The organism is Bacteroides sp. AM10-21B (assembly GCF_003472565.1).
Taxonomy (GTDB): domain Bacteria; phylum Bacteroidota; class Bacteroidia; order Bacteroidales; family Bacteroidaceae; genus Bacteroides; species Bacteroides propionicigenes.
In genome coordinates this window covers 1-401,481 of sequence record NZ_QRME01000004.1, presented here as the reverse complement: position 1 = coordinate 401,481, position 401,481 = coordinate 1, and the positions used below count along the sequence as shown (strand labels likewise).

Annotated in this window: 279 protein-coding genes, 4 tRNA genes and 4 pseudogenes; 177 read left to right on the top strand and 110 right to left on the bottom strand. The window is 44.8% G+C overall.

Annotated elements, in window-relative coordinates; all coding sequences use genetic code 11:
- Positions 1 to 173: 173 nt before the first annotated feature.
- The 5 genes from DW121_RS07480 (at position 174) to der (ending at position 4,408) form a co-directional block, all read left to right on the top strand.
- A complete protein-coding gene (locus DW121_RS07480; protein WP_117712271.1) occupies positions 174 to 755 on the top strand; it encodes a DUF177 domain-containing protein in 582 nt (193 codons plus the stop codon).
- 12 nt (positions 756 to 767) lie between these two features.
- Positions 768 to 953: a 50S ribosomal protein L32 gene (gene rpmF, locus DW121_RS07475; RefSeq protein WP_004288267.1), complete on the top strand. Its 186-nt coding sequence runs from the start codon at positions 768 to 770 to the stop codon at positions 951 to 953.
- A gap of 120 nt (positions 954 to 1,073) precedes the next feature.
- Positions 1,074 to 2,078, top strand: a complete 1,005-nt coding sequence (locus DW121_RS07470) for a beta-ketoacyl-ACP synthase III (RefSeq protein ID WP_117712269.1) — start codon at positions 1,074 to 1,076, stop codon at positions 2,076 to 2,078.
- Between the two features lie 89 nt (positions 2,079 to 2,167).
- Entirely contained in the window at positions 2,168 to 3,049 is an 882-nt protein-coding gene (gene era / locus DW121_RS07465) for a GTPase Era (RefSeq protein WP_117712267.1), read from the top strand.
- A gap of 45 nt (positions 3,050 to 3,094) precedes the next feature.
- Positions 3,095 to 4,408 (top strand): ribosome biogenesis GTPase Der, encoded by a 1,314-nt coding sequence (gene der, locus DW121_RS07460; RefSeq protein WP_117712265.1) that lies wholly within the window; start codon positions 3,095 to 3,097, stop codon positions 4,406 to 4,408.
- Between the two features lie 120 nt (positions 4,409 to 4,528).
- On the opposite strand, the gene DW121_RS07455 is transcribed toward der, so the two are convergent.
- Both DW121_RS07455 and DW121_RS07450 read right to left on the bottom strand, forming a co-directional pair.
- Positions 4,529 to 5,299, bottom strand: a complete 771-nt coding sequence (locus DW121_RS07455) for an ABC transporter ATP-binding protein (protein ID WP_009122826.1) — start codon at positions 5,297 to 5,299, stop codon at positions 4,529 to 4,531.
- A 63-nt stretch (positions 5,300 to 5,362) separates the two neighbouring features.
- Positions 5,363 to 6,106: an MlaE family ABC transporter permease gene (locus DW121_RS07450; RefSeq protein WP_117712262.1), complete on the bottom strand. Its 744-nt coding sequence runs from the start codon at positions 6,104 to 6,106 to the stop codon at positions 5,363 to 5,365.
- 205 nt (positions 6,107 to 6,311) lie between these two features.
- On the opposite strand from DW121_RS07450, the gene lptB reads away from it, so the two are divergent.
- The 5 genes from lptB to DW121_RS07425 all read left to right on the top strand — a co-directional run bounded on the left by lptB (position 6,312) and on the right by DW121_RS07425 (position 11,859).
- Entirely contained in the window at positions 6,312 to 7,070 is a 759-nt protein-coding gene (gene lptB, locus DW121_RS07445) for an LPS export ABC transporter ATP-binding protein (RefSeq protein ID WP_117712260.1), read from the top strand.
- Positions 7,071 to 7,075: 5 nt separating this feature from the next.
- Positions 7,076 to 8,857, top strand: coding sequence for an ATP-binding protein (locus DW121_RS07440; RefSeq protein ID WP_118323414.1), 1,782 nt, complete (start codon positions 7,076 to 7,078; stop codon positions 8,855 to 8,857).
- An 81-nt stretch (positions 8,858 to 8,938) separates the two neighbouring features.
- The gene (locus tag DW121_RS07435; protein WP_118323413.1) at positions 8,939 to 9,586 is read left to right on the top strand and encodes a response regulator; all 648 of its coding nucleotides are present in this window, start codon (positions 8,939 to 8,941) and stop codon (positions 9,584 to 9,586) included.
- 84 nt (positions 9,587 to 9,670) lie between these two features.
- Positions 9,671 to 10,033 carry a hypothetical protein gene (locus DW121_RS07430; protein ID WP_117712254.1) on the top strand — a complete coding sequence of 121 codons (363 nt, stop codon included), beginning with the start codon at positions 9,671 to 9,673 and terminating at the stop codon, positions 10,031 to 10,033.
- A 32-nt stretch (positions 10,034 to 10,065) separates the two neighbouring features.
- Positions 10,066 to 11,859 (top strand): fasciclin domain-containing protein, encoded by a 1,794-nt coding sequence (locus DW121_RS07425; protein ID WP_118323412.1) that lies wholly within the window; start codon positions 10,066 to 10,068, stop codon positions 11,857 to 11,859.
- Positions 11,860 to 11,954: 95 nt separating this feature from the next.
- On the opposite strand, the gene DW121_RS07420 is transcribed toward DW121_RS07425, so the two are convergent.
- Positions 11,955 to 12,203 (bottom strand): RNA recognition motif domain-containing protein, encoded by a 249-nt coding sequence (locus DW121_RS07420; protein WP_117712251.1) that lies wholly within the window; start codon positions 12,201 to 12,203, stop codon positions 11,955 to 11,957.
- 569 nt (positions 12,204 to 12,772) lie between these two features.
- On the opposite strand from DW121_RS07420, the gene tig reads away from it, so the two are divergent.
- From tig to DW121_RS07355, 12 genes are all read left to right on the top strand, one after another.
- Positions 12,773 to 14,128 carry a trigger factor gene (gene tig, locus DW121_RS07410; RefSeq protein ID WP_117712249.1) on the top strand — a complete coding sequence of 452 codons (1,356 nt, stop codon included), beginning with the start codon at positions 12,773 to 12,775 and terminating at the stop codon, positions 14,126 to 14,128.
- Positions 14,129 to 14,261: 133 nt separating this feature from the next.
- The gene (gene clpP / locus DW121_RS07405; protein ID WP_004288282.1) at positions 14,262 to 14,924 is read left to right on the top strand and encodes an ATP-dependent Clp endopeptidase proteolytic subunit ClpP; all 663 of its coding nucleotides are present in this window, start codon (positions 14,262 to 14,264) and stop codon (positions 14,922 to 14,924) included.
- 2 nt (positions 14,925 to 14,926) lie between these two features.
- Complete coding sequence (gene clpX, locus DW121_RS07400; protein WP_117712247.1) at positions 14,927 to 16,171, top strand: ATP-dependent Clp protease ATP-binding subunit ClpX; 1,245 nt, start codon at positions 14,927 to 14,929, stop codon at positions 16,169 to 16,171.
- A gap of 174 nt (positions 16,172 to 16,345) precedes the next feature.
- Positions 16,346 to 18,529: a DNA helicase RecQ gene (gene recQ, locus DW121_RS07395; protein WP_118323411.1), complete on the top strand. Its 2,184-nt coding sequence runs from the start codon at positions 16,346 to 16,348 to the stop codon at positions 18,527 to 18,529.
- Positions 18,530 to 18,635: 106 nt separating this feature from the next.
- Complete coding sequence (gene guaB / locus DW121_RS07390; RefSeq protein WP_117712244.1) at positions 18,636 to 20,111, top strand: IMP dehydrogenase; 1,476 nt, start codon at positions 18,636 to 18,638, stop codon at positions 20,109 to 20,111.
- A 177-nt stretch (positions 20,112 to 20,288) separates the two neighbouring features.
- Positions 20,289 to 21,845: a peptidylprolyl isomerase gene (locus DW121_RS07385; protein ID WP_233555784.1), complete on the top strand. Its 1,557-nt coding sequence runs from the start codon at positions 20,289 to 20,291 to the stop codon at positions 21,843 to 21,845.
- 57 nt (positions 21,846 to 21,902) lie between these two features.
- Complete coding sequence (locus tag DW121_RS07380) at positions 21,903 to 22,745, top strand: peptidyl-prolyl cis-trans isomerase (protein ID WP_117712241.1); 843 nt, start codon at positions 21,903 to 21,905, stop codon at positions 22,743 to 22,745.
- Between the two features lie 15 nt (positions 22,746 to 22,760).
- A complete protein-coding gene (locus DW121_RS07375) occupies positions 22,761 to 24,128 on the top strand; it encodes a peptidylprolyl isomerase (protein ID WP_118323410.1) in 1,368 nt (455 codons plus the stop codon).
- A complete protein-coding gene (locus DW121_RS07370) occupies positions 24,113 to 25,738 on the top strand; it encodes an OstA-like protein (RefSeq protein WP_118323409.1) in 1,626 nt (541 codons plus the stop codon). The genes DW121_RS07375 and DW121_RS07370 overlap by 16 nt, the downstream gene beginning before the upstream one ends.
- Before the next feature lie 4 nt (positions 25,739 to 25,742).
- Positions 25,743 to 26,033 carry a hypothetical protein gene (locus tag DW121_RS07365; RefSeq protein WP_117712236.1) on the top strand — a complete coding sequence of 97 codons (291 nt, stop codon included), beginning with the start codon at positions 25,743 to 25,745 and terminating at the stop codon, positions 26,031 to 26,033.
- A gap of 42 nt (positions 26,034 to 26,075) precedes the next feature.
- Positions 26,076 to 27,968: a DNA mismatch repair endonuclease MutL gene (gene mutL / locus DW121_RS07360; RefSeq protein WP_117712234.1), complete on the top strand. Its 1,893-nt coding sequence runs from the start codon at positions 26,076 to 26,078 to the stop codon at positions 27,966 to 27,968.
- Between the two features lie 108 nt (positions 27,969 to 28,076).
- Entirely contained in the window at positions 28,077 to 29,267 is a 1,191-nt protein-coding gene (locus DW121_RS07355; protein WP_118323427.1) for an OmpA family protein, read from the top strand.
- A 74-nt stretch (positions 29,268 to 29,341) separates the two neighbouring features.
- Here DW121_RS07355 and trpS read toward each other — a convergent pair whose 3' ends face one another.
- Entirely contained in the window at positions 29,342 to 30,436 is a 1,095-nt protein-coding gene (trpS, locus tag DW121_RS07350) for a tryptophan--tRNA ligase (protein WP_118323408.1), read from the bottom strand.
- A gap of 277 nt (positions 30,437 to 30,713) precedes the next feature.
- Positions 30,714 to 30,971: a hypothetical protein gene (locus DW121_RS15515; protein ID WP_147399666.1), complete on the bottom strand. Its 258-nt coding sequence runs from the start codon at positions 30,969 to 30,971 to the stop codon at positions 30,714 to 30,716.
- Positions 30,972 to 31,202: 231 nt separating this feature from the next.
- On the opposite strand from DW121_RS15515, the gene carB reads away from it, so the two are divergent.
- The 13 genes from carB (at position 31,203) to tsf (ending at position 45,121) form a co-directional block, all read left to right on the top strand.
- A complete protein-coding gene (gene carB / locus DW121_RS07345) occupies positions 31,203 to 34,430 on the top strand; it encodes a carbamoyl-phosphate synthase (glutamine-hydrolyzing) large subunit (protein WP_117712293.1) in 3,228 nt (1,075 codons plus the stop codon).
- A 508-nt stretch (positions 34,431 to 34,938) separates the two neighbouring features.
- On the top strand, positions 34,939 to 35,568 hold the full coding sequence (locus DW121_RS07340; RefSeq protein WP_118323426.1) for an HAD family hydrolase: 630 nt from the start codon (positions 34,939 to 34,941) through the stop codon (positions 35,566 to 35,568).
- Positions 35,569 to 35,612: 44 nt separating this feature from the next.
- Positions 35,613 to 36,173, top strand: coding sequence for a sugar O-acetyltransferase (locus DW121_RS07335; RefSeq protein WP_118323407.1), 561 nt, complete (start codon positions 35,613 to 35,615; stop codon positions 36,171 to 36,173).
- Between the two features lie 130 nt (positions 36,174 to 36,303).
- Positions 36,304 to 36,381 (top strand) — tRNA-Val (locus DW121_RS07330).
- Positions 36,382 to 36,408: 27 nt separating this feature from the next.
- Positions 36,409 to 36,483, top strand: a tRNA-Val gene (locus DW121_RS07325).
- Between the two features lie 158 nt (positions 36,484 to 36,641).
- Positions 36,642 to 37,988: an adenylosuccinate lyase gene (gene purB / locus DW121_RS07320; protein WP_117712227.1), complete on the top strand. Its 1,347-nt coding sequence runs from the start codon at positions 36,642 to 36,644 to the stop codon at positions 37,986 to 37,988.
- Positions 37,989 to 38,122: 134 nt separating this feature from the next.
- Complete coding sequence (locus tag DW121_RS07315; RefSeq protein ID WP_118323406.1) at positions 38,123 to 39,586, top strand: pseudouridine synthase; 1,464 nt, start codon at positions 38,123 to 38,125, stop codon at positions 39,584 to 39,586.
- A gap of 29 nt (positions 39,587 to 39,615) precedes the next feature.
- Positions 39,616 to 41,019 (top strand): asparagine--tRNA ligase, encoded by a 1,404-nt coding sequence (gene asnS / locus DW121_RS07310; RefSeq protein ID WP_118323405.1) that lies wholly within the window; start codon positions 39,616 to 39,618, stop codon positions 41,017 to 41,019.
- A 156-nt stretch (positions 41,020 to 41,175) separates the two neighbouring features.
- On the top strand, positions 41,176 to 41,667 hold the full coding sequence (locus tag DW121_RS07305; RefSeq protein WP_117712220.1) for a DUF4488 domain-containing protein: 492 nt from the start codon (positions 41,176 to 41,178) through the stop codon (positions 41,665 to 41,667).
- Between the two features lie 465 nt (positions 41,668 to 42,132).
- A complete protein-coding gene (rplM, locus tag DW121_RS07295; protein WP_004288303.1) occupies positions 42,133 to 42,594 on the top strand; it encodes a 50S ribosomal protein L13 in 462 nt (153 codons plus the stop codon).
- A 6-nt stretch (positions 42,595 to 42,600) separates the two neighbouring features.
- The gene (rpsI, locus tag DW121_RS07290) at positions 42,601 to 42,987 is read left to right on the top strand and encodes a 30S ribosomal protein S9 (protein ID WP_004288304.1); all 387 of its coding nucleotides are present in this window, start codon (positions 42,601 to 42,603) and stop codon (positions 42,985 to 42,987) included.
- Positions 42,988 to 43,164: 177 nt separating this feature from the next.
- The gene (gene rpsB / locus DW121_RS07285; protein WP_005658322.1) at positions 43,165 to 44,001 is read left to right on the top strand and encodes a 30S ribosomal protein S2; all 837 of its coding nucleotides are present in this window, start codon (positions 43,165 to 43,167) and stop codon (positions 43,999 to 44,001) included.
- Positions 44,002 to 44,128: 127 nt separating this feature from the next.
- Complete coding sequence (tsf, locus tag DW121_RS07280; RefSeq protein ID WP_117712217.1) at positions 44,129 to 45,121, top strand: translation elongation factor Ts; 993 nt, start codon at positions 44,129 to 44,131, stop codon at positions 45,119 to 45,121.
- Between the two features lie 89 nt (positions 45,122 to 45,210).
- Here the strand turns inward: tsf and DW121_RS07275 are convergent, their stop codons facing one another.
- Complete coding sequence (locus DW121_RS07275) at positions 45,211 to 45,570, bottom strand: translation initiation factor (RefSeq protein WP_117712215.1); 360 nt, start codon at positions 45,568 to 45,570, stop codon at positions 45,211 to 45,213.
- Positions 45,571 to 45,738: 168 nt separating this feature from the next.
- Between DW121_RS07275 and DW121_RS07270 the strand changes: the two genes are divergently transcribed.
- The 3 genes from DW121_RS07270 to ispF are packed head-to-tail and all read left to right on the top strand — an operon-like array spanning position 45,739 to position 47,538.
- Positions 45,739 to 46,395: a redox-sensing transcriptional repressor Rex gene (locus DW121_RS07270; RefSeq protein WP_117712213.1), complete on the top strand. Its 657-nt coding sequence runs from the start codon at positions 45,739 to 45,741 to the stop codon at positions 46,393 to 46,395.
- Complete coding sequence (locus tag DW121_RS07265) at positions 46,395 to 47,012, top strand: fumarylacetoacetate hydrolase family protein (protein WP_117712211.1); 618 nt, start codon at positions 46,395 to 46,397, stop codon at positions 47,010 to 47,012. Before DW121_RS07270 ends, DW121_RS07265 begins: the two co-directional genes overlap by 1 nt.
- A gap of 46 nt (positions 47,013 to 47,058) precedes the next feature.
- Positions 47,059 to 47,538: a 2-C-methyl-D-erythritol 2,4-cyclodiphosphate synthase gene (ispF, locus tag DW121_RS07260; RefSeq protein ID WP_117712210.1), complete on the top strand. Its 480-nt coding sequence runs from the start codon at positions 47,059 to 47,061 to the stop codon at positions 47,536 to 47,538.
- Positions 47,539 to 47,578: 40 nt separating this feature from the next.
- Here ispF and DW121_RS07255 read toward each other — a convergent pair whose 3' ends face one another.
- From DW121_RS07255 to DW121_RS07240, 4 genes are all read right to left on the bottom strand, one after another.
- Complete coding sequence (locus DW121_RS07255; protein WP_118323404.1) at positions 47,579 to 48,937, bottom strand: glycoside hydrolase family 28 protein; 1,359 nt, start codon at positions 48,935 to 48,937, stop codon at positions 47,579 to 47,581.
- A gap of 29 nt (positions 48,938 to 48,966) precedes the next feature.
- Positions 48,967 to 49,818 (bottom strand): hypothetical protein, encoded by an 852-nt coding sequence (locus tag DW121_RS07250; RefSeq protein WP_118323403.1) that lies wholly within the window; start codon positions 49,816 to 49,818, stop codon positions 48,967 to 48,969.
- 37 nt (positions 49,819 to 49,855) lie between these two features.
- Positions 49,856 to 50,911 carry a porin gene (locus DW121_RS07245; protein ID WP_118323402.1) on the bottom strand — a complete coding sequence of 352 codons (1,056 nt, stop codon included), beginning with the start codon at positions 50,909 to 50,911 and terminating at the stop codon, positions 49,856 to 49,858.
- A gap of 83 nt (positions 50,912 to 50,994) precedes the next feature.
- The gene (locus tag DW121_RS07240) at positions 50,995 to 51,468 is read right to left on the bottom strand and encodes an HU family DNA-binding protein (RefSeq protein ID WP_117712200.1); all 474 of its coding nucleotides are present in this window, start codon (positions 51,466 to 51,468) and stop codon (positions 50,995 to 50,997) included.
- Positions 51,469 to 51,744: 276 nt separating this feature from the next.
- Between DW121_RS07240 and mnmA the strand changes: the two genes are divergently transcribed.
- The 9 genes from mnmA to DW121_RS07195 are packed head-to-tail and all read left to right on the top strand — an operon-like array spanning position 51,745 to position 61,128.
- Positions 51,745 to 52,833, top strand: coding sequence for a tRNA 2-thiouridine(34) synthase MnmA (mnmA, locus tag DW121_RS07235; protein WP_187120014.1), 1,089 nt, complete (start codon positions 51,745 to 51,747; stop codon positions 52,831 to 52,833).
- A gap of 29 nt (positions 52,834 to 52,862) precedes the next feature.
- Entirely contained in the window at positions 52,863 to 54,233 is a 1,371-nt protein-coding gene (locus DW121_RS07230; RefSeq protein ID WP_118323401.1) for a S8 family peptidase, read from the top strand.
- Between the two features lie 41 nt (positions 54,234 to 54,274).
- Positions 54,275 to 55,522 carry an exodeoxyribonuclease VII large subunit gene (gene xseA, locus DW121_RS07225; protein ID WP_118323400.1) on the top strand — a complete coding sequence of 416 codons (1,248 nt, stop codon included), beginning with the start codon at positions 54,275 to 54,277 and terminating at the stop codon, positions 55,520 to 55,522.
- Between the two features lie 7 nt (positions 55,523 to 55,529).
- The gene (xseB, locus tag DW121_RS07220) at positions 55,530 to 55,745 is read left to right on the top strand and encodes an exodeoxyribonuclease VII small subunit (protein WP_117712289.1); all 216 of its coding nucleotides are present in this window, start codon (positions 55,530 to 55,532) and stop codon (positions 55,743 to 55,745) included.
- A 52-nt stretch (positions 55,746 to 55,797) separates the two neighbouring features.
- Positions 55,798 to 56,817, top strand: a complete 1,020-nt coding sequence (locus DW121_RS07215) for a branched-chain amino acid aminotransferase (protein WP_117712193.1) — start codon at positions 55,798 to 55,800, stop codon at positions 56,815 to 56,817.
- 3 nt (positions 56,818 to 56,820) lie between these two features.
- Positions 56,821 to 57,627, top strand: coding sequence for an MBL fold metallo-hydrolase (locus DW121_RS07210; RefSeq protein ID WP_118323399.1), 807 nt, complete (start codon positions 56,821 to 56,823; stop codon positions 57,625 to 57,627).
- A gap of 9 nt (positions 57,628 to 57,636) precedes the next feature.
- Complete coding sequence (trmB, locus tag DW121_RS07205) at positions 57,637 to 58,395, top strand: tRNA (guanosine(46)-N7)-methyltransferase TrmB (RefSeq protein ID WP_118323398.1); 759 nt, start codon at positions 57,637 to 57,639, stop codon at positions 58,393 to 58,395.
- A gap of 48 nt (positions 58,396 to 58,443) precedes the next feature.
- Positions 58,444 to 59,544, top strand: coding sequence for an Mrp/NBP35 family ATP-binding protein (locus DW121_RS07200; protein ID WP_117712187.1), 1,101 nt, complete (start codon positions 58,444 to 58,446; stop codon positions 59,542 to 59,544).
- A gap of 36 nt (positions 59,545 to 59,580) precedes the next feature.
- A complete protein-coding gene (locus tag DW121_RS07195) occupies positions 59,581 to 61,128 on the top strand; it encodes a Gfo/Idh/MocA family protein (RefSeq protein WP_118323397.1) in 1,548 nt (515 codons plus the stop codon).
- A 134-nt stretch (positions 61,129 to 61,262) separates the two neighbouring features.
- Here DW121_RS07195 and DW121_RS07190 read toward each other — a convergent pair whose 3' ends face one another.
- From DW121_RS07190 to DW121_RS07140, 11 genes are all read right to left on the bottom strand, one after another.
- The gene (locus tag DW121_RS07190) at positions 61,263 to 63,152 is read right to left on the bottom strand and encodes a TlpA family protein disulfide reductase (RefSeq protein ID WP_118323396.1); all 1,890 of its coding nucleotides are present in this window, start codon (positions 63,150 to 63,152) and stop codon (positions 61,263 to 61,265) included.
- Positions 63,153 to 63,300: 148 nt separating this feature from the next.
- A complete protein-coding gene (locus DW121_RS07185; protein ID WP_118323395.1) occupies positions 63,301 to 64,572 on the bottom strand; it encodes a sugar MFS transporter in 1,272 nt (423 codons plus the stop codon).
- 12 nt (positions 64,573 to 64,584) lie between these two features.
- Positions 64,585 to 65,529 (bottom strand): ROK family protein, encoded by a 945-nt coding sequence (locus tag DW121_RS07180; RefSeq protein ID WP_117712287.1) that lies wholly within the window; start codon positions 65,527 to 65,529, stop codon positions 64,585 to 64,587.
- A 5-nt stretch (positions 65,530 to 65,534) separates the two neighbouring features.
- On the bottom strand, positions 65,535 to 67,163 hold the full coding sequence (locus DW121_RS07175) for a Tat pathway signal sequence (protein ID WP_187120013.1): 1,629 nt from the start codon (positions 67,161 to 67,163) through the stop codon (positions 65,535 to 65,537).
- A 19-nt stretch (positions 67,164 to 67,182) separates the two neighbouring features.
- Positions 67,183 to 68,793, bottom strand: a complete 1,611-nt coding sequence (locus DW121_RS07170; protein WP_118323394.1) for a sulfatase — start codon at positions 68,791 to 68,793, stop codon at positions 67,183 to 67,185.
- Positions 68,794 to 68,822: 29 nt separating this feature from the next.
- The gene (hepC, locus tag DW121_RS07165; RefSeq protein ID WP_117712177.1) at positions 68,823 to 70,823 is read right to left on the bottom strand and encodes a heparin-sulfate lyase HepC; all 2,001 of its coding nucleotides are present in this window, start codon (positions 70,821 to 70,823) and stop codon (positions 68,823 to 68,825) included.
- 28 nt (positions 70,824 to 70,851) lie between these two features.
- Positions 70,852 to 72,129, bottom strand: a complete 1,278-nt coding sequence (locus DW121_RS07160) for a DUF4995 domain-containing protein (protein WP_118323393.1) — start codon at positions 72,127 to 72,129, stop codon at positions 70,852 to 70,854.
- A gap of 212 nt (positions 72,130 to 72,341) precedes the next feature.
- Positions 72,342 to 74,012, bottom strand: a complete 1,671-nt coding sequence (locus tag DW121_RS07155) for a RagB/SusD family nutrient uptake outer membrane protein (protein ID WP_117712173.1) — start codon at positions 74,010 to 74,012, stop codon at positions 72,342 to 72,344.
- 18 nt (positions 74,013 to 74,030) lie between these two features.
- A complete protein-coding gene (locus DW121_RS07150) occupies positions 74,031 to 77,171 on the bottom strand; it encodes a SusC/RagA family TonB-linked outer membrane protein (RefSeq protein ID WP_118323392.1) in 3,141 nt (1,046 codons plus the stop codon).
- Between the two features lie 23 nt (positions 77,172 to 77,194).
- On the bottom strand, positions 77,195 to 79,384 hold the full coding sequence (locus tag DW121_RS07145; protein ID WP_118323391.1) for a surface glycan-binding family protein: 2,190 nt from the start codon (positions 79,382 to 79,384) through the stop codon (positions 77,195 to 77,197).
- A 251-nt stretch (positions 79,385 to 79,635) separates the two neighbouring features.
- Positions 79,636 to 83,700 (bottom strand): hybrid sensor histidine kinase/response regulator transcription factor, encoded by a 4,065-nt coding sequence (locus DW121_RS07140; RefSeq protein ID WP_118323390.1) that lies wholly within the window; start codon positions 83,698 to 83,700, stop codon positions 79,636 to 79,638.
- A 170-nt stretch (positions 83,701 to 83,870) separates the two neighbouring features.
- Between DW121_RS07140 and DW121_RS07135 the strand changes: the two genes are divergently transcribed.
- On the top strand, positions 83,871 to 85,055 hold the full coding sequence (locus DW121_RS07135) for a heparin lyase I family protein (RefSeq protein WP_117712166.1): 1,185 nt from the start codon (positions 83,871 to 83,873) through the stop codon (positions 85,053 to 85,055).
- Here DW121_RS07135 and DW121_RS07130 read toward each other — a convergent pair.
- The 5 genes from DW121_RS07130 to DW121_RS07110 form a co-directional block, all read right to left on the bottom strand.
- Entirely contained in the window at positions 85,025 to 86,263 is a 1,239-nt protein-coding gene (locus DW121_RS07130) for an ABC transporter permease (RefSeq protein ID WP_118323389.1), read from the bottom strand. The genes DW121_RS07135 and DW121_RS07130 overlap by 31 nt on opposite strands.
- Positions 86,263 to 87,444, bottom strand: a complete 1,182-nt coding sequence (locus DW121_RS07125) for an ABC transporter permease (RefSeq protein ID WP_118323388.1) — start codon at positions 87,442 to 87,444, stop codon at positions 86,263 to 86,265. The genes DW121_RS07130 and DW121_RS07125 overlap by 1 nt, the downstream gene beginning before the upstream one ends.
- Before the next feature lie 44 nt (positions 87,445 to 87,488).
- On the bottom strand, positions 87,489 to 88,475 hold the full coding sequence (locus DW121_RS07120; RefSeq protein ID WP_118323387.1) for an HlyD family secretion protein: 987 nt from the start codon (positions 88,473 to 88,475) through the stop codon (positions 87,489 to 87,491).
- A gap of 39 nt (positions 88,476 to 88,514) precedes the next feature.
- Entirely contained in the window at positions 88,515 to 90,002 is a 1,488-nt protein-coding gene (locus DW121_RS07115; protein WP_118323386.1) for a TolC family protein, read from the bottom strand.
- A 189-nt stretch (positions 90,003 to 90,191) separates the two neighbouring features.
- Positions 90,192 to 91,070: a hypothetical protein gene (locus DW121_RS07110; RefSeq protein WP_117712157.1), complete on the bottom strand. Its 879-nt coding sequence runs from the start codon at positions 91,068 to 91,070 to the stop codon at positions 90,192 to 90,194.
- Between the two features lie 202 nt (positions 91,071 to 91,272).
- On the opposite strand from DW121_RS07110, the gene mdh reads away from it, so the two are divergent.
- Positions 91,273 to 92,214 carry a malate dehydrogenase gene (mdh, locus tag DW121_RS07105; RefSeq protein WP_118323385.1) on the top strand — a complete coding sequence of 314 codons (942 nt, stop codon included), beginning with the start codon at positions 91,273 to 91,275 and terminating at the stop codon, positions 92,212 to 92,214.
- 237 nt (positions 92,215 to 92,451) lie between these two features.
- Positions 92,452 to 92,981 (top strand): annotated as a pseudogene (locus tag DW121_RS07100) (S41 family peptidase); the annotation flags it as partial.
- 83 nt (positions 92,982 to 93,064) lie between these two features.
- On the opposite strand, the gene DW121_RS07095 reads toward DW121_RS07100, so the two are convergent.
- Positions 93,065 to 93,934 (bottom strand): NAD kinase, encoded by an 870-nt coding sequence (locus tag DW121_RS07095; RefSeq protein ID WP_118323384.1) that lies wholly within the window; start codon positions 93,932 to 93,934, stop codon positions 93,065 to 93,067.
- 103 nt (positions 93,935 to 94,037) lie between these two features.
- On the opposite strand from DW121_RS07095, the gene DW121_RS07090 reads away from it, so the two are divergent.
- From DW121_RS07090 to folE, 13 genes are all read left to right on the top strand, one after another.
- Positions 94,038 to 94,751 (top strand): pyridoxine 5'-phosphate synthase, encoded by a 714-nt coding sequence (locus DW121_RS07090; protein ID WP_117712123.1) that lies wholly within the window; start codon positions 94,038 to 94,040, stop codon positions 94,749 to 94,751.
- Entirely contained in the window at positions 94,751 to 95,467 is a 717-nt protein-coding gene (locus DW121_RS07085) for a MotA/TolQ/ExbB proton channel family protein (protein WP_117712122.1), read from the top strand. Before DW121_RS07090 ends, DW121_RS07085 begins: the two co-directional genes overlap by 1 nt.
- 70 nt (positions 95,468 to 95,537) lie before the next feature.
- Positions 95,538 to 95,912 carry an ExbD/TolR family protein gene (locus tag DW121_RS07080; protein WP_117712120.1) on the top strand — a complete coding sequence of 125 codons (375 nt, stop codon included), beginning with the start codon at positions 95,538 to 95,540 and terminating at the stop codon, positions 95,910 to 95,912.
- An 88-nt stretch (positions 95,913 to 96,000) separates the two neighbouring features.
- Positions 96,001 to 96,813, top strand: coding sequence for a cell envelope integrity protein TolA (locus tag DW121_RS07075; RefSeq protein ID WP_117712118.1), 813 nt, complete (start codon positions 96,001 to 96,003; stop codon positions 96,811 to 96,813).
- A gap of 14 nt (positions 96,814 to 96,827) precedes the next feature.
- Complete coding sequence (locus DW121_RS07070) at positions 96,828 to 97,373, top strand: DJ-1 family glyoxalase III (RefSeq protein ID WP_117712117.1); 546 nt, start codon at positions 96,828 to 96,830, stop codon at positions 97,371 to 97,373.
- Between the two features lie 20 nt (positions 97,374 to 97,393).
- A complete protein-coding gene (locus DW121_RS07065) occupies positions 97,394 to 98,068 on the top strand; it encodes a 2-C-methyl-D-erythritol 4-phosphate cytidylyltransferase (RefSeq protein ID WP_118323383.1) in 675 nt (224 codons plus the stop codon).
- Entirely contained in the window at positions 98,056 to 100,152 is a 2,097-nt protein-coding gene (gene recG, locus DW121_RS07060; RefSeq protein WP_118323382.1) for an ATP-dependent DNA helicase RecG, read from the top strand. The genes DW121_RS07065 and recG overlap by 13 nt, the downstream gene beginning before the upstream one ends.
- Positions 100,153 to 100,421: 269 nt before the next feature.
- On the top strand, positions 100,422 to 101,291 hold the full coding sequence (locus DW121_RS07055) for a M23 family metallopeptidase (RefSeq protein WP_117712113.1): 870 nt from the start codon (positions 100,422 to 100,424) through the stop codon (positions 101,289 to 101,291).
- A 122-nt stretch (positions 101,292 to 101,413) separates the two neighbouring features.
- Positions 101,414 to 101,956: a DUF1599 domain-containing protein gene (locus DW121_RS07050; RefSeq protein ID WP_117712111.1), complete on the top strand. Its 543-nt coding sequence runs from the start codon at positions 101,414 to 101,416 to the stop codon at positions 101,954 to 101,956.
- Entirely contained in the window at positions 101,946 to 103,238 is a 1,293-nt protein-coding gene (locus tag DW121_RS15830; protein ID WP_118323381.1) for a BT_3928 family protein, read from the top strand. The genes DW121_RS07050 and DW121_RS15830 overlap by 11 nt, the downstream gene beginning before the upstream one ends.
- Before the next feature lie 39 nt (positions 103,239 to 103,277).
- Positions 103,278 to 104,033, top strand: a complete 756-nt coding sequence (gene tpiA / locus DW121_RS15825) for a triose-phosphate isomerase (protein WP_117712108.1) — start codon at positions 103,278 to 103,280, stop codon at positions 104,031 to 104,033.
- A 114-nt stretch (positions 104,034 to 104,147) separates the two neighbouring features.
- On the top strand, positions 104,148 to 104,606 hold the full coding sequence (locus DW121_RS07035) for an SPOR domain-containing protein (RefSeq protein ID WP_117712106.1): 459 nt from the start codon (positions 104,148 to 104,150) through the stop codon (positions 104,604 to 104,606).
- Between the two features lie 37 nt (positions 104,607 to 104,643).
- Positions 104,644 to 105,231, top strand: coding sequence for a GTP cyclohydrolase I FolE (gene folE / locus DW121_RS07030; RefSeq protein ID WP_004288383.1), 588 nt, complete (start codon positions 104,644 to 104,646; stop codon positions 105,229 to 105,231).
- Between the two features lie 2 nt (positions 105,232 to 105,233).
- Here the strand turns inward: folE and dnaG are convergent, their stop codons facing one another.
- The 8 genes from dnaG to recJ all read right to left on the bottom strand — a co-directional run bounded on the left by dnaG (position 105,234) and on the right by recJ (position 116,777).
- Positions 105,234 to 107,324: a DNA primase gene (gene dnaG, locus DW121_RS07025; protein ID WP_118323380.1), complete on the bottom strand. Its 2,091-nt coding sequence runs from the start codon at positions 107,322 to 107,324 to the stop codon at positions 105,234 to 105,236.
- Positions 107,325 to 107,405: 81 nt separating this feature from the next.
- Positions 107,406 to 108,179 (bottom strand): prephenate dehydrogenase, encoded by a 774-nt coding sequence (locus tag DW121_RS07020; RefSeq protein ID WP_117712103.1) that lies wholly within the window; start codon positions 108,177 to 108,179, stop codon positions 107,406 to 107,408.
- A 189-nt stretch (positions 108,180 to 108,368) separates the two neighbouring features.
- Entirely contained in the window at positions 108,369 to 109,436 is a 1,068-nt protein-coding gene (locus DW121_RS07015) for a bifunctional 3-deoxy-7-phosphoheptulonate synthase/chorismate mutase type II (protein ID WP_118323379.1), read from the bottom strand.
- 211 nt (positions 109,437 to 109,647) lie between these two features.
- Positions 109,648 to 110,823, bottom strand: coding sequence for a pyridoxal phosphate-dependent aminotransferase (locus DW121_RS07010; RefSeq protein ID WP_117712099.1), 1,176 nt, complete (start codon positions 110,821 to 110,823; stop codon positions 109,648 to 109,650).
- Positions 110,804 to 111,652 carry a prephenate dehydratase gene (locus DW121_RS07005; RefSeq protein ID WP_117712097.1) on the bottom strand — a complete coding sequence of 283 codons (849 nt, stop codon included), beginning with the start codon at positions 111,650 to 111,652 and terminating at the stop codon, positions 110,804 to 110,806. The genes DW121_RS07010 and DW121_RS07005 overlap by 20 nt, the downstream gene beginning before the upstream one ends.
- A gap of 308 nt (positions 111,653 to 111,960) precedes the next feature.
- On the bottom strand, positions 111,961 to 112,920 hold the full coding sequence (locus DW121_RS07000; protein WP_118323378.1) for a tetratricopeptide repeat protein: 960 nt from the start codon (positions 112,918 to 112,920) through the stop codon (positions 111,961 to 111,963).
- 78 nt (positions 112,921 to 112,998) lie between these two features.
- Complete coding sequence (locus tag DW121_RS06995; protein WP_118323377.1) at positions 112,999 to 114,924, bottom strand: ATP-dependent DNA helicase RecQ; 1,926 nt, start codon at positions 114,922 to 114,924, stop codon at positions 112,999 to 113,001.
- A gap of 137 nt (positions 114,925 to 115,061) precedes the next feature.
- Complete coding sequence (gene recJ, locus DW121_RS06990) at positions 115,062 to 116,777, bottom strand: single-stranded-DNA-specific exonuclease RecJ (RefSeq protein ID WP_117712092.1); 1,716 nt, start codon at positions 116,775 to 116,777, stop codon at positions 115,062 to 115,064.
- Between the two features lie 240 nt (positions 116,778 to 117,017).
- Between recJ and yaaA the strand changes: the two genes are divergently transcribed.
- Positions 117,018 to 117,782: a peroxide stress protein YaaA gene (yaaA, locus tag DW121_RS06985; protein ID WP_118323376.1), complete on the top strand. Its 765-nt coding sequence runs from the start codon at positions 117,018 to 117,020 to the stop codon at positions 117,780 to 117,782.
- Positions 117,783 to 117,831: 49 nt separating this feature from the next.
- On the opposite strand, the gene DW121_RS06980 is transcribed toward yaaA, so the two are convergent.
- Positions 117,832 to 118,266 (bottom strand): acyl-CoA thioesterase, encoded by a 435-nt coding sequence (locus DW121_RS06980; RefSeq protein WP_118323375.1) that lies wholly within the window; start codon positions 118,264 to 118,266, stop codon positions 117,832 to 117,834.
- A gap of 471 nt (positions 118,267 to 118,737) precedes the next feature.
- Here DW121_RS06980 and DW121_RS06975 point away from each other — a divergent pair, with 471 nt between their 5' ends.
- The 11 genes from DW121_RS06975 (at position 118,738) to glmM (ending at position 135,452) form a co-directional block, all read left to right on the top strand.
- A complete protein-coding gene (locus DW121_RS06975; RefSeq protein ID WP_118323374.1) occupies positions 118,738 to 121,320 on the top strand; it encodes a TIM-barrel domain-containing protein in 2,583 nt (860 codons plus the stop codon).
- Between the two features lie 154 nt (positions 121,321 to 121,474).
- The gene (locus DW121_RS06970; protein WP_117712085.1) at positions 121,475 to 123,550 is read left to right on the top strand and encodes a hypothetical protein; all 2,076 of its coding nucleotides are present in this window, start codon (positions 121,475 to 121,477) and stop codon (positions 123,548 to 123,550) included.
- 166 nt (positions 123,551 to 123,716) lie between these two features.
- Entirely contained in the window at positions 123,717 to 125,609 is a 1,893-nt protein-coding gene (locus tag DW121_RS06965) for a glycoside hydrolase family 97 protein (RefSeq protein ID WP_118323425.1), read from the top strand.
- A gap of 161 nt (positions 125,610 to 125,770) precedes the next feature.
- A complete protein-coding gene (locus DW121_RS06960) occupies positions 125,771 to 126,334 on the top strand; it encodes an L-threonylcarbamoyladenylate synthase (protein WP_118323373.1) in 564 nt (187 codons plus the stop codon).
- Between the two features lie 5 nt (positions 126,335 to 126,339).
- Positions 126,340 to 128,130 (top strand): chloride channel protein, encoded by a 1,791-nt coding sequence (locus DW121_RS06955; protein ID WP_117712082.1) that lies wholly within the window; start codon positions 126,340 to 126,342, stop codon positions 128,128 to 128,130.
- Between the two features lie 11 nt (positions 128,131 to 128,141).
- Positions 128,142 to 129,110 (top strand): methionyl-tRNA formyltransferase, encoded by a 969-nt coding sequence (gene fmt, locus DW121_RS06950; protein ID WP_118323372.1) that lies wholly within the window; start codon positions 128,142 to 128,144, stop codon positions 129,108 to 129,110.
- Positions 129,111 to 129,428: 318 nt separating this feature from the next.
- On the top strand, positions 129,429 to 130,079 hold the full coding sequence (rpe, locus tag DW121_RS06945) for a ribulose-phosphate 3-epimerase (RefSeq protein WP_117712079.1): 651 nt from the start codon (positions 129,429 to 129,431) through the stop codon (positions 130,077 to 130,079).
- A gap of 51 nt (positions 130,080 to 130,130) precedes the next feature.
- Positions 130,131 to 132,185 (top strand): ComEC/Rec2 family competence protein, encoded by a 2,055-nt coding sequence (locus tag DW121_RS06940; protein ID WP_117712077.1) that lies wholly within the window; start codon positions 130,131 to 130,133, stop codon positions 132,183 to 132,185.
- Positions 132,186 to 132,274: 89 nt separating this feature from the next.
- Positions 132,275 to 133,312, top strand: a complete 1,038-nt coding sequence (locus tag DW121_RS06935; protein WP_118323371.1) for a DHH family phosphoesterase — start codon at positions 132,275 to 132,277, stop codon at positions 133,310 to 133,312.
- 103 nt (positions 133,313 to 133,415) lie between these two features.
- Positions 133,416 to 134,036, top strand: a complete 621-nt coding sequence (locus DW121_RS06930) for a DUF4827 domain-containing protein (RefSeq protein WP_118323370.1) — start codon at positions 133,416 to 133,418, stop codon at positions 134,034 to 134,036.
- A gap of 27 nt (positions 134,037 to 134,063) precedes the next feature.
- Positions 134,064 to 135,452 (top strand): phosphoglucosamine mutase, encoded by a 1,389-nt coding sequence (glmM, locus tag DW121_RS06925; protein ID WP_117712071.1) that lies wholly within the window; start codon positions 134,064 to 134,066, stop codon positions 135,450 to 135,452.
- 54 nt (positions 135,453 to 135,506) lie between these two features.
- Here the strand turns inward: glmM and DW121_RS06920 are convergent, their stop codons facing one another.
- Both DW121_RS06920 and DW121_RS06915 read right to left on the bottom strand, forming a co-directional pair.
- The gene (locus DW121_RS06920) at positions 135,507 to 136,010 is read right to left on the bottom strand and encodes an NUDIX hydrolase (protein ID WP_117712069.1); all 504 of its coding nucleotides are present in this window, start codon (positions 136,008 to 136,010) and stop codon (positions 135,507 to 135,509) included.
- Positions 136,011 to 136,015: 5 nt separating this feature from the next.
- Entirely contained in the window at positions 136,016 to 137,245 is a 1,230-nt protein-coding gene (locus DW121_RS06915; RefSeq protein ID WP_118323369.1) for an S-adenosylmethionine:tRNA ribosyltransferase-isomerase, read from the bottom strand.
- Positions 137,246 to 137,542: 297 nt separating this feature from the next.
- Between DW121_RS06915 and DW121_RS06910 the strand changes: the two genes are divergently transcribed.
- The 3 genes from DW121_RS06910 to DW121_RS06900 all read left to right on the top strand — a co-directional run bounded on the left by DW121_RS06910 (position 137,543) and on the right by DW121_RS06900 (position 141,586).
- Positions 137,543 to 138,667: a DUF2027 domain-containing protein gene (locus tag DW121_RS06910; RefSeq protein ID WP_118323368.1), complete on the top strand. Its 1,125-nt coding sequence runs from the start codon at positions 137,543 to 137,545 to the stop codon at positions 138,665 to 138,667.
- A gap of 116 nt (positions 138,668 to 138,783) precedes the next feature.
- A complete protein-coding gene (locus DW121_RS06905) occupies positions 138,784 to 140,706 on the top strand; it encodes a histidine kinase (protein ID WP_369834717.1) in 1,923 nt (640 codons plus the stop codon).
- A gap of 127 nt (positions 140,707 to 140,833) precedes the next feature.
- Positions 140,834 to 141,586, top strand: a complete 753-nt coding sequence (locus tag DW121_RS06900) for a LytR/AlgR family response regulator transcription factor (protein ID WP_118323367.1) — start codon at positions 140,834 to 140,836, stop codon at positions 141,584 to 141,586.
- A gap of 142 nt (positions 141,587 to 141,728) precedes the next feature.
- On the opposite strand, the gene DW121_RS06895 is transcribed toward DW121_RS06900, so the two are convergent.
- The 8 genes from DW121_RS06895 to hemW all read right to left on the bottom strand — a co-directional run bounded on the left by DW121_RS06895 (position 141,729) and on the right by hemW (position 149,543).
- Positions 141,729 to 142,082, bottom strand: a complete 354-nt coding sequence (locus DW121_RS06895) for a hypothetical protein (protein WP_117712060.1) — start codon at positions 142,080 to 142,082, stop codon at positions 141,729 to 141,731.
- A 271-nt stretch (positions 142,083 to 142,353) separates the two neighbouring features.
- Entirely contained in the window at positions 142,354 to 143,160 is an 807-nt protein-coding gene (locus DW121_RS06890; RefSeq protein ID WP_233555783.1) for a hypothetical protein, read from the bottom strand.
- Positions 143,145 to 144,116, bottom strand: coding sequence for a DUF4249 domain-containing protein (locus tag DW121_RS06885; protein ID WP_118323366.1), 972 nt, complete (start codon positions 144,114 to 144,116; stop codon positions 143,145 to 143,147). Before DW121_RS06885 ends, DW121_RS06890 begins: the two co-directional genes overlap by 16 nt.
- Positions 144,117 to 144,130: 14 nt before the next feature.
- Positions 144,131 to 146,815, bottom strand: a complete 2,685-nt coding sequence (locus DW121_RS06880; protein WP_117712056.1) for a TonB-dependent receptor domain-containing protein — start codon at positions 146,813 to 146,815, stop codon at positions 144,131 to 144,133.
- A gap of 4 nt (positions 146,816 to 146,819) precedes the next feature.
- On the bottom strand, positions 146,820 to 147,332 hold the full coding sequence (locus DW121_RS06875) for a FecR family protein (RefSeq protein ID WP_118323365.1): 513 nt from the start codon (positions 147,330 to 147,332) through the stop codon (positions 146,820 to 146,822).
- 6 nt (positions 147,333 to 147,338) lie between these two features.
- A complete protein-coding gene (locus tag DW121_RS06870) occupies positions 147,339 to 147,758 on the bottom strand; it encodes a hypothetical protein (RefSeq protein ID WP_117712053.1) in 420 nt (139 codons plus the stop codon).
- 102 nt (positions 147,759 to 147,860) lie between these two features.
- Positions 147,861 to 148,403, bottom strand: coding sequence for an RNA polymerase sigma-70 factor (locus DW121_RS06865; RefSeq protein ID WP_117712051.1), 543 nt, complete (start codon positions 148,401 to 148,403; stop codon positions 147,861 to 147,863).
- A 6-nt stretch (positions 148,404 to 148,409) separates the two neighbouring features.
- On the bottom strand, positions 148,410 to 149,543 hold the full coding sequence (hemW, locus tag DW121_RS06860) for a radical SAM family heme chaperone HemW (RefSeq protein ID WP_117712050.1): 1,134 nt from the start codon (positions 149,541 to 149,543) through the stop codon (positions 148,410 to 148,412).
- A 171-nt stretch (positions 149,544 to 149,714) separates the two neighbouring features.
- Between hemW and DW121_RS06855 the strand changes: the two genes are divergently transcribed.
- The 31 genes and pseudogenes from DW121_RS06855 (at position 149,715) to DW121_RS06705 (ending at position 206,637) form a co-directional block, all read left to right on the top strand.
- On the top strand, positions 149,715 to 152,492 hold the full coding sequence (locus DW121_RS06855; RefSeq protein ID WP_118323424.1) for a two-component regulator propeller domain-containing protein: 2,778 nt from the start codon (positions 149,715 to 149,717) through the stop codon (positions 152,490 to 152,492).
- Positions 152,493 to 152,696: 204 nt separating this feature from the next.
- Entirely contained in the window at positions 152,697 to 153,212 is a 516-nt protein-coding gene (locus DW121_RS06850; RefSeq protein WP_118323364.1) for a sigma-70 family RNA polymerase sigma factor, read from the top strand.
- A 47-nt stretch (positions 153,213 to 153,259) separates the two neighbouring features.
- Entirely contained in the window at positions 153,260 to 156,484 is a 3,225-nt protein-coding gene (locus DW121_RS06845; RefSeq protein WP_187120012.1) for a SusC/RagA family TonB-linked outer membrane protein, read from the top strand.
- A gap of 12 nt (positions 156,485 to 156,496) precedes the next feature.
- Positions 156,497 to 158,248, top strand: coding sequence for a RagB/SusD family nutrient uptake outer membrane protein (locus tag DW121_RS06840; RefSeq protein ID WP_118323362.1), 1,752 nt, complete (start codon positions 156,497 to 156,499; stop codon positions 158,246 to 158,248).
- A gap of 29 nt (positions 158,249 to 158,277) precedes the next feature.
- Positions 158,278 to 159,705, top strand: coding sequence for an Ig-like domain-containing protein (locus DW121_RS06835; RefSeq protein ID WP_117712045.1), 1,428 nt, complete (start codon positions 158,278 to 158,280; stop codon positions 159,703 to 159,705).
- Between the two features lie 33 nt (positions 159,706 to 159,738).
- Positions 159,739 to 161,097, top strand: coding sequence for an alginate lyase family protein (locus DW121_RS06830; RefSeq protein WP_117712043.1), 1,359 nt, complete (start codon positions 159,739 to 159,741; stop codon positions 161,095 to 161,097).
- 137 nt (positions 161,098 to 161,234) lie between these two features.
- Complete coding sequence (locus DW121_RS06825; RefSeq protein WP_158573918.1) at positions 161,235 to 162,284, top strand: fimbrillin family protein; 1,050 nt, start codon at positions 161,235 to 161,237, stop codon at positions 162,282 to 162,284.
- A 33-nt stretch (positions 162,285 to 162,317) separates the two neighbouring features.
- Complete coding sequence (locus DW121_RS06820) at positions 162,318 to 164,048, top strand: fimbrillin family protein (RefSeq protein ID WP_147399665.1); 1,731 nt, start codon at positions 162,318 to 162,320, stop codon at positions 164,046 to 164,048.
- Positions 164,049 to 165,251: 1,203 nt separating this feature from the next.
- Complete coding sequence (locus DW121_RS06815; protein WP_118323359.1) at positions 165,252 to 167,174, top strand: glycoside hydrolase family 127 protein; 1,923 nt, start codon at positions 165,252 to 165,254, stop codon at positions 167,172 to 167,174.
- A gap of 12 nt (positions 167,175 to 167,186) precedes the next feature.
- Positions 167,187 to 168,848, top strand: a complete 1,662-nt coding sequence (locus DW121_RS06810; RefSeq protein ID WP_118323358.1) for a hypothetical protein — start codon at positions 167,187 to 167,189, stop codon at positions 168,846 to 168,848.
- A 71-nt stretch (positions 168,849 to 168,919) separates the two neighbouring features.
- Positions 168,920 to 170,866, top strand: a complete 1,947-nt coding sequence (locus DW121_RS06805; protein ID WP_118323423.1) for a glycoside hydrolase family 97 protein — start codon at positions 168,920 to 168,922, stop codon at positions 170,864 to 170,866.
- Between the two features lie 86 nt (positions 170,867 to 170,952).
- On the top strand, positions 170,953 to 172,602 hold the full coding sequence (locus DW121_RS06800; protein WP_117710942.1) for a glycoside hydrolase 43 family protein: 1,650 nt from the start codon (positions 170,953 to 170,955) through the stop codon (positions 172,600 to 172,602).
- A gap of 16 nt (positions 172,603 to 172,618) precedes the next feature.
- Positions 172,619 to 173,839: a glycoside hydrolase family 88 protein gene (locus DW121_RS06795; RefSeq protein ID WP_118323357.1), complete on the top strand. Its 1,221-nt coding sequence runs from the start codon at positions 172,619 to 172,621 to the stop codon at positions 173,837 to 173,839.
- 272 nt (positions 173,840 to 174,111) lie between these two features.
- Positions 174,112 to 176,058 (top strand): glycoside hydrolase family 97 protein, encoded by a 1,947-nt coding sequence (locus tag DW121_RS06790; protein WP_118323356.1) that lies wholly within the window; start codon positions 174,112 to 174,114, stop codon positions 176,056 to 176,058.
- A gap of 48 nt (positions 176,059 to 176,106) precedes the next feature.
- The gene (locus DW121_RS06785; protein WP_118323355.1) at positions 176,107 to 178,704 is read left to right on the top strand and encodes an alpha-L-arabinofuranosidase C-terminal domain-containing protein; all 2,598 of its coding nucleotides are present in this window, start codon (positions 176,107 to 176,109) and stop codon (positions 178,702 to 178,704) included.
- A 41-nt stretch (positions 178,705 to 178,745) separates the two neighbouring features.
- Positions 178,746 to 181,841 (top strand): glycoside hydrolase family 2 TIM barrel-domain containing protein, encoded by a 3,096-nt coding sequence (locus DW121_RS06780; RefSeq protein ID WP_118323354.1) that lies wholly within the window; start codon positions 178,746 to 178,748, stop codon positions 181,839 to 181,841.
- Positions 181,842 to 182,158: 317 nt separating this feature from the next.
- Positions 182,159 to 183,163, top strand: a complete 1,005-nt coding sequence (locus DW121_RS06775) for a LacI family DNA-binding transcriptional regulator (protein WP_118323353.1) — start codon at positions 182,159 to 182,161, stop codon at positions 183,161 to 183,163.
- Between the two features lie 75 nt (positions 183,164 to 183,238).
- On the top strand, positions 183,239 to 185,026 hold the full coding sequence (locus tag DW121_RS06770; RefSeq protein WP_118323352.1) for an L-fucose isomerase: 1,788 nt from the start codon (positions 183,239 to 183,241) through the stop codon (positions 185,024 to 185,026).
- Between the two features lie 96 nt (positions 185,027 to 185,122).
- Positions 185,123 to 186,259 (top strand): DUF6786 family protein, encoded by a 1,137-nt coding sequence (locus DW121_RS06765; RefSeq protein WP_117710935.1) that lies wholly within the window; start codon positions 185,123 to 185,125, stop codon positions 186,257 to 186,259.
- 161 nt (positions 186,260 to 186,420) lie between these two features.
- Positions 186,421 to 188,376: an FG-GAP repeat domain-containing protein gene (locus DW121_RS06760; protein ID WP_117710934.1), complete on the top strand. Its 1,956-nt coding sequence runs from the start codon at positions 186,421 to 186,423 to the stop codon at positions 188,374 to 188,376.
- 4 nt (positions 188,377 to 188,380) lie between these two features.
- Positions 188,381 to 189,313 (top strand): dihydrodipicolinate synthase family protein, encoded by a 933-nt coding sequence (locus DW121_RS06755; RefSeq protein ID WP_117710933.1) that lies wholly within the window; start codon positions 188,381 to 188,383, stop codon positions 189,311 to 189,313.
- Positions 189,314 to 189,325: 12 nt separating this feature from the next.
- Positions 189,326 to 189,862: pseudogene (locus DW121_RS06750) on the top strand (sodium:solute symporter family transporter); the annotation flags it as partial.
- A gap of 218 nt (positions 189,863 to 190,080) precedes the next feature.
- On the top strand, positions 190,081 to 190,611 hold the full coding sequence (locus tag DW121_RS06745; protein ID WP_233514860.1) for a YhcH/YjgK/YiaL family protein: 531 nt from the start codon (positions 190,081 to 190,083) through the stop codon (positions 190,609 to 190,611).
- Between the two features lie 214 nt (positions 190,612 to 190,825).
- The gene (locus DW121_RS06740) at positions 190,826 to 193,951 is read left to right on the top strand and encodes a SusC/RagA family TonB-linked outer membrane protein (protein WP_117710931.1); all 3,126 of its coding nucleotides are present in this window, start codon (positions 190,826 to 190,828) and stop codon (positions 193,949 to 193,951) included.
- A gap of 13 nt (positions 193,952 to 193,964) precedes the next feature.
- Positions 193,965 to 195,749 (top strand): RagB/SusD family nutrient uptake outer membrane protein, encoded by a 1,785-nt coding sequence (locus tag DW121_RS06735; RefSeq protein ID WP_117710930.1) that lies wholly within the window; start codon positions 193,965 to 193,967, stop codon positions 195,747 to 195,749.
- A gap of 31 nt (positions 195,750 to 195,780) precedes the next feature.
- Positions 195,781 to 198,810 (top strand): SusC/RagA family TonB-linked outer membrane protein, encoded by a 3,030-nt coding sequence (locus DW121_RS06730; protein WP_118323351.1) that lies wholly within the window; start codon positions 195,781 to 195,783, stop codon positions 198,808 to 198,810.
- Positions 198,811 to 198,839: 29 nt separating this feature from the next.
- Complete coding sequence (locus DW121_RS06725) at positions 198,840 to 200,567, top strand: RagB/SusD family nutrient uptake outer membrane protein (RefSeq protein ID WP_233514859.1); 1,728 nt, start codon at positions 198,840 to 198,842, stop codon at positions 200,565 to 200,567.
- A 49-nt stretch (positions 200,568 to 200,616) separates the two neighbouring features.
- Positions 200,617 to 201,570: a BT_3987 domain-containing protein gene (locus tag DW121_RS06720; protein ID WP_117710927.1), complete on the top strand. Its 954-nt coding sequence runs from the start codon at positions 200,617 to 200,619 to the stop codon at positions 201,568 to 201,570.
- Positions 201,571 to 201,582: 12 nt separating this feature from the next.
- Entirely contained in the window at positions 201,583 to 203,019 is a 1,437-nt protein-coding gene (locus tag DW121_RS06715; RefSeq protein WP_233514858.1) for a sialate O-acetylesterase, read from the top strand.
- A gap of 13 nt (positions 203,020 to 203,032) precedes the next feature.
- Positions 203,033 to 204,577 (top strand): sialidase family protein, encoded by a 1,545-nt coding sequence (locus tag DW121_RS06710; protein ID WP_117710925.1) that lies wholly within the window; start codon positions 203,033 to 203,035, stop codon positions 204,575 to 204,577.
- Positions 204,574 to 206,637 (top strand): FG-GAP repeat domain-containing protein, encoded by a 2,064-nt coding sequence (locus DW121_RS06705; protein ID WP_233555782.1) that lies wholly within the window; start codon positions 204,574 to 204,576, stop codon positions 206,635 to 206,637. Before DW121_RS06710 ends, DW121_RS06705 begins: the two co-directional genes overlap by 4 nt.
- A 141-nt stretch (positions 206,638 to 206,778) precedes the next feature.
- Here the strand turns inward: DW121_RS06705 and DW121_RS06700 are convergent, their stop codons facing one another.
- On the bottom strand, positions 206,779 to 210,093 hold the full coding sequence (locus DW121_RS06700) for a beta-galactosidase (RefSeq protein WP_118323421.1): 3,315 nt from the start codon (positions 210,091 to 210,093) through the stop codon (positions 206,779 to 206,781).
- A 315-nt stretch (positions 210,094 to 210,408) separates the two neighbouring features.
- On the opposite strand from DW121_RS06700, the gene DW121_RS06695 reads away from it, so the two are divergent.
- The 3 genes from DW121_RS06695 to DW121_RS06685 all read left to right on the top strand — a co-directional run bounded on the left by DW121_RS06695 (position 210,409) and on the right by DW121_RS06685 (position 215,075).
- Complete coding sequence (locus DW121_RS06695; protein WP_117710923.1) at positions 210,409 to 212,565, top strand: elongation factor G; 2,157 nt, start codon at positions 210,409 to 210,411, stop codon at positions 212,563 to 212,565.
- A 261-nt stretch (positions 212,566 to 212,826) separates the two neighbouring features.
- Positions 212,827 to 214,368: a sensor histidine kinase gene (locus DW121_RS06690; RefSeq protein ID WP_117710922.1), complete on the top strand. Its 1,542-nt coding sequence runs from the start codon at positions 212,827 to 212,829 to the stop codon at positions 214,366 to 214,368.
- A 5-nt stretch (positions 214,369 to 214,373) separates the two neighbouring features.
- Entirely contained in the window at positions 214,374 to 215,075 is a 702-nt protein-coding gene (locus DW121_RS06685; protein WP_009123069.1) for a response regulator transcription factor, read from the top strand.
- Between the two features lie 80 nt (positions 215,076 to 215,155).
- On the opposite strand, the gene DW121_RS15690 is transcribed toward DW121_RS06685, so the two are convergent.
- Positions 215,156 to 215,332: a hypothetical protein gene (locus tag DW121_RS15690; protein ID WP_004288438.1), complete on the bottom strand. Its 177-nt coding sequence runs from the start codon at positions 215,330 to 215,332 to the stop codon at positions 215,156 to 215,158.
- A gap of 153 nt (positions 215,333 to 215,485) precedes the next feature.
- Positions 215,486 to 215,932, bottom strand: a complete 447-nt coding sequence (locus tag DW121_RS06680; RefSeq protein ID WP_022103713.1) for a MarR family winged helix-turn-helix transcriptional regulator — start codon at positions 215,930 to 215,932, stop codon at positions 215,486 to 215,488.
- Positions 215,933 to 216,080: 148 nt separating this feature from the next.
- Between DW121_RS06680 and rpsF the strand changes: the two genes are divergently transcribed.
- Genes rpsF through rplI form a run of 3 tightly spaced genes read left to right on the top strand, consistent with a single transcriptional unit; the run spans position 216,081 to position 217,165 of the window.
- The gene (rpsF, locus tag DW121_RS06675; RefSeq protein WP_004288441.1) at positions 216,081 to 216,425 is read left to right on the top strand and encodes a 30S ribosomal protein S6; all 345 of its coding nucleotides are present in this window, start codon (positions 216,081 to 216,083) and stop codon (positions 216,423 to 216,425) included.
- 2 nt (positions 216,426 to 216,427) lie between these two features.
- On the top strand, positions 216,428 to 216,700 hold the full coding sequence (rpsR, locus tag DW121_RS06670; protein ID WP_004288442.1) for a 30S ribosomal protein S18: 273 nt from the start codon (positions 216,428 to 216,430) through the stop codon (positions 216,698 to 216,700).
- 15 nt (positions 216,701 to 216,715) lie between these two features.
- Positions 216,716 to 217,165: a 50S ribosomal protein L9 gene (rplI, locus tag DW121_RS06665; protein ID WP_117710921.1), complete on the top strand. Its 450-nt coding sequence runs from the start codon at positions 216,716 to 216,718 to the stop codon at positions 217,163 to 217,165.
- A gap of 276 nt (positions 217,166 to 217,441) precedes the next feature.
- On the opposite strand, the gene DW121_RS06660 is transcribed toward rplI, so the two are convergent.
- Together DW121_RS06660 and DW121_RS06650 are read right to left on the bottom strand one after the other, a co-directional pair.
- Positions 217,442 to 217,651, bottom strand: a complete 210-nt coding sequence (locus DW121_RS06660; RefSeq protein WP_117710920.1) for a hypothetical protein — start codon at positions 217,649 to 217,651, stop codon at positions 217,442 to 217,444.
- A 157-nt stretch (positions 217,652 to 217,808) separates the two neighbouring features.
- Positions 217,809 to 219,482, bottom strand: a complete 1,674-nt coding sequence (locus DW121_RS06650; protein WP_118323420.1) for a long-chain fatty acid--CoA ligase — start codon at positions 219,480 to 219,482, stop codon at positions 217,809 to 217,811.
- An 84-nt stretch (positions 219,483 to 219,566) separates the two neighbouring features.
- Here DW121_RS06650 and mtaB point away from each other — a divergent pair, with 84 nt between their 5' ends.
- The 4 genes from mtaB to DW121_RS06630 are packed head-to-tail and all read left to right on the top strand — an operon-like array spanning position 219,567 to position 223,400.
- Positions 219,567 to 220,889 carry a tRNA (N(6)-L-threonylcarbamoyladenosine(37)-C(2))-methylthiotransferase MtaB gene (gene mtaB, locus DW121_RS06645; protein WP_118323350.1) on the top strand — a complete coding sequence of 441 codons (1,323 nt, stop codon included), beginning with the start codon at positions 219,567 to 219,569 and terminating at the stop codon, positions 220,887 to 220,889.
- Positions 220,890 to 220,925: 36 nt separating this feature from the next.
- Positions 220,926 to 221,825, top strand: coding sequence for a lysophospholipid acyltransferase family protein (locus DW121_RS06640; protein WP_118323349.1), 900 nt, complete (start codon positions 220,926 to 220,928; stop codon positions 221,823 to 221,825).
- Entirely contained in the window at positions 221,818 to 222,834 is a 1,017-nt protein-coding gene (locus DW121_RS06635) for a glycosyltransferase family 2 protein (RefSeq protein ID WP_118323348.1), read from the top strand. The genes DW121_RS06640 and DW121_RS06635 overlap by 8 nt, the downstream gene beginning before the upstream one ends.
- 47 nt (positions 222,835 to 222,881) lie before the next feature.
- On the top strand, positions 222,882 to 223,400 hold the full coding sequence (locus DW121_RS06630) for a methylglyoxal synthase (RefSeq protein WP_117710916.1): 519 nt from the start codon (positions 222,882 to 222,884) through the stop codon (positions 223,398 to 223,400).
- A 108-nt stretch (positions 223,401 to 223,508) separates the two neighbouring features.
- On the opposite strand, the gene folB is transcribed toward DW121_RS06630, so the two are convergent.
- Positions 223,509 to 223,874, bottom strand: a complete 366-nt coding sequence (gene folB, locus DW121_RS06625) for a dihydroneopterin aldolase (protein WP_118323347.1) — start codon at positions 223,872 to 223,874, stop codon at positions 223,509 to 223,511.
- A gap of 448 nt (positions 223,875 to 224,322) precedes the next feature.
- Between folB and DW121_RS06615 the strand changes: the two genes are divergently transcribed.
- From DW121_RS06615 to DW121_RS06600, 4 genes are read left to right on the top strand one after another with little or no spacing between them, the layout of a single operon-like run.
- Complete coding sequence (locus DW121_RS06615) at positions 224,323 to 224,934, top strand: DUF3575 domain-containing protein (protein WP_118323345.1); 612 nt, start codon at positions 224,323 to 224,325, stop codon at positions 224,932 to 224,934.
- Positions 224,931 to 225,992 (top strand): DUF6562 domain-containing protein, encoded by a 1,062-nt coding sequence (locus DW121_RS06610; protein WP_233555781.1) that lies wholly within the window; start codon positions 224,931 to 224,933, stop codon positions 225,990 to 225,992. The genes DW121_RS06615 and DW121_RS06610 overlap by 4 nt, the downstream gene beginning before the upstream one ends.
- A gap of 47 nt (positions 225,993 to 226,039) precedes the next feature.
- Positions 226,040 to 228,973 carry a DUF6562 domain-containing protein gene (locus DW121_RS06605; RefSeq protein ID WP_118323418.1) on the top strand — a complete coding sequence of 978 codons (2,934 nt, stop codon included), beginning with the start codon at positions 226,040 to 226,042 and terminating at the stop codon, positions 228,971 to 228,973.
- A gap of 24 nt (positions 228,974 to 228,997) precedes the next feature.
- Entirely contained in the window at positions 228,998 to 231,487 is a 2,490-nt protein-coding gene (locus tag DW121_RS06600) for a DUF6562 domain-containing protein (RefSeq protein WP_147399664.1), read from the top strand.
- 403 nt (positions 231,488 to 231,890) lie between these two features.
- On the opposite strand, the gene DW121_RS06595 is transcribed toward DW121_RS06600, so the two are convergent.
- Entirely contained in the window at positions 231,891 to 234,581 is a 2,691-nt protein-coding gene (locus DW121_RS06595; RefSeq protein WP_118323343.1) for a 4-alpha-glucanotransferase, read from the bottom strand.
- 129 nt (positions 234,582 to 234,710) lie between these two features.
- Positions 234,711 to 237,248 (bottom strand): adenosylcobalamin-dependent ribonucleoside-diphosphate reductase, encoded by a 2,538-nt coding sequence (locus tag DW121_RS06590; RefSeq protein ID WP_117710897.1) that lies wholly within the window; start codon positions 237,246 to 237,248, stop codon positions 234,711 to 234,713.
- Positions 237,249 to 237,589: 341 nt separating this feature from the next.
- On the opposite strand from DW121_RS06590, the gene DW121_RS06585 reads away from it, so the two are divergent.
- Positions 237,590 to 238,324, top strand: a complete 735-nt coding sequence (locus tag DW121_RS06585; protein ID WP_117710896.1) for an NADPH-dependent oxidoreductase — start codon at positions 237,590 to 237,592, stop codon at positions 238,322 to 238,324.
- Positions 238,325 to 238,546: 222 nt separating this feature from the next.
- On the opposite strand, the gene dnaA is transcribed toward DW121_RS06585, so the two are convergent.
- From dnaA to DW121_RS06570, 3 genes are all read right to left on the bottom strand, one after another.
- On the bottom strand, positions 238,547 to 239,941 hold the full coding sequence (gene dnaA / locus DW121_RS06580; RefSeq protein WP_117710895.1) for a chromosomal replication initiator protein DnaA: 1,395 nt from the start codon (positions 239,939 to 239,941) through the stop codon (positions 238,547 to 238,549).
- Positions 239,942 to 240,293: 352 nt separating this feature from the next.
- Positions 240,294 to 241,187 (bottom strand): MlaD family protein, encoded by an 894-nt coding sequence (locus DW121_RS06575; RefSeq protein ID WP_118323342.1) that lies wholly within the window; start codon positions 241,185 to 241,187, stop codon positions 240,294 to 240,296.
- Between the two features lie 12 nt (positions 241,188 to 241,199).
- The gene (locus DW121_RS06570; protein WP_118323341.1) at positions 241,200 to 242,387 is read right to left on the bottom strand and encodes an N-acetylmuramoyl-L-alanine amidase; all 1,188 of its coding nucleotides are present in this window, start codon (positions 242,385 to 242,387) and stop codon (positions 241,200 to 241,202) included.
- 421 nt (positions 242,388 to 242,808) lie between these two features.
- Between DW121_RS06570 and DW121_RS06565 the strand changes: the two genes are divergently transcribed.
- Positions 242,809 to 243,759, top strand: coding sequence for a transporter (locus DW121_RS06565; RefSeq protein ID WP_118323340.1), 951 nt, complete (start codon positions 242,809 to 242,811; stop codon positions 243,757 to 243,759).
- Positions 243,760 to 243,791: 32 nt separating this feature from the next.
- On the opposite strand, the gene DW121_RS06560 is transcribed toward DW121_RS06565, so the two are convergent.
- Together DW121_RS06560 and DW121_RS06555 are read right to left on the bottom strand one after the other, a co-directional pair.
- Positions 243,792 to 244,739 carry a glycosyltransferase family 2 protein gene (locus DW121_RS06560; protein ID WP_118323339.1) on the bottom strand — a complete coding sequence of 316 codons (948 nt, stop codon included), beginning with the start codon at positions 244,737 to 244,739 and terminating at the stop codon, positions 243,792 to 243,794.
- Positions 244,740 to 244,816: 77 nt separating this feature from the next.
- Entirely contained in the window at positions 244,817 to 245,194 is a 378-nt protein-coding gene (locus DW121_RS06555; RefSeq protein ID WP_117710885.1) for a GtrA family protein, read from the bottom strand.
- Between the two features lie 93 nt (positions 245,195 to 245,287).
- Between DW121_RS06555 and DW121_RS06550 the strand changes: the two genes are divergently transcribed.
- The 3 genes from DW121_RS06550 (at position 245,288) to DW121_RS06540 (ending at position 250,357) form a co-directional block, all read left to right on the top strand.
- On the top strand, positions 245,288 to 247,003 hold the full coding sequence (locus DW121_RS06550; RefSeq protein ID WP_117710884.1) for an ArnT family glycosyltransferase: 1,716 nt from the start codon (positions 245,288 to 245,290) through the stop codon (positions 247,001 to 247,003).
- A gap of 1 nt (position 247,004) precedes the next feature.
- Positions 247,005 to 247,541 carry an HD domain-containing protein gene (locus DW121_RS06545; protein WP_117710883.1) on the top strand — a complete coding sequence of 179 codons (537 nt, stop codon included), beginning with the start codon at positions 247,005 to 247,007 and terminating at the stop codon, positions 247,539 to 247,541.
- An 80-nt stretch (positions 247,542 to 247,621) separates the two neighbouring features.
- Positions 247,622 to 250,357 carry a putative LPS assembly protein LptD gene (locus DW121_RS06540; protein WP_118323338.1) on the top strand — a complete coding sequence of 912 codons (2,736 nt, stop codon included), beginning with the start codon at positions 247,622 to 247,624 and terminating at the stop codon, positions 250,355 to 250,357.
- A 110-nt stretch (positions 250,358 to 250,467) separates the two neighbouring features.
- Here DW121_RS06540 and ung read toward each other — a convergent pair whose 3' ends face one another.
- Both ung and asnA read right to left on the bottom strand, forming a co-directional pair.
- The gene (ung, locus tag DW121_RS06535) at positions 250,468 to 251,130 is read right to left on the bottom strand and encodes a uracil-DNA glycosylase (RefSeq protein WP_117710968.1); all 663 of its coding nucleotides are present in this window, start codon (positions 251,128 to 251,130) and stop codon (positions 250,468 to 250,470) included.
- A gap of 125 nt (positions 251,131 to 251,255) precedes the next feature.
- Positions 251,256 to 252,293 (bottom strand): aspartate--ammonia ligase, encoded by a 1,038-nt coding sequence (asnA, locus tag DW121_RS06530; RefSeq protein WP_117710881.1) that lies wholly within the window; start codon positions 252,291 to 252,293, stop codon positions 251,256 to 251,258.
- Between the two features lie 216 nt (positions 252,294 to 252,509).
- On the opposite strand from asnA, the gene DW121_RS06525 reads away from it, so the two are divergent.
- Positions 252,510 to 252,582: transfer RNA gene (locus DW121_RS06525), tRNA-Arg, on the top strand.
- 65 nt (positions 252,583 to 252,647) lie between these two features.
- On the opposite strand, the gene DW121_RS06520 is transcribed toward DW121_RS06525, so the two are convergent.
- From DW121_RS06520 to lysS, 6 genes are all read right to left on the bottom strand, one after another.
- Positions 252,648 to 253,496: an outer membrane beta-barrel protein gene (locus tag DW121_RS06520; RefSeq protein WP_233514856.1), complete on the bottom strand. Its 849-nt coding sequence runs from the start codon at positions 253,494 to 253,496 to the stop codon at positions 252,648 to 252,650.
- Between the two features lie 15 nt (positions 253,497 to 253,511).
- Positions 253,512 to 254,552, bottom strand: a complete 1,041-nt coding sequence (locus DW121_RS06515) for a hypothetical protein (protein WP_118323337.1) — start codon at positions 254,550 to 254,552, stop codon at positions 253,512 to 253,514.
- Positions 254,553 to 254,755: 203 nt separating this feature from the next.
- Positions 254,756 to 255,493: an HAD family hydrolase gene (locus DW121_RS06510; protein WP_117710878.1), complete on the bottom strand. Its 738-nt coding sequence runs from the start codon at positions 255,491 to 255,493 to the stop codon at positions 254,756 to 254,758.
- 146 nt (positions 255,494 to 255,639) lie between these two features.
- Entirely contained in the window at positions 255,640 to 256,977 is a 1,338-nt protein-coding gene (locus tag DW121_RS06505; protein ID WP_117710877.1) for a glucose-6-phosphate isomerase, read from the bottom strand.
- A 54-nt stretch (positions 256,978 to 257,031) separates the two neighbouring features.
- Positions 257,032 to 258,027, bottom strand: a complete 996-nt coding sequence (locus DW121_RS06500) for an NAD(P)H-dependent glycerol-3-phosphate dehydrogenase (protein WP_117710876.1) — start codon at positions 258,025 to 258,027, stop codon at positions 257,032 to 257,034.
- Positions 258,028 to 258,030: 3 nt separating this feature from the next.
- On the bottom strand, positions 258,031 to 259,755 hold the full coding sequence (gene lysS / locus DW121_RS06495) for a lysine--tRNA ligase (protein WP_117710875.1): 1,725 nt from the start codon (positions 259,753 to 259,755) through the stop codon (positions 258,031 to 258,033).
- 403 nt (positions 259,756 to 260,158) lie between these two features.
- On the opposite strand from lysS, the gene DW121_RS06490 reads away from it, so the two are divergent.
- On the top strand, positions 260,159 to 261,517 hold the full coding sequence (locus tag DW121_RS06490) for an MATE family efflux transporter (RefSeq protein WP_118323336.1): 1,359 nt from the start codon (positions 260,159 to 260,161) through the stop codon (positions 261,515 to 261,517).
- A gap of 16 nt (positions 261,518 to 261,533) precedes the next feature.
- Here DW121_RS06490 and DW121_RS06485 read toward each other — a convergent pair whose 3' ends face one another.
- Positions 261,534 to 263,501, bottom strand: a complete 1,968-nt coding sequence (locus DW121_RS06485) for a sulfatase (RefSeq protein WP_117710873.1) — start codon at positions 263,499 to 263,501, stop codon at positions 261,534 to 261,536.
- A gap of 238 nt (positions 263,502 to 263,739) precedes the next feature.
- On the opposite strand from DW121_RS06485, the gene DW121_RS06480 reads away from it, so the two are divergent.
- The 9 genes from DW121_RS06480 (at position 263,740) to DW121_RS06440 (ending at position 280,748) form a co-directional block, all read left to right on the top strand.
- Complete coding sequence (locus DW121_RS06480) at positions 263,740 to 265,641, top strand: hypothetical protein (protein ID WP_118323417.1); 1,902 nt, start codon at positions 263,740 to 263,742, stop codon at positions 265,639 to 265,641.
- 41 nt (positions 265,642 to 265,682) lie between these two features.
- A complete protein-coding gene (locus DW121_RS06475) occupies positions 265,683 to 269,729 on the top strand; it encodes a two-component regulator propeller domain-containing protein (RefSeq protein WP_118323335.1) in 4,047 nt (1,348 codons plus the stop codon).
- A gap of 7 nt (positions 269,730 to 269,736) precedes the next feature.
- Positions 269,737 to 270,852, top strand: a complete 1,116-nt coding sequence (locus DW121_RS06470) for an aldose epimerase family protein (RefSeq protein ID WP_118323416.1) — start codon at positions 269,737 to 269,739, stop codon at positions 270,850 to 270,852.
- A 32-nt stretch (positions 270,853 to 270,884) separates the two neighbouring features.
- A complete protein-coding gene (locus DW121_RS06465) occupies positions 270,885 to 271,337 on the top strand; it encodes a cupin domain-containing protein (RefSeq protein WP_117710871.1) in 453 nt (150 codons plus the stop codon).
- Positions 271,338 to 271,603: 266 nt separating this feature from the next.
- Positions 271,604 to 274,816 (top strand): SusC/RagA family TonB-linked outer membrane protein, encoded by a 3,213-nt coding sequence (locus DW121_RS06460; protein WP_118323334.1) that lies wholly within the window; start codon positions 271,604 to 271,606, stop codon positions 274,814 to 274,816.
- 21 nt (positions 274,817 to 274,837) lie between these two features.
- Positions 274,838 to 276,511 (top strand): RagB/SusD family nutrient uptake outer membrane protein, encoded by a 1,674-nt coding sequence (locus tag DW121_RS06455; protein ID WP_117710870.1) that lies wholly within the window; start codon positions 274,838 to 274,840, stop codon positions 276,509 to 276,511.
- A gap of 200 nt (positions 276,512 to 276,711) precedes the next feature.
- Positions 276,712 to 278,001, top strand: coding sequence for a DUF4995 domain-containing protein (locus DW121_RS06450; RefSeq protein ID WP_118323333.1), 1,290 nt, complete (start codon positions 276,712 to 276,714; stop codon positions 277,999 to 278,001).
- An 18-nt stretch (positions 278,002 to 278,019) separates the two neighbouring features.
- Complete coding sequence (gene hepC / locus DW121_RS06445) at positions 278,020 to 280,020, top strand: heparin-sulfate lyase HepC (protein ID WP_118323332.1); 2,001 nt, start codon at positions 278,020 to 278,022, stop codon at positions 280,018 to 280,020.
- Positions 280,021 to 280,118: 98 nt separating this feature from the next.
- The gene (locus DW121_RS06440; RefSeq protein WP_117710867.1) at positions 280,119 to 280,748 is read left to right on the top strand and encodes an AAA family ATPase; all 630 of its coding nucleotides are present in this window, start codon (positions 280,119 to 280,121) and stop codon (positions 280,746 to 280,748) included.
- Positions 280,749 to 280,875: 127 nt separating this feature from the next.
- Here DW121_RS06440 and DW121_RS06435 read toward each other — a convergent pair whose 3' ends face one another.
- A complete protein-coding gene (locus tag DW121_RS06435; protein WP_118323331.1) occupies positions 280,876 to 282,537 on the bottom strand; it encodes a putative transporter in 1,662 nt (553 codons plus the stop codon).
- Between the two features lie 22 nt (positions 282,538 to 282,559).
- Entirely contained in the window at positions 282,560 to 282,784 is a 225-nt protein-coding gene (locus DW121_RS06430) for a hypothetical protein (RefSeq protein ID WP_117710865.1), read from the bottom strand.
- Positions 282,785 to 282,806: 22 nt separating this feature from the next.
- On the opposite strand from DW121_RS06430, the gene mutA reads away from it, so the two are divergent.
- Positions 282,807 to 284,708, top strand: a complete 1,902-nt coding sequence (gene mutA / locus DW121_RS06425; protein WP_118323330.1) for a methylmalonyl-CoA mutase small subunit — start codon at positions 282,807 to 282,809, stop codon at positions 284,706 to 284,708.
- An 84-nt stretch (positions 284,709 to 284,792) separates the two neighbouring features.
- Positions 284,793 to 286,940 carry a methylmalonyl-CoA mutase gene (scpA, locus tag DW121_RS06420; RefSeq protein ID WP_009123127.1) on the top strand — a complete coding sequence of 716 codons (2,148 nt, stop codon included), beginning with the start codon at positions 284,793 to 284,795 and terminating at the stop codon, positions 286,938 to 286,940.
- A 327-nt stretch (positions 286,941 to 287,267) separates the two neighbouring features.
- Here the strand turns inward: scpA and DW121_RS06415 are convergent, their stop codons facing one another.
- The 11 genes from DW121_RS06415 to DW121_RS06365 form a co-directional block, all read right to left on the bottom strand.
- Entirely contained in the window at positions 287,268 to 288,530 is a 1,263-nt protein-coding gene (locus DW121_RS06415; protein WP_117710863.1) for a DUF4995 domain-containing protein, read from the bottom strand.
- A 156-nt stretch (positions 288,531 to 288,686) separates the two neighbouring features.
- A complete protein-coding gene (locus DW121_RS06410) occupies positions 288,687 to 289,379 on the bottom strand; it encodes a DUF6250 domain-containing protein (protein ID WP_117710862.1) in 693 nt (230 codons plus the stop codon).
- A gap of 13 nt (positions 289,380 to 289,392) precedes the next feature.
- Positions 289,393 to 291,375, bottom strand: coding sequence for a heparin-sulfate lyase HepC (gene hepC / locus DW121_RS06405; protein WP_118323329.1), 1,983 nt, complete (start codon positions 291,373 to 291,375; stop codon positions 289,393 to 289,395).
- Between the two features lie 41 nt (positions 291,376 to 291,416).
- Positions 291,417 to 293,636, bottom strand: a complete 2,220-nt coding sequence (locus tag DW121_RS06400; RefSeq protein ID WP_118323328.1) for a glycosyl hydrolase family 95 catalytic domain-containing protein — start codon at positions 293,634 to 293,636, stop codon at positions 291,417 to 291,419.
- 272 nt (positions 293,637 to 293,908) lie between these two features.
- Positions 293,909 to 295,600, bottom strand: coding sequence for a RagB/SusD family nutrient uptake outer membrane protein (locus tag DW121_RS06395; protein ID WP_117710859.1), 1,692 nt, complete (start codon positions 295,598 to 295,600; stop codon positions 293,909 to 293,911).
- 19 nt (positions 295,601 to 295,619) lie between these two features.
- A complete protein-coding gene (locus tag DW121_RS06390) occupies positions 295,620 to 298,826 on the bottom strand; it encodes a SusC/RagA family TonB-linked outer membrane protein (protein WP_118323327.1) in 3,207 nt (1,068 codons plus the stop codon).
- A gap of 217 nt (positions 298,827 to 299,043) precedes the next feature.
- Positions 299,044 to 303,087 carry a two-component regulator propeller domain-containing protein gene (locus DW121_RS06385; RefSeq protein ID WP_117710857.1) on the bottom strand — a complete coding sequence of 1,348 codons (4,044 nt, stop codon included), beginning with the start codon at positions 303,085 to 303,087 and terminating at the stop codon, positions 299,044 to 299,046.
- A 115-nt stretch (positions 303,088 to 303,202) separates the two neighbouring features.
- Positions 303,203 to 304,429 carry a glycoside hydrolase family 88 protein gene (locus DW121_RS06380; RefSeq protein ID WP_117710856.1) on the bottom strand — a complete coding sequence of 409 codons (1,227 nt, stop codon included), beginning with the start codon at positions 304,427 to 304,429 and terminating at the stop codon, positions 303,203 to 303,205.
- Positions 304,430 to 304,463: 34 nt separating this feature from the next.
- Positions 304,464 to 305,873, bottom strand: coding sequence for a sulfatase (locus tag DW121_RS06375; protein WP_118323326.1), 1,410 nt, complete (start codon positions 305,871 to 305,873; stop codon positions 304,464 to 304,466).
- Between the two features lie 27 nt (positions 305,874 to 305,900).
- The gene (locus tag DW121_RS06370; protein ID WP_118323325.1) at positions 305,901 to 308,906 is read right to left on the bottom strand and encodes a polysaccharide lyase family 8 super-sandwich domain-containing protein; all 3,006 of its coding nucleotides are present in this window, start codon (positions 308,904 to 308,906) and stop codon (positions 305,901 to 305,903) included.
- Positions 308,907 to 309,239: 333 nt separating this feature from the next.
- Positions 309,240 to 311,339 carry a VapE domain-containing protein gene (locus tag DW121_RS06365; protein WP_118323324.1) on the bottom strand — a complete coding sequence of 700 codons (2,100 nt, stop codon included), beginning with the start codon at positions 311,337 to 311,339 and terminating at the stop codon, positions 309,240 to 309,242.
- Between the two features lie 423 nt (positions 311,340 to 311,762).
- Between DW121_RS06365 and DW121_RS06360 the strand changes: the two genes are divergently transcribed.
- Positions 311,763 to 312,383: an HU family DNA-binding protein gene (locus DW121_RS06360; protein ID WP_118323323.1), complete on the top strand. Its 621-nt coding sequence runs from the start codon at positions 311,763 to 311,765 to the stop codon at positions 312,381 to 312,383.
- A 182-nt stretch (positions 312,384 to 312,565) separates the two neighbouring features.
- Here DW121_RS06360 and DW121_RS06355 read toward each other — a convergent pair whose 3' ends face one another.
- The 15 genes and pseudogenes from DW121_RS06355 to DW121_RS06285 form a co-directional block, all read right to left on the bottom strand.
- Positions 312,566 to 314,857 carry an alpha-galactosidase gene (locus tag DW121_RS06355; protein ID WP_117710850.1) on the bottom strand — a complete coding sequence of 764 codons (2,292 nt, stop codon included), beginning with the start codon at positions 314,855 to 314,857 and terminating at the stop codon, positions 312,566 to 312,568.
- An 11-nt stretch (positions 314,858 to 314,868) separates the two neighbouring features.
- A complete protein-coding gene (locus tag DW121_RS06350) occupies positions 314,869 to 316,533 on the bottom strand; it encodes an alpha-L-fucosidase (RefSeq protein ID WP_118323322.1) in 1,665 nt (554 codons plus the stop codon).
- Positions 316,534 to 316,736: 203 nt separating this feature from the next.
- Positions 316,737 to 316,928: pseudogene (locus DW121_RS06345) on the bottom strand (alpha-L-fucosidase); the annotation flags it as partial.
- A gap of 85 nt (positions 316,929 to 317,013) precedes the next feature.
- Entirely contained in the window at positions 317,014 to 319,515 is a 2,502-nt protein-coding gene (locus DW121_RS06340) for a DUF4962 domain-containing protein (RefSeq protein WP_117710848.1), read from the bottom strand.
- Positions 319,516 to 319,721: 206 nt separating this feature from the next.
- A complete protein-coding gene (locus tag DW121_RS06335) occupies positions 319,722 to 322,490 on the bottom strand; it encodes a glycosyl hydrolase family 95 catalytic domain-containing protein (protein WP_118323321.1) in 2,769 nt (922 codons plus the stop codon).
- 140 nt (positions 322,491 to 322,630) lie between these two features.
- Positions 322,631 to 326,662, bottom strand: coding sequence for a two-component regulator propeller domain-containing protein (locus DW121_RS06330; protein WP_118323320.1), 4,032 nt, complete (start codon positions 326,660 to 326,662; stop codon positions 322,631 to 322,633).
- A gap of 118 nt (positions 326,663 to 326,780) precedes the next feature.
- On the bottom strand, positions 326,781 to 329,366 hold the full coding sequence (locus DW121_RS06325) for a DUF4962 domain-containing protein (RefSeq protein WP_118323319.1): 2,586 nt from the start codon (positions 329,364 to 329,366) through the stop codon (positions 326,781 to 326,783).
- Between the two features lie 114 nt (positions 329,367 to 329,480).
- Complete coding sequence (locus DW121_RS06320) at positions 329,481 to 331,163, bottom strand: DUF6562 domain-containing protein (RefSeq protein ID WP_118323318.1); 1,683 nt, start codon at positions 331,161 to 331,163, stop codon at positions 329,481 to 329,483.
- A 50-nt stretch (positions 331,164 to 331,213) separates the two neighbouring features.
- Positions 331,214 to 332,269 carry a DUF6562 domain-containing protein gene (locus tag DW121_RS06315; protein ID WP_118323317.1) on the bottom strand — a complete coding sequence of 352 codons (1,056 nt, stop codon included), beginning with the start codon at positions 332,267 to 332,269 and terminating at the stop codon, positions 331,214 to 331,216.
- Between the two features lie 17 nt (positions 332,270 to 332,286).
- Positions 332,287 to 333,072, bottom strand: a complete 786-nt coding sequence (locus DW121_RS06310; RefSeq protein WP_118323316.1) for a DUF3575 domain-containing protein — start codon at positions 333,070 to 333,072, stop codon at positions 332,287 to 332,289.
- Between the two features lie 238 nt (positions 333,073 to 333,310).
- The gene (locus DW121_RS06305; protein WP_118323315.1) at positions 333,311 to 335,848 is read right to left on the bottom strand and encodes a DUF4962 domain-containing protein; all 2,538 of its coding nucleotides are present in this window, start codon (positions 335,846 to 335,848) and stop codon (positions 333,311 to 333,313) included.
- 63 nt (positions 335,849 to 335,911) lie between these two features.
- Positions 335,912 to 337,579 (bottom strand): RagB/SusD family nutrient uptake outer membrane protein, encoded by a 1,668-nt coding sequence (locus tag DW121_RS06300; RefSeq protein WP_117710840.1) that lies wholly within the window; start codon positions 337,577 to 337,579, stop codon positions 335,912 to 335,914.
- 21 nt (positions 337,580 to 337,600) lie between these two features.
- A complete protein-coding gene (locus DW121_RS06295) occupies positions 337,601 to 340,801 on the bottom strand; it encodes a SusC/RagA family TonB-linked outer membrane protein (protein ID WP_118323314.1) in 3,201 nt (1,066 codons plus the stop codon).
- Between the two features lie 218 nt (positions 340,802 to 341,019).
- The gene (locus tag DW121_RS06290; RefSeq protein ID WP_118323313.1) at positions 341,020 to 343,650 is read right to left on the bottom strand and encodes a DUF4962 domain-containing protein; all 2,631 of its coding nucleotides are present in this window, start codon (positions 343,648 to 343,650) and stop codon (positions 341,020 to 341,022) included.
- Positions 343,651 to 343,719: 69 nt separating this feature from the next.
- Positions 343,720 to 345,045, bottom strand: coding sequence for a sulfatase (locus DW121_RS06285; protein ID WP_117710837.1), 1,326 nt, complete (start codon positions 345,043 to 345,045; stop codon positions 343,720 to 343,722).
- 485 nt (positions 345,046 to 345,530) lie between these two features.
- On the opposite strand from DW121_RS06285, the gene DW121_RS06280 reads away from it, so the two are divergent.
- Positions 345,531 to 347,672: a DNA topoisomerase 3 gene (locus DW121_RS06280; protein WP_118323312.1), complete on the top strand. Its 2,142-nt coding sequence runs from the start codon at positions 345,531 to 345,533 to the stop codon at positions 347,670 to 347,672.
- A 36-nt stretch (positions 347,673 to 347,708) separates the two neighbouring features.
- Here the strand turns inward: DW121_RS06280 and DW121_RS06275 are convergent, their stop codons facing one another.
- Together DW121_RS06275 and aroC are read right to left on the bottom strand one after the other, a co-directional pair.
- Entirely contained in the window at positions 347,709 to 349,064 is a 1,356-nt protein-coding gene (locus tag DW121_RS06275) for a dipeptidase (protein WP_118323415.1), read from the bottom strand.
- 21 nt (positions 349,065 to 349,085) lie between these two features.
- Entirely contained in the window at positions 349,086 to 350,162 is a 1,077-nt protein-coding gene (gene aroC / locus DW121_RS06270; RefSeq protein ID WP_118323311.1) for a chorismate synthase, read from the bottom strand.
- Positions 350,163 to 350,532: 370 nt separating this feature from the next.
- Here aroC and DW121_RS06265 point away from each other — a divergent pair, with 370 nt between their 5' ends.
- Positions 350,533 to 352,068: a PCMD domain-containing protein gene (locus DW121_RS06265; RefSeq protein ID WP_118323310.1), complete on the top strand. Its 1,536-nt coding sequence runs from the start codon at positions 350,533 to 350,535 to the stop codon at positions 352,066 to 352,068.
- Between the two features lie 507 nt (positions 352,069 to 352,575).
- Here the strand turns inward: DW121_RS06265 and DW121_RS06260 are convergent.
- Together DW121_RS06260 and DW121_RS06255 are read right to left on the bottom strand one after the other, a co-directional pair.
- On the bottom strand, positions 352,576 to 353,361 hold the full coding sequence (locus DW121_RS06260) for a porin family protein (protein ID WP_118323309.1): 786 nt from the start codon (positions 353,359 to 353,361) through the stop codon (positions 352,576 to 352,578).
- An 8-nt stretch (positions 353,362 to 353,369) separates the two neighbouring features.
- Positions 353,370 to 354,509: a PCMD domain-containing protein gene (locus DW121_RS06255; RefSeq protein WP_118323308.1), complete on the bottom strand. Its 1,140-nt coding sequence runs from the start codon at positions 354,507 to 354,509 to the stop codon at positions 353,370 to 353,372.
- A 430-nt stretch (positions 354,510 to 354,939) separates the two neighbouring features.
- On the opposite strand from DW121_RS06255, the gene DW121_RS06250 reads away from it, so the two are divergent.
- From DW121_RS06250 to DW121_RS06240, 3 genes are all read left to right on the top strand, one after another.
- The gene (locus tag DW121_RS06250) at positions 354,940 to 355,122 is read left to right on the top strand and encodes a hypothetical protein (RefSeq protein ID WP_117710830.1); all 183 of its coding nucleotides are present in this window, start codon (positions 354,940 to 354,942) and stop codon (positions 355,120 to 355,122) included.
- Entirely contained in the window at positions 355,119 to 355,628 is a 510-nt protein-coding gene (locus DW121_RS06245; RefSeq protein WP_118323307.1) for a GNAT family N-acetyltransferase, read from the top strand. The genes DW121_RS06250 and DW121_RS06245 overlap by 4 nt, the downstream gene beginning before the upstream one ends.
- Before the next feature lie 110 nt (positions 355,629 to 355,738).
- Positions 355,739 to 357,025, top strand: a complete 1,287-nt coding sequence (locus DW121_RS06240; protein ID WP_118323306.1) for a serine dehydratase subunit alpha family protein — start codon at positions 355,739 to 355,741, stop codon at positions 357,023 to 357,025.
- A gap of 78 nt (positions 357,026 to 357,103) precedes the next feature.
- Here the strand turns inward: DW121_RS06240 and DW121_RS06235 are convergent, their stop codons facing one another.
- Complete coding sequence (locus DW121_RS06235) at positions 357,104 to 357,682, bottom strand: peptidylprolyl isomerase (RefSeq protein ID WP_117710827.1); 579 nt, start codon at positions 357,680 to 357,682, stop codon at positions 357,104 to 357,106.
- 518 nt (positions 357,683 to 358,200) lie between these two features.
- Here DW121_RS06235 and ilvD point away from each other — a divergent pair.
- From ilvD to ilvC, 5 genes are all read left to right on the top strand, one after another.
- On the top strand, positions 358,201 to 360,003 hold the full coding sequence (ilvD, locus tag DW121_RS06230) for a dihydroxy-acid dehydratase (protein WP_118323305.1): 1,803 nt from the start codon (positions 358,201 to 358,203) through the stop codon (positions 360,001 to 360,003).
- A gap of 38 nt (positions 360,004 to 360,041) precedes the next feature.
- On the top strand, positions 360,042 to 361,736 hold the full coding sequence (ilvB, locus tag DW121_RS06225) for a biosynthetic-type acetolactate synthase large subunit (RefSeq protein WP_118323304.1): 1,695 nt from the start codon (positions 360,042 to 360,044) through the stop codon (positions 361,734 to 361,736).
- Between the two features lie 115 nt (positions 361,737 to 361,851).
- Positions 361,852 to 362,415 (top strand): acetolactate synthase small subunit, encoded by a 564-nt coding sequence (gene ilvN / locus DW121_RS06220; RefSeq protein ID WP_117710824.1) that lies wholly within the window; start codon positions 361,852 to 361,854, stop codon positions 362,413 to 362,415.
- A complete protein-coding gene (locus DW121_RS06215) occupies positions 362,412 to 363,161 on the top strand; it encodes an acyl-[acyl-carrier-protein] thioesterase (protein ID WP_117710823.1) in 750 nt (249 codons plus the stop codon). Before ilvN ends, DW121_RS06215 begins: the two co-directional genes overlap by 4 nt.
- 51 nt (positions 363,162 to 363,212) lie before the next feature.
- Entirely contained in the window at positions 363,213 to 364,256 is a 1,044-nt protein-coding gene (ilvC, locus tag DW121_RS06210; RefSeq protein WP_117710822.1) for a ketol-acid reductoisomerase, read from the top strand.
- Between the two features lie 71 nt (positions 364,257 to 364,327).
- Here ilvC and DW121_RS06205 read toward each other — a convergent pair whose 3' ends face one another.
- Positions 364,328 to 366,226: an AAA domain-containing protein gene (locus DW121_RS06205; RefSeq protein ID WP_118323303.1), complete on the bottom strand. Its 1,899-nt coding sequence runs from the start codon at positions 366,224 to 366,226 to the stop codon at positions 364,328 to 364,330.
- Positions 366,227 to 366,401: 175 nt separating this feature from the next.
- Here DW121_RS06205 and DW121_RS06200 point away from each other — a divergent pair, with 175 nt between their 5' ends.
- The 6 genes from DW121_RS06200 to DW121_RS06175 all read left to right on the top strand — a co-directional run bounded on the left by DW121_RS06200 (position 366,402) and on the right by DW121_RS06175 (position 374,332).
- Positions 366,402 to 368,645 (top strand): aconitate hydratase, encoded by a 2,244-nt coding sequence (locus DW121_RS06200; protein WP_118323302.1) that lies wholly within the window; start codon positions 366,402 to 366,404, stop codon positions 368,643 to 368,645.
- Between the two features lie 3 nt (positions 368,646 to 368,648).
- Entirely contained in the window at positions 368,649 to 369,797 is a 1,149-nt protein-coding gene (gene icd, locus DW121_RS06195; protein ID WP_118323301.1) for an NADP-dependent isocitrate dehydrogenase, read from the top strand.
- Between the two features lie 25 nt (positions 369,798 to 369,822).
- Positions 369,823 to 371,166, top strand: a complete 1,344-nt coding sequence (locus tag DW121_RS06190; protein WP_117710965.1) for a citrate/2-methylcitrate synthase — start codon at positions 369,823 to 369,825, stop codon at positions 371,164 to 371,166.
- A gap of 244 nt (positions 371,167 to 371,410) precedes the next feature.
- Complete coding sequence (locus DW121_RS06185; protein WP_118323300.1) at positions 371,411 to 372,181, top strand: DUF1295 domain-containing protein; 771 nt, start codon at positions 371,411 to 371,413, stop codon at positions 372,179 to 372,181.
- 40 nt (positions 372,182 to 372,221) lie between these two features.
- Positions 372,222 to 373,445 carry an NADH:flavin oxidoreductase gene (locus DW121_RS06180; protein ID WP_118323299.1) on the top strand — a complete coding sequence of 408 codons (1,224 nt, stop codon included), beginning with the start codon at positions 372,222 to 372,224 and terminating at the stop codon, positions 373,443 to 373,445.
- Between the two features lie 47 nt (positions 373,446 to 373,492).
- Positions 373,493 to 374,332, top strand: coding sequence for an SDR family oxidoreductase (locus DW121_RS06175; RefSeq protein ID WP_118323298.1), 840 nt, complete (start codon positions 373,493 to 373,495; stop codon positions 374,330 to 374,332).
- A gap of 183 nt (positions 374,333 to 374,515) precedes the next feature.
- Here DW121_RS06175 and pfkA read toward each other — a convergent pair whose 3' ends face one another.
- The 3 genes from pfkA to cmk all read right to left on the bottom strand — a co-directional run bounded on the left by pfkA (position 374,516) and on the right by cmk (position 377,133).
- Positions 374,516 to 375,496 (bottom strand): 6-phosphofructokinase, encoded by a 981-nt coding sequence (gene pfkA / locus DW121_RS06170; RefSeq protein ID WP_009123190.1) that lies wholly within the window; start codon positions 375,494 to 375,496, stop codon positions 374,516 to 374,518.
- 67 nt (positions 375,497 to 375,563) lie between these two features.
- On the bottom strand, positions 375,564 to 376,427 hold the full coding sequence (locus DW121_RS06165; RefSeq protein WP_118323297.1) for a 4-hydroxy-3-methylbut-2-enyl diphosphate reductase: 864 nt from the start codon (positions 376,425 to 376,427) through the stop codon (positions 375,564 to 375,566).
- 16 nt (positions 376,428 to 376,443) lie between these two features.
- Positions 376,444 to 377,133 carry a (d)CMP kinase gene (gene cmk, locus DW121_RS06160; protein ID WP_118323296.1) on the bottom strand — a complete coding sequence of 230 codons (690 nt, stop codon included), beginning with the start codon at positions 377,131 to 377,133 and terminating at the stop codon, positions 376,444 to 376,446.
- Positions 377,134 to 377,401: 268 nt separating this feature from the next.
- Between cmk and DW121_RS06155 the strand changes: the two genes are divergently transcribed.
- The 9 genes from DW121_RS06155 (at position 377,402) to DW121_RS06110 (ending at position 383,376) form a co-directional block, all read left to right on the top strand.
- Positions 377,402 to 378,088 carry an energy transducer TonB gene (locus tag DW121_RS06155; protein ID WP_009123193.1) on the top strand — a complete coding sequence of 229 codons (687 nt, stop codon included), beginning with the start codon at positions 377,402 to 377,404 and terminating at the stop codon, positions 378,086 to 378,088.
- Between the two features lie 79 nt (positions 378,089 to 378,167).
- The gene (locus DW121_RS06150) at positions 378,168 to 379,142 is read left to right on the top strand and encodes a polyprenyl synthetase family protein (protein WP_118323295.1); all 975 of its coding nucleotides are present in this window, start codon (positions 378,168 to 378,170) and stop codon (positions 379,140 to 379,142) included.
- 20 nt (positions 379,143 to 379,162) lie between these two features.
- Positions 379,163 to 379,876: a hypothetical protein gene (locus DW121_RS06145; RefSeq protein ID WP_117710812.1), complete on the top strand. Its 714-nt coding sequence runs from the start codon at positions 379,163 to 379,165 to the stop codon at positions 379,874 to 379,876.
- Positions 379,873 to 380,652 carry a TatD family hydrolase gene (locus DW121_RS06140; protein WP_118323294.1) on the top strand — a complete coding sequence of 260 codons (780 nt, stop codon included), beginning with the start codon at positions 379,873 to 379,875 and terminating at the stop codon, positions 380,650 to 380,652. Before DW121_RS06145 ends, DW121_RS06140 begins: the two co-directional genes overlap by 4 nt.
- 162 nt (positions 380,653 to 380,814) lie before the next feature.
- Positions 380,815 to 380,902: transfer RNA gene (locus DW121_RS06130), tRNA-Ser, on the top strand.
- A gap of 80 nt (positions 380,903 to 380,982) precedes the next feature.
- The gene (locus tag DW121_RS06125) at positions 380,983 to 381,795 is read left to right on the top strand and encodes a MotA/TolQ/ExbB proton channel family protein (protein ID WP_117710809.1); all 813 of its coding nucleotides are present in this window, start codon (positions 380,983 to 380,985) and stop codon (positions 381,793 to 381,795) included.
- A gap of 5 nt (positions 381,796 to 381,800) precedes the next feature.
- A complete protein-coding gene (locus tag DW121_RS06120) occupies positions 381,801 to 382,286 on the top strand; it encodes a hypothetical protein (RefSeq protein WP_117710808.1) in 486 nt (161 codons plus the stop codon).
- A gap of 35 nt (positions 382,287 to 382,321) precedes the next feature.
- Positions 382,322 to 382,912, top strand: coding sequence for an ExbD/TolR family protein (locus DW121_RS06115; protein WP_117710807.1), 591 nt, complete (start codon positions 382,322 to 382,324; stop codon positions 382,910 to 382,912).
- Positions 382,912 to 383,376: an ExbD/TolR family protein gene (locus DW121_RS06110; protein WP_005657168.1), complete on the top strand. Its 465-nt coding sequence runs from the start codon at positions 382,912 to 382,914 to the stop codon at positions 383,374 to 383,376. Before DW121_RS06115 ends, DW121_RS06110 begins: the two co-directional genes overlap by 1 nt.
- A gap of 58 nt (positions 383,377 to 383,434) precedes the next feature.
- On the opposite strand, the gene DW121_RS06105 is transcribed toward DW121_RS06110, so the two are convergent.
- Both DW121_RS06105 and DW121_RS06100 read right to left on the bottom strand, forming a co-directional pair.
- Positions 383,435 to 383,968, bottom strand: a complete 534-nt coding sequence (locus tag DW121_RS06105; RefSeq protein WP_118323293.1) for a GNAT family N-acetyltransferase — start codon at positions 383,966 to 383,968, stop codon at positions 383,435 to 383,437.
- Positions 383,969 to 383,999: 31 nt separating this feature from the next.
- Positions 384,000 to 385,277 carry an IgA Peptidase M64 gene (locus tag DW121_RS06100; RefSeq protein WP_117710964.1) on the bottom strand — a complete coding sequence of 426 codons (1,278 nt, stop codon included), beginning with the start codon at positions 385,275 to 385,277 and terminating at the stop codon, positions 384,000 to 384,002.
- Positions 385,278 to 385,629: 352 nt separating this feature from the next.
- Here DW121_RS06100 and DW121_RS06095 point away from each other — a divergent pair, with 352 nt between their 5' ends.
- Positions 385,630 to 386,865, top strand: coding sequence for a site-specific integrase (locus DW121_RS06095; RefSeq protein ID WP_008645569.1), 1,236 nt, complete (start codon positions 385,630 to 385,632; stop codon positions 386,863 to 386,865).
- 11 nt (positions 386,866 to 386,876) lie between these two features.
- Entirely contained in the window at positions 386,877 to 387,239 is a 363-nt protein-coding gene (locus tag DW121_RS06090) for a hypothetical protein (RefSeq protein WP_008645570.1), read from the top strand.
- A 79-nt stretch (positions 387,240 to 387,318) separates the two neighbouring features.
- On the opposite strand, the gene DW121_RS06085 is transcribed toward DW121_RS06090, so the two are convergent.
- Positions 387,319 to 387,624, bottom strand: a complete 306-nt coding sequence (locus tag DW121_RS06085) for a helix-turn-helix domain-containing protein (RefSeq protein ID WP_008645571.1) — start codon at positions 387,622 to 387,624, stop codon at positions 387,319 to 387,321.
- A gap of 39 nt (positions 387,625 to 387,663) precedes the next feature.
- Complete coding sequence (locus DW121_RS06080) at positions 387,664 to 387,957, bottom strand: helix-turn-helix domain-containing protein (protein ID WP_032535412.1); 294 nt, start codon at positions 387,955 to 387,957, stop codon at positions 387,664 to 387,666.
- Positions 387,958 to 388,207: 250 nt separating this feature from the next.
- Between DW121_RS06080 and DW121_RS06075 the strand changes: the two genes are divergently transcribed.
- The 6 genes from DW121_RS06075 (at position 388,208) to DW121_RS06050 (ending at position 399,147) form a co-directional block, all read left to right on the top strand.
- Complete coding sequence (locus DW121_RS06075) at positions 388,208 to 388,600, top strand: helix-turn-helix domain-containing protein (RefSeq protein WP_008655856.1); 393 nt, start codon at positions 388,208 to 388,210, stop codon at positions 388,598 to 388,600.
- Positions 388,601 to 388,603: 3 nt separating this feature from the next.
- A complete protein-coding gene (locus tag DW121_RS06070) occupies positions 388,604 to 388,954 on the top strand; it encodes a helix-turn-helix domain-containing protein (protein ID WP_008655857.1) in 351 nt (116 codons plus the stop codon).
- A gap of 19 nt (positions 388,955 to 388,973) precedes the next feature.
- Positions 388,974 to 390,551 (top strand): DUF4099 domain-containing protein, encoded by a 1,578-nt coding sequence (locus DW121_RS06065; RefSeq protein WP_008645573.1) that lies wholly within the window; start codon positions 388,974 to 388,976, stop codon positions 390,549 to 390,551.
- A 59-nt stretch (positions 390,552 to 390,610) separates the two neighbouring features.
- Complete coding sequence (locus DW121_RS06060; protein ID WP_008645574.1) at positions 390,611 to 392,701, top strand: type IA DNA topoisomerase; 2,091 nt, start codon at positions 390,611 to 390,613, stop codon at positions 392,699 to 392,701.
- Between the two features lie 163 nt (positions 392,702 to 392,864).
- Positions 392,865 to 393,317: a DUF1896 domain-containing protein gene (locus DW121_RS06055; RefSeq protein ID WP_008645575.1), complete on the top strand. Its 453-nt coding sequence runs from the start codon at positions 392,865 to 392,867 to the stop codon at positions 393,315 to 393,317.
- Entirely contained in the window at positions 393,307 to 399,147 is a 5,841-nt protein-coding gene (locus tag DW121_RS06050; RefSeq protein ID WP_008655861.1) for an N-6 DNA methylase, read from the top strand. The genes DW121_RS06055 and DW121_RS06050 overlap by 11 nt, the downstream gene beginning before the upstream one ends.
- 186 nt (positions 399,148 to 399,333) lie before the next feature.
- Here DW121_RS06050 and DW121_RS06045 read toward each other — a convergent pair.
- A pseudogene (locus DW121_RS06045) lies at positions 399,334 to 399,612 on the bottom strand (DUF418 domain-containing protein); the annotation flags it as partial.
- Positions 399,613 to 399,730: 118 nt separating this feature from the next.
- Between DW121_RS06045 and DW121_RS06040 the strand changes: the two are divergent.
- A complete protein-coding gene (locus tag DW121_RS06040) occupies positions 399,731 to 400,108 on the top strand; it encodes a nuclear transport factor 2 family protein (RefSeq protein ID WP_007366528.1) in 378 nt (125 codons plus the stop codon).
- Between the two features lie 11 nt (positions 400,109 to 400,119).
- Complete coding sequence (locus DW121_RS06035) at positions 400,120 to 400,977, top strand: GNAT family N-acetyltransferase (protein ID WP_007366527.1); 858 nt, start codon at positions 400,120 to 400,122, stop codon at positions 400,975 to 400,977.
- The last annotated feature ends 504 nt before the right edge of the window (positions 400,978 to 401,481 follow it).

Below are 401,481 nucleotides of genomic sequence, written 5' to 3'. Positions count from 1 at the left end.
GCCTCCGTATCGGATGATACGGGGGCTTTATTCGTTTTAAGAACTTGGTTTCGGCAGGTATTGCCGGACAGAATGGGGTGAAATGAATATAAAAAAGTGAATATTTTACCCTAAATGCTACATAATGAGGATAATTATTTGTATCTTTGTCGCCCGAATAAATAAAAGAAGCTTTGGGAAAGTTTGATAAATACAAAATAGATTTGAAAGGTATGCAGGCAGATTCATGCAAATATGAATTTGTATTGGACAACCTTTTCTTCGCTAATATTGATGGCCCGGAAGTACAGAAGGGCAAAGTCAATGTTGTTTTGGTTGTAAAGAAAACGTCTCGTGCTTTCGAATTGAACTTTCAGACAGACGGAATAGTGTGGGTTCCATGCGACCGCTGTTTGGATGATATGGAACAGCCTGTAAGCTCCACAGATAAGCTACTGGTGAAGTTCGGACATGAATACGCTGAGGAAGGTGATAACCTTATCGTAATCCCCGAGGAAGAAGGGGAAATCAATGTAGCGTGGTTCATGTATGAGTTTATAGCGTTGGCTATCCCGATGAAGCATATACACGCTCCGGGTAAGTGCAACAAAGCGATGAGCAGTAAATTGAGCAAGCATCTGCGTACTACTCCGGATGATGAAATGGACGAAGAAGGTTTTGTACCGGAGGAGAGCAACGAACTTGTAAACGATGATACGGAAACTGCGGTAGACCCGCGTTGGGACGAATTAAAGAAAATATTAGATAACAATTAAAGATTAAAGAAAATGGCACATCCTAAGAGAAGACAGTCAAAAACAAGAACTGCAAAGAGAAGAACTCATGATAAAGCAGTAGCTCCTACATTGGCTATTTGCCCGAATTGCGGTGAATGGCATGTATATCACACTGTATGTGGTGCATGTGGCTACTATCGTGGTAAGCTGGCAGTAGAGAAAGAAGCTGCGGTTTAATTAGCAGTTTGACTAAAACTTATACTTGAATATCGGGCGTCTAAAAAGATTTGTAGCATTCAATGAACAAAACTTTTTAGACTGCCGTTGTTTAAGTGTCCTTATAAGTAAACAAGATTAATGGAAAAAATAAATGCAGTAATTACAGGAGTCGGTGGATATGTACCTGATTATATCTTGACGAACGACGAGATATCGAAAATGGTGGATACCAACGATGAATGGATTATGACCCGTATCGGAGTTAAGGAAAGACATATTCTGAACGAAGAAGGGCTGGGCACATCATATATGGCGCGTAAAGCTGCAAAGCAGTTGATGCAGCGCACCGGTTCCAATCCGGATGATGTTGATCTGGTGATTGTCGCTACTTCTACTCCGGACTATCAATTCCCCTCTATTGCATCTATCTTGTGTGACAAGCTCGGACTGAAAAACGCTTTTGCATTTGATATGTCGGCAGCTTGTTGCGGTTTCCTCTATATGATGGAGACAGCGGCGAACTTTATCCGTTCGGGTAGATACAAGAAAGTGATTATCGTAGGCGCAGACAAAATGTCGTCGATTGTGAACTATACAGACCGTGCCACTTGCCCTATTTTCGGTGACGGTGCAGCGGCCTTTATGTTGGAACCGACTACTGAAGAACTGGGCGTTATGGATGCCATGCTGAGAACGGACGGAAAGGGATTACCTTTCTTGCATCTGAAAGCCGGCGGTTCTGTTTGTCCTCCTTCTTATTTTACGATAGATAATCATATGCATTACCTTTATCAGGAAGGTCGCACGGTATTTAAATACGCAGTGTCCAATATGTCGGATATAAGCGCCGCAATCGCGGAAAAGAATAATCTGACAAAAGATACTATTGACTGGGTGGTTCCTCATCAAGCCAATCTGCGTATTATTGATGCTGTGGCACACCGCCTCGAAGTTCCCCACGAAAAGGTGCTGATAAATATCGAACGCTATGGCAATACAAGCGCCGGTACGCTTCCGCTCTGTATCTGGGACTTTGAAGAGAAGTTGAAAAAAGGTGATAACCTTATATTTACGGCATTCGGCGCAGGATTTACATGGGGGGCCGTTTACGTGAAATGGGGCTATGACGGCAAAAAACAGTAATGTGAACGTTACTGACAAAATATGATAAAAAGACGCATCCTATTTCGATTCGATGCGTTTTTTTGTCTCAATTCAAATACGTGAAGATTATGCATAAAGCAGGTTTTGTCAACATTGTGGGAAATCCCAATGTAGGTAAGTCTACATTGATGAATGCACTGGTAGGTGAGCGTATTTCAATAGCTACCTTCAAGGCGCAAACCACCCGTCACCGGATTATGGGTATATATAATACGGATGATATGCAGATTGTGTTTTCGGATACGCCGGGCGTACTGAAACCTACCTATAAATTGCAGGAGTCTATGCTGAACTTCTCCACTTCGGCACTGACGGATGCGGATGTGTTGCTGTATGTGACGGATGTGGTTGAAACACCTGACAAGCATAATGATTTTGTGGAGAAAGTGAGCCATATGGAAGCGCCGGTACTGTTGCTCGTTAACAAGATTGACTTGAGCAATCAGGAGAAGCTGGTGGAACTGGTGGAGGCATGGAAAGAGCTGTTGCCGAATGCGGAGATTATCCCTATCTCGGCTGCCACCAAGTTTAATGTGGACTACGTGATGAAGCGGATAAAAGAACTGTTGCCCGATTCGCCTCCTTATTTTGATAAGGACCAGTGGACGGACAAGCCTGCCCGTTTCTTTGTAAACGAGATTATCCGCGAAAAGATATTGTTGTACTATGACAAGGAGATACCTTATTCGGTAGAGGTCGTTGTGGAACAGTTTAAGGAAGAAGAAAAGAAGATACATATCAATGCTGTGATATACGTTGAACGTGATTCGCAGAAGGGTATCATTATCGGTAAGCAAGGAAAGGCTTTGAAAAAAGTAGCTACCGAAGCTCGCCGCGATTTGGAGAGGTTCTTCGGGAAGACAATATTCTTGGAGACATTTGTGAAGGTTGATAAGGATTGGCGTAGTTCAGACAAGGAACTGCGTAATTTCGGTTATCAGCTGGACTAATATTCATACGACTGTGACAGTCGCAAAAAAACAAAGAGTGTACCTATGGGAAATTTAGTTGCAATCGTAGGACGCCCCAATGTGGGAAAGTCTACATTATTTAATCGTCTGACCAAAACAAGGCAGGCTATTGTAAACGAAGAGGCGGGGACAACACGCGACCGCCAATATGGAAAATCCGAATGGCTGGGACGTGAATTCTCGGTTGTGGATACCGGTGGCTGGGTAGTGAACTCGGACGATATTTTCGAGGAGGAGATACGCAAGCAGGTATTGATGGCGGTGGATGAAGCGGATGTGATTCTGTTTGTGGTGGATGTGATGAACGGGGTTACTGATTTGGACTTGCAGGTGGCTTCCATCTTGCGCCGTGCCAAGAAACCTGTGTTGCTGGTTGCGAACAAGACCGATAATAATGAATTGCAATATAATGCTCCTGAATTTTACAGTCTGGGCTTGGGAGATCCGTATTGTATTTCTGCCGTGACCGGTAGCGGTACGGGCGATTTGATGGATCTTATCGTTGAGAACTTTAAGAAGGAGTCTGATGAGATTTTGGACGAAGATATTCCTCGCTTTGCGGTGGTGGGTCGCCCGAATGCCGGAAAGTCGTCTATCGTAAATGCTTTTATCGGTGAGGATCGCAATATCGTGACGGAAATAGCCGGGACGACACGTGATTCAATCTATACGCGATACAATAAGTTCGGTTTCGACTTCTATCTGGTGGATACGGCAGGTATTCGCAAGAAAAACAAAGTGAGTGAAGATTTGGAATACTATTCGGTAATCCGTTCTATACGTTCCATCGAGAATTCGGATGTATGTATCTTGATGCTGGACGCTACGCGTGGTATCGAAAGCCAGGACCTGAATATCTTCTCGCTTATCCAGAAAAACTCCAAAGGATTGGTAGTGGTTGTGAACAAGTGGGATTTGGTGGAAGACAAGACTGTGAAAGTGATGAAAACTTTTGAGAATGCCATTCGCACCCGTTTTGCTCCTTTTGTGGACTTTCCGATAATTTTTACTTCGGCACTGACGAAACAGCGTATCTTGAAAGTACTGGAAGAAGCGCGCTCTGTGTACGAGAACCGTATGGTGCGCATACCGACCGCTCGCCTGAATGAAGAGATGCTGCCGCTGATTGAGGCTTATCCGCCTCCTGCCATCAAAGGAAAGTATATCAAGATTAAATATATCACGCAGTTGCCGAATACGCAGGTTCCGTCTTTCGTTTATTTCGCTAATCTGCCGCAATATGTGAAGGAACCGTACAGACGCTTCCTTGAGAACAAGATGCGCGAGAAATGGAATCTGACAGGAACTCCGATAAATATATATATAAGACAGAAATAAGTCTCTTGCAGACGCTCAAAATGTACTTAATGAATTTTTAGGCACGAATTTCATAGATTTCACGGAATAATAGAGCAAATCCGTGAAATCTATGAAATTCGTGCCTAAAAATTATCGCCTTTAGCCTTCGATGTTCTGTATCTCCACTTCTTTTACCTTGCGGAAGAGGTCGGAGGCAAAAATAAAGTTGTTCAGACGCTCGTTGGTGGAGGTAAAGATGTCGTCTTTGCTGCCTTCCCACTCTTTATGGCCTTCATAGATGTAGATGATTTTCTCTCCGATGCCCATTACGGAATTCATGTCGTGGGTATTGATTAGCGTAGTCATGTTATATTCGCGGGTGATGTCCTGTATCAGTTCGTCGATGACGAGAGATGTTTTGGGGTCAAGACCGGAGTTCGGCTCGTCGCAGAACAAGTATTGCGGGTTCAGGGCAATGGCCCGTGCAATGGCTACACGTTTCTGCATACCTCCACTGATTTCACCGGGGAACTTGTCTTTTGCCTCGATAAGGTTTACACGTTCCAGGCAAAACATGGCACGGCGTGTACGGTCGCGCAGGGTGTCCGAACTGAACATATTGAGGGGGAACATCACATTGTCCAGTACCGTCATCGAGTCGAACAAGGCGGCGCTCTGAAATATCATTCCCATCTCGCGGCGCAGGGCTTTCTTCTCTTTCTTGCCCATCGTGAGGAAGTTGCGGTGGTCGTATAGCAATTCTCCCTTTTCGGGGGTCAGCAAGCCTACGATGCACTTCATCAGTACGGTCTTTCCCGAACCGCTTTGCCCGATGATGAGGTTCGTCTTTCCGTTTTCGAATGTGGCATTGATGTCTGTCAGCACCTCTTTTTCTTCAAATGACTTGCAAAGTCCTTTCAGCTCAATCATTAGTATGGAATTATCTATTTTGAATTATCAATTATGAATTTAGCACTCACAAGCGTCATGGTTTTATCCCATTAACAGTTGTGTCAATATGAGGTCGGCAAACAGAATCAGTACGCTGCTGCATACTACCGAGTCCGTAGATGCTTTGCCCACCTCAATGGAACCTCCCTCGACCGTATAGCCGAAGAATGCCGACACGCTGGCAATGATGAAGGCAAAGAACAGCGACTTGATAATGCCGCACCAGATGAACCATTCTACGAACATATATTGCAACCCGTATTCTAAATCGACGGCCGACATGATGCCACCGAACCAGCACGTGCAAAACGCACCTATGATTCCGGCGAATATACTGAACGTTACCATCAGAGGGATTGTTGACACCATTGCCGCTATTTTGGGTAATATCAGGTAGTTGGCGGAGTTGACCCCCATAATTTCAAGAGCGTCTATTTGCTGGGTGACCCGCATCGTTCCAAGCTCGGAAGCGATGTTAGACCCCACTTTGCCTGCCAATATCAGGCACATAATGGAAGATGAGAACTCCAGCAACATGATTTCGCGGGTGACATATCCTACCGTCCAGCGCGGCATGAAGGGACTCTCTATGTTCAGCTTGATTTGTATGGTGATAACAGCTCCGATAAAAAACGATATTAGCAATACGATGCCGATGGAGTTTACTCCAAGCTGCTCTATTTCATTGATGTATTGGCGGAAGAACATACGCATACGTTCCGGGCGTGCAAAAACGCGGCCCATCAGTATCATATATTTCCCGACTGTTCTAAGTGCTTTAATCATGACTCGTAAGTATTTGTCTGCAAATGTACACTATTTCGGCTTATTTTTGCTACATTTGCGCCAGTTTCACCACAGATTACGCCGTATGGCACAGTATTTTTTCATAAAACAGGATGAGAACATTGTAATTTGCGGGAGAAACGGTAAACTTGCAGATTGATATCAATCTGTGTAAATCTGTATAATCCTGTGGTGATATAGCGTTATGGAAGAAGAAAGCAAAATGGTACTCCGGACAGAAGATTTGGTGAAAAAGTACGGTAAACGTACGGTAGTGAGCCATGTTTCTATCAACGTAAAGCAAGGGGAAATCGTTGGATTGCTGGGACCGAACGGGGCCGGCAAGACTACTTCATTCTATATGACCGTAGGATTGATTACTCCCAATGAAGGGCGTATCTTCTTGGACGACTTGGATATTACGAAATATCCCGTGTACAAGCGTGCGCAGACGGGTATCGGCTATCTGGCACAGGAAGCGTCCGTATTCCGCCAGATGAGTGTGGAAGATAATATCGCCGCTGTATTGGAAATGACGGACAAACCGCTGGATTACCGGAAAGACAAACTGGAGAGCCTGATTGCGGAGTTCCGCTTGCAGAAGGTTCGTAAGAATAAGGGCAACCAGTTGTCCGGTGGTGAACGCCGCCGTACGGAGATTGCCCGTTGCCTTGCCATCGACCCGAAATTCATCATGCTGGATGAACCGTTTGCCGGTGTAGACCCTATTGCCGTAGAGGATATCCAACAGATTGTATGGAAACTGAAAGACCGGAATATCGGTATCCTGATTACCGACCACAACGTGCAGGAGACATTAAGCATCACCGACCGCGCTTATCTGTTGTTTGAGGGGAAAATCTTATTCCAAGGTACACCGGAAGAACTTGCCGAGAATAAGATTGTACGTGAAAAGTATTTGAGTAACAGCTTCGTACTTCGTCGTAAGGACTTTATGGTATAGGTAGAATGAAAAGGGTGCTGTTGTTTATAGGAGCGGTATTTCTTTTTGTTTCAGCTATAGGACAGAATACTGCGGAAATTAAGCGTATTCTTGAAGTTACGGATTCGCTTTACTCACTTGGTAAGGTAGATTCCGCACTGGCTGTTTGCCGGGAAGCGGTTCCGCTGGTTCGGCAAGAAAAAAATGCCGGTGTGATTGTTTCATTCTACACTTCGCAGGGGGTATATCTGCGGTCATCCGGTATGCTGCCGGATGCGGTGGAGTCTTATGATACTGCGTTGGAATATGTGGACCGGCTGGATATGGCTTCGGAAGATGACAGGCAGAGCGCCGTGGTGTTGTATAATAACCTTTCGACCCTGCACATGGATATGAAGTCGCTTGATAAGTCCGAAACATATGCGTTGCGGGCGGCCGTATTGGCTGACAAATGCACCGATAAGTCTTTCCGTGCACAGATTTATACAGTAACTTCTTCTGTTTTTATTGTCAGGAAATTGTATGATAAAGCGAAAGAGTATTTGTTGAAGGCGATAGAATTGTCACACGAAGAGGAACTGTTTGACGGGGAACTGAACGCCCTTACCTATTATATGCTGGTTCTGCAGCGAACCGATAGTCCGCAAAGCGAGATAAACCGCTATGCCGGAAAAGCCGACTCTATCCTTCCTCAGGTAAAGTCGGTGATGACCCTGATAAATTATTATCAAATACTGTTTGTAATCCGGCAGGATGGCAAACAGTATCGGGAAGTTATTGCCATCGCCGATAAACTGCTGAGTTTGGATGGAATTAAAAACTATCCTTTCCTTTTGTACGATATTTATAATAATCTGCATTCGGCGTATAAGAATGTACATGATTATGAAAATGCTTATACGGCCCTAACACAGGCGCAGGAGTTAAACGACTCTCTGTTTCAGAAAGAAAAGGCGAAACAGCTGGAAGAGCTTTCCGTAAAATATGAAAGCAAGGAGAAAGAACTTGAGATACAAAAGTTGAATGAGGAGAAACGGGGGGCACGGCAACGTCTGTTCATTGTTTTAGGCGGTTCGGTATTTGTGTTAGTGCTTTCGGGGTTGTTTTTTGCTTATTTCGTACAGCGGCAGAGGTTGCGTGTAGAGCGTCAGAAGCGGGAGATGGAGGCTCAGCGGCATGAGTTTGAACAGTTGCAGCGTGCCACGGAACAGAAACTGACCCGTAACTATCTGGATAAACTGGAGAATGAACACGCGCGTTTGGCAAAAGAATTGCATGACGGTGTCTGCAACGATTTGTTCTCTATGGAAGTGAACGCCGCTTCGGACCCGGTTGCACCAACGAAGGACTGGATTGCGAATCTGCGGAGGATAAGGGAAAATATCCGCCTTGTTTCCCATGAATTGCTTCCGCCCGTATTCCGGGAAGCTACCATCAATGAAGTAATATCCAACTACTTGGAAAGTCTTTCCACACCGGAATGTCCGATACGTTTTGAGACCCTTCCGGAAGATGTGGAATGGACGGGGTTGCCGGATGCAATGTCATTAAATATTTATCGAATTATTCAGGAGGCGGTAGGCAATTCGCTGAAGCATGCCCGTGCCTCCCGTATCTCGGTTGTGATGGAGTGGAAGTTGCCCAATCTGGAAATCAGGGTGTCTGACAATGGAAACGGGGCTGCAACGGACAGGCCGGGCATAGGAATACAGACGATGAAAGAACGGGTGACCGCTTTAAAGGGGACTTTCACAATGAAATCAACCCGGTCGGGAACTACGATTATTGTACTTATTCCTGTTTTTTGACGCAAAAACTACGGTTTCCCGTAGGGTATATGTCGGCGTGTATGTCTAATTTTGTCAAAGATAATATAAAACAGACTGCAAATGAAGTTCGACATAGTTCTGATAGATGACCATTCTTTAGTGTTGGAAGGGCTGAAAACTCTATTGAGAGATATTGCCGACGTAAACAGTGTTTGTACGGTGACGAACGGCACTAAATTACTGAATCTAATAAAATCACATACATTCCATATATATATTACAGATCTTGAATTACCGGATATTGACGGCTTCGAACTGATACGCAACATAAAGGAGAATGATCCTCAGGCTAAGATTGTGGTTTGTACCATGCACGAGGAGATATGGATTGTGAATAAGCTGAAGCATCCGAATATCAACGCCGTTGTCTTCAAGTCTTCGGGAACCGAGGCTCTGCGTGAAGCGGTACGTGCTGTTATGCTGGATGAAAACTATTATTGCCAGCGTTATCAACAACTATATAAAGAGAAAAGCCGGACGGAGGATGAAACGGAGTTGCCGGATATGCTGCCCACTTCACGCGAGTTGGATGTCCTGAAGGCAATAGCTCAGGGCATGAATACCCATGAAATCTCCCGGCATCTTTTTATTTCTGAAAATACAGTTGAATGGCATCGGAAGAACCTGATGTTGAAATTTGCTGCGCGTAATGCGACCGATTTGGTTATTAAAGCATTAACTAAAGGTTACCTGACGATCCCACTTTAACGCTACATACGGAATAAGCCCTGCCGCTTGTAGGTAGTTTTGAGAAATTTGAATGTAGGGCTGTACTTAAAACCATTAAATATCATGAAGAAAGTTGTTTTCGCATTTGGAATGTTGTGTCTGTTTCTGATGACACAAAGTGCTTGTTCGGGTAAAAGTGCTAAGGCGGAACAGATTACGGAACAGTTGGCCGGAGAAAGTGCTGCTTCGCAAAATGAACTTCTGGATAAAATCCTCGGTCTGATTGAGGATGGTACGGATAAAGTAAAGGATTGTTCCGATCCTAAAAAGGCATTTACTATTATGGCAGAAACCAGTAAGGCCATTGATAAAGCTTGTGAAGATGCCGGTACTTCTTTGCCGGCTTGGAAAAAAACGCTTAGCGATGATGACTTGAAACGGTATGAAGATGCCACAGCTAAATTTCAACAAACGGTGAAAAAATAAATTGCACACGGATTACTAAAAATGAGAATATTATGAAAAAACTTTATTATTATGTAATGAGTTTGGCTTTTCTGTTCGCACTCACTGCTTGTAGCGACGATAATGAGCCTACTCCGGCTCCTCCACCATCCAAAGGGGCGGAAGCTGTGAATAAGATTGTAGAAGTGCTGGAAGAGGAAGCCGAGATCAGCACCTTTGTGGAAATTCTGAAATCGGTTGATGTTGCCAATCTTGAAGAGGATAAATTGACTGTTTTTGCAGTACGCAATGCTACCCAGACACGGGCATCGGGAGAAGTATTGGATTCTGCATCCATTAAACGCCATATTGCAGTGGGCAGTTATCAGAAAGCGGAACTGAAAGACGGTATGGTACTGAAGAGCATAAACGGTGAAAGTCTCCATGTGTCGCATTCCGGTGACGGAGGAGTGTATATAAATGGAGTACCTATAGAGGGTGATGCCATAGCGGCAGGTAACAGTTATGTGTATATTATTCCGGAAGTCCTGACGGAACAGTTGGAAAAGAGATATACCACTACGATTGAAGTACAGGAGTTGTGGGCTGATAAGGAGAACCCGCTTACACCGCTGGCGGGAGTTACTGTGACGGTGCAAGACGGATCCGGCACTCAGCTGGGCGAGTGGACTACCGGTGCCGAGGGAACTGTCGTGATTAAGCACGATGCGGATTCCATTATGTATCAGATAAAGAAGGAGGGATATTCCGAGGGACATGACGGTTATTTGCTGAAAGGCCTTAATGCAAACGGTGATTATGCCTATGCAGACCTGAATGGTGACGGCAAATATGATGCACTCGATAAGGTGGCATCTTTCCCTTACCCGTACTTCCTGAGCTATAAAGATATGGAAGATACGAAAACGACACAAACGTGCTATATGCTGGCTATAACGCCTGAAACGGATTTGGCAAAAATAGCGACTGAGTGGGATGCGGCAACTGAGGAATATTTTAAGAAGGTTCTTGAACTGGAGTCGGCTTTGGTTACCGGTTCTGGTGGGTTTGCCTATACGGAAGAGGAATTTGTATTCTACTCAAATCCTGTTTGGAATATAGCTTATGATATGTTGGATAAGGGGGCGGAATATGCGAAGCAACTTGCCTCCATGGAAGTGGAAGCACAGGAGCTGCTTACCGACATTAATGTGGATATGGCCATAATCCGTTGTCATCTATATGGATATTACGGACAATTACTTGGCGACAAGGTTAGTTTGCCTGTTGAGCAGTTAATTCAAGACCTTAAGAAAGCGAGAGACGAATATCCTTCTGCCGGTTCACACGCCGTGACCCTTTTGCTGGCAAAGGTGTATGCGGATGAAGAACGTTGGAATGAGGCTTTGGAATGCTGTGAACGTATAGCGAACAGCGGTGAGTATCAGTTGACTAATCTTGGCTATCCCACAGAAAAAGAAGCAATATGGAGCGGGCATAAATATATGACCGGTGATGGTAGCGAAGTTCGAACTCCCTTACTCCTTTATCGCGAAGTTTATTTGCTTGCTGCTGTAGCTAATTACGGACTGGGTCGTCAGGCTGAGGTCGCCAAATATATCGAATTGCTGAAAGAACTTTTTCAGGAGGATGCTGGGTTTGCTTCTACTCCTGAGAGCTTAGCAGATATGGCACAAAGGCTGTTGCAAGGTCACGGCGGTTGGGTATATCCTTATTATAGGATACTGAATACTCCTATATCATCTGTAAACAACGGCTTTGATGCGTCAAAAAACTATCTTCTTCCTATTCCTCAACAAGTGTTGGATGAAAATCCGAATATAATGCAGAACCCCGGTTATAATTAAGAGACTCTCTCTTATCTTTCTATAAATAAGAAGGAGGATGTGCCAATCTAAATCTCGACACATCCTCCTGTTTTTTCTCCTTTTAATCTATATGATTAGAATTTCGGAGGTCTTGCTTCTTTTACTACCATCTGGCGACCGAAGAATTCAGCGCCATCGAGTTCAGAGATAGCCTTGGCGGCAGCAGCGCTGTCTTCCATTTCTACGAATGCAATGCCTCTGAAACGTCCGGTTGCACGGTCCATGATAAATTTAACAGAAGATACTGTACCGTAATCTTCCATAACCTTCTGCAGGTCATCTTCCTTAACACGGTAGTTAAGGTTTCCAACATAAATGTTCATAATGAAAAATGTAAATAAATAAAAATAAATAAAACTCTCTTTGGAAAGACAGCTGAATAATAAAAAGATAACAACGACAGAGAGTTTACAAATACGTTTTTTCAACGGAAGTAAAAACCATGTAATGGAAATCGAGAAACTAATATGCCATCATTCCGCGACAAAGGAACACATTAATTTCGGAACCGCAATACTTTTTCTCAATTATTTTTATTTTTCTTGTTTCAAAGCACAAAAGATAATTCTTTGATTTATGCCTTTAAATAATTTATTTACTTGGTAGCTGTCGTACCCTACTATGGTACGACAGCTACCAAGCTAAGGTACGACGACTACCTAACAGTGGTACGAAAGATACCACCCGGTGGTATTCTCGCTACCCAACAGTGGTATCGGGAATATTGCCCGGAGGTATCTTGTATAAGAATCGGGATGGAAAAGTTTTTGGTGGGTGGGGAGGCAGAGGAAATAATTGCCTGTGTTTTTTGATAATTGAAAGATTAACGCTAATTTTGCACGCTCAAATTGGAGAATGAAATAAAGTATAAATCAAATAAATAATTGTCAGAATGAACGTTTCATTGCAAAACATTGACAAAGTAAGCGCCTTGCTTACTGTAAAGCTTGAGAAAGCAGACTATCAGGAAAAGGTAGACAAATCATTGAAGAACTTCCGTCAGAAAGCTCAAATCCCCGGTTTCCGTAAAGGTATGGTTCCGATGAGCCTGGTAAAGAAGATGTATGGTAAGTCGGTATTGGCTGAAGAGGTTAATAAGCTTCTTTCTGATTCCGTATATAAGTATATTCAAGATAACAAAGTGAATATACTTGGCGAACCTCTGCCTAACGAAGACAAGCAGAAGGAAATCGACTTCGATACAATGGAAGAGTTTGAATTCTTGTTCGACATAGCTTTGGCTCCGGAATTCAAAGCTGAGGTTGCTGCTGATGATAAGGTAGATTACTATACGATTGATGTAACCGAAGAAATGGTTAACAACCAAGTAAAGGCTTACACACAACGTAACGGCAAATACGAAAAGGTAGATGCTTACGCTGACAACGATATGCTGAAAGGTTTGCTCGCCGAATTGGATGCGGAAGGCAATACCAAAGAAGGCGGTATTCAGGTAGAAGGTGCTGTGATGATGCCGGCTTATATGAAGAACGATGAGCAGAAAGCTATCTTCGCTAATGCTAAGGTAAACGACGTGCTCGTATTCAACCCTCATACTGCATGGGACGGTAATGCTGCCGAACTTGCTTCTCTCTTGAAGGTTGACAAGGAAGTTGCCCCTGAAATGAAATCTAACTTCAGCTTCCAGGTAGAGGAAATCACTCGTTTCGTGGAAGGCGAACTGAATCAGGAAATCTTCGACCAGGTGTTTGGCGAAGGTGTTGTCAAGACCGAAGAGGAATTCCGTGCTAAGGTAAAAGAAATCATTGCTAACCAGTTTGTAGCTGACAGCGATTATAAGTTCCTGTTGGATGCTCGCAAGATGTTGATGGAAAAGGTTGGTAAACTGGAATTCCCGGATGCATTGCTTAAGCGTATCATGCGCCTGAACAACCAAGACAAGGACGAAAAGTTCGTAGAAGACAATTACGACAAGAGCATCGAAGAGCTGACTTGGCATCTGATTAAAGAACAGTTGGTGAAAGCTAACGACATCAAAGTTGAACAAGACGACATCCTCAACATGGCAAAAGAATCTACCCGTGCACAGTTTGCACAGTACGGTATGTTGAGCGTGCCCGATGAAATCCTCGACAACTACGCCAAAGAAATGTTGAAGAAGAAAGAAAGCATCGAAGGATTGGTGAACCGCGTTGTTGAAACGAAGTTGGCTTCAGCTCTGAAAACTCAGGTAAAGCTGGAAAACAAGAACATCTCAGCTGAAGAGTTCAATAAAATGTTTGAATAAGATTTTGACGGATAACCGTTGACTTTTATAAAGAAACACAGAGTTTGACAAACTATAACTCTGTGTTTTTTTGTGTCTCTGTGTTCTTTTTCGTTTCTTTGCATTCACATTAAAAATTAAAAACAGAAAGAAAATGGATGATTTTAGAAAATACGCTACCAAGCATTTAGGAATGAACAGCTTGGTGCTGGACGACGTGATTAAGTCACAAGCCGGGTATTTAAATCCCTATATCTTGGAAGAACGCCAACTGAATGTAACCCAGCTGGACGTGTTCTCCCGCCTGATGATGGACCGTATCATTTTTCTCGGTACACAGATAGACGACTACACGGCCAATACTTTGCAGGCCCAGTTGTTGTATCTGGACTCCGTAGACCCGGGTAAGGACATCTCTATCTATATCAACTCACCGGGCGGCTCGGTATATGCCGGACTGGGTATCTATGACACCATGCAGTTCATCAGCAGTGATGTCGCTACCATTTGTACCGGTATGGCTGCCAGTATGGCTGCCGTGTTGCTGGTGGCCGGTGCGGAAGGCAAGCGTTCTGCGCTGACCCACTCGCGTGTGATGATTCACCAGCCGATGGGCGGTGCACAAGGACAGGCTTCGGACATTGAAATCACAGCACGCGAAATTCAAAAATTGAAGAAAGAACTTTATACTATCATAGCCGACCACTCGCATACTCCTTTCGACAAGGTGTGGGCTGATTCTGACCGCGACTACTGGATGACGGCACAGGAAGCTAAAGAGTACGGTATGATAGACCAAGTCTATACGAAGAAATAAATATGGCAGACTCTAAACGAAACAAAAACAGATGCAGTTTCTGCGGGCGTTCGGAGGATGAAGTCGGTTTCCTCATAACGGGGATGAACGGTTACATCTGTGACAGCTGTGCTACTCAAGCCTATGAGATTACTCAGGAGGCTTTGAGTGCCGGGAAAGGCGATGGCGCAGCGAAACTGAACCTGAAAGAACTTCCTAAACCTGTAGAGATAAAGAATTTTCTCGATCAGTATGTTATCGGGCAGGATGATGCAAAGCGTTTCCTGGCGGTATCTGTGTACAACCATTATAAACGTCTGTTGCAGAAAACGGGCGATGATGATGTCGAGATTGAAAAATCCAATATTATCATGGTGGGCAGCACCGGAACCGGCAAGACCTTGCTTGCCCGTACCATTGCCAAGCTGCTCCATGTCCCCTTTACGATTGTAGATGCAACTGTACTGACGGAAGCCGGTTATGTAGGCGAGGATATTGAGAGTATCCTTACCCGTCTTTTGCAAGTGGCTGACTATAATGTGGCGCAAGCGGAGCAAGGTATTGTGTTTATAGATGAGATAGATAAAATAGCCCGTAAGAGTGACAATCCTTCCATCACCCGTGATGTGAGCGGCGAAGGCGTGCAGCAGGGATTGCTGAAGTTGCTGGAGGGCTCAGTTGTGAATGTTCCCCCTCAGGGCGGGCGCAAGCATCCCGACCAAAAGATGATTCCGGTGAACACCAAGAATATTTTGTTTATTTGCGGTGGTGCATTTGACGGTATCGAGAAGAAAATAGCGCAACGGCTCAACACCAATGTCGTAGGATATGGTGCAGTGCGCAGTACGGCTGCCATTGACAAGAATAATATGATGCAGTACATTGCTCCGCAGGATTTGAAGTCATTTGGTCTGATTCCTGAGATTATCGGCCGCCTGCCGGTACTGACTTATCTGAATCCGCTGGACCGTACGGCATTGCGTGCCATTCTGACGGAACCGAAGAATTCCATAATCAAGCAATACATCAAACTGTTTGAGATGGATGGAGTGAAGCTGACTTTTGAAGATGCGGTGTTTGAATACATCGTAGACAAAGCTATTGAATACAAGCTGGGAGCTCGTGGTTTACGTTCCATAGTAGAAACTATTATGATGGATGTGATGTTTGAAATCCCTTCCGAACACAAAGATAGCCTTGTAGTAACTTTAGATTATGCCCGTCGCCAGTTGGAAAAAGCCAATATGGCAAGGCTTCAAAGTGCTTAAAATCAAAAGGTAATACAAATAAAGCTGACTTTTTTGTGTTTTATTGAAAAATATTCGGCGGATTATGCTTGAAATTTAAGAAGTTGTTTATAACTTTGTTAGAGTTCTTGAAAACAAAAATGCCTTATAGTGGGCATGATTAATTGCTTAACTCAATAAACAACCTAATGAATCATGGCAGGGAAGAAGATTAATTTGACAGACCAGCTGAAGAACTACTTCGGGTTCGACACTTTTAAAGGAAATCAGGAAGCAATCATACAGAACCTGTTGGCAGGTAACGATACTTTCGTATTGATGCCCACCGGCGGTGGAAAGTCTTTGTGCTATCAGTTGCCTTCTTTGTTAATGGACGGTACGGCTATCGTGATTTCTCCTTTGATTGCCTTGATGAAGAATCAAGTCGACGCGATGCGTAACTTCAGTGAGGAGGACGGCATAGCCCATTTCATTAATTCTTCCCTCAATAAAAGCGCGATAGACCAAGTGAAGTCTGACATTCTTGCCGGAAGGACGAAATTGCTGTATGTGGCTCCGGAATCTTTGACAAAAGAAGAAAACGTAGAGTTCCTGAAAACAGTGAAGATTTCCTTCTACGCTGTAGATGAAGCCCATTGTATCTCAGAATGGGGGCATGACTTCCGTCCGGAATATCGCCGTATACGTCCCATTATCAATGAAATCGGAAAAGCTCCGCTTATAGCATTGACCGCGACCGCTACACCGAAAGTGCAGCACGATATCCAGAAGAATCTGGGTATGATAGAGGCACAAGTGTACAAGTCGTCGTTCAATCGCCCGAACCTTTATTATGAAGTACGTCCTAAGACTGTAAATGTGGATAAGGACATCATCAAGTTCATCAAGAACAATCCGGAGAAGTCGGGCATCATCTATTGCCTGAGCCGGAAGAAGGTGGAAGAACTTGCTGAAATACTTCAGGCAAACGGCATTAATGCCCGTGCCTATCATGCCGGGATGGATTCGGCCACACGAACACAGAATCAAGATGATTTCCTAATGGAAAAGATTGATGTAATTGTGGCTACCATTGCTTTCGGTATGGGTATTGACAAGCCTGACGTGCGTTATGTGATTCACTATGATATACCGAAAAGCCTGGAGGGATATTATCAGGAAACCGGACGTGCCGGCAGAGATGGAGGCGAAGGACAGTGTATTACGTTTTATACTAATAAAGACCTGCAGAAACTGGAAAAGTTTATGCAAGGCAAGCCTGTTGCAGAGCAGGAAATTGGCAAGCAGCTTCTGTTGGAAACAGCTGCGTATGCCGAATCGTCCGTTTGCCGCCGAAAGACGTTATTACACTATTTCGGTGAGGAGTATACGGAGGAAAATTGTGGAAATTGTGACAACTGTTTAAATCCGAAAAAACAAGTGGAAGCTCAGGAATTATTGTGCACCGTAATAGAAGCGATTCTTGCGGTAAAAGAAAATTTTAAAGCAGACTATATTATAGACATTATACAAGGAAAAGAAACTTCTGAAGTGCAGGCGCATCTGCATGAAGATTTGGAAGTGTTCGGCTCCGGTATGGGAGAAGAAGACAAAACTTGGAATGCTGTTATCCGCCAGGCATTGATTGCCGGTTATTTGACTAAGGAAGTTGAAAACTATGGTTTGTTGAAGGTGACAGAGGAAGGAAAGAAGTTCCTGAAGCATCCTAAGTCTTTTAAGATTACGGAGGATAATGATTTTGAGGAAGTGGAAGAAGAAGCACCGGCACGCGGTGGTGGCGCTTGTGCGGTAGACCCTGCACTCTACTCCATGCTGAAGGACTTGCGTAAGAAACTCTCCAAGAAATTGGAAGTACCACCCTATGTTATATTCCAAGATCCTTCTTTGGAAGCAATGGCAACTATCTATCCGGTGACTTTGGATGAGTTGCAGAATATTCCGGGCGTGGGAGCCGGCAAGGCAAAACGCTATGGTGAAGAGTTCTGCAAGCTGATTAAACGTCATTGTGAAGAGAATGAAATAGAACGTCCTGAGGATTTGCGTGTCCGCACCGTAGCCAATAAGTCTAAGATGAAAGTGGCTATTATCCAAGCTATTGACCGTAAGGTGGCTTTAGATGATATCGCCATGTCGAAAGGTATAGAATTTGAAGAGTTGCTGGATGAAATAGAAGCTATTGTTTATTCCGGTACGAAATTGAATATCGACTACTTCTTGGAAGATATTATGGACGAAGACCACCTGCTGGATATATACGATTATTTTAAAGAATCTACTACGGACGATATTGATGATGCCTTGGATGAATTGGGCGATGATTTCACGGAAGAAGAAGTACGTTTGGTACGTATCAAATTTATCTCTGAAATGGCAAATTAGTCTCCGGACTGTGATTTAAAAAAAGAAAAAAAATATTGCGTGTAAATATACGAAATGGAATAAAAACCGTATATTTGCACGCAATAAATTTTAAACGCATAGCCCTATGTCATTTATTGCTGATAAGATTGTAATGGACGGATTGACTTATGATGATGTTTTGTTAATCCCTGCTTACTCTGAGGTACTTCCTAAAACAGTCGAGCTTTCGACTAAGTTTTCACGCAACATTGAGTTAAAAATCCCGTTTGTAACAGCCGCAATGGATACTGTTACCGAAGCGAAAATGGCTATTGCCATCGCTCGCGAAGGCGGTATCGGTGTTATTCATAAGAATATGTCTATTGAGGAGCAAGCTCGTCAGGTTGCTATTGTAAAACGTGCTGAAAACGGTATGATTTATGATCCGGTAACTATCAAGAGAGGCTCTTCGGTTGCTGATGCTTTGGGGCTGATGGCAGAGTATAAAATCGGTGGTATTCCGGTGGTGGACGATGAGAAACGTTTGGTGGGAATTGTTACCAATCGTGACCTTCGCTTTGAGAAAGACCACAACAAGCGCATTGATGAAGTGATGACTAAAGAAAACATTGTCACTACTAACCAAACAACCGACCTGGAAGCTGCCGCTCAAATTCTGCAAGAACATAAAATAGAAAAACTGCCGGTTGTTGATAAAGACAATAAGCTGGTAGGTTTGATTACTTATAAGGATATTACCAAAGCCAAAGACAAACCGATGGCTTGCAAGGATAGCAAGGGGCGTCTTCGTGTAGCTGCCGGTGTTGGTGTAACGGCCGATACGTTGGAACGTATGCAGGCGTTGGTTGATGCCGGAGCGGATGCTATTGTGATTGATACGGCTCATGGACATTCTATGTTTGTAATTGAGAAACTGAAAGAAGCCAAGAAACGTTTCCCGGACATTGACATCGTAGTGGGTAACATTGCTACCGGAGAGGCTGCGAAGGCATTGGTTGCCGCCGGTGCCGACGGAGTAAAGGTCGGTATCGGTCCGGGTTCCATCTGTACCACTCGTGTGGTAGCCGGTGTGGGCGTTCCTCAGCTGTCTGCCGTGTATGATGTGGCTAAAGCGTTGAAAGGTACGGGCATTCCTTTGATTGCCGACGGTGGTCTGCGCTATTCCGGTGACGTTGTGAAGGCTTTGGCTGCCGGAGGTTATTCGGTAATGATTGGTTCTTTGGTTGCCGGAACGGAAGAGTCTCCGGGCGAAACGATTATTTTTAACGGACGTAAATTCAAGTCTTATCGCGGCATGGGCTCTTTGGAGGCTATGGAACATGGTTCTAAAGATCGTTATTTCCAAAGTAGCACAAGTGATGTGAAGAAGCTTGTTCCGGAAGGCATTGCAGCCCGTGTCCCTTACAAGGGAACTTTGTATGAGGTGATTTATCAGTTGACCGGAGGTTTGCGTGCAGGTATGGGGTATTGCGGTGCAGCCAATATTGAAAAGCTGCATGATGCTAAATTCACCCGTATCACCAATGCCGGTGTGCTTGAGAGCCATCCGCATGATGTTGCTATCACCAGTGAGGCTCCGAACTACAGCCGCCCTGAATAGAGAATTTTCATTCATGAAGATAATATGCCCGGAGAGTAAACTATACTTTTCGGGCATTGTTTGTTTCTTCTTAATACACTTGTTGCGTGCGTTTGATATACTTACTATTTGTTTTTGATATACTTGAAACGCTTTTTTGATGTACATGCTATTTGATTCCGCTTATTTTAATAAAATATGATGAAGATGAGAAGTTTTTGGATGATGCTTTTTCTGTGGTTGAGCTGGAATGCTTCCTCTCAATCGGATTTGGTGTTGATGCGTATCAATGGAAAGGATGTGATGCGTTCAGAGTTTGAGTATAGCTACAACAAGGATAAAGTATCGCTTACTCCCAAACAGGCTACGCCGGAAAAATATGTGGAGCGGTTTGTGAATTTCAAACTGAAAGTGGCTGCTGCCGAAGCTGCCGGATTGGATACGGTTCTTGTTCTCCGCGAGAGAGTGGAAAACTATCGTAATCGATTGATAGAATCATATCTGACCGATACAATTGCAGCGGAGCGTGCAGCCCGGCAGTTGTATGATAAAATGAAAGCCGGCCATCGCGTTGGACAGGTGCGTGTGAAGCATATTTTTAAATATCTTTCTCAGACAATCCCCGGTCATGCGCTTCGTGATGCAGTAGCCCATATGGATTCCATTTATGAATACCTCCGGAGGAATCCTGCGAGTGAGGTTTTTGATGCCTGTGTAGAGCGCTACTCTGATGATAAACATACATTTTGGGTAAGTTGGTTGCAGATGCCGATGGAGTTTGAAGATGTCGTTTTCGATTTGTCGGCGGGAGAAATATCGCAACCTTTTTTTACTCCGCAAGGTATTCATATTGTAAAGGTCCTTGAACGGAAAGGAATACCTCCTTTTGAGGACGTGAGGGAAGAAATAATGGCTCGTCAGGCGCAACGCCACGGACCGGACCGGGGAGCGAAGGCGAAGGTTGAGAAATTAAAGAAAGAGTATCAATACATCCCCGATAAAGTTGGTATGGATGAGCTGGTGAATTCAGGACGAACAAGCCGCACACTGTTTACGTTGGCAGGTAAAAACTATACGGGGAATGATTTTGCCCGTTTTGCTGCAGCATATCCGGCGGGCGTTCGCAAACAATTGGATGCTTTTATAATGAAAACTGTATTCGATTATGAGAATACACGTTTAGAACAAAAATATCCGGACTTTCGTCGGTTAGTGCAAGGTTACAAGGAACAGCTGATGTTAAATAAAATCACAGAAAAAGAAGTCTGTGAACGGGCTGCAACGGATGAGGCCGGATTGAAAAACTACTTTGAGAAATATCGTTCAAAGTATCAGTGGAAAGAACCACGTTATAAAGGCGCCGTCCTGCATGGTGTAAGTAAACGTGTTGTCAAACAAGCGCGTAAGTTCTTGAAAAGCTTGCCGGAAGAAGAATGGAAGGATGCAATCCGTCTGACTTTTAATGCCGGTGCGCAACCGCAGATACGGTTGGAACAAGGGACGTTTGCTCCCGGTGACAACGTGTATGTTGATGATGTGATATTCAAAGGGAAAGAGGCAACGCCTATGGTGTCATTCCCTTTTACCGTTGTGCTGGGTAAGAAAGTGAAAGGTCCGGAAGACTATCTGGAAGTGAAAGACCGGCTTGTCACAGATTATCAGAGTTATTTGGACAGCCAGTGGATAGCTCGTTTGCGCGCTTCTGCTAAGGTTGAAATAAACCAAGAGGTTTTAAAAACCGTTAATAATCACTGATGCAACCGATTAAAGCCGTATCTTCGTACCTTAAAATATAGTAAATATCAGTTGGTGATGCGAACAACCTGTTTGGGGCTTTTTATTCTTCTTTTCTGTGGGGCATGCAAGGAACAGCACGACCATGGAGGGCGGACACCGTTGGTGGAATTGGATGGCAACTTCCTTTACTACGAGGACTTGCAGACGGTACTTCCTGCGGATTTGTCGAAAGATGACAGTCTGTTGTTTGCGGAGCATTATATCCGTAACTGGGCGGAAGATGTGCTGCTGTACGAGAAAGCGCAAAGCAATATTCCTAATAGCGGTGAGATTGACAAGTTGGTGGAGAACTACCGGAAAGCGTTGATTATGCATACCTATCAACAGGAATTGATAAATCAAACCCTTTCCGAAGAAATCTCGGAAACAGAACTGACCGATTATTATGAGAAACATCAGGAACTTTTCAAGGTAGAGCGTCCTTTGATGAAGGGATTGTTTATCAAAGTCCCTCTGACGGCTCCCCAGCTGAGTAATGTTCGCCGTTGGTATAAGACGGAAACCCGCGAAGCCGTAGAGCATCTGGAGAAATACAGTTTGCAGAATGCTGTAAAGTATGAGTACTTCTATGACAAGTGGGTACCGATAGCCGAAGTTATGGATTTGATGCCGCTGCAAGTGCCCGATGCGGGAGAATACCTGAATAAGAACCGCCATGTGGAATTAAAAGATACAGCTTTTCATTATTTTCTGAACGTAAGCGACTATCGTGCGGCGGGCGAACAGGAACCGTACGAGTTTGCCCGTACCCAAGTGAAGGACATGATGCTGAATATGAAGCAGGTGGAGTTTATGAAACAAGTGAAAGAAGACTTGTATCAACGTGCTGAGAAAAGAGACAAGATTAAATATTATTAGTATAAGACACCAAGAATGAAAAAGTGTATGAACTTTAAGTTTGTAGTTTTATTTGCCTTGACGCTGTTAGCCGGTTCTACCGTTTATGCACAAGACAATGTGATTGACGAGGTTGTATGGGTAGTAGGCGACGAGGCTATATTAAAGTCTGAAGTGGAAGAGGCGCGTATGAGTGCTTTGTACGAAGGACGTAAATTCGACCGAGACCCTTATTGCGTGATTCCGGAAGAAATAGCCGTACAAAAGTTATTCCTGCATCAGGCGGCACTCGATAGTATTGAAGTTTCCGAAGCCGAGGTTATCCAGCGCGTGGATTATATGACGAATATGTATATTACCAATATCGGCTCTCGCGAAAAAATGGAAGAGTACTTCAATAAGACCTCCAGCCAGATTCGCGAGACTTTGCGCGACAACGCCCGCGAAGGTTTGAAAGTGCAGAAAATGCAGCAGAAGCTGGTTGGTGAAATTAAGATAACGCCCGCCGAGGTGCGCCGTTATTTCAAGGATTTGCCTCAAGACAGTATTCCCTATATCCCGACTCAGGTAGAAGTGCAGATTATCACTCAACAGCCGAAAGTCCCTTTGGAAGAGATTGAAAACGTAAAGAAGCGTTTGCGCGATTTTACGGAACGTATCACGAAAGGAGAAACCAGTTTCTCTACGTTGGCGCGTATGTACTCTGAAGACCGTATGTCGGCAATCCGGGGCGGAGAAATAGAATTCTCCGGTAGAGGTATGCTCGACCCCGCTTATGCCAGTGTGGCTTTCAACTTGCAAGATCCCAACAAAGTGTCTAAAATCGTAGAATCGGAATATGGTTTTCACATCATACAGCTGATAGAAAAGCGTGGAGATCGTATCAAGACACGTCACATCTTGTTGAAACCGCATGTGCCCGAAGAGGCGCTTACGGCAGGTATGGCACGTTTGGACTCCATAGCCGATGATATTCGTAACGGAAAGTTCTCTTTTGAGGAGGCTGCGTCGGTACTTTCACAGGACAAGGACACGCGCAACAATCACGGTCTGCTTCCTAATCCCAACAATAACACTTCTAAATTCGAGATGCAGGAATTGCCGCCTGAAATAGCCAAAGTGGTGGACAAGATGAAAGTAGGGGAAATCTCCGAAGCATTCACCATGATTCCGCAGAAGACCGGAAAAGAGGAGTGCGTCATTGTGAAGTTAAAGAGCCGTACCAACGGCCATAAGGCAACCGTTGCCGACGATTACCAGAACCTGAAAGAAATTGTTTTGGAGAAACGCCGTGACGAAATGCTGGACAAGTGGATTCGTGAAAAACAGAAACACACTTACGTCCGTATTAACGAAAATTGGAGAAACTGTACATTCAAGTATCCGGGATGGATAAAAGACTGATATTTGGTTTGATATGCTTGTTCGGCGTTTGTTTGTTAAGTGCGCAGGACAGGAAAAGTGAGCCTGACAAGAAAAAGAAACGTGTAGATTTGCTTTATGCCGATGAGGCGCAGGCGGATAAACAGTTGCGTCCCGATGTGCAGGTACTGATCGGTTCTGTCCGGATGAAGCATGACAGTATGTATATGTTTTGCGACAGTGCTCTGATTTACGAAAAAATCAATTCCGTAGAAGCATTCGGCAATGTCCGTATGGAGCAAGGGGACACCTTATTTATATATGGTGATTACTTGTATTACGACGGTATGTCGCAACTGGCCATGTTGCGCGAGAATGTCCGTATGATTAACCGCAATACAGAGCTTACTACGGACAGCTTGAACTATGACCGTCTTTATAATTTAGGATATTACTTTGACGGCGGTACGCTGACCGATGAAGAGAATGTGCTCACTTCCGAATGGGGCGAATACAGTCCGGCAACCAAACTGGCTGTTTTCAACCATGAGGTGAAGCTGGTAAATCCGAAGTTTGTCCTGACCTCCGATACCTTGAAATACAGTACGGAGTCCAAAATCGCAACAATTTTGGGCCCTTCCGACATTGTCAGCGACAAAAATCATATTTATTCGGAGCGTGGAGAATATAACACCGTTTCCGAGCAGGCGGAATTGCTGGATCGTTCTGTTTTGACAAACGAAGGCAAGAAACTTACGGGTGACAGCCTTTTCTACGACCGCAAGTTGGGATATGGCGAGGCTTTCAACAACGTCCAGATGAATGATACTATCAACAGGAATATGCTTACCGGCAATTATTGTTTCTACAATGAGCTGACGGGCAATGCCATTGCCACCCAGCGTGCCGTTGCCGTAGACTACTCTCAAGGTGACAGCCTTTTCATGCATGGCGATACCCTGCGGCTGGTAACTTATAATATGAATACCGACTCCGCCTATCGTGAGATGCGCGTCTATCATAAAGTGCGTGCTTATCGTACTGATGTGCAGGCTGTATGTGATTCTTTGGTTTACAACTCCAAAGATTCCTGTATGACGATGTATACAGATCCTATCTTGTGGCATGGCGCGCAGCAGTTGCTCGGTGAGGAGATAAAGGTCTACATGAATGACAGCACCATTGACTGGGCTCACATCATCAATCAGGCTTTGGCTGTGGAGCGGAAAGATTCCGTCCATTACAATCAAGTGACAGGAAAGGAGATGAAAGCCTTTTTCGAGAATGGAGATATGCGTCGTGTAGATGTGAACGGTAATGTCTTGATAATCTTCTATCCGGAGGAAAAAGACAGTACGATGATTGGTATGAACTATGCCGAGGGCAGCTTTCTGCGTATTTACCTTAAGGATCGCAAGATGGAAGAAGCCGCATTGATAGGCAAATCCAATGGTATATTGTATCCCATGGATCAAATACCGGCGGACAAGATGAGACTGCCCTCATTTGTATGGTTTGATTATATCCGTCCGCTGAACAAGTACGACATCTTTGAGTGGCGAGGTAAAAAAGCGGGTGAAACATTGCAGAAAAGTGACCGGAAACCTTTAACTTCGCCAAGAGATATGCATATAAAACGAACTAAAAAATAACGCTATGGGAATGTTTACAATGCGTAAGCCGCGAGGTTTTCACCATTCATACATCTATGTGAATGAACGGAAAGAGAAGCTGGCTAAAATGGAAGAAGATGCCAAGCGCGAATTAGGTATGTTGCCGGAAAAGGAGTTTTCGCCCGAAGATATCCGGGGAAAGTTCGTCGAAAGCACCACCCACCTGAAGCGCCGCAAGGAAAGCGGACGTAAACCTGTTCATTTGGGGATAATACTGGTGGTCATTGCTTTGCTGATATACCTGTGGTATGCCATAACCAACGGTATCATTTAAGTTCCTATATCTTAACTTTATATTTTATACTTTATACTTATCATGAGCGATATCATTCATTTGCTGCCCGATTCGGTTGCAAACCAGATTGCTGCCGGAGAGGTGATTCAACGTCCGGCATCTGTCATCAAAGAATTGGTAGAAAATGCGATTGATGCAGAAGCCGGAGAAATACATGTTTTGATTACGGATGCCGGGAAAACCTGCATTCAGGTCATTGACGATGGAAAGGGAATGTCCGAGACTGATGCCCGCTTGTCCTTTGAGCGCCATGCCACATCCAAGATACGCGAAGCCTCCGATTTGTTTGCCTTGCGCACAATGGGATTTCGCGGAGAGGCGTTGGCATCTATTGCTGCGGTGGCAGAGGTGGAGTTGAAAACCCGTCCGGCTAATGAGGAATTGGGCACGCGCTTGGTGATTGCCGGTTCTAAGGTGGAGAGTCAGGAGGCCGTATCTTGTCCTAAGGGAAGTAACTTTTCCGTAAAGAACCTCTTCTTCAATATTCCCGCCCGCCGCAAGTTTCTGAAAGCAAATTCAACGGAATTGAGCAACATCCTGACCGAGTTCGAGCGTATTGCTTTGGTGCATCCGGATGTGGCTTTCTATCTGTACAGCAATGATACCGAACTGTTCAACCTGCCCGTCATGCCGTTGCGCCAACGTATTCTTGCCGTATTCGGTAAGAAGTTGAACCAGCAATTATTGTCGGTAGATGTAAATACGACGATGATAAAAGTTTCCGGTTTTGTTGCGAAGCCGGAAACATCCCGGAAGAAAGGTGCGCATCAGTACTTTTTCGTAAACGGGCGTTATATGCGTCACCCATATTTCCATAAGGCGGTTATGGATGCCTACGAACAGCTGATTCCCGCCGGGGAACAAATATCCTATTTTATCTATTTTGAAGTAGACCCTGCCAACATAGATGTGAATATCCATCCTACAAAGACGGAAATCAAGTTTGAGAATGAACAGGCTATTTGGCAGATACTCTCGGCTGCCGTTAAAGAATCGCTTGGAAAGTTCAATGCCGTGCCGTCCATAGACTTCGATACGGAGGGTATGCCCGATATTCCGGCGTTTGAACAAAACCGTCCTATCGAACCGCCTAAGGTGCACTATAATGCAGATTTCAATCCTTTTAAAACCTCGTCCGCCTCTTCCTATGGCGGTGGAGGAAACTATTCCCGTCAGAGTGTGGAGTGGGAGGGCTTGTATTCCGGTTTGGAGAAAGCGAGCAAGATGAACGAACCTGCCGAGGAAGAACCGTTTGATTTTGAGGAGGCAGCTTCCGCCGTAACAGAACCGGTTGCAGCATCCCCGCAATCTTCTCCTTTGTATTCGGGTGAGCCTTCTACTATGGAGAAAGGTGCGCAGCACTTGCAGTTCAAGGGACGTTTTATACTTACTTCCGTAAAGTCCGGTTTGATGCTTATTGACCAGCATCGTGCGCATATACGTGTGCTGTTCGACCGATACATGAATCAGATTTGCCAGAAACAGGGGGTGTCTCAGGGAGTGCTGTTCCCGGAGATAATCCAATTGCCGGCTTCCGAAGCGGCGGTGCTGGAAAGCTTGTCGGATGATTTGGCGGCGGTAGGTTTCGACCTCAGCCCTTTGGGAGGGGGCAGTTATGCTATCAACGGTATTCCTTCCGGCATCGAGGGACTGAACCCCGTAGAACTGGTGCGCAGTATGGTGCATACCGCTATGGAGAAAGGCAATGATGTGAAGGAAGAAGTCCAGACCATCCTTGCGTTGACTTTGGCGCGTGCGGCGGCTATCGTTTACGGGCAGGTGCTGAGTAATGATGAAATGTCCAATCTGGTAGACAGCCTGTTTGCTTGTTCCACGCCCAACTATACGCCTGACGGACGTACGGTTCTTTCTACCATTAAAGAAGAAGATATTGAGAAACTGTTCCTGAAGTGATAATTTAAAAAAAATTTCCTCTTTTCAGAACCTTTTAGTTTTGCCGGTGTTAATTAATCAGTTTGAATGATAAAGAATTTAATTAACCAACTTAACTATTTTAGGTATATGAAAAAGATTCTAATGTTGCTGGCGTTGGCCGGCGTTTCTTCTGCCGCTATGGCACAGCAAAAACCTGTTGTTGTAGAACAGGTCGATATTATTCAGGTACAGGATAAGTACCAAGTGATAACAAATCCATTCTGGAGCAACTGGTTCTTCTCCATCGGGGGCGGTGCATCGGTGATGTATGGAGATAATGATCAGCAATTGGGCGATTTCGGTAAGCGCATCAGTCCTACGATGAATATCTCTGTCGGCAAATGGTTTACTCCGGGGCTGGGATTGCGTTTGCAGTATAGCGGTCTTCAGGCAAAAGGTTTCACGATGGATCCGTTTGCCGATTATGTAAAGGGTACTCAACGTGAAAACGGTTCGTACAAACAGCGTTTCGATTATATGAACTTCCACGGTGATGTAATGTTCAACCTGAATGCCCTGTTTGGCGGTTACAACCAGTACCGTGTATATGAAATCATCCCCTATTTGGGAGCCGGTATCACTCATAACTATACAAAGCCTCACCGCGAAGCTCTGTCGGTAAACGCCGGTATTATCAACCGCTTCCGCGTATCCAATGCAATAGATATTAATCTGGAGCTTAGCGCAATGGGTGTTGAAGACAAATTCGACGGAACAGTTGCCGGTAAGGGTTATGACGGTGTGTTCAGCGCTACTCTCGGTTTGACTTACCATTTCCCGAAACGCGGGTTCAACCGTCCGATGCCGCAGTTGATTTCCGCTCTTGAATTGTCTGCCATGCAGCAACAGATTGCCGAGATGGCTGCCGCCAACCAACAGTTGGAGTCAGCTCTGACCGCTGCACAGAACAGACCGGTAGAAGTTGCCGAAACCGAAGTGGTCGTTACCGATCCGAATATCGCACCGCGTACCGTATTCTTCAAGATTGGTTCTGCCGAGTTGTCACCTCGTGAGGTTATGAACATTTCTTATCTGGCAAAACAGATGCAAGAGTTCCCGAACGCAACTTACACTGTAAACGGTTATGCCGACTCTGCAACAGGTACTCCTGAGTTCAACAAAGAGTTGAGTTTGAAGCGTGCACAGGCTGTAGTGGATGTTTTGGTAAAGGATTACGGTATCTCTGCCGACCGCTTGACGATTTCTGCCGACGGTGGTGTTGACAAGTTCGGACAACCGATTCTGAACCGTGTAGTATTAGTGAAATCTGCCAACTAACAGATAAATAGAAAAGAACAAGGGCTGTATCCGGCAACGGGTACAGCCCTTATTTTTATGCTTTGTGATGAATATTATTCCACGCTGAATTTCTTTATCTGTTCTGCAATGAGTTCCGCATCATCGAAGTAGTTAATCTTCATGGCGCGACGCACATCATCCAGCGTTGCTGCGGCTGTTTCACGTGCCGTTTCACAGCCTTTCTTCAGCATATCGTAGATGGCGGGAATATCTTTCTCGAATTCCTTGCGGCGATTGCGAATCGGTTCCAACGTTTCCTGCATGATGTTGTTGAGGAAACCTTTCACTTTCATGTCGCCCAAACCGCCGCGTTGATAATGAGCCTTCAATTCTTCCAAAGAAGGATAGTCGGGCAGGTAACGTTCAAAGTGTTCGGGACGGCAGAAAGCATCCAAATAAGTAAATACGGTATTGCCCTCAATCTTGCCCGGGTCTTGTACACGCAAGTGGTCGGGGTCGGTGTACATACTCTTCACTTTCTTCTGAACCTCGTCGGCGGTATCGGAAAGGTAGATACAGTTGCCCAAAGACTTACTCATCTTGGCTTTTCCGTCCGTTCCCGGCAGACGCAGGCAGGCTGCATTATCCGGCAGGAGGATTTCCGGCTCTACCAGTGTGTCGCCGTAGATGAAGTTGAAGCGGCGTACGATTTCACGGGCCTGTTCAATCATCGGTTCCTGGTCTTCGCCGACGGGAACGGTAGTGGCGCGGAACGCTGTAATGTCCGCAGCCTGGCTGATGGGGTAGGTGAAGAAACCTACCGGAATGCTTGTTTCAAAGTTACGCATCTGGATTTCCGTCTTTACCGTCGGGTTGCGTTGCAGGCGCGATACGGTGACAAGGTCCATATAGTAGAAAGTCAGTTCGCACAGTTCCGGTATCTGCGACTGGATGAAGATGGTGCTCTTCATCGGGTCCAGTCCGCAAGCCAAATAGTCGAGGGCCACCTCAATAACGTTCTGACGTACTTTTTCCGGATTCTCCATATTGTCTGTCAATGCTTGCGCATCGGCGATGAACACGAATGTCTTGTCATACAGTCCGGAGTTCTGCAACTCCACTCTTCGTCTCAATGAGCCTACATAATGTCCGATGTGCAGGCGTCCTGTGGGGCGGTCGCCCGTGAGGATGATTTTTTCTTTTGCCATATCTGTATTTATTATTCTTATTCTTTCCTTATAAAACTCTGTCCGTTGTAACGGAATGCAAAGATACCATTATTTTCATCTAATGCAGTGCATTGCTGTGAAAATTAGAGGAGGAAAGTAGGTGGAAAGTTGCGGAAATGGTACGAATTGGTATCCGAAATGCCGTTTTTAGCATATTTCTTTGTGTTTTAGCCGTTTGTAGACAACACTTTTTTGGCAGTTCATTGTATATAATCTAATTTTCGCGCATTAAAAAACTTTTATGAAATTTAAAAAATTACTCCGTTTTTTGGCAGTCATTGCGGCGGCTGTGATTGGAACACCGCTGCAAGCGCAAGAAACGCCTACTACTGCCAAACTTCACACAAACAGACATCAAGACCATTAGCGACAATGCGCTCCACATCAAGGGCGGCAACCGATGGGACTTGGCAAAGATGACTCTTTGGAAGATGCCATTCGGGAGCTTGCGGACAATGCCCGCTCCGGCAACCCGGAAAAATAAGAAATTTATTCTTTTGATTAATTTGCTCAAATCGTAAATAAGTCGTTTCTTTGCAAAAATTTTAGAGACAACTATGCAACCGCAGGAAAAGAGAAGTACATACAACCTACGTTCGAATGAATTTCATTCGCTGGCTGCCGGTTTCTCTTTTTCCGAAAACAATATTTTTAGTTCTTTGGTAATGCGTTAATCCTTATTCGGGTAACGCATTTTTTTTGTGCCGGGACGTAAAGAATGAACTTATATAGACAACAAGAGAATATGGAAAAGAATTTGAAGAAAGTGCTTGTCTTGGGCTCAGGTGCGCTCAAGATTGGTCAGGCCGGGGAGTTTGACTATTCCGGTTCGCAGGCTTTGAAGGCTTTGCGCGAAGAAGGTGTGGGTTCGGTATTGGTAAATCCGAATATTGCTACAATCCAGACATCGGAAGGTATTGCCGATAAAGTTTACTTCTTGCCGGTAACTCCTTATTTCGTAGAAGAAATCATCAAGAAAGAACAGCCGGACGGCATCCTGTTGGCTTTCGGCGGACAGACTGCACTGAACTGCGGTACGGAACTTTACCTGAACGGAACTTTGCAGAAATATGGCGTACGTGTGCTGGGTACTTCGGTAGAGGCTATCATGTACACGGAAGACCGTGACCTCTTTGTGAAGAAGCTGGATGAAATACCCATGAAAACTCCGAAGAGCCACGCTGTGGAAAGCATGGAAGACGCCTTGAAGGCTGCCCGCGAAATCGGCTACCCGGTAATGGTGCGCTCGGCATACGCTTTGGGCGGCTTGGGCAGCGGTATCTGTCCGGACGAGGAAGCATTCATCAAGCTGGCCGAAAGCTCTTTCACTTTCTCCAAACAAATCTTGGTGGAAGAATCCCTGAAAGGCTGGAAGGAAATAGAGTTCGAGGTAATCCGCGATGCCAACGACCACTGTTTCACTGTGGCAAGCATGGAAAACTTCGACCCGCTGGGCATCCATACCGGTGAGTCTATCGTGGTTGCCCCCACTTGTTCCCTTACCGACGAACAGGTGAAGATGTTGCAGGAACTTTCTACCAAATGCATCCGTCACCTCGGCATCGTGGGCGAATGTAACATTCAATACGCGTTCAATGCCGAGACCAACGACTACCGCGTAATTGAGGTGAACGCCCGTCTGTCCCGCTCTTCCGCATTGGCATCCAAAGCCACCGGTTATCCGCTCGCTTTCGTTGCCGCCAAGATTGCATTGGGCTATACGCTTGACCAAATCGGCGAAATGGGTACTCCAAATTCCGCTTACGAGGCTCCGCAACTGGATTATCTGATTTGTAAAATCCCTCGTTGGGACTTGACGAAGTTTGCGGGTGTGTCTCGTGAAATCGGTTCAAGCATGAAGTCGGTGGGCGAAATCATGTCTATCGGCCGCTCTTTCGAGGAGATTATCCAGAAAGGTCTGCGTATGATAGGTCAGGGTATGCACGGCTTTGTGGGCAATGACGATGTGGAATTCGATGATTTGGATCACGAACTGTCTCACCCCACCGACCTGCGTGTGTTCGCCATCGCCCAAGCTTTGGAAAAAGGCTACACAATCGACCGTATCTTTGAACTGACGAAGATTGACCCTTGGTTCCTCGGCAAGCTGAAGAACATCGTAGACTATAAGAATAAACTCTCGCAATATAATAAGGTGGAAGATATTCCGGCCGACGTGCTGCGCGAAGCGAAAGTGCTCGGTTTCTCCGATTTCCAGATTGCACGTTTCGTGCTGAGCCCGGAAGGCAATATGGAGAAGGAAAACCTTATGGTACGCGCCCGTCGTAAGGAACTGGGTATTCTGCCGGCTGTGAAACGCATCAATACCATTGCTTCCGAACATCCGGAACTGACGAACTACCTCTATATGACGTATGCCGTACAGGGTTATGATGTGAACTATTACAAGAATGAGAAATCGGTGGTTGTGCTGGGTTCGGGTGCTTACCGCATCGGCTCTTCCGTAGAGTTTGACTGGTGCTCGGTGAACGCCATCCAGACTGCACGCAAGCTGGGTTACAAATCTATCATGATTAACTATAACCCCGAAACAGTGTCTACCGACTACGATATGTGCGACCGTCTGTACTTCGACGAACTGTCTTTTGAACGTGTGCTCGATGTTATCGACCTCGAACAGCCGCGCGGCGTAATCGTGTCCGTAGGCGGGCAGATTCCCAACAATCTGGCCATGAAACTCCATCGCCAGTCCGTTCCCGTGTTGGGTACTTCTCCTATCTCCATCGACCGTGCAGAGAACCGTAACAAGTTCTCGGCAATGCTCGACCAGCTCGGCATCGACCAGCCGGCTTGGCAGGAACTTACCAGCCTGGAAGACGTGAAGGGCTTCGTTGAGAAAGTGGGTTATCCTGTATTGGTTCGTCCGTCGTATGTGCTCTCCGGTGCTGCGATGAACGTATGCTACGATGAAGAGGAGTTGGAGAACTTCCTGAAAATGGCAGCCGAGGTTTCCAAAGAATATCCGGTAGTGGTTTCTCAGTTCCTGCAGAATACGAAGGAAATAGAGTTTGATGCTGTGGCTCAGAACGGTGAGGTTGTGGAATATGCCATCTCCGAGCACGTTGAGTTTGCCGGTGTACACTCCGGTGACGCTACGCTGGTGTTCCCGGCACAGAAGATTTACTTCGCTACGGCACGCCGCATCAAGAAAATCAGCCGTCAGATAGCGAAGGAACTCAATATCTCCGGTCCTTTCAACATCCAGTTCTTGGCACGCAACAACGAAGTGAAGGTTATCGAATGTAACCTGCGTGCTTCACGCAGCTTCCCGTTTGTATCTAAGGTGCTGAAGCGTAACTTCATCGAGACCGCCACGAAGATTATGCTGGATGCTCCTTACTCCCGTCCGGACAAATCGGCGTTCGACATCGACTGGATTGGCGTAAAGGCTTCCCAGTTCTCATTCTCCCGTCTGCACAAGGCAGACCCGGTATTGGGCGTGGATATGTCCTCTACGGGTGAAGTGGGCTGTATCGGTGACGACTTCTCCGAAGCATTGCTGAACTCCATGATTGCTACCGGCTTCAAGATTCCGCGTCCGGAGAAGGGTGTGATGTTCTCTTCCGGTGCAATGAAGTCAAAAGTGGATTTGCTGGATGCAAGCCGTATGCTCTTTGCCAAAGGATATAAGATTTACGCTACGGCAGGTACAGCCGCATTCCTCAACGCGCACGGCGTGAATACCGAAGCTGTGTTCTGGCCCGATGAACGTGCAGATGCGGAGAACAATGTAATGACTATGATTGCCGAGCATAAGTTCGACTTGATTGTAAATATTCCGAAGAACCACTCCAAACGCGAGTTGACCAACGGTTACAAGATTCGTCGCGGAGCTATCGACCATAACATTCCGTTGATTACAAATGCCCGTCTGGCAGGCGCTTTCATTGAAGCATTCTGCGAGATGAAGATGGAAGATATTCAGATAAAGAGCTGGCAGGAATATAAATAAGCCGGTTGATATGTTATTGTAATAGAGAGGGGTTGTGTCAAAATGTAAAAGTCCTATCATTCTGTCATTCTGAACGCAGTGAAGAATCTCTTCTCTGCATACATAAGAGAGGGGCTTCTTCGTCGCAAGCTCCTCTGAATGACAGAATGATAGGACTTTTACATTTTGACACACCTCTCTCTTTTTTGTATGGAGGTAAACAGGTGTTCTTGTCGAGGTATGTTCTCAATACGACTGAAGCACCTTCCCTATACGACTGAAGTACCTTCCCTATACGACTGAATGAACGTTCCACTATGATTGAAAAGGGTGGGACATCAACCATTCAGTCACTCAGCTACTTACCTTATCCTATATTAATTCCTTAACTCCCGAATATGAATAAAGCAAGTCCGTGCTTAGCCTAAAGAAAAGAAGTAAAACTTTTCATATCCGTTGAATAATCAGTATTTTTGCGGTATAATGAGTGGGAATGCCTGATAGGGACTCCTTAAATGACAATTGGCGTATGATAAAGAATATATTATTTGATATGGGCGGTGTGATATTCCGTCAGAATTCGGAGGAGGCTTATCGCCGCTTCCGGTCAATGGGAGTGAATACGGATGATTATATGGGAGAATACGGGCAGAAAGGTTTTTTCTTGGACGTTGAAACGGGAAAGATTGATGCTGACGAGTTTTGCCGGAGAATGGCTGAGGCTGTCGGACGCGAGTCTGTCAGTTGGGAGGAGGCACAGTATTGCTGGTTGGGCTTTATACGTGATGTTCCGGTGGACAGGCTGCGCAATCTGTTGAAGCTGAGGGGAGAATACCACATCTGTTTGCTCAGTAATACTAATCCGTTTATTATGGCTTTTACCCGCAGTGATAAGTTCAGTGACGAGCGCAAGCCGATAGGCGATTATTTCGATACGCTCTTTTGCAGTTATGAGATGCAGGCTTACAAGCCCAATCCGGATATTTATCTTAAAGCGCTGGCCGCTGACGGCATGAAGGCGGAGGAGACGATATTTGTGGATGATAGCTTGAAGAATGTCAAGGCTGCGGAAGCACTTGGCATACACGGGTTGCACGTGGCTCCCGATGAGGACTGGATGGAAAAGCTGACAGAGTTGTTGCGGGTGTGCAATGGATAATAGCGGGACTGCAAATAAAAAAAGAAACTATTTAGATTGACGATATGAATGAGGTAGACAAAATGCGCAGTTCGCAATTGGCGAATACCGCTTCTCCGGAAATTCAGGAGAGATTCAAGCGTGCAAAAAAACTGTTGTTGAGGCTGAACGGCATGAGCGGCTATGATGAAGAATGCCGGAGCGTATTGGAAGAACTGATACCTGGTATTCCCGCTTCTGCCACTGTCTGGCTGCCTTTTTGTTGCGACCACGGTGACGGAATCCGCCTTGGGGAGCATGTTTTTATTAATTCCAACTGTACTTTTCTGGACGGAGGCTATATTACTATCGGGGCATATACGCTGATAGGACCTTGTGTGCAGATTTATACGCCCCAGCATCCGTTTGATTATTTGGAGAGGCGTGTGGAGCAAGAACACGCTTATCCGGTGACGATAGGTGAGGATTGCTGGATTGGCGGCGGTACTGTTATTTGTCCCGGGGTGACAATCGGCGACCGTTGCATTATTGGTGCGGGGAGTGTGGTGACTAAAGATATTCCGTCCGATTCTGTGGCTGTTGGTAATCCGGCAAGGGTAATCCGTAAAAATGAAACAAAAAAGTGATAAGGCTAATTGCTTGAAACTCAACAATGGTTGGCATTGTTTGAAAAAAAACTTGAAAAATAGACGATCAAAGTTTTGGTAGTTTCAAAATAAACCGTACCTTTGCATCGCTTTTGAAACGAAAGTGTAAGGGCGTTTAGCTCAGCTGGTTCAGAGCATCTGCCTTACAAGCAGAGGGTCGGCGGTTCGAATCCGTCAACGCCCACCAAATTCCAAGCACTTTCGTTCATCAAAAGGGCGTTTAGCTCAGCTGGTTCAGAGCATCTGCCTTACAAGCAGAGGGTCGGCGGTTCGAATCCGTCAACGCCCACCTCTAAGTTGTTTGTACTTTTATAGCTTTGTGTGTGATGCGCAGGGCTATTTTTTTGTCCTGTAACTTCATTTTTGTAATTTATTTCTTCTTTATACCTTATTACTCAGAAAAAAGCCGTAATTTTGCACCCCGATAATTATCTATAAATACGACGTATGGAACTTGATTTACTTACCGCAATCTCTCCGATTGACGGTCGATACAGGGGCAAGACAGATGCTTTGGCTGCCTATTTCTCAGAATTCGCACTGATAAAATACCGTGTACAGGTTGAAGTGGAATATTTTATAACCTTGTGTGAACTGCCTTTACCTCAGCTGAAAGGGGTGGATAAGGGCGTGTTCGAGACATTGAGGAACATCTACCGTAACTTTTCCGAAGCCGACGCCGGACGCATCAAGGATATTGAAAGCGTGACGAATCATGACGTGAAGGCTGTGGAGTATTTCCTGAAAGAAGAATTTGACAAGTTGGGTGGAATGGATGATTACAAAGAATTTATCCACTTCGGGCTGACTTCACAAGATATTAACAATACTTCTATTCCTTTGTCTGTGAAAGAGGCTTTGGAGCAGGTGTATTATCCTCAAATAGAGGAATTGATAGCCCAACTCCGTGCGTATGCGGAAGAGTGGGCGAATATCCCGATGCTTGCCAAGACGCACGGGCAGCCGGCTTCTCCCACTCGTCTGGGAAAAGAGGTGATGGTGTTCGTGTACCGTTTGGAACGTCAGTTGGCTGCGTTGAAGGCTTGCCCGGTAACCGCTAAATTTGGTGGCGCTACGGGTAATTACAATGCGCATCACGTGGCTTATCCGGAGTATGACTGGAAAGCTTTCGGCAATAAATTTGTCGCAGAGAAGTTGGGCTTGGAGCGTGAAGAATATACGACTCAGATTTCCAATTATGACAATCTGTCCGCCATCTTCGATGCAATGAAGCGCATCAATACGGTGATGATTGACATGAACCGTGACTTCTGGCAGTATATCTCTATGGAGTATTTCAAACAAAAGATTAAAGCCGGAGAGGTTGGTTCAAGCGCAATGCCGCATAAGGTAAATCCGATTGACTTTGAAAATGCCGAAGGTAATCTGGGCATAGCAAACGCTATTCTTGAGCATCTGGCTGTGAAGCTGCCGGTGTCACGTCTGCAACGCGACTTGACGGATTCTACCGTATTGCGTAACGTGGGTGTTCCGTTCGGGCATATTGTAATTGCCATTCAGAGTTCATTGAAGGGATTGCGCAAGCTGTTGCTGAACGAACCGGCTATCTGCCGCGATTTGGATAATTGCTGGAGTGTTGTGGCCGAGGCTATTCAGACAATCCTGCGCCGTGAGGCATATCCGCATCCTTATGAAGCGCTGAAGGCGTTGACGCGTACTAACCAGGCTATCACAGAGGCTTCCATCAAAGAATTCATAGAAGAATTGAATGTAAGCGAAGATATTAAGAAAGAATTACGTGCAATTACCCCCCATACATATACGGGGCTTTAAGAAGTGAAAAGAGAGTCCGGAGGTTCTCAACTTTTTTAATCCGGAATTTGTTTATAAGCTGAAATAAAAGAAAGGTAATTAGAGATAAAGAATGGCCGTGAGGCCAGTAGGTTTAATTTTATTCGAATAAAACAATGAGTACAGAAAATGAAACTTGGCGTGATGCTTCTTCCTCAGAGGAGAACTCAGGCGCCGGCCGTGATGGTAACCAATTTAACAGAGAGGGAGGTTATAGCCGCCCGTCTTACAACCGTGAAAATGGCGACCGCCCTTATCGTCCGAGATTTAATAGTGAAAATGGCGATCGTCCGCAACGTTCTTACAGTAGTGACCGCCCTTATCGTCCTCGCTTTAATCCGAATGCGGAGAATGGCGACCGTCCGCAGCGTTCTTATGGCAACAACGATCGCTCTTATGGCAACAATGCCGGTGGCGACCGTCCTTATCGTCCTCGCTACAACAGCGAAGGTGGCGACCGTTCACAACGCTCTTATGGCAACAATGCCGGTGGCGACCGTCCTTACCGTCCTCGCTACAACAGTGAAGGTGGTGACCGTCCTTATCGTCCTCGCTACAACAGCGAAGGCGGCGACCGTCCGCAACGCTCTTATGGCAACAATGCCGGTGGCGACCGTCCTTACCGTCCTCGCTACAATAGCGAAGGTGGCGACCGTCCGCAGCGTTCTTATGGCAATAATGCCGGTGGCGACCGTCCTTACCGTCCTCGCTACAACAGTGAAGGCGGCGACCGTCCGCAACGTTCTTATGGGAACAGAGACAGCTATAGCCGTCCCATTCGCCGTACGGGAGACTACGACCCCAATGCCAAATATAGCAAGAAGAAACAGATAGAATATAAGGAACAGTTTGTTGACCCGAACGACCCGATTCGTCTGAATAAGTTCCTTGCTAATGCAGGTGTATGCTCGCGTCGTGAGGCGGATGAATTTATTACAGCCGGAGTGGTGTCTGTAAACGGAGTGGTGGTTACTGAACTGGGTACTAAGATTAAGCGTGGAGACGAAGTGAAGTTCCACGACCAGGCGGTCAGCATCGAACGTAAGATATATGTCCTGTTGAATAAGCCGAAAGATACGGTGACAACTTCCGATGACCCGCAGGCGCGCCGTACTGTAATGGATTTGGTGAAGGGCGCTTGTGATGAACGTATCTATCCGGTAGGTCGTCTGGACCGTAATACTACGGGTGTGCTGTTGCTGACAAATGATGGCGACTTGGCTTCTAAGCTGACTCATCCCAAGTATCTGAAAAAGAAAATATATCATGTGCATTTGGATAAGAATCTGACCAAAGCCGATATGGAACAGATTGCAGCCGGTATTCAGTTGGATGACGGTGAAATCCATGCAGATGCTATCAGCTATACTGATGATTTCAAGAAAGATGAAGTGGGTATAGAAATTCACTCCGGCAAGAACCGTATCGTGCGTCGTATTTTCGAATCGCTGGGATATAAGGTTGTGAAGCTGGACCGTGTATTCTTTGCCGGCTTAACCAAGAAAGGCTTGCGCCGCGGCGAATGGCGTTACCTCACAGAGCAAGAGGTGAACTTCCTGCGCATGGGCTCTTTCGAATAATATATATAATAAGGTATAATAACTGTTTTATGGAAAAGATTAGTAGAACAAAGATTGTTGACCTGTTGAAGCGTGAAGACTTTGGCGCTATGGTCAACGTGAAAGGCTGGGTTCGCACCCGCAGAGGTAGTAAGCAAGTTAATTTTATCGCGCTGAACGACGGTTCTACAATAAATAATGTGCAGATTGTGGTAGATTTGGCAAACTTCGATGAAGAGATGCTGAAAGATATTACCACAGGCGCTTGTTTGAGCGTGAACGGCGTGCTGACTGAATCGGTAGGCTCCGGTCAGAAAGCTGAAATCCAAGCTCGTGAAATCGAAGTGTTGGGAACTTGCGACAACACATATCCTTTGCAGAAAAAGGGGCACTCTATGGAGTTCCTTCGTGAGATAGCCCATCTGCGTCCGCGTACGAATACATTCGGCGCTGTGTTCCGCATTCGTCACAATATGGCTATTGCCATTCATGAATTCTTCCATAAGAAAGGGTTCTTCTACTTCCATACGCCTATCATTACGGGCTCTGACTGCGAAGGTGCCGGACAAATGTTTCAGGTTACTACGATGAATCTGTATGATTTGAAGAAAGACGAAAACGGTTCCATTATCTACGATGACGACTTCTTTGGCAAACAGGCGAGCCTGACGGTTTCCGGTCAGTTGGAGGGTGAGCTTGCCGCTACGGCATTGGGCGCTATCTATACATTCGGTCCTACGTTTCGCGCCGAGAATTCCAATACTCCCCGTCACTTGGCAGAGTTCTGGATGGTTGAGCCGGAAGTTGCATTCAATGACATTACCGACAATATGGACTTGGCGGAAGAATTCATCAAGTTCTGTGTACAGTGGGCTTTGGATAACTGCGCCGATGATGTGAAGTTCTTGAACGATATGTTTGATAAGGGCTTGGTAGAGCGTCTGCAAGGTGTCTTGAAAGAAGACTTCGTTCGTCTGCCTTATACGGAAGGTATCAAAATTCTGGAAGAAGCCGTTGCAAAGGGGCATAAGTTCGAGTTCCCCGTATACTGGGGCGTTGACTTGGCTTCCGAACACGAACGTTATTTGGTGGAAGAACACTTCAAGCGTCCGGTTATCCTGACGGATTATCCGAAAGAAATCAAGGCGTTCTACATGAAACAGAATGAAGATGGCAAGACGGTACGCGCCATGGATGTGCTCTTCCCGAAGATTGGCGAGATAATCGGCGGTTCCGAGCGTGAGGCCGACTATGCCAAACTGATGAACCGCATTGATGAACTGCATATCCCGATGAAGGATATGTGGTGGTATCTCGATACCCGTAAATTCGGTACGTGTCCGCACTCCGGTTTTGGGCTGGGCTTTGAGCGTCTGTTGTTGTTTGTAACCGGCATGACTAATATTCGTGACGTGATACCCTTCCCGCGTACTCCGCGTAATGCAGAGTTCTAACCGCCGGAAAGTGACATAAAATATCCTAAACGGAGAAGCCTGCATAAATTTGATTTATGCGGGCTTTTTTTATGCAATAAATTGTTATATTCTCAAAATAAATCTTTATATTTGTGTCAATAGGAATGACATAACGTTAACCAATATCATACGAATATGAAAAAGAATTATTTCTTTACCATGCTGGCAGCGGTGCTGCTTGCGGTAACAGGAGTCCGGGCGCAGGATAAGGCAGCTTTTGAACCTGCGCATCTGCAAGGTATTTGGCAGTTGTGTCATTATGTGTCTGAGAATCCGGATATTCCCGGAATGCTGAAGCCGAGTAATACATTTAAGGTACTGAGTGATGACGGACGTATCGTTAACTTCACGATACGCCCGGGTACGGATGCCATTATCACAGGATATGGCACGTATCAGCAAATATCGGGCAATGCTTACAAAGAGAGCATCGAGAAGAATATCCATCTGCCCATGCTGGATAATAAAGACAATGTCCTTGAATTTGAAATGGGTGAGGGAGGTGTGATGTATCTGAAATATTTCATTGCAAAAGATTTGAACGGAAATGAACTGAACACGTGGTTTCATGAAACATGGAAACGGGTGAATATGCCGCCGGTATTCCCGGAAGATATTGTCCGGTAGCAGGCTTTCAAGACTATTCAATGCTTCTTACATAGTTCCTGATTACACAATTCTTGAAAAACGCTGCTTATAAGCGTTTGCATATATAAGCAGGCGTTTTTTGGATAGGTGGTGTCAAAATGTAAAAGCCCTATCATTCTGTCATTCTGAACGCAGTGAAGAATCTCTTCTCAGTATACATAAGGGAGGAGATTCTTCGTCGCAAGCTCCTCTGAATGACTGGATGATAGGGCTTTTGCATTTTGAATTCAACCTCTTTCTTTTTGTTGTATATCAGCCAAGTGCAATTTAAAAAAAAGAAGAAAACGTTTGCCAGTTATAAGAAAATCCGTACCTTTGCAAGCCGATTATTATCTCATAAGGATAAGCATTTAATTCATAGCGAGTTAATCTCCCTTTGTCCGAGGTGGTTAATTCGTGGTGAAGCAAAACATTTAGTAGTAACATTTAAAAAAACAATTAAGAGTGGATACTTTAAGTTACAAGACCATTTCTGCAAACAAAGCTACAGTGACTAAAGAATGGGTCATTGTTGACGCTACAGACCAAGTATTAGGTCGTCTGGGCGCAAAAGTTGCGAAACTGTTGAGAGGAAAGTATAAACCAAACTTTACTCCTCACGTAGATTGTGGCGATAATGTAATCATTATCAATGCCGACAAAGTAAAATTAACCGGTAACAAGTGGAATGACAAGGTATATCTGTCATATACAGGCTATCCCGGCGGTCAGAGAGAAATCACTCCTGCTCGTTTGCAGGCAAAACCGAACGGTGATGACAAGTTGCTGAGAAAAGTAGTAAAGGGTATGTTGCCTAAGAATAAACTGGGTGCTCAATTGTTGGGCAATATGTACGTTTATGCAGGCAGTGAGCACAAACATGAAGCTCAGAGCCCGAAAATGATTGATATTAACGCACTTAAATAAGAGATAATGGAAGTAGTAAATGCATTAGGCAGACGTAAAAGTGCAATTGCACGTATTTTCGTAAGCGAAGGTACTGGAAAGATTACTATTAACAAGAGAGACCTCGCAGAGTACTTTCCATCAAGCATTCTTCAGTATGTAGTTAAACAACCGTTGAACAAGCTGGGTGTTGCTGAAAAGTACGACATCAAAGTAAACCTCTGCGGTGGTGGTTTTACCGGTCAGTCTCAGGCATTGCGTCTTGCAATTGCTCGTGCACTGGTGAAAATCAATGCTGAAGATAAGGCTGCTCTCCGCGCTGAAGGTTTCATGACTCGTGATCCTCGTTCTGTTGAACGTAAGAAACCGGGACAGCCGAAAGCTCGTCGTAGATTCCAGTTCAGTAAACGTTAAGAGTTGGAGAACGGTTGGGGCGGACAAGTTGCTTAATTCTCGACTTTCACCTCTCAACTCTCAACTGAAAAAGCGTTTAGTATCTAAACTACCGGGACTCTTCATTTGGATAGGCTACCCGGCGGTTGGTTTAGAAAAAACAAAAAAGAAAGTAAACGATTTAAAGATTAAAACAAAATGTCAAGAACAAATTTTGATACATTATTGGAAGCCGGTTGTCACTTCGGCCACTTGAAAAGAAAGTGGAACCCTGCAATGGCTCCTTATATCTTCATGGAACGCAATGGTATTCATATCATTGACCTCAACAAGACGGTTGCTAAAATAGACGAAGCTGCTGAAGCTTTGAAGCAAATCGCTAAGTCAGGAAAGAAAGTCCTGTTTGTTGCTACTAAAAAACAAGCTAAGCAGGTGGTTGCCGACAAGGCTGCATCTGTAAATATGCCTTATGTAATCGAGCGCTGGCCGGGTGGTATGTTGACTAACTTCCCGACAATCCGTAAGGCTGTGAAGAAGATGGCTACTATCGATAAATTGACTAACGATGGTACTTATTCTAACCTCTCTAAGAGAGAAATTCTGCAAATCTCTCGCCAACGTGCTAAATTGGACAAGACTTTGGGCTCTATCGCTGACCTGACTCGTCTGCCGTCCGCTTTGTTCGTTATCGACGTAATGAAAGAGAATATTGCAGTTCGTGAAGCTAACCGTTTGGGTATTCCGGTATTCGGTATCGTTGATACTAACTCCGATCCTACAAACATCGACTTCGTTATTCCGGCAAACGATGACGCTACTAAGTCGGTAGAAGTTATCTTGGATGCTTGCTGCGCAGCTATGCAGGAAGGTTTGGAAGAACGCAAGGCTGAAAAGGTAGATATGGAAGCTGCCGGTGAAGCTCCTGCCAACAAAGGCAAGAAGAAAGCTACAAAAGCAAGACTCGATAAGTCTGACGAGGAAGCAATCAACGCAGCCAAAGCTGCCGCTTTCATCAAGGAAGACGAAGAGGCTTAATCATAGAACTGAGAGTTGAGAATTGAAAGTTGAGAGTTACTTTACGGCAATTCTCAATTCTCTATTCTCAGCTCTTTTTCGCTTTTTAGAACGATATTTATTAACTAAAATATAAAGGAAAGATATTATGGCTGTAAGTATGGCTGATATAACCAAGCTCCGTAAAATGACCGGTGCTGGTATGATGGACTGCAAGAATGCATTGAATGATGCTGAAGGCGATTTCGACAAGGCAATGGAAATTATCCGTAAGAAGGGACAGGCTGTTGCCGCTAAGCGTTCAGACCGTGAAGCTTCTGAAGGTTGCGTTTTGGCTAAGACTACTGGTGACTTTGCAGTTATCATTGCTTTGAAGTGTGAAACTGACTTCGTAGCCCAGAATGCTGACTTCGTGAAACTGACTCAGGAAATTCTTGATCTTGCTGTTGCCAACAAGTGTAAGACTTTGGATGAAGTGAAAGCGTTGCCGATGGGTAGCGGTACTGTACAAGATGCAGTAACTGACCGTAGCGGTATTACAGGTGAAAAAATGGAACTCGACGGTTATATGACTGTAGAGGGTGCAACTACCGTTGTTTATAATCACATGAACAGAAACGGTCTTTGTACTATCGTTGCTTTCAACAAGAATGTTGACGAACAGTTGGCTAAGCAAGTAGCTATGCAGATTGCTGCCATGAATCCGTTGGCTATTGATGAAGACGGTGTTTCTGAAGAAGTTAAGCAGAAAGAAATCGAAGTTGCCATTGAAAAGACAAAAGCTGAGCAAGTGCAGAAAGCTGTTGAAGCTGCTTTGAAGAAAGCAGGTATTAATCCGGCTCATGTAGACAGCGAAGATCATATGGAAAGTAATATGTCTAAGGGCTGGATTACAGCTGAGGATGTAGCAAAGGCAAAAGAAATTATCGCTACTGTTTCTGCTGAGAAGGCTGCAAATCTGCCTGAACAGATGATTCAGAACATTGCTAAAGGTCGTCTGGGTAAATTCTTGAAAGAAGTTTGCTTGCTGAATCAGGAAGATATCATGGATGCCAAGAAGACAGTAAGAGAAGTGCTGAAAGAAGCCGATCCTGAATTGAAGATTGTTGACTTCAAGCGTTTCACTTTGCGCGCTGAATAATTCGGTACAAATAAAAATATATAGAAACGGTCGCATGGAGGTATCCATAGCGGCCGTTTTTTGTTGAAATTTTCAGGTATAAGGTGTGTTCATCCCACCGGCTTAGTCTGTGTATACCCTTCCTTCTTCAGCAACTCCAGTACTTTCTGTTTGAAATCACCTTGTACAATGATTTCTCCGTCTTTGGCGCTCCCGCCCACACCGCATTTGCTTTTGAGGAATTTGCCTAATTCTTTCAGGTCGTCTTCCATGCCGACAAAGCCGGTGATAAGGGTTACGACTTTACCACCCCGGTTTTTGCGGTCCAGTTGTACGCGCAGACGTTGTTGGGAGGGTTGGGGAGTGGTTTGTTCTTCGTCATCATCTACCTCGTATTTAAAGTCGGGATTGGTGGAGTACACTACATTCAGTCTGTCTTTCCAGTCGTTGTCTTTGGAATTTTTAGCCATATATATCTATTTTATATTCTGTGAAAAGGAGTTCAAAAATACGGTTTTGCAGGGAACTTTGCAATCATAGGTAGAAATAATGTTAACCTTTTGTCATAGATATGTTACAGATTAGAAAAAAAGCACTACTTTTGTCAGTCATAATATTGAGAACTTAAAGGGAAGACTATGAACAATCAGTTACAAAAGAAAGACTCCATGAAAGTGCCGGAACCTACCCTGCGCCGTCTTCCGTGGTACCTTTCCAATGTAAAGTTGCTTAGAAAGAAAGGGGAGCGTTTCGTTTCTTCTACTCAAATCTCCAAAGAAATCAATATTGATGCTTCTCAGATAGCAAAAGATTTGTCGTATGTCAATATCTCAGGCCGTACGCGTGTGGGGTATGATGTAGATACGCTGATTGCTGTGCTGGAAGATTTCCTTGGATTTACCAATATACATAAAGCTTTTCTTTTCGGTGTCGGAAGTTTGGGCGGCGCGTTGCTGCGTGACTCCGGTTTGAGCCATTTCGGTCTGGAGATTGTGGCGGCATTCGATGTGAACCCTGAACTGGTAGGGACAACCCTGAACGGTATTCCTATCTACCACTCCGATGACTTTGAGAAGAAAATGCGCGAGTACGATGTCAATATCGGTGTACTGACAGTGCCAATCGAGATTGCACAGAAGATAACGGACACTATGGTGGCAGGCGGCATTAAAGCTGTTTGGAACTTTACCCCGTTCCGTATACGGGTGCCGGAAGATATAGTAGTCCAGAACACCTCATTATATGCACATCTGGCAGTTATGTTTAACCGTTTGAACTTTAACGAAATCAAGTAATGAAGATTATAGCAGTAGGGATGAACTATGCGCAGCACAATAAAGAGCTGGGGCATACTCAGGTAAACCGGGAACCCGTTATCTTCATGAAGCCCGATTCGGCTATTCTTAAAGACGGCAAGCCATTCTTTGTTCCCGACTTTTCCAATGAAGTTCATTATGAAACGGAAGTTGTAGTGCGTATTTGCCGGTTGGGCAAGAATATTGCTCCGCGCTTTGCGCACCGCTATTATGATGCGGTGACAGTAGGCATTGACTTCACCGCACGCGACTTGCAACGGAAATTCCGTGAAGCCGGCAATCCGTGGGAACTCTGCAAAGGATTCGATAATTCGGCGGCTGTCGGCACATTCATTTCTTTGGAACAAGCCGGCGGTGACTTACAGCAACTGGATTTTCATCTCGACATCGATGGCAGCGAAGTGCAGCGTGGCAATACGGCGGATATGCTTTTCAAGATAGACGATATAATAGCCTATGTCAGCCGTTTTATGACCTTGAAGATTGGTGACTTGCTGTTTACAGGTACGCCTGCCGGTGTAGCACCTGTCAGTATCGGGCAACATCTGCAAGGTTATTTGGGGGAAGAAAAATTACTCGATTTCTATATTCGCTGATTCCGGCGGGTGCTTGCGGACACATCCATTCTATAATTAAGAAAAAATGAAGATACGTGTAGGCTTTGGCTTTGATGTTCACCAATTGGTGGCAGGTAGAGAACTTTGGTTAGGCGGCGTGCGTCTGGAACATGAGAAAGGTCTGTTGGGGCACTCGGATGCCGATGTGCTTATACATGCCATTTGTGATGCACTGTTGGGAGCGGCTAATATGCGCGATATAGGTTATCACTTTCCGGATACGGCAGGTGAGTTTAAGAATGTGGATAGCAAGATATTGTTGAAAAAGACGGTGGAGCTGATAGGAACCAAAGGCTATTCTGTCGGCAATATTGATGCGACCGTCTGTGCCGAACGCCCCAAGCTGAAAGCCCATATTCCCGCCATGCAGCAAACCCTCTCCGCAGTAATGGGGATTGATGAAGATGATATCTCCATAAAAGCCACCACTACGGAGAAACTGGGCTTTACCGGACGCGAAGAAGGTATGTCGGCTTATGCGACCGTATTGATAACGAAAGGATAACCGACTCTCTTCAGTCGCTTTGGGCAAGGGCAACCCCGTTTCAGGGAGCGGCTACTTTTTCTCCGTTTACCACCACATTGTCCAGTGTCAGGTTTACGACATTCTCCATTTGTATGGCTTTGGGCGCTTTCTTTACGCTGATGTTCCGCAGGGTGATGTTGTACAGTTTTGCCTCGGGCAGTCCGTTTGCCATGAGCGCCACGCTGTCTACCCGGTTGCAGGTTACGTCTTCGATGCAGATGTTGCGGAACAATGTAGGGTGATTGCCGCCCCGGTATCCATGATAGTTTGTACGGAAATTAATTACTCCCCACAGGCAGACGTCCGCCTCAATGCGTCGCATATTCAGATTTTCGAAATAGCCGCCTCTGTCCAGATTGGATTTGAAGTAGATACCGTTACGGCAACTGTCTATCTTGCAATCTTCGATATAGATATTCCGCACTCCGCCCGACATTTCGCTGCCGATGGTGATGGCCCAGCGTGCAAAGTGGCAGTTGCGTATAATGACGTTCTCCGTGGCCTGGCCGATGCGCCACCCGTCTTGGTCGCGTCCCGATTTGATGGCGATACCGTCATCGCCTACGTTGAAGTCCATGCCTTCTATCAGTACATTGGTGCAAGATTCCGGGTCGCAGCCGTCATTGTTGTAGTTATTGCTGTCTATGTATACATTCCGTACGGTTACGTTGTCACAGAATACCGGGTGGATAATCCAAAAAGGAGAATCGTATATCTTTAAATCTTCCACCAGCACATTCTTGCAGCCATAGAACTGTATCATGCAGGGGCGCAGATAATGCCCCTCTCCGAATACGCGCTTGTATACCGGGACGGAGTCAATACCCATTTGGCGCAGACGGTTCACTGCGGGACCTTGTATGGCGTGCCAGTCATTGAAGGTTACCGAGCCGTTGCCGTCGATGACACCTTTGCCGGTTACTGCAACGTTCGTACATTGGTAAGCGTAGATGAAGGGGGAATAGTTGAAACATTCCGTCCCTTCCCATTTGGTCAGCACCATGGGCAGATAGTCTGCGGCTTCGGTAGAGAATTCCAGACGTGCACCCTCGGCGATGTGCAGATTTATGTTGCTTTTCAGTGTAATGGCTCCTTTGATGAAGTAGTTTCCGGCGGGGATGAGTACGGTTCCGCCACCATTTGTATTACACAGGTTGATAGCTTTGAGAATAGCGTGCCGGCTGTCGAAGGTGGTACCGTCCTTTGCTCCGTAGTCGGCTACGTTGTAAACCGTATCGGCAAATGTGGGTGGTACGATATTTTTTAGTATTTCGGGTACTTTGGCCCATTCTCCGGCTTCCTTCCGGGGAGATGTAGCGGTGCATGCTCCTATCGTCAATAAAAGGGACAGGCACCAGAGTGCAGATTGTTTTTTCATGGTATTACAATATTTAAAATGGTATTATGTTATTGGTGGAGCTTCACGTAATTCAGCCGTGTCCATTTGTTCTTGCCGATGGTATATGTGTTGGCAACGCGTGCCGAGACTATATGTATTACTTCGTCTGTCCGGTAAGCGCGCTCCGCAGCGGGCAGTTGGCACGAGTGCCGGCTTGCGGTTCGGGAGTTGACGCGGAAGGTTACAAGATTTCCGGAAGCATCTTTCAGCCTTAATACTTGGCGGACATAGAAATAAGGAGTCGTACCTCTGACTTGCGTCTTGTAGGGGTCATCCTCCAGACGGACACTGAGAACAGTCAAAGTAAGATTCTCCACTTTCTCCCCTTCCTTGCCGAGGAAACGTCCGGCGGGAGGTTGCTTGGCTTTCCGTTGCAGGATGTCGATGTGGACGGAATGGTATATTCGGGCGATTTGCGCGAAACGTTCCTGTTTGGGTATCCGGGGAGTAAACTTGAAAGCTATCCAAGTGAGATAACCGGGATCCACTTGCAGGATTTCGTGCAGATAATGCCCGCGATATTTGCCGAATGAGATAATATCGTCACCCCTGTTCTGCATCCGCTTGGCGTTGTATTCCACTAAGAGCAGGGGGCGCAAGGAGTAATAGCACAGGGTGCTTGCCATCCGTAAGGTTTCGTGTATGTCCTCGTTCAGGTCGAACAGATAAAATATGGACTGCCTTTCGGGCAAGGGAGAATAAATCCATAGGGAATACCGGGGATGTCCCGCCCTCGGCAAGACCACAAGATAAGCGCCCGCCTCTTTGAAAGAAGCTTTCTTCAAGTTGTATTCATTTAACTTTTGATACAACGAGTCTTGCTCTGTGGCAGTGATGCCCGGAATAAGCGGATTTGCCATACATCGATTTGCTTATTCCAAATATACGGAATTTTATTTAGAATCGCACCATTAATTCCAGTACAATTTTGTCTTGTTCGGATTCTTTTGCAATGCTGTTTTTGGCGTAGAAGTATTTCTCGTAATTCAGGCGCAAGTCTGTGCGGAATGCTTTGCTGAGGCTGAAAGTGATGCCGCCCGTCAGGCGTTGGCGTTTGTAGTCGGTGACGGTTAGTGCGCCGGTTTCTTCATCGGTGGTTTTGGCGTCGCTTTGATCTGTCATCATGTCGTAACGCAAGAGGAAGGACATTTTATTGAAAACTTTTCGCAGGGGCAAATCGTAGTTGATGAATGTATTCACCGCCTGTACGTCTCCGAAGGCATTGTCCGAATACTGCTTGTACAGATACTCGCCTTCGATGTGGAAACGGTTGAACTCATAGTAAGCGCCGATGTCGTACGATTGTACCCGTACTTCTTCCGGCTGGATGCTTTGTACGCTCAGTGTCAGGTTCAGACCTTTGGTGAAAAGGAACCGGGCTTTGGCGGAGTAGTTTATTTCTTTGTGCCATTCCTTCTGGTTGGTCAGTCCCGAACCGTTGTAAAGCCCGCCTTCCACCGTTATGGGGAGGTCGGTGGGCAGCGTATATCCCAGTGTGATACCCACGTCGCGCACGTTGCCCACCTGTTTGGCGATGAATGAACGGTTGGCGAAGTACTGCTGGTGCGGCGAGCGGTGGGCGTCGATGGTAAACGGTACGCGCATTTGTCCGGCGGTCACTGTCAGCCCCTTGACAGGAAAGAGACGTGCATAGGCATCCAGCATCTTGATGTTCCCTTCGTCCGACAAGTCGATTTCGGCTTTGTAGGCAACAATCGGCAATACATTGCCGGTGAAGCTGACACGTGCGTTGCGCACTTCAAAACGTCCGGCTCCCATTGTGGTCTGGTATTCGTATTTGGCGCGGATTGTTCCATGTATTTCGGGCAGGTAATCCTTTGTTTCCAGTTTGTCCTTGTCTATCTTTTTTCCGTCCTCGTTGTTATAGGAACTTTGGGCTTTTGCTGCGAATGGCAGTAAAGCAATGAGTAGCATCAATGCGCTTTTTTTCATAATTTGTTGTTGTCGATTTATTTACGGCGGCAAAGATACAGTCATATGTGTTGTGTTTTTATGTCATACGTGTTTCGTTTCTATTACAAAAGACCTTGTTCTTCCATTTTTCGCTCTTCTTCCAAAATCTCGGGTGTCAGTAACTCTGCCGGGAGGTAACTGCTGAGAGGGATACGGAATGCTTTGGTCTTTTTGAGGCGTTGCATCAGGTTGCGGTCCGGCACGAAGTATAGTTTGGACACCTGTACTTTGCCGGGGGTAACATCTGCCGGATGTTCGTAGCCTTCACTGCCCAGTGCGAGGTGGAACGAGCCGAATTCGCGTATTGTGACCGATTCTCCTTTGCTCAGTTCTGTTTCTATCACTTCACTGATAGCGGTCAGCACGCCTTCCACTACACCGCGGCTGAAACCGCCCCGCATGGCAACGAGGTGTCCCAACTCTTTTTCGTTTACTCCGCCGCGTTTTTGCAGCTTGTGGGTTACGGCATACCAAAGTCCGCTTTTCTTCTTGTTGAGCAGGTTCTTTTTTTGTCTTACAAGGTATGGAATTGACATGGTTTTCTTTCTCCTTTCATTATTTTTTATCGTTATTTGCGGGGATGCCGGTCTTGTTCTTTTCCCCTTATGGCGGAAAACTTACGAGTTGTACAACCGGGGCATGACGAGTTGTACAACTGGAACGTGACGAGTTGTACAACCCGTAAATCTTTCGTAGGTACAAATGTAAGCAAAGAAAAGGAGAATAGCGGCTTTCTTTTGTGAAGGCATGCTAAAAAGCCGTACCTTTTCTCTGTCTTCTACTTGAAAACCCGTATTTTTGCAAGCTAAACGATGAATATCCAAGATATGAACAAGGCAGAGAAGCGAGTGTTGGTTGGTATGAGTGGTGGCATTGACAGTACTGCCACCTGTTTGATGCTGCAGGAACAAGGCTACGAGATAATCGGCCTTACGATGTGGGTGTGGGGAGACGAACCGTCAGAGGCTCGCGAACTTGCACGGAGTATGGGCATTGAACACTACGTGGCGGATGAACGCGAGGCTTTCCGCAATGTGATTGTACGGAACTTCATCGATGAATACCGGCAAGGACGGACGCCTAATCCCTGCGTGATGTGCAATCCGCTGTTTAAGTTCCGTATTCTTACGGAATGGGCGGACAAGCTGGGTTGCAGGTATATCGCCACCGGACACTATACCCGTCTGGAAGAATTGAACGGGAATATATACATAGTGGCGGGAGATGACGACAAGAAAGACCAGTCTTATTTCCTCTGGCGATTGGGGCAGGATGTTTTGAGACGTTGCCTTTTCCCGTTGGGAGCATATACAAAACTGCAGGTGCGCGACTATTTGCGCGGCAAGGGTTATACGCTGAAAGCCGAAGAAGGGGAGAGTATGGAAGTTTGTTTCATTAAAGGAGATTATCGGGACTTCTTGCGCGAACACTCTCCGGAGATGGACAACGAAGTAGGGCCGGGATGGTTTGTCAATTCGGAAGGGGTGAAGCTGGGCGAGCATAAAGGCTTTCCTTACTATACCATCGGGCAGCGCAAGGGACTGGAAATAGCTTTGGGCAAGCCTGCCTATGTCTTGAAAATCAATCCGCAAAAGAATACGGTGATGCTGGGCGATGCCGAACAGTTGAAAGCGGAGTATATGCTGGCGGAACAGGATAGTTTGATTAATGAGGCGGAGGTCTTTGGAAGCAAGGAACTGACGGTTCGCATACGTTATCGCAGCAAGCCGATTCCTTGTTCGGTGAGACGTCTGGAAGACGGACGCCTGCTGGTGCATTTCCGGTCGGACGCATCCGCCATTGCTCCCGGACAATCTGCCGTGTTCTATATAGGGAAACGGGTGGTAGGCGGTTCGTTCATCGCTTCGCAGCGCGGCATCGGTATGTATTTGAATGATTAAGAACTAAAAAATAGAAAGTAAGAGAGATAATGAGAAAGAGATTGTTGATTCTTTCAACTTTAGTGTTGCTTGCAGCAGGCGCTTCGGCACAACAGGATACGTTGAAGTATCGTATTAGTTTAAGAGACAAGGCGGTCACCGCTTATTCGTTGGAACGTCCGGAACAGTTCCTTTCACAAAAGGCTATTGAAAGGCGCCGGAAACAAAATCTGGCAATTGATTCCACCGATTTGCCCGTTTGCCGCAAATATGTCGATGAGATACGCAGGCAGGGGGTAAATGTGATTGTCACCGGTAAATGGGAGAATTTTGTCACAGTTTCCTGCAACGACTCTGCTTTGATAGACCGTATTGCGGCATTGCCGTTTGTACGCACTGCGGAGAAAGTGTGGACCGCCCCGAAAACAAAGGGAGAGATGATGTCTGCAACACGCGATTCGGTAGTCAATACCCCCAAAATATATACTGACAGCATTTATGGCCCCGCCATTACTCAAATCCAGTTGAGCAATGGAGACAAATTGCATGATGCCGGGTTCAAGGGACAAGGAATGACGATTGCCGTAATTGATGCCGGATTCCATAATCTGGACAAGATAACGGCGATGCAGAATATCCGCGTTTTGGGAACGAAAGATTTTGTCAACCCTCAGGCGGATTTGTTTGCCGAAAGCAGTCATGGGATGAGTGTGCTTTCCTGTATTGGTATGAACCGGCCGGGAATAATGACGGGAACTGCACCCGAGGCCTCTTTCTGGCTGCTTCGCAGTGAGGATGAATATTCAGAGAATCTGGTGGAACAGGATTATTGGGCGGCGGCTGTTGAGTTTGCCGACAGTGTAGGGGTGGATGTGATCAATACCTCTTTGGGATATTATGCTTTCGATGATAAGTCGAAAAACTATAAATACCGCGATTTGGACGGACACCATGCCTTGATGTCCCGTCAGGCATCACGCATTGCCGATAAGGGCATGGTGTTGGTGTGCAGTGCGGGTAATTCGGGAATGGGTTCTTGGAAGAAAATAACTCCGCCGGGAGACGCCGAGAATGTGTTGACGGTAGGCGCTGTGAATAAGCGGGCGTTGCTGGCTCCGTTCTCTTCTATCGGCAATACCGCCGACAACCGGATTAAACCGGATGTAGTGGCTGTAGGTGAGGGGTCGGACGTAATCCGTACGGACGGCAATCAGGGTAAGGCGAACGGGACTTCTTTCTCTTCGCCTATCATGTGCGGTATGGTAGCTTGTTTATGGCAGGCATGCCCCAAGCTGACTGCGAAAGAACTGATTGAACTGGTCCGCTCTTCCGGTGACCGTGCCGATTGTCCGGATAATATCTACGGTTACGGTGTACCGGATATTTGGAAAGCGTATAATAGCTACAAGCAAAAGAAGTAAAAAAACAGAAGCCCTCAACCATATACTTTATCTTTAAAAACATGGATGCATTATCACTATACGACCTGAATGCCCTGGTGCGCCGCAGTTTGGAGCAATGCCTGCCCGACACCTATTGGATACAGGCGGAGCTAAGTGATGTGCGCACCAACAGCACCGGGCATTGCTATCTGGAGTTTGTGCAGAAAGACCCTCGCAGCAACAACCTGATAGCCAAAGCGAGAGGAACGGTCTGGTCGAATGTATTCCGCCTGTTGAGACCCTATTTTGAAGAAGCTACGGGGCAGGCTTTCGTGTCGGGCATCAAGGTGTTGGTGCAGGTCACCGTCAGCTTTCATGAACTTTACGGGTACAGCCTTACGGTGCAGGACATAGACCCTACTTATACCGTGGGCGACATGGCACGCCGGCGCAAGGAGATTCTGAAACAGTTGGAAGAAGAAGGGGTGCTTACGTTGAATAAAGAGCTGGCAATGCCCCGCTTGCCGCAACGCATTGCCGTTATTTCTTCGTCAACCGCTGCCGGATACGGTGACTTTTGCCATCAGTTGCAGAATAATGCGAGGTGTTTTTACTTCCATACGGAACTTTTTCCGGCGTTGATGCAAGGTGAGCGTGTAGAGGAGTCTGTCCTGGCCGCTTTGGATAAGATAAATTCTCGCTTGGATAGTTTTGATGCAGTAGTTATCATCCGGGGCGGTGGAGCCACTTCCGACCTTTCCGGTTTTGATACTTATCTGCTTGCAGCGGCTTGCGCGCAGTTTCCCCTACCTGTCATAACGGGCATCGGACATGAGCGCGACGATACAGTGCTCGATTCTGTCGCCCATACCCGTGTCAAGACTCCTACTGCGGCTGCGGAATTCCTGATAGATTGTATGAATGATGCGGCCGATGAACTGGATGTGTTGGCTGACCGTCTGTATGGAGGGGTTCAAAGCCTGTTGTCACAAGAGTATCAAAAATTGGCGTCGTACAAAAACCGTATTCCTTCTGCCGCTTACAGGTACATATCGGATGCGAAATTTGCGTTGCTTGCAGAGAGGAAAGATATGGCGCAGGCTGTGACATCTTCTTTGTCCGGTCATCGTCATCGGTTGGAATTATTGCAACAACGGCTGGCAGACGCTTCGCCCGAGAAACAACTGGCACGCGGCTACAGCATCACGTTGAAAAACGGGAAAGTTGTAAAGAACGCTTCTCTCTTGAATGAGGGAGATGAAATCATTACCCGCCTGCATAAGGGGGAAATCACTTCAATAGTAACCAATGAATCGTCAAAAAAATAATAGCCCTATGTCTACACCCAAGAAAAAAGAAACGTATTCCCAAGCGATAGAACGGCTGGAGAAAATTGTAAGCCAAATAGACAATAATGAACTGGAAATTGATGCGCTTGCCGAAAAAATTAAAGAGGCGAACGAAATAATTGCGTTTTGCAGTGACAAACTGACGAAAGCTGACAGGGAAATTAAAAAATTACTGGCGGAGAAGCGGGAATGTGAAGAATAAAAACTATTTTTGTTGCTGATTGTACATAGTAGCAACTAATATTTTAAGAGATATGAAAGAACTGGATTGGGCTAATCTGCCGTTCGGCTATATGAAGACAGATTACAATGTGAGAATTTACTATCGTAATGAACAGTGGGGCGCATTGGAAGTATGCAGCGAGGAAACCATTCCCATGCATATGGCTGCCACTTGTCTGCACTATGGCCAGGAGGCATTTGAAGGCTTAAAGGCGTTCCGTGGCAAAGACGGCAAGGTGCGTATCTTCCGTTTGGAAGAGAATGCGGCGCGTTTGCAGTCTACCTGTCGGGGCATCCTGATGCCAGAACTGCCGACAGAGCGCTTTAAAGAGGCTATCCTTAATGTTGTGAAGCTGAATGAACGTTTTATTCCGCCTTACGAATCGGGAGCTTCCCTGTATATCCGTCCGTTGCTGATTGGTACGGGAGCACAGGTTGGAGTGCATCCGGCAAAAGAATATCTGTTTGTGGTATTTGTAACACCGGTAGGCCCTTACTTCAAGGGGGGATTCTCAACTAATCCGTACGTTATTATTCGCGAGTTCGACCGCGCCGCACCTTTGGGTACAGGTATCTATAAGGTAGGCGGTAACTACGCCGCCAGCCTGCGTGCCAATAAGAAAGCGCACGATTTGGGTTATGCTTGCGAGTTCTATCTGGATGCCAAGGAAAAGAAGTACATCGATGAATGCGGTGCTGCCAATTTCTTCGGTATCAAAGACAATACATACATCACTCCGAAGTCTACTTCTATCCTTCCGTCCATTACCAACAAGAGTCTGATGCAATTGGCGGAGGATATGGGCATGAAGGTGGAACGCCGTCCGGTTCCGGAAGAAGAGCTGCTGACTTTTGAGGAAGCGGGCGCTTGCGGTACTGCTGCCGTTATCAGTCCGATAGAACGCATTGACGATGTGGAGAACGGCAAGTCGTACGTGATTGCCAAAGACGGAAAGCCGGGACCTGTTTGTACGAAGTTGTATAATAAGCTGCGTGCCATTCAATACGGTGACGAACCCGATACGCATGGTTGGGTAACTATCGTAGAATAACGCATGAGCGTAAAGATTACAACCCTTGTCGAGAATTCGGTTTACGGCAAGGGACTACAGGGAGAGCACGGGCTTTCCCTGCTTGTTGATACGGGCGGACATCGCCTGCTGTTTGACACGGGGTCTTCCGACCTCTTTATGCGCAATGCCCGGATACTTGGGATTGATTTAAAGGAAGTGGATTTCTTGGTGCTGTCGCATGGACATCGTGACCATACAGGCGGGTTGCATCACTTTCTCAGAGTGAACCGGACGGCTAAGGTAGTCTGTAAGAAAGAACTTTTCATTCCGAAGTTCAAAGAAGAACGTGAAAACGGCGTGCTGCATCCTGATGCGTTGGATAGTGCGCGCTTCCGTTTTGTAGACGAGGTCACCGAGTTGTGCTCCGGGGTGTTTGTTTTTCCGCAGTTGCCCGTTACGGATGAGGGCGATACGCATTTTGAACACTTCTTCACGTTGGCGGAAGGGAGAAAAGAAGCTGATACTTTTGCGGATGAACTGGCATTGGTGCTGAAGCAAGCTGATGAAGTGTCTGTTTTGAGCGCCTGTTCGCATCGGGGAATTACGAATATCATCCGCACGGTGCAGGAATATTTTCCGCAGGCATCGTTGAAGCTGGTATTGGGCGGTTTTCATATCCGCAATACTGCAAAAGAGAAATTTGATGTGATAGCCCGTTTCTTTGAAAGCCATTTGCCGCAACGGCTGGGCGTTTGTCATTGTACGGGTATTGATAAATATGCATTGTTTCATCAATGCTTTGGCGACCGGGCTTTTTATAACTATACCGGTCGGGTAGAAAAACTTTAATACATACGAATGGGAAAGAATAAATTAGAGAAGTTTGCCGATATGGCGAGTTATCCGCACGTTTTTGAATACCCGTACTCGGCAGTGGACAATGTTCCGTTTGACATGAGAGGGAACTGGCATCAACAGTTTTTCAAGAACAATCATCCGGTTGTGCTGGAACTGGGTTGCGGACGTGGAGAATACACAGTAGGGCTGGGACGTATGTTCCCCGACAAGAACTTCATCGGGGTGGATATAAAAGGAGCGCGTATGTGGACGGGAGCCACCGAATCTCTGGAGTCGGGCATGAAGAATGTCGCTTTTCTGCGTACCAACATCGAAATAATAGACCGCTTCTTCGCACCGGGCGAGGTGAGCGAGATATGGCTCACATTCCCTGACCCGCAGATGAAAAAAGCCACCAAGCGCCTTACGTCCACTTACTTTATGGAGCGTTACCGCAAGTTCCTGAAAGACGGCGGCACCATTCACGTAAAGACCGACAGCAACTTTATGTTTACCTATACCAAATATATGATAGAGAAGAACGGACTTCCGGTAGAGTTTATCACCGACGACCTCTATCATTCCGGTCTGGTGGATGACATCCTCGGTATTCGCACCTATTATGAACAACAGTGGCTGGATCGCGGTTTAACCATAAAGTACATCAAGTTCAGGCTTCCCCAATGCGGAGAGCTGCAAGAACCCGATGTAGAAATAGAGTTGGACGAGTATCGCAGCTACAACCGCAGCAAGCGCAGCGGTCTTCAAACCGGCAAATAAACAGGGACTATCAAATAGTAAATAGTAAATCGTAAAATAGTAAATAACATGACTCTCTATCCTAAATTGATTTTGGATGCACTGGCAACAGTGCGCTATCCCGGCAACAAGAAGAACCTCGTTGAGGCGGAAATGGTTGCCGATAATTTGCGTATTGACGGGATGAAAGTCAGTTTCTCGCTGGTTTTTGAGAAGCCGACCGATCCCTTTATGAAGTCAATGGTAAAGGCTGCTGAAACAGCAATACATACCTATGTCTCACCGGAAGTGGAAGTGACGATTGCCACCGAAAGCCGTCAGGCTGCACGGCCGGAGGTGGGCAAACTGTTGCCGCAGGTGAAGAATATAATTGGCGTGTCTTCCGGTAAAGGCGGTGTGGGCAAGTCTACCGTCTCCGCCAATCTGGCGGTTTCTTTGGCTAAGTTGGGTTATAAGGTAGGTTTGCTGGATGCCGATATCTTCGGACCTTCCATGCCCAAGATGTTTCAGGTGGAAGATGCCCGCCCGTATGCCGAGAACATCGGCGGACGTGATTTGATTGTGCCTATTGAAAAATACGGTATCAAACTGCTGTCTATCGGTTTCTTCGTAGATCCCGACCAAGCTACCCTATGGCGCGGCGGTATGGCAAGCAATGCGCTGAAACAGTTGATAGCCGATGCCGACTGGGGTGAACTGGATTATTTCCTGATAGACCTTCCGCCCGGAACCAGCGATATTCATCTTACCGTAGTGCAGACACTTGCCATGACCGGGGCTATCGTTGTCAGCACACCGCAGGCGGTGGCTTTGGCGGATGCCCGTAAAGGCATCAACATGTTTACGAATGATAAGGTGAACGTGCCTATTCTCGGTCTGGTAGAAAATATGGCTTGGTTTACCCCTGCCGAACTTCCGGAGAACAAGTACTATATCTTTGGTAAAGAAGGAGCCAAGAAACTTGCGGAGGATATGAATGTTCCGCTATTGGGACAGATTCCTATCGTGCAGAGTATCTGCGAGAGCGGGGACAAGGGTACTCCCGTAGCTTTGGATGAGAATACGGTGACAGGACGCGCCTTCTTGCAATTGGCGGCAGCCGTTGTCCGTCAGGTAGACCGTCGGAATATGGAAATGGCGCCTACCAAGATTGTAGAGACACATAAGTAAAAAATACCCGTATTATTAACTTTGAATTTGAAAAGCATGAAGAGTTTAAAGGTATTGCTTTTTGGAATATGCATTGCATTGTGCGCATGTTCGTCGCAGACATCTGCTGTGCATACCAATGACAAGGGAACTCAATGGCAATGGGAAAACGGAACGATTGTTGTTGAAACTCCCCAGCGTCCGGCAGACCGGAAGAGCGTGGTAGGGCTGGCACTTCCTAAAATGGAAGTGGTACGCGTAGGATTTGTCGGTCTGGGTATGCGTGGTCCCGGAGCGGTAGAACGTTTTACCCATATCCCCGGAACGCAAGTTGTGGCACTTTGTGATTACGAACAGGAGCGTGCGGATAAGTGCCAGAAATATCTGGAACGGGCTTCTATGCCGAAAGCTGCCGTATATTCCGGTGAAAAGGGCTATGAAGAACTGTGTAAGCGTGATGATATAGACTTGGTTTATATCGCTACCGACTGGTTGCATCATTTCCCCGTAGCCATGTGTGCTATGGAGAATGGAAAGAATGTGGCTATCGAAGTTCCTTCCGCTATGAATATGAAAGAGTGCTGGGATTTGATTAACATGAGTGAGAAGACTCGCAAGCACTGTATGATTCTGGAGAACTGCTGCTACGACTGGTTTGAAATGAATACGCTGAATATGGCACAACATGGTGTGTTCGGTGAAGTGATTCGTGCACAAGGTGCGTATATCCATAATCTGAGTCCGTTTTGGAATCATTACTGGAAAGACGGCGAGGGTGACAAACTGGGTTGGCGCCTGGACTATAACATGAGACATCGCGGTGACGTGTATGCCACCCATGGTCTTGGCCCTGTGGCGCAGGCACTTGATATTCACCGAGGAGACCGTATGCAGACCTTAGTTGCTATGGATACTAAATCGGTAGTAGGAAAGTCTTTGGTTGAGGCAAGAACGGACTCCGCTTGCAATAACTTCCGCAACGGTGATCACACTACGACATTAATCCGTACTGCTAACGGTAAAGTAATTGAAATACAGCATAATGTTATGACACCACAGCCATACAACCGCTTGTATCAACTGATCGGCTCAAAAGGATTTGCCAATAAATATCCCGTAGAAGGCTACGCGCTTGATGCCGACCAACTGGCAGCTTCGGGTGTGGAGCCTAAGGTGGACGACCTGAATTCACATGGTTTCTTGCCGAAGGCGGAGATGGAAGCGCTTGTCGCTAAATACCAGCATCCTATCTTGAAAAAATACGGTGATATGGCGAAAGAAGTGGGCGGTCACGGCGGTATGGACTTTATCATGGATAGCCGTTTGGTTTATTGCCTGCAAAACGGTTTGCCTTTGGATATGGATGTATACGATTTGGCGGAATGGTGCTGTCTGGCAGAGTTGGGTGAGCTTTCTATGGACAACAATTGTGCTCCGGTGGCATTTCCCGATTTTACCCGTGGCGAGTGGAACGTTGTGAAAGGGTATAAGCATGCTTATGCAAGCCCGGAAGAGGAAGCCGTTACAATGAAAAAGGCGAAAGCGTTTACGGCTGAATTGAAAGAACAAGGCGCTAAAGAATGGGCACAGGCTGAAAAGAAGTAATTACTTGTCAATGATAACAGGTGACCTTTCCGGAAACCTGTCTGATGATAAAAAGGTGTATTACAACTTGAACTATCCTATGGGATGTTCAGTATTGTAATACACCTCTTTATATTGGTCTTTGTACGTTAAGCTTAGTCGGTAACTTTCAATAACTCTTCTTTCATTTTTCCAATACCGGGAAAACCGGTCTGCTTGAATTTAATGTTTCCTTCACGGTCAACAACAAAGTATGTAGGAACTCCTCTGATTCCAAAACTTTTGTTTAAATACTCCCATTGTGCATTTGTCAGGCGGTAGTGCTCTCCATGAATATCGGGAATCATATTTTCCCAAGTTTTTAGCGGGGAAGTTTCTCCGGTGATGTATAGGTAAACGATGTCCTTATTTTTCAGTTCTTCTTTCATTGGAACCATCGCTTTGTTTGCCATGCGGCAAGGACCGCACCAAGTTGCCCAAAAATCCACTAAAAGAACCTTACCTCTGAATTTACTGATAATGGAGGCAAATAAATCTTCATTGGCTATCTGACCTGCCTCATTAATGGTAAAGCCTGACTTCTTCTTGTTATTCTCAATAGTCTGCAACAGCTGTTTGTTGGCTTGCAGTAATACTTGTTGATAAGCATCGGGCAGGGTACTGATTTCGGCTTTTTGGGTATCGGTCAGCGGGCTGAAATCTTTTATACCCTGATAAAGCAATGCCGTACGGGAAATGTCGAAAAATACGCCTTTATCCGTTCCCCATGCCCGGGCATAATCATCTTTGTGGCGCGCCGATACGATAACAGCATATGTATAAGGTTGTACAAGGGTAACTTGTGGCGTGTTCAGGTGTTTCAGTAATTCGGCAGGAATATAGTCTTTCGGCATGTTCTGATCTATTTTCCGGAAATATTCTTCGGCTTCATTTCGTTCCAGTTTTTTTTGTTGCAGGGCGGCTTGTGTCAGCAGTCCCGGAGCTTGTGTTAAAACCTCGATGATATTCAAGTCCTTTTCAAAAGAGAGCAGTTGCTTGGCTCCTGCACTGAGATTGGCATTGTCTATCTCCTGTTGTATGCCTTTTGCTGTTTCTAATATATAACTTTTATAGGATGTTATATCCATATCACCGGCCTTTTCTATCAGGCTTTGGTAGTCGGTGATGATAGCTGTGTTGATGCGGTTTCTGTTTAGTTCCTCAGACAGGCTCGCCATCGGACCGTTGATGTAGGCGGGCTCCCCATAGGGCTTTTTGTTCTTGTGGAAAGTAGAATTCTTTCGGGATATCTCACGCAGGTTGATGTATAGTTCGCTGGTTTTTCCCGGTTCTACAAAGAAGTTGATGTTTGTGCCGAAGAGACTGAAGGCTGCCGGTGTGGTTCCTGTTATAGGGAAAGCAGTGCTGAAGCTTCCGTCTTGCTTGACTTCTACTGTCATGGGTTCCGTATAGCCTTTTATCGGTTCGTATAAGTACAGGGAGAGTTCCTTTGCCATGCTGGGATGATAATCCAGTAGTTTTCCTTTCACGGTAGTATTGCCATATTGAATGAGGGGAACGGGGAGTGTGGCTTCCTTATCCGCCGGATGGACCACAGCTTCTTTGGGTAATATCAGCTTCGGCAGTTCCTTGCTCTTCAACTGTATGCCCCAAATACTGAAAGCACCGTCAATGCTTTCTCCTTCTGTGAAGTCGATGGCAGTAACTTTGGCAGGTAGTGGCGGAAATACTAACCGGAATTCAGCTTCACCGGATTCCGGCATCCAAAATTCTTTGTCAGGAGTGATGCCTATACCCGAACGTAATAAATAGGTTTCTCCATTATTGTCTTGCAAATAACTGCCCGAAGCAATCCGTATCCAGTTTTTAGGACGGTATTTGGCATAGATGTGCAATACCGTAGCTGTGTCGCTAAGTATTATTTCACTTACCTCAATAGAAGTTGTGTTACGTACACAGAAAGGAGGTTTTTCAATAACCCGGTTCTTGGCTTGAATAGTACAACATAGCAACAAGCCGATGAGAAGAGATAGTGTTTGTCTCATAATGTATTGATCTTTTGTACCAAAAATACGGTTATTTTGTAGAAATGCAAGTTTTTGTGGGTTAATTGATGCAAAATGAAACAAAGAAAGAGGATATCTCAATACAAATATTGAGGTATCCTCTTGTACTATATTCTTCTTTTATACCTTATTTATTTTTCTTGAAAAGTTCTTTCAGGCAAATCGTTTTGTTGTTGATGAGCGGATGTGCCCAAAAACCGATGAATGTGATATAACCTGCGAATACCAGAATAATCAACATACCGGTGCGTAGTGAAGTTGCGTCTGCCAGCATACTGATAATCATCGGGCCACCGGCTCCGCCTACGATAGCGGAACACAAGATACCCGCAAACGAACCGTGATGTTGCGATGCCGAGTTCAGGGCCAACGAGAATACAATGGAGTACATCATGGAAATGCTGAATCCGATAGCCGGGAAAGCAATGAGAGAAATCTCTTTACTTCCGAAGAGGGCGGTCAGCAATAAGATAATGGTTAATACTCCTGAAATTTGGAGCAAGCGCTTACTGTCAATCAGTTTCAATAATACCATACCTACCAGACAGCCTGCCGTCATCAGTCCCCAAAAGTAACTTACAGCTTGCGCACCTTCTGCCTGCGGGTTTACTCCGTGATATTGTTCAAGGAATGTGCTCATGAAGATAGAGGTTCCTTGTTCCGTGCTCACATAACAGAAGATGCCGAGGAAAAACAGCCATACATATTTCTGTTTGAATAGCGCCACGTAGGAATCTTTGGAACCGCTTTTCTCATCTTCTTTCAATTCGATTTTCGGGAAGCGGGAAAGCCCTACGGCAATCAGCATAATCAGTAACAGAAGAGTGAATACCCAATATAGTGAAACCCACGGCATATCAGCCGGAGTCATATCGGCTAAAAGGTCGATAAAGAAGCTCTTTCCCTCTGTATATATATCCGGATTGAGTTCGTGAATCAGGTACGTGTATACCAGAGGACTCAAGAAAGAAGCGATACCAAATACAAATTGGGCGACTTCCGCTACGAAGGCATAATTTTCTTCTCCTCCTACAACGCGTTGTAGCGGATTAAGTACGGTTTGTAACATAGCCATACCCAAGCCTATGATAAAAGAAGAAGCTAACAGGATAGGGTAGGTATGCACACAGGCGAACAGCGTGGTTCCGATGAACGGCATCAGGAATCCCAGAAACAATACCGGTTTCTCACCGAAACGGTCAATCATCAATCCGGCAGGGATGGACATGATGGCATAGGCAAGAAAGAAAGAAGTCGGGATAAACCCTGCCATTGCCAAATCGCTCAGATTAAAATTATGAATAATGTCCGGAATGAGTGGCCCCAGAATGTTAGTAATAAATGATATGGTAAACCAAAACGCCATGATGAGCGCCAGCATTCCTAAATTCTTTTTCATATTGTTTTGTGTTTAATGGGAGAATACCAGTGATGCAGCACCGATACTTCCTGCTTTGTTTCCTAAAGATGCAGCCATGATTCGGGTATTCACGGCACAATCCGCCATGGCGTAGCGATGTGCTTTCTCACTGACTTTCTGAATATAGAAGTCGCCGGCTTCGGATAGTCCGCCGCCTATTACGATACGTTGCGGACTGAAGATATTGATAAACCCGGCAATGCCGTGCCCCAGAAAATCGCAATGTTCCTCCAGACTCTCTGTTGCCAGTTTGTCTCCTTCTTTATAAAGACGTACAATAAGTTCTCCGTTGATTTCTTCATTCGGAAATGAAATACCGGATTCACTTGCCCGTTTGCTGAAACGGCGTACCAATGCAGAAGTAGATGCGTAATGCTCCAAACAGCCTACAGAACCGCATGCACAAGGTTCACCGTTGGCGATAAGAGGTACATGACCCAGTTCAGTACCCCGGTTGGCAAAACCATTGAACAGTTTACCATCAATAACGACTGCGCCGCCGATACCTGTACCTATGGTCAGGAAGACTACATTTCTTGCACCTTGCCCGGCGCCATACATTGTTTCTCCCAATCCCATCAGGTTGGCGTCATTACCCATTTGCACAGGCAAGCCGGTTTCCGCTTCGATACGGTCGGCAAGATTCAGGTTTTCCCAGCCTTTGATGTTTTCTGCTCCGCCCAGTACGATGCGATTGGTTTCGTCTACAATACCGGGAGTGCCTATACCTATACCTTCTACTGCCACGCCAAGTTGTTGTGCCGAAGCCATTGTTTCTTTGCTGGCAGCTACTAATTGGCCGATTACTGCTTCTGCAGATACATCGGCTTTTGACGGTAATTTTCCTTGAAAGTGAAATACGCCTTCATTGTCAATAAGGGCGTATTTCACAGAAGTACCGCCAAGGTCAATTCCTATAGCGTATGTTTTACTCATAATCATCAAACTCTTTCAGCCCAAATCGGAGAACTCCATGCCCATTGTCCGTCACGCTGGCGTACGCGTACGTAATAATAGTCTGTGTCACGTTGAGGCTCTTTGTCTTCCATATAATGTTCCACAGTGTAGCAGCTTTCAGGCATGGCGCGGTTAAAGAGGATGGCTTCGCTCAACCAGCCAATCATGAAGTGAGAACGAGAACCTTCAAGCAGTTCACCCAATGAGTGTTCGAACTTCTTGCCGTTGAAGTCGGCGGTTAGTATTCCGTCTTTCGGCATTTCCAAGTCGAGGATTACTGCTTGCATAGCAGGAGTGGTGGTGTTAGGGTTCTTGCTGCTGTACAAATCCAGTTCCGTTTCTTTTTCACCAGCGGAGAGGATGCGGTTGACATGTGTCTTGAATTCTGTTTCACCTTCTTGGGGAGAAGTGAAAGCTGCACCGCGGAAACAGGGAGTAACACTTACGATGCGACCTTTATTTATTGCTAATTTTCCTTGCCAGTGTACGTATTGTTCCTCGCGGTTCCAACCGAAATCAACTTTTACTTTGCAACGGATGGTATCACCTTCCGGTGCAATCGGGGTCAACGGACCGTTCATGCGAGCCAGTATCTGGCCGTTTTTTACAATATCTACATAATCTATGCAGCTTTCGCCGGTTACATTCAAGTAAATACGGCGGCTGTTGCCACGAACGACATCACCCATGAAAGCATCGTTGAGGCGGAAGTCTATTAATATTTTGTCACCGGTAGCGGCACATACATGGCGGGTGCGAAGAGCTTCCCAAATAGCATCGCGAGTCAATGACGGTGCCATAACACCGATACGTCCGTCACCGTAGCTGCCCGGATAGCCAGAGTGTTGGTCGGTAGAAGCCATGATGCCGAATTTATGACCTTGGTCCAAACCGTATTGGATTGTTCCTTCCCATTGGCGCGGTCCCATGTCATGCAGATACGGATAGTCGCCTTGGTCGCTTTCCGCCAAACCATGACGTGAGTACATTTCTACGAACGGAGTAATATCTCCTTCTGTAAAGCATTTCCAGTTGTAGCCGCGATAACCACCCTGATAACCCATATGGTGTGGAGTGACGAATACTTTATGCCCTTTGGCTTTCTCTTTCCAATCCTCGATAGAAGTACATTCCACAAGCGGTGCATCCAAATCATAGTTTAATGCTACGTGGTCGCCATGTTCCATGCTATGAGCCTCGTATCCGACGAAAGTGAGGAATTCTCCTTCTTTATTGTATTCGTTGCTCATCTTTACATACTTTTCATAGCCTCCCTCGCGTAAACGTTTGAAAGCTCCGGTGTGATAGTCGATTACCCACTTCAGACGCGGATCGTTTGCACCCGGAATATCCGGCCACATGGCGTGAGGCGTTACACTGACAAAGTCCAGTTGTCCTTTGGCGGCTTCAAAAGCATCGCGCATATCACCGTGTCCATAAGTGATGTTACAGTGATTGTGTAAGTCGCCCCAAAACATCTTGAGATTACTGGCTGACGGCATAATCTTTTTTGCTTCCTTACTTCCAGCTGCACAAGAACCGAGCAGGCTTCCTGAAGCTGCTAATCCAAGAAAAGACCAGCCTGTGTTTTTTAGAAAACTTCTTCTATCCATGATAATAAATTTAATGGTTTTATCTGTTTTTCATTAATCTTCTGTCACCTTTGAAAAGTACATTGACTTTTTCATCAGGGTCGTTGTCTTTATATTGCTTTTGAGTATCTTGCAACAGTTGCATTAACTCTTTCTGTTTTTCAGCGTATTCCGGTTTGCCAAACACATTGTTCATTTCGCGAGGGTCTGCTTTCATATCATACATTTCCCATTCATCAATGTCATTGTAGAAATGAATCAGCTTGAAGTCCTGTGTGCGAATACCGTAGTGGCGTTTTACCGAATGTTCTGCAGGATATTCATAATAATGATAGTAAGCTGCCTTGCGCCAGTCGGCAGGGATCTTGCCTTCATTTTCCAATATCGTTTTTATGGAAGCTCCCTGAATATCCGAAGGAATTTCCACTCCGGCAAAATCAAGGAAAGTCGGGGCGAAATCCACATTCATACAAATTGCATTGCTTGTGCTACCGGCTTTTATAGCTTTGGGATAGCGGATGATGAGCGGCATACGTTGACATTCTTCATACATAAAGCGTTTGTCAAACCAGCCATGTTCACCGAGGAAGAATCCCTGATCGGAAGTGTAGACTATGATTGTATTGTCCAATTCACCGGTTTTTTCGAGATAGTTCAGTAAACGGCCGATGTTTTCGTCTACGGACAATACCGTAGCCAGATAATCACGCATATATTGCTGATATTTCCAGCTGATTAACGCCTTGCCTTTCAGGTTGCCCTTGCGGTATTCGGAAATACGTTGCGCATATACCGAATCCCATTTGTCTTGCACCTCGGCGGGCATACGTTTGTACACACTGTAAAGTCTGTTGGTGGTATCTTTCAACATCTCTGCACGAGTCAGCAGCTTCAAGTCCCAGTCATTTGTCAAAGTATGCTCAATAGACATATCTTGTTCGCGGGCAGCTCTCCCACGTCCTTCGTAGTCATCAAACAAATTGGCAGGTTCAGGGAATGTCGTATTATTGAATATACCCAAATGGCGTGGAGCCGGCATCCAGTTACGGTGCGGAGCTTTTTGGTGATACATCATACAGAAAGGTTTGTTCTTGTCCCGGCTTTCCAGAAACTTGATGGCTTTGTCTGTTATGATGTCCGTGGCATAGCCCTTTTCTACAATATGCTTTCCGTCTTCCCAGAAATCGGGATCATAATAGTCTCCTTGTTCATGCTGACCGCTTAGAATACTCCAATGATCGAAACCTTGCGGCTCACTGATAAGATGCCATTTACCAATGATAGCGGTTTGGTAACCGGCTTGTTGGAGTAATTTAGGGAACGTCTGTTGGTCACCGTTGAAGGTGCTTGCATTATCTGTAAATCCGTTTTCATGGCTGAATTTGCCGGTGAGGATACATGCGCGCGACGGACCGGAAAGAGCATTGACAGCGTAACAATTGTCCATACGGATACCCTCATTAGCTATACGGTCCATGTTGGGGGTTTGCAGTAGATTTCCACCGTAGCAAGACATGGCTTGCGTGGTGTGATCATCCGTCATCATAAAGATTATATTCGGACGCTTGGGCTCTTCTTTTTTCTGGCCGGCACAAGAAGCAAGGCTTAATGTAGCTAACGGAAGAAGCAAATTGGAGAAATTGTTTTTCATAACTGGATTGATTTGCTGTAATTCGTATATTATAATTTGTAATTTAAAGACTGTTTCTTGCCATTTACTTTCACCTCTATTTCCAGTCCGTTTTCATTGAAAGTTTTGTTTTTGAACTTAGCGGATAATTTGGGGGCATCTGCGCTGTTCTTAATCGGACAGATAACGGTAATATAACGTACAGCATCTTCGCTATCTTTTTTAACATTGAATGATACGTTCATACGTTTGTAACGTTTGCGGTAGGCGGTTGAGCACCATCCCGGTTCTTTCTTCATCGTCATACCTTCGGGACCGAAGCATTGCAGTTTCATGTTGCTTCCTTCTTCAAACTGGGTGATGAAAGTCATGTCTTCGCGATTGTTGGCGATTTCACCTTTCGGCATCTGATAGTGCAGGTTGATAAAGCCTTTTTGGCTTCCTGCCATTTCGTCTACAATCACAAAGTAACTGTTGTTTACGAAGAATATGGAACGACGGTGTTTTAGATTTTTGTAACTTGGATTTTCGGTAACTAATATCTGTATATTACCTTCCGGTTGCCAAAGCTTAGTTACGGATTCAGTTTGTTCCAGATTCTTGTCATTCAGAGTAACAGTATTATGCACACAAGTCTGGCGATGCCAGTTGCGTTGTTCCATTACTTCTCCTTCACCGGCATATACATAAGAACCGGAATCAGGGAACAAGTTTTTGCCGTTGAACCAGAGTTCGAAAGTCCCGTTATCCGGTTGGCAATGCCAAAAGGCTTTCGGACCGGCTTTTACTACCATCTGTGTTCCATCCATTCCCCAAGAGTTACGGAATACAAAGAATCCGGACTTTAAGAACCCTTTGGAGAGATAATCGGGCAATGCACCTTCTTTACCCTCAGTGGCTAAATACTTGATGAACTGATTTTTCGGGAACATTTTACTCCAATTGCGATAATCTTTCAGCATTTCAGATTTAGAAGTCAGTTTTGCATCACTGAAACAGGGGTTGGTGTAGTCCGGGAAAGAAACATTGGCATAGAATACAATCATTTTTTCAATGGTATTCAGGTATTCTTTCGGAAACTCATTGCGAAAACCGTTCAAGTCGGCTATATTTAATGCTTTGCAGAATATATTGATTGCAGCAAGATGGTAGTGCGGGTCAAGCTCAAATTGTCCACCGTCATTGTAAACCTGTACATTGATTTCACGATTCATGATGTTGATGCCGCTCTTTCTCCAAGCGGCCGCTTCCTTAAATTCTGGGAAGAAAGCGCCGGCATAAATCATGCGCTGTGCTTCAAATAGCAGGTGATTACCTTGTGCGGAGTAATTACCTAATATGTGGATGGCATGTTTATGATAGTTCACAAGAAACTCGGTCAGGAATTCCGGAGTGAACGAGGGAGACGCGACAAACAGCTGGAATTGTGAGGTCTGGTCTTGCAGACGGTTACTTACTTCCAACGGACGCCATGCAAAACGCATATTTTCTACGTCACCTTTCAGTTGGCTGTCACCGGTCATTTCATATTCTTTCTTATCTATCTTTACTAACGGATTTTTTCTGATCCAGTCAATATATTGTTTAGTCCATTCTTTGGCATATTTTTCGTCACCACTCAGACGGTAAGCCTTACCCATGGGGGTAAACCATTTGTGGCGGTGCAGCTGCCAGCGCAATTCATTGTCCTTTACCGGCCAGTATTTCCAGTCGATGTCTTCACCGTAGTTGAATGACGGTTGATAGCCTTTATGGGCAAAGAATGTGTGTTGCAGAGCCTCGTCCGCCATTTTCTGTTCATCCTTGCTGATAGAGAGTTTCTTCAGATTGATGTCGGGCGTTTTCACGTTGGTGCGTGTACGATAGTAATTGAGCAATGCTTGGGCAGCTTCTGTATCCTTACCCTCTTGGTGTAAGGCTTTTACCTTCTCCAATCCGGGATAATCCAAATTGAGGAGTGAAAAAGCCTCTACTTTGAGCTCTTGGGCATTGGCTTTTCCGATGAAACAGACAAATGCCAACAGGAGTATATATTTAAAAGTCTTGTTCATAATGCTTGCAGATATATTATCGGGAATATTAGAGGCTGTTGTAACTGATACCTTCCAAATCCATAAAGCGCTTTAATGCTTCCAGATAGTAATAGTCGGCATAGTTCAGCGGAGTGTCAATTTCAGAACCGTTGGGCAATGAACCGGTGGAGTGCATTAGAATGAATCCTTGGTTTTCACCCGTTTTAGCCAGATAAGCATCGCTTGACAAACTCTTTAGAATTTTTTCTGCATAATCCAAGTATTTCTTTCCATCAGGTACCATTGTACTCAACTCTATCAGCGCAGAAGCTGTTACAGAAGCGGCAGATGCATCGCGGGGAGTTTCATTGGTAACGGGGGCGTCATAATCCCAGTATGGAATCGCATCATCAGTCTTGACACGTGCCATAATCATGTCGGCCACTTTTACGGCAAAATTTAAGAAAGTGGTATCTTTTGTTTCGCGATAGCAGGCAGTGTAGCCATACACAGCCCATGCCTGACCGCGTGCCCATGAAGAGTCGTCATTCTTACCCTGAAATGTTTGTCTTTTCTCTACTGTACCATCGTTGTTGTAACTAACGACATGCCAGCAAGTATAGTCAGGGCGGAAATGATTGTGCATGGTAGTCATGGCGTGTTTAACGGCAATGTCCTTGTAGGCGTTGTTACCGGTTTCTTTAGCCACATTAAACAGTAAATCCAAATTCATCATATTGTCGATGATAACAGGAAAATTCCAAGTACCGAAATCCCAAGAACGGATAGCTGCGATAGAATCGTTGAAACGTCCGCACAAATTATCAGCTGTTTCTTTCATTACGGCAGCAATTGTATCGTTAGGAGCCAGACGCTCTGCATTACCATAACTGCAATTTACCATGAAACCTAAGTCGTGTGTACCGGTGTAATAACGTACAGGATTCAGTAGGTTAGTATATTGGATAGCCCATGCTTTTAGTGTATCGTTACCTGTCATCTCATAAGCATACCATAAAGAGCCCGGATAGAAACCGCTGGTCCAGTCGTAAACACTGCATAGGCGGCGTTTTCCCATTTGGTCGGCTGTCGGATGAGCACGGAGCGAGTCTTTAAAGGTTAGTGAGTCTCTTTCCAATTGCCTGCACAGAAAATTCATATCATAGCCAGTGCGGATGGAACGCGGCAGCATATTGGTGGATGAAATTTCTTCTGCGGTTAATTCTAATTGGGCGGAAGCTACATCCAGACCTTTTTTTATCCAACTGTAGTCTTTCTTAGGCTGTGTCTGGCATGATACTAAAGTCAGTGCACCCAAAGCTAAGAGAACAAGTTTCTTTTTCATGTTATTTGTTTTTTATGTAATTGATTTTAGTAGGTTTTGTAACGAAAGCAAAGCTAATGGATTCTTTATAGATTCAGTAGTAAGAATGTTGAAAAGGAGAATAATCCGTCTTTTCGGAATGTCATTTTTGTTGAAAAGTGTTTAGATAATCTCCAATATACCCCTTGGGGAGGTATATTGGAGATTTTATTAGAGGATAATCAGCAAGCTGATTACCATTTAGGGTTTTGTTTGAATTGGGTACATAAGTCCATTTCACGTTGCGGGATAGGCATCAATTCATGCTTGCCTTCTTCTGTATATTTTGCAACAACATAGTTGGCGCTTGAGTACCAGTTGGACAATTCATTAGATGTCTCCTGAATAGTCTTGTAGTAGATTCCCCAACGTACCAAGTCTAAGCGGCGATGTCCTTCGAATGCTAATTCGTAGGCGCGCTCTTTGCGAACGGCTTCGCGGAAAGCGGCTTCGTCCAGTCCTTCCGGCAGATCGCAGACCGAAGTATCGTCTGGATTGCCAAAACCACGGCGGCGAACTTTATTGATTGCGTCATAAGCCTCATCGGTAGGCCCGTGTTTCCATTCGTTTAATGCTTCTGCGTAAAGAAGCAATACATCTGCATAACGCAATACATACCAGTTTACATTGGATTTGTCATTATTAACGAAGCTGACAGTTTTGACATATTTCTCGATATCCCATTTTGCGGGAGTATAGTTCTGCTTTTCCTTTTGTGACTTTTCAGGGTCTTGATCTTTATCTAAAGCGGTAGCCTCGTCATCTGTTATTTTGGCTGCCCAATAGAAACGTCCGTTGGTTTCTTTATCACCATATTTGTAGTTGGCAACAGATAAATCGCGACGTAAATCACCGGCATTATTACCTTCTCTCCAATCTAACACGAAGGTATGAACCACTTTCATATTTCCGGCACAACTGCCGCTTTTACCCATGTTGACAGTGGTTTTTACTCCGTTCCATTTACCGATGCGTCCCACCGGGTCGCTGTTGTTTGAGTAAGTAGGTGAATAGAATGAGATTTCAATCAAGCTTTCGGTAGGATCCCAAACGCTGTTGCAGGTATTTTCCCACAGCTTTTTATAATCCGGCAATAAATCATGTTTGCCCGATTCAACAAGAATACTTGCTGTGTTGGCTGCATTCTCCCACTTGCTTGCATCTTTTGAAGCCCAAGTTGCATACACTTTGGTAAGTAAGCCTAAGGCTGCGCCTTTGGAGAAGCGGAAGCTGTTATCTTCCCGGTAAGTATCGTCTTTTGCATAAGGCAATACTTCGCTGGCATAGGTCAAATCATCTTCAATGAATTTGTATACATCTATCGGGTCTGCCTGTACAAAAGTGTTCGGGTTTTGGTTGGACATTTGGGTACTGGTCATCAGAGGTATATTTTCATAGCGGCGTACCAACTCAAAGTAATACATGGCTCTCAGAGCTCTGGCTTCTCCCATATAGATGGTAGCCAGTGCTTTATCTTTCTCTGAGTAGGTGTTTATCTTGGCAGAGACACCTTCCAGAAAGTCATTGGCTCTGTATATGCCGGTGTAGAGAGACTCCCACGTTTGTTGTACTTCTGCTTGTGTAGTGGGGTAGGCATTGGTAGGCAGAATACGGAAGTTCTCTGTCGTGCTTCCTTCTACTTGTGCGATGTCTGTTCCCATTGAGAAGTAAATGGACATATTATATCCATACATGGCGTCTCTTACGTTGGTAAGGTAGATACCAAGCAAAACATTCTGCGCTTCACCCGCATCGTTCAGGTAGTTTTCCTTTTCTACTTCAGTGCTGATTTCTTCTTCCAACGAACAGGCGGCAGGAAGCAGACACATTGCTGAAAGAGCTATATAGTATATTAATTTTTTCATATTATCTGTTTTTATGAATTAGAATTGAAGATCTATACCGAATGTAAACACTCTACTCTTAGGATAAGCACCCCAGTCCAGTCCCGGTCTCATCGGGTCGTTCAAACTGTTTACTTCCGGGTCATATCCGCTATAATTGTTCCAACAGAACAGGTTCTGGCCTGTTGCGTAAACACGCAGTTTGGATACATAGAACTTGCTGGTCCATTTTTTGGGCAGGGTATATCCTAAAGTGATGTTCTTGAGACGCAGGAACGAGCCGTCTTCAATGAAGCGGGAATATACGTCGTTGGTGATGTAACCGTCGAATGCAGGTACCAAGTTGGAAGCATTGGTCGGGCTCCAACGGTCTGCTACTTCGGCAAGCATATTTCTGCGTGAACTTCTGGATTGGGTAGCATACAGGCGTGTAGCGTTATAAATGTCATTGCCATAGTTAAATTGAAACATGAAGCTGAAGTCGATTCCTTTATATTCCAGTGTATTGGTGATACCGCCAAACCATTTCGGCATGGCATTACCAATTACGGTACGGTCTGCCGTCGTAATTTTGCCGTCACCGTCCTGGTCTTTATATTTCACTACACCGGGTCTTACGCCACCTGTGTAACGTGCGTTATTGGTGATTCCGTCTTTCAGTACTAACTGACCGTTCGTGTTGGTATAGAAATCGTCAGCCTGATAAATTCCATCGAATTCATAACCGTAAATCAAGCCTAACGATTCACCTACTTTGGCTATATAATCGTCACCGGTAAAGTTTGAATCAAAGCCGGAGCGGGCAAGTCTGTACTGTTCACCGGAAGAAAGCGCTTCCAATGTATTCTTGATAAATGAAATGTTGAAGTTGGTCTGCCAGTTGAAATCCTTGGTCTGGATGTTGGTAGAGCTTAAGCTAAGTTCGATACCTTTATTCTGGATTTTACCGATGTTCTGCCATTGTGAGCTGAACCCGGTAGCGTGTGCCAATGACTGTGCCAGCAATAAGTCTTTGGTGTTCTTGATGAAGAAGTCGGCTGTTACATTCAGACGGTTGTCAAAGAAACCTAAGTCAACACCTAAGTTCACAGTGCTTGAACCTTCCCATTTCAAATCGGAGTTTTTGAGTTGCTTCGGAGTCAATACAGTTACGGTATTGGTTCCCACACCGTATTTATTATCCGTGTATAGGTCCATAGACAGATAGTTGGTGATACGGTCGTTACCGACAACACCCCAACCAAAGCGGACTTTGAAATTGGACATCCATTCGAGGTCTTTCATGAAGGCTTCTTCGGATACACGCCATGCGGCAGAGAAAGAGGGGAAAAAGCCCCATTTGTTCTTTTGTGAGAATACGGTAGAACCGTCGGCACGTACAGTGGCAGTCAGCAAGTATCGGTTGTTGTAGCTATAGTTGGCACGGGCAAAGAAAGAAAGCAACATCTTTTCGTTGTAGCCGCTTTCTACCTTACTGGGAACAGCTCCTAACCCTAAATTGTTATTTCCCAAATTGTCAAACGGGAAGTCCATAGCTTCACCCAATAAGTGTTCACTATTTCTGTAAGATACTTCATGACCTAACATAATGTCGTAATTATGCTTTTGGATTTTTTGTTTCCAAGTCAGGGTGTTGTTATTGCTCCAACGTACGTCACGTCCCATTTGGGTACGTCCGTATGGCTTTTGACCGTTACGGTAAGCTTCTTTTGAACCGTCTCTGTAGAAGATGTCTATGCGGTTATTGGTGGTATTGTAAGTCCCGGCAGTTTTGAAGGTTAATCCTTTGATGATATCCCAAGTAAGAGCACCGTTTGCCGACCACATTTCGGCACGCTTGTTATTGGTTACGGATTCTGTTTGCTTCACTGGATTTACCTGTGCCAAACTTTCACCGGTTTCCAGCATTTCGGGGTCGATGGCAGAGTTCAGCAATGCTTCGTCAGTCAGTTTAAGACCGCCGGTAGGGCGGGCGCTCAATATTTGTGCCAACATATTGAAACGTCCTGAATCGGCAGAAGTACCCGCACCTTTACGGTTGGTTTGCGCATAGTTTACGGTTACGTTGAATGAAACTTTCTTATTGATTTTCTGATCGAGACGGAACTTGGCAGTTGTTTTGTCGAAACCGCTGTTTTTGAAAATTCCGTTTTCAATATAACGTGAGAATGAAGCATTGTACTTGGTGTTATCATTACCGCCTATCAATGACAGGTTATGGTCTTGTGACCAAGTAGGGTTGAAAGTTTCGCCCTGCCAGTCTACACCGCCAAGACCGATATAGTCTTCAAGTGACTGATAGCGGTAAGGCGTACCATCCTCATCGTTTCCTTCTTTATAGTATCCGGTGCTCAATTCCGGTTTTACTTCCCCTTGTAATTTTACGAATTCGTAGGGAGAGAGTAAATCCAATGTTTTTGAAATCTTGCGGTAAGTAGCGGAACCGTTGTAGGTAACGACGGGCTTGCCTGATTTACCGGATTTGGTTGTAATCAATACTACGCCATTGGCTGCACGCGCACCGTAGATAGCCGAGGAAGAGGCATCTTTTAATACTTGGATAGATTCAATATCGGAGTTGGACAGATAGTCTATGTCCGATACTTCAAAACCGTCTACAATGTAAAGAGGGGAGGCATCACCGGTCAATGTACCCACACCGCGGATGCTGATGTTGAAACCTGCCCCCGGAGTACCGTCGGTAGAAGTGATTTGTACACCGGCAATCTGACCGCCTAATGCTCCGGCAATAGAACTTGTCTGAAAGCCTTCCACGTCTTTGGCAGATACCGAAGACACGGAACCGGTAAGGTCGCTTTTCTTCATTGTGCCGTAACCTACCACTACAACTTCATCCAACGTTTTGCTGTCGGGAACCAATTTAATGGTAAGCTGGGTTTTACCTTGTATTTTTACTTCTTGTGTCAGATAGCCAATGTAGCTGACAACTAAAGTTGCGTTCTTGTTTGCTGTCAGGGTAAAGTTACCGTCTAAATCGGTAGCTGCACCGGCCTGTCCGCCTTTAACTTGAACAGTTGCACCGATAAGAGGAATATCGGTTTCGTCAATAACAACTCCTTTCACGGTCACACCTTGTGCAAAGGTGATAATGGAGACGAGGAGAGCCAAGAGGGTGATATACCCTCTTTTGCTCAATGTATGATATGTTGGTTTATACATAATTATATTATTGTTTTGTTAGATTAAAAGTTTTCGTCGAACCAGATGGCAACAGGCATGAATCTTTTATCTTTATTGTCAGTTCCATCAGTGCTATATACAACTTGAGGGATAAGGACACCATCAAGATATTCACCAGAAGCATTTTTCCACATATCGGGGTTAATAACAATTGATCTATCTACTTGGTTAATATATCCTAATGTCATATTTAAGTTCTTGGTGTTGTCAAAATTGTCACTAGTGTCTAAAGCCGACATTGGCTTTTTAGCTCCATAATTGGGCACTCCATTTTTAACTCCTGTAGTTTCATAGAAGTTTTTCCACAAATATTTCATTATATTATTGGTTGCATCACCCTCTTTGGCATCAGGTTTAAAGCCACTTGATGTTGTTGTGTTAATATCGAAATAATTGAAATTGGCTCGAAAGTCTATTATTAGATTTTCGGGAGTTATTGTTTCCGGTGCTGCTGAACGTCCACCAGTTCGAGGATTTACTCGAATGGCAAATGGCTTATATTTTACTATGGATGCATCTTTCACGGAGTTATATCTAATGAATACGGGTGCTGTAACAGTATAAGCTAAATCACCTTCGCCAACAGTAGCTTCTACAACAAGCATTCCTATACATACACCTGGAGTTTTTGATTGTAGTTTGGCGTTTGAGAAATCAATCTTACCTGTTTTATTGTTAATTGTAGTACCTTCTAATTGTTCTTTAGCCCCTTGGACTCTTTTAACCATTATTTTCCATGTTGCACTCCTACCGTTAAGGTCAGTCTTGGGTTGTAAATCTAATGCTTTTAATTCATTAAGATTTTCTATTTCATATTGGCTGGCGTAATTTTCAACCGGCGTTAATCCCAGATTATTGCCATAATGGAATGTAAACTTATTCGGATTCGCCTTTATTACTAATGGGAAAGAAATTGTAACTTCTCCTTTCGGATTAGTTGCTTTTACCTTAACCGTATAATCATTAGGTGCTAATGTGTTATTCTCTGCAATAGTAATGCTACCGCTAACCTTATCAATGCTTATTCTTTTCTTTTCAATTTGGTCTTTGATAGCACCTTCATTATCAGAAAAGTCAAATATTACCTCGTCTCCAATAAAACCGTCGGCTAATGGTATGGCATATCCTTTTCCTTCGTAAGTTTCGGGAATCTCGTATTTGAATTTTTCCGGGACAATAGGAGCAATAAAATCTACTACTGTAACAATATAGGCTTCAGGGAAGTCTGCATTTCCGTATTCATTCGTAACGGCAACATCTACTTTATATATATTACCGATAGTAGCCAGAACATTCTCCGCAATGGTAATCTTACCGGTTGTTGCATCTATCGTGAACCCTGATATTTCGGGGGTAATGGATTTGATAGCATAAGTTCTCCCTTCCAAAGAACCTTGTATAGTCGGTAATTCTGATTCGTGTGCTGTCATTCTTTCTACTCTTACTTCATTCGGAGTGTACAGTAAGTTCAGAGGTTTGGAGATGACATTGAAAGTTACAGCATCTGCATAGAGGTGTTCGCCGGCTTTTGTCTTTAGCTTTAAGCTTATTACATACTTCTCTCCCGGAATGATATTGTCTTTCTTGTCAGGATTGAACGTGATAATGCCGTCGTTAGAGATAGTGAAGTACTTTAAATACTCTTTGCTTTCATCTTCCGCAATAGAATATCCGGTGATGCTTACATGCTTTTCTGTGTCGGTTGTGACTTGTGCACTGGCTTCCCACCACTTTTTATCTTCCATTTTTACAACTACTTCGGCAGGAGTAACTGTTACACCTTCGGGTACAGCCAGTAGCATATTAATCTGGACTGCATTTTTAAATTCAAAGTACTTGCCGTTAGAGTAGCAGCCTACACTGATGGCGTAAAGTCCGGTAGCAAGATTCTCTGTGTTCTGGATGTTGATAGCACCGGTTTCGGCATCTATTACAAAACTTTCGGTTGTGCAGGCTTCGTCATTGAGCGTAATGCCTGTGATAGTGAAGTCATAGGGAGCGCTACCTTTATAAGTAGGTGCTTCCAGTGTGTACGCCATAGAAGGACCTATGTCCGTTACACCATAATAATGAAGAATAAATCCCGTTGAGTCCGTTGTCTCCGTTTTGTCACAAGAGGCGCAGACTAAGGCCAATGCTATTATAGCAAAGACCTTTAGTGACCTTGAGATGGTTAACAATTTGGTTTTCATGTTAAAAACAGTTGTTGGTTTTTATTAGTAAAAATTCGATTTTTATGCAGCAAAAATATAATATTTGCTCGTGGATGTTAACACGCTTTGTTTCAGCTTTCTTTGAAAACCGAATATTATTATCAGAGTTGTTGAATGAAATATTAGATTTGTTGAAAACCGCCGGTCAAACCATTCTAAGTGAAAAAAATATGAATAGAGGAAAAAATTTTTTGATGTACATCAAACGGAATTATCTCCCCTTTCATCCGCTATCCTTTCGATTTCTTTATGTATTCTGTCGGTAGGCAGCCTATGTATTTCTTGAAGCAAGTAGCAAAATAGGAAGATGAATTGAACCCTACCATGCTGCTGACTTCGGCTACCGTATAGCGTCCGCTCTTTAGCAGTTCCGTTGCTCTTTTGAAACGCACCTTGCGGATAAAGTCGATGGCGGATTCTCCTGTGATTGCTTTCAGCTTTAAGTGCAGGTTGGAGCGGCTCATGTTCATCTTTTGTGCAAATTCGTCGGTAGAGAATTCTATATTGTCTATGTTCTCCTCCACAATTTTCACGGCACGTTTCAGTAGCTCTTCGTCCATGACATTGAAAGTAATTTTTTCCGGTTCCACTTCCAGTGACTTAGCATATCGTTCGAGCATGTGGCGGCGGGTACGCATCATGTTCTGTATCTTGGAGGTGATGACGGCTATGGCGAAAGGTTTGGGGATATAATCGTCCGCTCCTACTTGCAATCCTTCCAGCTGATCTTTTATGTCAGTTTTGGCGGATAGGATAATAACCGGGATATGGCAGGTACGGATGTTTTGTTTTACATTCTTGCATAACTTGATACCGTCCATTACGGGCATCATGACGTCAGTGATGATGATGTCTATTTCATTATCTTTCAGCTTTTCCAATGCTTCTTCACCGTTGCCGGCTTCCAGTGTGTTGAACAAATCAGACAAGCCGCTGCACAGATAGTGGCGGATTTCCTGATTGTCTTCTACTATAAGGATAGTACCCCGTTTCTTATCGCCGGTTTCCAGAACTTTATTTTCCACTTTCTCCGTATCGATGAAGTACATGTCTTTGGAGTTGGTGGAGTAGACTTGCTCTTCTTCCTCCGGGCGGTTGGAGTCAGCCCGTTCGGACAGTTTGTAAGCCGAAGGGTCTTGTGGCAGATAGACGGAGAAAGTACTGCCTTTGCCTTCTTCGCTTTCCAGTTCAATACGTCCATGATGTAGCTCTACCAGACGTTGAACCAGTGAAAGGCCTATTCCGCTTCCTATATGCTGACTTTCTATCTGATAGAAACGCTCGAATACCTTTCCCTGTTTGTTGATGGGGATACCGATACCGGTGTCACTGACTTGCAGTATCAGCCAGTTCTCCTCTTCTTTCAGGGTTACGGTAATGCTTTTTCCGTTGTCCGTATATTTAAAGGCATTGGATAGAAGGTTGTTGATAATCAGCTCCAAATAGTTAGGGTCGAAAAGCTCCTCTCTGTCTTCCAGTTCCGAATGGAAAGCATAACTGATTTCTTTGTGGCGTGCCAGCTTATCGTAATACAGGAAGTTTTCGCGTATCAACCGGTAAGCATTTCCTTTCTTTACTTTCAGTTCGAATACTCCGAGTTCCGCACGGCGGTAGTCCATGAGTTGGTTGACCAGATGAAGCAGGCGGTTGGCGTTTCGTTGGATATATTCCAGTTGATTACGGGTCCAGCGGTCGTTGATTTTACTGATGACCTCCTGCAGCGGTGCTAATATCAGGGTTAGCGGAGTACGGAGTTCGTGTGAGATATTGATGAAGAAGCGCATCTTCATCTGGTTGATTTCCTCCCGATGTTCTTTGTCGCGACGTTCTATTTCGAGTTCAGCTTCCATGCTCTTGCGTAGCCAGAAGAAGCGGAATACAAAAGTTATGAAGCCGATGAATGTGGCGAAGAACAGGAGGATAGCCCACCAAGTTTTGTACCATACGGGCAGTATTACGATTTCCAGTACGGTTGGTGTGGCATTCCATTTGCCGTCGTTGTTGGCGGCTTTCACCATAAAGTTATAAGTGCCTTGCGGCAGATTGGAGTAGGAGACAGTACGTTTGTCCGTGAGGTAGTACCATTCTTTGTCGTACCCGTCCAATTTATAGGCAAAGGTGTTGTGCTGCCCGGAGATATAGTTTGATACGACAAACTCCAGCGAGAAGGCCGTTTGCCAAGATTTCAGCGTGATGCTCTTTGTGTCGCTGATATTCTTGGTGAGAATACCGGTTTCATCGTCCGGGCGGACAGTTTTGTTGAAAAGTTCCAGTTTGGTGATTACAACCGGGGGCGTATAGGGATTGTCTAACAATAATTCCGGGCGGAAAGTGGTGAGTCCGTTTATGCCGCCAAAGTACATTTCACCATTGGAGGTGCGGCAACAGGAAGAGGTGTTAAACTGGTTGCTTTGCAGACCGTCGGCTTCCGTAAAGCTGCGAAATTTCTCGGTTTCCGGATTGAAGCACGAAATGCCACGGTTGGTACTCATCCACAAACGGCCGTAAGAATCCTCAAGTATGCCATAGACCACGTTGTTGGGCAGACCATTGGCTGTGGTGTATCGTTTTATCTGCTTGTCTTTCTCGTTGAAGCAATAAACGCCTTCGCGCGTACCTATCCAGATTATACCGTTGGTAGCTTCGTAAATATAGTTTGTGAATGCTTTGATAGTAGCGGATGAAGGCAAAAGCGATATGTGCTGTATATCTGTGCCGTGTTGCCTGAATACGGATACACCTTCCTCGCTCCCTACCCAAAGGCGTTTCTGTGAATCGCGAAATAAGGTTGTAATCTTTTGGAAAGAAATCGGTGTCCCGTCATTTTCTTGGTTTATGGTAGTAAAGCTCCGTTTCTCCGGGTCGAAGTGCACCAATGCACTTAATGTACCCAGAAGGAAGTTATTGTCTTGGTCGGGGAGAATGGCATACACGTTTTCGTTGACCAGCTTGCTGTTGCTTTGGTTGAAGTTTTCCATGCGTCCGTTGCTGCGGTGCAGGATACTCAAACCACCGGCATGGGCGCCTATATATACTAATCCTCTCTGTTCGTCTACGTATACGGATTTGATATTGTTGGAACCGAAGCCGTCTTCACGCTGGCTTTCTTGCAGGGCGTAGTGAACGAACTGTTGGGTGGTGGGAATGTAGAGATTCAGTCCGCCGTCATTGGTCCCTATCCATAAGTTTTTTTGTTTGTCTTCAACGATGCAGCTTACGACATTATCGCTTAAAGAATTCTTGAAAGGAATACTTTTTATATTCTTAAAACGGTTGCGGATAGGATGGTAGTAGTTTAGTCCGCCGAAAAAGGTGCCTAACCACATACCGCCTTGCGAATCCATGAAGATGCTACGTACCGAGCGTTGCGACAGGCTGCCGCTTTCTATGGGATTGCTGCTGTAAGACATGAAAGAGTCGTTCCCTTCATGGTAGATATTAAGATCGTTGAAAGTACCTATCCACAAGCGGTTTTGTGAATCCAGCGCCAATGAACGGATGTAATTGGAACTGATGCTTTGCGGATTGGAAGGAGAATGTTTATAGGCCTTGACTTCCCGGGTCTTGGGATTGACAAGGAAAAGGCCTGACCCTTCTGTTGCCACCCATATGCGGGTGGGCGATTGTTGAAGTATGCTTTGAATCTGCTTGCTGTTTGGTATGTAAGTGAGCTTTTCAAACTTCTTCTGTGAAATGGAATAGTTGTATATCCCGTCTTTGGGTGTGCCAATATAGATTTGCTCGCCATATCTGTAAAGGGTAGATGCGACTATTTGGCGCATTGTGGAGCTGAGGGCGTTGTCTGCAAATTGGGAGGAGGGGATGTCGAACATGGTCAATCCCTCTAATGTGCTGACAAGCAACAGCTCCGGCGATACTTCTACAATACCGGTGATTTGCAAACGCTTGCCGTTCTTTTCATAGAAGAAGTTTTGAAATCTGTCTTTCTCCTCATCGTAATAGGACAAGCCGTCACGAGTGCCTATCCATACGCGTCCTTTACTGTCGGTCATAACAATGCGGGCTATGTCGTTGGCGATACTGTTCGGGTCGCTCTCATCGTGCTGATAAACAGTGAATGCGTATCCATCGTATTTATTGACACCGTCGTAAGTGGCAAACCACATATTGCCGAGCTTGTCTTGGGCTATGGAGAATACAGTGCTCTGCGACAAGCCGTCATTAATGGAAATATAAGAGAAGTTTATCTGTCCCCAAGCTTCTGAATAAGCATAAGAGACTCCTGCCGTACATAAAAACAACAGGAGGGCTGCTATCTGTTTAAGATTACTCATTATAAAACCGTAAAATTTATGATGGACCAAAGATAGTGATATCTTTCAAAATTTCTGTTAGGTTATGGATGATTTGCACAAATATAGGGTTTTCTGAAACAAATGGGGGGAAGTATGAGTGATAGCTTTCGTACTTTTGCGATATAATTTAAGTTTAATATCAAAATAGGATGAAGAAAAACATTTTTATTATCTGTATGGTGGTGGCTACAGGTTGTATGGCAACACTGACTGCACAAACCAAAGGCACTAAAGCATTGGTCCCCTTGACTGAACGGGTAAATGTGCAAGCCGACTCTGCACGCCTCAATCAAATTATAGATGGCCGTTGGGTGGCTGTCGGAGCTAAAAAGGAACATGCCATTCAACGGGATTTTACGTGTCTGTTCAACGGCAAGCCTTCTTATCGTTTTGAACTGCGTAAGGAAGACAATACTTTGGAAGGATATGGAAAGGGAGAAACGAAAGGTCGTGCCGAGTTTTCTTATTGTTACGCTACTTCAGCGGATTTTAACGGATTGCCGGAAGACACTTACCGGAAAGCACAAATCACGAAAACCGTTTATCATCATGGAAAAGGTATTTGTCCGCAAGGCGCCTCACGGGATTATGAGTTCTCAGTATACATTCCGTCTACTCTGGACAGCAATGTCTCTACCATTTTCGCGCAATGGCATGGTATGCCCGATCGTACACTTGTCCAGACTCCTAATGGCGAAGTGAAAAAGCTGACGGTTGATGAGTTTATAGAGTTGGAAAAGACCACTATCTTCAAAAAGAATACAGGCCATGAAAAGGTAGCCAAGTTGGACAAAGAGGGGAACCCAATGAAAGACAAACAGGGAAATCTCATCTATAAGGCCGGAAAGAAGAATGGCTGGTTGGTAGAACAGGGCGGTTATCCACCGTTGGCTTTCGGGTTTTCCGGAGGTTGGTTCTATATCAAGGCTAATTCGGATCGCAAATGGCTGACGGATAAAACCGACCGTTGTAATGCCAGTGCTGAAAAGACCCCGATAATGAAGTCGGTAACTTCCGATTACAAGTCGTCTACGATAGCCTATAAGATGCCTTTTGCAGATTTTCCTAAGGATTGTTGGGTTACTTTCCGTATTCATATCGACTGGACTACATACGGCAAGGAAGCCGAAACCATCGTGAAGCCGGGCATGCTGGATGTACAAATGGAGTACACCGACAAGAAGAAAGCCGTTAAAGAGCATATCGTGAATAATGAGAAAATTCAGATAGGACGTAATGATGATGACGGCTACTACTTCAAATTCGGTATATATCGTGTTGGCAACAGTACCGTGCCGGTATGCTATAACTTGGCAGGATACGAGGAGAGGTAATTCTCTATCATATGCTTCCTGCTTTGTATGATTTGCCAGCGATAGACGAGACAAGTGGTAAGGAAGTATACTCCGGTTTGTACCCATAAAGCCTGATACTCAAATGAGACTTCATTGAGAGTGGCTCCCATGCTGTTGATACGTACATAGCCATTGATTCCGAAAGTGGAAGGGAAAATATAGGAGAAATATCTCCAGAATGCGGGCATTGCCGCTCCCGGCCAAGATATGCCGGACAGGAACAGTAGGGGCACGGAAGTAAATACGAATAATAACATACAGGTTTCCCGGTTGCGTATGGCAATGGATGCCGTCATTGCAAAAAAGATGCAAGCTGCCAGGTAGGGCAGGACAAACAAAGTCAGCACACCGGGAATCGCTATTTGGTTGAGGCTGAAAAGACGGGGCACTACACATAGGATGTATACGGCTACCAGTGAATAGACCATAAAATAACTTAACCCTTTTCCCATAACAATGCGGAGTGTACCGTTATAATGACGGTTGATAGGAACTAAATCTTTGAAACGATTGTGCTCGCGGGCGGTTCCGGCGGATAAGCCGATGCCAAGTAGCAAAGTTTGCTGTATAATCAGTATGAGTACGGCTGGTATCAGGAAGGCGGCAAACCCGTTTGTTGGATTGAAAATGGCTACATCTTCGTATTCAATGGGGTAAGCTGTTATTTCATCTTGGCGTGCGGTGGTGTTGCCGGCGCGTTCCATCTTAATAGTTGCATTCATGGCGAGCGATACATTTGTATTGGCTGTCAATAACGCTTTGTAGTAGAGCAGTCCGCTCATATCGCAGAAAATGCTGACTTGTGTCTGTTTGCCCCGGGTTATATCATCACTGAAATGGGTGGGTATGTAGATAATGCCATAGGCTTTACGATCCTTAAGCATGAGTTTGGCTTCTTCCATGTCGGCGCAATGCGCCACGATGCTTGTTTCGGGGCTGGCATCCACTTTCCGCAGATATTCCCGGCTTAGTGAACTGCGTGAATTGTCTACGACTACGGTAGGTACTTCACGGATTGTTTCGTTTGTGTAGATGAAAGAGTATATCAACGGATAAACCAACGGAACAAGTACAAAGAAAATCAGCACCCCTTGATCGCGGAAGGTTGTGCGAAATTCCAGTTTCCATATATAGAACAAGTCATATATGCCTTGTACGACTTTCTGTTTGAACGTCAGTTGTTTCATTAGGGTACGTATTTATAGGATATCAATGCTCCTTTCAGCCTGTGGGCTACAAGGAAAGGAAGTATCATGAAAATAAGCAATGCTACATAATTCATCCATGAATAAATCATTGGATAGCCGTTCAGGGCCTGATCTACATAGATAAGGAAATAGTGACGCAGGGGGAATAAATTTGCCAAACCTTGCAGTACGGGGTGCATAGCCATAGCCGGGAATGACAGTCCGCACATGGAGAACGACAATACTCCCCATAAAGATGCGAAGCTCAGTCCCAACCGCAGTGTGGGAAGAGTGCCTATCATCAGTATGCCCATGCCTTGTGAAGCCAGTACCAAGCAAAGCGTGGCAAGTAACATCGGCAGAATTCCGCTATTGCAGGGAAAGTGCAGGAAGCCGTATAGATATACATTATATAATATACCCATAAGGAAGAAGACAGCTGTATGAGGCAGTAATTTCCCGGCAAGGGAAATCCAGATAGAGTTATTACCTGTGCGCAACCATTCGCGGGCGGTGCGGTCTTTAATTTCTACACCGATGGAGTAAACGGTTATCATAAAGATGAGCAACATCAGTACACCCGGAGCAAATGTGTTGCACAGATATACGGAATAGTTCAGCCAGGGATTGTTCAGTGGGTGGGTGTCGATGACAATCGGTTGCAGAAATGCCATTGCCTGGTCTTCCGTAGCACCTTTGGCGTACAATGCAGTGCGTGCGGCGGCTCCTGATGCCAGTTCGCTCATCATCTTCATATCCTTAAAAAGCAATGAACCGGCTATAAGTAATGTATTGTTGGTGTAAAAAGAAACTTTGGGCTGACGTTGGGCTTGTACTTTGGCAGTTGTTCCATCGGGGATGTAGTAGAAACCGTAAATCTCTCCCTTTTGCATGGCGATGCGTGCATCGCCAATATTAGGGTAATGGGCTATGACTGCTGTTTGCTCGAAAGCATCCAGATTGCGTATCAATTGGCGGGAGGTGGTAGTCATGTCTTGGTCTACTACGCCGACCGGCATATTGGTGGGCAGACCGGAATCCATTAATGTCGTGAAAAAGACATAACAGAACAGAGGCGCCACTATCATACAAAACAGGTATAGCGGACGTGAAACGAGGCGGTGGAACTCACGTTTCATCACATTCCACAAAGCTATGTATTTATTGTTCTTCTTCTCCATTATTACTCCATCACTTTATCATCTTACCGCTATCAGTCATTTTGTCACTTTTTCAATATCACACTCATGCCCGGACGCAGTCTTTCTACTTTTTCCTGCGGAGACGCTTTGACTTCGAATGTCTTTAAATCGAATTGCCCGGTAGTTTTGGTAGCTTTCCAGGCGGCATATGTACCGAGGTCTTTCATGTAGTATACTTTCAGGCGGATGTTTTTGTCAAGAGCGGGAATGAAGGCTTCGAATTCTGTTCCCATGCCTAACCCTTGTAATAAATCCTCGCGTACATTGAAAGTAACCCACATATCTTCCATGATGGCAATATTCATAATGGGAGCGCCTGTACCTACCAGTTCGCCAACTTTAGGGAATATCTCGGAGACTTCTCCGGCTGTCCGAGCTATCAGATAAGTTTCTTTGATGTACGATTCCACCTCGGCTACAGCACCTTTTGCCCGTTCTACCAAGGCGGCTGCGGCGGCTTTGTCTTCGCGTTCGGCACCGTTCTTAGCCATGGTATATTGGGCTTTGGCGGCTTTCTCGGTGGCTTGTGCGGCATCACGTTGTGCGGTTACTTCATCCAGCTTTTGTGCGGACATCACTCCTTGGTCGTGCAGGTTCTTTACGCGTTTGTACGACTTCTCCGCTATGGCAAGTCCGGCTTGGGCTTTCTGCCACATTTCGTAAGCCGCCTGTATCTGCTCTTGGCGGGCGCCTTTCAGGGCTTTTTCGTTTTGGGCTTGTGCGGCGGTTTCGGCAGCACGTGCCTGTTCCAGCTTGGCTTGTACATCCGGAGCCTCAAGAATGGCAAGCGTGTCTCCGGCTTGTACGTTCTGCCCTTCCTTTACCCGGAACTCCAGGATACGTCCCGGAACTTTGCTTGATACTCGATACTCCGTTACTTCCGCCTGGCCTTGTATGATTTCCGGTCCTTTACGCAGCATGAAGAAACCGACCAAAGCTACGATGGCAATTACCCCCGTTAAAGTGAGGAATGCCAGCAGCATATTACTGTTTTGTGATTTTGTATCCATTTTATGATCTATAATTTGTCGATTTAAAAATTCCGTACCTTAATTTTCAATCCTCAGTTCCCCTGTTGCTTTCTTTAGATAGATTTCTGTCAGTTTCACGTCAATCTGTGCATCTATCTTTTCCGATTGGGCGGATAGCCAAGCGGTATGTGCTTCCAGTACATTACTTGCCGGGATAACTCCTTCTTCGAATCCGAGGGTGGCATAGCGTAAGTTCTCATTCGCCTTTTCCAGATTCTTTTCAGCCATGATGAGCTTTTTGGCTGCTTCGTTTACTTTGAAAACCGATTGATTGACTTGCAGCTCTATCTTTTCTTTGGCATCATCCAGTTGATATTGGGTGATACGTGCTTCGGATTTGGCGGCTTTTACTTTATAAATGCCTTCTCCCCAATGCCAGATAGGCACACTGACCATAACACCTACATTCCACATCCCTTTGAATTTGTTTTCAAAGCTGTTGAAAACGGAAGGATTGGTTGCCATATAGTTTCCAACGAAGGCTACGGACGGCAGGAATTCCGAGCGGGTGACGTTCACTTTCTGTTTGTATATTCGAGTGGCAAGTTCCAGGCTGCGAACTTCCGGACGAGTGGCATACACATCGTTTAAATCAATGTTGTTGCTGGCTACAGGAGTGGGAACTAAGTCGTCTTCCTTTTCATCCGCTAAAATGATAGGGCTGCTAAGATCTAATCCGCATAACTGGCATAGCAGCATTTTGGAAAGGCTTAAGCCGTCATTCACTTTTGTCAGAGTCATCTCAGCTTCGTTTACTTTTACTTTGACCGATAGCCCGTCCGCTTTAGTGGCAACTCCTTCAGCTATCATTTTGTCTACATCGCTCTCCAATTTTTGTAAAAGCTCGAGGTAACCTTCTGCCAGCTTTTTCTTATTGGCGAGAGATACTACTTGCCAATATGCTTGGTCTGTGCTTAGAATGACTTCCTGCATTCCGCTGTTGTGCTGTTGGCGTGCCAGTTCCTCGGCATATTTGGTGATTTTGTTGTAAGCGCGTATCTTACCTCCCATATATAGCGGTTGGGTCAATGTTAATGCTCCGGCGTACATATTACGTGTATCGGTACGGAACGCATCAACAAGCGATTGCCCTAATCCATTCAGAGGAGTGGCGATATCTACATTGCCCAATGATTGGACAAGTGCCATAAATTGTGGGTTTTGTGCCAGTTGCGGATACTGGGTTATCATCCCCTGAATACCATTCTGCAACGCATCGCTTACTTGCGTCCCTGCAGAGCTGAGTGCACCTTTTTGTGCATCATTTAGCAGGGAAAACTCTTTTTGGTTGCGTATATACCCGCCGGTAGCGGATATGTTGGGCAGATAGTTTGTGAATGCCGCTTTTTTTCGGTAATGTGCCGCTTTGATTTTTTCCTGACCGATTAGTAAGTCTTTGTTGTTGGTAATCGCCAATGCACGGCAACTATCCAAACTCAGAATACCCTGTGCAACCGTTGGAAGCGTCAGGCAGGTCAAACAGATGAAACAGAAGAACTTTTTCATTATATCTATACATTAGAATAGCAGTGGAAACGTTGTTTAATAAAGCAACAATAATTGCATAAACAACGATGCAAATGTATAGGGTTTCAGTGATATTGCAAAATAAATCGAGGCTTTTTTGATTTAAGATGATAAATATGGCGGAAAGAAACGTAAAACGGGCTGTTCTTCTGTCTGAAGAAGTATTACTTAATCCAGATTGAATGATTGAGAACCGATGAGTGTTCCGTCAGAGAATATATCTACACGATAACTTCCTGCATAAAGGAACTCCTCGACATCCCAATAAACCGTTATATTCTGTTCTTCACCGTTATACTCTATATATTTTTTGATAGAGTATGCCAATTCCCGATTTTCATAAGGAAATGTGTTGGAAGCGCTTTTGCTTAATACATCATTATCCGGTTTGGTAATGCGGACGTAGAGCGTACGTTCTCCCGTTTCGGCGGTTATGTTCTTGACGATTGTAAAATTGATTTTCAGTTTAACGACGTCTTTCACTTTTTTGGCGGTTTTGCCTCGCTTGTTGGTGGCTTGGATATTGATGTTCGTAGCATCCAGCTGGGCGGCAAGCGTCACCTTCTTATTCAGATTCTTCTTTTCTTCGGAAAGGTTGCTTATCTGTTGCGAAGCGACGTTGTACTTGCGGGTGACATCGGCTATCACTTCCTTTTGGTGGGTGGTGAGACGACTCAGGGAGTCTATTTGGTTGATATAACCGATCATTACTTTACGCAAGGTCGCCAATTCTTTTTTCAAACGGCGTATTTCGGTAGCATTGGTGCTTTTTACAGTACGGAGTTCTTCCAACAGGCGCTGTGTCTTTAGCTGTTCTTGCTCCAACAGTACGGAAAGAGAGTCGTTGGAAACGGTAAGCTTCAACTCATCGTATTGTTTGGCAAAGTCGGTGTACTGATTTTCCAAATCCTCTTTTTCCAGATTAAACTCTTGTACCAATTCGCTGTTGGTTCGCTTTTCTGAAATCAACAATATGGTTACACCTATTAGTAATACTATCAAAAGGCTTCCGATAACAATCTGGGGCGTATTTTTTTTATTGGTCATTATTCTTATAACTCTTAGTTTTAACTTGGTTAGGTTCTATTCCGCCGCAAAAATAAGCATTTATCACTAATCACTGACCACTAACCACTATCAAATTCTTCATTTAACTAAAATTATTACGGAAATATTTCTTTAATTAGGAATGTCGTTGTACTTTTGTGGCAACTTTATAGAACACTTATAAACAAAAAAATTAGAAATTATGTCAAAAGTAACCGTAGTAGGTGCAGGTAACGTAGGTGCTACATGCGCTAATGTGTTAGCCTTTAATGAAGTGGCTGACGAAGTGGTAATGCTGGATGTTAAAGAAGGCGTTTCAGAGGGTAAAGCAATGGATATGATGCAGACTGCTCAGCTGTTGGGCTTCGACACCACTGTTGTAGGTTGTACCAACGATTATGAGAAGACTGCTAACTCTGATGTTGTTGTTATCACTTCAGGTATCCCTCGTAAACCGGGTATGACTCGTGAAGAGTTGATTGGTGTGAATGCAGGCATCGTTAAGTCGGTTGCACAGAACATTCTGAAATATTCTCCGAATGCTATCCTCATAGTTATTTCTAACCCGATGGATACTATGACTTATTTGGCATTGAAGTCTTTGGGAGTTCCTAAGAATCGTATCATCGGTATGGGTGGTGCTTTGGACAGCTCTCGTTTCAAATATTTCTTGTCTCAGGCTTTGGGCTGCAATGCTAACGAAGTAGAAGGTATGGTTATCGGTGGTCACGGTGATACTACCATGATTCCTTTGGATCGTTTGGCTACTTACAAAGGTCAGCCGGTAAGCACACTGTTGAGCGCGGAAAAATTGGATGAAGTAGTTGCTTCTACTATGGTAGGCGGTGCTACTCTGACTAAGCTGCTGGGTACTTCTGCATGGTATGCTCCGGGTGCGGCAGGTGCTTATGTAGTTGAATCTATCATCCACAACCAGAAGAAGATGATTCCTTGTTCAGTATATTTGGAAGGTGAATACGGTGAATCGGATATTTGCATCGGTGTTCCTGTTATCCTTGGCAAGAACGGTATCGAAAAGATTGTAGAATTGGAATTGAACGCTGACGAAAAGGCTAAATTTGCTGCCAGCGCTGCTGCCGTTCACAAAACTAACGCTGCTTTGAAAGAAGTAGGTGCTCTCTAATTGAGGGGGGTAACTTTAAAGTATAAGCAAGGCCTCACGTACTTTTACCGAAAAGGAAAAGTCGTGAGGCTTTTTTATTACCTATTATATAAAAAAATATTATTAGCTTTTGCCGCTGTCTGCATGGCGAGCTTCGCTTTTGCACAAGATGCCCCGCTTTGGATGCGTCATTGTGCAATTTCTCCTGACGGAACGATGATTGCTTTCACTTACAAAGGAGATATTTATACGGTGCCGATCAATGGTGGACACATCGGTTATGTTCATATCAAGGGAATGGATAGCCCGAGTTTCCGCAAAATATATTCTGAATTGTTGGGACGTAACCGCAATAAGGAAGCGGTAGTGGTGGATGTTCGTCATAATGGTGGCGGATGGCTGCATGATGATGTTGTTACATTACTTAGCGGTAGAGAATACGAGCGCTTCGTTCCGCGTGGGCAGTATATTGGCAGTACTCCGTTTAATAAATGGTTGAAACCGTTTTGTATGTTGGCAAGACTTTAGGTATTGGTAAATTGGTTGGCACTCCTATTGCCGGAACAATGACCGCTGTATGGTGGGAGAGTCAGATTAATCCGAGCATTGTATTTGGTATTCCTCAAGTAGGTTGTATGGATATACAAGGCAATTATTTAGAGAATCATACTTTGCAACCGGATATTCTGATATACAATACACCGGAAGTGGTAGTAAACGGAAACGGTGTACAGTTGAAAGCTGCGGTAGAACACCTATTGAGTCAGTTAACATCGAATCCTCAATGAAGTTAACTAAGAGGCAGATAATAAGTTAACATCTTGTCGTAATGAAGTTAACTTCGTAATAGTGACGAAATTAACTTTGTTTTTTATCTAACATCCGCCCCCCACATCATCTTATTCCGCAGTGTATCAAAGAAGATATGATTGAAGCGTTTCACCACCTTTATAGAATAGTCCGCACGTGAAATGGTGAGCCGTGTAGTTTCTTTACACGATTCGCTCCGTCCGTCGATAGCTACGAGGAAATTGTGGCTGCGGCTTTCCACATCGAGTGTAATTTCCCAATCGTCACAAATAACGATAGGACGTACATTCAAGCTATGAGGAGCAACGGGAGTTATGGCAATTGTCTTGCTGTGAGGCACGATAATCGGACCGCCAACACTCAGCGAATAGGCCGTAGAACCGGTAGGAGTGGCTACAACCAAGCCGTCGGCTTGATAGGTTGTGAGGTGTGCTCCGTTAATTGCTGTATGGATACTTATCATGGACGAACTGTCGCGTTTCAGGACGGCTATTTCGTTAAGGGCGTATGGTGACTCCATTAGTTTTTTGTCATCGCATTTCAGTTGTAATACGCTACGTTCCTCCACTTTATAGTGGTTATTGTATATTTCATCAATGGTTTCTTCCATTTCTTCGGGCGATATATCTGCCAAAAAGCCGAGACGTCCCGTATTTATGCCTAAAATAGGGATGTTCTTCTTACCAACGCGGCTGGCAGCTTTTAAAAAAGTACCGTCACCGCCGATGCTGATAACCATATCGGCGCAGAAGTCGTTGCCGTCGAACAATTCGGCGGAAGGGATGTTGAGATGTAGGTCGGAAGTCAGGAAATTATAGAACTCGCGGCAGACACAGAGTTGTGCTTTGCGTTGAGCCAACAGGCGAAAAAGGTTTTCGGCGTGCGATGATTTCTTCGCTTGGTAAGTATTTCCAAATATGGCAAATTTCATAATTGTTTTCTGTTTTTGTAGGATGCAAAAATAGTTTTTTTCTCAGAATACTGCCAACATATTGCTATTATTTGTACTTTTGTCCCAAACTATAGGCCGAATTATGACTAAATTAAGTGTAAATATCAATAAAGTAGCAACGTTGCGTAATGCACGCGGAGGAGATGTTCCGAATGTTGTAAAAGTAGCGTTGGATTGTGAGAATTTCGGTGCCGACGGCATAACAGTACATCCGCGTCCCGATGAAAGACATATCCGCAAGAGTGACGTTTACGATTTGCGACCGTTGTTGCGTACTGAGTTTAATATAGAAGGGTATCCCGCACCCGAATTCATAGATTTGGTGTTGAAAGTAAAACCGCATCAAGTGACGCTGGTCCCGGATAGTCCTACGCAGTTGACTTCCAATTCAGGCTGGGATACGAAAAACAATCTGGAGTTCCTGACTGAAGTACTGGATGTGTTCAATGCCGCAGGTATCCGTACATCTGTATTTGTATCTACCGATGCAGAGATGATAGAGTACGCCGCCAAAGCTGGCGCAGACCGTGTGGAACTTTATACCGAACCTTATGCTACGGCATTCCCTAAAGGGCAGGAAGCTGCGGTAGCTCCTTTTGTAGAAGCTGCCAAAATAGTGCGCAGCCTGGGATTGGGATTGAATGCCGGTCACGACTTGAGTTTGGAGAATCTGAATTATTTCTATAAAAACATACCCTGGCTGGATGAAGTCTCCATCGGTCATGCGCTGATTAGCGATGCTTTGTATCTGGGACTGGAACGCACCATTCAGGAATATAAAAATTGTCTCCGCTGATGAATCTTATGTTATTATTAGCCCAGGTGGCTCCGGCGTTGGCCGATTCTATTGCCGGTTCTAATCCGGTACTTACTCCCGTTGCCGTTCCCGATGAAATGAACCTGTGGAGCATGGCTGTCAAGGGCGGTTGGATTATGGTAGTTCTCGGAGTGCTTTCCGTGGTCTGCTTCTATATCTTGTTTGAACGTAATTACGTCATCCGTAAGGCGGGTAAGGAAGACCCTATGTTTATGGATAAGATTAAGGATTATATTCTGGGTGGTGAGATTAAAGCTGCCATTGCTTATTGCCGCAGTGTCAATACGCCTTCGGCCCGTATGATAGAGAAGGGAATCAGTCGCTTGGGGCGTCCGGTGAATGATGTGCAGGCCGCTATAGAGAATGTAGGTAATATCGAAGTGGCAAAGTTGGAAAAAGGCCTGACCATCATGGCTACCATTTCCGGCGGTGCGCCGATGATTGGTTTCTTGGGTACGGTGACCGGTATGGTACGTGCTTTTTTTGAAATGGCGAATGCAGGTAATAATATTGATATAACTCTGCTTTCCGGTGGCATATATGAGGCCATGATTACCACGGTAGGCGGTTTGATTGTAGGTATTATAGCTATGTTTGCCTATAATTATCTGGTGACATTGGTGGATGGCGTTGTAAATAAGATGGAAGCTAAAACTATGGCTTTCATGGACTTGCTGAACGAGCCCGCCAAATAAAATATAAGTTACAAATCATAAATAGTAAAGCGTGTTACAACGTAGAGCAAAAATATCACCCAATTTCAGTATGGCATCCATGACAGATGTTATATTCCTGCTGTTGATTTTCTTTATGATTACTTCTACGGTAGTATCACCGAATGCAATCAAGGTATTGCTTCCGCAGGGGAAACAGCAAACATCTGCCAAGCCGCTGACAAGGGTTATCATTGATAAGGATTTGAATTATTACGCTGCTTTCGGCAACGACAAGGAACAGGCGTTGACCTTAGATAAATTGACACCTTTCTTGCAATCGTGTGCGGACAAAGAACCGGAAATGTATGTGGCGTTGTATGCCGATGAGTCCGTTCCTTACCGGGAGATAGTGAAAGTGCTGAATATCGCTAATGAGAATCACTTCAAAATGGTGCTGGCTACACGCCCGCCTGAAAGCAAGTAATTTAAGTTGAGAACTAAGAATGAAGAATTTGATACTGTTATAAGATAATTCTACATTCTAAGTTCTTCATTCTTCATTAATAAAGACGGTGAATCAGAAGAAGAAAGGAAAATATATAGGTTTGGCAGGGGCACTGTTAGTGCACGTTGTTGTCATTGCCCTTTTGATACTGGTCGGATTTACGTTGCCTGAACAGTCGGAAGAGGGTGGTGTGCCTGTGATGATGGGAGAGGTGCCCGATGCTTGGGGTGCTGCCGATCCTTCTTTGGTAGAAGTGGAGACTATGCCGGAAGAGGTGGCTCCGGAAGTGCCCGAAGAAGTGGAGCAAGAGATGCTGACACAGGAAAATGAAGAAACCGTTGCCATGAAACCTAAGACGGAAGAAAAAAAGAAAGAAGTTAAGAAGCCCGAAAAAACTGCGGCCGAAAAAGCCGAAGAAGCTCGTAAACTTGCTGCAGAAAGAGCGGAACGTGAACGGAAAGCTGCCGAAGAAGCAGCCCGTAAGCGTGTGGCGGGAGCTTTTGGTAAAGGTGCGCAAATGGGTAGCAAAGGCTCTACGGAAGGAACCGGTATGCAAGGGAGCCCTACGGGAAACTCTTCGACAGGGGCGACTACCGGAACAGGCGGATATGGAACTTTTAATCTTGGCGGACGTTCTATAGGTGAAGGCGGCTTGCCGCGTCCTGTGTATAATGTGCAGGATGAAGGAAAAGTCGTGGTTACCATTACGGTGAATCCGGCGGGGCGGGTAATCTCGACCAGCATCAACCGCCAGACAAATACGGTGAACCCGGCTTTGCGGAAAGCGGCCGAGGATGCGGCTAAGAAAGCTCGGTTCAATACTGTAAGCGGCTTGAATAACCAAACGGGAACAATAACGTATTATTTTAATTTAAAATAAGAGGAGAAACTATTATGGGTACAGTTTATGTGTTTTTTGCAGACGGTTTTGAAGAAATAGAAGCTTTTACCTCTGTTGATGTGATGAGACGTGCAGGATTGAATGTTGAAATGATTACAGTAACTCCTGATGAGATTGTAACAGGCGCTCATGGTGTACCGGTGCTTTGTGATAAGAATATCGTGAACTGTGATTTCTTCGATGCTGATTTAATATTACTTCCGGGCGGTATGCCGGGCGCGGCTACATTGGAAAAATGTGACGACCTGCGCAGATTGATTTTACGCTTTGCTGAAGAAAACAAACCGACTGCCGCAATTTGTGCCGCTCCTATGGTACTTGGCAAGTTAGGACTGTTGAAAGGCAAGAAAGCTACTTGCTATCCGGGTTTTGAGCAATATCTGGAAGGTGCGGATTGTACTGGGGCTATGGTGGAAAGAGATGGTAATATTATCACAGGAAAAGGTCCCGGCGCTGCAATGGAGTTTGCTTTGGCTGTAGTGGAATTGTTGCAAGGTAAAGATAAAGTTGCAGAATTGAAAGAAGCGATGATTGTCTGATTCATAACTCAAAATTCAAAATGGTCCAGTATGCTCTGATTGTAGCCGGCGGTAAAGGTTTACGTATGGGATGTGAACTTCCCAAACAATTTCTTCCGATAGGAGGGAAACCTGTATTAATGCGTACCATAGAAGCCTTTTATACTTACAATCCTGAGATACGGATAATATTGGTGCTTCCGTGCAGCCAGCAGTCTTACTGGAATGAGTTATGCCGGAAACATCATTTTTCAATCCCTCATCATATTGCAGACGGTGGAGAGACGCGTTTCCATTCGGTGAAGAACGGATTGGCATTTGTCACGACGCCGGGTTTGGTAGGAGTGCACGATGGTGTCCGTCCGTTTGTCGCTCAGGAGGTCATAGCCCGTTGTTACTCCTTGGCTGCCGGGAAACAGGCGGTAATTCCTGTGATAGATGTGGTGGAGACGGTGCGCCATTTAGTTGGAGAAGGAAGCGAAACGGTGAGTCGTGACGAATACAAACTGGTACAGACTCCGCAAGTGTTTGATTCTGGTTTACTGAAACAGGCTTATGAACAACCTTATACTTCGCACTTCACAGACGATGCTTCAGTTGTTGAAGCATTAGGAAAGTCTGTTTATCTGACAGATGGCAATCGGGAGAATATTAAAATAACCACTCCTTTTGATTTAAAAATAGCTACTGCCCTTTTGGATTCATGTTCGATTTAACTACGCGTGACATAAAATATTTGTCGGGCGTCGGGCCGCAACGTGCTTCGGTGCTTAATAAGGAACTGAGCATCTTTTCCTTCCATGATTTGCTATATTACTTCCCTTATAAATATGTAGACCGTAGTCGTATCTATTACATTCAGGAAATAGACGGTACGATGCCTTATATACAGTTGAAAGGGGAAATCTTGGGCTTTGAAACAGTTGGTGAAGGGCGGCAGCGGAGGCTGATAGCCCACTTTTCGGATGGTACGGGAGTAGTTGATTTGATTTGGTTTCAAGGCATCAAATATCTGATAGGGAAGTATAAGGTGCATCAGGAGTATATCGTATTCGGCAAGCCTTCCGTCTTTAATGGCAGGATAAACATAGCCCATCCGGATATTGATTCGGCTTCCGAACTGAAACTGTCGGCTATGGGGTTGCAGCCCTATTACAATACGACGGAGAAAATGAAGCGAAGTTCTCTCAACTCGCATGCCATAGAAAAGATGATGAAGAGCCTCGTCCAGCTGTTGAATGAGCCTCTGCCGGAAACGCTTTCTCCCGCCCTGTTGGCAGAACATCATCTGATGCCGTTGACGGATGCCTTGATGAATATCCATTTTCCGGTAAGTCCGGATGTGTTGCGAAAAGCGGAATATCGCCTGAAATTCGAGGAACTGTTTTATGTCCAACTGAATATACTGCGTTATGCCAAAGACAGGCAACGCAAGTACCGCGGCTATGTTTTTGAGAAAGTAGGCGAGACGTTCAATGTTTTTTACTCCCGTAATCTCCCTTTTGAACTGACCAATGCCCAGAAACGTGTGTTGAAAGAGATACGGCGGGATTTGGGTTCGGGCAGGCAGATGAACCGCCTTTTGCAAGGAGACGTGGGTAGCGGGAAGACATTGGTTGCGCTGATGAGTATGCTGATTGCGCTTGATAACGGTTATCAGGCATGTATGATGGCTCCTACCGAAATCTTGGCAAACCAACATTACGAAACGATTCGCGAATTACTGTACGGAATGGATGTGCGGGTTGAACTGTTGACCGGTTCCATCAAAGGCAAACGAAGGGAAGCCATTCTTTCCGGATTGCTGACAGGAGATGTGCGGATACTTATCGGTACGCACGCCGTCATTGAAGACACCGTGAACTTTGCATCATTGGGTCTGGTCGTCATCGACGAGCAGCACCGCTTTGGCGTCGCTCAGCGTGCCCGGCTGTGGACAAAAAGCGTACAGCCGCCCCATATACTGGTAATGACCGCGACTCCCATACCGCGAACACTGGCAATGACGCTTTATGGCGATTTGGATGTATCGGTCATTGATGAACTACCTCCGGGAAGAAAACCGATTGCTACTATTCATCAGTTCGATAGCCATCGTGTAAGCCTGTATCGTTCCGTGCGCAAACAGATTGATGAAGGGCGTCAGGTCTATATCGTCTATCCCTTAATCAAGGAGAGTGAGAAGATTGACCTCAAGAACTTGGAAGAAGGTTATCTGCATATCTGTGAAGAGTTTCCGGATTGTAAGGTTTGCAAAGTACATGGCAAAATGAAATCTGCCGAAAAGGATGCGCAGATGCAGTTATTTGTTTCCGGTGAAGCGCAGATAATGGTTGCTACCACAGTGATTGAAGTAGGTGTGAATGTGCCTAATGCCTCAGTGATGATAATAGAAAATGCCGAACGTTTCGGACTTTCTCAGCTTCATCAGCTTCGCGGTCGTGTAGGGCGCGGTGCCGACCAGTCTTATTGTATTTTGGTTACCGGTTATAAATTGGCGGAAGATACCCGGAAACGTCTGGAGATTATGGTGCGCACGAATGACGGTTTTGAGATAGCCGAAGCCGATTTGAAGCTGCGTGGACCGGGTGATTTGGAGGGAACCCAGCAAAGCGGAATTGCTTTTGACTTGAAAATAGCGGATATAGCCCGCGACGGACAGCTTTTGCAATATGTTCGTGAAGTGGTCCAAGCCATTGTTGATAAAGATCCGAATGGTTCTCTTCCTGAAAATGAGATACTGTGGCGACAACTGAAGGCTTTGCGGAAGACAAACGTTAATTGGGCGGCCATAAGCTGAAAAACGGTTAAACATACGCTTTCTTTGCAGATTTATGTTGTTAAACATATTTGCACTGTAAATTGTTCGTTATTAGCTTGTTATCTATTGTTGTACTGCGTTTTTATTCAACTTGCTTCAAAAAAATAGTTAACGATACAGGCGCCTTTTCGGAGAGAAATGTTACCTTTGGGAGAATTTTTGAAAATAATCTGGATATTCGCGTAAGAATAGGTGTGGTTGATTCACCAGATATGCTCTACGGATATCGAAATGAATGACGAAACGGAATGAATTTTAATTGGATTAGAACGGCTTTATTAGCAGCAACGGCAATGGTCAGCCTGAACTCTTTCTCGCAGGATTTGATTGCCCGTCAAGCTCCCATTGACAGAAAACTTAAAAGCGTAGATTCATTGGCTCTGCAGAAACAGATTCGTGCGGAACAGTCTTTGTATCCGGGGCTGGATTTGTATCCGAGTTGGAATAATGAATTTGTGCAGGCTTATGGCAATGCTATTGTGCCGGAAAGTTACACCTTTGATTTGAAAGGCTTCTGTATGCCTACCGAACATACTCGTATTACTGACGTCTTCGGTTATCGTCCTCGCAGAAGAAGGGCCCATTACGGTTTGGATATTAAAGTATATGTAGGCGATACAATCCGCGCCGCATTTGACGGTAAAGTACGTATCGTTAAGAATCAGGGTCGCCGCGGATATGGCAAATATGTCGTTATTCGTCATGATAACGGTCTGGAGACTGTCTACGGTCACTTATCCAAACAATTGGTTGATATAAACCAACTGGTAAAAGCCGGAGAACCTATTGCATTGGGTGGTAATACCGGACGTTCTACCGGTTCTCATCTGCATTTTGAAACCCGTTTCTTGGGAATTCCCATCAATCCCGCATTGATGTTCGATTTTGAAAAGCAAGATATTGTTGCCGATTCTTATACTTTCCGTAAGACCAAAGGTACTTCCGGTACGGCTCGCAGTATGGCATCGGGTGAAGGTATCTTCTATAAAGTGAAGAAAGGCGATACCTTATCCAAGATTGCTTCCCGTCAGGGCACAAGCATCGACAAACTTTGCAAGCTGAACCGTATAACCCGGAGAACGATTCTCCGTCCGGGACAGGTATTGCGTTGCTCATAAAACGAAAATACTCTCTAAACGTAAACAATCTCTATAGGAGGAGGGCACTTTAATATAATTTAGAGTGCCCTCTTTTCTTTTTTCTTTAATTATTCCTAACTTTGCAGCCTATTTGTAAGGATATGAAAGATACCAAGCAACAATTTGAGCATGTCATTGCTATCTGTCGTGATTTGTTCTCTAAAAAACTTCATGATTACGGTCCGGCATGGCGTATTCTTCGTCCGGCTTCCGTAACCGATCAAATATTCATTAAAGCTAATCGTATTCGGAGCATTGAGACTAAAGGTGTGACTTTGGTGGATGAGGGTATTCGTTCAGAGTTCATAGCTATTGTAAATTATGGTATTATTGGTTTGATACAGTTGGAGTTGGGCTATGCTGAATCTGCGGACTTAACGAACGAAGAGGCAATGGCTCTGTATGATAAATATGCGAAAGAATCGTTGGAACTGATGCTTGCCAAGAACCATGATTATGATGAGGCCTGGCGCAGTATGCGTATCAGTTCGTATACAGACTTGATATTGATGAAGATATATCGTACAAAGCAAATTGAAAGCTTGTCCGGTCAGACACTGGTTTCGGAAGGTGTCGATGCCAACTATATGGACATGATTAATTATTCCGTATTTGGTTTGATTAAGATAGAGTTTGGAGACTGAGAGAAAACATATCATAAAACTCGTCTGGGTGAATGCCTGCCGCTTTTTGCTGGCAGCCTTGTTTATCTTCTCCGGATTTGTGAAAGCTGTCGATCCGCTCGGCTCTTTTTATAAGATTCAGGATTATCTGACGGCATTCGGTATGATTTCATGGTTCCCTACATACCTGCCGTTGTTTTTTGCCATAATTCTTTCATCTGCGGAGTTTTGTGTAGGAGTTTTCCTCTTTTTCGGTGTACGCCGGAAGATTGCATCGACATTGGCGCTCCTTCTAATGAGTGTAATGACTCCGTTGACATTGTATCTTGCTTTAGCAAATCCCGTGTCCGACTGCGGATGCTTTGGAGATGCTTGGGTATTGACTAACTGGCAGACATTCGGAAAGAACATAGTGTTGTTGGTTGCGGCGATAGCGGTATTCAGGGATCGGAAACTCATGTTCCGCTTTGTTACGCTGAAAATAGAGTGGATGGTATCTCTATATACACTTTTATTTGTCTTTGCGCTCTCTTTTTATTGTCTGGAATATTTGCCGGTATTGGACTTCCGCCCTTATAAGATTGGAACGAATATAAAGGCGGGTATGGAGATTCCCGAAGGTGCGAAACCGAGTGTGTTCGAGAGCCGCTTTGTGTTGGAAAAAGACGGCAAGCAACAGGAATTTACATTGGATAATTATCCTGACAGCACATGGACCTTTGTTGAAACACGTACTGTCTTGAAAGAAAAAGGTTATGAACCGTCCATTCACGACTTCTCCATGATAAGTCCGGATACGGGTGAGGATATAACAGAGAGTGTGTTGTCAGATAAAGGATATGCTTTTTTATTGGTGGCCCACCGGATAGAGGAAGCGGATGATAGCAATATCGACCTTATCAATGAAATCTACGATTACAGTGTGGAGCACGGTTATGGTTTTTATGCACTGACTTCTTCACCGGATGAAGAAATCGAGGTGTGGCGCGAAAGAACCGGTGCGGAATATCCGTTCTGTCAAATGGATGATATTACCCTGAAGACAATTATCCGTTCCAATCCCGGCTTGTTGCTGATAAAAGGTGGAACAATCCTGAATAAATGGAGTGATAACCAGCTTCCCGATGAATATGTGCTGAACGATAGTTTGGATAATTTGGAGTTGGGGCAACAAAAACAGGAAAACAATTTGCATACCATTGGCTACGTATTACTGTGGTTTATCGTACCTTTGACGCTGGTTATCGGCATTGATATTCTGGTAATCAAGCGAAGGGAAAGAAAAAGTAAGGAGCGGCAATAAGATAGTAAATATATTAACCCTTTTAATAATTAAAACAAAATGAGAAAGAACATTGTTGCAGGAAACTGGAAAATGAACAAAACCCTTCAAGAGGGTATTGCTCTTGCAAAAGAACTGAATGAAGCGTTGGCTAACGAAAAGCCTAATTGTGATGTAATCATCTGTACTCCGTTTATTCACCTTGCATCTGTTACTCCGTTGGTAGATGCCGCTAAGATTGGTGTAGGTGCAGAAAACTGTGCAGACAAAGAATCCGGTGCATATACCGGTGAGGTATCGGCCGCTATGGTTGCTTCTACCGGCGCTAAGTATGTAATCCTCGGTCACTCGGAACGTCGTGCTTATTACGGTGAAACAGTGGAAATCTTGGAAGAAAAAGTAAAATTAGCTTTGGCTAACGGGCTGACTCCGATCTTCTGTATCGGTGAAGTGTTGGAAGAACGCGAAGCTAACAAACAGAATGAAGTGGTTGCCGCTCAGTTGGCATCTGTATTCTCTTTGTCTGCAGAAGATTTCTCTAAGATTATCCTGGCTTATGAACCGGTTTGGGCTATTGGTACAGGCAAGACTGCTACTCCGGCACAGGCACAGGAAATCCACGCTTTTATCCGTTCAACAGTTGAAGGAAAGTATGGTAAGGAAATCGCAGAGAACTGCTCTATCCTTTACGGTGGTAGCTGCAAGCCTTCCAATGCAAAGGAACTGTTTGCAAATCCTGACGTAGACGGTGGTTTGATTGGTGGCGCCGCTTTGAAGGTTGCTGACTTCAAGGGTATCATCGACGCTTTTAATTAATAGCGGAGAGTTGGAAGCCGAGGATATGACAGGATGAGATTTCTGACACATACCTCGACTTCCGACTCTTTATGTTTAAAGCTTGGCTTTTCAACTATATAAAAACACCCTTTTATGAAAAAACTTGGTTTGCTTTTAATTGTATGTTTTGCTTTTGCCGTTGCATCTGTAGCGCAGAATAACATCGTAAAGAGTCTGGAACGTAATGTGCCGGGGCAGGGTAAGGTATCTATCCATCAGGATGCCCGTATCGGGGCTTTGATAGGTTCTGAATACATTCCTACCGGTTCGGACGAGCAAAAAGTGATTAAGAGTTCGGGCTACCGCGTACAGGTATACGCCGGTAATAACACCCGTCAGGCCAAGAATGAAGCCTATTCGGTGGCTTCCAATATAAAAGAGCGTTTTCCCGACCTCCCCGTTTATACATCTTTCAACCCGCCCCGCTGGCTGTGCCGTGCAGGCGACTTCCGCAGTATCGAGGAAGCCGATGCCATGATGCGCCAATTGCGTGCAACGGGCGTTTTTAAGGAAGTGTCTATTGTGAAAGATCAGATAAACATTCCTCTGTAATTTATAACTCATAATTCATCATTTATTCCATCTTCTCATGTTAGGAAAAGAAGAAATCGTATCTCCTTCATTGGACGAACTGAAAGAACATTATCATCGTATATTGACTTTGCTGGGTGAAGACCCTGAACGTGAAGGGCTGCTGAAGACGCCGGAACGGGTGGCGAAAGCTATGCTGACACTGACTAAAGGCTACTCTATGGACCCGCACGAAGTACTCCGCTCCGCCAAGTTCAAGGAAGACTATAATCAAATGGTGATTGTGAAAGACATTGATTTCTTCTCTCTCTGTGAGCACCATATGTTGCCTTTCTACGGCAAGGCGCACGTGGCTTATATTCCCAACGGTTACATCACAGGTCTAAGCAAGATTGCCCGCGTGGTAGATATTTTCTCTCACCGCCTGCAAGTGCAGGAGCGTATGACGCTGCAAATAAAGGAGTGCATTCAGGAAACGCTGAATCCTTTGGGCGTAATGGTTGTGGTAGAGGCTAAACATATGTGTATGCAGATGCGCGGTGTGGAAAAACAGAATTCAATAACCACTACTTCCGACTTTACGGGTGCTTTCAATCAGGCTAAGACGCGTGAGGAATTTATGAATCTTATCCGTCACAATTCTTAATGTCAGGGTAGTACCACCCGGTCTCCCAAACGTTTTGCCATGATACTTTGCACTTCACGCATTTCGCTGTAACGCTTCATGATGGCGTTGCATTTCTCCTCGTCATTGGCTACGGCAGGATCTTGAAGGGCAGACATCATGTGCTTTAACTCTTCGCTGACAATGGCATATTTAAAGTTAATCATCAGTGCCGGAACCAACTCATAAAGACGTTCTTCGTCAGTTACTATCTTATGGCTTTTTGAGTGATACTTGCTTAACTGGTAGCGGTTGCTGATAAGCTCCACGCTCAGTTTGCTGATGGTTGTTTCCGGGTGTGCCAGAAAATAACGTTCGGCTGTAAATCCTGCATCATGTATATGTGCGGCGGCTTCGGTCAATATTTGGCGGTGTAGCGGGTTGTGGAATGACAGTTCGTCTTGCTTCAAGTCGTTAATGACGTATTCAATCACACTTACAGGCACTTCCTGCCTCTCTTCATTGGTTGCATTACACATTACTTTTTCGCCGTAGCGCACAATCATCTGAAGAATCAACCGTTCGTATTTATAGAATTCCTGTCCTTCTTTTCCCTCCTGAGGGATGAAAGAAACATAATTATCTTCCGGTGGAATAGGGGAGTTGGCATATTCCGCAGCCATATCAGGCGGCAATGAAGTGCCGTCGGCAGTTGCGGGAGGCACATCTCCTCCGGTGTAGGGCACTTGTGCGGCGGAGTTTTCCGTATTGTTCCTTGCTGCGGATCTGCGTTCGCGTTCCGTTTGTTCGGCACGCTTTTCGGCATGCATTTCACGCCGTTTGGCAACTTCCGAAACCAACAGCTTATCCTCTACGCGCAGTAGTTGGGCGCACTCTTTGATATAGACATCGCGTACAATCGCTTCGGGAATGACCGAGATACTTTGTACGAGATTACCGATTAATTCGGCGCGCTTGATAGGGTCTTTACCCGCGTCCTCCAGTAACAAATTGGTCTTGAAGCGGATAAAGTCCGTTTCGTGCTCTTGTATGAATTGCCGGAATTCGGTCGAATTATGTTTGCGGGCAAAAGAGTCCGGGTCGTCCCCGTCGGGCAGAAGGCACACCTTGATGTTCATGCCCTCTTCCAGCAGCATATCGATGCCTCGGATAGAAGCCTTGATGCCGGCTGCATCACCGTCGTAAAGCACAGTCATATTGTTGGTGAAGCGGTGAATCAGGCGGATTTGTCCCGGTGTCAGGGCAGTGCCCGAAGAAGCCACTACATTCTCTATGCCGGATTGGTGCATGGAGATAACATCCGTATAGCCTTCTACCAGAAAGCACCGGTCTTGCTTTACAATCGCCTGTTTGGCAAAGTAGATACCATACAGTTCGTTACTCTTATGGTAAATTTCCGATTCGGGCGAATTGACGTACTTTACTTTCACTCCTTTGGTGGCGCTGGCAAGCACACGGCCACCGAATGCCACCACCTTGCCCGACAACGTATGTACGGGAAAGATGACACGTCCCCAAAAACGGTCGCGCAGTCTGTGGTCGTCCGTTTCATAGCAGAGTCCGGTTTTGAGGAGGAATTCTGCCTTATATCCTTTTTTCAAGGCCTCCTGTGCCATGGCATCGTGGCTCTCGGTGCAGTAGCCCAGTTGGAATTTCTCGATGATGTCGTCACGGAATCCGCGGTTGCGGAAGTAAGCCATGCCGATGCTGCGCCCGTCCACATGGTTGCGCAGGATATTCTGGAAATAGTCGCGGGCAAACTGGTTGACGATGAAGAGACTTTCGCGTTCGCTCTGAGCGAGCTTTTCTTCGTTGGACAGTTCCCGTTCCTTGATTTCGATGCCATACTTTTTGGCGAGGTATTTCAGAGCCTCGGGATAAGACATCTGTTCATGTTCCATGATGAAATGCACGGCATTGCCCCCTTTGCCGCAGGCAAAGCATTTGCACAATCCTTTGGCGGGAGAGACGTAGAATGACGGTGTCTTGTCATCGTGAAACGGACATAGACCTACATAGTTCACTCCGCGTTTCCGCAGCGTGACGAAGTCCGATACAACATCGTATATTTGTGCTGCATCCAGAATCCTGTCTATGGTGGGTTGGTCTATCATGATTCGAGTACAAAGTTACATATAAAATCAGCCCCTGCAAAACTTTTTTTTTGCAGGGGCGGGAAAAGGGGAGTTAAATCATCATTTAATCTTTTCCCTGATTTTCGTCAGATACTTCTTCATTCCTTCCGCATCCTTATTGGTGATAATTTCCAACAGTTGCTTTAGTTCCAAGCGGATATTCTCCACTTGTCCGGGTGTGCGGGGGTTGAACAGAATCTCCTGAAGCAAGTAATCGTCCTCGCTCAACAGACCTTTGGCAATCGCCATATGCTTCTTGAACGTAGTTCCCGGAGCCTCCTGATGCTTCATGACCGCTGCAAAAACGAACGTTGAAACGAAAGGAATGGACAAAGAATAGGCCACTGTTTCATCATGTTCGTCGAAGGTGTACTCAAAGATATTGAGCTTCATGGTCTGGTATAGGTCTTTAAAGAAGATTTTTCCCATGTGGTCGCCTTCGCTGATGATAATGGCATTTTCCGTATTCAGATTGCTCAGGCTGGCAAACGTCGGTCCGAACATGGGATGCGTTGACACGTAGCGGAAACCGCTTTCTTCATAGAATTTTTTCAGTCCTGTCTTTACCGAAGCGATGTCGCTGATGATACAGTCTTTGGGCAGTACAGGCAACACTTGCCGGAAAGCATCCAGTGTATATTTCACCGTAGCGGCATTGATAACCAGCTCCGGCTCAAACTCCTTGATTTCTTCCAGCGTAGTGAAACGGTAGGTGTTGTAGACAAAACGCAGTTGATGCGGGTTGACGTCGAACACGGCCGTCTCGTGTTGAAAACTTAAAATATCCGTAAAGAAAGAGCCCATCTTCCCGGCTCCGAGTATTAATATTCGCATATGCTTGATGTTATAGTGATAATGTTAAATAAGTGTTGAAATTTAATTTATCTCAAGTGCATCTGTCATTCAGAGCGAAGCGAAGAATCTCTTTTCTGTGTTATACATCAAGAGAGTAGATTCTTCGCTACGCTCTGAATGACAGATAGTATAAACTAATTATGCACATTTACTTATATGGTCACTTTATCACTTATTTATAATTTCCATTTGCTGGCGTACACTTTCCTCGTGTATCGCTTCAAACACTTTCTTGATAAATTCCGAATCCATTCCGCAGAGTGCGCCTTGCGAACCGCGTTTCTCAAGAATTTCATTGTAGCGTCCCGTTTGCAGAATCGTCATGTCATGCTCCTTTTTGTATGTACCGATTTCGCGCGCCACACGCATTCTTTTGGCTAATTCCTGAATGAGGTTGTTGTCGCACTCGTCAATCTGCTTGCGCAATTCGCTGAGGTTTTCGGTGCTTTGCGTATCCTTGCGTATGACGAGAAGGTTAAGGATGTAGTCCAGTACATCCGGCGTAACCTGTTGGGCGGCGTCGCTCCATGCGCAATCCGGGTTGCAGTGGCTTTCGATAATCAAACCGTTGAAGCCTAAGTCCATAGCCTGCTGGCAAAGCGGAGCGACCAGTTCACGTTTTCCGCCGATATGGCTCGGGTCGCAGAGGATGGGCAGGTTGGGGATGCGGCGGCGCAGTTCGATAGGGATGTGCCATTGCGGCAGGTTGCGGTAGAGCTTCTTGTCGTAGCTGCTGAAACCGCGGTGAATGGCTCCAAGACGTTTCAGGCCTGCATTGTTGATACGCTCCAAAGCGCCAATCCATAGTTCCAAATCAGGGTTCACGGGGTTCTTTATCAATACCGGAATGTCCACACCCTTCAGGGCATCGGCTATTTCCTGTACGGCAAAAGGGTTGGCAGTAGTGCGGGCGCCAATCCAGAGTATATCTATTCCGGCTTTCAGACATTCGTACACGTGCTTGGCGGTGGCTACTTCGGTAGAGACATACATACCCGTTTCCTTTTTCACCTCTTTGAGCCAAGACAGCCCTTCTACGCCGATACCCTCGAAACCGCCCGGTTTGGTACGGGGTTTCCAGATGCCTGCGCGGAATATCTTCATACCTTTTGCAGACAATTGCTTGGCTGTGTCCATAACTTGTTCTTCTGTCTCTGCACTACACGGACCGGCAATGACCAAAGGACGTTTCTCTTCGATACCCGGCAATAAAATAGATTCTAATTCAAGTTCCATATTCTTAATCTGTTTAATTATATTCTTTCTGTATAAATATTTCTCAGTCTCTCTTGTTCTTGTGAAGAACCCTTCCTGAGCCCGGTTGCTGAATTTACTAAAACAGGACGGACGTTTTAGTAAATCTTTGCCGGAGTTTTAGTAAATCTCCGTATCCGTTTTAGTAAAACGGATGCCGCCTTTCTCGGGACAGAAGCCTTCTGTAAAGATATTACTTCATTTCCTTGATGCGTTTCAACGCTTCCGCCAGTTTGTTGTCCTTGCAGCAAAGCGAGATGCGGATGTATCTTTTTCCGTTGCTGCCGAAGATAAATCCCGGAGTGATGAATACGCGCGCTTCGTGCAACACCCGTTCGGTCAGCTCCTCTACATCGGCGCAGCTGTCGGGTATCTTTCCCCAAAGGAACATACCCACCTGATTCTCATCGTAAGCGCATCCCAACTCATGCATGATTTCTCCTGCCAGCCGGCGGCGTCCGCGATAGTTCTTATTGTTGCCTTCGTACCATTCTTCACCGGCTTCGAGGGCGGTGGCGGCGGCCAGCTGCATGGCGCGGAACATACCGCTGTCTATGTTGCTCTTCACTTTCAGTATCCATTGTACGAAGTCTGCATTGGATGCGAGCATGCCGATGCGCCAACCCGGCATATTGTGGCTTTTACTCATGGAGTTGAACTCGATGCAGCATTCCTTTGCTCCCGGAATGCTGAGGATGCTGATAGGGCGTTCGTTCAGGATAAAGCTGTACGGGTTGTCGTTGACGATGACAATGTCCTTTCGCCGTGCAAAGTCCACCAGCTTTTGGTAAAGTTCCGGTGTGGCATTCGCTCCTGTCGGCATATTGGGATAATTGGTCCACATCAGTTTTACGCGGCTCATATCCATTTTCTCCAGTTCGTCGAAGTCGGGCATCCAGCCGTTTTCCTCTTTCAGGTTGTAGTTCACTACCTCGGCGCCCAGTATCTTGCTCAATGATGTATAGGTGGGATAGCCGGGATTGGGAACCAATACCTGTTCGCCGGGATTGACGAAAGCCAGCGTGACGTGCAGAATACCTTCTTTGGAACCGATGAGCGGCTGTATTTCCGTGTTCGGGTTCAACTCCACGCCGTACCATTTCTTATACCAGCCGGCAAAGCTGCGGCGCAGCTCGGGGATGCCCACGTAGGGTTGGTAGCCATGTCCGTCGGGGTTGCGCGCCGCATCGCAAAGTGTCTGTATGGTACTTTCCGAAGGGGGCATATCGGGGCTTCCGATGCCCAGACTGATTACATCCTTGCCTTCGGCGTTCATCTGCGCCACCTCTTTCAGTTTTTTAGAGAAGTAGTATTCGCTTACGCTTGCCAGTCGGTCGGCGGGTTTTATTTTAGATATTTGATTTTCCATCTTCGTATTCTCCTAATATTTTAAGTTCTTTGGTCAGTGGGGTGATGGCCACGATAGATTGTTTATACTTCAGTACATTGTCGAAAACTACGTCTACATAGAATTGATATTCCCATTCGCGCCCGATGATGGGCAGCGATTGTATCTTTGTCAGGTTGATGCGGTAGAAAGACAGGATGGACAATACCTGTGAGAGGCTTCCCTCGGTATGCGGCAGTGTGAATACCATGCTTGCCTTGTTTACCTCCTTGCTGCGGTGGCGGTTCAGCTCGTCCACCTGCCACGGGTCTGCCACAACCAGAAAGCGGGTGAAGTTGTGCTTGTTTGTTTCGATGCCTTCCTGCAGAATCTTCATGCCATAGCGTTCGGCGGCGGCTTTGGAACAGATGGCGGCGTGCCCTTTCAGGTTCTCTTTCTTGATAGTCTCCGCGCTGAGGGCGGTGTCTTCACCTTCCACTACCTTGATGCGGGGGTGCTGCCCGAGGAACTCGCGGCACTGCATCAGAGCGATGGGATGGGAATTAACTTCGGTGATGTCGTCCCAATCCTCTTCGGGCAGGCAGACGAAACTGTGCGAGATGCGCAACTTATATTCGCCTACAATCTGCGCACCGCTTTGGCGCAGAAGCTCATTGTTGTGCAGCAAGCTGCCTGCAATCGTATTTTCTATTGCCAGCATACCTATGGTCTGGCTGTCTTTCTTGACAGCTGCAAATACATCTTCAAAGCTGGCACAGCAGATAAGCTGTATTTCTTCTCCCTCGAAGTACTTGTGTGCGGCAATGTCGTGATACGAACCTAATGTTCCTTGAATGGCTACTTTTTTCATTCCTGACTATTTTTTTTCTTAGTTTATGCTACAAAAAAATCCCGCTTCCATACAATGGAGCGGGATTCTATATATTACTTAGTTCTCTATTCAGTTCTTAAGCATCACTGTCACTTGATACATACAAACTCCCGCTCTACTTTCCGGCTAAAGTAAAAGTAAAAAAAGAAGCAATATGCATAAGTAAATGATTTCATCCTTGCTGTTTTTTTTGTTTTGAATTACGCGACAAAAGTAATACTTTTCTTTTATACGCAAATAAAAAACAATGTTTTTTTTGATATTTGCATCAATTTATAGATAATCTTTTACAATCCCAATACATTTGTCGTATTGTTGCCCGGCTGATTGCCATATTGTCCGGTGAATCCTTGCAGGTCTTTCGGGTTCAGTTCCAGTCCGCGCTTCATGTCTTCCATAGAACCTTCTTTGTCGCCGTTCAGCAGTTTGGCACGCCCGCGTTCGTGGTAGGCTTGGGCAAAGTTGGGATTCAGCTCAATGGCCTCGTCGAACAAGGCGATAGCTTCGGCCAGCTTTTTCTGAACGATATACAGCTGTCCCAAGTAGAGGAATGCTTGCTCGTTGAACGGATTCAGCTCGGTTATATGGAGGTAGTCGGCTTCCGCTTCGGCTTCGGCGCCGGTTGCTTCTTTTATCTTTCCGCGAAGCAGTATGGCGCTTTCGTCGTCCGGGTCTTGGGCAAGTATGGCGTCTATGTCTTCCATGGCTTCTTTGTATTGCTGCATCTTCGTCAGGGCTTCGGCACGCAACAGACGGGCTTCGGTGAAGTCGTCCTTCAGTACGATGGCCTTTGTGAGATGGGCGATGCACATGATGCCGTCGTCCTGCCCGTTGTCGGCTTTGCCCAGCAGATAATGCGCCATGGCATTGCCTTCTTCAATGGCGATGGCTTTTTGGGCGGCTTCCGCCATGGCGGCGTAGTCCTCTTGTATATAGCAGACGTTGGCAAGGGTGAGGAAGGTGGAGGTATGCTCCGGTTCCACTTGGGTCATTTTCTCCAACAGCTTGCGGGCTTCGCCCGGTTCGTTGGACTGGATATACACTTGTGCCAGATATCCCATTGTCTCGAAGTCTTCTTGCAGTGCAAGGGCTTCGGTGAAGCATTTTATGGCATAGTCGGCGCGTCCCATGCGCTGGGCTCGCATACCGTCGTACTTGAATATCTCAAAGTTCTTCTGATTATTTTTTTGTTTTTCCTCTTCCGGACTGGTCGGTTTGCCGGAGAAAAAAGATTTAAAGAATCCCATGGCTGTGATATTGTTTTAGTTATGTTTTTAATAGGTTGACAGGATTAATGTGTGAATGCACTGCACAAAAGTAATGATTTATTTTTTGATTTGCAGTATTCCGTTGGCGGCAATAATTTTTCCTTCGTCTAATAATTGGTGCAATGTCTCGGTCAAAAGCTCTTTGTCCGTCTGAATTTGTTCGAGCAGACCGGCGGGAGTTTGCGGGGCGGAAGACAATATTTCTTGTATCTTCCCGGCAAGTTCCTTTTGGCCCGGCTTATCGGTTGCCGGCTTGTTGCGTAGACTGATGCAGGTGTCGCACTGCCCGCAGTTATGTTCGTTTTTCTCTCCGAAGTAATCCAGCAGCATACGGCTACGGCATACGGTGTCATTGGTTACGTATTCCAGTATGGAATTGATGCGTGCTTCATAACGGGCTTTCCGTTCTTCGTAGATTTCCGGGGAGAGATTGATGCGTTGCGCCTCGACGCGTTCGCGCGTGTATATTATATAAGGTGTCTTTTTGTGGGGAATGTAGCTTACGATGCGCAGTTTGGCAAGATGAACCAGCTGTTCGTAGATTTGCCGGCGGGTAAGTCCTGTGCGCACGGCAAGCGAATCTTCGTTGATATAGGTGTAGTCTGTAAATACCCCTGTATAGGAACGGAGTACGGCTTGAATGAGTTTGTCCATGTCTTCGCCCATTTCGCGCAGTCTGTAAAGTTCGTCTCTGCGTATGGTGAAGAGAATACGTGAGGTGTTGTCTTGTTCGCCGGTATATTCCAGATAGCCAGCCTGAGTCAGGATTTTCAGTGCGCTGTCCACCGGAACGGGGAAGTACTTGAACTTACGGCAGAAATCTTCGATGTTGAACTCACGCACGCATTCCAGTCCGTCTCCCATTGCCATCTGGTAGTAGTATTGAAGATGCTCGTACACATCTTTGATGTACTCCTTTTCAGGAAAAGTGTCGGGTATGCGCTTGTGCAGCGTGGTCTTGTCCGACTTGGCATATAGGATGACGGCATAGGCCTTTTGCCCGTCGCGTCCGGCTCTTCCGGCTTCTTGGAAATAGGCTTCTATGGAGTCGGGCAAATCCATGTGGATAACGATGCGTACATCCGGCTTGTCTATTCCCATTCCGAAGGCATTGGTGGCTACCATGACGCGGCTTTCACCGGATTGCCAGCGGTGCTGGCGGATGTCTTTGGTGGCATCGTCCAGTCCGGCATGGTAGAAGTCGGCTGTGATGTCCTCATTATTCAGCAGTTCGGTGATTTCTTTGGTACGGCGGCGGTTGCGTACGTACACAATGGCGCTGCCGGGCATACTGCGCAGTATATGCAGCAGTTCGGCTGTTTTGTTCTCTGTCTTGCGGACGATATAGGCAAGGTTGTTCCGCTCGAAACTCATGCGGAATACATTTTCCCGGCGGAAATGCAAGCGGGTTTGGATGTCCTTCACAACTTCCGGAGTGGCGGTAGCTGTCAGGGCCAAAACCGGTATGTCCGGCAGCAGTTCACGTATTTCCGCAATTTTCAGGTAGGCGGGGCGGAAGTCATATCCCCATTGCGAAATGCAATGGCTTTCGTCTACCGTAATCATGCTGACCTTCATTTTCCGCAGTTTGGTGCGGAAGATTTCCGTATCCAGCCGTTCGGGAGAGATGTAGAGGAACTTATAGTTGCCGAAGATGCAGTTTTCGAGAGTTGTGATGATGTCCTGCCGGCTCATGCCGGAGTAGATGGCAAGCGCTTTGATGCCTCGCTTCCTTAGATTTTGCACTTGGTCTTTCATCAGGGCTATCAGGGGGGTAATGACCAGACATAATCCGTCTTTGGCAAGTGCCGGAACTTGAAAAGTTATGGACTTGCCGCCGCCCGTAGGCATCAGTCCCAATGTGTCTTTGTTCTCACTGATACTGTTGATAATGTCTTCCTGGATTCCCCGGAAGCGGTCGTATCCCCAATACTGTTTTAAGAGTTGAGAGTTGAGAGTTGAAGGTTGAAGGAGATATGTCATAAAAACGCTTGTTCTTTGTTTCTTTTTAGGCGCGGATTACACGGATTTCACGGAAAAAGGATAAAATAAATCTGTGAAATCCGTGTAGTCCGTGCCTAAAAAAGGCATCCTGTATATTTTGACACAACCTTTTTCGGCTAATTCGGTTTTATGTCTTCAATTTGCAATTGCACTTCTCCCCGTTTGTGGGTGTTTTCTTCAATGGTGTAGCAAATGTCAAACGAACGTTTGGTCTTGATGTAGCGAACGTGGGAACTTTGTCCGAAGGCGATGCCATTCATTACGTTGTTCGATTTGTTATCCACTAATTCCAGTTTGATATGTTCTTGGTCGCGTCCTACGACTTTACTGGTTCCGTAGTCGTACACGTTATGGGTACAGAATACAGGCTTGGTATTGTCGGGACCAAACGGGTTGAACTTCTTTAAATCGTTGCAGAATTTGGGTGTAATATCCCGGAAGTCTATTTCTGCATTGATGTCGATTACGGCGCTGGTTTGTTCAGGCAGGATATGCTGTGAAACGAATTCTTCAAAGCGTTCGGTGAAGGCGGGGACGTTTTCCACTTTCATGGACAGGCCGGCGGCATAGGTGTGACCGCCGAAGTTCTCCAGCAAATCCCTGCAGTATTCAATGGCTTTGTACACATCGAAGCCGGAAACGGAACGTGCCGAACCGGTTGCCATGTCATCCGTACGTGTCAGTACTACGGCGGGACGATAATATACTTCCGTCAGGCGGGAAGCGACAATGCCGATTACTCCTTTATGCCAGTCTTCGTTGTACAACACGATAGAACGGCGGTCGGCCAGCCCTTCCAGTTCGGCAACGATTTGATTCGCCTCCTCGGTCATCGTCTTGTCGAGGTCCTTACGGGTTTCGTTGTATTGGTTGATTTGCCCGGCTTTCTCCAAAGCAAGCGAGAAGTCCTTTTCTGTCAGTAAGTCTACCGCTTCCTTACCGTTTTGGATGCGTCCCGATGCGTTGATGCGCGGGCCTATCTTGAATACTATATCGCTGACGGTAATCTCCTTTTCCGACAGTCCGCATACGTCGATAATGGCTTTCAAGCCTACGCTCGGATTGCTGTTGAGCTGTTTCAGACCGTGATAGGCAAGTATGCGGTTCTCTCCCATAATCGGTACGATGTCCGAAGCGATGCTGACCGCAACCAAGTCCAATAGGGGAATCAGATGATGAAACTCAATGCCGTTGCTGATGGCAAACGCCTGCATGAATTTAAAGCCTACCCCGCAACCCGAAAGGTGTTCGTAGGGATAGGTGTTGTCTTCGCGCTTGGCGTTCAATATGGCTACGGCAGGGGGTAATACTTCATCGGGTACGTGGTGGTCGCAGATGATGAAATCGATGCCTTTTTCTTTGGCGTATGCGATTTCGTCTACGGCCTTGATGCCGCAATCCAATACGATAATCAATCCCACACCGGTTTCGGCGGCGTAGTCCACACCTTTGGTTGAAACTCCATACCCTTCATTGTAGCGGTCGGGTATGTAATAGTCTATGTTCGAGTAGAACTGTTGAATAAACTTGTAGACCAAAGCCACGGCGGTGGTTCCGTCTACATCGTAATCTCCATAAATCAGAATGCGCTCTTTCTTTCCCATTGCCTTGTTCAGGCGCTCTATGGCCACGTCCATATCTTTCATAAGGAACGGGTCGTGCAAATCCGGTAGTTGCGGGCGGAAAAACTTCTTGGCTGTTGCTGCCGTTGTTATTCCCCGCTCCACCAGCAATTCCCCAAGTACTGGGCTAATCCCTAATTCTTGGGCCAGTCGTTGGCTTGCTTCTGCCTGATCGGATGTAATGGGTAAATAATTCCATTTGTGAGTCATTTTATATATTATTTTTTCTTTTTCTATCGCAAAGTGCCGGAGAATAAAAAGGGAGTTTTCACTGTCCGCTTGCTGTATGCTATTTCTCCAACAAGCTGTAAAGGTATGAAAAACTCTTGAAACCGATGTGAATTCTATAGAAAATATTCTTAACGATGCGTATTCTCTCCTAAAATCCTTTTATTTTTGTAGGGTCTAAATAAGTAGGACTCTTTTATTCATTAAAAACAGGTTGAGATTATGCTTACTTTCATTTCTTGCGCCAAGACTATGGCGTCGCGCTGCTCCTTGAAAGTGCCTGAAGTCACCGTTCCGCATTTTGAAACGGAGGCTGTGCAGAATGCATTGGAAATGTCGCAGATACCTGCCATAGAGTTGGAAAAACTCTTGAAGGTGAATGCCAAGATTGCAGCGGAAAACAGGATTCGTTTTCACGATTTCTGTTCGGAAGACAATCAACCTATGCCGGCGATTGGTGCATATACGGGAGCTGTCTTTAAACGTGTCTTGCCAAAGGACTTTACGGCTGATGATTTTCGTTATGCACAAAATCATCTCCGTATTACTTCTTTTCTTTATGGGTTGCTCCGTCCGCTGGATGGAATCAAGCCTTATCGTTTGGAAGGTGATGTGCGGTTACCCGAAAAAGGCGGACTTTCCATGTTCAATTATTGGAAACCGTTGTTGACGGATTATTTTATTGAGGAGATTAAAAGACGGGGTGGTGTATTGGTTAATCTGGCAAGCGGTGAGATGAAAGAACTGTTTGACTGGAAGCGGGTGGAAAAAGAAACACGGGTTATTACGCCTGATTTTCAGGTTTGGAAAGACGGGCAGTTGAAGACTATTGTTATTTATGCAAAAATGTGCCGGGGGGAAATGGTGCGCTACATCATCAAGAACCGTATAGAACGTCCTGAAGATTTGAGAAGTTTTTCATGGGAAGGCTTTGCTTTCGATGAAAAACGCAGTACGGACAGTCATCTGTTGTTTACGTTGGGATGAAAATTAACCATTAGCCAATAGATATGATAATGTTACGGAAAACATTGCTTTATTGTTTTTTGCGTAAATCCCGTCCTTCGTATTTGCAGATAGCATCAATCCATTCTTCTGTCAGCGGTTTGGACTCGTGTTTGTTAAGGTCGTAAGTTACCATAACGGAGGTACAGATACATTTCACTTCGTGTGTTTCCGTGTCTATAACACGTTGGGCAAGGTGAAAACTTTTTGTTCCGATTTTAGTTACGGCAGTCTGTACGGCAATGTGGTCGGAGCTATAAATTTGTGCAAGGAAGTCGGCTTCTATGTGGACAACGACAATCCCGTCTTTTTGCCAGTCGACGTGTGGACATACGGAAGCGAAATATTCAGTTTTACCCAAATCGTAAAAAGAAAAGTAGACGGTGTTGTTGACGTGACCGAATTTGTCAACGTCGTTAAAACGCAATTGTATAGGTAATGTGTGGTTAAATTTAATCTCTTCCATTGTTTTTCCTTAAACTTTGTTTGTAATATCAACGTAAAATGCAAAATTTGCAATGTACGGGAATAAAGATAATCAATGTCTCAATAAATAAACTAAAATATACTGTTAATCTTGAGCAAAGATAGAGCTTTTTCTTTTTAATCCTATTAAAGTTTACTGTCTATTCATAGATTTGTAATTAATGAATAGAGAATCAAATACTTATCAAATCGTTATCCGGCAAAAGTAAATTATTCCGGATAAGATTAGTAGAGTAGAATTATCGGGATATGGTAAAGTTTCATTTATCTCGATTAGTGCGATGAGTGATAGTGCTTGTTAATATGAATTAAAATCAACGTAAAGCGTTACGTTGATTTTTTATGGTAACGGAATAGGTGCGGAAATAAAGGTACTATATCTTTGTTGTAAGTCCTTGTAGCAATATGTTTTGCTATAATTATTATAACCGATTTGTTAAAAACACAAAATATGACACGAAAAACACTATTTTTATTTACGTTGTTAATTGCCAGTTTTACAGTTTTTGCTCAAAGTGAATCTTTTAAAAACAGTGGTGTAGACATTGAATTGCCTGCAGGAATCCTTTCTTTACAACCGCTCAATCAGAATGCAGTTCGTATAAGGTTTACCAAAGAAAAAAATATTCCGGAGCAAGAGTTAATTTATACGGAAGAGGTAGAGTCTCCTGTGTATAAGATAAAAGAGGATAGTAAATCATTAAAGCTTTCTCTTGATAAAATAATTGTTGTTTATGATAAGTTGCGTCATACATTGACTTTTACTGATTCTAAAGGGCAGATTATTTTGCAAGAGAAAGAAGGAGGACGTGTGTTGCAAAATTCTACGGTTCAAGGGGAACCGGTTTTTGAGGTTGAACAACATTTTTTATCGCCTGTTGATGAATATTTGTTTGGTACGGGACAGTTTCAAGACGGTTACTTGAATGTGCGAGGGTTAACCAGACGTCTTACGCAGGTAAATACGCAAATAGCAGTTCCTTTTGTCCTTTCCAATAAGGGGTATGGTATATTGTGGAATAACTATGGTCTGACGGATTTTAATCCGGCTGATGAATCTGTAAAGCTGTTACCTGCAGAAACCGGTGTGCAAGCGGTTACGGTAGATGCAACAAGTACAAAAGGCAATAAGCGTGAAACTCGGCTTTTTAAGTCGTTTACGGCAAGATTTAGTGTCCCGGCTGACGGACAGTACGGATTGTTGCTGGATGTAGGACAACGCATGGCGCGTAAACATTACATTTCTATTGATGGGAATAAAATTGTTGATGTCAATAATTTGTGGCTTCCACCCACAACTTCAGTTATTGTAAATTTATCGAAGGGGGAACATTTTGTTGAAGTGCAAGGCGTACAGGAAGATGCTCCTGTATTATATTGGAGACAAGTGACTGATGAGACTGTTTTTCGTTCACCGGTGGCCCGGTCATTGGACTATACTGTATTCTCCGGAAATGCAGATGAAATAGTAGCCAGTTATAGGCAGTTGACAGGTGAGACTCCTATGTTGCCACTTTGGGCATTGGGTTATATACATTGCCGGGAGCGCTATAATACTCAGAGTGAATTACTGGAAAATGCACGTGAATTTAGGAAACGTAAACTGCCTGTGGATGTGATTGTACAAGATTGGCAATGGTGGGGGAAATATGGCTGGAATGCTATGCAATTTGATGAAAGTAAATATCCGGATCCGGGTAAAATGGTTCGTGAACTTCATGACATGAATATGCACCTGATGCTATCCGTTTGGTCTAAGATAGACAAGCAATCGACACTTGGCAAACAAATGGAGTCAAAAGGATTTTATATCCCCGGTACGGATTGGATTGATTTCTTTAATCCTGATGCCGCTGCATTCTATTGGCAGAATTTTAGTGGTAAATTGTTGAAACCTTATAAAATTGATGCGTGGTGGCAAGATGCTACTGAGCCTGAAAACGATGACTTGTTGAATCGCCGAGTAAATAACGGGAAAACGCCGGGTGAGTTTTTTCGTAATGTTTACCCGTTATTTGTAAATAAGACAGTTTATGAAGGTTTACGCAAAGATGACCCGGGACGACGTGCCATGATATTGACGCGAAGCGGTTTCTCGGGTATACAACGGTATGGTGCAGTAACATGGTCGGGCGATGTCGGTAATGATTGGGAAACACTTCGTCGGCAAATAGCCGGTGGCTTAGGACAAATGGCAACCGGTTTGCCTTGGTGGACATATGATGCGGGTGGTTTCTTCCGCCCGTCTGATCAGTATACCAATAAAGACTATCAAGAACGAATGTTGCGTTGGATACAAACCGGAACTTTTCTTCCATTGATGCGTATTCATGGCTATATGAGCCAGACAGAACCTTGGCGATATGGTGAACAGGTGGAGCATATTATTTCTGAGTTTTTAGATTTGCGCTATCGTTTACTGCCTTATATCTATTCACAGGCAGCATTTGTAGCTTATCAGGGAGGGACTTTTATGCGTCCGTTGATTTTTGACTTTTCACAAGACAAAGAGGCCTTGAAACAAGAAAATGAATATATGTTTGGAAAATCTTTATTGATTAATCCTATAACTCAAGGTAATGTACGAAACTGGAGAACCTATCTTCCTGAACATACGGCAGGTTGGGTCGATTTTTGGAATGGCAAGACCTACGAAGGAGGGCAATACGTTGATATTCCGGTTACAATAGATCGGATTCCGGTATTTGTAAAAGCGGGAACTATTCTTCCTATGGGTATGAAAAAGCAATATGCTTTGGAAAGACCTAATACTCCACTGGAAATATATATTTATCCGGGTGAAGATGCTTCATTTACTTTATACGAAGATGAGGGAGATAATTATAATTACGAGAATGGTGCGTACAGTAATATTATGTTCCAATGGAATAATCATAAACGAGTATTGACAATAGAAGAACGAGAAGGAGAATATCCCGGTATGCAATTAAGTAGAACTTTCCGTATAATAAGTCCGTCTGCGGAAAAGACTGTTGTATATCAAGGTAAGAAGATGACAGTCCGATTACCATAATAAGATTATGAGACGGAAGAAAGCATTTGATTGTTGAATTTAAGCATATTTAGTCCATTATGTAACAACAGGAAATAAATGTGTAACATGATTATTGAACCCATAAATGGTAATGGTGTACATTTGCGACATAATATTTTACATTCTTAACATCATGAAAAACAAATCGGTAATATTACTTTTATTTTTGGCTATATGCGGATTTTCAGCAACGAAAGCAATGGCTGGTGGCGGTGACTCAAAGACTTCTAAATTTGTTTATCAAGGAGCAGGTAACCCATATTTACCATTATGGGAGCATCTGCCTGATGGTGAACCACGTGTTTTTGAAGATCCTGATCATCCCGGGAAATATCGTGCTTATATCATTGGATCACACGACCTTCGTTTTAATAGTTATTGCGGTGCGGACATAAGAATGTGGTCGGCTCCTGTTGAAGATTTGTCCAGTTGGCGTGACGAAGGACCGATTTTTACCTATCAGACAGGAGGAAAATGGGATGTGATGTATGCTCCCGATCTTGTTGAGGTAAGAAGAAAAGACGGTAAGAAAGAATATTATTTATATCCTCATAGCCGCGGTCGGAACAGGGAGGCGATGGTTGCTAAAGGAGATCGTCCCGACGGGCCTTTTACTCCTATCAATTTGACTGCTGACGGTACGAAAACATTACCCGGAAGTATTATGGGATTTGACCCTTCTGTGTATATTGAGTATGTTACAGATCCTAATGATCCTGACTATGAAATAGGCTTCAGAGCATACGGATATTGGGGATTCCAGCGTTCATTAGCAGCCCAGTTAGATCAAAATACGATGTATTCCGTACGTCCCGGAACAGATGTTATTCCATATTTTATGCCTGCAGGCCGTAGAAATGGTTCTACCCGCGATTCGATTTCATACCCACATATTTATCCGGGAGAGGATCTTAAGGCATTTAATTTCTTTGAAGCCTCTTCTATTCGTAAGATTGGAAATAAATATGTAACCATTTACAGCGGATATTCCGGTCGTGAATACGGATTGGGTATGACAAATTCCACTTTGCGTTATGCTTATGGTGATTCGCCATTGGGTCCATGGAAGAGTGGTGGTGTTTTGGTTGATTCACGTGCACCGGTGTTGAATCAAGATGGTACCCGATTACAGACAACTAATGCGGCGCATAATACTCATGGCAGTATAGAACAGATTAATGGACAATGGTATGTGTTTTATCACCGTCCACCTCGTGGATTTGGAAATGCACGCCAGTCGGTAGTAGCTCCAATTCATGTGGAATGGGATGAGAAGCCTGTGGCTGAGGGTGGAAGAGTTTCCATCAAGGGGTATAATCCGTATGCAAAAGATAGTATTTGGACAGCTAAAGATGCGCAAGGTTATGAATATAAGGGTGCTGAGGTAACTTCAGAGGGTTTTCATATTTTTGGTCTTGATCCTTATCGGTATTATTCAGCCGGGTTTGCATGTTATCTTTCTGATGTTAGTCTTCAACAAGATTCATGGGATATTTGGGATAATCATGCTTCTATTACTAATGTGAAGAATGGTCATATAATAGGATATAAATATTTTGGTTTCGGTGGACTGGATAAAGATAAGTTAGGCTTGAAAGCTTTCAAAGGAACTCAAAAAGGGAACAAAACAGCATTTAATCTTTTCCTTACACCAAAGACCTCAAGAACATTCAAAGTTAATGTATGGTTGGATGGTCCATGGGATAATAAGGTTTGGAAAGGGACAAAAATTGGTGAAATTGTGGTTCCGGAAAATTCGGTGCAGGAAGTAACTCAATTTGCGGTTGATGTATCACAATTTGTAGACCACTTAGATAAGAAACATGCAATATTTCTTGTAGCGGAAGGTGAAGGAGAAGAACTTTTTGATCTGATTGGCTTAGGTTTTAGTTCAAAAAAGAAGAAAATAGTTCGTCCGCTTGTTCCTGAAATAAATATAACGGTTAATGGAAAGCCTGTTGAAATCCCGGTAACGCCTGTCCGTTCCACAGAGAAAAATGGTATTACCGGCTATGACTTATACGAGACGGTTTATGAACTTCCGTCTGAGGTAACAGAGTTTCCGACAGTATCTGCTTCTGTAACAGATAAGAAAGTGAAAATAGTCGTTACTCAAGCCGATTCGGATTCAAGAACAGCTGTTGTGAAGTTTGACAATAAGGGGGTGGTAAAGACCTACAAGATTAAATTTAAGTCTTCCATATTATAAAATTGTCAACAATCTTCTGGTTTGATGATGAGGATGTGTAAAACGAATTGCAGTTATCGTTTTGCACTTCCTCTCTTATATAAATGCAGATAAACTCTCCGAGAGAGTAAGATTAATGGAAAATGTCAGTTTTGTTTACCTGTTAATTTATAGAATGAAAGAGAATATGAAATTAGTAAAGTGTATATGGCTAATATTAGCCGGTATTATCATTAGTTCGTGCAGCACAAACTTGTTTGAAATAACATCTCCGGCAGGTAAACTGAAAGTAATGGTGGAGCCGGCTGAAGAAGATGTCTATGGTGCAGTCACTTTTTCTGTATATTATAAAGGGGAGCCGGTTCTTTCTAAAACGGAATTGGGGTTGGCGACAGATGTGCAGAAGTTTTGTGGAGATTTGAAGCTAAAATCAGTATCCGGGGTAACACAGGTTGTTGATGATTATGAAATGATAACGGGAAAACGCAGCCATTGCGTGAACGATGCTTCTGAAAGAGTCTATTCTTTTGAGAATAAAAAAGGCGAGGTGTTGGATATAACATTCAGAGTATATGACGACGGAGTTGCTTTCAAATATGCGATTAATACGACTGCAGGTAAAGAGTATGTCATTGATGAGTACACTGCGTATAATGTTCCGCAAGGGGTTAAAAGGTGGATGCAACAATATGATCCGGGCTACGAAAAGTTTTTTCCATTGTCGACAGACGGAACGTTGGCAGGCCGTCCGGAAGTTAATCTTTGGGGATATCCCGGCCTTGTTGAATTGTGTGATTCTGTATTTGTATTGATAACGGAAGCGAATATCAGGCGGGGACATTGCGGCTCTTTTTTATCTAATGGTAATGACCGTGATAGGTATCAGGTTAGTTTGGCTGATAAAAAGCAGGTCGCAGAGGGGATATGGGTTTCTCCTTGGAGGGTGCTCATTATAGGAACTCTGTCTGATATTGTAGAGTCGACATTGGTGACAGATGTATCAGATCCTTCTAAAGTGGAAAATACGGAATGGATAAATTCCGGTATGGTATCTTGGATATATTGGGCACATAACCATGGCTCTAAGGATTATCAAAAAGTAAAGGAATATATTGATTTGGCCGTTGAAATGAATTGGCCTTATGATTTGATAGATTGGGAATGGGATGAAATGGGAAATGGAGGAACTCTTGAAGACGCGGTGAAATATGCCTTGGGCAAAGGAATAAAACCGCTTCTTTGGTATAATTCAAGTACCAACTGGATTGGTCCTGGCCCCTTGTATCGCTTGAATAAGAAAGAGAACCGAGAGAAAGAATATGCGTGGTTAAATAATATGGGAATTGCCGGTATTAAAGTAGATTTCTTCTCAGGTGATAGTGTTTCTACCATGAACTATTATTTAGATTTGCTTGAAGATGCTGTAAAGTATAAATTGATGATTAATTTTCATGGAGCGACTATCCCGAGAGGATGGCAACGTACATATCCTCATATGATGTCAGTGGAAGGAGTGTATGGCGCGGAATGGTATAATAATGCTCCAATATTGACAAATCGGGCAGCCGAGCATAATGCGACTTTACCTTTTACGAGGAATGTGGTAGGACCGATGGATTATACTCCGGGAACTTTCTCCAACTCTCAACATCCGCATATAACTTCATATGCTCATGAATTGGCATTGCCTGTAATCTTTGAATCAGCTTTACAACATATGCCCGATAGACCGTCTGTTTATTATAGCCTGCCTGCACCTGTGAAAAAACTTTTATCAGAATTGCCTACAGCTTGGGATGATACGAAGCTGCTGGGCGGCTATCCGGGAAAAGAAGTGATTATAGCGCGTCGTAAAGGTGAGGTGTGGTATATTGGAGGTGTTAATGGGACTAATGAGGCAAGTACTCTTCATGTGCCTTTGGATAAAATACCTGTTAGCGGTAAGAAAATTTCTTTGTTCAAAGATGGTGTAGATGATAACCATTTTACTATTGAAGAAAATATTCCTTTGACAGACGAAAAAAACGATTTGGTAATAGAATGTTTACCACGTGGTGGCTTTGCAGCCGTCATAAAATGAGAATATCCTGTTGCTTATTATTGTTGATTTTCAGATAGGTAAGAGTAATAGTGTGTCTTATAGCTTTGTCTCCTTTCTAAATTAAATAGGTGCTTGATAGGTAATAGCAAAATAAAAAACACTACTTTTGCGTATTAATCACTGTATTTATATATCAAGAAATGATAGAAGACATTAAAAAAGCCTGCCAAGTAATGCGGGAGGGTGGTGTGATTCTGTATCCCACCGATACCATTTGGGGAATCGGTTGTGACGCTACCAATGAAGATGCGGTGCGCCGTGTATATGAAATAAAGCAGCGTCAAGACAGCAAGGCAATGCTTGTGTTGGTAGATTCTTCTGTAAAGGTGGATTTCTATGTTCAGGATGTTCCGGAGGTGGCATGGGACTTGATAGAGTTGGCAGATAAACCGTTGACTATTATTTATTCGGGTGCACGTAATCTGGCGGAAAATCTGCTGGCAGAAGACGGTAGCGTGGGTATTAGGGTGACGAATGAGGAGTTTTCAAAGCGTCTGTGCCAGCAGTTTCGTAAGGCAATTGTTTCTACGTCTGCGAATATTAGTGGGCAACCCTCACCGAAAAGTTTCAATGAAATAAGTGAAGAGGTTAAGTCCGCAGTAGATTATATTGTGGGCTACCGGCAAGAAGAGATGAGTAATCCGAAACCGTCCAGTATTATTAAGTTGGATAAAGGTGGTGTGATCAAAATAATCCGGGAATAAGAAAAATGGCTGGAAAAGAAAGAGGTTGGTTGCAACGCTTTATCATTTGGCGTGAGAAGAATGTTAAGGAAAAACGGTTTATCTTACTTCTTAGCTTTTTGGTCGGTATTTTTACGGCTTTTGCCGCATTGATATTGAAAGTGCTGATACACTGGATACAGAATTTTCTTACGGAGAATTTTGATACAACGGAGGCTAATTACCAGTATTTGATATATCCGGTAGTAGGAATCTTTTTGGCAGGACTGTTTGTACGCTATGTCGTAAAAGATGATATCAGTCATGGAGTTACGAAAATTCTGTATGCCATATCCCGCAGACAAGGGCGAATTAAGCGACATAATACATGGTCGTCTATTATAGCCAGTTCCATAACCATCGGATTCGGTGGTTCCGTTGGAGCCGAAGCACCGATTGTGCTTACCGGTTCGGCTATCGGCTCTAATTTGGGGAGTCTGTTCAAAATGGAACATCGTACACTGATGCTGTTGGTGGGGTGTGGTGCAGCCGGTGCTGTGGCCGGTATTTTTAAAGCACCGATTGCTGGGCTTGTCTTTACGCTGGAGGTACTGATGATTGACTTGACTATGTCTTCATTGCTTCCGCTATTGATTTCGGCAGTAACGGCAGCGACCGTCTCTTATATTGTGACGGGGACGGAAGCTATGTTTAAGTTTCACCTTGATCAGGCTTTTGAGTTAGAACGTATTCCTTATGTGATTATGCTGGGTATCTTTTGTGGTTTAGTATCTCTTTATTTTACCCGCGCCATGAATGCTGTAGAGGGAATGTTTGGAAAGTTGAGAGTCCCTTACAAGAAACTGTTGGTCGGCGGCTCGATGCTGAGTATTCTGATATTTCTTTTCCCGCCTCTTTATGGTGAAGGCTATGATACAATAGAATTATTACTCAATGGTACAAGTAATGTGGAGTGGGATACAGTCATGAATAACTCTTTCTTCTACGGACACGGTCAGTTACTGTTGTTGTATCTGGTACTGATAATCCTGTTTAAGGTCTTTGCTTCGAGTGCGACAAACGGTGGTGGTGGCTGCGGTGGTATTTTTGCACCTTCTCTGTATTTGGGATGCATTGCCGGATTCGTATTCTCTCACTTTAGTAATGATTTTGAAACTACCGCTTTTCTACCTGAGAAGAACTTTGCATTAATGGGCATGGCAGGAGTGATGAGCGGAGTTATGCACGCTCCACTGACAGGAGTGTTTCTGATTGCCGAATTAACCGGAGGCTATGATTTGTTCCTGCCGTTGATGATAGTTTCAGTCAGCTCATATTTGACGATTATTGTTTTTGAACCGCATAGTATCTACTCCATGCGTTTGGCAAAGAAAGGTGAATTGCTGACGCATCATAAGGATAAGGCTGTATTGACCTTGATGAAAGTGGAAAATGTGGTAGAGAAAGACTTTATTGTGGTACATCCGGAAATGGATCTCGCCGAACTGGTGAGGGCTATTTCCGCCTCTCACCGTAATATATTCCCGGTGACGGACAATGAAAATAAACTGATAGGCATTGTTTTGCTGGACGATATACGTAATATAATGTTCCGTCAGGAACTGTATCATCGTTTTACGGTGGGTAAGCTGATGACTTCTGCTCCGGCACGGCTTTATGATACGGATAGTATGGAGCAGGTGATGCGTACTTTCGATGATACGAAAGCATGGAATTTGCCGGTGGTAGATGAAGAAGGCAAATATCTCGGCTTTGTTTCCAAATCAAAAATATTCAATTCGTACCGTCAGGTGTTGGTACATTTTTCAGAAGATTAAAAGAGGTGATTATGAAGAAAGAAGATTTACGGATTGTATATATGGGTACTCCCGAATTTGCGGTAGAACCTTTGCGTTGCCTTGTGGAAGGCGGATATAATGTAGTAGGAGTGATTACTATGCCCGATAAACCGGCAGGACGAGGACATAAGCTCCAATTCTCTCCGGTGAAACAATATGCACTGGATTATAACTTGCCGCTTCTCCAACCTGAGAGGTTGAAGGACGAAACATTTGTTGAGGCTTTGCGCGTTTGGAATGCCGACTTGCAGATTGTAGTTGCTTTCAGAATGCTGCCGGAAGTGGTTTGGAATATGCCGAGACTGGGAACTTTCAATTTGCACGCTTCATTACTGCCACAGTACCGCGGTGCGGCTCCTATCAACTGGGCGGTGATTAATGGAGATACGGAAACGGGTATCACTACTTTCTTCTTGAAACATGAAATAGATACGGGAGAGGTTATTCAGCAGGTGCGTGTACCGATTGCTGAAACGGATAATGTCGGTATTGTACATGATAAATTGATGGTGCTTGGTGCTCGTTTGGTAACGGAGACTGTAGATGCTATCCTTGCCGATACGGTGAAACCTATTCCACAGGAAGAAATGGCCGTAGTGGGTGAGCTGCGCCCTGCCCCTAAAATATTCAAAGAGACTTGTCGTATAGACTGGAGTCAACCTGTAAAACAGATTTATGATTTTATCCGTGGTTTATCCCCTTATCCGGCTGCATGGACAGAGTTGGTACAACCGGATGGGGCAATAACCGTTCTGAAAATCTTTGAAACAGAGAAAATCCATCAAGAGCACCGGTTACAGCCCGGTACAATTTTAACAGATAATAAAACTTATCTTCATGTAGCGGTTCCCCAAGGCTTTATTGGGATACTTGTCTTGCAACTTCCCGGTAAGAAGCGATTGAAGATAGATGAATTATTACGCGGCTTCCGGCTGGCTGACGGGGTAAAAGTACAGTAAACTTTTTCACTCCTGTTTACAGCAGGAACTTTGGCTGAAGTTAAAGGCGGCTGATTCGTAGTTTAGTAAGGTGAGATGGATATTACTAATAGTGCAAATCATGAACGCCGCCAAAGAGAACTGTATTATTGGGTAGTTACGTGCATAAAAGAACACTGTTGAGTACTCTTGGTCGGCAAAGTGCGTGCCGGCGATTTTAAGGAATGGTTCGTAGGGGAACGCTAAGTCGTAAGTTGTGGCATAATATTTAGGTCGGATGAAATCTTTTGCCTACATTTGTACGTTATAATTCGTGTAACTTATTAGAATGTAACTGTTATGAAGCCTATAGTATCTCCTTCCATATTGTCCGCCAACTTTGCATATTTGGCAAATGATATTGAAATGATTAACGGTAGTGAAGCCGACTGGGTGCATATCGATATAATGGACGGTGTGTTTGTTCCTAATATTTCTTTTGGCTTTCCTGTGCTAAAGTATGTAGCAAAGCTTGCTGAGAAGCCTTTGGACGTGCATTTGATGATAGTGCAGCCGGAAAAGTTTATTCCTGAAGTAAAGGCTTTGGGAGCACGTATAATGAATGTGCATTATGAGGCTTGCCCGCATCTGCATCGGGTGGTGCAGCAGATTCGTGAAACGGGGATGTTGCCGGCAGTTACTATCAATCCTGCTACCCCTGTGTCTATGTTGAGAGACATTATCAATGATGTCTATATGGTGTTGGTTATGAGCGTAAATCCGGGGTTTGGCGGTCAGAAATTCATAGAACATACTATTGATAAAGTACGTGAATTGCGTGAATTGATAACGGTGACCGGTTCAGAAGCTCTTATAGAAGTTGATGGCGGTGTAAATTTAGAAACCGGTGCTCGTTTGGTAGAGGCCGGTGCTGATGTTTTGGTAGCCGGTAATGCAATTTTTTCAGCTCCCGATCCGGTAGAAGCAATCCGTGCTTTGAGGAATCTGTAATATTTATTGATAATAGACAGCTTACAGCGGCATCCTTTCCTACGACTTTTGATGCCGTTGGTTGGTGGAATAGTATATGGGGATAAGTATCCTTATGTACTGCCTGTATGTTTGTGGGTAGCCGAAATCTTTCTGTTGGCAGGAATATATGCTTTTAGTCTGAGGTATCATATTCTATGCAAACTATATGGAGCTGTTGTATTCCTCTTTTTCTTTTTATTGGGAGGAGCTTTGGTTAGTCTGCAGTTAAAACAGGCAGAATATACGTTCCCCAAAACGGGTGAATTTTCCACCTGCCAAGTATCTCTTGCAACCAAGCCGGAAATTAAGAAAAACAGCATTTTATTTCGTGTTGCGTTGAAAGGGGAAGCTCCGGGAAATACATTTTCACACAAATTATCAGAAAAGTTCTTTCTGTTCTATTTCCCTAAAGATTCAGCGACATGCTCTCTGAAAAGAGGAGATAGATTGTTGGTCCATACTTATCTGTCTCCACCGGTAAATAATGGGAATCCGGATGAATTTGACTATGCCCGTTATCTCCTCAGAAAAGGAATAAGCGGAACAGCTTATGTACATACCGGACATTGGCGCATGATTGGTTGTGACAGTTCTTTCACTTTCCGCCAGCAAGCTGTTGATTGTCGGAGCAGGGTAGTTGATATGTATCGTAAGATGGGGTTCCGGGGAGATGAATTGGCGGTGCTTTCTGCGCTTACAGTAGGTGATAAGGATGAATTGAGTGAGGATATAATTGAAACTTATTCGGTTGCCGGTGCCAGTCATGTACTGGCGCTTTCCGGACTGCATATCGGTTTTATTTCTGCTTTATTGCTGTTTGCTTTGTCTCCTTTGTGGAACCGGTGGAGATTTTTGAAGCCGTTTTTGCTTTTATCGGTGATAGTGCTTTTATGGGGATTTGCTTTTCTTACAGGATTATCCTCTTCAGTAGTACGCGCCGTTATCATGTGCTCTTTTGGGTTGATTTCCACTCTTTTCTCAACTTGTCAAAAGTTGACTGTGAATACATTGGCAGTTACGGCTTTTTTGATGCTGTTGTTTAATCCTGTATGGTTGTTTGATGTTGGATTCCAGTTGTCTTTCATCGCTGTTACGGCAATTTTGTTACTGCAACCCGGCCTATACGGATTGTTATCGTTTAGGAATACGGTTTTGCAGAAGGTTTGGGGATTGATAACGGTATCTATTGCAGCCCAAATCGGGACAGCGCCTTTGGTTATGCTTTACTTCTCACGTTTTTCCACCCATTTCCTTTTGACTAATTTGTGGGTGATTCCATTAGTATCACTGATTGTATACGCAGCCATTGTATTACTTGTGCTGACTCCTTTTCCCAGTTTGCAACAAAGTTTTGCAGATATGGTAGAAGCGCTGATTCGGCTACAGAATATGGCACTTCGTTGGGTTGAACAACTCCCTTTGGCTTCTATAGATTATATTTGGGTGGATGTATGGGATGTCTTTCTGTTTTATTTTTGTTTGTTATGTGTTGGTCGTGCTTTGGTTAGGCGTACGGCTGTGAATGCTTATACTGCTTTGTTCTGTATGTTACTTTGCGTTTCTTATCATTCGTATTCATTCATAAGAGATACTTCCCGGAGTAGTATCGTTTTTTATAATTTTCGCAGTTGTCCTTCTGTACATTGTTTGGCTGATAATTCTTCTTCATGGTTAGTTTGTACAGATAGCTTGCCGGATATTGCTGGCTTAGAACGTGCGCTGTCTCCTTATTGGAACCGTTTGCGCTTGAAGCGTCCTACCGTAATTGTAGAGGATTATTCGGCACCCGATATTTCTGTTCGAAATCAAATTGTTTTTTATGGAGGAAAACGTATATGTTTACTGTGCGATGATCGTTGGCGAAATAAGAGGTCTGATGTACCCGTCCTTATTGATTATTTGTATGTCTCCCGGGGATATAAGGGTAGCATAAAGGAACTGACTTCCCTATTTGAAGTGGGTACGGTAGTGATTGATTCATCGCTTTCCGGCTATTATCGGGAGAGAATTATTAATGATTGTATCAGATTGGGAATTTCTTATCTTCCTCTTTCTGAAAAAGGTTCTGTGCGCATATCATTATAAATCATAAACTTTTTCGTACTTTTGCCCTTTCAATAGTTGTGGATAAATAGAATCACTCTGTTTTTTTGAATGTAAATTGTAAGGACTATATGTTGACTAAGATAATAGAGCAATCTAAAATAGACCACTTTGCCAAGTGGATGGAACGTGCGGATAAAATTGTTATTGTTGCTCATGTATCTCCTGACGGGGATGCGGTAGGCTCTTCTTTGGGATTATGGCATTTTCTTAATACACAGGACAAAGATGTGACTGTTATTGTTCCCAATGCTTTCCCTGATTTTTTGCGGTGGATGCCTGGTAGCAAAGATATACTTTTGTACGATCGTTATAAAGAATTTGCTGATAAGTTGATAGCGGAAGCGGACGTGATATGTTGTCTTGATTTTAATGCTACCAGCCGTATTGAAGCCATGGCAGATGCTGTTTTGGCTTCCCCTGCGCGAAAGATTCTGGTGGATCATCATTTGAATCCGGAAGACTTTTGCAGGATTATTATTTCTCATCCTGAGATTTCTTCTACTTCCGAACTTGTTTTTCGTCTGATTTGCCGCATGGGATATTTCAGTGATATCACTAAGGAAGGGGCAGAGTGTATCTATACCGGTATGATGACTGATACGGGAGGTTTTACGTATAACTCCAACAATCGTGAAATATATTTTATAATCAGTGAGCTGCTTTCAAAAGGCATTGATAAAGATGATATTTATCGGAAAGTGTATAATACCTATTCCGAGAGCCGTTTACGTCTCATGGGGTATGTGTTGTCGCAGATGAAAGTTTATCCGGATTACCATGCAGCCTTGATTACGTTGACCAAGAAAGAACAAAACCGCTTTAACTATATTCGTGGAGATAGTGAGGGGTTTGTAAATATACCATTGAGCATTAAAAATGTCGTTTTCTCCTGTTTCTTGCGCGAAGATACGGAAAAGCCGATGATAAAGGTGTCCTTGCGTTCGGTGGGACGTTTCCCATGCAACCAATTGGCGGCTGAATTCTTTAATGGCGGAGGACACTTAAATGCTTCCGGTGGAGAATTTTATGGAACACTGGAAGAAGCTAAAAGTGTGCTGGAACTTGCGCTGGAAAAATTCAAGCCATTACTTAATGCCAAAGGATAAAAAAACTTTGGCTGTAAAGGTTAAAAGATACGAACTTTCAACTCGCGGCTTTTAACTTTCGAGGAAATCAGATATTTTTGTACGAAATTACTAAATAACAGAAATGAAGAAACTTACTTTATTCTTTTTGTCTTTATTAGCACTCAGTTTGGGCTTTCAAGCCTGTGATGACAGCAAGACCTATGCAGAGATGCTGGAAGAGGAAAAAGACGGTATAAATAACTTTATCAAAGACCGGAATATAAAGGTTATTTCGCAGACAGAATTTTATGAGCAAGATTCCACTACAAAGTCCAAAGATAGAGGGGACGATGTGGACGAATTCGTGCAACTTACCAGCGGGGTTTATATGCAGATTGTTGACAGGGGATCTGAAAATAAAGCTGATACGGTGAAGAGCAATGACGAGGTGTTAGTACGCTTTATGGAGTATAGCATTCTTGATAAAGATACTACATTATCAAATTTGGCTGCTGCGGAAACCGTAGATGCTTTTCGCTATACGGTGACCTCCTCATCCATAGCAGGAACCTTTTTGCAAGGATATATGATGAGTTATTACTCTTCGCCGGCTGTTCCTGCGGGATGGCTCGTGCCGTTGACTTATGTCCGTGATATGGCCCATGTGAGATTGATTGTTCCTTCCAAGATGGGGCACCAGACGGCCATGCAATATGTCTATCCTTATTATTACGATATCCGGAAATTCCAAATCTGGAAATAACTAACCAATAATTTAAATTATTAACCTATGACTCTAATCAAATCTATCTCTGGAATCCGCGGAACAATCGGCGGTGGTGCAGGCGAGGGATTGAATCCGCTCGACATTGTGAAGTTTACTTCAGCGTACGCTACCCTTATCCGCAAAACGTGTACTGTAAAAAGTAACAAAATCGTAGTAGGCCGTGATGCCCGTATCTCGGGTGAAATGGTGAAGAATGTAGTAGTAGGTACTCTTATGGGTATGGGCTGGGATGTAGTGGACATTGATTTGGCTTCGACTCCAACCACAGAGCTGGCAGTAACTATGGAAGGTGCCAGTGGTGGTATCATCTTGACCGCTTCTCACAATCCCAAGCAGTGGAACGCTTTGAAACTTTTGAATGAAAAGGGAGAGTTCCTAAATAAGGAAGAAGGAAACGAGGTGCTCCGTATCGCTGAGGCCGAAGCTTTTGATTTTGCCGAAGTTGACAAACTCGGTTCCTACCGCAAGGACTTGACTTATAATCAAAAACATATTGACAGTGTTTTGGCACTTGATTTAGTGGATGTGGAAGCCATCAAAAAGGCTGATTTCCGCGTAGCTATTGATTGTGTAAACTCTGTTGGCGGCATCATTCTTCCGCAACTGTTGGAGCAACTTGGTGTGAAGCATATAGAAAAGCTCTACTGTGAACCCACCGGTAACTTCCAGCATAATCCTGAGCCTTTGGAGAAGAATTTGGGTGATATTATGAATCTGATGAAGGGTGGCAAAGCCGATGTCGCTTTTGTTGTAGACCCGGATGTGGATCGTTTGGCCATGATTTGTGAAGACGGTAAAATGTATGGTGAGGAATATACATTGGTCACTGTAGCAGATTATGTGTTGAAGCATACTCCGGGCAATACCGTTTCTAATTTGAGTTCCACCCGTGCATTACGTGACGTAACCCGTAAATATGGTCAACAATATTATGCTTCTGCCGTAGGTGAAGTGAATGTGACTACTAAGATGAAAGAGGTTGGCGCTGTTATCGGTGGAGAAGGCAATGGTGGAGTGATTTATCCTGCCAGCCATTACGGACGTGATGCTTTGGTGGGTATTGCTTTGTTCCTAAGCCATTTGGCTCACGAAGGCAAGAAGGTAAGTGAACTGCGTGCCATTTATCCGGCTTATTTCATGGCAAAGAACCGCGTAGACTTGACACCGGATACGGATGTTGACGCTATCCTTGCAAAAGTAAAGGAAATCTATAAAAATGAAGAAATCAATGATATTGACGGTGTGAAGATTGATTTTCCCGACAAATGGGTGCATCTGCGTAAGAGCAATACCGAACCGATTATTCGTGTTTATAGTGAAGCGGCTACACCTGAAGCAGCCGAGGAAATCGGTCAGAAAATTATGAAAGTAATTGAAGATTTGGCGAAATAAAATAAAAAAGTAACAGAAAAGGGCAATATCTTCTATGGATGTTGCCCTTTCTTTTTATATCAGTTTTACCCGTTCTATTTCTTGTTCGAAGTTGGGAGTGAATATCCCTTTCCCTATGTTCTCCTTAATCTCCTCCACGTTCCAAAAGCGTCCGCCGTCGAGTTCATCGCTGGGATGAATCTCTCCATCGTATACGGTCTTGTGCACAAAGACAAGTTCCTTTTCGCGTGTGGATTCAAATACATAATTGGTGATAACTTCCGGTGTGAAATCGATTATGCCCAGTTCTTCGCAGGCTTCCCGTTTCAATGCCATTTCCACGCTTTCACCTAAATCAACGTGTCCGCCTACAGATGTGTCCCATTTGCCGGGTTGTATATCTTTCCATTCGGGGCGTTTCTGCAGATAGAGCTCTCCTTTTGAGTTGAATATATGCAGATGAATCACAGGATGTAAAAGTTTACTTCCATTGTGGCATTCACCACGAGTAGCTGCACCTGTGATGTTTCCTTGTTCATCGACAAGGGGAAACATTTCCTGATTATTATCGTTGCTCATATTACTTATGGTATTAATAAGGATGAATCACCATAGCTCAGGAACCGAAAATCATGAGTAAGCGCATAATCGTAAATTTTTCGCCAGTCTCCGTGCAAGAATGCCGAAACAAGTAGCAAGAGTGTACTCTGTGGCTGGTGGAAGTTGGTTACCATGGTCTTGACGACTTTATATTCATATCCCGGAGCGATGATAATTTGCGTGCTGGTATGCAAGGTTTCCATGTGGTGCCGGTCGAGGTAAGTTACGATTGCCTGCAGAGCATTGACGGCAGGTATGACGATGGTTTCGGCTGCCGTTTCATAAGGTTGCCATTGCTTTACGTGCAAATCCTCTTCTGTTGCATGAGGATTGTTCAAGAGGGTTACGCCAATGTGGTAGAGGCTCTCTAATGTGCGAACAGAGGTAGTACCTACTGCAATGGCCTTTCCTCCGTGCGCTATCAGCTTTTCTAAAGTGCTGCGGTTTACGGATATGTATTCCGTATGCATTTCGTGTCCCTCTATTTCTTCGCTCTTGACGGGTTTGAAAGTTCCGGCTCCTACGTGCAGTGTCAGTTCTTCCAGTTCTACTCCTTTTTCGCGTAAGGCGTCCAAAACGTGCGGGGTGAAGTGCAGTCCGGCGGTTGGGGCGGCTACCGACCCTTTTATTTTGGAATAAATGGTTTGGTAAGTTTCCTTGTCGCTCTCCTGTGTGTCTCTGTTCAGATAAGGAGGAATGGGAAGTTCTCCGAACACTTCAAGAATATCGGCAAATGTTATTTCCGGATTGTTCCAACGGAAGTCTACCCAATGGCTGGTTCCATGACAAGCTCCCCGTTCAGCGGTCAGCGTAAGTGGTTTACCCTTCACTACCATTTCCCGTTTTAGTTTGCCTTCTTTCCATTTTTTCAGATTCCCTATCATGCAGAGCCATGCGGTATGTTCCGTTTGTTGAAAATTGAGCGCATAGTCGTTGGGTAGAATCGGTTCAAGACAGAATACCTCGATAAGTGCTCCGGTCTCTTTATGGAAGTGTAGGCGGGCTTGGATAACCTTGGTGTTGTTGAAAATCATCAGGCTGTCTGCCGGCAGGTAGTTAGGTAGGGAAGTGAATCTGTCTTCGGAAACTTCACCGTGCCGATACAGCAATAGCTTGGATTGATCTCGTACGGGCAACGGAAATTTGGCGATGCGTTCATCCGGTAGCGGATAGTTGAATTCGCTGATTCTAATATGTCTGGGATCCTCTTTCATATCTTTATGTTATTAGGGACTGCAAAGGTACAGATATTTGGGAAGATTTAAATTATAAGCAGGCAATTAATGATTGTTTTGTTTAAGCGATCGGAGAGTTTTTCCTGACACTACAAAATCTTAGAATTAAGGCTATATTTCTAAAAACTAAACTTTAATTCTTAGAAATAAAACTTCTGTTTTTAAGAATATGTTGCAAGAGCAGGAACTTTATAATACAAAAAAAGTATGATTGCGCATAATCATCAAATAATTTCTAACTTTGCGAAACGTAATAAAAAACAGATATAGAAAATTATGAAAATAGGAGATAAAGTGCGCTTCCTCAGTGAAGTTGGCGGCGGCGTTGTAACAGGATTTCAGGGAAAAGAGATTGTGTTGATAGAAGATGCCGACGGTTTTGACATTCCGATGCCGATACGTGAATGTGTAGTGATTGAAACCGATGATTATAATATTCCTACTTCGGCCGCAAAAGCTGCCAAGAAAAGGGCTGAAGAACAATCGGTTGCGCGTACGGTTTCTGCAATGCTGAAATCCTCATCTCCGGCTTCCGGAATCGAGTCTCAGGTGGCGCGTTTGGCGAAACCTCAGGTGTCCGTCTATCGCCAGCCGGAAGTGAAAGGCGGTGATACATTGAATGTATATCTTGCATTTGTACCGGAAGATATTAAAGCGGTAAGCACTACTCCGTTCGGGGCCTATCTGGTGAATGATAGCAACTACTATATGTATTATACCTATGCAAGTGCCGAAGGCAAATCATGGACTGCCCGTTCTCATGGTCTGATAGAACCGAATACGAAGCTTTTGTTGGAAGAATTCGAGAAATCGGAACTGAACGACAGGGAACGTGTGGCTGTTCAGCTGGTTGCTTTCAAGGACAATCGCTCTTTTGTGATGAAGCCTGCTGTCAATGTGGAAGTTCGCATTGATACGGTGAAGTTCTATAAACTGCACACTTTTCAGATGACGGATTTTTTTGACACTCCGGCACTGATGTACGATGTGGTGAAGAATGATTTTTCTTCTAAGCAGGTCTATGTGTCGGCAGAAGAGTTACAAGATGCTCTGATGCAAAAGAAAACGGTAGAGAGTTCGTCCAAACCGCAGACTATCGTCAAGCGGGGGGGCAAGAATGAAATCATTGAAGTGGATTTGCATATTGGCGAATTGCTGGATGATACGCGGGGTATGAGCAATAGTGAGATATTGGGTTACCAGTTGGATAAGTTCCGTGAGGTAATGGAACAGTATAAGAATAAGCGTGAGCAGCGCATTGTGTTTATTCATGGCAAGGGAGATGGTGTACTCCGTAAGGCATTGTTGGATGAAATGAAACGGAAGTATCCGGCTTGCAAGACGCAAGATGCTTCTTTTCAAGAGTATGGATTCGGAGCCACAATGGTTACTATAAAATAGAATGGTATAGTATGCGGGGCAGTTTGGGAAACAGGGTTTATTTCTTTTTTCTTATGTGGGTGGCAGTAGTGTTGTCGGGCTGTATTTGTAAAAGTAACGATGGCAAAACTTTCGAAATGCAAGAATTCGATTCTTTTTTTGCAGCTCATGTCGATTCTGTTGCAACAGCTCCGCGCTGGATGAGAACGCAATCTTTGCAAAGAATGAAGAAGGCGAAAGATAGTTTGGTACAATACAACTATCTCTCTGTCGTCTTGAAAACTTGTCTGGCGACTTCTGATATTGATTCGGCACAGCTTTTAATCCGGCAGATAGAGAATTTTGCCGACCGACAACCGTTTTCCCATCGATTGGCCGATTTGCAGTCGGAATGCTTTAATATGAAAGGTAATATTTACTCGCGGAAAGGATATATAGATTCGGCTGCGGTCTGTTTCCGGAATGCTTACGAATTAAGGTTGCAAGGAACGAAGCTTGAGGCTATTCCCGATATTCTGATAAATCTTGCCGATGCCAATAATCATTTGGGGCGGTTGGATATGGGTGCTTTTTGGTATAGAAAGGCACTTTTGATTTGTGATTCGTTGAATATGCCTTCCGATAAGAAATTCCCTATTTATTATGGTTTGGCGCAAGGATATATGACCTTACGCGATTACGAGCAATGTGACTATTATTCGGAGCTTGCTGCCAAGAACTACGATGATATGCTTCCGGACGAAAAGCATTTCTATTTGAATAACCGTGGAAACTCTTATTATTATCGCAGTGATTACATTACGGCAATCAGGTATTTTAGAAAGGTGGTGGACCTTGCGCAAGATTATCCCGATATGCGCTGGGGACTTAATTTAAGCTATTTGAATTTGAGCGATTGCTTTCTGCAACGAAACGAAACGGATTCGGCAGCTAAATATCTGGAATTGTGCCAGCCTTTCTTTCAGGAAATAGGTTCTACTACCGCACTTTACTATATTGATACGCAGAAAATAGAGTTGGCCTTGCAGCGTAAGGATTTTGCGGGAGCGCGGCAATTGCTGATGAGGAGCAAGACTTCACCGGAAATAGATCCGGATATGATACATATCCGTAATAAATATTTGCAGCAGTTTCATGAAGAAACCGGTAATTACAAGCAGGCATATAACTACTTGAAGGAGAACAACCGTCTGGACGACTCTATCCGTAATGAGCGTGTAAGGTTGCGTACGGCCGACTTGACTTTGCGTTATCAGCAGGACTCTACTTTGATGGCGCATAAGGTTTTGCTGCAGAAACAGGAAAATGAGGTGCTGGTTTTGAGGCAGACTCGCCTTGTGACATTGGCAATTGCCGTTGTAGCTTTCCTGATTGCCGTTTTTCTTTATTTCTATAATAAGAAAAAGCATGATTTGTTGCTTGCCAAGAATCGTAGAACAGTCTCTACGCTCCGTCTTGAGAATATTCGCAACCGTTTGTCCCCTCATTTCATCTTCAATGTGCTTAATCAGGAAGTGGTGAGCCGTAAGGAAGAAGAAAAACAGGAATTGACGTCTTTGGTGAAACTTATGCGGAGAAATCTGGAACTGGCGGAACAACTATGCGTTACTTTGGATGAAGAACTGGACTTTGTCCAGACTTATCTTAACTTGGAATGTCGTTCGCTCGGACCCGACTTTCATCCAAACATCAGTATAGGGGAAGATGTACATCCCGGTCAGGTGCGGCTTCCTTCCATGATGATACAAATTCCGGTGGAGAATTCTGTGAAGCATGCCTTGCGGGGCAAAGGAGGAGAGTGCAATTTGTGGATTGCCGTAAATCGTCAGAAAAGCGCAATTTGTATTAAAATAACGGATAATGGTGGAGGATATCGTCCGGACAGTCGTCATAGGGGGACGGGAACAGGGATGAAGGTTGTTATGCAGACCATTCAGATTCTAAATATGAAAAATAAAGAAGCGATTGATGCCACCGTACATAATGTAACGTTACCAAACGGTGAAATGGGTTGTGAAGTAACTTTCCTGTTGCCGGATAAGTACGATTACAGTATCTAATAATAACCGTTTAGTTGCGTTTTTAAGGATGATAAGACTAATTATGGCTGAATAGTTTGTAAATGTTCATTTCAGACTTTGTATAGGAGCAAGAAATATTTATATTCGTCCAAACAAAACATAAAATATGGGCAAGTACAAGGTCGTTATAGTAGATGATGATGAGGTTTCTCTGGAGAGGTTAAGCTTTGAACTGAAGAAAGATACCCGTTTTTCTTTGGAAGGTATTGCGCGTAATGGTAAGAAAGGGAAGAAGCTGATAACGAAGATACAGCCTGATTTGCTGTTTTTGGATGTGGAGATGCCGGACATGACGGGGCTGGATTTGTTGCGAGAGATGCGCGATTGCGTGGCATGGAATATGCGGGTTGTATTTTATACGGCATATGATAAGTATATGATACAAGCTATTCGGGAAGCAGCATTCGACTATCTGTTAAAGCCTTTTGGGGAACAGGAACTGAAAGATATTTTAACACGTTTTGTTGAGCAAACTAAGACCGGGCAGCGGATGGTATTGCCGATAGGAAGTCCTGCGCACAGCGGGCAGACTTTCATTGTTTTTACTCCGACTAATGATATGCGTGCTCTGCGTCCGGCTGAGATTGGTTTCTTCCGCTATTCTTCCGACCGTAAGCAATGGGAAGTGATATTGAGTAACCAGCCGCCTCTGACTTTACGCCGTGGCATGACAGCTGAACAAATTACATTGTATTCACCATATTTTGTACAGATACATCAATCGTATATCATCAATATTGATTATTTAATGCTCATAAGAGATAATAAGTGTATCTTATATCCGCCTTTTGACAAGATCACCGAACTGCTTGTATCAAAAAAATATAAGAAAGAATTACAAGATCGTTTCTGCTTGTGAAAGTAGACCAATAACTGGTTTGGGAAGTTAATATCGCAATTACTCTAACGATATTAACACATAAAAAAAGGGTGTTGAAAACTCAGCACCCTTTTTATTTATTTTGAAATACTACGATTCTCACATTTATCTGAAGTGAATATTACTTCACTTCGATACCTTTGTTCTGTAACGTAACGTTTAAAACTTTGGCATAATCAGAATATTGTTTTTCGCTCAAAGTCTTTTTCATCAGTTTCAGGTTACCGTAAACTGCGTTACGCAGCAACTTTTCCTGATCCTTCTTTGAATTTGTGGCACGTGCCATTTGTTCATTGAAGTATTCGCAGATGTTTGTAACTTCTTCCTTTTGGTTAGCGGACAAATTCAGATACTTGCCTAATTTGTTTACGTTGATGTTACCTTCCCATTTTGCAGTTGTAGGTTGGTTACCTGCTGCAAATGCACTGACAGTCAAACATACTGCTACCATTAATGTTAATCCTAAACGTTTCATAATACCTACTTTTTAATTGTTATACCTAAAAACTAATCTAATAATAAATCTAATACCTACTGAAAACAATTGTAAGCGCTTAGCTTTTTCTTTTTACCTGTGCAAATATAGAAAGGTGTTATATAACATAAAAATGAAAAGAGGAAAAAGTGTAGGTTATACCTTCATTTCTTGATTTATATCAATTTTGCCCTATGAAAAAGATAGGATTATGCTTTTATTGTAATATGAATGTAATGTGAGATGAGCTGTATTCTTCAATCTGATATTATTATTGTTGTTTTGTTGTCAAAAGGATATGTTGCTGTTTGCCCGACAAAAGCAGATGGAGCTCTTGACTGATATCTTCTACGATTTCTTTGGTGGCATATGATAAGCATTCTGCCATATTGTCGAGGCAGGCTTGATTGGCCTCATATGAATAGCAGTATCGACGACTTTTGCGGGGATGTTTGTATCGGGTGTGATAGGTCTTGTCTAAGAGACAGTTTTCCCGGAATGAAAGCCGGATGACAATGGACAATTCGGTTTCCGCTGGTTGGTAACGGTAGTTGGGGAGTGAAACATAGTCACCTTCAAACCATATAAAACTGCTCTCTTTCAGTACTACTCCGCCAACGGTCTTGTTCTGTCTGATTTTTACTTCCAGGCGGTAGACTGAATCTGCGGGTACGCGATTGTCTTTATTATCTGCAAGATGGAAACAAGTGCTGCTGTTGCATTCTGTTAGTAGGGCATCCGTGAGGAATTCACGATATAGTTGGCTCAACGAATGTTCTCCCAGGTGGGTGCGAAACTTGTTTTTCTCAAAATTGAATATAAAAAGAGGAACGGCAAATCCTCCTTTCTTTTTAATAGTGGTATAATAATCTATATTTGAATAATCGATGAAGTCAAGGTAAACCGTATCTTTTTTCTTTCCTGAATATTCGGAAGAAGTCAGTTCATAGAATAGGTAGCTACGCATCCCGTTGATTTCTTTCTGCATACTGCGCGAACTCCGGCAGGAGCAAAGAAGGAGGATTGATAGTAAATAGAACAGGTACTTCATATTCAGTGGGGTTAGTATTTTGGCCATGTCTTCTCCGGCAAATCCATTCTATATTCTATTCCGGAGCAGACTCCGACAAAGCCCAGTCCACCTTTTACGTTATTTGGCAAGCTGATGGGTTCCATCAATGATTCATCGTAGTCGTCATCGCCCAGTGCATTCAGTGCCCTCAGATAGCGGTAGCCGATTTCGGGAAGGCTGAGCAGGCGGACGGTAACGGTATGCTTACGATGTACTTTGCCGTAGTAGACCTCTGCTGCATAAAAGTCATCGAAAAGCCTTGTATATACTTTTAGTGTTACGGAAGAATTACTGAAGCGGTTGTCAGTGAATATATTGTATTTGTTTTTGATGGTGGGGAACATTCCATTTTCTTCATCGTCATAGCTGGTTGGATGTCCGTCGGTCAGTATGACGTCTTCACGGTTGATAATTTCAGTATGACGTTCGATGATGACGGTATCTTCGTAATGATAGCTTATATCATTCAGAATCTCCAACCGATAGTAATTCTTTTCGTTAGGGCTATCCTGCAAGGTGACTTTGAACTGGCGGTAAGGTTTCTGTCCGTTATATTCCCGTAAGTAAGAAAGGCAGGTATCCACCTGCAGGCTCTCTACCGGATGGGGGACGGTTACTTCTGAGCTGACATGGTAGTGACCGTTCTCTGCCATGGCTTCTAAGCGAATGTTATCACCGGGATGTAAGGCGGTAGTGAGACGGAATTTCTCTTCCGGGGTTATTGCTTGGAGTGACTCGGTAAGCCTATCGTTTACGTAGAGCGAAAGGGTTGCCTCTTTCACACTGCCTATGGCGTTTCCCTCGCTTAAATGCAGATATACATAATTTTCGGTCTGTCCGGCATCAAGCATGGCATTCATAATGAGTTGTGGCTCTTGGTTTACGGGATTATATGGTATCTCGTTTTCGCAAGCTGCCAGAATAGCAGTGATGGCTATATATAGGATTATTCTTGCTTTCATATTCAGAACTTCTGTTAGAATCTGTAAGTATAGGTGACAGATGGAATACAAGGTAATATCGTTATTTTTTTTATGACGGTTTTCTTAGTTTTCTGGTCAGTTCCATTTCTTTGTTCGCTATATACCAAATTGGGGTTCATGGCATTATATACATTATAAATGCTGATGTTCCAAGTGCGCATACCATGTTTGGTCTTCTTGTTGAAGTTGATGCCCATATTCAGACGATGGCTGACAGGCAGACGATAATTGTTGCGATAGGAGATGTAGCCGGTTTCCTCGATAGAGCCGTCGGGCTTTATGACGATGGTTTCCCGTTCGGGAATAGTGATACACCCGCCGGTGTTGAATATCCACGAAGCCCCTATATCAATGCGATTGTTGAATTTATGGTTGAGGCAAAGGCTGATATTATGACGGCGGTCGTATTTGTAGGGAAACCATTCGCCTTGGCTGATGGTTCCGTTTTCGAAGCGGTGGTCGGTTTTGGATAAGGTATATGCCAACCATCCGGTTGTCTTGCCTGATGTTTTCTGAACCATGAACTCCAATCCGAAAGAACGTCCTTTGCCTACTTCTACTTTTTCCTCCCAATTGGTGGAACTGCCAAAGAAAGATACTCCCTCTTGATATTCCAATATATTACGCATTTGTTTATAATATCCTTCTATGGAGAATTCCCAACCGGGCAGTCCGTCATAATATCCTCCGAGTGAATATTGGTTTGAATACATCGGTTTGATATTCTTTGTGATAGGAACCCAAAGATCTGTCGGCATAGAGAATGGAGTGGATGACAGCATATGTACATATTGTGCCATACATGAGTAGGATGCTTTGGTAGAGAACCCTTGCCCGAAATCGTACCGTGCCGAGAACCGGGGCTGTACTGAGAAATAATTCTTGCCTTGCGTATGGAATAGCGATAGCCTGAGGCCTGCATTTATGCTGAAATGATTGTTCAGGTTGAAATTATCTTCACCATAGACTGACAGCTCCTGCCCGTGTAATACGTCATTGTTCTTGTTTTGATAGACAGTGTCTTGTTGGACGGTTCCGTTATCGATATCCTGCACTTGCGAGGTGGTTGTTTCCGGGCGGAACGTATGGTAGATATACTCTGTTCCGAACTTGATGTGGTGTTCGGGTAAGGGAGTATAATCAAAGTCCATACGTGCGCTCCAGTCGCGGATACCCGATTTGAAAACGGATGAATAGGAGTGCCGGTCTTGCAGCCGGTCATTGTATTTGTGTGCGTCCTCTATGTCCTGATTCAGTTTCATCCGGTAGTTATTGTATGAGACGGTTGTGTTGCAGAACAGTTGGTTACTGAAAACATAATTCCAACGGCCGAAAGCAATGGTGTTACCCCAGTTCAGGTGATTGTCGTCTCTGTAAAAATTCTGGTTGTTATGTCCGTTCTGATTGTTGTTGTTCCGATAGTCATAATGAAAGTGGTCTTTTCCCTTGTAGAATCCGAGGAATAGGCGGCTGCGGTCATTGAATTTATGGTTTATCTTGGCATTGATATCATAGAAGTAGTAATTGTATTTGTCGGTGTCATAATCATCTTTCGTAACGGTAAGGTTTTTGAGAAAAACAGTGTGTGTACCTCGTGCACTGATGCTGAAAGCGGTATGTCCTTTCCTGATAGGACCTTCTATGTGCAGCTTGTCGGTAAGTGTACCCACGCTCAAAGTACCATGATAACGGTACGTATCTCCGTCGTTGGTGCGTACGTCTACAATGGAAGAAAGACGGCCGCCGTAGCGGGCGGGAAAGGAGCTTTTGAAAAGTGTTACGTTCTTTACAGCTTCAGGAGTAAAAACAGAGAAGACGCCCAACATATGGTCGGCGTTGTACACAGGGATACCGTCCAGCAATACTAAATTCTGGTCAGGACCACCACCGCGTACGTACATACCCGAAAAGCCTTCCATTCCGGCTTGTACGCCGGGCATCAGCTGGATTGTCTTCAATAAGTCAGCCTCTCCGAGTATTGCAGGCGTATGTTTGATTTGTGTCATGGGGATATTGTGCGCTCCCATGGCGGTACTTTGAAGACCCGCTTCCTGTCTGTCCGAAAGCACCACTACTTCTGCCAGCCGGTTATTGCTTGCCAAGTGAATATTGAGTACCGTATCTTTTGTCAGTTCAAAATTGGAATGCTGTGTGTCATAGCCAAGATAGGAGAAAATCAACTCTACCGCCCCCTCTGGCAGCGTAAGTGTATAAAAGCCGAAAGGATTGGTAGCAGTACCTGTGGAACGACGACTCTCAAGGATATTGGCACCAATCAGCGTCTCGGAAGACGCTCCGTCAGTCACATATCCGCTGATAGTGAACTTTCGGCTTACGGCTTTTTGCGGCACAGGCCGCTTATACAATAGAATATGTTTACCGGATATTTCAAATCTTACAGGCTCATTCTCAAAAGCGCGTTGCAATATCTTGCCGATGGTTTGCGACTTGGCTTCCAGAGTGATACGCCGGGTTAGTTTCACATCTTCTCCGTATATAAAGGAAAACCCTGTCGTTTTCTCCAGTTGTCTGACGAAATCTTCCAATGTGGCATTATGAAAGCTAAGGCTTAGGCGGGTCTCTTTGGTTTGCGCATGGAGCGGGTTGCTTAAAAGAACCACACACACCAGAAGTAAAATTCCGGTGTGGTGGTGTGAACCGATGGTAAGAATTCTCATTAGATTAGTTAAGTTTAGTAATTACTATTGTATCGTTAGATTCTTTATATTGAAAGCTGCCGGCTTCTTTCAGCAGGTCGAGAATTTCTGTCAGCTCTTCACCGGGACCAAACGTTGCAGTCATTCGATAATTCTTTAAACTGTCATTATCAATCCGGATAACTTTATGGAATGTCTTCGAAAGTTGAAGAACGATTTCCTCCAATGGCTGTTGACTGAAGACCATCGCCTCTCTTTGTCTTACCGGTGCTACGGACCGGCTCTCTGTGGCGATTGCGGCAGGTGGTGTCGGTTCAAAAGATAAGGCATGATAAGCGGCCCAACTTGCCACGCATAGCAAGACTACTGCGGCGGCACTTGCTGTGCGTAGCCAGAACCTTCTTCTTATGCGTCGGGCAAATAATCTGCTTTCCAATATCTTCCAACTGCTTTCTGCCGAGAACCGTCCTCGGGGTGAGCGGGTGGAGGAGATTAGCTTCTCTAATACTTTTTCAAAATTCTCGTTGCTTACTTTCATCTTTTCTTATTTGACGACCAACTTTAATGTTAGCTGTGATTGCTTTACCTCTTTGTTTTTTGGAGTACAGATTATATATATTTTTTCGGAGCGTTTTATCTGTTTAGGATAAATACGGATGCGGGCGGTAGTTGATTTCTTTTTGGCCGGGATAATAATTCGGGTATCCACCAACTTGAATATTGGCTTTGCTCCGGGTTTCCGATTGCCCTTTAGTGTTACTTCTCTGTCTTTTTGGCTTTTTTCAATAGCAATGATTTTAATATCAATATCCTGCTCTTCTACCTGGCGATTAACGGTGTAACTCTCTATCGTTTTGTCGAAACCGATATATTCTTTGGGATAGTCACCGTGATTGTTTTCACATCCGCTCAGACCCAACAGGGCAAACAGTATACCTGCTCCAATTGTAAATAGGCTTTTCATAACTCTCTTTCATTTGTTTTTTAGTTTTCATAAGTAAAGACAGCTCTTTTTTGAAAACTCCCTATGCCTATCTCTTTTTTTTTCGATGTTTTTTGTTCGGGGCTATCGAAGCAGGGATTCTTTTAGACGTGTGAGTGCTTTTTGCAGTTGTGCATCTACGGTCTTCACGCTGATGCCTAACTCTTCGGCTACTTGGGCGTAACTCTGTTTCTCTTCACGCACACGGATAAATACTTCACGGCAACGTTCCGGCAGCCGGTCGAGGGCTTTGACATAACGGGCAAAAAGTTCATCACTGATAAGTGTGTCTTCGGGAGAGTCTGCAAGTTCGACCGGTTCCGGCAGGTGTTCGGCAGATTGGGCGGTATATCTCGATTCCTTCTCCAGATAGTTGAGGGCGGCGTTTTTAGTAAGAATGAAGCAATAATCTTCGATGCTGTTTACTTCAGGAAGTTTCTTGCGTTGTTCCCAAAGGCGCATAAAGACATCCAGTACGATTTCTTGTGCTCCGTCTTTGTGTTTGACATAGTAATAAGCGATACGGAAAAGACGGTCGTAAGTCAACTCATAGAATCCCCGGAAGGCTTGTTCCGAGTTTTCATCTTTCATTTGACGCAAGTATCGTCTGACTTCTTGTTCGGTCATATTACTTTATTCTTCTACAAACATTAAATCACTCATGATGCCGTCTGATACGAAGATACCTTTACGGGTGAGGCGGAGACGGTCGTTATGCATTCCCAGTTTTCCGCTATTTAGGTGCGGAAGCGCCATATCCATACAGTATTTCCATAATTCTTTGCCGAAATTCTGTTCTATTTCATTCAGCGACAATCCCCATTGAGTACGGATGGAGGTCATGATACATTCATTGTAACGGGTGACCAGGTCTAAATATTCACTTTCAAACCGGCGATGGTTATTTTCAATAGAGTGTATATAATCTTCTAATGAAGATACGTTCCATTCGCGGGTATCTGTATTGAATGAATGGGCGGAAGGACCGCAACCCAAATAAGGAACCCCTCTCCAGTAAGACGTATTATGGCGGGAGTACATAGCCGAACGGCAGAAGTTGGATATTTCATAATGTTCGTAACCGGCGCTTCCAAGTGTGTCTATCAGGGTGGAGAAGAAGCGGACACTGCTTTCTTCGTCTACTTCGCGGATGCGGTGGGTTTGCAGTAGTTCGTAGATGCGGGTTCCTTCTTCGTAGGTCAGGTGGTAGGCAGAGATATGTTCGACATTAAGGATGACTGCTTGCTGTAAATCACTTTTCCACCGTTTGTCTGTCTCACCGGGCAGGCCGTAAATCAAGTCGATACTGATATTGTTGAAACCGGCACGTCGGCAATGGTGTACGGCATTAACGGCTTGTGCTGCATTGTGGCGGCGGTTCAGTAGCTTCAGGGTAGAATCGTCAAAAGTTTGTATTCCCATGCTGATACGGTTGAAAGGCAGCTGCCGCAGCATAGTGACGTATTCTTCCGTTAAGTCATCGGGGTTGGCCTCGAGGGTAATTTCTTGGCAATGCTCCATTCCGTAATACTCCTGAATAGTTTTAAATACTTCCCGAAAATCCTCCTCCGCAAGTTGTGAGGGAGTGCCGCCGCCAAAGTAGATGGTTTCGACAGGTTCTCCCCGCAGGTATTCCTTCCGCATTCGCAGTTCCTTGCACAAGGCATGGATATAGCGGCTTTTCAGTTCGCTACGGGTAGTGGAGTAGAAATCGCAGTAGATGCAGCGTGTCTTGCAAAAAGGGATATGGATGTAGATACCTGCCATGGCGCTGTAAATTGGTTGGGGCGCAAAGATACGATTTTTTCTATTGCAGATTGAGTGATTTTATTTCTTTGCTTGTATTTAATACTAAAATGGATATTGAAATGCGGAAGGACTGTGTTTTTTCCTTATATTTGTAGCGTTGTCATGGCAACGGAATCCAATTTACATTGTATGAAAAGCATAACACTAAGATATATAGTAGCACTTTTTGTTCTGTTAATTTCTTATGCTCCTTACGCGCAGACATCTATATTCCGTGGCCTGTCCGTCACTGAAGGGCTTTCTGATTTGGTGGTCAATGCACTGTATAAAGATTCGATAGGGTATGTATGGATTGGTACGGGAACTTCATTAGAACGGTTTGATGGTGTGCATTTGAAGCGCTATCCTATCTCCGGCAATAATGAGAAACTGAAACGTGTCACTGCAATTGCCGAGACGGAAGGTAACCAGATATGGATGGGGAATGGCATGGGTTTGTGGCGTGTGAATCACGAGAGACGTGAGTTGGATGCCATTGCTGCCGAAACTATCAGATGCGGTGTCCGCTCTTTGTTGGCTGACGGTAGAGGCACGCTTTATATCGGCAGCGAGGCGGGGCTGTTTATTTATCGGAAAGGACAACTGGAACGAATCCTGATAGACCCCAATGTGCTTTCTGCCGCCAATACCATTAATGGGTTGAATCTCGATGATAACGGAGTTTTATGGATGGCTACATCAAGCGGGCTTTACTCGCTGGAACTGAAAAACAAGAGAATCATCCCTTATCATTTTATAGTGGATGATAAGCATATTTGCTCTTATACCAATATCGCCCGTATCGGGTCAGTTGTTTATTTGGGTACGATGGGGCAGGGGATTGCTTGTTTCGATACTCGTACGCATAAGTTCGGCTCTTATTTGGATGTAGGTTGTAATGTAATATCTTCCCTTTCCAGTGATGGAAAGGATTTACTGTATGTGGGTACGGACGGTAACGGGGTACATTTTATTTCTACAAAACAGAAGAAGATAGTACGTTCCTTCCAGCACGAAGTAGGGAAGGGCGGCAGCTTGCGTTCCAATTCGGTTTATTCTTTGCTGGTGGACAGAAACGGGCTGATTTGGGTAGGATTCTATCAACTGGGTCTGGATTATACACTTTATCAAAGCGAGCTGTTCCGTACTTATAGTTATCCGCCTTATTTTGATACTAAGGATATGCCTGTGCGTACAATCACTTTTCAGGGCAGTGAAAAACTGATAGGTTCTCGTGACGGTTTGTACTTTATTGACGAACAACGGGGAAGATACGCCAGTTTCAGTGCTCCGCAATTGCGTTCCAGCATGATAATTTGTAGTTATGCTTTTCAAGGGAAATATTATATAGGGACTTATGGCGGAGGAATGTATGTACTGAATCCTGCCACATTATCCATTAGCGATTTTGAACCCCGTATGGTGCAACCTTTCGTTAAAGGGCAGATATTCTGTATTAAATCTGATGTGGATGGTTGTTTGTGGATAGGGACTTCAGTCGGTTTATTCCGTTACAAGGATGGCAAAATGTTGAATCACTACAATAGCGCCAATTCCAAATTGCCTGAGGGGAATGTATATGAAATTTATTTTGATTCTACGCACAAAGGTTGGATTTGTACGGAGAATGGCATGTGTATTTGGGACCCCTCTTCCGAGAGCCTGAAGGTGGATGCCTTTCCGGAGGGCTTTATCCACAAAGAGAAAATCCGTACCGTGTTTGAGGATTCCGCACACCAGCTTTATTTCCTTCCGGATAAAGGGCCTATGTATATATCCGATTTGTCAATGAACCATTTCCGGCATTTGCAGCCTAAGACCTTGCTTGAAGGTAAGGACTTTATGTTCATGATAGAAGATAATGAGGGGTGGCTGTGGATTGGAACCAGTAACGGACTTTATCGGTATGATAAGAAAGACACTTTTATTCTTTACCATTTCATAGACGGTATTCCCAGTCCTATTTTTATATTTTGTCTGCCGGTTAAGGATGAACAAGGACGCATCTGGATGGGAAATTCAAAAGGGCTGATTTACATGAATCCTCAAGACGAGAGTAAACTTCTGCAGCACAATCGCCCTTTAATGATTACGGATGTTTTTGTTAATGGCAAACATCCGGTTGCACCTTCTTTGAATAAAGAAAAGTTGCGGGTTGAGTTGGAAAGTTCGCAAAACAACCTGACTATTTGTTTCTCTGCCCTGAATTTTACCGATCCCAGTTATATGTCTTATGAATGCAAGTTGGAGGGCAAAGAAGAGGAGTGGCAGATGCTTATGGGACGGTCGGACATAACTTATTACGACTTGGCGTCCGGAGATTATTGCTTTAAAGTGCGTCGTGTTGGTGTGGCAGGCTCGGAAATCAGTATGGTGGTACATATAGACTATCCGGTTATGGCTTGGATTGCAGGAATAGCCATCTTGGTTATCCTATTGTTCTCGAGTCTCTTTTATTTCTATAAGAGGAAAGAGAAGTCTAAGAAAACTGTTGCGCCTGTGCTCATTGCCGAGGTGGAACCAAAAGCGGTTGTTACGGAAGAAAAATATAAGACCAACAAAATTAGCCTTGAAGAATGCGAGCGTCTCACCGAGAAGCTGGAAAATGTGATGCATGGTGAGAAGGCTTATACAAATCCGGATTTGAAGATTGCCGATTTAGCGGCTATGATAGGTACATCCGCACATACTTTGTCTTATCTTTTCAATCAGCATCTGAACCGTAATTATTATGATTACATCAATGATTATCGTATTGCCGAATTCAAACATCTGATTGAGAGAGAGGAATATTCCAAATATACTCTTAGTGCGCTGGCCGAACTTTGCGGTTTTAGCTCCCGTGCTTCTTTCTTCCGTTACTTCAAAAAAGCTACGGGCATTACTCCCAATGAATATATTCGCAGCATTGGAAAAACAAACGAGTAACGGCTAAAATAGGCTTCAGAGTCTCAAATTATTAGTTGATACTGGGAGTCTCAAATTCTTAAATATCTGTTTTATTGTATTTTATGTACTCTTTAGTCTAATAGGATTAAGCGAGATTTATTAACCACAGTAGAATGTTGTTATCTGTTTATGTATCTATATCTTTGCTTTCGTAAAACAAACGTAAACCCAAAAATCTGAGATATGGAAAACAGTACACTGACAACTTCTCAATTAATAGCTGACTCTTATGTAGGCTATCATCGCCAAGTTTACCTGTATATATTACATAAGGTAAATAGCCAAGAAGAAGCTGAAGATTTATCACAAGATGTATTCCTGCGATTAATGGAGTACAAGCAAATGCTTCGTCCCGATACAGTAAAGTTTTTTATTTATACCATTTCACGCAATTTGGTAAATGACTATTTGCGCCGTTATTATAAGAAGCAGGAAATATCTTCTTATATGTATGATCATGCAGAAACTTGTACAAGTGATACGGAAAGTCGGGTTATCTCTAATGATTTGGCAGCTTTGGAGCAACGTAAACTTAGCGTTCTTCCCGCTCAACGCAGAAAGATTTATACGATGAGCCGTTTTGAAGACAAGTCGATAGCGGATATATCTTCCGAGTTGAATCTTTCGCACCGTACGGTGGAAAATCATCTGCGTATCGGACGTCATGAGATCCGCGAATATATCAGGCAATGTATCTAATAGAATATAGTATATCAACGAGAATGTTAATTTTAAATTATAGATGTATGAAAAATGATTTCTTGAAATTTTCATCGAGAAAGCTTTTCTTTTCAGTCATGTTGGCTGCGGCTTTGCTGACCGGGGTTTCATTACCGGTATTTGCCGGGACTTTAGAAATGCAGTCCGTTATGCAGTCGGGAACGGTGAAAGGACTGGTTGTTGACGCAGCAGGTGAGTCCGTGATTGGTGCAAGTGTACTTGAAAAAGGTACCACGAATGGGGTGATAACGGATATTGACGGTAACTTTACTCTTAATGTATCTTCTCCCAATGCTGTTGTAGTTATCTCTTATATAGGTTATAAAACAGTAGAAATCCCGGCATCGGACACCAAAGCTTTTCAGAAAATAGTGATGCGTGAAGATTCTGAAGTATTGGCAGAAGTGGTGGTTGTGGGTTACGGGTCTCAGAAGAAAGAGACGCTGACGGGTGCTGTAACAGTGGTTGATGATAAGATGCTGAAAGATAAGGGGGCGCTTTCCAGTCCTGCGCAAGCATTGCAAGGTCAGGTGCCCGGTGTGGTAATTACCCGTACTTCGGCAGCACCGGGTGATGAAAGTTGGAACATGAAGTTGCGCGGTTCATTTTCCAAGAATAATTCTGATCCGTTGGTGATTATAGACGGAGTGGAATCGGAGTCATTCAGCCAGTTGAATCCGGCGGATATCGAGTCTATTAACTTCTTGAAAGATGCTTCTGCCGCCATTTATGGTAGTAAGGCAGCCGGTGGCGTAATCCTTATTCAAACCAAGAAGGCAAAGGCAGGTAAAGCAAAAGTAGAGTATGGCGGTTCGGTAACTGCAAAGTTTGTCGGACTCCAACCGGAATTGATGAATCTGGATCAATGGTGTAATGCCGTTACTCAAGCCCGTCTGAATGACGGTTATAAGCCTGCCGATGACACTTGGTTGCAGTACGCAGCTTTGGCTCAGGCGAATAAGGGATACTATATTGATTTGGATAATACACAGAACCCGTTTAATAATGCCTTTACTGATGTTGCGGACTTTGTATTTTTCGATACGGACTGGCAGAATATCCTGTGGGGAACAGCAATGTCCACGTCTCACGAACTGAGTGTGTCGGGTGGCGGTGAGAAGACTACTTATCGCTTGTCCGGTCGCTATATGTACGATGACAGTAATTTGAAGTGGGGTAATAATAATAACCAACGCTATAACTTACGCCTGAACAATACATTCCATGTGACGGATAAGTTTGATATAGAGTCTGTCCTTTCATTCTTCCGCCAAGCTCAGGTAGCGCCTACTCAGGTTGGTTCGGCATTGACGGCTTCTACCCAGCAGCCCGGTTTCCCTTCGTCTACTACGGATGGAAAGCCTTATGCTTGGGGTACATGGGGAGCTCCCAACTGGTATTGTGAATTAGGTGGCGACAATAAGCTGAGGGTTACAGGCGTCAACATCAGTGAGATGTTCAAATATACCTTCAACGAACATTTTAATGCAGTGGCCACCTTTGGCTATAATACCAATAATGCTACGCGAGACATACAGAGAACCTCTATTGACTGGTATAACTATGCCGGAACTAAAAAAGTAATGACTAATCCTCAACAGGAAGAAAGTAATTATATTAAGAGTAACAGCCAAACAGACCTCTATACTATTAATGCCTATGCCAATTGGAGCCAAACTTTGGCAGACAAGCATGATGTTGCAGTGATGTTGGGTACGCAGTACAGCTTTAAGGAGTATGATTATACCACTACCAAAGCTAAAAACATTTTGCCTTCATTAGATATTATCAATGGTATCGGAGAAGTGACTTTGGTAAATGACAACAATAAAGGACCGGAGAAATGGCAAGAAGCACTGCTCTCTTATTTTGCCCGTGTCAACTACGATTATCTTTCCAAATATTTGTTGGAAGGTAACTTCCGTTATGACGGTTCTTCCAAGTTCCAACCCGAAAATCGTTGGGCGTTTTTCTGGGGTGTATCGGCCGGCTGGCGTTTGAGCGAAGAAACTCTCATTAAGAATTTGAATATCTTTGATGATTTGAAGTTGCGTGTATCTTATGGTACGGTGGGTAATCAGGGAGGAATCGACCGTTATGATGGTATTCAGCTTTATAACTTCAACCAGAACAAGGGCGCTTTGATTGGTGGTGAAAAGATTTCATATATTGATACGAACGGCAAGTTGCTGAGTATGGACCGTGAATGGGAAACTATTCAGAATTATAATGTCGGCCTTGATTTCGGTTTGTTCGGTAATCGGTTAAAAGGTACGGCGGAACTCTTCTGGAAAGTCTGTGAGAATATGTTGATTGATGTGTCTTACCCTGCAACGTTGGGTGACAAGGCGCCTACCGCCAATGTGGGTGGCTTTAAGGCAAACGGTTTTGAAGGAAACCTCAATTGGTCGGATAAAATAGGTGAAGTGGGTTATAGCATCGGTGGAACATTCACTTATACTACGAACAAACTTACTGACAATGGCGGAGGCGTAACGATTACCGATGGAGTACGTTCCGACCGCGAAGGATATCCGTTGAATTCCGTATTCGGTTTGAAGTATGTAGGTAAAATACAGAATGACGAACAATTGGAGAAATACCTTTACCGTTATACCGGCAATAATACGATTGATATGCCAACCAACCTTCGTTTAGGCGACAATATGTATGAGGATGTGAATGGCGACGGCAAGCTGACTGAAGAGGATTACGTCTTTTTAGGGACGGACGACCCGAAAATCTCTTTCTCCTTCAATGGCGGATTGGAATGGAAAGGCTTTGATTTCTCTGTTGTATTTCAAGGTGTGGGTATGCGTTCCATTTGGCGTACGGGCAGCTCCAATAAGAGTAATGATGCATGGCGTATTCCTGTGATGAAGCCTCACTTGAATTCTCCGAACTTTTCGGTAGGTGATGTATGGTCGCCGGAAAATCCGGGGGCTTATTACCCTACTTATACTAATGTTGATCAGATAAATACTTATAACTACCGTTGTTCTTCTTGGTCGGTAGAGAATGGTAACTACTTGCGTTTGAAGAATATATCTTTAGGATATACTTTCCCGGCCAAATGGCTGGAGAAAACTAAATTCCTGACTTATGCACGTGTTTATGTAACGGGAGCCGATTTATGGGAAACCAGTAAGATTCGTGACGGCTGGGACCCGGAAGCTTCGCGTACTGTGACTGCATACGGCCGTTATCCATTTACCCGCAGTGTGACGTTCGGCTTAAACTTAACTTTCTAAAAACAGATTATTATGAAATTACATAAGATTAAAACTATTTTGGCAGTAGCGGCAATGGGAATCCTGTCCCAGTCCTGTCTCGATTTAGATCCGAAAGACCAGTTGGCCGAATCCAATTTATGGAGCTCTCCTTCCGAGTTCCAGTTGTTTGCCAATCAATTTTACGGTTGGACACGCGATTTCAGTTCATTGGACAACAATTCTACAAAGCCGTTGCATTCGGATTATAACTCCGACCTCTTTACAAGCCGCGACGATCGCAATCGATTCAGCAACGGCTCAAACTCCGTACAGGAGTCCGACGGCAATTACGGTTCATGCTATGCGCATATCCGTCGTACCAACCTGCTATTGCAGAATGCGGAGAAATATTCCGCTCCTGCGGATATTGCACAGTATGTAGGTGAGGCTTATTTCTTTCGTGCTTATTCCTATTTCGACTTGTTGCAATTCTATGGAGATGCCATCATCATAACCCAACCTTTGGATGTAACTTCACCGGAGTTGAAAGTTGCCCAAAATGACCGTAGTGAAGTAGTCGATTTTATGATAGAGGATCTTGAAACAGCGGCTCCCATGCTGCCGCGTTTTTCCGAATTGACTACCAACGATGCAGGACGTATCAGTCGTGAAGGCTGTTGGGCGTTTCTCTCACGTGTAGCTCTTTATGAAGGAACTTGGCAGAAGTTCCGCGGAAATGAAGAACGGGGATGTGAGTTGCTGGATATTGCTGCCAAAGCAGCTAAACAAGTTATAGACAGTAAGGCATTCAGTCTGTTCAAACCGGATGCGCTGAAAGAAAAGGCACAGAAGTATATGTTTATTCTGGAGGATGCCAAGTCTAATCCGGCAGGCATACAGAAGAGCGCCAACAAAGAATATATCTTTGCACGCCGTCATGATGAATCTTTGGCTCCTATCGGCAAGAACATTACAAAGACCAATCTGATTAACATGGTATGGGTGAGCCGCAAGTTTGCCAATATGTATCTTTGTCAGAACGGACTTCCCGTAACTTATAATAATGGAACGAATCCTCAATTTAAAGGTTATGCCACGCTTGCTTCCGAATGGGAAAATCGTGACAACCGTATGCGTTATACGCTTGCCAAGCCGGGAGATACTTTCTGGGACAACAGTAGTAAGGGATGCCGCTTGACGTGGAATGATGCTTCCGACCAAAACCATGCTGTGCATACGGATTTTATTCCAAGAAGCGGAACCGGTTACCATAACCAGAAGTGGGCTTCCGAACGCGAAGTAAAAGATAATTTTGAAGGTTATGATTACCCGATTATCCGTTATGCCGAAGTTTTGCTGAACTATGCTGAGGCTGTTTACGAACGCGATGGAAAGATTGAGGATGCAGATTTGAATCTCTCTTTGAATCTTGTGCGTACCCGTGTCAATCCCAATATGCCGGGGCTGACAAACAAACTCGTGAATGATAACGGGTTGAGTATGCGTGAAGAAATCCGCCGCGAACGTACTGTCGAATTGTTCCATGAAGGTTTCCGCTTGGATGATTTGAAACGTTGGAAGACGGCGGAAACGGAGATGCCGCAAGATATACTTGGCGTGAAGTGGGCAGGAACGGAGTTTGAGACTAAATGGGCTGCGTGTCCTTATTCCCGCAACAGCGAAGGGGTAATTGTGATGGAGACAGGTCGCCAGTGGCAGGAGAAGCACTATTTGTTCCCCTTACCGAAAGACCAGTTGCAGTTGAATCCGAATCTGAAACAAAATCCGGGTTGGGATAAATAAGTAGCGAACTTATAAAAAAGAAGAGTATTATGAAAAAGATATATATGAATCAATTCTTGTTTGCGAGCGCATTAACGGGATGTTTCCTTTTGGCCTCCTGCGATAAGGAACAAGAGTTTACAACGGGAATGCCCGAGCAACAACTTATCAATTCCATAGAACTGAAAGTGACCGCTAAATTGCCTTTGGCTGTGGGCATGGACACTACGATTGTTTACAACGTTGTGCCGGAAAGTGCAGCCAACAAGGAAGTTCTGTGGAGCTCCTCCAATGAGAAGGTGGCCGCTGTTTCTCAGAATGGTACTGTTACGGCGCTTGCCGAGGGAGAGGCTGTCATTACGGTGAAGCCGATTATAGGTTTTGGTGTTTCCAATGTTACGGAGAAAGCGATTGCCGTAAGTGTGATACCCGAAATTATTGAAGTGACCGATATTCAGTTTACGAATAAGGATGATGAGGGCAACCCGCTTACAGCCCTTTATCCGGGCGATGAACAGGAACTGGCTTATACGCTTTTGCCGGAGAACCACACTTATTCCTATCTTACATGGGAGAGCAGTGACGAAAGCGTTGCCACCGTCACGGAGAATGGAACTGTCACTGCCATTGCACCGGGAAGTGTAGTCATATATGCCTATACGCACGACGGAAGCAATTACCGGGGTGAGTTCCCGCTGGCAGTAAATGAAATAGTGGACGCCGAAGATATTGCCATAACTGAAGAGTTGCCGGTTCTGCATATCTATCAGACGGCTAAACTGAAGTGCACATTTGTGCCGGAAACAGCCGTTGCCAATTCGGTGAACTGGGAGTCGAGTGATGAGGGCGTGGTTACGGTGAAGAATGGAATGGTTACCGCAGTGGGCTTTGGCGAGGCGACTGTTACGGGTACTTGCCGTTCTACGGGTAATAAAGCCTCGACAACAGTGAAAGTCGCCACCGGCTGGTGGGTATGGGATGCCGCTTGCAGCTTCGAAGGCTGGGGCATGGGCACCAAAGGCGCAAGTAGCGAGATAACGGAAGACCGTATGATAGTAACTACCGCACTCCAGTCATCCGGTGCGTTGCGTGCGGACTTGACCTTGGACACTAAAGGCACGAAAGTTGTCATGGATATTGCCAACTATCCGGTCATTGCCCTTCACACCAATCTTCCGGACATAAGTAAGCAGGGATATACGCTGGACTTGGTGGCAAGCAACGGTACGAAGGGAGAAAGCAAGCTGAACAAAGGAAAGACTCTTTCGGACGGAACCAAATTATTGATTTACAATGTGAAATCGCTTAATAAGTTTGCGGAAGGCGAGGTGACCTTCACTACTTTCCAAATTAAGATAGCTGATATGACATCCGCTGAACTTCCTTCCGGCCGGTACGAAATGTATTGGATACGTACTTTCGCGTCCGAGGAAGAAGCCGTGCAGTTTGCCGAAGACCAAATTACCGCGAATAAATAAGCAATAACCATATAGAATAAAAAGACAAAAGATATGAAGACCAACTTTATTTACACATTGGCAGTTACCGCCACATTGGGGTTCTGTTCGTGTACGGAGATAGAAGACGGCACTCCCATTAACTTTGATGAATGGGAAGCGCCGGAGAAGATAGAATTCACCTTGAATCATCCGTGTATGTTGCATTCGGAAGCCGACTTTACGTATGTCAGGGAAAAACTTGCCACTTCCGCACAACCGTGGGCAGATGCTTATGCTTCATTGGAGAGCAGCAAGTTTACCAACTTGACCTATCAGGCAGAACCGGTGGAATGGCTGAAACGTCTGGACCAAGCTAACTGGGCAAGCAAGCATCCTGATTATGCGAATTATACAAAGCTGGCTAATGATGCCGCAGCCGCTTATCAAATGGCATTGCGTTGGAAACTTTCCGACAAGGAAGAATATGCAGATGCCGCCAAAGCCATTTTGAATACTTGGGCTAAAAACTGTAAAGGCATTTATCGTGAAAGCGGTAGTTTGATTGACCCGAATGAATACCTGATAGCCATCCAGGCTTATCAACTCGCTAATGCCGCCGAACTTCTGAGGGATTATAATGCTTGGGGAGATACGGACGAATTCAAAGCTTTCGTAGCTTGGATGGAGAATACATTTTATGCCATGGCAGATGATTTCCTTACCCGCCACAACGGTACGACCGACCACTATTGGCTCAACTGGGACTTGGCGCAGATGACCGCTTTGTTGTCTATCGGTATCTTGGGCGATAATCAGGAGATGATAAACGAAGTAATCCAATATTTCAAGAATGGCATCGGTCCGGGCAATGTAAATACTGCCGTACTGCACCTGTATGACGATCCGGATGGTTCGGGCGAGAAGCTGGGGCAGTGTCAGGAGTCCGGTCGCGACCAGGGACATGCCATGTTGTGTTGTGCTTTAATGGGGTATTTCTGCAAAATGGCTTATAACATTGGTGAAGACCTTTTCGCTTATGATAACGGCCGTGTAGTGGCAATGGCTGAATATGTTGCCAAATACAACGTCTTTAAACCGGAGTACATCGACCAAGTGCCGGGCGGCAATAACGATTGGTTCAGTTACACGCGCACAGGTTTCCCGTATACTTCTTATTTCTACTGTGACGAACAGATGGACGAACCTTCGGCAGTGGAACTTCGCAACAACGGTGCTGAAACAGGTCGCGGCGGTAAACGTCCTATCTGGGATCTATGGTACGGCCACTGCAAGAAAGTAGGTATGCCTGCCAAATATTGCAATGAGTTTGCATCGCGTCTCCGCCCGGATGCCGGGCCGGAACAATACGGCGGTAGTGGCGGTGCACTCGACCAGCTTGGTTACAGTACACTCATGTTCTACTACGAGTAAATGCAATCTGCGCCAGCCGGTGGCAGGCATGGCAAAAAAAGTAAATACGGTTTTGAGCGGTGTGTTCCGCTCATCCGTATCTTATTTCAAAACATAATGATACTCTGATGTTAACAAGAATATTTAAATCGAATAGTATGATAAAAGGTAAATTTTTACTGGCAGCAACTTTGGCTTTCTTCTTGGCTTCTTGTGGAGATGACGATGAGTCTCAGGACACCGGCGGGGCGGAAGTGAAATTCACTGCCGGATTCGTACCGATGCAGACCTCGGGCGCAAGCACCCGCTTGACGACCAATGATAACTGGGCAGGGCTTGCCGACCGTACCGTAGCGGTAGAGATAGACGGCGTGGTAAAACCCTATACCGTAGACGAACTGGGAAACCTGACCTCTCAAGACCCTTTCTACTGGGGTGATAAAACAGAACTGACCGTAAATGCTTGGTATCCCTATAATGAAGGCATCAAACCGGAGATTCCTGTTGTGAAAGCCGACCAAAGCGGCAGTGGGTATTGGGAAAGCGATCATTTGGAAGTGGTGACGTTGAACGTGCCTTTCTCAACTTCCATTATTTCTTTCCGTCACCGTAATACACAAATGGTATGTGATTTGAAGTCCACTCTGCCCAGTGTCAGTTATAACAATGTTACGGTTAAATACCTCAATCTGCAGAATGTGGAAGAGGGGACAACCGTACGTACTGGTAGTAAAGGCAAGGCTTTGATTGTGCCCCAAACCATTCCTGCCGGAACGGAATTTATGGAAATAACCTTGCCGGATGAACGTTCTTATACGTACACGCTCGAAGAAGATATGTCTTTGGGACAAGGCGTTGCAAAAGGTGTGGAACTTGAGGTGTCAGAGGACGGAATCAAGGTGACTTTCAAAGATTTGTCTTCTTGGGATATGAGTGAAGATACTTTGGACGGCAACACCATAGAGAACAAACCGGATACAGATGCCGATAACTCTTGGAATAGTGAAGGTGCTGACAGTATAGATGGTAGTACCATAGAGAATAAGCCGAACACAGATACCGATAATTCATGGGATAGTGAAGGAAAAGATACGATAGACGGCAGCGCAATTGAGAATAAGCCGAATACTCCTGATGACAGCGGCTCGTGGGATTCCGGTGCAGAATCATGGGAAGGCTCTGATAAAGTACAATCAACCGAAATTTGAATGGAATAATAATAACAATTAAAGAATATGAATATGAAAAACATTTTCAAATTATCAGCAATGATGTTGGCGGCAGCTTTTGTAGCTGGTTGCAGCCAAAACGATGAATTGGATGTGACACCGGTGGAAAATGAAGGACAACTCACTATCCATGCAACAGCTTCAGATTTTGTATCATCCGATGCAACAGATACCCGTATAGCCAATGACGGTGCAAATACCGCTTTTGAGGCAGGAGATGAGATTGGTGTTTTTGCCATTCGTTCTACGGACAATAAATTGATGTACCAAAATATGCCACTGGAATACCTGAATGCAGAATCAGGATGGACAGGCAATGAGAATAAAATTTATTATTATAAGAATACTGCATATGTAGCTTATTCTCCTTATGATGACAAACTGAACATTACCGATGCAACCGGTATAGAAGATTTACAGGCTAAAATAGAAACCTACTTTACCGAAAAACTGGATGCGGCAGGAAATGACCAGTCCATTGCTTATCCTTCTCTTGACTTGATGATGGCATCGGCAGAACCGGCAGATATAGAGGGCTCAAACGACAAGTCGCTTTCTTTCAATTTTAAACACCGCTTTGCGCTAATAGAGATTGCAGTACCTGTAAAAGCATATTTGGATGTAGTCAAGAATTTTACCTATGCAGAGCCCTTTTCTAAAACTTTTACTTTGAATGGCTCTGAACCTGTGAATGAGATTAAATTGTACCCTCTTTCCTTACAAACAAGCGGAGAGGCGGGTGATGCTAATGCTAAGGCCTATAATCTGTTCCGCTTTCTTGTAAAACCGAACATTGAATATACTTTATCAGGAGAGTTAGAATATGCAACACCTATTACACTGAACGATAAGACCGTGAATCTGCCGGTTGGTAAATATATGAAGTACACAATCAATGCAACGAATGCTGTGAGTTCTTATACTAAACGTGATATTGCGGTAGGTGATTATTATTATGCAGATGGAAGTATCTATCCGGGTACTAATGATAAGATTATTACTAATGGTTGCGTGGGAATAATTTTTGCAACTAACAATGTATCTGTAAATAATGGAATAGAGGGGTCAAAGACCTACACTCATGGAAAGGTATTGGCTTTGGTAAATTATCATGCAGATGGTGAGCCGGCAACAAGTGGAGCTAGTACAAGCAGTTATTACAATTATTGGGGCACTCATACAGCCGGTGACGATGTAATAACTTCAGCTTCTAATACAGAAGAAAGTTATGCTTCTTTTTCGGGAAGACTTGATGGTTATGCAAAAACTACGGCTTTTGCTTCTTCAGTAGATGCAGTTCAGAAAGTACTGAATTTTGGTAAGGAAATTAATACGAAGTATGTAGCTCCTATCAGTTCTACAGGATGGTATATGCCGAGTATAGGTGAATTGATTGAAGTATTTAATGCTTTTGCGGTAACAAGCAACGGTGAAGGAACCTATTCATTGAGTGCTAGTGATTTTGCGAATAACAGTGCTAATACGACTAATAAGTCAGCTACCTTGCTAAATCTACGAAATAAGTTAGTTGCGGCAGGTGGTGAATTTTTACAAGAGTTTCCTGAAGATCCAACGAATTCGTCTTCATCAAATTATACAGACCGTTGGTGGTCTATAACAGAAGTTAGTAATGCAAAAACATGGGCAATAGAATTGAAAACAAATGGACAGGTGAAGGTGCTGGAGAGAGATAAAACAGGTAGCACTAAACATGCATCGATACGTCCTATCTTAGCTTTCTGACATCCTCTATTTACTGTTAAATCATAAAAAAACAGTTCTTAATAGGTATTCAGAATACTATCCTTTTCTAAAGATAATGGACTATATTCCATTGTCACTTATTGAGTTTCAAGTGGTTGTGTCAAAATGTAAAAGTCCTATCATTAGCTTCGCTCAAAACATCTTTTGATTTTTACGCTAAGGTATAGTCTGTCATTCTGAACGTAGTGAAGAATCTCTTCTCTGCATACATAAGAGAGGAGATTCTTCGTCGCAAGCTCCTCTGAATGACAGACTGATAGGACTTTTACATTTTGACACATTCACCTCTTTTTCTTGTCCTCATGTTAGCAATATACACATAGTTTAACCCTTTTATTACAAGACTGTTTTATAACTTTTCTGTCATCACTTATCATAAATTGCACTCTATCCCTTTGTAGAAAGGGGATAGAGCGAGTGATGACAACTGCAATGGCAGTGATGATAACTAATTTGTCGTCACTGTTTTTTGTGGTCTATTCCCCGATTTTATAAGGTAATATATTTATAATCAGCATAAAAATCTTTTGTGGAGAGTCGTGTTAATAGCGGTTAAAACACAACCTTTTCTTTATCATAACTGCAAATATAGATAGTGTACACGCATTTTCTTGTCATGCAATAGGCGGATTGAAGCGGTTTTCTCAGGCAAACAAGGAGAAAGGCTTCTTGCTTTACGCTGTTATTCCTTGTTGTTTTTGTGATTTTGGCAGAAGCATAATGTAGTAAACCTACGTGTATAACTTCGTCCCGCAACTGCGGGCTCTACGGTTGCCATATGGAAACCGGACAGCCCCCAATTGGCAACCGTAGAGCCCCCAATTGGAAAACGAAGTTTTCTTTGGTGTTTTATCTTGTTTTTACACGTTTGTTGCGAGATTATGCACCATACATTTGCGATAAAAGAACCGTAAAAAGGTTACCTCAGCTCACTCCATTAGGAACTCCCGCACTGAATAATGCTTGATGCTTTCGGCAGTTTGTTCACTGTCTATTCTTAGAGCGATATTTTTAGGGAACTTCATATACTGAAAGTTTTAATTATACTTCAAACTTTCCCGTTCTATCCCGGAAGTTTTAGTCATACTTTAAACTTTTCTTCCGCTTTTTGCTGCAAACTTATGAGTGCATTAGGTATTTTCATACTTTCATTCGTATCTTTATTAAAAATACCAAGAATATATGAAGTATAAGTCTATTGTTATAGCTTTATGTCTGGGGTTGTCGGGTACGCTGTCTGCACAATCTGTTTATCCCGGTTTGCATACGGATAAGATGAAGCTGAATACATCGGTTCGGGTAGGAGCGGAAGGTTTTGATTTGCAGGATGTGCGTTTGTTGCCGAGCCGCTTCCGGGATAATATGTTGCGTGATTCGGTTTGGATGACGTCGATAGACGTGAACCGCTTGCTGCATAGCTTCCGCACGAATGCCGGTATATGGGCAGGACGTGAAGGAGGATATATGACCGTGAAGAAATATGGCGGTTGGGAATCGCTGGATTGCGAGCTGCGCGGACATACTACGGGGCATCTGCTCTCGGCATACGGACTGATGTATGCCGCTACGGGCAGCGAAATCTTCAAACTAAAAGGCGATAGCATCGTGACGGAACTGGGGAAAGTACAGGAGGCGCTGGGAAACGGTTATCTAAGTGCGTTTCCCGAAGAACTGATAAACCGTAATATCAAGGGACAGTCCGTTTGGGCTCCGTGGTACACGCTGCACAAGCTGTTTTCCGGTTTGATAGACCAATATCTGTATGCGGATAATGCGCAGGCCTTGGCGATTGTGACGAGAATGGGCGACTGGGCATACAACAAACTGCAACCGTTGAACGAAGAAACACGTAGGAAGATGATACGCAATGAGTTTGGCGGCATCAACGAATCGTTCTATAATTTGTATGCCGTTACCGGTGACGAACGTTACCGCCGGCTGGCACACTTCTTCTATCATAATGATGTGATAGACCCTTTGAAAGAACAAAAGGATGATTTGGGTACGAAGCATACAAATACGTTCATACCGAAAGTACTGGCGGAAGCCCGTAACTATGAGCTGACGGGAGATGAGGACAGCAAGGCGTTGAGTGGGTTCTTCTGGCGCACAATGACGGAACATCATACATTTGCGCCCGGATGCAGTAGCCAGAAGGAGCATTTTTTCGATACAAAGCGCTTCTCGAACTTCTTGAATGGCTATACGGGTGAGACCTGCTGTACCTATAATATGCTGAAACTAAGCCGGCATCTGTTTTGCTGGCAACCGGATGCGGGCATAGCCGATTACTACGAGAGAGCTTTGTATAATCATATCTTGGGACAGCAAGACCCGCAGACCGGTATGGTTTGCTACTTCCTGCCCTTGCTGTCGGGGGCGCATAAGGTGTATAGCACAAAGGAGAACTCTTTTTGGTGCTGTGTGGGAAGCGGCTTCGAGAATCATGCCAAGTATGGAGAAGGCATTTACTACCGCAGCAAAGAGGGTATTTATGTAAACCTGTTTATTCCTTCCGTGGTCCGTTGGAAGGAAAAAGGAATAACCCTGAGACAGGAAACGGCTTTTCCCGAAGAGGAAACAACTGTAATGACTGTTGAGGCCGACCGTCCGGTGCAGACCACCGTATATTTGCGCTATCCGTCATGGAGCGGAAAGGTGGCGGTGCGTGTCAACGGAAAGAAAATACAGGTGAGACAGGCTCCCGGTTCTTATATCGCTTTAACCCGTCTGTGGAGGGATGGCGACCGCATAGAGGCCGTTTATCCGATGCAAGTGCAACTGGAAACCACTCCGGATAGCCCTCAAAAGGGTGCGTTGCTCTACGGACCGCTGGTGTTGGCGGGAGAGCGGGGTACGGAAGGTATGCAGTCTCCGGCGCCTTTCTCCGACCCCCGGCTTTACAATGATTATTATACCTATGATTACCATATTCCGGCAGACCTGAAAACAACGCTCCTGATAGACTGCAAACATCCGGAACGTGCGCTGCAACGGGTTGGAAAGGAACTGAAGTTCACTACGCAACAAGGTGATGTGCTCCGCCCCTTGTACGATGTGCATCATCAGAGATATGTGGTATATTGGGATTTAAAGAATAAGTAGGCATTTAATCGTATGAAATATCTGTCTTTTTGCTTTTTCCTCTTCGTCCTCCTCTTTGGGGGAAGGACAGCCGGCATGGCTGCCGAATGGCAATGGTCGGTGCGGATTCTTTCGATGACTTCGCAGGAAACCGGAGCGCATCCGCAGGCTTTTCTGTGGATACCCGATGATTGCAAACGGGTGAAGGCCGTAGTGGTGGGACAGCATAATATGTGTGAAGAGACTTTGTTTGAGAATCCGGTGTTTCGTAAACGGATGCAGGAAGCGGGTATTGCATTGGTATGGATTACGCCCATTCTTGATTTCCCGTGGGATGTAAAGACGGGATGTAACAATGCGCTGCTCGCAGCTTTGGACAATTTGGCGGAGACGAGCGGCTACAATGAGCTGGAAGTTGCGCCTGTTGTGTCTTTGGGGCACTCTGCAATGGCTACTTTCCCGTGGAACTTTGCTGCATGGAACCCGGAACGTACGTTGGCGGTAATCTCCTATCATGGTGATGCTCCGCGCACTAACCTGACCGGTTATGGCGGTGCGAACTTGGAATGGGGACGTACACGCCACATCGACGGCATCCCCGGTCTGATGGTGGAAGGAGAGTACGAGTGGTGGGAAGCGCGCGTCAATCCGGCTTTGGCTTTTCGTATGATGTATCCCGAAAGCTGCATCTCCTTTCTTTGCGATGCCGGGCGGGGGCACTTTGATGTGGCAGACCGTACGGCGGATTATATCGGCCTTTTCTTGCAAAAAGCCGTGGAGTACAGGTTGCCGGAGAGTGTGGATTGGAATAAACCGGTCGCTCTGAAGAAACTGGACCCTCGCAACGGCTGGCTTGCCGAACGTTGGCGTACGGGTGCGGAAGAACCGCAGGGAGAGGTACGTACGGCACGCCTTGCGAAACAACCCCGTCGTGCCAAGCCGGCTCCTTACGGACAATACAAAGGAGACCGCCATGACGCCTTCTGGTATTTCGACCGCGAAATGGCGGAACTGACTGAAGAGTTCTACCGCCAAGAGCGTGACTTGCTGCCGCAATATGTCAGCTTTATGCAGGAGGGACAACTCGTTCCTTATAATCCGAAATCGCATATCACCCTTTCTGCACGTTTCCTGCCCGAACCGGACGGCGTGACGTTTCATCTGAAAGCGGTATATACCGATAGCCTGCGCAATGCTTTGGCGGACAAACATTCGGTTGCCGTGCCGCGTATCGAACGTATCTGCGGTCCGGTGAAGCAGATAAACGATACGACTTTTGTCCTCGACTTCTACCGTATGGGTACAAACAATAAAAAGCGTACTCCGGGCATTACGCTTGTGGCAAGTGCCGGAGGCGACCGCTTCTACAAAGAGTGCGTGCAGGAGCTGAGTTTCAATATCCCTTATCCGCTGACCGGGGGGCGCAGGCAGTGTATTCTATTTCCCGGTATTGCGGATGTAAAAGACGGAACAAAATCCATTATGCTCAATGCGACGTCCGACTGCGGTCTGCCCGTCTATTATTATGTAAAAGAGGGACCGGCGGAAATAGAGGGAGGCAAAGTAGTGTTTACCAAGATACCTCCCCGCAGCAAATACCCGCTTAAAGTAACGGTAGTGGCATGGCAATACGGTATTATGGGAAAGGTGCAGACGGCAGAGCCGGTAGAGCGCACTTTCTTTATTGAGAAATGAACTATTAAATGGATGACAGGGACTCTTGACATAAATAAAAATCAAACTTACTTAAAGATATGCTTGCAGTGATGAATAAAAGAATAGGATTTCTATTTGGTATATTTGTATATGCCGCTTTTATGTTTGCGGGTAATGCCCGGGAGTTGAAACTGACCTCTCCGAGCGGCATACACGAAGTCTGTTTCTATCAGAAGCAGACCTCTCCGGCTGTCAACGGCTTGTTTTACCGTGTCTCCTTCAAGGGACAATCGGTGATAGAAGAGTCGCGCGCCGGACTGGAGTTGGATAATCGTATTTGGGAAATGGCATTGGGACAGCGTAAACTGATACAACCGGCCTGTTGGATGGATAATCTGGAGACGGACTCCGTGACCTATGCTCCTGCGGTGGATATAACTTGGAAGCCTCTTTACGGTGAACGCAGCGAAGTGCGCGACCGTTACAATGCGGCAACGCTTCACCTCTCCAAGAAAGACGGTTCTTTCTACCGCCTTGATATAGAGGTGCGTGCTTATGACGAAGGTATCGCTTTCCGCTATTTCTTCCCCGAACATCCTCGTGCCACTTTCCACAAGGTAGTGGGCGATTTGACGGAGTATACCTTGCCTGCCGGTACGAAAGCATGGTCGGAACAGTGGGCGCAGGCTTTCTTTGAACACTTGGATGTCAATGAATTGAAGCGTCCCGTGGAGCGTGCCTTGACGTTGGAACTGCCCGGCGGCTTGTGGGCTGCATTGCTGGATGCCGATGTGGACGACTGGTGCCTTACCAAATATCAGGCTTCGGCAGAGAAAAAGAATACGCTGGCTTCCGTAATGTATAGTCCGGTAGATGTGGTGACTTATTACGCTACTCCGTGGAGGGTGATAATGACTGCGGAAAAGCCGGGAGAGTTGCTGGAACATAACGACATTGTCCAAAACCTGAACCCGCCTTGCGAGGTAGCCGATGCCGCCGAGTGGGTGAAACCGGGCACTATTATGCGCGAGACAACCATCAGTACCGAAGGAGCCATCGCCACGATTGATTTCTGCGCCGAACACAATATCCCTTATATGCTTTTCGACTGGTTGTGGTATCTGCCTTGTACTTCGCACGACGGAGACGCCACCAAAGTGGTGGAGAAACTGGATATGCCGCGTGTAGTGGCTTACGGAAAGGAAAAGGGGGTCGGTATCTGGGTGTACGTCAACCAGCATGCGTTGATGAAACAGGCGCGTGAGCTCTTTCCGATACTTCGTGAATGGGGTATTGTTGGGGTGAAGTCCGGTTTTGTGCAGTATGCCAGCCATCGTTGGGCTACGTGGTTGCACGATTTGGTGCGTCTGGCGGCCGAAAACCATTTGATGATGAATATCCATGATGAGTACCGCCCGTCCGGTTTCAGCCGTACGTACCCCAATCTGTTGACTCAGGAAGGTATTTGCGGGAACGAAGAGTTTCCGGACGCTACGCACAATGTGACGCTGCCTTTTACGCGTATGATAAATGGTGCGGCGGATTATACCATCTGCTATTTCGACAAGCGTCTGAAAACCACACACGCACATCAGTTGGCGGCCTCGCTGGTATTCTACAGTCCGCTGCAAACAATCTTCTGGTATGATAAACCGTCTTTCTATCGCGGGGAACCGGAAGTGGAATGGTTTGAGAACTTGCAGACTGCTTTTGACGATACGCAGGTGTTGGACGGGGCACCGGGCAGGAATATCACAATGGCACGCCGGAAAGGACAGGAATGGTTCTTGGCGGCCATGACGAATAATGACGGCTCGAAAGAGAATGTACCGCTCTCTTTTCTCGATAAGGGCAAGACTTATCTTGCATATATCTATACGGACGGCGGGAAGGAAGTGAAAACCCGCACGCAAGTGAAATGCTCGTATCTGTTGGTGGATACTTCCAAAACGATGAAGTTTGAATTGAAACCGAGCGGTGGGGCGGCTGTCCGTTTTGTTCCCGTAAATAAGGATGAGGCGAAGAAGTATAAAAGATATAAGGGGGAAGTGCTATAAAAATACAGTCTGCATTGAGTAATCGGCAGGGGTTGTTCGTATTAATAAATGAATGTTTTGCTTTCGGGTTATTTATTAGTTACAAGATGAAAAGATTAACGCTGATTGTTGGTATGTTGTGCGTAGTCTGTTTGCAGGCAGGAGCGCAATATGTGTCCGAAGTATGGGTTTCGGATAGAGGGAATGGTACATATAGGAATCCGGTGTTGCATGCCGACTATTCCGACCCTGATGTTTGTGCGGCAGGCGATGACTTCTATATGACCGCTTCCAGCTTTGGTTGTACGCCCGGCTTGCCTGTTCTACATTCCAAAGACTTGGTGAATTGGCGTATTATCAATTATGCCTTGAAAGAATTGGAACCGACAGAGTTCTATAATTCGGCCCGGCATGGCAAGGGGGTATGGGCTCCTTCCATTCGCTATCACAAAGGTGAATTTTATATCTACTGGGGCGACCCGGACTTTGGTATTTTTATGGTGAAGACCAAAGACCCTGCCGGCGAATGGGAGAAGCCCGTACTTGTGAAAGCCGGTAAAGGGATGATAGACCCTGCACCGTTGTGGGATGATGACGGGCACGTGTATCTGGTGCACGCTTGGGCAGGCAGCCGCTCGAAGATGAACAGTGTTGTGGTGGTATGCGAGATGAATGCCGAAGGTACACAGGTTATAAGCAATCCGGTACTTGTTTATGACGGGAATGACGGAATTAATCACACGGTGGAAGGACCGAAATTTTATAAGCGAAACGGCTATTACTATATTTTCGCTCCTGCGGGTGGCGTGGCTACGGGCTGGCAGCTGGTGTTGCGTTCACGCAATGTATACGGGCCGTATGAACCGAAAATAGTCATGGCGCAGGGCAAGACGGATATTAACGGTCCTCATCAGGGAGCATGGGTGGACACAAATAAAGGTGAGTCTTGGTTTGTACATTTTCAGGATAAAGCGATGTACGGGCGAGTGATTCATCTGAATCCGATGGCTTGGGTGAATGATTGGCCTGTAATCGGTGTGGATAAGGACGGTGACGGTTGTGGCGAGCCGGTCACTACTTATAAGAAACCCAATGTAGGCAAGACTTATCCCATAGAAACTCCTGTGGAAAGCGACGAGTTCAATACCCGTCGGTTGGGATTGCAATGGGAGTGGCACGCCAATTATCAAGATACTTTTGGATTCACTTCGGATTTGGGGTTTGTCCGCATCTACGGACATATCCTCTCGGAAAGCTTCGTGAACTTCTGGGAAGTGCCCAATCTGTTGTTGCAGAAGTTTCCTGCCGAAAAGTTTACGGCTACCGCCAAGCTGAAAGTATCAGCCAAAATGGACGGACAACAATCCGGACTTATTGTGATGGGCTGGGATTATAGTTACATCGGTGTGGAAAAGGCAGGCGAATCGTTCGTGCTGAAACAGGCCGTTTGCAAGGATGCCGAGCAGAATATGCCGGAAACGACTGTACGTCTGGCGGAAATTCCGGCAAGCCGTATTTATGAGGCAGGCTTATATCCCAATTATGAAAGGGAAATCTACCTGCGGGTAAAAGTGGAGAAAGACGGTGTATGCCGCTTCTCTTATAGCTTGGACGGTAAGAAGTATACATCTGCCGGAATCCCTTTCACTGCCCGTCAGGGAAAATGGATAGGGGCTAAGGTAGGATTGTTCAGTACGGCCCCTTACGGTAAAGAACGCGGTTGGGTGGATGCCGACTGGTTCCATATTGAGAAATAAAAGAATAAAATCAGATATGAAGACAAAAGCTCTGTTGGCAGTTTTGGGCGTCTGCCTGTTGTCTGCCTGCACTATTCCGGAAAACAAGTTTTATGTTGATAGGGAATTGGACTATTGTAACCGTCAGGTAGGACGTACATTAGACCGGTTGCACGATGCAAATGGTAAGATTGATTATACCATGATGCCACGCAACATCCTGCAAGGTCAAAGTAATTGGAATTGCCGCAAAGCCGCAAAGGAAGAATGGTGTGCCGGATTTTGGCCCGGTGTGCTATGGTACGACTATGAATATAGCGGTGACAAGCGGATAAAGGAGGAAGCGGAAAGATTTACCGCCTCCTTGGAGTTCCTTTCCCGTACACCTGCATTCGACCATGACCTCGGCTTTCTGGTGTTTTGCAGTTATGGCAACGGTTATCGCCTGACGCAAAATCCCCTTTACAAGCAGGTGATTCTGGATACGGCGGATACGTTGGCTACGCTATTCAAGCCGCAGGTAGGGACGATGTTGTCTTGGCCGCGTAATGTAGAACTGTTTGGCGGACACAACACGATTATGGATAATATGATAAATCTGGAAATGCTTTTCTGGGCGGCAAAGAACGGCGGCAACCCTTATTTGGCGGATATTGCCATTTCTCATGCCGATAAAACGATGAAATACCACTTTCGTCCCGATTATACTTCGTATCATGTGGCCGTTTACGATACGCTGACGGGTGGCTTTGTCAAAGGGGTTACGCACCAGGGATATGCGGACAATAGTATGTGGGCGCGCGGTCAGGCATGGGCCATCTATGGATATACAGTGGTTTACCGTGAAACCGGAGACTGCCGTTATCTGGACTTTGTGCAGAAGGTAACGGATGTGTATTTGAAAAATCTTCCGGAGGATTATGTTCCTTACTGGGATTTCAATGACCCCGCAATACCCAATGCTCCTCGTGATGCTTCGGCTGCCTGTGTAGTGGCTTCTGCCTTACTGGAACTTTCTACGTACTTGCCGGGTGACAAAGGAGAGAAGTACAAGGATGCGGCAGTGAAAATGCTGACGAACTTAAGTACGGACAGCTATCAATGCGGTGAAGCAAGTCCGGCATTCCTGCTCCACTCTACAGGACACTGGCCGGCTAAGTCGGAAATAGACGCTTCTATTATTTATGCGGATTATTATTATATCGAAGCATTGCTGCGGTTGAAGAGATTGCAGGAAGGAAAAGCGGTCATAGGCTGACGCACCACAGCCTGTTATTATAAATATAATGAAGGATTTCTTCTCTTATAGATGAATAAGGGAAGGAGTCCTTTTGTCATTCAGAGGGCTCGTGTGGTAATGACCGACGTTATTGAACGTACATTGATTCAATGAAGAATAAGTGTATATGTTACACAACATATGCGCTTATTTGTTGCGTCTGTAGTAAAAGTGTTATTTTTACACTCTCTAATTCTCTTGCTGTAAAATGATTATGAAAGACATAAATTAGTTACTAATATACACATACCATGAAAAAAGGATTGAAACTGTTATTGCTGTTGTTGGCAGTTACTGCACCGTTGAGGGCGCAAGATGTAATAGTGAAAGGACCGGACGGAAACCTGCAGGTGGAGGTTATATGTACCGAAACCGGAAAAGCAGCTTATTCTGTTTCTTACAAGGGCAGGCAGATGCTGGAAAACTCCCCGTTGGGCATGAACACTAATGTAGGCGATTTTACACAAGGTTTGAAACTAACCGGACATGAAGTGAACAAAATTGACAGCCAGTATTCATTGAACCACATCAAGACTTCTCAAGTACATTACCGGGCTAACGAATTGAACTGTTTCTTTGACAATGCCAAAGGACAGAAGATGCAGATTACGTTCCGGGTGAGCAATAACGATATTGCTTTCCGTTATACCCTGTCACGCCAAGGCAATACGGGCAGTGTACGCGTAATGAACGAAAATACCGGTTTTGCCTTTCCGGAAAAGACTACCACTTTCCTCTGCCCGCAGAGCGATGCCATGATAGGATGGAAACGTACGAAGCCCAGCTACGAAGAAGGATATAAAGTGGATGCATCGATGAACGAACGTTCGCATTACGGGCATGGTTATACCTTCCCTTGTCTGTTCAAAGTGGGTGAAGACGGTTGGGTACTGGTCAGCGAGACCGGTGTTGACAGCCGCTATTGTGCGTCCCGCCTTAGCGATGCGGCAAGCGGCGTGTATACCCTTGAGTTCCCCATGCCGGAAGAAAATAACGGTAACGGAACAATTGAACCCGCTTTTGCTTTGCCCGGCAGCACGCCGTGGCGTACTATTACGGTAGGTGAAACTTTGAAACCGATTGTAGAGACGACGGTTCCTTGGGATGTGGTTGAGCCGCGTTATGCAACGAAACACGACTATAAACCGGGGCGCGGTACTTGGAGTTGGATTCTTTGGCAAGATAACAGTATTAACTATGATGACCAGGTACGATATGCCGATTTGGCAGCTGCCATGGGGTATGAATATATCTTGGTTGATAATTGGTGGGATACGTATATCGGTCGTGACCGTATGGAGCAGTTCGTCAAGTATGCCCGTAGCAAAGGAGTGGAGGTCTTCTTGTGGTATAGTTCCAGCGGCTACTGGAATGATATAGAGCAAGGTCCGGTTAACAAAATGGACAATTCCATTGCCCGTAAGCAAGAGATGCGCTGGATGCAAAGTCTGGGTGTAAAAGGTATAAAAGTAGACTTCTTTGGAGGTGACAAGCAGGAGACAATGCGTTTGTATGAAGAAATACTGAGCGATGCCGATGATTACGGGCTGATGGTCATCTTCCATGGATGTACGTTGCCTCGCGGATGGGAGCGGATGTATCCTAACTATGTAGGCAGTGAGGCTGTGTTGGCATCCGAGAATCTTGTCTTCAGCCAACAAGCCTGTGATAATGAAGCGTTCAATGCCACTTTGCATCCTTTTATCCGTAATACTGTGGGATGTATGGAATTTGGCGGAGGATTCTTGAATAAACGCTTGAACCGTGGTAATGACGGCGGTACTGTTCGTCGGACAACGGATATTTTCCAGTTGGCAACTACGGTGCTTTTCCAGAATCCCATACAGAACTTTGCTCTTGCCCCCAATAATTTGACGGATGCTCCGGCGCTATGTCTTGACTTTATGAAACAAGTACCTACTACATGGGATGAAACCCGTTTTATAGACGGTTATCCCGGCCGCTATGTCGTCTTGGCACGTCGTCATGGCAATGTGTGGTATATAGCTGCTGCCAATGCTATGGCGGAACCGTTGAAGCTGAAATTATCCCTTCCGATGTTACCTGCGGGTGAGGAGGTCTCTGTTTATTTTGACGATAAGAAGCTGCAGCCGCAACAGAAAGAACAGAAAATCAAGTCTGACGGTACGTTGCAGCTTACAGTTCAGCCTATGGGCGGAGCAGTGATAGTGAAGTAGGACGGGCAGGCTTTTCACAAGTTAAAGAATTATATTATATTAAATACCATGAAAGTACGATTCAAATTATTCTCTCTTTGCCTGTTACTGGTTTTGGCTTCTTCCTTGCGGGCAGAGACTCATCATGTGACGAATGAACCCGATTCGGTTTATCTCTTTTCCTATTCCCATGCCAACGGGCAGGGTGGATTGAAGTTTGCCTGGAGTCCCGACAACAGGACGTGGTTCAGTGTAGCAGACGGTTTCACTTATGTCAATTCCGATTTCGGCCCGTGGGGCAGAGCGAAGAAAATGTTCGATCCGCAGTTGGTGCAAAACCGTGCCGACGGTAGCTGGCATTGCATCTGGAGAGTTACGGATACAGGCAAAGTATTGGCTCATGTAGCTTCGCCTGACTTGCAGAAATGGGGGCGGCAGAGTTATTTCTTATCCTCCGATCTTAGTAAGTTCTCTTCTGAAGATGTGTACCCTTTCCTCGAAGGAAAAGCATCGGTGAATGGCATGGAACAGACGGGACGTATACAGAAAGTTTCGTATACCACCGTACAGCAGATTATCCGCTATGCAGAACACAAGAAATTCCGTTCGGCACAGAATGCCGAACGGATGGCGCAGGACCCTGTGCGTTTTGCCGGATTGAAACCGCTGGAAGCCACTGTACAAGTAAAGCCCGAAAAGGCAAAGAAAATCAGCGAGCATTTGATAGGTATCTTCTTTGAAGACATTAATTATGCTGCCGATGGAGGACTTTATGCCGAGCTTATTCAGAACCGCGATTTTGAATATGCTCCCGCCGACCGCGGCTACGGATTGGATAGGGCTGCGGAATGGGGACCCATGACGGCTTGGGGTGGTATTCGTCCCGCTCTTTCTTCGGTTGGGAAGGAGAATGCCGGTCAAGTTCCAGTGCACTTGCAGATAGATACGGTTGCTCCCATACATGCCAATAATTCTCATTATCTGAAAATGATGATAAATACACCGGGTGCAGGTATCTACAATACCGGTTATGACGGGATTGTGATAAAGCAAGGTGAAAAATACGATTTGTCCTTCTTTGCCCGCATTCCGTCGGAAGGGCTTTCGGCAAGGGCAGAGCGTTATGCACAGCCCAAGAGTATGAAACTTCTGATTCGTATTACGGATGGCAAGGGCAAGGTTTGTGCCGAATCTGTAGTAAAGGTGGCTTCTCGTGAGTGGAAGAAGTATAAGACTGTATTGACTGCTGCGTCTGCCATTGACAAGGGACGTCTCGAACTTCTTTTAGAATCGGTTCCGGCTACGCTGCATCTGGATATGGTTTCCCTTTTCCCGCAGAATACGTTTAAAGGCCGCGAGAACGGTCTGCGTGCCGACTTGGCCCAGACGCTTGCAGACCTGCATCCGCGCTTCATCCGTTTTCCCGGCGGGTGTGTGGCTCATGGAGACGGAATTGACAATATATACGATTGGAAAGGTTCTGTCGGTCCGCTCGAAGCCCGCAAGCCTTTGCGCAACCTTTGGGGGTATCATCAGACACGCGGCTTGGGATACTTTGAATTCTTCCAATATTGTGAGGATATCGGTGCTGAACCGCTTCCGGTACTTGCGGCAGGCGTTCCTTGCCAAAATTCCGGCACATGCGCGCATCACTCCGACGGCGAGCTGACGTGTATGGGGCAACAAGGAGGCATCCCGATGCAAGAAATGGATCAATACATTCAAGATGTGCTCGACCTTATAGAATATGCTAATGGCGATGCACGTCGCACGGAGTGGGGCAGGAAACGTGCGGAAGCCGGTCATACGAAGCCTTTCAACCTGAAGTTTATCGGTATAGGCAATGAGGACATGATAACAGATGTCTTTGAAGAACGTTTCACGATGATATATAATGCTGTTAAGGAGAAATATCCCGAAATAACCGTTATCGGTACGGTAGGACCTTTCTACGAAGGAACGGACTACGAGGAAGGCTGGGAACTTGCCACCCGTCTCGGTGTGCCTATGGTGGACGAACACTATTATGTGGAACCCGGTTGGCTCATCAATAATCAGGATTATTACGACCGTTACGACCGCAACAAGTCCAAAGTGTATTTGGGTGAGTATGCCTCCCATATGGCAGGTCGTCCCAATAACGTTGAAACGGCTTTGACTGAGGCATTGTACCTTACGGCCGTAGAACGGAACGCTGATGTCGTGACCATGACTTCGTATGCTCCGTTGCTGGCCAAAGAAGGTCATACGCAATGGAATCCCGATTTGATTTACTTCAATAACTCAGAAGTAAAGCCTACGGTGGGTTATTATGTCCAGCAGATGTACGGACAGAATTCCGGTACTGTTTATTTGCCCTCTGTTGTCAGTTTGAGTGAAGGCTCGGATGCAGTGCGGAAGCGTGTGGGTGTATCCGTAGTCAGAGATGATGCCAGTGGCGACTATATCGTGAAATTGGCGAATCTATTGCCGGTAGAGGTTTCTGCCAAGGTACAGTTGGAAGGTGTTTCTTTGACTAATCCGTCAGCCGTAAAGACACTGCTTACGGGCAGCCCGGCAAGTAAAGATGCCAAGTCCGTCTCTTCTGCATTCGAAGTTGCGGGCAATGAATTTGATTATAAGATGCCGGCATATTCGTTTACGGTGATACGCATCAGTGAAAAATAGCGATAGAATGAAGTTGTAACTTTTTATATATAACAGATACCATGAAGAAACAGATTATTACCGGACTGTTTGCGGCTTTGGCTGTGGTTACGAGCGCGCAGTCTTTTACCGAATGGCGGAATCCGGAAGTCAATGCCGTAAACCGTGCACCGATGCACACCAATTATTTTGCTTATGAATCGGAAGAGGCTGCCCGTGCAGGAGCCAAAGAACACTCTTCCCGTTTCATGACCTTGAATGGTACATGGAAATTCTTTTGGGTGAAAGATGCTGATGCCCGTCCCACAGACTTCTGGAAACCGGGCTTTAATGATAAAGGATGGAGTGATATGCCTGTTCCCGGGGTGTGGGAATTGTATGGCTTCGGCGACCCTATTTATGTAAATGTAGGTTATGCCTGGCGCAACCAGTTTAAGAATAATCCGCCGGAAGTACCCGTTGTGAATAACCATGTCGGTTCGTATCGCCGCGAGATTGTAGTCCCTGCCGATTGGAAAGGCAAGGATATTATAGCCCACTTCGGTTCGGTGACTTCCAATATGTACCTGTGGGTAAACGGTAAGTATGTAGGTTACAGCGAAGACAGCAAGTTGGAGGCGGAATTTGATCTTACCTCTTACCTGAAGCCGGGGCAAGAAAACCTGATAGCTTTCCAAGTGTTCCGCTGGTGTGACGGTACTTATCTTGAAGACCAAGACTTTTTCCGTTACAGCGGGGTAGGGCGTGATTGTTATCTGTATGCCCGTGATAAGAAACGTATCGAAGATATTCGTGTTACCCCAGATTTGGATACCGACTACAAGAACGGGACTTTGCGTGTAACGGTAAGCCTGAAAGGTAACGGTAATACCACTTTGGAATTATCGGATGCCGAAGGTAGGCAGGTGGCAACAGCAGCTGTTCGTGGTAACGGTACTGCCTTGATGAACCTGGATAATCCGCATAAATGGACAGCGGAAACTCCTTATCTTTATACATTGCGTGCCACTTTGCAGGGCAGTAATGAAGTGATTCCCGTTAAAGTAGGTTTCCGTAAGATTGAACTCAAAGATTCGCAAATACTGGTAAACGGCCAACCTGTTCTTTTCAAAGGAGCCAATCGCCATGAAATGGATCCCGACTATGGTTATGTAGTTTCCCGTGAGCGTATGATTCAGGATATTCAGATAATGAAACGGTTCAATTTGAATGCTGTGCGTACCTGCCACTATCCCGACAATAATCTGTGGTATGACTTGTGTGACCAATACGGCATTTATGTAGTGGCGGAAGCGAATATCGAGTCTCACGGAATGGGATATGGAGAATCAACCCTTGCCAAACGTGCCGACTACAAGAAAGCTCATATGGAACGTAATCAACGTAATATACAACGCGGTTTCAATCATCCCAGCATTATCTTCTGGTCGTTGGGCAATGAAGCCGGATATGGTCCTAACTTTGAGGCCGCTTACGATTGGGTGAAGGCGGAAGACCCCAGCCGTGCGTGCCAGTATGAGCAGGCCGGCGTGAAGGGCAAGACGGATATTTACTGTCCGATGTATGCCGGTTATGGCTGGTGCGAGGATTATAGTAAGAATGCCGACTACAAGAAGCCTTTGATTCAGTGCGAATATGCCCATGCTATGGGTAACTCCGAAGGCGGCTTTAAGGAGTATTGGGACTTGGTGCGTAAATATCCCAAGTTTCAGGGTGGCTTTATTTGGGATTTTGTAGACCAGTCTGTACGTTGGACAGGTAAGAACGGCAAGATGATTTATGCTTATGGCGGTGACTTCAATCGCTTTGATGCCAGCGACATTAACTTCTGCGATAACGGTCTTATTAGTCCCGACCGTGTGCCTAATCCGCATATGTACGAAGTGGGACGCATCTATCAGAGTATTTGGACAACTCCTGCCGACTTGCAGCGTGGAGAAATCAATGTGTCCAATGAAAACTTCTTCCGTGACCTTTCCGCTTATTATCTGGAATGGGAGATGCTGAAAGACGGTAAGGTGATGCGCAGCGGCCGTGTGGATGACTTGGATGTAGCCCCGCAACAGACAGCCAAAATCAAATTGGATTTGGGTGCAACTTGCCAATGTGCCGAGTGGTTGCTCAACGTGTCTTATAAGCTGAAGAATCGTGAGGGACTGCTTCCTGCCGGTCATATTGTAGCTAAAAACCAGTTGACGCTGAACGCTTATCAAGCCCCTGCAATGGATTTGAGAAATGTCGAACTGAGTAATGTGGAAGTAACAGTTCCTGCAGTGCAGGAGAATGACTATAATTACCTTATTATTTCCGGTGAGACCTTCCGTATGGAATTCAACAAGCATACCGGGTACTTGACTAAATACGAAGTGAACGGTCAGAATATGATTAAAGAGGGCGAAGCCCTTACCCCTAACTTCTGGCGTGCTCCTACCGATAATGATTTCGGCGCCAACCTGCACCGCAAGTATATTGTCTGGAAGAATCCGGAAATCAAGCTGATCTCTTTCAATCAGCGCACCGAGAACAAACAAGTGATTGTGGAAGCCGCTTATGAGTTGTCCAAAGTATCGGCTGCTTTAAATTTGACGTATGTCATCAACAACAATGGCGCTGTTAAAGTCACTCAAAAGATGATTGCCGACAAGAATGCCAAAGTTGCCAATCTTTTCCGTTTCGGGGTGCAACTGCCTATGCCTCGCAGCTTTGAGACTGTAGAATATTACGGTCGCGGTCCGGTAGAGAACTATATCGACCGTAACCATTGCTCCGACCTCGGCATTTATCGTCAGAGCGTGTCGGAACAGTTCTATCCCTATATCCGTCCGCAGGAGAATGGGACAAAGACGGATATCCGTTGGTGGAAAATGCTGGATGCAGCCGGTAACGGCATCGAGGTAGTTGCTGCCGCTCCATTCTCCGCATCGGCTTTGCACTATACGATTGAATCCTTGGATGAGGGCTGGAGCAAACAGCAAGGACACTCTCAGGAGGTGGAAGAAGCAGACTTGACTAACCTCTGTATTGATAAGGTGCAGGCCGGTTTAGGTTGCGAGGATAGCTGGGGACGTATTGCCCGGCCCGAATACCAAGTTCCTTATGCTGATTATGAATTTACATTCATTCTGACGCCGGTACGCCATAGTATAGAAATAGAATGAGAAAGTAGGGAATAAACGTATTTCTGTAGGGTTGTACCGTATTAAAAATATCCCATGAGACGTATTTATTTGTTTCATGGGATATTTTTTATCTTGTGAGTTGATTTGAAAAGATAGAAAATGTAGAGTTGATGTTAGGTTCTAAGGGGCATTCATATAGAAAATAGAAAAATGTTATAACGAATTAGCAAAATAATTTGTAAATTCAATTATTATATTTATATTTGCATCGTACAAACACAAATAAGTACTACTAATTCAATAACTAAGTAGAAAACACAATATTGTAATATTGCAAAAACGTTATACCTTAATATATGTCATCACTGAAAAAAATATCGCTAAAAGATATTGCAGAAGCTGCAGGAGTTTCAACTGCCTTAGTTTCATTCGTACTAAATGGTAAGAAGAAAGAATATCGTGTAGGCGAAGAAACAGCCCAGCGTATTTTAAAGATTGCTAATGAAATGAATTATCAACCTAATTTGGCGGCTAAAAGTCTGCGTAGCGGTAAGACGAAAACAATTGGATTAGTGGTTTCTGATATATCTAATCCCTTCTTCTCTCAATTGGCGCGTGTGTTGGAAGATGAAGCTACTAAACAAGGATATACTGTACTTTTTGGAAGTTCGGATGAGGATACAGATAAGATGAGTGTTGTGGTGGGTAACCTTATTAACAAGGGAGTTGATGGGCTGATTATTGTTCCTTGCGAAAATTCAGAGAAAGCTATCGCTTCTCTGATTAATAACAATATTCCTATTGTTTTATTTGACCGTTATTTTCCTGAACTTAATGTTAGTTACGTGGCTCTTAATAATTTTAATGCTTCGTATATTGCAACTAAGTATCTTTTGGATTCGGGATATAATTCTCCTTGCATGGTGGCTTATGATATTAATCTCGTCCATATGAAAGAGCGTGTTCGCGGGTATAAAAAGGCTATGGAAAATGCGGGGAAAAAGAATATGATAAATGTAGTTTTTTTGAAACAGGATACTCCTCGGAAATCGGCAGACCGGATGCTCCCGAAAATGATTGAGGCAGGAGCAGATGCTTTTTTATTTGGAACCAATATGATTTCATTGGCTTGTTTGTATACAATTAAAGATATGGGGCAAGACGTGATTGGCAAAATAGGTCTTGCTGGTTTTGATGGCAATCCGGTATTTGACTTTTTTAATGCTCCTATATCTTATATTCAGCAACCTATAGAGACTTTGGTTCAGAAAGCTCTTGAAATACTTATAGATAGTATTGCAGAGAGGAATGCTGTGCAGTCTGTACTTGCAGAAGGAGTATTTGTTGAGGCTTCTTCATAGAATTTTTTTTTATATTATTGCTTAATCGTTTTAGTTAATTTTTATAGTATTTATCAATGCAAACCTATTTTATCCATGAAAAATTTGAGACTTATTGGTAGTAAAGCAAAAATTGGTATTCGTCCTATTATTGATGGACGACGTGGAGGTATCCGTGAATCGCTAGAAGATATAACTATGACTATGGCTCGTAAGGTTGCCGAGCTATATTCATCGTCTTTGTACCACAGTGATGGAACTCCTGTAGAGTGCATTATTGCGGATGCAACTATTGGCGGGGTAGCTGAGGCGGCTATGGCTGCAGAGAAATTTCGTAATAACGGAGTGGGTGTAATACTTTCAGTAACTCCCTGTTGGTGTTATGGCTTTGAAACTATTGATATGGATAGTGAGATTCCTAAAGCTATTTGGGGGTTTAATGGTACTGAACGTCCAGGTGCTGTTTATTTAGCATCTGCATTGGCTGGACATACGCAAAAGGGGTTGCCTGCATTTGGTATTTACGGACAGGATGTACAGGATATCGGTAATACAGAAATGCCGGAAGATGTACGAGAAAAATTGTTACGTTTTGCACGTGCCGGTTTAGCTGTTGCAGCCATGAAAGGGAAATCTTACCTTTCGATAGGTAGCGTATCTATGGGAATTGCAGGGTCTATCCCTAATCCAGATTTTTTTCAGGAGTATTTAGGAATGCGTAATGAATATGTAGATGCTAGTGAAATAGAACGTCGTATTCAGTTGGGTATTTATGATTATGAAGAGTTTGAACGTGCTATGATATGGACTGAGAAATATTGTAAGAGTAATGAAGGGTGTGATTTCAATCCAAAACATTTAGTCTATTCTCGTGAAGAAAAAAATGTACGTTGGGAATATGTAGTAAAAATGACTCTTATTTTTCGTGATTTAATGATTGGAAATCCTAAATTAGCCGAAATTGGATTTAAAGAGGAAGCTATGGGGCATAATGCGATTGCGGCTGGTTTCCAAGGACAACGGCAATGGACGGATTACAAGCCTGATGGTGATTTTTCAGAGGCTATTTTGAACAGCTCGTTTGATTGGAATGGTATTCGTGAAGCTTTTACATTTGCTACGGAAAATGATACATTAAATTGTGTTTCCATGTTATTTGGACATTTATTGTCAAATACAGCACAAATTTTTGCTGATGTACGTACCTATTGGAGTCCTCACTCCATAGAGAGAGTAACAGGCAAGAAACCGGAAGGCAAGGCTAGCAATGGTTTTATTCACCTTATCAATTCGGGTTCCTGTACTTTGGATGGTACAGGCTGTATGCAACGAGATGGTAAGCCTGTAATGAAGCCCTTTTGGGAAATATCAGAAGAAGATGTGGAAAGATGTCTTGCAGCTACCAAATGGTATCCGGCTTCTCGTGAGTATATGCGAGGAGGAGGCTTTTCTTCTCAGTTCCTTACTCGTGGTGAAATGCCTTTGACTATGTGTCGTTTAAATCTCGTAAAAGGTCAAGGACCAGTCCTTCAGATTGCTGAGGGATGGGCGGTCAATTTAGATGATGATGTATTTAGGATAATTAATGACCGTACTGACCGTACGTGGCCTTCCACCTTTTTTGTTCCACGTCTCACTGGCAAGGGATATTTTCGTGATGTATACACTGTTATGAATAATTGGGGGGCGAATCACGGTGCTATTAGTTATGGACATATAGGTGCAGATTTGGTTACTTTGGCTTCTATGCTTCGTATTCCTGTTAGTATGCATAATATTTCATTCGAAAATGTCTTCCGTCCTAGTGCATGGTCAGCTTTTGGTGAAGATATGGAAGGTAGTGATTATAGAGCTTGTAAAAATTATGGTCCATTATATAAATAAAGAAAAAACACAAGGACAAATCTAATATAGTTAATAACCTCTCTATTGCAAGGTATAAGTTTTCCTTATATCTTGCAATAGATAAAAAAAAATAAAATGGGAAGTTATGCTGATGATGCCCAGTTTATGAACAGGAATGACATTGAATATATTGAGTTGATTTCTGATGATGGAGAATCTAAGGTTATGGTGGTTCCAGCATGGCAAGGGAGAGTTATGACTACATCTGCTGCTGGAGATGCTGGAGATAGTTATGGTTGGATTAATTATTCTTTTATCAAGAAAAAACAAATAAACTTTCAATTTAATCCTGTAGGAGGTGAAGAACGCTTTTGGCTTGGTCCGGAAGGTGGGGTATTTTCTCTATATTTTAAACAAGGAGAAAAACAAACTTATAAAAATTGGAGGGTCCCTTCGGTTTTAGATATAGAGGCTTTCAGCGTACGATCACAAAGCGAAAATCATGTTTGTTTGACCAAAGAGGGGTGTTTGACAAATACTTATGGTACTACTTTTTTTCTGAATATTGAACGAACTATTTCTTTATTAGATATTAATGAAATTGTAGCAAGTTTTAATATTGAAATTCCTGAGGATCTAAAAGTAGTAGCTTATAAAAGTGAGAATCGGATTACAAATATTGGCAATGAATCATGGAGTAAAAAAACAGGACTGATATCTGTTTGGATGCTTAGTATGTTTAATCCTACTCTTACTACCACTGTATTTATCCCTTATAAACAGTCTAAAAAAGGAAAAATTGTAAATGATGAGTATTTTGGTAAAATTCCAACAGATAGATTAATTGTAGAAAATGGAGTTATTTACTTTAAGATAGACGGGTGCTTTCGTTCTAAATTGGGGATACCAGCTTCATGTGCAACTAATTTATGTGGAAGTTATGATTCTTCTAAGGAGGTACTCACTGTTTTATGGTGTGATATTTTTGAAAACTCTTTAAACTACATGAATGGACAGTGGGGGAGGCAAAAGAATCCTTACTGCGGTGATGTAATCAATGCTTATAATGATGGACCGACTGAAGATGGTTCTATGATGGGACCTTTTTATGAAATAGAAACTTCTTCTCCTGGTGCAGAATTAGCACCTTATGAGTCGTTAATTCATACACAGAAAATTATTCATTTACAGGGAAACGATAAACAATTAGATTATATAATAAAAAAATTATTTAAAACAGATATATGCGCTATCAAAGCTAAATTTCAATAAGAAGATGATGTGAATGAATTTCAGTTTACAATTGAAAGTTGAATTTATGAAAGCTGGAAGTGGTATATTATATTTAAATATTTGTTTTTGATATTGATACTTACAAAATAGAAGTGAAACTCTTATGTTTCTTTATTTTTTTATTACTTAAATTATATAATATGAAAAAGGTTATTTTTATTATTTTAATAGCTATAATATGTATTTCTACCTATGGACAGGACAATGATAAATATAGATTGAAATATAACAATCCTAATTTGGTAGTAGACTTAGGAGTGGGATTATGGGGTATGCCGATTCCAATTGACTATGATGGTGATGGGCTAATGGATTTATTGATGACATGTCCGTCAACGCCTCATAAAGGGATATTTTATTTCCATAATATTGGAAATAGACAAACCCCACTTTTTGACAAAGGAGTAAAATTGCTAGACACTACTTATAAAGATTTAAGTGTTTCTTATGTGAATGGGAACTTACATATAATTCATAAGGGAGTCGAATATTTGGATTTTAGAAATTCATTGTTTGCGCGACCTCAAAAAATCGAGATCACTGAAAATCCTTTGAAAGACATTGTAAAAGAGCGCGGCAATACATGGGCTTATGTTGATTATGACAATGATGGTGATCTTGATATTATTGTAGGATTAGGTGATTGGGGAGATTATGGTTGGGATAATGCCTATGATGAAAATGGTAAATGGAAAAATGGTCCTCTTCATGGATATGTGTATCTACTGGAGAATAAAAATGGAAGATATATTAATAAAGGAAGAATAAAAGCGGGGAAAAAAGTAATTGATGTTTATGGTGCGCCGACTCCTAACATGTATGATTTTGATGGAGATGGTGATCTCGATTTGATATGTGGTGAATTCGTAGACAAGCTAACTTGGTTTGAAAATATTGGAACACGTGAGGCTCCTCGCTTTGCCGAAGGTCGTTATCTAGAAAATAAAGATGGAATTATTAAATTTCATATTGAAATGATATTACCTGTCGCTGTGGATTTTGATAATGATGGAAATATAGATCTAATGGTGGGGGATGAGGATGGTAGAGTGGCTTATTTAAAAAATACGGGTGTTGTAATTAATAATATGCCACAATTTGAATCTCCTGTTTATCTTCAGCAAAAGGCGGATTGTGTAAAATATGGTGCATTATCTACTCCATTTAGTGTCGATTGGGATAACGATGGACTCGAGGATATTATCAGTGGAAATTCAGCTGGAAATATTTGTTTTATTAAAAATTTAGGTGGAGGTAATGATCCTATATGGGCAGCTCCTGTCAATTTAAAAATAGATGGTGAGGATATTCGTATTCTTGCAGGTAAAAACGGCTCTATTCAAGGTCCATGTGAAGAAAAATGGGGTTATACAACTGTTTCTGTAGCCGATTGGGATGGAGATGGGAAAAAGGATATTGTAGCTAACTCTATTTTGGGAGAAATAATTTGGTATAAAAATACTGGGGATGTTGAGAATTTAAAAGGTCCCTATCGTGTAAAGGTGGATTGGCAAGGAAAAGATGTGCCTAAACCTGTGTGGAATTGGTGGAGTCCAGGTAAAACAGATTTAGTGACTCAATGGCGTACTACTCCCTTTGCTATAGATTGGAATCAGGATGGACTTACAGATCTTATATTGATGGATCATGAAGGATACCTCTGTTTTTATGAGAGATTTGAAATGAATGATGAATTATGGTTAAAACCAGGGAAAAGAATATTTGCAACAGAAGGTGTCATTGCTGGTTCTACAAAAAAACATGCTCCGGTTGTTAATGAACCAGGTCCTCTTCGTTTAAGTGATAAAGTGGCTGGTGCCTCTGGTAGGCGTAAGTTTTGTTTGGTAGACTGGAATAACGATGGACGTTTGGACTTAATTGTAAATACTTTGAATGCTGCATTTCTTGAGAATGTACGTCAATCCGGAGATACTATATATATTAAAAATCAGGGAAATCTTTCCACACTTCGTTTAGCTGGACATACAACAAGTCCTACTCCTATTGATTGGGATAAGGATGGTATATCTGATTTATTGGTAGGTGCGGAAGATGGATTTTTCTATATTATAAAAAATAAAACAAATAAAGAATAATATTATGAACAGATTACTTGAATCTCCTTTGTCGGGTATAATTCCGCCATTAGTAACTCCATTATTAGATAATGACAAGTTGGATATTAAAGGCTTAGAGTGTTTGATTGAGCGTCTTATTGATGGAGGTGTAAATGCTCTTTTTATCCTTGGGACAACAGGTGAAGCACAATGCCTAAGTTACAAACTACGGGAAGAAATGATTCGTGAGACTTGTCGTATCACAGCCAGTCGTCTGCCAGTGTTGGTTTGTATATCAGATACATCTATTGTAGAAAGTGTTAGACTGGCACAGATAGCAGCTAACTATGGTGCTGAAGCTGTAGTTTCTGCACCACCATATTATTTTGCTTCTGCCCAACCTGAATTAGTTGAATTTTATGATAAACTTATTAAAGATTTGCCACTACCTCTTTTTTTGTATAATATGCCTACACATACAAAAGTAAATTTTGCTCCACAAACAATCCATCGTATAGCAGAAAATCCCAAAGTAATAGGGTTTAAAGATAGTTCTGCTAATTTAGTTTACTTTCAGTCAGTAATGCATATAATGAAAGATCATTCAAATTTCTCTATGCTAGTAGGTCCTGAAGAAGTTACCGGGGAAGTTGTGCTGATGGGAGGAAATGGTGGAATTAATGGAGGTGCCAATATGTTTCCTAAGTTATATGTTGCTCTTTATAATGCTGCAAAGAGACATGATTTTGAGGAACTATATCGTTTACAAAAAATTGTGATGCAAATAAGTACTACTGTATATACCATAGGAAAATATGGTTCCAGTTATTTGAAAAGTTTAAAATGTGCTTTATCTCTTTTGGGCGTATGTAATGATTTCGTGGCATCTCCATTTAACCATTTCGAAAAAGAAGAACGTAATCAAGTAAGGATAGCATTAGAAAATTTGAATATGGATCTTGATTTGAAATCATAATTACTAAAAATTATGTCTGTAATAGATACAATAGTATTTCTAATATTTACAGGAGGAGTAGTATTGCTTGGATGTTCTTTCTTTAGTAAGAAACGAACTTCAGATGAATTTACTTCAGCCGGTCGTAGTCTTCCTGGTTGGGTAGTAGGTATGTCTATTTTGGCTACTTATGTAAGTAGTATAAGTTATTTGGCTTACCCCGGGAAAGCATATATGTCCGATTGGAATACATTTGTGTTTAGTCTTTCTATTCCTATTGCTTCTTATTTTGCAGTACGAAATTTTGTACCTTTTTGTTGTAATTTAAATAGTGTTTCTGCATATAGTTTTCTTGAAGAAAGATTTGGTGTATGGGCTAGGTTTTATACATTTATCTGTTATTTGTTGGCTCAGGTAGTGCGTATGGGTTTCATACTTTATCTTTTAGCACTACCTATGAATGCTTTATTGGGTTGGGATATTAAAACAATTATTATAGTTACAAGTGTAGCTATTATCTTTTATTCGATGTTAGGTGGATTAGAAGCTGTAATATGGACCGAAGCTATGAGTCTGTCACCTGCATTATTCACAGATGGATTTTGGAGTGCATACAAAAGTCCATTTCATGCTAATCTAACAATTGTTTTTGGCACAATAATCATATTTTTTGTTGGTTTTATTAGTGCAAACTTATTTGAACACAAGACTCTATGAAAATATGTATAAAAACAGTATTTGTTAACTTAATCATATTCTTAGTTTCTTGTAATGTAAATCATAAAAAAATGTTACAGAAACAATCTGGTATAATGGTATCTTCAGTCAATTGGGATTTAATCCTACATAATTTTAAAGCCAAACCAGATTCTTCAATAAATATGGATTATTTCAGAAATCATTATGAATTATATCCAGAACGTTGGGAAGTGGTGTTTGACTATTTAAATAATTTGAGAGCGGATTCGTTACTGTTGGGAACTGTTAACTTAAGTAATGATGTATATGTAACAATAAGCGAATACCAAACTAAGAAGAAAGAAGAGATTTGGTTTGAATCCCACCGTGAATATATTGACCTACAATACGTAATAGAAGGTAGCGAATATATAGCTCTCAGTCATAATGCAATAGAGAATATTGTTTTATATAATAAAGAAAAGGATATTGCATTTTATACAGCCAATGTGGAGAAGCAGCTCTTGGCTGATTCAACAAGGTTTTTTCTGTTTTTTCCAGAGGATTTACATCAACCTTGCATAAATATAGGTTCAAGTAAATACGTAAAAAAAATAGTAATAAAAATTAAAGTCAGTTGAAGTAGTTTATTTAACATTTGATTAACCATGAAAACAAAACACCCTAAAACAGGAATTCATTTGATTGTCTATAATTTAAAAAAAGAAGCTGATAACGCTTCCATGATCATGACCCGAAATCTATATGTATTTTATACATGAGTTAAATAATAAATATTGACTGATTGTATGCGTCGGAATAATCAGATGCTTTAACTAAATTATATTTAATATTATGAAAGGAAATAAAGAACCGGTATGCAGATTCAGTATGGTCAAGTACAGAGCTAGTGCTTTACTATTGTGCCTATTATGGATATGCATTGATTTATTAGCACAAACATCTCCTGATAAAGTGATAGTGGAGGGTGTAGTTTATGACCAAAGTGGATTTCCGCTGATTGGTGTAAATATTGTAGAGAAAGAAAATGCTTCAAGTGGGATCATTACTGATATTGATGGGCATTTTAGTATGAATGTATCTCGAAACGCTACTTTGGTATTTTCTTATGTTGGTTTTGAGAAGAAAGAACTACAATTGGTTAGTTTAAAATCCTTAACTAATTTAAAGATTGAATTGGAAGATGATACTCAAAAATTGACAGAAGTTGTGGTGGTGGGTTATGGTGTGCAGAAAAAAGCATCAATCGTTGGTGCTATTACTCAGGCTAAAGGTGATGATTTATTGAAGGTAGGAGGAACTACCAATGTATCCAGCGCTCTTACAGGTATGCTTCCTGGAGTTACAGCAATACAGTCGAGTGGAGAGCCGGGTAGTGATCAGGCACAGATAGTCATTCGAGGAAAATCTACTTGGGGAAGCACAGACCCTCTAATTTTAGTAGATGGAATTGAACGTAGTTTTAATGATATTGATCCTAATGAGATTGAGAGTTTATCAGTGTTAAAAGATGCATCTGCTACTGCTGTATATGGAGTAAAAGGTGCTAATGGTGTAATTTTAGTGACTACTAAGCGGGGAAAAGAAGGTAAAATTAAAATTAATTTCTCTTCAAATTTCGGTTTGAAAGAGCCTATAAATAATTATGAGGTACTGGATAGATTGACTGCAATGGATTTAGCTAGTGAGGCTCATGCCAATGAAGGACGTTGGGATAAGATCTATAGTGAAACCTATAAAAATAATTGGAGAAATAATACTGACCCTTATTTTTATCCAGAGCTTAATTGGAAAGATTTACTCTATAAGAAGGTTGCTTTTTCGCAACAATATAATTTGAATATGTCTGGTGGAACCTCTTTTGTTAAATACTTTGCTTCTATTGGTTATACAAAAGATGGAGATATTTTTAAAACAGAAAAGCAACCTGAATACGATCCGACTTTCAAATATGAGCGATATAATTATCGTACCAATCTTGATATGGATGTAACTAACTACACTAAAATATCTGTGAACCTTGCTGGAGATATAGCTACTCGTAATCGCCCCCTATCATATATGGGAGGAGATCCATTTAGTTCCTCATCGAGTTCCAACAATTCGAATCTATTTTCTTATATGTATCTAATGCCTAATTATGTTTATCCGTTAAGATATGAAAATGGCATTTTAGGTACAACTTCTATCGGGCGTTGGTGGAATCCCATTTACTCACTGAATTACCAGGGTAGTGCTACTCAGAAAACAAGTAGGTTATTTAGTGATGTAACTTTAAAGCAAAACTTAGATTTTATTACCAAAGGCTTGTCGGTACAGGCAAAGGTTTCGTATAACACTACATTTGCATATAATCGATTGATTAAAAAAGATATAGCTTGTATGTACTGGGAACCAGGGGCTGAGCCTATGTGGTTTCCTAATGATGAATGGGTGGAAAAACCGGCTGTATATGGTGGTGAGACATTAGATTACTCAATCAAAGATTTGTATTATGAAGCTTCGATTAATTATGCTCGTAAATTTGGTGATCATGATCTGTCTGTTTTAGGCGTTTTTAATCGTCGTAATTATGAAACGAAGCGTACTGGAACATCATTGGTTGATTTCCCGAGCTATGAAGAAAGTTGGGTAGGACGTGTTACCTATAATTATAATAATCGCTATTTTGCGGAATTTAATGGAGCATATACAGGTTCTGAAAAGTTTGCTCCAGGTAAGCGTTTTGGCTTCTTTCCTTCTATGGCAATAGGATGGATGATTACGGAAGAACCTTTTATAAAAAAAATGGATTTCTTGAGTTTCTTGACAAAAGCAAAGGTGAGATATTCATATGGTGAAGTTGGTAGTGACCATGGAGCTTCACGCTTTACATATCTTACTCAATATTCTTCTGGTAGTAATGCTACATTTGGTGACGATAAAGCATATAATGATTATATATTATATTTTGAAAGTGGGGCTGCAAATGAGAATGCAACATGGGAAACGGCACGTAAGCAAAACTTAGGTATTGAACTATCATTTTTCAACAAGCTCAATCTTGTCATAGATTTCTTTAGTGAAAAACGTGATGGTATATTAATGAAAAGAGCTAATACTGTTCCCATATGGTTTGGTCAAACTGCTCCATATGCGAATTTAGGTAAGACTAAAAATCATGGTTATGAGATAGAGGCAGAATGGCGTGATAATATTACTGATTTTCAATATTATCTTAAAGCCGGCTTCTCATTTCAAGAAAACAGAGTCGTGTTTCGTGATGATCCCATAAATCGTTTAGAATATCAAAAAAGTGCGGGTAAGCCAATAGGATATTCATCTAGATTGGATCAGATTGATATTAATCGTTCATGGGATGATGTATACAATACACCAGCCTCTATTTGGCAAAATGATTTCAGGCAACCGGGAGATTTTGTTTATAATGATTATAACGGTGATGGTGTAATTGATGATAATGATAAAGTTCCTATGAAATTAACTTCAGATCCAGCTTATACTTATTCATTTACACTTGGATTTAATTATAAGAACTTTGGTTTTAGGGCTTTATTTTATGGAGTAGCTGGAGTTGAAAAACGAACTTCCTTTTTGTGGGAATTTCCTTATGATTATGATATGGCATGGCCTGAAAGTTTAGAACGTTGGCACTGGAATAATGTGAATGCCAATAGACCTCGTTTAAGTATGAAGAATACAGCGCATATTCGTGAGTCTTCAACATATGGTTTGATGGATGCTTCTTATTTTAGATTAAAAACATTAGAGTTATCCTATGATATAAAGGCTGAAGTATTGCGTCGTTTTGTAGGCATAAACAATATGCAGGTTTATGTTAATGGTAACAACTTATTCACGATTACTTCATTTGATAACCGGATCGATCCGGAATCAGGAGGATCGGGCAGTTACCCTTTGACACGTAGATATAATATGGGATTCAGATTAACTTTCTAAATACTAATATATTATGAAAAATAAAAGTATATATCTAATTTTATCAGTCTTCATGCTACTTAGCTCATGTGAAGATTATTTGGATAAATCACCAGATATGGGAATTACAGATAAGGAAGTATTCCAGAATTATTTATCCTATAGAGGGGTTTTAGATAAAGTATATGTATTAACATGTGATCCTTTTCTTTCTACTCATGGTGGAGGACGTTTTGCCTTTGGTGACGAGGGGCTGTGTACTGCAAAAGGAACTTGTCATAGAGATTTGAATGACGGTAATTTTATGCTTACTAAAGATAACTTGGAATTAGGCTGGTACACAGGTGAAGCCATGAATTCAGTGGCTACCAATAAAATGCCAATAATTGCTATGGCTATGCGAAATTTGCGTACTGTTAATTTATGTATTAGTCGTATAGATGATCTGCAAGATGCTACTTCAGAACAGCGTGATCATCTGTTAGGTCAAGCTTATTTTTTTAGGGCTTGGAATTATTTTGAGATAATTCGTCGTTGGGGAGGTATGTTCAAGTTTGATAAAGTATTCCTGTCGGACGATGATATGGATTTTCCTCGTTTGTCTTACCATGAATCAACAGACTGGCTTGTTTCAGATCTTGAGCTTGCATATCAGCTGTTACCAGAGAAATGGGGAGCGTCAGAAAAAGGGCGTGTTACAAAAGCGGCTGCATTGGCTCTTAAAAGTATGGCACTTCTTTATTCAGCCAGCCCTTCAATGTGTCCTGAATTAAATTACAATTATGATCTTGAGATTTGTAAAAAGGCAGCTACGGCAGCATGGGAAGCTATTGATTATATTAATCGAACGGGTTGCAATAGATTAATGCCAGGAAAAACAGCAGAAGAATATTCTAAGATATTTTATAATAAGGATATCATGGCTAGTGATGAGGCCATTTTTTATCAGACTAAAAGAAATGGAAAGCGTGCTATTAGCGAATGGAATGCTAATTTCGTACCGAATTCGATGTGTGCTGCTAATGTACATTGTGCGTCTCCTACACAAAATATGGTAGATATGTTTGAAATGGCTGATGGACGTACGATCAAAGATGCAGGTGCTGATTACGATGATCAAAATCCTTATGTGAATCGTGATCCTCGGTTCTATTATGATATTTTGTACAATGGAGTGAAATGGGGAAATAATAAAGGTGTTCCTCATTATTTCGAATTATGGGAGTATAACACATATGATAACTCAAAATCAGCAGATATGATGGCTCTGTTCTCACAGACATATAATCCGCGTTGTCCATATCTTATTCGAAAATGGTGGCCTGAAACAGCCAATAAGTGGGAAAATGATTATAACTATTATATGCCTGCCATTTATATTAGGGTAGCACAGCTTTATCTTGATTTTGCCGAAGCGGCTAATGAAGCGTACGGACCCGAAACGAAGGTACCGGGTACGGATATGTCTGCTGTAGATGCTATTAATATTATTCGTAATAGAGTAGGAGCTGTTCCGGTTAGAAGTGAATACAAAGCTAATAAAGAAGTTTTCAGAGATCGTATTCGTAATGAAAGAGCCGTAGAGTTATGCTTTGAAGATCATCGTTGGTATGATATCCGTCGTTGGAGAATAGCCAAAGATGTAGTAAAGGTTATTTATAAAGCTGTAATTACTCGGACTGGTAAAGAACAGTTTCGATTTGAATATATGGAACATCCTGATTACAAGCGTGTATTCGAAGATAAACATTATTGGTATCCGATACCTAAGAGCCAAATGGAAATGCTTAATAATGTAGAGCAAAATCCTGGTTGGTAGAAAAATAACTATAAATTTTAATTTGTAGGATATGAAAACATTATATATATATATTATTCTGATGCTTCTGTTGCCATTCTTTTCAGAAAGTAACATTTATGCACAGAAAAAAAGCAAACAATATTCTGAGATAACAGCAAAAGTTGTTGATAAAGAAGGAAATCCGATACAATCGGTAAAAATAACGGTTGATGAAGGTCTTTTTGAGTCGTTTACAGATAAACAAGGAGTATTTTCCCTAAAAGTAACTAATAACAGTACATTAGTATTTGATATGCTTGGATATGATTCTAAATATTTGGAAGTATCCGCAATCAAACAGAATCCTGTAGTAATAATGGAAAAATCTATTCCTTATGGTGGAGTGGAAGACAAAGTAGAACTGCCATTTAGGGAAACTGTAGCTCGGGAAGTAGTGGGTGCCATATCAACTATAGGTGAGGATATTATTTCCAAATCCAATCAAATGAACGTGTTAAACATACTTTCTGGTAAAGCTCCTGGTCTAAATGTATCACAAGTACCAGCGGAACCGGGACGCTCAGCTACTATACTTAATATACGAGGCCTATCTCGTTCTACGACTGATAATGCTCCATTGATTATCATTGATGGTATTGAACGCCCTTTAGAAGATTTGACTCCGGAAGAGATAGAATCAATTACTGTTCTGAAAGATGCTACTTCTAAAATATTATATGGTCCTAAAGCTGTGAATGGAGTGTTGTTAGTAAAGACTAAGCGAGGGATAAAGTATAAAAGGGAACGACAATTTAATATTGAATTTGGAGCACAGCTCCCTGTGCGTATGCCTGAATACTTAAATTCGGCTGCTTATGCAACCATGTATAATCAGGCAAGATTTAATGATGGTTTATCACCTTACTATACTCAGGCTGATATTGATGGTTATCGCATGAAAACTAATTCGATACTTTATCCCGACGTTGATTTTCATAAGCTGTGTTTAAATGACCATATGAGTTATAGAAAAGCAATAGCACAGTTTCGTGGTGGAAATGAAGCAGCCCAATATTATGTAAATGCTACCTATGCTGGTTACGGTGGATATGAGGCTATAGGCAATAGCAATACTTCCAATAAATTCAATTTACGCGTAAATCTTGATTATAAAGTAAATGATTGGTTAAAGGCGTTCGTTGACATTGCAGGACAAATGGAGTTTTACACAACTAACTATATGTTAGCTGATGAACTTTTTTTTCGTTTATCTTCACATCGGCCAAACGCTTATCCCGTAAGATTCAGTGACCCAGAGAACTCTGAAACAGAAATTTATGGTGCTATGGAGAATGCTAATCTTGCTTCATCACGTGAAAATATATATGCTGAAATGCTATTAGGAGGTTCTAAAGAAAATACAGTCAGAAAGGGACAAACTAATATTGGTCTTGACTTGAGTTTGGATCGGTATGTCAAAGGGTTAAGTGCCAAAGCTTATGTAACATTTGATGTTTATAACTATTTAGTAGTAGGTAAGAATGAGAATTTTTCTTCCTATCGTCCTCTTTTTAGTAAAAATAGCTTAATAGGAAAAGAATTGCTAACAGTAGAGAAGAAAGTATCTGATAAAAGTAGAATTGAAGACCAAATGTATCGTAACTATGGTTATTTTGGACAACTGAGCTATGATCGTATATTTCGAACAAAACATCAATTAAAATCTGACTTAGTAATATTTCAAAGTAAACGGGAAAATTTGGGATCTTCACAAGATGATGTAAACAGAACTTTTGCGCTTCGTACAAATTATGTGTACAATAAAAAGTGGATTGCAGAATTGGATATGGCGGTAATGGGTAGCTCTCGTTTTGCAAAAGGAAATCGTTATGGCTATTTCCCAACAGTGGGGCTTGCTTGGATTGCTTCAGAAGAAAAATTTTTAAAAGATAAAGAATGGCTTGATTTCTTGAAAATAAAAGCTAGTACGGGGTTATTGGGTACTGATAATTATTTTGATTTTTTCCTATTTGAGTCTCGTTGGAATACTAACCAAAGCACGCATTTTGGTCCCAAACTAGAGGAAGATATAAATACATCAACTTTGGTACATGTAGGAAATCCAGATTTGACATGGGAAAAATCATTTGAAATAAATATTGGAGCAGAAGCATCATTCTTGAATTGTCTAACTGCTAATTTTAACTATTTTAATAATTATCGTTATGACATTCTTACTCCTATTACATCATTTAGTTCTATAAATGGGGGTGAATTGATGTATAGGAATTATGGAAGCGTACGCAATCAGGGAATAGAATTGGCATTAGAATATTCAGGTAATATTGGAAAATTTCATTATTCAATAGGTGGGAATACTATATGGAGCAAAGCTGTATATGAGAAAGCAGATGATATGGAAGGATTACCTTCAAACCGTAAAAAGGAGGGCAAGCCGCTTGATACCTATTTTGGACTGATGGCTGAAGGGCTTTTCAAAAGTAAAGATGAAATAGCTACACATCCTGTACAAGATTTTGGTCCTATACAGATTGGTGATGTAAAGTATACAAATATAAATAATGATAGTCGTATAAATGAGAATGATATGTTGCCAATCGGTAACGAATATCCACGTTTTCAATTTGGTCTGAATATTAATTTGGCATATAAGGGTTTTGAACTTTCTTTATCAGGTTCAGGTATGGCCCAATATGACATATATTTGAACAATTCATATTATTGGATGAGAGAAGATCAGAAATATTCCACATTTGTTAAAGAATATTTTAACCCATCTACTGGTGAGGGTAAATTCCCACGACTCAGCACACAGCAGAACCAAAATAATTACCGTTCTTCTTCTTTATGGATGCGTAGCGGAAACTTTTTCAAGTTACGTGATGCAATGTTTAGTTATTCATTACCTCAGAATATAGCGAATAAGATGACACTAAAACAAGTGAAACTGTTCGTAAGAGGGTCTAATTTATTCACAATTTCTTCCATAAAGGATCTTGATCCAGAATATATTGATGCAGGTGTAACTGGGTATCCTTTCTTCCGCTCATTTACAGGAGGAATTAATGTTGTATTCTAATTGGAAAAACAAATATAAATCTATCGAATATGAAACTACAAGATATTATAAAACAATTATTAGTTGTAGTCTTGGTTGGTCTATATGGATGTTCAGACTTTTTGGATCCCAAAATAGATGACAATTACAACGATGAAACTGTTTGGAATGACCGAACATTTGCTATGGGAGCATTGGTAGATGGTTATGCTCAGCTACCTACTTACTATGATTGCTTTTCAAACAATTATCTTGATTGTGCTACCGATAATGCTGTAACTAATGATTATAATACTCAGATTTTGAATATGGCTTTAGGTTCATGGCGTCCTGATTATAATCCTTTTGATACATGGACTAATTGTTATAGGCAAATTCGAAATATGAATTATTTTCTGGAACGGGCTTCACAAATTAAGTTTTCCAATAAAGATGAACTCAATACGATTATCCAACATCGTTCAAAAGGAGAAGCTTATTTTCTAAGAGCATGGTACCAATTTGAGTTATTAAGCCGATTTGCAGGAATTGCTACAAACGGGCAGTTGTTAGGCTTCCCGATTGTCACAGCATCTCTGCCACAAGATGAAAATATCAAGCAAGCCCGTAATTCGTTTGATGATTGTGTAAAGCAGATATACGATGATATTGACAATAGTTTGTTATATCTTCCTAAAAAATATGATGATGCAAATAATGCAGAATTGGGACCGACAAAAGAAGGTCGCGCTACCATGATAGCTGCAATGTGTTTGAAATCGCGTGTGGCACTTTATGCAGCGAGTCCATTATATACTGTAGAAAAAAATGAAGCTGAAAAAAACAAATTATGGGAATCTGCTGCTCAATATGCTATGGAGGCTATTCAGCTTAGTGGGACCTCGTTGCCGGCAATGAAAGCTGACTTTTTTGAAAAGCCTGACCATGCTGAAGTTTTGTGGCGTAACTATCAAGAAGATATTAATACTCCTGAGCAAAATAATTTCATTCCCCAGTTATATGGTTGGGGACGTACTAACCCGTCACAACAATTGGTGGATGCTTTCCCTATGAAAAACGGTTATCCTATTACTGATGTTGAACATAGCGGATATACACCTGATAATCCTTATATTGACCGTGATCCACGTTTTGATTTAGCAATTTTGTATAATGGTGCTATTTTTTCAAAAACAAAAGTTGAAACTTTTGAAGGGGGATTAGATACAGAAAGCAATAAAGAAAAGGCTACACGTACAGGTTATTATTTACGTAAGACTATAAGTGAAAATGTATCTCTCATTCCTGGACAAACTGTAACCAGAGCTAAACATCACTATTGTATTTTCCGTAAAGGCGAATTATGGTTGAACTATGCAGAAGCAGCTAACGAAGCTTGGGGACCTAAAGCTGATCCACTTGGGCTAGGTAAAACTGCAGAAACGATGTTAAAAGAATTACGTAAAAGGGCTGGAATAGATTCTGCAGATCCTTATCTTGGAGAAATGGCATCAGCTGGGAAAGATGAATTTCGTCAGTTGGTTCAGAATGAACGTCGTATTGAATTGTGTTTTGAAAATCATAGATTTTTTGATGTAAGGCGCTGGATGCTTCCTTTAGAGGTTATAAATACACCAGTAAAGGGGGTTACAATTCAAAAAAACGGTGACAAGTTTACATATGATTTTGACAGGGTTGTTGAAACGCGAAATTATCGAGATTATATGTATTATGGTCCCATTCCTGAAGCGGAAGTAAATAGTACCAATGGGCTAATTTTGCAAAATAAAGGATGGTAAAATGAGTATTCTCTTTTTTATATTTTAAAGATTAAAATCAAACAGTAATATGAAAGCTAAATTGTTTTTTTTATTAACGGTAATTTTATCTTTAACTTCTTGTCAGAAGTATGAAGATTTTATTGAGGATTTTGACTATTCCACTACTTATTTTGCGTATCAAAAGCCTGTACGTACAGTTTTTTCCGATGATCTGTCTATTGAAATAGGTGTGGTATTAGGAGGAAAGCGTGAAAATAAAACTGATGAGAGAGTAACTTTTCAAATAGAACCGGAAATGTTGCAGGATGTTGATTATGTGGGGAGCAATCAGTTTAAACTATTACCGGAGGATTATTATTCATTGAGTGATAATAATACAATTATTATTCCTAAAGGAAAATTTTTGGGAACAGTCAGATTGACCTTGAATAAAGAAAAATTTTTGATGGATCCTTTAGCAGTTGAAAGTACCTATGCTTTACCAATTCGAATAACTGAAAGTTCTACAGACCAGATTTTGAAAGGGGATATTGAGGCCGGTATTGCAGCTAAGGATTATACCATAGTAGTCATTAAATATATCAGTGAATATCATGGCGTGTACTATCATCGGGGGCAACGGACATCGTATGATAATTTAGGAAATATGATTGAAACTTTAAAGTATGTTGGAGAACATGAAGAAGATATATATATAAAAAATCTGGTGTGGAATTTGGGGACTATCAATGCTTCAAGTTTGACTACAGATGGTGTTGCGGAATTTCTATCTGGGACTTCCAAATATTCAATGGTCTTGAATATTAATGAAAACAATAGTGTATCCATCTCGGATAATCTAAGTCCGGGGAGCTCTCAAATCACAGGTATCAAGGATCTTGGTGATTCTAAGTACGACAGAGAGAAAAAGCAATTCTATTTGAATTATGAGTATATTGACGAAGCCAGCGGAATACGATATGTAATGGCTGATACTTTAATTTATCGTAATACTGAAATGGAACTGGAACTGTGGGATTAAGATATACGAGTGATGAAAAAATACTTATATACTATTATATTTGTCTGGCTATGCTTTTGTAGCCAGGCATTTGCTCAGTCTCAACCTTCTTTGTCGTTACCGTCAATTCTTAGCGACCATATGGTATTACAACAGAACTCAAAAGTGAAGTTTTGGGGCTGGACTAATCCCCGTACAACTGTACGCATTATTCCTTCATGGGGAAAAGATACCATTATCGTGAAGGCTAGTAATAGAGCACGTTTCGAGGTAGAATTACAAACTCCTCCAGCCTCAAAAAATCCCTATCAAATAGAGGTAAAGATAAAAGGTAGGGATGTAATTATTAAAGATATCCTTATTGGTGAGGTATGGTTATGCAGTGGTCAGTCTAATATGGAATGGAATTCGGTTAAGGGTATTCAAGATGTAAAAGATGAATTGCCACGTGCCAATAATTCTGAAATACGCTTTTTTACTGTAGAGAAACAAACATCTCCATTTCCTCAGGATGACTGTCGCGGTCGTTGGATGGTATGTTCTCATGAAACACTAAAATTATTTTCTGCCGTAGGTTATTTCTTTGGGAAGAAGCTTTACCAGGAATTAGATAGCCCTATTGGACTGATTAATTCTTCTTGGGGAGGAACTAATATTGAAACCTGGATGCCTTGTGAAATAATGGATGAACATCCTGAATTTGCCAAAGCGTGGCAAACCCTCAACGTAAGTACTGGCTGGGATATTTCTCCATCTACTACTTATAATGCCATGATACATCCTTTAATGCCTATGCGGCTTGCAGGTGTTATCTGGTATCAGGGCGAAGCCAATCTTGCCAATGGTAATTATTATGCAAGTATGTTTACGTCTATGATCACAGCTTGGCGTATAGGGTTTTCTGATAATGAGCTTCCGTTTTATTATGTACAAATAGCTCCGTATGCTCGTTATAAGTTTGCTTCTCGAGCTGCGGCACAAGTTAGAGAACAACAATATAAGGTATCTAAACTGCCTAATGTTGGCATGGTTGCTATACCTGATTATGTTGATAATATAAAAGACATACATCCCAGGTACAAACGTCCTGTAGGTGAACGTTTGGCACATTGGGCTCTTGGGGAGAAGTATAATAGAAAAACTGCAGCTTATAAACATCCTTCTTTTCTAAAGATGGAAAGAGAGAAATCTAGTATACGAATTTGGTTTGATAATGCTGAAACAGGGATCATATGTAAAGGTAAAGATCCGCTTACTTTGGAAATTGCGGGAGAAGATATGAAATTTGTTCCTGCTAAAGGTAAGATAGATAAGAAAACCAATACATTAATAGTCACGTCGACCAAAGTAAAATATCCTATCGCTGTACGATACAGCTTTTCTAATGATGCGATAGGCAATCTCTTTTGTTTCAACGGACTACCGGTATTGCCATTTCGTACTGATAACGAAGTCGTAGAAATATTCTAAACAGTCAGGAGTAATGAGAAAAAAAGTATTATTTATCATTTTGCTTTGTCTACTCGCGAGTCAATGTGTTTTAGCACAGAAAGTGTTTGTAGAGGGAAATATGACTGACATTTCTACGGTATCCCCTCAAACTGAGTTGTTTTTGAAGTCTAACTTATTTAAGTTTGGCAAGGAGATAAATCAACATCTTCAGGGGAAAATGTTTATTCGCCGGTTTAAATATTGCCAGTCAGCGATAAAAATAAGGAGTGAATATCCTGTTACAGTTTATTTAGCTGCCATGACACCTGTAACCAATAAAAAATGGAAGCCATTGAATGAGTCTTTTGTATCTGGAAGTCAAAGGTTCTATCTTTATAGTTACGAATTGGATAGCAGATGGATTACTGTGCCCGATATGGATGGAAACAGTTCGCTATTATTTGCATCACAAATTGAACGGGTTAATTTTCCTGTAGTGCCGGGTATAGTTATTTATAATTCAGATAATTCGGATCGTAATTTTGTAACGGATCCTGCGTTAACGGTTTTACCGAATGGTGATTACATAGCTGGGTGCAGAGCGCGTTTTAGTGGTAAAGCCGGATTTGTACGTCTTTATCGTTCCACTGATAAGGGGCAAACGTGGAAGGTACTTTCTGAGATTCCTGAAGTTGGTTTTTATAGTATTTTTGTTCATAACTCTGTTTTATATTTAATGGGCACCAAAGGAGGTTTTAATCATATGGTTATTTTACGTTCGGATAATGGAGGACGTAATTGGACTATACCCATCGACTCGAAACATGGATTACTAAGTGGAGAATCTAAAAGTTATCATTCAGCATCCGTGCCGGTGGCTTATGCAAAAGGTAGAATTTGGCGTGCTATGGAAGATAACCTTCCCAAAGGCAAGCGATATTTTAGGGCATTTATGATGTCAGCTCCTATCGATGCCAATCTTTTAGATTCGGCGGTGTGGACCCGTTCAGAGGCATTACCCTATGATTCGACTTGGCTTGGTACTGATCGGACATTCAATGGTTGGCTTGAAGGGAATGCTGTTGTTACCCGTGAAGGGGATGTGGTAGATATATTGAGGATTGAAGAGCGCAATTTTGATGGAAAGGCGGCAATGGTCAGGATTAGTGGCGATGGTAAACGAACCTATTTTGATCCTCAAACGGATATTATTGATTTGCCGGGGGCTTCTAAGAAATTTGTAATAAGATTTGACTCTATTTCCAATCTCTATTGGGCTATTACTAATCACGTATTTGAGCAAGATTTGGGGAAAGAACATTGTGGCTTATTGCGTAATAGATTGGTATTGACTTCCTCATCGAACTTACGAGATTGGCAAGTTCGGGATACGCTTATCAGTCATGAAGATCCTCATTTTCATGGTTTTCAGTATATTGATTGGCTTATTGAAGGAAATGATATTATTGCTGTTTCGCGTACAGCATTTGATGATAAGAATGGTTTACCTAAGCGACAACATGATGCTAACTATTTGACGTTTCACCGTTTTAAATCATTTAGAAAAAGTTTAAAGTCAAAAAATAAAGACCTATGATGAGAATATATTTTTTATCCATAATTCTGTTTTTATCTTTTCCAATTCTGGGAGTTGCACAAATTAGTCAAGATTTGATACCATTAAAGTCCATGGCTCCAGATGGGATCGGCCCTCTTTCTCTTCCTCATTTGCGTCATATGGTATTGGGTAGTGCGTTTGTTTATAATGGTGACTGTCCCGACCTCTTTATCACTGGGACAGGAAAAACAACGGAACTTTATCTCTATAAATGGGTGAGAAATGCGGAAAATGGTATTCCTATATTTGATAAACCTCATAAAATAACATCTCCATTTAAGTTGAAGGGTACAATATTTCAAACCGATGATCGAACTGTTCATGCTTTGTGGTTGAAAAAAGACTCTGTAATCCACACCGTTTTCAATCTTAAAAATCGATCGTTTGATAAGGTTGGAGGTATTGGACTACCTAAGTTAGCTTCTGTCCCTCAAAGTATAGCTGCACGCATAAATAAAGATCAAAGTGTAGATTTATTCTTGGAACTGGTGGGTTATAGAATTCCGGCAAAGTATGCTAACCAAAATCCTTCGAGCAAAGAATGGAGACCTTATGACGAAGCAGGTGTTTCTACTACTCCGCTTCATTATACCTATCTATGTAATATACGCTATTCTAAATTATTGTCTGGTGTTCCTTCTGTAAAACCGATGATCACTCATAGCCAGAAAGAAACTCGCTGGGGGATGATGAATATTGCGATGGTAACACTGAGAAAGAATGGTATACAGGAGTTGATATGCGGGTCAAGATTGGGGAATTTTACATACTATTCACGTCCGGAGCTTTCGCAAGATACTCTTGCTTTCCGTCATTATGTAGTAGGTCCTGATAAGATATTGTTACAGCATCCCAGCATATCGGCTTCTGTATGTTCTTATGTTGATGTTAAAAATGGGGTAACTAATATTATTGCTGGGGGCGAAGGTGCTGTTTATTTTTATAAATTTTCCGGTGAATTTACTCAGGATGGTCACCCTGTTTTCAATCAACCATTACCAGTCTTGCAAATAAATGCGGATCTTTATTGTGGAACATTACCAGTTCCAAGTGTGATAGATTGGGATGGAGACGGGAATGAAGATATTATTATTGGCAATTCAGAAGGACATGTGCTTTTCTTTAAAAATATAGGCAGTAATAATAGCCCACATTTTATACCTAAAGGAAGAGTACAAGCTAATGGTAGGGATATTCATATCCAGGCTGGATATTCAGGTAGTGTACAAGGTACTCCGGAATCTCGTTGGGGATATCTTTCTCCAACTGTTGTAGATTGGACTGGTGATGGATTGCCTGATATTATAATGGGTGATATCACTGGGAAATATACTCTTTATGTGAATAAAGGGACACTGACGGAACCAAAACTTGATGCACCTCAACCTCTTTTTTGTGAAGGACTAGAGCTGCATGGAATGTGGCGTTCAAGAGCGGCTGTGGCAAAGTTTGGTGATCGTATGGCGTTGGCGATAGTTGATGACAATGATTTATTTCATTTGTATTGGAAAATAGATAATTTCCATCTAGAAGATGGTGGTGAACTGAAACTGGAGGATGGAAGTCCTATATTAACGAGTGCCGAGCCTGCAGGAGGTACAGGAAGATGTAAACTTAATTTTTTCGATTATGATGGAGATGGACTGCTTGATTTAATTATTGGTACCGGGAGACGTTCGGCAATCCCTAATATGGAGACTGGCTATCCTTTACCTATTTTGGGAAAGAAGACGATGGGAACTCCTTTGTTTATGAAGAATGTAGGTAGCTCATCATATCCCGTTTTTGCTCATCCTTCTCCATTTAAGCATCCGGTTACGGGGTTAGTGCAACCTGGTGGCTCGCACGAAAGTGGAGCCGTAGGCACTAAGCTGGGTGGAGGGATGCAACGTAATTTATTAGTTGGGAATGAAGTTGGAAGGCTTTATTTGTTACGGGGAGAGCATTTGGAATTTATGACGGCAGATGAAGCAAAAGAATATAGAAATAAACCTAATCCATTTCCGGGATTTCCGCACCCTGGAGAAAAAACAAAATAAGCAGGTTCATATTTTCCCATATAAGTTGTCATTCTTAAATGTAAAAAATATTTATAAATGAAAACCGTTTAGGTAGATACTATAACAAAAAGAGAGTTTGTTGGATAAAAAACAAATTCTCTTTTTGTTTATATAATTAGGCTAGAATTTAAAACTCTCCGATTTTACATACACTTTGAAGTCTTTAATGCCTCCGGGCGCTTCATTTTCCATTCGTGGCAGGTACTGAATGCCACTCAATGTGTGTGTAGCTCCTAAATCTATAACCACGGAATGTGGGTATAGGCTGCCTTTGGTCGTACTCCAGTAAGTTGACTCCTGAAGGTCGAACAGCTTGTCGGCAGAACGGTTCACGTGGGCGACCTCCTCGCTGTCGGCATATTCCACAACCCAAGGTTCGCGTGACAGGCGTTCCCCGTCTTTATTCAGCACATACATTTCGGCAATGCAGGCAAGGTTTTTGTTGTCTTGTGCACTAATCGCTTCCAGACAAATGTAGCGTCCGGTAACAGGCTGTTCAAAGCGTACTTCCTGCCAGCCGTTACCCGGCTTGAAGCTTCCGCTGAAGATAGGTCTTTCTCCGGATAAGTCCAGCTTTTCACCTTCTTTACGGTGGGTCAGGGGTTTGCTGACGAGCAACCGGTCGAGCAGCGGCTCGCTCAGTCCCTCGGATTTGGCGGCTTTAGGACCTATGATGTCGAATACAAGTATTTCATTCTTTCCTTTTTTCAACCAGCATCCCGGTACGTAGAGCGTTTGTTGCGGGCCGATTTCCCAGATTCGTCCCAAAGCATACCCGTTGACGTAGACAAGACCTTTGCCCCATGTCTCGAAGTTAAGGAAAGTATCACTCGGCCTCTTTACTTGGAAAGTGGCACGGTAACATCCCGGAATGCGCTGGCCGAGACTGTCCCTCAAAGACTGTATGGGTTGGAACTTCATCTGTTGATAAAACTCGTAAGTATCTTCCAGATTATAAACCTCCCAGTCTTTCAGGTCACAGACGAAAGGATGGTCTTCTACATCCATGGAAATCTCCACGTTGCGGGTGATACCTTTGTAATCCTTGATGGCCCTTCCGAAGTTGATGCGTCCCATGGCTTCCACGAGAATGTCAAGTTGTGCGCCTTTGTTACAGGCGGGCAGGCGCAGTTTCTTTTCTCCGTTCCGGCGGTCTAGTTTGCCGATATACTTACCCTCCAGAAATATCTGTGCATAATCGTGGGCGTCGTTGACTGTGAGAGTGAAGGGGGTTGCCATCCGTGGCAGGTTTGTGCGGTAGAGGATGCTTCCGAATCCCTGGTCGTACTCTTCCATGGTACGGATGTCGCGGTCTTTCTTGGCCGCGGGCAGGTTGGAGAATAGAGGCGCTATCTCTGTAAATTCAAATTCCGGTATACATACAGGCTTGATGAGTGCCGGTACTTTGGATTGTTTTTCGCCGTTCATGTATTTTGCTAACGCTTTTCTCAGTTCCCGGTATTTGGGAGTCGTCTGTCCGGATTCGCTGATAGGTGCGTCGTAATCGTAGGAAGTTACGTCGGGGGCAAATCCGGGTGAGTTAGCTCCTGCCCAATGCCCCCAGTTTGTTCCTCCATGGGTCATATAGAGGCTGAAGGAGATATTTTTTGAGAGCATCTCTTCGATGCCTTTTATCATATCTTCCGCAGGTCTGGTTTCGTGGTTTGCTCCCCATTTGTCGAACCATCCGCTCCAGAATTCGGAGCACATCAGCGGGCTGTCCGGGCGGAGATTTTTCAGTTTGGCGAACTGTTGGTCTATGTTTGCTCCCGTACCGAAGTTCATAGTCCATATCAGGTCGTGCAGTCCGTTCTTGGTAAAGTTGGACGCCCAGTCGCATTGGAAGAGGGTGACGTCGCCGAAGTTGGCACGTACGATGTCTCTGATTTGCGATACGTAGTGTTTGTCTTCCCCATAGGAACCATACTCGTTTTCCACCTGTACCATGATGATAGGACCGCCATTGGCGATGGTCAGGTCAGCCACCTGTCCGGCCACCGCTTTTTCAAATATGCCTACACGTTCTATGAAGTAAGGGTCCGATTCGCGTAAGCGGATATCTTTCTTTTTCAGTAACCACCAGGGCAGTCCTCCCATTTCCCATTCGGCACAGACGTACGGTCCGGGACGGAGGATGACATACATCCCGTTTTGTTGGCAGAGGCGGCAGAATTCTGCCAAGTCATTCTGTCCTGTAAAGTCGAACTCTCCCGGACTCGGTTCGTGTGCATTCCAGAATACATAAAGACAAACGGTATTCATACCCAGCGCCTTGCACAGCTTGATACGCTGGTCCCAATAGGGCTTGGGTATGCGTGGATAATGCAGTTCCGCGGCTTTTACAACGAAAGGTTTGCCGTTCAACAGGAAGGTGCCTTGTCCGGCTTCAAAACGGGGTTGGTCTTCAAAACAATCTAAATTCCATTTGTCTTTCCAAGGAATGGTGATTCGATTGTCTTTAAAATAAATCGGAAGCCATACATAGCGTGAGCTTTCCAAGTCCTTCTTGTTCCAGCGGTCGAACATGGCAATGTATGCGTTCTTTTTACCCATGACTTGCTGCACATAAGTACTTTGTGCATAGAATGTTTTGTCTGCATCCGGCCCGGTACAAGGATTGCCGATGGTATGCCATTCACCCATAATGGAGTCGGCTATGGCCAGTTCCGCCTGATTGGGATCCCAGCCAGTACAGCCGGAAGAAAGAAGGTAATATTTGCCGTTATGCTTGAATACGGCAGGGGCTTCCCTACTTTTTCCAATGAAATTGCGGGTGTACCGTCCGGTGGGTCTCAGATAATCGTCTGTGAGTTCACTGATATAAAGCGTTTCATTATTTTCGGATGAGTAAAATTGATAGGCTTTGCCGTTGTCGTCTACAAAAACGGTTTGGTCGCGGCTCATGGCATTATTCGGACGGAAGCTGCCTAAGTAGGTGAATTGTCCGGTAGGAGAGTCGCTGACAGCAACTCCGGCACATGCTTTACTGTAATCGGCACTTTCCACATGTGCCCACATTACAAACTTCTTTGTTCTTTCATTGTATATGACTTTGGGACGTTCCAATACTTTACTGGGATGCAGATCGTGTGACGTATCGTCTTTTACTGCTGGGAGTACGATGCCTTCGAACTTCCAGTTCAACAGGTCTTTTGAGGAGTAACAGCCAACGCCGGTTATATCTGTTCGATAACATTCCCATGTGCCCCATTGGGGTAGGATGGTCTTGCCTTTTTTGTATTCGCCATACCAATAGTAGGTTCCTTTGTGATAAAGTATTCCGCCTCCGTGGGCATTGATGGGGTTACCATCCGTATCTTTCCATACTTCGCCCGGTGTGATAGCATAGTTGATAGGAGGGGCTGTTGTCTGTGCCTTGACCGGTAAACAGGAAAGTCCCGTAATGAATACCATGCTCCAAATAAGTGTTTTCATAGTGTAATCTATGTTGATATCGTTTGAATTAATTTTATCTGTTTGCAAAGATACAAGAAAAAAAGGTTGCGGATAGGAGAATAATATGTCAAAAAAGACCAATAATACATCGTTATACTCATTTTTGCGGGTTTGTAATCCGATACTTTCTGTAAGTTCTTCTTATATATAAGGTGTATGGCTGATGTGTTGCATAACATTGTTTAGTAACACAGACGTTTTATTGCTTTTCTTTTGATTAATTTCTAATTTGCGGCTCACTAAAATAATGGCATACGGAAGCATGCTGAGTATTCACTTTAAATCTTATATATCATGAAAGTATATCAGACGAATGAAATTAAGAACATTGCCCTCCTTGGCAATGACGGCTCGGGTAAAACCACTCTCACGGAAGCGCTGCTCTTTGAGAGTGGTATTATAAAACGTCGCGGCAGAATTACTGCCAAGAATACGGTCAGCGATTACTTCCCGGTGGAACAGGAATATGGCTATTCTGTGTTTTCCACCGTTTATCATGTGGAATGGAATGGTAAGAAACTGAATATCATAGACTGTCCGGGGAGTGACGACTTTGTGGGAGCGGCCATGACGGCGCTCAATGTAACCGATACGGCTATTCTGTTGCTGAATGGGCAATACGGCCCCGAGGTAGGTACTCAAAATCATTTCCGCTATACGGAGAAGCTGGGCAAACCGGTTATCTTCCTTGTAAACCAGCTCGACCATGAGAAGTGCGACTATGATATGGTACTGGAACAGCTGCAGTCAATTTATGGTTCTAAGGTAGTTCCCGTTCAATATCCGTTGGCTACCGGACCGAATTTCAATTCGTTGATTGATGTGCTTCTGATGAAAAAATATTCGTGGGGACCGGAAGGTGGAGCGCCCACTATAGAAGATGTTCCCGCTGAGGAAATGGAGAAAGCAACTGCCATGCATAAAGCATTGGTAGAGGCAGCTGCCGAACACGATGAAACTTTAATGGAGAAATTCTTCGAACAGGATTCCCTGACCGAAGACGAAATGCGTGAGGGTATCCGTAAAGGGCTGGCTTCTCGCGGTATGTTCCCTGTATTCTGCGTGTGTGCGGGAAAGGATATGGGTGTGCGCCGTTTGATGGAGTTCTTGGGTAATGTTGTTCCGTTTGTAGACGAAATGCCTCCGGTACACAATACACGCGGTGAAGTGGTGAAACCCGACTCCAACGGACCTACTTCCTTGTATTTCTTTAAGACTGCCGTTGAACCGCATATCGGTGACGTACAGTATTTCAAGGTGATGAGCGGCAAAGTGCACGAAGGAGATGACTTTACCAATGCCGACCGTGGCTCTAAAGAACGCATTGCGCAGATTTACGCATGTGCGGGAGCCAACCGTATCAAGGTGGAAGAAATGGTGGCCGGTGATATCGGCTGTACGGTGAAGCTGAAAGATGTGCATACGGGCAATACACTGAATGCCAAAGGCGCTGAAAACCGTTTCAACTTTATTAAATATCCGAATTCCAAATATTCCCGCGCTATCAAACCACTGAATGAAGCCGATACGGAAAAAATGATGGCTATCTTGAACCGTATGCGCGAGGAAGATCCGACATGGGTTATTGACCAGTCTAAAGAATTGCGTCAGACCATTGTACACGGGCAGGGTGAATTCCATCTGCGTACGTTGAAGTGGCGTTTGGAGAATAATGAAAAATTGCAGATTAAGTTTGAAGAACCGAGAATTCCGTATCGTGAAACTATCACGAAGGCTTCTCGAGCCGACTATCGCCATAAAAAACAATCCGGTGGTGCCGGTCAGTTTGGTGAAGTTCACTTGATTGTAGAACCTTATTATGAAGGTATGCCGATGCCGGAAACTTATAAGTTCAACGGACAGGAGTTCAAGATGAACGTGAAGGGTGTTGAGGAAGTTCCGTTGGAATGGGGTGGCAAACTGGTATTTGTAAACAGTATTGTGGGCGGTTCTATTGATGCCCGCTTCATGCCGGCCATTCTGAAAGGTATCATGTCTCGTATGGAACAAGGTCCGTTGACCGGTTCGTATGCCCGTGACGTACGTGTCATCGTGTACGACGGTAAGATGCACCCGGTAGATTCCAATGAAATCTCCTTTATGTTGGCAGGACGCAATGCGTTCAGTGAAGCGTTTAAGAATGCCGGTCCGAAGATTCTGGAACCGATATATGATGTAGAGGTGTTTGTTCCTTCCGATAAGATGGGTGATGTAATGGGCGACCTGCAGGGACGCCGTGCCATGATTATGGGTATGAACAGCGAAGCCGGCTATGAAAAGCTGATTGCTAAGGTTCCTTTGAAAGAAATGTCCTCGTATTCTACGGCATTGAGTTCATTGACGGGCGGTCGTGCTTCGTTCATTATGAAGTTCGCCAGCTATGAGCTTGTTCCGAGTGATGTACAGGATAAACTAATCAAAGAATTTGAAGCAAAACAAGCTGAAGAATAGAAAAATTAATAAATAGTTAAAGCCGTCGTTCGCTCATTGTGGGGGAATGGCGGCTTTTTTATTAACACTGATTAAGAACATAGGGAAATGTGAATGTTAATATTTAATTTTTTATTAAATTTGCAAACCAAAGGTGTCTCATTTTGTTATAATGCTCGTAATACAACTTAAAAAACCTTCTACGGTTAATTAACGAGAACACCCGGTTAAATCAGGTTAATTTGTTAGGAGTGTTAATTAGGGAGTGTTAATTTTGTGACTATGAAAAAGTCGACAATATGGATATTAGGCGTCGTTATGGGCCTTTCTTTCATCAGTTTGCTGTATCTGCAGATTAGCTATATTGAGGAAATGGTGAAGATGCGTAACGAGCAATTTGATGAATCGGTGAAGCGCGCTTTAATGGCAGCTTCAAAAGATGTGGAGTCTGCGGAGGTTGACCGCTGGTTGCGGGAGGATATCTCCGAAGCGGAAAAGAGAGCGTGGGAACAGAGTTCGCAAGGTAAAGGCGTAGCTCGGACGCAGAGCTTTACAGTGACATTGCCGGATGGGACCAGATATTCGGCTGTTGAACTGAAAACATTTACCAACGAGGCCTCGGAATTGCCGAGGGCAATGATATCGCGTAAGCATGGGACGAAAACGATACCTCAAACATCACGTTCGTTGGCAGATGCCATAAAGAATCGTTATTTGTATCAACGGGCTTTGCTGGATGAGGTGGCGTGGCAGATGATATACCGTGCCAGTGACAAGCCGATAGAGGAACGGGTAAATTTTAAGAATTTAGACCAGTATTTGAAATCGGGATTGATTGACAACGGTATTGAGTTGAATTATCACTTCAAGGTGATAGACCGGGACGGCAGGGAAGTATATCGCTGCTCGGATTATAGTGATGAAGGCGGTGAGAGTTCTTACTCACAACCCTTGTTTCTGAACGATCCGCCTGCACGTATGAGTATCGTCAAGATACATTTTCCGGGTAAACAGGATTATATTTTCGATTCGGTCAGCTTTATGATTCCGTCGATGATATTTACTTTTGTTCTGTTGATAACGTTCATCTTCACGATTTATATCGTGTTCCGGCAAAAGAAGCTGACTGAAATGAAGAATGACTTTATTAATAATATGACGCACGAGTTCAAAACACCGATTTCGACCATTTCGTTGGCGGCGCAGATGTTGAAAGACCCGGCAGTTGGTAAATCACCGGCAATGTTCCAGCATATATCGGGCGTTATTAATGATGAAACGAAACGACTTAGGTTCCAAGTGGAGAAAGTTCTCCAAATGTCGATGTTCGACCGGCAGAAGGCGACATTGAAAATGAAAGAACTGGATGCCAATGAACTGATTACCGGAGTAATCAATACGTTTACCTTGAAGGTGGAACGGTACAACGGAAAGATTGAGTCGGAACTGAAAGCAACCGATCCGGTTATTTTTGCGGATGAAATGCATATTACGAATGTGATTTTCAACCTCATGGATAATGCGGTGAAGTACAAAAGACCGGATGCAGACTTGCAGTTAATGGTGAAGACCTGGAACGAACCGGGCAAACTGATGATTTCTGTGCAAGACAACGGTATAGGTATTAAGAAAGAAAATTTGAAAAAGATATTTGATAAGTTCTATCGCGTGCATACAGGTAATCTGCACGATGTTAAAGGCTTCGGGCTTGGACTGGCTTATGTAAGAAAGATTATTCAGGATCATAAGGGAACCATCCGTGCGGAAAGTGAGCTGAATGTTGGAACTAAATTTATTATTGCATTACCTTTATTAAAAAATTGATTGATATGGATGAGAAACTGCGTATTTTATTGTGCGAAGATGATGAGAATCTTGGCATGCTTTTAAGAGAATATTTACAGGCTAAAGGCTATGCAGCCGAGTTATATCCTGATGGAGAGGCCGGATATAAGGCTTTCCTGAAAAACAAATATGACTTGTGCGTATTTGACGTAATGATGCCGAAGAAAGACGGTTTTACATTGGCGCAAGAAGTTCGTGCTGCAAATGCTGAAATCCCCGTTATCTTCTTGACAGCCAAAACTTTGAAAGAAGATATTTTGGAAGGTTTCAAAATCGGTGCGGATGATTACATCACCAAACCGTTCAGTATGGAAGAACTTACTTTCAGAATTGAGGCTATCTTGAGACGTGTTCGTGGCAAGAAGAACAAAGAAAGTAGTATTTACAAGATTGGTAAGTTTACTTTTGACACTCAGAAACAGATTTTGTCAACACCGGAGAAACAGACTAAATTGACTACAAAAGAGTCGGAATTGCTGGGCTTGCTTTGTGCGCATGCTAATGAAATCTTGCAGCGTGACTTTGCATTGAAGACTATCTGGATTGATGATAACTACTTCAATGCACGCAGCATGGACGTATATATTACCAAACTGCGTAAGCACCTGAAAGAAGATGAATCTATTGAGATTATCAATATTCACGGAAAGGGATATAAACTTATTACTCCGGAAGCTGAGTCCTAACGGGCTCGGTCTCCAGACAGTGGAAAATAAAAAAAGGCGGTTGCATTGCAATCGCCTTTTTTTATTTCTTTTTCTCGGTATTAATCAGCAATTCTCTTGTTGATAAGGATGTAAGAAATCAATCCTATTACAACTAAAACAGCGCTGGTTCCCAGAATCGCGTTGTTATTTACATTGCCGGTAAAAGAACATGCAACCAAGATTACAGCTCCTACCAAGATTAATATCAATCCCAGATTTTTTAATAAGCCTTTCATATGTGTGTATTTTAATAGATTATTATTTTCGTATTCTTGTCACAAAGAAAAGCATAATTCTTTAACAAGCGAAATTATTTTTGCAAAAAAACTATTATTCAACCTAATTTAATGAAGAACGAAGGACAAAATAATTTTTCATTCTTCATTTTCCTAGTCTTTCGTATTGAAAAATATTTTTCTCAGCACTTCCTGGCTCACACTTAGTTCTTCAATAGTAATACCTTGTAATGCTTCTTTCAGTGTTTGATTGGCAATGACACGAGCACGCTCCTCCAACTCCTTACCGTCTTTGGTAAGGTGTATCAGATTGGTGCGGCGGTCTTTTTTATCAGAAATGCGTACTACAAGATGCTGGCGTTCCATGTTGTCTATGAGACGGGTCATGCTGGGCTTGTCTTTAAAAGTTGCATTACACAACTCTTGTTGTGTCACCCCGTCTTTTTCCCATAAGAAGATGAGGACAGTCCATTGTTCGGGAGTGATTTCCAAACCGTTCTGTCTGAAGTTGCGTGATAATTTGCGGTTAATGGCTGCGGATACTTTGCCATTGAGTATGGCAAATATCAGCCGGATATCAAAGTTGAATTGCTCTATCATGAAATTATTGTTTAAACAACTTTGCAAATATAGTATAAGTTGGATACAATACAAAATAAGTCCGCTTATTTTTGTAGTTCAAAATAAAATGCTTACCTTTGCACCCGCATTTAATAAACGAATAATTTATTTATTTAATTAAACGAGTATGAATCAATACGAAACCGTTTTCATTTTGACTCCCGTTTTGTCTGATGTTCAGATGAAGGAAGCGGTAGAAAAATTCAAAGGCATCCTTACTGCTGAAGGTGCTGAGATTGTAAATGAAGAAAACTGGGGACTGAAAAAGCTGGCTTATCCAATCCAGAAGAAGTCAACCGGTTTCTATCAGCTGATTGAGTTCAATGCAGAACCTACTGTAATTGAGAAACTGGAATTAAACTTCCGTCGTGACGAGCGCGTTATCCGCTTCTTGACTTTCAAGCAAGACAAGTACGCTGCTGAATACGCTGCAAAGAGAAGAAGTGTTAAATCAACTAAAAAGGAGGATTAATCATGGCACAACAAGTTCAATCAGAAATCAGATATTTAACTCCGCCCTCAGTAGACGTTAAGAAGAAAAAATACTGCCGTTTCAAAAAGAGCGGTATTAAGTACATCGATTACAAAGATCCTGAATTCTTGAAGAAATTCTTGAATGAACAAGGTAAAATCCTTCCGCGTCGTATTACAGGTACTTCTTTGAAGTTCCAACGTCGTGTAGCTCAAGCTGTGAAGAGAGCACGTCACTTGGCGTTGCTGCCTTATGTAACTGACATGATGAAATAATAGGAGGAGGAAAGTATGGAAATTATATTGAAAGAAGACATAGTAAACTTGGGTTATAAGAACGATATCGTAACCGTTAAGTCCGGTTATGGTCGTAACTACCTCATCCCGACAGGAAAAGCTGTCATTGCTTCTCCTGCTGCAAAGAAAATGCTGGCTGAAGAGTTGAAACAACGCGCTCACAAGTTGGAGAAAATCAAAAAGGATGCTGAAGAACTGGCTGCTAAACTGGAAGGCGTATCTTTGAAGATTGCTACTAAGGTTAGCGCAACCGGCACTATCTTCGGTTCAGTTGGTAATATCCAGATTGCTGAAGAGCTGGCTAAATTGGGTCACAACATCGATCGTAAGATTATCGTTGTTAAAGACGCAGTGAAGGAAATTGGTAACTACAAAGCTATCGTTAAATTGCACAAGGAAGTTTCTGTAGAAATTCCTTTCGAAGTAGTTGCTGAAGAAGCATAATATAGAATTCTATATAAAGGGAGAAGCCCGGTTTCTGAAAAGAGACCGGGCTTTTTTTTGATTTCCAGTCATTCAGAGCGAAGCGAAGAATCTCCTTTCTTGGTGGATATAGGGAAGAGATTCTTCGCTTCGCTCTGAATGACTGGAAATGGTAAAACTGTTTTGTAGGTCACTTGCAAAACTATGTGGAGAAATAGATATACTTACGGGCATAAAAAAAGTCTGCCCGTACTTTCGTACGTCAGACTTTCAATTCTCTCTAATGTTGTACTGAAATTATTCAGCTACAACTGCTGCGCTATCTACTGCAGTAGTATCAGCTACTGCTGCGGCTGCTGCTTCAGCTGCGGCTGCTTCTACAGCTGCGATTGAGTCAGCGATGCGGATTGAGTCAGCTGTTGCTTGTTCAGCGTTAGCTGCTTTGTTACCACAAGATGCGAAAGATACTGCTACGATAGCTACGGCCATCAAAACTAATTTTTTCATTTTCTTTACTTTTAAAACGTAATACAATCAATTGCTTTATTAAAACGATGCAAAGGTATGTACTTTTTAGATACGTTGTTCTTAAAACCCCAACTTTTTTTATAATTTTTTTTGAGGATAGCCCGTTTTTTGCGCTTTTGGTATGTTTTATAACATATTAAACCTCTGCAATGCTGTTATATAGATACCTTTTGATACTTCTTTTGGGCGTTTTTTCAAATTCTGTCGGATAAAGCTGTATTTGGCTGACCTTTTCGTAAGCGGCAACGCTGTTATTCAGGTTTTTGAGATTTTCGTCCATAATGGTCTTTATATTCTCCGGATTATTCAGTCCTAAGGAGTCCAGAGCTTCATAGTCGGCATAGACTAAGGCTACCAGTTTCTTGTTGCGTTCAATAACAAGGCTTTCCAAAACAAACGGCATATTATTGAGACGAGCCTCTATTTCCTCCGGGAAAATATTTTGTCCGCTGGAGCTAAGAATCATCGTTTTGCTACGTCCGCGTATGTAGAGATTGTTGTTTTCGTCCAAAGTGCCTAAATCACCGGTACGCAACCAGCCGTCTTCGGTAAACACTTCTTTGGTGGCTTCCTGATTCTTGTAGTAGCCGGCCATTACATTTTCACCGCGCACTTGTATTTCTCCGAGGCGGTCGTCCGGATTTTCCTTGTAGATACGGGCTTCCATGATGTCAAGCACCCGTCCGGAGGAGGTCGGTACAAATTCATTCCATGGGGCGTAGCTGATAAGCGGAGCGCATTCTGTCATGCCGTAACCGATGGTAAACGGAAATTTGATACGATGAAAGAACTCTTCCACTTCCGGATTCATGGCGGCGCCGCCAATGATAACTTCCTTGAACCTGCCCCCCAGCGCATCTACCAGTTTCTTACGGATTTGTCCGTATATCTGTCCGTCCAGCAATGGGATGCTGAGCGCCCATTTCATTGATTTTTTATTGATAATGGGTTGGATGACATTCTTGTATATCTTTTCGATAACGAGGGGTACGGTTATAATCAGATTCGGTTTTACTTCTTCAAATGCTTTCATCAGGATTTTGGGAGAGGGCACTTTGCCCAACAGTGTGACGTGAGTACCCACGGCAGTGGCGGTCAGAAAATCGAAAGCGCAACCGTAAGCATGAGCTAATGGCAGGAACGAAAGCACTTTATCACCTTTCTTCAGTAATTCGGTGCGAATGCCGAAAGTTACGTTTCCTGCCAGATTATTTCCTGTCAGCATAACGCCTTTGCTGAAACCGGTAGTGCCGGAGGTGTAGTTCAGCAACATTATCTTGTCATTGGAGAGCTCCGTATAGGTTACATCTTTTTGTGTGAAACCATTCGGATAGGTTTCTTCCATTTTGTCATCCAAGCGTCTGAGGAAGCGTTGGATAGTCTCTCCGTCACGCTGGTACAAACAGCGGAAATCATTGAGAGAGAATACGCCGCGCAAGCCGGTAAGCCGTTCCTCCTCCAGATGTTCCCAAATGGCATCGCTGGTAAAAAGGAATACGGATTCGGAATGGTTGACGATATGATGTACGTCATTGGGGTTGAAGTCCTGCAGGATAGGAACCACGATGCCGCCATAGGTGATAACGGCCATATAGGCAATGCACCAGCGGGCGTTGTTCTTGCCGATAACGGCGATTTTGTCGCCGCGGCGCAGGCTGCAATGCTTGAACAGCAAGTGCAATTTGGCAATTTCTTGCGCTACTTCTCCATAGGTGTAGCTTTCGTTTTCTCCATAATCGGTGTAGCAGGGGAGATCCCAATTCTCGCGGAAACTATGCTCGTATAGCTTGATAAAGTTTTCTTGTATCATTGCACGTTTTTTGATGAATTGTGCAAAAGTAGGAAAAATATAATAATAATGTGTACCTTTGTCGTGAAAATGTGATTTAGGCTCATGATAGATACCAATATATTTCAAGATAAGACAGCGGTTTACTATACGTTGGGTTGCAAGCTGAACTTCTCTGAAACCTCGACTATCGGTAAGATTTTGCGGGAGGCAGGAGTGCGTACGGCACGCAAGGGAGAGAAAGCGGATATATGTGTGGTTAATACCTGTTCGGTGACCGAGGTGGCGGACAAGAAGTGCCGTCAGGCTATCCATCGGTTGGTGAAGCAACATCCGGGCGCCTTTGTGGTGGTGACGGGCTGCTATGCCCAGCTGAAGCCTGATGCTGTGGCAAAGATAGAAGGGGTGGATGTGGTTCTGGGTGCGGAGCAAAAGAAAGACCTGCTTCAGTATCTGGGCGATTTGCAAAAACACGAAAGCGGCGAGGCTTACACCTCTGCTTTGAAAGATATACGTTCGTTTGCTCCGTCGTGTTCGCGCGGCGACCGCACCCGTTTCTTCCTGAAGGTGCAGGACGGTTGCGATTATTACTGTTCTTATTGCACCATACCTTTTGCCCGCGGGCGCAGCCGCAACGGAAGTATTGCTTCCCTTGTGGAACAGGCCCGTCAGGCGGCGGCCGAAGGCGGTAAGGAAATTGTATTGACCGGAGTCAACATAGGCGATTTCGGCAAGACGACGGGTGAAACCTTTTTTGATTTGGTGAAAGCGTTGGACGAGGTGGAGGGTATCGAACGTTATCGTATTTCTTCTATCGAACCTAATCTGCTGACGGATGAAATCATAGAGTTCGTGTCCCGTTCCAAACGGTTCATGCCCCATTTCCACATCCCGTTGCAGTCGGGTAGCGATGAAGTGCTGAAGCTGATGCGCAGACGGTATGACACGGCTTTGTTCGCTTCTAAGGTGAAGAAGATAAAGGAAGTGATGCCCGATGCTTTTATCGGGGTGGATGTGATTGTAGGCACGCGCGGAGAGACGGAAGAATACTTTGAACAGGCATACCGTTTCATCCGGAGCTTGGACGTGACGCAGCTTCATGTGTTCAGCTATTCCGAGCGTCCGGGTACGCAGGCTTTAAAGATAGACTATGTGGTATCTTCCGAAGAAAAACACAGGCGCAGCCAGCTTCTGCTGGAGTTGTCGGAGGAAAAGACACGTGCGTTCTATGCCCGTCATATCGGACAGACGATGCCGGTTTTGTTGGAGCGCTCCAAGCCGGGAACACCGATGCACGGCTTCACTCCGAATTATATCCGGGTGGAAGTTCCGCATGATGATGCGCTGGACAATCAAGTGGTTTCGGTGCGTATGGGCGAGTTCAATGAAGACGGCACGGCGCTTTTGGGCGTGCTTGGCGGTGAGTGATGAGGGTTTAGTGATAAGTGATTAGTAATTAGCGAAGTGAAATCGAGATTAATCTATTGGCTGACTTATGCGGGTATGTGGCTGTTGGCACTGCTGCCTTTCAAGGCGCTCTATGCGCTGTCCGACGGATTTTGCTTTTTGATGCACCACGTTGCCCATTACCGGCGAAGGGTGGTGCGTAATAATCTGCGCAATGCATTTCCGGAAAAGTCCGAAGCCGAGTTACGGGCGATAGAACGTAAGTTCTACCGTTACATCTGCGATTATATGCTGGAGGAGGTAAAGATGCTGCGTATGTCTTTCGAAGAGCTTTGCCGCCGCATGAAGTATGAGAATAAGGAAGAGTTCCTTGCCATGATTGAAAAACATGGCGGCATCGTGTTGCTCATTCCCCATTATGCGAATTTTGAATGGATTATAGGCATGGGCGCTGTCATGCAGGAAGGAGACATACCGGTGCAAATCTACAAACCGCTGCATAACAGATATCTGGATGCGATGTTCAAGCGCATTCGTGCCCGTTTCGGCGGTTACAATGTGCCGAAACATTCTACGGCGCGTGAAATTATAAAACTGCGTCGTGACAATAAGCGCGTGGCGGTAGGAATGATTACCGACCAGTCTCCCAATATTAATGAGGCGCATTATTGGACCACTTTCCTGAATCAAGATACCGGCTTCATGGACGGTGCCGAGCGCATAGCCAAACTGATGGACTTCCCTGTGTTTTATTGTGAACTGAAGAAACAGGACAGAGGATATTGCAACGTACAATTTGACTTGATAACTGAAACTCCCAAAGAAACAGCTGACGGGGAGATAACGGAACTTTTTGCCCGCCGTCTGGAACAAACCATTCATCGTGAACCGGCTTACTGGTTCTGGTCGCACAAACGTTGGAAACTAAAGCGTGAGGATGCCGTGAGACATGGATAAGATAGCCGTTGTCATATTGAACTGGAATGGATGTGAAATGCTTCGCTCATTTCTTCCTTCCGTGGTGCGCTATTCCGAGGCGGATGGCGCGGTGGTCTATGTGGCGGATAACGGCTCGACGGATGATTCCGTTGAAATGCTTCGCCGGGAGTTCCCTTCCGTACACCTTATTATATTAGACCGTAATCAGGGATTTGCCGAAGGCTACAACTTGGCTTTGCAACAAGTGTCCGCCGAATATGTGGTACTGCTGAACTCCGATGTGGAAGTGACCGGGCACTGGCTTGCGCCACTTGTAAGCTATATGGATGCACATCCCGAAGTGGCGGCGTGTCAGCCTAAGATACGCAGTTGGCGGCATAAGGAGCTGTTTGAGTATGCAGGTGCTGCAGGCGGATTTATAGACCGCTACGGTTATCCCTTTTGCCGGGGACGCATAATGGGAGTAGTGGAGCGTGACACCGGACAATATGATACTGTCATTCCGGTGTTTTGGGCTACGGGGGCTGCGCTGTTCATCCGTCAGAAAGACTATCAAGATGCAGGCGGGCTGGACGGACGCTTCTTTGCCCATATGGAGGAGATAGACCTGTGCTGGCGGCTTCGTGCCCGTGGGCGGATGTTGGTCTGTGTGCCTCTGAGTACCGTCTACCACGTGGGCGGCGCAACATTAAAGAAAGAGAATCCCCGTAAGACTTTTCTCAATTTCCGTAACAATCTTGTAATGCTGTATAAGAATCTGCCGCAGGAAGAACTGGCTTCTGTGATGCGCGTGCGTGCAGCGCTCGATTATGTGGCGGCACTGAACTTTCTGCTGAAAGGCGAGTTTTCAAATATGTGGGCGGTGATTCGTGCACGTCGTGCTTTCCATTCGCTCCGTCCCTCGTTTGCGGCAGCCCGCGAAGAGAATCTGAAAAAAACATCCCTCCTGATAATCCCCGAACGGGCAAAAAACAGTATCTTGGCACAGTTTTATCTGCATGGGAAGAGACTCTTCTCCCGCTTGTAAGAACTGTAATCTGTTTCTGATTGTTTATTTTTTAAAGTTACTTGCTTATGGACAAATTGGTTAGAAAGATTGGATTGGTGGCGCATGATGCCATGAAGAAAGACCTTATAGAATGGGTACTTTGGAATTCGGAGTTATTGATGGGGCATAAATTCTATTGCACAGGCACTACGGGAACGCTTATTCTGGAAGCCCTGAAAGAGAAGCATCCCGATGTGGAGTGGGATTTTACCATCCTCAAGTCCGGTCCTTTGGGCGGTGACCAGCAAATGGGTTCGCGCATTGTGGACGGAGAGATAGATTATCTTTTCTTCTTTACAGACCCCATGACTTTGCAGCCGCACGATACGGACGTCAAGGCCCTGACGCGCCTTGCCGGGGTGGAGAACATTGTGTTCTGCTGCAACCGCAGTACGGCAGACCATATCATTTCGAGTCCGTTATTCATTGACCCTACTTACGAACGTACCGTTCCCGATTATAGCACCTATGCCAAGAGGTTCGAAAACAAACCGGTTGTTGCCGAGGCGGTGGAGTCGGCAAAGAAACGGAAACGGAAGAAATAACATCTATTTAGATTTGTGCCACCGTGGTGGCACAGTTTTGCCATTGGGTTGGCACGGTTGTGCCATCGAATAGGCAAAGTTGTGCCATCACGATGGCACAACTTTGCTCTATGCAGTTCTTTCTGCGTTGATTTCTACTCCTGCCGCTTCAATATCCGCTCCCATTGGCGGATTCCGTTTGGACAGTTTCAGGTCTATACTTTCTACGGTAGGAAAATCGCGGAACAGGCGTTCTACAATGCGTCCGCAAACGTGTTCCAATAATTTGGAAGGGATAGCCATCTCTTCCTTCACTGCTTCATACACATCGGCATAACTCACCGTGTTTGTCACATCGTCTGTCTCTGCGGCGAGGGTGATATCCGTTTTTAGTCTTAAATCAATGATAAAGTCATTGCCTACTATGGTTTCCTGTTCACCAACGCCATGATAGGCGAAGAAGTGCATCCGGTCTAAAAATATGTAGCTGGTCATGCTCAATGAATATATTTCTTAAAGTACAAACATATGGATAAAATCTTTGTTCTACAACAATCAGGGCGTGAATGCCGAATATTTTGATAAAAAAAAGACGTGAGTTTTTTCTTTTTAATAATATTTCTATACCTTTGAGGAAAATTCAGTGGCGACTGAAGTTTGATTTTTTAGAGAAAGTATTATTAGAAGCGTTGTGCTTTGTCCTCTTCGATGAAAACCTAGGAAATTTTCATTTAGATAGATGTAGGACAGCACAGTGGATTCTCACGTTTACAGCGTGGGACTGCTGTCTGTTTACATCTTATCGGGCTTTCCTAGGGCCTTCATCGGAGAAACAGCACGCAGCTCCACGTTTCTGTTTTTAGATAACCGGTCCTTGCGGGAGCTTGGAAGGACGTATGCTAACCTTTCTGCCTATGCAGAGTAGGGAGCGTTATTACAAGCTATGCGACTAGGAATGCTCGTTTTCTTATTATCGGCTTTTCTTTCTGTCCCGGCATACGCCCAATGGGACAACGGAAAAGGTATCAATCGCAACAATCATTCATTGCTGGTGAAAACCAATGCTGTGGGGTGGGGCATGCTGGCCATGAATATGGCGGTAGAGTATGATGTCTCGCGTGCGGTTTCCGTGGTACTGCCGGTCTACTATTCTCCTTTCAATTATGGCAATCGCAAGTTGCGTACATTCTGTGTGCAGCCCGGGGTGCGTTACTGGTTTGAACGTGTGGACGGATTGTTTGCCGGTGCGCACGTGGGCGTAGCTACTTATAACTATGCCAAAAAAGGCGGCACTTACCGCTATCAGGACAGTGACGCGGATTCTCCCCTGTTCAATATCGGTGTAGACACAGGCTATCGATTGCCGCTTGACAAGCATCACCGCTGGTGCGTGGAGTTTTCTCTGGGCTTGGGTTATGCTTACTTGCACTACGACCGTTTTTTCAATATCCCCAACGGGGCATATGTGGATACTCGCACTAAGAACTTCTTCGGAATAGACCATGTAGGTGTTTCGTTTGGCTATCGTATAGATTGGAAAGGAGGCCGCAGATGAAACGTTTATTCTCCCTATATATAAATAAGGTGTATGCCCATAGCGTATTTAGCATTGTCTTATGCCTGCCGCTTTTCTTACTGACAGCCTGCGGTGTACACGAACTGCCCGAAGACGGTGGCGTCGACCCTACGGTTGTGCACACTACTATCGTGCTGTTGCCCGGTGCAGACATGACTCCTTTTGATATTCCCGAATTTTCCACGCGTGCAGCCGACGGACATACGTACGAAGTGCGCTATCAGGTGGAAGTTTATGCCGACGACAAGTACGACCAAAATTTGCAATTCCGCCGCACGCTCACCTATCCCGAGGGCTATACGGGGGAAGTCGCTTTGGAATGCGACCTCCATGCCCGCAACTATCGTGTGGTGGCATGGCGCGACTTTGTACCTGCAGGCACTTCCGATGATTGTTTTTATAGCACCGAAGACTTTTCGGCTATCAAGCTGAATGGCGATTACGTGGGCGGAACTGACTACAAGGATGTCTTTTCGGGACAGGTATCGCTCAACCTCACCTCCTATCATTGCGATTTGGAAACTGAGCACAGAGAGGAGATGCGGTTGGAACGCCCGTTGGCAAAGATTATGCTGGTGACGACGGATGTCATTAAATACTTTGATAATTTGAAACAGACGGAAAACAAAATTGCAGCCGATGATAGAACTACATCCCGTACGACCGATGTAGAGGATCTTACGTTGAAGGTGCTTTATTCCGGTTACTTCCCTACGGGCTTCGACCTCTCACTTAATCGCCCTAACAAAGTAGATACCGGTGTGAGCTTTTCCTCTGTACCTATATCCATTTCGGATACGGAAGCTTGTTTGGCTTTCGACTATGTATTGGTGAACGGTGCACAATCCGCCGTTACGGTAGATATGATTATCTATAATAAAGACGGGGTGGAAGTGAACAGCATAGGTGGTGTGGAGATACCCATTGAACGAAACAAGATAACGACTGTGAGAGACGCTTTTTTAACTCGTGATTTTGATCCGAGTATCGGTGTAGACCCAAGCTTTAATGGCGAAATAAATGTGGTAATACCTTGATTTTCGATATAAACAAAATAAATAATGTTTCACAAACAACAAGTAGTATGAAAAAGTATTTTTCACTTATGGCAGGGATTATCCTGCTCTTGTTCGCCGCTTGTCAGAATGATGAGTTGGTGAATGGAGATGGCAAAGAAGTGTCCGTTTCCTTTGACGTACAGATACCGGACGACGGTGCTGTTACACGGGCGGAGACAAAAACTAATGGTGACGGAACAACAGTAAACCGTTGCATTTTGGAAATCTATCAGGGAGACCAACTTTATGGCACACGCCATATAGCGGCTATGAGCGGCAAAACAGTTACATTCTCGGATATTCGTCTGGTGACATCACAGACTTATCAATTTGTATTTTGGGCAGACCATGTGGCTGATGCATCGTCTGCGATTACTTCCGATCTGCATTATACAACGACTAGTGCGGACGGATTGAAAAACATTACTTTCACATCGGGTTATACCGGTAATGATGAAACACGGGATGCTTTTTTCTGCACTATGGAGAAAACGGTGACAGCTGCTTTTACGGAAAACATTAAGTTAACTCGTCCGTTTGGCCAGTTAAATATCAAGACTACTGATTGGGCGGATATTCCTACCACCAAGTCGGAATTGAAACCGGCTAAGGCTTCGTTAACTTTCAAAACAGATTTGTATACAGCATTTAATGCTTTGAGTGGAGATGCATCAGGCGCTCAAAAACTTTCTTATCAAGCTCCTGTATCGGTGGTTAATGCTCAAGACGGTACATTGACTTTGGACTATATTCTTGCTCCAAGTACCGGGCAGTTGCCGTTGGATATAACGCTTACTACTTATAAAGAAGACGGGTCAACGAGTATTACATCAAAAGATTTGACGTCTATTCCTGTCCAGCGTAACTATAAAACCAATGTAAGCGGCAAGTTGCTGACAGTGTCCGGAGAGGTTAATGTGGAAGTGAAGCCTGCATTTAATAAAGATAATATTGAAATAAAGGTGAAGGAAGTGGCTACCGTATCGGAAGTTGCGGCAGCTTTAGCTGAGTGTGACAATGTAGTGGTGACGGAAGCTCCGACTACAGAAACTACTATTTCATTGCCGAAATCATCTGCTGCCGACAGAGAATTGTCTATCACCTTGCCGACAACAGATAAACAGATAACGATTCAGTATGATACAAATTCATCTTCAGGTAGCAATGTCCCTAAAGTATTGAACATTACTATACCCAATGCCAATGCAGCACTTGTGATTGAAGCAGCGGAAACCACTGTTTATTTGAATGGAACAAAATATGCGAGTGTTACAGCCGGTACTGCTCCCAATACTCTTGTCATCGGAGCGGGTGTTGAAGTAACGAGCTTGACGGTGAATGCCGGTAACGTTAAAGTAATTGGTAACGGTAAGATAGGTAGTATTTCTAAGGGAAGCAGCTATCAAGGTACAGCCTATATCATAGCCTCCGACCAAGCGACGCTTCCTACTGATTTAAGTGGTTTTACAGTGATTGCTTCGGAAGAAGCCATTGCCATAAAAGAAGCCCTTGCTAAGGGTGAGGCTTATACGTTGAAAGAAGATGCCGATATAACGAATGCAAGCGTCGTTGTTCCTGTCAATAAGGTTGCAACACTGGATTTGAACGGTTATACGATTACAGCTGCTAATAGTAGCCCCATTTCCGGTACTCCGGGAATAGGCAGCATTACCGTACAGGGTCAGTTGACACTGAAAGACAGCAAGGGTAATGGTAAAATTATAGGAAGCAAAGACTATAATAGTGCTACAGATGGCAACGGAGTAGTTGTTGTTGATGGTGAAAATGCTTTCTTGGAAATGCTGAGTGGAACTATTTATGCTGTCAGAAATAATGCGGCAGCTAATGGACAGTACGGTATAATCGTCTCCGATGGTGGTGACTTTACCATGAAAGGAGGTAGAATAGAAGTCGGTTGGTGTGCTGTTGGCGGTAATGGTATTGATAAGACAAAAAATAGTATAATCAAAATAGAAGGTGGTGAGCTGGTTTCTACGTCAGACTATGTGCTCTATTTGCCTCACGCTGGTGAAACAACGATTTCCGGTGGAACTATTGTCGGTGCGGCAGGTGGTGTATGTATCCAACGCGGTATATTGAATATTTCCGGAACTGCGGATATTTGTAGCTTGGGTACAGGTGATACAGGAGATTGGAGTGATGGTACAGGCGGTAAGGTTAATACCGCATTGATGGTTTCCGCTAAATATGGAGACTGTACAGTGAATATCAGCGGTGGAAAGTTGACAGCTGCAAAAGACCTTATATTCCTCAAAGAAAAGAGTAATTTCCAACAGAATGTAACCGTTACGGGCGGAACGTTCTCTGATGCCAGCTTACTTGGCTATCTTGGCGCTAATGCCAATGTTAAGGTGAAAATGACAGCTGACAAATCTTGCGGAGGTTTTGTAACCAATAACGGACAAGTAGTAGATATAGATTTGAATCAGCATACACTTACGTTAGCTAATCCTACTGTTGGTTCGGAAGGTACTAAAACCAATAGCTGCCAGTTGCTGAAGGGGTCTAAAGTTACTTTCAGAAATGGAAAATTGCAAAGTGATAATGAGCGTATAATGATTCAAAATTATAGCGAATTGCTTTTGGATAATGTTACAGTTGAAGCTCTTAAAGCGGATTATGTAGTATCCAACAATAATGAAAGCTGTACAATCAATAATAGTACGATAAATGCCGGTACTGGCAAGTTTGCTTTCGATGTATGTTCTTTTAGTTCGTATGCAGGTGTAGTTGTTACTGTAAATGGCGGTAGTATTATTAACGGAAAGGTTGAATTTAGTGGTAACAATGGTAAGAAGAACGGTAAACTTATTGTTAATAGCGGTACTTTCAATGGCAATTTAGATGTAACTCCGGCTTATTATGACAGTGTAAACAAAAATATCATCATCAATGGTGGTGAGTTCGGCAAGTATACCGGTTGGAGTGATTATAAGTAAAAACCAAATAGAATTATATCTTGTATGAAAAACTTATTGTTATTAGCGACAAGTATTATCTTGTTGGTTTTCACAGCCTGTCAAAATGATGAGCTGGTGAATGGGGGAGACGGTAGTGAAGTGCCGGTATCTTTCAGTGTACAAGTGTCCGGTGGTAATGAATCTGTCAATACGCGTGCAGGAGGGGAGCCGCAACCGGGAGACGGCTCAAAGGTAAATCGCTGTATCTTGGAGGTCTATTTGAATGATGTGCTTTATACACGCAGTATTGCCAAAGTAGTGGGTAAGGCAGCTACATTTGATATACGCTTGGTTACTTCACAAACCTATAACTTTGTGTTTTGGGCAGATAATGTGGTTGATAATTCTTCCGATGAGAACATCAAGTTGGATAATCACTACAATACTGCTAATGGTCTGAATAACATTACAATGACAGGCAATTACTATGGAAGTAGCAAGGACGACACGCGTGATGCTTTCTTTGTTAGTAAATCGATGGAGGTTAACAAGGCTTTCTCTCTGAATGTTTCGTTAACCCGTCCTTTCGGTCAATTGAATATCAAGACTACCGATATTAATGATATTAAGTCGGATGCGTTGAAGCCAAAAGGTGCGCAACTGGTATTTGCAAAAATATATAAAGGTTTCAATGCGGTTACGGGTGAGGTGCAAGGTGAACAGACTGAACAGGCTTATTATGCTACGGCTGATGTAGTAGATGCTGACGGTAATCTGACCCTTGATTATCTTTTCGCTCCCAAAGATAATAGCAAAGATTATCCGGTAAATATGACTTTGAGTGTGCATAAGGCTGATGGTTCTAAAATCACTGATAAATCATTGGTAAACATACCTATCAGACGTAACTATAAAACCAATGTTACCGGTAACTTGATGACGGTAGGTGGTAAGTTTACAGTGACGGTAGAACCTGTCTTTAGCACTCCCGACATCAGCCATGAGATTGCGGAAGCAAAAAGTGTGGCTGAAGTAACCAATCTTTTGAAAACGCATGCCAATGTGGTACTGACAGAAGAAGCGATAAATTCAGTAGGTTCGTCTGAACCTGTAAAAGTAGAGATGCCGGTATTGGCTGCCAGTGAAGACGCTACTACACCACGGTCGGTAACAATTCCTGCAACTACGAAGAAGGTTGTAATAGCGAATGCAACAACGACAGAAAGTAATACGGCAGTTTTAAAAGAAGTGACTGTAAACGTATCTACAGCGAGTGAAGTTGAAATTAATTCAGAAAAAACAACTTTCACCGCTACCGGAACAAGTATAGCACAGCTTACCGCTACTACTGCAGAGAATACATTGATTGTTAGTAGTGAATTAACTATTACTAAACTGATTTTGAAGAAGGGTGGGGTAAGATTGTATGGTAAAGTTTCCGAAATACAAAAGGAATCTGGTTGGAATAGCCATATCTATCGTTGTGTATCTTCTCAACAAGATGTAGACAATCTGTTGGCGGACAACGTTACCGGTTATGAGCAAATCTTGATTGACCAGCCTGTTAGCGGAACGCTTGACTTTAAAGGGACGTCCGAACTTATTAAACCAATGTTTGTTTCACAAAATGTGGAGATTAATAATTTGAAGCTGACATCAGGTGGAGAAGGTACATTTAATGTGATGGGTGATGATTTACGGGTGAAATTGAGTAATTCTACTATTACAAATACCGAACAAAAAATAGATCCTTCTTGTGGAATACAATGTATTGGTCTTAATCCTCATCTTGAACTGTATGGCTCTAATGTTGTGACTACCGGCAAGTCAATTCGTGGAATAACTATCGGAGGTAATGCAAACTCTGAGGTGGCTTCTTCTCCTTATATTTTATTGGATGCAACGAGTATTCGTGCTAATGCAACAGCTATTGGAAATGCGGCATATGATGCCGGACAAGTAAATGCGTTTATGGGGCGTTCTTACTCTCGTGGTATTAATTATTATAATATGACTGGTAAGCACGACTTGATTATTAGAAATAAGTCATCAATAGAAGGTTATTATTATGCCGTAAACCAGACATTCTTTGGTGGTCAGCTTATAGCAAACGTAACTGATTCCTATATGGATGGTCGTTGTGCTTTCAATGTCCGTAATTCTTATAATGAAATTACGGTGTCAAAATCTGTTTTGGTAGGGCGCAATTATTTTCAAGGACCAACTGAAGAATTTGGAGCGATAGTATTGAATCGTGATGATGATGTGCATATGGCAGACTATACAACAGTGAACATTATCGATACGGATATTTATTCCCGTACCAATCCGAATACGGACTATAATCGTCAGTTTAGTGTTGATGCTCGTTCCGATTATAATATGATAAACCTGAAAGGAACTACCAAGTTGTATGAACTTGTAGGAGAGTCCGATACTCCTCGTTTGCCGTATTTCGTGATAGACAGACGTGGCACGAATAAGTGTAATGTTGATTCCGGTGTTACTATTGCAAACGGTATGGAAGGCGCTGTTGTTTTTGGATTAGAGTAAGAATAATATTTTAGAAAAAAGAGTGTGTTTATACACACTCTTTTATATAGAACTATACTTTTTGAGTCAATAAGGAAAGTGTTCTGATTTAATTCGGAAGTATAGTGATTTGTTTGTTTGCTTTCCCTGCGTTGTGAAACGCGGGGAATTTTTGTTTATAGGGTATGCTCACTCTAAAATACAAAAATAGAGTGATGATATGTCAAAATAGACTGAATGTATCAAAATGTAAAAGCCCTATCATTCTGTCATTCAGAGAATCTTGCGATGAAGAATCTCCTCTCTTATGTATGCAGAGAAGAGATTCTTCACTTTGTTCAGAATGACAGAATGATAGGGCTTTTACATTTTGACACACCCCCTCTGTTTTGATACGTCACTTTATTATTAGAGAAAATTCCGTTTACCGTCCGGTTTGTACAACCAGCTCTTTTATTTTCTCATTCAAGCTTTCGGCTTTCATCAGTTGTTCCAGTGTCAGGTGCATACGCCAACGCCAGTAGTGGCGCGGATTGGCAGGTACGTTGATACGCTCTTCCTGTGCATTCGGGTTACGCCATTTTCCGTCCATCGACAACCAGTCTTGCAAGGAAAGAATGCAAAGGATGGAATTGCTGTACAGATGCTTGCGCACTACCTCCTCGCAAAGTTCGGGAGTGGCAACCGCAGGTGCGGCACCGTAATGTCCGAGCATAGTGTTGTAGTAGCGTTGTGTTTGCAGGAAGTCTTCTTCCCACCAGCCGCGTAGCGTGGACATATCGTGTGTGGATATGGTACAGACGGAGCGATACGGATACCAGTCCGGATGCCCGAACTCTTGTGCCGGGTCTTTGGGCATACGCTGTATTTCCAAAGAGAGGATGCGCAAGTCATTCATCACCCATGCCACGCAATCGGGAATCATACCCAAATCCTCACCGCATACCAGCATCCGGGTAGATTGCGTCAGCTGCGGCAGTTTATTCATGGCTTGCTCACGCCAGAATTCGTTGTGGCGGTGATAGTAGTATTGATCGTACAGGCGGTTGAAAGCTGCCTTTTCCCAATCGTTCAGCGAACGGTAGATGTAGTCGTGCTGCACACCGATGCGCGGGTGATACTTGTGCGGGTCGTGGCGGTCGGGCACAAACAGTACGTCACTGATAAGCGCATACAGACCGTCGCGTACCCAAATGCTGTCTTCATCCGTCTTGCCTGCAAAGTAGGCTTCCACCTTACGTTGGGTGTCGAATTCGGAACGCATCCGGTAGATTTCCCAAGTGTCCGTCGGTTCGATGAAGGTCTGCTTTACGTAATCGGTATGTGGGCCGAACATCTGTCCGAGGAAGTACTCGTGTATGTACGGTTTCAGGAATTCATCGCGGAAGGGTAGTCCATAGCTCTCTATCTCCTCGCGCGTCATAGGCAGGGCGGGTACAAATTGCCCCAACAAGCCGTGTACGGCATTCATGGGAATTTCCCAAATTCGGAAGAAACCGAGAATATGATCGATGCGATAGGCGTCGAAGTATTCCGCCATTTTGCGGAAACGTTTCATCCACCAGGCATAACCGTCTTTCTCCATGACATCCCAGTTGTAAGTGGGGAATCCCCAGTTCTGTCCGTTTACGGAGAAGTCATCGGGCGGAGCGCCGGCTTGTCCGTTCAGGTTGAAATAGTGGGGTTCTGTCCATGCCTCTACGCTGTTGCGGCTGATGCCGATGGGGATGTCGCCTTTCAATACCACACCGTTGGCGCGTGCGTGTTCGGTGGCGGCAAGCAGTTGCAGGTGCAGGTTGAACTGGATGTAATAGTAGATGGCGATATGCGGATAATCGGCAGACTCCGGTTGGCATAGCTTTTCAATCTCTTTGACATCGTAGCTGTTGTATTTGGGCCACTCACGGAAGTTGGGGGTTTTGTAAGCATCGCGCAGGTAGCTGAATACGGCATATGGCTGCAACCATTCCTTGTTGGACTCGAAGAATTCACGGAAAGCTACCGAAGCCAGCACTTTTTCTCCTTCTTGCTTGAAGATGAGATGGAAATACTCCCATTTGGTTTTGTTGACCGCTTCGTAATCGACCGTGGGCAGGGCATTCAGTTCTTTCTGACGTTTGTTGAATTCTGCCATAACCTTTTTATCTTTCAATGTACCCAGCTGTTTCAGGTCGGTATACATCGGGTGGAAGGCATAAATGGAGATACTGTTGTAAGGATAAGAGTCCGTCCACGTATGCGTCATGGTGGTGTCGTTGATGGGCAGAATCTGTACAGCCTTCTGCCGGGTGCTTACCGCCCAGTCTATCATACGTTTGAGGTCGCCGAAATCGCCTACGCCGAAACTCTTCTCGGAGCGGAGTGAGAATACGGGTACGGCAACGCCTGCACCTTTCCAAGCGGGAAGGCTGAAGTAGACATAGCGGTCGCCGATAACCAGTGTTTCGTTGGCGCCTGTTTGCGGGTCTGCCATATATCGGTTCGGGTTGTTTTCCCAGCAAACGGCACGGCGTTCTTTCTTATTGTACAAGATGAATTTGTATTCCAACGGGAATTTGATTTTGGAGGAATCCACTTCTATCTGCCATTCCGGAAAGTTGGCATCGCTCATAAGGATGGCTTTGTCGGGATTCCAGTCTCCGAATGTCGGTTGGTTTCCACAGATACCCAAACAGTGGTCGCTGTCGATACAGGGAGCATATGCCTTTATCAGCAATCCTTTCTTATGCCCTTTGGGGGCGGCGCTGCGTTCGCGGTGTGCCAAGAGTGATTCCGTAAAGGCGGAGGTGTAAAAGTATTGTTGCTCCGGCAGGTTTTTCCAGCAATCCTGTATCCGGTAAATCTTCTTGGAGGTCCCGGAGAGATAAAGCGTACGGGGCAGGTTTTTCCACTCTGCACGTATGGGGCTACCATCGCGGAAAATATAATAGCTGTATTGGACAAGCCCGTTTTCCGGCACTGCAATGTTTGCTTCTGCGGTCCAGTGAATACCGTCTACGGTTTGTAGCGGAAGTGCTTTGTCGGGATGTTCGTTTCCGAGTTCAGGAATGGAGCCTAAAACTCTGACTTCTTCACCCCAATTGGTTCTGTACTCGATATTAAATGATAAAGTCATATATATTAGATTTAGAAATAACAATAGCTGCAATGATTATGCAAGTATAAAAAATATTCCTCATAATCATGCAGCTATTGTCAGCTATCTCGTTTAAATTCCTATGCAAACGTTTGTGCTTGCCGGGGCTTATCCGCAACGGGATGCACCGCAAGTGGTACAGATGAGGCAGCCTTCCTGATAAACCAGCGTTTCATTGCCGCAGTTCGGGCATTTCTTGCCTTTGGCTTCCGTTCCGTCCATTACGTATTTCTTCAATGCGCGTTCCACGCCGTTCTTCCATGTATTGATATTTTCGCTGTCCAGCTGCAGTGAACTTACCAACTTCATAACCTGCTCGATAGGCATACGGTAGCGCAATACGCCGGAGATGAGTTTGGCATAGTTCCAGTATTCTTTGTTGAACTTCTCGGACAGTCCCTCGATGGTGACTTTGTAACCGCGTTTGTTCTCAAACTGGAAGTCGTAGCGCTTGTTGCCGCTTTCGTCGACGTTCTTGATGATGTGCCCTGTCGACACGTTCTTTGGAAGGATGATACCTTCGTCGTCATCTTGAAGACCGGTGAATATTTCGTAAGGATGTCCGTCCAGCAGACCGACGAATGCCACCCATTTTTCCTTATTGTTCTGGAAGCGTACAACGTCGGCTTCAAGTACTTTCGGGCGGGTTTCTACAACCGTAGGCGGTTTGCACGGCGGAAGTTCCTCCTTCTTTTCGCTCTTGGCGGAAATCAGTACGCCCGAGCGCGAACCGTCGCGATAGACCGTACAACCTTTGCAGCCGGATTTCCATGCTTCGACGTACAGGCGGTTTACCAGTTCTTCGTCCACATCGTTCGGCAGATTAATGGTGACGCTGATGGAATGGTCTACCCACTTCTGGATGCGTCCCTGCATCTTGACTTTCATCAGCCAGTCCACGTCGTTGGAAGTCGCTTTGTAATAAGGTGACTTTTCAACCAGTGCGTCTATTTCTTCCTGTGTATAGCGCTTGGCGGGGTCGTATCCTTGTGCTTCCATCCAAGTCACGAACTTGGGGTGGAATACAATGTATTCTTCAAAAGCGTCTCCGGTTTCGTCAACGAAATCGATGTGTACGTTGGAGTCGTTCGGATTGACTTTGCGGCGGCGTTTGTAGACGGGCAGGAATACGGGTTCGATGCCGGAAGTAGTCTGCGTCATCAGACTTGTTGTACCTGTCGGTGCAATGGTGAGACAGGCAATGTTGCGACGTCCGTATTTCTTCATTTCCTCATACAGTTCGGGGTCAGCCTCGCGCAAGCGGTTGATGAACGGATTGTTCTTTTCGCGCTCACTGTCGTACACCTCGAAAGCACCGCGTTCTTTTGCCATCTCTACGGAAGAACGGTATGCGCTCAGCGCTACTGTCTTGTGTACTTTTTCTGCAAATTCAGTTGCTTCTTCCGTTCCGTAACGCAATCCTAATGCTGCAAGCATATCACCTTCGGCGGTGATGCCTACACCGGTACGACGCCCCTGGCCGCTCTTCTTGTATATCTTCTGCCACAAAACGCTTTCAGTATGTTTCACATCTTCGTTTTCGGGGTCGGCATCAATTTTTGCCATGATACGTTCAATCTTCTCCAACTCGAGGTCGATGATGTCGTCCATGATGCGTTGCGCCAGCGCTACGTGTTTCTTAAACAGGTCGAAATCGAAGTAAGCATCCGGCTTAAACGGATTGACTACGTATGAATATAAGTTGATGGCCAGCAAACGGCAGGAATCGTAAGGGCACAAAGGAATTTCACCGCAAGGATTGGTGGATACGGTGCGGTAGCCCAAGTCTGCATAGCAATCGGGTACGGATTCCTTTAGGATTGTGTCCCAAAAGAGTACACCGGGTTCGGCGGACTTCCATGCGTTGTGCACGATTTTCTTCCACAAATCTGTTGCGCTGATTTCTTTCTGGAATACAGGTTCCGTTGCATCAATGGGGTACTGTTGTACAAATGGTTTGCCGTCAATGGCGGCTTGCATGAAGGCATCGGTCAGCTTTACGGAAACATTGGCACCCGTAACCTTGCCTTCTGTCATCTTCGCATCTATAAATGCTTCCGAGTCAGGATGTTTGATGGATACGCTCAACATCAACGCTCCACGACGGCCGTCTTGGGCAACTTCGCGGGTGGAGTTGGAATAGCGCTCCATGAAAGGAACCAATCCGGTTGAAGTTAAAGCGGAGTTTTTTACAGGAGAGCCTTTGGGACGGATGTGTGACAGGTCGTGTCCTACCCCGCCGCGGCGTTTCATCAGCTGTACTTGTTCTTCGTCTACTTTAAAGATTGCACCGTAAGAATCGGCTTCACCGTCTACGCCTATCACAAAACAGTTGGAAAGGGAAGCTACCTGATAGTTGTTGCCGATACCGGTCATCGGACTTCCTTGCGGAACGATGTATCTGAAGTGGTTCAACAAGCCGAAGAGCTCTTCGGAACTTAGTGCGTTAGGGTACTTAGCCTCAATGCGGGCTACCTCATTGGCTATTCTCCAATGCATGTCTTCCGGAGACTTCTCGTAAATATTTCCGAAAGAGTCTTTGACTGCGTATTTGTTCACCCAAACCCTTGCAGCCAGTTCGTCACCTTGAAAGTATCGTAAAGATTCTTCGTAGGCTTCGTCATAAGAATAAATTTTCTTTTCCACGATGCAATATCTCTTAGATTTAATTGTAAATAAGTAAAAGTGTAGAAGTTGTACTTATCGCTAACAAATGTGTTTGCAAATCTATGAATGTTTTTTGTTATAGCAAAATAAAAAGAGATGTTTTTATTAACCGAATGCAAGTTTACCGATTTGAAAAGTTAATAGTTTGATTTTCATAAAAATAACTTTTTTGAATGGATAAAAAGTTTTCCAAAAAGAAAATCGGGTGTAGACTTATTGTGCAATAGGTTTATTCTTTTTAGCAAACATGACAGAATATATTTGGAGCTGTTAAATGATATTCTGTGTTTCTTTTTATATATTTGCAAAAAAAAGAAAGAATGGAAAGCTTAAAACAAAGGAGAACTATTCGTAAATATCAGCAGAAAGATATTTCTTCTGATTTGTTAAATGATTTGCTTGAAACCTCTTTTCGTGCTTCTACGGTTGGGAATATGCAGGTTTATAGTGTGATTGTAACCCGTGATGCCGAACGTAAAGCCAAGTTGGCGCCGGCACATTTCAATCAGCCTATGGTGCAGACGGCACCGGTAGTTCTTACGTTTTGTATAGACTTACGCCGTTTTAGTAAATGGTGTGAACTGCGCAAGGCGGAGCCGGGATATGACAACTTTGAATGGTTTGTCACCGGAGCCGTAGATACTTTATTAGCGGCGCAAACCTTCTGTGTTGCAGCCGAGGAAAAAGGATTGGGTATCTGTTATTTGGGTACTACTACCTATAATCCCCAAATGATTATCGAAGCGTTGGAATTGCCGGAACTGGTTTTTCCTATTACCACTGTTACGGTGGGTTGGCCTGCGGAAACTCCCGCACAAGTAGACCGCCTGCCTTTGGAAGCTATTGTCCACGAGGAAACTTATCACGACTACACCCCGGAAGCTATTGACCGCCTGTATGCTTATAAGGAGTCTTTGCCTGAAAACAAACAGTTTGTAATTGAAAATAACAAAGAAACACTGGCCCAAGTCTTTACGGACGTACGTTATACAAAGAAAGATAGCGAAGCGATGTCCGAAAATCTTTGGAAAGTAATGAAGGAACAAGGATTTTAGATGAAGTATAATTGTTATGCTACGTTTTTCATAAGTAAATTCATGGGTAAATTTATGGATAAATTCATAAGTAAACGCACATAATTGACTTATAGTATCTGTCATTCAGAGCGAAGCGAAGAATCTACTCCCTTTTTGCATACATAAAGAGAAGAGATTCTTCGCTTCGCTCTGAATGACAGATACTATTTTTTTATGTTTACTTATGCCTTATGCTTAAATTCAGTTTCCTTTTTTCAATTCCGCCTGAATCTCATCAATTTCAGCGCGGAATGATTTATCCACTTCTTTTAGCTGTTTAATGGTTTTGCAGGCGTGTAACACGGTAGCATGGTCTTTGTTACCGATTAATGTACCTATTTTGGCTGTGGAGAAGTCTGTATGGTTCTTTGCCAAGTACATAGCTATCTGACGTGCTTGCACCACTTCGCGCTTACGCGATTTGGTATGTATGGCGGCATTTTCCAAGCCAAAGTGCTTACATACGGTAGTGATAATGTCGTCGATGGTTATGGCTTTGCTTTCGCTGTTCACAACCTTGCGTACGATGCGTTGCGCCAAATCCAAGTCAATCTCCTTATTGTATATGGTGGAGTGAGCCATGATGGAAATGACGATACCCTCCAAGTCACGGACGCTGTTGCCTACATTTTCGGCTATATAGTCGATAACTTCCGGCGGGAATTGCAAACCGTCGCGATGTATCTTGTTGCGCAGAATGTTCTTGCGTAATTCTACTGTCGGCTTTTCCAGTTCCGCCACCATTCCCCATTTGAAACGCGTAATCAAGCGTTCTTCCATGCCTTGAAGCAACACGGGAGCGCGGTCTGATGTCAGGATAAGCTGTTTTCCGTTCTGATGCAGATGATTGAAAATGTGGAAGAACGTATTTTGCGTTTTGGTAACGCCTGCGAACTCCTGAATATCATCAATAATCAATATATCAATTGTTTGGTAGAAGTTGATGAAGTCGTTGGTCGTGTTGTTGCGCACGGAATCGGTGTATTGTACCTGAAACAAATGTGCAGATACGTATAATACCCGTTTCTCCGGATACAGTTCCTTGATTTTTGTACCGATGGCATTGGCAAGGTGAGTTTTTCCCACGCCTGATGCCCCGTATAAAAACAACGGATTGAATATCGTTTTGGCAGGGTTCAGCGCTACTGCTTCTGCAACGCTGCGAGAAAGTTTGTTGCTATATCCTTCAATAAATGTGTCGAAGTTGTATTCCGGATTCAGATGCGGGTCTAAATCGGGAACAGGCATTTGTGGAATAGCCTTGTCTATCGTTTGTTTTTGTGGTATAATAGTGCGATGGGTAGATTCATAGTTTACGGTCTTCTCCGGCCGTGAACTCTTATCCACCATAACATTATACATCAACTTTGTTCCCTCACCGATTACCTTATAAAGGGTCTTACGCAACAAGTCTACAAATTTATCCTCCAGAAACTCATAAAAGAACTGGCTGGGAACTTGTACAACGAGCGTTTTGTCCTCATATTTTAAGGGAATAATGGGGAGAAACCAAGTTTTATATGTCTGTTCCGGAACATTGTCTCTAATGATTTCAAGACAGCGGTTCCACAATCCGACATGATCCTGTTCACTCATAACGGCTACTGATACATTTATTAATTAAGCAAAACTTCTACGTTTGCAAAATTGGCAATCTTATTTGAGAAAAACAAATCTCTTTTTTCTTGTGTTTTTCAAGAAAATAATAATCTCTTTACTTTCAGCTACTTATCGAAATATATGAAAACTATGCCTTTGAAGAAGCTCTTGCTTTTATATAATAGCTTGTAATATAGTGTGTTATCTTCTATTTGCGGGGCTGCGTACTCTTTGAGCACGGAGTATATATAAACCTCTTTTTTACTCTATACACAGACCTATCAAGGACTTTCTCTTCCATGACAGATTGTCCTTGCTATTTAGACAAAATCTATATAAACAGATTTTTCTACTTATCTTTCTTGCCGAATAAAGAGAAGTGGACGTAGCGTTTGGGGTGGGATTTCAGGTCCTCCAACAAGCTCGCCGCATTTGCTGTTGTGGCATTCAGATTATTGTAAAGTGAAGGGTCGTTCAGTAATAATCCTACTGTATTGTCTTTACGGTTTAATTTGTCTGTAATCATTTTTACGTTAGCCAACGTCGAGTCTATGCTTTGCATGGCCGTTGCGTAGTCTATCTCTTTTAAATTGTTGGAAATGAGTACAAAGTTATCCCCAATGGTATTCAGCTTTCCTGTGAGCTGTGGAATATCCTTGTTCATCAGTGTTTGCAGCTGTCCGCTGGTTACGGCCAAGTTGGCTGTGAGGTTCTGCACGTTGTGCAGAGTGGCAGGGATGGCGGGGTCTGCCAACACCATATTCAAAGAACCGAGGATAGAGTCCAGCTTGGGCAACATCTTTTCCAATTGCGGCATCATGGTGGCTACTTTTTCCATCATCCCGTTGTTGAGAGTACCGGGAATCGTGTCGCCTATCTGATATTTCTCACGCGGATTGTTGGCAAGGAGAAGATTCATCTTGACGCCGCCTAACATTTCCGCCGTCAATTCGGCAGTGCTTCCTTTGGGGATGCGCAGGTCAGTATTGACGTCTATCTCCGCAACCACCTTTCCGGGTTGGGTATAATCATAATACAAATCGCGCACGATACCTACGCGGAAACCGTCGGCAAAGACGGGGCTTGATTTGGTGAGCCCGTTGACATTATGAAACTTAACGTAGAAATAGCTGGAAGGCTTGAACATATTAATGCCTTTCAGGTAATTGATGCCATATACTAATATGCAGAGCGCAGCTATTCCTGCAATTCCTATTCTGACTTCTTTGGTAATATACTTCATGATGTATTCTATTTATTTCTTTTTGTTTTTAAATTCGTTGATGGCAGCGTTTACATTCATTTTCTTGCCGTTTTTAAAGGCTATGATGAAAGCGTCTTTAAACTGTGCCGTAATAGAGCGTTTGGTACGCAGCACCTTATTGTAATCGGAAGATGCGCCATACGTATATTTGTACAGGCCGCCTTCTTGGTAATAATCCACATTTTTCAGTCCCTTTAGCCTCTTGTCGTTCTTGGCCAGCGGACGGGAGGATGTGAGTATCTGTATCTTAAACACAGGGCCATTATCTTCTGTTTGTGCGGCAACGGTTTTTTCTTCTGTTTTCGGCGTTGTGCCGGCAGGCGGAGCGGTTTCTTTTTCCTCTTCCGGCTGCGGTATGTCTTCCGGCAGAATGGTCTGGCTGCTTCCGTTCAATCGTATCTCCTGCTCACGCTTATAGGTGAGGAAGGCACGGAAAATTCCGTTGGCAAGAGTGGCGGTTCCGGACTCCGTGTTTAGGTAGCGTTCCTCTTCAGGGGTAGATATAAAGCCTAACTCAACCAGAATGCTTGGCATGGCGCTGGCTTTCAGAACCAGAAACCCCGCTTGGTGTACGCCCCGGTCTACCCGTCGGCAGGTATTGCGGAAGTGTTTCTGCACGAGCGAGGCCAAATGTACGCTTTGCGACATATACTTGTCCTGCATGAACTCGAAGATGATATAAGATTCGGCGGAATTGGGATTGAATCCTGCATAGCGTGTCTTATAATCGCTTTCATAAAGAATAACCGAGTTCTCCCGTTTGGCCACTTCGAGGTTGGCATCCGATTTGGCAAGACCTAACGTCCAAGTGGACGCACCCTTGGCTGTGCGGTTTTTGGCAAGCGCATTGGTATGGATTGAGATAAAAAGGTCGGCTTTGGCGTCGTTGGCAATCTCCGCACGCCGGTTCAGCGGGATAAAGACATCTCGTGTACGGGTATAGACAACCTTTACGTCCGGACAATTCTTTTGTATCTGTTTGCCGAGTTTGAGTGCAACATTCAGGTTGATATTCTTTTCTTTGGAAATCTTGCCGATGGCGCCGGGGTCGTGTCCCCCGTGTCCGGCATCGATAACGACAACAAAATCCTTCGCTTCAGCACTGCCGCTACAAAAAGGAGAAGTGAGCAGCCCCAAGCAAATACCTATATATAATATGTATCGTTTATATAGTTTCATATAAAAATCGTTGCAAAGATAATGCAAAGGTCTTTTTCAATTGGCAAAGGTAGTGTAATTTTATAGAAAACTTACACTTTGCTTTCAAGTTTTGTTTGTAACGGCTTCTTTTTCTATGGTCTTAAAGTCGGCTTTCCATGTATTTGTTATCTGCGCTTATAGTTTTACTCCCTTTCTTTACTAATATCTTTTCTTTCCACAGGTGTGTTCTTTTCATACAACAGCTTTGTTTCTTTCGTACAACAGCTGTTGTATGAAAAGAACACATCTGTAGAAAGGATAAATAGTAGTATACATCTATATACTTGCCGGACAGACGGTAAAAAGAATGTAGCGGATATGACTAAAAGAAATCCTCAGATGCGTTTTTATTGATAATATCCGTAACTTTGCACGCAAATATTAATTGGTAGATACTGGTATGCTTCTTCGTTTTATAAAGAATTGGACATTGCCTTTGGCAATGCTTGCCGGTACTTTGGGATATTTCTTCTTGGCGAGAATCCCTTTGTTTGCACCGGCCAAACCCTGTTTGAACGGGTTGATAGCCCTCCTTACTCCGGCTCTGATTTTTGCACAGCTGCTTCTGACTTTTTGTAAGGTAGAGGTGCGCGAACTGAAGCCGAAAGCGTGGCACGGTTGGTTGTTGCTGTTTCAGGCGGTTGCGTGTCTGGTGGTTGCGGCCTTGCTGATATGCTGTCCGATGGAGGAGATGTATCGGGAAGTTTTTGAGGGGGCTATGGTATGCCTTATCTGTCCTACTGCCACTGCGGCTGCGGTCATTACGGGTAAGTTGGGCGGAAGTGCGGCAAGTCTGACTACTTATACGCTATTGTCCAATTTGTTGGCGGCGATGGCCGTGCCTCTGGTATTCCCTTTGGTGGAACCTCATGCTGACATCACTTTTTTTGCAGCGTTCCTGAAGATATTGAGCAAAGTGTTTCCGCTGTTGCTGCTGCCATTTTTTCTGGCTTGTGCCCTGCGTGCTTTTGCACCTCGCATCCACCGTTTTCTGTTGGATTTTCATGACGCTGCCTTCTACTTGTGGGCAGTGGCGCTTGCCATCGTGTCCGGACAGACGGTACGTTCATTGGTGAATAGCGATGCGCCGGTGTTTGTGGAAGTTCTGATTGCTTTGGCGGGCTTGGCGACCTGCTGCATCCAGTTCTATTTAGGCAAGAGAATTGGCGGGCATTACAAAGAACGAATCAGTGGCGGACAGGCATTGGGACAGAAAAATACGGTGCTTGCCATTTGGATGGCTTATACTTATCTGAATCCGCTTTCTTCGGTGGGACCGGGATCGTATGTGCTGTGGCAGAATATTATCAATAGCTATCAGTTGTGGAAAAAGAGAAAGAGAGAGTCCTGACTCCTTTTAGAAAGGAGAGGTACATTAAGATACTATTCATCATATCCCAGTTTCTTTTCATTATAGTCTGATGCGATATACGTGGGTCGTCCTTTGGTTTCTTTGAAGATACGTCCGATATATTCCCCGATAACACCCAATGAAAACAGCTGAATACCGCCTAAAAATAGGATGACAACGATTAAAGTGGGGAAACCGGCAGCTTGGTCACCGTAAATGATAGTCTTTATTAAAAAATAGATGGCATAGATAAAGCTGGAAATCGAACAGATGATGCCGCATACGGTAGCGATGCGCAAGGGGGCGGTAGAGGAAGAGGTTATTCCTTCGATTGCCAGATTCAGTAGTTTGAAGAAACTCCAAGATGAATGCCCTGCAAGGCGGTCGCCCCGGTCGAATTCTATGCTTTTCTTTTGATAGCCTATCCAGCAAAACAGTCCTTTGGTGTACCGCTCCTGTTCGCGCAGGCGTCTTAGTGTCAATACGCAGCGGCGGTCGAGCAAACGGAAGTCGCCTACATTTGGCAGAATATCTATCCGGCTCATGTTCTGCAGAATTTTGTAGAAGGCGAGTGACAGCCGACGGCGCACCCAGCTTTCCTCTCCGCGGTTGCGGCGTTTGGCATAGATGTCGTCATACCCTTCTTCCCAGTATTGCAGCATCCGGTCTACAAGTTCGGGGGGATCTTGCAAATCGGCATCCATTACTACACAGCAATCGCCGGTTGTATAGTCAAAACCTGCCAGCATGGCTATCTCTTTGCCGAAGTTGCGTGAAAGGTTTACGAAGTTCACCCTGCTGTCCGTCTGCCTGAGTTGGCGGATAACATCCAGCGTCCTGTCACTGCTGCCGTCGTTTATAAATAAGATTTCCCACTCGTAGGTGTCGTTGCGCTTGACAAGTTCTATTAAGCGTTGATACAAGGTGGGGAGCATGGCTTCTTCATTATAGACCGGAATCAGTAGGGTTACTTTCTTCATTTCATAAATATGTATGATAAATACTTCGCAAATATATTACTTTTAAAGAAGTTTTGAACAATATTGCCTTGAAAACATCAGCCGTGCCGTTTGAAAACAAAACGTACCAATAAAAAGTTGACCGGAATGGCGATGACGAATACGGGAACAGGGGCGAAGGGTTTCGGCAGTCCCAACCAAAGAAATATATTCAGTAGCCCGATGTGTAGCAGGTAGTTGAATAAATGTGCTCCGCCAAAACCGAAAGCCTTTCCCCATGACGGTTTTTTACCGAATGTAAAGTAGGCGGTAAGGTAGAAATTGGCGATGAAGCTGAGTGCATAACCGAGGGTGTAGGCTATGTTGACATTGATGAGCCTTTGAAGCAGGAGGTATATGCCGTAGTGCAAGGCGGTTGCAAAAACTCCTACCAAGATAAAACGTACGAATTCGGGGACTCTTTTTAATTGCTTCATTTTAGGTTGACACTATCATTGGGACGGCAAAGTTAGGTATTGTAATAGAATAATTCGTATTTTTGCAGCGTGAAAATGTAAAAACAGAAATATATGTCAGACAGAAAGATAGCGTTCTGGTTCATTGCACTGTTAAGCGTGCTTGTGTTGGTTCCCTTTTTAGGAGAAACCATATTCTATTCAAAAGGCGAACCGCGTGAAGCGATAGTTGCGTATACCATGCTGGAAAGCGGCAACTGGATACTTCCAACGAATTACGGGGTGGAAATCGCTTATAAGCCTCCTTTCCTCTATTGGTCAATAGCTGTTATATCGTCAATTCTGGGAGGTGTGTCGGAATTTTCGGCGCGTATGCCGTCGGCGCTTGCTTTTCTGGCTATGCAATTGGTGTTCTTCGGCTTCGTTGCCAAGCGGAAAGACGTAAAAACGGCACTCCTCACTTCCATTCTTCTTCTGTCTTCTTTTGAGGTGCATCGCGCGGCGGTGGCTTGCAGGCTGGATATGTTGCAGGTTTCTCTTATTGTGATATCACTGTGCCTGCTTTTCCGGTGGGACGAGAAGAATTGCAAGGGAGTTCCCTGGCTGGCAGTCCTGCTGATGGCATGCGCTACATTGACGAAGGGACCGGTCGGATCCATATTCCCTTGTCTGTGCATCGGTATCTATCAGCTGTTGCGTGGGCGGACGTTCGGAAAGACGTTCTTTTCTCTGTTGGGCGTCGGACTATTGTCTCTCATACCTTTGGGTGTCTGGTTCTGGGCAGCCTATCAGCAGGGAGGAGAGGCGTTCGTTAATTTGATGTTGGAAGAGAATACCGGACGCTTTTTCCGGAAAATGTCTTATGAGTCACATGAAAATCCGATATGGTATAACTTCCTGACCCTTATTTGGGGATGGATACCGTGGACGTTGGTTTTGATTATTTCCCTTTTCGGACTGAAATGGAAAGAAATACATATCTTGCCGGCAGGGAGTTCTGTAAGTGAACGCTTAAAGAAAGCATGGGGTAAATTCCGTTCTCAATCACCGTTGCAGCTTTTTACGTGGGTGGTGGTGCTGACGATATTCATCTTTTATTGTATCCCCAAAAGCAAGCGCAGCGTATATTTATTGCCAATCTACCCTTTCATGGGAATGCTGATTGCCGAATATTTGTTGGCATTGGTGCAGCGGGGTGCAAAAGTCTTTAAGATTTCCGCATGGATTTTTGCTTCATTGGCTGTACTGCTTACGGTTACTTTCTTTGCCGTGCGTCTGGGCATGGTTCCTGACAGTGTTTGGGGAACGGGCAGACACGCTGCCGAGAATATAGCGTTTATGAATGCGTTGCAGGCTGTGCCGCTGTCATTTTCAAAGTGGCTGATTGTTTTCCTACCGTTGCTGGCTGCAATCTGCCTGTTGTATACACTGATGAAATGTGCAGACGCACGCCCTCTTTTGTATGGTGTGGCGGGATGTATGTTATGCATTTTTGTGTCATTGGATGCCGTGTACCAGCCTACTGTTTTGGCTGTGAAATCGGATAAGCCTTTGGCGGCCCGCCTCAATGAACTGGAGCCGCAAGGCACGGTGTATTCATATGGGGAAAATGTGAAATTCTACGGGATGAATTATTATTTAGGCGATCGTGTACGCATCTTTAATCTGTTCCAACCCGACGCCGGATATGTTTTGGTCATAGATAGCCGGCAAGAGGAATTCTTGCGGGAAAATAAGGATATATACCGGGTGGAGGAAGTCTATCGCACTCCATTGCGTAGCGGTGAGATGCGTCAGAAAGTTACGGTTTATAAATTCAACAAGAAATAAGATGCTGCCTGTAGAGTTGATTGATAAATATTATCCGGAGGAGAACGAACTGAAGCATATACTTCTGACTCATAGCCGTTCGGTTGCCGATAAGGCCTTGTGGATTGCCGACAATCACCCGGAACTGTCTTTGGATAGGGATTTTCTGTACGAAGCGTCTATGCTGCATGATATAGGTATATTCCTGACGGATGCCGATGGCATTTATTGCTTCGGAGATAAGCCTTACATCTGTCATGGCTATTTAGGGGCGGATTTGGTACGTTCGGAGGGGTATCCGCGTCATGCTTTGGTTTGTGAAAGGCACACCGGAGCCGGCCTTTCCCTGGAAGATATTGTTGCGCAGAGTTTGCCTGTTCCCCATAGGGATATGCTTCCGGTTAGTATGGAGGAGCAAGTTGTTTGTTTTGCCGACAAGTTTTACTCCAAGACGCATTTGGACCGGGAAAAAAGCGTAGATAAGGCACGGAAAAGCTTGCAACGCTATGGTGAAGCCGGTCTGCAACGCTTTGATCATTGGTGCGAACTGTTCCTGTAAGCAATCTAAATTTCTTTAAAAAGGGAGATTATCCGTATAAATTACGTACTTTTGCCCCTTCAAGCGTAAACTATTAGTTAATGACGCCATTGAAAGCAAATACATTCATATCATTCATACTACTATTTGTCTTACTCCTTCTTTCCGGTGAGGCTGCTTCGCAACGTCGTCGGCGAGGTTTTGTACCGCCCGAAAGACAGAAAGTGGACTCTTTGCAAGTGGATTCTCTGCAAATGGATACATTGGCTGTTCCTATCAAGAAGAAACAGCCTTTGGATGCTCCCGTCACCTATGAGGCAAATGACTCTATCGTATTTGCGCAGGGCGGATATGCGCATTTGTACGGACAGGGAAAGGTGAACTATCAGCAGATAGAACTGGCGGCTGACGTTATCACCATGAATATGGATAGCAGTACGGTATATGCCCATGGAGTGGAAGATACTTTAGGCGTGAAGAAGGGAACTCCGGTATTCAAGGATGGGGAAACTCCGTATGAAACAAATACCATCCGTTATAATTTTAAAAGTAAAAAGGGGGTTATCAGTAATGTAGTCAGCCAACAAGGAGAAGGCTACGTAACCGGAAACAACGCGAAGAAGGGGGCAAACGATGAGCTGTACATGAAAAGCGGCAGGTATACCACCTGTGACCATCATGAACATCCCCACTTTTATATGCAGATGACCTACGCCAAAGTGCGCCCAAAGAAGAATATCGTAACGGGACCTGCCTATCTGGTGGTTGAAGACGTCCCTTTGCCGCTTGCCGTGCCGTTTTTCTTTTTTCCGTTCTCGAGTAGCTATTCGTCCGGTTTTCTTATGCCTACGTATATGGACGACTCCAGTCGCGGTTTTGGCTTGACAGACGGTGGGTATTATTTTGCTATCAGTGATAAGATGGACTTAAAACTGAGGGCTGATATCTTTACGAAAGGCTCGTGGGCTTTGAATGCCGAGTCTAATTATATCAAACGCTACAAGTATTCCGGTTTGCTTCAGGCAAGCTATCAGGTAACCAAGACCGGAGACAAAGGGTTGCCGGATTATTCTGTGGCTAAGGACTTCAAGATTGTTTGGTCTCACAGACAGGACGCGAAAGCTAATCCGAACCAAACTTTTTCTGCCAGTGTGAATTTCGCAACCAGTAGTTATGAGCGTACTAACATCGGAAATATGTACAACTCGAATGCGATGTCGCAGAATACGAAGACTTCAAGTATCAGTTACTCCCGCTATTTTTTCGACAGGAAACTGACGATTGCGGCAACTACCAATATTGCGCAGACCATGAGAGACTCTTCGGTCAATGTTACTTTGCCCGATTTGAATATTTCTTTATCCACTCTCTATCCTTTCAAGCGCAAGAAAGCGGCAGGTGAAGAAAGATGGTATGAAAAGATTTCAGTACGGTATACAGGCCGTCTGACTAATAGTATCCAGACAAAAGACAACCTTCTGTTTAAATCCAATCTGATAAAGGATTGGAAGAATGGTATGAAGCATGAGATACCGGTCAGCGCTACTTTTACCTTGTTCAAATACTTTAATGTAACGCCTTCCGTCAGCTATACGGAGCGTTGGTATACGCGTAAGGTGATGAAGGATTGGGATCCCAATTTAGGGACGAGCGGTGCGGAAGTTGCTACCGATACGATTTACGGATTTCATCGTGTATATAATTACAATGCCAGTCTGGGTATCAATACGAAGATATATGGTATGTACAATCCCATATTTTTTCCTAAGAAGAAGATACAGATTCGTCATGTCATAACTCCCTCTGTGAGTATAAGCGCGGCTCCGGACTTTGGCTCTTCCCGTTACGGCTATTACGATTCTTACATCAAGAATTATGCAGACGGCAGACGTGACACGATTACGTATTCTCCCTATTCGGGACAAGCGTTTGACGTGCCGGGAAGGGGTAAACAGGGAAATATAACCTTCAGTATTTCCAATAACTTGGAAATGAAGTATTATAACAGCAAGAAGGACACTGTGAAGAAGGTCAGTCTGATTGATGAGTTGGGTGCTAATATCAGTTATAATATGGCTGCTGCAACACGCCCATGGAGCGATCTTGGTTTGAATTTGCGTTTGAAGCTAAGCAAGAATTATACATTCAGTATGAGTTCTTCTTTCAAAACATACGGTTATAAGTTCGACAAGAATGGCAATGTAGTGGATAATGACCGTACGGAGTGGGCTTATGGACGTTTCGGTATTTTTCAAGGTTACGGGTCTTCCTTTAGTTACACCTTTAACAACGATACGTGGAAAAAGTGGAAAGAGAAGCTGAGTGGAAACAAAGATACTGATAAGGAGAAAAAAGATGAAGCGGATTCAGAAGAGGGAGACGCTGCGGAAGCAAGTGCTGATGAGTCCGGTGTTCCTAAGAAGAAAGTAGAAAAAGCGGCAGTTGATGCCGACGGATATCAGGTATTCAAAATGCCGTGGTCTTTGAACTTCAATTATAGCTTTAATATTTCAGAAGACCGCAGCAAGCCTATTAATAGGGAGAAAATGCGTTATCCGTACCGTTATACTCATAATCTGAGTGCTTCCGGTAATATAAAGTTATCTAATAAATGGGCGGTCAGCTTTAACTCCGGTTACGACTTTGAAGCAAAGAAAATAGTACAGACCACCTTTAATATAACACGTGACCTCCATTGCTTCAGCATGTCAGCCAGTTTATCCCCGTTCGGACAATGGAAATACTATAATTTTACTATCCGTGCCAATGCAAGTATCTTGCAAGACCTGAAATGGGAGCAGAGAAGCCAGACGCAAAGTAATATTCAGTGGTACTAATCATAATTTAGGTACGGATTTACTTTATTCTTTTTCCGTGAAATCCGTGTAATCCGTGCCTAAAAAAACATCAAGTACATTTTGACGCCCCCATTTATATCAGTGTCGCTTTACCATTTAATCTCTTCCTGCCCGTGTGCTTTCAAGTATTCGTTGGTCTTACTGAAATGTTTGTTCCCGAAGAAGCCGTTATAGGCAGAGAGGGGAGAAGGATGTGCAGATGTTAATACTAAGTGTTTGTTACGATCTATAAAAGCGCCTTTTCGTTGTGCATAGGCTCCCCATAGTATAAAGACCAAATGTTCACGCTCTTCGGCAAGGATGCGGATGGCGGCATCTGTAAATGTTTCCCAACCGCGGTTTTGGTGGGAACCGGCTTGATGGGCACGCACTGTAAGGGTGGCGTTGAGTAATAATACGCCTTGCTCCGCCCAACGGGTTAAATTGCCGGTAGATGGTGCATCTGTACCGATGTCGGCTTTGATTTCTTTGAAGATGTTGATTAGGGAAGGAGGGAAAGGTACACCGTCATTTACAGAAAAACAAAGTCCGTGTGCTTGTCCCGGTCCGTGATACGGGTCTTGACCGATAATCACAACTTTTACTTTATCAAAAGGGCATAGGTTGAAAGCATTGAATATCAATTTTCCCGGTGGGTATATGGTGCATTTGCCATATTCCTCACGTACGAAATTCGTTAATGTATAAAAGTAATCTTTTTCAAACTCAGGCTGTAAACGCGTTTTCCAGCTATCTTCTATCTGAACATTCATAATTGCAGGCATTAGTAGTTTAGGACGCTAAGATACAAATATTTCATCATAGAGCATACAGAGTCCCGTAGAGTTTTTTATTTCGCTTTAAAACTCTACGGGACTCTGTGTATTTGCGACTATAATCAGATTAAATGTATGTCGTGTGCTTTGCATTCCCGGCGCATATCTTCGGGCCAGATGCTGGCTTGTATCTCTCCGATATGTGCTTTACGCAGATAGAACATACATAGTCGGGATTGTCCGATGCCGCCACCGATAGAAAGCGGGAGGGCATCTCCCATTAAGCGTTTGTGGAAGTAAAGTTCCAGACGTTTTTCTTCTCCTTCTTGTTTGAGTTGGCGTTGGAGTGCCTCCTTATCAACGCGAATACCCATTGAGGATAGTTCCACACTGCGTTGCAGAACATCGTCCCAGAGTAATAAATCGCCGTTCAGTCCGGGCAGGCTGTTTAATCCGGGAGTGGTGTAGTCGTCGTAGTCCGGTGCACGTCCGTCATGCTTCTTGCCATCGCCCAGTTTGCAACCGATACCTATGATAAACACGGCACCGAACTTTTTAGCAATAGCATGCTCACGGCATTTTGGCTCTAAGTTGGGATACAATTGACGTAGTTCTTCCGCATGGATGAAATGTAATTTCTGTGGCAAACAGGGTTTGATTTGCGGATACATTTCATATACCATATATTCTGTACGAACCATTGCTGCATAAATACGGGTGACAATTTCTTTCAAGAAATCGATATTGCGGTCTTGGTCAGTGATAACACGTTCCCAGTCCCATTGGTCTACATATAAGGAATGCAGGTTACCTAATTCCTCGTCTGCCCGGATAGCATTCATGTCAGTGTAAATGCCGTATCCCGGTTCTATATGATACTCGGCAAGTGTCAATCGTTTCCATTTGGCAAGCGAATGTACCACTTCCGCCTGCGCATCGCCCAAATCTTTGATGGGAAAAGATACTGCCCGTTCCACACCGTTGAGGTCATCGTTGATACCCATGCCTTTCAATACAAAGAGCGGGGCGGTGACACGACGCAGGCGAAGTTCGGAAGAGAGGTTCAACTGGAAGAACTCTTTAATCTGTTTAATACCTAATTCCGTTTGTTTTAAGTCCAATAAAGGTTTATATCCTTCAGGTTTTATCAGGTAGCTCATAGGTTTAATGTCTATAACTTCTATTAATTTGTCCGGCAAAGATAGGAATAATATTAATACTTGCTTCTATTTTGAGTAAAAAAAGAACAAAATGTTTGTATATGTTCCTTAGGTGCTCTCAAAATAATAGCAAGAATGTTTTAAGCAAACAGATAGAAAAAACAGGTGAAGATTAGGAATATGCGAAGATTTTTTCTACTTTTGCATCCGAATTAAGGCTCCGTAGCTTAGTGAATAGAGCGTCAGATTCCGGTTCTGAAGGTCGTGCGTTTGAATCGCACCGGGGTCACTAAATGGAAACTCCCTTTGCAAACTTGATTGCAAAGGGAGTTCGTTTATTATAATAAGTCTGGTTTAGAAGTAGAATGTCATATTCAAAGCGCCGCCAAGGCTTTCTGTTCCGATATGGAAACCTCTGTCGCCCGGGCTTGTGATATCTGTTCTTTCCTCAATAGCTCCAAGTGATACATTGTAGCCTTCGCTTTTTGTATAAGACTGGGATCCGAACTCATAGTAGGCAGTGATATTAACTTCAGCACCTAAAGAGATTTTGGGAGCTACAAACCATTCTACACCGATGCTACCGGTCAAGCCGGTATAAAAGTTGCCATTACTTTTGACTTCTGTCGGACGGTATCCGTTTTGGTATGAGAATATTGTTGTAGGGGTCTGATTGACAGCTGTCATCTCATTACCATATTCATACGTTGTTTTTTGTGATTGAACGGCAAATAGGATGCCGGCTCCAAATACTCCTTGTACCCTTCGCGAACCTTTGCGATATTCTATGCCTAAGTTAAGACTCATTCCGTTGTTGTTTGTGCGGCATGCGTCAATTACCTTGTCCTCACTTAATGGGTTGTCCATAACGGCTTTGTCATCCGTGGTGTAATATCGGTCTTTGTCCGAACCGAACATGAAACCTACGTTTGCACGTAAACCGATATTGTCAGTCAGCATATATTTGGCCAAAATGGATACATCCGGTATTAAGCCGAATTTCTCATTATCTTTGGTGAAAGGAGTACCTCCACCGAAAATCTCATCGTCATTTCCACCAATATGCTTCAATAAAGGTATTACATTAACACCGACAGCCCAATCTCCTTCTTCCGGAAGATACTGCTTAGCGGTATTTCCTTGTGCATTTGCTCCCATTAATGGCAGCAAAGCAATTATTATAATTGATACTATTTTCTTCATATGTTTATCACTGTTTTATTTGAAAGTATCTACGTTGTACCAAGTATATTTATTGTATACATCTTCGTTTTCAGCATTATCAAACGGATTGAATACCATCTTAACCGAAACAACGGGAGCACTGATTGGAGTAAAGTTATACCAACCGGATATACCTTCAAGTGTATTGTAAAAATCGGAATCTACTTGATTGTATGTTCCTTTGCCAATAATTACACCGGAAGTTCCGTTGTAGTAATTGAAGCTGTTAGCTGTGTATGGCGCTACCTTAGTAGTAATCAAGACATCACTCCATGTTGTTTCCTTTGACGGGATGCTGAAGATTGCGTATCCATTATTGTTTGTAGTGGCTCCATAGAGTCTGATGTCATCGTTGCCATCACCGTCTTCATCACTGTCATAAGAAACCTCAATTACAACGTCAATGTCGGAAGTGAGTTTGAAGATAGGGGTATGGTCATTTATTCCGTTTGATTCGTAACTGTTTTCTCCTACCTTAACTTGTAATTCTACGGTTTCCGGATAGCCCACCTCTGAATTGCGTGGTGTAAAGCCACATAAAACATCTTTTAATACGATGTCATAAGGATGAACTGTTTCTGTGAAATTAGCCTTGAAAATAACTTCTTGTGCTTCAAAAACAGGTTTTTCATTTTCCCATGATACCAGCATATTACGTTTTCCTACATAAGGCTTGGTTTGAACAGTTACCGCTGTACCTTCGGCTCTGTCTATTGCCGGAACTTCTACCTCGTACTGACCGCTTTCGTCTGTCAATGCTATATAGGTGGTATACCCTGTCGCTTGCCCTTTAGGATCTAATGATGAATTTGCAATTTTTACAAATACAGTGTCCTTAGCGTAAGGTTTAATTATTTCTGTGAATTTACCATTCTGGTAGGACTGTCCCTCATTAAAAGTAATGATACCTTTAATTTTTGCTTTACCTTTGATGTCATTGGCTGACAAGGATGTTTGATCCTCTGAACAGGAGGAAACCGCTACTGCTGTAATAGCAACGGCAATGAATAATTTGAATTTGTTTAGCATGTTCATAATTTAGAATGTTGAATTAATTAATAAAAATTGATGGCGCAAATGTATACGTATTTTATATTATAGCCAAATAAAATCTAAATTATTTTAATGCAAGTTTCTTTTATAAAAAATTAAATATACAAAGTATTATATTTTGTACAATGCAATATTATTGCCGGCTTTGATAAAAGCTGACAAGATAGAAAGCGGGTAGAGTCTGTTTAAAGAAGATATGGTAATTCCCGGTGGAGTGTCTCCCAGTTATTGCAGAAAGCCTGCATGGAAGGAAATAATAGATTGGCGCCTGCATCCAATAACACTTGTCCGTCCAGCGGACCGGTATTGACAGCAACTGTAAATATTCCCGCTGCCGCCCCGGCTTGTACACCGATAGGGGCATTTTCTACGACGATAGCTTCATTGGCCTTGACTCCGGCTTTCTCCAATCCCATAAGATAAGGTTCAGGATTGGGTTTACCGTATTTCACATCGAAAGCAGTTACCATATGTTCACGCCGGAACATACCGGGAAAGTTATGGGCGAGACGGTTTAACAGAGAACGCTGACCGGAACCGGTAACCAAGACGGGAGTTAATCCTGCCGCTTTTACCTTCTGTAATATTTCCCAAGAGCCGGGCATACGTTCGGGTTCGGGATGCTTGTTGAACTCCGTGCTCTTCTCGGCATAGATACTCTCTATCATTTCGGGAGTAGCATCCTTGCCGTATTGACGTTGATATACAAGATTGATTGTAGCAGCTCCGGTGCGTCCTTCGTGCATATAAGCCTCTTCACGACTTAGATGCAATCCGTGCCGCTCCATCACCTTATGCCAGGCATCGGCATGGTAGGGCATGGAATTGAATAGTACGCCGTCCATGTCAAAAAGGACAGCTTTTAATTGGATATTGGAGTGCCCGTGCTCTTGTAAATAGCGGGCGATTGATTCTTCAAACACTTGGTAAATTGAGAGTTAAGAATTGAAAATTAAAAAATAGAGGATGGATAAATTAAGAGTTGAGAATAAAGAAACAGCTCCTTGATATTGCGCATGATATTCGTGCGCAGCTATTTCTCAATTCCCAACCCTCAATTTTCAATTTATTACAGTCTTGCCTGAATAGCTTTGGATTCTTCTTCGTAACCCGGTTTGTTCAGTAAGGCAAACATATTCTTCTTGTAAGCCTCTACACCCGGTTGGTTGAATGGATTGACACCCAAGAGGTAACCGCTGATGCCGCATGCCTTTTCAAAGAAATAGAGCAATCCGCCGATACTTTCTTCGTTCAGTGCAGGGATAACGATACGCATATTGGGTACGCCACCGTCTACGTGAGCCAGCTGTGTGCCGAGTTCTGCCATCTTGTTCACTTCGTCTACGTGCTTGCCGGCGAGGAAGTTCAGGCCGTCGAGGTTGGCTTCATCCGAAGGAACTTGCAGTGAGTATTGGGTCTTTTCTACTGAAATGACAGTTTCATAAATGGTACGTTCACCCTCCTGAATCCATTGTCCCATAGAGTGCAGGTCGGTAGAGAAATCTACAGATGCAGGGAAGATACCCTTGTTTTCTTTACCTTCGGATTCACCGTAGAGTTGTTTCCACCATTCGCTTACGTAGTGCAGTTTGGGGTTGAAGTTTACGAGAATTTCAATCTTCTTGCCATTCTTGTAAAGTTCGTTGCGGGTAGCTGCATAGATGGCTGCCGGGTTTTCTGCGAACGGAACATCCTTACCGCAAGTTTTTTCCATGGCAGCTGCGCCGGCTACCAGCTTCTCGATGTCGAAGCCTGCAACTGCAATGGGCAGCAAACCTACCGGGGTGAGTACAGAGAAACGTCCGCCTACGTTGTCGGGAATAATGAAAGATTTGTAACCTTCATTGTCGGCTGTAACACGTGCAGCACCTTTCTTGGCGTCTGTAACGGCAACAATCACTTTCTTTGCCATGTCTTTGCCGCGTTGGTCTTCGCATTGCTTTTTCAGCAGGCGGAAAGCCAAAGCTGTTTCAGTAGTAGTTCCTGATTTGGAAATATTGATGACACCGAATTTCTTGTCTTTCAGATATTCGGTAAGTTCGTACAGATAATCTTCACCGATGTTGTGTCCTGCATACAGGATGACCGGACCGTTCTTCTTGTCTTGCAACCAAGTGAAACTGTTTGACAAAGCCTCGATTACGGCACGCGCACCGAGGTAGCTTCCGCCAATTCCGGCAACAATCACTACTTCACAGTTCTCACGTAGCACTTGCGCAGTAGCTTTCAGGTCTGCCAAATGCTCTTTTGTGATGGAAGAAGGAAGGTGCAGCCAGCCTAAAAAGTCATTACCTTTACCAGTGCCATTTTCCAATGCTTCTTGTGCAACCTTAACTTGAGCTTCGTAGGCGAAAACGTTTTCTTTGGAAATGAATCCAAGAGTCTTTTCAATGTTCAAACTAATCATAATATTATAGGTTTTAAATTCTATATTTAGTTCTTCCTGTCCCTTTCCCCGTATTTACCGGAAAGAGTCAGTCAGTAACTTGATTTCAATCATCGGTGAGATGCGTTCGTATAAGATGTTGTACACAGCATCCAGTATCGGCATATTCACGTGATAATGCTTGTTGATTTCCTTGATACATTTGGTTCCGTAATAGCCTTCGGCTATCATTTCCATCTCTATCTGGGCGCTTTTTACGGAATATCCCTTGCCTATCATCGTACCGAACGTGCGGTTGCGGCTGAAGTTGGAGTATCCCGTTACCAGCATGTCACCCAGATAAACAGAATCACTGATGTTTCTGTTCAGCGGATGTACGGTTTGCAGGAAGCGGTCCATCTCTTGGATGGCGTTGGACATGAGTACCGCCTGGAAATTGTCGCCATACTTCAAACCGCTGCAAATCCCTGCGGCAATGGCATATACGTTTTTGAGTACGGAACCGTATTCAATGCCGGCCACGTCGTTGCTGACGGAAGTCTTGATGAATGAACTTGCCAGACGACGGGAAAACTTGTCCGCCTTGTCTATATCGGGACAGGCTATCGTGAGATAAGAAAGCCGTTCGAGTGCGACCTCCTCCGCATGGCAGGGACCTGCCAGTACGGCAATGTTCTCCGCCGGTACACCGTATTCTTTCGTGAAGTATTCCGATACAATCACGTTATCATCGGGTACGATACCCTTGATGGCTGTGATAATGAGTTTATCCTTGATTTTTGTCTTCAGCTTCTTTAAGTGAGCTTTCAGATAAGGAGAAGGAGTCACAAAGATAAGCGTATCCGATTCCTTGACAACATCGTTGATGTTTGAGTTGAAATTGATACGCTTGGTATCAAACTTGACGCCCGTCAGGTAGGCAGGGTTATGACCGAGACGCTTAAAATCGGCAATGCGGTCATCGCGCCGCATATACCAATTTATAGTATCTTCTTGCGCCAATACCATTTTAGCAATGGCAGTGGCCCAGCTTCCTCCGCCCATAATGGCTATCTTACCGGGTAGTTTCATTTCTTAGATTTTCTCAACCCAACCTTCCACGTCTTTCACAGTCGGATTTGCCAGTTCTAATTTATATTTCTTGTTGATGCCGCAAATGTCCATATGCAACTTTTGCGGGTTTACATCTTTCATGTCGCTAACCAAGTTGTAGCCGGCCTTCTGGATAACTGCCACCCATTCTTCCGGAATGCCCAATTCCATAAATTTGGCAGGCGCATCTTTCGGAGTAACCTTTTCGGGGCGCATCTGCGGGAAGAACAATACTTCCTGAATAAATGCCTGTCCGGTCATCAGCATGGTCAGACGGTCGATGCCGATACCGATACCCGATGTGGGAGGCATACCGTATTGCAGCGCTTTCAGGAAATCCTGGTCGATAAACATGGCCTCGTCGTCACCCTTTTCACTCAGTTTCAACTGCTCTTTGAAGCGTTCTTCCTGGTCGATGGGGTCGTTCAGCTCACTGTATGCGTTGGCCAGCTCTTTGCCGTTTACCATCAGTTCGAAGCGTTCGGTCAGTCCCGGTTTGCTGCGGTGCATTTTGGTCAGCGGGCTCATTTCCACCGGATAGTCGGTGATGAAAGTAGGCTGTATGAATGTGCCTTCACAGAATTCGCCGAAGATTTCGTCTATCAGCTTGCCTTTGCCCATGGTGTCGTCAATCTCCATTTTCAGTTCGCGGCACACCTGGCGGATTTCTTCCTCGCTCTTGCCGTTGAGGTCGTAGCCGGTCTTTTCCTTGATGGCATCCAGGATGGGCAGACGGCGGTAAGGAGCCTTGAAGCTGATGGTCTTTCCATCGATGGTAGTCTCTGTGCCGCCGTTTACTGCGATACAGATGCGTTCGAGGAGCTTCTCGGTGAATCCCATCATCCAATTGTAGTCCTTATATTGTACGTACAGCTCTACGCAAGTAAATTCCGGGTTGTGGTTTTTGTCCATACCCTCGTTGCGGAAGTTCTTTCCGATTTCGTATACACCCTCAAAACCGCCTACGATGAGTCTCTTCAGGTAAAGCTCGGTGGCGATGCGCAGGTAGAGATCCATGTCCAGTGAGTTGTGGTGGGTTGTGAAAGGGCGTGCGCTTGCACCGCCGGGGATGGATTGCAGTATCGGTGTTTCCACTTCCGTATAGCCGGCTTCGTCCAGTACGGCACGCATGGTCTTGATGATTGTGGCGCGCTTCTGGAACGTTTCTTTGACGCCGTCGTTCACGATGAGGTCTACGTAACGCTGGCGGTAACGCAGTTCCGGGTCGTCGAACGAGTCGTAAGCCACGCCATCCTTATATTTTACGATAGGAAGCGGCTTGATACTCTTGGCAAGCACGGTCAGCTTTTGGGCATGGATGCTGATTTCGCCCATTTGAGTGCGGAATACAAAGCCTTCGATGCCGATGAAGTCGCCTAAATCGAGCAAGCGTTTGAATACGGTATTATACATTTCCTTGTCTTCGCCCGGGCAGATGTCGTCGCGGGTGATATATACTTGGATACGGCCTTTAGAGTCCTGTAACTCGATAAAAGACGCTTTCCCCATAACACGGCGGCTCATGATGCGTCCGGCTACGGATACGTGACGCGGTTCGGCGTCATCTTGAAATTCTTTTTTGATATCGGTAGAGAAAGCGTTGGTTACATACTCTGCTGCGGGATAGGGTTCGATGCCCATCGCGCGAAGTTCATTCATGCTGTTGCGACGAATGATTTCTTGTTCACTTAGTTCTAATACGTTCATTTCGCTATAATTCACTCAATTTGGGGACAAAAATACGAAACATTTTTCAGAAAGCGAACCTTTAGGGGAATTTATTCACCGCAGAGACCGTGTACGCTGTGGCGGGCTGTTAAGTATTCATCGGGCAAGGTCTTGGAAAAAGATAGCTTCGGATAGGGAAGAAGATGGTCTGACTCCGCCGGAAAGCCTGTCTAAGATAGGGGATGAACTTTATCTCCAGCCTGAAGATGAGCATCTCCAACCTAAAGATAAAACTTAAAGTCGGGTTGAACCTTCCTTCATCCCTATACCTGATATTTTTCTGATAGGAGGAAGGGTGGCTCTTCTTTAAGATGAAGCGGGGGCGCTTGCTCACCTGACGAATTTTGAGTACCTTTGCACCCTCGAATAATAGGTAAAAAGTATGGCAGGACAAAAAACGCCCACAGCGTTGGGTACAGAGAATATTGGAAAACTATTGATGCAGTATGCCGTACCGGCAATTATTGCCATGACGGCGTCTTCCTTATATAATATGGTGGATAGTATTTTCATCGGCCACGGCGTGGGTACGATGGCTATTTCGGGGTTGGCGTTGACTTTTCCGTTGATGAACCTTGCGGCAGCTTTCGGGTCGCTGGTCGGTGTAGGAGCGTCTACACTGATTTCCGTCAAGCTGGGGCAGAAAGACTATGATACGGCTCAACGGGTGTTGGGCAATGTTTTCGTGCTGAATATCCTGCTGGGGGTGGCTTTTACGGTGGTTGTAATGGCATTCCTCGACCCTATTCTTTACTTCTTCGGCGGCAGTGACGAAACCGTGGGATATGCGCGCGACTATATGCAGATTATCCTTCTCGGCAATGCCGTTACGCATCTTTATTTGGGATTGAATGCGGTGCTGCGCTCTTCGGGACATCCGCAGAAGGCGATGTATGCCACTATCGCTACGGTAGTTATCAACACGATACTCGACCCGGTGTTTATCTATGGTTTTGGATGGGGCATTCGCGGGGCGGCTATTGCCACGATTGTGGCGCAGGTTATATCCTTGATGTGGCAGCTCAAGATATTCAGTAACAAAGATGAACTGTTGCATTTTCATCGCGGCATCTTCCGGTTGAAGCGTAAGATTGTCTTTGATTCGCTGGCTATCGGTATGTCTCCGTTCTTGATGAATATGGCGGCCTGCTTCATCGTAATCCTTATCAATCAGGGATTGAAAAAGTATGGCGGCGATTTGGCTATCGGTGCGTTTGGTATTGTCAACCGGCTGGTATTCATTATTGTGATGATTGTGATGGGGTTGAATCAGGGAATGCAGCCCATTGCAGGCTATAATTTTGGCGCCAAACAATACGGACGTGTCACCAAGACACTGAAACTGACAATAATCTATGCAACGGGGGTCACGACTTTCGGCTTTATTGTAGGTATGCTGTTCTCCGATTTGGTGGTCAGTATCTTTACATCGGACGCCGAACTGATAGACCTTTCGGCAAAAGGGTTGCGCATTGTAGTGATGTTTTTCCCAATCATCGGCTTTCAAATGGTTACGGCCAACTTCTTCCAGAGCATAGGAATGGCGAGTAAGGCAATATTTCTTTCCCTTACCCGCCAGATGGTGGTGTTGCTCCCCTGTCTGATAATTCTGCCTCGTTTTTTCGGTGCGGCAGGCGTGTGGTACAGTATGCCGATTTCCGACTTGCTGGCCAGCCTGATAGCGGCGGCAATGCTGACGTGGCAGTTCCGAAAGTTTAAGGCACAGGCGCAGGGGGCTTGATGGCTTTGCGGATACGTCAGTTGGGGAGTGGAACCATGGGCCTGCGTCCGTGATTCAGCTTTAATCCTAATTTGTAGGATTCAGGACCATGGAGATTCTTTATGTCCATCTCGCCAAGATTGACCAAAATACCGCGTGCCATAAGTCCGGCATCTTCGTTCGCTTTGCGCGGAAGATTTTCGGCTTTGTCTTTCAAGTCTGCCAGATGAACGCGGATGGCGGGTTGCATGGCTTTATCCAAAGACAGGCATTCCAATAAAGAATAACCGATTTTTCTGTCAGCCTCTTTATCCGGATTATTCAGGAGTTCGATTCCTTTGGCGGTTTCTCCCAGATAGGCGGCTGCGTAGGCGGCTTCGCAAGCTATGTAGGGGTCTGCATCATTCAGCAGGGCGAGCAGAGGGGCGGGGCAGCTTTTTAATTCTCCTTTGCTTCCCAGTTGCGCCAAGCCAACGGATGCCCAATAACGCATTTCGGGATATTGGCTGGATAATGCTTTCTCGAATATGGGGGCATTGCTTGCTGTGGCTGTGCCTGCCAGTTCTACGAGATTATACAGTTCGTCTAAAGGATATTTCTCTTTGCGCACTTTATCATATAATACCACATTCTCGCGGGAAGTAGGCATGAAGAAACCCAAGTCTTTGGTGGCACGGATATGGTTGGAGAGAGCTTTACGCATCTTTACCAGCACTTCTGCGTATTCAGGAGAATCGGACAGGTTGTGCAATTCACCCGGGTCCTTCTCAAGGTCGAACAGCATTTCGGCAGGATGAGCATTGAAGGTTTGCGCCCAGTCGGGGTTGGTGTTATGTCCGCCTAAGACCAGTTTGTCCCATGCTTTGTTGGACGGCATGCCCCATTGGTAGTAATTTCGCAAGGCAAACTGACGGTAAGGTATGTAGCTGCGGATGTATTTAAATCGCCCGTCGGTTGCGGCGCGTACCGGCATGAAGTGGTGCAGCTGATTGGCCGCTAATGCGAACTGAATTTCCCGCTTTTCATCGGAAGCGTACTTCCCGAATAAAGCCTTGCCTTGCATATGCTTGGGCGGTTTTATGCCTGCAAGGCTGAGTACGGTAGGACCTAAGTCTGTGAAGTTGACCAAGGAGTATTCTTTTCCGGATGTTTTCTTTCCTGCCAGATGTTGCCATTTGGGTGGAAAATAGGCTATCATGGGTACTTTCAAGCCGCTTTCGTATAAATAACCCTTACCGCGTGGAACACAACCTCCATGGTCGCTGAAGAAGAAGATTATTGTGTTATCGTCCAATCCTTTTTCCTTTAGGTCTTTCAGGAAGAATCCCAGCCATGTGTCCACATCTTGTACGGCTTCCAAATGGCCTGCATAGTCGGAACGTACTTCGGGCAGGTCGGGCACGTAAGAGGGCAGGGTGAGCAATTCGGGATAGATACCCTCTGTGGTGTAATCTCTTCGTCCGTCGGTGTGGAAAGTACGGATGCGTCCCATATGCGAGGTTACTGTATTGTATACGGCAAAGAAGGGCTGGTCTTCACCGCGTTTCGGACTGTTGTAAGAGGCTGTTGTTGTACATTCGTCCCAACAACTTTTGTTGTCTGTGGTGGAGTTGTAATGCGTTTTGCTGTTGTTGGTGCAGTAATATCCAGCTTCACGCAGCCATTGCGGGAAGAAGATGTTTGCCGGAGTATCATATGACACCGGATGCACATCCATTCCGTAGGTGGAGGAGTAACAACCGGTAATCAGTGATGAGCGTGCAGCCGAACTTTGCGGAGCCACCGACCATGCGTTCATGAATTGTATGCCGCGGGTGGCAAGGCTGTCCGCGTTGGGCGTATGTACATCCTTGTTGCCGTAACAACCGAATTCATATGCGCTGGTGTCTTCAAATGTGAGCCAAAGGATATTGGGCCTTTCGTTCTTTTTACTGTCTGCTGCATCTGCCTGGGTAGTGTGCAGTCCACAAAAAACAGAACACATTAATAAAGGGAAGTTTTTCATATTATATCAGTTTTTAGTAATAACCGCTAAGGTAGGGCATTTGGGCTGACAAGTATATTTCATGTGTTCAAAAAACTGCTAATATTGTTTCCATACATAATTATTCAACAAATTTGATGATGATTCAACAAATTTATGGAACGGGTAAACGTATGTTGCGGTCTATTGGAGAAAATAGTGATGGCATATGCGCGGAATGCTTTATTTTTGAAAAAATAAATCTAATAATATGAATGGTATGAGAAACATAGTTTTAGCGGTGTTTGTGTTTGCGCTGTCTTTCCCGGGACAAGTCCGTGCCGGAAATCCTGTTTATTCTGATAAATCCCTGCGTAATGATGCGGAGAAACTGCTGGTAGAGTGGGTGGACGCTTTGCTGACCTATCAATGTGAAGGGCTGCATCCGGCACTTGACGGTGGCATTCTGTGTCCTGCCTGTGCCCGTATCCACGGGCGGATAGGAGATACCGTTTTGCCCTTGATGTATCTGGCGGACAAAACCGGTAATGATAAATATCTGCTTGCCGCTAAAAAACTGATGAAATGGATGGAAAATGTGCACCGTCCGGACGGGGCTTGGATGAACGACGTTCATGTGTCGGATTGGAGTGGGACGACTGTGTTTGCGGCTATCGCTTTGTATGAGGCTTTGCATTATCATGGGCATCTGTTGGATGACTCCACCCGGAATCATTGGAAACGGCAATTACTGGAAGCCGGTGAATTTATGATGAAAAATCCCCAGATGTACAGCCGCCGTATGCAGGGAAAAATGAAACGTCTGAATAATGTGAACTATTCGGCTTCGGTGACATATGCCTTGCAGGCTCTCGGCGAGATGTTCAACCGTCCGGATTTTAAAGAAGAAGCCCGGATTGTGGCTTCAGATTTAAAGAAGTTCTTTACGACGAATGATTTCTTTCTGTACGGTGAAGGACCAAAGATATGGACACCTACAAAAAACGGTTGCCTTCCTGTAGATTTGGGTTATAATATAGAGGAGTCTTTGCCTAATTTGGCCTATTATGCTCTGATGGTGAACGACCGGGAATTATTGTCTGTGGTGGAACGTTCCATGAACACTCATTTGGAATTTATGCTGCCCGACGGAGCATGGGACAACAGTTGGGGGACACGTAGCTTCAAGTGGACATACTGGGGAGGACGCACAAGCGACGGTTTTATGGGCGGTTATTATGCCATGGCGGATAACCATCCGGAGTATCTGGAAGCTATCAACCGCAATATACAGTTATTGAAGAAATCAACATATAACGGTTTGCTTCATGCAGGACGCGACTATCAAGCCTCCGGAATTCCGGCGTGCATTCATCATACATTTGGGCATGCCAAAGCATTGACTGCCTTTTTGGAGCTTCCGCCTGTCAAGACACAGCAGTACAAGGCTTTGCCACGCGACACGGCTTATGGAGTGAAATATTTCCGGGATATTCGTACTTGGTTGGTTGCAGAAGGTCCGTGGCGTTCTACATGTACCGGCTTTGACGCTGAATATAAGGTAAAGGGGACCCATCCGATGGGAGGAGCTGTTTCGCTGTTATGGCATGAAGAGGCAGGCCCGGTATTTGCGGCTACCACAAACCGGTACGAACTGATAGAGGCACCTAATATGCAGAGTAATAGTCGTGAGTATATCATGAGCGGAACTCCTCGCGTGGAAATGGTGCAATACGGAACGGTTTACAGTAATCTGGATGACTTGGATACGGATATAACTTATGTAAAGGAGAAAGATATGCATCGCTTCCATGTCAATACTCATTTGGTAGATGCCGACCAGCAAACTCCGGTTCAAGGTTCAATACCTGTCAACATGGATTATGTATATTCCAAACAAGGGTTGTTGATAGAAGTGGATTACTGTCCTTTGACGGCCTGTTTGGTCTTGCCGGTTATCGCTTCTCCTTCAGAGGTGGTGACTATTACTCCGAAGGGTATGCGTGTTCAAAAAGAGAATGGCATTTTGGAGGTAGTTTGTGTCAGTGGTCAGCTGAAAGTCGCTCCGACCGATAAGGACGGACGGATATTCGTTCCCGTACCGGGTTTTTCTTTTGTACCTTTGCAAGTACTGCCTGAGGAAGGAGATAAGAAAATTCAAGTTAAAATCATATATAATTAATATATTTTTGTTTCTTTGTTCTGTATTAATATGTAATATATATGAGAATTCTTCGGTCTTTGTTAACATTCTTTGGGGCATTCTTGGCCGGTATCGGATATGCCGGTGGTATAGACGATATGCATTTCACACATATTGGCTTGGAAGAAGGCCTTTCACATTGTACGATATTCGGAATAAATCAGGATAAGGAAGGTAATTTGTGGTTTGCTACTTATGACGGGGTTAATAAGTACGATGGCTATAATTTTACCGTCTATCGGCATCAATATACGAATCCCCAAAGCATAGCTTGCGATATTAGCCGTTGCGTCACAGTTGATGACTCCGGAAGGGTATGGATTGGTACAAGAGAGGGATTGTCCCTTTATAACCGGAATCAGGACACTTTCTCGAATTATGTTTATAAAAGAAATGGCTATAAGGTAGCTGTCACCTGTATTGCACCAATGAATGAGGATTATCTGATGTTGGGTACGGCAAATGAAATATTACTGTTTGACATTAATCAGGGGCGTATTCTGAATGATACGCTGCCGCATCCGGCACATTTGCTGAGTGCTACCGCTATGGTTCGTCAAGGAGATAATATTTATATAGGGGCAAAAGAGGCGCTTTATGCTTATTCTTTAACAAAAGGAACCTTAGAGAAGCTATTGGATATGCCGGCGAGCGTTCAGATACATTCGATTTTCTGCCAAATGTTTAGCCGGATATGGATAGCGACGGAAGGTGAAGGGCTGTATATGTATGATACTAAGTCTAAAGCTTTGAAGAATTATAGGCATGAGGAGGGAAATTCCGGCTTGAATTCAAACTATGTTCGTTCTTTGGCTGTGGATCAGCAAAACCGGTTGTGGGTTGGTACTTATGGCGGTTTGAATATTTATGAAGAGAGTAAAGACCGTTTTTTGTCCATAAAGAATTCTATGGTGCAGGACGCGAGTTTGTCACAGAACTCTGTCCGCAGCATCTTTATGGATTCGCAAGGCGGAATGTGGTTGGGCACTTATTGGGGCGGATTGAATTATTATCATCCTTTATGTAATCGCTTCCAGCATATTAAGCATATTCCATTCGCTAATTCAATCAGTGATAATGTGGTCAGTTGCATAGTGGAGGATAAAGCAAAGAACCTATGGATTGGGACTAATGGAGGGGGCTTGAATTTTTATGACAGTGCATCGAAGACTTATAAATGCTATTTATTGAATTCCGGTTCATCCAAAGCTACGTCTTCCAAAGATATAAAAACGGTTTATGTGGATGAGCGGACTGATAATATATATATCGGAGCACATGCCGGCGGCATGATTGTGCTGAACCGTAGGACAGGACAACAAAGATTCTTTAATACCCAAAACAGCGATTTGCCCAGTAATAATGTTTATTCTATTTTACCGGACGGGTATGGAGGGCTTTGGATAGCATCGTTGAATGCTTTAATCCATTATGATATAGCTAATAATCATTTTCAGACGGTGGATAGAGACAGTAAAGGGCATCGGCTGCAAGAGTTTAATGGTGTGTTGTTCCGGGATTCGAAAAGACGTATCTGGGCAGGAGGAGAAATGGGGCTTTCAATTTATAATCAAACCAATACATCTTTGACAATCAATACGGATTATGACATTGCTCCCATATTGCAGAGGTCTTTTATCAATTGTTTTTATGAATCTGCATCCGGGCATATATGGGTTGGAACACGTAATGGACTCTTTGCCCTGAAAGAAAGTACAAAAGACTTTCTGCAATATACAACAGCAGACGGTCTGCCGAGCAATGTTATTTATGGCATATTGGAAGATAGCTATGGACGTTTGTGGATAAGTACCAATCAGGGTTTGAGCTGTCTGAACCCGGAAAATAGAAAATTGCGTAATTTTACTATAGTAGACGGCTTGCAGAGCAATCAGTTCAATGCCGGTTCTTTTTGCCGCATCAGTAATGGAAATATGCTTTTTGGAGGAATTAACGGGATTACTTCATTTCGTCCCGAAACGCTTATAGACAATCCGTATTCTCCCAAGCCGGTTGTAAATAAGTTGTATGTATCCAATAAAGAGGTGCTGCCCGGTGATGAAACCGGTATCCTGAAGAAATGTATAGAGAACGGAGATTATATAACATTGACTTCTTCTCAGAGTTCTTTTGCTATTTCATTTGTCGTTTCAAACTATATTGCCGGAAAGCATAACACTTTTGCCTATAAGTTGGAAGGGTATAATGATTCATGGTACAGCCAGGATAATATAAATCTGGTTTCTTACTCAAACCTGCCTGCAGGAGACTATACATTCTATTTAAAAGCCGCCAATAATGATGGAAAATGGAGTGAGGTGCTCGAAGCTCTCCATATACGGGTGCTTCCGGTATGGTATCGTACCTGGTGGGCGATTTCCGTGTTGGTTGTTTTGTGTGCGGCATTGTTGTTTGGTATATTGCGCTTTTTCTGGTTGCGCAAAAATATGCAGGCTGAGATCCTAATGGAGCGGTTGGATAAAGAGAAGCAGGAAGAAATCAGCCAGATGAAAATTCGTTTTTATATTGACATCTCCCATGAACTTCGCACCCCTCTTACTTTAATTGTTGCTCCGTTACAAGAACTTTTAGAGCGTATTAAAGGGCATTGGGAGCATGAAAAATTATCGTATATTCAACGTAATACCAATCGTTTGCTGCATTTGGTCAATCAGCTCATGGATTATCGCCGTGCCGAATTGGGAATTTTTAAGTTAAGACCGATATATGCTAATGCTTATAAGAAGGTACTGAATTGCTTCCTGAATTATGAAAGCTTGTCAAAACGGAAAGATATAGATTATAATCTGTATACGGAATTGCAGGATGAAGAACTGTTGTTTGATGAAACTTATTTGGATTTAATTGTAAATAACCTGCTTTCAAACGCCTTTAAGTATACAGAAAAAGGAGAATGTATCACGGTACGGCTTTATAAAGAAGATACTAATCTTGTTTTGCAGGTCATTGATACAGGTGTCGGTATCCCGGAAGAAAAACAGAAAAAGATATTCGAACGTTTTTATCAGGTAGAAAACGGACATGAAGGAAGCGGCATCGGTTTGTCTTTAGTTCAGCGGTTGGTAGAGCTACATCATGGGCGGATTGTTTTAGAAAGTAAAGTGGGTGAAGGGTCGACCTTTTCAGTTTATATTCCACAGGATAAATCGGTGTATAGTTCCGAGGAATTGCTTCAACAGGAAGGCGATTCGGAAGAGCAGCGCGCCTACTATACAAATGCGCATGATATCTATGTTGGCGATGAAGAACTGTCGGAGACCAGTGTGTTGACAGATGAAGAAAAGGAAAAACGGGGTACTGTCTTGGTTGTGGATGATAATCAGGAACTTCGACAATATTTGGTAGGTGGGTTGTCAAGTGATTTTAGCTTGTTGGAAGCGGATAATGGGCAGAAGGCATTGGATTTGTTGAAAGGGCAAGAGGTCGATTTGGTTATTACTGATGTAATGATGCCTGTAATGGATGGCGTGAAATTATGTAAAGCTATAAAACAAAATATACGTACTTGCCATATCCCCGTATATATGTTGTCGGCAAAGGCTGACATAAAATATCAGTTGGAGGGACTTCAAGTCGGAGCGGATGATTATATTCCTAAACCTTTCTCCATGCCCATTCTGAAAACTAAGATTCTGAATGTGTTGCGTACTCGTTATCGTGTTTTTGAACGCTACTCCAATACAACGGAAGTGGAGCCTGAGAAGCTGGCGAATAATACAATGGATGAAGAGTTATTAAGAAGAGCTATAACTATCATCGAGAAGAATATGGATAATGTGGAATTCTCAACCGAATTGTTTGCCAGGGAAATGAACATGAGCCGTTCTAATCTTCATTTGAAGTTGAAAGCGATTACCGGTAAGTCAGCTATAGACTTTATCCATAAAATAAGATTTAACCGTGCGTGTCAATTATTGAAAGAGGGTAAATATTCTGTTTCGGAGATTAGTTTTATGGTAGGTTATAACTCGCCTTCTTATTTTGCCGCGCGTTTTAAGAAATATATGGGATGTTTGCCTACGGAGTATGGGAAAAATAATATATGATGTTACTATGAACAAGCGAATTATGCTATTTGTGCAGCTGGTTTGCCTCTCACTGACGTTGTGGGGGCAAACGAATATGTCCGGATTTTCCATAACAAAGGAGGATAGTTTGCAGCATGAGGGCAAATCCGTGGAACTTATCAAGATAGTAAATAAAAACGGAATGACTGTTAAAGTGACAAACTATGCGGCTTCCTTAGCATATGTGTCCGCACCGGACAGAAATGGTGTGTTTGAACCGGTGGTTTTAGGGCTTGATAGCCTGTGTTACTACTTTGGCAGGCAACCTAAGCTTGGCGCTACGGTAGGACGTTTTGCCAATAGAATTAAAAATGCGGAACTAGCTTTGGACGGTAAAGTCTATCATTTAGATAAAAACAGTAAGGAACACTCTATTCATGGCGGTATAAAAGGGTTTCATTTGCAAGTCTTTAAGACAGATACTTGTTATACCGCAGGAGATACGGCGATTGTCGTGTTTAAATATCTCAGTCCCGATATGGAAGGTGGCTTCCCCGGAAATCTCAGCCTTTCATTGGCTTATAAATTTACTAATGACAATGAGCTTATTTTGGATTATGTTGCATCTACGGATAAGCCTACTGTAATAAACCTGACCAATCATAGCTATTTTAATTTGACGGGGTGCAAAGAATCAATCTTGAATCATTATTATATGATTAAGGGAGATTCTATTACATTGGTAAACTCTACAGGCATACCGACCGGAGAACTTATGTCTGTAGTGGGAATGAAATATGATTTTAGAACCTTACAACCTATAAAACGGCGTATAGAGCAATCAGGAAAGGGATATGATACCAATTACAAACTCAATAAAGCGCCGGGTAGTTTGGCATTTGTAGCCCAAGTAGTGGATTCTGTGTCCGGTAGAGTTTTGAAAGCATATACTACGGAACCGGGAATGCAGTTTTATACCCCCGGTTCGGACTTGAGTTATCTGAAAGGAGTTGGGCATTTGCGCTATGGAAAGTTTTTCGGGTTTTGTCTTGAGATGCAGCATTTTCCGGATTCTCCGCATCATCCGCAATTTCCTACAACTGTATTGTTACCCGGAGAAACCTATCGCCAAACGACTATATATAAATTTGAAATATTATAAGTATTTAAATAATTATCAAACAAAAACAGATTATGAAAACAAAAAATTGGAAAAAGTATGTATGCTTGGCTGGAATTTTTTTATTTATGCTTCCCGGAATATACGCTGCACAAGATGGAAACGGTAGGACAGCAGGTGAACCGATAAAAAAAACACGCAGTGAAACTTTTATTAGCGGAGAAAAAGAATGGGAACCGGCCGGTACGGGTGTTACTCGCCAGATTATGGGTTATGACGGACAAGTGATGCTGGTGAAAGTGAAGTTTGAGAAAGGAGCTATAGGAACCCCTCATGCCCATTACCATACGCAAACGACTTATGTGGCAAGCGGAAAGTTTGAGTTTACAGTAGGGAATGAGAAGAAAATAGTGAAAGCCGGTGATGGCATTTATATTGAACCGGATATTCTGCATGGTTGTGTTTGTTTGGAGCCGGGTGTGCTCATAGATTGTTTTGCTCCGATGAGAGCTGATTTTTTGAAATAAAATTAGTGGCAGACTTAGTAGAAAAGACAGCTTGATTAACGAATATTAGTACGACAAGAGATATTTACTTGATAAAGAAAAACGAGCCTGTGTATATGTGTGGCCTTGTTTTCAATACAAAAATATCCTTTATTGTACAAAAATAGCATTTGAAAAGTGTAAAAGTGTGATGAATAAAAACAATACTTTTACACTTTTTTTAGCATTTGCAGTATGTTTGCTGTCGAAAAAATTATTTCTAACGTAGAACCTTAGATTTATTTATTATGTACAAATTAAAAGAACTATTTTTAATGTTAATCCTCGTCTTTGTGAGTATGTCTGCATATGCGCAAAGTTTGACTGTAACCGGAAAAGTCATTGATAACGAAGGATATGAAGTAATCGGTGGTAGTGTTACTATTAAAGGTGCTGCCGGTGTAGGAACAGTTACAGACGTGAATGGTAACTATTCTTTGAAAGTAAATGATGCATCTAAAGATGTGTTGGTATTTTCGTATGTGGGTATGACTCCCCAAGAAGTAAAGGTTAATGGTAAAAACGTAATCGATGTAACATTGAAAGCTGACGCTGTAATGTTGGATGAAGTGGTCGCAATCGGTTATGCTACAGTTAAACGTAAAGATTTAACAGGGTCTGTAGCATCAGTTAACAGCAAAGAACTATCTAAAGTGCCAACGAGTGATATAACCCAAGCATTGGCAGGACGTATGGCCGGTGTGCAGGTGACACAGAGTGAAGGCGCTCCCGGTTCATCTATCTCAATTCGTGTTCGTGGGGGTATTTCTATTACTCAGAGTAATGAACCTCTTTACATCATTGACGGTTTCCCCAGTGAAGACGGTATGTCTACTCTTGACCCGGCGGAAATTGAAACGATTGACATTTTGAAGGATGCTTCCGCTACCGCTATTTATGGTGCTCGTGGTGCGAATGGTGTTGTTGTTATTACTACAAAGAGTGGTGGTAAAGACGGTAAGGCTACTGTTACTTTCGATAGTTATGTAGGCTTTAAGAAAGTAGCCAAGAAATTGGATGTACTTTCTACCAGAGAGTTTGCCATGTTGGATTATGAACGTCGTTATTATAGTGCTCTTACGGCTAAAAACAGTACTCAGGAAAACTTGGATAAAGCTGTTGCTGATTTTGAAAAGCTATATGGAAAGTATGCTGACATCGATGCTAACTATGCTAACCGTGCAGGTATCGATTGGCAGGATGAAACATTGGGACGTACTGCATTGACGCAGAATTATCGCGTAGGTGTTTCAGGCGGAACAGAAAAGTTGAATTATAACTTGGCGTATTCTTATTATGATGAAGAGGGAGCTATGGTGTACAGTGGTAACAAGAAGCATAACATCTCGTTCAGTATGAATCATAAACTGAACGAACGTTTAAGCGTTAATGCTCGTGTTAGCTATGACCAAATGAAAATTTACGGTATGGGTACCTCCGAAGGTGGTGACCGTTTCAATAAAATGCAGCACATCCTGCAGTACCGTCCGATGGTAGGTATCGGTGGTACAGACGATTTGTTGTTAGGTGATGAAGACCCGCTTTTGGTGGATGATACCGGTAATGTGATGCAGAATCCTTTACTTTCTGCTGCCGAAGAGACTAAAGACCGTGAATATCGTACATTCCAGGCTAATGGAGGTTTCACTTTGAAATTGTTTAAAGGATTCTCTTTCCGTAACACAACGGGTATGCGCTATCAAACACGTCGCAATGATATATTCTATGGTGATAAGTCTATAACAGCTAAGCGTTCAAGTATTAATGGTAGCATTGAGAATATAGAAAACGGTAGCTTCCAAACGTCGAATGTGTTGAATTATAACTGGTCTGGCAAGGGACACGATATAACTGCCATGGTTGGTCAGGAATACGTTAATCGTTGGAACCGTCGCTTTTCGGCTGCTGCCGCCAACTTTCCGAACGATGATATAGGTTTGGGAGACCTTTCGTTGGGCTTGCCGACTGCGGTTTCGTCTTCCGAAAATTACGATGATAAGCTGCTTTCTTTCTTTGCACGTTTCAACTACGATTTCAGAGACAAATATTTGTTTACTGCTTCGTTCCGTGCAGACGGTTCTTCTAAGTTCGGTAAGAATAACAAGTGGGGATATTTCCCTGCATTCTCTGCAGCTTGGCGTTTGGGCGAAGAAGAGTTTATTAAGGATTTGAACATCTTCTCTGACTTGAAAGTGCGTGTGGGTTATGGTATGGCCGGTAACAACCGTATTGACAGTTATCTGAGCTTGCCGATGCTAAGTTCGGTTACTTATCCTAACGGTGACTCTACACAGCCCGGTTATATATCCAAGCAGATACCTAATCCCGATCTTAAATGGGAAGCTAACAAAACATTCAACTTTGGTCTCGACTTCGGTTTCTTTAACCAACGCCTGACTATTTCTCCTGAGTTTTATATCAACCGCAGTAGCAATCTGTTGTTGAGTGCCAAATTGCCTACGTCATCCGGTTATGATACGATGGTTATCAATGCCGGTGAAACGGAAAATAAGGGTATTGACTTGACAATCAATTCTACCAACATCATGACTAAAGACTTCACTTGGAATACAGCTGTAACGGTTTCACACAATAAGAACTCGGTAAAACAGTTGACCGGTGAAGATGTACAACTTTGGGAAGCTAACTTCGGTTACAACCAGAATACGCATATTATCGGTGTGAATCAGCCATTAGGACAGATGTATGGATATGTAACAGACGGTCTGTATCAGGTATCTGACTTTGATTATGATGCAGCTTCAAATACTTATACGTTAAAAGATGGTATACCTTATTCCGGTAAAAAGGCAGATGTCAAACCGGGTATGTGGAAATTCAAGAATGTAGATGGTAGCGAAGACAACAAGATTACAGAAAATGACAAGACTGTGATTGGTAACGCTTATCCCAAGTTCTACGGTGGTATCAACAATACTTTCACTTATAAAGACTTCGATTTGAGTATCTTTTTGACTTACAGCTTTGGCAACGATGTGTTCAATGCTACCAAGCTGACAAATACTAAGACTGCTTTGCAGAATAAAAATGTATTGGATATCGCCAACTCCAGCAACCGTTGGGTAATGGTGAACAAGAAGGGTGAATGGATTACAGATCCCCAAGAAATGGAAGAAATGAATAGAGGCAAAACAATTGCTGCCGTATATGACAATGAGATTGGTGATACTTATATTCATTCATGGGCTGTAGAAGACGGTTCTTATTTGAAGTTGAGTAATATCACGTTGGGTTATACATTCCCGAGAAAGATGCTCAATAAGATTGGTATCAGTAAACTGCGTCTTTATGCTACAGGTTCCAATCTGTTGACTTGGACTAAATATTCAGGTTTTGATCCTGAAGTTTCTACAATGGGTAACGGTTTGACGCCGGGTGTGGACTTTGGTGCTTATCCTAAGAGCCGCTCGTTCGTTTTCGGTATTAATTTAGCTTTCTAATAACCTTAAAAGGAGAATAAGATGAAAAAATATAAAATGATTGCGCTCAGCGCACTGATTGCAGTAGGATTCACCTCTTGCGAATTGGATGAAAAACCTACTTCTTACTATGAGAAGGATGCTTATTTTCAGACATATAATCATGCAAAAATGGCAGTGGTGGGTATTTATGACTGTTTGGCCATAGATAAACATTATGGACAGTTTGAAATGGCTATGCCGGCTTCGGATGATACCTATTATATAAATGGTACCGGAACAGACAATACGCGCCGTGATATTGCGCATTATACAGTGAAAACAACCAATACGTGGATTGCCGATTTGTGGAAGTATAAGTATATGGGTATAGACCGTGCCAATTACGCCATTGAGAATATTAAGAAAATGGAAGGGTATGAAGAAAGTACCGAACTGCAGGAACTGGTAGCTGAAGCGCGTTTCTTGCGTGCATTCTTGGCTTTCGACTTGGTTAAATATTGGGGAGATGTCCCATTTAAAACCGAATATACTTTTTCATATAATGATATTAACAATGGTCGTGTAAGTCGTGAAGAAATATATGATTACATTATTGACGACTTGAATTTTGCAAAAAACAACTTGCAACAAGCAAGTGCGGAACTTTCTCCGGAAGTTCCTTCACAGGGAGCAGCTCATGCTTTATTGATGCGTGTCTATTTGCAACGTGCCGGTTACAGCTTGCAACAAAATGGAAACCTTACTCGACCGGACGAAGCAAAACGTAAAGAATATTTTGAGGCTGTAATCACAGAATGGACTACTTTCCAGAGCAAAGGTTATCATGGCTTTTATGACGGCGACAACAGTTTTAAAGAATTGTTTATCGGCTATTCAGCCGGTGTCTTGAACTCTAAAGAAAGTCTGTGGGAAATAGCCTTTAATCCTACGGGAAGCGGTTATAAAGATAACTCCGGAACTTGGGCTACGTATAACGGACCGTTGGTGGAAGCTCCGGGTGCAGGCGCTCCGAAAGAAGTCATGGGACGTGCCAATGCTTTCTTCCGTGTGATGCCTGCTTGGAAAGATTTCTTCGAAGCAAATGATAAGCGCAGGGATGTAATGATATGTGATTATCAATACAAATGGGATGCAGATAAAAAGGCGCATAAAAAGACTGTAAATAAGAAACTGCAGGATTGGTATCCGGGTAAGTGGCGTAGAGAGTGGATGCCGTTGGGCTTTATAGATCCTAACAATACAGGTGTCAACTATTGTCCTTTGCGCTACGCTGATGTAGTGTTGATGGCAGCCGAGGCTTATAATGAAACAGGTAACACCCCGAAAGCTTGGGAACTGTTAAACGATGTTAGAGGGCGTGCGGGTGCTACTAAAACTAATTCTTTGCAAGAATATAAGAATGTGCAAAAGAAGTTGTACGATCTGCCTTTCTTCAATGGTGGCGACAATGCTGATAATTTCCGTACTGCCCTTTATTGGGAGCGTGGCTTTGAATTGGCTTTTGAAGGTCAGCGAAAATATGATTTATTGCGTTGGGGTATCTTGGGCGATGCATTGAAGTTGTTCCAAACTAAGATGGATAAATCATTGAATGGTAAATATGTGGCTGGTGACAACTTTGTGAAAGGCAAGCATGAACTCTTTCCTATACCATTGGGAGAATTACAAGCTAATCCTGCTTTGAATAACCAAAATAATCCCGGTTATGAATAAATAGGTTTATTGTTATAGACGAATAGCAGAGATAATTCTGCTTTGAATATTGAAAGGTGTTTCAGGGTTGGCAAAGCCACAAAGCTATTTTGTTTTGTGTCAACCCTGTTAAACATCTTTTTGACTTTTCAGAGATTGTAAACATACCAATTGAAATGAGTTGTTCGATTGATAAAATAAAATAGGAGATAGTATACGAAATGAAAAAAATATCATCGTTTAGTTTTATTCTTATAATATTGTGCGGATTCTCTGCTTGTTCTTCCAAACAATCAAGTGAGGATTATACTTGGCTGAAGCACGCCATAGATGTTTCTGCCGAACAGCTGAAATATACTGTGAATGATGTGGGAGATTCCGTTTGGCTGCCCCGTTCTGTTTGGACAAGTTATGGTACAGACTTTTTGTGTACCCAATTAGAGAAAGATCCGCTAACTTTTGCAGACTCCTTGCGGGTGAAGCCTGTTAAAGGGGAAGTAGGCTCCCGTCGTTATTGCTTTTCTATTTATGATTGGACGAGTGGTTTCTTTCCGGGTAATTTATGGTATGCTTACCAACTGACGGGTGATGAAGGACTGAAAAAGGACGCTGTCAAGTTCACAAACTACTTATATCCTTTGCGTGAATATAAAGGTACGCATGACATCGGTTTTATGATGAACTGCAGTTACGGTAATGCTTATCGCCTGTGTCCGGCTGACAGTGTTCGCCAAGCACTGGTACAGACTGCCGATAACTTGTGCGGTCGTTTTAACCCGGAAATAGGTTGCATCCGTTCATGGGATTTCGGTAAATGGAATTTCCCTGTTATCATTGATAATATGATGAATCTGGATTTGTTGTTCTATGTCAGTCATCTCACCGGTGATGATAAATATAAGGAGCTTGCCCTGAAACATGCAAAAACAACGATGAATAATCATTTTAGGGATGATTGTTCATCCTATCATGTAGTCAGCTATAATAATGACGGAACAGTAGAAAAGAAATGTACGCATCAAGGGCAGAATGACAACTCTTCATGGGCACGCGGACAGGCATGGGGTGTATATGGCTATACATCTTGTTATCGTGAATCAAAAGATGCAGGATTCCTGCAACAAGCTAAGAATATAGCCGCGCTGATTATGGAACGTGTAAAAACCGATGATGCAATTCCTTTGTGGGATTATGATGCACCGGATATCTCCCGGACACCTCGTGACGCATCTGCCGCTTCTATTACCGCTTCTGCCTTTATAGAATTGAGTACGCTGACCGAAGACGGGCAAATCTATTTTGATTATGCTGAAAAGTTGCTCAAAAGCCTTTCATCGGATGCCTATCTGGCAAAGGTAGGTACCAATCAAGGTTTTATATTGATGCATTCTACCGGGTCATTACCCAATGGTTCTGAAATAGATACACCGATTAACTATGCCGACTATTACTATCTGGAGGCATTGCTTCGTTATATGCAGGTGAAAGGCATTGATTACAAGAATATTTAATCTTATTATTTATATATCATGAAAGTAGTAAAATACATTTTAAGCGCTCTCTTCTTGGCTATTACCATTGTTGTAGATGCACAGCAGCTCCGGAAAGAAGCTTTTGAACTGCTGAATCTGGATTATCCGGGTTTGGAGAAAGTAAAAACAGCGTACTCACAACAGAAATGGAATGAAGCCGCACAAGAGTTATTGAATTATTACCGTAACCGTACAAATATCATACATCCCGACGTTGACTTGAAGAACCTCACCCTGTCAAAGGAAGAACAGAAATGGGCGGACGATGCTTTGGAGCACACTTTTTTTGTACATAAAGGCTATCAGCCCTCATACAACTACGGTAAGGATATCAACTGGGAATATTGGCCTGTGAAGGATAATGAGTTGCGTTGGCAGCTTCACCGCCACAAATGGTTTACCCCTATGGGTAAGGCCTATCGTATGTCGGGTGATGAGAAGTATGCCAAGGAATGGGCTTTTCAATATCTCGATTGGATTAAAAAGAATCCGCTGACTCAGGTCAAGAAAGAAGAGTTCGAGTTGGTCAGTGCCGGCGAGATAAGAGACAACGCGGATAATGTTCGTTTTGCATGGCGCCCGCTGGAAGTCAGCAACCGTCTGCAGGACCAGACCGGTCAGTTCCTTTTGTTCTGCACATCAAAGGCATTTACACCGGAATTCCTGACAGAGTTTCTGGTGAATTACCACCGCCACGGTGAATTTATTTTAGGGAATTACTCGGACCAAGGTAATCACCTGCTGTTTGAAGCGCAGCGTATGGTATATGCCGGTGTTTTCTTCCCGGAATTCAAAGATGCCGCCGCTTGGAGAGAGAGTGGAATTAATATTCTGAATCGCGAAATCAAGAAGCAAGTATATAATGACGGCGGTCAGTATGAGTTAGACCCTCACTATCACTTGGCGGCAATCAATATATTCTGCAAGGCTCTGCGTATGGCGGATTGTAATGGATTTCGCAATGAATTCCCGACAGAATATTTGGATACAATAAAGAGTATGATTGAGTTTTATACCAATATTTGTTTTCCCGATTATACCAATCCTTGTTTCAGTGATGCCAAGTTAGGCGATTATAAGTCTGAACTTGCCAATTACCGTGACTGGCTCGCACTCTTTCCGGAGAATGAGTGGATACGCTATTATGCCACAGAAGGTCGTGAAGGCTCTACTTTGCCTTATCTGTCTCATGGTGCGTTGACATCGGGTTTCTTCACTTTCAGAAATGGTTGGAAAAAGGATGCGACCGTAATGGTAGTGAAAGCCGGCCCTAAGGGTGAATGGCATTGCCAACCGGATAACGGTACTTTCGAACTTTGGTTTAACGGCAAGAATCTGTTCCCCGATTCGGGTACATATGTCTATGCAGGAGATGCTGAAGTGATGAAACTGCGCAATTGGTTCCGCCAGACACGTGTGCACAATACGTTGACGTTGGATGGCCGTAACCTTGAGACTACACAGTCTGCAACCAAGTTATGGCAACCGGAAGGTAAGGAACAAATCTTGGTTACTGAAAATCCGAGTTACAAAGGTTTGAAGCATCGTCGTACGGTATTCTTTGTCGACCGGACCTATTATGTCATAGTAGATGAGGTGGTTGGTGATGCTGAAGGAACGGTTAACCTGAATTATCACTTCTGTGAGGGCACGGTGAATATCGATGCAAAGAAGAATATGATAACCACGGCATACGAAGGTCCGAGTAATGTGAAGTTGCAATGCTTCCCGGAAATGAAAGCCTCCTTGAAAGAGATAGAAGGCTGGCGTTCCACCGCCTATCGCCAACGCGTACCCCGCACTTCCTTGTCTTTCGATGTAAACAAGGGCAATGCGGATGCCATACGTTATATAACGATTATTTATCCGGTAAAAGATGTTGCTGCCTATCCGGTTCTTAAGGCAAAATTCTTGAACAAGGGTTTTGATGAGAAAGGCGTGAAGGTGGAAGTTTCTGTTAACGGTACGACTCGCCGGTTGGAATCTCTGTTGAAGTAAACCAAATGAGTGTTTAAGAAACAAGGATTCTCTGCCCGAACTTGATATTTAGCAGGAGAATACTTATATTTGCTACCAATCATTCAGAAAACATATCTATGGACAATAAATTTGTAGTAAATATAGGTCGTCAGTTGGGTAGCGGCGGACGAGAGATAGGAGAGAAGCTGGCTGTCCGGTTGGGCATTGACTTCTATGATAAAGAACTGATTAATCTTGCTTCCGAAGAAAGCGGATTATGCAGGGAGTTTTTCGAGAAAGCCGATGAAAAGGCTTCTCAGGGAATTATAGGCGGCTTGTTTGGTATGCGCTTCCCGTTTATCAGCGACGGGGCCATGCCTGCAACCAATTGCTTGAGTAACGATGCACTGTTTAAGGTGCAAAGCGATGTGATACGCAAACTGGCTTCCGAGAAGTCCTGTCTGTTCGTCGGGCGTTGTGCCGACTATATTCTGCGGGATAATCCGCGTTGTGTCAACATCTTTATCTCCGCATCGCGTGAAGATCGTATAGCCCGTTTATGCCGTCTGCACTCTATCTCCGAGAATGCAGCAGAGGAGAAGATGAACAAAGCGGATAAACGACGTGCGGAATATTATAACTACTATAGTTATAAGACTTGGGGAGCGGCAGCCACCTATCATCTGTGCATTGACTCGTCTGTATTGGGAATTGATGAAACGGTCGGTTATATAGAAGGGTTCATAAGGAAGAAGCTGAATTTATGAAAAGCCCGCTAAATAAACTTTATAATAATTGAAAATAAACGGTGATGTGCCAAAACGAATGAGAACTAAAATTCGTTTTGGCACATCACCATTTATTAATAGCGTTGAAAACGCTTTGAACCAATTTCTACATCATTGCCAGCAGTATCATCTGTCCTGCCAGAATACGCAGGAACATCGTCAACGGATAAACCGTAGAATAGCCTACTGACGGCGCATCGTTACCCGATGCCTGATTGGAATATGCCAATGCGGGCGGGTCGGTATTACTACCGGCAATCAAACCCATTAACGTGAAGTAGTTTACCTTGCAATAAAGGCGGGCTATAATGCCGATTACCAGCAATGGAATGGTTGTAATCAAGAAACCATAACCTACATACGACAAACCGCTTCCTTCCACTACCGTCTGTACAAAATGCTCTCCCGCTTCTATACCTACACTGGCAAGGAAGAGCACGATACCTATTTCACGCAACATCAAGTTAGCGCTCATGGTAGTGTACGTCACAAGATGCAGTTTATGTCCGAAGCGTCCGATAAGGATAGCCACAACCAGCGGGCCGCCTGCCAGACCTAACTTCACCGGAGTCGGCATACCGGGGAATGCGATAGGAAGGCTACCCAGCAAGATACCGAGGAATATGCCGACGAAGATGGTTACGATGTTCGGTGTGTCCAAACGTTTCAATTGGTTACCCAATACGCCGGCTACACGCTCTACGGCATCCTGTTGGCCTACGACCATTACGCGGTCACCTACTTGGAGTACAAGGTTGGGATCGGCAAACAAGTCCATACCCGAACGGTTGATGCGTGTTACATTTACGCCGTACATACTGCGGAAGTGCATGCTTCCCAGTTTCTTTCCATTGATTTCCGATTTGGTAACCAAGATACGTCGTGACACCATAGGAGTGTCCTGCTTTTCCCAATCCACTTGGATTTCCTTACCGATAAAGGCAGTCACAGCCTCAGCATCCTCTTCGGAACATACAATAAACAACTGGTCGCCGATGTGGAATTCCGTATCTTGATTCGGGATGCTGACGTGTCCTTCATGGCGAATGCGGGAGCATACGAAAGAGCGTCCCAAAAAGTCCTTTACCTGAATCAGCTTCTTGCTGTCGATAGCCTCATTACGCACTTCCAAATGCAGCATATGCGGCATATGCTTCATATCTGCTTCTTGCGTATTAAGCTGTTCTTCTTCTTTCTTCAAGTTAATGCGGCAGATATAGCGTACGGCGATAATGGAGCCGATGATGCCGACTACACCAAGCGGGTAAGCACAGGCATATCCCAGCGCAATTGGGTCTCCTGTATAATTCAGCTGGTTCAGCGCTTCTTGGGCAGCACCCAAACCGGGAGTATTGGTTACGGCTCCGTACAGAATACCTACTATCATCGGCAGGTCTATATTTCCGTCGATGAAGTAAATGCTCAGTGCGACAATGATATTCAGTGCTACAATACCCACAGCAAGCATATTCAGCGTCATACCTCCTTTCTTGAAAGAAGAGAAGAACGACGGTCCTACTTGCAGACCGATACAGAACACAAATAAAATCAAACCGAATTCGCGGATGAAATGTAAAATGTGTGTTTCACCTGTAAATCCAAAATGTCCCATTAGAATACCGGTGAAGAGTACAAATGTGACTCCCAGCGATACCCCGAAAACTTTAATCTTGCCCAACAGTACCCCCACAGATATAACGAATGCATATAAGCAAACGATATGAGCGACGGATGAAGGGTCCCAAAGAAGACTTTCTAACCAGTTCATAGTACCTTATTATATGTTGCTTTTAAAATTTTTGCGCAAAATTACTTAATAAAGAGGAGCTAACAAAGGGTTTGCCTTTCTTTTTGTAATACCAACTTTGCAAAAACAAGGCGTATGCGGGGAATATGTCTGAAATAAGGATAAACATAGTGCCATCTGTAAGTGCAATTTTCCCTAAAAAGCCTTTTTGTTTTAAGTATTTCCTTATATTTGCAAGTCTCTTGATGACAAAATGAATACTATTCATCTATTTTAATTTTAAATAAACTATGGCAGACAGTAAAGAAAAACTCTTCTCGGACTTTTCTCCGGTTTCTACGGAACAGTGGATGGAGAAAGTAACCGCAGACTTAAAAGGTGCGGACTTTGAGAAAAAGCTCGTTTGGAGGACGAATGAAGGATTCAAAGTGAAACCTTTCTATCGTATGGAAGACCTCGAAGGTTTGAAGACCACAAATGCCCTTCCCGGTGAGTTCCCGTATCTTAGAGGTACAAAGAAAAACAACAATGAGTGGTTCGTTCGCCAGGAAATCAAGGTGGAATGTCCTAAAGAAGCCAACGCCAAAGCATTGGATATCCTGAATAAGGGCGTTGATTCACTTTCTTTCCACATGAAGGCGAAAGAACTGAGTGCGGAGTATATCGAGACTTTGCTGAAAGACATCTGTGCCGAATGTGTGGAACTGAACTTCTCCACTTGCCAGGGACACGTGGTAGAGTTGGCGGAACTTTTAGTCGCTTACTTCCAAAAGAAAGACTATGACCTTACGAAGCTGCAGGGTTCTATCAACTACGATTATTTCAACAAGATGCTGGCTAAAGGCAAAGAGAAAGGCGATATGGTAGCTACTGCCAAAGCCTTGATTGAAGCTACTTCCGCTCTTCCGAAATATCGTGTGCTGAATGTAAATGCACTGACACTCAACAATGCGGGTGCATATATCTATCAGGAACTGGGTTATGCGCTGGCTTGGGGTAATGAATACATGAACCAACTTACTGATGCCGGACTGCCGGCAGCGTTGGTAGCCAAGAAGATAAAGTTTAACTTCGGTATCAGTTCCAACTACTTCCTTGAAATTGCAAAATTCCGTGCAGCCCGTATGTTGTGGGCCAATATCGTGGCTTCTTATAATCCGGAATGCCTGCGCGATTGCGAAAACAAGGGCGAGCATAATGAATGTCGTTGTGCCGCCAAGATGAGAATACATGCGGAAACTTCCACCTTTAACCTCACTTTGTTCGATGCGCACGTCAACTTGTTGCGTACGCAGACTGAGGCTATGAGTGCCGCTCTTGCAGGCGTTGACTCCATGACAGTGGTTCCGTTCGATAAGACCTATGCAGCTCCCGATGAATTCTCAGAGCGTCTGGCACGCAACCAACAATTGCTGTTGAAAGAAGAATCTCACTTTGATAAGGTGATTGACCCGGCTGCCGGTTCTTACTACATCGAGAATCTGACCGTGGCTATTGCCAAGCAAGCTTGGGAACTGTTCCTTGCAGTAGAAGAAGAGGGCGGCTTCTATGCTTCTGTAAAATCCGCTAAGGTACAGGCGGCTGTGAACGAAAGCAATGCGGTTCGTCACGCAGCTGTTGCCAAACGTAAGGAAGTGTTGTTGGGTACTAACCAGTTCCCGAACTTCAACGAAAAGGCGAGCGACAAGAAACCTTTGGAAGCTTCTTGCTGTTGCGGCGGGCACAGCACTTGCGAAAAAGATGTTCCTTCACTGAACTTCGACCGTGCAGCCAGCGAATTTGAAGCGCTGCGTCTGGAAACGGAGGCTTCGGGTAAGCGTCCTAAAGCCTTTATGCTGACTATCGGTAACTTGGCAATGCGTCAGGCACGTGCTCAATATTCTTGTAACTTCCTGGCTTGTGCCGGATATGAAGTTGTTGACAACCTCGGTTTCCCGACTGTAGAGGAAGGTGTGGAAGCTGCAATGGCAGCTAAAGCCGATATTGTGGTTCTCTGTTCAAGTGATGATGAATATGCGGAATATGCTGTTCCTGCTTTCAAAGCTTTGAATGGCCGCGCTATGTTCATCGTGGCCGGTGCTCCTGCTTGCATGGATGAGTTGAAGGCGGCAGGTATCGAGAACTTTATCCATGTTCGTGTCAACGTTCTGGAAACATTAAAGGAATTCAACAAGATATTAATCAAGAATTAAGAATGAGAAATGAAGAATAGGTTGCGCATTTATTCCGCATGGTAATTCTTCATTCATCATTCTTCGTTCATCATTTTTAAGAAGATGAGAAAAGATTTTAAAAACTTAGATATATATGCCGCTTTCCAGCCTGCCAATGGCGCTGAGTGGCAAAAGGCTAACGGCATCAAGGCCGACTGGAAAACTCCGGAACACATTGAAGTGAAGCCTGTTTACACGAAAGAAGACCTCGAAGGAATGGAACACCTCAACTATGCGGCAGGTATTCCGCCCTATCTGCGTGGTCCGTACTCAGTGATGTATACTCTGCGTCCGTGGACTATCCGTCAGTATGCCGGGTTCTCTACTGCCGAAGAGTCCAATGCTTTCTATCGCCGTAACCTGGCTTCCGGTCAGAAAGGTTTGTCCGTTGCATTCGACTTGGCTACCCACCGTGGCTACGACCCCGATCATGAGCGTGTAGTAGGTGACGTTGGTAAGGCAGGTGTATCTATCTGTTCACTGGAAAACATGAAGGTGCTTTTCGACGGTATTCCTTTGAACAAGATGTCAGTGTCTATGACAATGAACGGTGCGGTGCTTCCGATTATGGCATTCTACATCAATGCCGGTTTGGAACAGGGAGCCAAGCTGGAAGAAATGGCAGGTACTATTCAAAATGATATTCTGAAAGAATTCATGGTGCGTAACACTTATATCTATCCGCCTGCATTCTCCATGAAGATTATCTCCGATATCTTTGAATATACATCTCAGAAGATGCCTAAGTTCAACTCTATCTCTATCTCCGGTTACCATATGCAGGAAGCCGGCGCTACGGCGGATATTGAGTTGGCTTATACACTGGCCGACGGTCTGGAATATCTTCGTGCAGGTGTTGCTGCAGGTATTGATATTGATGCGTTTGCGCCTCGCCTGTCATTCTTCTGGGCTATCGGTACCAACCATTTTATGGAAATAGCCAAGATGCGTGCCGCACGTATGTTGTGGGCTAAGATTGTGAAGCAGTTCAATCCGAAGAATCCGAAATCACTGGCATTACGTACGCACTCCCAGACTTCCGGTTGGTCACTGACTGAGCAAGACCCGTTCAACAATGTAGGCCGTACTTGTATCGAGGCTATGGCTGCCGCTTTGGGGCATACACAGTCTCTTCACACCAATGCTTTGGATGAGGCTATTGCATTGCCTACCGATTTCTCCGCACGTATTGCACGTAATACGCAGATTTATATTCAGGAGGAAACTTATATCTGCAAAAATGTCGATCCATGGGGCGGTTCTTATTATGTAGAGTCTCTGACCAATGAACTGGCGCACAAGGCCTGGGAACTGATTCAGGAAGTGGAGAAACTGGGAGGTATGGCAAAGGCTATCGAAACCGGTATTCCAAAGATGCGTATCGAAGAGGCTGCCGCACGTACGCAAGCCCGCATCGACAGCGGTTCACAGACTATTGTAGGTGTAAACAAGTATCGTTTGGAAAAAGAAGCTCCCATCGATATCCTTGAGATTGATAATACAGCTGTTCGCCAAGAGCAGATTCAGAACCTGAAGACATTGAAAGAAGGTCGTGATGAAGCTGCTGTTCAGAAAGCGCTCGAAGCCATCACCAAATGTGTGGAGACGAAAGAGGGTAACCTGTTGGAACTGGCAGTGGAAGCCGCACGCGTTCGTGCCACATTGGGTGAGATTTCGTATGCTTGCGAAAAAGTTGTAGGACGTTATAAAGCAGTAATTAGAACTATTTCAGGCGTGTATTCATCAGAAAGTAAAAATGACAGCGACTTCCACAAGGCGTGTGAGTTAGCTGAGAAGTTTGCGAAGAAAGAGGGACGTCAACCTCGTATCATGGTAGCCAAAATGGGACAAGACGGTCACGACCGTGGCGCCAAAGTTGTAGCGACCGGATATGCGGACTGCGGTTTCGATGTGGATATGGGACCGTTGTTCCAGACTCCTGCCGAAGCGGCTCGCGAAGCTGTGGAAAATGACGTTCATGTAGTAGGTGTTTCTTCATTGGCTGCCGGACACAAGACATTGGTTCCGCAGATTATTGAAGAACTCAAGAAGTTGGGTCGTGAGGATATTGTAGTTATCGCAGGTGGTGTAATTCCCGCACAAGACTATGACTTCCTCTATAAAGCAGGTGTAGCTGCCATCTTCGGTCCCGGTACTCCGGTAGCGAAAGCTGCTTGCCAGATTCTTGAAATCTTGTTGGATGAGGAATAATCTGTAAAGATAAATGTTAAAAAAAGGACGGAATATGTTTACATATCCGTCCTTTTTTCTTAATCTATGTTATGAAACATACTTTTTTTCTTGGATAATTTGCAGATTTCTCAAATGTCCGTATCTTTGCAATGTGTTTTTCATAGTATTAGATTTAAGGTTAACAAAGGTTGGAGTACAGCGGTACTCCTTTTTTTATGCCCTTACATTACGTAAGGGCATAATCAGAACCTCTCTTAGATATGTTTATAAATAGAGAACGGGGATAAACGATTATCCCCGTTCGTCAAAGTTAAAAAAAACAACCCTTTGTCTAACCTTGATTCTTTATTTTTTCATATCGATGTATTTCTTCATCGCTTCCAGATAGTAGTAGTCTGCATAATTCAGGGGTACATCTATCTCGGAACCGTGAGGCAGTGAACCGGTGGAGTGCATTAGCACGTAACCTTGATTGCTGCCTTTGGCAGACAGGTAACCGGGACCGGAAAGGCTTTTCAGAATAGTTTCGGCATAGTCTGAATATTTCTTTCCGTCGGGTACGAAAGTACTGAGTTCTAAAAAGGCAGATGCTGTTACAGCAGCGGCAGAAGCATCGCGCGGAGTCTTTTCGCCTGCCGGAGCGTCATAATCCCAATAGGGAATAAGGTCATCGGTCTTTACGCGTTCCATAATCATGTCTGCAATGTGGACGGCTTCTTGCAAGAATGCAGTATCCTGAGTCTCACGATAACAGGACGTGTAACCGTATACGCCCCATGCCTGTCCGCGCGACCAAGCCGACTCCGCGTTTTTACCCTGATGCGTTTGTTTTATTTCCACGCTTCCGTCATTGTTGTAGCTGACTACGTGATATGAAGTGTAGTCGGGGCGGAAATGATTTTTCATTGTGGTTTGTGCATGCTTTACGGCTATATCCTTATATTTATTGTTTCCTGTCAGTTTGGATACGTTGAACAACAAATCCAGATTCATCATATTGTCAATGATGACGGGAAAGTTCCAGGTACCGAAGTCCCATGAACGGATGCAACCTATTTCCGGATTGAAACGGGCGCACAAGTTGTCCGCTGTTTCCACGAGTACGGCTTTTATGGTATCGTTGGGAGCCAGACGGAGAGCATTGCCGTAGCTGCAGTTCATCATGAAACCTACATCATGCGTACCTGTCAGCTTTCGTACCGGATTCAGTATATTGGTGTATTCGACAGCACGTTTTTTCAGCTCTTCATCACCGGTCATTTCGTAGGCATACCAAAGGCTTCCGGGGAAGAAACCGCTGGTCCAGTCGTAAATTCCGCAAAGATGGCGTTGTCCTAATTGCAGGGCTGCCGGGTTGGGACGCAAGGAGTCAATGTAAGATTTGTTCTCACGCTGCAATTGCGCATCAAGGAAATTGATGTCATAGCCGGCATAGATGGAACGCGGCAGTTTGTCTGTTCCGGACAGCTCCTCGGCTGTCAGTTTCAGTTGATAGGAAGCGGCATCAAGTGCATTGCTAATCCAGGCTTCTTCTTGAACCGGTGTGTTTTTACAACCTGTCATACCTACGAGCAGGGCGGTTGCAAATAACAAAGAGTTTCTTTTCATGTTATTAAATATTTAGTGATTATCGTTTGTTGACAAAAGTATGGATATTCAGGAAATATTTTGTACAAGATTGTCGAAAGCAACTTAGACATAGTTCAAAGGCATATCACTTTTGTCGAACACGGTTTTAATTCTGTATTTTCTTACTATGCGGCATTATTTTCCTTGTAATTTCTTGACTTGAAAGTCTGTGAATAGTGTATGGTTTTTCAGTAGCCGCAGGCCGAAATGTCCATCCCCCTCATTGTCTTTTATGGGCAACCGGAACAATTCTTCACCATTGACGCGATAAGTTGTGATTCCCTTTTCTACACGAATCCGGATGTCATACCATTTATTGGGCAGTAACAGATGCGCTTTGTCCGTATATTCTTTGATTACGGGGCGTGCCACCGCATCGTTGGTGTCTGCCGCTTTGGCAAAGTATTGACGGAAGCGGGTGGTGGAGTTATGGTTCCCACCATACCCCACATAAAACAGGCTCAATGTCTTGTAACGCTGAAAGATTCCGTTTCTCCATCCGCTGCGTGCAAAAAGATTGTCGGGATGCTCCGGATCATTGGCTCCCCAGAAGCAGTTCAAGTCGCTAAGGCGGTCGTATTTGCCGCCTTGCATCAACATCTTCACGCGATAGCTGATTTCATAGTCTCCGGTGATGCGCCGGTTATACCACAGTGTAAGACCTTTCGGAGCGGTAATTTCCAATGTATCACCCGATACGAGGATTTTTACTTCACCGGAGTGGTCTTCTGTTGTCCAATCCTTTAAGGCCACCTGTGCCTGGGCCATGAATGGAAGTAACATTAATATGCTTCCTAATACGAGTGTGTGAAGGTTGCTTCTTGCCATAAATGTTGTTTTATTACAGTTGATATTTTAATGTCTGCTTTTTCCCGTTGAGGCTGACTTCCACTTCCATGGCATCGGAACTGTTGTTCTTAATCTTGGCTTCCATTTTCGGGAAGTCTTTTGTGCTCTTGGCAGGATAGATAACGGTTACAAACTGTACGTTTTCTTTCTCTTTCTTTTCCGTATTGAACGAAACTGCGGTACGTTCGGTACGTTGACGATAGGCGACTGAGTACCAGCCTTCTTCTTTCTTCAGCGTTGTTTTCTTGGGAACGAAGCATTGTAATTTTACTTGGCTTTCACCTGCAAAGTCTGAAGAAAGCGAGAACGTTTTAGCGTCAATATCAATGTCACCGTCACATAACTGATAATGCAGGTTTACATTTCCGGTGGCGTTTCCTATCGCTTCATCCACGATAACGAAGTATTGCCGGTTCACGAAGAATACGGAGCGACGGTGTTTCAAGCCTTTATAACTCGGGTTCTCCGTAACCAATATTTGTACATCTCCTTCCGGTTTCCACAACTTGGTTACTGACTCTGTGGTTTCCAGATTTTTATTATCCAAAGTCAAAGTATTATGTACGGCAGTCTGCCTGAACCAGTTGCGCAGCTTCATCACTTCCGCCCCGCCGGCATAGATGTACGAACCGGAGTCGGGGAACAGGTTCTTGCCGTTAAACCACAACTCGAAAGTTCCGTTGTCCGGTTGGCAGTGCCATTCGCCCTTAGGACCGGCTTTCACTACCATTACAGTAGCGTCCTTCTTCCAGCCGTTTCTAAAGGCGAAGAAACCGGACTTCAAGAAACCTTTGGAAAGGTTTGCCGGAGCTTCTCCCTCTTGCCCGTTGGTTGCAAAGTAGCGTATCTGTTTGTTTTCGGGGAACAGTTTGAGCCATTCTTTATAATTGGCTTGTTCTGTTTGCGGGTCTCCTTTTTTGGCATCACTGAAACAGGGATTGGTGTAGTCGGGGTAACAAACGTTCATGTAGAACATAATCATGGATTCAATCGTGTTGATGTAATGAGCGGGAAACTCATTGCGGAATCCGTTAACGTCCGCCATACGCAGTGCTTTGCAGAATATCTCTATACAAGCTAAATGGTAGTGCAAATCCAGCTCGAACTGACCGCCGTCCGGGTAAACCTGTACTTTTATTTCCCTGTTCAGGATGTCGATACCGCTTTTTCTCCATGCTGCCGCTTCTTTAAATTCCGGGAAGAAAGCGCCGGCGGCCAGCATACGTTGCGCTTCAAACAGCAGATGATTGCCTTGGTCCGAGTAGTTGCCGAGGATGTGGACGGCATGTCTGTGATAGTTCACCAGAAACTCTGTCAGGAAGGCGGGGGTAAACGAGGGGGAGTTGATAAAGAGTGTAAACTGGTTGATTTGGTCTTGCAGACGGTGGCTGGTTTCCAACGGACGCCACGCGAAACGTACATTCTCGGCATCTCCTTTCACCTCTCCGGTGCTGGCAAGTTCAAACTCTTCTTTGGTGACGGTGGTCAACGGGTTTTTCATCACCCAGTCGAGGTATTGGAAAGTCCATTCCTTGGCGTACTTCTCATTACCCGAAATACGATAAGCCTTACCCATAGGGGTAAACCATTTGTGGCGGTGGAGTTGCCAACGCAGCTCATTGTCTTTCACCGGCCAATATTTCCAGTTAATGTCTTTTCCGTAATTGAAGGCGGGCTGATAACCGTCGTGCACGTAGAATGTGTGCTCCAGTGCTTCGTCCGCCCATTGCTGCTCACGTTTGTTGATGGTGATATTGCTTAAGTCGATTGCCGGGTTGACAACGCCGGTGCGGTGGCGGTAATACTCCAAAAGCGCTTGCGCCGCAGCCTCTTTCTTTCCTTGTCCGTAAAGGTCTTTCACTTTTTCCAAACCGGGATAGTTCAGGTTCAGCTGTGAAAAAGCCTCTTCATTGATGGATTGTGCCTGTAATGAACAGGATAACATACAAATCAAAAGTACAATAATGTGTCTCATGTAGTTGGTTTATTAGTAATTATGAATATTGTTTTTTTATTTTATTGCAGTCCGAAGAAGTTCCGCCCTTGTCCGTCAACGGGACTTATAACAGGAATGGCACCTCCTTCGGTAGTCAGGACAACGGTCTCTCCCTTCTTTAAATCTAAAGAGTACTCTCCTTTTCCCGTTGGAGTAAGTGTGGCGTGGCCAAGTTTTACTATTGGTTTCACCATATCTGTACGTAAAATACAGGGTTCTCCTGCAAGGCTTTTGATACGGATGCAGGTTGTCTTTCCATCTTTCCGTCCGGCAGACACGAGAAATGCGCCTTCCGTCCTTAAATCTTCGAACTGCACATCTCCCCATTGGGAAGGTACGGCAGGGAATACGCGTATCTTTCCGCCCCAACTTTGAAGCAGCATATCGTGTATGCACTGTGCGCCGGACAGGGGAGTCTCAATGACCGGGCCGCTTTCCATATACATGGTATTGGGGCGCAGCGTACGGGCAAACAGGCCGTTCAGCTTTTCCAACGCTTTGTCTCCCTCGCCAAACGCTGCATACAGTGAGGAAGCTCCCGTGTAAGTGTATCCGAGGATATTTCCCGGCAGGCTGTGCCAATGTTCCACAGATTTTTCCATGAGTTCTTTGCTGCCGCTTTGTTCAGCATTCAGTAAATAGAGCGGGTAGAACATCAGCAGATGCGAGTAATGGCGGTGCGAACGGCTAAAAGGCACATCTTTGCCTATCATCATGCCGTTTTTATCTTGCGGATAGTCGGTCAGCTTTTCTGTGACTTCTTTCCAGCGGGGTATCAGTTCATCGTCAACGGACAGGATTCGGGCGGCTTCGAGCAGTGTGTTGCATCCCCAGCGTAGTAATGCGATGTCGTAATTGCAATCCTCGGCAGTACCGTATTCGGGAGAGAAAGTCCTTTTCAGGTGCAGTTTGCCTTGTTCGTCTTCTTTCAGGAAAGGAAGGTAGAAATTAATGGCGCGTCTTAATGTCGGGAACAGGACATCCCTCAGTATTGTCTCGTCCATGCTGAAACGGTATTGCAGCCAGATATTATGGCAAATCCACGGTAAGTTTCCTACTTGGGCTTTCTTTTCGGTACCGGGTACATTCACCATTTCTCCTGCCAAGCTGAAATCAGTGGCAACGGGCAGTGCCGCTGCATCTTTCCGGTAGGCTTCGGGGACATTGCTTATCAGATTCTTCAGATTGCTGCCGATTGCGTTGACCAGCGGCATTCCCAGCTCCAGACGGTTGGAAGCATATACCGACCAATAGCTTAGTTGTACATTCAGGTTCCACCACGCGTTGGGCCAGGGAGTAAGCACTTGCCAGGGACCGCTGTTGTCCAGCAAACCGCCGCCAATACGTGTTGCGGATGCAAGTTTGTACATTTGCGCCCAATAGAAGTTCTCCTTCTTTTTGTCGGGCAGGCTTACGAAGCTCTGCGGGTAGTAGCTGTGCCACCACTCCCGGTGAGCCTTTAGGAGAGCCGGCAAGTCGTTTTCTTGCAGATTAGCCAATGCTGTTTCCACTTTTCGCATAGCATTCGTTTCCGGAAATGAATATGCGTTGCTTATGATGAGGACGCTTTTATTATTTTTCCTTATCTCTTTCCAAGCCGTGGCTGTACCGCCGCCGGCAAGCAGAGGCTGCCAACAATAGTTCACTCCGTTGCGTGCGGATAACTGTGATACGGGATTGGATATATAATCCTTTTTAAAATGTTTTTTACTTTTTATGCGGATAGCGTTCAATTGTCTTGGCGAGTCCGTATTCTCCGGATAGAATTTCCAGATGAAATCCTTTTCTCCTTCCGTAGCTTCGGCTTCAACGATGATGTAGGGGTTTTCGGAGGTGACGCAGGCTTTCAGTTTTATCTCTCCTTTAGTGGTGCGGATACATCCGGTGGTTTCTGCGTTCCATAAGCCCAGTCTCATGTTTCCGGATTGTATTTCTCCTGCAGGTTGCAGGAGGAAATAGCCGATAAGCAGACGGCATCTCCCGTAGATGCTTTTATCATCGGCGCGACGGTCGTGTACCATGCTGTTGCCGATGTCTACCCGTATGGCGTTTTTGCCGGGTTCTTTACAGATATAAGTCCCCATACTGCCGTTTCCCATAAAGGGGGCTTCATACCATGTTTGGGGGAGCCGCGTCCAAATCATGTCCTGTTGGGACATGAAATTCTTCCAGTCTATTTGGCAGTGGCAACAAACAGTTATGCACCAGACTGTGGTGGAGAATAAAAGAAGTCTTTTCATGTGTTATAGATTCGTTATCATATGTTTTTATAGTATATGTTTTCTCTTGTAACAAAGGTAACAGATTATTAATGAAATGAGGTTTGATAATGTCGAAAGGTCTTGCATTATATTATGCTGCATTTTTAATTTTGTCTCATGAAGTTTTAGAATTGTGCAATTCTATATAAAAGCAAGGTATGTTATGGTATACTCAATCAGATTAAGCCATAACATACCTTTAAAACTTCAGAATTATTTAGAGCACTTCAATATTCTGGTTTATTGATGTCTTAGTTATATCCGGGATTATTTTTTCCCTCTAATTTAGGATTACTTTGTATTTCTTTCAAAGGTATGGGAAACAATTCATGTTTTCCGGTTACGAAATTTTTGTATGCCGGATAACTGTCATTGGCGTTGATAGGTTTATTTACTGCACTTTTGCTGCCAAACAATTCTAATGCCTCTTTCAATATTCCCCAACGGATAAGGTCATACTTGCGTTGTCCTTCAAATGCCAGTTCAAATGCCCGTTCCCAATAAAGGGCCGTACGGAATTTTCCGGCATCATCAGCGTCGCTGATGAATGGCAGGTTGTACACTTGAGGAGCTTTCACTAAACTCGTATAATTGCTTGGGGTGATTTCTGTCGCTTTAGCACGGGTACGGACTTTGTTCAGCAATGTCCATGCCATTGGCGTGTCTCCTGTTTCATTGTAGGCTTCGGCAGCCATCAACACAACATCGGCATAGCGTAGCGGGCAATAGTTCACATCAGTACTATTCGGGTTCTTATAACCTATTGGCATCCATTCGCGACGCCATTTTCCCGGATACCATCTGTTGGATTTGTTTTCAACTTTTTTATGATTGTAAGATTGGGTGTCCCATTTGTACATATATGTACAAACCATAACATCACGGCGTACATCAGAATTTTCAAAGAAATCTTTCCATTCGGGTACAACCCGGAAGAATGCATTGGCCCGTCCCATGAAATTAGCTGTTTCTGTGGGTTTGATTACAGGGGCTACTACTTCCGGACCGTTATAAGTTCCCCATACTCCCTTTCCCTGAGTTCCGTCAGGAGTGAAGTAAAATGCAATCTCAAAAAGATTTTCTTTAGAGTTGATAATACCGGCGGATACATCCTTAAATAATCCGTCGAAACCATTAGGATAGAAATCATGGTATTTGTTTGCTTCAAAAGCCTCCCATTCTTTAATAACTGCACCGAAGTATTCTTTTCGTTTTGCATCATCGGGGCGGGTCAGGTTTCCGTCTTGTTGCAAACTGTAGCCGGCACGTTGTAGATACACACGCATTAATAGAGCTCTTGCAGCCCCTTGCGTTGCTCTCTCAGGAGACGAGGAAGCGTCAGCCCACGATAAGTTGTTTTTAGCGAAATCCAAATCTTTGATTATTTCATCGTAGATTATTTCACGGCTTGTACGTCCTTGAAATGTAGATGCATAGTCAGAAGTGTAGGTAGTCTTAAAAGGAACATCTCCCCAATATTTAACCAAGTCAAATGCAAGGAACGCACGTAAAAAGCGAGCTTCAGCTACCAATGCTTGTAGTGCTTTATTCTCTTCATAGCCCGGCATTGATTGAATACCGTCAATGGCATAGTTTGCCCGATCAATGCCCTGATATTTATAAATCCATATATTTTGAATCCATGCATTGGACGGAGTGAGTACATAGTGAGCTATGTCTCGACGTATATTATCAATATTGGTTCCGTTCATGTAATAGGTATCGTCTGAAGCCGGGGTCACGGTTTCTACAGAGCCATAATGATCGGAATGTTCTATGGAATGATAGATACCGTAAATTGCCATTTCTGCTTTAGATTCAGAGGTAAAGAATTGCTCTTTCTTGTAGGAAGAATCCGGTTCTTCTGTCAGCGTATCTTCGCATGAGGTAAGCCCTGCCAAGAATAAGGTCGAAGCTATGTATAGTAAGTGATATTTTTTCATTGATGTAATCTTTTAAAGTTTAGAATGCTACGTTAATACCAAAGATGAATGAACGGCTGCGGGGATATGCGCCGGAGTCTACGCCCGGAGTTAATCCGCTTGCCATGGTAGAAACTTCCGGGTCGAAGCCGGAATATTTGGTCCAAGTTGCCAGATTGTTACCTGTTGCGTATAAACGCAGGTTGCTCAGCCCGATGTGGCTAATCATCTTCTTAGGGAATGTGTATCCTAATGTTATATTGCTCAGTTTGAGGAAAGAAGCGTCTTCTACAGCCCATGAGTGGATATAATTGGCGTTATCGAAATAGGCTGCTGTGGTTTTGCCGATATTCAGTTCTGCCAGTTCCGTAGGATCGGTTACTGTCTCTCCTGCAGCATTGATGGTCATCCAGCGATTTGCGCTGCTCATCGTACTCAGTGCGTTCTTATTTTTGTCCCCTATCTTGGAGTTAATCAATTTAGTTGCGTTGAAAACTTCATTACCATAGCTGAATGTAACGAATATACTTAAGTCGAAGTTCTTGTAGGTAAAAGTGTTGTTTAAACCGCCATAAAATTTGGGGCTGGCATTGCCTATTACAGTTTTATCCTCTTCCGTAATAAGATTATCCTCGCTTCCATCCAGATTTTTAAATTTCCACATACCGGGTTGGATGTTTCCTTTGTTTCCGGTATACGGAATACCGTCTTTGAGCGTATAGGTTTTCGTTGCAGCATCATAATTGAAGTCACTGACTTGGTATAAACCATCTGTTACGTATCCGTAGAATTGTCCGATAGGAGCTCCTACAGCCAATCTATGGGTATTCAAGTTAAAACCGAATTTTGCTTCATATAATTGTTCCGCTTCACCTGTCAATGCTTCTACTTTATTCTTGTTGTGTGAAAGGGTCAAGGCAGTATTCCATGTGAAATCTTTTGTGGAAATATTGGCTGAATTGATGGTCAGGTCGATACCTACATTCTTTGTTTCACCGGCATTGATTACCATGGTTTGAAAACCGGATGAATAAGGCAGTTGTGCGCTTAATAATAGATTGCTGCTTTTGTTGATATAAAATTCGGGCGAAATAGTTAAGCGTTGGTTGAAGAAACCGAAATCCATTCCTAAGTTAAATGTCTTGTTTGCTTCCCATTTCAGGTCGGGGTTGGGAATCTGGGTCGGTGCGTATCCGGAGACGGTAGCATCTCCTAATGATGCTACGATAGAACCTAATATGGCCAAACTATTGTAGCTGCCGATACGGTTGTTTCCGGCTAAACCATAACCGATACGGAATTTCAAGTCAGAGAAAATATCCAGTTTTTTGATAAATTCTTCTTCCCCTAAACGCCAGGCGGCTGATACGGCAGGAAAGTATCCCCATTTATTATTCTTACCGAATTTGGAGGAACCGTCTGCACGGAGAGAAGCGGTGAAAATGTATTTGTCTGCAAAATCATAGTTGGCACGTGCAAAGAATGAAATTAATTTGTCATCATAGTTTTCATTGGATAAAGGAGTGCCTGCCTTACCTAAAGACATATCGCTTAAGCCTATTTCGTCGTTGGGAAAGTCGGTAGCACTTGCTTGGACATAGCGAGACCAACGATTAACGTATTCTTGTCCTGCCATTACTGTAAGACTGTGCTTATTGAAATCCTTGCTATAAGTCAGCACGTTGGAAGTTTGGAAACTACTGTTTTCAGTATTTCTGATACGACCATTGATGCTTGAACGCTGTGCTATTCTGGATTCAGCTCCATAGAAAATAGAATTTCTATAAATTTGATAACGCATACCGGTTGTGTTACGGAATGTCAGTCCATCTATAATTTTGACAGTAAGGCTTCCGTTGGCTTGGAATGTGCGGTACTCTTTGTCATTGGTTTCTTCTCTTGCAGAAATTAAAGGATTCTGCATGACGTTTCCGCTGTCATCAGCCAAAGCGGGGTCTTCTCCTGCTAACAAATCGGCATCGTTTCCGGTAATACCGATGGTTGGACGATATTGTAAGATGTGTGTCATCTTATTGAATCTGGCTTCCTTGTTTGAAGTACCTTCGTTTGTGCCATCTCCGGAAGTACCTACACCATAGATATTCAACTGGTCGAAGCTGATACGGGCTGTGGCAGACAACCATTTATTGATTTCACTGTTGACGCTGAGTGAGATATTATGTTTTGAATTGCCACTATATACCATAGCTCCTTCATCTTTGAAGTAACTGTATGCCATACTGTATTGTGTCTTTTCGCTTCCACCTTGAATACCGACACGGTAATTTTGGGCAATAGCGGTACGTCCTAATGTCTCTTCTTGCCAATCAATTCCTTTGCGGTTTTTGTAATTGGCCTCAATATCGCTGAACTTACCGTAGCGTGCTTCCCATTTGGTTGTTTCTTCGGCTATATCAGAAGCTTTTCCTATGGTTCTTTCGTAGTCTGCCAATACATATTCGTAGGGGGAGAGTACATCCAACTTGCTTGCCAGTTTCCGAATGCCGAAATAACTGTCAAATGTAACAGTAGCTTTCCCTTTGTTTTTCGAACCGTTCTTGGTAGTGATTACCACAACGCCATTGGCACCGCGAGCTCCATAGATAGCGGTAGCTGAAGCATCTTTCAAAATATCTATGGTTTCTATTTCAGCGGGATCTAATGTAGACATTCCATCTTCTGTAGGAAAACCGTCGATGACATATAAGGGTTCGTTGCTTTGAGTAATAGAGATACCACCGCGAACACGAATTGAGATAGATGAACCGGGAGCGCCTTCACTCTGTGTCACCTGTACACCGGCCATACGTCCTGCCAATGCTTGGGTAACGTCTGATGTCGGTATTTTCAACAGGTCTTCACTTTTCACTGATGCTACGGATCCTGTTAAGTCTTTACGTTTCACAGTAGCATAACCGATTGCAACTACTTCATCCAGCATTACGGCATCTGCCTTTAAAGTAACATTGATGTTTTTTTGTCCGTTGACTTTTACTTCTTGCGAGGTCATTCCTACATACGAAAATACTAATATGTCTTTTGACGCATCATTTACTGTCAAGGTGTATTTACCGTTTACGTCAGTGACAGTTCCCGTTCCGGCAGCTCCTTTAATGGTTACGCTACCGCCGATCACTTCATATCCTTCATTGTCTATCACAGTACCGGTTACTTGCATCTTTTGTGCATAAGCGGCAGATAAACCTGTAAGGAGGAAAAATAGAATGAACAGAATCTTACATTTCATAATACTTTTGCTTAATAAGGTTAATAAAAATGTTTGTTTATCATATTGCCAACAATATTTGTCAGCATTGGCAAAATAAATAAATCCGCATTTAAGTTAACTTCTCTTCTGTTTGAAAAGGTTATATCCTTGTAGGAAATAGTTCAATCTTGTATGAAAGAAGTTTAATGTTGTAGTATTATGTAATGAATAATATCTTTTTATTCTGTATGCATCCTTACTTTCCGTATTCTGTGGGTAAGTAACCGAAGTATTTCTTGAAGCTGGTTGAGAAATAAGAAGGAGTGTTGAATCCTACCATTGTACTTATCTCGGCCACTGTATATCGTTTTTCTTTAAGTAATTTGCAAGCCCGGTTAAAACGTATTTTACGGATGAAGTCATTTGTTGTATCTCCGGTCAATGCTTTCAATTTTGAGTGCAAATTAGAACGGCTCATGCATATTTCGCGGGCAAAATCATCGGTAGAGAATTCTACATCGTCCATATGCTTTTCTACAATGGCGACTGCTTTTTTCAGTAAATCCTCGTCCATTGCATTGAGCGCCACTTTTTCCGGTTCCACTTCCAAAGAGTTGGAATAGTGTTCAATGGCTCGATAACGTGTACGGAACAGGTTTCTAATTTTCGTTGCAATCACTGCCATTGAGAATGGCTTGGGAATATAGTCGTCCGCACCTACCTGCAATCCTTCCAGCTGCTCTTTCAAGTCTGTTTTGGCGGACAGTATGATGATAGGGATATGGCAGGTACGCAGATTTTGTTTTATCTGCTTGCATAGCTGTAAACCATCCATAACGGGCATCATGACATCTGTTAATATAAGGTCTATCTCTTGCTCTTTGATGGTAGCCAGCGCTTCTTCTCCATTGTCAGCTGTCAATACACGATAACTTTTGCCTAATTCATCACTGAGATATTGACGGATGTCCGGATTGTCTTCTACTATGAGAATATTCTCTTTTCGTTTCTTGCTGTTTTCCTCTGTCTCTTCTTCTGTTGCCGTTTTTTCATCCTCTGTATCGACGATGTACATATCTTGGTTGTTGGTAGTATATGATTGCTGTTCTCCGATAGAATCCGTCAGGGTGGCTATTTCTCCCGGTTGGTATGCGCTTTCCTCCGTTGGCAGATAAATGGAGAAAGTACTTCCTTCTCCTTCCCGGCTTTCCAGTTCAATCCGACCATGATGCAGGTCTACGAGACGTTGCACCAGTGATAATCCTATGCCGCTTCCCATATGTTCGCTGTCCGCCTGATAGAATCGTTCAAATATTTTAGCCTGCTTGTCAATGGGGATTCCGTTTCCGGTGTCCTTCACTTGCAGCAACAATTCTTTTTCGGTTTCTTTTAGCGTCACTGTGATACTCTTTCCCTCATCGGTGTATTTGAAGGCATTCGAGAGCAGGTTGTTGACTATCAGCTCCAAATAGTTGGGATCACAGAGAATATCCTTCCCTTCTACTTCCGAAGAGAGGTTATAAACTATCTTTTTCTTTTGTGCCAATCGGTCATAGAATAAGAAATCTTTTTCGATGACTGTATGAATAGGAGTACGTCTTACTTTGAGATTGAACACTCCCAGTTCTGCACGTCGGTAGTCCATTAACTGATTTACCAAATGCAGCAATCGGTTTGTGTTTCTCTGTATATGGTCCAGTTGTTTTCGCTGCCACCGGTCGTTCACCTTATCCAACATTTCTTGCACGGGAGCCAGAATCATAGTGAGTGGCGTGCGCAGTTCGTGCGAGATATTTATGAAGAACCGTAGTTTCATTTCATTCACTTCTTTCTGTCTTTCTTTGTCTACCCGTTCCATTTGGAGCTCTGCTTGCATACTTTTGCGCATCCAGAAATAGCGGAATATGAATATTGTGATGGCGATAAAAGTTACAATGAATAACAGTATAGCCCACCAAGTCTTATACCATACCGGCAATACTATGATTTCCAGCTCTGTGGGTTTCTCATTCCATTTACCGTCGCTGTTGGCGGCTTTTACTAAGAACCGGTAAGTTCCCGCCGGGAGGTTGGAGTAAGATACGGTACGCCGGTTACCTGTGTAGTACCATTCTTTGTCATATCCTTCCAGTATATAGGCGAAAGTATTATGTTTGCCTGATATATAGTTGGGTACAACGAAGTCCAGGGAGAACATTGATTGTTTTGCAGCGAGGGTTATACTGCGGGTTTCGCAGATATTGGTTTTCAGTATGCGGGTATCGTCTCCCGGTATGACTTTCTTGTTGAAAAGTCGTAACTGGGTGATGGTAACCGGAGGGGTATACGGATTGTCTACAATTTCTTCCGGCTGAAATGCGGTGATACCTCTGATTCCGCCAAAGTACATCTTGCCATTGGCTGCACGGCAGTATGCGGATGCTGCAAATTGGTTACTTTGCAGTCCGTCGTTGCTGGTAAAGTTACGGAACTTTTCAGTTTTGGGTTGGAAACAGCTTAATCCTTTATCCGTACTTATCCACAGTTTTCCTTCACGGTCTTCCAAAATACCAAAGACTACATTATTGGGCAATCCTTCTTCTGTGGTATATTGTTTGCTTGTTTTGTCTTTTTCATCGAAACGGTAGATTCCGTTACGTGTACCAATCCAGAATATGCCGTCGTGTCCCTCGTATATGCTGTTGATAAAACGATGGTTCAGGGGAGAGTCCGAAGGCAATACCGGGATACTTTGTAACTCGTTGCCGTCTTGTGCGTAGACAATGACTCCCGTTTCACTTCCAAACCATAAACGTTGCTTGCTATCCTTGAATACGGTAGTGATTCGTGTACTTTTGAATGGCTTGCCGTCTTTTTCGGCGGTAACAGGGGTGAATGTCTTTTGTGAAGGATTGAAACGGACTACTCCGCCTAAGGTTCCTACCCAATATTCGCCATTGCCGATAGGTACGATGGCATAAATACTTTTTGTCGCGATTCCTGACGGATAAGGGATGGTAAGGGTTTCAATGCGGCCGGTATTACGATGCAACACACTGATGCCGCCTGCATGTACACCGATATAGACCTTGTTTTGTCGTTCGTCTACATAGATTGTCTTTACGTCATTAGAACCCAACCCGTCTTTGGGAGTATAATGGGTGAATGTATTGGTTTTGGAGTTATAGAAGTTGACACCGCCACTGTTTGTTCCAATCCATAAATTGTTTTCCTGATCCTCTACTATACAATTAATTATGTTGTTGTTTAGGGAGTTACGGTTAGGTACAGATTGTATTTTTTGAAAACGGCCCTTCAACGGGTGATAATAATTCAGACCTCCGAAAAATGTTCCCAACCACATTCCGCCTTGTGAATCGGCGAATATGCTGCGGATGGAGGTTTGCGACAAGCTTCCTTCTCTCAGAGGGTTGCTTTTGTATATTGAGAAGGAATCGCTCTCTTTTTGGTATATGTTGAGGGAATTGATAGTACCCACCCACAGCCGGTTTTGTGTGTCCAGTGACAATACACGTATGTAGTTGGAACTGATAGGGTGTGTGCCTCCCGGTGTCGCTGTATATTGCTTGGTTTCGTTGTTGAACGGGTTTACAAGGAATAATCCGTTTCCTTCGGTTCCCACCCATAACAGAGTGGGGGATTGTTGTAGCACGGCGGATATATGTTTCCCTTTCAAAATCTCAGGTGCAACGCTTGTGATTGTATTTTGTGAGATAGAATAAGAGAACAGGCCTTCTCTGCTACCTATATAAATATAATCTCCCTGACGGTTGACGGATGTAGGGCTAATGGTAAAGATGTCCGGATTAAGCTGAGATTTGGAGAACGATTGGGTGCGGGTATTGAACAAGACAAGTTCTCCGTCCGTATAGATAAGCAACAGTTCCTCGTTGACTGTCACAATCTTATTGACAGGCATATTCTTGCCCTCTTTCTTGTATTGGAAATTCTGGAAACACTCTTTGTCAGTGTCATATAATGAAAGTCCTTCGTAAGTTCCAATCCATATTCTGCCTTGTTCGTCAGTCTTTAATGAGCGGACAATATCGCAACCCAAGCTTTGCGGGTCTTTTTCATTATGTTGAAATACCGTGAATGTATAACCGTCATATTTATTCAGCCCGTTGTAGGTGGCAAACCACATATTACCGTATTTGTCTTGGGTAATATCGAATACGGTACTTTGCGACAGTCCATCGTCCAGCCCGATATGGACAAAACTTATTGGTTCTGTGGTTTGTGCGTGAAGCGGGTAGATGAGTAGCCAAAATAAGATGGACAATAAGACAGGCTTTACCATGGTTTATTGATTGATAAGGTTTTGTAACAACAAATATAGGAAAAAATCTTCATTCCTGCCGGATAATGGCAATAATGAAGATTTTTTCTTGATAAAGTGTTGTAAATATAAGTTCTTATAGTTTCGTAACTTTATACAATTCTTTTCCATTGAGGAGTTGCAGGTATCTCAGCAATCCTTCCGTATAATAATAATCGGCATACGAGAGTGCCCCGTCCAGTTCACTGTTGCGCAGGAAGTTTCCGGTGGCGTGCATCAGGACAAAGTTTTCATGAGTTCCCGGCTTCGCCAGATAAGCAGGAGAAGACAGGCTTTTCAACTGTTTCTCACCGGCTTCAAAGTATTTCTTTTTCTGAGAAGAATAGGTGCTGAGTTCCATGAGTGCCGATGCCATAATGGCAGCCGCTGATGCGTCACGCATCTTTGAACGTTCGGGTGCGGAGTAATCCCAGTAAGGAATCATGTCTTCGGGCATATTGGGATGGCTTAGCAGGAAGTCCGCAATCTTCTCGGCATGGCGTAGATACTTCCGGTCACCTGTTTCGCGATACATCATGGTGAAACCGTAGAGTCCCCATGACTGGCCGCGTGACCAAGTGGAGTTCGTAGTGTTGTCCGAGCCATTGTTCCAGTCGTATTTGCGCATAGCTCCCGTTTCCGGTTCGTAGTCCACAACATGCGGACAAGACATATTTTCGCGATAATGGTATTTCATGGTCTTGTCGGCATGAGAGACGGCAATCTGTCTGAGCGTTGTATCTCCCGATATTTTGTAGGCTTCCATGAGCAGTTCCAAGTTAATCATGTTGTCTATAATGACCGGAAATAGCCAGTCGCGTTTTGCATCCGGTTCCCACGACATGATGAGGCCGGTTTTGTACGAATAGCGTGAGGCCAGCGTTTTGGCAGAACGGAAGATGATGTGGCGGTAGGTTTTGTTTCCGGTCAGCAGATAACCGTTTCCATAACAAGAGTACATTTTAAAGCCGATGTCGTGGTCAAAGGCATTGTTCTGTTCCCCTTCCATTAAGGCGGTGGCTTTCTCGGCACGTACTTTCCATATGTCTTTTCCGGTGTAGGTGTACAGATACCATAGCGTACCGGGAAAGAAACCTGCCGTCCAGTTTGTTTTCGGCTGTAATCCCTGTTGAATGGAGCGTGGAAGCAGTCCTGTTTTCATTACCTCTTTGTACATGGCTTCCGATTGTGTTTGTGCCACAGTAAAGGCGTTTTCCACCCATGTAGGTACCTCCTCCACTTGAAGGGGGGGTACTTGCTGGGCTTTTAGGATACCTTGGCAACCCAGTAGGGTTAATGCCAATAGCAGTATAGTTCTTTTCATGATACAATTCGTTTTTTGTTTATACGAGTGTATGTTACTCAATCATAAGGTGTTTCATCTCTTCGTCCATTTCCTTTTGGAACTCCTTTATCTTGGCGTACATCTGTTCTGCAATTTCAGGGTGTTGTGCTGCCACATCGTTGCTTTCTTTAGGATCGGTTTCCATGTCGAAGAGTGCAAGACCGATGTTTCCGCCTTTGGCTATCTGCTCTCCGGGCATTCCGTCTTTTCCGGGAGTCTTTACGATGCGGTAGCTATGTGGGGCTACGCATTTCCATTTGCCGTCACGCAGCGCTTCCACAATACCGTTGTATACGAAGTAGAAAGGCCGGTGACCGTTTTCTTTTCCGGTCAGGATTCCCCAAGCGTCTTGTCCGTCGAATTTGTTCATGCGCGGCATCTGTGATTGGGTGAGGTTTACCAGAGTGGGTGTGATGTCGAGGGCGGATAGGAATTGGTCGCTGACCTTGCCTGCGGGTATTACGCCCGGCATACGTACCACAAAGGGGACACGCTGTCCTCCGTCGAAGGTTGTTCCCTTACCTTCTCGCAGTCCGCCGGTGCTGCCGCCATGATTTCCGTAACTCAGCCAGGGACCGTTGTCGGAAGTAAACATGACGATGGTATTCTCATCCAGACCGTTAGCTTTCAAAGTCTTCATTATTTCTCCCACACTCCAGTCTATTTCCATGATTACATCCGCATAAAGTCCTTCACCTGATTTTCCTTTGAATTTGTCCGAAACGCCCAGTGGCACGTGCGGTTGGGTGTAAGGCAAATAGAGGAGGAACGGCTTTGCCTTATGGTCGTTGATGAAACGGATGGCGCGTTCGGTCAGTCTTGTCGTCATTTGATTGACGGGAGGGTTGTATTCTATTATACGGTCGTTGTCATAAAGCGGCAGTGCCGGATAGGCGTGGTCGGGGGCGGGATGATAAGGCCACATATCGTTGGAGTAGGGAAGACCGAAGAATTCTGTGAACCCATGACGCAGCGGCAGGTATTCGGGTTGGTAGCCCAAGTGCCATTTGCCTACGAGGGCAGTGGCATAGTCATTCTGTTTCAGATATTCCGCCAAAGTGATTTCATTGCGTTTGATACCGTTTTCCGAAGTGTCGTCCACCACTCCCGGCACTCCTACACGTTCGGCATAGCGTCCTGTCAGCAATGCGGCTCGTGAGGGGGTGGAGGCGGCGGCTCCGGCATAGAAATTGGTGAACCGCGTCCCTTCGGCAGCCAGCTTATCCAGATTGGGAGTTTGCAAATTAGGACTGCCGTAACATTTCATGTCTCCGTATCCTTGGTCATCGGTCAGTAGGATTACGATATTGGGCCGGTGGACAGACCTGTTGTCTGTATTACCGTTTTCGGGTTGTGTAGTTTTGGAGCCGCTGCAGGATGATAGTCCTGCAGCCGCCAAACATACAATGGATAGTTTATTCATTGTGCGCTGTTTTTAAGTTCCTTCGTATTACTTCTTGGGTATGTTCACTATGATTGGTGTAGCTGCGTACAAGTCCGATTGATAGTTGTACTTCTCGGCGTCGCGGCTGTCCGGCAACTCTACCGTAACCTTGCTGCCTTTGCCTTCTGATATTACCGTAACGGTTTCACCTTCCAGCGGATACACGCCTTTGGTTCGGTAGGTGTAGGTTCCGGCAGGCAGTTGGGCGGAGGTGCTGAACGTCAGGGTTTGTTTCTGTCCGTCCGGCATGGGGTTGTTTACGGACAGTACCCATTCCTTACCGTTGTCACGCAACATAATTTGTGCAACATCGTTGGCAGTAACTGCGGTCTTTCCCACGGAGATGCTTCCGGGTTTGAAGAAAGCGTATTGCCAAGTCTTGTCGGCATCGGAGTACACGGCATGCGCCTTGCCGTCCTGCATATTGAATTCCAAATCTTTCAGCAAGGCTTCTACACGTTCCGGCATTTCTGCTGCGCTGACGTTGGGAAGTTGTACATAACGGTATGCGTTGTCCCAAGTTTGCCCCGGTTGTGCTCCATGACTTACGGCGACAATGAAGTTAGGCTTTTTGTTGGCTATCGTACGGTCGGTGATGTTTACTTCCTTACCGCTCTTTATCTGTAATGACAGTTTTTTCAGCGGTAGAATAACATATCCTTTGCCACCCTGATGCAGCCAGCATACGTCGTTTATCTCCTTGGCGATATTTACGGACTGTCCGGATTCTATCGTTTGCGTTTCTTCGCCGACGCACCATGTCAACGGGCTGTTCAATGCCGTCTGTTCAATGAATGTGGTAATCTCATTTCCTTGTCCCGGACGCAGACGGGCGATGTCGCTGCCTAAGGCGATTATTTTGTCCTCGATGAAGTGATAGCTCTTGAAGGCTGTGGCAGAGCTGTACGTTTCTTTAGGCAGATGATTGTAGATACCCATACCTGCTTTCCCATCTGCCAGTACACCCGAAATTTTATTCAGTCCGGGCAGCGATAATTGCGCGTGTCCTAACGGCATCGGATCGGTGCGCCACTCTTCCGTCAGTCCGGGCAGGGCGTGCCAGTCGAAGTTGCATATAACCTTGTCGGAATATTCGTTTCCATTCACTTTCACTTGCAGGATGCCATATCCCATATGCCATGAACGGCGTACTTTCTTGCTGAAATCCTCGGCGCCTACGGTACGTTCCGATTTCAGTTTCAGCGAAGCATAGAACGGAGCTTCATTTTCACCACGGCGGTGTACCAGATATTCATTAATCCAATAGGCATCTGTTCCCGAATATTCATAGGTATTCTCTTTCAGCTGTCGGCAAATATTTTTGAGTTCTTCTACTCCGGCCAGTTTAGAGCCTTTGTTTTGTGCATTCAGCATGGACTTTACAGCTCCGGTGTATGTTTTGGTTACGAATCTTTGCATATCATCTATGAAAGAACGTCCCGCAACGAGGAAGTCCATACGTTGTTTGTAGAACAGTTTCGGATATACATTCAGCAAGCGGTCCAACTGGAACTGGTAGTATTTATCGTCTATTTTGAATTTTGTGTTCTTGAAATAGCTGTATCCTTCATTACAATCCGTCAGCCATTCAAAACCGTAAGCCACCATGGCGGCATCGGTCGCATTGGCGATGTGATGCGATATGGTTCCGTCAGGTTGGAAGCCGGACTGTATATATTTGTGAGACACGATGTTATATTTAGTCATCCAACGGCTGACATCCGCTACAATGCCGTGCGGGCTCCATCCCGGTGAGTAGCTGAATCCTTTGAACGGTTGGTCGTGATAGAAATCGCTGTACCAATACTGTACGTAAGTCAAGGGACGGTTGTAGTCTGCCCAGATGATAGGCAATGCCAATAATGTACGTGAACGGTGGCCAAGGTTGGCGTCAGCCCATGCACCGGATGAGTAGATTGTATCTTGCAGTTCGCCCCAGCGGCCGTCGGGATTGTCTATGGCGCGGCGGCTTTCGATTTCCGAGAAGAAGATTTGCAGGTAGCGTATCAGCGCATTGTGTACCTTCAGGCAGGTTTCATCCTGATTGTGCATACCTTTCAGCAATTCGGGCATCAGGTGAAGTACGGGGACTACCAGCGGGTCGGTCAGAGTCCATTGGTGGGTGGGCGTTTGCATTCCTGCCATTTTGTGCGCTTGCAGCATACCGAAGCCGTCACCGGTGCAATTACCAATCGGCTTTCCGTCTACCATAACTTCGTTTCCCTCTACGGGTACGGAGTTGGTATAGGTCAATATCGCCTGATATAAGGTTTCTCTCAGTTCTTTCCGCTTTTCGGGGTCACCTTTCGGACCGTACACTTTGGAAGTGGCGTAGGAGTAACCCAATCCGCCTATTTGGTTGGCGACTTTCGCCCAGTCATATTCTATGGTTCCGCTTGGAGCATGGTCGTTGGTGGGGTCGAGGATGATTTTATAGTCTTGCGGGCGTCCTTGATAGCATTTTTCCAGTCCGGCAAACTTCCAGTTATTATTTTTCAGTTCTTCAATCTTGGCTGCCACTTCATCGTCCGAGTATTGGATACGCCCGTACAAACGATTGTTTTTAAGTGTTTTGAGAGTGTAGCGCTTGTTGAATAAACTCCATAAAGTCTCTTTTACAACTTTGACGTTGATATTGAATTTTTTCAGTTGCCTGTCACCGTCTTTCAAGGCAATGGTCAGGCGATGATTGGAAGGGGTGCTTCCTGTATTCTGGCCTTTGGCTACGGTAAGTACACCCATAATGCGTTTGGATAAGTCATATCGGGTTTCCAAGTTGAACATTCCATCCGCTTGTTTGAGAATCTCAAAGTGATAACCGGCAGGAATGGGGCTTGTCAGTACATCTTTATTCCTTTCCAGATGAATACGGCCGATTACTTCCGTTCCTTCCGGGCTGTTTACCGGAATGTCGAAATAATTGGCAAAGATTTTCTCTTCCTTTGATGCGGCGGACAGCATAGCGGGAAAGAGGAATAATACAATTAATAGATGAAGAATCTTGTCTTTCATGATGTTTTAGTTTTTTAGTTTTTCTTGCAAGGCAAAAGTAACGTATTCATCGGAAAGAGGAGTGTAATGTTGTTTTCCAAGATAGTAATATTCTTCTATTGTATTACAATTGTGTGCGACAAGATTACAATCTTGTCGGTATTAACGGTTAGAACCTGTTTGATTTACCTATTATTGCATAATTACCATTATTTTAAATCATGAATAATGATAATTTGTTATCACTCGTCACTTTTTGTTGTAATGCTTTAAGAATAAGTAGTTTATTAAGTGATATTAACGCTGTAAGAAGTGACGACCCCGCGTTTGGTCGTCACTTCTGAAAATAGAATATCAGGATTTTACAATTCGATAAACAGTTCCTTTGTTGGTGTGCCTGCTTTCCAAACTATTCTTTTTTAATATCCGTCCGAAATGCTTTGAATAACCTTCTGTGAACTTTATGTTACTATTCTTTGTATGCAAATACTCCAATATCTGTATCGGCGACATCCATATCCCTTCTTCTCCTTCTTCCGGCAAGCGGAAGTAACAATGGAACATTTGTTCAATCGGGCTGATTTGTTCGAATTCCCGGTTTGTCTCCTTCAAGACAGACTCATCCTCGTCGTCAAACCAGTAACGTTCGCCGTTCCTGACGGCTTGCATGGCTTGCGCATAGAGTTGGCGGTAGTTTATCGTCACATTCGTGTCAATGGGAGCCGTCACCTCCACACAGACAAAACGGCGGCTGCCGCTACTGTCCGTCAGCAAATCTTTATGGTTGCTCGTACCGATAAACGACGCATACCGCCTCATTTCCTGAATGCTGCTTCCGTAGGGCTTGCGCAGGTTGGCGACGGGCTTCTGCAACAGATGTTTCAAGAATCCCTGCTGATGGATGCTCACTTGGTCGAATTCGTCGATGTTCACCAGCAGGAAACGGCCCAGATACATCTCCGCGTCCCGCTTGCTTCCGAAGTCCAGACTGTCCGTATAGCCGAAGCGCAGTTCCGGCGGAAGGATGATGCGGCAGAAGGTGGACTTGCGGTAGCCCTGCGCACCAATCAGCAACGGTGACGTGCTGTTGGCGTGCATCTTGTTGCCAAGTCCCCGCCAGTGCGCCACCATGTTCAGAAACCAGCGGTAGAACAGTTCGCGCCAATACCGGTTGTTGCAGGGAACCAAATCGGCCAGCGCGCGGATGCGGTCTTTCCCGTCCCAACGGCCTACACCGGACAGATATTCCTCGACGGGATTGTACAACGGCACGCGGTTGGAGGTAAGGTAGCGGTTCACGTCCCTGTCCCATACACGCAATCCCTCCTGCAGGGCATCCATAGCCACGCTGTTGCGTGCGCGCTGGTCCATTACATGAAAATAGAAGTGGATGGAATCGCGTTGGCGGTATTCCAAGTCGCCCATCAGCTGGTTATACCGGAATTCATAGCGGCGTTCCATGAACTCGTCCAGTTTCAGTGCCGTACACTGTTCGGGCGTGAGGACGGGCTTCTTGCCGAATCCCCGGCATTCGCGGTAGAGGTTGTGCAGCGTGGCGCGCACCGTCTGTTCATCCGCCTGCCTGCGGTAGTGTATCATTACCTGCCGGACGGCTTCTTCTTCGGGGATGCCGCTCCCGAAGCATTGCTCGCCTATGGGGATGAGCAGCGGTTGGAAGTCGTCGCGGTCTCTCCGCCAGTTCTCCACCTCGTCCAGTGCACGGTTCAGCGCCGCTTCAAACAAGAAGGTGAAGGTCTGCGAAGATTCATAGCCCGGCTGCAACCGCTTCAGAGGATTTTTCTCCGCCAGCCTGTGTTGGCCGAATGTCTGTTCGCCGGGCATCGTCACCGGCTGTTCAAGACAGAAAGGAACGGCATCGGGGGCGAAATAGGGCGTCTCGTCCAGCGTCATGCGGAAAGTATCGTTATGCGAAGGTTCTTTCAGTGTGAGGGGAAACGGAAGCAGGGGTTGGTAACACTGCACCGCCATGCGGTAGGCGTGCGCATGAAACAGGGCAATCTCTTCTTCCCGTTGCGGCAACCTGCCGTCCGGCAGGGCGAACAGCGCCCATATCTTTACACTCCGTCCGCTGCTTCCCGCAAAAGCGGCATAAGTCTGGGGTAGCAATGCCGCCTGTTCTTTCACCTGTTCCACTTCGGACAGTCCGGATAGCCCGCCCGCTTCCAACAGCACGATGCCGTTGTAGCGCTTCATCCGCCGCTCTCCCTCGCGGGTACGGCCGTACTCCATGGCGGGGCATATGCGGGGAAGCCTGTCGACGGATTCGTATGCTCCGCCGTCGGTGCGGCCCGTATATTCCAGCATGGCACGCAATCCGCTGACATACCGGGCTTTGGTTTCCGACTTGATTTTGGCAATAAAAGTGTCTGTATCGCAGGTGCTGATACTTTCCGTGCCTGCGTCACGGTTTTCCTTGATAAAGGTAATTTTCATCCGATGTTGTTTGTTTTGAAAATTGTTGAGGATAAGAGCGTCTCTCTTAGCGTCTGCAAGGTACGCATAAAATGGGCTGAAAGCAAGTAAATACGTCCTTTTGTTTTGAGAATTATCCTCCTTGCCCGTCACCGGAAATAAATAAGAAAAATTGAAAAATATATCGTCTGAAACTTGACTTTGCCTTGTGGATTTTGTATCTTTACAAGTACTAAAACCTCGTTTTCCAATTGCGGGCCGAAGAGCCTCCAACTGCGTGCCCGACGGCCCGCAACTGCCAACCGGAGAGCCCGCAACTGTAAAACGAGGTTTTGTTATAAGCATATCGGGGTTTTGCCATAGGCATACCGGCATTTTCGATGAGGCTGACGTAGAAAACCAACGGTGCGATTTTAGAAATAGAAACTAAAAACAAAAAGAACAATGGCAGCAGAGTATGACTTCCAAAGAAAGCCCAACCCGAAAGGGGACGGCGAGTTACAACCCATGTACCCCCGCATCGTGAACAAGGGTACTATCACCACGAAACGTCTGATTAGCGACATATCGCAGGCAACCAGCTTCACCCCCGGAGACATCGAGGGACTGCTGGCGGCATTGGAAGACCGCATCTCCTACTACCTGTCCGAAGGGCATCATGTGCAGTTGGGAGATATGGGGCATTTCTCGGCGGGACTGGCGGCGCGTCCCGTCATGGACAAAAAAGAAATCCATGCGCAGACGGTATTCTTCGGCAAGGTGCATTTCCGTGTATCTCCCGGTTTCCGCAAACAGTGTGCGGGATTTGTGGAACGTGTCAGGGCAGGGTACGGTTTCCGGCATAGTGTGGACATCAGCAGTGCGGAACGTTACCGCCGCCTGTGCGTGTTTTTGGAGGCGAATCCGTTCATTACCCGCAAGGATTACAGCGGAATTACGGGGCTTTTGAAGAATAAAGCGCTGAACGACCTCAATTTGTTGGTGGAGAAAGGTATTTTAACAACATTGGGACAAGGGTCGCATAAGGTGTATGTAAGGGCTGTGAATAAGGAAGTTACAGCATAATATCGTAAGAAAGACGCAAAAAAAACGGTGACGACCAGCTGTGGGTCGTCACCGTTGTAATGGTTCTTATCACTCGCAAATGCCCATACTCATAGGCAGTTAACTGCAAAAGTGATGAGTGATGACAAAAAGCGGATTATTTGTATTTGTGATTTAAGTTCTGCATTCAATGTTAATGCGGGTTATTTGAATTCTATATTCCAATTGATAGTTCCGGATTTTTGAGGAATAAATGACACTCGTACCAGCTTTCCTTCCTTTTGGATAAACATTTTGCCGCCATTACTTTTTGCACTTCTGATGGCGAACTTTTCGGGTACTATAATGCGTAGTTCATATTTATCCCCTTTTACAACTTTACTTGTTCCGGATAGGATTTGTCTGTCGGGATTCCATGATTCTTCTTTTATATCCATCAGTCCTTGAGTAATGTGCCGGGATGTGCTGATAACCTGTGGATGAGACTTGCTTGGGCGTACTGCCAACACTTTGCAGGATGCAGGGTCCAGTGTTTGGGAAAGTTTCCCTTTGATATTTCCTAAATACTTATTGTCCCAAAAGTCGAACAGTTCGTAGTTCTCAGAACTCTTCAGTCCCATTCGTTCCAAACCATAATCAATTTTTGTGTGTCTTTGTTCATTCCAGTTGAACAACCCCAAGACGATTAGCCTGTCATTTTTTACCATCCAGATTTGAGGCTTATTACTTTCAAGGATATCTATTGGACGGGCATTCAGATTGTGGGTGGGCAGTGCACGTTTTATTATGTCCAAGCGTTCGGGCTCCAGTTCGGAATATTGCATACTGGTAGTGTTCATTACTCCTGAAACAGCCTGCCAAGATACCATCCAGCGTGTTTTGTTCAACGGGTTGGAGTTGCGTACAAAGTAAGGGTCGGGATCGTTGTACCAGACTTTGTTGTGCAGGAAGTATAGGTTGCCTGCATAGTCGGCTCCGGCTGTGGTTTTTCCCCATACTCCCTGTATGGCACCGTCGTTGTCGGGGCCTACACGCATGGCATCCACCATACCGAAGGATGCCCCCAAAGAACTCATGTTCTGAGTTGCGGCGCATCCTAAAAGGAAAACGCCCGGAGCTTCTTCTTTTAAAATAGAAAGCCCTTTACGGAAACATTGTGTGAAAGTGTATTCATCATTGTAAAGGCGTGCATCTCCATAAACAGGTATTCCATCATAGCTTCTGTTTATATAGATGTTTTCGGAAGGTGCACCGGTGTGCAATCCGTCAATTTTGTAATAGCGATATCCCCAATTATAGATTCTTTTAAAACGTTCCCGCAAAAAAATCTCACCTGCCGGACTTGTGGCGTCTATGCAGGTTCCCGACCATTTCTTTACTTCATAAGGAGTATCTGTCCAACGGTGTTTCGCGAAGATTTCTTTAGGAAAATACGGATTGTGTACGTCACCGGAAAAAGGCATGAACCAAAGCCCGGGAGTAAAACCTTTCTTTTCCAGATGTTTTGCGGTATGTTCCATGCCTGAAGGGAAGTTGGAATTATTTTCAGCAAAAGTTTTTAAAGGGCCTGTCCCCAATTCTGTTTTGGGCATTTCCATGGAACTTTGCCAATGGTCGTCAATTTGGAATGTGTTCAGACCGAAGGCAGCTAATTCTTTTCTTGCAAAATCGGCATTTTCCAATAATAGTTTTTCGGTGGAAGCGCCTGAACCGCTTAGGTTACGGTGATACCAAGTACAATAGATTTCCGGTTTGGACGGTAGCTGTATACGATATGCTTTGGCAAGATAATCTCCATATAATTCCAGTCCTTCTCTTCCATCCTCGAAAAAGCCTATCAGTAGGATATCGGTGTCTCTTTCTTTACCGTTTCTTACCAAATAATTGCCGAATTCCAGTTCGGCTTTTACTTTGTATGTTTTCTTGCTTTTGTCCAACTTCGGAGTCATTAATCCTATACCTTGTTTCTGTGTCAGCCAGGCAGTTAGAATGGAATGCCGGCTATCGGGCTCGGCTAATAGAGTGTAGGTGTAACTTCCCTGTGCCTGTTGGGCAGGGGCAAATCCGCCACTTCCCAAAGTGTTCAACGGCTTGCTCATCTCACCTATACTCATTTCTACGGATGCTATTTCCAGACGATTCACCCGTATATCCTGTCCTGATTCGTTCTTTACTACCGTATGGATGTAGAGAAAGGGATTGTTGTCATATAGGGTGAATGTAACCTTACGTCCGTCGTTGTAATGAGCTTCTAATGATTGTCCTTTTCCCCACAAATTATCAGTTGTTTCTGCCTTCCCGGAGGAAACTATTTGTCCCGGTAAAAGTATGTTTTTTACTTTTAGGTCAGGACACTTTTTACTCTCTACTGCAACCTGTTGCTTGTGTATTCGCAAGGTGAGCAGATTATTTTCTATACTTGCCGATTGGGCATTTGCATTGGAAATGTCTATCAGAGCCGATAAAATAAGGAATATAGTAATCAGAAATTTCATATGAATTATGTTTATTTGGTTATTACTTTGAAAGCATAGGCGTATTCTCCTATGGGTTGGGACGGAGTTGTGATATACAATCCGCTTTCATCTTGTTTCCATTTCACCTGTTCTCCTGATGCAAGGAATGAGATGGATTTGATGTTCTTTATTTCTTTGCTGTTCAGGTTTTGTATCTTGACGGTTTTTCCGTTTCCGGGCCAATCCAGCGTAAGGACGTATATCGTATTCTTCTTGGTGGTGAAACGTATGTCTTTTGCGGTGAAGGCATACAGGTAGTCCGCATATTTTTTCTTACCGGTCGTAGCGTTCATACTGAATGTTCCTTCACCATACACCTTGAAAGGCCGGGTATTGTAGATGGCTTCACCGTTTAGTTTCAGCCAGTTGCCTATCTTTACAAGTTCGTCCCGGAATGTTTCGGGCAGGCTGCCGTCTGCGCGCAATCCTACATTGAGCATCATATTGCCGTTTTTGCTGACAATATCCACGAGGTTGTCCACAATCTGTCCTGCAGTCATGCGCAGTTTGTCTTTGGTCTTTCCCTGAATAACCGAACCCATACCTGCGTCTCCACCGTCTTTGCTGATGTTCAGCGAGTTTCCCATGTAGAACCAGCCGGGGTTTACCGTCGTATCTACCAAGAACGGATTTTTCTGCAAATCATCTACGCCGGAACATTCGCGGTCCAGTGTATATCCTTCTCTCACTCTCTTAATGGTGAGTACACCGTTTTGTATGCCTTTGCGCGACAGGTTCTTGTTATAGAAATGCGCAGCCAGTTGTTGCCCATAGATGCCATTAGGCAGCGGACCGTCGAAGTAAAGTAGTTCGGGTTCGTATTTGTCTATCAGCTCTTTGGTTCTGAGGTACCATGACTGTGCGAATTCGGGTTCCAGTCGCATGATGCGGTCCGGGGTACGTTTGCCGTACAGACCTTCGTAGGCAGGATTCATATAATCATAAGGCACTCCGGCATAGGACCCTTCGGGGTCGGCATTAGTACCCTGGTAGAACATATGTTCATGGCAGTAGTTGCTGAGGTGGGAGGAAATGGCAAAATGAACGCCCGCCTTCTTGCATGCTTTCTGCCATGCACCCACAATGTCCAGTTTGGGACCCATATTTACAGAGTTCCAAGGTTGGTGGCTTGAATCGTACAGGTCGAAGTTATCGTGGTGGACAGCCATTACACCGATAAATTTGGCACCAATTTCTTTGTAGAAGGCTGCCAGTGAATCTGCATTGAACTTGTCGGCTTTCCACATCGGTATAAAGTCTTTGTAGCCGAATTTGGAAGGATGTCCGTAAGTTTTCAGGTGATGTTGGTATACTTTGGGTGCATGTGCCCTGTATCCCAGTATGGGATATTTGCGTAGCCCTGAGTCCGGTTCCTGATACCAGTACATCCATCTGCCGTAATGGCCGTCATAGCCCGGAACGGAGTTGACCCCCCAGTGCATATAGATACCGAACTTGGCGTCACGAAACCATTCGGGGCATTGATAGTGCGCTGCAATAGAGGCATCGGTAGGTTCTATGGGACCTGATGCTATGTCGAAGTTGAAGGTGGACGCGCTTGGGTTGATAAGGGCATCCTGACCGAAGTCGTCATGCTGTGCCTGGACGGTAAGTGTACAGCAAGAGAGTGCAAAAAGTAGGGTTTTGATGTTCATGGATTATACTTTAAAAAGGTTTACTGAAAAAAGTTTACTTATTTTGCCAACAGTATTGGTTAACGTTGGCAAAATAAGTAAATTGGCATTTTAATAGGCTTCTTCTCTGTTTGAAAATACTATATTTCTGTAGAAAACAAGTTCAATGCTGTTTAAGGAAAACTTAATATTGTAGTATTTATACAGGAAACAGCAAAAAAATGTTACTTTTTTACTTTGAAGCTGAAAGCCAATGCTTCATTTTTCAGCCCTTGTGGCAATATAACCTTTACTTTACCGTCTTTGCAGGTATATTTTACACGTTTCCCGTTTTGAAGCAATGTCATTTTACCATTGGGCTCGTTGCCTTCCCATTCTATATGCTCAGGCAGTTTTTCCTGCGCATAGAGGGCAAAGGACAAACCGAGTCCTGCTATTAGAGATACAAGTCTTTTTTTCATGATTGTATAAATTGATAAAATATGTGTTTAGATAAGCCTGCTACCTTACTCTTCCAGTCACCTGTGCGGGTCTGTCCTTCATTTCTTGTACTGCCCATTTGCCGTTAAAACTATCGTATAAGATAGAGAAATCTTTTTCTTTACCTTCGTACACCTTACCGTTTATCATCGGCTTTTCTTTTCCGTAGCTGAAGGTTGCCTGTGTTCGGCTGTTCCGGATGTACAAACTTGCCGGACGTTTGGCATTCAATTCCGCTTCAATCGTCCAGTCACCGCATTGGAAATTGTTGCCGGTACGTTCTATGTTTACCATCTGGTTTTCGTTCGCTTCCACTTGAATGATAGTAAGAATACGGTTCATCTTGCAGGGTTCGTAGCTGGCTGTTAGCGACCAGGGGGCGGTAAAGTCTTCACCGCGTACACCTATCTTTTTGTTAGGCTCGGCTATAAACTTGTTTGTTTGGCTGATGGTGCATCTCTGTTCGCTGAACAGGCGGGCAACAGAAGTATATTTGTCTCTTTTGTTATGGGTTGTCAGTGTTGCTGTTGCCTCGTCTATTTGGAATTTAACCGGACTGTGCAGCAACCAATCCCAACTTACGGCTTTGTCCGCTTCCAGCTCGTCGTAGATAACTACAATGTTGGGATGCAACAGGAAGATATGACGGCGATACTTCTTAAGTGGAGTTTCTCCGAAACCGTTTTCGCGCGACTGTTCAAGATTGTGGTTGGCAAAGTTCTTTTGCCACATGGGGTATTCACTGATGCCGCAATAGGCGTTGGAGGCATCTCCCAAGGCATAGGATATATGCTCTCCGTTGAACATACGCACAATGTTTCCATAGGCACGTGTGGTGAACGGTTGCCCGATACCGTCTACTAATATGGTGTTGTGGGCGCGTGTATGGCGGTAAGATAACAGGTTGTGCGGGTCGGCAAAATTCATGTAATGACCTACTGCATGATAAATGGCTTTTCCGCCGTAGTGCAGGTTGAAAGCGTTTTGGTTGGAATGCGTGTGGCTGCCGGAACCGAACGGGCTGGAACGGAAACTGAGACTGATGTTATGTTTATAGTCTTTCAGGTTACTGTTGGCTATCATCTCGCCTGTGTCTTTGAACCATACGGCTTTGGGGGCATCCGACGGCAGTTCGGCTTGTCGGGGACGCTGCTTGCCACACGCCATGCGGTAGAGGCGGGTTTCTGTTTCCGCTTTATAACGGTTGTTGATAGACGAATACCATGTGGCATAAGGGTCGCCGGTGGTACGTGCCATGAAGTCGGCAAAGGCGCTGCGGATGCGCAGAGGCTTCGGATTGCTCTTCTCGTGTCCGTCACCGAAACCGGCACTCAGTGATTTGGGTTGCCAGCTGTACAGCATACCGATGCCGGCGTTCTTATACCAGGGGTGCTGCATAAAGTCCGTATTTGTCAGGTAGCTGAACAAGGCGGGTACATAGGACAAGGTAACAGCGTTGGCGCTGAAATAACTTGTACCGTTGTGCCATGAGCCGTCGCGATTGAAACCGGATGCCGGGGCGCGCGCCGTCCACAGTTCATAGCTGTATTCCAGATATTCTTTGGCAAGCGGATATTTATCGTACATGACTAATGCGGCTTGCATGAAGTGGCGGAAAGCAAACTGCCAGAAGTGGTTGTCGAAGATATGGGTTTCTTCGTTCGCTAAAATGTGGCTTTTATAGTAGAGTGACAGTACATCCATGATGATGCTTTCCATCTGTTTGCGCTCTTGTGCGCTGAAGCGGTCGTAACAGTTCTCGTAGGTACAGGCTAACATATAAATCAGCTCACCTGCGTTAAAGTCATTGCCGATGACTTTCCGGTCGGGTTCTACTGCCAGCAGGCAGCGTACGTTCTGTACCATTTTTTCTGCATAAACATCCAATTGCAACATTTGGTAGGCGGTATTCAGGATGTCGCACTCGGCAGCCATACGGGTGATTTGCCTGTAGGGCTTGGTGTCGTTGGTATAGTTTGAACCGAGCGCATTGCGCGAATCGGCAATCATATTCTCGAATTCCGGATGTGAGCGTACTTTCTTGCGAGCCTTTTTCAGATTGTCGTTCAGGAAACAATAGATGCGAGGGTATGTTTGGGGAATGTTATTCAGAAAAACGTTGGCTTCGGGCGTGACGAATTGCGGTATATCTCCGGTTACGGTGAAGCTGTACGTCTTGCTCCAAGGAAATTCTTTGCCTTCCTTGCTCACTGAACGTACGCGCCAGTACCATATGCCGTTTTCCAATATTTTGTGCGGATTGAACATACACCAAGGTTTGGGTTGGGACAGTACGCTACTTGCATCCGAGAAGTTTTCGCTTCGGGATAGTTGGAATTGCAGGAAGTCCGATTGCTTCATGCTTTTGGGAACCAGTAGCGGCGAAGGGTTTATATATAAGGTGTGCTCCTGTTGCGGATACGGTGTTTCCCGTTCATTTTCGTGGATACGCCAGATGTTTTCTGCTTGAACCGTAGTTAGTGCCAGGCAGAATGTTAAGAAGAGTAAAAGTCGTTTTTTCATGTTATATTGTTTTTGAAATGATTCTCAGTCAACGGTAGCAAAGGTATCGTATCGATATATAAACGACTTTCTATGTCGTCAAATGATTTATTATATAAGTATAAAGCGCTTGCACTTTTGTGCAAAGTGCTTTTGATTTTGTGTAACAGTGACAGATATGAAAGAAAAAAGGCAATATTCATTGCCTTTTCTTTATTTAATGAGTCTTATTTCTTTTCAATGCAGGTAGCCGTTCCTTTTCCCTCATTACCTCCCTTGTCGAGTGATACCACTTTGAGTACCAGATAGTCGGTGTCTTTGAGTTCCGGTGCGGTGTATTTATAGGTCGGTTGCTTTACATCGGTTGCTATCAGTTCGTAGTCGGGGTTGTTACCGCGAGTGCGATATATGGCATAGGCGGCAGCATCTTTGGCGGGTGTCCATTGCAGGGAAACGGTGTTCCCATCGAAGCCCGCCTTTAAGTCCTGTGGGGCTGCCGCTACTTTGCGTTGCGGCACATTACTTAGTATGTATGTTTGGTTGGCTTTTGCCGGGAATGATATTTTGTCTTTACCTATCGGCTTGTATTTTATCGCTTTACCTGCGGTATCTTTCAGTACTGCATAGGTAATGTTGGGATGTTTTAAAATGCAGGCGCCATTCTGTTTGGACAGAATCTCAGCTTGTATAAGCATCCCTCCCTTCCAGTTAGCGGATACTTCGAAGTTGCCGCGTGCGGTGAGTCCTTTGTATGAACCGTTCTTCCATACATCCGGCAGGGCGGGCAGGATATGTATATAGCCTTCATGGCTTTGCAGCAGCATTTCTGCGATACCGGCTGTTCCGCCGAAGTTGGCGTCAATCTGGAAAGGCGAACGGAGGACGGCAAGACAGGTTGCCCAAAGATTTTCGTGAATGCCCGTTGTGAGCAAGGCGGCTACGAGGTCATGTGCGCGGTTCCCCTCTTTGGCACGTGCCCAAAGATTTATTTTGTGTGCCATAGACCAACCGGTGGAAACATCACCGCGACGGTTGAGCGTCACTTTGGCTGCATCCAGCCATGCGGGGGTATTCTCATTGATTAGCGTACCGGGATAGAGGCCGATAAGATGTGAGATGTGGCGGTGGTTCTGTTCCAGTACGATATCACCGTAATGTTTTTCCTCGCGGTATTCTTTGATTTGACCGGAATTGCCTATCTGTACGGGATCCAGCCGTTTGCTTTGTTCCTTAAAGAGACGGATGTTTTTGTTGCGGTCGCCCAGTAAGGCTGCGGCACGGATGGCGTCCTGATGGTTTTCATATATCATCTGCTGGTCGAAAGCGCATCCGATGGTAGGATAAGGACGCTTGGTGGCTTTGGCATATTGTTCGGGTGAGGCGGAGGGAGTGGCAAGCAGGAAGCCGAGTGTGTCGGCAGTGACTTTGCTCAGGAAGTTGGCCACTCCCAGCACTGCGGGATAGGCTGTCTCTTTCAGGATTTGTTTGTCATTGGTGAAGGCGTAATAGTCCCAGAAAAGTTTCGAGGTGAAGGCTGCCATGCCGGGACCGGAATGTCCGCCGGGCATTCCTACCATATAAGCTCCTGCGCCTGTGCCCATGGTCCAGCCATTGCCGCCGGGTTCGTCGGAGAAGTGCTGCGGATGGTGTATCTTGATGTATTTCGATGCAAACTGTTCTGCCATGGGCTTGTAGGCCTTATGGAAATCCGCGTAACTTTCGAAAAGCTCTATCAGATTGGTGTTGAAGGCAGGCCAGTAGTTCATTTGTATATTGATGTTGTGGGTATAGTTTCCGTTCCATGGGGCCAGTTCATACTGGTTCCAGACTCCTTGCAGGGTGGGAGGCAATGCTCCTTTACGGGTGCTGCTGATAAGCAGGTAGCGGCCGTAGTGGAAGAAGAGCTCTTCCAGATAGGGGTCTTGCTTCCCTTGTTTATAGGTTGCCAACAGGCGGTCGGTAGTGAGGGGGCTTTTCTTGCCGATATTCAGCTGTACCCGTCCGGTGAGGGAGGAGAAGTCGTTGATGTGTGCAGCGCGTAATTGGTCGTAGCCTTTTTGGGCGGCCTTGATGAGGCGTCGGGATATTTCCGTATGCGGGTCAGGACAGCCTTTCAGTTTTTCGGCAGGTTTGTTGGAGAATACTTGCGGCGTTAATCGGTAATTGGTTCCTAAAGCCAATAGTATGACGGCTGAATCGGCATTCTCTACCCGGAGGGTACCGTGGTCTGCGTTGGTGTCATTTCGGGCGGATATGCTTCCGTTTACCGGAATAACTTTGATTTGCGCTTCATAAATCAGTTTCAGATATTCTGTTTTACCTCTCAGAGTAATCATATCTTCTTTGGCAAAGACCTTGCCTTCACGTCCGTTATAGTTGAAGCGGGTTTGTGTGGGACCGCTTAAATAGCCTATGGTCATAGTGTCCGTACGTTGCAAGGGACCGAAAGGAACGAGGTGGGCAATTTGGGGACGAACGGTAAAAGAAAGTTTTCCGGGTTTGTCGGCGGTTAGTTTGATGACCAGTACATTGTCCGGATAACTCATGAAGTATTCACGATGGTATTTTACGCCTTGGTATTCGTAGCTGACTTCGGCAATACCTTTGTTCAGATTCAAGCTTCGGCGATAATCGGTACGGAGATTATGGAAGAAATCCAGATACAAATCGCCGAATGAGGTTTGGGTTTCGGCTCCCCAAAGTCCGCGTATGTATAGGGTCTTGTCTGTCAGCTGCAGTCTTTCCGTACTTGTACCGCCAAAGATACTTGCTCCCATGTAACCGTTCCCGATAGGGAGCGACCAACGTTCCCAATCCGTATCGATAGGGCGTTCGGACTCATTAGGGAGAATTACGCCGCCTTGGTTGTTTGCGGGTTCATCATACCAAAGTTCGTAATCGGAAGTAGGTTGTCCGGTGCTTTCATACTGCGCCTGCACATTGATTATATAGGACAGGCATAATAAGACGGTCAGAAGTTTCTTTCTGTTTTTCATGGTAAATGTTCTTGCTTTTTGTTTGAAACAAAGATAGGCAAGTTGGCATTTCAACGGTTATAACGGTGTATGATAAAAAGTGAGACAAGTATAAACCTGTCTCACTTCTGTCTAATTGCATTATACTTTTGTCTGAAAATCTACTTTCCGTACTCTGACGGCAGGCAGCCGAAATATTTTTTAAAGCTGGTAGCGAAGTAAGACGGAGTATTGAAACCGACCATTCCGCTGATTTCCGCTACGGTGTATCTGCCCTCTTTCAGTAATTTGGTGGCTTGGTTGAAACGCATTTTGCGGATAAAATCATTGGTAGATTCTCCTGTCAGCGCTTTCATCTTGATGTGCAGGTTGGAGCGGCTCATACACATCTCACGTGCGAATTCATCGGTCGAGAACTCCACATTATCCATATGCTTTTCCATGATAGCTATCGCTTTCTTCAACAGTTCTTCATCCATCGGATTGAGTGCCACTTTTTCCGGCTCCACTTCCAATGAGTTGGAATAATGCTCAATGGCACGGTGGCGTGTACGGAACAGATTCTTAATTTTTGCGGTAACCACTGCCATAGAGAAAGGTTTGGGGATATAGTCATCCGCGCCTACTTGCAAGCCCTCCAGCTGTTCTTTCAAATCGGTCTTGGCGGACAGTATGATAACGGGGATATGACAAGTGCGCAAGTTTTGTTTTATCTGTTTGCAAAGTTGCAATCCGTCCATAACGTGCATCATGACGTCGGTCAGTATGAGGTCAATTTCTTGCTCTTTTACGATGGATAACGCCTCTTCACCATTTTCGGCAGTCAGTATGTGGTAGCTCTTGCCCAACTCTTCGCTGAGATATTGGCGGATATCCGCATTGTCTTCTACAATCAGGATGTTCTCTTTACGTTGTCCCTCTTTTTCGGGCGTTTCCTCAGCAACCTCTTTTGTTTCCGTGTCGATTACATACATATTCCGGTCATTGGTGGTGTAGACTCTCTGCTCTTCTACGGGTTCTGACGCAGTCTGTCTTTCCTCCGGGAGATAGACCGATTCCTCTGTCGGCAGGTAGACGGTGAATGTACTTCCGACACCTTCCCGGCTTTCCAATTCGATGCGTCCGTGATGCAGGTCTACAAGCCGTTGTACCAGTGACAAACCGATGCCGCTGCCCAGATGTTCATTATCTATCTGGTAGAAGCGTTCGAATATCTTTCCCTGCTTGTCTATGGGAATACCGTTTCCTGTGTCTTTCACTTGGAGGAGGAGTTCGCGGTTCTCTTCCTGCAAGGTTACGGTGATGCTCTTGCCCTCGTCGGTATATTTGAAGGCATTGGAAAGCAGGTTGTTTACAATCAGTTCCAAATAATCCGGATCGCAAAGAATCTCACGTCCTTCTGTGTTGGAGTTGAAATTATAGGTTATCTGCTTACGTTCTGCCAGACGTTCGTAGAACAAGAAGTCTTTTTTAATGACATTGTGTATCGGATTGGGACGTACTTTCAGATTGAACACACCCAATTCGGCACGGCGATAATCCATTAGCTGGTTCACCAAATGCAGCAACCGATTGGTGTTTTTCTGTACATGCTCCAGTTGCTTGTGCAGCCATCGGTCGCTTACTCTATCCATCATTTCCTGTACCGGGGCGAGAATCAATGTCAGCGGAGTACGCAACTCATGGGAAATGTTGATGAAGAAACGCAGCTTCATTTCATTCATCTCTTTTTGACGCTCTTTGTCCACACGTTCCATTTGCAGTTCGGCTTCCATACTTTTGCGCATCCAGAAGTAGCGGAATATGAAAATTGTAATGGCAATGAAAGCAGCTATAAATAGCAGGATGGCCCACCATGTCTTGTACCAGACGGGCAGTACCACGATTTCCAGCTCTGTCGGCGTCTCATTCCATTTACCGTCGCTGTTGGCGGCTTTTACGAGGAAATAATAGGTTCCCGCCGGGAGGTTGGAGTAGGATACCGTACGCAGGGTATTGGTATAGTACCACTCTTTGTCATACCCTTTCAGCATATAGGCGAATGTGTTATGGCTACCTGATATGTAGTTCGATACAACGAAATCCAGTGAAAACATGGTTTGCCTGCTCGATAACGTGATGCTTTTCGTACTGCTGATGTCTTGCTTCAGCAGACCGGTGTCATCATTAGGGGAAACTGCCTTGTTGAACAGATGCAATCGGGTGAGGACAACCGGAGGGGTGTATGGATTGTCTACTATCTGCTCCGGGTGGAATGTGGTGATGCCGTTGATGCCGCCGAAATACATTTGTCCTTCTGTGGTCTGGAAGTAAGCATTATTTGTAAATTGATTACTTTGAAGCCCGTCATTGTCTGTATAGTTACGGAACTTCTCTGTCTCGGGTTGGAAACGACTCAGCCCTTTGTTGGTGCTTAGCCACAGTCTGCCGTCTGCGTCTTCCAATATTCCGTGTATGACGTTGTTGGGAAGTCCGTTGGCAGTGGTATATTGTTTATACTCCTTTTTGCTTTCGTCAAAGCGATAGAGTCCGTTTCGCGCTCCTATCCAGAAAATACCGTTTCGCGCTTCGTATATGGTGTTGACGGCTTTAGACCTTACCGGAAAGTCGTGTGGCAGTATGGGACAGGCTAACAATCCGTTATTGTCCTCTGTATATACGTTCAACCCTTTTTCGCTGCCTATCCAAAGGCGCTGCTTGCTGTCGCGTAATATATATGTAGATTCCTTCTGCTCCAAAGGACGTCCGTCACTTTGATGGGTTATGCGGGTAAATGTTTTCTGTCGAGGGTTAAAACGCAGAAGAGCCGTCATTCCGGTTATCCATAAATCACCGTTGATGGCAGGCTGAATATCGTATAGGTTTCTCGTATTCCTGTTGTTGAACGTTTCGATACGGCCGGAGTTACGGTGCAGTATGCTGAGACCTCCGGTGTGAGTACCGATGTAGACCAGATTCTGTGCTTCATCGATGTATATGGCTTTAATGTCATTGGATTCAAGTCCGTCTTTTTGTGTATAATAGGTGAACTTATGTGTGTGGGGATTATAGTAGTTCAAACCGCCGTTATTGGTACCTATCCAAATACCTTTCTGCGCATCTTCCTTGATACATCCTATAGTGCTGCTATTCAACGAATTTTCTTTTGCAAAGGACCGGATATTATGAAAACGGTCTTTTAGCGGATGATAGTAGTTCAATCCGCCGTAATAGGTTCCTAACCACATTCCGCCTTGCGTGTCCATAAAAATATCACGGACAGATGCTTGTGAGAGGCTTCCGCTTACTTCCGCATTACTGGCATAGCTGTCAAAGGAATCGGTTGCTTCATTATAGATGTTCAGGGAATTGATAGCGCCTATCCATAAGACATTTTCCGAGTCGAGTGCCAGGGAGCGGATATAGTTGGAACTGATACTTCCTTTCTTTCCGGGGATATGAGTATAATGGATTAATTCTTTTGTTTGAGGATTGACTTTGTACAATCCGCTTCCCTCTGTACCTATCCATAGGCATGTAGGGGATTGCTGTAAAATAGAGAGTATTTGTTTGTCTTGCAACTTTTCCGGTATGATTTTCTCAAGCGTATTGCGGGAGATTGAGTAAACGAATACTCCTTTGTAACTTCCGATGTATATATTGTCTCCTTGCCTGCTGACAGTAGTGGGCGATACGGATAGTAGCGAGGGATGCAGAGGCTTGTCGGAGAATTGGCGGGTTTCAGTATTAAATACCAAGAGATCTTCATCCTTATTTGATAGTAGGAGTAACTGCCCTTCATTGATTTCTACAATTCCGGTAACAGGTATATTCTTTTTATCCCTTTGAAAAGTGTAGTTATAGAACTTGTCTTGTGAGGTATCATAGAGTGACAAACCTTCCTGTGTACCTATCCATATATTGGCTTGCGAATCGAGCAGGCATGTTCTGGTAATGCTGCTTCCTATGCTGTACGGATTCTGTTCATCGTGTTGATATGCGGTGAAGTCGTAACCGTCATATTTGTTCAGGCCGTCATAGGTGGCAAACCACATATTGCCCTGTTTGTCTTGCGCTATGTCAAAGATTGTATTTTGTGACAATCCTTCATTCACTCCGATGTGCATAAACTTGATGTGCTTGGGTGTCTGTGCATGGAGGGGGAGCAATAGTATGACAATATTTGCTATAAGAAATATAAAGTACTTTGCCATATTCTGTTAGTTTTTAGTAAGATTGCAAGACAAAGATAAATAATTAAATCTTCATCTTTGCGAAATGATGCGCAAAAATGAAGATTTGTGATGATGAAAAATAGCAATCATCCTGTTGTTAACGTGCTACGCGGGTAGTTGCCGGTAGCCGGTCGTTCATTTCTGTCACTTTGTATTCACCGTTTATTGCATCGTAAAGCAGGGATGACATAGTATTCTCTCTCGGATAAAGTGTTCCGTTCAATACTGGATTTTCCTTGCCGTAGCTGAAATATACGGGAGTGTCGGCATGGGTTATGCTGAGTGAAGCGGGTTGCGAGGCGTCCAGTTCGGCATTGACAGTCCATTTGCCTATTGTTAGCGTATTACCCGTTTTGCGGATGATTTGAGGGGGGATACCACTGGCGTTGGCTTGTATTACGGCAAGAATACGGGTCTTGGCCTCTCCTTCGATGCGTGCCGTCATGTGCCACTGGTTGGGGTATGATTTTCCTTTTTTCATGGTAGCAGGATCGGGGGCGACAAGAAATCGGTCGGTCAGTGACATATTGACGGGATTGTTGCAGAATAGTTGGGTCACAGCTGTATAACCGAACTCATGACTGTAATGGTTAATGGTGAGCAACTCTTTGTTGAGAGACAGTTGTGAGGGACTGTGTAATAACCAGTCATAGGCGACGGGTTCCGAAGCCTCCAGTTCGTCGTAGATGAGGACAATGCCTTCGGGATGAAGCATCAATACGTGGCGGCGGTATTTGGTGAGGGGTGTTTCACCGAAACCATTTTCCGGAGTTTGGGTGATGCCGGCTTTCTCGAAAGCCTCCACCCACATGGGGTCGTCCGAGATGCCGCAGTAGGCTTTTGAGGCATCACCCAGACAGTAAGTGATGTGTTCGCCTTCGAGGGCGCGCATAATGTTGCCGTAGCCGTTGGTGGAGTAGGGTTGCCCGATACCGTTCACCAGAATGGTGTTGTGTGCCCGCGAGTGGCGGTAGGACATCAGGTTGTGGGCATCGCTGAAATGCAGGTAGTAGCCCGAACTGCGGTATATCTCTTTCCCTTTGAACAATAGGTTGAAGGCGTTTTGGCTTGAGGTGGTGTGGCTGCCCGAGCCGAAGGTGCTGGAGCGGAACGACAGGTTCACGTCGCGGTCAGTGTCTGTCAGGCAGCTGTGCATCGCCACTTCGCCCGTGTCTTCGTACCATACCATCTTGGCAGCGTCGGCAGGCAGGTCGGTGGGGTAGCAGAGGGTGGAGCACATGCGGTAGAGGCGGAAAAGGTAGTCGTTTTGCGCGTTACCGCATTCTGAAGCGTACCAGCCGGCGTATGGGTCATTCAGCTCGCGGGCAAGGAAGTCGGCGAAGGCAGCGCGCTGGCGCACCGGTTCGTCTCCGTTTTCGCTACCGTCTCCGAAGCCACTGCTCTTGGAGCGGGGCGGCCATGTGTAGGTCATTGAACGCCCGGCGTTGCGATACCAGGGATGTTGCAGGAAATCAGTGCCGGTGACGTATGTGAAGAGCATCGGCATATAGTGCAGTGTTTCGAGGTTGCTATTGAAGTATCCGCTACCGTTGTGCCACACGCCGTCGCGGTTAAAGCCGGAGGCGGGGGCGCGGGCGGTCCATAGTTCGTAGTAGTATTTCAGCATGGGTAGCACTTCGGCACTGTATGCGGGCTTGTTATACAGCAGGAAGGCACACTGGAAAGTGATACGCATATTCTGTTGCCAGAAATGGTTGTCGAAGATGTGGTTCTCTTGCATACCGCGGTGCATGGAATAGTTTTTACGCAGTACGCGCATCATTACATTTTCTGCAACGGCACGTTCGTCGGCTGTCAATTCGTTGTACAGCATATCGTAGATGCGGGCGTAGCAGATGGCGATGTCAGTAGCGCCGAAGTTGGAAGCGAACAGTAGCCGATCGCTGATGGGGTACGCCATCATCTGCTGGAGCAGTTGGTGCATACGGTTGCTATATCTGGTGTCTTGGGTCAGGTGCAGGGCATCGTAGAGCATTTGCAGGTGTCCTGCCAGTCTGCCGGCGTCTTCGTTGGGATTTATCATTGTATAGTCGGCATTGAGGGCGTTTTGTGCGCGCGACAGCAGGGTGGGGTATTCGCTGTGCTTGGATGCTTGGCGGCGTGCTTCTTCCAGTTGCGGGTCCAGGTAGCAGTAGAGGCGCGGATGCCTGGCGGGCAGGCTGCTACTGAATGCGTTGAATGCGGGGGTGACGAATGCAGGGGTCTCTTCGGTTACCTCAAAGCGGTAGGTATCGCTCCATTCGCCTTGCGGGATACCTTGGGCATCGGCTTGCCGGAAACGCCAGTACCAAGTACCTGTCTCCAACTTACGGTGGGGGTTGAAAAGGCACCATTCTTCGGCTTCGGAGCGCATGGTCTCCGTGCTGCTAAAGTTTTCGCTGGGTGAGAGTTCAAATAGCAGACGCTCGCCGGTCTTCATACTTTGGGGTACGATAAGGGGTGGCGGGTTCAGATAAAGTTCGTTGTTGGCTTTCGGGTAGGGAGCAGTACGTATTTTGTCGTGATAGGCATCGGATAGTTCTGCAGTCTCTTCTTCTTCGGTGTCGGGCTCTTGGGGGGTAACGGGTGGCGTATCGTCACGGCAGGCGAAGAGTGAGAGTAATAACACAATAAAGCAGAAGTGTGCGGTATGGCGACAAAGAGTGTAGATTTGTGTTCTCATACGATAAGTTTAAACTGGGAACCCACCCCACACACGCGTACTTACGGTGGGGGTGGGAAAAATAATATATGTTATCCTATTGTCTTAATTACCTTGTTATCGGGTTACAGCTGTTTATTGTGCTTTGCTGATACCTTCGAAGATGGTGAGGACGGGGCGGATAGCAAACTGTGTATCTGATTTGAGTTGTATAGTTTTCGGTGTAAAAATGAAAGGGGTTTTATCCGTAGTATCTTCTGTTTTAGTGACGATACATGGCATTGTATTGTCTGCACTTAGAGTGCTTGACATGAAGTACGTTTCCCCAGTTCGATTGATGATCGTGGCATTCGCTGCGGTAAAGGCTCCTGAAATTGCTTTATTGGCGGGTGTATCACCATATCCCAATATGGCAGTATGGAAATCTGATAATTGGTTACAAGAAGGGATATACCATTTACTAATGTTGTCATTTGAAGAGATGGTATTATTCGTAATGAATGTAAGATAAGCTGTATTAAACAAAACAGAAGTCTTTCCGGTAAAGGTAGAAATTATATTGTTAGATTTTTGAAGTGCTGCATAATTAGTTGTTGTAAGGTCGGTAGTATTGGCGACTAAAGTGTATTCTTCAGTGTTTTCTTTATTGACTATATATGAGCGATTTACATAGCCTATTGAGAATGCATAACCTGTAATCTTCTTGCTTGTCATGTCAGTCCCATTGGCTTCTGCTGTATAATTATCTGCTGCATCACCTACAGCTTCGCCGCCGTCTGTTACCAATTTCCATACAATAGCTACAGCTTGGTCTGAATATGTTTTGCTAAAAGTACCGTCTTTCAGAATATAGTCACCTACAGCCAATGCATTTGGATCTACCATTCCATCGGGGAAGATAACATCTATTGAAGTATCATTATCCTCTTTAGGCTCTACGGTTGCTTCTACTTCTACATTTTCTGTCAGAGTGATGCTTGCACCGTTCAATTTGAGTTCTCTACAGGTTTCGCCATTGTCTTTCTTCAGCTCGAATACAATGTCATTGCCTTCACCTAAGTTTCCCTTGTTTGAGCTTGCAAATAGGTATACGCTAAACCATTTTCCGCTCTCAACAGCAAGTTCGGAAGAAGATATTTTGCTATCTATATAAGCATCTTTACCGGCATATCCGGCAGTCTCTCCACTCATTACGTTGAAACCGGTGGGGGCGGGCAAATCTTTTATTGTAATCTTGGTATAGTCAGTGTAGGCTGATTGACCGTCCTTGAATGTGATTTTAGTAAAAGGACGCTTCAGGGTGATTGATGCGGGTGCTCCATTGCCTGTAGCAGGGGGCAGTGAGCAAGCATAGAAAGCATCAGCCACATCACCATTGAACATCTCGCTTCCGGCATTGGCTGTGTAGCCAATAGCTTTCAGGTCAGCTGTATTGTAGATGTTGTCGGCTGCGGCAAGGTCTTGTTCTTCTGCCGGTTTCACATAGTCTGCCCAAAAGGCACATTTATAATCTTCGTCTGGAGCATTAAAGGTGAAAGTTATCTTTTCAGTTCCTGCCGGAACTTCCTGTACAATTTTGTTACCGATAGCATCACTGCCGTCTGACTTCATCAGTTGAAGAATGCAACGCAGCGTATATCCTTGGGGTATATTAGGCACAGCACGTGTCACGGGATTGTTCACCGGAATATTTACGTCTATTGATATAGCACCGCCTCCGGTTTGGTCTTTGCTCGAAATAATCTCGTCTTGGCTACATGAGGTTGCTATCAATCCCATGAAAAATGCCATTACTGCGAATAAGAAATTCTTTTTCATAATCAATGTGATATTAGTTGGTTAATAAATTATTTATACTCTTAGTTAAATTATTCTGTGGGATATACCGGTACTATAATGTCCTCTTTGCCATCAAAATCGGGGTCGAAATCAATACCACCATCAGGGTTGGCGGTGAGGAATCCGTAGGTGATGGTAGTGTTCTTTCCTGCCTGCCCGGTAATGTTGAAGGTGGTGGATGCCACTACTTTCTTGTTTACCACAATTTCCAGTGTAACAGGGATACGTGTCACTGCATCGTATGCTGCAAATGCGTAGTCGAAAGTCAGCGGGTAGGTGTCTTTATCCTTCAGGACGCTGTTTTTGATGGTTCTTTCCTGCTGTAAGAACATCAATCCATGCCGGGGTATACGTTCCAGCACATTATAACCCATTTTGAGATAGGAGATATACTTGACACGGGCTATGAAGCTGTCGCCTGTTAGTTTGCCGTCAGTAAAGAGCTTAAGGAATTTCTGTACGTCATTTGCCACAAGCTCGTAGCGCATTACGGGGCGTGCCAGTTCCATGTCGAGCGATACTTGAGTGTTCCATTGGCCGCGATACTGTTCAAGCTCTAGTTGTGCACTACCGCAGAAAGCGTCTTTGTATTCGTTGTTGCCCCGATAGGTTTCACTGCCATATACGGTGAGCAGATGATTATCGGTAGAGTTGTAAAAGTAGTCTTCCGTTCCGGTGATGCCTTCTGCTTCATCGGGCATTTGCACGTAGTCTGTCCACACGGCTATCTCATAGTTGCGTGCGTGCAGCTTCATACTGACGGGCAGGCTGATTTCATCACGTCCGTCTACTATGTCTTGATAAACTACTTGGCGTGCCACGAATACGCGATCCAGATAGGCATCAATGATGAAACGATGACGATACTGCGGAGCATCGCCTGCTGTGGGGCGTAACAATGATGTGCCGCCTTCTTCTGCTGCGGGCATTTTGAGATTGAGCTTTAGTTTGGCATTCAGTATTACGGATGTAGGGTCTACGCCTATCTCGCCATCTTCGGTCATTATGGGGTGCTCGTATAGGCAACCTGTCAGCAGGGCGGGTAGCAAAAGGTACAGAAAGTATGTTGTTATTTTCTTTTTCATGGCTTCTTCCTTTCTTTTTAAAAACGGTAAACTAATGAGAGACCCGCACGGGTGATGCCCCAATAATGGCGGATGTGTGTCTCCAGCCAGGCGCCGTTCTCTATATTATAAAAAGTGTCGTATTTCATGTTGGCATAACCTGCGCCAATATTGAACTCTGCTCCCCAATGGGCAGAGAGAGGCAACTTGTAACCGTAGCTGATACCGGCACCGGTAAGGGGGCGTTTCCGGGTTTGGTAGCGGTTGTCTTCCCACTTGGCATTAAACCATGCTACGTGGGTGTGTAGTCCGAAAAAGTGTCCGGTACCTGCTTCTTTGAGCCACCAGCGTCCTTCCGGTTGGAAAGCGATGCCGCGTATTGCGTGTTCACGCTCTATATCGCTGATGCTCCACATTACGGGGAGGTCTATGGTAATGTGTTTGTGCACTTGCACTTCGAGGGCGAGATTCTGTACTGCAAGTACATCGAAAGGAATGTTGGTTTTCAAGGCAACATAGTGGCCGTTTACTTGTGTAGCAGGTTTGATTTTACCTTTCTTGCTATTTGTATTGCTCTTGCCACTTTTGTTTTTTGCAGTTTGCGGTTTCTTTTCTTTTCCGGTTTGGGAATTATTTTTTTTCTTGACTGTTTCTCTGGAAGCATTTACTTGGGGGGGAGTCTTCCGTGTTCCGTCAACCTTTTTGTTGATGACGGTCTTTTTGTTGATGACTGTCTTCTTTATATCTTGTGCCCAGGTGGCGGAAACCATTGCCAAGCAGAATATCAAGATTACTTGTCGCAGTAAATAAGTATTCAGTTTCATATACCGGTATTATTCATAGTTTATAACTGTGTTTTTCAGTCTCTACGTTTTTATTGTTTTTCTGTTAGCAAATGTATATGCTTTATAGGAAAAGGGATTTCTTTCTCGTCTTATCTTTGTTCAATGCCGGTGAATTGGCTTTTAATTCTGTTTAAGTCCCTTTCAGTATTGTACATACTGAAAGGGTTTAAGATATATCGTGTGTGGTTTTTTACCGGCTCTTTGTTTGTTAATACGGTTATTTTGTTACTTTTCCCGTTGGTCGCGGCTCAATGTCTGACATCTCGTGGATGGTCCATTTGCCATCCATTTCATCGAAAAGCACCGATGTGCCGGGTGTGCGTTTGTAGTCCTCTCCTTCAATTCGGAGGTTCTTGTTGCCTAAGCTGAAAAGCACCCCGGATTTCGGGTCACGTATCAGGAGCTCAGCAGGCTGTTTCGGGTCAAGCTGTGCCCTGAGTTTCCATTTTCCGGCAAGGATGAAATCATTGGGCGTTCCGTTCTTGTCATGTATCACGGTGTAGGGCTTGCTGCCGTCGGGGAGCAGAAGGATGACAGTGAGGATACGGTTGGCGGTGCTCTTTTCGTAAGCGGCGGTCATGTGCCACTGGTTGGGGTAACTTCTGCCTTTGCGCATCTTCTTGGGGTCGGGTGCCGAGAAGAATTTGTCGGTCTGAGACAGAGTACAATCGGAGTTGCTGAACATATAGGCGGTGGAAGTAAATTTCTTCTCGGGGTAGTAGGTGGTAAGTGTCTTGTCCTTACCATTCTCATCGAGCTTGAACTGCACGGGGCTGTGTAGCAGCCAATCCCAGCGCACAGGCTTTTCCGCTTCCAGTTCATCGTAGATGACCACGATGTTGGGGTGTAGCAGCAGGATGTGGCGGCGGTATTTCTTTAGCGGCGTTTCGCCGAAACCGTTTGCCACGGATTCCTCTACCTTGACGCTCTTGAAGTTCTTTTTCCACATGGGGTAATCCGTCAGACCGCAATAAGCGTTCGACGCGTCACCGCAGGCATAGGAGATATTCTTTCCGCTGAGCATACGGACAATCTTGCCGTAGGCGCGGGTGGTGAAAGGCTGCCCGATACCGTCAACAAGAATCGTGTTGTGTGCGCGGGTGTGGCGGTAGGATAACAGGTTGTGTGGGTCGTTGAAGTGCAGGTAGTAACCGGTGGAACGGTAGACAGGCACTCCGCGATAATGCAGATTGAAACCGTTTTGGTCGGCAAGCGTATGGCTGCCCGATCCGAAAGGACTGGAACGGAAACTGAGGAATGTGTTCTCTCGGTAACGGTTGAGGTTGCTGTGTGCCAGCAATTCGCCGGTGTCTTGCATCCAAAGCGCTTTGGGTGCATCGGCGGGCAGCGGAGCGGAAGCAGGGTAGCTCTTTAAAGAACCTATACGCTGGAGACGGCTGTCGAAATCTCCTGTAGCAGCTTTGGTCTCGTTGCAATACCATATTGCGTAAGGGTCTTGCAGTTCGCGAGCGAGGTAATCGGCAAGCGCTACGCGTTGGCGCTGAGGAGCGTTTTCTTTTTCATTTCCGTCGCCGAATCCGGCACTCTTGCTTCTGGGTGGGAATGCATAGACCAGAGCGCGTCCCAGGTTCTTGTAGAATGGGTGTTGCAGGAAGTCTGTCTTTGTGACGTATGATAGCAGTGCCGGTACATACCACAAGGTCTTGGTGTTGGCGTTGAAGTAGCCTTGTCCGTTGTGCCATTCGCCGTCGTGGTTGAAAGCGGATGCCGGAGCGCGTGCCGTCCAAAGTTCGTAGCAGTATTCAAGAATCTCTTTGGCGTCATCGCGGGTATCACCGAACATCACCCCCAGTTGCAGCATTTCGCGGAAGGTGCGTTGCCAATAGTGGTTGTCGAAAATGTGGTTTTCCACTCCGCCGTTTCGATGCTGCTTGTGGTGGTATTTGGCTGAAGCGAACACACGCTTCTCTATCTCTTTGCGTTCGGCGTCGGTCAGTTGGTCGTGGCAGGCATCGTAGACTTGCAGGAAGGTGTCGAGGATGTCGCCGCAGATGAAGTCGTTGTTCAAGGTCATGTCGTGGGGAACGGCAAGCAGGGCACGGATAACGGCAAGCATTTTGTCGGCATATTGCTTCTCGCCGGTGGCACGGTAGATGGTATGGAGGAAGTTGAAGTCGAGCGCTATCTTTGCCATTGCTTTGTAAGGCTGTGGGTTGGTCTCATAGCTGTTGTTCATGGCACCGTCCGCACGCCTTTTCATCTCTTTGTATTCGGGATGCGTGGCAATGGTCGCCTTTCCTTTTTCCAATCCCTTGTTCAGGAAGCAGTACATACGCGGATAGGCTTTCGGCAGGTTCTTGAAGAAAGTGTCGAAGGTGGGGGTGACGAATTGCGGAACGTCTTCCGTTACATTGAAATGATAGGTCTCGCTCCATTCGGTCGCTTTCTTGTCTTTGCTTATGGAGCGGAAACGCCAGTACCACGTGCCATTCTTCAGTACGGTGTGCGGGTTAAACATACACCAGGGAAGAGGTTTGGACTGTATGGTCTTTTCTGCGGGGAATGCCTGGTTTTGCGACAGTTGGAATTGTAGGAATTCCGCCTTGCGCATTTGTGCCGGTACTATCAGTGGCGAAGGGTTCAGGTACAGTGGGTTATCCTGCTGGGGATAGGGGGTGACGCGTACGTTTTCGTGCACACGCTCCAGGTTGGTCTTTTGTGCCAATGTTGCTGGCATCGTTGTCAGAACAAGGACAAGTATTAACGCCCATTGTCGGATGGCTTGTTTTTTCATGATAATGGAATTTATGATTTGTATTTTTAGTTATAGTGTATGATTTATTGTTTCTTGACGGTATCAGTATCCGGGATTGTTCTTATTTTCTAATTTGTAGTTTATTTGCAGTTCGTCTTCCGGTATAGGGAAGAGTTCGTGCTTGCCACCATGGAAGTTTTCTCCGGCAGGATAGGGTGTATTTCTGCTGGTGTTAACCGTAGTGATGCCGCCCATCAGTTGCAAGGTTTCTTTGAGGATACCCCAGCGGATAAGGTCGTACTTGCGGACTCCTTCGCAGGCAAGTTCGAAGGCGCGCTCCCAATAAAGGACGGTGCGTATCTTGCCGGCTTCGTCGGTGTCGTTGATGAAGGCGAGGTCCAGTACCTGCGGGGCTTTCATCAGGGTGCTGTAGTTGGCTGCGCTCAGCGCTGTGGCTTTGGCACGGTTTCGCACTTTGTTGATGAGTTCCCAGGCTTTGCCGGTTTCGCCCAGTTCATTATAGGCTTCGGCTGCGGACAATACCACTTCAGCATAGCGTATATAGCAGAGGTTGACGTCAGTTGTGTTCAATTCTTCATAGCCTAGCGGCATCCATTCGCGTCTCCACTTGCCGACAAAGGCATAGCCGGTGATATCTCTTTTGACGTGTGTCTTCTTTTCATTGTCCCAGTTCCATTGGTGTTGGGCGACCAGTACATCACGGCGCTGGTCTGTCGCTTCAAAGAATCCTTTCCATTCGGGCAGGCAGCGGTATTGTACGGCGGCACGCCCCATGACATTGTTTTTCTCGTTACCTTCTACACTGGGCTGTGCTACCTGTACTCCTATTGCGGAACCGAGCGAACCTTTGCGGTTAGGGTATTGGAAAGCTATTTCGAACAGGCTCTCCTTGCTGTTTAGGATTTCGGCAGAGAAACTCTTGAACAGTGCTTCGTAGCTGTTGGCGGCATCGTCATAGAAGCCGTGATAGTTGCCGCCTGCTCCCTGGAAGGCTTCCCACTCTTTCGTTACAGCTTTGAAGTATATCCGGCGTTGGGAGTCTTCAGGGCGTTCCAGAGAACCGTTGGCTTGCAGGCTGTAGCCGGCACGCTGCAGTAATACGCGCATTAGCAGGGCTCTTGCCGCCCCTTGAGTGGCGCGTTCCGGCGAGGAACTGGCAGTGGCCCATGGCAGGTGTTCCTTGGCGAAAGTCAGGTCGCTTACTATCTGGTCGTAAATGACTTCCCGGTCGGTGCGTGGTCTGTAACTGTTTTCGTAGTCTTTACTGTAATCGGTGGTATAGGGAACGTCCCCCCACATCCGTACGAGATCGAAAGATACCATGGCGCGTACGAACATGGCTTCCGCTACGTAGGTCTGCAGCGTGATGCTGTTCCGGTAGTCTTTCATGCCTTGTATGCCGTTAATAGTATAGTTGGCGCGGTTCAGAATGGCGTACTTGGTTCTCCATGCTGTGTTGATCGCCTGGTTAGCGGGCGTCATGATGTACATGAAGATGGCATCCTTGCTGTTATCATTCTGTACACGGCTGGAGTAATAGATGTCATCTGCCCCCCAGAGATTGTAGTCTTCGGTCAGTCCGGCATAGACACCGATGACTGCCATTTCTGCATTTACCTCTTTGGTAAAGTAGTCGTCCTTTTCATAGACATTCTGTGGCTTTTCTGTCAGTATGTCCGCACAGGCGGATAGAGTCATGACTCCCATGAGGAGTATGTTTGAAAGACATATATGTTTGAACTGTTTCATATCGATATTTATTTTATAGGTTTATAAAGTGAGGTTTAATCCGAAGACAAACGAACGGTTGCGCGGATAAGAGCCGAAGTCGATTCCACGTGTCAACCCACTGCCTGATACGGAAGTTTCCGGGTCGAAGCCGCTGTATGGAGTCCATACAAAGAGGTTATTGGCGGTGAAATAGAGTCGTAACCGCTGTATGGAGTATTTCCGAATGAGTTGCTTCGGGAAGTTATAGCCCAGTGACACGTTTTGCAGACGGAGGAAAGAAGCGTCTTCCACAGCCCAGGAGTGAATATACTTGTCGCCTTGTTCCATGTCGTATATACTGGCTATGGTTCGTCCGGTATTGACGGCTTTCAGTTGCTCGGGGTCGGTTATTAGCTTGCCGGTCTGTCTGTCGATATATGTCCAGCGATTGTTCATGTTGCAGATGTCCAGCACATTGTAATTCAGTTTTCCGGACTGGGTGTTGGACAGCTTGGTGGCATTCAGCACTTCACCTCCGTAACTGAATCTGAAGAAAATGCTCAGGTCGAAGTTCTTGTACTTGAAAGTGTTGTTGATACCTCCGTAGAAGTCGGGATTAGCATTGCCGATGACAGTCTTGTCTTTTTCGTTGACTACCCCTTTGCTGTCACCCGTATCATCGATGTTGGCGAATTTCCAGTCGCCGGGGCGAACACTGTTACGGTCGCTTCCTTTATAGGGGATGCCTTCCTTCAGGGTATATTTTTGGGTGTCGGGGTTGTAGTCGAATTCATCCACTTGGTAAAGTCCGAGTGTCTTGTAACCGTAGAATTGTCCGATGGCTTTTCCGACTTCAACCTTATGGGTGCTCTGCTGCCATCCGAAGGCATATTCCTCGTAGAAATAATCCTCGCCGGACAGCGCACGGATTGTGTTTTTGTTATAGGAGATGTTGAAATCCGTTTTCCACGAGAATTGTTTCCGTTGGATGTTGAAAGTGCTGATGGCAAGGTCGAAACCGATATTTTGTGTCTCGCCGATATTGCGCATCATCTTTGTAAATCCAGAGGAAGAGGGCACGCGTGAGTTCAGCAGTAGGTGGTTGCTGCGGTTCAGATAGAACTCCGGTGTGATGATGATGCGTTGGGCAAGGAATCCTACGTCCAGACCCATGTTCAGAGTCTTGTTCGCTTCCCATTGTAAATCGACGCTGGGGATGCTTGACGGTATGTAGCCGGTGATAATGTCGGAACCATTGGCATACTTTATCGAGTTTAGAAGATCCAGTGACATGAAGTCGCCGATGCGATTGTTACCGGCAAGACCATAACCGACACGCAACTTCAGGTCGGAGAAGAGGTTCAGCTTCTTGATGAAAGGCTCTTCCGACATACGCCAAGCACCCGATACTGATGGAAATACACCCCATTTGTGGTTGTGTCCGAATTTGGAGGAACCGTCGGCACGAAGGGTGGCGGTGAAGAGGTATTTGTTCTTGAAGTTGTAATTGGCACGTGTGAACCAGGAAATCATCCGGTTGCTGTTGATATAGCTCGAAGAGATGGCGGTGGGGACACCTGCGCCCATGTTGTTCAAGCCTAGGTCATCGTTGGCAAACTGGTTGGCATCGGCACGTAGTGATTTGCTCCAACTGCTTATCCATTCCTGACCGAGCATTAAGGTGAATCGGTGTGCCTTCTTATACCTATTGTCGAAGGTGAGCACATTGGATGTCTGGAAACTATTGCTCTCTGCGTATTGTATGTATCCGCCGATGCTGGAACGTTTGGCATAGGCAGAGAGGTCGCCGTTGAATTGGTCGTTACGATTCAGGTAATAGCGGGTACCAATGGTGTTGCGGAAACTTAACTTCTTGGAAAAGTAGAACGTGAATCCGCCGTTTGCCTGCAGATTGCGTGTGAAACGCGTGCGGTCTTCTTCCCGTGCCGATATAATAGGATTCTGCATCGGGTTGTCCTGCTGGTCTACGAACATGGGGTCTTCACCTTCGAGCAATTCAGTATCGCTACCTTTGATGCCGCTTATGGGGCGGTATTGGAGAATATGCTCCATTTTGTTGAAGCGCGTGGTTTGGCCGGAGGTACCCATACCGTAGGTCTTGCCTTGGTTGTAGCTGAATCGGGCATTTGCCTGGAAGCGCGAGGATGCCTTGTGAGAGATGTTGAAGGAGATGTTGTGACGGTAATCACCGCTGTAAACCATGGCTCCCTGCTCCTTGAAGTAATTATAACTCATACCGTATTTCAGCTCTTTCGTACCGCCGGAAATATTGACACGGTAGTTTTGGGAGGTAGTGACGCGTCCCAATGCTTCTTCTTGCCAGTCGATGCCTTTACGGTCGGCATAGTTTTCATCGATATCTTGGAAAGAGCCGTAGCGCTTCTGAAAGGTACTTACTCCGGTAGTCCCGTTTAAGGCATAGCTGCGTTCATAGTCAAGTAAGGCAAATTCTGCGGGTGACAACACGTCTAATTTCTTGGCTATTTTGCTGATACCTACGTAACTGTCGAAGCTGACATTCATCTTACTGGCATCTTTAGGACCTTTTTTGGTCGTGATAACCACTACACCATTAGCACCGCGCGCACCGTAGATGGCAGTGGAAGATGCATCTTTCAGGATGTCGATGCTTTCAATTTCTCCCGGGTCGAGGCTGGACATACCGTCCTCACTGGGATAACCGTCGATGACATAAAGCGGCTCGTTACTCTGGGTCATGGAGATACCGCCGCGTACATTAATAGAGATAGAAGAACCCGGACCTCCTTCACTTTGTGAGATTTGCACGCCTGCCACACGTCCCGCCAAAGCCTGTGCCACATCGGAAGTAGGGGTCTGCATCAAGTCCTCACTCTTTACGGATACGACAGAACCGGTGAGGTCGCTACGTTTGGATGTTCCGTAACCGATAACGACGACTTCATCAAGCAGCTTGCTGTCCGATTGCAGGGTTACGTTAATTTGTTTTTTACCTTTTACGTGTACTTCTTGGGTTCTCATCCCGATGAACGAGAAGACGAGAATGTCTTTGGACGGATTGTTTACTTTCAGCGTATATTGTCCGTCTAAATTGGTAATAGTACCGACGCCGGCGCTTCCTTTTACGGAAATATTGGCGCCAATCACTTCCAGTCCTTCTTCATCTATGACCTTTCCGGTAACGGTGATACTTTGCGCATACATACCTAAGGTGATGAAGAGGCATGATGTCAGCAGGAGAATCTTTCGAATGTTTTCCATATTTAGAATCTTAATAGTATGATATTTGTTATCACTAATTTTTCAGATGCTAAATTATGGATTTTCTGTGTGCCGGTCTTTTTGTAGTGTCTTGTAAAAGTTGTGGAGTGTTGATTTAGCTTTCAGTTTTGTGCATACAGCTTTCATTTCTGTACAAAGAAGCCGAAAGAGTTGAGAGTTAAAGGTTGAGAGTTGAAAGTCTAATAACTTTCAACTCTTTAGATTTCCAGTTCCGGAATTTCGTCTTTCAGTGTTGTTTTCTTGCCATTGTCATGTATCACGGTTGCCCCGTAATCCTTATAGCTTACGCTTGCATTGTAGCCTTTGCGCGTATTTTTTACTTCAAAGGAGGGCTTTCCGGCAGTGGAGATGTTCGCGCGGATATTCCAGTCACCTACTTGGATGCTGCCGTCTTTCAGTTTTCGGGGAGCGGTTTGGGCGCTTTCCGTGTTGTCGGCTTTGGCGTGTGTATATACAATTGTTGCGAAACGATATACCTTCTGTTTCTCCGATGTGGCGGTGAAGTGCCAGTGATTGGGGTATGGCTTGAAATTACCTTTCTCGTCTGCACGCAGCCAGTTGACGGCAGGAACAAAGAACCGGTCGGTGGTGTCTGTCTTCAGTGTTCCGGCAGAGAAGAGGTAGGCGTCCGATACACCGTCTTTGCTGGTGGCTTGTATGTGTACGTATTCTTTGGCCTTGTCCACGCTCATCGGATTGGTGACGGTGTGCAGCAGGTAGCTCCAAGTTACGGGTTCGGCAGCTTCCAGTTCATCATAAATGAACGAATAGCCGCTCTTGCCCAAGGTTACGATGTGGCGGCGGAATGTCTTTAAGCCTGTTTCGTCCCAGCCGTTTTCGGGGGAGTATTCCAGATGGCTTTGTTTGCCGCGTAGCAGCCACAGCGGAGAGATAACTTTTCCATAAGCGTTGGATGCGTCGCCTGCGACATAGCTAATCCTGTCACTGACATAGTGGCGGGGTATCCAGCCGTAACCTTCTGTTCCTATGCGTTGACCCATGCCGTTTACCAGAATGGAGTTGTGGGCACGTGTGGCACGGTGGCAATAAACACTGTGCTTGTCGGTGAAGCTGATGTGATGTCCGCTACTGTAAAAGAGCGGCTGTCCGTTCCAGAAAGTATTGAAAGCATTTTGGTTGGCTATGGCGTGCGAAGTGCTGCCATAGGGGCTGCTGCGAAAACTGAGCATGGCGCTTTTGCGGGTGTCGTCCAAGTCGGTGGAGAAAGAAGCCAGTCCGCTTTGCGGGAATACGTGTCCCATCGGCAGGTCTTTCAATCCCGGTCCGTTGGGCAGAGGCTTGTCGCATTGAAGGCGGAACCATGCCAGACCTCCGGCTTTTGAGGTGCTTCCCTGTTCGAGAATATCGGGTTGGCGGGCACTGATATGACGTACATAATCTGCTGCATAGGTGTTGCCTGTCATACGTGCCAAAGCATCGGCATAGCCTACACGCGTACCGTTCGGGGTGAGGATGTTCTGATGCGAGCTGCCGTTGCCACCCGATTTGGAAAATGGCGGTTGCTGGTAGATGACATACAGCGCATTTCCCTGATACCAGGAATCGGAGAAGTAATTGTAACCGGTAAGGCGGGTATAGAAATATGGTACTTCTATGAGTGTGCGGAAATTGACACCGAAGTAGGAGTCACCGTTGTGCCAAGCTCCATCCTTGTTCAGACCGGGGAAACGGGCGAGCCACAGGTTATAGCAATAGTCCGTCCACACATCGGCTTCGGGCAGTTCGCCATAAACGGTAAAGGCTGCCATGGTAAGGATGCGGAAGGTCATTTGCCATACGTGGTTGTCGGCGATGTGGTTTTCCAAACGATTGATGTCGTGCAGGAACATACTGTTGCCGGACTTTCGTATTTCGTTCAGCAGGAACTTGCGGGTGGTGTCATCCAAAGTATCGTATAGAGCGTCGTATGCCATAGAGCAGAGCGAAAGAAGGGTGGCTTCATTGAAGTCGCCCACTACATTCTCGTTGTCTCCCCAAGTTACCATTTCCTTGACACGTTTGATGGCTTCATCGGCATAACGGCGGTCTTTGGTGAGCAGATAGGCACGAATCAGCACGTCCGTATTGGCTTCTTCACCGTCGATGATGCGGCGGCTTTCGCGAGTGAGCATGGCGCTTTTCTGTACTTCGTTGGTCAGTCCCTTCGCTAAGTCTGAATTGATATCGTTCACGGACTTCATCGGAGTTACGAGTACTTTCTTGGCGCGTTTGAGGTAAGTAGTGCGTTCGGCTTTTCCTTCGCTGCGTTTTATGAAATTGTTCCATTCATCCTTGTCGAGCCATATGCGGGGGTGATGAGCGGGCAGCGCTTTCAATACGGTTGCTAAAGCAGGAGGACAGAACTTTTGGGGATTGGTTTTTACCGTAAATTGCAAGGTTTCGCTCCATTCGGCTTTGCCATCTGTAACATAGCCGTATTGCCAGTACCATGTGCCCGGAGTAAAGTCTTGTTCGGGATTGAAGAAGGGCCAGCGTGTTTCTACTTGTACGGTGCTTTCCTGTTCGAATGCCGGGCTTTGTGAATAGCGAAGGAAATAGCGTAATTTACTTTTGTCTATTTCTTTTTGAGGAGGATTCTCTTCTGTCCCGTCCAGACCGCTTCGCAGTATGTTGAGGCTTGCCGGTAGCGGCCATTGAAAGGATACGGCGCGGTCGCTGACCGAAGCACCGTTCAGCGGTGAAGGAGTTGCACGCATTTCGTGCATCAGTGTCGTATCAGAGAGCTTGACGGTTGCCTTTCCGACTGCCTGTGCCTGTGCGCAGAGGGGTAGAAGGGAGAGGAGAGTAATGGATAGAATCTTGTTCATTTAATTGGGTATTACAAAAATAAGATGAGTGAAAGTACTATTACATATTATTTATACGCCGCTTGATAATTAGCCTTTTTTAGGAAGCACCTTTCCCGGTACATCATGCAGTTTGGGACGTGTCGGCTTAATCTTATGGGTATTCATATACTTTTCAAGAATGTCACGATGTTGCTGCGCCACTTTCTCGTAAGCGTTTTCCATCATGAGATTTCTTGTTTCACCCCTGTCGTTCTCCATGTCGAACAGTTGTTCGCGATGTCTGCCTTTGTCGTACAATACATATTTATAACGTGCGGTACGTACCATCCAACCTCGCGTCTTGCTGCTGTCGAAGCGTGTCTCGGTGATGACGTAATCCTGATGGGGAGCTTGCGGGTTACCTTCTTCGGCCACTTTACGGAATGATTTTCCGGCAGTGCCTTTAGGTTTTTTAGCACCTGTCCAGTCGCAGATGGTGGCGAAGAAATCTACTCCGTTGCTGATGAGTTGCGGCAATTGCTTGCCTGCATGTTTCTTGCCCGGCAGGGTTACGATGAACGGAATGTTTACCACTTCCTCGTATAAAGCCGATTTCTGGTTCCAGTGATGGGCGCCCAGTCCGTCTCCATGGTCGCTGGAGAAGATGACAACGGTATTCTCCCAAAGGTTGTTCTTGTCAATGGCATCGACTATCTTGCCGATTTCACGGTCTACTTTCTCTACCAAGCGGTAGTACGTGTAGCGGTACATACGCCAGTCTTCGGGGGTAAAGGTAGCGGTGGGGTAGACATTGAAATTGTTGGCTCTCTCGTTTTCAAGGACATCGGCATCGTAGGGGTTCTTGGCGAAGTTGGCGGGCAGTCCCGGACAGTTACGTATCTCCGGTATACCGATATTGCCGTAGGGCAGGTTTTGGCTGCGTGCATATTCGCAAACATTGTGCGGATTGTCGAATGAAGCTACCAAGAAGAAAGGCTTGTTGTGCTTCTTGGAAAGGAATTGCACACAGGCCTCCGCCAGTCCGTCGTCGCTGTGTTTGTACAGTTGGTCGAAGCCGCGTTGTTTGTCGGGGATATCCAGTTCGGGTACGTGCCATTTGCCGCCGTATGCGCATTCATACCCGGCATTCTTGACAAGTGTGCCCAATGTTTGTGTCTGAAGGGAATCAGGCATCGGAGCGCCGTTGATTGATAATCCTACCGCATCGGGATAGTGTCCTGTAAACATGGCGCCGCGTGAAGGACCGCTGAGCGGAGCGGTACAGTAAGCGTTTTGGAACATGATACCGGCAGCAGCGAGCCTGTCCAGATTCGGTGTATGCAGGTCCGGGTTTCCGGCACAACTCATGGCATTTGCCGTATGCTGGTCGGTGAAGATGTAAATGATGTTGGGACGTTCGGCAGCGTATGCCATTGATGAACTTAGCAGGGATAGGCAAGCTATGTGCTTCATTGAGATTTGTTTTACCATATTATTAGTTTTTATAATTGATTTCAGAGGCTATTTCCACGATTGCTAAATTACGCTTTTCTCTGCGTATAGATGAACGCTAATGTTTTTTTTATGATACGGAATGTGCATTTGATTGTCAATTTTGTACAGTTCGCTTTTAAATTTGTGCTAAAGATGAATACAGAGGCACGGAGATAAGTAAGTATTGGAATTTAATTTATATCAAGAGTATCTGTCATTCAGAGCGAAGCGAAGAATCTCCTTTTTGTGTATACATTGAGAGAGTAGATTCTTCGCTTCGCTCTGAATGACAGATAGTATAAAAGTCGTTTTTCAAAACCTCTGTGTCTCAGTGTCTCTGTGTTTGAATAAGGGAACAAGTTAATCCCTAAACTCGCTTAATCGAATTTTTGCATTATCTTTGTCCCGACTAAAGAGAAAAATGAATGATAGTTTGTATAGCCGAAAAGCCTTCTGTGGCGCGTGACATAGCCGATGTACTCGGAGCGAAAGATAAGAAAGACGGATACATCGAAGGAAACGGATACCAGGTGACCTGGACGTTTGGCCACCTCTGTACACTGAAAGAACCGCACGAATACACTCCCAACTGGAAGTCGTGGAGCTTGGGCAGTCTGCCTATGGTGCCGCCCCGTTTCGGTATCAAACTTATCAGCAACCCTACATACGAACGCCAGTTTCGCGTGATTGAGAACCTCATGCAGCATGCCGATATGATTATAAACTGCGGTGATGCCGGACAAGAGGGAGAGCTCATTCAGCGTTGGGTGATGCAGAAAGCCGGTGCGCGTTGTCCGGTGAAGCGTCTGTGGATTTCCTCGCTGACGGAAGAAGCCATCCGTGAGGGGTTTGCCAAGCTGAGGGACGCATCCGATTTCCAACCTCTGTACGAAGCAGGTCTTTCGCGTGCCATCGGTGACTGGCTGTTGGGGATGAACGCCACCCGCCTGTACACCATGAAGTACGGTCAGAACCGGCAGGTACTTTCTATCGGACGGGTACAAACGCCTACATTGGCGCTAATCGTGAACCGCCAGCTTGAGATACAGAACTTTGTCCCCAAACAATACTGGGAATTGAAGACGGTGTATCGTGATACCACCTTTTCGGCCATTCTCCGCAAGAGCGATGAAGAACTGGTACTGGAAGCCGAAAAACAGAAAGAAGGTGCTGCCGCCAAAGCCGCAAAACCCGAAGAAAACCGGGGAATAGAGCCTATCACGGACAGGGAGCGTGGAATGGCTTTGCTGGAGCAGATAAAGAACTCTCCTTTTACTGTCACAAACGTCACCCGCAAGAACGGTAAAGAGGCCCCGCCTCGCTTGTTCGACTTGACTTCCCTGCAGGTGGAGTGTAACAAGAAGTTTGCTTTTTCCGCCGACGAGACGCTGAAAACCATCCAGTCGCTGTACGAGAAGAAAGTAACGACCTATCCGCGTGTCGATACCACTTTCCTGAGTGATGATATCTATCCCAAGTGTCCCGGCATACTGAAGGGGTTGCAGGACTATCAAACATTGACCGCTCCGTTGGACGGAGCTACGTTGCCGAAATCGAAAAAGGTGTTCGACAACTCGAAGGTGACGGATCACCATGCCATTATACCTACCGGTCAGCCCCCTCAGAACTTGACGGATATGGAACGACGTGTATTCGATCTCATTGCGCGCCGCTTCATTGCCGTGTTCTATCCGGACTGTTTGTTTGCAACGACTACGGTAATAGGTGAGGTGGAGCAGATTGAATTTAAAGTTTCGGGTAAGCAGATATTGGAACCCGGTTGGCGTGTGGTCTTTGGTACACCCTCGGCACAATCGCAAGAAGAAAAAGAAGAGAAAGGCGGAGAAGATGAAAACGTGCTTCCTGCATTTGTGGCGGGAGAGAACGGTCCGCACTTGCCGGACTTATACGAGAAGTGGACGCAACCGCCACGCCCTTATACCGAGGCTACTTTGTTGCGTGCTATGGAAACTGCCGGTAAGCTGGTGGATAATGACGAACTGCGCGATGCTCTGAAAGAAAACGGTATAGGCCGCCCTTCTACCCGCGCCGCCATTATCGAAACGCTCTTTAAACGTAATTATATCCGCAAGGAGAAAAAGAATCTGATTGCTACTCCTACGGGGGTAGAGTTGATTCAGATTATTCATGAAGAATTGTTGAAATCAGCTCAACTTACTGGAGAATGGGAACAGAAGTTGCGCAAGATTGAGAAAAAAACATTTAGTGCTTCGCAGTTTCTGGAGGAGTTGAAGCAAATGGTATCGGAGATTGTGATGAGTGTACTTTCCGATAACAGTAACCGCCATATCACCATACAAACTCCTGTACCCGAAAAGGGTGAAAAGACTTCTGCAGCATCAGCTTCCGCTGCCGATAAACCGAAAAAAGAGCCAAAGAAAAGAGCGCCGCGAAAGCCCGCAGCAAAGAAAGCGGAGCAAACGACCGATGCGCTGGTAGGACAACCTTGTCCGCTTTGCGGAAAGGGAACGGTTATTAAAGGAAAAACGGCTTACGGCTGTTCCGAATGGAGGAGCGGATGTACATTCCGCAAGCCGTTTGAATAGAGGCACAGAGATACAGTCCCCTCTGTGCTCTCAGCTTTATTCGTAATTCAAGTGGAATTCTACGACCGCTTCAATACCTTTCCGCAGAATATCCAGCGGGATATTTTCGTTGGGAGAATGAATGGCGTTGGACTCCAGACCGAATCCCATCAGTACGGTTTTTATTCCCAATACCTGTTCAAAAGTAGAGATTATAGGAATACTTCCTCCGCGACGTACTGCCAACGGTTTCTTTCCGAATGCTTTGGTGAAGCCTTTCTCTGCGGCTTGGTATGCGGGGAGCGTAATGGGGCATACATATCCTTGCCCGCCATGCATGGGAGTAACCTTTACTTGTACGGTATCGGGGGCTATACTCATGATATAATCGGCGAACTGTTGCGAAATCTTATGATGCTCCTGATGCGGAACCAGTCGGCATGATACTTTGGCATAGGCTTTGGAGGGCAGCACGGTTTTAGAGCCTTCACCCGTATAACCTCCCCAAATACCGCATACATCGAAAGACGGACGGCAACTGTTGCGTTCCAGCGTACTGTAACCTTTTTCTCCGGAAAGGGCATTTACACCGATAGCCTTTTTATATTTCTCCTCATCAAACGGGATATGCGCTATCATCTCACGTTCTGCCTGCGGCACTTCTTCCACATCGTCGTAGAAGCCCGGTACGGTGATACGTCCGTCCGCATCCGTCACTTGGCTTATCATCCGGCAAAGCACGTTGATGGGGTTGGCTACTGCACCGCCGAAGTGTCCGGAATGCAAGTCGCGATTCGGACCGGTTACTTCTATTTCCCAATAGGCAAGCCCGCGCAGTCCGGTAGTGAGTGAGGGAAGGTCTGCACCCAGCATACTGGTGTCGGAGACGAGGATTACGTCGGCTTTCAACAGCTCTTTATGTTCTTGGCAGAATCCTTCAAGACTGGGTGAACCGATTTCTTCTTCTCCTTCGAAGATGAACTTTACGTTGTGGGTCAGCAGGTTGTTCTTCACCAAGTATTCAAAAGCCTTTACTTGGATGAATGATTGGCCTTTATCATCGTCTGCGCCACGTGCCCAGATGTGTCCGTCACGTACTTCCGGTTCAAAGGGATTGCTTTTCCAAAGCTCCAGCGGTTCGGCGGGCATCACGTCATAGTGGGCGTATATTAATACGGTCTTGGCTTTCGGGTCTACGATTTTCTGTCCGAATACGATGGGATTGCCTGCGGAGGGCATAACCAACGCTTCGTCAGCGCCGGCTGCCAACAATAGTTGCGCCCAGCGTTCGGCGCACGCCAGCATATCATTGTGATGTTCGGGCTTCGCACTGATGCTGGGAATACGGATAAGGCTGAATAAGTCTTCCAACATCTTGGATTCGTTCTCTGCGATATATTTCTTTATTGACATATAGTTCCTGATTTGCATATATTATAACTGTGTAGTACGGTCTATCAAGTAGAAGTCGAGCAAAGTCATGGCTGCCATAGCTTCTACAATGGGTACGGCGCGGGGCAGCACGCAGGGGTCGTGGCGTCCGCGGGCTTTGAGGGTGGTGTCTATGCCGTCCATGTTTACGGTATGCTGTTCCATGAGTACGGTTGCCACGGGCTTGAAGGCTACGCGGAAGTAGATGTCCTGTCCGTTGCTGATGCCGCCCTGAATACCGCCGGAGTGGTTGGTGTGTGTTTCGATGCGTCCGTTATTATTGAAGAACACGTCGTTTTGCTCGGAACCTTTCATCTTCAGACCTTTGAAGCCTTCACCGTATTCAAATGCCTTTGCAGCATTGATGCTGAGCATACCGGCGGCAAGGGCAGATTGAAGTTTGCCGTAAATGGGTTGTCCCAGTCCGATGGGACATCCTTTGATGACACAAGTCACTACGCCGCCAATGGTGTCGCCTTCTCCTTTTATCTTGAAGATGAGCTCTTCCATTTCTTTCGCCTTCTCCGGGTCGGGGCAACGCACCGGATTGTTCTCAATCAGGTCGAGGTCGTAAGCGGTATAGTTTTCTTCCAGCTTGATAGGGCCTACTTGTGAAGTGTATGCCGTGATGCGGATGCCCAGCTGTTTCAAAGCCAATTTGGCCAATGCTCCTGCCACAACGCGCGAAATAGTTTCGCGTGCCGATGAGCGTCCTCCGCCACGGTGGTCGCGTATTCCGTATTTTACGTTATATGTATAGTCGGCGTGCGAGGGACGATAGACTTCTTTCAGATTATTATAGTCGTTGGAGTGTTGGTTTTCGTTCCATACGATGAATCCGATGGGGCATCCGGTGGATTTACCTTCGAAAATGCCGGAAAGGAATTCTACTTTATCAGATTCTTTGCGTGAGGTGGTGATACGTGATTGTCCCGGACGGCGACGGTCGAGTTCCGATTGGACAAAATCCATATCGATGGTAATTCCTGCGGGGAATCCATCTATTACACCGCCTATGCCTTTACCATGTGACTCTCCGAAACTGGTAAGGCGGAGAATATTACCGAATGAGTTGAACATATCAAATGCTTTAAGAGTTTATAATGAGGTTAATGTGCCAGTTTGCCCTGTCATAACGGGCTTTGACTTTTTAAAGGTAACAATTATTTTTGTAAAACGTTTCAAAAATGGCAATAAATCTTTTATTTTCCAGCTTTCGGGAGTGTCAATTACTGTTTCAACCTATTGATTCCGTTCGTAAATCCATAGAATCCTTTAAGAATGTGAAGAAACTTTATAAATGCTCCTATATGAAAAAAGGGACATCTATTCTATATAAAAGACCTTGTTTGGAGGTTTTAAAAACTGTTATTTTGCGCCATAGATAAAAAAGAGAATATTAATCCACCCATAATTGTATGGGAATTTTATTAACTAAACAAGTACTTATATGAAGAAAAGTTTGTTTTTTTTATTTGCATTGATCTGTTCAATGAGTTTATTTACCGCTTGTAGCGATGATGATGATCCTGACTACTCTAAAGTTATTGAAGAAGAAATAGCAGGTGATTATAAAGGAACCTTGACTGTGACAGTAGAGGGAACTACTATGCCTTCCGAACCTCAAAAGATTAAGATTGAAAAGGCCAGTCCTTCTGCTATAAATCTTTCTTTAGCTAATTTTAGCTTTATGGGGATTGCTATCGGTGATGTTGAGTTGAAGAACTGTGTATTATCTCAGAATGGTAATACTTATACATTTTCTGGTACCCAAGATTTGAAGGTAGAAACCTTGTCTTGTATAATTAATGCCAAAGGTACAGCTTCAAATGGTGCCGTAAAAGTTGATATGGATATCGATGCCACTGTAGGCAGCTTGGAGCAGAAAGTCAAAGTTGTGTATGAAGGTACTCGTCTGACTGGCTCTGAAAGCAGTGAAGCTAAGATTACGGCTTTCTCTTTCGATATGTCTAACAAAGCAAATTCCATTGTAATTGAGCAACCGGTTATTAATGATGATAATACAATCACATTTAGAGTAGATGAGGCTGCGGTGGAAGCTGATGCAAATGTATTGAAAACTGTAGTTCCTACGTTTACTGTTTCTGACAAAGCAACTACGTCTGTGGAAAGTGGTAAGGCTATGGACCTTTCAAAAGATGTAACGATTACTGTGCTGGCAGAAGATGGTACAGTAGTGGAATATATAGTAAAAACCCCAACTAGAAATTTTGTGATGAAGTTTACATTTGATGAATGGATTTCAAAAGGAACAGGTAATGCGGCGCATGAAGAACCACTTCCTAATGATATGCTGTCATCTAGTGTCGAAGGAGCATCTTTGTTATCTCTATTTGGTGTAGAAGGTTTTCCTGTATATAAATCAACGGATGACAAAGTAGCAGGTGCAGCTGCGATTAAATTGGTTACTATGGATACTAGTGTTCAAACATCTTCTTTGGTTCCAGCTTTAACTGCAGGTTCTGTTTTTACCGGAAATTTTAATATGAATTATGCTATGTCTGATAAAATGTTGTGTACAGAGTTTGGTATACCTTATGATAAAAAGCCTTTGTTGTTTAAAGGATGGTATAAATATACTGCTGGTGAAAAGTATATTGATGGTGAGGGAGCGGAAAAACCAGAAGATGTAATAGTTGAAAAGGATAAAGTGGATGAGTGCTCTATTATGGCTGTTCTGTATGAGACAGAAAGAGATGATAAAGGTAATAATAAACCGTTGACTGGTCATGATATAAATACTTCTCCTCGTCGTGTTGCCATAGCGGTTTTAGCGGATGCTACTGATAAGTCTGAATGGACAGCTTTTAGTCAAGAATTTACCTATTTAACAGGTAAAACTTATGAGGCAGGAAAAGAATATCAATTGGCTATTGTATGTTCTTCAAGTAAGGATGGCGATCGCTTCAAAGGTGCCGGTGGAAGTACTTTGATGCTTGATGAGTTAGAAATTATTGGAGAATAACTTATAATATTAGAGATATTATGTGCATGAAAATACTTCTTTGAAAACATACCCCAGCTTTGTGTTTTTTCTGTTTTCATCAGTAGTATAACCTCGTTTTACAGTTGCGGGCTGTACGGTTGCCAACTGCGGGCTGTAGAGCCCACAACTGCAAACCGTACAGCCCGCAACTGTAAAACGAGGTTTAGTTACGTGCATAGTGGCATTTAGTATACGCTATAACGACAAAAAGAACGTGCCGGAATCTCTTTTGTATGTATGGTTGAGGACTATATGCTGCAATAAAAGGGAAATTTACTCCTATTAACGGTTTGATGTAGATTAAGGGAAAATCCTTGTATGTGAGTAAATTATAAGAGAAAAAGAAACAATGGGATTATAATAAGGAGTGACGACCAAAAGTGGTCGTCACTCCTTATTATGATTGTTATCACTCGATAACTCCTTTTGCTTTAATATGTTACCACTAAAAGTGACGAGTGATGAGAAAACACTCAAACTTTATATTTAGAATGCATACCCAAATCCTAAGTTCATATAGATGGGATACATATTAAATGTTATTGTATTAAAGTCTTTCTGGAAGATATTGTTCAGCCCCCATGTCAAGTCGGCATGTACGGTAAGGTGTTTGAATGCTTTCCATTCTCCGCCAAGTTGTAAGCCCCACTGAAATTTTCTTAAATCATTGGAGAAGTCATACGTTGCGATACTTTCTCCGGTGAATTCAACTTTTGAACCGGTTTGGTCGGGGGTACGTAGATGCCCTTCGTAAACGTGTCCGGAGAAGTTGCCCTCCAGCAAATAGGAGAAATAAGGACCGGCAGACAATATCCAGCGTTTACTGATATGGTAGTTTGCCAGAACGGGAATGGTAAGATAAGAGTTCTTTACTTTAGTTTTGACTCCTCCTGTCCAAAGTCCTGCCAACTCTCCGCCATTGGTATTGATGATTTTCATACCGTAATTCTTTACGGTGGCTTCGGTTGTCATGTTCTTGTTCTCTAATCGTAAGCCCAATGTGAGTCCCCATTTCTTGTCTTTGTCAAACCATTTGGTGGCATTACCTTCAATGGCAATGGCTATGCCGGGTGCATAACTGTCTATTTTACGTATTTCCTTAGGCAGAGGAATAGGAGATGTACCACCAATATTGAATCCGGCTTTTATGCCATATTCCCAACCATGCAGATAGGAGTTGATAAGACTCTTATTTCTTTCTTCTTGTGCCTGTACGTTGGCAGCCATTGCCAACAGTACGGCTATAATGCAAATAAAATGATACTTTTTCATACTGAATATTAGTTGTCTTCGCTTATAAGTTCTAATTCGTCTATATGCAGTGTGCTGCCAACAGCTCCTTTGAAGTAAGCGCCGTCTACACTGGAGGAAAGGACAATACTTAATTTATATTTACCGTTCTGCAATTTGGCAGCGTCTATGCTTTTACCGTTTACCGCTTCAAAAGGCAACTCAAACGCTGTCCATGTATCGGTTTCTTTAGCTTCTTCTTCGCTGATACGGGCGATGGATACGAGCTTGTCGGAAGTTAAATCCAAGCTGTTGCTGCCATCCAGCATGAAAGAGTTCTCGTTTGCCTCGTATAGTATGGCATAAATGTCGAAACGGTCTTTTTTGTCTTTCTGTACTACGCCTTCATCGGTGTACACGTCTCCGGCTTTGAACTTATAGTAGCCTTTCAGTGAAACGGGACGCTTGTAATATTGTATGCCGAACTTAGTAGCCCGCAAAGGATCTTTTAGTGCGTTTGCCAAGTCGAAAGAGCCGATGAACAGGTTGCCAGCCGCAATATACATCTTCACCATAGCGCCGAAGCTGCCGGTGTCGCAGGTGGTTAGTTTCAACCCTTTGCCGCGGTAGCCGTCGGTTATTTGCTGGGTTGGATAGCCGGTACGGTTATCTGCCATACTGGTTAACTTGAATCCGGGGTTACCGCTTGACCATTGCAGCACACGTGAAACATTGGTTGATGTTCCCGGTTCGAACTCATAAAGAATGTCGTACTCGGTATTGCTTGATGGAAGCAGTTCTTCAAAGTGGAAAGAGCCGGGTACTTCGGTCGGTATAATCTTTACGGTATATGTGGAGTGCCATTCTCCGTCTTCGGAAGTTACGGTAAAGGTGCGTGAGTGCGAGTCATTGCTGAAATCGTAATTGTTCATTACGTCATCCGGATAATGTTCGTTCGCTTTGAGGGTTGCGCCTGCGGGCAACTTAAACTGTAATTGCTGTTTTGATAAATCCGCTCCTTTATGCACGTATATGTTTATCTCTTTTGAATCGCTATTGATATGAGCTAATTGTACGTCTGTACCGGTACAAGCATCAATGGCTGCTTCGGAGTTGAGTGCTTCGTCTTGAATGCACGATGTTGTTGCGAAGCCTAAAAAGAGGCAGGCTATCAGATTTTTAAGTCTCATATTTTTCTGTTTAGTTAATAACTGTTTGCTAATTAAAGCCTTTGTAACTTTAATAATAACAAAATTCGGTCGACAAAGTTAGGTTTCTTTTTCGTAAATAAAGTATTTCTCCAATCCTTTCTGCTCTTTCGGCATTATAAAAGTTTTGAAACGATATCACTTTCTCTTAACTTTAGGAGATACATACGGAAAAGAACATCCGGAATGTTGCCGGTAATGATAAAAGGATTTCTCATATTTGCTTAATCTGCACTTAGTGAATATAAATGTAATTATTCATTTTGAATTATACAAATTGTATAATGCGAAATGAATAATGGAAGTGTCACATATCATCTGATAATCATCACTTCTTATCCTTTTTATTTGGCAGTCTCAAAGAGATATATTACTTTTGTATTGAATATAAACCTATTAGAAAGAAACGACTATGGCAAGACCTATTAGAGAAACACCGATACTGTTCGGTAAAGATGCCGCTCGTTTCGAGGCAGAAATGAAGCGGGTAGAGAACTTGACCGCGGAAGAGCGTAAAGCCAACCGGGATAAGGCTCGCAAGGCTTATGAAGAGTTGATAACCGAAGTGAAGTTTCCAAGCATAAGCCGTGTATGAAACTGATACAACTAACTGAAGATTACGAGTTAAAGCCATTCGATTGCGGCGATGCCGATTTGAATGGCTTTCTTGCGCATGACGCAAAGGGATTTCATGATAAACGCATCGGAAAAACTTTCCTTCTTATCGACGGTGAACAGATAGCTGCCTATTTCTGTCTGTTCAATGATAAGGTGTCACGTGTGGAAGCATCCGGTTCCGCATGGAGAAAAATGAAAAAGCTCTTCCCTCACGACAAACATTTCAGCAGTTACCCTGCTGTAAAGATTGGGCGGCTGGCAGTTTCACAGGATTATCGGAACACCGGTATCGGAAGCAAACTGATGTTGTCTATCAAACATATGCTCAATGCCGAAGATACATGCTCGACTTTCCGCTTTATCACTGTTGACGCTTATTTGTCCGCCGTACCCTTTTACATCAAAAATGACTTCAAATTGCTGGTCTCCGATGATGATGACAAGCACACGCGTCTGATGTTCTTCGACATGATGGAAATGTAGCGGTCGTAACTGAATTATACAAATTGTATAATGTGAAATGAATAATGGCGGCTATCGTTGTTTCTCCAATCCTTTTTGCTATTTTTGCATGATTAAAAACTGAAGTAGTGATGACTGAAACAGAGAGAAAACAGATAATTGCCTTAGTGCAGCGTGAAGTAGTTCCCGCCATCGGGTGTACAGAACCTATTGCCGTAGCTTTATGTGTGGCGAAAGCGACCGAAACCTTGGGGACAAAACCGGAAAAGATAAATGTCTTGCTAAGTGCCAATATCTTGAAAAATGCAATGGGTGTCGGAATTCCCGGTACAGGTATGATAGGGCTGCCCATTGCCATAGCGTTGGGAGCGCTGATAGGCAAATCGGAATATCAGCTGGAAGTGCTGAAAGACAGTAGTCCTGCAGCAGTGGAGGAAGGAAAATGCTTTATCGGTGAAAAACGCGTTAATATAGCCCTCAAAAAGAATATCACAGAGAAACTCTACATCGAAGTATGTTGCGAATCCGGTGAGAACAAGGCTACTGCCATTATTGCCGGCGGACATACTACTTTTATATATATAGCCCGTAACAATGACATCTTTTTGAATAAGCAAAGCACAAGTTGCGGGGAAGCGGAAGAGCAAACCGTAGAACTGACTTTGCGCAAAGTGTATGACTTTGCCATGAATGCTCCGCTGGACGAAATACGTTTTATTCTTGAGACTGCCCGTTTGAATAAAGCTGCCGCCGAACGCTCTTTCGATGGAAACTACGGTCATGGGCTGGGCAGAATGCTGCGCGGCACTTATGAACATGAGATATTGGGTGATAGCGTGTTCTCTCATATCCTTTCTTATACATCCGGCGCATGTGATGCCCGTATGGCGGGCGCTATGATACCGGTAATGAGTAATTCCGGAAGTGGAAACCAAGGCATCTCCGCCACGTTGCCCGTCCTGGTTTATGCCGAAGAAAACGGTAAATCGGAGGAGGAATTGATTCGCGCCCTCATGCTTAGCCATCTGACTGTGATTTACATCAAGCAAAGCCTCGGTCGTCTGTCTGCACTATGCGGTTGTGTGGTAGCGGCTACGGGTTCCAGTTGCGGCATCACTTGGCTGATGGGCGGCACTTACGAACAAGTTGCCTTTGCCGTTCAGAATATGATTGCCAACCTTACCGGAATGATTTGTGACGGAGCCAAGCCCAGTTGCGCCCTGAAAGTAACTACCGGCGTTTCCACCGCCGTCCTTTCCGCCATAATGGCAATGGAGAATCGTTGTGTTACTTCAGTTGAAGGAATAATTGATGAAGATGTAGATCAAAGCATCCGCAACCTGACAAAGATAGGTTCTAAAGGAATGGATGAAACGGACAGACTGGTGCTGGAGATAATGACAGGAAAAGGGAAATAATTGATAGCTTTTAGAGTTGAAAGTCAGCTACACTATAATGCTGCATAGCTAACTTTCAACTTTAAAAGTTTTCAATTTTTAATGGCAGCATCCGTCCCCGCATTCATGGTCGCCGCATCCGCTGCCGCAGTCTCCGCAGTCGCATCCGCCACTGCATCCGCCACCGCTCATCATGCGTGCCATTTCTGCCAATTCATCGTTGGTAGCCGGACGGTTTTCGGTGATTTCACCTACAAAGTTCAGGTCGCAACCTGCCAAGGGGTGATTCATATCCATTACTACTACATCATCTTTTACTTCTACCACGCTTCCGTTGATGCGCTGGCCTTCTGAGGTCATCAAAGGAATAACGGCACCTTCTACTACACGTTCGCTGTCAAACTGGCCTTCTATCTCGAAGATGTTTTTCGGGAGGTCGATAACGTGCTCGTCGTCATATTCGCCGTAGGCTTCTTCGGCTTTGATTGTAAAGTCGAACTTGTCACCTTTCTTCAAATCTTTCACTTGGTTCTCGAAAGATTCCAGTGTCAGGCCCAATCCGGAGATAAATTGGAACGGGTGCTCTGCGGGCGCCTCTTCTGTGAATTCTTTTTCTCCGTTTTCAATTGTGTACAACTTATATGCTAAGGTGATGTACTTGTTTTCTACTGTTTCCATTGATTTTGTTATTTCTTTATTAATAAATACTGTTTTTCAGTCTCGCGTAATTTTCGCTTAGTGCGCAAAGATACGGAATATTTTGTTTCGGGAAGGGAAGCGTTCCGGTAATTTTCAGATTATTAAATGCTTTGGAATTGATGAATATCTTCTTTAAAAAGTATCCGAATCGTTTTATTTGCAATTGATAAGTGATAAAATAAGATTTTAAAGCGCGGTTTCCTTACGATTATTCATGTTTATATCTTTTTTTTCTTCAATTTGTTTGGAGTTTATAAAAAAGCACTTACCTTTGCAGCATATTTATATGAAACAACAAATAAGAGAACAATAAAGATAATTTAGTTATGAATCTACATACATCTATTAACCTGGCAGTCCTGCATATTATTCGCGTCGTGGTGGTGGCATCAAGAGCGTGAGAAAGGTTGTGTATGTATTCGTACGGTAAAGATATTTATAATAAGCCTTTCTCATTACGGTGAGAAAGGCTTTTTTCATAAAAGGAGACAGATAAGATGAAACATCAGTTACGCAGTTCGTTCAGCACACAAGGCCGCCGTATGGCAGGCGCCCGCGCATTGTGGGTGGCAAACGGCATGAAGAAGGAGCAAATGGGCAAGCCCATAATCGCGATAGTCAATTCTTTTACCCAGTTTGTACCGGGGCATGTGCATCTGCATGAAATAGGCCAGTTTGTAAAGGAAGAGATAGAAAAGCAAGGCTGCTTTGCTGCCGAATTCAATACGATTGCCATTGACGACGGCATCGCGATGGGGCACGACGGTATGTTGTATTCATTGCCGTCACGCGATATCATAGCCGACAGCGTGGAATATATGGTGAATGCGCATAAGGCGGATGCCATGGTTTGCATCAGCAACTGCGACAAAATTACGCCGGGTATGCTTATGGCTGCGATGAGGCTGAACATTCCTACGGTATTTGTTTCCGGTGGTCCTATGGAAGCCGGAGAATGGAACGGACAGCACCTCGACCTGATTGATGCCATGATTAAGTCGGCCGATGAAAGCGTGAGCGATAGCGATGTTGCCAAGATAGAACAGCACGCTTGTCCTACTTGCGGATGTTGCTCGGGTATGTTTACCGCCAATTCCATGAACTGCCTGAACGAGGCTATCGGTCTGGCGTTGCCGGGTAACGGTACGATTGTGGCTACCCACGAGAATCGCAAGAAACTGTTTGAGGATGCCGCCAAGCTGATTGTTGAAAACGCTTATAAGTATTATGAAGAGGGAGACGAAAGCGTACTTCCCCGCAGCATTGCCACTCGTGAGGCTTTCCTGAATGCAATGACACTGGATATTGCAATGGGCGGTTCCACCAATACGGTGCTTCACTTGCTGGCGGTGGCGCATGAAGCCGGAGCGGATTTCACGATGGATGACATTGATATGCTGTCCCGTAAGACTCCTTGCTTGTGCAAAGTGGCTCCCAATACCCGGAAATATCATGTGCAGGATGTAAACCGTGCCGGCGGTATCGTTGCCATTATGGGCGAGCTTGCCAAAGGCGGCTTGGTGGATACGAATGTACGCCGTGTAGACGGGATGACACTGGCGGAGGAAATAGACCGGTATTGCATCACAAGCCCGAATATTTGTGAGAAAGCTATCAAGAAATATTCCAGTGCCGCTGCCGGAAAGTTCAATCTGGTACTCGGTTCGCAGGATACTTATTATAAGGAATTGGACACAGACCGTACCGAAGGTTGTATCCGCGACCTGCAGCATGCTTATAGCAAGGACGGCGGACTGGCTGTTCTGAAAGGAAACATAGCACAGGACGGTTGTGTGGTCAAAACTGCCGGAGTGGACGAAAGTATATGGAAGTTTACCGGCCCTGCCAAAGTATTCGATTCACAGGAAGCTGCCTGTGACGGTATTCTGGATGGAAAGGTTGTCAGCGGCGATGTTGTCGTCATCACCCACGAAGGTCCGAAAGGCGGTCCGGGTATGCAGGAAATGCTTTATCCCACTTCTTATATCAAATCCCGCCATTTAGGCAAGGAATGTGCGCTGATTACCGACGGACGCTTTAGCGGCGGTACTTCCGGACTGAGCATCGGGCATATCTCTCCCGAAGCCGCTGCGGGTGGCAATATCGGTAAGATTCAGGACGGTGACATCATCGAAATAGATATACCGAACCGCTCTATCAATGTGAAGCTGACGGACGGTGAACTGGCTGCCCGTCCCATGACGCCGGTAACTCGCGACCGCCAAGTGTCGAAAGCGTTGAAAGCGTATGCCGGCATGGTAAGTTCGGCAGATAAAGGAGCTGTAAGGCTGATAGATTAATTTAGAATTCCGTGCCCGGAAAACAATAATAAATAGATATGGAAAACTTAATAACAGGCGCAGAAGCATTGATGCGCTCTTTGGAACATCAGGGAGTAAAGACCATTTTCGGTTATCCGGGTGGCAGCATCATGCCGGTATTTGATGCCTTATACGACCATCGAGAGAATCTGAATCATATCCTCGTTCGCCATGAACAGGGAGCTACTCATGCTGCACAGGGCTTTGCACGTGTATCGGGCAAGGTAGGCGTATGTCTGGTCACTAGCGGTCCGGGCGCAACAAACACCATTACAGGTATTGCCGATGCCATGATAGACAGTACACCGATAGTTGTCATTGCAGGGCAGGTTGCTACGGGATTCCTCGGAACGGACGCCTTTCAGGAAGTGGACTTGGTAGGCATTACACAACCTATCACGAAGTGGAGCTACCAGATTCGTCGTGCGGAAGACGTGGCATGGGCTGTCGCCCGCGCTTTCTATATCGCACAGAGCGGACGTCCCGGTCCGGTTGTACTGGACTTTGCCAAGAATGCCCAAGTGGATAAGACGGAATATATTCCTACCCAAGTGGATTATGTGCGCAGCTATCTGCCCGTACCGGAAATGGAGCCGGAAGCCATACAACAGGCTGCCGATTTGATAAATGCTGCGGAACGTCCGTTGGTATTGGTGGGACAAGGTGTGGAGCTCGGCAATGCGCAAAACGAATTGCGTGCTTTCATCGAAAAGGCAGGTATGCCTGCCGGCTGCACTTTGCTGGGGCTTTCCGCATTGCCTACGGATCATCCCCTGAATAAAGGCATGCTGGGTATGCACGGCAATCTGGGCCCGAATATCAACACCAACAAATGCGATGTGCTGGTTGCGGTGGGTATGCGCTTTGACGACCGTGTCACTGGCAAAATATCCACTTATGCGCCGCAGGCAAAAGTAATCCATTTCGATATTGACCCTGCGGAGATAGACAAGAATGTAAAGACTGACGTGGCAGTATTGGGCGATTGCAAAGACACTCTTGCCGCAGTAACCGAATTACTGAACCCCGCCGAACATAAAGAGTGGCTGGAAAGTTTCCTGCCCTACGAACAGATGGAAGAGGAGAAGGTAATCCGTCCCGAACTGCATCCGGCAGGTGATGCTTTGAGCATGGGCGAAGTGGTGCGTGCCGTTAGTGAGGCCACGCATAACGAGGCTGTTTTGGTGACGGATGTAGGTCAGAACCAGATGATGTCTGCCCGCTACTTTAAATATAGCAAGGAGCGCAGTATTGTTACTTCCGGAGGTTTGGGTACAATGGGCTTCGGTCTTCCTGCCGCTATTGGCGCTACTTTCGGACGTCCCGACCGTACGGTTTGCGTCTTTATGGGTGACGGCGGTCTGCAGATGAACTTGCAGGAGCTGGGTACGATAATGGAACAGAAAGCTCCCGTTAAGATGATTTTGCTGAACAATAACTTCCTCGGTAATGTTCGTCAATGGCAAGCCATGTTCTTCAATCACCGTTATTCGTTCACTCCGATGATGAATCCTGACTACATGAAGATTGCTTCCGCCTACGAAATTCCGGCACGCCGTGTATTTACCCGCGAGGAATTGGCAGAAGCCATTGAAGAGATGATTGCGACAGACGGTCCGTTCCTGTTGGAAGCTTGCGTAGAGGAAGAGGGGAATGTAATGCCGATGACACCTCCGGGTGGCTCTGTGAACCAAATGTTGCTGGAGTGCTAATATAAATGATGAGAATGAAGAATTTTCGGGATGTTTCTCTTTTATTCTGCATTCTTCATTAAGGAGATATGTACAAAATGTAATTCTTCATTCTTAATTCTTCATTAATAAAGTTATGGACAAGACATTATATACAATTATCGTTCATTCGGAAAACTTTGCAGGTCTGCTGAATCAGGTAACGGCTGTATTTACCCGCCGTCAAATCAATATCGAGAGTTTGAACGTTTCGGCATCCTCTATCAAGGGGGTGCATAAATACACCATTACAGCTTGGACGGACAAAGACACTATTGAGAAGGTGACGAAGCAAATCACCAAAAAGATAGATGTATTGCAGGCGCACTATTTCACGGATGATGAAATCTATCAGCATGAGATTGCGCTTTACAAGATAACGACTCCCACACTGGAGGAGAAGCCGGAAGTATCCAAAATCATCCGCAAGTACAATGCGCGTATCGTGGAGGTAAATTCCGTATTCTCCATTGTAGAGAAGAACGGCATGAGTGAGGAGATAACCAATCTTTATGAGGAACTGCGTGCTTTGGAGTGCGTGCTCCAGTTTGTACGTTCCGGTCGTGTGGCTATCACAACGAGTTGCTTTGAACGCGTAAACGAGTATCTGGCGGATCGTGAAACAAAATATCGCCGGAGTAAAGAACAACAAGGACAATGAGTGAAAACAATAAAATAGGTACTTACAAGTTTGTAGCCGAACCGTTCCATGTGGACTTTACCGGCCGTCTTACAATGGGTGTGCTCGGCAACCATTTGCTGAACTGTGCAGGATTTCATGCAACGGAACGCGGTTTCGGTATTGCAACCTTGAATGAGGACAACTACACGTGGGTACTTTCCCGTCTTGCCATCGAGTTGGACGAGATGCCGTACCAATACGAGGATTTCTCTATCCAGACTTGGGTGGAGAATGTATACCGCCTCTTTACGGACCGTAACTTTGCCATCATCAACAAAGACGGAAAGAAAATAGGATATGCACGTTCCGTATGGGCTATGATTAGCCTTAATACCCGTAAGCCTGCCGATTTGCTGGCCTTGCACGGTGGCAGTATTGTGGACTATGTGTGCGACGAGCCTTGCCCCATTGAGAAGCCTTCGCGTATAAAAGTGACTTCTATGGAGCCGGCTTCTTCGCTGAATGCCAGATACAGCGATATTGATATTAACGGGCACGTAAACAGTATCCGTTATATCGAGCACATCCTTGATTTGTTTCCGATAGAACTATATAAGGAGAGCCGTATCCGTCGTTTTGAAATGGCGTATGTAGCCGAGAGCTATTACGATGACGAGCTTACTTTTTATAAAGACTATGTAGGCAACGGCACGTATGATGTAGAAGTAAGAAAGAATGGCAGCGAAGTGGTTTGCCGTTCTAAAGTGATATTTGTAGAAAAATAATTTATTAATCAATTAGTTGGCATAAGCCACAAATAAAAATTAAAACAAAAAATGGCACAATTGAATTTTGGCGGTGTTATTGAAAATGTAATGACCCGCGAAGAGTTTCCTTTGGAAAAAGCACGTGAGATTTTAAAGGATGAGACAATCGCAGTTATCGGTTACGGTGTACAAGGTCCCGGCCAGGCTTGCAACCTGCGCGACAATGGCTTCAATGTGATTGTAGGCCAGCGTCAGGGCAAGACTTATGAAAAAGCCGTTGCAGACGGATGGGTTCCGGGTGAAACGCTGTTCAGCATTGAAGATGCTTGTCAGAAAGGTACAGTTATTATGTGCCTGTTGTCTGATGCAGCTGTAATGTCTGTATGGCCCACAATGAAACCTTATCTTACGGCCGGAAAGGCTCTTTACTTCTCTCATGGTTTCGCTATTACTTGGAGCGACCGTACCGGTGTAGTTCCTCCTAAAGATATTGATGTTATCATGGTTGCTCCCAAAGGCTCGGGTACGTCACTTCGTACAATGTTCCTCGAGGGCCGCGGCTTGAACTCTTCTTACGCCATCTATCAGGATGCTACAGGCAAGGCTTTGGACAGAACGCTTGCACTGGGTATCGGTATCGGTTCCGGCTATTTGTTCGAAACAACTTTCATCCGTGAAGCTACTTCCGACCTGACCGGTGAGCGCGGTTCTTTGATGGGTGCCATTCAAGGCTTGCTGTTGGCTCAGTACGAAGTTTTGCGTGAAAACGGTCATACTCCGTCAGAAGCGTTCAACGAAACTGTTGAAGAACTGACGCAGTCATTGATGCCGTTGTTTGCAAAGAACGGTATGGACTGGATGTATGCCAACTGTTCTACTACTGCTCAACGCGGCGCTTTGGACTGGATGGGTCCATTCCACGATGCCATCAAGCCGGTTGTACAGAAATTGTATCAGAGTGTTAAGTCCGGCAACGAAGCTCAGATTTCTATTGACAGCAACTCTAAGCCTGACTATCGTGAGAAACTGAACGAAGAATTGAAAGCATTGCGCGAAAGCGAAATGTGGCAGACTGCCGTAACGGTTCGTAAGCTCCGTCCGGAAAACAACTGATTCTTGATATAAATCAGAGAATAATGAAAGAAAGGCTGTGTCAGAAGAACGTTGACACAGCCTTTCTTTCATTACTTTTCATTAATCTTTCTTATGTATTCAAGCAGTCTTTTATAGAATGCATGGTGGCTCAGCGTGGCTGCTTCTCCCAGTATCACCAATTTCATGCGTGCCCTTGTTATCGCCACGTTCATTCTGCGCAAATCGTTCAGAAAGCCGATTTGCCCTTCTTCATTGGCACGTACCAGACTGATAAAAATCACGTCCCGTTCCTGTCCTTGAAATCCGTCGACGGTATTGACTGTTATCAAGCTGCGGTAGGGGCGTAAAGAGGCGTTGTTTTTTATTTTTCCCCGTAAATATTGTACTTGCGCCTTGTAGGGCGAGATTAGTCCGAAGTCGATGCGTTCTTCAAGGATGCGTTCGCCACCTATTCGCTGAATGTACGCTTCCAACTCTTTTAGTAATAGATTGGCTTCCTCCTTGTTGATGCGTCCGAATGTTTCTCCGACAAACTCTTCCTTGAAATCCATATCGGAAGTATCAATCCATGTAATGGGAGTGTCCCAGTCCAATATGCCCCGATGGCGTATTTCGGGAGCTGCTTCCAACTCTCCGTTATAAAACCATTCCGAGGAAAAACGCATAATATCCTCATGCATTCGATATTGTACCTTTAATAAAGATACGGCAGACGGCTTGTTGGTTACAACCTTTTCCATTAAGGTCTGTTCCAATCCGCCACGTGCGGCTTCGTAGCATTTGATGGTGGGGGGTAATTGGCAGTGGTCGCCTGCCAACACTACCCGGTCTGCCTTGCGGATGGCTATCCAGCAGGCGGCTTCCAAGGCTTGGGCGGCTTCGTCGATGAACAGCGTGCCGAAGCGGCGTCCGTTCAGCAAGCGATGATTGCTACTGACAAGGGTTGAGGCTATGACATGGGCATTGTCGAACAGCTCGGCATTGATTTGCACTTCCAGTGCGGTGGCGCGGTCACGCAGGCGACTCATGCGGCTGCGTATTCCTTCGCGTTCATCATAACTGCCGCGGCGGGTCTTACCGCCCAGTTGCCGGAGTTCCTTACGAATGCTCCATAATTCGGGATAAAGCGGATGGTTTTCGAACCGGCGTTCGTAAGTGAATGACAGCATTTTATCATTTACCCGTGTGGGATTACCGATTCGCAGCACATTTACACCTCTGTCCACTAACTTCTCGGAAATCCAGTCGACTGCCATATTGCTTTGGGCGCACACCAATACTTGGGGCTCCCGGTGCAGAGTCTCGTAGATGGCTTCTACAAGCGTGGTTGTTTTGCCTGTTCCCGGAGGACCGTGTACAATGGATACGTCGCGGGCGCACAACACTTTGTTGACGGCTGTCTCTTGGGTAGGGTTCAGCCATGGGAAACGTACCGGGTAGAGCTCACGAAAACCGGTTTTTACCGTTCCCAGCAGGATGTCCCGCAATTCGGCAAGCCGATTGCCTTTTGCGCGGAGTACATCTTCCAGCGCCTCAAACATCGTGCGGTAAGAGGTCTCATCGAAATAAAGCTGTACTCCGAGATTGTCGGCGGACTGCACATCCATGACAGCTCCCGTGCCGGGCATAACCACTACCATACGTGTCTCGTCGGCATAACTGACGGTGCCCGTAAAATTGAAGTAGGTGATTTTCCCGTCGGCAGACTGACGGAAGAAACAGACAGGACGTCCGAATTCGAAGTTATGTTCTATATCCGTATTTTCGATATGTGTAATTTCTATTACTAATTGATTCAGCGAATTATAGTAACTTCGACCCGGTGAGACGGGATACCAGCAGAGTCCTCGTTTTACTTTTCGGGCGACACCCATATTCTCTGTTTGCCGTTTGAACTCCTCTTTTTCGTATTCATACTCCATACGTAACAAGAGTTGCTGCCGTTGAAGGTGTATAATGGGAGATTGTATATTGTTATTTTCGCTCATTCTTATTATTGTGAGACTCTGCGTCTTTTGTGATGAATATTCTTTTGCAAAGGTAATAAATCTCAGCCTTTAGGGGAAAAAATGCTTTATTTTGTTAAACTTTTCCTTATTTTAATTTGTTTATTATATTAATTTGTAATCTTTACAATATTGAAAAACTAAAACAAAAGTGGTTATGGTATATGATTTAACAATGCTCAAAGCGTTTTATGCACTTTATGAGGGTAAAATAGAGCGCATCCGGACTCTGTTGCAACGTCCGTTGACTTTAGCCGAGAAGATTTTGTATGCTCATTTGTACGATGAGAAGACTGTAAGGAACTACAAACGCGGTGAGGACTACGTAAATTTTCGCCCCGACCGTGTCGCCATGCAGGATGCAACCGCCCAGATGGCATTATTGCAGTTTATGAATGCAGGCCGCGATGAGGCGGCTGTCCCTTCGACGGTACACTGCGACCATTTGATTCAGGCTTATAAAGGAGCAAAAGAAGATATCGCCACCGCCACCAAGACGAACGAGGAAGTGTATGATTTCCTTCGCGACGTCTCTTCCCGTTACGGCATCGGTTTCTGGCAACCCGGAGCGGGTATCATTCATCAGGTTGTGTTGGAAAACTACGCATTTCCCGGCGGTATGATGGTAGGCACCGATTCTCATACTCCGAATGCCGGTGGTCTGGGAATGGTGGCTATCGGTGTAGGTGGCGCCGATGCGGTGGATGTAATGACCGGTATGGAGTGGGAGCTGAAGATGCCCCGTCTGATTGGTGTGCGTCTCACCGGAAAGCTGAACGGCTGGGCGGCTCCTAAGGACGTTATCTTGAAGTTGGCGGGAATCCTGACGGTGAAGGGCGGAACGAATGCCATTATTGAGTACTTCGGACCGGGTACGGCTTCGCTTTCGGCTACCGGGAAAGCAACGATTTGCAATATGGGTGCGGAGGTAGGAGCCACAACTTCTCTTTTCCCTTATGACGAGCGTATGGCTACTTACCTGAAAGCTACCGGACGCGAGGAAGTGGCGGATATGGCTACCGCCGTTGCCGCGGAACTGCGTGCCGATGATGAAGTGGCTGCCAATCCGGAACAATACTACGACCGCATTATTGACATAGACCTTTCCACATTGGAGCCTTACATCAACGGTCCGTTTACACCGGATGCCGCTACACCCATTTCGGAATTCTCCGAGAAGGTCTTGAAGAACGGTTATCCCCGCAAAATGGAAGTGGGGCTGATTGGTTCTTGCACCAATTCATCCTATCAGGACTTAAGCCGTGCCGTATCTTTGGCACGTCAGGTGACGGATAAACATCTGCATGTGGCAGCTCCTTTGATTGTCAATCCGGGTTCGGAGCGCATACGCGCTACAGCGGAACGTGACGGCATGATTGACACTTTTGAGAAAATAGGCGCCACGATTATGGCAAATGCCTGCGGTCCTTGTATCGGACAGTGGAAACGTGTGACGGATGACCCCACCCGCAAGAACTCCATCGTGACTTCTTTTAACCGGAATTTTGCCAAGCGTGCGGATGGCAATCCGAACACATATGCGTTTGTTGCCTCTCCCGAACTGACAATGGCGTTGACCATTGCCGGGGATTTGTGCTTTAATCCGCTGAAAGACACATTAGTCAATGCCAACGGCGAAAGAGTAAAACTCTCCGAACCCGTAGGCGAGGAACTGCCGCCTAAGGGATTTACCGCAGGCAGCGAGGGTTACACCGCACCTTCCAAGATAAAGACGGATATTGTGGTAGCCCCCCAATCGCAACGACTGCAACTTCTTACCCCGTTCCCTGCATGGGACGGAACAGACTTGCTGAATATGCCTTTGTTGATTAAGACACAGGGCAAGTGTACTACCGACCATATCTCGATGGCAGGACCGTGGCTCCGTTTCCGCGGACATCTGGAGAATATCTCCGACAATATGCTGATGGGTGCTGTCAATGCCTTCAACGGAGAAACGAACAAAGTATGGAATCGTTCCACCAATACGTACGGAACGGTTTCCGGTACGGCAAAGCTGTATAAATCCGAGGGAATCGCTTCCATTGTCGTTGCCGAAGAAAACTACGGTGAGGGCTCCAGCCGCGAACACGCCGCTATGGAACCGCGTTTCCTGAATGTACGTGTCATATTGGCAAAGAGTTTCGCGCGTATCCACGAGACAAATCTGAAGAAACAAGGTATGTTGGCGCTGACCTTTATAGACAAGGCGGATTATGATAAGATTCAGGAGCACGATTTGCTTTCCGTGCCGGGCTTGAAGGATTTTGCTCCGGGGCACAACCTGAAAGTAGTGCTTCACCACGAGGACGGTAGCAAAGAGAGTTTTGAAGTACAACATACGTATAATGAACAGCAGATAGGCTGGTTCCGTGCCGGTTCTGCATTAAATGCACGATAGAATATGGAAAAGATTATTGTACCTTTTATTACAGGCGACGGAGTGGGTGCGGAGATAACCCCGTCCATGCAGGCTGTTGTGAATGCAGCCTTGAAAAAAGCCTACGGAGACAGCCGGAGTATAGAATGGAAAGAAGTGCTGGCGGGTGAGCGGGCATTTAATGAAACGGGTTCTTGGCTGCCGGAAGAGACGATGGAAGCGTTCCGGACTTACAAGGTAGGCATCAAAGGACCGTTGACTACACCTATCGGCGGCGGCATCCGCTCGCTGAACGTGGCATTGCGCCAAACACTCGATTTGTACGTCTGCCTGCGCCCTGTGCGCTGGTATAAAGGCGTAGTTTCTCCGGTGAAAGAGCCGCAGAAGGTAAATATGTGCGTATTTCGTGAGAATACGGAAGATATTTATGCAGGTATCGAGTGGGAAGCCGGAACACCGGAAGCCGAGAAGTTCTACCGTTTCCTGCATGATGAAATGGGGGTGACTAAAGTGCGCTTTCCCCAGACCTCTTCCTTTGGGGTAAAGCCTGTGTCTAAAGAAGGAACGGAGCGGTTGGTGCGCGCAGCTTGTCTGTATGCGCTCGAAAACCATTTGCCTTCCGTAACGTTGGTGCACAAAGGCAATATCATGAAGTTCACCGAAGGCGGTTTCAAGAAATGGGGCTATGAGTTGGCCGAACGTGAGTTTGGCAGGGAGATAGCCGACGGACGTCTTGCCATCAAAGACTGCATTGCCGATGCCTTTTTGCAGAATACGTTGCTCATCCCCGAAGAATACTCGGTCATTGCCACGCTGAACCTGAACGGTGATTACGTTTCCGACCAGCTGGCTGCCATGGTGGGCGGCATCGGTATCGCTCCGGGCGCCAACATCAACTACCAGACGGGGCATGCCATTTTTGAGGCTACTCACGGCACGGCTCCCAACATTGCAGGAAAAGATATTGTAAATCCATGTTCCATCATCCTTTCCGCGGTGATGATGCTCGAACATTTGGGTTGGAAAGAAGCGGCTGCACTGATAGAGAAAGCATTGGAGGATAGCTTTACGGAAGGTCGTGCCACCGCCGATTTGGCCCGTTTTATGCCGGACGGTGTCTCGTTGTCCACATCGGCTTTTACAAGGGAGATTGTGGAAAGAATAGAAAAATAAGAATAACGAATAAAACGAAATGATTATGAAGAAGGAATATTTGATTTACAAGCTGTCTGAAGACCTGAAAGAAGCGACCCGGATTGAGAACGAATTGTTCAAGAAGTTTGATGTGAAGCGCGGCTTGCGCAACGAGGACGGGACGGGTGTGCTGGTCGGACTGACCAAGATTGGTAATGTAGTAGGCTACGAACGTATTCCGGGCGGAGGATTGAAACCCATTCCGGGTAAGTTGTTCTACCGTGGTTATGACCTTGAAGATTTGGCGCACGCCATTCTTAAAGAAAAGCGTTTCGGTTTTGAGGAAGTGGCCTATCTGTTGCTTTCCGGCCGCCTGCCCGACAAGGAGGAACTGGTGTCCTTTCGCGAACTGATAAACGACAATATGCCGCTGGAACAGAAAACGAAGATGAACATCATTGAGCTTGAGGGAAATAACATTATGAACATTCTGGCACGCAGCGTACTCGAAATGTACCGTTTCGACCCGAATGCCGATGATACTTCCCGCGATAACCTGATGCGCCAAAGCATTGAACTGATTTCAAAGTTCCCTACTATCATAGCTTACGCCTTCAATATGCTTCGCCATGCCACTCATGGCCGTTCATTGCACATCCGTCATCCGCAGGAGAATCTCTCCATTGCCGAAAACTTCCTGTATATGCTGAAAAAGGATTACACGGAACTGGATGCGCGCACTCTCGACCTCTTGCTGGTGCTGCAGGCAGAGCATGGCGGCGGTAACAACTCTACGTTCACTGTACGTGTAACTTCTTCTACGGGGACGGATACTTACTCCTCTATTGCTGCGGGTATCGGTTCGTTGAAAGGTCCGCTTCATGGCGGCGCCAATATTCAGGTCACCGATATGTTCCACCATCTGCAGGAGAACATCCGGGATTGGACGAATGTGGATGAGATTGACACTTACTTTACCCGTATGCTGAATAAGGAGGTTTACAACAAGACAGGACTGATATATGGTATCGGCCATGCCGTTTACACAATTTCCGACCCGCGTGCCATACTGTTGAAGGAACTTGCCCGCGACCTTGCCCGCGAGAAAGGCAAAGAACGTGAGTTTGCATTCCTTGAATTGCTTGAAGAACGTGCTATCGAGGTCTTTGGACGTGTGAAGAACAACGGAAAGACCGTTTCGAGCAATGTTGATTTCTATTCCGGTTTTGTATACGAGATGATTGGTTTGCCGCAGGAAATCTTTACTCCGCTCTTTGCCATGGCGCGTATCGTAGGCTGGTGTGCACACCGCAATGAGGAACTGAACTTTGAAGGTAAACGTATCATCCGTCCGGCATACAAGAATGTGCTGGAGGAAGTGGCATATATTCCTATCAAGAAACGTTAGAATCCATTTGACAGACATAGGCATCGGATTGCCGGATTGTATGAGGTATCACTGAGACGATTAAGAGGTCGGACAGCGATACCTTATTCGTTCCACCGTGGAACGGAAAGTACCCCATGGCGGAACGAATAAACTTTAGCATCCTCAGATTTACGTCTTCTCTCTTGTTGTTTTTAATTCTTACAGGAAAACGGTTTGATTCTCATGAGTTTTCTTTATATTTGCCACACTTAAATTAAAGAGTATGAGCGAAGAAGGATTTCATATATTCTTGGGAGTGATGAGTGCGACTGCACTTTTTGTGTTCATTGCACTTTATTTTATCAAAGCGGGGTACGGAATGTTCCGTACGGCGTCATGGGGATATTCCATTAACAACAAGCTGGCATGGGTGCTGATGGAAGCGCCGGTGTTCATCGTTATGTTCTGGCTGTGGGGCAGGAGCGGGGTGGGGTTTGCTGTGCCGGTATATCTTTTCTTCCTGTTATTCCAGCTGCATTATCTCCAGCGTTCGTTTGTTTTTCCTTTTTTGCTGAAAGGGAAGAGCCGGATGCCGATAGCGATTATGGCTATGGGGATTGTGTTCAACGTCCTGAATGGAATGATGCAGGCAGGCGGTTTGTTCTATTTTGCTTCCGAAGGACTGTATGCCGACGGCTGGGCTTATTGGCTGAAGCCGAATGCGTTGCCGGGAGCCTTGCTGTTTTTTGCGGGTATGTTCATCAATCTCCATTCCGATTATGTGATACGGCATCTGCGCAAGCCGGGCGACACGAAGCATTATCTTCCGGCAAAGGGCTTTTACCGCTATGTCACTTCCGCCAACTATTTCGGTGAATTAGTGGAATGGACGGGGTTTGCCATACTTACCGCTTCACCCGCTGCATGGGTGTTTGTCTGGTGGACTTTTGCCAATCTTGTTCCTCGTGCCGATGCCATCTACCGTCACTATCGGGAAGAATTCGGTGATGAGGCGGTGGGAAAACGCAAACGCATCATACCTTATATCTATTGAACAGTTGATTGTTGAAAATTGATAAATCATAAATCATCACATGGAATCAAAATTATTCACACCGGTCACTTTCGGACCGCTGACTTTACGCAACCGTACCATCCGTTCGGCCGCTTTTGAGAGTATGTGTCCGGGCAATGCGCCTTCGGATATGTTGCTCGACTATCATCGCTCGGTTGCAGCGGGCGGTATCGGTATGACTACCGTGGCTTATGCCGCCGTTACCCGGAGCGGCCTTTCTTTTGACCGCCAGTTGTGGATGCGTCCTGAAATCATTCCGGGACTTCGCAAGTTGACTAATGCGATACACTCGGAGGGCGCCGCTGCCGGCATTCAATTGGGGCATTGCGGAAATATGTCGCATAAGAGTATTTGCGGGTGTACTCCTGTCGGTGCAAGCAGTGGCTTTAACCTGTATTCGCCCACTTTTGTACGCGGACTGCGTGCCGATGAACTTCCGGAGATGGCACGTGCCTACGGGCGTTCGGTAAATCTGGCGCGTGAGGCGGGGTTTGATGCTGTGGAAATCCATGCAGGGCATGGTTATCTCATCAGCCAGTTCCTTTCACCCTCTACCAATCATCGAAAAGATGAATTCGGCGGTTCGTTGCAGAACCGTATGCGTTTTATGGATATGGTAATGGAGGAGGTGATGAAAGCTGCCGGTAACGATATGGCGGTGCTTGTGAAAATGAATATGCGTGACGGATTCCGGGGAGGCATGGAGATGGATGAAACGATGCAGGTGGCCAAGCGCCTCGAACGGTCGGGAGCGCACGGGCTGGTGCTGAGTGGTGGGTTTGTAAGCAAGGCTCCTATGTATGTGATGCGTGGGGAAATGCCGATTAGCAGCATGACGCATTACATGACGTGCTGGTGGTTGAAGTATGGAGTGCGCATGGTAGGCAAGTGGATGATACCTGCTGTGCCGTTCAAAGAAGCTTATTTTCTGGAAGATGCCTTGAAGTTCCGTGCGGAGTTGAAGATGCCGTTGATATACGTGGGCGGACTGGTGTCGCGTTCCAAAATAGACGAAGTATTGGACGATGGTTTTGATGCCGTGCAAATGGCGCGTGCGCTACTCAATGAACCGGGGTTTGTGAACCGTATGCGTGAAGAAGAGAATGCACGCTGCAATTGTCGGCACAGCAACTACTGTATAGCCCGGATGTATTCTGTTGAAATGGCTTGTCATCAGCATTTGAGTGAGGATCTTCCGGCTTGCCTGAAGCGGGAGATTGAGAGAATAGAAGCGAAAGGGTGATTGTTGTCTCCTTGGATTTTGTAATTTATAATTTGTAATAGATAAACGTGAAACTTGCTATTATAACCGGTGCCGACGGCGGTATGGGAACGGAAATAACGCGCGCTGTGGCTAAGGCCGGATATAAGATTATTATGGCTTGCTACCGTCCGGAAAAGGCGGAGAAAGTGAGGGAGATGTTGGTGCGCGATACTGGTAATCCGCATCTTGAGGTATTGGGCGTGGACTTGTCTTCGCTGGCGTCTGTGTCGGCTTTTGCCGAAACTGTTTTGAAGCGTGGCGATACTGTCAGTCTGCTGATGAATAATGCGGGGACAATGGAGACGGACCGCTTTATTACGGAGGATGGTTTGGAACGTACGGTAAGCGTTAATTATGTTGCTCCTTATTTGTTGACGCGCAAACTTCTTCCTCTGATGGGAGAGGGAAGCCGTATTGTTAATATGGTGTCTTGTACCTATGCTGTCGGGCATCTCGATTTTCCTGATTTCTTTCTTCGGGGAAGGAAAGGCAGCTTCTGGCGTATTCCTGTTTACAGTAATACGAAACTGGCGTTGACTTTGTTTACTCTTAATCTGGCTGACCGTCTTAAAGAAAAAGGAATTGTGGTCAATGCAGCCGATCCGGGCATTGTTTCCACCAATATCATAACGATGCATATGTGGTTTGACCCGTTGACGGATATTCTTTTCCGTCCTTTCATCCGTACTCCCAAGAAAGGGGCTGAAACGGCTGTTCATCTACTGCTGAATGAAGATGCGGGGAAACGTACGGGTACTCTGAACGTGAGTTGCCGTCCGAAGAAGCTTTCCGGAAAGTTTACCAACCATGTGCAGATGCAGGAACTGTGGGATAGGACGGAGAGGATTGTGGAGAAGTGGTTATAAAACAAAAGGAGAGGTGTGCCAAAATGTAAAAGTCTTATCATTCTGTCATTCAGAGGAGCTTGCGACGAAGAATCTCCTCTCTTATGTATGCAGAGAAGAGATTCTTCACTGCGTTCAGAATGACAGAATGATAGGACTTTTACATTTTGACACCTCTTTTATATTATATTTTATAGGCCTTTGTCAAATGGAAAGTGCTCTCAATACATTGACTAAGTCTTTCTTGATAGGCTTGTCGTTTTTGATGGCTTTTGTGAAAGGTACGTAAACCACTTCATCATGGTCTATACCTATCATGACATTGCGCTGTCCTTCCATAATGGCGTCTACTGCTGCTGCACCCAAACGGCTGGCAAGGATACGGTCGTGTGCCGTAGGACTACCGCCACGTTGTAGATGGCCGAGGATTGTAACACGCACGTCGTATTGAGGATATTCGTTTTTCACACGTTCGGCATAGTGCATTGCGCCGCCGGTTAATTCGCTTTCGGCAACAAGTACGATACTGCTGTTCTTGGATTTGCGGAAACCGTTTTTGATGAACTCTTCCAGTTGGTCTACTTCTGTACTGAATTCCGGAATGATGGCAGCCTCGGCTCCGGATGCGATAGCACCGTTCAGGGCAAGGAAGCCGGCGTCACGTCCCATAACTTCAACGAAGAAAAGACGTTCGTGTGAAGTTGCCGTATCGCGAATCTTATCCACAGCACCCAAAATCGTATTCAATGCGGTATCATAACCGATGGTTGTATCTGTTCCGTAAAGGTCGTTGTCGATAGTTCCCGGTAAGCCGATACAGGGTACATCAAATTCCTGCGCAAAGATGCGTGCACCTGTCAAAGAACCGTCGCCGCCGATAACTACCAAGGCATCAATGCCTTCTTTCTTCATGTTGTCGTATGCAATCTGACGCCCTTCGGGGGTAGTGAATTCTTTACAGCGTGCTGTTTTCAGAATAGTACCGCCCAATTGGATGATGTTGCTTACGTTCTGGCTCTTGAACTCTTTGATTTCACCGGTTACCAAACCTTTGTAACCTCTATATATACCTTTAACTTGAAGTCCGTTGTAAATAGCTGCGCGTGTCACTGCGCGGATGGCTGCGTTCATTCCCGGAGCGTCACCGCCCGATGTTAAGATACCGATACACTTAATTGTTCCCATAACAATCTCCTTATTTAGTGTTAATAATTGCCTTAAAAAATCCGCTGGCAAAGATAACAAAAGCTTTTTAAATTCGTGATTTTATTGCCTCGGATATTTCTTCCATTAACCATTTGGGCGTGGAAGTTGCTCCGCATATGCCAATGGATTCTGCACCGATGAGTAATTGATTGTCTATTTCTTCTGCACTGTCAATCAGGTGTGAGTTCGGATTAACTTTCCTGCATTCGTTGAACAGGATTTTCCCGTTGGAACTTTTTTTGCCGCTGACAAAAAACACAAGGTCGTGCGAAGCGGCGAATTTCCGGATATTGGGAATGCGGTTGGCTACCTGCCGGCATATGGTGTCGTAATACTCGAAAGTGACGTCCGGAGATATATGCTCCTTTATATATTCCACTATCTTCTGGAACTCATCCAGCGATTTGGTGGTTTGTGAATAGAGACGAATGCTCTTGCTGAAGTCCAGAACTTTGGCTTCCTCCAGCTTTTCGATAACGATTGCTTCCCCTGTGGTCTGTCCCACTAATCCCAATACTTCGGCGTGCCCGTTCTTCCCGTATATGACGATTTGTTTTTCTTCATTGTCTTCTTGCGTATACTCCTGCTTGATTTTCTTTTGTAAGCGGAGAACTACCGGACAAGTAGCGTCGATTATTTCAATATTGTTACGCTTGGCGGTCATATAGGTTTCGGGGGGCTCGCCATGTGCCCGTAATAGCACTTTGGCATCATGCAAATGATTGAACTCCTCATGGTTGATGGTGATGAGACCCATTGCTTTCAGACGCTCCACTTCACGGCTGTTGTGCACAATGTCTCCCAAACAATATAATGTTCCGCCTTTGGCTAACTCTTCTTCTGCCTTATTGATTGCGGTAACTACTCCGAAACAGAAACCGGAACCTTCATCTATTTCCACTTTTGCCATATCGCAGATTTTAGGATTATGCTTTACAAACCTTGTCGAACTGTTTTGCCAACCATTCTTTTTGTTGGGAAATAGTCATATGGCTATTGTCCAGTAACAGTGCATCATCGGCTTTACGAAGCGGGCTTACTTCTCTATTCTGGTCTATATAATCCCGTTGTTTTACATTTTCCAGAATCTCGTCGAAACCAGCTGTTTCTCCTTTGGCTTTCAGCTCATCATATCTGCGCTGCGCACGGATTTCGGGAGAAGCTGTTACGAAAATTTTCAGTTCGGCATCCGGAAATACTGTGGTACCGATATCACGGCCGTCCATTACAATCCCTTTGGCTTTTCCCATTGCTTGTTGTTGGGTCACCATTGCTTCGCGTACGAAGTCAAGGGCGGCAATGGGGCTGACGCGGGAAGATACGTCCATTGTACGAATCTTTTTTTCTACATTGACTCCGTTCAGGTATGTGTCGGGACGTCCCGTTTCCGGGTTTAGTTGGAAAGATATATGAATATCCCCGATCAGTCTTTTCAGTTTCTCCGTATCAATATCGTTACCACTGAATATACCGTTCTCTATACTATATAAGGTAACGGCTCGATACATGGCTCCGCTGTCTATGTAAATATAACCTATTTCACGGGCAAGGTCCTTGGCCATGGTACTTTTTCCGCATGAGGAAAAACCGTCGATTGCGATTGTTATCTTTTTCATATGAAATGATTTTATACTATATTTATTATAGAAAAATTCTTCCTGATGGAAAAATTTAAATATTTCATCTAAAATTCTTGCCAAAGATACGGTATTTTTAAAATATCTCGTTACATTTGTGGCACAAAAGCTGTTGAAGGCTTTTGAAGAATTAAAAAAATGAAAATGCACTGCTTATTGTGTAAAAAAACACAGTTAAGCAAGAACAATCGTGGGAAAAGTACTATATTTGCCACAAATGAGAAACACTAAAATTATATTATAAATTATGGAAATTAAAAAGACACCTAAGGCAGACTTGGAGAACAAAAAGTCAACTTGGCTGCTCGTCGGTTACGTGATTGTGCTCGCGTTTATGTTCATTGCTTTCGAATGGACAAAACGTGATATCAAGATTGATACGAGCCAGGCTATTACCGACCTTGTATTTGAAGAGGAAATCATTCCTATTACGGAACAACCCGAGCAGGTAGCTCCTCCCCCTCCCGAAGCTCCTTCGATTGCAGAAACTTTGACAATCGTGGATGATGACGCTGATGTGGAAGAAACTACTATCGCTACATCTGAGGAAACTAATCAGGCTGTGGAAATCAAGTACGTTCCTGTAGCTGTTGAAGAGGAAGAACCGGAAGAACAAACTATCTTTGAGGTGGTAGAACAAATGCCGGAATTCCCTAATGGTGGTATGGCAGGCTTGATGCAGTATTTGAGCAAGAATATCAAATATCCTACTATCGCTCAGGAAAACGGAACCCAAGGTCGTGTAACTGTACAGTTTGTTGTGAACAGAGACGGTAGTATCGTAGATGCCAAAGTACTTAGAGGTGTTGACCCGTATTTGGATAAAGAAGCTATCCGCGTGATTAGCTCAATGCCGAAATGGAAACCGGGTATGCAACGTGGTAAGGCAGTGCGCGTTAAGTACACAGTGCCTGTAATGTTCCGATTGCAGTAATAAAATTATCTATAGCGTAAAGAGGCTGCCTAAAAGCAGCCTCTTTTCATTCTCCACCACTTCTAAATTGAAAACACTTATGTTTACAGCCTCCGAGCTTCTCGAAAAAATAAATTCTCATATTGCGGATTTGCAGTTTGTTCGCACTCCGAAAGGTTTGTATGATCCTATCACCTATGTTTTGTCAATGGGTGGAAAAAGAATTCGTCCCGTATTGATGTTGATGGCTTATAATCTTTATAAGGACAATGTCGAATCTATATTTTCACCGGCAACAGGTATCGAAGTATATCACAATTATACCTTGCTGCATGATGATTTGATGGACCGTGCCGATAAACGTCGTGGAAAGGAAACCGTGCATAAGGTGTGGAATGATAATGCGGCTATTCTTTCGGGTGATGCAATGCTGGTATTAGCCTATCAGTTTATGGCACAGTGTCCGGTGGAGCATCTGAAAGATGTAATGGATTTGTTCAGTTTGACAGCACTTGAAATTTGTGAAGGTCAGCAAATGGATATGGAGTTTGAACAACGAAATGATGTGAAAGAGGAGGAATATCTGGAGATGATTCGTCTGAAGACATCTGTTTTGTTGGCCGCAAGTCTGAAAATCGGTGCTCTATTAGGGGGGGCTTCTGCTGATGATGCAGAACGTTTGTATGATTTTGGAATGAACATGGGAGTAGCCTTTCAGCTGAAGGATGATTTGCTGGATGTGTATGGCGATGTGGCTGTCTTTGGAAAAAACATAGGTGGAGATATTCTGTGCAACAAGAAAACCTATATGCTGATTAAGGCTTTGGGCCATGCGGATAAGGAGCAATTGAACCAATTGGAGCACTGGATAACTGTTGCGGACTTTAATCCGGTTGAGAAGATTGCGGCCGTAACCGATTTGTACAATCAAATAGGGGTTAAGGAGCTTTGTGAGAATAAAATGGTAGAATACAGTGACAAGGCGGTGAATAGCCTGGTATCTGTGAATGTGGCAGATGAGAAGAAAAGAGAGCTTGAAAGGCTTATAAAAGAACTGATGTACCGGGAAGTGTAACTTAATAATCCGATTGTCAAATGCCTTATAGGAGATTACCAAATACAGACCAAGCAAGAATACGGGCGTTGAAAGCCGTAGTTGTGAAGGGCGATATATATAATGTATATGATTTGGCGGTGTCTTTAAAGACTCTTACGGATGCCAGAAATTTCCTGATGAAATTTGAGGCAGCCCAGGCATATTATATGGAATGTTTTGAACGCCAGTCAAAAGCGGGACGTAAGCATCAGTCGAATGTAAAGATTGCCCGTCTTTATATATCGCATTTTATTCAGGTGCTGAATTTGGCTGTAATCCGTTCGGAAGTGCGTACCGCTCATAAAGAGTACTACGGACTGGATATGAAGAATCATAATGTCCCGGATTTGTCCACAGAGGCAGCTCTTGCGGAATGGGGACGTAAGATTGTAGATGGTGAGAATCGGCGTATTTCTCAAGGTGGAATTCCCATTTATAACCCTACCATTGCCAAAGTCAGAGTGCATTATGATATTTTCATGGAAAGTTATGAGAAACAAAAGAATCTGCAGGCTTTAACAGCTCGCAGTCTGGAAACTCTTGCTTCCATGCGGGCCGAAGCTGATGCTTTAATACTGGATATTTGGAATCAGGTGGAGCAAAAATATGCAGGAGTCATGCCGAATGAGAAGCGTTTGGATTTATGTCGTGATTACGGTTTGATTTATTATTACCGCACTGGCGAAAAAGAAAAAGAAGAGATAGCAAGATGAGATTAGTAGATTCACACTCTCACCTTTTTCTGGATGAGTTTCAATCTGATTTGCCGCAAGTAATGGAGCGTGCTCAGGCGGTAGGGATCACTCATATCTTTATGCCTAATATTGACAGTACAACCATAGAGCCTATGTTGCGTGTTTGTTCGGAATATAAAGGCTATTGTTTTCCGATGATGGGATTACATCCGACCTCTGTGGATACCGATTATAAGGCAGAACTTGCTGTTGTGTCCGAACATTTGGCAATGCCGAATGATTATGTGGCCATTGGTGAAATCGGGATGGATCTGTATTGGGATAAAACTTTCTTGAAAGAACAGCAGATTGTTTTTGAACAACAGGTACAATGGGCGTTGCAGTATGAACTGCCCATAGTTATCCATTGTCGCGAGGCATTCGAATATATATATAATGTGTTGGAACCTTATAAGACTTCTCCCTTGACCGGAATTTTTCATAGTTTTACAGGAACGTCGGAAGAGGCTCTTCGGATGCTGGAGTTTTCTAATTTCTCCATTGGTATTAATGGTGTGGTGACATTTAAAAAGTCGGATTTACCGGAAGTTTTGCAAAACATACCTTTGGAGAGAATCGTTCTTGAAACCGATTCTCCCTATCTTACTCCTGTGCCGAATAGAGGGAAAAGAAATGAGAGTGCAAATGTAAAGGATACTCTGTTAAAAGTAGCCGAAATATATAGAAAGTCGCCTGAGGAAGTGGGCTGCATTACTTCTGAAAATGCTTTAAAAGTGTTTGGATTGCTCAAATAACGTTCCGAAGATTTTAAAGTTTATTAATTTTGAGATTTTATTGCGGATAAAACTTTGAGAATGCTGTGGAAGAACAAAAAAAAGAATACATTTGTAGCTGAAAACGCTTGTGGTTCGCATTTTTTTTGTAATTTGCACCCGATTTCGAGGAAGGTGTCTATTGGAGAGATGCTCGAGTGGTTGAAGAGGCACGCCTGGAAAGCGTGTATACTCCTAAAGGGTATCCGGGGTTCGAATCCCCGTCTCTCCGCAAGGATTTAGAATAAGAGAAAAACAATAAATAAATATAATAAGTAATTTAATTAATTAATCTTAAAAATTAGACACACAATGAAAAAGTTATTTGCAATTGTTGCTGTGATGGGAGTCTTAACATTTGGCTCAACTCAACTTGCTCAGGCTCAAGATGCTCCTGCAGCTGAACAAACAGAACAAGCTGCTCCTGCAGCACAAGCAGCTCCTGCTGACGAAGCTGCAGCTCCTGCTGTTGAAGCTGAAGAAGGCGGTATTCACAAAGAAATCAAAACAAAATTTATTGAAGGTACTGCATCTTTCATGAGTTTGGTTGCTATCGCATTGGTTATCGGTCTTGCTTTCTGTATCGAACGTATCATTTACTTGAGCTTGGCTGAAATCAACACTAAGAAGTTCATGGCTGCTATTGAAGCCGCTTTGGAAAAAGGTGACGTTGAAGCTGCTAAAGACATTGCACGCAACACAAGAGGTCCTATTGCTTCTATCTATTATCAAGGTTTGATGAGAATCGACCAAGGTATCGATGTTGTTGAAAAGTCAGTTGTTTCTTACGGTGGTGTGCAAGCCGGTTACTTGGAAAAAGGCTGCTCTTGGATTACACTGTTTATCGCAATGGCTCCGTCATTAGGATTCTTGGGTACTGTAATCGGTATGGTGCAGGCATTTGATAAAATCCAACAAGTAGGTGATATTTCTCCGACGGTTGTAGCAGGTGGTATGAAAGTTGCCTTGATTACAACTATCTTCGGTTTGATCGTTGCTTTGATTCTGCAGGTATTCTATAACTATATCTTGTCTAAGATTGAAGCTTTGACCAGCGAAATGGAAGATTCTTCTATCTCTCTGTTGGATATGGTTATCAAATATGACTTGAAATACAAAAAATAAGTAAAATGGCTAAGTTATCATATAAAGTATCATACTACGTACTGTACGTAATGTTCGCTGCCATTTTGGTAGTGTTGGGCTTATTCTACTTCGGTGGAGATGCTCAAGGCGATGCAGTACTTATGAGCGTTGACTCTGAGATGTGGCAACCTGCCCAAACCGATGCCTTGATCTATTTGATGTATGGTTTGTTTGGTATAGCTGTCGTTGCTACAGTGGCTGCTTTCCTGTTCCAGTTTGGAACTGCCTTGAAAGATAATCCCGGAAGTGCATTGAAGTCTTTAATCGGTGTTATTGTATTAGTTGCTGTTGTTGTTATAGCATGGGCTATGGGTAGTGATGAACCTCTCAATATCCCGGGTTATGACGGTACGGACAATGTACCTTTCTGGTTGAAGATAACTGATATGTTCCTTTATTCTATCTATATTTTGTTTGCTGCGACTGTGCTTGCAATCATCTTTAGTAGTATTAAGAAGAAATTATCATAATCAATTGAGATAACTCAATTTAAAGAGTAATTACAATGGCAAAAGGAAAAAGAAAAGTTCCTGATATTAACTCAAGTTCTACGGCGGATATTGCTTTCCTGTTGTTAATCTTCTTCTTGATTACAACGTCTATGGATACTGACCGTGGTTTGGCAAGACGTTTGCCGCCACCACCGGAACAGAACCAAAAGAATGACGATATTAAGTTGAAAGAGCGCAACGTGCTGCAGGTCTTCCTGAACATGAACGACCAGTTGATGTGCGGAAACGATTATATCACAACAGATCAGTTACGTGCTAAAGCAAAAGAATTTATTGCCAATCCGTATAATGATGAAACCAAACCGGAGAAATATGCGAAAGATATTCCTTTCTTTGGTAACATGATGATTACAGAAAAGCATGTAGTTTCTTTGCGTTGTGACCGTGGCTCTTCTTATAAAGCATATCTTGCTGTACAAAATGAGTTGGTAGCGGCTTATAATGAGTTGCGTGATGAATTGGCTCAGGAAAAATGGCAAAAGAAATATGCTGAATTGAACGATGAGCAACAAAAAGCAATTCGTGATATTTATCCTCAGAAAATCTCTGAGGCCGAACCTAAAAAATACGGAGATAAGAAGTAATGGGAAAATTTAATAAGACTGGTAAAAAAGAAATGCCGGCGTTGAACACTTCTTCTCTGCCTGACCTTATCTTCACTTTGTTGTTCTTCTTTATGATTGTAACAACTATGCGTGAGGTAACATTGAAGGTTGAGTTTAAGGTTCCGCAAGCTACAGAGTTGGAAAAACTTGAAAAGAAGTCTTTGGTTACGTTTATCTATGTAGGAAAACCTACAGCTGAATTCCGTAAGAAATTAGGTAATGAAAGCCGTATCCAGTTGAATGACAGCTATGCTGAAGTTGCTGCAATCCAAGACTATATTATTGGTGAACGTGCCAGTATGAAAGAAGAGGATCAGCCGCAAATGACAGTATCTTTGAAAGTTGACCAAGATACAAAAATGGGTATTGTAACAGATATCAAAGAGGCTCTTCGTAAAGCTTATGCATTGAAAATTAACTATTCTGCACAACCACGTCAGTAAGAAGTTAATTCAGACTATATAAATAAAGGTCGCTTGTTTTACAGGCGACCTTTATTTTTTATTTCACATTGTATACTTCTCGGTAAATATGTTCCTTTACGTATTCATAATCTTTTCCGCACTCTAAATCTCCATAGGCCATTAAAAGCATAGGGAGGTAATCATCTCCCGGTTTGTAGGGAGGTTGCATATAAGGTTTCTCCCATAAAGTGAATCCATGCCGTTTATAGAAATTGATGCGGCGTATTGCCATTTCTTCTTCAGGAGATTCTACTTCCAAGATGATAGGTTTGCTTATTTGTTGGCACAGATGGTTTAGTACATTCTTGCCATGTCCTCCATTACGTTGGGACGGATCGATAGCAAAGTGTTCTATATAATAGAAATGTCCGAAATCCCAGTATGTAATAAAACCGATTGGAATATCATGATGGAAAATAATGTTACAGTAAAAATACGGCTTGCTATCTGTATAATTACGTAGTTCGTCCAATGAACGATATTCTTCCGAGGGGAAAGAAGTAGTCATTAGCTGTTCCATGTAGCCATACAAGGCTGTATCCGCAGTTGTGATACGCTGAAATTTGATCATAGGTCAGTTTTTTGAAGTTTGGTTTTTATTATTATTCAGTATAAAATTCGATAATTCTGCGAATGGCACGTTGGCACACAGGGCAGAAGGTGGGGTATTCGTTAGTACGCATACGACAATTGTCTGCAGGTCGATAAATCCCTTTTGCCGAATAGCCTCCTCCTTCGTACACACCGATAGGATATTTCTCGTTTTCATTGGTTGGAGTAGGGATAGGAGTGCCGTTAGTGAGCATATCTTTCCATTTTGATGCGAAATCCACCTGTGTGCTGATGTTCTGTTCCCACGGTTCTACATCCAAAGGATAAGTATCGGTCATGACATCGTTGTCATAGAAATATTCATCGGCAAGTCCGCCAAAACTGTGGCCGAACTCATGTACTACTACCGGACGAAACATAGGATGATGGGCTGTGGTGAGGGTATATGAGTTATAGATACCTCCACCTCCGTATTCTTTTGTATTGGCTAATATAATAATGTGTTCATAAGGTATTCCCGCTAAAGCGTCATGAATCATCTTTACACGTGATGTGGTCAGATAGCGGTCGGAATAGAAAGTGCTGAAGTGAGAACTGAAGGCGGTATGTTTCCATTCGTTCAATCTTGGCACACTGACTCCGCTGTCTATGGAGGGACTGGCTACAGCCACAATATTAAATCTTTTTTTCATGGACTTGAAAGGTTCGTGTGCGAAAAGGCTTTCACAGGCAATGCCGGCATCTTCGTAGAATGTCTGCATCTCTTGAGGTGTGTATCCTTCTGCGAGAATGGCTACATCAATGCACTTCTCCGAGTTCCCGTTTTGTAACAGGAACTTGTACGGGGTGATGTGGGAGATACCTTTTTGAGCAATCAATACATCGTCCGGGCGTACAATGTGCTTCATGGAGGCACGGACATTGCGGTGCGGATCGAGTAGAATTACTTCCACTTCAACCGGTTGAAGCGGGTAGGGAAGGAGAAACGTATTTTCAAATCCTTTGGTTACGCTTTGGGCTTCCTCCGTCTCCAACCATTCTTGGAAGAGTGAAGAGAAAGAGGTGGTATAAATAGTCTTTCCATCAGCTATGTCGCGCATAACAATCTGTCCGTTACCTTGCAGCGGAAGTTCCGCCAAATGATGTTTTCTTCCCGCCCAAGTAGGGAGAGAGGATAATCCGTCCAGACAGATACTTTGTTTGGACGCATTGCCGTTAAAGATGTAATCGACACGAAGAGTCTTATCAGTAAAATACTCGGTGAAAACCTGTGCATAAATAGGTGAGACGGTTATAAAACAGAGTAAGAATAAAATATGCTTTTTCATATCCATTATAATTTAATCATTTTACAAAGTTACTACAAAAAAGAGAAATGCGGAAAGATATAGTGATAGAATTGAGTTACAAGGGTTTCAGTCGTGCTTCCGATTATTCGTGAAGCCATCGCAATCACCGCTGAAGCCAAATCAGGACGCCGCTACGTTACTTGTCCGTAACCATGCACGGAATGGCGACAAACGGACACGGATAACGAAACAAGGCGTTAAGGATTAGTGAGTTACTGACAACTCACGCAACAAATCCGGTTACGGAAAAAGATTGCGCCGTTCCTCCCCGTTTTGCGTACCGGCGACGGACTCTTCACCAACTAATTTTGAACCTAAAAAAATAAGGACGATGAAGAGTACATTTTCAGTAATCTACTACCTCAAACGTCAGGTAGTGAAAAAGGACGGGACAGTACCCGTCATGGGACGCATTACGGTGGACGGCAGCCAAACGCAGTTCAGCTGCAAACTGACCGTCGATCCCAAGCTGTGGGACACCAAAGGGGGACGTGTCACGGGCAGAAGCTCGGCGGCACTCGAAACGAACCGCATGCTCGACAAGATGCGTGTGCGCATCAACAAACACTATCAGGAAATCATGGAGCGTGACAACTTCGTCACGGCGGAGAAGGTCAAGAACGCCTTTCTCGGACTGGAACATCGCTATCACACGCTGATGCAGGTGTTCCGGCAGCACAACGAAGACTACGAGAAACAGGTGGATGCTGGCATGAAAGCCAAAGGCACGCTCCTGAAGTACAGGACCGTTTACAAGCACCTGCAAGAGTTCCTCACCATCCGCTACCGCGTGAAGGACATCGCGCTGAAAGAGCTTACGCCCGCCTTCATCTCCGACTTCGAGATGTTCCTGCGCACGGACAAGCACTGCTGCACCAACACCGTGTGGCTGTATGTCTGCCCCTTGCGGACGATGGTGTTCATCGCCATCAACAACGAGTGGCTCACACGCGACCCATTCCGGGAGTATGAAATCAAGAAGGAGGAAACGACACGCAGTTTCCTGACGAAAGAGGAAATCCGGCTGCTGATGGAGGGCAGGCTGAAAAACGCCAAGCAGGAGCTTTACCGCGACCTCTACCTGTTCTGCGCCTTCACGGGCCTGTCGTTCGCCGACATGCGCAACCTGACGGAAGAGAACATCCATACCTACTTCGACGAACACGAGTGGATAAACATCAACCGCCAGAAGACGGGCGTGGTGTCCAATATCCGCCTGCTCGACATCGCAAAGCGCATCATCGACAAATACCGGGGTCTGTGCGGGAACGGCAGGATTTTCCCCGTTCCCCACTACAACACGTGCCTTGCCGGAATCCGTTCCGTCGCCAAGCGTTGCGGCATCACCAAGCACATCACGTGGCATCAGAGCCGACACACGGCAGCCACGACGGTGTTCCTCTCCAACGGCGTACCCATCGAAACGGTCAGTTCCATGCTGGGACACAAGAGCATAAAAACGACGCAGATATACGCGAAAATCACCAAAGAAAAGCTCAACCAAGACATGGAGAACCTTGCCGCAAGGTTGAACGGCATCGAGGAATTTGCAGGTTGCACCATCTAAAAAGAAAAGCCATGAAACGTGACATAATCATCATAGAGGACAAGGCGGTCAGCGTAACCGGTAACGAGATATGGATGACCTCCACAGAAATCGCCGGACTGTTCCACACGGGCGTCCCGGCAGTGAACGCCGCCATCAGAGCCGTCCGCAAGCCGGACGTGCTGAACGACTACGAGGTGTGTCGCTACATGCGGCTTGAAAACGGGCTTTCAGCCGACGTGTATTCGCTGGAAATCATCATCCCCATCGCCTTCCGGCTGAACACCTACCATGCACACGTGTTCCGCACGTGGCTGGTGGGCAAGGCACTCTCGAAGGAAAAGCGGCAGGCATACGTGATGTTCATACAGAACGGAAAAGCCGGGTATTGCTAAACACGCATAAAAAGAAAAAAGAAAAAGGAAACGGACAGCCCGTATGGAGTTGCCCGTTTCCTTTTTTCATGCAGCCGCCTTATTCCATCGGCTTGCGGTAGTTCGCCTCCAATAGTTCACGCAACCCCGATTCGGGGTAAAGCACCTTCCCTCCCAAAAGTATAAAGGGCAGCACCCTGTTGTTGCGGTACTCCTGCAAGGTGCGGCGGCTGACACGGAGCAGTTCCGCCACCTCCCTGTCCGTCAGGTAACGCTCCCCGTCCAACGGCGGGCGGTAACTTTCCAGAAAGGCGGAGAGCCATTTCGAGCCTTTGCGCATGTTCTGCACGACGGTGGCAAGCGGCTCGTCCTCCATCGTAAACACTTCATTGTTCTCGTTCATCATAACTTCGGATTCAGTGGGTTGTGAATAATAAAAATCAAATCATTTTCCGCCGGGATAGAGCGTGCCGACAAGCGGAATGAGCCTTTTGACCTCCTCCGGCTTGTAATAGAACCTGCGGTTTATCTGCGAGTAGCCGATAAGCCGCCTGTCACGCAAAGTCTGCAACGTGCGCGGGCTGATCCTCAACTGCCCGCAGACCTCCTCGCCCGTGAGCCACCTTTCCATCCGCCCGCCGTCGCTCCTGCGCCTCAGGGCGGCTACCTTCTCCGCGAGGGCGTTGAAGGACGCCACCATCATCTCGAAGGTCTTTTTCTCGATAGATACTATTTCCATAAGCAAAACATTTCAGAGTTTGCCGCAAAGGTAACGAAGCCGCCTTGAACACGTACCGTTTCCCGCTAAAAGGCAGCTTGTTGCGCCGTCTGTCCGGGTTACGGAGCCATTATCCGTAAAAATCTTACGTGAGCCACGTAGTGAGCTGTTAAAGCCCATTTGGTTTATTGCCGAATTTTGTCGCAGAAACATAGCGCAAGCCGAGCGCAGAACGTCAAGCCCGCTTGAACGGTATGCCGAGGCGCAGCCTATGTTCATGCAAATAAACCAAAAGAAAGAACTGAATATGAAAGTGATAACGATGGAAAGTTCCGCCTTCACCGCATTGACGGAACAGATAGCCGAGATAGCGGCACACGTGCGTGCCGTTTCCGGCGGTAGGAAGGAAGAAGCTCCCGACAGGTTGCTCACCACCCGCGAGGCGGCGCACCTGCTGAACGTGAGTTGCCGCACCCTCCAGCGCATGCGCAGCGAACAGCGCATCGCCTATGTCGTGCTGCGCGGCAAGTGCCGCTACCGGCAGTCGGAAATCGACCGCCTGCTCGAAGACAGCACCGTTACGGGCGAAGCCGCGACACCGGAACAGTTGAAACGCAACCACACGCTGCGCACGGGCGGCAGACCCAAAGGAAGGAGGACGTAAGACATGGAACTGCTTACCCGCAACAATTTCGAGAACTGGATGCAGAAGGTGATGGAACGGCTCGACCGTCAGGACGAGATGCTGCTCTCCATGCAGCCGTCCGGCAAAGCCCCGAACCCGATGGACGGGATCAGGCTTTTCGACAACCAAGACCTGTGCATACTGCTCCAGATCAGCAAGCGCACCCTGCAACGCTACCGCAGCATCGGCGCGCTGCCCTACAAGACGCTCGGCAAAAAGACCTATTACAGCGAGGCGGACGTGCTGACGTTCCTCTCCGAACATGTAAAGGATTTCCGCAAGGAAGACATAGCCTTCTACAAGGCTCGTATCCATAATTTCTTTCAAAAATAACCATTAAAACATTTTTCAGATGGCAAAGAAAAAAGACGAAAAGGACGTGCTGGTTGTCCGTGACGAGAAGACGGGCGAAATCAGCGTGGTAGCCGGGCTGAACGCCGACGGCTCCCCCAAGCGTATCCCCGCGAAAGCGGAGAACGCGCAGAGTTTCCTGCAATTCGACCGGCACGGCGACGTGCTGGACAACTTCTTCAGGAACTTCTTCCGGCAGTGCAGGGAACCCAGCCGCTTCGGTTTCTACCGTGTCGCGGCGGACCAAGCCGACAAACTGCTGGAGGTTATCAAGGACTTGCTGAAAGATCCCGACGGCAACAAGGAGATGCTTGCGCCCCACAAGGTGGACACCTCCGGCTACGAAAAGAAAGTACAGGAGGAGCAGTCCGCCGAAAAACAGGAACAACCGGAACAGAAACAAGATGACGAACCTAAAAAACAGGAAGAAATGGAACAGAAAAACGAACAGAATCAGGAAAGTCCTCAGCAGACGCAGGGCAACCGGGGCTACCAGCCCATCGACGAGAGCAAGATCAACTGGCAGAAGTTGGAGGAGAAATGGGGCGTGAAGCGCGACGACCTTGAAAAGTCGGGCGACCTTAACAGGATGCTCAACTACGGCAAGTCCGACTTGGTGAGGGTGTCGCCCAATTTCGGCGGAGAGGCTTTCGAACTGGACGCCCGCCTCTCCTTCAAGAAGGACGGCGAGGGCAACGTCAGCCTTGTGCCGCACTTCATCCGCAAGGAGCAGAAGCTCGACGACTACAAGGAACACAAGTTCTCCGACGATGACCGGAAGAACCTGCGCGAAACGGGCAACCTCGGCAGGGTCGTGGACCTCGTGGACAGGGAAACGGGCGAGATCATCCCCTCGTTCGTCAGCATCGACCGCAAGACGAACGAAATCACGGATGTCTCGGCCAGCAAGGTGCGCATACCGGAACGCATCGGCAAGACGGAAATCACCAAGCAGGAGCAGGACATGCTGCGTGCCGGTCTGCCCGTGCGTGACAAACTCATCGAACGCAAGGACGGCAGGAAGTTCGTCACCACCCTGCAAGTGAACGTGGAGCAGCGCGGCGTGGAGTTCGTGCCGGGAACCGGCAGGTCGCCCCGTGCCGTCCAGACACAGGAAAATAAGGAGAAACAGGCGCAAGGTACGGAAAACACAGCCAACACGAACAAGGAGCAACGCCGCAACACGTGGACGAACGCCGACGGCAGCATCCGCCCCATCAGCAAATGGAGCGGCGTGGACTTCACCGAGCAGCAGAAAGCCGACTACGTGGCGGGCAAAGCCGTGAAACTGGAGAACGTGACCGACAAGCAGGGCTTCCACGCCACGATGTACATCAAGTTCAACCCGGAGAAGGGACGCCCGTACCGCTACGACACCAACCCCGACAACGCGCAGAAGGTCGCGCCTTCCAACGAGAGCCGCACGCAGGTGGCGGTGAACAGCGAGGGCAAGACCAACGAGGCTACCAAGAACCTGAAGGAGCCGTTGCGGAAGGGACAGACCGCCCCGAAGGACACCGCGCAGCAACAGCAGCAGGAGAAGCCGCAAAAAAGAAACAATAAGGGCATGAAGATGTAATCCGGTGTCCGCCACTAAATCCGAAGTAACATTTGTAAAATTCAAAACGACAGAAGAATATGAAGACAATCATTGCAGAAAAGCCGTCTGTGGCACGTGAGATCGCCCGTATCGTGGGCGCGACAAAGAGAGAGGAAGGATATTTCGAGGGAGGCGGCTACGCCGTGACTTGGGCGTTCGGACATCTCGTACAGCTTGCCATGCCCGACGGCTACGGCATACGCGGCTTCGTCCGTGACAACCTGCCCGTCATCCCCGACACCTTCACGCTCGTCCCCCGTCAGGTAAAGACGGAGAAGGGCTACAAGCCCGACAGCGGCGTGGTGACGCAGATCAAGACCGTCACCCGGCTATTCAAGGAAAGTGAACAGATCATCGTGGCGACCGATGCCGGACGCGAGGGTGAGCTTATTTTCCGCTACCTCTACCATTACACCGGATGCGCCACCCCGTTCGTCCGCCTCTGGATAAGCTCGCTTACCGACAAGGCTATCCGCGAGGGACTGCGCAACCTTGAAGCGGGCGGCAAATACGACGACCTCTATCTTGCCGCCAAAGCGCGGAGCGAATCGGACTGGCTCGTGGGCATCAACGGCACGCAGGCACTCTCCATCGCCGCCGGACACGGCACTTACTCCGTCGGGCGGGTGCAGACACCTACATTGGCGATGGTGTGCGCACGCTACTGGGAGAACCGCCGCTTCACGCCCGAAGCCTTCTGGCAGCTCCATATCGCAACGGACGGCTGCGACGAAGGAACTGTGAAGTTTTCCTCTTCCGAAAAATGGAAAGAGAAAGAGCCCGCGACGGAACTGTATAATAAGGTGAAGTCGGCAGGCACAGCCACCGTCACGAAAGCCGAACGCAAGGAGAAGACGGAGGAAACACCGCTCCTGTACGACCTGACCACGCTCCAGAAGGAAGCCAACACCAAGCACGGCTTCACGGCGGAACAGACGCTTGAAATCGCGCAGAAGCTCTACGAGAAGAAGCTCATCACCTATCCGAGAACCGGAAGCCGCTACATCCCCGAAGACGTGTTCGCCGAAATCCCCAAGCTGCTCGCCTTCATCGGGGCTTTGCCCGAATGGAAAGGCAAGGTGCAGCCGAAAGCCGTCCCGACACGCAGAAGCGTGGACGGTAGCAAGGTGACGGACCACCACGCCCTGCTCGTCACGGGAGAGAAACCGCTGTTCCTCTCCAAAGAAGACAACACCGTCTATCAGATGGTTGCCGGGCGCATGATCGAGGCGTTCTCCGAGAAATGCGTCAAGGACACCGCTACCGTCACGGCGGAGTGTGCCGGAGTGGAGTTCACGGTGAAAGGCAGCGTCATCAGGCAAGCCGGATGGCGTGCCGTATATGGTGAGGAGGACAAGGAAGAAACCGCCATCCCCGGCTGGCGGGAAGGCGACACGCTGACGTTGAAAGGCTGTTCCATCACGGAGGGAAAGACCAAACCCAAGCCGTTGCATACCGAAGCAACCTTGCTCTCGGCTATGGAAACGGCGGGCAAGGACATAGAGGACGACGCACTCCGTCAGGCTTTGAAGGACTGCGGCATCGGCACGCCCGCCACCCGTGCCGCCATCATCGAAACGCTCTTCAAGCGCGGCTACATGGAACGCTGCAAGAAATCGCTTGTGCCGACAGAAAAAGGGCTTGCCCTTTACTCTGTCGTGAAGACGATGCGCATCGCCGACGTCGCCATGACGGGCGAATGGGAGAAGAATCTGGCACGCATCGAGCGCGGGGAGCTGCCCGCCGACACCTTCTGCAAGGAGATAGAGGCGTACACAAAGGAGATTACCTCCGAACTGCTCTCGTGCGACAAGCTGTTCGCCCGCAGGGATTCCGGCTGCAAGTGTCCCAAGTGCGGAACGGGCAGTATGCAGTTCTACGGCAAGGTCGTCCGCTGCGACAACGCGGACTGCGGGCTACCCGTGTTCCGCCTGAAGGCGAACCGCACCCTTTCCGATGACGAGATCAAAGAGCTGCTCACCGATGGGCATACGAAGCCGCTCAAAGGCTTCAAGAGCAAGCAGGGCAAGAGCTTCGACGCCATAGTCGCCTTTGACGGGGACTATAACACGACTTTCGTGTTCCCCGAAAGGAAAACGAGCAGGAAATTTTCAGGACGGAAGAAATAGTATTAACTTTGCCACTTGTTCAGAGTAATGAATTGTTCTTCGATACCGGATTACACTCATACTTTGGATTTAGTGGTGGCACTCGGAGGGATACCGAGTGCCTTTTCATTCTCCTTTTCAGACGATTATCCCCATCATTATCAACCCACTAAATTCCAAAGTAATGAACAACAAGAAGAAAAACGAAGGTCAGACCGACTTTTCCTATTACGGTCTGTACCTGCTGGACTATCTCCGCACGAACAGGTTTGAACAGGCTTCCGACGATGCCTTCATCCGGGAACGTGCCGACCGTGCCGCCGAAACGTATGAGCGTGCGCGGCTCGAAGGCTATCCGTCCGAGGGGGCGCAGGAGTTGGCGATGGACACGCTCCTGCGTGGTCTTCGCTATTCCAAGTACGCCATCCTCCGCGAAGTCGTGGAAAACGAGTTTGCCGACGAAGTGCCGGAAAAGAAACGCGAAGCCTTCATCCGAAAGCTGCTGCCGCCTGTCGGCAACGTATTCTCCGCCTATGATCTTTCGGACGACAACTTCGCCCTGTCGCCCGAATACGACCTGCTCTACACGGAGCTGACGGGAGCCGTCGTCCTTTATATCGGGGAATATGGCGTTTAACCGCAAACAACGGCTGCGGGACAACATCGAGGCGATACGGACGGCATTCATCCTTGACAGGGAACGGAGGACGGCAACCGCCGAGGAACAAGCCATACTTCGGAAGTATTGCGGTTTCGGCGGGTTGAAGTGCATACTGAACCCGGCAAAGGAACTGACGGATGCCGTGCATTGGGCGAAATCGGACCTCGAACTGTTTGCCCCTACGGTGGAACTGCACAGGCTGGTGCGTGAAAACAGCAAGGACGATACGGAGTACAAGCGGTACGCGGATGCCATGAAGCAGTCCGTGCTGACCGCATTCTACACACCGCCGGAGATAACCGGCACGATTGCGGAGGCTCTGCATGAACACGGCATACGTCCCGACCGTGTGTTGGAGCCGTCGGCGGGCGTGGGCGCATTCGTGGATGCCGTGCTGGAAAACAAGCCGGACGCGGACATCATGGCTTTCGAGAAAGACCTGATGACGGGCAAGATATTGGGACACCTGCATCCCGACCAAAAGGTAAGGGTGCAGGGATTCGAGAAGATAGAGAAGCCCTTCACGGATTATTTCGACCTTGCCATCTCGAACATCCCGTTCGGCGACGTGGCTGTGTTCGACCCGGAGTTTACAGGAAGCCAAGACCCGGCAAGGCGTTCCGCACCGAAGGCAATACACAACTACTTCTTCCTGAAAAGCCTTGACGCTGTGCGTGAGGGCGGCATCGTGGCGTTCATCACCTCGCAGGGGGTGCTGGACGCACCGTCCAACGCACCCATACGCGAGTATATGATGCGTAATGCCAATCTGGTGGGTGTCGCACGCCTGCCGAACAATCTCTTCACGGACAACGCGGGTACGGAGGTGGGCAGCGACCTGATTATCCTGCAAAAGAACAGCGGAAAGAACGGGGAACTGTACTACAACGAGAAACTTTTCATGCAGACCGAACAGACGCCCATCGGCACTTCGGTGAACGGGTATGTATGGAGCATCAGCTCTCTTTCCAATACGGATTTAATCAGAGGCACAGACCCTTACGGGAAACCTGCCTATCAACTCCTGCACCGGGGCGGCATCGGGCAAATGGCGGAGGACTTGCGGGAACATCTGAAAATCGAGTTGCATCAGTTTGACAAAGAACTGTATGAAATGTACAGCCTGCATCCGGCACAGGGGAAAAGCACGGTTACGGAAACCATTTCCATACCAGTTGTCACTCCTGAGATACAGCCACGTAATGAAATGGCAGCCAAGCCCGAAGCGGTAACACCGCAGCCGGAGGAAGAAAAGCCGGAGATAGAGCCGCACCGTCCCGATTATTCGGAGGGCGTGCAGCTCTCCCTGCTCGACCTCTGGGGCATGACCGAGGAGGTACGCAAGCAGGAAGCACCCTCCAAGAAGAAAAAGACGGCGAAAAAGGAAAGCCCGGCAAGACGTATGCCTCCCAAACCGCAGGCGCAGGTTACGCCGAAGGTTACGACCGCACCGCCACAGCCGTCTGCCGCACCACCGACGGAGAACAGGGACAGCCAAGAAACAAAGCCGGTGAGTGTCGCAGCCAAAGCCGATCCGGATGATATTTACGCCACTTTGGATTGGGATACCAACCCGCCCATCAACGGCTTCTATGAAATGATGATGGACCTCACGCCGGAGCGACGCAAGGAGCTTCGCAGGCTGGCGGCACAGCATCAGGAGAAACGGCAGCATGTCCCGGACGTGAAAGCCGCACCGGAGCAGGAAACACGGCAACCCGAAACGCAGCCGGAAGTTGCCGCCACTCCTGCCGCTCACGCAACGGAAACGGCTGCAACCTCCCTTTTCCCCGAAATGGAAGCGGAAAAACCGGAGGAGGAACCTCTCGACCTTTCTCCCCGTCCGTTCAACGGCATGCTGGAGCCGCACTATCGTGACGGCTCTATGGTACTGGATGCTTCACGCAATCTCGGTTATTTGAAAGACCTCACGCCTTACGGCGCGACATTCCAACCGCTTGACCTGACTGGCTACCAGAAGGAGAAAGCGATGTTGTATGTGTCACTCCGTGATTCATACGAGCGGCTTTACCGCTACGAGGCGGAGTATCACGATGAAGGGTCTGCACAACGCATAGCGTTGAACACCTGCTACGATGAGTTTGTCATGCGCTACGGCAACCTCAATGCCAAGCAGAACGTGAAACTGTTGATGATGGATGCCGCCGGGCGCGACATCCTTTCGTTGGAACGTGCGGAAGACGGCAGGTTCGTCAAGGCGGACATCTTCGAGCGTCCCGTTTCCTTCTCGGTGGAGAGCCATGCCAACGTAAGCTCTCCCGAAGAGGCACTCTCCGCATCGCTCAACAAGTTCGGCACGGTCAATCTCGACTATATGCGGGAGATAACCGACAGCACGGAAGAGGGATTGCTTGACGCCCTCAAAGGACGCATCTTCTACAACCCGCTCGTAACCGGTTACGAGATAAAGGACAGGTTCATCGCCGGGAACGTGATAGAGAAGGCGGAGCGCATCAAGGCATGGATGGGTGACAACCCAGAAAACGGGCGTATGCCGGAAGTGAAGCAGGCGTTGTTGGCTCTGAAAGAAGCCGAGCCGCCGCGCATCGCCTTCGAGGACCTCGACTTCAATTTCGGGGAACGCTGGATTCCGACGGGCGTGTACGCCGCCTACATGAGCCATCTTTTCGACACGGACGTGAAAATCGCCTACTCCGCAAGCATGGACGAGTATTCGGTGGCGTGCGGCTACCGCACCATGAAAATCACGGACGAGTTTTTAGTGAAGGGCTATTACCGGAACTATGACGGTATGCACCTGTTGAAACACGCCCTGCACAACACCTGCCCCGACATGATGAAGTCCATCGGCAAGGATGAGCATGGCAATGACATCAAGGTGCGCGACAGCGAGGGCATACAGCTCGCCAACGCCAAGATTGACGAAATCCGTAACGGGTTCTCGGAATGGCTGGAAGAGCAGTCGCCGCAGTTCAAGGAACGGCTGACGACAATGTACAACCGCAAGTTCAACTGTTTCGTGCGACCGAAGTATGACGGTTCGCACCAGACGTTTCCCGACCTCAATCTGAAAGGATTGGCAAGCCGGGGTATTCAAAGCGTTTATCCGTCGCAGAAGGATTGCGTCTGGATGATAAAACAGAACGGAGGCGGGATCTGTGACCACGAAGTTGGAACAGGTAAAACACTGATAATGTGTATTGCAGCGCATGAAATGAAGCGTCTGAACTTGGCGCACAAGCCGATGATTATCGGCTTGAAGGCGAACGTGGCGGAGATAGTAGCCACTTATCAGGCGGCATATCCTAATGCGAGGATTCTCTACGCTTCGGAAAAGGATTTCTCGACTGCCAACCGCGTGCGTTTTTTCAACAACATCAAGAACAACGACTACGATTGCGTCATCATGTCGCACGACCAGTTCGGCAAGATACCACAGTCGCCGGAGTTGCAACAGCGCATCCTGCAAGCGGAGCTTGACACGGTGGAGGAAAACCTTGAAGTGCTGCGGCAGCAGGGCAAGAACGTGTCGCGGGCGATGCTGAAAGGATTGGAGAAACGCAAGCACAACCTTGTGGCGAAGTTGGAGAAAGTGGAACACGCCATCAAATCCCGCACGGATGACGTAGTGGACTTCAAGCAGATGGGCATCGACCACATCTTCATTGACGAGAGCCACCAATTCAAGAACTTGACTTTCAACACCCGGCATGACCGTGTGGCGGGGTTGGGAAACTCGGAAGGAAGCCAGAAAGCCCTGAATATGCTTTTTGCCATACGAACTATACAGGAGCGCACGGACAAGGACTTGGGGGCTACGTTCCTGTCCGGCACAACCATTTCCAACAGTCTGACGGAATTGTACCTGCTCTTCAAGTATCTGCGTCCGAAGGAATTGGAAAGGCAGGATATCCGATGCTTCGACGCATGGGCGGCAATTTTCGCCAAAAAGACAACCGACTTCGAGTTCAACGTGACGAACAATGTGGTTCAGAAGGAGCGTTTCCGATATTTCATCAAAGTGCCGGAGCTTGCCGCCTTCTACAACGAGATTACCGATTACCGCACGGCGGAGGACGTGGGTGTGGATCGTCCGCGTAAGAACGAGATACTGCATCACATACCTCCCACGCCCGACCAAGAGTATTTCATCAAACAGCTGATGCAGTTCGCCAAGACGGGTGACGCCACGCTGCTGGGCAGACCGCCCCTGTCGGAAACGGAGGAGAAGGCGAAGATGCTTATCGCCACCGATTACGCGCGGAAGATGGCTCTCGACATGCGCATGATAGACCCGCATTATGAGGACCACCCCGACAACAAGGCTTCCCACTGCGCCAAGACGATTGCGGAGTATTACCACAAATACGACGCGCAGAAAGGCACGCAGTTCGTGTTCTCGGATCTGGGAACATACCAGCCGGGCGACGGATGGAACGTGTACAGCGAGATAAAGCGGAAGCTGACGGAGGACTACGGCATCCCGGCAAGCGAGGTGCGCTTCATTCAGGAGTGCAAGACCGACAAGGCACGCAAGGGGGTGATAGACGCCATGAACGCCGGAACGGTGCGCGTGCTGTTCGGTTCCACTTCCATGCTCGGAACGGGTGTGAACGCGCAGAAACGGTGTGTCGCAATCCATCATTTGGATACGCCGTGGCGTCCATCCGACCTGCAACAGCGTGACGGACGCGGAGTTAGGGCGGGCAACGAGATTGCCAAGCGTTTTGCCGGGAACAATGTGGATGTCATCATCTACGCGGTGGAAAAGTCGTTGGACAGCTACAAGTTCAACCTGCTGCACTGCAAGCAGACGTTCATCTCGCAGCTCAAAAGCGGGGCGATGGGCGCACGTACCATCGATGAGGGGGCTATGGACGAGAAATCGGGCATGAACTTCTCGGAGTACATGGCGTTGCTCTCCGGCAATACCGACCTTTTGGACAAGGCGAAACTGGAGAAGCGTATCGCATCGCTTGAAGGGGAACGCAAGTCGTTCAACAAGGGCAAGCGCGATTCGGAGTTCAAGCTGGAAGCCAAGACGGGGGAACTGCGCAACAACACGGCTGTCATCGAAGCCATGACGGAGGACTGGAACCGTTTTCTTTCCGTTGTGCAGACTGATAAGGAAGGTAGTCGCCTTAATATTGTCAAGGTGGACGGCGTGGATTCAACCGACGAAAAAGTTATTGGAAAGCGTTTGCAGGAGATAGCCAAGAACGCCACGACGGGCGGTTTGTACAAGCCTGTCGGGGAGATTTACGGTTTCCCGATAATGGTGGTCAGCGAGAGGATACTCAAAGAGGGGCTGGAATTTACCGACAATCGCTTCGTGGTGGAAGGGAATTACAAATACACCTATAACAACGGGCATCTGGCGATGGCTGACCCGGTAGCCGCCGCACGTAATTTCCTGAATGCATTGGAGAGGATTCCGTCCATCATCGACCAGTATAAGGCGAAGAACGAGGTGCTGGAAAAGGAGGTTCCGCAGTTGCAGGAGATAGCGGGCAAGGTGTGGAAGAAAGAGGACGAACTGAAACAGTTGAAGTCCGAACTTGCCGCGCTTGACCGCAAGATACAGTTGGAGCTTGCGCCGCCCGCGCAGGAAGTCACCGAAAAAGAAAAGAACGGGCAGGAGATCAAGCCAGATGCGGAAGGTGTACGGAGCATATCGCCACAACAAACCGATGATGTCCCGCAGATTCGCAGCCCGATGGATAAACGAAGTCCGTCTGGCAATTTCATTGCCAATCATATCATTATCGGGCGTCCGGGTTTTCAGTTTAAGGATGAAAACCGATCGAAAGGGATAAAAATTTAAAATTATGAATTTTATATAAAATATTAATAGGGGCTATCCAAAAGGTCTAAAAGTAAATCTTATCCCCTCTGCAAGTATCTGTAGAAGAGTGATTGCAAGAATTTCTTTCTTTTTGGGCAGCCTCTATTAAATTTATTTATTCTTTCTTGATTTATGTTTATAAACATTATACCAAAAACATTCCAACTAACCTTGTTTATGTTTTGTCAGCCACCATTTGCACAACCATATTTGACTCCCAAAGAGAGTGAATTCGATAAGATAACTTGCTGCATACCCACAATAAGGGGCTAAATAGAATACGAATGGGAAATAGATAACAGTACCGACAACAGATTGCGTTATGTAGTTGGTTAAACTCATTTTACCATAAAGCTGTAATGTGGAAACCGCTTTTTTGACACGTTCCTTATGACACAATAATATGAACGAGAATATTTCTACAGAATCATCAGTAAAACAGAAAAAAATACTAATTTTGTTTTTGATGATCATTTCAAAAGGAATTAGAAAAAATGTCTAATTCTAACTTATAGAGGAAAAAGCAACAATTAAATATTAAAGAATAAAAGATACGAAAAATATGACGCCAAAAGAGATACTACAAGAATGGATTGACTGCTTCAACGCCGCCGATGCAGTCGCTTTGGCAAACTTATACGCTCAGGATGCCATAAACCATCAAGTCGCAAACACCCCGGTTATAGGAAAAACAGCTATCCATAAAATGTTTGTAAATGAATTTGCAACCTCAAAAATGGTTTGTATTGTTGAGCATATATTCGAGGATGGAGAATGGGCTATCATGGAATGGAAAGATCCGCTCGGGTTGCGAGGATGCGGATTCTTCCATGTGCAAAACGATAAAATCGTTTTCCAAAGAGGTTATTGGGATAAGCTCAGCTTTCTCAAACAGCACGGTTTAACCGTAGAGAATAGTGATAAAAATCCAAACACATAACACCGTCCGATATGGGAATCATCATTCATTCTTTAGAGTCCGTTTCTTTCAAAGATTTGTATGCGGCATTCTCATCCGCATTCAAAGATTATGATTTCTCTTTGAATGCGGATGAATTGCGACGCATGCTCGACCGACGAGGATACAATCCACAACTATCTTTCGGAGCATTTTTCGAAGGACGGCTGATTTCTTTTGTGTTTAACGGAACAGGCATGTACAACAACATCTTGACGGCCTATGACACAGGGACGGGAACCGTACCTTCATTCCGGGGATTACACCTAACCCAAAAAATATTCACTTTCAGCCTCGAATTGATATATCAACAAGGAGTTCGGCAATATGTACTGGAAGTTTTGCAACACAATCACAAAGCAATAAAAATATATCGCAAATTAGGCTTTGAAACACAGAGAAATTTCAACTACTACTCTGCCAAACTGAGCGATATTGTTCCTGTATTGCAAGTAAACCATACCGCATGTCGCATACTCCCATCGGATTTAAAAAACTGCCTTAACCAAACGGCCTGGTTCGATTTTCATCCTTCATGGCAAAATGACAGGGCTTCACTGGAACGCGGAATCGACAATTTGGACATATTGGGAGCTTATGAAAGAGAAGAACTTGTCGGATTTGTTATCTTTGAACCGGCATCAGGCGATATTTCATCCCTCGCAGTTGCAAAAGATTACCGGCGTAAAGGAATAGGTAAGTCCTTGCTTAAAAGTGCTGTCAGTCATTTTCAAAGCGATGTACTCAAATTTACTAATGTTGATTGCGATTGTGAATCAGTCACTGGTTTCTTGTCATCATTAGGACTTACCCCAAAAGGACAACAGTTTGAAATGGTCAGAAAAATTTAACCTACATTTATATGAATAGCCCTCATCATCAAATAACGGTTCTCAGCTATACGCAGGCAGGGATTTTAACCACTGAACTTCCTACGAAGAACTGAACTTTAAATTTACCACTTAACTGTCCTACGAAGCACGAAAGCCCTGCTTGCGTATAGGTGATGTTATGCGGTCGGTTTTCATTTTCTCTTCTTTCTCGTTAATTTGTCAAGCAAAGTTACTAAATTTGCAGTCAAGCAATTTCAATTTTTGAATTATGTATTTCAGCAGACCTTGGACTTCTATCTAAGTGATAGGCAGTCCTGAAAATTCCAATCTCTTTTAGGTCAAGACAATTAGTCTATGGGTTTCGTGTACCGACTTTTTTGTAAAGGCGTTACGTTGTCATAGTTGCTCTGTCGGGTAATACTGTCTATTCACTTCTCCACGATTTGAATTCAAGTATTCACCTGTAAGAAGTTACTAAACCTGTTGGCGGAATTAATTTAGTGCATACTTAATTCTGCCAAT

Excerpts from the sequence above, each read along its gene's own strand:
- rpmF (WP_004288267.1), top strand. The coding sequence starts at position 768 with ATGGCACATCCTAAGAGAAGACAGTCAAAAACAAGAACTGCAAAGAGA.
- DW121_RS07470 (WP_117712269.1), top strand. The coding sequence starts at position 1,074 with ATGGAAAAAATAAATGCAGTAATTACAGGAGTCGGTGGATATGTACCT.
- era (WP_117712267.1), top strand. The coding sequence starts at position 2,168 with ATGCATAAAGCAGGTTTTGTCAACATTGTGGGAAATCCCAATGTAGGT.
- der (WP_117712265.1), top strand. The coding sequence starts at position 3,095 with ATGGGAAATTTAGTTGCAATCGTAGGACGCCCCAATGTGGGAAAGTCT.
- DW121_RS07455 (WP_009122826.1), bottom strand. The coding sequence starts at position 5,299 with ATGATTGAGCTGAAAGGACTTTGCAAGTCATTTGAAGAAAAAGAGGTG.
- DW121_RS07450 (WP_117712262.1), bottom strand. The coding sequence starts at position 6,106 with ATGATTAAAGCACTTAGAACAGTCGGGAAATATATGATACTGATGGGC.
- lptB (WP_117712260.1), top strand. The coding sequence starts at position 6,312 with ATGGAAGAAGAAAGCAAAATGGTACTCCGGACAGAAGATTTGGTGAAA.
- DW121_RS07440 (WP_118323414.1), top strand. The coding sequence starts at position 7,076 with ATGAAAAGGGTGCTGTTGTTTATAGGAGCGGTATTTCTTTTTGTTTCA.
- DW121_RS07435 (WP_118323413.1), top strand. The coding sequence starts at position 8,939 with ATGAAGTTCGACATAGTTCTGATAGATGACCATTCTTTAGTGTTGGAA.
- DW121_RS07430 (WP_117712254.1), top strand. The coding sequence starts at position 9,671 with ATGAAGAAAGTTGTTTTCGCATTTGGAATGTTGTGTCTGTTTCTGATG.
- DW121_RS07425 (WP_118323412.1), top strand. The coding sequence starts at position 10,066 with ATGAAAAAACTTTATTATTATGTAATGAGTTTGGCTTTTCTGTTCGCA.
- DW121_RS07420 (WP_117712251.1), bottom strand. The coding sequence starts at position 12,203 with ATGAACATTTATGTTGGAAACCTTAACTACCGTGTTAAGGAAGATGAC.
- tig (WP_117712249.1), top strand. The coding sequence starts at position 12,773 with ATGAACGTTTCATTGCAAAACATTGACAAAGTAAGCGCCTTGCTTACT.
- clpP (WP_004288282.1), top strand. The coding sequence starts at position 14,262 with ATGGATGATTTTAGAAAATACGCTACCAAGCATTTAGGAATGAACAGC.
- clpX (WP_117712247.1), top strand. The coding sequence starts at position 14,927 with ATGGCAGACTCTAAACGAAACAAAAACAGATGCAGTTTCTGCGGGCGT.
- recQ (WP_118323411.1), top strand. The coding sequence starts at position 16,346 with ATGGCAGGGAAGAAGATTAATTTGACAGACCAGCTGAAGAACTACTTC.
- guaB (WP_117712244.1), top strand. The coding sequence starts at position 18,636 with ATGTCATTTATTGCTGATAAGATTGTAATGGACGGATTGACTTATGAT.
- DW121_RS07385 (WP_233555784.1), top strand. The coding sequence starts at position 20,289 with ATGATGAAGATGAGAAGTTTTTGGATGATGCTTTTTCTGTGGTTGAGC.
- DW121_RS07380 (WP_117712241.1), top strand. The coding sequence starts at position 21,903 with ATGCGAACAACCTGTTTGGGGCTTTTTATTCTTCTTTTCTGTGGGGCA.
- DW121_RS07375 (WP_118323410.1), top strand. The coding sequence starts at position 22,761 with ATGAAAAAGTGTATGAACTTTAAGTTTGTAGTTTTATTTGCCTTGACG.
- DW121_RS07370 (WP_118323409.1), top strand. The coding sequence starts at position 24,113 with ATGGATAAAAGACTGATATTTGGTTTGATATGCTTGTTCGGCGTTTGT.
- DW121_RS07365 (WP_117712236.1), top strand. The coding sequence starts at position 25,743 with ATGGGAATGTTTACAATGCGTAAGCCGCGAGGTTTTCACCATTCATAC.
- mutL (WP_117712234.1), top strand. The coding sequence starts at position 26,076 with ATGAGCGATATCATTCATTTGCTGCCCGATTCGGTTGCAAACCAGATT.
- DW121_RS07355 (WP_118323427.1), top strand. The coding sequence starts at position 28,077 with ATGAAAAAGATTCTAATGTTGCTGGCGTTGGCCGGCGTTTCTTCTGCC.
- trpS (WP_118323408.1), bottom strand. The coding sequence starts at position 30,436 with ATGGCAAAAGAAAAAATCATCCTCACGGGCGACCGCCCCACAGGACGC.
- carB (WP_117712293.1), top strand. The coding sequence starts at position 31,203 with ATGGAAAAGAATTTGAAGAAAGTGCTTGTCTTGGGCTCAGGTGCGCTC.
- DW121_RS07340 (WP_118323426.1), top strand. The coding sequence starts at position 34,939 with ATGATAAAGAATATATTATTTGATATGGGCGGTGTGATATTCCGTCAG.
- DW121_RS07335 (WP_118323407.1), top strand. The coding sequence starts at position 35,613 with ATGAATGAGGTAGACAAAATGCGCAGTTCGCAATTGGCGAATACCGCT.
- purB (WP_117712227.1), top strand. The coding sequence starts at position 36,642 with ATGGAACTTGATTTACTTACCGCAATCTCTCCGATTGACGGTCGATAC.
- DW121_RS07315 (WP_118323406.1), top strand. The coding sequence starts at position 38,123 with ATGAGTACAGAAAATGAAACTTGGCGTGATGCTTCTTCCTCAGAGGAG.
- asnS (WP_118323405.1), top strand. The coding sequence starts at position 39,616 with ATGGAAAAGATTAGTAGAACAAAGATTGTTGACCTGTTGAAGCGTGAA.
- DW121_RS07305 (WP_117712220.1), top strand. The coding sequence starts at position 41,176 with ATGAAAAAGAATTATTTCTTTACCATGCTGGCAGCGGTGCTGCTTGCG.
- rpsI (WP_004288304.1), top strand. The coding sequence starts at position 42,601 with ATGGAAGTAGTAAATGCATTAGGCAGACGTAAAAGTGCAATTGCACGT.
- rpsB (WP_005658322.1), top strand. The coding sequence starts at position 43,165 with ATGTCAAGAACAAATTTTGATACATTATTGGAAGCCGGTTGTCACTTC.
- tsf (WP_117712217.1), top strand. The coding sequence starts at position 44,129 with ATGGCTGTAAGTATGGCTGATATAACCAAGCTCCGTAAAATGACCGGT.
- DW121_RS07275 (WP_117712215.1), bottom strand. The coding sequence starts at position 45,570 with ATGGCTAAAAATTCCAAAGACAACGACTGGAAAGACAGACTGAATGTA.
- DW121_RS07270 (WP_117712213.1), top strand. The coding sequence starts at position 45,739 with ATGAACAATCAGTTACAAAAGAAAGACTCCATGAAAGTGCCGGAACCT.
- DW121_RS07265 (WP_117712211.1), top strand. The coding sequence starts at position 46,395 with ATGAAGATTATAGCAGTAGGGATGAACTATGCGCAGCACAATAAAGAG.
- ispF (WP_117712210.1), top strand. The coding sequence starts at position 47,059 with ATGAAGATACGTGTAGGCTTTGGCTTTGATGTTCACCAATTGGTGGCA.
- DW121_RS07255 (WP_118323404.1), bottom strand. The coding sequence starts at position 48,937 with ATGAAAAAACAATCTGCACTCTGGTGCCTGTCCCTTTTATTGACGATA.
- DW121_RS07250 (WP_118323403.1), bottom strand. The coding sequence starts at position 49,818 with ATGGCAAATCCGCTTATTCCGGGCATCACTGCCACAGAGCAAGACTCG.
- DW121_RS07245 (WP_118323402.1), bottom strand. The coding sequence starts at position 50,911 with ATGAAAAAAAGCGCATTGATGCTACTCATTGCTTTACTGCCATTCGCA.
- DW121_RS07240 (WP_117712200.1), bottom strand. The coding sequence starts at position 51,468 with ATGTCAATTCCATACCTTGTAAGACAAAAAAAGAACCTGCTCAACAAG.
- mnmA (WP_187120014.1), top strand. The coding sequence starts at position 51,745 with ATGAATATCCAAGATATGAACAAGGCAGAGAAGCGAGTGTTGGTTGGT.
- DW121_RS07230 (WP_118323401.1), top strand. The coding sequence starts at position 52,863 with ATGAGAAAGAGATTGTTGATTCTTTCAACTTTAGTGTTGCTTGCAGCA.
- xseA (WP_118323400.1), top strand. The coding sequence starts at position 54,275 with ATGGATGCATTATCACTATACGACCTGAATGCCCTGGTGCGCCGCAGT.
- xseB (WP_117712289.1), top strand. The coding sequence starts at position 55,530 with ATGTCTACACCCAAGAAAAAAGAAACGTATTCCCAAGCGATAGAACGG.
- DW121_RS07215 (WP_117712193.1), top strand. The coding sequence starts at position 55,798 with ATGAAAGAACTGGATTGGGCTAATCTGCCGTTCGGCTATATGAAGACA.
- DW121_RS07210 (WP_118323399.1), top strand. The coding sequence starts at position 56,821 with ATGAGCGTAAAGATTACAACCCTTGTCGAGAATTCGGTTTACGGCAAG.
- trmB (WP_118323398.1), top strand. The coding sequence starts at position 57,637 with ATGGGAAAGAATAAATTAGAGAAGTTTGCCGATATGGCGAGTTATCCG.
- DW121_RS07200 (WP_117712187.1), top strand. The coding sequence starts at position 58,444 with ATGACTCTCTATCCTAAATTGATTTTGGATGCACTGGCAACAGTGCGC.
- DW121_RS07195 (WP_118323397.1), top strand. The coding sequence starts at position 59,581 with ATGAAGAGTTTAAAGGTATTGCTTTTTGGAATATGCATTGCATTGTGC.
- DW121_RS07190 (WP_118323396.1), bottom strand. The coding sequence starts at position 63,152 with ATGAGACAAACACTATCTCTTCTCATCGGCTTGTTGCTATGTTGTACT.
- DW121_RS07185 (WP_118323395.1), bottom strand. The coding sequence starts at position 64,572 with ATGAAAAAGAATTTAGGAATGCTGGCGCTCATCATGGCGTTTTGGTTT.
- DW121_RS07180 (WP_117712287.1), bottom strand. The coding sequence starts at position 65,529 with ATGAGTAAAACATACGCTATAGGAATTGACCTTGGCGGTACTTCTGTG.
- DW121_RS07175 (WP_187120013.1), bottom strand. The coding sequence starts at position 67,163 with ATGGATAGAAGAAGTTTTCTAAAAAACACAGGCTGGTCTTTTCTTGGA.
- DW121_RS07170 (WP_118323394.1), bottom strand. The coding sequence starts at position 68,793 with ATGAAAAACAATTTCTCCAATTTGCTTCTTCCGTTAGCTACATTAAGC.
- hepC (WP_117712177.1), bottom strand. The coding sequence starts at position 70,823 with ATGAACAAGACTTTTAAATATATACTCCTGTTGGCATTTGTCTGTTTC.
- DW121_RS07160 (WP_118323393.1), bottom strand. The coding sequence starts at position 72,129 with ATGAAAAAGAAACTTGTTCTCTTAGCTTTGGGTGCACTGACTTTAGTA.
- DW121_RS07155 (WP_117712173.1), bottom strand. The coding sequence starts at position 74,012 with ATGAAAAAATTAATATACTATATAGCTCTTTCAGCAATGTGTCTGCTT.
- DW121_RS07150 (WP_118323392.1), bottom strand. The coding sequence starts at position 77,171 with ATGTATAAACCAACATATCATACATTGAGCAAAAGAGGGTATATCACC.
- DW121_RS07145 (WP_118323391.1), bottom strand. The coding sequence starts at position 79,384 with ATGAAAACCAAATTGTTAACCATCTCAAGGTCACTAAAGGTCTTTGCT.
- DW121_RS07140 (WP_118323390.1), bottom strand. The coding sequence starts at position 83,700 with ATGAGTAATCTTAAACAGATAGCAGCCCTCCTGTTGTTTTTATGTACG.
- DW121_RS07135 (WP_117712166.1), top strand. The coding sequence starts at position 83,871 with ATGAAGAAAAACATTTTTATTATCTGTATGGTGGTGGCTACAGGTTGT.
- DW121_RS07130 (WP_118323389.1), bottom strand. The coding sequence starts at position 86,263 with ATGAAACAACTGACGTTCAAACAGAAAGTCGTACAAGGCATATATGAC.
- DW121_RS07125 (WP_118323388.1), bottom strand. The coding sequence starts at position 87,444 with ATGGAGAAGAAGAACAATAAATACATAGCTTTGTGGAATGTGATGAAA.
- DW121_RS07120 (WP_118323387.1), bottom strand. The coding sequence starts at position 88,475 with ATGGATACAAAATCACAAAACAGTAATATGCTGCTGGCATTCCTCACT.
- DW121_RS07115 (WP_118323386.1), bottom strand. The coding sequence starts at position 90,002 with ATGAAAAAGTTCTTCTGTTTCATCTGTTTGACCTGCCTGACGCTTCCA.
- DW121_RS07110 (WP_117712157.1), bottom strand. The coding sequence starts at position 91,070 with ATGACCAATAAAAAAAATACGCCCCAGATTGTTATCGGAAGCCTTTTG.
- mdh (WP_118323385.1), top strand. The coding sequence starts at position 91,273 with ATGTCAAAAGTAACCGTAGTAGGTGCAGGTAACGTAGGTGCTACATGC.
- DW121_RS07095 (WP_118323384.1), bottom strand. The coding sequence starts at position 93,934 with ATGAAATTTGCCATATTTGGAAATACTTACCAAGCGAAGAAATCATCG.
- DW121_RS07090 (WP_117712123.1), top strand. The coding sequence starts at position 94,038 with ATGACTAAATTAAGTGTAAATATCAATAAAGTAGCAACGTTGCGTAAT.
- DW121_RS07085 (WP_117712122.1), top strand. The coding sequence starts at position 94,751 with ATGAATCTTATGTTATTATTAGCCCAGGTGGCTCCGGCGTTGGCCGAT.
- DW121_RS07080 (WP_117712120.1), top strand. The coding sequence starts at position 95,538 with ATGGCATCCATGACAGATGTTATATTCCTGCTGTTGATTTTCTTTATG.
- DW121_RS07070 (WP_117712117.1), top strand. The coding sequence starts at position 96,828 with ATGGGTACAGTTTATGTGTTTTTTGCAGACGGTTTTGAAGAAATAGAA.
- DW121_RS07065 (WP_118323383.1), top strand. The coding sequence starts at position 97,394 with ATGGTCCAGTATGCTCTGATTGTAGCCGGCGGTAAAGGTTTACGTATG.
- recG (WP_118323382.1), top strand. The coding sequence starts at position 98,056 with ATGTTCGATTTAACTACGCGTGACATAAAATATTTGTCGGGCGTCGGG.
- DW121_RS07055 (WP_117712113.1), top strand. The coding sequence starts at position 100,422 with ATGAATTTTAATTGGATTAGAACGGCTTTATTAGCAGCAACGGCAATG.
- DW121_RS07050 (WP_117712111.1), top strand. The coding sequence starts at position 101,414 with ATGAAAGATACCAAGCAACAATTTGAGCATGTCATTGCTATCTGTCGT.
- tpiA (WP_117712108.1), top strand. The coding sequence starts at position 103,278 with ATGAGAAAGAACATTGTTGCAGGAAACTGGAAAATGAACAAAACCCTT.
- DW121_RS07035 (WP_117712106.1), top strand. The coding sequence starts at position 104,148 with ATGAAAAAACTTGGTTTGCTTTTAATTGTATGTTTTGCTTTTGCCGTT.
- folE (WP_004288383.1), top strand. The coding sequence starts at position 104,644 with ATGTTAGGAAAAGAAGAAATCGTATCTCCTTCATTGGACGAACTGAAA.
- dnaG (WP_118323380.1), bottom strand. The coding sequence starts at position 107,324 with ATGATAGACCAACCCACCATAGACAGGATTCTGGATGCAGCACAAATA.
- DW121_RS07020 (WP_117712103.1), bottom strand. The coding sequence starts at position 108,179 with ATGCGAATATTAATACTCGGAGCCGGGAAGATGGGCTCTTTCTTTACG.
- DW121_RS07015 (WP_118323379.1), bottom strand. The coding sequence starts at position 109,436 with ATGGAACTTGAATTAGAATCTATTTTATTGCCGGGTATCGAAGAGAAA.
- DW121_RS07010 (WP_117712099.1), bottom strand. The coding sequence starts at position 110,823 with ATGGAAAATCAAATATCTAAAATAAAACCCGCCGACCGACTGGCAAGC.
- DW121_RS07005 (WP_117712097.1), bottom strand. The coding sequence starts at position 111,652 with ATGAAAAAAGTAGCCATTCAAGGAACATTAGGTTCGTATCACGACATT.
- DW121_RS07000 (WP_118323378.1), bottom strand. The coding sequence starts at position 112,920 with ATGGGATTCTTTAAATCTTTTTTCTCCGGCAAACCGACCAGTCCGGAA.
- DW121_RS06995 (WP_118323377.1), bottom strand. The coding sequence starts at position 114,924 with ATGACATATCTCCTTCAACCTTCAACTCTCAACTCTCAACTCTTAAAA.
- recJ (WP_117712092.1), bottom strand. The coding sequence starts at position 116,777 with ATGACTCACAAATGGAATTATTTACCCATTACATCCGATCAGGCAGAA.
- yaaA (WP_118323376.1), top strand. The coding sequence starts at position 117,018 with ATGCTTACTTTCATTTCTTGCGCCAAGACTATGGCGTCGCGCTGCTCC.
- DW121_RS06980 (WP_118323375.1), bottom strand. The coding sequence starts at position 118,266 with ATGGAAGAGATTAAATTTAACCACACATTACCTATACAATTGCGTTTT.
- DW121_RS06975 (WP_118323374.1), top strand. The coding sequence starts at position 118,738 with ATGACACGAAAAACACTATTTTTATTTACGTTGTTAATTGCCAGTTTT.
- DW121_RS06970 (WP_117712085.1), top strand. The coding sequence starts at position 121,475 with ATGAAAAACAAATCGGTAATATTACTTTTATTTTTGGCTATATGCGGA.
- DW121_RS06965 (WP_118323425.1), top strand. The coding sequence starts at position 123,717 with ATGAAATTAGTAAAGTGTATATGGCTAATATTAGCCGGTATTATCATT.
- DW121_RS06960 (WP_118323373.1), top strand. The coding sequence starts at position 125,771 with ATGATAGAAGACATTAAAAAAGCCTGCCAAGTAATGCGGGAGGGTGGT.
- DW121_RS06955 (WP_117712082.1), top strand. The coding sequence starts at position 126,340 with ATGGCTGGAAAAGAAAGAGGTTGGTTGCAACGCTTTATCATTTGGCGT.
- fmt (WP_118323372.1), top strand. The coding sequence starts at position 128,142 with ATGAAGAAAGAAGATTTACGGATTGTATATATGGGTACTCCCGAATTT.
- rpe (WP_117712079.1), top strand. The coding sequence starts at position 129,429 with ATGAAGCCTATAGTATCTCCTTCCATATTGTCCGCCAACTTTGCATAT.
- DW121_RS06940 (WP_117712077.1), top strand. The coding sequence starts at position 130,131 with ATGCCGTTGGTTGGTGGAATAGTATATGGGGATAAGTATCCTTATGTA.
- DW121_RS06935 (WP_118323371.1), top strand. The coding sequence starts at position 132,275 with ATGTTGACTAAGATAATAGAGCAATCTAAAATAGACCACTTTGCCAAG.
- DW121_RS06930 (WP_118323370.1), top strand. The coding sequence starts at position 133,416 with ATGAAGAAACTTACTTTATTCTTTTTGTCTTTATTAGCACTCAGTTTG.
- glmM (WP_117712071.1), top strand. The coding sequence starts at position 134,064 with ATGACTCTAATCAAATCTATCTCTGGAATCCGCGGAACAATCGGCGGT.
- DW121_RS06920 (WP_117712069.1), bottom strand. The coding sequence starts at position 136,010 with ATGAGCAACGATAATAATCAGGAAATGTTTCCCCTTGTCGATGAACAA.
- DW121_RS06915 (WP_118323369.1), bottom strand. The coding sequence starts at position 137,245 with ATGAAAGAGGATCCCAGACATATTAGAATCAGCGAATTCAACTATCCG.
- DW121_RS06910 (WP_118323368.1), top strand. The coding sequence starts at position 137,543 with ATGAAAATAGGAGATAAAGTGCGCTTCCTCAGTGAAGTTGGCGGCGGC.
- DW121_RS06905 (WP_369834717.1), top strand. The coding sequence starts at position 138,784 with ATGCAAGAATTCGATTCTTTTTTTGCAGCTCATGTCGATTCTGTTGCA.
- DW121_RS06900 (WP_118323367.1), top strand. The coding sequence starts at position 140,834 with ATGGGCAAGTACAAGGTCGTTATAGTAGATGATGATGAGGTTTCTCTG.
- DW121_RS06895 (WP_117712060.1), bottom strand. The coding sequence starts at position 142,082 with ATGAAACGTTTAGGATTAACATTAATGGTAGCAGTATGTTTGACTGTC.
- DW121_RS06890 (WP_233555783.1), bottom strand. The coding sequence starts at position 143,160 with ATGGCCAAAATACTAACCCCACTGAATATGAAGTACCTGTTCTATTTA.
- DW121_RS06885 (WP_118323366.1), bottom strand. The coding sequence starts at position 144,116 with ATGAAAGCAAGAATAATCCTATATATAGCCATCACTGCTATTCTGGCA.
- DW121_RS06880 (WP_117712056.1), bottom strand. The coding sequence starts at position 146,815 with ATGAGAATTCTTACCATCGGTTCACACCACCACACCGGAATTTTACTT.
- DW121_RS06875 (WP_118323365.1), bottom strand. The coding sequence starts at position 147,332 with ATGAAAGTAAGCAACGAGAATTTTGAAAAAGTATTAGAGAAGCTAATC.
- DW121_RS06870 (WP_117712053.1), bottom strand. The coding sequence starts at position 147,758 with ATGAAAAGCCTATTTACAATTGGAGCAGGTATACTGTTTGCCCTGTTG.
- DW121_RS06865 (WP_117712051.1), bottom strand. The coding sequence starts at position 148,403 with ATGACCGAACAAGAAGTCAGACGATACTTGCGTCAAATGAAAGATGAA.
- hemW (WP_117712050.1), bottom strand. The coding sequence starts at position 149,543 with ATGGCAGGTATCTACATCCATATCCCTTTTTGCAAGACACGCTGCATC.
- DW121_RS06855 (WP_118323424.1), top strand. The coding sequence starts at position 149,715 with ATGAAAAGCATAACACTAAGATATATAGTAGCACTTTTTGTTCTGTTA.
- DW121_RS06850 (WP_118323364.1), top strand. The coding sequence starts at position 152,697 with ATGGAAAACAGTACACTGACAACTTCTCAATTAATAGCTGACTCTTAT.
- DW121_RS06845 (WP_187120012.1), top strand. The coding sequence starts at position 153,260 with ATGAAAAATGATTTCTTGAAATTTTCATCGAGAAAGCTTTTCTTTTCA.
- DW121_RS06840 (WP_118323362.1), top strand. The coding sequence starts at position 156,497 with ATGAAATTACATAAGATTAAAACTATTTTGGCAGTAGCGGCAATGGGA.
- DW121_RS06835 (WP_117712045.1), top strand. The coding sequence starts at position 158,278 with ATGAAAAAGATATATATGAATCAATTCTTGTTTGCGAGCGCATTAACG.
- DW121_RS06830 (WP_117712043.1), top strand. The coding sequence starts at position 159,739 with ATGAAGACCAACTTTATTTACACATTGGCAGTTACCGCCACATTGGGG.
- DW121_RS06825 (WP_158573918.1), top strand. The coding sequence starts at position 161,235 with ATGATAAAAGGTAAATTTTTACTGGCAGCAACTTTGGCTTTCTTCTTG.
- DW121_RS06820 (WP_147399665.1), top strand. The coding sequence starts at position 162,318 with ATGAAAAACATTTTCAAATTATCAGCAATGATGTTGGCGGCAGCTTTT.
- DW121_RS06815 (WP_118323359.1), top strand. The coding sequence starts at position 165,252 with ATGAAGTATAAGTCTATTGTTATAGCTTTATGTCTGGGGTTGTCGGGT.
- DW121_RS06810 (WP_118323358.1), top strand. The coding sequence starts at position 167,187 with ATGAAATATCTGTCTTTTTGCTTTTTCCTCTTCGTCCTCCTCTTTGGG.
- DW121_RS06805 (WP_118323423.1), top strand. The coding sequence starts at position 168,920 with ATGAATAAAAGAATAGGATTTCTATTTGGTATATTTGTATATGCCGCT.
- DW121_RS06800 (WP_117710942.1), top strand. The coding sequence starts at position 170,953 with ATGAAAAGATTAACGCTGATTGTTGGTATGTTGTGCGTAGTCTGTTTG.
- DW121_RS06795 (WP_118323357.1), top strand. The coding sequence starts at position 172,619 with ATGAAGACAAAAGCTCTGTTGGCAGTTTTGGGCGTCTGCCTGTTGTCT.
- DW121_RS06790 (WP_118323356.1), top strand. The coding sequence starts at position 174,112 with ATGAAAAAAGGATTGAAACTGTTATTGCTGTTGTTGGCAGTTACTGCA.
- DW121_RS06785 (WP_118323355.1), top strand. The coding sequence starts at position 176,107 with ATGAAAGTACGATTCAAATTATTCTCTCTTTGCCTGTTACTGGTTTTG.
- DW121_RS06780 (WP_118323354.1), top strand. The coding sequence starts at position 178,746 with ATGAAGAAACAGATTATTACCGGACTGTTTGCGGCTTTGGCTGTGGTT.
- DW121_RS06775 (WP_118323353.1), top strand. The coding sequence starts at position 182,159 with ATGTCATCACTGAAAAAAATATCGCTAAAAGATATTGCAGAAGCTGCA.
- DW121_RS06770 (WP_118323352.1), top strand. The coding sequence starts at position 183,239 with ATGAAAAATTTGAGACTTATTGGTAGTAAAGCAAAAATTGGTATTCGT.
- DW121_RS06765 (WP_117710935.1), top strand. The coding sequence starts at position 185,123 with ATGGGAAGTTATGCTGATGATGCCCAGTTTATGAACAGGAATGACATT.
- DW121_RS06760 (WP_117710934.1), top strand. The coding sequence starts at position 186,421 with ATGAAAAAGGTTATTTTTATTATTTTAATAGCTATAATATGTATTTCT.
- DW121_RS06755 (WP_117710933.1), top strand. The coding sequence starts at position 188,381 with ATGAACAGATTACTTGAATCTCCTTTGTCGGGTATAATTCCGCCATTA.
- DW121_RS06745 (WP_233514860.1), top strand. The coding sequence starts at position 190,081 with ATGTTACAGAAACAATCTGGTATAATGGTATCTTCAGTCAATTGGGAT.
- DW121_RS06740 (WP_117710931.1), top strand. The coding sequence starts at position 190,826 with ATGAAAGGAAATAAAGAACCGGTATGCAGATTCAGTATGGTCAAGTAC.
- DW121_RS06735 (WP_117710930.1), top strand. The coding sequence starts at position 193,965 with ATGAAAAATAAAAGTATATATCTAATTTTATCAGTCTTCATGCTACTT.
- DW121_RS06730 (WP_118323351.1), top strand. The coding sequence starts at position 195,781 with ATGAAAACATTATATATATATATTATTCTGATGCTTCTGTTGCCATTC.
- DW121_RS06725 (WP_233514859.1), top strand. The coding sequence starts at position 198,840 with ATGAAACTACAAGATATTATAAAACAATTATTAGTTGTAGTCTTGGTT.
- DW121_RS06720 (WP_117710927.1), top strand. The coding sequence starts at position 200,617 with ATGAAAGCTAAATTGTTTTTTTTATTAACGGTAATTTTATCTTTAACT.
- DW121_RS06715 (WP_233514858.1), top strand. The coding sequence starts at position 201,583 with ATGAAAAAATACTTATATACTATTATATTTGTCTGGCTATGCTTTTGT.
- DW121_RS06710 (WP_117710925.1), top strand. The coding sequence starts at position 203,033 with ATGAGAAAAAAAGTATTATTTATCATTTTGCTTTGTCTACTCGCGAGT.
- DW121_RS06705 (WP_233555782.1), top strand. The coding sequence starts at position 204,574 with ATGATGAGAATATATTTTTTATCCATAATTCTGTTTTTATCTTTTCCA.
- DW121_RS06700 (WP_118323421.1), bottom strand. The coding sequence starts at position 210,093 with ATGAAAACACTTATTTGGAGCATGGTATTCATTACGGGACTTTCCTGT.
- DW121_RS06695 (WP_117710923.1), top strand. The coding sequence starts at position 210,409 with ATGAAAGTATATCAGACGAATGAAATTAAGAACATTGCCCTCCTTGGC.
- DW121_RS06690 (WP_117710922.1), top strand. The coding sequence starts at position 212,827 with ATGAAAAAGTCGACAATATGGATATTAGGCGTCGTTATGGGCCTTTCT.
- DW121_RS06685 (WP_009123069.1), top strand. The coding sequence starts at position 214,374 with ATGGATGAGAAACTGCGTATTTTATTGTGCGAAGATGATGAGAATCTT.
- DW121_RS15690 (WP_004288438.1), bottom strand. The coding sequence starts at position 215,332 with ATGAAAGGCTTATTAAAAAATCTGGGATTGATATTAATCTTGGTAGGA.
- DW121_RS06680 (WP_022103713.1), bottom strand. The coding sequence starts at position 215,932 with ATGATAGAGCAATTCAACTTTGATATCCGGCTGATATTTGCCATACTC.
- rpsF (WP_004288441.1), top strand. The coding sequence starts at position 216,081 with ATGAATCAATACGAAACCGTTTTCATTTTGACTCCCGTTTTGTCTGAT.
- rpsR (WP_004288442.1), top strand. The coding sequence starts at position 216,428 with ATGGCACAACAAGTTCAATCAGAAATCAGATATTTAACTCCGCCCTCA.
- rplI (WP_117710921.1), top strand. The coding sequence starts at position 216,716 with ATGGAAATTATATTGAAAGAAGACATAGTAAACTTGGGTTATAAGAAC.
- DW121_RS06660 (WP_117710920.1), bottom strand. The coding sequence starts at position 217,651 with ATGAAAAAATTAGTTTTGATGGCCGTAGCTATCGTAGCAGTATCTTTC.
- DW121_RS06650 (WP_118323420.1), bottom strand. The coding sequence starts at position 219,482 with ATGATACAAGAAAACTTTATCAAGCTATACGAGCATAGTTTCCGCGAG.
- mtaB (WP_118323350.1), top strand. The coding sequence starts at position 219,567 with ATGATAGATACCAATATATTTCAAGATAAGACAGCGGTTTACTATACG.
- DW121_RS06635 (WP_118323348.1), top strand. The coding sequence starts at position 221,818 with ATGGATAAGATAGCCGTTGTCATATTGAACTGGAATGGATGTGAAATG.
- DW121_RS06630 (WP_117710916.1), top strand. The coding sequence starts at position 222,882 with ATGGACAAATTGGTTAGAAAGATTGGATTGGTGGCGCATGATGCCATG.
- folB (WP_118323347.1), bottom strand. The coding sequence starts at position 223,874 with ATGACCAGCTACATATTTTTAGACCGGATGCACTTCTTCGCCTATCAT.
- DW121_RS06615 (WP_118323345.1), top strand. The coding sequence starts at position 224,323 with ATGCGACTAGGAATGCTCGTTTTCTTATTATCGGCTTTTCTTTCTGTC.
- DW121_RS06610 (WP_233555781.1), top strand. The coding sequence starts at position 224,931 with ATGAAACGTTTATTCTCCCTATATATAAATAAGGTGTATGCCCATAGC.
- DW121_RS06605 (WP_118323418.1), top strand. The coding sequence starts at position 226,040 with ATGAAAAAGTATTTTTCACTTATGGCAGGGATTATCCTGCTCTTGTTC.
- DW121_RS06600 (WP_147399664.1), top strand. The coding sequence starts at position 228,998 with ATGAAAAACTTATTGTTATTAGCGACAAGTATTATCTTGTTGGTTTTC.
- DW121_RS06595 (WP_118323343.1), bottom strand. The coding sequence starts at position 234,581 with ATGACTTTATCATTTAATATCGAGTACAGAACCAATTGGGGTGAAGAA.
- DW121_RS06585 (WP_117710896.1), top strand. The coding sequence starts at position 237,590 with ATGGAAAGCTTAAAACAAAGGAGAACTATTCGTAAATATCAGCAGAAA.
- dnaA (WP_117710895.1), bottom strand. The coding sequence starts at position 239,941 with ATGAGTGAACAGGATCATGTCGGATTGTGGAACCGCTGTCTTGAAATC.
- DW121_RS06575 (WP_118323342.1), bottom strand. The coding sequence starts at position 241,187 with ATGAAGTATATTACCAAAGAAGTCAGAATAGGAATTGCAGGAATAGCT.
- DW121_RS06570 (WP_118323341.1), bottom strand. The coding sequence starts at position 242,387 with ATGAAACTATATAAACGATACATATTATATATAGGTATTTGCTTGGGG.
- DW121_RS06565 (WP_118323340.1), top strand. The coding sequence starts at position 242,809 with ATGCTTCTTCGTTTTATAAAGAATTGGACATTGCCTTTGGCAATGCTT.
- DW121_RS06560 (WP_118323339.1), bottom strand. The coding sequence starts at position 244,739 with ATGAAGAAAGTAACCCTACTGATTCCGGTCTATAATGAAGAAGCCATG.
- DW121_RS06555 (WP_117710885.1), bottom strand. The coding sequence starts at position 245,194 with ATGAAGCAATTAAAAAGAGTCCCCGAATTCGTACGTTTTATCTTGGTA.
- DW121_RS06550 (WP_117710884.1), top strand. The coding sequence starts at position 245,288 with ATGTCAGACAGAAAGATAGCGTTCTGGTTCATTGCACTGTTAAGCGTG.
- DW121_RS06545 (WP_117710883.1), top strand. The coding sequence starts at position 247,005 with ATGCTGCCTGTAGAGTTGATTGATAAATATTATCCGGAGGAGAACGAA.
- DW121_RS06540 (WP_118323338.1), top strand. The coding sequence starts at position 247,622 with ATGACGCCATTGAAAGCAAATACATTCATATCATTCATACTACTATTT.
- ung (WP_117710968.1), bottom strand. The coding sequence starts at position 251,130 with ATGAATGTTCAGATAGAAGATAGCTGGAAAACGCGTTTACAGCCTGAG.
- asnA (WP_117710881.1), bottom strand. The coding sequence starts at position 252,293 with ATGAGCTACCTGATAAAACCTGAAGGATATAAACCTTTATTGGACTTA.
- DW121_RS06520 (WP_233514856.1), bottom strand. The coding sequence starts at position 253,496 with ATGAAGAAAATAGTATCAATTATAATAATTGCTTTGCTGCCATTAATG.
- DW121_RS06515 (WP_118323337.1), bottom strand. The coding sequence starts at position 254,552 with ATGAACATGCTAAACAAATTCAAATTATTCATTGCCGTTGCTATTACA.
- DW121_RS06505 (WP_117710877.1), bottom strand. The coding sequence starts at position 256,977 with ATGATTAGTTTGAACATTGAAAAGACTCTTGGATTCATTTCCAAAGAA.
- DW121_RS06500 (WP_117710876.1), bottom strand. The coding sequence starts at position 258,027 with ATGAAACTACCCGGTAAGATAGCCATTATGGGCGGAGGAAGCTGGGCC.
- lysS (WP_117710875.1), bottom strand. The coding sequence starts at position 259,755 with ATGAACGTATTAGAACTAAGTGAACAAGAAATCATTCGTCGCAACAGC.
- DW121_RS06490 (WP_118323336.1), top strand. The coding sequence starts at position 260,159 with ATGGCAGGACAAAAAACGCCCACAGCGTTGGGTACAGAGAATATTGGA.
- DW121_RS06485 (WP_117710873.1), bottom strand. The coding sequence starts at position 263,501 with ATGAAAAACTTCCCTTTATTAATGTGTTCTGTTTTTTGTGGACTGCAC.
- DW121_RS06480 (WP_118323417.1), top strand. The coding sequence starts at position 263,740 with ATGAGAAACATAGTTTTAGCGGTGTTTGTGTTTGCGCTGTCTTTCCCG.
- DW121_RS06475 (WP_118323335.1), top strand. The coding sequence starts at position 265,683 with ATGAGAATTCTTCGGTCTTTGTTAACATTCTTTGGGGCATTCTTGGCC.
- DW121_RS06470 (WP_118323416.1), top strand. The coding sequence starts at position 269,737 with ATGAACAAGCGAATTATGCTATTTGTGCAGCTGGTTTGCCTCTCACTG.
- DW121_RS06465 (WP_117710871.1), top strand. The coding sequence starts at position 270,885 with ATGAAAACAAAAAATTGGAAAAAGTATGTATGCTTGGCTGGAATTTTT.
- DW121_RS06460 (WP_118323334.1), top strand. The coding sequence starts at position 271,604 with ATGTACAAATTAAAAGAACTATTTTTAATGTTAATCCTCGTCTTTGTG.
- DW121_RS06455 (WP_117710870.1), top strand. The coding sequence starts at position 274,838 with ATGAAAAAATATAAAATGATTGCGCTCAGCGCACTGATTGCAGTAGGA.
- DW121_RS06450 (WP_118323333.1), top strand. The coding sequence starts at position 276,712 with ATGAAAAAAATATCATCGTTTAGTTTTATTCTTATAATATTGTGCGGA.
- hepC (WP_118323332.1), top strand. The coding sequence starts at position 278,020 with ATGAAAGTAGTAAAATACATTTTAAGCGCTCTCTTCTTGGCTATTACC.
- DW121_RS06440 (WP_117710867.1), top strand. The coding sequence starts at position 280,119 with ATGGACAATAAATTTGTAGTAAATATAGGTCGTCAGTTGGGTAGCGGC.
- DW121_RS06435 (WP_118323331.1), bottom strand. The coding sequence starts at position 282,537 with ATGAACTGGTTAGAAAGTCTTCTTTGGGACCCTTCATCCGTCGCTCAT.
- DW121_RS06430 (WP_117710865.1), bottom strand. The coding sequence starts at position 282,784 with ATGAATAGTATTCATTTTGTCATCAAGAGACTTGCAAATATAAGGAAA.
- mutA (WP_118323330.1), top strand. The coding sequence starts at position 282,807 with ATGGCAGACAGTAAAGAAAAACTCTTCTCGGACTTTTCTCCGGTTTCT.
- scpA (WP_009123127.1), top strand. The coding sequence starts at position 284,793 with ATGAGAAAAGATTTTAAAAACTTAGATATATATGCCGCTTTCCAGCCT.
- DW121_RS06415 (WP_117710863.1), bottom strand. The coding sequence starts at position 288,530 with ATGAAAAGAAACTCTTTGTTATTTGCAACCGCCCTGCTCGTAGGTATG.
- DW121_RS06410 (WP_117710862.1), bottom strand. The coding sequence starts at position 289,379 with ATGGCAAGAAGCAACCTTCACACACTCGTATTAGGAAGCATATTAATG.
- hepC (WP_118323329.1), bottom strand. The coding sequence starts at position 291,375 with ATGAGACACATTATTGTACTTTTGATTTGTATGTTATCCTGTTCATTA.
- DW121_RS06400 (WP_118323328.1), bottom strand. The coding sequence starts at position 293,636 with ATGAAAAGACTTCTTTTATTCTCCACCACAGTCTGGTGCATAACTGTT.
- DW121_RS06395 (WP_117710859.1), bottom strand. The coding sequence starts at position 295,600 with ATGAAAAAATATCACTTACTATACATAGCTTCGACCTTATTCTTGGCA.
- DW121_RS06390 (WP_118323327.1), bottom strand. The coding sequence starts at position 298,826 with ATGAAATGTAAGATTCTGTTCATTCTATTTTTCCTCCTTACAGGTTTA.
- DW121_RS06385 (WP_117710857.1), bottom strand. The coding sequence starts at position 303,087 with ATGGTAAAGCCTGTCTTATTGTCCATCTTATTTTGGCTACTCATCTAC.
- DW121_RS06380 (WP_117710856.1), bottom strand. The coding sequence starts at position 304,429 with ATGAAAAGAACTATACTGCTATTGGCATTAACCCTACTGGGTTGCCAA.
- DW121_RS06375 (WP_118323326.1), bottom strand. The coding sequence starts at position 305,873 with ATGAATAAACTATCCATTGTATGTTTGGCGGCTGCAGGACTATCATCC.
- DW121_RS06370 (WP_118323325.1), bottom strand. The coding sequence starts at position 308,906 with ATGAAAGACAAGATTCTTCATCTATTAATTGTATTATTCCTCTTTCCC.
- DW121_RS06365 (WP_118323324.1), bottom strand. The coding sequence starts at position 311,339 with ATGAAAATTACCTTTATCAAGGAAAACCGTGACGCAGGCACGGAAAGT.
- DW121_RS06360 (WP_118323323.1), top strand. The coding sequence starts at position 311,763 with ATGGCAGCAGAGTATGACTTCCAAAGAAAGCCCAACCCGAAAGGGGAC.
- DW121_RS06355 (WP_117710850.1), bottom strand. The coding sequence starts at position 314,857 with ATGAAATTTCTGATTACTATATTCCTTATTTTATCGGCTCTGATAGAC.
- DW121_RS06350 (WP_118323322.1), bottom strand. The coding sequence starts at position 316,533 with ATGAACATCAAAACCCTACTTTTTGCACTCTCTTGCTGTACACTTACC.
- DW121_RS06340 (WP_117710848.1), bottom strand. The coding sequence starts at position 319,515 with ATGAAAAAACGACTTTTACTCTTCTTAACATTCTGCCTGGCACTAACT.
- DW121_RS06335 (WP_118323321.1), bottom strand. The coding sequence starts at position 322,490 with ATGAAAAACAGAAAGAAACTTCTGACCGTCTTATTATGCCTGTCCTAT.
- DW121_RS06330 (WP_118323320.1), bottom strand. The coding sequence starts at position 326,662 with ATGGCAAAGTACTTTATATTTCTTATAGCAAATATTGTCATACTATTG.
- DW121_RS06325 (WP_118323319.1), bottom strand. The coding sequence starts at position 329,366 with ATGAGAACACAAATCTACACTCTTTGTCGCCATACCGCACACTTCTGC.
- DW121_RS06320 (WP_118323318.1), bottom strand. The coding sequence starts at position 331,163 with ATGAAAAAGAATTTCTTATTCGCAGTAATGGCATTTTTCATGGGATTG.
- DW121_RS06315 (WP_118323317.1), bottom strand. The coding sequence starts at position 332,269 with ATGAAAAAGAAAATAACAACATACTTTCTGTACCTTTTGCTACCCGCC.
- DW121_RS06310 (WP_118323316.1), bottom strand. The coding sequence starts at position 333,072 with ATGAAACTGAATACTTATTTACTGCGACAAGTAATCTTGATATTCTGC.
- DW121_RS06305 (WP_118323315.1), bottom strand. The coding sequence starts at position 335,848 with ATGAAAAAACAAGCCATCCGACAATGGGCGTTAATACTTGTCCTTGTT.
- DW121_RS06300 (WP_117710840.1), bottom strand. The coding sequence starts at position 337,579 with ATGAAACAGTTCAAACATATATGTCTTTCAAACATACTCCTCATGGGA.
- DW121_RS06295 (WP_118323314.1), bottom strand. The coding sequence starts at position 340,801 with ATGGAAAACATTCGAAAGATTCTCCTGCTGACATCATGCCTCTTCATC.
- DW121_RS06290 (WP_118323313.1), bottom strand. The coding sequence starts at position 343,650 with ATGAACAAGATTCTATCCATTACTCTCCTCTCCCTTCTACCCCTCTGC.
- DW121_RS06285 (WP_117710837.1), bottom strand. The coding sequence starts at position 345,045 with ATGGCATACGCTGCCGAACGTCCCAACATCATTTACATCTTCACCGAC.
- DW121_RS06280 (WP_118323312.1), top strand. The coding sequence starts at position 345,531 with ATGATAGTTTGTATAGCCGAAAAGCCTTCTGTGGCGCGTGACATAGCC.
- DW121_RS06275 (WP_118323415.1), bottom strand. The coding sequence starts at position 349,064 with ATGTCAATAAAGAAATATATCGCAGAGAACGAATCCAAGATGTTGGAA.
- aroC (WP_118323311.1), bottom strand. The coding sequence starts at position 350,162 with ATGTTCAACTCATTCGGTAATATTCTCCGCCTTACCAGTTTCGGAGAG.
- DW121_RS06265 (WP_118323310.1), top strand. The coding sequence starts at position 350,533 with ATGAAGAAAAGTTTGTTTTTTTTATTTGCATTGATCTGTTCAATGAGT.
- DW121_RS06260 (WP_118323309.1), bottom strand. The coding sequence starts at position 353,361 with ATGAAAAAGTATCATTTTATTTGCATTATAGCCGTACTGTTGGCAATG.
- DW121_RS06255 (WP_118323308.1), bottom strand. The coding sequence starts at position 354,509 with ATGAGACTTAAAAATCTGATAGCCTGCCTCTTTTTAGGCTTCGCAACA.
- DW121_RS06250 (WP_117710830.1), top strand. The coding sequence starts at position 354,940 with ATGGCAAGACCTATTAGAGAAACACCGATACTGTTCGGTAAAGATGCC.
- DW121_RS06245 (WP_118323307.1), top strand. The coding sequence starts at position 355,119 with ATGAAACTGATACAACTAACTGAAGATTACGAGTTAAAGCCATTCGAT.
- DW121_RS06240 (WP_118323306.1), top strand. The coding sequence starts at position 355,739 with ATGACTGAAACAGAGAGAAAACAGATAATTGCCTTAGTGCAGCGTGAA.
- DW121_RS06235 (WP_117710827.1), bottom strand. The coding sequence starts at position 357,682 with ATGGAAACAGTAGAAAACAAGTACATCACCTTAGCATATAAGTTGTAC.
- ilvD (WP_118323305.1), top strand. The coding sequence starts at position 358,201 with ATGAAACATCAGTTACGCAGTTCGTTCAGCACACAAGGCCGCCGTATG.
- ilvB (WP_118323304.1), top strand. The coding sequence starts at position 360,042 with ATGGAAAACTTAATAACAGGCGCAGAAGCATTGATGCGCTCTTTGGAA.
- ilvN (WP_117710824.1), top strand. The coding sequence starts at position 361,852 with ATGGACAAGACATTATATACAATTATCGTTCATTCGGAAAACTTTGCA.
- DW121_RS06215 (WP_117710823.1), top strand. The coding sequence starts at position 362,412 with ATGAGTGAAAACAATAAAATAGGTACTTACAAGTTTGTAGCCGAACCG.
- ilvC (WP_117710822.1), top strand. The coding sequence starts at position 363,213 with ATGGCACAATTGAATTTTGGCGGTGTTATTGAAAATGTAATGACCCGC.
- DW121_RS06205 (WP_118323303.1), bottom strand. The coding sequence starts at position 366,226 with ATGAGCGAAAATAACAATATACAATCTCCCATTATACACCTTCAACGG.
- DW121_RS06200 (WP_118323302.1), top strand. The coding sequence starts at position 366,402 with ATGGTATATGATTTAACAATGCTCAAAGCGTTTTATGCACTTTATGAG.
- icd (WP_118323301.1), top strand. The coding sequence starts at position 368,649 with ATGGAAAAGATTATTGTACCTTTTATTACAGGCGACGGAGTGGGTGCG.
- DW121_RS06190 (WP_117710965.1), top strand. The coding sequence starts at position 369,823 with ATGAAGAAGGAATATTTGATTTACAAGCTGTCTGAAGACCTGAAAGAA.
- DW121_RS06185 (WP_118323300.1), top strand. The coding sequence starts at position 371,411 with ATGAGCGAAGAAGGATTTCATATATTCTTGGGAGTGATGAGTGCGACT.
- DW121_RS06180 (WP_118323299.1), top strand. The coding sequence starts at position 372,222 with ATGGAATCAAAATTATTCACACCGGTCACTTTCGGACCGCTGACTTTA.
- pfkA (WP_009123190.1), bottom strand. The coding sequence starts at position 375,496 with ATGGGAACAATTAAGTGTATCGGTATCTTAACATCGGGCGGTGACGCT.
- DW121_RS06165 (WP_118323297.1), bottom strand. The coding sequence starts at position 376,427 with ATGGCAAAAGTGGAAATAGATGAAGGTTCCGGTTTCTGTTTCGGAGTA.
- cmk (WP_118323296.1), bottom strand. The coding sequence starts at position 377,133 with ATGAAAAAGATAACAATCGCAATCGACGGTTTTTCCTCATGCGGAAAA.
- DW121_RS06155 (WP_009123193.1), top strand. The coding sequence starts at position 377,402 with ATGGAAATTAAAAAGACACCTAAGGCAGACTTGGAGAACAAAAAGTCA.
- DW121_RS06150 (WP_118323295.1), top strand. The coding sequence starts at position 378,168 with ATGTTTACAGCCTCCGAGCTTCTCGAAAAAATAAATTCTCATATTGCG.
- DW121_RS06145 (WP_117710812.1), top strand. The coding sequence starts at position 379,163 with ATGCCTTATAGGAGATTACCAAATACAGACCAAGCAAGAATACGGGCG.
- DW121_RS06140 (WP_118323294.1), top strand. The coding sequence starts at position 379,873 with ATGAGATTAGTAGATTCACACTCTCACCTTTTTCTGGATGAGTTTCAA.
- DW121_RS06125 (WP_117710809.1), top strand. The coding sequence starts at position 380,983 with ATGAAAAAGTTATTTGCAATTGTTGCTGTGATGGGAGTCTTAACATTT.
- DW121_RS06120 (WP_117710808.1), top strand. The coding sequence starts at position 381,801 with ATGGCTAAGTTATCATATAAAGTATCATACTACGTACTGTACGTAATG.
- DW121_RS06115 (WP_117710807.1), top strand. The coding sequence starts at position 382,322 with ATGGCAAAAGGAAAAAGAAAAGTTCCTGATATTAACTCAAGTTCTACG.
- DW121_RS06110 (WP_005657168.1), top strand. The coding sequence starts at position 382,912 with ATGGGAAAATTTAATAAGACTGGTAAAAAAGAAATGCCGGCGTTGAAC.
- DW121_RS06105 (WP_118323293.1), bottom strand. The coding sequence starts at position 383,968 with ATGATCAAATTTCAGCGTATCACAACTGCGGATACAGCCTTGTATGGC.
- DW121_RS06100 (WP_117710964.1), bottom strand. The coding sequence starts at position 385,277 with ATGAAAAAGCATATTTTATTCTTACTCTGTTTTATAACCGTCTCACCT.
- DW121_RS06095 (WP_008645569.1), top strand. The coding sequence starts at position 385,630 with ATGAAGAGTACATTTTCAGTAATCTACTACCTCAAACGTCAGGTAGTG.
- DW121_RS06090 (WP_008645570.1), top strand. The coding sequence starts at position 386,877 with ATGAAACGTGACATAATCATCATAGAGGACAAGGCGGTCAGCGTAACC.
- DW121_RS06085 (WP_008645571.1), bottom strand. The coding sequence starts at position 387,624 with ATGATGAACGAGAACAATGAAGTGTTTACGATGGAGGACGAGCCGCTT.
- DW121_RS06080 (WP_032535412.1), bottom strand. The coding sequence starts at position 387,957 with ATGGAAATAGTATCTATCGAGAAAAAGACCTTCGAGATGATGGTGGCG.
- DW121_RS06075 (WP_008655856.1), top strand. The coding sequence starts at position 388,208 with ATGTTCATGCAAATAAACCAAAAGAAAGAACTGAATATGAAAGTGATA.
- DW121_RS06070 (WP_008655857.1), top strand. The coding sequence starts at position 388,604 with ATGGAACTGCTTACCCGCAACAATTTCGAGAACTGGATGCAGAAGGTG.
- DW121_RS06065 (WP_008645573.1), top strand. The coding sequence starts at position 388,974 with ATGGCAAAGAAAAAAGACGAAAAGGACGTGCTGGTTGTCCGTGACGAG.
- DW121_RS06060 (WP_008645574.1), top strand. The coding sequence starts at position 390,611 with ATGAAGACAATCATTGCAGAAAAGCCGTCTGTGGCACGTGAGATCGCC.
- DW121_RS06055 (WP_008645575.1), top strand. The coding sequence starts at position 392,865 with ATGAACAACAAGAAGAAAAACGAAGGTCAGACCGACTTTTCCTATTAC.
- DW121_RS06050 (WP_008655861.1), top strand. The coding sequence starts at position 393,307 with ATGGCGTTTAACCGCAAACAACGGCTGCGGGACAACATCGAGGCGATA.
- DW121_RS06040 (WP_007366528.1), top strand. The coding sequence starts at position 399,731 with ATGACGCCAAAAGAGATACTACAAGAATGGATTGACTGCTTCAACGCC.
- DW121_RS06035 (WP_007366527.1), top strand. The coding sequence starts at position 400,120 with ATGGGAATCATCATTCATTCTTTAGAGTCCGTTTCTTTCAAAGATTTG.